This is a genomic window from Acinetobacter pullicarnis (genome assembly GCF_006352475.1).
GTDB lineage: Bacteria > Pseudomonadota > Gammaproteobacteria > Pseudomonadales > Moraxellaceae > Acinetobacter > Acinetobacter pullicarnis.
In genome coordinates this window covers 1-461373 of sequence record NZ_VCMZ01000001.1, presented here as the reverse complement: position 1 = coordinate 461373, position 461373 = coordinate 1, and the positions used below count along the sequence as shown (strand labels likewise).

Annotated in this window: 357 protein-coding genes, 10 tRNA genes, 9 rRNA genes, 22 pseudogenes and 2 other annotated features (1 of these 400 only partly in view); of the genes and pseudogenes, 163 read left to right on the top strand and 235 right to left on the bottom strand. The window is 41.2% G+C overall.

Annotation, left to right across the window (positions count from 1 at the left end; genetic code table 11):
- From FD716_RS01980 to FD716_RS01960, 5 genes are all read right to left on the bottom strand, one after another.
- A protein-coding gene (locus FD716_RS01980) for a hypothetical protein (RefSeq protein WP_139850697.1) crosses the window boundary here: on the bottom strand, nucleotides 1–307 show its start. The gene continues 356 nt to the left of window position 1, outside the view; the window shows 307 of its 663 coding nt (coding positions 1–307); its start codon is at nucleotides 305–307; its stop codon lies beyond the left edge, outside the window.
- Nucleotides 308–432: 125 nt separating this feature from the next.
- On the bottom strand, nucleotides 433–1140 hold the full coding sequence (locus FD716_RS01975) for an SDR family oxidoreductase (protein ID WP_139850696.1): 708 nt from the start codon (nucleotides 1138–1140) through the stop codon (nucleotides 433–435).
- 21 nt (nucleotides 1141–1161) lie between these two features.
- Nucleotides 1162–2484 (bottom strand): MFS transporter, encoded by a 1323-nt coding sequence (locus FD716_RS01970; RefSeq protein WP_139850695.1) that lies wholly within the window; start codon nucleotides 2482–2484, stop codon nucleotides 1162–1164.
- A 185-nt stretch (nucleotides 2485–2669) separates the two neighbouring features.
- Nucleotides 2670–3863: a CaiB/BaiF CoA transferase family protein gene (locus FD716_RS01965; RefSeq protein WP_139850694.1), complete on the bottom strand. Its 1194-nt coding sequence runs from the start codon at nucleotides 3861–3863 to the stop codon at nucleotides 2670–2672.
- An 18-nt stretch (nucleotides 3864–3881) separates the two neighbouring features.
- Nucleotides 3882–5627, bottom strand: a complete 1746-nt coding sequence (locus tag FD716_RS01960; RefSeq protein WP_139850693.1) for an acyl-CoA dehydrogenase family protein — start codon at nucleotides 5625–5627, stop codon at nucleotides 3882–3884.
- 198 nt (nucleotides 5628–5825) lie between these two features.
- Between FD716_RS01960 and FD716_RS01955 the strand changes: the two genes are divergently transcribed.
- Nucleotides 5826–6716 carry a LysR family transcriptional regulator gene (locus tag FD716_RS01955; protein WP_139850692.1) on the top strand — a complete coding sequence of 297 codons (891 nt, stop codon included), beginning with the start codon at nucleotides 5826–5828 and terminating at the stop codon, nucleotides 6714–6716.
- A 60-nt stretch (nucleotides 6717–6776) separates the two neighbouring features.
- Here FD716_RS01955 and FD716_RS01950 read toward each other — a convergent pair whose 3' ends face one another.
- The 10 genes from FD716_RS01950 to FD716_RS01905 form a co-directional block, all read right to left on the bottom strand.
- Complete coding sequence (locus FD716_RS01950; RefSeq protein ID WP_139850691.1) at nucleotides 6777–8198, bottom strand: FAD-dependent oxidoreductase; 1422 nt, start codon at nucleotides 8196–8198, stop codon at nucleotides 6777–6779.
- A gap of 70 nt (nucleotides 8199–8268) precedes the next feature.
- Complete coding sequence (gene gltB / locus FD716_RS01945) at nucleotides 8269–12744, bottom strand: glutamate synthase large subunit (RefSeq protein WP_171476976.1); 4476 nt, start codon at nucleotides 12742–12744, stop codon at nucleotides 8269–8271.
- A gap of 436 nt (nucleotides 12745–13180) precedes the next feature.
- Nucleotides 13181–14044 (bottom strand): hypothetical protein, encoded by an 864-nt coding sequence (locus tag FD716_RS01940; RefSeq protein ID WP_139850689.1) that lies wholly within the window; start codon nucleotides 14042–14044, stop codon nucleotides 13181–13183.
- A gap of 18 nt (nucleotides 14045–14062) precedes the next feature.
- Nucleotides 14063–15142 carry a 3-dehydroquinate synthase gene (gene aroB / locus FD716_RS01935; protein ID WP_139850688.1) on the bottom strand — a complete coding sequence of 360 codons (1080 nt, stop codon included), beginning with the start codon at nucleotides 15140–15142 and terminating at the stop codon, nucleotides 14063–14065.
- A gap of 51 nt (nucleotides 15143–15193) precedes the next feature.
- Entirely contained in the window at nucleotides 15194–15724 is a 531-nt protein-coding gene (aroK, locus tag FD716_RS01930) for a shikimate kinase AroK (RefSeq protein ID WP_139850687.1), read from the bottom strand.
- A gap of 36 nt (nucleotides 15725–15760) precedes the next feature.
- Complete coding sequence (locus FD716_RS01925; protein WP_139850686.1) at nucleotides 15761–17884, bottom strand: type IV pilus secretin PilQ; 2124 nt, start codon at nucleotides 17882–17884, stop codon at nucleotides 15761–15763.
- Nucleotides 17885–18012: 128 nt separating this feature from the next.
- Nucleotides 18013–18540 (bottom strand): pilus assembly protein PilP, encoded by a 528-nt coding sequence (locus FD716_RS01920; protein WP_139850685.1) that lies wholly within the window; start codon nucleotides 18538–18540, stop codon nucleotides 18013–18015.
- Between the two features lies 1 nt (nucleotide 18541).
- Nucleotides 18542–19258, bottom strand: coding sequence for a type IV pilus inner membrane component PilO (locus tag FD716_RS01915; protein WP_139850684.1), 717 nt, complete (start codon nucleotides 19256–19258; stop codon nucleotides 18542–18544).
- The gene (locus FD716_RS01910; protein ID WP_139850683.1) at nucleotides 19255–19878 is read right to left on the bottom strand and encodes a PilN domain-containing protein; all 624 of its coding nucleotides are present in this window, start codon (nucleotides 19876–19878) and stop codon (nucleotides 19255–19257) included. The genes FD716_RS01915 and FD716_RS01910 overlap by 4 nt, the downstream gene beginning before the upstream one ends.
- A complete protein-coding gene (locus FD716_RS01905) occupies nucleotides 19875–20936 on the bottom strand; it encodes a pilus assembly protein PilM (protein ID WP_139850682.1) in 1062 nt (353 codons plus the stop codon). Before FD716_RS01905 ends, FD716_RS01910 begins: the two co-directional genes overlap by 4 nt.
- A gap of 157 nt (nucleotides 20937–21093) precedes the next feature.
- Here FD716_RS01905 and ponA point away from each other — a divergent pair, with 157 nt between their 5' ends.
- Nucleotides 21094–23658 carry a penicillin-binding protein PBP1a gene (gene ponA / locus FD716_RS01900; protein WP_139850681.1) on the top strand — a complete coding sequence of 855 codons (2565 nt, stop codon included), beginning with the start codon at nucleotides 21094–21096 and terminating at the stop codon, nucleotides 23656–23658.
- Nucleotides 23659–23776: 118 nt separating this feature from the next.
- On the opposite strand, the gene FD716_RS01895 is transcribed toward ponA, so the two are convergent.
- The 8 genes from FD716_RS01895 to FD716_RS01860 all read right to left on the bottom strand — a co-directional run bounded on the left by FD716_RS01895 (nucleotide 23777) and on the right by FD716_RS01860 (nucleotide 32982).
- Complete coding sequence (locus FD716_RS01895) at nucleotides 23777–24580, bottom strand: putative RNA methyltransferase (RefSeq protein ID WP_139850680.1); 804 nt, start codon at nucleotides 24578–24580, stop codon at nucleotides 23777–23779.
- A 67-nt stretch (nucleotides 24581–24647) separates the two neighbouring features.
- On the bottom strand, nucleotides 24648–25766 hold the full coding sequence (gene mraY, locus FD716_RS01890; RefSeq protein ID WP_139850679.1) for a phospho-N-acetylmuramoyl-pentapeptide-transferase: 1119 nt from the start codon (nucleotides 25764–25766) through the stop codon (nucleotides 24648–24650).
- Nucleotides 25766–27160 (bottom strand): UDP-N-acetylmuramoyl-tripeptide--D-alanyl-D-alanine ligase, encoded by a 1395-nt coding sequence (locus FD716_RS01885; protein WP_139850678.1) that lies wholly within the window; start codon nucleotides 27158–27160, stop codon nucleotides 25766–25768. Before FD716_RS01885 ends, mraY begins: the two co-directional genes overlap by 1 nt.
- Before the next feature lie 10 nt (nucleotides 27161–27170).
- A complete protein-coding gene (locus tag FD716_RS01880) occupies nucleotides 27171–28664 on the bottom strand; it encodes a UDP-N-acetylmuramoyl-L-alanyl-D-glutamate--2,6-diaminopimelate ligase (RefSeq protein WP_139850677.1) in 1494 nt (497 codons plus the stop codon).
- A gap of 7 nt (nucleotides 28665–28671) precedes the next feature.
- Nucleotides 28672–30498, bottom strand: coding sequence for a penicillin-binding protein PBP3 (gene ftsI / locus FD716_RS01875; protein WP_139850676.1), 1827 nt, complete (start codon nucleotides 30496–30498; stop codon nucleotides 28672–28674).
- A 9-nt stretch (nucleotides 30499–30507) separates the two neighbouring features.
- The gene (gene ftsL, locus FD716_RS01870) at nucleotides 30508–30840 is read right to left on the bottom strand and encodes a cell division protein FtsL (protein WP_139850675.1); all 333 of its coding nucleotides are present in this window, start codon (nucleotides 30838–30840) and stop codon (nucleotides 30508–30510) included.
- A 28-nt stretch (nucleotides 30841–30868) separates the two neighbouring features.
- On the bottom strand, nucleotides 30869–31780 hold the full coding sequence (gene rsmH / locus FD716_RS01865) for a 16S rRNA (cytosine(1402)-N(4))-methyltransferase RsmH (protein ID WP_139850674.1): 912 nt from the start codon (nucleotides 31778–31780) through the stop codon (nucleotides 30869–30871).
- Nucleotides 31781–31962: 182 nt separating this feature from the next.
- Nucleotides 31963–32982, bottom strand: a complete 1020-nt coding sequence (locus FD716_RS01860; protein ID WP_139850673.1) for a sulfate ABC transporter substrate-binding protein — start codon at nucleotides 32980–32982, stop codon at nucleotides 31963–31965.
- A 395-nt stretch (nucleotides 32983–33377) separates the two neighbouring features.
- On the opposite strand from FD716_RS01860, the gene FD716_RS01855 reads away from it, so the two are divergent.
- From FD716_RS01855 to FD716_RS01835, 5 genes are all read left to right on the top strand, one after another.
- Nucleotides 33378–33695: a DUF4179 domain-containing protein gene (locus FD716_RS01855; protein ID WP_139850672.1), complete on the top strand. Its 318-nt coding sequence runs from the start codon at nucleotides 33378–33380 to the stop codon at nucleotides 33693–33695.
- Between the two features lie 122 nt (nucleotides 33696–33817).
- Nucleotides 33818–35326 carry a glutamate--tRNA ligase gene (gltX, locus tag FD716_RS01850; protein ID WP_139850671.1) on the top strand — a complete coding sequence of 503 codons (1509 nt, stop codon included), beginning with the start codon at nucleotides 33818–33820 and terminating at the stop codon, nucleotides 35324–35326.
- Between the two features lie 57 nt (nucleotides 35327–35383).
- Nucleotides 35384–35459 (top strand) — tRNA-Ala (locus FD716_RS01845).
- Nucleotides 35460–35490: 31 nt separating this feature from the next.
- Nucleotides 35491–35566: transfer RNA gene (locus FD716_RS01840), tRNA-Glu, on the top strand.
- A gap of 115 nt (nucleotides 35567–35681) precedes the next feature.
- Nucleotides 35682–36026, top strand: coding sequence for a zinc-ribbon domain-containing protein (locus FD716_RS01835; RefSeq protein WP_139850670.1), 345 nt, complete (start codon nucleotides 35682–35684; stop codon nucleotides 36024–36026).
- A gap of 136 nt (nucleotides 36027–36162) precedes the next feature.
- Here FD716_RS01835 and FD716_RS01830 read toward each other — a convergent pair whose 3' ends face one another.
- The 5 genes from FD716_RS01830 to FD716_RS01810 form a co-directional block, all read right to left on the bottom strand.
- Complete coding sequence (locus tag FD716_RS01830) at nucleotides 36163–37077, bottom strand: cation diffusion facilitator family transporter (protein ID WP_139850669.1); 915 nt, start codon at nucleotides 37075–37077, stop codon at nucleotides 36163–36165.
- Nucleotides 37078–37185: 108 nt separating this feature from the next.
- Nucleotides 37186–40347 (bottom strand): efflux RND transporter permease subunit, encoded by a 3162-nt coding sequence (locus FD716_RS01825; RefSeq protein ID WP_407641911.1) that lies wholly within the window; start codon nucleotides 40345–40347, stop codon nucleotides 37186–37188.
- A gap of 34 nt (nucleotides 40348–40381) precedes the next feature.
- Complete coding sequence (locus FD716_RS01820) at nucleotides 40382–41599, bottom strand: efflux RND transporter periplasmic adaptor subunit (RefSeq protein ID WP_407641860.1); 1218 nt, start codon at nucleotides 41597–41599, stop codon at nucleotides 40382–40384.
- 10 nt (nucleotides 41600–41609) lie between these two features.
- Nucleotides 41610–43004 carry a TolC family protein gene (locus FD716_RS01815; protein ID WP_139850666.1) on the bottom strand — a complete coding sequence of 465 codons (1395 nt, stop codon included), beginning with the start codon at nucleotides 43002–43004 and terminating at the stop codon, nucleotides 41610–41612.
- Between the two features lie 47 nt (nucleotides 43005–43051).
- Nucleotides 43052–43435 (bottom strand): cation efflux protein, CzcI-like, encoded by a 384-nt coding sequence (locus FD716_RS01810; protein ID WP_139850665.1) that lies wholly within the window; start codon nucleotides 43433–43435, stop codon nucleotides 43052–43054.
- Nucleotides 43436–43720: 285 nt separating this feature from the next.
- Here FD716_RS01810 and FD716_RS01805 point away from each other — a divergent pair, with 285 nt between their 5' ends.
- Complete coding sequence (locus FD716_RS01805) at nucleotides 43721–44074, top strand: SEL1-like repeat protein (RefSeq protein ID WP_139850664.1); 354 nt, start codon at nucleotides 43721–43723, stop codon at nucleotides 44072–44074.
- 111 nt (nucleotides 44075–44185) lie between these two features.
- On the opposite strand, the gene ispH is transcribed toward FD716_RS01805, so the two are convergent.
- On the bottom strand, nucleotides 44186–45142 hold the full coding sequence (ispH, locus tag FD716_RS01800; protein ID WP_139850663.1) for a 4-hydroxy-3-methylbut-2-enyl diphosphate reductase: 957 nt from the start codon (nucleotides 45140–45142) through the stop codon (nucleotides 44186–44188).
- Nucleotides 45143–45273: 131 nt separating this feature from the next.
- Here ispH and gmk point away from each other — a divergent pair, with 131 nt between their 5' ends.
- The 4 genes from gmk (at nucleotide 45274) to FD716_RS01780 (ending at nucleotide 49011) form a co-directional block, all read left to right on the top strand.
- Nucleotides 45274–45894 (top strand): guanylate kinase, encoded by a 621-nt coding sequence (gene gmk / locus FD716_RS01795; RefSeq protein WP_139850662.1) that lies wholly within the window; start codon nucleotides 45274–45276, stop codon nucleotides 45892–45894.
- A 77-nt stretch (nucleotides 45895–45971) separates the two neighbouring features.
- Entirely contained in the window at nucleotides 45972–46253 is a 282-nt protein-coding gene (gene rpoZ / locus FD716_RS01790) for a DNA-directed RNA polymerase subunit omega (RefSeq protein ID WP_139850661.1), read from the top strand.
- A gap of 191 nt (nucleotides 46254–46444) precedes the next feature.
- Nucleotides 46445–48550: a RelA/SpoT family protein gene (locus FD716_RS01785; RefSeq protein ID WP_139850660.1), complete on the top strand. Its 2106-nt coding sequence runs from the start codon at nucleotides 46445–46447 to the stop codon at nucleotides 48548–48550.
- A gap of 77 nt (nucleotides 48551–48627) precedes the next feature.
- The gene (locus FD716_RS01780) at nucleotides 48628–49011 is read left to right on the top strand and encodes a RidA family protein (protein WP_139850659.1); all 384 of its coding nucleotides are present in this window, start codon (nucleotides 48628–48630) and stop codon (nucleotides 49009–49011) included.
- 112 nt (nucleotides 49012–49123) lie between these two features.
- On the opposite strand, the gene FD716_RS01775 is transcribed toward FD716_RS01780, so the two are convergent.
- Nucleotides 49124–50032, bottom strand: coding sequence for a LysR family transcriptional regulator (locus tag FD716_RS01775; protein ID WP_139850658.1), 909 nt, complete (start codon nucleotides 50030–50032; stop codon nucleotides 49124–49126).
- Between the two features lie 199 nt (nucleotides 50033–50231).
- On the opposite strand from FD716_RS01775, the gene FD716_RS01770 reads away from it, so the two are divergent.
- Nucleotides 50232–50780, top strand: coding sequence for a 2,4'-dihydroxyacetophenone dioxygenase family protein (locus FD716_RS01770; RefSeq protein WP_139850657.1), 549 nt, complete (start codon nucleotides 50232–50234; stop codon nucleotides 50778–50780).
- Nucleotides 50781–50896: 116 nt separating this feature from the next.
- Here FD716_RS01770 and ssb read toward each other — a convergent pair whose 3' ends face one another.
- Both ssb and FD716_RS01760 read right to left on the bottom strand, forming a co-directional pair.
- Entirely contained in the window at nucleotides 50897–51481 is a 585-nt protein-coding gene (gene ssb / locus FD716_RS01765; RefSeq protein ID WP_139850656.1) for a single-stranded DNA-binding protein, read from the bottom strand.
- A gap of 51 nt (nucleotides 51482–51532) precedes the next feature.
- Nucleotides 51533–52894, bottom strand: coding sequence for an MFS transporter (locus FD716_RS01760; protein WP_139850655.1), 1362 nt, complete (start codon nucleotides 52892–52894; stop codon nucleotides 51533–51535).
- Nucleotides 52895–53149: 255 nt separating this feature from the next.
- On the opposite strand from FD716_RS01760, the gene tenA reads away from it, so the two are divergent.
- Both tenA and uvrA read left to right on the top strand, forming a co-directional pair.
- A complete protein-coding gene (gene tenA, locus FD716_RS01755) occupies nucleotides 53150–53839 on the top strand; it encodes a thiaminase II (RefSeq protein WP_139850654.1) in 690 nt (229 codons plus the stop codon).
- A gap of 104 nt (nucleotides 53840–53943) precedes the next feature.
- Entirely contained in the window at nucleotides 53944–56778 is a 2835-nt protein-coding gene (gene uvrA, locus FD716_RS01750; protein ID WP_139850653.1) for an excinuclease ABC subunit UvrA, read from the top strand.
- Between the two features lie 344 nt (nucleotides 56779–57122).
- Here uvrA and blaOXA read toward each other — a convergent pair whose 3' ends face one another.
- Nucleotides 57123–57971: a class D beta-lactamase gene (gene blaOXA / locus FD716_RS01745; RefSeq protein ID WP_171476975.1), complete on the bottom strand. Its 849-nt coding sequence runs from the start codon at nucleotides 57969–57971 to the stop codon at nucleotides 57123–57125.
- Nucleotides 57972–59016: 1045 nt separating this feature from the next.
- Between blaOXA and omp33-36 the strand changes: the two genes are divergently transcribed.
- Complete coding sequence (gene omp33-36 / locus FD716_RS01740) at nucleotides 59017–59895, top strand: porin Omp33-36 (protein ID WP_139850652.1); 879 nt, start codon at nucleotides 59017–59019, stop codon at nucleotides 59893–59895.
- Nucleotides 59896–60345: 450 nt separating this feature from the next.
- On the opposite strand, the gene FD716_RS01735 is transcribed toward omp33-36, so the two are convergent.
- The 3 genes from FD716_RS01735 to FD716_RS01725 all read right to left on the bottom strand — a co-directional run bounded on the left by FD716_RS01735 (nucleotide 60346) and on the right by FD716_RS01725 (nucleotide 64702).
- Entirely contained in the window at nucleotides 60346–62313 is a 1968-nt protein-coding gene (locus FD716_RS01735; protein WP_139850651.1) for a BCCT family transporter, read from the bottom strand.
- A gap of 339 nt (nucleotides 62314–62652) precedes the next feature.
- Nucleotides 62653–64368 (bottom strand): cation acetate symporter, encoded by a 1716-nt coding sequence (locus tag FD716_RS01730; RefSeq protein ID WP_139850650.1) that lies wholly within the window; start codon nucleotides 64366–64368, stop codon nucleotides 62653–62655.
- Between the two features lies 1 nt (nucleotide 64369).
- Nucleotides 64370–64702 (bottom strand): DUF485 domain-containing protein, encoded by a 333-nt coding sequence (locus FD716_RS01725; protein WP_139850649.1) that lies wholly within the window; start codon nucleotides 64700–64702, stop codon nucleotides 64370–64372.
- A gap of 177 nt (nucleotides 64703–64879) precedes the next feature.
- Here FD716_RS01725 and FD716_RS01720 point away from each other — a divergent pair, with 177 nt between their 5' ends.
- Both FD716_RS01720 and FD716_RS01715 read left to right on the top strand, forming a co-directional pair.
- A complete protein-coding gene (locus FD716_RS01720) occupies nucleotides 64880–68365 on the top strand; it encodes a hybrid sensor histidine kinase/response regulator (RefSeq protein ID WP_139850648.1) in 3486 nt (1161 codons plus the stop codon).
- Between the two features lie 411 nt (nucleotides 68366–68776).
- Complete coding sequence (locus FD716_RS01715; RefSeq protein ID WP_139850647.1) at nucleotides 68777–69544, top strand: hypothetical protein; 768 nt, start codon at nucleotides 68777–68779, stop codon at nucleotides 69542–69544.
- Nucleotides 69545–69686: 142 nt separating this feature from the next.
- On the opposite strand, the gene FD716_RS01710 is transcribed toward FD716_RS01715, so the two are convergent.
- A complete protein-coding gene (locus FD716_RS01710; protein ID WP_139850646.1) occupies nucleotides 69687–70337 on the bottom strand; it encodes a response regulator in 651 nt (216 codons plus the stop codon).
- A gap of 372 nt (nucleotides 70338–70709) precedes the next feature.
- Between FD716_RS01710 and msuE the strand changes: the two genes are divergently transcribed.
- Both msuE and sfnG read left to right on the top strand, forming a co-directional pair.
- Nucleotides 70710–71447 (top strand): FMN reductase, encoded by a 738-nt coding sequence (msuE, locus tag FD716_RS01705; protein ID WP_139850645.1) that lies wholly within the window; start codon nucleotides 70710–70712, stop codon nucleotides 71445–71447.
- A gap of 20 nt (nucleotides 71448–71467) precedes the next feature.
- Nucleotides 71468–72562 carry a dimethylsulfone monooxygenase SfnG gene (gene sfnG / locus FD716_RS01700; protein ID WP_139850644.1) on the top strand — a complete coding sequence of 365 codons (1095 nt, stop codon included), beginning with the start codon at nucleotides 71468–71470 and terminating at the stop codon, nucleotides 72560–72562.
- 171 nt (nucleotides 72563–72733) lie between these two features.
- Here the strand turns inward: sfnG and rrf (FD716_RS01695) are convergent.
- The 8 genes from rrf (FD716_RS01695) to FD716_RS01660 form a co-directional block, all read right to left on the bottom strand.
- Nucleotides 72734–72848, bottom strand: a 5S ribosomal RNA gene (gene rrf / locus FD716_RS01695).
- A 182-nt stretch (nucleotides 72849–73030) separates the two neighbouring features.
- Nucleotides 73031–75922 (bottom strand): 23S ribosomal RNA (locus FD716_RS01690).
- A 365-nt stretch (nucleotides 75923–76287) separates the two neighbouring features.
- A tRNA-Ala gene (locus FD716_RS01685) sits at nucleotides 76288–76363 on the bottom strand.
- An 80-nt stretch (nucleotides 76364–76443) separates the two neighbouring features.
- Nucleotides 76444–76520: transfer RNA gene (locus tag FD716_RS01680), tRNA-Ile, on the bottom strand.
- Between the two features lie 96 nt (nucleotides 76521–76616).
- Nucleotides 76617–78156: ribosomal RNA gene (locus FD716_RS01675) — 16S ribosomal RNA — on the bottom strand.
- Together the 16S, 23S and 5S rRNA genes with 2 tRNA genes alongside form the textbook arrangement of a ribosomal RNA operon.
- Before the next feature lie 720 nt (nucleotides 78157–78876).
- Nucleotides 78877–79446, bottom strand: coding sequence for a Sua5/YciO/YrdC/YwlC family protein (locus FD716_RS01670; RefSeq protein ID WP_139850643.1), 570 nt, complete (start codon nucleotides 79444–79446; stop codon nucleotides 78877–78879).
- A 42-nt stretch (nucleotides 79447–79488) separates the two neighbouring features.
- On the bottom strand, nucleotides 79489–80622 hold the full coding sequence (gene dprA, locus FD716_RS01665; protein WP_139850642.1) for a DNA-processing protein DprA: 1134 nt from the start codon (nucleotides 80620–80622) through the stop codon (nucleotides 79489–79491).
- Nucleotides 80623–80702: 80 nt separating this feature from the next.
- Nucleotides 80703–81587: a hypothetical protein gene (locus FD716_RS01660; RefSeq protein ID WP_139850641.1), complete on the bottom strand. Its 885-nt coding sequence runs from the start codon at nucleotides 81585–81587 to the stop codon at nucleotides 80703–80705.
- 122 nt (nucleotides 81588–81709) lie between these two features.
- On the opposite strand from FD716_RS01660, the gene def reads away from it, so the two are divergent.
- From def to FD716_RS01645, 3 genes are all read left to right on the top strand, one after another.
- Complete coding sequence (def, locus tag FD716_RS01655; RefSeq protein WP_139850640.1) at nucleotides 81710–82240, top strand: peptide deformylase; 531 nt, start codon at nucleotides 81710–81712, stop codon at nucleotides 82238–82240.
- 90 nt (nucleotides 82241–82330) lie between these two features.
- On the top strand, nucleotides 82331–82756 hold the full coding sequence (locus FD716_RS01650) for a DUF2946 family protein (protein WP_228714896.1): 426 nt from the start codon (nucleotides 82331–82333) through the stop codon (nucleotides 82754–82756).
- Between the two features lie 68 nt (nucleotides 82757–82824).
- Nucleotides 82825–84807, top strand: a complete 1983-nt coding sequence (locus FD716_RS01645) for a TonB-dependent copper receptor (protein ID WP_139850638.1) — start codon at nucleotides 82825–82827, stop codon at nucleotides 84805–84807.
- 116 nt (nucleotides 84808–84923) lie between these two features.
- Here FD716_RS01645 and FD716_RS01640 read toward each other — a convergent pair whose 3' ends face one another.
- Both FD716_RS01640 and FD716_RS18795 read right to left on the bottom strand, forming a co-directional pair.
- Nucleotides 84924–85829: a DMT family transporter gene (locus FD716_RS01640; RefSeq protein ID WP_139850637.1), complete on the bottom strand. Its 906-nt coding sequence runs from the start codon at nucleotides 85827–85829 to the stop codon at nucleotides 84924–84926.
- A gap of 109 nt (nucleotides 85830–85938) precedes the next feature.
- Complete coding sequence (locus FD716_RS18795) at nucleotides 85939–86106, bottom strand: hypothetical protein (protein WP_171476962.1); 168 nt, start codon at nucleotides 86104–86106, stop codon at nucleotides 85939–85941.
- On the opposite strand from FD716_RS18795, the pseudogene FD716_RS01635 reads away from it, so the two are divergent.
- The 6 genes and pseudogenes from FD716_RS01635 to FD716_RS01610 all read left to right on the top strand — a co-directional run.
- Nucleotides 86075–86263 (top strand): annotated as a pseudogene (locus FD716_RS01635) (MFS transporter); the annotation flags it as partial. The gene FD716_RS18795 and the pseudogene FD716_RS01635 sit on opposite strands and share 32 nt — an antisense overlap.
- 20 nt (nucleotides 86264–86283) lie before the next feature.
- Nucleotides 86284–87054: an AraC family transcriptional regulator gene (locus FD716_RS01630; protein ID WP_139850636.1), complete on the top strand. Its 771-nt coding sequence runs from the start codon at nucleotides 86284–86286 to the stop codon at nucleotides 87052–87054.
- Nucleotides 87055–87219: 165 nt separating this feature from the next.
- Nucleotides 87220–87771 (top strand): PilZ domain-containing protein, encoded by a 552-nt coding sequence (locus FD716_RS01625; RefSeq protein WP_139850635.1) that lies wholly within the window; start codon nucleotides 87220–87222, stop codon nucleotides 87769–87771.
- A gap of 256 nt (nucleotides 87772–88027) precedes the next feature.
- Entirely contained in the window at nucleotides 88028–88543 is a 516-nt protein-coding gene (locus tag FD716_RS01620; RefSeq protein WP_139850634.1) for a hypothetical protein, read from the top strand.
- Between the two features lie 134 nt (nucleotides 88544–88677).
- Nucleotides 88678–89229 carry a glutathione peroxidase gene (locus FD716_RS01615; protein WP_139850633.1) on the top strand — a complete coding sequence of 184 codons (552 nt, stop codon included), beginning with the start codon at nucleotides 88678–88680 and terminating at the stop codon, nucleotides 89227–89229.
- A gap of 133 nt (nucleotides 89230–89362) precedes the next feature.
- Nucleotides 89363–89959, top strand: coding sequence for a hypothetical protein (locus FD716_RS01610; protein ID WP_139850632.1), 597 nt, complete (start codon nucleotides 89363–89365; stop codon nucleotides 89957–89959).
- A gap of 85 nt (nucleotides 89960–90044) precedes the next feature.
- Here FD716_RS01610 and FD716_RS01605 read toward each other — a convergent pair whose 3' ends face one another.
- The 13 genes from FD716_RS01605 to FD716_RS01545 form a co-directional block, all read right to left on the bottom strand.
- Nucleotides 90045–91007, bottom strand: coding sequence for a hypothetical protein (locus FD716_RS01605; protein ID WP_139850631.1), 963 nt, complete (start codon nucleotides 91005–91007; stop codon nucleotides 90045–90047).
- Between the two features lie 368 nt (nucleotides 91008–91375).
- Nucleotides 91376–91849 carry a DUF2846 domain-containing protein gene (locus FD716_RS01600; RefSeq protein ID WP_139850630.1) on the bottom strand — a complete coding sequence of 158 codons (474 nt, stop codon included), beginning with the start codon at nucleotides 91847–91849 and terminating at the stop codon, nucleotides 91376–91378.
- 220 nt (nucleotides 91850–92069) lie between these two features.
- Nucleotides 92070–92375, bottom strand: coding sequence for a hypothetical protein (locus tag FD716_RS01595; protein WP_139850629.1), 306 nt, complete (start codon nucleotides 92373–92375; stop codon nucleotides 92070–92072).
- Nucleotides 92376–92488: 113 nt separating this feature from the next.
- Nucleotides 92489–92908 (bottom strand): F0F1 ATP synthase subunit epsilon, encoded by a 420-nt coding sequence (locus FD716_RS01590; RefSeq protein WP_139850628.1) that lies wholly within the window; start codon nucleotides 92906–92908, stop codon nucleotides 92489–92491.
- A gap of 26 nt (nucleotides 92909–92934) precedes the next feature.
- Entirely contained in the window at nucleotides 92935–94329 is a 1395-nt protein-coding gene (atpD, locus tag FD716_RS01585; RefSeq protein WP_139850627.1) for a F0F1 ATP synthase subunit beta, read from the bottom strand.
- Between the two features lie 26 nt (nucleotides 94330–94355).
- Nucleotides 94356–95225: a F0F1 ATP synthase subunit gamma gene (gene atpG, locus FD716_RS01580; RefSeq protein WP_139850626.1), complete on the bottom strand. Its 870-nt coding sequence runs from the start codon at nucleotides 95223–95225 to the stop codon at nucleotides 94356–94358.
- Nucleotides 95226–95313: 88 nt separating this feature from the next.
- On the bottom strand, nucleotides 95314–96858 hold the full coding sequence (gene atpA, locus FD716_RS01575; protein ID WP_139850625.1) for a F0F1 ATP synthase subunit alpha: 1545 nt from the start codon (nucleotides 96856–96858) through the stop codon (nucleotides 95314–95316).
- Between the two features lie 46 nt (nucleotides 96859–96904).
- On the bottom strand, nucleotides 96905–97441 hold the full coding sequence (locus FD716_RS01570) for a F0F1 ATP synthase subunit delta (protein ID WP_139850624.1): 537 nt from the start codon (nucleotides 97439–97441) through the stop codon (nucleotides 96905–96907).
- A gap of 11 nt (nucleotides 97442–97452) precedes the next feature.
- The gene (locus FD716_RS01565) at nucleotides 97453–97923 is read right to left on the bottom strand and encodes a F0F1 ATP synthase subunit B (RefSeq protein ID WP_139850623.1); all 471 of its coding nucleotides are present in this window, start codon (nucleotides 97921–97923) and stop codon (nucleotides 97453–97455) included.
- 38 nt (nucleotides 97924–97961) lie between these two features.
- Nucleotides 97962–98207 carry a F0F1 ATP synthase subunit C gene (atpE, locus tag FD716_RS01560; protein WP_016654735.1) on the bottom strand — a complete coding sequence of 82 codons (246 nt, stop codon included), beginning with the start codon at nucleotides 98205–98207 and terminating at the stop codon, nucleotides 97962–97964.
- Between the two features lie 84 nt (nucleotides 98208–98291).
- Nucleotides 98292–99167, bottom strand: coding sequence for a F0F1 ATP synthase subunit A (gene atpB / locus FD716_RS01555; RefSeq protein ID WP_139853585.1), 876 nt, complete (start codon nucleotides 99165–99167; stop codon nucleotides 98292–98294).
- A gap of 104 nt (nucleotides 99168–99271) precedes the next feature.
- Nucleotides 99272–99670, bottom strand: coding sequence for an ATP synthase subunit I (locus FD716_RS01550; protein ID WP_139850622.1), 399 nt, complete (start codon nucleotides 99668–99670; stop codon nucleotides 99272–99274).
- 172 nt (nucleotides 99671–99842) lie between these two features.
- Nucleotides 99843–100685 (bottom strand): metal ABC transporter solute-binding protein, Zn/Mn family, encoded by an 843-nt coding sequence (locus FD716_RS01545; protein ID WP_139850621.1) that lies wholly within the window; start codon nucleotides 100683–100685, stop codon nucleotides 99843–99845.
- Nucleotides 100686–100820: 135 nt separating this feature from the next.
- Here FD716_RS01545 and FD716_RS01540 point away from each other — a divergent pair, with 135 nt between their 5' ends.
- The 3 genes from FD716_RS01540 to znuB are packed head-to-tail and all read left to right on the top strand — an operon-like array spanning nucleotide 100821 to nucleotide 102886.
- A complete protein-coding gene (locus tag FD716_RS01540; protein WP_139850620.1) occupies nucleotides 100821–101318 on the top strand; it encodes a transcriptional repressor in 498 nt (165 codons plus the stop codon).
- Nucleotides 101300–102079 carry a zinc ABC transporter ATP-binding protein ZnuC gene (znuC, locus tag FD716_RS01535; RefSeq protein ID WP_407641859.1) on the top strand — a complete coding sequence of 260 codons (780 nt, stop codon included), beginning with the start codon at nucleotides 101300–101302 and terminating at the stop codon, nucleotides 102077–102079. The genes FD716_RS01540 and znuC overlap by 19 nt, the downstream gene beginning before the upstream one ends.
- 3 nt (nucleotides 102080–102082) lie before the next feature.
- Nucleotides 102083–102886 (top strand): zinc ABC transporter permease subunit ZnuB, encoded by an 804-nt coding sequence (znuB, locus tag FD716_RS01530; protein ID WP_139850618.1) that lies wholly within the window; start codon nucleotides 102083–102085, stop codon nucleotides 102884–102886.
- A gap of 10 nt (nucleotides 102887–102896) precedes the next feature.
- On the opposite strand, the gene FD716_RS01525 is transcribed toward znuB, so the two are convergent.
- Nucleotides 102897–103520: a LysE family translocator gene (locus tag FD716_RS01525; RefSeq protein WP_139850617.1), complete on the bottom strand. Its 624-nt coding sequence runs from the start codon at nucleotides 103518–103520 to the stop codon at nucleotides 102897–102899.
- 155 nt (nucleotides 103521–103675) lie between these two features.
- On the opposite strand from FD716_RS01525, the gene FD716_RS01520 reads away from it, so the two are divergent.
- Nucleotides 103676–104596, top strand: coding sequence for a Dyp-type peroxidase (locus tag FD716_RS01520; RefSeq protein ID WP_139850616.1), 921 nt, complete (start codon nucleotides 103676–103678; stop codon nucleotides 104594–104596).
- A gap of 78 nt (nucleotides 104597–104674) precedes the next feature.
- Here FD716_RS01520 and FD716_RS01515 read toward each other — a convergent pair whose 3' ends face one another.
- The 5 genes from FD716_RS01515 to FD716_RS01495 form a co-directional block, all read right to left on the bottom strand.
- Complete coding sequence (locus FD716_RS01515; protein ID WP_139850615.1) at nucleotides 104675–105022, bottom strand: hypothetical protein; 348 nt, start codon at nucleotides 105020–105022, stop codon at nucleotides 104675–104677.
- Nucleotides 105023–105057: 35 nt separating this feature from the next.
- Nucleotides 105058–105567, bottom strand: coding sequence for a hypothetical protein (locus tag FD716_RS01510; RefSeq protein WP_139850614.1), 510 nt, complete (start codon nucleotides 105565–105567; stop codon nucleotides 105058–105060).
- Nucleotides 105568–105769: 202 nt separating this feature from the next.
- Nucleotides 105770–106372: an alpha/beta fold hydrolase gene (locus FD716_RS01505; protein WP_139853584.1), complete on the bottom strand. Its 603-nt coding sequence runs from the start codon at nucleotides 106370–106372 to the stop codon at nucleotides 105770–105772.
- A gap of 444 nt (nucleotides 106373–106816) precedes the next feature.
- The gene (locus FD716_RS01500) at nucleotides 106817–107764 is read right to left on the bottom strand and encodes a pirin family protein (protein WP_139850613.1); all 948 of its coding nucleotides are present in this window, start codon (nucleotides 107762–107764) and stop codon (nucleotides 106817–106819) included.
- Between the two features lie 243 nt (nucleotides 107765–108007).
- The gene (locus FD716_RS01495) at nucleotides 108008–108913 is read right to left on the bottom strand and encodes a LysR family transcriptional regulator (protein WP_139850612.1); all 906 of its coding nucleotides are present in this window, start codon (nucleotides 108911–108913) and stop codon (nucleotides 108008–108010) included.
- A gap of 99 nt (nucleotides 108914–109012) precedes the next feature.
- On the opposite strand from FD716_RS01495, the gene FD716_RS19245 reads away from it, so the two are divergent.
- Complete coding sequence (locus FD716_RS19245) at nucleotides 109013–109147, top strand: hypothetical protein (protein WP_267285300.1); 135 nt, start codon at nucleotides 109013–109015, stop codon at nucleotides 109145–109147.
- Between the two features lie 55 nt (nucleotides 109148–109202).
- Here the strand turns inward: FD716_RS19245 and FD716_RS01490 are convergent, their stop codons facing one another.
- Complete coding sequence (locus tag FD716_RS01490; RefSeq protein WP_139850611.1) at nucleotides 109203–110579, bottom strand: glutamine synthetase family protein; 1377 nt, start codon at nucleotides 110577–110579, stop codon at nucleotides 109203–109205.
- A gap of 232 nt (nucleotides 110580–110811) precedes the next feature.
- Here FD716_RS01490 and FD716_RS01485 point away from each other — a divergent pair, with 232 nt between their 5' ends.
- Nucleotides 110812–111345, top strand: a complete 534-nt coding sequence (locus FD716_RS01485; protein WP_228714895.1) for a GNAT family N-acetyltransferase — start codon at nucleotides 110812–110814, stop codon at nucleotides 111343–111345.
- Between the two features lie 603 nt (nucleotides 111346–111948).
- On the opposite strand, the gene guaA is transcribed toward FD716_RS01485, so the two are convergent.
- Complete coding sequence (gene guaA / locus FD716_RS01480) at nucleotides 111949–113517, bottom strand: glutamine-hydrolyzing GMP synthase (protein WP_139850610.1); 1569 nt, start codon at nucleotides 113515–113517, stop codon at nucleotides 111949–111951.
- Nucleotides 113518–114085: 568 nt separating this feature from the next.
- Between guaA and FD716_RS01475 the strand changes: the two genes are divergently transcribed.
- The gene (locus tag FD716_RS01475; protein WP_139850609.1) at nucleotides 114086–114724 is read left to right on the top strand and encodes a DedA family protein; all 639 of its coding nucleotides are present in this window, start codon (nucleotides 114086–114088) and stop codon (nucleotides 114722–114724) included.
- 12 nt (nucleotides 114725–114736) lie between these two features.
- Here FD716_RS01475 and FD716_RS01470 read toward each other — a convergent pair whose 3' ends face one another.
- The 5 genes from FD716_RS01470 to FD716_RS01450 all read right to left on the bottom strand — a co-directional run bounded on the left by FD716_RS01470 (nucleotide 114737) and on the right by FD716_RS01450 (nucleotide 117664).
- Entirely contained in the window at nucleotides 114737–115327 is a 591-nt protein-coding gene (locus FD716_RS01470; RefSeq protein WP_139850608.1) for a LysE family translocator, read from the bottom strand.
- 226 nt (nucleotides 115328–115553) lie between these two features.
- On the bottom strand, nucleotides 115554–115931 hold the full coding sequence (locus tag FD716_RS01465) for a hypothetical protein (RefSeq protein WP_139850607.1): 378 nt from the start codon (nucleotides 115929–115931) through the stop codon (nucleotides 115554–115556).
- Between the two features lie 13 nt (nucleotides 115932–115944).
- Nucleotides 115945–116781 (bottom strand): ParA family protein, encoded by an 837-nt coding sequence (locus tag FD716_RS01460; RefSeq protein ID WP_139850606.1) that lies wholly within the window; start codon nucleotides 116779–116781, stop codon nucleotides 115945–115947.
- A gap of 151 nt (nucleotides 116782–116932) precedes the next feature.
- A complete protein-coding gene (locus FD716_RS01455) occupies nucleotides 116933–117328 on the bottom strand; it encodes a SirB2 family protein (RefSeq protein ID WP_139850605.1) in 396 nt (131 codons plus the stop codon).
- A 24-nt stretch (nucleotides 117329–117352) separates the two neighbouring features.
- Nucleotides 117353–117664 (bottom strand): BolA family protein, encoded by a 312-nt coding sequence (locus tag FD716_RS01450; RefSeq protein ID WP_139850604.1) that lies wholly within the window; start codon nucleotides 117662–117664, stop codon nucleotides 117353–117355.
- Between the two features lie 256 nt (nucleotides 117665–117920).
- Here FD716_RS01450 and FD716_RS01445 point away from each other — a divergent pair.
- Nucleotides 117921–117996, top strand: a tRNA-Gly gene (locus FD716_RS01445).
- A gap of 491 nt (nucleotides 117997–118487) precedes the next feature.
- Here the strand turns inward: FD716_RS01445 and FD716_RS01440 are convergent.
- Complete coding sequence (locus FD716_RS01440) at nucleotides 118488–118694, bottom strand: helix-turn-helix domain-containing protein (RefSeq protein WP_039909129.1); 207 nt, start codon at nucleotides 118692–118694, stop codon at nucleotides 118488–118490.
- A 115-nt stretch (nucleotides 118695–118809) separates the two neighbouring features.
- Between FD716_RS01440 and FD716_RS01435 the strand changes: the two genes are divergently transcribed.
- The 4 genes and pseudogenes from FD716_RS01435 to FD716_RS01420 form a co-directional block, all read left to right on the top strand.
- The gene (locus tag FD716_RS01435) at nucleotides 118810–119019 is read left to right on the top strand and encodes a hypothetical protein (protein WP_005403933.1); all 210 of its coding nucleotides are present in this window, start codon (nucleotides 118810–118812) and stop codon (nucleotides 119017–119019) included.
- 20 nt (nucleotides 119020–119039) lie between these two features.
- Nucleotides 119040–120224 (top strand): site-specific integrase, encoded by a 1185-nt coding sequence (locus tag FD716_RS01430; protein ID WP_005403932.1) that lies wholly within the window; start codon nucleotides 119040–119042, stop codon nucleotides 120222–120224.
- Nucleotides 120214–120465, top strand: coding sequence for a hypothetical protein (locus tag FD716_RS01425; RefSeq protein ID WP_005249585.1), 252 nt, complete (start codon nucleotides 120214–120216; stop codon nucleotides 120463–120465). Before FD716_RS01430 ends, FD716_RS01425 begins: the two co-directional genes overlap by 11 nt.
- Nucleotides 120466–120530: 65 nt before the next feature.
- A pseudogene (locus FD716_RS01420) lies at nucleotides 120531–120950 on the top strand (DUF1376 domain-containing protein); the annotation flags it as partial.
- Nucleotides 120951–120988: 38 nt separating this feature from the next.
- Here FD716_RS01420 and FD716_RS01415 read toward each other — a convergent pair.
- The 3 genes and pseudogenes from FD716_RS01415 to FD716_RS19470 form a co-directional block, all read right to left on the bottom strand.
- A protein-coding gene (locus tag FD716_RS01415) for an IS3 family transposase (protein WP_125269079.1) occupies nucleotides 120989–122208 on the bottom strand; the annotation gives its coding sequence in 2 pieces (ribosomal slippage) (nucleotides 120989–121932 and nucleotides 121932–122208; 1221 coding nt in all).
- Nucleotides 121817–121933: a sequence feature (AL1L pseudoknot), on the bottom strand. Its footprint overlaps the gene before it by 117 nt.
- A 12-nt stretch (nucleotides 122209–122220) precedes the next feature.
- The gene (locus tag FD716_RS01405; RefSeq protein WP_139850603.1) at nucleotides 122221–122961 is read right to left on the bottom strand and encodes an ATP-binding protein; all 741 of its coding nucleotides are present in this window, start codon (nucleotides 122959–122961) and stop codon (nucleotides 122221–122223) included.
- Nucleotides 122962–122971: 10 nt separating this feature from the next.
- A pseudogene (locus FD716_RS19470) lies at nucleotides 122972–123136 on the bottom strand (DUF1376 domain-containing protein); the annotation flags it as partial.
- Between the two features lie 54 nt (nucleotides 123137–123190).
- On the opposite strand from FD716_RS19470, the gene FD716_RS01395 reads away from it, so the two are divergent.
- From FD716_RS01395 to FD716_RS01365, 7 genes and pseudogenes are all read left to right on the top strand, one after another.
- Nucleotides 123191–124410 (top strand): IS3 family transposase gene (locus tag FD716_RS01395; RefSeq protein ID WP_125269079.1). Its coding sequence is split into 2 segments (ribosomal slippage): nucleotides 123191–123467 and nucleotides 123467–124410, totalling 1221 coding nucleotides; the frame shifts between segments, so codons are not numbered across the junction.
- Nucleotides 123466–123582, top strand: a sequence feature (AL1L pseudoknot). (Overlaps the previous gene by 117 nt.)
- A gap of 37 nt (nucleotides 124411–124447) precedes the next feature.
- Nucleotides 124448–124762 (top strand): annotated as a pseudogene (locus FD716_RS01390) (antitoxin Xre/MbcA/ParS toxin-binding domain-containing protein); the annotation flags it as partial.
- Nucleotides 124763–124985: 223 nt separating this feature from the next.
- Nucleotides 124986–125309, top strand: coding sequence for an IS5 family transposase (locus FD716_RS01385; protein ID WP_032031561.1), 324 nt, complete (start codon nucleotides 124986–124988; stop codon nucleotides 125307–125309).
- 37 nt (nucleotides 125310–125346) lie between these two features.
- Nucleotides 125347–125739, top strand: a pseudogene (locus tag FD716_RS01380) (transposase family protein); the annotation flags it as partial.
- A 96-nt stretch (nucleotides 125740–125835) separates the two neighbouring features.
- Nucleotides 125836–128196 carry a TOTE conflict system archaeo-eukaryotic primase domain-containing protein gene (locus FD716_RS01375; RefSeq protein ID WP_001060549.1) on the top strand — a complete coding sequence of 787 codons (2361 nt, stop codon included), beginning with the start codon at nucleotides 125836–125838 and terminating at the stop codon, nucleotides 128194–128196.
- 286 nt (nucleotides 128197–128482) lie between these two features.
- Nucleotides 128483–128791, top strand: a complete 309-nt coding sequence (locus FD716_RS01370; RefSeq protein ID WP_001005874.1) for a helix-turn-helix transcriptional regulator — start codon at nucleotides 128483–128485, stop codon at nucleotides 128789–128791.
- Nucleotides 128788–129636: pseudogene (locus FD716_RS01365) on the top strand (type II toxin-antitoxin system HipA family toxin); the annotation flags it as partial. The gene FD716_RS01370 and the pseudogene FD716_RS01365, both read left to right, overlap by 4 nt.
- A gap of 27 nt (nucleotides 129637–129663) precedes the next feature.
- On the opposite strand, the gene FD716_RS01360 reads toward FD716_RS01365, so the two are convergent.
- On the bottom strand, nucleotides 129664–130134 hold the full coding sequence (locus FD716_RS01360; RefSeq protein ID WP_139850602.1) for a transposase family protein: 471 nt from the start codon (nucleotides 130132–130134) through the stop codon (nucleotides 129664–129666).
- Complete coding sequence (locus FD716_RS01355) at nucleotides 130026–130499, bottom strand: transposase family protein (protein WP_139850601.1); 474 nt, start codon at nucleotides 130497–130499, stop codon at nucleotides 130026–130028. The genes FD716_RS01360 and FD716_RS01355 overlap by 109 nt, the downstream gene beginning before the upstream one ends.
- Before the next feature lie 81 nt (nucleotides 130500–130580).
- Between FD716_RS01355 and FD716_RS01350 the strand changes: the two are divergent.
- Nucleotides 130581–131030, top strand: a pseudogene (locus FD716_RS01350) (HipA domain-containing protein); the annotation flags it as partial.
- Here the strand turns inward: FD716_RS01350 and FD716_RS01345 are convergent.
- Both FD716_RS01345 and FD716_RS01340 read right to left on the bottom strand, forming a co-directional pair.
- A protein-coding gene (locus FD716_RS01345; RefSeq protein WP_088631513.1) for an IS4-like element ISAba1 family transposase occupies nucleotides 130992–132082 on the bottom strand; the annotation gives its coding sequence in 2 pieces (ribosomal slippage) (nucleotides 130992–131542 and nucleotides 131542–132082; 1092 coding nt in all). The pseudogene FD716_RS01350 and the gene FD716_RS01345 overlap by 39 nt on opposite strands.
- A 154-nt stretch (nucleotides 132083–132236) precedes the next feature.
- Nucleotides 132237–135584 (bottom strand): DEAD/DEAH box helicase, encoded by a 3348-nt coding sequence (locus tag FD716_RS01340; protein ID WP_139850600.1) that lies wholly within the window; start codon nucleotides 135582–135584, stop codon nucleotides 132237–132239.
- 141 nt (nucleotides 135585–135725) lie between these two features.
- On the opposite strand from FD716_RS01340, the pseudogene FD716_RS19355 reads away from it, so the two are divergent.
- Nucleotides 135726–135857, top strand: a pseudogene (locus FD716_RS19355) (serine/threonine-protein kinase HipA); the annotation flags it as partial.
- A gap of 135 nt (nucleotides 135858–135992) precedes the next feature.
- On the opposite strand, the pseudogene FD716_RS01335 reads toward FD716_RS19355, so the two are convergent.
- Nucleotides 135993–136656, bottom strand: a pseudogene (locus tag FD716_RS01335) (IS1595 family transposase).
- A gap of 266 nt (nucleotides 136657–136922) precedes the next feature.
- Between FD716_RS01335 and FD716_RS01330 the strand changes: the two are divergent.
- From FD716_RS01330 to FD716_RS01315, 3 pseudogenes are all read left to right on the top strand, one after another.
- A pseudogene (locus tag FD716_RS01330) lies at nucleotides 136923–137681 on the top strand (IS5 family transposase); the annotation flags it as partial.
- Nucleotides 137682–137730: 49 nt separating this feature from the next.
- A pseudogene (locus tag FD716_RS19315) lies at nucleotides 137731–137970 on the top strand (integrase); the annotation flags it as partial.
- A 277-nt stretch (nucleotides 137971–138247) separates the two neighbouring features.
- Nucleotides 138248–138358, top strand: a pseudogene (locus FD716_RS01315) (integrase core domain-containing protein); the annotation flags it as partial.
- Nucleotides 138359–138522: 164 nt separating this feature from the next.
- Here FD716_RS01315 and tpgA read toward each other — a convergent pair.
- The 7 genes and pseudogenes from tpgA to FD716_RS01280 all read right to left on the bottom strand — a co-directional run bounded on the left by tpgA (nucleotide 138523) and on the right by FD716_RS01280 (nucleotide 158472).
- Entirely contained in the window at nucleotides 138523–139338 is an 816-nt protein-coding gene (gene tpgA, locus FD716_RS01310) for a trimeric autotransporter adhesin/peptidogylcan-associated protein TpgA (protein WP_004681119.1), read from the bottom strand.
- A gap of 72 nt (nucleotides 139339–139410) precedes the next feature.
- On the bottom strand, nucleotides 139411–155493 hold the full coding sequence (locus FD716_RS01305) for an ESPR-type extended signal peptide-containing protein (RefSeq protein ID WP_139850599.1): 16083 nt from the start codon (nucleotides 155491–155493) through the stop codon (nucleotides 139411–139413).
- A gap of 78 nt (nucleotides 155494–155571) precedes the next feature.
- Nucleotides 155572–156534 carry an IS30-like element IS18 family transposase gene (locus tag FD716_RS01300; RefSeq protein WP_004691346.1) on the bottom strand — a complete coding sequence of 321 codons (963 nt, stop codon included), beginning with the start codon at nucleotides 156532–156534 and terminating at the stop codon, nucleotides 155572–155574.
- A 132-nt stretch (nucleotides 156535–156666) separates the two neighbouring features.
- Nucleotides 156667–156936 (bottom strand): hypothetical protein, encoded by a 270-nt coding sequence (locus FD716_RS01295; RefSeq protein WP_032048810.1) that lies wholly within the window; start codon nucleotides 156934–156936, stop codon nucleotides 156667–156669.
- A gap of 2 nt (nucleotides 156937–156938) precedes the next feature.
- Nucleotides 156939–157301 (bottom strand): annotated as a pseudogene (locus FD716_RS01290) (IS5 family transposase); the annotation flags it as partial.
- Nucleotides 157302–157358: 57 nt separating this feature from the next.
- Nucleotides 157359–157526: pseudogene (locus FD716_RS01285) on the bottom strand (integrase core domain-containing protein); the annotation flags it as partial.
- The gene (locus tag FD716_RS01280; protein WP_050674840.1) at nucleotides 157453–158472 is read right to left on the bottom strand and encodes an IS481 family transposase; all 1020 of its coding nucleotides are present in this window, start codon (nucleotides 158470–158472) and stop codon (nucleotides 157453–157455) included. The pseudogene FD716_RS01285 and the gene FD716_RS01280, both read right to left, overlap by 74 nt.
- Nucleotides 158473–158529: 57 nt before the next feature.
- Here FD716_RS01280 and tnpB point away from each other — a divergent pair, with 57 nt between their 5' ends.
- The 8 genes and pseudogenes from tnpB (at nucleotide 158530) to FD716_RS01240 (ending at nucleotide 167493) form a co-directional block, all read left to right on the top strand.
- Nucleotides 158530–158718: an IS66 family insertion sequence element accessory protein TnpB gene (gene tnpB, locus FD716_RS01275; RefSeq protein ID WP_139850598.1), complete on the top strand. Its 189-nt coding sequence runs from the start codon at nucleotides 158530–158532 to the stop codon at nucleotides 158716–158718.
- Nucleotides 158719–158792: 74 nt separating this feature from the next.
- Nucleotides 158793–160193, top strand: a pseudogene (gene tnpC / locus FD716_RS01270) (IS66 family transposase); the annotation flags it as partial.
- Between the two features lie 576 nt (nucleotides 160194–160769).
- Nucleotides 160770–162431, top strand: coding sequence for a group II intron reverse transcriptase/maturase (gene ltrA, locus FD716_RS01265; protein WP_005167203.1), 1662 nt, complete (start codon nucleotides 160770–160772; stop codon nucleotides 162429–162431).
- A gap of 104 nt (nucleotides 162432–162535) precedes the next feature.
- A pseudogene (locus tag FD716_RS01260) lies at nucleotides 162536–162763 on the top strand (transposase domain-containing protein); the annotation flags it as partial.
- A 430-nt stretch (nucleotides 162764–163193) separates the two neighbouring features.
- Nucleotides 163194–163940, top strand: coding sequence for a beta-ketoacyl-ACP reductase (phbB, locus tag FD716_RS01255; RefSeq protein ID WP_019384920.1), 747 nt, complete (start codon nucleotides 163194–163196; stop codon nucleotides 163938–163940).
- A gap of 50 nt (nucleotides 163941–163990) precedes the next feature.
- Nucleotides 163991–164335 (top strand): phasin family protein, encoded by a 345-nt coding sequence (locus FD716_RS01250; protein WP_019384921.1) that lies wholly within the window; start codon nucleotides 163991–163993, stop codon nucleotides 164333–164335.
- 124 nt (nucleotides 164336–164459) lie between these two features.
- Nucleotides 164460–166232: a class I poly(R)-hydroxyalkanoic acid synthase gene (locus tag FD716_RS01245; RefSeq protein ID WP_019384922.1), complete on the top strand. Its 1773-nt coding sequence runs from the start codon at nucleotides 164460–164462 to the stop codon at nucleotides 166230–166232.
- 82 nt (nucleotides 166233–166314) lie between these two features.
- Nucleotides 166315–167493 carry an acetyl-CoA C-acetyltransferase gene (locus tag FD716_RS01240; protein WP_019384923.1) on the top strand — a complete coding sequence of 393 codons (1179 nt, stop codon included), beginning with the start codon at nucleotides 166315–166317 and terminating at the stop codon, nucleotides 167491–167493.
- Nucleotides 167494–167564: 71 nt separating this feature from the next.
- Here FD716_RS01240 and FD716_RS01235 read toward each other — a convergent pair.
- Nucleotides 167565–167816 (bottom strand): annotated as a pseudogene (locus FD716_RS01235) (helix-turn-helix domain-containing protein); the annotation flags it as partial.
- Between the two features lie 103 nt (nucleotides 167817–167919).
- Nucleotides 167920–169011 (bottom strand): ATP-binding protein, encoded by a 1092-nt coding sequence (locus FD716_RS01230; RefSeq protein ID WP_002058158.1) that lies wholly within the window; start codon nucleotides 169009–169011, stop codon nucleotides 167920–167922.
- A 199-nt stretch (nucleotides 169012–169210) separates the two neighbouring features.
- On the opposite strand from FD716_RS01230, the gene FD716_RS01225 reads away from it, so the two are divergent.
- The 3 genes and pseudogenes from FD716_RS01225 (at nucleotide 169211) to FD716_RS01215 (ending at nucleotide 170118) form a co-directional block, all read left to right on the top strand.
- The gene (locus tag FD716_RS01225) at nucleotides 169211–169513 is read left to right on the top strand and encodes a helix-turn-helix transcriptional regulator (RefSeq protein WP_139850597.1); all 303 of its coding nucleotides are present in this window, start codon (nucleotides 169211–169213) and stop codon (nucleotides 169511–169513) included.
- A 64-nt stretch (nucleotides 169514–169577) separates the two neighbouring features.
- Nucleotides 169578–169766, top strand: a pseudogene (locus FD716_RS01220) (type II toxin-antitoxin system HipA family toxin); the annotation flags it as partial.
- A 115-nt stretch (nucleotides 169767–169881) separates the two neighbouring features.
- Nucleotides 169882–170118 (top strand): VF530 family protein, encoded by a 237-nt coding sequence (locus FD716_RS01215; RefSeq protein WP_002058193.1) that lies wholly within the window; start codon nucleotides 169882–169884, stop codon nucleotides 170116–170118.
- 601 nt (nucleotides 170119–170719) lie between these two features.
- Here FD716_RS01215 and FD716_RS01210 read toward each other — a convergent pair.
- From FD716_RS01210 to FD716_RS01190, 5 genes are all read right to left on the bottom strand, one after another.
- Entirely contained in the window at nucleotides 170720–171643 is a 924-nt protein-coding gene (locus FD716_RS01210) for a 2-hydroxyacid dehydrogenase (RefSeq protein ID WP_139850596.1), read from the bottom strand.
- A gap of 386 nt (nucleotides 171644–172029) precedes the next feature.
- The gene (locus tag FD716_RS01205) at nucleotides 172030–173670 is read right to left on the bottom strand and encodes an AMP-binding protein (protein WP_139850595.1); all 1641 of its coding nucleotides are present in this window, start codon (nucleotides 173668–173670) and stop codon (nucleotides 172030–172032) included.
- Nucleotides 173671–173752: 82 nt separating this feature from the next.
- Nucleotides 173753–175066: an MFS transporter gene (locus FD716_RS01200; protein ID WP_139850594.1), complete on the bottom strand. Its 1314-nt coding sequence runs from the start codon at nucleotides 175064–175066 to the stop codon at nucleotides 173753–173755.
- A gap of 152 nt (nucleotides 175067–175218) precedes the next feature.
- A complete protein-coding gene (locus tag FD716_RS01195) occupies nucleotides 175219–175983 on the bottom strand; it encodes a class II aldolase/adducin family protein (protein WP_139850593.1) in 765 nt (254 codons plus the stop codon).
- 19 nt (nucleotides 175984–176002) lie between these two features.
- Nucleotides 176003–176587, bottom strand: a complete 585-nt coding sequence (locus FD716_RS01190; protein WP_139850592.1) for an HD domain-containing protein — start codon at nucleotides 176585–176587, stop codon at nucleotides 176003–176005.
- A 152-nt stretch (nucleotides 176588–176739) separates the two neighbouring features.
- Here FD716_RS01190 and FD716_RS01185 point away from each other — a divergent pair, with 152 nt between their 5' ends.
- Complete coding sequence (locus FD716_RS01185; protein ID WP_139850591.1) at nucleotides 176740–177657, top strand: LysR family transcriptional regulator; 918 nt, start codon at nucleotides 176740–176742, stop codon at nucleotides 177655–177657.
- Nucleotides 177658–177705: 48 nt separating this feature from the next.
- Here the strand turns inward: FD716_RS01185 and FD716_RS01180 are convergent, their stop codons facing one another.
- From FD716_RS01180 to FD716_RS01150, 7 genes are all read right to left on the bottom strand, one after another.
- Nucleotides 177706–179076 (bottom strand): ATP-binding protein, encoded by a 1371-nt coding sequence (locus FD716_RS01180; protein WP_139850590.1) that lies wholly within the window; start codon nucleotides 179074–179076, stop codon nucleotides 177706–177708.
- On the bottom strand, nucleotides 179076–179738 hold the full coding sequence (locus FD716_RS01175) for a response regulator (protein ID WP_139850589.1): 663 nt from the start codon (nucleotides 179736–179738) through the stop codon (nucleotides 179076–179078). Before FD716_RS01175 ends, FD716_RS01180 begins: the two co-directional genes overlap by 1 nt.
- 546 nt (nucleotides 179739–180284) lie before the next feature.
- Nucleotides 180285–181568 (bottom strand): TolC family protein, encoded by a 1284-nt coding sequence (locus FD716_RS01170; RefSeq protein ID WP_139850588.1) that lies wholly within the window; start codon nucleotides 181566–181568, stop codon nucleotides 180285–180287.
- Nucleotides 181565–181891, bottom strand: a complete 327-nt coding sequence (locus FD716_RS01165) for a DUF3240 family protein (protein WP_139850587.1) — start codon at nucleotides 181889–181891, stop codon at nucleotides 181565–181567. The genes FD716_RS01170 and FD716_RS01165 overlap by 4 nt, the downstream gene beginning before the upstream one ends.
- Nucleotides 181884–184967 carry an efflux RND transporter permease subunit gene (locus FD716_RS01160; protein ID WP_139850586.1) on the bottom strand — a complete coding sequence of 1028 codons (3084 nt, stop codon included), beginning with the start codon at nucleotides 184965–184967 and terminating at the stop codon, nucleotides 181884–181886. Before FD716_RS01160 ends, FD716_RS01165 begins: the two co-directional genes overlap by 8 nt.
- Nucleotides 184968–184977: 10 nt before the next feature.
- Nucleotides 184978–186168, bottom strand: a complete 1191-nt coding sequence (locus FD716_RS01155; protein ID WP_139850585.1) for an efflux RND transporter periplasmic adaptor subunit — start codon at nucleotides 186166–186168, stop codon at nucleotides 184978–184980.
- Between the two features lie 141 nt (nucleotides 186169–186309).
- Nucleotides 186310–187245 carry a LysR family transcriptional regulator gene (locus FD716_RS01150; protein ID WP_139850584.1) on the bottom strand — a complete coding sequence of 312 codons (936 nt, stop codon included), beginning with the start codon at nucleotides 187243–187245 and terminating at the stop codon, nucleotides 186310–186312.
- Nucleotides 187246–187346: 101 nt separating this feature from the next.
- Here FD716_RS01150 and FD716_RS01145 point away from each other — a divergent pair, with 101 nt between their 5' ends.
- The 4 genes from FD716_RS01145 to FD716_RS01130 all read left to right on the top strand — a co-directional run bounded on the left by FD716_RS01145 (nucleotide 187347) and on the right by FD716_RS01130 (nucleotide 191980).
- Entirely contained in the window at nucleotides 187347–188678 is a 1332-nt protein-coding gene (locus FD716_RS01145; RefSeq protein WP_139850583.1) for an aspartate aminotransferase family protein, read from the top strand.
- A 36-nt stretch (nucleotides 188679–188714) separates the two neighbouring features.
- Complete coding sequence (locus FD716_RS01140; RefSeq protein WP_139850582.1) at nucleotides 188715–190211, top strand: CoA-acylating methylmalonate-semialdehyde dehydrogenase; 1497 nt, start codon at nucleotides 188715–188717, stop codon at nucleotides 190209–190211.
- Nucleotides 190212–190336: 125 nt separating this feature from the next.
- A complete protein-coding gene (locus FD716_RS01135; protein WP_139850581.1) occupies nucleotides 190337–191722 on the top strand; it encodes an amino acid permease in 1386 nt (461 codons plus the stop codon).
- Between the two features lie 182 nt (nucleotides 191723–191904).
- Nucleotides 191905–191980 (top strand) — tRNA-Gly (locus FD716_RS01130).
- A 269-nt stretch (nucleotides 191981–192249) separates the two neighbouring features.
- Here FD716_RS01130 and FD716_RS01125 read toward each other — a convergent pair.
- Nucleotides 192250–193155 carry a LysR family transcriptional regulator gene (locus tag FD716_RS01125; protein ID WP_215895442.1) on the bottom strand — a complete coding sequence of 302 codons (906 nt, stop codon included), beginning with the start codon at nucleotides 193153–193155 and terminating at the stop codon, nucleotides 192250–192252.
- 394 nt (nucleotides 193156–193549) lie between these two features.
- On the opposite strand from FD716_RS01125, the gene FD716_RS01120 reads away from it, so the two are divergent.
- Together FD716_RS01120 and FD716_RS01115 are read left to right on the top strand one after the other, a co-directional pair.
- Nucleotides 193550–193948, top strand: coding sequence for a RidA family protein (locus FD716_RS01120; RefSeq protein WP_139850579.1), 399 nt, complete (start codon nucleotides 193550–193552; stop codon nucleotides 193946–193948).
- A 521-nt stretch (nucleotides 193949–194469) separates the two neighbouring features.
- Nucleotides 194470–195633, top strand: a complete 1164-nt coding sequence (locus FD716_RS01115; RefSeq protein ID WP_139850578.1) for an aminotransferase class V-fold PLP-dependent enzyme — start codon at nucleotides 194470–194472, stop codon at nucleotides 195631–195633.
- 227 nt (nucleotides 195634–195860) lie between these two features.
- On the opposite strand, the gene FD716_RS19240 is transcribed toward FD716_RS01115, so the two are convergent.
- On the bottom strand, nucleotides 195861–195989 hold the full coding sequence (locus tag FD716_RS19240; protein ID WP_267285299.1) for a hypothetical protein: 129 nt from the start codon (nucleotides 195987–195989) through the stop codon (nucleotides 195861–195863).
- 388 nt (nucleotides 195990–196377) lie between these two features.
- Between FD716_RS19240 and FD716_RS01110 the strand changes: the two genes are divergently transcribed.
- Nucleotides 196378–197073, top strand: coding sequence for a GntR family transcriptional regulator (locus FD716_RS01110; protein ID WP_139850577.1), 696 nt, complete (start codon nucleotides 196378–196380; stop codon nucleotides 197071–197073).
- A gap of 81 nt (nucleotides 197074–197154) precedes the next feature.
- Here the strand turns inward: FD716_RS01110 and FD716_RS01105 are convergent, their stop codons facing one another.
- The 8 genes from FD716_RS01105 to FD716_RS01070 all read right to left on the bottom strand — a co-directional run bounded on the left by FD716_RS01105 (nucleotide 197155) and on the right by FD716_RS01070 (nucleotide 207654).
- The gene (locus tag FD716_RS01105) at nucleotides 197155–197895 is read right to left on the bottom strand and encodes an SDR family NAD(P)-dependent oxidoreductase (RefSeq protein ID WP_139850576.1); all 741 of its coding nucleotides are present in this window, start codon (nucleotides 197893–197895) and stop codon (nucleotides 197155–197157) included.
- Between the two features lie 9 nt (nucleotides 197896–197904).
- The gene (locus FD716_RS01100; RefSeq protein ID WP_139850575.1) at nucleotides 197905–198747 is read right to left on the bottom strand and encodes a shikimate dehydrogenase family protein; all 843 of its coding nucleotides are present in this window, start codon (nucleotides 198745–198747) and stop codon (nucleotides 197905–197907) included.
- 223 nt (nucleotides 198748–198970) lie between these two features.
- Nucleotides 198971–200272 (bottom strand): MFS transporter, encoded by a 1302-nt coding sequence (locus FD716_RS01095; protein ID WP_215895441.1) that lies wholly within the window; start codon nucleotides 200270–200272, stop codon nucleotides 198971–198973.
- Between the two features lie 132 nt (nucleotides 200273–200404).
- Entirely contained in the window at nucleotides 200405–201796 is a 1392-nt protein-coding gene (gene lpdA / locus FD716_RS01090; RefSeq protein WP_139850574.1) for a dihydrolipoyl dehydrogenase, read from the bottom strand.
- A gap of 13 nt (nucleotides 201797–201809) precedes the next feature.
- Nucleotides 201810–203030, bottom strand: a complete 1221-nt coding sequence (locus FD716_RS01085; protein ID WP_139850573.1) for a dihydrolipoamide acetyltransferase family protein — start codon at nucleotides 203028–203030, stop codon at nucleotides 201810–201812.
- A 48-nt stretch (nucleotides 203031–203078) separates the two neighbouring features.
- Nucleotides 203079–205262, bottom strand: a complete 2184-nt coding sequence (locus FD716_RS01080; RefSeq protein WP_139850572.1) for an alpha-ketoacid dehydrogenase subunit alpha/beta — start codon at nucleotides 205260–205262, stop codon at nucleotides 203079–203081.
- A gap of 49 nt (nucleotides 205263–205311) precedes the next feature.
- The gene (locus tag FD716_RS01075) at nucleotides 205312–206094 is read right to left on the bottom strand and encodes an SDR family NAD(P)-dependent oxidoreductase (protein WP_139850571.1); all 783 of its coding nucleotides are present in this window, start codon (nucleotides 206092–206094) and stop codon (nucleotides 205312–205314) included.
- Nucleotides 206095–206190: 96 nt separating this feature from the next.
- Complete coding sequence (locus tag FD716_RS01070) at nucleotides 206191–207654, bottom strand: NAD-dependent succinate-semialdehyde dehydrogenase (protein ID WP_139850570.1); 1464 nt, start codon at nucleotides 207652–207654, stop codon at nucleotides 206191–206193.
- A gap of 188 nt (nucleotides 207655–207842) precedes the next feature.
- Between FD716_RS01070 and FD716_RS01065 the strand changes: the two genes are divergently transcribed.
- The 13 genes from FD716_RS01065 to FD716_RS01005 all read left to right on the top strand — a co-directional run bounded on the left by FD716_RS01065 (nucleotide 207843) and on the right by FD716_RS01005 (nucleotide 224617).
- Entirely contained in the window at nucleotides 207843–208340 is a 498-nt protein-coding gene (locus tag FD716_RS01065; protein WP_171476974.1) for a DUF2938 family protein, read from the top strand.
- 137 nt (nucleotides 208341–208477) lie between these two features.
- The gene (locus FD716_RS01060; RefSeq protein WP_139850568.1) at nucleotides 208478–209239 is read left to right on the top strand and encodes an SDR family oxidoreductase; all 762 of its coding nucleotides are present in this window, start codon (nucleotides 208478–208480) and stop codon (nucleotides 209237–209239) included.
- 486 nt (nucleotides 209240–209725) lie between these two features.
- On the top strand, nucleotides 209726–210655 hold the full coding sequence (gene mumR, locus FD716_RS01055) for a LysR family transcriptional regulator MumR (protein ID WP_139850567.1): 930 nt from the start codon (nucleotides 209726–209728) through the stop codon (nucleotides 210653–210655).
- A 323-nt stretch (nucleotides 210656–210978) separates the two neighbouring features.
- Nucleotides 210979–212232 (top strand): NRAMP family divalent metal transporter, encoded by a 1254-nt coding sequence (locus FD716_RS01050; protein ID WP_171477072.1) that lies wholly within the window; start codon nucleotides 210979–210981, stop codon nucleotides 212230–212232.
- Between the two features lie 19 nt (nucleotides 212233–212251).
- The gene (locus FD716_RS01045) at nucleotides 212252–213010 is read left to right on the top strand and encodes a LamB/YcsF family protein (protein ID WP_139850565.1); all 759 of its coding nucleotides are present in this window, start codon (nucleotides 212252–212254) and stop codon (nucleotides 213008–213010) included.
- 18 nt (nucleotides 213011–213028) lie between these two features.
- Nucleotides 213029–213835, top strand: a complete 807-nt coding sequence (locus tag FD716_RS01040) for a putative hydro-lyase (protein WP_139850564.1) — start codon at nucleotides 213029–213031, stop codon at nucleotides 213833–213835.
- A gap of 17 nt (nucleotides 213836–213852) precedes the next feature.
- On the top strand, nucleotides 213853–215439 hold the full coding sequence (locus FD716_RS01035; protein WP_139850563.1) for a 5-oxoprolinase subunit B/C family protein: 1587 nt from the start codon (nucleotides 213853–213855) through the stop codon (nucleotides 215437–215439).
- Nucleotides 215429–217198, top strand: coding sequence for an acetyl/propionyl/methylcrotonyl-CoA carboxylase subunit alpha (locus FD716_RS01030; protein ID WP_139850562.1), 1770 nt, complete (start codon nucleotides 215429–215431; stop codon nucleotides 217196–217198). The genes FD716_RS01035 and FD716_RS01030 overlap by 11 nt, the downstream gene beginning before the upstream one ends.
- A 682-nt stretch (nucleotides 217199–217880) precedes the next feature.
- Nucleotides 217881–219293, top strand: a complete 1413-nt coding sequence (locus tag FD716_RS01025; protein ID WP_139850561.1) for an amino acid permease — start codon at nucleotides 217881–217883, stop codon at nucleotides 219291–219293.
- Between the two features lie 204 nt (nucleotides 219294–219497).
- A complete protein-coding gene (locus FD716_RS01020; RefSeq protein WP_407641910.1) occupies nucleotides 219498–220889 on the top strand; it encodes an amino acid permease in 1392 nt (463 codons plus the stop codon).
- Between the two features lie 19 nt (nucleotides 220890–220908).
- Nucleotides 220909–221928: an Ldh family oxidoreductase gene (locus tag FD716_RS01015; protein WP_139850559.1), complete on the top strand. Its 1020-nt coding sequence runs from the start codon at nucleotides 220909–220911 to the stop codon at nucleotides 221926–221928.
- A gap of 81 nt (nucleotides 221929–222009) precedes the next feature.
- On the top strand, nucleotides 222010–223266 hold the full coding sequence (locus FD716_RS01010) for a D-amino acid dehydrogenase (protein WP_139850558.1): 1257 nt from the start codon (nucleotides 222010–222012) through the stop codon (nucleotides 223264–223266).
- Nucleotides 223267–223681: 415 nt separating this feature from the next.
- Nucleotides 223682–224617: a LysR substrate-binding domain-containing protein gene (locus FD716_RS01005; protein ID WP_139850557.1), complete on the top strand. Its 936-nt coding sequence runs from the start codon at nucleotides 223682–223684 to the stop codon at nucleotides 224615–224617.
- Between the two features lie 97 nt (nucleotides 224618–224714).
- Here the strand turns inward: FD716_RS01005 and amaA are convergent, their stop codons facing one another.
- Together amaA and amaB are read right to left on the bottom strand one after the other, a co-directional pair.
- The gene (gene amaA / locus FD716_RS01000; protein WP_139850556.1) at nucleotides 224715–225998 is read right to left on the bottom strand and encodes an L-pipecolate oxidase; all 1284 of its coding nucleotides are present in this window, start codon (nucleotides 225996–225998) and stop codon (nucleotides 224715–224717) included.
- A gap of 171 nt (nucleotides 225999–226169) precedes the next feature.
- Nucleotides 226170–227663 carry an L-piperidine-6-carboxylate dehydrogenase gene (gene amaB / locus FD716_RS00995; RefSeq protein ID WP_139850555.1) on the bottom strand — a complete coding sequence of 498 codons (1494 nt, stop codon included), beginning with the start codon at nucleotides 227661–227663 and terminating at the stop codon, nucleotides 226170–226172.
- A gap of 434 nt (nucleotides 227664–228097) precedes the next feature.
- Here amaB and yddG point away from each other — a divergent pair, with 434 nt between their 5' ends.
- Complete coding sequence (gene yddG, locus FD716_RS00990) at nucleotides 228098–229039, top strand: aromatic amino acid DMT transporter YddG (protein WP_139853581.1); 942 nt, start codon at nucleotides 228098–228100, stop codon at nucleotides 229037–229039.
- Nucleotides 229040–229238: 199 nt separating this feature from the next.
- Here the strand turns inward: yddG and FD716_RS00985 are convergent, their stop codons facing one another.
- The 7 genes from FD716_RS00985 to FD716_RS00955 form a co-directional block, all read right to left on the bottom strand.
- Nucleotides 229239–230711, bottom strand: a complete 1473-nt coding sequence (locus FD716_RS00985; protein WP_139850554.1) for a PucR family transcriptional regulator — start codon at nucleotides 230709–230711, stop codon at nucleotides 229239–229241.
- A gap of 450 nt (nucleotides 230712–231161) precedes the next feature.
- Entirely contained in the window at nucleotides 231162–232289 is a 1128-nt protein-coding gene (locus tag FD716_RS00980; protein ID WP_139850553.1) for a hypothetical protein, read from the bottom strand.
- Between the two features lie 171 nt (nucleotides 232290–232460).
- Nucleotides 232461–234053, bottom strand: a complete 1593-nt coding sequence (locus FD716_RS00975) for a rhodanese-like domain-containing protein (protein WP_139850552.1) — start codon at nucleotides 234051–234053, stop codon at nucleotides 232461–232463.
- Nucleotides 234054–234088: 35 nt separating this feature from the next.
- Nucleotides 234089–234652 carry a cysteine dioxygenase family protein gene (locus FD716_RS00970; protein WP_139850551.1) on the bottom strand — a complete coding sequence of 188 codons (564 nt, stop codon included), beginning with the start codon at nucleotides 234650–234652 and terminating at the stop codon, nucleotides 234089–234091.
- A gap of 10 nt (nucleotides 234653–234662) precedes the next feature.
- Nucleotides 234663–235685, bottom strand: a complete 1023-nt coding sequence (locus FD716_RS00965; RefSeq protein ID WP_228714894.1) for an ABC transporter substrate-binding protein — start codon at nucleotides 235683–235685, stop codon at nucleotides 234663–234665.
- A 19-nt stretch (nucleotides 235686–235704) separates the two neighbouring features.
- On the bottom strand, nucleotides 235705–236793 hold the full coding sequence (locus FD716_RS00960; protein ID WP_139850550.1) for an LLM class flavin-dependent oxidoreductase: 1089 nt from the start codon (nucleotides 236791–236793) through the stop codon (nucleotides 235705–235707).
- A 201-nt stretch (nucleotides 236794–236994) separates the two neighbouring features.
- On the bottom strand, nucleotides 236995–237885 hold the full coding sequence (locus FD716_RS00955; protein ID WP_139850549.1) for a LysR family transcriptional regulator: 891 nt from the start codon (nucleotides 237883–237885) through the stop codon (nucleotides 236995–236997).
- 312 nt (nucleotides 237886–238197) lie between these two features.
- On the opposite strand from FD716_RS00955, the gene FD716_RS00950 reads away from it, so the two are divergent.
- Entirely contained in the window at nucleotides 238198–238827 is a 630-nt protein-coding gene (locus FD716_RS00950; RefSeq protein WP_139850548.1) for a MarC family protein, read from the top strand.
- A 749-nt stretch (nucleotides 238828–239576) separates the two neighbouring features.
- Here the strand turns inward: FD716_RS00950 and FD716_RS00945 are convergent.
- The 8 genes from FD716_RS00945 to FD716_RS00910 form a co-directional block, all read right to left on the bottom strand.
- Entirely contained in the window at nucleotides 239577–239816 is a 240-nt protein-coding gene (locus tag FD716_RS00945) for a hypothetical protein (protein ID WP_139850547.1), read from the bottom strand.
- Nucleotides 239797–241389 carry a Na/Pi cotransporter family protein gene (locus tag FD716_RS00940; protein ID WP_139850546.1) on the bottom strand — a complete coding sequence of 531 codons (1593 nt, stop codon included), beginning with the start codon at nucleotides 241387–241389 and terminating at the stop codon, nucleotides 239797–239799. The genes FD716_RS00945 and FD716_RS00940 overlap by 20 nt, the downstream gene beginning before the upstream one ends.
- Nucleotides 241390–241578: 189 nt before the next feature.
- Nucleotides 241579–242700, bottom strand: coding sequence for an ABC transporter permease (locus tag FD716_RS00935; RefSeq protein WP_139850545.1), 1122 nt, complete (start codon nucleotides 242698–242700; stop codon nucleotides 241579–241581).
- Between the two features lies 1 nt (nucleotide 242701).
- Nucleotides 242702–245536 (bottom strand): ribosome-associated ATPase/putative transporter RbbA, encoded by a 2835-nt coding sequence (gene rbbA / locus FD716_RS00930; RefSeq protein WP_139850544.1) that lies wholly within the window; start codon nucleotides 245534–245536, stop codon nucleotides 242702–242704.
- The gene (locus FD716_RS00925; protein WP_139850543.1) at nucleotides 245533–246591 is read right to left on the bottom strand and encodes an HlyD family secretion protein; all 1059 of its coding nucleotides are present in this window, start codon (nucleotides 246589–246591) and stop codon (nucleotides 245533–245535) included. Before FD716_RS00925 ends, rbbA begins: the two co-directional genes overlap by 4 nt.
- A gap of 63 nt (nucleotides 246592–246654) precedes the next feature.
- Nucleotides 246655–248070, bottom strand: coding sequence for an efflux transporter outer membrane subunit (locus tag FD716_RS00920; protein WP_171476972.1), 1416 nt, complete (start codon nucleotides 248068–248070; stop codon nucleotides 246655–246657).
- A gap of 3 nt (nucleotides 248071–248073) precedes the next feature.
- Complete coding sequence (locus FD716_RS00915) at nucleotides 248074–248775, bottom strand: TetR/AcrR family transcriptional regulator (protein WP_139850542.1); 702 nt, start codon at nucleotides 248773–248775, stop codon at nucleotides 248074–248076.
- A gap of 691 nt (nucleotides 248776–249466) precedes the next feature.
- A protein-coding gene (locus FD716_RS00910) for an IS4-like element ISAba1 family transposase (protein WP_088631513.1) occupies nucleotides 249467–250557 on the bottom strand; the annotation gives its coding sequence in 2 pieces (ribosomal slippage) (nucleotides 249467–250017 and nucleotides 250017–250557; 1092 coding nt in all).
- Between the two features lie 392 nt (nucleotides 250558–250949).
- Between FD716_RS00910 and FD716_RS00905 the strand changes: the two genes are divergently transcribed.
- A complete protein-coding gene (locus FD716_RS00905) occupies nucleotides 250950–252410 on the top strand; it encodes a phosphate--AMP phosphotransferase (RefSeq protein WP_139850541.1) in 1461 nt (486 codons plus the stop codon).
- Between the two features lie 205 nt (nucleotides 252411–252615).
- On the opposite strand, the gene FD716_RS00900 is transcribed toward FD716_RS00905, so the two are convergent.
- Complete coding sequence (locus tag FD716_RS00900; protein WP_139850540.1) at nucleotides 252616–253074, bottom strand: GNAT family N-acetyltransferase; 459 nt, start codon at nucleotides 253072–253074, stop codon at nucleotides 252616–252618.
- Between the two features lie 117 nt (nucleotides 253075–253191).
- Here FD716_RS00900 and pdxR (FD716_RS00895) point away from each other — a divergent pair, with 117 nt between their 5' ends.
- Nucleotides 253192–254715, top strand: coding sequence for a MocR-like pyridoxine biosynthesis transcription factor PdxR (pdxR, locus tag FD716_RS00895; protein WP_139850539.1), 1524 nt, complete (start codon nucleotides 253192–253194; stop codon nucleotides 254713–254715).
- Nucleotides 254716–254746: 31 nt separating this feature from the next.
- On the opposite strand, the gene FD716_RS00890 is transcribed toward pdxR (FD716_RS00895), so the two are convergent.
- The 8 genes from FD716_RS00890 to FD716_RS00855 all read right to left on the bottom strand — a co-directional run bounded on the left by FD716_RS00890 (nucleotide 254747) and on the right by FD716_RS00855 (nucleotide 265107).
- Nucleotides 254747–255424 (bottom strand): fimbrial biogenesis chaperone, encoded by a 678-nt coding sequence (locus FD716_RS00890; RefSeq protein ID WP_139850538.1) that lies wholly within the window; start codon nucleotides 255422–255424, stop codon nucleotides 254747–254749.
- A 116-nt stretch (nucleotides 255425–255540) separates the two neighbouring features.
- Nucleotides 255541–257166, bottom strand: a complete 1626-nt coding sequence (locus FD716_RS00885) for a hypothetical protein (RefSeq protein ID WP_139850537.1) — start codon at nucleotides 257164–257166, stop codon at nucleotides 255541–255543.
- Entirely contained in the window at nucleotides 257166–259754 is a 2589-nt protein-coding gene (locus tag FD716_RS00880; protein ID WP_139850536.1) for a CS1-pili formation C-terminal domain-containing protein, read from the bottom strand. The genes FD716_RS00885 and FD716_RS00880 overlap by 1 nt, the downstream gene beginning before the upstream one ends.
- 12 nt (nucleotides 259755–259766) lie before the next feature.
- Nucleotides 259767–260441, bottom strand: a complete 675-nt coding sequence (locus FD716_RS00875; protein ID WP_139850535.1) for an EcpB family pilus assembly chaperone — start codon at nucleotides 260439–260441, stop codon at nucleotides 259767–259769.
- A gap of 181 nt (nucleotides 260442–260622) precedes the next feature.
- Nucleotides 260623–261195 carry a common pilus major fimbrillin subunit EcpA gene (locus tag FD716_RS00870; protein WP_139850534.1) on the bottom strand — a complete coding sequence of 191 codons (573 nt, stop codon included), beginning with the start codon at nucleotides 261193–261195 and terminating at the stop codon, nucleotides 260623–260625.
- A gap of 2078 nt (nucleotides 261196–263273) precedes the next feature.
- Complete coding sequence (locus tag FD716_RS00865) at nucleotides 263274–263615, bottom strand: IS630 transposase-related protein (RefSeq protein WP_139853578.1); 342 nt, start codon at nucleotides 263613–263615, stop codon at nucleotides 263274–263276.
- A 321-nt stretch (nucleotides 263616–263936) separates the two neighbouring features.
- Nucleotides 263937–264326, bottom strand: a complete 390-nt coding sequence (locus FD716_RS00860) for a helix-turn-helix domain-containing protein (RefSeq protein ID WP_171476971.1) — start codon at nucleotides 264324–264326, stop codon at nucleotides 263937–263939.
- Nucleotides 264327–264522: 196 nt separating this feature from the next.
- A complete protein-coding gene (locus FD716_RS00855) occupies nucleotides 264523–265107 on the bottom strand; it encodes a recombinase family protein (RefSeq protein WP_139850532.1) in 585 nt (194 codons plus the stop codon).
- 136 nt (nucleotides 265108–265243) lie between these two features.
- Here FD716_RS00855 and FD716_RS00850 point away from each other — a divergent pair.
- The 4 genes from FD716_RS00850 to FD716_RS00835 all read left to right on the top strand — a co-directional run bounded on the left by FD716_RS00850 (nucleotide 265244) and on the right by FD716_RS00835 (nucleotide 272381).
- A protein-coding gene (locus tag FD716_RS00850; protein ID WP_088631513.1) for an IS4-like element ISAba1 family transposase occupies nucleotides 265244–266334 on the top strand; the annotation gives its coding sequence in 2 pieces (ribosomal slippage) (nucleotides 265244–265784 and nucleotides 265784–266334; 1092 coding nt in all).
- Between the two features lie 1279 nt (nucleotides 266335–267613).
- On the top strand, nucleotides 267614–269059 hold the full coding sequence (locus tag FD716_RS00845; protein WP_228714893.1) for a TolC family protein: 1446 nt from the start codon (nucleotides 267614–267616) through the stop codon (nucleotides 269057–269059).
- Complete coding sequence (locus tag FD716_RS00840; protein WP_139850531.1) at nucleotides 269056–271194, top strand: type I secretion system permease/ATPase; 2139 nt, start codon at nucleotides 269056–269058, stop codon at nucleotides 271192–271194. Before FD716_RS00845 ends, FD716_RS00840 begins: the two co-directional genes overlap by 4 nt.
- On the top strand, nucleotides 271194–272381 hold the full coding sequence (locus tag FD716_RS00835; RefSeq protein WP_139850530.1) for an HlyD family type I secretion periplasmic adaptor subunit: 1188 nt from the start codon (nucleotides 271194–271196) through the stop codon (nucleotides 272379–272381). Before FD716_RS00840 ends, FD716_RS00835 begins: the two co-directional genes overlap by 1 nt.
- A 147-nt stretch (nucleotides 272382–272528) precedes the next feature.
- Here the strand turns inward: FD716_RS00835 and FD716_RS00830 are convergent, their stop codons facing one another.
- Nucleotides 272529–274136: an Ig-like domain-containing protein gene (locus FD716_RS00830; RefSeq protein ID WP_139850529.1), complete on the bottom strand. Its 1608-nt coding sequence runs from the start codon at nucleotides 274134–274136 to the stop codon at nucleotides 272529–272531.
- A gap of 978 nt (nucleotides 274137–275114) precedes the next feature.
- Between FD716_RS00830 and FD716_RS00825 the strand changes: the two genes are divergently transcribed.
- The gene (locus tag FD716_RS00825) at nucleotides 275115–275867 is read left to right on the top strand and encodes a hypothetical protein (RefSeq protein WP_139850528.1); all 753 of its coding nucleotides are present in this window, start codon (nucleotides 275115–275117) and stop codon (nucleotides 275865–275867) included.
- A gap of 11 nt (nucleotides 275868–275878) precedes the next feature.
- Nucleotides 275879–276925 carry a linear amide C-N hydrolase gene (locus FD716_RS00820; RefSeq protein ID WP_139850527.1) on the top strand — a complete coding sequence of 349 codons (1047 nt, stop codon included), beginning with the start codon at nucleotides 275879–275881 and terminating at the stop codon, nucleotides 276923–276925.
- A gap of 90 nt (nucleotides 276926–277015) precedes the next feature.
- Here FD716_RS00820 and FD716_RS00815 read toward each other — a convergent pair whose 3' ends face one another.
- A complete protein-coding gene (locus tag FD716_RS00815; RefSeq protein WP_139850526.1) occupies nucleotides 277016–277615 on the bottom strand; it encodes an SPOR domain-containing protein in 600 nt (199 codons plus the stop codon).
- 35 nt (nucleotides 277616–277650) lie between these two features.
- Nucleotides 277651–279453 (bottom strand): arginine--tRNA ligase, encoded by a 1803-nt coding sequence (argS, locus tag FD716_RS00810; RefSeq protein WP_139850525.1) that lies wholly within the window; start codon nucleotides 279451–279453, stop codon nucleotides 277651–277653.
- Nucleotides 279454–279800: 347 nt separating this feature from the next.
- On the opposite strand from argS, the gene FD716_RS00805 reads away from it, so the two are divergent.
- Complete coding sequence (locus FD716_RS00805; RefSeq protein ID WP_139850524.1) at nucleotides 279801–281501, top strand: NAD-dependent malic enzyme; 1701 nt, start codon at nucleotides 279801–279803, stop codon at nucleotides 281499–281501.
- A 183-nt stretch (nucleotides 281502–281684) separates the two neighbouring features.
- Complete coding sequence (locus tag FD716_RS00800) at nucleotides 281685–283058, top strand: phosphohexomutase domain-containing protein (RefSeq protein ID WP_139850523.1); 1374 nt, start codon at nucleotides 281685–281687, stop codon at nucleotides 283056–283058.
- A gap of 79 nt (nucleotides 283059–283137) precedes the next feature.
- Here the strand turns inward: FD716_RS00800 and galE are convergent, their stop codons facing one another.
- The 18 genes from galE to FD716_RS00710 form a co-directional block, all read right to left on the bottom strand.
- On the bottom strand, nucleotides 283138–284160 hold the full coding sequence (gene galE, locus FD716_RS00795) for a UDP-glucose 4-epimerase GalE (RefSeq protein ID WP_139850522.1): 1023 nt from the start codon (nucleotides 284158–284160) through the stop codon (nucleotides 283138–283140).
- Between the two features lie 85 nt (nucleotides 284161–284245).
- Nucleotides 284246–285919 carry a glucose-6-phosphate isomerase gene (gene pgi, locus FD716_RS00790; protein WP_139850521.1) on the bottom strand — a complete coding sequence of 558 codons (1674 nt, stop codon included), beginning with the start codon at nucleotides 285917–285919 and terminating at the stop codon, nucleotides 284246–284248.
- Nucleotides 285916–287178, bottom strand: coding sequence for a nucleotide sugar dehydrogenase (locus FD716_RS00785; protein WP_139850520.1), 1263 nt, complete (start codon nucleotides 287176–287178; stop codon nucleotides 285916–285918). The genes pgi and FD716_RS00785 overlap by 4 nt, the downstream gene beginning before the upstream one ends.
- Before the next feature lies 1 nt (nucleotide 287179).
- Entirely contained in the window at nucleotides 287180–288055 is an 876-nt protein-coding gene (gene galU / locus FD716_RS00780; protein ID WP_139850519.1) for a UTP--glucose-1-phosphate uridylyltransferase GalU, read from the bottom strand.
- Between the two features lie 36 nt (nucleotides 288056–288091).
- Nucleotides 288092–288712, bottom strand: coding sequence for a sugar transferase (locus FD716_RS00775; protein WP_139850518.1), 621 nt, complete (start codon nucleotides 288710–288712; stop codon nucleotides 288092–288094).
- Nucleotides 288696–289862 carry a glycosyltransferase family 4 protein gene (locus FD716_RS00770; protein WP_139850517.1) on the bottom strand — a complete coding sequence of 389 codons (1167 nt, stop codon included), beginning with the start codon at nucleotides 289860–289862 and terminating at the stop codon, nucleotides 288696–288698. Before FD716_RS00770 ends, FD716_RS00775 begins: the two co-directional genes overlap by 17 nt.
- A complete protein-coding gene (locus tag FD716_RS00765) occupies nucleotides 289855–290745 on the bottom strand; it encodes a glycosyltransferase family 2 protein (protein ID WP_139850516.1) in 891 nt (296 codons plus the stop codon). The genes FD716_RS00770 and FD716_RS00765 overlap by 8 nt, the downstream gene beginning before the upstream one ends.
- Nucleotides 290746–291786, bottom strand: a complete 1041-nt coding sequence (locus FD716_RS00760) for an EpsG family protein (RefSeq protein ID WP_139850515.1) — start codon at nucleotides 291784–291786, stop codon at nucleotides 290746–290748.
- 83 nt (nucleotides 291787–291869) lie between these two features.
- Nucleotides 291870–292511, bottom strand: a complete 642-nt coding sequence (locus FD716_RS00755; RefSeq protein ID WP_139850514.1) for a glycosyltransferase — start codon at nucleotides 292509–292511, stop codon at nucleotides 291870–291872.
- 11 nt (nucleotides 292512–292522) lie between these two features.
- On the bottom strand, nucleotides 292523–293413 hold the full coding sequence (locus FD716_RS00750; protein ID WP_139850513.1) for a glycosyltransferase: 891 nt from the start codon (nucleotides 293411–293413) through the stop codon (nucleotides 292523–292525).
- The gene (locus FD716_RS00745; RefSeq protein ID WP_139850512.1) at nucleotides 293410–294369 is read right to left on the bottom strand and encodes a glycosyltransferase family 2 protein; all 960 of its coding nucleotides are present in this window, start codon (nucleotides 294367–294369) and stop codon (nucleotides 293410–293412) included. The genes FD716_RS00750 and FD716_RS00745 overlap by 4 nt, the downstream gene beginning before the upstream one ends.
- The gene (locus FD716_RS00740; RefSeq protein WP_139850511.1) at nucleotides 294369–295625 is read right to left on the bottom strand and encodes an O-antigen translocase; all 1257 of its coding nucleotides are present in this window, start codon (nucleotides 295623–295625) and stop codon (nucleotides 294369–294371) included. The genes FD716_RS00745 and FD716_RS00740 overlap by 1 nt, the downstream gene beginning before the upstream one ends.
- A gap of 5 nt (nucleotides 295626–295630) precedes the next feature.
- The gene (locus tag FD716_RS00735) at nucleotides 295631–296746 is read right to left on the bottom strand and encodes a DegT/DnrJ/EryC1/StrS family aminotransferase (RefSeq protein WP_139850510.1); all 1116 of its coding nucleotides are present in this window, start codon (nucleotides 296744–296746) and stop codon (nucleotides 295631–295633) included.
- The gene (locus FD716_RS00730; protein ID WP_139850509.1) at nucleotides 296746–297600 is read right to left on the bottom strand and encodes a WxcM-like domain-containing protein; all 855 of its coding nucleotides are present in this window, start codon (nucleotides 297598–297600) and stop codon (nucleotides 296746–296748) included. Before FD716_RS00730 ends, FD716_RS00735 begins: the two co-directional genes overlap by 1 nt.
- On the bottom strand, nucleotides 297597–298475 hold the full coding sequence (rfbA, locus tag FD716_RS00725) for a glucose-1-phosphate thymidylyltransferase RfbA (protein WP_139850508.1): 879 nt from the start codon (nucleotides 298473–298475) through the stop codon (nucleotides 297597–297599). Before rfbA ends, FD716_RS00730 begins: the two co-directional genes overlap by 4 nt.
- Nucleotides 298475–299533 (bottom strand): dTDP-glucose 4,6-dehydratase, encoded by a 1059-nt coding sequence (gene rfbB / locus FD716_RS00720; RefSeq protein WP_139850507.1) that lies wholly within the window; start codon nucleotides 299531–299533, stop codon nucleotides 298475–298477. Before rfbB ends, rfbA begins: the two co-directional genes overlap by 1 nt.
- A 65-nt stretch (nucleotides 299534–299598) precedes the next feature.
- On the bottom strand, nucleotides 299599–300879 hold the full coding sequence (tviB, locus tag FD716_RS00715; protein WP_139850506.1) for a Vi polysaccharide biosynthesis UDP-N-acetylglucosamine C-6 dehydrogenase TviB: 1281 nt from the start codon (nucleotides 300877–300879) through the stop codon (nucleotides 299599–299601).
- Between the two features lie 365 nt (nucleotides 300880–301244).
- Nucleotides 301245–302189, bottom strand: coding sequence for a GNAT family N-acetyltransferase (locus tag FD716_RS00710; protein WP_139850505.1), 945 nt, complete (start codon nucleotides 302187–302189; stop codon nucleotides 301245–301247).
- Between the two features lie 979 nt (nucleotides 302190–303168).
- Between FD716_RS00710 and FD716_RS00705 the strand changes: the two genes are divergently transcribed.
- The 6 genes and pseudogenes from FD716_RS00705 (at nucleotide 303169) to FD716_RS00680 (ending at nucleotide 309523) form a co-directional block, all read left to right on the top strand.
- Nucleotides 303169–304263 (top strand): polysaccharide biosynthesis/export family protein, encoded by a 1095-nt coding sequence (locus tag FD716_RS00705; RefSeq protein ID WP_171476969.1) that lies wholly within the window; start codon nucleotides 303169–303171, stop codon nucleotides 304261–304263.
- Between the two features lie 5 nt (nucleotides 304264–304268).
- The gene (locus tag FD716_RS00700) at nucleotides 304269–304697 is read left to right on the top strand and encodes a low molecular weight protein-tyrosine-phosphatase (RefSeq protein ID WP_139850503.1); all 429 of its coding nucleotides are present in this window, start codon (nucleotides 304269–304271) and stop codon (nucleotides 304695–304697) included.
- A 20-nt stretch (nucleotides 304698–304717) separates the two neighbouring features.
- On the top strand, nucleotides 304718–306907 hold the full coding sequence (locus tag FD716_RS00695; RefSeq protein ID WP_139850502.1) for a polysaccharide biosynthesis tyrosine autokinase: 2190 nt from the start codon (nucleotides 304718–304720) through the stop codon (nucleotides 306905–306907).
- Nucleotides 306908–307081: 174 nt separating this feature from the next.
- Nucleotides 307082–307813 carry an FKBP-type peptidyl-prolyl cis-trans isomerase gene (locus FD716_RS00690; protein WP_139850501.1) on the top strand — a complete coding sequence of 244 codons (732 nt, stop codon included), beginning with the start codon at nucleotides 307082–307084 and terminating at the stop codon, nucleotides 307811–307813.
- A gap of 311 nt (nucleotides 307814–308124) precedes the next feature.
- Nucleotides 308125–308700: pseudogene (locus FD716_RS00685) on the top strand (FKBP-type peptidyl-prolyl cis-trans isomerase); the annotation flags it as partial.
- Between the two features lie 46 nt (nucleotides 308701–308746).
- On the top strand, nucleotides 308747–309523 hold the full coding sequence (locus FD716_RS00680; protein ID WP_139850499.1) for an FKBP-type peptidyl-prolyl cis-trans isomerase: 777 nt from the start codon (nucleotides 308747–308749) through the stop codon (nucleotides 309521–309523).
- Between the two features lie 104 nt (nucleotides 309524–309627).
- Here FD716_RS00680 and murJ read toward each other — a convergent pair whose 3' ends face one another.
- A complete protein-coding gene (gene murJ / locus FD716_RS00675; protein ID WP_139850498.1) occupies nucleotides 309628–311169 on the bottom strand; it encodes a murein biosynthesis integral membrane protein MurJ in 1542 nt (513 codons plus the stop codon).
- A 61-nt stretch (nucleotides 311170–311230) separates the two neighbouring features.
- Nucleotides 311231–311815: a 1,6-anhydro-N-acetylmuramyl-L-alanine amidase AmpD gene (ampD, locus tag FD716_RS00670; protein ID WP_139850497.1), complete on the bottom strand. Its 585-nt coding sequence runs from the start codon at nucleotides 311813–311815 to the stop codon at nucleotides 311231–311233.
- A gap of 172 nt (nucleotides 311816–311987) precedes the next feature.
- Between ampD and nadC the strand changes: the two genes are divergently transcribed.
- Both nadC and FD716_RS00660 read left to right on the top strand, forming a co-directional pair.
- Nucleotides 311988–312836 (top strand): carboxylating nicotinate-nucleotide diphosphorylase, encoded by an 849-nt coding sequence (gene nadC / locus FD716_RS00665; RefSeq protein WP_139850496.1) that lies wholly within the window; start codon nucleotides 311988–311990, stop codon nucleotides 312834–312836.
- Nucleotides 312837–312999: 163 nt separating this feature from the next.
- Nucleotides 313000–314859: an LTA synthase family protein gene (locus FD716_RS00660; protein ID WP_139850495.1), complete on the top strand. Its 1860-nt coding sequence runs from the start codon at nucleotides 313000–313002 to the stop codon at nucleotides 314857–314859.
- A gap of 48 nt (nucleotides 314860–314907) precedes the next feature.
- On the opposite strand, the gene FD716_RS18790 is transcribed toward FD716_RS00660, so the two are convergent.
- The 5 genes from FD716_RS18790 to FD716_RS00640 all read right to left on the bottom strand — a co-directional run bounded on the left by FD716_RS18790 (nucleotide 314908) and on the right by FD716_RS00640 (nucleotide 320796).
- Nucleotides 314908–315060 (bottom strand): hypothetical protein, encoded by a 153-nt coding sequence (locus tag FD716_RS18790; RefSeq protein ID WP_171476968.1) that lies wholly within the window; start codon nucleotides 315058–315060, stop codon nucleotides 314908–314910.
- 166 nt (nucleotides 315061–315226) lie between these two features.
- Entirely contained in the window at nucleotides 315227–317392 is a 2166-nt protein-coding gene (locus FD716_RS00655) for a phosphocholine-specific phospholipase C (protein WP_139850494.1), read from the bottom strand.
- Between the two features lie 319 nt (nucleotides 317393–317711).
- Nucleotides 317712–318428 carry a ribonuclease PH gene (gene rph / locus FD716_RS00650; RefSeq protein ID WP_139850493.1) on the bottom strand — a complete coding sequence of 239 codons (717 nt, stop codon included), beginning with the start codon at nucleotides 318426–318428 and terminating at the stop codon, nucleotides 317712–317714.
- 160 nt (nucleotides 318429–318588) lie between these two features.
- The gene (locus tag FD716_RS00645) at nucleotides 318589–319731 is read right to left on the bottom strand and encodes a fatty acid desaturase family protein (protein ID WP_139850492.1); all 1143 of its coding nucleotides are present in this window, start codon (nucleotides 319729–319731) and stop codon (nucleotides 318589–318591) included.
- A gap of 39 nt (nucleotides 319732–319770) precedes the next feature.
- Nucleotides 319771–320796 carry a flavin reductase family protein gene (locus FD716_RS00640; RefSeq protein WP_139850491.1) on the bottom strand — a complete coding sequence of 342 codons (1026 nt, stop codon included), beginning with the start codon at nucleotides 320794–320796 and terminating at the stop codon, nucleotides 319771–319773.
- Nucleotides 320797–320951: 155 nt separating this feature from the next.
- Between FD716_RS00640 and FD716_RS00635 the strand changes: the two genes are divergently transcribed.
- On the top strand, nucleotides 320952–321599 hold the full coding sequence (locus FD716_RS00635) for a TetR family transcriptional regulator (RefSeq protein WP_139850490.1): 648 nt from the start codon (nucleotides 320952–320954) through the stop codon (nucleotides 321597–321599).
- Between the two features lie 59 nt (nucleotides 321600–321658).
- Here the strand turns inward: FD716_RS00635 and FD716_RS00630 are convergent, their stop codons facing one another.
- Complete coding sequence (locus FD716_RS00630; RefSeq protein WP_139850489.1) at nucleotides 321659–322276, bottom strand: thiol:disulfide interchange protein DsbA/DsbL; 618 nt, start codon at nucleotides 322274–322276, stop codon at nucleotides 321659–321661.
- A gap of 185 nt (nucleotides 322277–322461) precedes the next feature.
- Between FD716_RS00630 and ubiG the strand changes: the two genes are divergently transcribed.
- The 11 genes from ubiG (at nucleotide 322462) to FD716_RS00575 (ending at nucleotide 332418) form a co-directional block, all read left to right on the top strand.
- Nucleotides 322462–323178 carry a bifunctional 2-polyprenyl-6-hydroxyphenol methylase/3-demethylubiquinol 3-O-methyltransferase UbiG gene (gene ubiG, locus FD716_RS00625; RefSeq protein WP_139850488.1) on the top strand — a complete coding sequence of 239 codons (717 nt, stop codon included), beginning with the start codon at nucleotides 322462–322464 and terminating at the stop codon, nucleotides 323176–323178.
- Entirely contained in the window at nucleotides 323175–323849 is a 675-nt protein-coding gene (locus FD716_RS00620; protein ID WP_139850487.1) for an HAD family hydrolase, read from the top strand. Before ubiG ends, FD716_RS00620 begins: the two co-directional genes overlap by 4 nt.
- Before the next feature lie 58 nt (nucleotides 323850–323907).
- Entirely contained in the window at nucleotides 323908–324654 is a 747-nt protein-coding gene (locus tag FD716_RS00615) for a YciK family oxidoreductase (protein WP_139850486.1), read from the top strand.
- A gap of 306 nt (nucleotides 324655–324960) precedes the next feature.
- The gene (locus FD716_RS00610) at nucleotides 324961–325335 is read left to right on the top strand and encodes an RcnB family protein (RefSeq protein ID WP_139850485.1); all 375 of its coding nucleotides are present in this window, start codon (nucleotides 324961–324963) and stop codon (nucleotides 325333–325335) included.
- A 165-nt stretch (nucleotides 325336–325500) separates the two neighbouring features.
- Entirely contained in the window at nucleotides 325501–325851 is a 351-nt protein-coding gene (locus FD716_RS00605; protein ID WP_139850484.1) for an RcnB family protein, read from the top strand.
- 126 nt (nucleotides 325852–325977) lie between these two features.
- The gene (gene argA, locus FD716_RS00600) at nucleotides 325978–327333 is read left to right on the top strand and encodes an amino-acid N-acetyltransferase (protein WP_139850483.1); all 1356 of its coding nucleotides are present in this window, start codon (nucleotides 325978–325980) and stop codon (nucleotides 327331–327333) included.
- 382 nt (nucleotides 327334–327715) lie between these two features.
- Nucleotides 327716–328612 carry a sulfonate ABC transporter substrate-binding protein gene (locus tag FD716_RS00595; RefSeq protein WP_228714975.1) on the top strand — a complete coding sequence of 299 codons (897 nt, stop codon included), beginning with the start codon at nucleotides 327716–327718 and terminating at the stop codon, nucleotides 328610–328612.
- Nucleotides 328613–328712: 100 nt separating this feature from the next.
- Nucleotides 328713–329888 carry an FMNH2-dependent alkanesulfonate monooxygenase gene (ssuD, locus tag FD716_RS00590; RefSeq protein WP_139850482.1) on the top strand — a complete coding sequence of 392 codons (1176 nt, stop codon included), beginning with the start codon at nucleotides 328713–328715 and terminating at the stop codon, nucleotides 329886–329888.
- The gene (gene ssuC, locus FD716_RS00585) at nucleotides 329885–330697 is read left to right on the top strand and encodes an aliphatic sulfonate ABC transporter permease SsuC (RefSeq protein ID WP_139850481.1); all 813 of its coding nucleotides are present in this window, start codon (nucleotides 329885–329887) and stop codon (nucleotides 330695–330697) included. Before ssuD ends, ssuC begins: the two co-directional genes overlap by 4 nt.
- A gap of 13 nt (nucleotides 330698–330710) precedes the next feature.
- Nucleotides 330711–331502: an ABC transporter ATP-binding protein gene (locus FD716_RS00580; protein ID WP_139850480.1), complete on the top strand. Its 792-nt coding sequence runs from the start codon at nucleotides 330711–330713 to the stop codon at nucleotides 331500–331502.
- A 304-nt stretch (nucleotides 331503–331806) separates the two neighbouring features.
- Nucleotides 331807–332418: a TetR family transcriptional regulator C-terminal domain-containing protein gene (locus tag FD716_RS00575; RefSeq protein ID WP_139850479.1), complete on the top strand. Its 612-nt coding sequence runs from the start codon at nucleotides 331807–331809 to the stop codon at nucleotides 332416–332418.
- A 240-nt stretch (nucleotides 332419–332658) separates the two neighbouring features.
- Here the strand turns inward: FD716_RS00575 and FD716_RS00570 are convergent, their stop codons facing one another.
- Nucleotides 332659–333834, bottom strand: coding sequence for a TDT family transporter (locus FD716_RS00570; protein ID WP_139850478.1), 1176 nt, complete (start codon nucleotides 333832–333834; stop codon nucleotides 332659–332661).
- Between the two features lie 206 nt (nucleotides 333835–334040).
- On the opposite strand from FD716_RS00570, the gene ribF reads away from it, so the two are divergent.
- From ribF to FD716_RS00545, 5 genes are all read left to right on the top strand, one after another.
- Entirely contained in the window at nucleotides 334041–335042 is a 1002-nt protein-coding gene (gene ribF, locus FD716_RS00565; protein ID WP_139850477.1) for a riboflavin biosynthesis protein RibF, read from the top strand.
- A 58-nt stretch (nucleotides 335043–335100) separates the two neighbouring features.
- Nucleotides 335101–337938: an isoleucine--tRNA ligase gene (gene ileS / locus FD716_RS00560; RefSeq protein WP_139850476.1), complete on the top strand. Its 2838-nt coding sequence runs from the start codon at nucleotides 335101–335103 to the stop codon at nucleotides 337936–337938.
- A complete protein-coding gene (lspA, locus tag FD716_RS00555; RefSeq protein WP_139850475.1) occupies nucleotides 337931–338470 on the top strand; it encodes a signal peptidase II in 540 nt (179 codons plus the stop codon). Before ileS ends, lspA begins: the two co-directional genes overlap by 8 nt.
- Nucleotides 338463–338945 (top strand): FKBP-type peptidyl-prolyl cis-trans isomerase, encoded by a 483-nt coding sequence (locus FD716_RS00550; RefSeq protein ID WP_139850474.1) that lies wholly within the window; start codon nucleotides 338463–338465, stop codon nucleotides 338943–338945. Before lspA ends, FD716_RS00550 begins: the two co-directional genes overlap by 8 nt.
- A gap of 136 nt (nucleotides 338946–339081) precedes the next feature.
- Nucleotides 339082–339627, top strand: a complete 546-nt coding sequence (locus FD716_RS00545; protein WP_139850473.1) for an NADPH-dependent FMN reductase — start codon at nucleotides 339082–339084, stop codon at nucleotides 339625–339627.
- Nucleotides 339628–339725: 98 nt separating this feature from the next.
- Here FD716_RS00545 and rrf (FD716_RS00540) read toward each other — a convergent pair.
- From rrf (FD716_RS00540) to FD716_RS00505, 8 genes are all read right to left on the bottom strand, one after another.
- Nucleotides 339726–339840: ribosomal RNA gene (gene rrf, locus FD716_RS00540) — 5S ribosomal RNA — on the bottom strand.
- Nucleotides 339841–340022: 182 nt separating this feature from the next.
- Nucleotides 340023–342914 (bottom strand): 23S ribosomal RNA (locus tag FD716_RS00535).
- 365 nt (nucleotides 342915–343279) lie between these two features.
- Nucleotides 343280–343355 (bottom strand) — tRNA-Ala (locus tag FD716_RS00530).
- Between the two features lie 80 nt (nucleotides 343356–343435).
- A tRNA-Ile gene (locus FD716_RS00525) sits at nucleotides 343436–343512 on the bottom strand.
- Nucleotides 343513–343608: 96 nt separating this feature from the next.
- Nucleotides 343609–345148: ribosomal RNA gene (locus tag FD716_RS00520) — 16S ribosomal RNA — on the bottom strand.
- Nucleotides 345149–345570: 422 nt separating this feature from the next.
- The gene (locus FD716_RS00515) at nucleotides 345571–346134 is read right to left on the bottom strand and encodes a peptidylprolyl isomerase (protein WP_139853575.1); all 564 of its coding nucleotides are present in this window, start codon (nucleotides 346132–346134) and stop codon (nucleotides 345571–345573) included.
- A 203-nt stretch (nucleotides 346135–346337) separates the two neighbouring features.
- On the bottom strand, nucleotides 346338–347408 hold the full coding sequence (locus tag FD716_RS00510; protein ID WP_139850472.1) for an alpha/beta hydrolase: 1071 nt from the start codon (nucleotides 347406–347408) through the stop codon (nucleotides 346338–346340).
- A 310-nt stretch (nucleotides 347409–347718) separates the two neighbouring features.
- Nucleotides 347719–348000 carry a hypothetical protein gene (locus tag FD716_RS00505; protein ID WP_139850471.1) on the bottom strand — a complete coding sequence of 94 codons (282 nt, stop codon included), beginning with the start codon at nucleotides 347998–348000 and terminating at the stop codon, nucleotides 347719–347721.
- A gap of 576 nt (nucleotides 348001–348576) precedes the next feature.
- Here FD716_RS00505 and grpE point away from each other — a divergent pair.
- Both grpE and dnaK read left to right on the top strand, forming a co-directional pair.
- Nucleotides 348577–349128 carry a nucleotide exchange factor GrpE gene (gene grpE / locus FD716_RS00500; protein WP_139850470.1) on the top strand — a complete coding sequence of 184 codons (552 nt, stop codon included), beginning with the start codon at nucleotides 348577–348579 and terminating at the stop codon, nucleotides 349126–349128.
- A gap of 119 nt (nucleotides 349129–349247) precedes the next feature.
- Nucleotides 349248–351188: a molecular chaperone DnaK gene (dnaK, locus tag FD716_RS00495; RefSeq protein ID WP_139850469.1), complete on the top strand. Its 1941-nt coding sequence runs from the start codon at nucleotides 349248–349250 to the stop codon at nucleotides 351186–351188.
- A gap of 99 nt (nucleotides 351189–351287) precedes the next feature.
- Here the strand turns inward: dnaK and FD716_RS00490 are convergent, their stop codons facing one another.
- Nucleotides 351288–352556 carry a replication-associated recombination protein A gene (locus FD716_RS00490; protein WP_139850468.1) on the bottom strand — a complete coding sequence of 423 codons (1269 nt, stop codon included), beginning with the start codon at nucleotides 352554–352556 and terminating at the stop codon, nucleotides 351288–351290.
- 50 nt (nucleotides 352557–352606) lie between these two features.
- Nucleotides 352607–353059: a YcgN family cysteine cluster protein gene (locus FD716_RS00485; protein ID WP_139850467.1), complete on the bottom strand. Its 453-nt coding sequence runs from the start codon at nucleotides 353057–353059 to the stop codon at nucleotides 352607–352609.
- A 198-nt stretch (nucleotides 353060–353257) separates the two neighbouring features.
- On the opposite strand from FD716_RS00485, the gene FD716_RS00480 reads away from it, so the two are divergent.
- From FD716_RS00480 to ahr, 8 genes are all read left to right on the top strand, one after another.
- Entirely contained in the window at nucleotides 353258–353416 is a 159-nt protein-coding gene (locus FD716_RS00480; RefSeq protein WP_139850466.1) for a DUF1328 domain-containing protein, read from the top strand.
- 179 nt (nucleotides 353417–353595) lie between these two features.
- Nucleotides 353596–354333 (top strand): dienelactone hydrolase family protein, encoded by a 738-nt coding sequence (locus tag FD716_RS00475; RefSeq protein WP_139850465.1) that lies wholly within the window; start codon nucleotides 353596–353598, stop codon nucleotides 354331–354333.
- A gap of 66 nt (nucleotides 354334–354399) precedes the next feature.
- The gene (locus FD716_RS00470) at nucleotides 354400–354768 is read left to right on the top strand and encodes an HIT family protein (RefSeq protein ID WP_139850464.1); all 369 of its coding nucleotides are present in this window, start codon (nucleotides 354400–354402) and stop codon (nucleotides 354766–354768) included.
- A gap of 197 nt (nucleotides 354769–354965) precedes the next feature.
- Nucleotides 354966–356000 carry an A/G-specific adenine glycosylase gene (gene mutY / locus FD716_RS00465; protein ID WP_139850463.1) on the top strand — a complete coding sequence of 345 codons (1035 nt, stop codon included), beginning with the start codon at nucleotides 354966–354968 and terminating at the stop codon, nucleotides 355998–356000.
- Nucleotides 356001–356057: 57 nt separating this feature from the next.
- Nucleotides 356058–356600 carry a M23 family metallopeptidase gene (locus FD716_RS00460; RefSeq protein WP_139850462.1) on the top strand — a complete coding sequence of 181 codons (543 nt, stop codon included), beginning with the start codon at nucleotides 356058–356060 and terminating at the stop codon, nucleotides 356598–356600.
- Nucleotides 356601–356885: 285 nt separating this feature from the next.
- Nucleotides 356886–357131 carry a hypothetical protein gene (locus tag FD716_RS00455; RefSeq protein ID WP_139850461.1) on the top strand — a complete coding sequence of 82 codons (246 nt, stop codon included), beginning with the start codon at nucleotides 356886–356888 and terminating at the stop codon, nucleotides 357129–357131.
- Nucleotides 357132–357239: 108 nt separating this feature from the next.
- Nucleotides 357240–357800 carry a DNA-3-methyladenine glycosylase I gene (locus tag FD716_RS00450; RefSeq protein ID WP_139850460.1) on the top strand — a complete coding sequence of 187 codons (561 nt, stop codon included), beginning with the start codon at nucleotides 357240–357242 and terminating at the stop codon, nucleotides 357798–357800.
- A 101-nt stretch (nucleotides 357801–357901) separates the two neighbouring features.
- Nucleotides 357902–358933: an NADPH-dependent aldehyde reductase Ahr gene (gene ahr, locus FD716_RS00445; protein WP_139850459.1), complete on the top strand. Its 1032-nt coding sequence runs from the start codon at nucleotides 357902–357904 to the stop codon at nucleotides 358931–358933.
- Between the two features lie 85 nt (nucleotides 358934–359018).
- On the opposite strand, the gene FD716_RS00440 is transcribed toward ahr, so the two are convergent.
- Nucleotides 359019–360452 carry an aminotransferase-like domain-containing protein gene (locus FD716_RS00440; protein WP_139853574.1) on the bottom strand — a complete coding sequence of 478 codons (1434 nt, stop codon included), beginning with the start codon at nucleotides 360450–360452 and terminating at the stop codon, nucleotides 359019–359021.
- Between the two features lie 110 nt (nucleotides 360453–360562).
- Between FD716_RS00440 and FD716_RS00435 the strand changes: the two genes are divergently transcribed.
- Nucleotides 360563–360967, top strand: coding sequence for a hypothetical protein (locus FD716_RS00435; protein WP_139850458.1), 405 nt, complete (start codon nucleotides 360563–360565; stop codon nucleotides 360965–360967).
- Here the strand turns inward: FD716_RS00435 and FD716_RS00430 are convergent.
- Nucleotides 360930–361169 (bottom strand): annotated as a pseudogene (locus FD716_RS00430) (LysR substrate-binding domain-containing protein); the annotation flags it as partial. The gene FD716_RS00435 and the pseudogene FD716_RS00430 sit on opposite strands and share 38 nt — an antisense overlap.
- Between FD716_RS00430 and FD716_RS19230 the strand changes: the two are divergent.
- A complete protein-coding gene (locus tag FD716_RS19230) occupies nucleotides 361144–361278 on the top strand; it encodes a hypothetical protein (protein ID WP_267285298.1) in 135 nt (44 codons plus the stop codon). The pseudogene FD716_RS00430 and the gene FD716_RS19230 sit on opposite strands and share 26 nt — an antisense overlap.
- Before the next feature lie 73 nt (nucleotides 361279–361351).
- Here the strand turns inward: FD716_RS19230 and dapB are convergent, their stop codons facing one another.
- The 5 genes from dapB to FD716_RS00405 all read right to left on the bottom strand — a co-directional run bounded on the left by dapB (nucleotide 361352) and on the right by FD716_RS00405 (nucleotide 368314).
- Complete coding sequence (gene dapB, locus FD716_RS00425) at nucleotides 361352–362167, bottom strand: 4-hydroxy-tetrahydrodipicolinate reductase (RefSeq protein WP_139850456.1); 816 nt, start codon at nucleotides 362165–362167, stop codon at nucleotides 361352–361354.
- Nucleotides 362168–362322: 155 nt separating this feature from the next.
- Entirely contained in the window at nucleotides 362323–363438 is a 1116-nt protein-coding gene (dnaJ, locus tag FD716_RS00420) for a molecular chaperone DnaJ (protein ID WP_139850455.1), read from the bottom strand.
- Nucleotides 363439–363530: 92 nt separating this feature from the next.
- Complete coding sequence (locus FD716_RS00415; RefSeq protein ID WP_139850454.1) at nucleotides 363531–363908, bottom strand: hypothetical protein; 378 nt, start codon at nucleotides 363906–363908, stop codon at nucleotides 363531–363533.
- A gap of 135 nt (nucleotides 363909–364043) precedes the next feature.
- Complete coding sequence (locus tag FD716_RS00410; protein ID WP_139850453.1) at nucleotides 364044–367190, bottom strand: efflux RND transporter permease subunit; 3147 nt, start codon at nucleotides 367188–367190, stop codon at nucleotides 364044–364046.
- Nucleotides 367187–368314: an efflux RND transporter periplasmic adaptor subunit gene (locus tag FD716_RS00405; protein ID WP_139850452.1), complete on the bottom strand. Its 1128-nt coding sequence runs from the start codon at nucleotides 368312–368314 to the stop codon at nucleotides 367187–367189. Before FD716_RS00405 ends, FD716_RS00410 begins: the two co-directional genes overlap by 4 nt.
- Nucleotides 368315–368455: 141 nt before the next feature.
- Between FD716_RS00405 and FD716_RS00400 the strand changes: the two genes are divergently transcribed.
- The 5 genes and pseudogenes from FD716_RS00400 to FD716_RS19015 all read left to right on the top strand — a co-directional run.
- A complete protein-coding gene (locus tag FD716_RS00400) occupies nucleotides 368456–369082 on the top strand; it encodes a TetR/AcrR family transcriptional regulator (RefSeq protein ID WP_139850451.1) in 627 nt (208 codons plus the stop codon).
- A 238-nt stretch (nucleotides 369083–369320) separates the two neighbouring features.
- Nucleotides 369321–372011 (top strand): phosphoenolpyruvate carboxylase, encoded by a 2691-nt coding sequence (gene ppc / locus FD716_RS00395; RefSeq protein WP_139850450.1) that lies wholly within the window; start codon nucleotides 369321–369323, stop codon nucleotides 372009–372011.
- Between the two features lie 369 nt (nucleotides 372012–372380).
- Nucleotides 372381–372701, top strand: coding sequence for a DOPA 4,5-dioxygenase family protein (locus FD716_RS00390; protein ID WP_171476967.1), 321 nt, complete (start codon nucleotides 372381–372383; stop codon nucleotides 372699–372701).
- A gap of 260 nt (nucleotides 372702–372961) precedes the next feature.
- A complete protein-coding gene (locus tag FD716_RS00385) occupies nucleotides 372962–374266 on the top strand; it encodes a solute carrier family 23 protein (protein ID WP_139850448.1) in 1305 nt (434 codons plus the stop codon).
- A gap of 72 nt (nucleotides 374267–374338) precedes the next feature.
- Nucleotides 374339–374431 (top strand): annotated as a pseudogene (locus FD716_RS19015) (plasmid replication DNA-binding protein); the annotation flags it as partial.
- A gap of 227 nt (nucleotides 374432–374658) precedes the next feature.
- Here the strand turns inward: FD716_RS19015 and FD716_RS00375 are convergent.
- Entirely contained in the window at nucleotides 374659–375342 is a 684-nt protein-coding gene (locus tag FD716_RS00375; RefSeq protein WP_139850447.1) for an HNH endonuclease, read from the bottom strand.
- A gap of 1 nt (nucleotide 375343) precedes the next feature.
- Nucleotides 375344–376585 (bottom strand): AAA family ATPase, encoded by a 1242-nt coding sequence (locus FD716_RS00370; protein ID WP_228714891.1) that lies wholly within the window; start codon nucleotides 376583–376585, stop codon nucleotides 375344–375346.
- A 134-nt stretch (nucleotides 376586–376719) separates the two neighbouring features.
- On the opposite strand from FD716_RS00370, the gene FD716_RS00365 reads away from it, so the two are divergent.
- Both FD716_RS00365 and FD716_RS00355 read left to right on the top strand, forming a co-directional pair.
- A protein-coding gene (locus FD716_RS00365; RefSeq protein WP_088631513.1) for an IS4-like element ISAba1 family transposase occupies nucleotides 376720–377810 on the top strand; the annotation gives its coding sequence in 2 pieces (ribosomal slippage) (nucleotides 376720–377260 and nucleotides 377260–377810; 1092 coding nt in all).
- A gap of 266 nt (nucleotides 377811–378076) precedes the next feature.
- Entirely contained in the window at nucleotides 378077–379402 is a 1326-nt protein-coding gene (locus FD716_RS00355; protein ID WP_139850444.1) for an ISNCY family transposase, read from the top strand.
- A gap of 55 nt (nucleotides 379403–379457) precedes the next feature.
- Here FD716_RS00355 and FD716_RS00345 read toward each other — a convergent pair whose 3' ends face one another.
- The 3 genes from FD716_RS00345 to FD716_RS00335 form a co-directional block, all read right to left on the bottom strand.
- Complete coding sequence (locus FD716_RS00345) at nucleotides 379458–379925, bottom strand: SMI1/KNR4 family protein (RefSeq protein WP_139850443.1); 468 nt, start codon at nucleotides 379923–379925, stop codon at nucleotides 379458–379460.
- Nucleotides 379926–380222: 297 nt separating this feature from the next.
- Nucleotides 380223–380819: a GNAT family N-acetyltransferase gene (locus tag FD716_RS00340; protein ID WP_139850442.1), complete on the bottom strand. Its 597-nt coding sequence runs from the start codon at nucleotides 380817–380819 to the stop codon at nucleotides 380223–380225.
- A 43-nt stretch (nucleotides 380820–380862) separates the two neighbouring features.
- On the bottom strand, nucleotides 380863–381498 hold the full coding sequence (locus tag FD716_RS00335; RefSeq protein ID WP_139850441.1) for an FMN-binding negative transcriptional regulator: 636 nt from the start codon (nucleotides 381496–381498) through the stop codon (nucleotides 380863–380865).
- 116 nt (nucleotides 381499–381614) lie between these two features.
- Between FD716_RS00335 and pdxR (FD716_RS00330) the strand changes: the two genes are divergently transcribed.
- Nucleotides 381615–383111 (top strand): MocR-like pyridoxine biosynthesis transcription factor PdxR, encoded by a 1497-nt coding sequence (gene pdxR, locus FD716_RS00330; RefSeq protein WP_139850440.1) that lies wholly within the window; start codon nucleotides 381615–381617, stop codon nucleotides 383109–383111.
- Between the two features lie 215 nt (nucleotides 383112–383326).
- Nucleotides 383327–384442 carry a class II histone deacetylase gene (locus FD716_RS00325; RefSeq protein ID WP_139850439.1) on the top strand — a complete coding sequence of 372 codons (1116 nt, stop codon included), beginning with the start codon at nucleotides 383327–383329 and terminating at the stop codon, nucleotides 384440–384442.
- A gap of 50 nt (nucleotides 384443–384492) precedes the next feature.
- On the opposite strand, the gene FD716_RS00320 is transcribed toward FD716_RS00325, so the two are convergent.
- The 4 genes from FD716_RS00320 to FD716_RS00305 all read right to left on the bottom strand — a co-directional run bounded on the left by FD716_RS00320 (nucleotide 384493) and on the right by FD716_RS00305 (nucleotide 388574).
- Nucleotides 384493–385476, bottom strand: coding sequence for a helix-turn-helix domain-containing protein (locus tag FD716_RS00320; RefSeq protein ID WP_139850438.1), 984 nt, complete (start codon nucleotides 385474–385476; stop codon nucleotides 384493–384495).
- Between the two features lie 129 nt (nucleotides 385477–385605).
- Nucleotides 385606–386304 (bottom strand): hypothetical protein, encoded by a 699-nt coding sequence (locus FD716_RS00315; RefSeq protein WP_139850437.1) that lies wholly within the window; start codon nucleotides 386302–386304, stop codon nucleotides 385606–385608.
- Nucleotides 386305–386622: 318 nt separating this feature from the next.
- Nucleotides 386623–387309 (bottom strand): hypothetical protein, encoded by a 687-nt coding sequence (locus FD716_RS00310; RefSeq protein ID WP_139850436.1) that lies wholly within the window; start codon nucleotides 387307–387309, stop codon nucleotides 386623–386625.
- Nucleotides 387310–387485: 176 nt separating this feature from the next.
- Complete coding sequence (locus FD716_RS00305) at nucleotides 387486–388574, bottom strand: glycerophosphodiester phosphodiesterase family protein (protein ID WP_139850435.1); 1089 nt, start codon at nucleotides 388572–388574, stop codon at nucleotides 387486–387488.
- Nucleotides 388575–388738: 164 nt separating this feature from the next.
- Here FD716_RS00305 and FD716_RS00300 point away from each other — a divergent pair, with 164 nt between their 5' ends.
- Nucleotides 388739–389638 (top strand): LysR family transcriptional regulator, encoded by a 900-nt coding sequence (locus FD716_RS00300; protein WP_139850434.1) that lies wholly within the window; start codon nucleotides 388739–388741, stop codon nucleotides 389636–389638.
- 60 nt (nucleotides 389639–389698) lie between these two features.
- On the opposite strand, the gene aqpZ is transcribed toward FD716_RS00300, so the two are convergent.
- The 3 genes from aqpZ to ycaC all read right to left on the bottom strand — a co-directional run bounded on the left by aqpZ (nucleotide 389699) and on the right by ycaC (nucleotide 392216).
- The gene (gene aqpZ / locus FD716_RS00295; RefSeq protein ID WP_139850433.1) at nucleotides 389699–390427 is read right to left on the bottom strand and encodes an aquaporin Z; all 729 of its coding nucleotides are present in this window, start codon (nucleotides 390425–390427) and stop codon (nucleotides 389699–389701) included.
- A 270-nt stretch (nucleotides 390428–390697) separates the two neighbouring features.
- Nucleotides 390698–391438, bottom strand: a complete 741-nt coding sequence (locus FD716_RS00290; protein WP_139850432.1) for a sulfite exporter TauE/SafE family protein — start codon at nucleotides 391436–391438, stop codon at nucleotides 390698–390700.
- Between the two features lie 151 nt (nucleotides 391439–391589).
- On the bottom strand, nucleotides 391590–392216 hold the full coding sequence (gene ycaC / locus FD716_RS00285) for an isochorismate family cysteine hydrolase YcaC (RefSeq protein WP_139850431.1): 627 nt from the start codon (nucleotides 392214–392216) through the stop codon (nucleotides 391590–391592).
- A 170-nt stretch (nucleotides 392217–392386) separates the two neighbouring features.
- On the opposite strand from ycaC, the gene FD716_RS00280 reads away from it, so the two are divergent.
- Nucleotides 392387–393322, top strand: a complete 936-nt coding sequence (locus tag FD716_RS00280) for a LysR substrate-binding domain-containing protein (protein WP_139850430.1) — start codon at nucleotides 392387–392389, stop codon at nucleotides 393320–393322.
- A 57-nt stretch (nucleotides 393323–393379) separates the two neighbouring features.
- Here the strand turns inward: FD716_RS00280 and FD716_RS00275 are convergent, their stop codons facing one another.
- Nucleotides 393380–395149 carry an oleate hydratase gene (locus FD716_RS00275; RefSeq protein WP_139850429.1) on the bottom strand — a complete coding sequence of 590 codons (1770 nt, stop codon included), beginning with the start codon at nucleotides 395147–395149 and terminating at the stop codon, nucleotides 393380–393382.
- A gap of 394 nt (nucleotides 395150–395543) precedes the next feature.
- Entirely contained in the window at nucleotides 395544–396308 is a 765-nt protein-coding gene (locus FD716_RS00270; protein WP_139850428.1) for a helix-turn-helix domain-containing protein, read from the bottom strand.
- Nucleotides 396309–396395: 87 nt separating this feature from the next.
- On the opposite strand from FD716_RS00270, the gene FD716_RS00265 reads away from it, so the two are divergent.
- A complete protein-coding gene (locus FD716_RS00265) occupies nucleotides 396396–397547 on the top strand; it encodes an MFS transporter (protein ID WP_171476966.1) in 1152 nt (383 codons plus the stop codon).
- A gap of 52 nt (nucleotides 397548–397599) precedes the next feature.
- Here FD716_RS00265 and FD716_RS00260 read toward each other — a convergent pair whose 3' ends face one another.
- From FD716_RS00260 to ilvD, 3 genes are all read right to left on the bottom strand, one after another.
- Nucleotides 397600–397887 (bottom strand): chorismate mutase, encoded by a 288-nt coding sequence (locus tag FD716_RS00260; RefSeq protein ID WP_139853573.1) that lies wholly within the window; start codon nucleotides 397885–397887, stop codon nucleotides 397600–397602.
- 103 nt (nucleotides 397888–397990) lie between these two features.
- Nucleotides 397991–399328: a hypothetical protein gene (locus tag FD716_RS00255; protein ID WP_139850426.1), complete on the bottom strand. Its 1338-nt coding sequence runs from the start codon at nucleotides 399326–399328 to the stop codon at nucleotides 397991–397993.
- 71 nt (nucleotides 399329–399399) lie between these two features.
- Nucleotides 399400–401085, bottom strand: coding sequence for a dihydroxy-acid dehydratase (gene ilvD / locus FD716_RS00250; protein WP_139850425.1), 1686 nt, complete (start codon nucleotides 401083–401085; stop codon nucleotides 399400–399402).
- Nucleotides 401086–401471: 386 nt separating this feature from the next.
- On the opposite strand from ilvD, the gene FD716_RS00245 reads away from it, so the two are divergent.
- A complete protein-coding gene (locus FD716_RS00245) occupies nucleotides 401472–401888 on the top strand; it encodes a DNA breaking-rejoining protein (protein ID WP_139850424.1) in 417 nt (138 codons plus the stop codon).
- A 180-nt stretch (nucleotides 401889–402068) separates the two neighbouring features.
- Here the strand turns inward: FD716_RS00245 and FD716_RS00240 are convergent, their stop codons facing one another.
- A complete protein-coding gene (locus tag FD716_RS00240; RefSeq protein WP_139850423.1) occupies nucleotides 402069–402419 on the bottom strand; it encodes a DUF6508 domain-containing protein in 351 nt (116 codons plus the stop codon).
- A gap of 485 nt (nucleotides 402420–402904) precedes the next feature.
- Here FD716_RS00240 and FD716_RS00235 point away from each other — a divergent pair, with 485 nt between their 5' ends.
- The 7 genes and pseudogenes from FD716_RS00235 to FD716_RS00205 all read left to right on the top strand — a co-directional run bounded on the left by FD716_RS00235 (nucleotide 402905) and on the right by FD716_RS00205 (nucleotide 408548).
- Nucleotides 402905–403363, top strand: a complete 459-nt coding sequence (locus tag FD716_RS00235; RefSeq protein ID WP_139850422.1) for a hypothetical protein — start codon at nucleotides 402905–402907, stop codon at nucleotides 403361–403363.
- A 2-nt stretch (nucleotides 403364–403365) separates the two neighbouring features.
- Entirely contained in the window at nucleotides 403366–404520 is a 1155-nt protein-coding gene (locus FD716_RS00230) for a glycoside hydrolase family 108 protein (RefSeq protein ID WP_139850421.1), read from the top strand.
- Complete coding sequence (locus FD716_RS00225; RefSeq protein ID WP_139850420.1) at nucleotides 404517–405137, top strand: SH3 domain-containing protein; 621 nt, start codon at nucleotides 404517–404519, stop codon at nucleotides 405135–405137. The genes FD716_RS00230 and FD716_RS00225 overlap by 4 nt, the downstream gene beginning before the upstream one ends.
- Nucleotides 405138–405482: 345 nt before the next feature.
- Nucleotides 405483–405756, top strand: a pseudogene (locus FD716_RS00220) (PAAR domain-containing protein); the annotation flags it as partial.
- A 565-nt stretch (nucleotides 405757–406321) separates the two neighbouring features.
- Entirely contained in the window at nucleotides 406322–406984 is a 663-nt protein-coding gene (locus FD716_RS00215) for a hypothetical protein (RefSeq protein WP_139850419.1), read from the top strand.
- Nucleotides 406985–407124: 140 nt separating this feature from the next.
- Nucleotides 407125–407856 (top strand): helix-turn-helix transcriptional regulator, encoded by a 732-nt coding sequence (locus tag FD716_RS00210; protein ID WP_139850418.1) that lies wholly within the window; start codon nucleotides 407125–407127, stop codon nucleotides 407854–407856.
- Nucleotides 407857–407915: 59 nt separating this feature from the next.
- Nucleotides 407916–408548: a glutathione S-transferase family protein gene (locus tag FD716_RS00205; protein WP_139850417.1), complete on the top strand. Its 633-nt coding sequence runs from the start codon at nucleotides 407916–407918 to the stop codon at nucleotides 408546–408548.
- An 8-nt stretch (nucleotides 408549–408556) separates the two neighbouring features.
- Here FD716_RS00205 and FD716_RS18785 read toward each other — a convergent pair whose 3' ends face one another.
- Nucleotides 408557–408700 carry a hypothetical protein gene (locus FD716_RS18785; protein ID WP_171476965.1) on the bottom strand — a complete coding sequence of 48 codons (144 nt, stop codon included), beginning with the start codon at nucleotides 408698–408700 and terminating at the stop codon, nucleotides 408557–408559.
- Nucleotides 408701–408765: 65 nt separating this feature from the next.
- Between FD716_RS18785 and fmt the strand changes: the two genes are divergently transcribed.
- Together fmt and rsmB are read left to right on the top strand one after the other, a co-directional pair.
- Nucleotides 408766–409728 carry a methionyl-tRNA formyltransferase gene (fmt, locus tag FD716_RS00200; protein WP_139850416.1) on the top strand — a complete coding sequence of 321 codons (963 nt, stop codon included), beginning with the start codon at nucleotides 408766–408768 and terminating at the stop codon, nucleotides 409726–409728.
- Nucleotides 409725–411026, top strand: coding sequence for a 16S rRNA (cytosine(967)-C(5))-methyltransferase RsmB (gene rsmB / locus FD716_RS00195; protein ID WP_139850415.1), 1302 nt, complete (start codon nucleotides 409725–409727; stop codon nucleotides 411024–411026). The genes fmt and rsmB overlap by 4 nt, the downstream gene beginning before the upstream one ends.
- 152 nt (nucleotides 411027–411178) lie before the next feature.
- On the opposite strand, the gene FD716_RS00190 is transcribed toward rsmB, so the two are convergent.
- The 3 genes from FD716_RS00190 to FD716_RS00180 all read right to left on the bottom strand — a co-directional run bounded on the left by FD716_RS00190 (nucleotide 411179) and on the right by FD716_RS00180 (nucleotide 413653).
- Entirely contained in the window at nucleotides 411179–411289 is a 111-nt protein-coding gene (locus tag FD716_RS00190) for a methionine/alanine import family NSS transporter small subunit (protein WP_139850414.1), read from the bottom strand.
- 10 nt (nucleotides 411290–411299) lie between these two features.
- Complete coding sequence (locus FD716_RS00185; protein WP_139850413.1) at nucleotides 411300–412778, bottom strand: sodium-dependent transporter; 1479 nt, start codon at nucleotides 412776–412778, stop codon at nucleotides 411300–411302.
- A gap of 302 nt (nucleotides 412779–413080) precedes the next feature.
- Nucleotides 413081–413653 carry a DUF1287 domain-containing protein gene (locus FD716_RS00180; RefSeq protein ID WP_139850412.1) on the bottom strand — a complete coding sequence of 191 codons (573 nt, stop codon included), beginning with the start codon at nucleotides 413651–413653 and terminating at the stop codon, nucleotides 413081–413083.
- A 288-nt stretch (nucleotides 413654–413941) separates the two neighbouring features.
- Here FD716_RS00180 and FD716_RS00175 point away from each other — a divergent pair, with 288 nt between their 5' ends.
- Nucleotides 413942–414643 (top strand): TIGR04219 family outer membrane beta-barrel protein, encoded by a 702-nt coding sequence (locus tag FD716_RS00175; RefSeq protein ID WP_139850411.1) that lies wholly within the window; start codon nucleotides 413942–413944, stop codon nucleotides 414641–414643.
- A 670-nt stretch (nucleotides 414644–415313) separates the two neighbouring features.
- Nucleotides 415314–416345, top strand: coding sequence for an AraC family transcriptional regulator (locus tag FD716_RS00170; protein ID WP_139850410.1), 1032 nt, complete (start codon nucleotides 415314–415316; stop codon nucleotides 416343–416345).
- A 186-nt stretch (nucleotides 416346–416531) separates the two neighbouring features.
- Here FD716_RS00170 and FD716_RS00165 read toward each other — a convergent pair whose 3' ends face one another.
- From FD716_RS00165 to FD716_RS00140, 6 genes are all read right to left on the bottom strand, one after another.
- Entirely contained in the window at nucleotides 416532–417047 is a 516-nt protein-coding gene (locus FD716_RS00165) for a fimbrial protein (protein ID WP_139850409.1), read from the bottom strand.
- An 8-nt stretch (nucleotides 417048–417055) separates the two neighbouring features.
- Nucleotides 417056–418066, bottom strand: a complete 1011-nt coding sequence (locus tag FD716_RS00160) for a fimbrial protein (protein ID WP_139850408.1) — start codon at nucleotides 418064–418066, stop codon at nucleotides 417056–417058.
- 7 nt (nucleotides 418067–418073) lie between these two features.
- Entirely contained in the window at nucleotides 418074–420620 is a 2547-nt protein-coding gene (locus FD716_RS00155) for a fimbria/pilus outer membrane usher protein (RefSeq protein ID WP_139850407.1), read from the bottom strand.
- Nucleotides 420613–421305: a fimbria/pilus periplasmic chaperone gene (locus FD716_RS00150; protein WP_139850406.1), complete on the bottom strand. Its 693-nt coding sequence runs from the start codon at nucleotides 421303–421305 to the stop codon at nucleotides 420613–420615. Before FD716_RS00150 ends, FD716_RS00155 begins: the two co-directional genes overlap by 8 nt.
- Nucleotides 421306–421618: 313 nt before the next feature.
- On the bottom strand, nucleotides 421619–422167 hold the full coding sequence (fimA, locus tag FD716_RS00145; RefSeq protein ID WP_139850405.1) for a type 1 fimbrial major subunit FimA: 549 nt from the start codon (nucleotides 422165–422167) through the stop codon (nucleotides 421619–421621).
- 599 nt (nucleotides 422168–422766) lie between these two features.
- On the bottom strand, nucleotides 422767–423861 hold the full coding sequence (locus FD716_RS00140; protein ID WP_139850404.1) for an AI-2E family transporter: 1095 nt from the start codon (nucleotides 423859–423861) through the stop codon (nucleotides 422767–422769).
- 471 nt (nucleotides 423862–424332) lie between these two features.
- Between FD716_RS00140 and FD716_RS00135 the strand changes: the two genes are divergently transcribed.
- On the top strand, nucleotides 424333–427686 hold the full coding sequence (locus FD716_RS00135) for a DEAD/DEAH box helicase (protein ID WP_139850403.1): 3354 nt from the start codon (nucleotides 424333–424335) through the stop codon (nucleotides 427684–427686).
- A gap of 116 nt (nucleotides 427687–427802) precedes the next feature.
- Nucleotides 427803–428384 (top strand): lytic transglycosylase domain-containing protein, encoded by a 582-nt coding sequence (locus FD716_RS00130; protein ID WP_228714974.1) that lies wholly within the window; start codon nucleotides 427803–427805, stop codon nucleotides 428382–428384.
- 94 nt (nucleotides 428385–428478) lie between these two features.
- On the opposite strand, the gene FD716_RS00125 is transcribed toward FD716_RS00130, so the two are convergent.
- The 10 genes from FD716_RS00125 to FD716_RS00080 all read right to left on the bottom strand — a co-directional run bounded on the left by FD716_RS00125 (nucleotide 428479) and on the right by FD716_RS00080 (nucleotide 442030).
- Nucleotides 428479–428679, bottom strand: a complete 201-nt coding sequence (locus FD716_RS00125) for a M20/M25/M40 family metallo-hydrolase (protein WP_323808195.1) — start codon at nucleotides 428677–428679, stop codon at nucleotides 428479–428481.
- A 39-nt stretch (nucleotides 428680–428718) separates the two neighbouring features.
- Nucleotides 428719–429809 (bottom strand): IS4-like element ISAba1 family transposase gene (locus FD716_RS00120; RefSeq protein WP_088631513.1). Its coding sequence is split into 2 segments (ribosomal slippage): nucleotides 428719–429269 and nucleotides 429269–429809, totalling 1092 coding nucleotides; the frame shifts between segments, so codons are not numbered across the junction.
- A 50-nt stretch (nucleotides 429810–429859) separates the two neighbouring features.
- The gene (locus tag FD716_RS00115) at nucleotides 429860–430954 is read right to left on the bottom strand and encodes a glutamate carboxypeptidase (protein WP_139850402.1); all 1095 of its coding nucleotides are present in this window, start codon (nucleotides 430952–430954) and stop codon (nucleotides 429860–429862) included.
- Between the two features lie 268 nt (nucleotides 430955–431222).
- Nucleotides 431223–431337: ribosomal RNA gene (gene rrf / locus FD716_RS00110) — 5S ribosomal RNA — on the bottom strand.
- Between the two features lie 182 nt (nucleotides 431338–431519).
- Nucleotides 431520–434411: ribosomal RNA gene (locus FD716_RS00105) — 23S ribosomal RNA — on the bottom strand.
- 365 nt (nucleotides 434412–434776) lie between these two features.
- A tRNA-Ala gene (locus tag FD716_RS00100) sits at nucleotides 434777–434852 on the bottom strand.
- An 80-nt stretch (nucleotides 434853–434932) separates the two neighbouring features.
- A tRNA-Ile gene (locus FD716_RS00095) sits at nucleotides 434933–435009 on the bottom strand.
- A 96-nt stretch (nucleotides 435010–435105) separates the two neighbouring features.
- A 16S ribosomal RNA gene (locus tag FD716_RS00090) occupies nucleotides 435106–436645 on the bottom strand.
- Between the two features lie 693 nt (nucleotides 436646–437338).
- Complete coding sequence (locus FD716_RS00085; RefSeq protein WP_139850401.1) at nucleotides 437339–439462, bottom strand: AAA family ATPase; 2124 nt, start codon at nucleotides 439460–439462, stop codon at nucleotides 437339–437341.
- 675 nt (nucleotides 439463–440137) lie between these two features.
- Entirely contained in the window at nucleotides 440138–442030 is a 1893-nt protein-coding gene (locus FD716_RS00080) for a bifunctional metallophosphatase/5'-nucleotidase (RefSeq protein WP_139850400.1), read from the bottom strand.
- A gap of 1060 nt (nucleotides 442031–443090) precedes the next feature.
- Between FD716_RS00080 and FD716_RS19010 the strand changes: the two genes are divergently transcribed.
- A complete protein-coding gene (locus FD716_RS19010) occupies nucleotides 443091–443735 on the top strand; it encodes a YczE/YyaS/YitT family protein (RefSeq protein ID WP_228714889.1) in 645 nt (214 codons plus the stop codon).
- A gap of 95 nt (nucleotides 443736–443830) precedes the next feature.
- Here the strand turns inward: FD716_RS19010 and tyrS are convergent, their stop codons facing one another.
- Complete coding sequence (tyrS, locus tag FD716_RS00065) at nucleotides 443831–445045, bottom strand: tyrosine--tRNA ligase (RefSeq protein ID WP_139850398.1); 1215 nt, start codon at nucleotides 445043–445045, stop codon at nucleotides 443831–443833.
- 83 nt (nucleotides 445046–445128) lie between these two features.
- Between tyrS and FD716_RS00060 the strand changes: the two genes are divergently transcribed.
- The gene (locus FD716_RS00060) at nucleotides 445129–446256 is read left to right on the top strand and encodes an anhydro-N-acetylmuramic acid kinase (protein WP_139850397.1); all 1128 of its coding nucleotides are present in this window, start codon (nucleotides 445129–445131) and stop codon (nucleotides 446254–446256) included.
- 155 nt (nucleotides 446257–446411) lie between these two features.
- On the opposite strand, the gene FD716_RS00055 is transcribed toward FD716_RS00060, so the two are convergent.
- From FD716_RS00055 to FD716_RS00035, 5 genes are all read right to left on the bottom strand, one after another.
- Nucleotides 446412–447431: an alpha/beta fold hydrolase gene (locus FD716_RS00055; protein ID WP_139850396.1), complete on the bottom strand. Its 1020-nt coding sequence runs from the start codon at nucleotides 447429–447431 to the stop codon at nucleotides 446412–446414.
- The gene (locus tag FD716_RS00050) at nucleotides 447415–448527 is read right to left on the bottom strand and encodes an AAA family ATPase (RefSeq protein WP_139850395.1); all 1113 of its coding nucleotides are present in this window, start codon (nucleotides 448525–448527) and stop codon (nucleotides 447415–447417) included. Before FD716_RS00050 ends, FD716_RS00055 begins: the two co-directional genes overlap by 17 nt.
- Nucleotides 448528–448551: 24 nt before the next feature.
- Nucleotides 448552–449592, bottom strand: coding sequence for an aliphatic amidase (locus tag FD716_RS00045; protein ID WP_139850394.1), 1041 nt, complete (start codon nucleotides 449590–449592; stop codon nucleotides 448552–448554).
- A 504-nt stretch (nucleotides 449593–450096) separates the two neighbouring features.
- Complete coding sequence (erpA, locus tag FD716_RS00040) at nucleotides 450097–450432, bottom strand: iron-sulfur cluster insertion protein ErpA (protein WP_139850393.1); 336 nt, start codon at nucleotides 450430–450432, stop codon at nucleotides 450097–450099.
- A gap of 292 nt (nucleotides 450433–450724) precedes the next feature.
- Entirely contained in the window at nucleotides 450725–451732 is a 1008-nt protein-coding gene (locus FD716_RS00035) for a putative solute-binding protein (protein WP_139850392.1), read from the bottom strand.
- A gap of 441 nt (nucleotides 451733–452173) precedes the next feature.
- On the opposite strand from FD716_RS00035, the gene FD716_RS00030 reads away from it, so the two are divergent.
- Nucleotides 452174–454108 carry an ATP-binding cassette domain-containing protein gene (locus FD716_RS00030; RefSeq protein ID WP_139850391.1) on the top strand — a complete coding sequence of 645 codons (1935 nt, stop codon included), beginning with the start codon at nucleotides 452174–452176 and terminating at the stop codon, nucleotides 454106–454108.
- Nucleotides 454109–454599: 491 nt separating this feature from the next.
- On the opposite strand, the gene FD716_RS00025 is transcribed toward FD716_RS00030, so the two are convergent.
- From FD716_RS00025 to dnaA, 5 genes are all read right to left on the bottom strand, one after another.
- A complete protein-coding gene (locus FD716_RS00025; RefSeq protein WP_139850390.1) occupies nucleotides 454600–454956 on the bottom strand; it encodes a hypothetical protein in 357 nt (118 codons plus the stop codon).
- A 137-nt stretch (nucleotides 454957–455093) separates the two neighbouring features.
- Nucleotides 455094–457562: a DNA topoisomerase (ATP-hydrolyzing) subunit B gene (gene gyrB, locus FD716_RS00020; protein WP_139850389.1), complete on the bottom strand. Its 2469-nt coding sequence runs from the start codon at nucleotides 457560–457562 to the stop codon at nucleotides 455094–455096.
- 45 nt (nucleotides 457563–457607) lie between these two features.
- Complete coding sequence (gene recF / locus FD716_RS00015; protein ID WP_139850388.1) at nucleotides 457608–458696, bottom strand: DNA replication/repair protein RecF; 1089 nt, start codon at nucleotides 458694–458696, stop codon at nucleotides 457608–457610.
- A 16-nt stretch (nucleotides 458697–458712) separates the two neighbouring features.
- Nucleotides 458713–459861 carry a DNA polymerase III subunit beta gene (gene dnaN / locus FD716_RS00010; RefSeq protein ID WP_139850387.1) on the bottom strand — a complete coding sequence of 383 codons (1149 nt, stop codon included), beginning with the start codon at nucleotides 459859–459861 and terminating at the stop codon, nucleotides 458713–458715.
- Between the two features lie 126 nt (nucleotides 459862–459987).
- Nucleotides 459988–461373: chromosomal replication initiator protein DnaA (gene dnaA, locus FD716_RS00005; protein ID WP_139850386.1), on the bottom strand; the 1386-nt coding region annotated here is incomplete at its 5' end.

Below are 461373 nucleotides of genomic sequence, written 5' to 3'. Positions count from 1 at the left end.
TGCCACCAAATGATGTATCTTCCACTAGGGTGAAATTTCTATCTTTATCTTTTTCTGCTTCAAATTCAGATAATTTTTCATCCTGATAACGTCCCCATGCAAAATATAGTATGAGCAAAACCAGTAGAATAAATGGGGAGAAGATAAAATTAGCCATACACTTACTTAGCTTTGGCCTAGCCAGCCCGCGACGACGAGCACGGTAAATTCGAAAACCATGAATCAGCGTCAATAAAAGGCTCAATATCAATAATATAAGCCATATAAAAACAATGCCGACCGCTCCAACGCCTCCACTAACTGACATTACAATATCCCTAATTTATAGCAATATATTTCAAAAATATCATGGAAATAACAATCTTGATCACAAAAAACCCAGCTGATATCAGCTGGATTTTCACGATTTATTCAAGCGATGTACAGCCCAAACTAAATCCCGTTTACACCTACCGTCATGCCGCCACAGACATACAGTACTTGTCCGGTAATAAAGCCGGACTGTTCATCTAAAAAGAAATCACAAGCATGTGCCACATCTTCGGGTTGACCAAAGCGTTTCACAGGCACGCTATTTAAAATTTGCTGTGTATGCGGTGCATCAATCGGATTGGCTTGTTTAAATAACGCTGTTTCAATCGGACCGGGCCCAATGGCATTAACGGTAATTCCAAACTCAGCCAACTCCAAAGCCGATACCCGAGTTAAGCCAATTAATGCTGCTTTACTCGCTGCATAAGCTGCACGAAAGGTTTTACCCAGTGCCGCCCGAGAGGACATGTTGACGATCCGTCCAAACTGCTGCTGTTTCATGCCTGGAATCAAGGCTTGGCTGCATTGCAAGGCACAGCGGATATTGAGTGCCATGACTTGATCAAACTGCGCCAAACTTTGTGCTTCAATGGCTGCAGGTGCAACCATACCGACATTGTTCACTAAACGGGTAATCGGGCCTTGCTGTAAAATCTGCTGCAAGGCCTGAGCGGTTTCTTCAATATTGGAAAGATCAACGCAATAATCTGCATTTTTCTGATCTAAAATCACCACCTCATAGCCGCGGCTACGGCAGGAGGTGGCAATGGCCGCACCAATCCCAGCAGCACCGCCTGTGATTAAAACGCGATTATTTCGATTGTTCATCACAGCTTCCTTTTTAAGACTCTAGCTCGTTTCACCAAACTTCGGAATCAGATGACTACGCTGCAGTGACTCATACTTGGTAATCAAGTACACCGCACAAATCATACTGGCAAAGACGTGTACGATCGCCAATAGAATGACTGGCATAATTGAGCCGCTCTGATTCAGCAAGAATTGCGCAATAATTGGAGTTGAACCCGCGAAGATCATGCCGCACATTTGATAACTCAACGAAATCCCGGTATAGCGCACGTTGGCTGGGAAGGCTTTCACCAAAATTCCGCCCAAGAACGAGTAATACATGGAATGAGGAATCGTTGCTGCTGCCATCCCAATCGCTGCCCAAAGGAACGACTTGGTTGAAATTAAATAGAAGGCCAATGGCAATAAAACCACTTCAGGTAATAAGATAAAAATCACTGCTTTTTTTAGATTAATCTTAGAGGCAATAATCGCACCCAATGGTTGGAAGATCACCTGTGTAATCAATGCAATGGTGATGATTCCTAAAAAGTCTGAACGGGTAAAACCAATCTCATTCACCGCCCAAGACAAGGCAAATGTAGTTTTAAAGTAGGTTGCAGATAGTCCGATAATACAGGCACCCATACCCAAAGCCACCATGACTTTATACTTTGCAAGCACCTCTTTTAATGGGACTTTGACCAAGGTTTTACTTTCTTTGAGTTGCTTCATTACTGGTGATTCTTCGACACCAACACGAATCCACAGGCCAGTAATCACCAAGAAGGCTGACAGTAAGAATGGCACACGCCATCCCCAAGACAGAAACTGCTCATCTGGCAAGAAAGAGAACATAAAGAAGATTGAGGTTGCCAACAAGTTACCCACTGGTGAACCTTGTTGGGCAAAGGCAGAGTACAACAGCTCTTTGCCTTTCGGTGCATGCTCAGCAGCGAGTACCACCGCACCGCCCCACTCTCCGCCCATGGCAATTCCTTGAATTAATCGTAAGACAATCAATAGAATCGGGGCTGCTATACCAATCGAGTTATAGGTCGGCAAAAAACCAATCGCGGTGGTACACACCCCCATCAACATCAAGGTGACAATCAGGGTTTTTTTACGCCCAATTCGGTCACCTAAGTGTCCAAAGATCATGCCACCCAATGGACGTGCTAAAAAACCAATCCAAAATGTGGCAAATGCCGCCAAGGTCCCGCTTGCAGTACTAATCGTTGGAAAGAAAATTTTACTAAAAACCAAGGCTGCTGCGGTGCTATAGGCATAAAAGTCATACCACTCAATGGTGGTTCCAACAAATGACGCCATACCTGCTTTTTTAGCAATTTTGGCTTGTTGTGCCTCACTCACATGTTCCATATGATTATTCCGTATTTTTAAAGACAACAAAACCTCTCAAGCCATATGCGGTGGGATTTCCTAAGCATCCCTGCATGTTTAACGGGCTTGATTGAATAGGTTTAAATTTATCTTATTCGTCTACATCAATATTTTGCTTGTTTTAGTAACCTAAGTTTAAATAAGTCGTTAAGCAATCCCTTGTTTTACTTTTTTTGTTGACCAATCACACCTTGTTCAATCAACACGTCAATTTGTTGTTGGCTAAAGCCATTGTTCTTCAATACTTCAACCGTATTTTCAGCAAAGGCTGGTGGTGCTGTGCGATAACTTGCAGGGTTGTGGCTGAGCTTAATTGGGGAACCAATCCCTTGATAATCGTCACCAATCCCAATCACCATCTGACGATGTGTGGTATGTGGATGTTGGACGATTTGCTCAACATTCAAGATTGGGCCACACGGCACACCAGCTTTGATCAAGTCAAAAGCCACACTATCGCCATCAAACTCAAGTAAACGTTCTTCTAAAATTTGTTTAAGTTCTGCTCGATACAAACAGCGCTGTGCATTCGACTCAAAACGCGTGTCGCTTGGAATCGCAGCTAAGTCTAAGTGCTGACACAGTTTGGCAAATTGATTGTTATTGCCCACGGCGATATAAATCGCATTGGTTCTGGTTTTAAATGCGTCATAAGGACTGATATTGGGATGTGCATTGCCCGTGGCTTTCGGCACTTTGCCAGACCATAAATAGTTTGGAATATGTGGATGCAGCAGTGATACCCCAGAATCGAACAATGCCGCTTCAACCAATTGACCTTGACCCGTTACTTGGCGTGCTTGCAATGCCAAGAGCACGCCAATCACCGCATTCAGCCCAGTCACCATATCCACCACGGGCAATCCCACCCGCAATGGCTCACCTTGCGGCTCGCCATTAACACTCATAATCCCTGACATTGCTTGAATCACAGAGTCATAGCCAGGAAAGCCCCCCATCGGACCATCCACACCAAAACCAGTCACTCGGCAATGAATTAAACGCGGAAACTTCTTACTCAACACCGCTTCAAAACCAAGCCCCCATTTCTCTAAGGTGCCGATCTTAAAGTTTTCGACCAGTACATCTGCCCCTTCCAGTAAGGTCAATAAAATTTCTTGACCTTTGGCTTGGGTTAAATCAATCGAAATCCCCTGTTTATTGCGATTCACCCCAGAAAAATAGGCAGCACTATCATTGCGGAATGGCGGCCCCCAAAAGCGTGTTTCATCTTTTTGCGGTGGCTCAACTTTAATGACTTCAGCACCATGATCGGCCAGAACCTGTGTGGAAAATGGTCCACCCAACACACGGCTCAGGTCGATCACTTTAATTCCCTTTAATGCACCTGTATTCATTCCCTGAATGCTCCCTGCTTAGGCAATAATTGACATTGCTTGCTCTAAATTAACGCTGTCTTGTTGAATTAATGTCGATAACACCACATCAAGCTGCGTGTTATGATCACGTGCAAATGGATGTACTGGGCTCAATTTATATTTGATCACCAAATGTGCCCAAGCCAAACGCTGCCAATGATCTTCAAGTTGTACTGCTTCCCAAGCCATCATAATTGCAGTGCAAATGTTATAAAGTGCAGAAGCCGCTTTACGCGTATCTGATTGATTTTTCTCAGCAACAATATTGAGAATAAACTGCTCAACTTCAAGTAACTTGTGGGTTAGTACCTGACGAGAAATCGCTGGTATTTTTTCATGACTCAACAAGTGCAACAGATAAGCTTTCAAATCAGGCAAGGCTTCGGCACGTTCAACGGCACGAATCACATCGAGCGCCACAATATTACTGGTACCTTCCCAGATTGAACCCAAATGTGCATCTCGAACAATACGTGCATCTGACCATTCTTCAATAAACCCACAACCACCACGGACTTCCATCGCATCGCCTGTAACTTTACGTGCATCACGGCAGGCGCGGAACTTAATCAATGGCGTTAAAATACGAATACATTTCAAGGCCTGTGCATTGCCAAGCTTCGACAAATTCAATACGCGTGCAGTATGTAGCACCATGGTTTTGGCTTGTTCACTCGGCAACATCATTTTTAGCAATTGCTTTCTTTGCAACGGCAAATCTTGCAAGGTCTTGCCAAAGGCATGACGGTTTTTACAGATATACAGCGCTTCACCGACTGAACGACGCATTAAGCCTGCGGCACGAACACCATTTGAAAGTCGCGACCAGTTGATCATGTCTGCCATCTGTTGGAAACCACGACCAATCTCACCGAGTAAATGCGCCTCTGCACCTTGCAGTGAAATTTCACCACTGGCCATGGAGCGTGAGCCCATCTTGTCTTTTAAACGTAAGATTTCATAATGATTGTGCTTGCCATTATCGAGTAGTTTCGGCATCAAGAATAAGCCCAAACCTTTCATTCCCGCTGGTGCACCCTCAACATGTGCAAGCACCATCGCGACACCAGCATCAGGGTTTGAACAGAACCATTTGTCTCCTGTTAAATACCATTTCCCGTCTTTCTCATGTGCAACCGTCGTAATTTGAGAAACATCAGAACCCGCACCCTGTTCAGTAATAAACATGGCACCTTGAGTCAATTCATCAAAATCAGCGCTGGTTAAATTGGGTAGGTATTTATCAATAATTTCTTTTGACGCGTATTTGCACATGGTCATCGTCAATGAGTCCGTCATACTGACTGGACAACACAAACCAAATTCAGCCTGCACAAATAAGTAGGTCATGGCATATTTGACCATAGGCGGCATAACGTCATTCCAACCAAATGCACCTTCTCTATGTGACATACTTGCCAAATTCAAATCGATGTACGCTTTCTTTTCCAGCTCAATATAATCGGGATGTTTATTAACTTTTTGCTCATCAAAGCCTTGGCGATTACGATACTGTAACGTTGGTGGATTTTTGTCTGCACTTAATGCCAAGTCATCCAGAGTACTGCCCAGATCCGCGCCCAATTTTTCAAAGTGCGGTAATAGGTGCTGATATAAGTCAGCTGGTAAATAAATTTTTAGCAGTTGTTGAAAGTTCGGATCTTCTCTAAAAAAGTTTTGACCATGTCGATCTGGAATATTATTACTAACATCAATATGTTGCACTATACTTAAATTACCCATATCCAGCTTCTACCCGATTATTTGATTATAGCCTTGGAGTAGGTCAGATTATGAAGCTTGCTAAATGAAGTAAAATATATAATATGCATCACGTGATATATAAAATATATCGACTGCATCACAAACTATTAATAACCAATTATGGCGAACAACGTCTTAGAACTTATTTAAAGCGACGATGATGTCGGGAAAATAGCAATGAACTTAAAACACCTTAAATACTTTGTAATGGTGGCTGAGGAATTACATTTTGGTCGTGCAGCAAAACGCTTACATATTTCTCAACCCCCGCTTAGCATGAGTATTCAACAGCTTGAGAGCAACTTAGGATTCTCTCTTTTTATTCGCAACAACAAAACCGTGGCACTTACCGATGCCGGTGCATTATTTTATAAAGAGGCTTTAACCTTATTAAGGCATTCTGAGGATATGCGTCAAATTGGTAAACGGGTTGCGCGCGGTATGCTCGGTAATTTACGTATTGGTTTCGGCAGTTCAATGCTGCTGCGTGGTTTAAATAATGTGATTAACGCATTTCAATTACAGCATCCGCATATTAAGGTGCTGCTCAAAGAAATGAATTCATCCGAACAAACTCAAGCTTTAAAACAAGAGCAAATTAATATAGGTTTCGTGCATAGTTTAAATTCAGAGCCCGATATCGTCTATCGACTGCTCATGTCAGAGGACTTTGTTTGCTGCCTACCGAAAAGCCATCCACTGGCCTCCGAACCCGTGATTGATTTAGCCTTGTTGGAAAATGAAAATTTTGTGCTGTTTCCGCGTTCAGTCGCACCGCACTATCACGATAAGATTACCAGTATCTGCGTGAATGCGGGTTTTAGCCCGTATATTGCACATGAGATTCACAATTGGCTCACCATTGTCGAGGTTGTCGAGGCGGGGCTTGGCATTGCTTTGGTGCCGCAATCCATGCAGAACCTGAAAAAGGAAAACACCTGCTTTATTAAAATTAACGACAACAGTATTCGTTCAGAGACCTATTGTATTTGGAATAGCAATGACAGCTCTATTTTGCAACAGAACTTTCTGGAGGCCTTGCCCTTCCCCAAAGAAAAAGGCTCGTAATTCAATTACGAGCCTCAGTGTATCGCTGGGCGGATTGTTTAAAGTCCAGTGATGACTTACTTAGAGATCAAGATAATCCAAGATGCCTTCCGCTGCTTGGCGACCTTCCCAAATGGCAGTCACCACCAAATCAGAACCACGCACCATATCTCCACCAGCAAACACTTTCGGGTTGGAGGTCTGGAATTTATAGGTTTGTTGCTCTGCAGCAAGCACACGACCTGATCCATCGACCTGAATATCACTACCAGCAAACCAATCTGCTGGGCTGGCACGGAAACCAAAGGCCAACAATACACAATCTGCCGCTAAAATTTCTTCTGATCCTGGGATTGGCTCTGGACTACGACGACCACGGCTATCTGGCTCACCCAACTGTGTGGTTACGACTTTGACCCCAGTGACTTTGCCATTTTCACCGACAATCTCAATCGGTTGACGGTTAAACAGGAAGTTCACTCCTTCCTCACGGGCATTGGTCACTTCGCGACGTGAACCTGGCATATTGGCCTCATCACGGCGATAAGCACAACTGACTTCTGCTGCACCTTGACGAATTGAACTGCGATTACAATCCATTGCCGTATCACCGCCACCCAGTACAATCACTTTTTTGCCTTCAACACTGATGTAATCACTGGCATCCACTTCCCAGCCTTGGGTACGATTGACGTTGGCAATGAGAAAATCTAAGGCATCATGTACGCCATCTAGTTCTTCACCAGCAAAGCCACCTTTCATATAAGTATAGGTGCCCATCCCCATAAACACCGCATCATAATCTGCAAGTAATTCTTCGATACTAATGTCTTTGCCGATTTCAGTATTGAGACGGAATTCAATGCCCATCCCACTAAAGATTTCACGGCGACGCTTCATCACGTCTTTTTCCATCTTGAATTCTGGAATACCAAAAGTCAGTAAGCCTCCAATCTCAGGACGTTTATCAAAGACCACTGGTTTCACACCTGCGCGCACCAAAATATCAGCACAGCCGAGACCGGCTGGGCCTGCACCAATAATCGCAACTTTCTTGTCGGTCCATTGCACATGAGACATATCTGGACGCCAACCCAATGCAAAAGCCGTATCATTAATATATTTTTCCGCATTACCAATGGTCACCGCACCAAAACCGTCATTGAGGGTACAAGCCCCCTCACATAAACGGTCTTGCGGACAAACACGCCCACAGACTTCTGGCAAAGTATTGGTTTGATGGCATAATTCTGCAGCTTGGAAAATCCGCCCTTCCGCAATTAGTTTGAGCCAGTTGGGAATATAGTTGTGTACCGGACATTTCCATTCACAATAGGGATTACCACAGCCCAAACAGCGATGGCTTTGATTTGCCGCGATCTCTGCTGTAAACGGTTTATAAATTTCCACAAACTCTGCTTTGCGGACGACCAGATCTTTTTTCTCTGGATCTTGTCTAGCGACATCCAAAAATTGAAAGTCATTACTTAGGCGCTCTGCCATGTTTCTCTCCGTGGGTCAGTGTGGATAACCAAACAGTTATCCACACCTGCCTAAAATCAGGGTCGTGGAATTATTGTGGATCGGCTTGAGTGGCTTTTAACAGCGTTTGTAAATTGGCAGCTTTGGGTTTGACCAACCAAAATTTACGGCTATAAAAATCAAACTCATTGCGGATCTTATAGGCCCAAGCACTCCCAGTTTCTTGAATATGTTCATCGAGAATCCGCATCAGAAACTCTTGATGCTCTTCCATGACTTCGGTCGAGATGCGATTTAACTCAATCAGTTCATGATTGTAATGATCGACGAAGTCATTGTCCAAATCGAGCACATAGGCGAAACCACCGGTCATGCCTGCACCAAAATTATGTCCAACTTTACCCAATACCGTCACAATACCACCCGTCATATATTCGCAGCAGTGATCACCCGCCCCTTCAATCACCGCAAAAGCACCGGAGTTACGTACCGCAAAACGTTCACCTGCAGTGCCCGCAGCAAAGACTTTACCGCCAGTTGCACCGTATAAACAGGTATTGCCAATAATCGCAGTGTTTTGAGTTTGGAACGGCGAACCTTTAGGTGGGAAAATTGAGAGACGCCCGCCTGCCATGCCTTTACCAACATAGTCATTGGCATCACCCTCAAGTTTGATATGCAAACCACCGGCATTCCAAACCCCAAGCGACTGACCCGCAGTCCCTTTCAGGTTCACTTTAACGGGATGCGCTTCCATACTCAGATTGCCATAACGGCTGGCAATCTCACCAGAAATACGCGCACCAATTGAGCGATCACAGTTACCAATGCTAAAGTGATATTCACCGCCTGTTTCTGCTTCAATCGCTGGCAACATCTCTGCCACCATTTTCTCTGCCAAAATGCCTTTATCAAATGGTGCATTGCCTTGTACTTGGCAGTACTGCGCTTTACCCTCTGCTGAAGGATGTGACTGCAGCAAAGCGCTCAAATCTAAATGTGCGTGTTTGTCAGTATCACCCGGTAACACTTCAAGTAAGTCGGTACGCCCGATCAAATCAGCCAAACGTGAGACACCCAGTGCTGCAAGCCATTCACGGGTTTCCTCTGCAATAAAGTGGAAGAAGTTAATCAACATTTCGGGTTCGCCAATATAATGCTCTTGACGTAAATGGTCCTGTTGAGTTGCCACGCCAGTTGCACAGTTATTTAAATGGCAGATTCGCAAGTATTTACAGCCTAATGCGATCATCGGAGTTGAACCAAAACCAAAACTCTCTGCCCCTAAAATGGCAGCTTTCACCACATCAAGGCCAGTTTTTAAACCACCATCGGTTTGTACACGAACTTTGCCACGCAAATCATTCACACGTAAGGCTTGATGTGCTTCTGCCAAGCCCAATTCCCACGGTGAACCGGCATGGTGAATTGAGGACAATGGCGATGCAGCCGTACCACCGTCATAACCTGAAATGGTAATAAAATCAGCATAGGCTTTGGCCACCCCAGCAGCAATGGTGCCCACACCCGGCTCTGACACCAGTTTGACTGAAACCATGGCTTTCGGATTGACTTGCTTTAAGTCAAAAATCAGCTGTGATAAATCTTCAATCGAATAAATATCATGGTGCGGTGGCGGTGAAATCAGGGTTACACCGGGTACTGAATACCGTAACCGTGCAATTAAACCATTGACCTTACCTCCAGGTAACTGGCCACCTTCACCGGGTTTTGCTCCTTGGGCAACTTTAATCTGTAGTACTTCAGCGGACATCAAATAGGCTGGCGTGACCCCAAAACGACCTGAGGCAATTTGCTTAATTTTAGAGTTACGAATGGTGCCATAACGTGCAGGATCTTCACCACCCTCACCAGAGTTTGAGCGCCCACCAATGGTATTCATCGCAATCGCAATGGCTTCATGTGCTTCAGGTGACAAGGCACCGAGTGACATCCCAGCAGAGTCAAATCTTGGTAAAATCGCTTCAACTGACTCAACCGCATCAAGTGCAATCGGTTGATCCGTTTTTAGTTTAAATAAATCACGGATGGTGGCGATCGGACGCGTATTTACGAGCTCAGCATAGGCTTTAAAATCTGCATAGTTTCCAGTCCGCACCGCTTGATGCAGGGAGTTGATCACATCTGGATTAAAGGCATGATATTCCTTACCAAACACAAACTTCAGCAGGCCACCTTGATCAATTGGTTTACGGGATTTCCATGCAAGTTCAGCCAGTTTTTTCTGATCATTTTCGATATCGACAAAGGTTGCCCCCTGAATACGACTTGGCACCCCTGTGAAACAGGTATCCACCACTTCATTGGATAAGCCGACCGCTTCAAACAACTGCCCACCACGATAAGAGGCAACCGTTGAAATGCCCATTTTAGACAAGACTTTGAGCAAGCCTTTTTCAATTCCCTTACGGAAATTGGCTTGGGCATGAATTGGATCACCCAACAGCTCCCCTTTAGCGATCAGGTCATTAATCACGTCATAGGCCAAGTATGGATAAATCGCGGTTGCGCCAAAACCCAAGATCACGGCAAACTGATGCGGATCACGTGCCACCGCTGTTTCAACAATAATATTGGCATCGGTACGTAAGCCTTGTTGAATCAAATAGTGATGTACTGCACCCGTTGCCATGACCGCACTGGCAGGCAAATAACCTTCACGAATTTTTTTATCGGACAAGACCAACAAGGTTTTTCCATCACGGATGGCTTGTGCAGAAACTTCACAAATTCGTTGAATTGCAGCGGCTAAGCCTTCACTTTCTGCATAATTTAAATCGATGTCTATCGTTTCATAGCCAGTACGACCCAGCGTACGAATTTGGTGCATTTTAGAGTTTGAAAGCACAGGGCTTGAAATGATGAGGCGATCAGCATGTTCAGGGCTTTGCTCAAATACATTTTGTTCACGGCCTAAACACGTTTCCAAAGACATCACAATCGATTCACGTAATGGGTCAATCGGTGGATTGGTTACCTGTGCAAACTGTTGACGGAAGAAATCGGATACATGGCGAACTTGGCGTGAAAGTACCGCCATTGGAGTATCGTCCCCCATTGAACCCACAGCTTCCTGACCACTTTCTGCAATCGGTCGCAGCAATTGATCACGCTCTTCAAAGGTCACCATAAACATTTTCTGTGCAGCTTTCAGAGCATCGCCTTTTAAGCCTTGATCACATAAATATTCCTCTAACTCAGGGCTTCCCTGCACACGAATCGAATGTTCACGCAGCCACTCACGGTATGGACGCATTTTACTTAGATGATTGCTCACATCTTTGGTATCAAGCAGCTTGCCCGTTAAGGTATCAATCACCAAGATTTGCCCTGGACCTACACGGCCTTTGGACAAAACATCTTCAGGTGCATAGCCCCAAACCCCAATCTCAGAGGCCAGTGTAATATAGCCATTTTTGGTAATCACCCAACGTGCTGGGCGTAAACCATTTCGATCCAACATACAAATCGCATGCCGACCATCTTGAATTACCAGACCTGCTGGACCATCCCAAGCTTCCATGTGTTTTGAGTTAAATTCATAAAATGCACGTAAATCAGCATCTAAGGTTTCAACATTCTGCCATGCTGGTGGCACCAACATGCGCAGCGCACGGAACAGATCCATGCCACCACCGACCAAGATTTCAAGCATATTGTCGAGGCTTGAAGAATCTGAACCAGTACGATTGACGATTGGATTGAGTTCAGTTAAACCTGGCAGCAATGGATTTTCAAATTTTGGGGTGCGTGCCATCGCCCAATTACGATTTGCTGTAATGGTATTAATTTCGCCATTGTGTGCCAAATAACGGAAAGGCTGTGCCAATGGCCAACGCGGTAAGGTATTGGTCGAGAAACGTTGATGGAAAACCACAATATGCGATGCTAAACGCTCATCGGCCAAATCGGTATAAAAGTCAGCAATCGCTTCAGGCATCATGAGGCCTTTATAGCTGATTACGGTTGAGCAGAGTGTGGTCACATAAAAATACGAATCTTGCGTCAACTGTTGCTCTGCACGGCGACGTGCTAAAAACAATTTACGGTTAAATTCAACTTCGCTCACCCCCATCGGGCAATTGACAATGACTTGCTCAAAAGCTGGCAAAGACCGCATTGCAATTTCACCCAAAGCATCGTTATTGGTTGGGATCACCCGCCAAGCCAAAACGTTGAGGCCTTCAGCTTCAATTTCTTTATTTAATATTTTTCTTGAATGGGCCGCCAGAGCAGGATCTAAGTTTAGAAATACTGATCCCACTGCAAAAATTTCACTTAGGGTAATATCACTGAGCTTTTTCGCTTCTTCACGGAAGAATTGTTTTGGCATGGCCAAAAGTAGACCACAACCATCTCCCGTCTTACCATCCGCCGCAATCCCACCACGATGGGTCATACAACTTAGACTATGCATTGCGGTCTTAACCAAGTGATGGCTTGCATCACCTTGCATATGAGCGATTAGGCCGAAACCACAATTATCCTTAAACTCATCCGGTTGATATAACCCTTGAGCGGGAGCTACTGTATTAGGCGATGGCATGTGCATAGCGTACCCTTCTTTAACAAAGGCCCTTTATGGGCTAAACATTGAATATCTCACTTTTACGATCTCAAACAGTCATTCAAAATGTGTAGTTCCAGTAAACCACGCTCAGAGGATGCTGTACCAGTTCGTATTCACTTTAATTGCAAATGGACTTTACAAATTTCGCACTTTTTTAAAGCAAGTAAAACTTCTTAAATTACATACTATTAGAGGTTTTTTGCGCCAAAATGGGGACATATTTTCCAATTAGTACTCAATTACAGCAAAAAATATGCCAACAATTGAGAAGTAATCAACGCGTTAAAAAACATCAGAAATATTCAATTCTTTGCACTAAAAATAATACACCAAATAAAAAGCGCACCCCAAAGGTGCGCTTATTTTTCTTACTAATCTGGCTTGCGCCATTTTAGTACTTAGACAATCACTTTTAATTAAATGGATCTGTAACTTCGTGATTGCTGGCTTTCTTTTCATTGTTGGGCGTGGTTGATTCTTTCGGCTTATTCTCTAGCGGTGGCTTAACGGTGCTCTGCGAGCGTTGTACATCAACCACATTACCTTGTTCATCCTTAGTCGTCACCGTCGTTTTGGTGGTGGTTGTACCAGCGCCAATGGCGGCCAACCCAGACTTTACTTGTGCCAGTATCGTTTCATCAATAATTGGTAATGCGGCCGGTTTTAATTTGACCTCATACAGTTCTTTATTGATCGCCAACTCTTCACTGCCCATATCGTTAACCAAAGCGATATATTGACTGAACTGAATCGGTGCAGGCTTCACGGATACAGGCAGTTTAATATTCAACTGTGATAATGCAGTATTGACTTGCACCTCATTTGAGAACAGTCCATAACCCAAAACATATTGTTCTGCTTGATTTTCACCACTTAAGCGAAAATAAACAAATTTATTGCGATCAGGTTGCTGCAATAAAAAATTCTTAATCACTTCTTCCTCAGTGACGCGAAACAGTTCTATGCTCCAATTTTTTTGATTGGCTTGTAGAAATTTAGTTCCCCGAAACTCTGGATCATGATTCCCCGAAGCCACCACACGTGTGGTCATTTCTAAAGGTCGCACCGCATTTTCTAGACTGCCTAAATTAGTTGTGGCAGCCACTTTTTCGGGCTGAATTTGCACCTGTACTTCTTCAATCGGATCCTCTTCAATCACCAATTCTCGAACATCCGTTACAGCCCAGAAAATAAAGGCTGCAACAAGACATAGCACAGCACCAATCAACCAAATATAGTGTCGAATATTTTGCCAATTTAAATGTGTTCGGGTCATGAAGCAGTTACCTTGAAATTATTGCTGATTTGCGAGAATGGCTTGGTGCATTGATTCAACATCGAAATCACTGCCAATTGTCGCCTGACCGAGCTGCTTGAGAAGCACCAAGCGCAATTGGCCATTTAGGACTTTTTTGTCATGTGCCATATAAGCTAAAAATTCATCCAATGGAATTTTAGGGCATACGATTGGTAAGTCTGCAGATTGAATAATCTTTTTAACGCGATCAAGATCTACTGTACTGATCCATCCCATGCGCTCAGACAAATCTGCTGCCATGACCATCCCCGTTGCAACCGCTTCGCCATGTAACCAGTTGCCATAACCAAGATAAGATTCAATGGCATGACCAAAGGTATGACCTAAGTTCAATAAGGCGCGCTCACCTTGCTCTTTCTCATCACTGGCTACAATTCGTGCTTTGTGTGCGCAAGAGCGATAAACCGCTTCAGCAAGTAAAATCGGATCACCTGCTAGCAATTTTTCCATGTGCTGTTCTAGCCAGACCAGAAATTCGGTATCACCGAGCAGTGCATATTTAATAATTTCAGCAAGGCCCGCAGAAAGCTCACGTTTTGGCAAGGTTTTAAGGTGGGACATATCTGCCAACACCACTTGAGGCTGCTGAAAGGCACCAATCATATTTTTGCCAAGTGGGTGATTAATCCCTGTTTTACCACCAACACTCGAATCTACTTGAGACAGCAATGTTGTCGGTACTTGAACAAAATACACACCACGTTGGAAACATGCTGCGGCAAAGCCTGCCATATCACCAATAACACCGCCCCCTAAGGCAAGTACGGTACAATCGCGGTTAAACCCTGCAGACAATAAAGCATCAAAGATCAGATTCAAATGCTCGATATTTTTATATTGTTCACCATCTGGCAGAACACAGGTCGATACGACTTTTCCCAATGCGGTTAAAGCATCTAGATAATGTTCAAGATATAAAGGGGCAACCGTGGTATTGGTCACGACCATCACTTGCTTACCCGAAATATAAGGTGCAAGTAATTGTTGTGAATCTAAATCGCTCCCAATAAAGATCGGATAACGTCGATCTCCAAGTTCAACATGTAAAGTCTGCATAATGTCCTATGCCAATAAAGCAAATCAATTGAATATAAAAAACTTAAGTGTTCAAGCGGTAATCAACTGCAAAATCTTATGTGCCAGATCACGAGCAGCGCCCTGATTGGTTTCAATAATATAATGCGCGACGTCACGGTATAACGGATCGCGAATTTTTAAAAGATCATTTAATTTTTGCTCAGGATTTTCCACCTGCAACAAGGGTCGATTTTTATCGCGATAAGTCCGCTGTAATTGAATTTCAACTGGCGTATAAAGGTAAACCACAATGCCACGATTTTTCAGAAAAGTGCGGTTTTCTGCCTGAGTGACTGCCCCACCACCGGTCGCAACCACCATATGCGACTGCGCAGTAAGTTCGTCAATCACCGCAGTTTCTCGACTACGAAAGCCCATTTCCCCTTCTTTTTCAAAAATCCAAGGAATACTCGCACCCGTTTTACGTTCGATCTCATGGTCACTATCGAGGAACTGCCGATTCAGTAAATCCGCCAAATGCCGACCTACTGTGGTTTTCCCCGCGCCCATCGGCCCGACCAGATAGATATTGGGTAGACTGCAAAACTCATTGCTTAGCAAGGAGTCACCTTTTCTATTGCTTTGATTAAAACCATATTAATGATTTCTTGTAAGACTGTCATTAACAATTCTTGGCGTCACGAAAATCAACAGTTCTGATTTATTATCAGATTTTTCATCTCGGCGGAATAAACGACCAATAATCGGAATACTCCCAAGCACTGGAACTCGGGTTTGTTTATTGCGGGTCTCTTGTTGAAAGATCCCTCCAAGCACCACCGTTTCACCATTGCTGACCAGCACATTGGTGTTGATTTCGTTCTTATTTAAAATAATTTCACCATTCGGTGCAGTATCGCCTGGTGAGTCACTGGTGATATTCAGCTGCATCTGAACTTTGCCATCGGGTGTAATGCTTGGGGTCACATCTAAACTGAGCAATGCACTCTTAAATGAAGTTCGAGAACCGCTGTTATTCTCACCATAGGTTTGATAAGGCACTTCTTTTCCTGAGGCGACTTTGGCTTTCTGTTTATCTGCGGTCATCACCTTCGGTGTCGAAATCACTTCGCCATAACCATCGGCTTGCAAAGCAGATAACTCCAAATCGAGCATAAAGTCTGAAATATTAATTAATCCAAAAGCAATTCGACTCACGCCCTGCGTACTCACGCCAAGGTCGACATTGAGATTTTGTGGATGTTGAATTTTTTCATTTGATTCAATCGTTTTAACATTTTGATTGGATTTACGCAGATCCCATAAAGTGGTATCACTTCCGCCAATCAACACATCGTTATTTCGAGAAATCATTCCCCATTTCACCCCCATGTCTTTGGTGAAATCGGTTGTGGCGCGTACAATTCTGGCTTCAATCATGACCTGCTTTACTGCAACATCCAGCTGATCAATCATTTTTTGAATCTGTTCAATTTTTTTTGCAGTATCCGTCACAATCAAGGTATTGGTACGTAAGTCGACGGAGAGTGTTCCCCTAGGACTCAGTAAACTGCCATTGTTGTCATTTTGCACCTCATTGCCTGATGCCGTTTTTGTCGGTTCTGCCGCACTGCTGCTATTGCGCCCCTGAACAATTAACTTTTCAATATCAACTGCTTTGGCATACTTCAATTGAATATATTCGGTATGCAAAACCGCAGACTTACTACTCTGCGCCATCGCCTTGGCTTCATCTTCGTCAGACTTAATCAACTCCGCTACAGGCGCAATCCAAATCGCATTACCATTGCGACGCTTGTCTAGTCCTTTGGTTTTTAAGATAAGATCAAGTGCTTGATCCCAAGGTACATCTTTGAGTTTTAAACTAATATTGCCTTGCACCGAATCGGAGGTCACTACATTCATCCCCGTAAAATCGGCCAAAAGCTGTAATACCCGACGTATTTCAATATCTTGAAAATCTAAAGAAATTTTCTTCCCGTTATAAACCTGTCCCAATGGCTGTTTTGCATTTTTATTTTCTGGATCTTTAAAGCTTAACAACAGTTTATTGTCTGCTTGATAAGCCATATATTCCGCAGGCTTTAGTGTTTGAATACGAATCACACCATGATTTGCTTCATTCTGTGCTTCGATATTACTGACCAAGGTCGCAAAGTCCTGCACATTAAAGCGTTTCAACAGATACGTAGGCAATGGATGATTCAGCACTCGAACCACCACCTGATTGCCTTGCTGTTGAATATCAATTGGAGTATGTGTTCCCAGTAAATCAAAAACAACTTGCGCTTCCCCCAGCTCGCCACGCTGAAAATCAATCTGACTCACTCCAGCCACAATCGGTTTAGCAGCGACCACTGGCGCTGCCACAACGGCGGTGACAGGATTAATTTTCAAAATAAAACGATTACCTTCCACTCGTCGACTAAAACTTTGAAACTGTCCTAAATTGATGGTGAGCCGTGTGCGTTGTACATCTTCACTTAAAGTCACACTTGAGGCTTCCGCTCCTGTCAGTGCAATTGTCTGCTGTTTAAGGAGCTGTTTGCTGTCCTTAAAGTCTAGAACCAAGCGCTTGGGATGATCGAGCTGATAAGACTGAGGCTCAGGAGGAAGACCATCAAATATAATATGCAGTTCAGTGCCTTGCTCTGGCTTATATTCAGGCAGAATTTTGGTTATATTCACCTGAGCAGAAACTGTAGTGAATATCGCGTATGAAACCATCGCCAAGACGATTTGACGCAATTTGAAATTCATTACCTGATACTCCCTTAGATGCTTATTTTATTTTTTTCATTTTCACTATTGTGCTGTTTAGCGAAGTATAGAGAACAGTCATGAAGGCTAACGAAACCTAATACATGCAACGGCTGCATTCAACGCAATTAATCTACAGGTTGAATCAGCAGTAAACTCCGAGGTCTGGCGATATATCCTGACTGTCCATCTGAAATTAGTTCAACCAAATCAATTTGTGTTTCCGATATTTTAATAATTTTACCCTGATTTAATCCTAAGTAATCACCTAACTGCACTTGCTCCAAATGTCCATCTGGCATTTTAATTAAAGCAACGCGACGACCACTGCCAATCTGCAACGTCCCTTTCATCTGTAATGTTTCAAGCATAAATTGCTCAAGTGGTTGTTTGACTCTCAACACGCTCGGTTTTGCCCGCTTATTTGAAGTCATTTTCAATTCATTGGCGATGGAGTTGGGTAAAAATGGATTCCTGAGTGGTTGTGCTGCATATTGGAATTTCGGCACGGCCTTAAATTCAGGTGCAGCCTCAACCGGTAAGGGTGCTTGATTGTTAATATCCGCCATTTGAAAATTGACTGCATCAATTTTGGAGCTGCAACCGTTTAAAATGCCCCCCAATAGCATTACAGCAATCATTTGAAAGTGCTTCATCTTATCGTCCCGCACTTGTTTTCTTCACGTTGTCATCTGCTTGTGCTTGATCTGAGCGCCCTACATAGCGATAGGTTTTCGACTTAATTGAATACTCAACAATCGGCACCTCAGCTTTGCCCTTCATGTCCTGTGCGCTAATCACAAAGTCATGTAAAGTCACAATACGTGGCAACTCAGCCAAGGTACTGACAAACTGCCCAAAAGCATGGTAATCGCCCTGTGCCTCAATCAAAATCGGTTGCTCAATAAAGAAATCTTGTTGAATTTCATTTTCTAGACGAATGTTCTTAATCTTTAAGCCTGATTGCAGCGCTGACTGATGAATATCCTCAACCAAACTTGGAATCTCAGTCTCTTTGGGTAGCTGCGCCAATTGTTGATTAAAATTAGACTCCATTTGTTGTAGTTGATCTTGATATTGCTTTAAATTCCGAAGCTTTGAGTCTTTTTCTTTATAGGCACTCAATAAACTCTGCTGCTGTGCCTCAGCAGCTTCAATGGCACTTAATTTAGGTTGAACCACAAAAAAATAACCCAATAAGCTGACGAATAAAAATATAAATAGACAACAGGTGATTTTTACCGATAACGGCCAGCCGCCATAGCCTTGCATGTCGAGCGTATTAAATTGTTGAAAAAATTTAGCAATCGTCAATTTTGACTTTTTCACCACCAGTTCTTCGGTTTCAGCTGTTTTGACAGACTCGCGCTTCATTTTGCTACCTTCGTCGCTTTGGCCTTAGGCATGATGACACTGGCGATTTCTCCAATATCGACAGTGACCACAAAACTGCCATAATTTTCTTCAGGACGAGGGACTGTCGTGCGCACTTCTTTGAACTTATGTTCATCCACTGCAACAAATGAACTCATTCCAGCATTGCGATACCATTCGGAGGCATCTAAATTTCGAAGCAACTCAGCAACAGTTTGAGGATTGTCAGCCTTGCCCTCAAGGCTAAAATGTTCTTCTACACGGCTAATTTTAGTGAAATAAAGATTTGGTGGAGTAACCCGAACCAGCTCATCAACCAACCGTACCGTAATTGGGCGTTGCCCCTGTAAGCCTTGAATCAGTTGCATACGTGCAATGACGGCATTTCGTTGTTCTTTTAGACCTTCAATATTTTTGAGTTGTACATCTAAGCTTTGATTACTGCTTTCAATAAGCTGATTGGCTTGCGCTTGATCATCTAATATATATGCAAAATATGACCAGCCCAATAAAACGCCCATCACCGCAAAAATAGCGCTAAAGATCATCATTGCGAGAAACTTTTTTTTCTTTTGTTCTCTCTGCTGTTCTCGCCACGGAAGTAAGTTGATTTTACTCATGAATCAAAACACCGTAAGGCAAGACCACATGCCACCATCAAAGAAGGCGCATCATTCTCAATTTTTTTGAGATCAATTTGCGGTGAAAAACCCATTTGTAAAAACGGATTGGCAATGGTCACACGATAACCCAACTTCTGTTCCAACAACTTGGATAGCCCTGCGATATTGGCATTTCCACCGGCCAATAACAAATGGTCGACATCATTAAATAAGGTGGAGGAGAAAAAGAATTGTAAAGATCGCGATGCTTGCTGCACCACCGTCTCTAAAAAAGGAATTAATACTTCAGTTTCATAATCACTGGGTAAGTTTTTAGTTTTTTTAGCACGGCCAGCTTCCTCATAGGACAACCCATAACGGTTTTGGACTTCTTGAGTAAGCTGCTTGCCCCCAAAAATATGCTCACGGGTATAAATGATTTGGCCATGATGCAATACAGATAAGGTGGTCATGGTGTGGCCAATATCGAGTATGCCCACGGTATTGACTCCTATCGGCATACAGTCTGCAAAAACCGCGAAAGAACGCTCTAAGGCATAACTCTCTACGTCAGCAACCACTGCATCTAAGTTTGCCAACTCCAAAACTTCTAAGCGCGCATCGATATTTTCAGTGCGTGTTGCTGCAAGTAAGACATTGACTCGGTTCGGATCATCAGTTGGTTCAGGCAAGACTTCAAAATCGAGACTGACCTCTTCTAAGGGGAATGGAATGTACTGTTCTGCATCTAGGCGTATTTGGACTTCACGCTCATCGTCTGTAAGGTCGGCATCCATTTCAATCACTTTATGAATCACCATGGAGGTCGGTACTGCAACTGCAATATTTAAGCCTTCAGGATTGGCAATTTGAATGGCACGCTCAAGTGCATCAGCGACAAGTTCTGGATTTAAAATATTTTTTTCGACAACACTGCCTTCAACCAAAGGACTTAGACCGTAGCTTTCCACCCAATACCGATCATTTTTTTTAGAAAGCTCTAGTATTTTTACAGATGTAGAACTAATATCAACACCTATTAATTTCCTATTTTGCTTACGAAATAGTCTAAGCACGATATTTTCCTAGTCTTTGTTATCCTCAATAACAAAAACGAAATGCTGTTGGTCTTATTTTTTTATAGGAACTGACTCTCATCTAACAATCTATTACATGAGAAGTTATACTGACCAGCAATTCGTTGCCATTAGCTCATATTAAAACTTACTTGTTATGAAAAAGCTATCTCGTTCAGGTTCAATTCATCCCTTTTTTTTGCTGATCATTATGCTCTTGGTCGCGATTCCTATGGGCTTCTACGGCATGTATCTCTATATTGCCCCATCCCTACCTGAAATGAGCTCACTCAAAAAAGCGCCATTGATCAAACCGCTGCAAGTATATTCAGCTGATAATCAGTTAATTGCTGAATATGGCGGTAAGCTTTCAGTCCCTGTTGAGTACAAACAAATTCCACCTCACTTCATTCAGGCTTTTTTAGCGGCTGAAGATTCTTCATTTTTTGAGCATAGTGGGATTAGTTTTAAGAGCCTTGGCCGTGCGCTGAGTGAAACATTAATGCGTTCAAACGTGCAGACAGGTGGTTCAACCATCACCATGCAGGTGGCAAAGAATTATTATTTAAGTGCAGACCGAACCCTAAAACGTAAGTTGACAGAAGTATTCCTAGCACGAAAAATCGAACAAAACTTATCCAAAGAAGATATTTTAGCGCTGTACGTCAATAAAATCTTTCTCGGTAAAAATGCCTATGGGATTGCCGCAGCAGCAAAAATTTATTATGACAAGAACTTAAACGAACTTAGCATCGCACAGATGGCCATGATTGCAGGCCTGCCCAAAGCACCCTCAAAATATAATCCTGTCGTTAATCCAGATCGCGCACTTGAACGTCGCAATTGGATTTTAGGCCGAATGTTACAACTGGGCTATATCAATCAAAATGAATATCAAACGGCAGTTGCAGAGCCAATTGATTTGCAAATGCCAGATCGTAGCATCAACAATAAATTCCCTTATGTTGGTGAAATGGTCCGTGCTGAATTGGTGGAAAAGTTTGGTGAACAAGCCACCGATTCGGGCTATAAGGTGTACACCACAATTAATAGCCAGCGCCAACAATATGCTGAAGATGCGGTACAAAAAGGTTTAGAAGACTATGATCGTCGTCATGGCTGGCGAGGTGCCGAAGCACATGATAAACCGCTAAAAGACTTCATGGCCTATGCCAATACCTTTCCAGCTGAAGTCATTAAAGTCAGTAGCAACAGTTTTGAAGCCCTGCTACAAGATGGCAGTAAAGTGACCGTTCCATGGTCTGGTATGTCTTGGGCACGCGCCTATCGCAATGCCAATAGTGTTGGTGGCGCCCCCTCAAATGCGGGTCAAATTGTTAAAGTCAAAGATATTATTCGCCTAAGACCGAATTCAGAAAAAACCTCATGGGCTTTGGTTCAAATTCCCAAAGTACAGGGGCAATTGATTGCCATTGATCCAAATGATGGTGCCATTGTTGCTATTGTTGGTGGTTATAACTTCTATCAATCGACCTTTAACCGAGCGATTCAAGGTTGGCGTCAACCGGGCTCAATCATTAAACCCTTTGTCTATTCGCTTGCACTTGAGCGTGGCATGACCCCATATACCATGGTGGATGATGCACCGATCACCATTGGTCGCTGGTCACCACGGAACTCCGATGGGCGTTATCTGGGGATGATTCCACTGCGTCGTGCCTTGTATCTATCGCGGAATACCGTTTCCGTCAGACTGCTACAAAGTGTTGGCCTTGAACGTGCCCGTCAGTTACTGATTGATTTTGGCCTACAAGATGACCAAATCCCGCGTAACTACACCATTGCACTGGGTACCCCGCAGGTTCTCCCGATTCAAATGGCAACAGGTTATGCTGCCATTGCCAATGGTGGTTATCGTGTTCAACCCCACTTTATTACCCGTATTGAAGATGCCTATGGCAAAGTCATCTTTGAAAACAAACCCGAATATGCGTGTATTCGCTGTATTGGCGAACAATCTAATCCGGTTGTTGTCGCAGATCCTGAACACACCACGCCAGATGATGAAGTCATTCAACAAGGTGCGAGCCAAGCAGTTGATACTACAGTAAAAACCAAGAAACTCACCAAAGAACAGCAAAGTGAATACCGCCAAGCACAACGGATCTTAAAGTCGAGTTCAGCCTTTGAAATGGCGAATATTTTACGTGATGTAATTGTGCATGGTACAGGCCGTGCCGCACTCAGTATTGGTCGTGATGATATCGCAGGTAAAACCGGAACCACCAATGACGCCAAAGATGCATGGTTTGCAGGCTTTAATGGTAAATTGGTCACAGTGACTTGGGTTGGATTTGACCGCCCGACGACACTCGGTCGTCGTGAATATGGAGGAATTGCTGCCTTGCCAATCTGGGTGTCATTTATGAATAAATCCTTACAAGGCACGCCATCCTCTTGGGTTCAATTCGACAAAAATGCCAGTGCGCCATTAACCCGTGAAGAACGTGGTCAACCGCAGGCGTCTGAGGGTAATCACGCTGACACACAAGCAGATGAATACCGAAACTCACTCCCACTGGCGCGTCCAATTTATCGACCTGCACCTGTGGTTCCTGCACGTAAACCATCAAGTGACTTTGAAGATTTACCAGGGGATGACAGCAACAAGCCAAGCTTGACGCCTACCCCAACGGCTCCCAAAAAGGAAGCAAAGCCAGCACGAGATTCTTTGGAAAATCTGATTAACGACGTGCAATAAGCGCCAGACCTTTTGTTGAGCTTCTTTTGAGCGATAAAAAACCAGCCCACGATGGCTGGTTTTTTTACGATATAAGCTTGAGCAGACAAGCTTTTTAGCGCATTGGCGTTGATTCCAATTATTTTTTTTGAAACAAATAAATTTGAAAACTGGCCATCACCTCTAAAGATTCACGCTGTTGCAATAACTCACGTTTTTCTGCTTTGGCTTTATAGGCATAAGGTGTCATAGCGATCAGGTTTTTCAGTTGAGCCTGCTCCAAATGCAGTGTCGAATCCACCACAGTCTGCTCAATTAAATCAAATTCTTCTTGTAGTTGAAGCAGAAACTTTTCAGGCTGATGCGGATTTACTTGGTCAAATAGCGCTTCACGTATGGCATATAAATGCTGTTCTGCTGGGGTTACCACCAACAAATAGCCCTTAGGCTTGAGCACTCTTAAAATTTCTTGCTTTGGAATCGGGCTAAATAAACTACTACACAGGTCAATAGACTGATCCATCACGGGTAAAACGGCACCAGTTCCCACCAGCCAAGTTACTTGCGGATTGAGTTTTGCAGCGACTTGTACCGCATTTTTTGCAATATCGACCCCAATACAATGCTTCACTTCAGCTTGCATCGCTGAGGTGTAATAGCCTTCACCACAACCAATATCTAAAACATAATCCAGTTTTAAATCTCGAAGACGTTGTACCACCGCCTGTTGCAATGCCTGATAAAAACCACCCTGTAAAAATGCACGTCTTGCTTCGACTGAAAGTACGGTATCACCAGGTGTTTTGCTGTGCTTATGCTGAACCACATGCAAATTCACATAGCCCTGTTTGGCCACGTCATAGCTATGTTGGTTGTCACAGTACCAACGCTTGTCTTCGCGCTGTAAACGCTGTGCACAGATCGGGCACATCAGTACATTCATGATTTACTCCAAGCATAAAAAAGTCGGCACATGCCGACTTTTTATATCGATTTTACTTTACGCCAGTTTAACGTAATTTTAATGTCATCAAACCCAGTACCACCAACATGATGGTAATAATCCAGAAACGGATCACGACTTGCGTTTCACGCCAGCCTTTTTTCTCATAATGATGATGTAACGGCGCCATCAAGAACACCCGCTTATTACGCATCCGCAATGAGCCAATCTGTAAAAAGACGGATATGGCCTCAATCACAAATACACCGCCCATAATCGCAAATACGATTTCTTGGCGAACCATTACGGCAATCGTTCCAAGCATTGCACCCAGTGCCAATGCCCCAACATCACCCATAAAGATTTGTGCAGGATGTGCATTATACCAAAGGAAAGCCAAGCCTGCGCCAATCATTGCCGCACAAATCACCACCAACTCAGAGGCATATTTTACATAGGGAATATGCAAATATTCAGCAAAACGCGTATCGCCTGCCAAGTAAGCAAAAACACCTAAGCCCGCAGCAACCAAGACAATCGGCATAATCGCCAAACCATCGAGGCCATCGGTGAGGTTGACTGCATTCGAAGCACCATTGATCACCAAATAAGTGAACAAGATAAAGCCGATTCCCATTGGAATTGCAGACAAAGGAATGCTGAGGTTTTTAAAGAATGGAATCAGTAAGTCCAACATGTCCGCAGTATGTTCTGGACTATGCTGATTATCCGCAATCACGTATAGCGCAATACCAGCACCCAAAGCACCCAAAGATGTCCAGAAAAACTTCTTCCGTGCAGGTAAGCCGGCATTGTCTTTATAGCGAATTTTAATCCAGTCATCCGCCCAACCCACAGCACCAAAGATCACCATGACCGCCAAGACAATCCAAACATAAGGATTAGATAGATCTGCCCAAAGCAAAGTACTCGAACCGATGGAGAGCAAAATGAGTAAACCACCCATGGTTGGTGTACCCATTTTTTTGGCATGATTTTCAGGAGCATAAGAACTCACCGCTTGCCCATACTTTAATGCATGTAGCTTACGAATCATGATTGGGCCTAAGACCAGACCAATGGTTAAGGCGGTCAGTACGCTCAACAAAGAACGCAATGTTAAATATCGAACCACTTGAAACGAGCTGTTATAGCCCGCGAGTTGTTCAAATAACCAATACAGCATTAAAGTTTCTCCATCAAATCAGTCATCAACGTTTCCATATGCATGAAACGAGAGCCTTTAAACAAAAAGCTCATAGGTTGTGTTGGATCCTGTTTGACTAGTTTTATTAAATAAATTAAAGCATCGGCTTGTGTTGAAAAAGCCTGTATTTTATCTGGCGCTGCGCCCACTGCCATTGCTTGGGAATACTCACCAACGGCAATCAGATGGTCCAGTGCGACGGTGGCAAGATCTCGACCAAGATCCTTATGCGCTTGGAAGGCTGCATCACCAAGTTCACCAATATCCCCCATCACCATCACTTTAATGCCTGCTTGTTGCGACAAGACATCAGCAGCAGCTCGCATAGAGCTTGGGTTGGCATTATAAGTATCATCGATAAAGAGGAAATTGTTTTTTTGTATAAAGTTCAAACGGCCTTTCGCACCTTGTGCCGTATCCAGCCCACTAACGATCACATCGAGCGCAATGCCAATTGCCAAAGCAAATGCGGCTGCAGCTTCGGCATTACGTACATTGTGCAAGCCTGCAAATGGTAATCTGACCCACGCCTGCCCTGCTGGGCTATGCAACAAAAACTGCGAAGACTGTGGCAAAAGTTCAATATCTGTGGCGAAAACCTCACCACCTGGGCCAAAACTAAGCTGAGAATGAGCTTGAGCTGTTTGTTTTATCTGGGGGTAATAATCGTCTTGAGCCGGAATAATTGCAGTTCCATGGGCATCAAGATGAGCATAAATTTCAGATTTTGCACGGCAGATACCATCACGCCCACCAAACTCACCCAAATGTGCTGTGCCGATATTTAAAATTCCTGCAACGTCTGGCTGAACCAATTGTGCAGTATAGTCAATCTCACCTTGATGACTTGCACCGAGTTCCATAACTGCATACTGATGTGACTGGCACAGTTCCAACAGCATCATCGGCACACCCAAATCATTGTTTAGATTGCCTCGTGTCACCAATGTTGGTGCTTGCTGAGATAAAATACTGCTGAGCATTTCTTTTACCGTGGTTTTACCACTGCTCCCAGTCAAAGCAATTACTTTGAGCTGACGATTCTGTGCACGGCGATAAGCACCCAATTGCCCCAAAGCCAAGCGCGTATCCGCAACCACCAATTGCGCAATATCCACATCAACAGGTCGACTTACAATAGCCAGTTCACAGCCCTGTACCGCAACTTGTGCAATAAAATCATGTGCATCAAAACGCTCACCTTTCAGTGCTAAAAAGGCATCACCCAATTCAGCATGACGTGAGTCGGTCAATATTCGTTTTATGGGCTGCGTCGGAATTCGCCCTAAATGCCAGTGACCTTGGGTTGCTTCAGCGAGGGCTTGTGTGGTCCAGACTTCGAGTGGTGCGGTACTTGTCGTTGAGGTATGCATGATCTTCCTACTACGCGGTATAGATTAAATTGGGGTCCAGTGGCTGACAACCTAAGGCGCCTTGCACCTCAACAACGTCATCAAACCAATGTCGCACCCCTTCTATTTCTTGATAATTTTCATGACCTTTACCAGCAATGACCACAATATCCCCAGCGACTGCATGTTTCACCGCATATTTAATCGCTTCACGGCGATCATGAATTTCTTTCATCTCATGTGCAGAAAAATCAATACCGGCTTTCATATCAGCAAAAATCTGGGCTGGCTGCTCATGACGAGGATTGTCTGAGGTCAACACCAACTGATCCGCCAAGGCCAAAGCCGATTGGGTCATTAATGGACGTTTCCCACGATCACGATCACCGCCACAACCAAAAATGGCCCATAAACGATGATTGACATGACGCTTTAAAGTTTTCAAGACCTGAGTCAATGCATCTGGCGTATGTGCATAGTCAATCACAAATAGACGCTCATCGTGACGAATCACCTGCATCCGACCAGGTGCCCCTTTGACTTCTGGCACATGCGCAATCAGTTGCCCTAAATCTACGCCTGTTTGCTCGACCATAATTAAACTGGCAACGAGGTTTTCAATATTAAAATGCCCCAACAATGGACTCTGCACTTGGTATTCAGCATGGGGGGTTTTTAGATGAAAATTGACACCACTCAAACTATATTGAATCGCAAATACTTGATAATCAGCCGCTTGACGCGTGGAATAAGTGAGTACCTTCGGGTGGGCAGAATTATGACTGACCGCATCCAACATCACCGTAGCGTGTGGATCATCAGCATTAATAATCGCAACTTTTAAACTGGTGAAACGAAACAAGCGCGCTTTTGCTTCTGCATAAGCTTCAAAGGTTCCATGATAATCAAGATGATCACGGCTCAAATTACTATAGGCAGCAATTTGAATATCGCAACCATTCAGACGCCCTTGCTCCAAACCATGCGAACTGGCTTCAATCGCGGCAAAGTCGGCCCCTTTGGCTTTATATTCAAATAATAACTGTTGTAAATGCAACGCATCCAAGGTGGTATGACTGGAGGCTTCAAGCTCAGGTAAAATTCCATTCCCTGTGGTGCCCATTACCGCACAACGTTGTCCAGACAACACCAATAGTTCAGCCACAATACGTGCAATCGTGGTTTTACCATTGGTTCCAGTCACAGCAAGCACAGGCAAAGCTTTGCTATTTTGCTGTTTGCTGAGGTAGTCATTTTGCCAAACACCCATCCATTGGCGCAGCTCAGGACAAACCCAATTTTGTGTAAGCCCGAGCGCTGTTTCGCTAATCACTGCAATTGCGCCTGCATCTAAGGCAGCTTGTGCAAATTGTTGGGTTTTATCTGCTTGGCTATAGCTATTTAAAGCAATAAAAATTTGTCCCGCTTGCACCTGTCGACTATCGAGGCTAAAGCCTTGAAAAGGAACAGACATCCACGGTTGTGCGGCTGCAACTGGATAAATATCTTGAAAACTAATCTTCATAACGGACTCATCTTACAGCGTTTGCAGTATCTAAGGGTTTGTCTAATGGCACATTCAATAAGCGCAGTGACTCTTGCATAAAGCGCGCAAATACTGGGGCAGCAACCAAGCCACCATAATATTGTCCACGCGGATTTTCCACCACGACAATCACAGCCAAGCGTGGATTACTAATCGGTGCCACACCAGCAAACAAGGCACGATATTCGGTTGTTGAATAACCACGATGGTCTGGACGTAATTTATGCGCTGTTCCTGTTTTACCACCCACACGATAACCTGGAATCACCGCTTGTTTGGCTGTGCCACCCGGTAAAGTGACTTGTTCTAACATCAGTAAAACTTCATCTGCAATCTTCGGTTGCAGTACTTGTTCACCTTTCGGCTGACCATCCAGCTTATACAAGCTCAGTGGATTTTTCACCCCATGGTTACCCAACATGGCATAACCTTGTGCCAGCTGCAACATGGTTGCGTTGATCCCATAACCATAAGCCATGGTTCCAACTTCTGAAACATTCCATTTACTTGGCGGTAAAATTAAACCGCCACTTTCACCGGGGAATTTCACATCAGAGCGTTGACCAAAACCAATCCGTTTAAAGAAGGTTGGTAAGGTTGAGTAAGGCATTGAAAGTGCAATTTTCGCAGAACCCACGTTGGAAGACTTAACAATCACGCCCGTGACGGTAAGAGAACCATAGTTATGCGTATCGCGAATGGTGTGATTACCAATCCGCATTGAGCCAGGACTGGTCACAATCACCGAGTTTGGCGTGTACTTTCCGCTCTCAAGCGCTGCAGCAACGGTAAATGGCTTCATGGTTGAACCAGGTTCAAACATATCAATCGCACCACGGTTACGCATCGCATCTTTATTATTTAAGCTGTCTTTATCATTTGGGTTATAGGATGGCCAACTGCTCATCGCCAAAATTTCACCTGTTTTCACATCGACTGCAATCGCAGAGGCTGAACGTGCGCTATTGGCAACCCCCACTGCGGTCAATTCACGATACATCAAATACTGTAAGCGCGAATCAATACTCAAGGTAATATTCTCACCCGCAGTCACTTCTTTGATTACCTCAGGTGTTTTAACGCTATTGCCTTGCTTATCGCGAACAATTTTTTGCTCACCATTTACACCAGCCAAGCGTTTATTCAGCTGCATTTCCAAGCCTTCAATCCCTGTGCCTTCACTATTGGTTAAGCCAATAATCTGTGCATTTGCTTGTGGTTGCGGATAGTAACGCTTATAGGTTTTTTCGGTATATACCCCAGCAAAACCGCGCTGAATAATAAGATCAGCTTGTGGTGGTGGCACTTCTTTTTTAAGTACCAAATAACGAGAACGGGGGTGTTCATGAATTTTCTTTTTCAAATCAGCACGATCAATACCGACAGCATCAGCCAGCTCATCTAAATTTAGATTCTTCTTGGTGAGCTGTAATTTGAGCTTACGGCTATTCGGCTGCTTTTTCAGTTCCGCAGTGACATGCTCAAACTCTGCTTTGGTCTCAAAATAATCACGTGGATCAATAACCACTTTCATAATCGGGGTACTAATGGCCAATGGCACCCCATTACGGTCATTAATTACACCGCGCATAGCTGTCAGTTTTGAGGTTCTTAATATGTTGGCATTGGCTTTGTTCTGTAAAAAGTCTTTATTTACCACTTGCACATAGAAAGCACGCCCGACAAGACCTGCGAAGCACAGCAGTACAATGCCCCACATCAAATAAAAACGCCACATATCGAGTTCAAGCGATGGCTTCGCTGAAATCGACTTTTGTACCTTACGCGTGGTTTTTTTACGTTTATCAAGCATGCACGGACCTTATTTCTTTTGTTCTGTTTCTGAGGGTAATGAGATCACAACGGTTTGTGCAGCAGGCGGAGAATACATACGCAGTTGTGTGACTGCACGACTACCAATTTGCGCAGTTGCACCAAAGGTTTGCTGCTCAATCACCAAGCGTCCCCATTCGGCATTTAGATCTTCTTTTTCTCGCAAATGCGAGCTCAATTCACGAAAATCATGCCGATAAGTAAATACCTGCATGACCACCATAAAAGCGCTCACCAAAATTGCGATAATCAAAACACCATAAACAAAGATTTTCTTCAAAAACAACGGATTTACCGTTGCTGTGATATCTTCTACTTTCATGTTCAGCCTTTATAACCGTTTTTGCCGTTTAAGCAAGTCGCTCAGCAACTCTTAACCAAGCACTACGTGAACGTGGGTTTTCTTTGACTTCTGCCTCACTGGCGCGAATGCGATCAATTTTTTTAAGTCGGCGTGTATCTTGGATTTTTTGTGGCATGCCCCAAGAGTGATCTTCTGGCAGTGTCGATTCCTTTTGAATAAACTGCTTAATCAAGCGATCTTCCAGTGAATGGAAACTAATCACAGCCAAACGTGCTTCAGGTTTTAGTAAGTTTACCGCCTGTGGTAAAAAAAGCTGTATATCTTCTAATTCTTTATTAATTTCAATACGAATCGCTTGGAATGTACGCGTCGCAGCATGTTTATGCTTTTCCCATTTTGGATGGGCAACTTTAACTACTTCGGCCAATTCAGCGGTGGTTGCCATATAGCCTGCATTTTTAATGGCTTTGGCAATTCTTCGACTATAACGTTCTTCACCATATTGAAAAATAACGTTGGCCAAATGAGTTTCATCCACTTCCATCAACCATTCTGCAGCCGTTTGCCCTTGAGAATTGTCCATACGCATATCTAGTGGACCACTATTCATAAAGCTAAAGCCGCGCTCTGCCTGATCCAACTGTGGGGAAGACACGCCCAAGTCAGCCATAATGCCATCGACCTGCTCAATACCGTGTTGCTGTAGCACAATTTGTAGATCAGCAAAGCTGGCATGAATAATTTTAAAACGGGGATCTTGCTGTTCAAGTTCAGCACCTGTTGCCAGTGCTTGGGGGTCTTTATCGAATGCATAAACTCGTGAATTTTTATCTAATTTAGCAAGCAATAATCGGCTATGTCCGCCACGCCCAAAGGTCCCATCAATGTAAATTCCTGTATTGCGATCTGCAAGCAAAGCATCAACAGTTTCATGTAGTAATACAGAAATATGGGACATAATTTTAAATTCAATTCAAGCAAAATATAGCTACGCATTATCACTCTGTTTTAACAAAGCTCCAAATGACTTTTTGTACTGAAATATTACTTTTCATCAGAAAATCATCAATTTTTTCAAATTGCTAAAAAAAAACCTCTGAATCAGAGGTTTTTTTAACAGCTTAGATTAAAGTGATCGGTTTAACGCTTGTCATTATAAATTTGATCGAACACACCACCATTGGAAAAATGGGTTTGTTGTGCTTTCGCCCAACCACCAAAAACATCATCAATGGTAAAGGTTTTTAAGGTCGGAAATTGAGCAGCATATTTCGCCAAAATCTGTGGATTTCGTGGGCGATAATAATAGCGTGCGGCCATGTCCTGCCCCAATGGCGAATAGAGATAATTGATATAGCCCGTCGCTAACCATTTATTGCCATTTTTATCGACAGTCTTGTTCACAATCGCAACCGAAGGCTCCGTCAAAATAGAAATTGAAGGATAAATAATATCGAATTTATTTTTACCTTGGTTTTTTACTGAGACTAAAGCTTCATTTTCCCAGGTCAGCAACACATCACCCATGCCGCGTTCCGCAAATGTAGTCATTGAACCTCGCGCTGCGGGGTCCATCACGGTCACATTGTGGTACATCTTCGAGACAAACTCTCGCGCCTTAGCTTCATTACCCGCTGGCTGTTTCAAAGCATAGCCCCAAGCAGACAAGTAAATCCAACGTGGCAAGCCGCCTGTCTTCGGATTTGGCGTAATAATTTGTACGCCTGGACGTGCTAAGTCTGCCCAGTCTTTAATATTTTTGGGATTGCCCTTGCGCACCATAAAGACGATGGTTGAAGTATAGGGTGCAGAATTATGAGGAAATTGTTTTTGCCAGTCTTTGTCAATTTGACCTGATTTAGCAATTTCATCAATATCATTTGCCAAAGCCAGCGTCACGACATCCGCTTTCAAACCATCCACGACAGCACGCGCTTGTTTTCCCGATCCACCATGTGATTGTTTAAATTTCACTGCATGACCCGTGCGGCTCTTCCAATAGTTACCAAATGACTGATTAAACTCGTCATAAAACTCACGTGTCGCATCATAAGAAACGTTTAAAAATTCACGATCAGCAGCCTGTACTGCAGTCGTTGTTGTTGCCAACCCAGTTATCAATAACACTGCACTTACGAGCGTTTTTACATTTATTTTCACAATTATTCATCTTCAAGCTCAATTTGGCTTCACTATATGAAATAACGCGCATTGCTGCAATTTAAACGCCTCGCAATAGCAGATGAGAGCCAAATATAAGATATTGATTTATCTATATATATTTTTTATTTATAAAGACTGCAAAAAAAATGATAGCGTTTACTTAATTAAATGCTAATATGATTAAATTACATTTTTATACATATTGTTTAGATAATCTTTATAAAAATGTAATTAGGGTGATTTGAGACCTATAAAAATATTGCTTCAATCTAGTCCGTTTTATTGTTCGTAATGAACAACTTATGATTTCAATCTTTTGTGACTAACAACGATAGCTCAAGATAAAGTATTGAGCGAAAAAAGAAAAAATCAATTTTAGGGGAATGCTCGCAATGAATATACAATTTTTAAAAATTTTGCTACTCAGCCTGAGCCTAGCAGGTCTACACACCGCTCAAGCTGCAACACTAAAAAACACTGTAAAAACAACCACCAACCCTACACCCGCCATCGCTATTGTTGAAAAACAAACACCAATTGAAAAAGCATTGTCACAGCAAAAACGTGGTGAGCATAAATTTACCATCGATAATGATCAGTTAAAAATTTACACATCGATCAAAACAGCACCAACCCAAAACTTCCTTGCCGATCAACATCAACGTTTTTCTCGCATCCTGCAGAGCTTGTTTCAACAACAAAGTTCTTAATGCGCTAAATTAATTCTTCAATGAATTTACCAGCCCAATGCTTATTGCTGAATTAAAGCCTTAAGCTATTGGGCTTTTTCGTTATAATAACGCTAATTTTATAAACAGATATCTCGCCTACTATGACTGTCCGTACTCGTATTGCACCTTCACCAACTGGCTTTCCACATGTTGGAACCGCTTATATCGCATTATTTAACTTGTGCTTTGCAAAACAGCATGGCGGTGAGTTTATTTTGCGTATTGAAGATACCGACCAGCTTCGCTCAACGCCTGAATCTGAGAAAATGATTTTAGATTCACTACGTTGGCTTGGTCTAAACTGGTCAGAAGGGCCTGATATCGGTGGCCCTCATGCCCCTTACCGCCAATCAGAACGAATGCATATTTACAAACAGTATGCTTTGGAATTGGTTGAAAAAGGCCATGCATTTTATTGCTTTGCCAGCAGTGAAGAACTTGACCAAATGCGTGCTGAACAACAAGCGCGTGGTGAAATGCCAGGTTATGATGGCCGCGGCCTAAAACTGTCACAAGAAGAAGTCACACGCCGTTTAGAAGCAGGCGAAGCGCATGTGATTCGTATGAAAATTCCAACGGAAGGCGTATGTAAATTCAACGACCTACTCCGTGGTGAGGTTGAAATTCCTTGGGCACAAGTGGATATGCAAATTCTGCTTAAAACAGATGGTTTACCGACCTATCATCTTGCCAATGTGGTTGATGATCATCTCATGGAAATTACCCATGTAATTCGTGGCGAAGAATGGATTCCATCTGCACCGAAACATCAATTACTTTATCAATATTTTGGTTGGGACATGCCCGTCTTATGTCACATGCCTTTATTGCGTAATCCAGACAAATCTAAATTATCTAAACGTAAAAACCCGACTTCGATTAACTACTACAAAGATATTGGTGTTTTCCCAGAAGCACTGTTGAACTATCTGGGTCGTATGGGTTGGTCTATGCCTGATGAGCGTGAACAGTTTGGCTTAGATGACATGATTGAACATTTTGATATTCAACGTGTGTCTTTGGGTGGTCCAATTTTTGATGTGGAAAAACTCAACTGGCTTAATGGTCAGTGGATTAAAGGTCTAACACCTGCCGCGCTGCTTGACCGTTTACTCACATGGAAATCAGATCGTAATACGCTCGAACAGATTGCAGCTGCAATTCAACCGCGTATTCAATTACTTTCTGAAGCCGTAAATTGGGCTGGATTCTATTTCAATCAATTTCCACACATTGAAAAAGCGCAATTTGAGAGTAAAAAACTGAGCGAAGAACAAGTTCGTCAAAGCCTGCAATTTGCAATTTGGCGCCTTGAAAGCTTAATGAGTTGGAATAACGATACCGTTAGTCAAACATTAATGGATCTGGCAACCCAGATGGAAATCAAGCTACGTGACTTTATGCCAAGCTTTTTTATTGCGATTGCAGGTTCAACCAGCTCAACGCCAGTCATGCAATCGATGGTCACCATTGGTCCTGATTTAAGCTTTGCACGATTACGTCATGCACTGTCTATTGTTGGTGGACCGAGTAAAAAAGAACTAAAAATCTGGGAAAAACTGAATGATTCACTTAAATTGCCGAAAAATAACGCAATTGATGAAGCTTAATTAAGTTTTTTATTGACGTGTGTGTACAATCATCCTAGAATTGCGCACACACAGACTGGGGCCATAGCTCAGTTGGTAGAGCGCTACAATGGCATTGTAGAGGTCAGCAGTTCGATCCTGCTTGGCTCCACCATCCTCAACCTGTGTTGCTAATGCCTCGATCCGTCCCTATCGTCTAGAGGCCTAGGACATCGCCCTTTCACGGCGGTAACCGGGGTTCGAATCCCCGTAGGGACGCCAAATTACAGAAAGCCACTGATCGCATTAAAGTCAGTGGCTTTTTTTATTGATTATAATTTTTGATTTAAATAATAATTGGCTAAAATTATATTGAAATTAAAGATCTGGAGTTCAAATGCAATATCGTTGCCCAAAATGTCAAAGTCCAAAAATCATGCCGCTTGCCAATGCCAACAGTGACACAACAGCGCGCCCTGTGGTTCCTAAAAGTCTTGTCGTTTTAATTCCAGCTATCTTTATTTTACTCTTTCTAGCACTGACCAGTATTACCATGTGGATCTTTGGTAATGGTACTGGCCCTAAACTACAGATCGCTACCGTAGTCGTCTTTGGTATTTCAGTCATTGCCGGTCTTTTCTTCTGGCGTGATTTACCCAATTTTAAAATTTCTATGCAGGCATTTATGTCTTCGAATAAAGAGTGGAAATGTAGAGAATGCCATAATGAGTGGCATGTCTAAGGACAAATAAAACTCAATATTCAGACCCAATACTTAAGCCAATCATTCAAAAATGCTGCCTCCCAATGAGGCAGTATTTTTTTGGCTGTCACTTTGCTGTTGATTGCAGCATATTGCTCGAATCTACTGTTTTTGCTTATATTTTTTGTGCTTGATGTCGTTGCTCATATTCTTCAATACAATCACGATCTTCGATTTGCAGCGTCATTTCTGTAATCGCATATTGATGTGACAACATATCAAATGCCGCCCGATGTAAATCAGTGCGGTCTACCTGTGGCGCATACAAATGTACGGTCAAATGAATATTCTTAGAACTAATGGCCCAGATTTTTAATTGGTGAATACTTTCCACTCCGGTTAACGCTAAAATATCGAGGCGGAGCTTTTCGATATCAATTTCATCTGGCACACCTTCCAATAAAATATTGATACTTTGTTTTAATAAAATCCAAGTTCGTGGCAACACCCAAAAACCGATTAACACCGCAATCACCGTATCGACCCAATACCACTGGGTAAAGTAAATGGTAATCGCACCAATAATAACGCCCACTGAGCCCAAAGCATCACTCAGCACCTCTAAATAGGCACCCTTAATATTTAAACTTTCTTTTGAATTTGAATACAGCATTTTCATTGAGATTAAATTAATCATCAGCCCCAATGTTGCCACGACTAACATGCCGATACTTTGAATCTCAGGTGGATTGTTAATCCGTTGATAAGCTTCATATAAAATATACATCGCCACCATAAACAGCATGGATGCATTAAATAAAGCCGCCAAAATCTCAAAACGTTGATAACCAAAGGTACGCTTATTGTCTGCTGGGCGTTGTGCCACCTTAATCGCAACCAATGCGATTGCTAGCGCAGCAGCATCGGTAAACATATGCGCTGCATCCGACAGGAGCGCCAAACTTTGCGTCATGATGCCCGCAACAACTTCGACCACTAAAAAGCTTGCAGTCATGATTAAAGCGAAGGTTAGTTTTTTAATATTGGTTTTGGTGACTACAGCATGGCTATGCTCATGTTGTCCACTCATCAGTCATCTCCTCATCCTGCATGGCTTGGTCTTATTAATAAAATCGCCATACACTTTTTTTAAAGTAATCAGCGCATAACAGATCGCAATCCGTTATGCGCAGCACCCTTATAGTGGTGCTATTTTTGATTTTGATGGTGCCTTGATTTTCGGTTTTTTCGGTTCATTCATCCAACGATAAATCACTGGCAGCAACACCAAAGTTAGCAATGTTGATGAAATAATCCCACCAATCACCACTGTTGCCAATGGACGTTGCACTTCTGCACCTGTGCCCGTGGCCAAAGCCATCGGAATAAAGCCAAGTGAAGCAACACAAGCCGTCATCAATACCGGTCTAAGTCGCAGAATTGCCCCCAACCAAATTGCGGATTGGATTTCCATGGTCTCTCGGAGCTCTTTAATAAAGGTCAGCATCACCAGACCATTCAACACCGCAACCCCAGAGAGCGCAATAAAACCAACCCCCGCAGACATCGACAATGGAATATCTCGTAGCCACAAGGCAACCAATCCACCACATAGCGCAAAAGGCACACCACTAAAGACCAATAAACTCTCTTTAAAGTTATGGAATACCGCCATCAACAGAATAAAAATCGTAATCAACGCCAATGGCACGACCAACTGCATACGTGCCGTCGCAGAAGCCATATTTTCAAATTGGCCACCGTATTCAATCCAATAACCTGCTGGTAACTCCTGTTTTGCAAGCTTATTTTGAATTTCAGAAACAAAAGACCCCAAGTCGCGCCCATTAACATTGGCCGTAACCACAACACGGCGCTTACCATTTTCGCGACTCACCTGATTAAGCCCCAAGATATTCTCAACCTTGGCGACATCTTGTAGTTGAATCAAACCACCATTTGGCAATTGAATCGGCAAAACTGCCAATTGTTGCGGGGTGCGCTGTACATCATCAAGACGGATCACAAAATCAAAACGACGATCACCCTGTAAAATTTGCCCTACATTTTGACCACCAACACTGGCAGAAACCAAGTCTTGAATTGCACGGACCGAAAGACCATATTGCGCAGCCAAGGCATGATCCACATCAACATTCAGCAGAGGTAAACCACTGGTTTGCTCGACATTGACTGCAGTAGCGCCTGTAACCTCCTGTATTTGTTTAGCAATACGCTGTGCTTCACGGTTCAGCACATCCATATCATCCCCAAATACTTTCACACCAAGGTCACTCCGCACCCCTGAAATCAGCTCATTAAATCGCAGCTCAATCGGTTGTGAAAACTCACTATTATTGCCCGGCAAGGTCTCCAAGAACGCCTCCATACGAGTACGAAGATCTTCAAGTTTTTCAGATGGATTTGGCCACTCTTTCTGTGGTTTTAACAATACAAAACCATCCGAAATATTGGGTGGCATCACATCTGTCGCAACTTCTGCAGTTCCGGTACGCGCAAAGATTGATTTAATCTCTGGAAATTTTTGCAATAAAATCTTTTCGGTATTTTCCTGCATCCGCAATGACTGTTCTAAACCGGTACTTGGTGAACGCATTTGCTGTACTGCAAAATCACCTTCACTCAATTGCGGTGCAAACTCACTGCCCATCTGCGTGGTTAAAATACCAGTTAAAAACAAAATACTGAGCGCAAGCGTCAACACCAAATATTTAAACTGATATGCCCAATCGAGCAGATTTTCATAGCGACGCTTCAACCACAACATCCATTTACTTTCTTTCTCTTTCACTTCACCTGTCACAAACATGGCAACAGCGGCGGGGACAAACGTAATCGATAAGATCATGGCACCGACCAAGGCAAAAACCACGGTTGCCGCCATTGGATGGAATAATTTCGCCTCCACACCAGACAAAGCGAAAATTGGCAAGTACACCACCAAAATGATTAATTGCCCAAAAATAAGCGGACGTCTGGCCTGTTTTGCCGCCAAAAATACTTCCTTAAAGCGTTCTTGTTTGGTGAGCTTGCGCCCAACTTGATGCTGGTATTCAGCTAACCGTCGAATACAGTTTTCAACAATCACCACCGCACCATCCACAATAATCCCGAAATCCAATGCGCCTAGGCTCATCAGATTGGCACTAATTCGTTGTTGTGCCATGCCACTCAGCGTAAATAACATCGACAATGGAATCACACAGGCGGTAATCAGTGCTGCGCGGAAATTTCCTAAAAATAAAAACAAAATCACAATAACGAGGATGGCACCCTCAACCAAATTCTTTTGTACAGTCGCAATCGCACGTTCAACCAGATCGGTACGGTCGTACACCGTTTCAATCACCACCCCTTTGGGTAAGGTCTTTTGAATCTCCTGAATTTTTGTATCAACACCGCGGGCAACAGTACGACTATTTTCACCCATCATCATCATGACAATGCCGAGTACCGTTTCCTCACCATTATAAGTGGCAGCGCCAGTACGTAAGTCATGCCCAATCGATACCGTTGCAACATCGGCAACCCGAACGGGGAAACCACTTTTGGTTGTAATCGAAACATTTTCTATATCTTTAACATTATTCAAGGTTCCCGGCACACGCACCGTGAGCTGCTGACCATTGTCTTCCATAAAACCTGCACCGCGGTTTTCATTGTTCAACTCAAGTGCCGTTTGCAAATCACTCAATGGTATTTGCAATTGCTGTAAACGCTTTAGATCTGGAGATACCACATAAGTTTTATTGTATCCACCGATACTATTAACCTCTGCAACCCCATCGACTCGTTGTAATTGTGGACGAATCACCCAGTCCTGAATTTCACGTAAATCCATTGCTGTATATGGCTGTCCATCTGGCTTTCTCGCCTTCGGATCAGCCTTCACCACCCATTGGTAAATCTCCCCCAATCCTGTCGACACCGGTGACATGGTGGGAGCAATATTCTCAGGCAATGCTTCTTGGGCTTCTTGCAAGCGCTGATTAATCTGCTGCCTTGCCCAATAAATATCGGTCCCCTCATTAAATATAATCGTGACTTGCGACAAACCATAACGAGAAATAGAGCGTGTTTGCTGCAACTTTGGCATGCCTGCCATGGCTGTTTCAATCGGATAAGTAATTCGTTGCTCAACCTCTAATGCCGTAAACCCATTGGCCTGAGTATTCACCTGTACTTGAACATTGGTAATATCTGGTACGGCATCAATCGGCAGTTTTTGATAACTCCAAATCCCGATGGCAATCCACGCCACCACAAATAGCATCACCCAAATCGCATTCTTAATCGAAAACTGAATAATTCGATCAAATAAACCTGCTGGAGGCGGCATTTCTGCAGTGGAATCTAATTTATCTTGATCCTGATCAATGCCCATGCGCTGCCTCTCCTTTTTCTAATTCAGATTTCAAAAGGAAACTGCCCGGCCCAACATAACGCTGCCCAGCCTTCAAACCACTTTTCACTTCAACCCACAAACCATCACTAGAACGACGACCAATCTCAATCGGTGTTGGGGTAAATTCAACATTTTTGCCATGCATTGTTGCGACAAAAACCACATCTTTTCCTTCGACTTGTTGCACAGCATCCTTAGATACACGTAAGGCCTGGCTTTGCTGTGCTTGACGTAATTCAATACTGACCATCAAGTTTGGACGCAATTCTGGTGCTTCTGACAAAACTTTGGCACGAACTTGCAAACGACCGGTTTGTGCATCTGCTTCTGCACTCAAGGTTTGTACTTGCGCTTTAAAGGCGTTTCCAGTTTGCAGCGATTTGAAATCTAAAATTTGATTTGGTGCAATTTGAGTTAGGTCATTGCTTGGAATAATAAACTCAAGCCACAATTTATCGAGCTGATCGATAATAAAAAGCTGACTGGCCAACTGCACATTTTCACCAACCACCACATCTTTTTGACTCACTACCCCAGAAATTGGTGCAGTCAGGACATAGCGACCATTCGAACCCAGATTGACTCCAAAAGCAGATAAACGTGCACGTGCAGCCTGAACCTGAATTTGTGCTTGTTGATAAGCATTCGAAGCACGTTGATAATCTTGTTTGGCAGATACGCCTTGCGACCACAGTTGTTTTTCACGCTCATAATCTTGTCTGGCAAGTTCTAACGTTGATTGTGCTATTTTCAAATTTGATTGCTGATCAACTACATCAGGTACCAATAAACTGGCCAAGACCTGACCTTTTTTCACATATTGACCAAGATCAACATTCACCGACTCAACCCGACCGCTAAAGTTAGGTGAAACATGGGCTTGACGATCGGTATTCACCACCAGCTTGGCAGGAAAGCTATTGCTTGAGACCACATCTCCTAGCGCGACTGTGGCCAGTTTAATCCCCTGCTCGGTCATTTGCTCAGGCGTAAGCTCCACTCCCTCCTCAGACTCTTCCGTTGCTGCCTGCCCTTCTACTTTTGCCGTACCTTCTGATTCTGCCTCAGCTTTTCCTGCATTCTTATTTTTACCAGACCAAAGCAAAGCGATACTGAGCAAGGCAATAACCACCAAAACAATCACAATTAAAATCGGCTGCGTTACTTTGCCAAGCTGTCGTTTCATTATTTTCATCTTAGTTCATCCCACCAATAACAGGCATTGCCTGCGTTTGTTGCCAAAGTGCCTGATTAATTTGTGATAATGCATCCTTCGCCATAACTTGGCTTGGCTCGATACCAAGGCTTAAGCTTTCTGCTTCAATGGCACGTTGCCATGCATCTTTGAGCAGCTGCACTTTACGCATACGAATATCCTGCAATTGCATTGTGGCTTGCTGTACATCAGCGACTGCAAACTTACCTGCAGCAAAGCCTTGTAAGGTTTTTTTCTGCACATTGATTGCCAATGGAATCTGCGATTGCTCTACTTGCTTAAACTGAAAGTCCAAGCCCTGCAAATCAGTTAGTAAAGTACCGATTTCTAACGTATTTTGTTGCAAGTAGAATTGTTGCTGACGATCCAGTAAGGCTTGCTTTGCTTCCGCTATTTTTATGCCATATTGATTACGATTAAAAATATTTAGCGGAATCGAAACGCCCAATGCGATTTGATTTTCAGTTGCAGTTTCTGGGGAGCGCGTATTATTTACCCCCAAGTTCACGGTTGGATTTGGACGTGCTTGCGCCTTCAAATAATCTACATTTGCCTTAGCTTCAAGTACCTGCAGCTGACGCGATTTCTCAACTAAATTTTCAGTTAAATATTGCTGGACCTGCTTCGATGTCGCACTCGGCCAAAGCGCTTGAGTCGTTAAGCCAATTTTAATCTTTTTATCCGCCTCTCCCCACAAGTTACTTAATTGCTGCGTCGCAACCTGTAACTGCAAATCAGCCTGATGGTACAAGCGTACATTTTCCTCATAAGACATCCGTACACGATCAACGTCTACCTGTGCAATGCTGCCTGCCTTATAACGTTTCTCTAATGCTTCTAAGTTTTCTTTACTGACTTGTAATTGCTCAACAACCACATCTCGTTCCAACTCAAAAATCGCCAACTGCGACCAGAGATATTTCACCACCAAGTCCATTTGCGCTGTATAAATCCGCTGACTTAACTGGCTCTGGGATTGACTTAGTTGAGCCAAAGCATAATTGGCTTTGCGCTGACCAAACAGGTCGAGTGGTTGCGATATACCGACTGAAAGCTCTTTATCTTGATTCGATTTAAACCCCGTTTGCTCAACCGTTAAACTAGGATTTGACCAAAGTCTAGACTGTTTCAAATTGGCTTCCGCAATATCCTGTTGTGTCTGCCAAACACCTTGCTTCTTTTGATAATTCTTAACATTCTCAATCGCTTGTACCAATGTTAAGTTTTGCTTTGCATTTTCCGCCCAGGTTGATGGACTGGCAATGACGATGATTACCCCAAAAACTAAACCGCATGCTGTAGCAATCGCTCGAATAGAAAACGTTGATGATATGGATATAGGTTGTACCAAAGTATCTGGTATTTTTTTTGACATTATTATGTCCTCGCTAAATTAAATAGAGTAGCGGGCTTATTTTTAGGCTATCCCGCAAATAGCGGTATCAATTCAGGTGGTGGATTAAGCAAACCTAAGTGTGGTGACTGATAAAAACAGTCCCAATCAAATAATTTATTTTGAATATAATGATTAAAAAAAGTTTGCTCAGTTTCCTTATAATCGTCTACCATAATGAAATGGGAAAATGAAGGTAGATGATCATGATGATCCTCTAAGAAACTCAGCAAACGATCTGCCACCACAGGCTTATCCGCGAATACTTTTGTTTTTTGTTGCTGGGTATCTGATGCCAAATCACAACTCTGGCTCTGATGATGACCAAAGTGTGTTGCATGCTGACTTGTAACACTAATAACACTTTCATGCGCACAAAATGCTGCCGCCACATTCCAAATACCTTGAAACATGAATAACAACATTAAAACCATCATAAAAATGCTTGCACGCTTCACATACAGAGCCCAATTTAAATTTAACTCAATATAACAACTTAGCTTTACGTAATAAAATTACATCTCAGAGAAAGTTACTTAAAAGCCACTCAATTAACATTTGCTTAATTATTGTTCTAAGCAAATACACACAAGTTTATTGACAACTTACAAATTAAAGCTTCACAACCCAATTCTTTATACTTACATTAAAAGAGAGCTCATTTCTTTTATTGTTTGTGGATAAACTTGGAGGTTTCTATGTTGATTCGTATATTTGAATACATTAGGAAATACACTAAATTGGGGCATCAGACCCTCACACATTCGACACCAACTGAAAGCAATGCTAGCAGCGCTAAATCCCACTCAACCACAGCATGTGGGCAGGATGAGTCAGCGCGACGCAATGCAATGTGGCACTCTTTACGCTCAGCCCTAAGAGGCGATAAAGAAGCACAATATCAAATGGGTATTAGTTATTTATATGGTCAATTGGGACTAGATCGTAGTTATTTTCATGCAGAGCGCTGGTTAAATGAAGCAGCTCACCAAGGCCATCCATCTGCAAAACGTGCATTACAAGATGCTTATCAAGACCTCGCATTTTCATAGATTTTTAAAATACTATTTTATGAAAAATTAAAAAATAACCCGAGTCATTTCACTCGGGTTATTTGCTTGTATTGTGATTCGGTGCGTTCACATGACTGCTTCGCTCAACGTTTAACTATCCGCTTGCACCACTTGAATCCGCAACTCTTTGGGTAAACTAAAAGTAATACTTTCTTCGCGTCCACTCAGCTCCTGAGGTTGAGTCGCCCCCCAACTCTCTAAACGCTGAATCACTTGTCGAATCAATATTTCTGGTGCTGAAGCTCCTGCTGTCACACCGACCTGCGCCCCGGCCTCAAACCAGTCTTTTTGTAGTTCATCCGCATTATCAATTAAGTACGCATGTTTACCCATACGCTCTGCAAGTTCTCGCAAGCGATTTGAATTGGATGAGTTGGGTGAACCCACCACCAACACAACATCACAACGCCCAGCCAAATCACGCACGGCATCTTGACGATTTTGTGTGGCATAGCAAATATCATCTTTGCGCGGCCCTTGAATATTCGGGAATTTACTTCTAAGCGCGTCAATCACTTTAGCCGTATCATCAATTGACAACGTCGTTTGCGTAACAAAAGCCACCCGACTTGGATCCAAAACCTCAAGTTGGCTTACATCTTGTTCATCTTCAACCAAATAGATATTGCCACCATTTTTTTTATCGTATTGTCCCATGGTGCCTTCCACCTCAGGATGACCTTCATGGCCGATTAAAATCGCTTCAATTCCTTCACGGGCATATTTGGTCACTTCAATATGTACTTTGGTAACCAATGGGCAAGTTGCATCAAAAACTTTTAAACCACGGCGTTCAGCCTCTTGTTGAACAGCCTTAGAGACCCCGTGTGCACTAAAAATTACAATGTTATTGTCAGGAACTTCGTCCAGTTCATCCACAAAGATCGCACCACGCTGGCGCAAGTCATCAACCACAAACTTGTTGTGTACCACTTCATGTCGAACATAAATCGGAGGATTAAAACACTCTAGCGCACGATTGACGATTGCAATTGCACGGTCTACGCCTGCACAAAATCCACGTGGATTGGCCAATACAATTTCCATAGCACCTCAATGCGCACCCGAAATGAGTGTTTTATTAAATTAAATGATGATCAAACTAAGCTTAGCTATTTAGTTTAATGCACATCTGCTCTAAAATAGAGAAGATATTTTATCATATCAGGAAAAATATCATGTCGGGTCTCTTGTTTGTCGTTTCTGCCGCTTCAGGAACAGGCAAAACATCTTTGGTCAAAGCCCTGCTTGAGCGTGTTAGCAATTTACACGTTTCTGTTTCACACACGACCCGTCAGCAACGCCCTGGTGAACTCGATGGTGTCCACTATCACTTTAGTCCCAAAGAAGACTTCCTTACTCAAGTTTCACAAGGTGAGTTCATTGAATATGCAGAAGTATTTGGGAATTACTATGGCACATCACACGCAACGGTTCGTGATCAGCTGATCAAAGGCCATGATGTCTTGCTTGAAATTGACTGGCAGGGTGCTGAACAAGTCCGCAAACTTTTTCCTGAGTCAAAGCAAATTTTCATTTTGCCACCGTCACAGTTTGATTTACGCCAACGCCTTTCTAATCGTGGCACAGATGCAGTTGATGTGATTGAACATCGCCTCAGTTGTGCGGTTGAGGATATGCAGCAATACACCAACTTTGATTACATTATCATCAATGATGATTTCAATAAGGCGTTGCATGATCTTGAGTCAGTAATCAACTCTAATCGTCTGATAATGGAACAACAAGCAAGACGACACCAAGATCTCATCCAAAAATTAATCACGCCGCAAACATGATTCAACTTGAGTCTGCCGTAAAAGCCACCTATACTTATTCGCTTATTTAAAAATTATGTACTCACACGAGAATTGTTATGGCACGCGTAACCGTTGAAGATTGTTTGGATCATGTAGACAACCGCTTTGAGCTTGTACTAGTGGCAAGCAAACGTGCGCGTCAATTGGCACGCCAAGGCATTGAGCCTACTGTTGAATGGGACAACGACAAACCAACTGTTGTTTCACTTCGTGAAATTGCAGCAGGACACGTCACTAAAGATATTTTGAAACAACGAGATCAAGATTATCAAACATCTAGCTTAGATTTAGCACTTTCTGCTAATAATTTAAACCTAGAAGGTTTCTCTTTTCAATAACTTGTAATATGCTCTTAAAGGCCTAGTTCATCACTAGGCCTTTTTTGTTGATCCTGATGTTAGATGATTAAACAAAAGGCTTTTTTATTTAAAAAAACACCCCTTTTTGTAATGAAAGAATTGACAAGTGTCTCAATATGCATTTCATTAAAGGATTGGGAAGTTTATTACTAAAGGTCAGTAGGTGCTCTATGCCAGGTGAAGAGGTCAGTCAAGCCAAGCAGCAACTTAATCTTATGATTAGTGCTTATCTCAATTCAATTGAAGTTGAGCGAGTCCTTGCTGCTTGTGATTATGCCGATATCGCGCATTCTGGCGTTGCGCGCAAAAGTGGTGAGCCCTACATTCTTCACCCAATTGCGGTGAGCTGTATTTTGGCTCACATGCGACTTGATGCTGAAACCCTAATGGCGGCGTTGTTACACGACGTTATTGAAGACACTGACTTCACCAAAGAAGACATTACTGAAAAATTTAGCCGTACTGTTGCTGAGCTGGTTGATGGCGTCACTAAACTTAGCCATTCAAGTGATAAAGAATATAATAAAGCCGCATCCTTTCGAAAAATTTTACAAGCAACCCTGCAAGACCCGCGTGTCATCATTATCAAACTAGCCGATCGCTATCACAATATGACCACCTTGGAATCCTTACGCCCCGATAAGCGCGCGCGCATTGCCCAAGAAACCTTTGATATTTTCGTCCCCATGGCCCGCCTCGTCGGCATGAACGAGATGGGAGACAACTTAGAGCATCTGTGTTATCAAAATCTCGATCTCGGCATGTTCAACAATGTACAAGAAGCCCTAGCCCAAACCAAACCTGAACGCTGTAAGTACCAAACGATTTGGGAACAGAATCTTAGTGACTTGCTCGAAAAAAATCATATTCAAGGTCGTATTAAAAAGAAAAATAATAATATTGAGCTACTTAGACATTTTGTTAAAAATGAAATCAATCTACAAGAACTCACACATAGCCACGCTTTTGAAATTATCTTACACAGCATTGCAGATTGTGACCGTCTAGTTGAATCCTTACGTGAGAACTTCCAAGTTCTGCATTATGACGACCATATTCGTAGACCCTTACCGGGCGGCAACCAATCGTTAATGCTACGATTAAAGGGTGAAAAGACCTCGTTATCACTCACTATTCAAACCGAGCTGATGCGTAAAGCAGCGCGTTTTGGCGTCGTATTGGGTGAAAATGCGCCCCAAGCCTGTCGTTCTGCGATTCAAGCCTCAATGCAGAACCTCAATGTTCTGATCGATGGCGCTTGTGCTAAAACCACATTCAGTGAATTACTTGATTATCTGCACCAAGAAAAAATTGGGGTCTATACGCCACACGGTCAGCTACATGAGCTTCCACAGGGCGCAACCGTCGTTGATTTCGCTTACTCTGCGAGCTTGTTTTTGGGTAATCATGCGGTTGGTGCAAAAATTAATGGTGAAATAAAACCCTTGTCCACCCCCCTAGTAAGCGGACAAGTTATTGAAATAATTACTGATGTTCTCGCTACACCCAATCCAGATTGGCTTAGCTTCATCAATACTCAAAAAGCACGGCGTGCTTTGCAAAATATCCTAAAAGATCAAGATGCTGAAGAGCAACGTTTGGTTGGACAACAGGCCCTCAATCGCGCTTTAAAATTGTTTAACTTATCCATCAATGATCTCTCTGATGATGACTGGAAAGACCTACTGCAGTGGCGTCACATCCAAGACAAAGAAACGTTATTCCAGCAAATCGCTGTCGGTGACTTGTTACCACAATTGGTTGCCAACCATCTATTCTCACAAGACAATGCCGATGATCAACTGGATTCAAATCGACTGATTCAAGGTACAGATGGTGTTGATGTCAAATATGCACATTGTTGCAATCCCGTATTGGATGATCCAATCCAAGGTCATTTATCACGCCGTGGCTTAATTGTGCATCGCACAAAATGCCACAACTTGATTCATGAGCAGCATTTGCATCCTGAAAATATCATGTTGCTGCAATGGACAGCAGAGGACGTCGAGGACGTCAGCTTTACGGCCTACCTCTCTATTGACCTCAGCATGACGGATGAGCAAATTTCAGATCTAATTTACCAATGTCGTAAAGCCAAAACAGGCGTAGAAATGGTTCAAACGCAAGATGGTAAAACCTACGTGAATATCGTGGTACATGATCGCAATCAAATTGCTCAGATCATACGAGAACTGCGTATGAGTTTTGGCTTCCCTCGCATTACTCGACTCGATATGCCAGCAGCACTTCCTTCTGTTTCACATGCTTGCTAAAGCAGCTGCATGAATAAAAGCTTCCTTGATTGAGTGCTTTACCTTATGATGAAATATAATTCATAAAGGAGAAGGCAATGTCCCGCCAAGTTATACATACTGAAAATGCACCAGCAGCAATTGGCACGTATTCTCAAGCAATTTTAGTCGGGAATACACTCTATCTCTCTGGTCAAATTGGTTTAGATCCGTATAGCATGGAATTGGTAGAAGGCATTGAAGCCCAAATCCGACGTGTCTTTGACAATGTAAAAGCAGTATGTGAAGCCTCAGGTGGTTCATTAGCAGATATTGTTAAACTCAATATCTTCCTGACTGACCTTTCCCATTTTCAATTGGTCAATCAAATTATGGGCGAGTACTTTGCTCAACCCTACCCTGCTCGTGCAGCGCTTGGTGTTGCCAGTCTTCCTAAAAATGCATTGGTTGAGATGGATGGTATCGTTGTCATTCAAGACTAAGTACTAAAGAAAGAAACAATAAATACGGTCTATTTGACCGTATTTCTGTATTTAAAGCATGATGTTCAGCCATATAATTACCGCCCTTACACTGGCTGCGCCAGCACAATAGCTAAGCGTCAATCCGCCAAGGACTCTGTTTTAGTTTATCTTGTAAAAAATCAATAAAAGCGCGAATACGTGGACTTTGCAATTTACGATATGCATAAATGACATACTGCGGCTCAGTAATATTCGACTTAAAATCCCTTAAAATAGGAACCAGTCTACCTTGACGAATATCATCACCAATATGATAGTCTGCCAAGCGAATAACACCCTCACCACGAAGTGCCAAATCCCTCAAAAAGTCTCCTTGAGAAAATGAAGCAATAGGCTTTACCGGCACAATAAAACTCTGATTATTCTCAACAAAATCCCAATTATTCCAACTACTCGAAAAATTAAAATGAAAACACCGATGATTAACCAGTTCTTGCGGATGTTGAGGAATACCCTGTTTTTTTAGATATGCTGGAGAGGCGCAGGTAATCCATTCACTCTCACCAATTTTTGCCGCAATACGTGAAGATGATGGCAACATCCCCCCATAAATCGCAATATCAACCCCACGATCAAAATCATCTTGATACACTGCATTCAGTTCAAAATCGATACTGATCAAAGGATACTGATTTAGAAACTCAGGCAGCCACGGTAAAATTTGATGCCGTGCAAATGTCGGCATGGTTCGAATTTTGAGTGCACCACTCAACTGTATCGGAAAGGCCTCAGCCAGTGAGTCAGCTTCATTCATAGCAGCAACGACATTTCTAGCGCTTTTTAAATAGGCAACCCCTTCCTCCGTCAAGGTTAGTTGCCGCGCACCACGTTGAATTAGACGTATACCCAATCTATTTTCCAAACGACCTATTAACTTACTCATTGCGGAGGGGGTTAAGTCGTGTGCACGTGCAGCTGCCGAAAAACTTCCATGCTCATGCGCCCATATAAACGCCATCATTTGTCGATAGCTATCCATATTTGCAGCTCCTTAAAACTTCGAATGATGTTGAGTTAAGCTCATCATAGCAAATCTGTGCTGAGGCGTGCCTTAACTAATATTCACAGATGCTTTGAATTACACGCAATCTACGGCTTTTTTTCTTTTGCTACTATCGATCTTATACAGGACTGATATCCAAAATGAGTCATGAAGATCCGTGTTCAAGGAGAATGCAATGAGTAAGCAGAGCAACCCAGAATTAGTCAATGGCAAAGAAGTGGTCCCATTTCAACTGCCCCAAGTACCTTATATGTCGCCTGATTTGGTCATTCCGGGCGTATTAGATCAATTTCTAGAAGATGATCACCTTTGGGTACCCACCTCAGATTCTGTGAGTTTTAAGCCTTTACTGCTCAACACCAGTGCCGGTTATTACGTGAATTTACTCCGAGTTCGTAAAAGTGGGGTGCTATCTTGTCATCGCCACACGGGAACAGTGCATGCTTTTGTACTTAAAGGCCGTTGGTATTATTTAGAGCATGATTGGGTTGCTGAAGAAAAATCATTTGCCTACGAGCCGCCAGGTGAAACTCACACCCTCTATGTTCCTGAAGATGTTACCGAAATGATCACACTCTTTATCGTGCACGGCGGTTATACCTATGTTGATGCTTATGGCAATGCCACCGGTTATGAAGATGTTTTCACTAAACTTGAAAGCACACGCGCGCATTATCAAAATATTGGCATTCCAATGTCCGAGCTAGAAAAAATCATTCGCTAAGTTAAAAGGCAAATTGAGCGATTTAATCGCTCAATTTGCCTTGCATCACGTAAAAAAAAGCCCATATCAAATGGGCTTTGCTTTATAACAGCATTGGGATCTAAGACATGCTTCGTCTAGAACGGTAAATCATCATCTAAATCGCTTGGCGCTTGTGCAGCAGGCTGAGGTTTCGCCGCTTGTGGTGCTGCATTACCATAACCGCCTTGCGCAGGTTGATTGTTATAACCACCCCCCTGTTGAGCTTGGTTGTTATAGCCACCACCTTGCTGATTGTTTTGAGTATTCTGGTTTTGATTGTTAAAACGCGGTTGATTATAACCGGTATTTTGTTCAGCAAAACCTTGCTCGCCACCACCTTGCTGACGCGCAGAATCAAGCATTTGCATTTGATCACCACGAACTTCAGTGGTGTAACGCTCTTGCCCATTTTGATCTGTCCATTGACGTGTACGCAACGAACCTTCGATATAAACCTTAGAGCCTTTACGCAAATACTGCTGAGCAATTTCACCTAAACGATTATTTAAAACAATACGATGCCATTCAGTTTGTTCTTTTCGTTCACCGCTGGTTTTATCTGTCCAAGAGTCACTGGTGGCAATTGAGAAGTTTGTTACAGACCCACCATTTTGGAAGGTCTTTGTTTCAGGATCTTTCCCAAGTGTTCCAACCAAAATTACTTTATTTACACCACGCATGAGCTGCTCTCTTCCTATTCAATTCTATGTTTTACTTTATAAACATTATGTTTAAATGGCTAGATCTTTACCGACTAAGTGCGCCAGATCCTGTCGCACTTCATCGTCTATTTCGCGCTTATCAAGCTTGACATAAGCAACTTGCTGATCAGCCATAACCACCACTTCCTCAATACCATGAATTGCCAATAACTGAGTAGCCCACTCATCTACTTGACGATCTACAGGTAAAGGTAATACTAGCGAGGTCAGATAACGCGGTTGTTTGAGACCAAAACTAATCAGTAGCCAAATTATAGCAATTGCCGCCAACACACTCCAACCTATTGTGGTGTTGTTTAATATCAAAAGTTGACCACCTAACATACCACCGCAGAAAGCACCGAAAAATTGACCACTGGCATTAACACCCATGGCCGTTGCTTTCGATTGGATCGGTGCCGATTTAGACAACCATGATGGCAATAAAGCTTCCATCACATTGAAGGCAATAAAGAATAGTGCGAGCCCAGTCAGCAAAACATATTTGGACTGATAACCAAAACTTAACACAATCAAACCCGCAATTACGGCCACAATTGCCGTGATAAAAATACCGCGCATTTTGCGATATTTTTCGGCCAAGATAATACTTGGAAACGCAAAAAATAGGCTAATCACCAATAATGGCAAATACACCAAACCATGTTCTGACAATGGAATATCTGCAAATTCAATCAATTGTGATGGCAGATAAATAAACATGGCCGTAAGCAATAGATGTAATGCAAATACAGACACATGTAGGCGATTTAAATCACCCATTTTAAGTACTTGTTTTAATTGCACCCAATAATCTTGACGGCGCTGCTGGTGATGACGTGTAGTTTTGGGCACCATGAATAGCATAAAAATAGCCAAAACACCCATGATACTGGTCACCCAGAACAAACCAGAGATACCCACTTTACTGGTTAACCACGGACCCAAGCTAAATGCGACTACAAACGATAGTCCAATGCTCATCCCCATGATTGCCATGGCTTTACTACGCTGTTGCTCACGGGTGACATCAGACAACAATGCCATCACTACAGCAGATACAGCACCAGCGCCGGCAATGGCACGGCCAATAATTACACCATAGATGCTCTCTGACATTGCCGCCACTGCACCACCCAGTGCAAAGAATAGCAAACCGATCACAATCAGCGTTTTACGGTGATAGCGATCTGCCCATAAGCTGAATGGGATCTGTAAAAGCGCCTGACTTAGGCCATAAACCCCGACGGCAAGGCCGATCAAAGTCGGTGTAGCATGTTGATATGACTGCCCTGCGACTGAAAACACAGGGATAATCATGAACAAGCCCAGCATGCGCAATGCAAAGATACTACTTAATGCAAATGTCGAACGACGTTCTAAAGCATTCATCTTATCAATCTTGGCAAAAAACGAAAAAATATCATCAACATCATCGCATATTGCTACAACTTTGTGGAATATTTTAAATGTAATTCAACACTTTCCATTATGGGTTCCAAGCCCCTTTAACCACTTGTGTTGATCGCGTCATCTGCACATAAATTGAAGTAAAATCTGAGGCTAATGATCAAGTATCTTCTTGACTCGACTCTTGTTATAGTCCCAAACCATAAAATTTTATTTAAATCTCCGCGGGCAGATGATATGAGTTTTTCTCAAGATGTATGGCAGCGCAATTTAGCGCTCTATGAAAAAACGTTGGCTTTACCGTTTAACCAAGAACTGGCGAATGGAACACTGAGCAAAGCCGCTTTTTGTCATTATGTGATTCAGGATGCACACTACTTGGTTGCTTACGGCCGAGCATTAGCCGTCTGTGCAGCGAAAGCCTTTGATGCGGATGATATTATTTTATTCACCGAGTCGGCCAAAGTTGCGATCATTGTTGAGCGCAGCTTGCATGACAGCTTTATGCAAGAGTTTAATATCAGCAAAGATGAGTTTGAAAACACCCCACTCAGCTTGGCTTGCCATCATTACACCTCTTTTCTCACCGCGACAGCTTGGTCTGAAAGTTACCCAGTAATATTGGCTGCGATCCTGCCTTGCTTCTGGATTTATGCTGAAATCGGTAAAGGTATCGTCAACAATTCAAGTGAAAACAATCCATATCAGGCATGGATCGACACCTATGCAGGCGAAGAATTCAACCTCGCTGTAAAACAAGTCATTGAAACGATTGATCGTGTTGCAGCACGCAGCGATGCCGATACCATTGAGAAAATGCATCAAGCCTATACCCGTGGTGCTGAATTAGAATGGTTATTCTGGGAAAGTGCCTATAACACTCGCACTTGGCCAGCGGGCTTAAAAAATGAACAAATCAACAATTAAGATTTAAAAGTCATAACTTGTCGCATAAAATGTTCAAGTTGGTCTTGAACATTTTTCATGCGCTATCATATATACATCACTTTTGAACTTTCTAGGATCCATACATGAGTCAAAGCCATATCCGTATTCGAGGTGCACGTACCCACAATTTAAAAAATGTGAACCTCGATATTCCACGCGACAAGTTTGTGGTGATTACGGGGCTTTCGGGTTCAGGTAAATCATCCCTTGCCTTTGACACCTTGTATGCTGAAGGTCAGCGCCGCTATGTGGAGTCACTCTCTGCCTATGCACGCCAATTCCTCTCCCAAATGGAAAAACCAGAAGTCGACTCAATTGAAGGCTTAAGTCCTGCAATTGCCATTGAGCAAAAGTCGACCAGCCACAACCCACGTTCAACCGTTGGCACCATTACTGAAATTTACGATTACTTACGCCTGCTCTATGCACGTGTGGGTACCCCTTTCTGCCCCGAACATGACCAACCGATGGTGGCACAAACCATCACTGAAATGGTTGATGCAGTCAAAGCACTCGAAGAAGGCACCGCACTGATGCTACTTGCACCGGTGGTACGTGAACGCAAGGGCGAATACAGCAATTTATTTGAACAACTACAAAGCCAAGGTTTTGTCCGCGCACGTGTTGATGGCGAAATTATTGAAATCGATAGCCCTCCAGAGCTCGATAAAAAGAAAAAACACACCATTGAAGTTGTCGTTGACCGCTTTAAAGTACGTGAAGATCTCGGCAATCGTATTGCTGAAAGTTTTGAAACCGCATTACGTTTAGGTGGCGACATTGCCCAACTCACTTGGATGAACGGTGAGCATCCTGATCGGGTCTTTTCAGCCAAACACTCCTGTCCTGAATGTGATCGTGCAGTCGCCGAACTTGAGCCACGTTTATTTTCCTTCAACAATCCTTTTGGCGCTTGCCCTGTCTGCGATGGCTTAGGTACACGCAATCACTTTAGTGCAGAAAAGCTGATTCCAAACCAAGAACTGTCGATTAGCCAAGGTGCAATTCGTGGCTGGGACAGACAACGTCCTTATTATTACAGCATGATTGAAAAAGTCGCTGCGCACTTTGAACTATCCTTAGACACGCCTTGGAATGAATTGGCCAAAGAAACCCAAAAGAAATTTCTTCAAGGCACAGGCAAAGAAAAAGTCGACTTAAGTTATATCGATGAACGTGGTCGCAAACATAATCGTGTACAAGTCTTTGAAGGCGTCTTACCACATTTAGAACGCCGCTATCGCGAAACTGAAAGTAACTATGTACGTGAAGACCTATCACAGTACTTGTCTAATGCTGCTTGTGAAAGTTGTGGTGGCTCGCGTTTAAATGAGATTTCACGCCACGTCAAAGTACAGGACAAAACCATTGCTGAAATCACTAAAATGTCGATTGGCGATGCGGAAGATTATTATCAAACCCTTACACTGACGGGGGCTAAAGGTGAAATTGCAGATAAGATTTTTAAAGAAATCCGTGAACGTCTACATTTTCTAGTTTCTGTCGGCCTAAACTATCTCAGCCTGTCACGCTCTGCAGAAACCCTGTCTGGCGGTGAAGCACAACGCATTCGCTTGGCATCACAAATTGGTGCAGGTTTGATGGGGGTAATGTATGTGCTTGATGAGCCGTCAATTGGCTTACATCAACGGGACAATGATCGCCTACTCGAAACATTGGTACGACTACGTGACCTCGGCAACACCGTACTGGTGGTCGAGCATGATGAAGATGCGATTCGTGCAGCCGATCATATTATCGATATCGGCCCAGGTGCAGGGATCCACGGTGGTCATATTATTGCCGAGGGTACTTATGACGAATTGGCAGCCAATGAAAATTCGCTGACTGGTCAATATCTTTCAGGCAAGTTGAAAATTGCAGTACCAGCAACGCGAGTTAAACCACCAAAGCCTGAAGAAAATATCAAACTGATGGGTGCATCTGGTCACAATCTCAAACAAGTCGACCTGACGATTCCTCTCGGAATTATGACTTGTGTGACTGGTGTATCGGGTTCAGGTAAATCGACCTTGATTAACCGTACCTTGCTGCCATTGGCAGCAACCCAATTGAATGGTGCAACAACACTTACGGCTGAACCATTTGATTCTATTGATGGTTTACAGTTCTTAGATAAAGTGGTTGATATTGACCAAAGTCCAATTGGCCGTACACCGCGCTCGAATCCAGCCACCTATACCGGTTTATTCACCCCAATTCGTGAGTTATTTGCACAAACCCCTGAAGCCAAAGCCCGTGGTTATGCCGCAGGTCGTTTCTCCTTTAACGTCAAAGGTGGACGCTGTGAAGCCTGTGAAGGCGATGGCATGATTAAAGTCGCTATGCACTTCTTACCCGATATGTATGTCCCTTGCGATGCATGTCATGGTGATCGCTATAACCGTGAAACCCTTGAAGTTGGCTATAAAGGTAAGAATATTTCTGATGTCTTGGGCATGACTGTTGAAGATGCCATGCATTTCTTTGATGCCATTCCTGTGATTCACCGTCGTTTAGAGACATTGACTCAAGTTGGCTTAGGCTATATTCGTCTCGGTCAGTCAGCAACCACCCTCTCTGGTGGCGAAGCACAGCGTGTGAAGTTAGCACGTGAACTGGCTAAACGCGATACGGGTAAAACCTTGTATGTGTTAGATGAACCAACCACAGGGCTACATTTCCACGACATTGCCAAGCTGCTAGATATCCTGCATGAGCTGCGCAACAAAGGAAATACCATTGTGGTGATTGAGCATAATCTCGATGTAATCAAAACTGCAGACTGGGTGATTGACCTTGGTCCTGAAGGTGGTGCAGGTGGTGGTGATATTATTGCCGAAGGTACGCCAGAAGAAGTGGCAAAATCTAAAGTGTCACATACGGCGAGATTCTTAAAGCCGTTGTTAAAAGTTTAAGAGAAGTGAAAAGGGATCGAAAGGTCCCTTTTTATCGCCTCAAAACATCCACAATATCGATCACAATAGCGTTCATCTCAAAACTAAAACCACATCAACTAAAACCTGTAACAATACTGCGAATAAAAAAATAGAGAGCTAGCCATGCGACACTACCGCGCAATCCTCTTTGATCTTGATCAAACCCTGCTCAATCGAAGACTTAAGCCAAAGTCGTGCAACAGCACGTATCAATGATTTTTCTCAATTATTAAATGTCATTCAATACCTAGAAAATAATAACCTCAATCAGGCATACAGGCTGTAGCACAATAGATGCTTCACTTTCTTGACAGTCAACAGCTTTAATATAAATAAAACATCAAATTAAGCTTATCCAAAATATCCAAAGTCAGTGCTTTACGCTCACCAACAGCATCTCCATCCTGCATTTCCATATTTAAGGAAAAAGCAGTGATTTTGCCATTTGGCTGCTCGACCCAACCAGTATACCAACCCACTTGCGGGCTAACCGCCATCCCCCAACCGCTCTTGGCATACAGCTTGGTTCCCGCACGCTCTTCAACCAACAACATACTTCTCACTTGCTGTTGTACCTCTGGGTCAAAAGCAAGTTTTTGTGTTGCTAAGTCATAGACAAACTTGGCTTCCTGTTCAGGGCTCACTTTTAAGGGACCTTTTAACCAGAAGTCATCGACGTGTGTACCAATATTCTGATTACCAAAACCAATCCGTGAAACTTCCTGCTGTATCAGTGGCAGACCAATGCGACGTGCAAGTGTTTGATATACAGGCACTGTAGAAAGCTGCATTGCTTGAGCCAAGGTCATATCCTTTTCCCATGCAGGAAAATATCGTGCGGTCCCATCCCATTTAAAAATTTCAGTCATCGTCACTTTCTGATGCTGTAAGCCAATCAAGGCATTCAATATTTTAAATGTTGAGGCGGGAATATAACGTTGCTGTGCTCGACTTAAATCATTCCCATAAGAACGATAGTTTCCACCATCATAGACAACAAAAACACCCTGCGTTTTCGCAGCATCAAACAGCAACGGTATTTCGTCTTGTCGTGTTAAAACTGGGGGTTCACTTACCTTATCGACTGGAGAGATCGATACTGTGCTGCCAGTTGTACAAGCACTAATGAGCATGCTTAAAAGTAAAACGGCAGCACATGGCAACATTTTCATAAAGATATCTCTAGGTTTTGATTTAGTCAGCAACTAGCCTATCGCTTAAGCGAAGTACAGGCGAGTAAAAAAGTCAGGACTTCATTAAAGAAATAATTTACATGCGCCACAAAGCAGTGCATAATGCACCTAAATGCAGCAAATCAAATTCATTCCTCAGCAGATTAATTCGATTTGCCTCAGTTTTGGCTCAAAAATCCCAGTTTCTATCGGAAACTGGGATTTTTATTGCCTAAATTTTAAGTAATTCCTATTCAGGCACTTCAAACACCACCCGAATCGCACCAAAATGATGCAATAAAACACTCGATTATTTTTTTCTTAGCTCGATTGCTCGCTTTGTTCTAGCTCTATCTAAATTATTAGTTGACTTCAACATTGGATTAGTATTACTTTAAGGAAAATGAGTACTATTCCCATTTAAAATTTAATCTTATTGATATCAATATATTAAATTAAATAGTAATGGCACTGCAAAAATTGCTAAAAATAAATATCACTACAAAGGAAATATTTGATATCGTCATCTCTACAGAACACCTATTTACATCATAAATTGATACTTTAATGAGACATCAATTGAAGTTGACTAGCTTGTCCAACTTCTCCGTAACACCCAACAAACAATCGCAAATGGATATGCCAATTGAATAGAAAAATGCAATAATCATCAAAATTATTTGTACAACAAATAATCAAATCGGTATTTAATAATGCAAAAATGATGATTTATTTTTGTCGAATGCTCTTTACTTTGATTTTTTTTAACGATTGTTGTTTAATTTTCAATCTAAATTCCCAATCACCAAAATTCTATTTAACCCCTGTTTTACGTCGTTTTATGTGAATTATATCTATATATTCCATTGTTCTGATTCAACTTTTACGCTTGTTGACAACCAACAGGTCGTTTGTCTTATTTTCATACAAATTAAAATTTCAAGTCTATTTTAGTAATTACAATCCCCTGTAACATCATTGACTTAATAATATGTAACAATATAATTGCAGCATATTAACCCGTTTCAACATATTGGAAATAATTATGAAAAAACTTGGTTTAGCGACTGCATTATTATTGGCTATGACTGGCGCTCAAGCGTATCAATTCGAAGTTCAAGGTCAATCTGAATATATCGATACGACTCAAAATGGTAAAAACTTCACCGGTGGTGTTGAAGGGACTTACTATTTAAAAGACGTTGATTCTTCAAAAGGCCCATTGGCTGAAGCAGCATTTATAAACCAGGCTTCAAATGTTTCTGCTGCATACAGCTATTTAAAATATGATGAAAAAACTGATGATGTAAACATCAAATCACAGAACTATGGTGTAAAAGCTGAAGGCTATATCCCAACTTCAGTTGTTCCAGTTTATGCAAGCGCATCATACAACCATACTTTTACTAAAGTTAAAAACAATGGCGATGACAATGGCGATCGCTATGCACTAGAAGTTGGTGCTGTTGTTATCCCTAACTTACTTGTTGCTGCTGGTTATACTAACGTACCAAACCAGTTCTCTATGGATACTTTCGGTATCATGAACAACGGTATTGCATCAGCATTCCTTGAATCTGAAGCAATTAATGAGAAACAAGATTCTGCAACGATTCGCGCTAAATATGTTGGTCCAATTACAGGAACTAACATGTCATTTGGTTTCGAAACTGCTGCTGCAATCGGTGAAGATACCCTTTATGGCTTAAAATCTGATCTTTACCTAAATAACAAATTAAGCGTTGGTATGAAGTTTATTGGTACTGATGCAACTCACTCTTATTTCGACCAAGCTTGGGGCGGTGATGTAAACTACTTCATCACTCCTGCTGTTGGTGTTGGTGTATCTTACTTACATGCAAACACTAAAGGTGTTTCTCTAGACACTGACACTGTAGGCTTAAATGCTAAATTCCGTTTCTAAGTCTAGAAATTGAATAGAAAAAGGACTCTTATGAGTCCTTTTTTATTGCCTATGTCTTTTTGAAACCACTCCTTCCCCTTTAAAGTCATCCAGCAACAACAATCATCCACAAAAAAACCAGCAAGCATGCTTAGCTCATGTCAGCTTAAGCTCCCCCTACGTTGATCTAACGGCAGTTTAATAAAGTAGCTACTTTTCAGCTTAACGACCCTATATGCTGTCACACCAGTAATGAGGCGCTTGTAGCGCACCGTATTGGCTGATTGAGTACAAACAAGGAAGGTGTCTTGTGTCTGCGAACGATTCAAGGTACCAATAAAACCTAAATTCACTGCTGATCCTTCTTTATCAACTCCAATAAAAACAAAAACCGAGCAATCCGCATTGCTCGGTTTTGAAGAGAAAGAAAGTTCTCTAATTCACAATCAAATCCTATGATCTGCGTGAAGCTTAAGTTCGAACCACACTCAGGAAGTGTAAATGACGTTCATATTGATCAATAATATCCTGCAATAGGTCATCATGGGTCCAATCGAAGACATCATAGTTTTGCCCACCCTCACGAAGGAATACAACGGCCTGATAGAACTCTTCAGCTGCTGCTTCCTGCTTGGTTAGCATAAAACTTGGTGCTAACATTTCACGTGCAATTACCTGATAGATAAAGTTGATTTCTTCTTGATGATTGACTTTAAGCTGTAAACCATCTTCGACTTTTGAAATCAGTACATTCAGATTACGGCGCTTGAATTCTCGTTGGATACTCTCAAATGCATGCAGCACCTGATCATCAATAAACGCCTCAACCTCTTCTTTGGTATGCGGATAATGCATGATTAAGCCCAAACGTTGTTGCCAACTGCGCGGGTTATTAACGGCACGAGGTGTAATACGTGCATCTTGTAATGCATGCATTTTGATCACATCCAACCTGAGCGCTTTGAGTAAGCCCCAACAAATAAATAGCAAAATTAAAGTGAAGGGCAATGCACTCATAATCGTTGCCGATTGTAAGGCCGACAAACCACCGACCATCAATAACATAATCGAAAGTACGGCAATCAATACCGTCCAGAACATACGTTGCCATAGCGGCGAGTGTTCACTTTCAGCAGTTAAATAATCGATGACCAATGCGCCAGAATCTGCTGAGGTCACAAAGAATAGAATAACTAAAACTGTCGCCAAGACACTGGTAAATGTCGAAAATGGCAAATGCTGAAGGAATTCAAACAGTGCAACTGAAGGGTCATTCTGAACAGCCGTGATTAATGTGGTATGACCTTCTTGGATTACGCTAAATAGTGCAGCGTTCCCCATAAAGCCCATCCAAATTAATGTGAATCCTGTTGGAATCAGTAAAACCCCAATAATAAATTCACGGATATTACGTCCACGTGAAACACGTGCAATAAACATCCCAACAAATGGAGACCATGAGATCCACCACGCCCAATACATAATCGTCCAACCACCAATCCAACCATCGGAGTTATAGGCATAGAGATTGAAGGTCATGGTGAATAAATTGGAAACATATTGGCCAGCATTTTGAATCGTGGCTTGTAAGATATAAACCGAAGCACTTGCAAAAAATACAAATAACAGCAAGATGACGGCAAGCACTAAGTTCAGCTCAGAAAGCCGCTTAATCCCTTTATCTAAACCAAAGGCCACTGACATTGAGGCCAACATGGTCACAAATACAATCAAAATGATTTGGGTGCCAATACCTTGCTCCCAACCGAATAGGTAGTTTAGACCTGAGTTAATTTGCGTAACACCGAAGCCTAAGGTCGTTGCAACACCAAATACAGTACCAATCGTGGCAAAAGTATCAACACCGTCACCAATCGGACCATAAATTTTATTCCCGATTAAAGGATAAAATGCAGATCGAATTTTAAGTGGCAAATTATGCCTGAAGGCAAAATAGGATAAGGCTAATCCAACAACAGCATAAATCGACCAGGCATGTAATCCCCAGTGGAAAAAAGTAATACGCATCGATTGCTGTGCAGATTGGATTGTTTCAGGATCACCGGTTGGTGGACTGACATAATGCATAATCGGTTCAGCAACACCAAAGAACATCAGCCCAATACCCATACCCGCAGTGAATAGCATCGCAAACCAAGAGCCATTACTGTATTCGGGGCTACTGTGATCTGGACCTAATTTAATTTTACCGGCTTTCGAACAGGCCAAGACAATTAATAAGATCAGAAAAAAAGCCACTGAAAGGACATAGAACCAACTAAAGGATGTGATAATCCATTGATTCAACGCTGACGCAACTTTTTCAAATCCCTTCGGATCGTACAGAATAAGCGCAAGGAAAATAGCAATAATTGCTACAGTACTAAGAAAGACATTTGGTTTGACATTGCCATACCAAGTATTCTTTTTGGAAGGCATAACTCCCCCATGTTATTTTATTTAAAAGACAGATTGAACATTCAAAGACATTTACCGAAGTAAAAATGGATCCCGTAGAGATAAAAATCCAAGGGTTATATTAAAGATATGTCATACAAGTTGCAGTTTATTTACTGTAAAAATAACATTTTAATTTTTATATTATTAATTTTTTTTTAAAAAGAATCAAAACCTAAGCTTAAATAAAGTAATTATTTTTCACCAAAATACCGCGAAACACAGTCATAACAAGCCTTTCAACAATTGCTCATAAATAATCCTCATAAAAAAACACCTTACAAGAAGGTGTTTTTTAAAGTTTTATATCAACACTCTATTTTAGTGATCTGAAGCACCCGAAGCGCCAACACCGGTCATAGAACGTACAAACTGTGCATTGTAAGCTGCGCGCTCTTTCTCAGCTTGTGCAGATTTGTCTGTCACAGAGAATAACCAGCAGAAGAAGAATGCCAATGGTAATGCAATAATTGCAGGACCATTTAATGAGTTAGGTGCAACATCTGAAATACCTAACGTATCAACCCATACTGCTTTAGATAAGATGATTAACGTTACAGCAGTTACCAGCCCAACAACTCCACCAGCGACAGCACCACGTGTTGTGAGGCCTTTCCAGAACATCGACAATACTAATACTGGGAAGTTTGCACATGCAGCAACTGAGAATGCCAAACCAACCATGAATGCAACGTTTTGTTTTTCAAACAAAATACCAAGGATCATCGCGAAAATTGCAAGGCCCAAAGTCGCAAGTTTAGACATGCGTAGTTCAGATGCAGGCGTTGTTTTGCCTTTTCTAAACACGTTTGCGTACAAATCATGAGAAATAGCTGATGCACCTGATAGCGTTAAACCTGCAACCACTGCCAAAATCGTGGCAAATGCAACTGCAGAGATAAAGCCCATGAACAAGTCACCACCAACCGCTTCACTTAAATGGACAGCTGCCATGTTATTACCGCCAACCAACTCAAGCTTGCCTGTCATTGCCGCTTTAGCAACGTCAAGGAACTGTGGGTTGTTCGAAACGAATAAGATCGCACCGAAACCGATAATAAAGGTCAATAAATAGAAGTAACCAATGAAACCTGTTGCATATACAACTGATTTACGTGCTTCTTTCGCATCTTTAACAGTAAAGAAACGCATCAAAATATGCGGTAAACCTGCAGTACCAAACATCAATGCTAGGCCAAGTGATAAAGCATCAATTGGATTTGCTGCTAAGCTACCAGGGCCCATGATTTTAGAAGCCTCTGCGAAGCTAATATCACGAACTTGTCCATAAACCTCAATTGATTGAGTGAACATATTCGAGAAGCTAAAGCCAACAGAGCTTAGTACCATATAAGCCATAAAGGTTGCACCACTCAGCAGCATCACTGCTTTAATGATTTGCACCCATGTGGTTGCCAACATACCGCCAAAAATAACGTAAGCCATCATCAGTAAGCCAACAATGACCACTGCGATGTTGTAGTTCAAACCAAATAACAATTTGATTAGCTGTCCTGCACCCACCATTTGCGCGATCAGATAGAACGCAACAACAACCAGTGAGCTCACAGCTGCCAAGGTACGAACTGGCTTTTCTGCTAGACGGAAAGACACCACATCTGACAGATTATATTTACCTAAGTTACGTAGACGCTCAGCAATTAAGAATAAAACGATTGGCCACCCAACCATAAAGCCAAGTGAATAAAGTAAACCATCAAAACCTGAGCTAAACACTAACGCGGAAATACCAAGGAATGATGCTGCGGACATATAGTCACCAGCAATCGCCAAACCATTTTGGAATCCGGTAATCCCACCACCTGCCGTATAGAAGTCATCGGTACTGGTGGTCTTTTTTGCCGCCCATTTTGTAATAAATAAGGTAAATCCAACAAAAACCACAAACATCATAATGGCAGACCAGTTGGTTGCCTGTTGTTCTGCTGGGCCCAGATCAGGACCAGCTTGTGCAAATGTCGAAATAAGTGCAGATACTGCAAGTAAAGTCTTTGCTTTGAATGAATTCCATTTCATCTTAGTTCAGTCCTTTCTCATTGGTAATTGCTTTAACTTCACTCATTGCTTCTTCACTCAGCTTGTCAAGTGAATGGTTGGCAATAAAGGAGTACACACCACATAAAACAAAAGAAAGTACAATAATTCCAAGTCCTAATGGAATTCCCCAAGTTGTTACACCGCCACTAAATGAACTGCTAAGAAATGCTTTGTTATAGCCAACCAAAAGCATAAATCCGACATAAACAACCAACATAATAACGGTCAATGTCCAACTCAAGTTTCTCTTTTTCTCAACAAGTTCTTTAAACTTTGGATTTTGTAGAATACGTTCTACCTGTTTCTCATCCATAATCATGCTCCTGAAAACAACCAATCGTAGTCGTCTTTTTAATTTTTTTTCACAAAGTCAAAAGTAACAATGTTCAGGGCCATTCGCAACGTAGACTTTGGTCGTTAAATTTTTATACAAAGCACTTAATCAAGGCTACAATGCAGGCCTAATCCAGATATTTTATTCTAAGAATTTATGAATAGTTGGTTGATTATTGGGGCTTTAGCTCTTTATATCCTGATACTTTTTGGTTGTGCTTTTTATGGGGAGAAGCATGCCAGCCGATTAAGCACGCGCGGCAGAATGTTACTCTTTAGTCTAACATTGGGTGTTTATTGCTCATCGTGGACTTTTTATGGCGCGACCGGTGCGGCTGTTCGTGAAGGGATCATTTTCTTACCAATTTATTTAGGACCCCTACTCTTTGTCTGCGTTGGCTACGATATTTGGCGTCGCTTAGGCCGTGTTCGACAACATCATGCGATTTCATCTATTGCTGACTTTGTTGCTGCACGTTATGGCAAAAGTGGCACCTTAGCCTCTTTGGTCACCATCTTGGCTGTGATTGCGATTATCCCCTATTTAGCGTTACAGCTACGTGCCATTGCCTTAAGTGCTTCGGTGATGTTGGATCAAAATAATCAATTAATCGCTGCGACTACCACCAACAGTGTTTTAGGGCTAACCGCTCTTTTAGCGATTTTAGCGATGATGTTTGGCACCAGACAAATTGCCAACACCGAACAGCACGGTGGCTTGATGCTTGCGGTGGCCTTCGAGTCTTTTGTTAAACTATTTGCACTCATTTGTGTTGCACTATTTTTCATTTTTGAAGCACCCGATAACATCGTACAAATTTCCCAAGATGTTCAAAAAACATTCAAAGAAGTACAACTGTTTGGTGTTCCAGAAACCTTTTGGGTTCAAACCATGCTGGCTGCTTTCGCCATCATTTGTTTACCACGACAATTCCACGTTGCAGTGGTCGAACTACGGGACGAAAAACATATTCGTGGGGCTAGACGTTGGTTTGCTGTTTATTTAATTTTAACCATTTTGGCGATTATTCCGATTGCCAGCTGGGCTTTACATGCAGCGCCCAACTATCTCACCATTCCAGATGTTGCCGTATTATCCCTCCCGCTCAGTTACAATCAAGAATGGCTTACCCTATTAGCCTTCTTGGGTGGCTTCTCCGCTTCGACTGGCATGCTTTTAGTTTCGTCTGTGGCATTGTCTATTATGCTGAGCAATGACTTAATTATGCCTGCGTTGTGGCGTTTTGGCATAATTTCAAGACATGACGATCGCCTGCCTAGAGTACTCAAGTTCACCCGTCGGGTTTGTATTTTAGCGGTGATGTTACTCGGCTTTATGTTCTTTCACTTCTTTAATGATATTGATCAGCTTTCTGTCTTTGGTTTATTGGCCTTTAGTGCAGTTGCGCAATTTTCACCCGCACTCATCGGTGGCCTATATTGGCGCGGTGGCAGCAAGCAAGGCGTCTACGTCGGTTTAATTACGGGTTTCTTGCTTTGGATTTATACGCTTCTATTACCCACAATTTTACGTAGCTTTCCTGAACAATATAATCAATTTACACGTTCCTTCCTCACCGAAGGTCCATTTGGATTCAATTGGCTAAGACCAGAGGCATTATTTGGATTTGAATCCTTCGCTCCGCTCACTCACGGAGTGATTTGGTCACTGGGCTTAAATATTATTCTTTATGTCTGGATCTCTCGGATTTATCGCCCAAGTGTGGCAGAACAAATTCAAGCGGAAAGTTTTTTCTACTATCAAACCAAACCATTACCATCACATAACACCAATACCGATATCCAATATTTGCATCATGATGTAGCTCGCCTAAAAGTAGGCGATCTTATCGCACTGGCTAAGCGTATTACTGGAGATGTGCCAACCATTCACGCCTTCAAACAGTTCTGTTCACAAAATGGTGTCGCACTAAATGAAAACAGCAGCGCCAATGGCATGTGGTGGCGTTTTACAGAACAGTACTTAGCGGGGACTATCGGTGCCGCTTCAGCGCGAACCCTGCTCACCACAGCCATGGTCAATAATGGACTTGCTTTGGGTCAGGTCGCCAATATCTTGGACCAAGCATCACAATGGCAACGTTTTAATCAAAATCTAATTATGACCATGATCGACCACATGACTCAAGGCGTTAGTGTGGTTGATGAAAATATGTGTATGGTGGCTTGGAACAATCAATATCTCAAACTTTTTGATTATCCTAAAGATCTGGCCTATGTCGGCTGCCCGATTGCCGATTTAATTCGCTATAACGCAGAGCGTGGTGAATGTGGTCCAGGCTCTGTTGAAGAGCATGTCCGCAAACGGATTCATTGGATGAAAGTCGGTAGCTCGCATGAGTTTGAGCGGATTCGTAAAGATGGCCGTGTGATTCAAATGCGTGGCAATCCAATTACGGGGGGTGGTTTTGTAACAACGTTTGCCGATATCACCGCATTCCGTGAAAATGAAGCCTTCCTTGAAGCTCGTGTTCAAGATCGCACCCAACAATTGGCCAATGCACTGACTGAGCAACAATTGGCACGCGAACAAGCCGATCGCGCCAACATGTCCAAGAGTCGCTTTATTGCTGCTGCAAGTCATGATTTGCTCCAACCAATGCATGCTGCACGCTTATTTAGCACTGCACTTGAGCAAAGCTTAAGTAGTCGTGATGACTTAAATATTCTGCAGCAACTTGATCGCTCACTGTATGGTGCAGAAAGTATGCTGTCTGCCCTACTCGACATTGCGCGTTTGGAAGGTGAAACCATCCAGCCAAAACGCCAAAGCTATGCACTACATGATTTGCTCAACGATTTAGAATTACAGTTTAAATCGATTGCTGCACAACGACAGATTCAATTTAAGGTTTATGACACCAATTTTTGGATCGATACTGACCCACAATGGATTCGACGAATTATTCAAAACTTTGTCAGCAATGCGTTACGTTATACTGCCACAGGTCGAATCGTGATCGGTGTACTTCGCTCCGCACAGCGCCCTCAGCATATCCGTATTGGCGTTTGGGACACAGGACCTGGGATCGCGGAAGAGCAACGTATAAAACTCTTTCAAGAATTTGAACGTTGTGGACATACCTCACCATGGGATGAACAAGGACTTGGACTTGGTTTGGCCATAGTACATCGTATGACCACCCTATTAGACCACCCACTTCATGTTTATTCAGAACTCGGTAAAGGCTCATGTTTTATGGTCGAAGTGCCAACAGCACTGGCTCCTCAGGTCTTAACAACAAAACCTTTAGCCATGCCAATCAGTGCCAAGGCACTAAAAATCTTATGCCTAGACAATGATGAAAACATCTTAAATGGGATGGTCACTTTATTAGGAAAATGGGGCTATGAAGTGTTTAAAGCCACGGAGCCAGAAAGTGCAATGCAATTAATTGAACAGCATGACATTCAGGTTTGGTTGATTGATCAGCATTTGAACCAGGATAAAATTGGTTTAGACTTCATTGTTGCTCATCGTACCGAAGATATTGCGGTTGCATTAATTACTGCTGATTCTGATCCAGACCTGCCGCAACGCCTCAAAGAGCTCAACATTGTACTGCTCAGAAAACCGTTAAAACCAGCATCCTTACGCGCTTGGCTATCGAGTTTGAAATAACATTCATGCTGGTAGATTACAGTTCGATATCGGCCTGAAGCATTTATCATCCTTCAGGCTTTTTCTGCATAAAATCGACTAAAAAATAAAAACAGTAGCAATTTATTTTTAAAGCTAGGCAAAATATTTCAATTCAACCCGATCAAACTAAGGCTTTAATGGCTAAAAAAATCAATTCGCTATTTTCTATGGCAAAGTAAATCAAAGTTATGAGTGTACATCTGTACACTTTGTTACTATTTATTAAGTAATTGAATAGTAATGTATTTATACCTAAAAAATGCAGACTACAACTTTAGTCGTATATCTATTGCATATTGAATATTAGATAAATTAATGATCAAATTTCCTGCTCACTAACAACAATCGATTCATTTTTTGATGGACGTTTTTCACAATTGGAGTCTTATCATGCATATCTCACCAGTCGCCCCCAGTAACACACACCAAAACCAACAATTCCATCGCCAATATAGTGCCAATGCAATCCTTCCAGAAATCAACTGGGCAGAGGTTTTTAAAACCAGTAAATTAACAGACGCTCAACGACAAGCACTGGAAACACTGTATCGCAGTGCGATTCCCTTAGCCTTACAAATCTTTGATGAACTCAACTTTGATGTTTTCTCCCCGACCGCATTCCATCCACAGGGTTTAGGATTATTTGAAAAACTCGCGCAACAAGAACACAAATTACTGCATATTTTAGCGACTGAATGTAACTGCCTAAGCGATGAAGCACGTCATCAAATTTGGAGTATGTTACTTCGCGGTGGTGCAGTCTTAGTCTTTAAAGCCTGGCTCGGCAAAGTAAAATATGGAAAAAATGAATTAGACATGAGTCAATTTGATGAATTATCGGATCTACTTTTTGTTAAAACAGCACCGCGTACTTTGGCGAGTCATCTCAAAGTAGATACTCATGCAAACTATGATCATATCTTCCTAATGCATGGCAATGACATTTTCCTAGATCGTTTTAATAGCTTAGAAACTGCGGCCCTCTTTGTTGATCTAGGCGTCTATGATGCTGCATTTTTAAGCCTGCGAGATGACCGTGTTGCAGACTATCTAAAAGCCCAAGGTTATGTGACTCAAGAACAAATTGACGACTTACAGTGCGCACTGAACCCATTGTACTGTGAGGACTTAACCCCCAAGCAAGATTGCCTTGCCTAATCTCTAGCGCAATAAAATGGGCTAAACGCTTCTAATCGTCTAGCCCATCAACAATAAAGCGCGCTGATTCTTATGTATTTAAGCAATCAGCGCGCTTCTCAATTTAGATCTCTTTATCTTCTACTTAAACACGTTTCTCTACTTAAACACGTTTCTCTTCAATTTTGAGTGCATTAATTGCCAAAACTGCTTGGGTTCTATTTTGTACCCCAAGTTTACGGAAAATTGCAGTCACATGCGCTTTAATCGTAGCTTCACAAACATCAAGCTCATAGCCAATCTGTTTATTTAACAGGCCTTCGGCGACCATCATCAGCACACGGAATTGTTGTGGTGTAAGTGACTGAATACGTTCTGCTAATGCGGTTTCATCGGCTTCACGTGGATCAAAGCTAATATTGGTTGGCAAGTTTGGCGGCAACCAAATTTCACCATCAAGTACATGACGAATCGCTTCACCAATATGACTAGGATGTGCTGATTTCGGAATATAGCCAACGGCACCATGTGCGATCGCACGTTGAATAATCGACACTTGCTCATGTGCTGACACAACAACAATCGGAATTGATGGATATTGTGCACGTACATGCACTAATGCAGAAAAACCAGATGCGCCTGGCAGATTTAAGTCGAGTAAAACCAAGTCTGGTTCTGGACCATTTTCAAGACGTTCGTAAAACTCATTCACTGCAGCCGATTCATGGATTTGAGCTTGAGGAAAGCTGTATCGAACCGCCTGAATTAATGCATGGCGAAAAAGTGGATGATCATCAACGATTAAAATATTCATAAGCGAAGCGAGAAACCTCTGGCACAGTCTTTCATTTTAACCGCACTACCTTGATTAAGGATACGAAAATATTAATTAATTTAAGGATAAAATGCTGCACGGATTTAGACATTACTTTACTAATCATCCAAATTGTCAGTTTATAGATAAACTCAGCAATTTAAGTTATAAAAATTCTAGCGCGCAACAGCTTAACAACTATCGACAGTATATTCAAATAATTCAGCCACTTGAATTGTACACTTTATTTTAGGGCATGTTTTTTTAATTATATCTTTAAAAGAGATAATCAATTTTCATTTGTTTATTTTACAAATACGCAGCAAATATTGATAAATGGTCAGCATTCCAAGATTAATTTAGGTTATTCACATGTCGTTCGCTATACAAAAACCACTTAATATCGTTGCTGTTTCAGGTGGCTTAAATCATCCCTCTAAAACTGAAAGCTTAATTCAAGCAATTCTAGATGAGCTTGCACAAGCAACGCCGATCAATATTCATTTCATTAAATTTAGTGAAATCGGACATTTACTTGGTGGTGCAATTTATCGGAAGCAACTCCCCCAGCGTATTCAAGATGATCTGGCTGCAGTTGAAGCAGCCGATGCACTCATTGTCGGAACCCCAGTATATCGCGCATCATTTACGGGCCTGTTTAAACACTTCTTTGACTTCGTTGAACAAACAGCCTTGGCCGATGTGCCTGTATTACTGGCAGCATCAGGTGGTAGTGACCGTCATGCATTGGTATTAGAGCATCAACTACGCCCCCTATTTAGCTTTTTCCAAGCACAAACACTTCCTATTGGTGTTTATGCAACCGATCGAGACTTTAATGCTGATTACCGTGTTGAGAGCGCACAGCTACAAGAGCGTATTACCTTGGCCATTGCTCGCGCCTTACCTGTTCTCGAGTGGGCACCTGCTAAAGGTCAGCGTGCTGAAGCCGTCAAAAATAAAACAGCCCAAGCCAATCAAAGCCTTGGTATTAACAAACAAATTGAACAAGATGAAGTGCTTCCCTCCGCAGCAGTTCCTGACCTAAATGCAGCAGAATCACGACTACATCCCAAGAAGCAACATCAGATTAAAATTGAAGTCGCTTAAAATAAACAGGGGGCTCTGCAATGTCAGATCAACAACAACCAATCAAATTTGCCTATTGGGTTCCAAATGTCAGCGGCGGCCTCGTGGTTAGTAATATCGAGCAGCGCACAGATTGGAGCTATGACTACAATGTACGTTTAGCACAAGCTGCTGAAAAAAATGGCTTTGAATATGCCTTAACTCAAATCCGCTTTACAGCTGGTTATGGTGCCGAAAATCAGCATGAATCCGTCAGTTTTAGTCAAGCACTATTGGCTAAAACTGAGCATCTCAAAGTCATCGCAGCCATTCTCCCTGGCCCTTGGAAACCCGCCTTAGCCGCAAAACAGTTAGCAACCATTGACCATATCAGTCATGGGCGTATTGCTGTCAATATCGTGAGTGGCTGGTTTCGCGGGGAGTTTGATGCCATTGGTGAGCCTTGGCCTGAACACGATCAACGCTATGTTCGCTCAGAAGAATTTATCAGAAGTTTAAAAGGAATCTGGAGCACAGATCATTACAGTTTTAAGGGCGAGTATTACCAATTTGATCAATATACATTGAAGCCGAAACCGCTTCAAAAACCACATATTGAAATTTTCCAAGGTGGAAGTTCTCGTGCTGCACGTGATATGGCATCGCGCGTATCTGATTGGTATTTTACTAATGGCAATAATCCAGAAGAAATTAAAAAGCAAATTGATGACATTCGTCACAAAGCCCGCGCGAATAAACATCAGGTTAAAATTGGTGTAAATGCTTTTATTATTGCACGTGATTCAGAGCAAGAAGCTCTGACTGTTCTGCAAGAAATCATTGATAAGGCCAACATAGAGGCTGTGCATGCATTTGGTCATGCAACTCGCGAAGCTGGTGCTGCATCTATAGAAGGTGAAGGCAATTGGGCAAAATCTAGTTTTGAAGACCTCGTACAATATAATGATGGCTTCAAAACCAATTTAATTGGTACTCCACAGCAAATTTCAGCGCGTATTGTTGAGCTAAAACAAGTCGGGGTAGATCTCATACTTTGCGGTTTTTTACATTTTATCGAAGAGGTTGAGTATTTTGGTGAAAATATTCTCCCTTTGGTCAGAGAGTTAGAGCAGCAAAGTACTTTGAGTAATGCCTAAAAGCTAAAACCACATCCATTAAAAGCCCTACCGAGTAGGGCTTTTCTTGTTTTGCCTCATATTTCTTTGGTTTGGCTTGTTTTTTACATACTATTATTCTTTTCCCATTCATTTTTCCCACGCATAAAAAAACACCCCAGTCGCTGACTGGGGTGTTTTTAAGAATTAATGAGCTGGCGATGACTTACTCTCACATGGGTAACCCCACACTACCATCAGCGCAAAGAGGTTTCACTTCTGAGTTCGGGAAGGGATCAGGTGGTTCACTCTTGCTATTGTCGCCAGCACAACTGTTTATGGTGATTTCGGGTTTTACGTCGTATTCGACATCCGTACTATCTTAACCAAAAGAGTTATTAACAGAAGGGCTGATTGAGTTGAAATTTCTAGTTTATTTTAGCGATTTGATTAACTAAATCAAGCGATTTGTCAAAGAATAGATTGCGCATACAACTGCTTGGGTGTTGTATAGTCAAGCCTCACGAGCAATTAGTATTGGTCAGCTTCACATATCGCTATGCTTCCACATCCAACCTATCAACGTCGTAGTCTTCAACGGCTCTTTAGAGGACATAAAGTCCTTGGGAAATCTTATCTTGAGGTAGGCTTCCCGCTTAGATGCTTTCAGCGGTTATCCCTTCCGAACATAGCTACCCGGCGATGCGACTGGCGTCACAACCGGTACACCAGAGGTTCGTCCACTCTGGTCCTCTCGTACTAGGAGCAGATCCTCTCAAATTTCCAGCGCCCACGGTAGATAGGGACCGAACTGTCTCACGACGTTCTAAACCCAGCTCGCGTACCTCTTTAAATGGCGAACAGCCATACCCTTGGGACCTGCTTCAGCCCCAGGATGAGATGAGCCGACATCGAGGTGCCAAACACCGCCGTCGATATGAACTCTTGGGCGGTATCAGCCTGTTATCCCCAGAGTACCTTTTATCCGTTGAGCGATGGCCCTTCCATACAGAACCACCGGATCACTAAGACCTACTTTCGTACCTGCTCGACTTGTTGGTCTCGCAGTTAAGCGCGCTTTTGCCTTTATACTCTACGCGTGATTTCCGACCACGCTGAGCGCACCTTCGTACTCCTCCGTTACTCTTTAGGAGGAGACCGCCCCAGTCAAACTACCCACCAGACATGGTCCTCGTCCCGGATAACGGGACAGAGTTAGAACCTCAATATTACCAGGGTGGTATTTCAAGGATGGCTCCATAGCAACTAGCGTCGCTACTTCAAAGCCTCCCACCTATCCTACACAAGTAAGATCAAAGTTCAATGTCAAGCTGCAGTAAAGGTTCACGGGGTCTTTCCGTCTAGCCGCGGGTACACCGCATCTTCACGGCGATTTCGATTTCACTGAGTCTCTGCTGGAGACAGCGCCCCCATCATTATGCCATTCGTGCAGGTCGGAACTTACCCGACAAGGAATTTCGCTACCTTAGGACCGTTATAGTTACGGCCGCCGTTTACTGGGGCTTCGATCAAGAGCTTCGCTTACGCTAACCCCATCAATTAACCTTCCAGCACCGGGCAGGCATCACACCCTATACGTCCACTTTCGTGTTTGCAGAGTGCTATGTTTTTAATAAACAGTTGCAGGGGCCTGGTTTCTGAGGCTGTCAACCGCTCAAGGAGTAAATCCTATCACCGTCAACAGCGTACCTTCTCCCGAAGTTACGGTACCATTTTGCCTAGTTCCTTCAGCAGAGTTCTCTCAAGCGCTTTGGTCTACTCGACCTGACCACCTGTGTCGGTTTCGGGTACGATTCCTGTGTAACTGAAGCTTAGAGACTTTTCCTGGAAGCAGGGTATCAGCCACTTCGCTAGTAAACTAGCTTGGTATCAGTTCTCAGCATAGAGTACCCCGGATTTGCCTAAGATACATGCCTACAACCTTTCACCTGGACAACCAACGCCAGGCTGACTTAACCTTCTCCGTCCTCTCATCGCATTACACAGAAGTATTGGAATATTAACCAATTTCCCATCGACTACGCCTCTCGGCCTCGCCTTAGGGGTCGACTCACCCAGCCCCGATTAACGTTGGACTGGAACCCTTGGTCTTTCAGCGTGCGAGTTTTTCACTCGCATTGTCGTTACTCACGTCAGCATTCGCACTTCTGATACCTCCAGCATACTTCTCAATACACCTTCATCGGCTTACAGAACGCTCCCCTACCACGCATAATAAATTATGCATCCGCAGCTTCGGCATATAGTTTTAGCCCCGTTACATCTTCCGCGCAGGCCGACTCGACTAGTGAGCTATTACGCTTTCTTTAAAGGGTGGCTGCTTCTAAGCCAACCTCCTAGCTGTCTATGCCTTCCCACATCGTTTCCCACTTAACTATAATTTTGGGGCCTTAGCTGGCGGTCTGGATTGTTTTCCTCTTGACTACGGACGTTAGCACCCGCAGTCTGTCTCCCGGATAGTACTCATTGGTATTCGGAGTTTGCATCGGTTTGGTAAGTCGGGATGACCCCCTAGCCGAAACAGTGCTCTACCCCCAATGGTATTCGTCCGAGGCGCTACCTAAATAGCTTTCGGGGAGAACCAGCTATCACCAAGTTTGATTAGCCTTTCACCCCTATCCACAAGTCATCCCCCGGCTTTTCAACGACGGTGGGTTCGGTCCTCCAGTTAGTGTTACCCAACCTTCAACCTGCTCATGGATAGATCACCTGGTTTCGGGTCTATACCCAGCAACTAAACGCCCTATTAAGACTCGATTTCTCTACGGCTCCCCTATACGGTTAACCTTGCTACTGAATATAAGTCGCTGACCCATTATACAAAAGGTACGCAGTCACCGAACAAGTCGGCTCCCACTGCTTGTATGCATGCGGTTTCAGGATCTATTTCACTCCCCTCACAGGGGTTCTTTTCGCCTTTCCCTCACGGTACTGGTTCACTATCGGTCAGTCAGGAGTATTTAGCCTTGGAGGATGGTCCCCCCATATTCAGACAAGGTTTCACGTGCCTCGCCCTACTCGTCATCATTATGTGTGCCCTTTCGTGTACAGGACTATCACCCACTATGGTTGCACTTCCCAGAGCATTCCACTAAAACACACATAACTTAATGGGCTGATCCGCGTTCGCTCGCCGCTACTGACGGAATCTCAATTGATTTCTTTTCCTAAGGGTACTGAGATGTTTCACTTCCCCTCGTTCGCCTCGTATGACTATGTATTCATCATACGATACCTACCTTATAGTAGGTGGGTTTCCCCATTCAGAAATCTCCGGATCAAAGGATATTTGCCGCCTCCCCGGAGCTTATCGCAGGCTATTACGTCTTTCATCGCCTCTGACTGCCAAGGCATCCACCACATGCACTTAATTACTTGACTATACAACCCCAAACAGTCGTAACCCCTACAAGGAGGGTTAGCAACATTACAGTTTGAAGTACTGTGTATTTAAACACTGTACAGCTTCAATCTATTTTCGTTTTCCAAAACGCTTGATTCAGTTAATTTCTTCGCTAGTACTCATCGTTCCTTTCGAAACAATGAGCTAAAACAATTAATTTCAACTCAAATTTGCCAATCTGTTAATGATTAACTACGCCTTCGTCAGGTCGTAGCAAACTGTGATAAATCACAGAACTTAATAAAATTGATCACCAAGATATGAAGAACAACTTTTACTAAATTCTATAATCTAACTTTGCAGTTAAATTCTTTGTTTCTGATTCCAGAAACCTAACTTTATATGGTGGAGACTAACGGAGTCGAACCGTTGACCTCCTGCGTGCAAGGCAAGCGCTCTACCAACTAAGCTAAGTCCCCAGATAATCTATTCGAGATACTCTATCTTTGCTTCTCATAAGTTCTAAAACATCGTTTTATCACCACACTTAAAAAGTGAATGGTGGGTCTGACGAGACTTGAACTTGTGACCCCACGCTTATCAAGCGTGTGCTCTAACCAACTGAGCTACAGACCCTGAGAAAACCTAAAGCAACGAATCGCTTTAAATCTTTTGCAAGACACAGTTGAAGAACAACTTGTTGTGGATTCTTACCGATCGTCAATCTTTCGTTAAGGAGGTGATCCAGCCGCAGGTTCCCCTACGGCTACCTTGTTACGACTTCACCCCAGTCGTTGGCCACACCGTGGTAAGCGGGCTCCTTACGGTTACCCTACCTACTTCTGGTGCAACAAACTCCCATGGTGTGACGGGCGGTGTGTACAAGGCCCGGGAACGTATTCACCGCGGCATTCTGATCCGCGATTACTAGCGATTCCGACTTCATGGAGTCGAGTTGCAGACTCCAATCCGGACTACGATCGGCTTTTTGAGATTAGCATCCTATCGCTAGGTAGCAACCCTTTGTACCGACCATTGTAGCACGTGTGTAGCCCTGGTCGTAAGGGCCATGATGACTTGACGTCGTCCCCGCCTTCCTCCAGTTTGTCACTGGCAGTATCCTTAAAGTTCCCGGCTTAACCCGCTGGCAAATAAGGAAAAGGGTTGCGCTCGTTGCGGGACTTAACCCAACATCTCACGACACGAGCTGACGACAGCCATGCAGCACCTGTATGTAAGTTCCCGAAGGCACCAATCCATCTCTGGAAAGTTCTTACTATGTCAAGACCAGGTAAGGTTCTTCGCGTTGCATCGAATTAAACCACATGCTCCACCGCTTGTGCGGGCCCCCGTCAATTCATTTGAGTTTTAGTCTTGCGACCGTACTCCCCAGGCGGTCTACTTATCGCGTTAGCTGCGCCACTAAAGCCTCAAAGGCCCCAACGGCTAGTAGACATCGTTTACGGCATGGACTACCAGGGTATCTAATCCTGTTTGCTCCCCATGCTTTCGTACCTCAGCGTCAGTATTAGGCCAGATGGCTGCCTTCGCCATCGGTATTCCTCCAGATCTCTACGCATTTCACCGCTACACCTGGAATTCTACCATCCTCTCCCATACTCTAGCTAACCAGTATCGAATGCAATTCCCAAGTTGAGCTCGGGGATTTCACATCCGACTTAATTAGCCGCCTACGTACGCTTTACGCCCAGTAAATCCGATTAACGCTTGCACCCTCTGTATTACCGCGGCTGCTGGCACAGAGTTAGCCGGTGCTTATTCTGCGAGTAACGTCCACTCACTATAGGTATTATCTATAGGAGCCTCCTCCTCGCTTAAAGTGCTTTACAACCATAAGGCCTTCTTCACACACGCGGCATGGCTGGATCAGGGTTCCCCCCATTGTCCAATATTCCCCACTGCTGCCTCCCGTAGGAGTCTGGGCCGTGTCTCAGTCCCAGTGTGGCGGATCATCCTCTCAGACCCGCTACAGATCGTCGCCTTGGTAGGCCTTTACCCCACCAACTAGCTAATCCGACTTAGGCTCATCTATTAGCGCAAGGTCACAAGTGATCCCCTGCTTTCCCCCGTAGGGCGTATGCGGTATTAGCGTCCCTTTCGAAACGTTGTCCCCCACTAATAGGCAGATTCCTAAGTATTACTCACCCGTCCGCCGCTAGGTCAGGTAGCAAGCTACCTTTCCCCGCTCGACTTGCATGTGTTAAGCCTGCCGCCAGCGTTCAATCTGAGCCATGATCAAACTCTTCAGTTAAAAATCATTAGTAGCTTATGGCTACAAATCTTGGCTCATCAAATAACTGACAAATATTTCTCAAATAAACTTCGAGTAATTTCTACCAATCAATCAATGATAATATTTGATCAATCAACCAGTAAAAATCCACACAAGTTGTTCTTCATAATCTCTTAATGATTTACTTACTGCTTCGTCAGCAGCAAGCTAGGTCGGCCATGTTACTCTCTTTATTTAGAAAGTCAACAAGTAATGTTATTTAATTTAAAGCCCTTATCTACAATCCAAACACCCTAACTTAAAGCTAAGTGCTTGTTATTCAACAAGTTCTTATTAACATCACCGCCGATGGATGTGCATTATAGGCGAAAAAAAATCGTGCGCAACCCCTATTTCAACTAATTTCAATCAGGTGGCTATTTTTCAATCCAAATACCCGATTAAATGCTTTGTTGGTTGCTTTTATAACCAAAACCAATGACTTTATTTATATAAATCCACTTAACCATTATTTATATCTGCTTCAACCGAACCAAATCGACCAGTTAATCGCCAATATGCCCATATTCCTACAAGCTAAATGCAAAAATCGGTGCCTTTTAGGAAAAAGACACCGATTTTTTATTTAAATAACATTGGATACTGACTTACAGCCTCATCATCTTTTAAGACATTAACTTCATGCTTCTATCTATATCAGTATCTATGCAACAACGCTGAATCGCTTCAATCTATCTTCTATGCGCGAATCACTTCACCCGTTTGTGCATCCATGATTTTACTCGGCTGCTGGCTCAGACCTAAATCACCATTTAAATACTTAAGCTCGCTACCAAAATATTGATTGGCTTCTTGTAAGGAGCGGGCTGGCGTACAACCTGCAGGATTGGCACTGGTCGAAACAATAAATCCGCCAAAGGCATTACACAATCCAGTGCACAACGGATGGTTGGTGACTCTGACCGCAACTTTAGGATGCTGACCTCGAATCCAGTGTGGAATACTCTCATCGGCATCAAGTAACCAGGTTATTGCTCGCTCCGCATGAGAACGATGCGTCCAACTCTCAATAATAGCTTGTCGCTTAGACAAGTCTAGACGTGCTAGCAAATGTTCGACTTGGCTAACTTGACCAGCAAGCAAAATAACACCTTTCTCCATCGGTCGCTGTTTCAGCCTTAATATCTCTAAAAAAGCCTGTTGGTCAAACGGGTCACAGCCCAGTCCCCATACGGCCTCTGTTGGATAGGCCAGCACTTGGCCACGTTTAAGATGTTTAGCAGCTTCGACAACGGAGGTTGTGATCATGAATTTCTATCCATTGTGTTATTGAAGCAATGATTGTGAACACTAATGCACATTACGGCAACGTATATATAAGCCGAATTGCTGTATGCAAAAGCCAAGCAGTTCTAATTCCATCAGATAAGCCGTTAATTCTGCAGTATTTAAATCAAGTTTCTGCGCCAAGCTATCCGTATCTTGCCCTGTCCAATCGAGTAATTGATAAAGTGCAAATAGATGCTCAGGGAGAATTGGATCAGGTTCAGGCGCGACATTGTTCACTTGTTGTTGACAATGCCACTGTGTAGGTAATGCCAAATCTTCAATCATCTGTTCGGGATGATCAATCAAAATCGCCCCTTCACGAATCAACTGATGACAGCCCTGATAGCATTCACTATAAATATGCCCCGGAATGGCGAAAGTGATTTTCCCCTGCTCTGCTGCAGCCTTCGCAGTAATTAATGAACCACTTTTCAAGGCTGCCTCAGCCACCAATACCGCCAGACTCAGGCCACTCACAATACGATTGCGGCGTGGGAAGTGATGCTGTAAAGGTTTAGTATCGGGCAAAAACTCACTAATAATCGTACCGGAGTGCTGTAAAATCTTCTCTTGTAAGTACCTATTTTGGCTAGGATAAACCTGATCGATTCCTGTTCCAATCACGGCAATGGTACGATGATGCTGCAACGCACCCAAGTGAGCTGCCTCATCAATACCTTGTGCTAGACCACTGGTAATATAAAAGCCCTTTTCACTTAAATAGTAAGCAAAGTCATAAGCGACTTGTTTGCCATGTGGACTGGGCTTTCGGCTACCAACAATTGCAACCTGTGGATGGTTTAAGTTTTGCCAAGCGCCTTTTCCCAACAATAACGGTGGACGGTCGGCATACGGTAAGAGTTGCTGCGGATAATAAGTTTCCGTGTCGAGCAAAATAAAGTCACTATGTAGTTTGATTTGTTGAATACATTTAGAAAACTGCTGTTGATTTTTAGATGTATAGAAGCTTTCTGCGCGCTGAATATGATTGGCATGGATATTCAATGCTTTCCAATTGAATAAGTTCTTTTCTTTAACTGCCTCTGCAACTGAGCCAAAGTATTGCTGTAATTTATGAAAGCTCGAAATTGAATGTTGCACCAAATACCAAAGCTTAATATGCGCCAAATGTTCCTCTGAGATTTCCATCAACATTTTATTTTATCGTCCTCTTTATTCTTATTTTTCATTGCACTGTTCGAGCAATGTCTTGCCTTAAAAATCTAGGTTACCCACTAAAGCGTATCTTCTGCTAACAAAGCCCCCATTTGAATGGGCTGTGAACTCTCCAAAATAAAAGCATAACTCAGTTGTTCAAATACTTTAAAAACCACCAACTGACCGATATGCTGATGAGGTAGTTTGACCCTATTTTTCTGCTGCGGATCTGTCGCTTGCTGGCCATCTTGAAAAATTTGTAGAATCTGCCCAACACTCACACCGTGTAAATGACCTCGATCAATGGTGACAATATTATTCTTTGCTGCAATATCAATTGAACCCATCACTCGAATAATACGGGCACCCGTAAATTGTTTAGACTGTGCTGCTGCAATACCCGTTTCAGCTCCTGTATCTTGATATTGCGGCATGACGATATCACCCAAACGAACTTCACCGTACTGACTGCGATTCAACTCAAGTGTCGTAACGCCCTGCTTGGAGGCAATTGCTGTCGCTGTAGCCACTTCAGTGATATCGAGCGCATCAAAATTAAATTTAAGTTTGGCGAGATTTGATTGATAAAGCGCACCCTTACGATATATACCGTACTGCTGCCCCACAACCAATCCTTTGCCATTTGCAAATACCGTTTGCCCAGCCCCAACCATAAGACGATGATCCACACTACCAACAATAGAAGGTAACTCGGTGATTGAATCGGATTTAACGATGACATGATGAGCTAACCATGGTCGCAACTGTGCTGTGGAAAGTGTATTCACAGATTGAGAAAGTGACTCACTCCGTATTTTGGGATGTAAATAGACAGTTTCAGCAGCGATAACCGGCTGCATTTCAAACATCAAAATCGCTAAACTAAAAAAAGCGAACAGCAACCATTTCTTAAAGATTGCGATACGGCAAAATAAGCTGCAATTGCAAGCCTTTGTCATCATGATAATTCCTAAAAATATACCGCTATTTGCGTTATACTAGCGGGCTAAACCTATTTTTTTAATTCTTGAAGCACTCGCTTCAGTACTGCTACGCTCAATCGCAGCATCAGTGAGGATATCGTATGGCCTTATTACCCATTTTAAGTTTTCCTGATCCTCGTTTGCGTACGATTGCCAAACCTGTTGATCATGTGACCGATGAGATTCGCCAACTGGTCGCAGATATGTTCGAAACCATGTATGCAGCACCCGGTATTGGTTTGGCTGCAACGCAAGTAGATCGACATATTCAACTGGTGGTGATGGATTTATCTGAAGAAAAAGACGATCCATTGGTCTTTATCAATCCAAAAATCACACCACTTACTGAAGAGACTCAACCCTATGAAGAAGGTTGCCTCTCCGTACCGCAAATATACGACAAAGTTGAGCGCCCGTCACGCGTAAAAATACAAGCGCTAAACCTTGAAGGACAAGCCTTTGAAGTTGAAGCAGATGGTTTATTAGCAGTCTGTGTACAGCATGAAATCGACCATTTAAATGGTAAGTTATTCGTCGACTATTTGTCTCCACTGAAGCGTCAACGTGCACGTGAAAAAGTTGAAAAATTGGTCAAACAACGTCAAAAAGAAAAAGTTGCAAGCAAACGCTAAAATGGCTTTTAAGTTTAATCTAGCTCCACTTCACAAATTACATCTTTGCTTTGCTATACTTCGCACAGAAAAAATGTTGGGATGAACGTTTTGTTGTTAAGACAGGGACTGTTGCTCGGATTTGCAGCGGTATGTTTACAGATCGCTGTATTTCTACAGCCTTTACTACCGGAGCAATATCAAGTTGCACCGGTCTGTGAAACGGTCAGTCTCGCCTTAGCAGAAAGCAACTACTATGCTGTGCAACAATCTCATGCCGAACACTCGCATCAGCAGCACAATCAAAGCATTAAAGCCCCACCACAGCCACACGATCATCACGGTCTAAATCATCAATGCCAATACTGTACAGTCTATGGCAACTTGGTGCTGCCACCTGAACTCAATCTGATCGCCGTTATCGATCGCATCCAAGTTCGACTGATTGCTTTTCAAAAAGCAGTACATCATGTCTATTTTGTACTACAGCGGCTCTATCTCATCCCCCAAGGACGAGCGCCCCCTCTTTTTGCATAAATCAAAACCTTAAACGGGTCTTCAATGACTCTAGCCTTGTTTTATTTATGTTTTAAGAGAGATTTAAAATGGCTCAGCCTAAATTCTTCTTACAGCCACTTACGGCTGCGATTTGTGTCGCCAGTTATTCAGTCAGCGCATTGGCAAGTGATGCACACAACACCCCAGACACTCCACTTCAATTGGCACCCATTGTCGTGACAGCACAGTTAGCAAATGACGCCAATGGTCTGATTATCCACGCAGATCCAAAGCAAGCTGTACAACCCATCCCTGCAGTTGATGGTGCAGCTTATCTACAAAACATTCCCGGATTTAATCAAGTTAAAAGTGGCGGTGCCAACAGTGACGTGACGTTTAGGGGCATGTTTGGTTCACGCATTAAAATCATCACAGATGGTACGGAAAACCTAGGCGCCTGCCCAAGCCGTATGGATAGTCCGACTTCTTATATCTCACCAGAAAGTTATGACCGCATTACTGTGGTGAAAGGCCCACAAACCGTGCAATACGCACATACTGGTTCAGCTGCAACCGTGAGCTTTGAACGTGAACCAGAAAAACTAACCGCAGATAAACCGTATCGTGGACAGGCCAGTGTCTTGATGGGTTCTTATGGCCGCCTTGACCACAACATTGAAACTGCGATTGGTGATGAAACCAAATATGCGCGCCTTAACAGCAGCCGTTCAGTTTCGGATGACTATAAAGATGGTGATGGCACATCGATTCATTCCAACTGGAAGAAATGGAATGCAGATCTAGCCTTTGGTTGGACTCCAGATGATGACACTTGGGTTGAGCTTAAAGGCGGTAAAGCCGATGCAGAAATGGCTTATGCTGGTCGTAAAATGGATGGTTCTCAATTTAGACGAGACAGCTTAGGTCTTCATTTGCAAAAGAAAAACTTGAGTGAGGTCATTAAGCAAGTCGACGTCCAAGTCGATTACAGCAATAACAACCACATCATGGACAACTTTAGCTTACGCACCCCTCCCCACATGCGCATGGAAACCCGAGTTACCCGTCGCACTTTGAATGCTAGCGCCAATATGCTTGCTGAATGGGATAAATTAAGCCTAAAAACTGGGATTGATAGTCAGCACAACAAACACGCCAAGAATTTAGTTTCAGACATGAAATTCGAATCATACGGTGCATTTGCTGAACTTAGCTATCCACTAAATGACACCAACAAGATCGTAACTGGTGCACGTTTAGATCAGGTAGATATTAGTAACTTCAACACCCAGGCCACGCGTAAAGAAACCTTGCCAAGTGGCTTTGTGCGTTTGGAAAATGAAATCGCTGAACATGGTTTAAAAAACTATATTGGCGTGGGTTATGTCGAGCGTGTACCTGATTATTGGGAGTTATTTAGTACTGATTTTTATGGAACGACAATTAAACCATTTAATTTATTGAAAAATGAAAAAACCACACAACTCGATTTTGGTACCCAGTTTGAACATGGTGCGTTCAGTGCGTGGGCTTCAGGTTATGCTGGTGTGATTAATGACTTTATTTTAATGACCTATGTTCCAAATGAAAAAGGTGAGTTAATAACGAAAAGTCGTAATGTTGATGCGACCATCGCTGGAGCTGAGGCGGGTGTGGGTTATCAATTTACCGATCAAATTCAAGCCGATGTCAGCACCATGTATGCTTGGGGTGAAAACACCACAGACAATACCGCTTTACCCCAAATTGCACCACTTGAAGCGCGCGTTAATCTACGTTATGTCGAAGACAAATATAATGTGGGCTTATTATGGCGTACAGTTGCTTCACAAAATCGTATTAGCCTGAATGAAGGTAATATCGTGGGTTATGACATTGGTAAAAGCAAATCATTTAATGTTCTGTCTATCAATGCAACTTACAACCTCACTTCTGGTGTAGATCTGTCAGTCGGCATTGATAACTTACTGGATACCACCTATACCGAACATTTAAATAAACTCGGAAATGCTGGCTTCGGCTTCGCATCAGATGAACAGTTTAATAATATTGGCCGCAATTATTGGGCACGTATGAGCATGAAGTTCTAAACTAGATTCAGCAAAAAATAACCGAGCCACTGTGCTCGGTTATTTTTTATCTCGGATTAAATGAGATCAAAGTATTTACTGCTATTCACTACTTCATCAACATCAAATATCTTTGCTTATGCTTTGACTGGAACTGTTGCAGTTTTCTTTTGCGCCAAGATAATGCCCACCAAGATAATAAGCCCCCCAATACTATGATAAATCGTCCAAGCTTCTGCCAACCAGAAACTGGCAATAATCGCAGTGAAGATTGGCACCAAATTCATAAAGATACTGGTACGATTTGGCCCAATATATTGTACTGCCATCATCCAAAGTAAGGGTGCAATGAGAGATGGAAAGAGTCCTGCATAAAATACACTACCAGCATTTTCTGCAGTAATCGGATCGAGTCCTAACCACATAATAAACGGTAGATGGTAAATCAGGGTAAAGAAAATTTGGATATATAAACTGATCAGTAAAGGCATTTTAAGCTGCCATTTCTTTAGAAACACCCCATAGAAAGCATAGAAAAATACAGCGCAGAGCATTAGAACATCACCCCAATGCCCACCAGCGGTCACTAAACTGGAAAAATCACCACCGCTCATCACATAGAGTAAGCCAAAGAAAGATAAGAAACTTCCGATTACAGCGAAGCGATTCGGAATATCCTTTAAAATCGCCATTGAGACAAAAATGGTAAAAATTGGAATGAAAGCATTAATAATGCCCATATTGGTGGCCGTAGTATGATGCGAAGCATAATAGGAAAGACCTTGATATAAGAACATTCCAAAAGCACTTAATACGGCCAACTTTTTTATATTCGGTGTAATCAGATGTCTTTGCTTCCAAACAGGCATAAGCATAAATGGTGTTAATACAATGAAAGCAATAAACCAGCGATAAAAACTAATGCTCATCGGTGAAATATAATCCACCACATAGCGGGTCACTGCAATGTTCATTGACCAGATTAATACTGCGATCACCGGCAAACAAAATGCCCACCAATGTAATTTGGTCTCTTGATTCATTTGCAAACTCATTTTCTTAAGATAGGTTATATTGTCGTCTAAGTCTGATTTAATTAAAACAAGGCATTTCAGACATTCATAGCGCAATCAAGACATTTACCTGCTGCAATCAAATGAATAGCGGCCAACTTTTCATGGCGATATGGATGACTTGATTCAGTTGCTGTTTGGAAACCCCATCTCGCGCTTGAAACGTAAACCCCTGCACCACAGTCGAATAATAATCGGTCATATCCTGAATATTTATGCCGCTTTTTGTTGGAATTTTCCAGGTCATGATTGCAGCTGGATCATTATTTGGTGGCTTTGTAGTTGATCATTTCAGTGCAAATATTCTATTGTATAGCGTACTTAGCTTTATCATGTTGGCCTTGCTCTCAATATTCACTTGGTCACGCGGGCTGAACAATCCTAAAATCACCTGTGATGGGTAAAGAGTTGACGTTTATATCGCATGCATAAATTGACTGAACTTGATCAGTATATTGAAATTGAAGAGTTCCATTATCAACAGCACGATATTGTTACGCCGCATAGTTGCTTATGGGGCGACTTCAATTTTAGTTTGAATGGCTTATTAGAATTTGATATTGACCAAAAAAAGTTTTTGTCCCCACCCAATTATGGGATCTGGATTCCGCCACAAACAGCACACTGCAGCACAGCATTAGATGATCACATTACTCATTATGTTTGTATTCGGCTTCATCCAATACTGTGCCAAAACTTCTCAACCAGCTGCAAAACCTTGAGTATCGAGCCTTTTTTTCGGCATACCGTGGCTGAATTACTCCTGCAGCAAAAAAGAAAGATGGCTCTCCCAACCAATACGCCCTATTACAGACATCTGTTGCAGGTATTACTCGATCAAATTTACATGGCACCTGCCTATGATCAGTATTTACCACAAAGTAATCATGGCCTATTAGCGCCCATTTTAAAAAAACTAGCAGAACCAACGCGATTTAAACAAAGTTTGCAACAGGTCTTGGCAGACTTTGACCTAAGTGAGCGACAGATTCTGCGCCTCAGCCAACAAGAACTACAACTGCCTATTTCGGAATGGCGCAACCGAGCCAAGATTGTCTATGCAATTGCACAAATTAGACAAGGCATGGCGATTAAACAGATCGGCTACCAACTCGGCTATCAACATAGTTCAAGTTTTATCGATTTCTTTAAACGTTATACAGGTCAAACACCAGCACAAATGCGCAATAATTAGCTTTCTCTCTTTTGTTATATTACATATTATGATAAATACACTGTATTGATAGCAAAAAATACGGCCTGTATCAAATACATGCCAATAAGATTTATATAAGGCACATTTATCTCATCGAATACTTAACGCTAAGATGCCAATCATTTCTCTTTTAATAGGAATATCATGAAAAAACTTTTGATTATAATATTTTGTTCAAGTGCATTTACCTTAACCGCATGCAATGAAAAACCCAAAGAAGTCACTCCTCAAAAAACTACAGCAGAATCTATCCCAAATCCAATTGTACCTACGGTTTTAACCAACTTAAGCCACAACAATATTGCTGATATCCGTAGTGATTTTCAAAGTGTACAGCGCCTAATGAACAATATGGCAACTGAATCAAGTGCGATTGAAAAAAAGTTTGAAAGCGCGGCTGCAACAGGAAATGCGGATGCGATTGCTGAAGTAAAAACTGCTTTAGCTGATTTCACCACCCGCATTAACCAAAGCCTTGATGATTTACCAATTCAGTCAAATGAGGTCTATATCGTACGTTACAAACTTAAACAACTAAATAAATTGCATGCAGACCTCATTATCGTTGAAATGGAGCCCCCCCCAGACCCAACCAAATTGGCTGAATTAACGGCTGAGTCAGAAAAGCAACAGCAACAAATACAAGAATATATGATGCAATTACAACAGCTTATCAACGCGCCTCAACCGCAATAAAATCTTACACGGCACAGATTTAACGCTGTGCTTTTCTTTTGATAATGGCTTTTAATGTTTATTCACTATTAATGACAATCAGATGATTATTAACTTTTTTGTTATTATTCATAATGATAAATATACAAAATCTATAGAAAGAAATATGATAACTATTCATTTTAAATGAATATGAATAGTGTCTATACATGTTTAGTTTCATTTAAAACTTGAATAACGCATTCAAAATTAAATTAATTGTCCTTAAGGAAATCTGATGAAAAAATTATTAATCGCAACACTTTGTGCAAGTGCATTCGCTTTAACAGCATGTGATAAAAAAGCAGCTGACACTGCAACAGCGAAAGAAACCGCTCCAGCTGTCGCTTTAAGCAGCAACAATGCAGCTGATATCAAAAGCGATTTAGCTGCAATTAAAGCGCTATCAATCGCCAAAGCGCAAGAGTCTACTGAAGCTCAAACTAAACTTTTAGAATCAGCTAAAACTGGCGACAAAGCAGCAGTAGAAGAAATGGTGAAAGGCATGAAAACTTTCACTGAAGGATACAATAAAGAGTTAGATGCATTAGCGCTAAAAAGTAGCGAAGTTGATTCAGCTCGTCAAAAAATGAAAGAATTCCAAAACGTAAATGTTGAGCTCAGCGAAGCTGCAATTTCTGCAAAACCAGATCCAACTAAAATGGGTGAGTTAGCGAAAAAAGCAGGCGAGTTACAACAAGCATTGGCAGCTGAAATGCAAAAGCTAGAAGCGAAAGCAGCTGAAGTGAAATAATTGTTTTTTGAAAGGAAAAGCGTAGGCCAAGTGCCTACGCTTTTTTTTAAAATACTAATAATAATGCTTGTGATCATCCGTAAATCTCGATAAAACAGGTGTACTTCAATTCTATTTAGTCAGGTAGTACAAGGATGAGCCACTCGGTTTACAATATCCCACTGAACAATATTCAAGGCCAAGCAACCGACTTAAACCAATATCAAGGAAAGGTTTTACTGTTGGTGAACGTCGCTTCAAAATGTGGACTTACCCCACAATACGAAGGTTTAGAAAGTTTATATCAAGCGAAAAAACAAGATGGTCTCGAAATCTTGGGTTTTCCTGCGAATAATTTTCTAGAACAAGAACCGGGCAGTAATGAGGAAATCCAACAGTTTTGCGCATTAACCTATAATGTAAGTTTTCCATTGTTTAATAAAATTTCAGTTGCAGGTGAAGACAAGCACCCACTTTATGACACCCTAATTCATGCCATTCCAGAACGTATTGGTGAAGGTAAATGGTGGAAAGATCTAGAGGATTACGGACTGACACCCAATGCAAAACCAGAAGTGCTTTGGAACTTTGAGAAATTCCTCATCAATAAAAAAGGTGAAGTGGTTGCTCGCTTTGCACCTGACATTACTGCAGATGATCCACGTTTAGTTGCAGCAATTGAAAATGAATTAAAGCAATCCGCTTAAGCTTGAATAGCGCATTTCAAGAGCCCCTTTGCTGTAACATGAATAAAACTGTTATACGTTTGCAATAAGCCTATTCTTCTAATGATTACATCTCTATAGTGAGATGTAATCGTTAAATTAAATGTTGAAAATCATGTTAAAAGTCATACAGAAATCTAAAATCAAGTTGCTCGGCCTTTCCCTGACCTTCATCACTGGTTTAAGTCTATATGGCTGTGATGCCAATACCAGCTCCCCCTCTCAAACCGCTACTGAGCAAACTCAACCTGCACAGGTTGTCGATATTTCTCAGCTAGAAAATGGAAATATACTCTACATCATTCGTGATGCAGCCAATATGCAATTGAAAACAGGCGAATACCTCGCTCAACTGCAAAAAAGCCAAACTGCATTACAACAGGCGATTTCTGCCCAAGACCAACCCTTGTTAAAGCAAAGTGTCGAGGCATTGACGACACAACTTACCGCACTGAATAGTGCATTAAATGGCTTAAACTTAAAAAGCCAAGAAGTTGAGAAAATTAGACAACAAGTACTCGAAGTAAGCCAACAAGCATTGGCGATGCCAGTATTCAATGGCCAAGTGGATTTAAGTAAAGTTGATTTTAGTCAAATCGAGCAGCAGCTTGGTCTCATCCAAGCAGATATGCTACAACTCGCAGCATTGGTCATTTCTAATGCAGATACAGAAACAAGCAACTCAGATACTGATGAAAAAGCTGAAAAATAGGTCGTATTAAATATAGTGCTTCACCTCAGCAACATAAAGAAAAGCAGCACATTGTGCTGCTTTTCAAATAGTTAAGCTAAAAATATTAAGACTGTGTGATCTGATAGATCCAAGGTAGACCCAACGCTAATAGCACACTAATTGCCAAACCTAAGCCCGCTTTAACTGCATCTTTACGCACAATTTTTGCAGTTTCATTCACAGAAGGTTTAAACATATGCATCGAAATTGCGAATTCTCGTCCAGCCAGTAAACCCAAGAATACCCAAGTGGTACTCATTGGAACATTGCTCCATTCTTTGAAAATCAGCAAGATAATCGCATATATAAAATCAATGATAGTGGCTGCACGAATATCCGTGGTTCCTGTTTTCGAAGTGACAATTTGTTGAATCGCACCACCATTTCGATAGAAAATTAGCCCCAATAACGCCACAAAGACCACAACTGCAAAAGCCATCCAGTTAGCAGACACTTCACGTGGTAAATAAACAAAGATGTTGGCTAAATCTTGAATGAGCCACTGGCTCCAGAGGAAAGCTGTTGCAACCCACTGTAATCCAATCCAATAGCTTGGTGCCGGTTGTCCACTGGTTCGGTCAAAATACTCCGTCATGCCTTTAATCACAAAGCGATAGAGTAAAATTGCCACCACAAAGGCAACCGCATAACCCATTAAGGATTTGGTTAGCATTGAGCCCAAATTACTTGGTGCAAAAATGGTAAGCACAAGAAAAGTAGTACTGACAGGTATTGAATAACGGGTCAAAATCAGGATCACAATCGGTGGAATAATATATAGCCACGTCAAGCCCCCTTCAGGAAAGGGAATTTTATCTAGGCGATTATAAGAGGCGTCCCCCACGCCCGAACTAAACCACCCATAAAGTAAAACGACAACAAGTACACTGCTGGCAAACAACCACAACACCCACCATGGGCGCTTACTGTTTGATGAAATGAACGTCCCCAGGGTCTGAATGGCATCGTTTGCGATAATTGAATATGCAGCAAGCACAAAACCAAGCACCATATAAACTTCTAACATGAATATCCTCATTATTTTTAAAGTTCTAATGAGCATATCTACGCAAAAAGTATTACATTGCTAAGTCGGTATAAATACCAAATGGTTAAACTTATAAAAAATGAGCAAACAGAATTTATTATTTTGCTTTAAATCCCAATTTCTAATGACAAACTCAATGTATTCTCAAATAGGCTGCAACGAAAAATTGAAGCAATACTAAATATAATCGAGGATTTGTGGCTTATTCCAAAGCATGCTTTATCTCCAAGAGATAGCATCGTCATATTAAAATCATCCCCAACCACGATTGTGGAAAACCCTTAACTTATCCACAATCGCGATCGAAGCCACTAGATTTCACCGCTAAAATAACAAATCACGCCCTGTTATTTTACTGCGGCGATATCAATTTTGGCGTGACTGCATTTACCTGCTTGCGCAAGTTGATATTCAGAAATCGCATTTCGCCCCTGCGCTTCATCAACCACTTTAAGATTTGCCCCACCTACAAAAACACCCGGTTTAATATATTGCTGCACGAAGTATTGTTTGCCTGCTTCAGTTTTAAGCTTTAAGTGATTGGGTGAGAACTCTGATTCTGTGGAAATAATATGTTCTTGCCCACCCAAAATTTCTTTATAGAAAAATACACCACGTGCAGTCTCCCCCAAACATTCCCCATCAACCCAAATATCCTTTTTCAGTGCCGACCCCACAATATTATTAGAACGATATACATAGATGGCAGCATTTTCGCCCACTGGTGCGGTTAATTTCTTTGTTTCTTGTGTTAGTTTTTGATCTGCTTTAGGTACCGAGGCACAACCGACAAATAGACTTGAAATAGATATTAATATCAATAACTTACTCTTTAAAACATTACTAAACTCCCTTTACAAAGAAGCTAGAAATGTAAACTAATTTTGTTGTAAAAACACAAAATATCCGACCAACTGCAGCGATTTCACGAACAGATAAATACGGTACGACGACTTCATTTGTCACTCGCAATAAAGTAAAAAATCGGGTGTAAAGTACATGATACGCTTTGATCTTTTATGGGTATTGATGGTGACCTGATTAGCTTGCGGACTGGCTGAGTTGCCAAGCACGATAGCTGGCTTGCATACCTTCTTGATCTGCTGTGGAAGCTATGCGACTTTCCAGATTAGAAAAATCACCTTTATAAGCCATCGCAATAAAAGACTTGGCCAGTGCATCGATGCTGGCTCGCCCAACCGTTTTATAGGCTGTAATTTCTTGTGGCGTAAGCGCCAAGTCCCAACATGACACCACGGAACTCATGTCGACAGCAACACTCATAAAGTATTGATTGTCATTTTGGTAAAGTTCCCAAAAGTGCGGTTCTAACTCAATCAATTGCATCGCGCGATAGACTCCAAAATGTATGCAGAAAGTATAGCCAATACAGCATTTTATAAAACAAAAAATCATAAAAAAGCCACCTTACGGTGGCTTTTTTATATTTAAACCAGCAATTAGATTGCGCGGTTTTTAATTTTACGAATGGTGTCTAACTGTGCAGCTGTTTCTGCTAATGCAGCAAGCGCTGCGGCAGCGTCCAAATCGCCCTTTTGATTGGCTAACAATTGTTCAGCATTTTTACGTGCTTCTAAAATTGCAGCTTCATCTAAGTTTTCAGCGCGGACCGCAGTATCTGCAAGTACCGTCACTACGTGCGGTTGAACTTCTAACACGCCACCAGATACATAGATTAATTCTTCAGTACCATTTTCCAATAGCACGCGAATTGCACCTGGTTTTAGCAAAGTCACTAGCGGAGCGTGACCAGGCATAATACCCAGTTCACCGCCAGCACCTTTAGCAATCAGCATCGTTACAGTGCCTGAGTACAACGACTCTTTAACACTGACGATATCACATTGCAAAGTAGCCATGAGAATCTCCTAAATTAGAGCGCTAATTAAAGTTTCTCAGCCTTAGCAATCACTTCGTCAATACCACCCACCATGTAGAACGCTTGTTCTGGGATGTGGTCGTATTCACCTGCTAAAATACCTTTAAAGCCACGAATCGTTTCTTTAAGCGATACCAATTTACCAGGCGCACCCGTAAATACTTCAGCAACGTGGAATGGTTGAGAGAAGAAACGTTGGATTTTACGCGCGCGGTAAACAACCAATTTATCTTCTTCAGCCAATTCATCCATACCCAAGATTGCGATGATGTCTTTAAGCTCTTTATAACGTTGCAGAATGTTCTGTACAGAACGTGCAATTTCATAATGCTCAACACCAACAACCAAAGGATCTAGCTGACGTGAAGTAGAATCGAGTGGATCGATTGCTGGGTAAATACCACTAGAAGCAATATCACGACTCAATACAACAGTTGCGTCTAAGTGAGCAAATGTTGTTGCAGGCGATGGATCCGTTAAGTCATCCGCAGGTACGTATACCGCTTGGATTGACGTGATCGAGCCTGATTTAGTTGAGGTAATACGTTCTTGAAGTACGCCCATTTCTTCTGCAAGCGTAGGCTGATAACCTACTGCAGATGGCATACGACCGAGAAGTGCAGACACTTCAGTACCGGCCAATGTGTAACGGTAAATGTTGTCAACAAACAACAATACGTCACGGCCTTTACCGTTTTCGTCTTTCTCATCACGGAAGTATTCAGCCATGGTCAAACCAGTCAACGCTACGCGTAAACGGTTACCCGGTGGCTCATTCATCTGACCGTAGACCATTGCTACTTTGTCTAGAACGTTAGAATCTTTCATTTCGTGATAGAAGTCATTCCCTTCACGGGTACGCTCACCAACACCAGCAAACACAGATAAACCTGAGTGAGCTTTCGCGATGTTGTTGATCAATTCCATCATGTTTACAGTTTTACCAACACCGGCACCACCGAACAAACCAACTTTACCACCTTTCGCAAACGGGCAAAGTAAGTCGATGACTTTAATACCTGTTTCCAAAAGATCAGTTGAAGCTGCTTGGTCAGCATATGAAGGTGCTTGACGGTGAATCGGCAAACGGTTTTCAGTTTCAACTGGACCAGCTTCATCAATTGGGCGTCCTAAAACGTCCATGATACGACCTAAAGTCGCAGTACCGACAGGTACAGAAATTGGTGCACCAGAATTGGTTACGTTTAGGCCACGTTTAAGACCTTCTGTAGAACCCATTGCGATGGTACGTACAACGCCATCACCAAGTTGTTGCTGAACTTCTAAAGTGGTTTCAGTTCCATCAACTTGGAGAGCGTCATAGATCTTAGGAACGCTATTACGTTCAAACTCGACGTCGATAACCGCGCCGATGATCTGAATGATACGACCGCTACTCATTGCTGTCTCCTCAATTCAAAATAATGTTAAACGGCAGCGGCACCACCAACGATCTCAGAGATTTCCTGAGTAATCGCGGCTTGACGCAGCTTGTTATAAATGAGCTGTAGACTCTTGATCAAGTCACCTGCGTTGTCGGTTGCAGCTTTCATTGCGACCATACGTGCAGATTGTTCACAAGCGATATTTTCAATCACACCTTGATACACCACAGATTCAATATAGCGAACCAATAAGCCATTCAAAAGCTCTTCAGCTTCAGGCTCATAGAGGTAATCCCAACCATAACTACGGTTAAGATCCGTGTCCTCAGCAGCAGCTGCTAAAGGAACCAATTGTTCGATTTTTTGGTTTTGAATCATGGCATTTACAAAGCCGTTTGATACGAGATAAATACGATCTAATTCGCCTTTATCATACGCATCCAACATCACTTGTACTGAACCAGATAACTGTTCCAAACTCGGTGCATCGCCAACTTGTGTCGTTGCGCCAAGCACATTTCCGCCGTAGCTTTTAAAAAACGAAACCGCTTTTTGACCAATCAAAGCAAATTGAACTTCGATGGATTGCTCTTGTTGTTCTTGCACATGCTTAACAACTTTTTTAAACAAGTTAATGTTTAAACCGCCAGCCAAACCACGATCAGACGAAACGATGATGTAACCAACACGTTTCACCGGACGATCCACCATATAACGGTGTTTATATTCTGGGTTTGCTTGGACTAAGTGAGCAATTACACGGTGCATATTTTCGGCATACGGTCGGCCCTGAGCCATGCGCTCTTGCGCACGACGCATCTTAGAAGCAGCCACCATCTGCATCGCACGCGTAATCTTCTGCGTGCTTTTGATACTGGCTACTTTGGCGCGAATTTCTTTTAAATTTGCCATACGCTTAACCTAGTATTCGAAGGCCCTTTCAAGCCTCCGAAGGTTGATCCGTGAATCAAACTTAACTAGCTTTTAGTCACTGCTAAAATTAGTAAGTTTGAGTCGCTTTAAAGCTCTCAATACCCGCTTTAATCGCAGCTTCGATCTCTTTATCGTAGTTACCTGTTGCATCAATGTTCTGCATTAAAGCAGCATTTTCTGCACGGAAATAAGAGATCAATGCAGCATCAAAATCTACGATTTTGTTGACTGCAACGTCAGTCATATAACCTTCGTTTGAAGCGTAGATAGAAACAGCTTGGTCAGCAATTGAGTATGGCGCATATTGTTTCTGCTTCATTAACTCAGTTACACGTTGACCATGTTCAAGTTGCTTACGAGTTGCTTCATCAAGATCCGAAGCAAACTGAGCAAATGCTGCCAATTCACGGTATTGCGCTAGTGCGGTACGGATACCACCAGACAATTTTTTGATGATCTTGGTTTGCGCAGAACCACCAACACGTGATACCGAAATACCCGCGTTCACAGCAGGACGAATACCTGCGTTGAATAATGATGTTTCTAGGAAGATCTGACCATCAGTAATTGAAATTACGTTGGTTGGTACGAATGCTGATACGTCACCCGCTTGAGTTTCAATGATTGGCAATGCAGTCAAAGAACCAGTTTGGCCTTTAACTTCACCATTCGTGAATTTCTCAACATAATCTGCAGAAACGCGCGAAGCACGTTCAAGAAGACGAGAGTGAAGATAGAATACGTCACCTGGATATGCTTCACGGCCTGGTGGACGACGTAATAACAATGAAATTTGACGGTAAGCAACTGCTTGCTTAGACAAATCATCATAAATAATTAACGCATCTTCACCGCGGTCACGGAAGTATTCACCCATTGTACAACCAGCATACGGAGCAAGATACTGCATTGCTGCAGGATCTGCCGCTGCAGCAGCAACAACAGTGGTGTAAGCCATCGCACCAGTTTCTTCAAGTTTGCGTACAACGTTAGCAATAGTCGATTGTTTTTGACCGATTGCAACGTAAACACATTTAATACCAGAAGATTTCTGAGCAATGATCGCATCGATAGCCATCGCAGTTTTACCTGTCTGACGGTCACCAATGATCAATTCACGTTGGCCACGGCCAACAGGAATCATTGTATCAACTGATTTATAACCTGTTTGTACAGGTTGGTCGACCGACTGACGCCAAATTACGCCTGGTGCTACTTTTTCAACAGCATCAGTTAATTTTGCATCGATAGGGCCTTTGCCATCAATTGGGTTACCCAAAGCATCTACGACACGACCTAAAAGTTCTGGACCAACCGGAACTTCAAGTACGCGACCTGTGCAGCGTGCTTTTTGACCTTCTTGAAGGCTTAAATAATTACCTAGAACGACAGCACCCACTGAATCCTGTTCTAGGTTCAGTGCCATACCAAATAAGCCGCCGTCAAATTCGATCATCTCACCATACATTGCATCAGCAAGGCCGTGAATACGCACAATACCGTCGGAAACCATAACAATGGTCCCTTCGTTCTTAGCGGTCGCGCTGGTGTCCAGATCGCCGATACGCTGTTTAATGAGCGCACTGATCTCGGATGGATTCAGTTGTTGCATTGCGCTATACCTCAATCTTTTATTAGTTCAGTCTTCTTACGCATGGTTAGCTCAGAAGGCGAGTCCGCATTTTTTCAAGCTTGTTAAGCGCAGAGTCATCTATCACTTGGTCGCCTGCACGAATAACAACACCAGCAATTAATGCCTTGTTCACTTCAACGCTGACATTCACAGCACAGTTCAAGCGTTTAACGAGTGCTTGAGAAAGGAGTTGCTCTTGTTCTGCGTTCAGTGGAAATGCTGATTCAATAACGACATCAACAGTATTGTTATTTTGAGACTTAAGCTGCTCATATTCCACGGCAATTTCAGGAAGCAAAGTCAAACGACTATTGTCTGCAAGAAGTGTCAAAAAGTTTGACACGGCTACAGATTGTTGCTCACCTAAAATTTTCGCAAAAATACTTACTTGCTCAATAGGCGTTAACTCAGGGCGATTTAAATAAGCCGAAAATTCTTCGTCTTCAACCGCAGCGCTGAGTATTTGTAACGCATTAGACCAACTGTCAGTGGCACCTTGCTCTGAAGCATAAGCAAATGCTGCTTTGGCGTACGGGCGTGCCAACGTCAAGAGTTCAGCCATATTTGCCTCGCTTAAAGTTTAGCAGCCAGCTGAGTGAGCATTGCATTGTGTGCAGCTTCATCAACTTGTTGGTTTAGAATTTTCTCTGCACCAATCACTGCAAGTGCAGCAACTTGTTGACGGAGTTCTTCACGAGCAGTATTGATTTCGAGGTCAACAGCTTCTTTCGCTTGTTGACGGATGCGCTCACCTTCAGCAGATGCTTGAGTGCGTGCTTCTTCTACCAATTGTGCTCCACGACGGTTCGCTTGTTCGATCAATTGAGCCGCTTGTGCTTTTGCCGCATCGATTTCTTGCTTAACTTGTGCTTGCGCATCAGCAAGATCAGCTTTCGCTTTTTCTGCAGCATTTAAGCCATCAGCAATACGACGCTGACGTTCACTAATCGCATTGATTAGTGGTGGCCATACAAACTTCATGCAGAATGCGACAAAAACCGCAAACGCAATCGCTTGGCCAATCAATGTGAGGTTAATATTCATTGCTATTCCTCAATAGTTTAATTTAGGAATTAAGCTGATTAACCTACAAACGGATTAGCGAAGATGAAGAACAAGCCAATACCAACACCGATCATAGGCACAGCATCAAGAAGACCTGCGATTAAGAACATACGCGTTTGTAGTTGTGGAGCTAATTCTGGTTGACGAGCAACAGCTTCAAGGAAGCGACCACCCAAAAGACCAAAACCAATTGCAGTACCTAAAGCACCAAACGCGATTAAGATAGCAGCTGCAATCGCAACAAGACCAAGACCTAGTTCCATGATAATTCCTCAGAGGTTAGGTATATACCAATTAAAAAAAAGTGAACTTAAGCATAACGACCCAATCGCCGTTAGGCCGTAAAATTAATGCTTTTCGCTTGCCATGCTTAGATAAACAATAGTAAGCATCATAAAAATAAAAGCTTGCAGGGTAATAATCAAAATATGGAAGATTGCCCATGGCACAGACAATGCCCATTGAATCCAGAATGGTAATAACGCGATGAGGATGAAGATTAACTCACCTGCATACATGTTACCGAACAGTCGGAGTGCCAATGAGATTGGACGTGCAAGAAAGGTGACCAATTCCAATAACAAGTTAAATGGAATCAATAATGCTTTCAAAAATTTATTTTTTGGATTAAATGGGTTAAGCGCCAACTCACCAACAAAACCACCAATGCCTTTTTCACGAATACTGTAAAAAAGAATCAGGGCAAATACAGACAAAGACATCCCTAAAGTGACGTTCGGATCTGTCGTTGGTACAATTTTGAAATACACGCTATGTGGATCCATTCCAAATACATTACTACCAATCAGCGTAGCAAGATGTGGAATAAAATCGATTGGCATTAAATCCATCAAGTTCATGAGGAAAATCCACACGAAAATGGTGAGCGCCAAAGGTGCAATCAAACGCGATTTACCATGGAAGGTGTCACGTACGCTTGAATCTACAAACTCAATAATCATTTCAACAGCAGATTGAAATTTGGTTGGGACACCAGCTTTTGCAGCTCTAGCCACCATCCAGAATAACAAGCAGAAAATGAAACCAAGGCCTATAGACCAACCCATTGAATCCAAGTGAATTGCAGTGAACCCCATCTCTTGAGCTTCTTTCGCAGTCTCAGCCAATTTCCATGTACCGTCTGGCATTTTGCCATAGGTCATGTTGGTCAAGTGGTGCTTAATATACTCGGTCGAAGTAAGGGCATGTTCAGTAGCCATAATCACACCTGGTCAATGTCAAATACTAAACTGGAGGTAACGAATGTCATTTTATGCATGATATTCCGTCAATCCCCATAAAAAAAATCTTTCAATTTCTGCTGTACTCAAACTCGTTGTTGTAGTCGAGAGATGCAATACGGTGCAATCCAAGACATGGTTTGTACGAGAATAAAGCCACAAAACAATGCCACTGGTGCTAAAGGCTCAACATTGTTTAAAATTAAAATAAATCCAACGATCACAATGGCAAACTTCCCCAGCATGCCTCGATACATATTCGACAGTATTTGCTGCGATGCCTTTGCACCCGCGGCGCGAAACGACTGCCAGGAAAAATAACAACTTGCTAGCCAACAGACCAATGCACCGAGTGCGGCACTGATTGCTGCAGTTGAATCTTTAACCATCCATGCAATTAAGGCTGAAACTGGAATCATAAATGCTTGCAATAAGACCAAAGCTTTCGCTAATCGTCGGTCAATCAAGCGACTAGGTCGGCTCATTTTTTATCCACTTACAGCATAAATGCTTGACAAGTTTAGCTGATGATCGTTTTAATCGCAGGCATTATAGAGTTCCCCCCCTAAACATGCAATCATTTCCCGACCTTAGTCGAGTTTTTTTCAATAGTTGCACCGCTTTTAACAAGCATAATTTTTTGTGCAGTCGTTGCCCTTATTTTCGTGCATCGCTCACACAACGCTGTGTTTCTTGAGCCAACTGTTTCCAAGCCCCAACAAACCGCTGCTGTTCAGATAAATTTTCATCCACCTTTTGAAATGCAATCTGACCCAGTTTTTGATACTGACTTGGACTGGCATTTGACTCAGCCAACAAACACATTTTGGTATAGGGTCGAGTGTCATTGAGGTACTTAATTTGACCAAGTGTTACAGCAACATGCGGATCATCGGTTAATGCACCCGCAAATTTAAGGTTTAGCGGCCGTTCTAAATATTGATAGGCATCATGGAAAGCCCAATAAGGTTTTGCATTGCTTGTCGCATTAAATTGTTTAGATACCAACAACATTTCTTTGGCAAACTTTCTTGCATTATCCCAATAGAGCGCTTTATTTTCAGGATGTTGCTGTGACCGTAATGCTGCAATAAAAAAGCCGATTCGCACTGCATTATTGGGGTCCAACCAAACATGGGTATCAACCGTATTTTTGAGTGCGGCACCACGGGTGTTACGCAAAGGTAAGGCTTGAATAATGCCTGAATTTAAAATTGAAATCGCTTTATTTTGATTGTGGAGTAACTTTTCAAGTGGTGCTTCGTGTTCTTTACCCACCCAAATAATCAGCTCAGCACTCTGAATCGACTTACGATTGGCTGGAGTTAATTGCACATCATGTCCGGTCTGATTTTTTAAAAGTAGCTCAGGCTCTTCAACCCCTTTAGTGATCTCTTTAGCAATCAAGTATATAGGATGAGTGGATACCAGCAGTTTGCCTTGTGCCCAAGCAGGGACAAACCAAAACAGACTTAGAAACAGCACAGCACAGCGTAACATGATCAAAGGCACCATAATAAATTTTATGTTATAGTATAACAAAAGTTGAAAAACACCTACGCTCATCGCAAGATAAGTTCGCTTCATGTTAATATTTGAAATATTATTTCCTGGTTTAAATCTTTGAGGTCTGAAATGCACGCATGTTCACATGAACATCACGAGACATTGCATGGTGTGCATGATCATCATGATACTGAAACTCGCCTTATAGAAGCTGAACAACTGTGCGCAATTGCTGGCGCTAGACTCACCCCACTGCGTAAAGAAGTATTGGAACTTATTCTAAATTCAGCTGGACCTGTCGGTGCTTATGATCTTTTGTCCAAACTCAAAAGTGCATCTGAACGACCAGCAGCCCCCCCAACGGTATATCGCACCTTAGATTTTCTATTAGAAAAAGGCTTGATCCATCGTCTAACCTCTATTAATGCCTACATTCCTTGTTGTCATCCGCGTGCGGGACACCAAGCAGCCTTCTTAATTTGTACGCAGTGTCGTGTTGTCAAAGAAGCTTCAGCGCCAGGCCTAATTCAACAGCTTGATCAGCTTGCAGATTCTGATCATTTCAATGCACATCACCGTATTATTGAAATATCAGGAATTTGTCAGCAGTGCACTCAAAACAGCTAAGCCCAGCGCTCATTGAACTCAAACAGATCAGTGTGCGTATTGATGAGCGAGACATCATCAAAAATATTGATTTTTCATTACAAAAAAATGAAATCATCACGCTCATTGGCCCCAACGGGGCAGGCAAATCCACCTTAATAAAAGTCATCTTGGGCATTACTCAGCCCAGTTCTGGCCAAATCATTAAAAATAAAAAACTTAAAATGGCCTATGTACCACAGAAATTCAATCCTTCACATAGTCTGCCGTTAAGAGTAAAAGATTTACTCAATCTGGAACAATGCGACCCCGCCATCAAAGCAGAAATTATTCGAGATACTGGCATTGGCAAATTAAAAGATGCCAAGGTTCAGCAGCTTTCTGGTGGTGAACGCCAACGTACCTTACTGGCACGTGCCCTGCTTCGACAACCGGACATTTTGGTTCTTGATGAACCCATGCAAGGCCTTGATATCCAATCTGAAGCAGAACTTTATGCTTATGTGCGTAGCCTGCCTGAACGTTATGGCTGCGCCATTCTGATTGTGTCGCATGATCTACAATGGGTGATGCAAGGAACACAGCGTGTGGTTTGTCTAAATAAACATATCTGTTGCAGTGGTCTACCAGAACACATCCAACAAGATCCTGCATATTTGGCACTGTTTGGCAATCAGCGTGCTTTTTACCAACATCACCATGATCATTGTGCACACGGTGACAGTGCTGTGCCTTGTCAGCATGATGCACGCCCACACATTCACCCAGAGCCGGAAATTTAAACCATGATGGATTGGTTAGCACTATTATTACCTGCATGGTTAATGGGCAGTTTATTGGTTTTTCTGACTGCACCACTCGGTTGCTTAATGTTGTGGCGTCGAATGTCCTTTTTTGCAGACACCATGGCGCATGGCACTTTACTGGGGGTTGCGCTTGCGGCCGCACTCAGTCTGCCCATGTGGATTGGCGTGGCTTTTTTAGCCCTACTTTTGGTTGGTATCTTATGGGTTCTACATGACCCGCGCCTGCCCAATGACGCACTCTTGGCGCTATGCTCATCTACTTTGCTTTGTGCAGGCTTGCTGTTTATTCAGCATATTCCTAGCCTTAGACCAGAACTGCTCAGTTACTTATTTGGTGACTTACTCAATATTGAATGGGCAGACTTGCCGGTTTTTGCCTTGGTGATTGGCCTAGCCCTGTTGGTGCTATTCAAGTTTTGGAGAGCCCAAATTCAAGTGGCAATTGATCCAGATATCGCAATTAGCGAAGGCGTCAATGCAGCAGCGCAACGTTTGATTTTTATGCTACTTTTAGCTTTATTTACCGTCTTGGCCTTGCGCGCTGTTGGCTCGCTATTGATGGGTGCCTTACTGGTGATTCCTGCACTTACCGCACGTCTTTTGGCGCACTCACCAAAGCAAATGATTTTGATCACATTTGTTGTGGCCCAACTGGCAATTACCATCGGCCTTTGGTCAAGTGCTGCAATTAATATTTCTAGTGGGCTAAGTATTGTCCTGTGTATGGCTCTGCTTTTTGCGGTGGTCTTTGCTATTCAAAAAATCAAACACATCGCAACTTAAGTAAAGTTGCTTAAGTGGCTTGATGCACCATACTTAGCACCAGCGCAGCGCAACTAAATAGCACCGCAAAACTGCGATTCAAATAGCGCTGTTGTTTCGGGGTTTTAAGTAAGCTTAAAACCTTGGCAGCCAAACCTGAATAAACCGACATCACCAGAACATCCACCACCACCATGGTGATGGTCATTTGCCCGTATTGAATCCAACGCGGTTTAGACCAATCAAGGAACTGCGGTAAGACTGCCAATAAAAAAATAATCGCTTTAGGATTACTCATATTGACAATAAATCCGCGTAACATGATTTTGAACGCACTGCTCTGTTGCGACTGTTGAATCTGAATATTTTGTACTGGTGCAGACCACTGTTGATAGGCCAAATACAGTAAATATATAACCCCAAACCACTTAATCAACTGAAATGCCCACGGTGTGGTTGCAAACAATACCCCAACCCCTGCCGCGACAATGCCCACTTGCACGACCAGTGCCAACTGTAAACCTAGAATATTCCAATAGGCACGTGGCATACCCTCATTAAGACCACTTGACATTGATGCGATTGCACCCGCACCTGGCGAGACACTAATCAGCCAACACGCCAACATAAATGCCAACCACATTTGAAAAGACATAAAGAACAAAGAAAGATAATAATATTCACAGTATAACTGCATTTATTTTGTTGGTTTACACTGATTTAATGACTTTCCACAAATTAAACCCTATGATTCTATGCATAACAGTAGAAATAAAACCATTGTCATCCTAATTGAGGAGCCATTTTAAAATGACCGCCCAATCTGTAATTTTGCCTTTACCTTCCACGCATGCGCGTTTCATCGTTTTAAACTTAAAGCATTTACCGATTGAGCGCCTCAAAGAAAAAATAACCGATCTACTCAGCACACAAGCACGTTTAATCACTCAACACCCAGATGCTGAAGTTAAAACTGCGATTGCCTTTGGACCACAACTTTGGGCGCAACTCCACTCAGAAACACCAAATGGATTCAAGCAATTAGAAAATATTCAGGGCAGCTTTACAATGCCAGTCACGCCTGCCGATGTGTTGATCCACATCGCTAGCGCACGTGCAGACCTGTGTTTTGCACTGAGCCAATGTTTTTTTGATGGCATCCAAGATCAGGTGGAGCTCCTCGATGAACGAGTTTGCTTCCGTTATTTGGATGGCCGTGATCTAACCGGCTTTATAGATGGTACTGAAAACCCGCAATTCCCTGATGATCGTGCAGAAACAGCCTTGCTTGGTGACGATGCAGGTATTTTTGCTACCGGCGCTTTTGTCTTTGCCCAACGTTATGTCCATGACTTAGCAAAATGGAAAAAATTAAAAGTCGATGCGCAAGAAAATGTCATTGGCCGCTCAAAACTTGAAAGTATTGAAATGACAGATGAAGTTAAGCCGAAAAATGCACATATTGCTCGGGTGGTGATTGAAGATGATGCGGGTGAAGAACAAGAAATCCTTAGACACTCGCTCCCCTATGGTGATGGTCAAGGTGAACAAGGGCTGTTTTTTATTGCTTATACCAACGACTTAGCAATCATTGATCAAATGCTACAACATATGTTTGGTACAACGGGTGATGGCATTCATGACCGCTTACTACACTTTGTGACTGCAGTGGATGGTGCTTACTATTTTGCACCAAGCAGCGAATTACTAGATCAAGTCTTAGCATCTTGAGTTAACCAAACTCGCTGTATTCACTTACGAATACAGCGACATCTAAATACAGTACCGTCTAAATACAGCGAATTTTCTTTAAGGTCCGTTGCCATCATGGGCTTCAAGCCCTTGGCGACAAGCTGCCTCCGATGTATAGGCAAAAATAGAATGCGCTTCGTTTTCAATATGAGCTGCATCGTTTGCGACACCAAAAGCATGTTTTGAAACCTCACACTTAAATGCAACCAAGTTAAACTCATTGACGGACTTACACTGCGGTGTTTCTGCTTGTTCATCAAAACCAATCAGTTGATCAATTTTCAAATGCTTACAACTTTCTATTGCAGCAGATGCGCTTTGTTTGATTTCATTTTGCTTAGATGCATCACACCCAGTTAAAGCGAGTGCTGTGAGAACCACAGCGAAAAATTTGATGTTCAACATGATTTAGATTATTTCCACAAGCGGATTGCGTTAGCTTAATTTAAGCGACTGAGTAAGTCATCATTTTTGCCATAAATTACATTATCAATCCGGCAGCTATCTTTACACTCAAAACTTAAAATCACATTTACCTTATCTGCGAACTGCACTCGAACCTGATTATTTGAAGTCCGCTTAATTGCCTCCAAAACCAGATGATTTTTAGATGCATAGAATGGATCAAGCTCTAATTTACATGCGGTTTTTTGCTTCTCACAGGCCAATGCTTTCGTCAATTTCTTTTCGAGCGTAGGCGTTAAAAACTCAGTTCCATATTCAGCAATAAAATCTGAAAGATCATCTGGCTCAGATGACTTAAATGGTTGATACAGTTGATAAAAACGAGCACTGATAACTTCTAGGTTTTTATTATGTGCAGTCACATCCCCCTCATCGACCGCTGAGGCTGCGGCTTCTGTCTTTTTATCTTGTTGATCTGAGGACGAGCACCCGGATAGCGCCAATAGCAACATGATCAAAAGCGGTATTCTTGTTGGTATTCCCATTGCAGCTCTCCTCGGCCGAATCGCAATTTTAAGTCTGGCGCTCTTTTTTCATCAATATTTTTAAAAATAAAAAACAGTATAAAAATGAATAAGCGTTAAACAAAAATTGATTTAAATACAAAATAGTAGGTCAAATAAAAGCGTGATATCAGCACGCTATACACGCAGACTTAAAACACCAAATAAGAGTATGAGTGTTCAATCAAACAATCGTTTCCAAAAAAGTAGCAATCAGTGCACTGACCTGCGTTGCATGCACTTTGGCGAGGTCATGCTCCCCCGTTGTAACAATATGCAACTGTGCATCGTGCAGTTGTTGCGCTAAATATTGCCCTACCGTTACTGGGCTGATAGGATCTTGATCCCCCCAAATCAGTAATACAGGGCAACGGATTTGCGCTAATGCCTGTGCAACCCCTTGGCTTTTGGTAACCGCGAACCAGTCTGGCAAGTCAAAAGCCTGTTGATATTCCTCACGCCAATCTTGGGCAGAAAAAGCACTGAGATCAATGCCACCAGAGGTCGCAACCAAGACCAAGCCTTTAATTTGCTGCGATTTTTGTAAAGCCGCCTGCACTGCAAAAATCCCGCCCATGGACTGTGCAATCAATACGCTTGGTGCCGTCACTTGATCAATCACATACGCTTGTAGGCTTTCAAAGCTGTTCACTTCGGGATCTGCTGGATAGCCGGCAAAGCTCGGATAAGCAACGATACGTTTCGCAGGATATGCGCTTAGCGCTGTCACGACGGGCTGCCAAAATTCAGTTTGCCCCGATGCACCCGGCAAAAACAATAAATCCAGATTTGACTGCACAGCACTTTCTAAACCTTGAGCAAGGTATGACATTTGAACAACCTATGGCGCATTTCCCACTTATCATATCGCTACTTAAGTAAGTTTTCTCATCTACTTAATAAATATCAACAAAAAGCATTTGAACCATTGACTTGTATCTCATTTTATTAAAAAAGCGTGTTGCTCCAAATGAAGAACACGCTTTTTTTCTTGTCGCTGATACATGGCAAGACACTGTTATTAAATATCTTTTTATAGAGCCATCAAAATACGAATCACACTACTTAAGCTTGCTCATAGACCACGCATCGAAAGCAGCAACACATCCATGAATTTAAAATAGTGAATTAAAAGGAATGAGATTTATCGATCAAATATTGATGTGATCCACTTTTAACCGAACCTGACCAATACGCAGCTAAAGTTTTGGTGTACGCCTAGCAATCATGCTCATTTACTCGCCCTCATTTTTTCAGGTAAAACAGGTGCGACCAAGCGTGATCCAACATAGTCAGCAACCTCACCAAAACGTGAATCGTGATCGACCCATTGCTGCCGTGCAATCTCCATTTCAGCTTGAGTACGCCCAACAAAATTCCACCACAATAAAATCGGAGATTCGAACGGTACACCACCCACCAGTATCAAACGAGTATTTGCTGGGAGTTCCAAACGAATTTCAGCCATACCCGGTTCGATCAATAACATATGCTGATCATCAATTACCTGATCATTGATATTGGCCTTGCCCTGTAACACCAACACCCCATATTCAAAGTGAGGATTTAATGGCAGTGTGGTAATCGTATCCACTTCAGTGCTCAAATCGACACCCAATAACTCGCTATGCACTTGCACTGGTGAAGTTGTACCCAAAAAGTCTCCAACTAAAACAGTAAATTCAATTTGATCTTGCTGCACCACAGGTAGATCAGGATAGTGCTCAAACTGGGGTGGCATGTCTTTTTTATCATCTGGCAAAGCAATCCAGAGCTGTACCGAGTGCATCTGTGTTTCAGTATCTGGTGCAACTTCCGTGTGCGAAATACCGTGACCAGCCGTCATTAAGTTCACTTGCTTCGGGCGGATCAGCTGCTTATGACCCAGGCTATCACCATGCATCATGGTTCCCTCGATCATCCAGGTAAATGTCTGTAACCCCATATGTGGATGTGGTCCAACATCAAGTCCATCGCCTGTTGCAAACGTCACAGGCCCGGCATGATCTAAAAAGCACCATGCACCAATCATTCGCTTATAACGACTTGGCAAAGCACGCTGAATAATCGTTCCGCGACCAATCACAGCGCTACGCAATGGCACTTGCTGTAAAGGCGGTTGAATACTTTGGGCAGAATCACCTGAGGAGCAATGTTCGATCTTGTTTGAATTGTGCATGTCGTTATCCTGATGCTGTTGCTAATCATTGGCTAAGTAATAGAATAAAATTTTGTAAGACAAGTAAATTTAAATCGTCTTTTATCATAATAAATAAGCAAAACCTGATCTATAGCGCTCGCCATACACTGAATTGTATTTATAGGACAATCATGTAATTAGATCCCGTATATGGCAACATTCAGTTTACAAAGCCAGTAAATACCAAGGAGCATTTTCTTATCAAGAGAAAATCTAATTCACTTATGCTTCTAACTTGTTTTGGTAATACTGAAGAATCTGCCCTACACAAGATTCAATTGTTGAATCTTGTTCTTTACGCCAAATCAACAGCACCTCTGAAAAATGGGCACACGCATCAATCGCCAGCAGCTTAACCTTGCTTGGTAAAATCGAATTAAATTCCTCGGGCACAATACACACCCCAAGCCCATGTGCAACCAAATCTAGCTGTGAAATTTTTCGAGAACGTATTTTGGCTTCTTTGGGATAGAAACCTTTGCTTAGACACAGGTTTGCAGCCAAATAACTCAATCCACCACGCTTTGCATGTGGCGTCGCAACAAAGTGATGTTGAGCCAACTCAGACAGTTGAATACTGTGTTTGTCTTTAAATGTCGGATCATCACAATGCACGGCAACACATAAAGCAGCCTGATACAAATGTGCAGTCTGAATTCCTTCAAGTGAATGCAAAACTGGTGGGCGAATAAAGCCAATATCAATAGACCCACTCAAGAGCGACTCGACTTGTAACTCAGAGGACAGCCGATTGATTTCGACTTCGACTGCATAGCGCTGGCACAACTGATTCAATAAACCAATTTTGGTTTGATCAATGATCACACTGCTTGAATGAGCCACACGAATAGTTCGACCACGACCTTGCGCCATGCTTTGGGCCTGCTCAATAGAGTGACCAATATTATGCAGATGATTTTTTAGGTTTTTATAAAGCACCTGACCCGCTGCAGTGAGTTTTACTTTTTTCTCTGAACGATCAAAAATTAAAAAACCAAGCTCATCTTCTAGCAATTTAATCTGCCGACTCAAAGCCGACTGAGCAACAAATAATTTTTCAGATGCCGCAATAAAACCGCCATCTTCAACGATACGAATTAAATAATTAAACTGCTTTAGTGTCGACATATCTCAAAATTAGATCAGTTGGTCTCAATTCCATATTAGATTAGATTTTAGCTTTCTTATATCTTTAATCTTAATTCATTGATCTATTAGGAATTCATCATGACAATTCAAGCAAAGCTCTTGGTTTTCTGTATTGCTGTGACAGTCTGCCTACTGGCAAGTTATGTTGATAACGAACTCTTGCAACAACCTTATAGTGAGCGTGATCAAGGGACTGCTGCGCTAATGGATTAAAGCAAATGCATCGCCATAAAACGATACATGGCAATTAAAGTCATCAGGGGAACAATCAAATTCCCCATTTCAATTCCATCGTAGTAATTTGATTATGAATATCCTGATATTCAAACAATTTGCAGGTTGACCAAAGCGCAATAAATTTAGCACCCAAATATTCATTCAATACCGCATTATTTTTTAATAAATTTAAGGCATCCAATTGATTGTTGGGAAGATATGTAACGTTATTGTTCACGCCCATTACATGGCATGCGGGTACCAGCGGCAACTCAGCGCGTAGCCCATGCAACACCCCGACTAAAATCACAGCAAGTGCAAGATAAGGGTTTACGTCTGCACCAGCAACCCGATATTCCAAGCGTTTATTTTTTAAATCTGAGCATGGGAGTCGAATCGCCACATTACGATTATTACTGCCCCAATTGGCTTCCATCGGCACATGATTGCCCATTTTAAAGCGACGGAATGAATTAATATTCGGTGCTAAAATCGCCATAGATGCAGGCATTAAATCAATTAAGCCAGCAATAATTTTTAATAAAATAGGTGCAGGCTCATCCGTAGTCATTTCACTAAATACATTTTGACGCTGTTGATTCAGCAAGCTCATATGAAAATGTAGCCCACTTCCCGCCTTATGCATGCTCGGTTTGGCCATAAAACTGGCTTGTAATTGATATTGCTGTGCGACTTGTTTCACAATGCGTTTCAACGCCATGATTTGATCGGCAAGTTTTAAAATCTGATCGGTATGTTGGATATTGAGTTCGTATTGTCCAGATGAGGCTTCCGCGACAATAGATATGATTTCTATATCTTGCAACTCGGCATGTTTTTTAATTTCTTCGAGCACATTTTGATTATTATCGAATACATCCAAATCAAAGCATTGGCTTTGCTTTAGGTTCTGACCTTGTTGATCAGGATATAAATAAAATTCTAACTCCCCTGTCATCACTGGAAAAAAATGCTGTTCATGTAATTGATTCAGGATTTTCTTGAGAATATTGCGTGGTTCAAGCATGCAGTCTGAACCATCATCTTCCTGCATGCTTAAAAATAATTGTGCGTGCGTCGTGGGTGCATAAGCACTCGGCCTTAAACTGTCTAAAATCGGCTTACACATTTGATCGGGTTCGCCAATATATTTACCTAGGCCCGATGCTTCAACCACTTCACCATCTAAGCTCATTGCATAGACAGAAACAGGAAAATAACAGCCCTTCGCCAAACCTTTTAAGCTATTGATATCAATACGTCGCCCACGAATATGCCCATTCAGATCGTGCAGAAAAATATCAATATCATTGGTCTTCGGATAACGCGCTAAATACCGATCTACTTCATCTAAAAATTCGCGCTCCTCGATACTCGAATATTCAACAAGTGATTGTTCTTTATATAAATCTAAAATTGGGCTATTCATAACACATAAGCAATCATGATCAGATCACTCATCATAGAATTGCCCTTTGCTTTTGTATCGTAAAAACCACATAAAATTTAAAGGACACTTAGCATTACATTTTGGTTATGCCTTTTGCGCCACACCCTTGCAGCATAAGCGTTGCATAAGTTTTTTAATTTAGTAAAATTCACGTTAAAAATATGTAAAATAGAACATTCAGTTTTTATATTTCAAATAGATAGCGATTAATATGGGGGAACCTTGGATGATTGAAGCCACGCAAAAAGACATTGCGAACATTGTCGATCTAGTCAATATCGCTTACCGCGCAAAAGATACCCAAGGCTGGACGTCAGAATCTGAAATCATCCAAGGTGATCGAATTAATGCAGCACAAGTACAGCAATTACTGACCGATAACGCTAAAGTATTTTTAAAGTTTGAAGATACGTGCTTGATCGGCTGCGTTTCCATGCAAATACAGCAAAATAGCTGCTATATCGGCATGTTAACCACACATCCACAAGTACAGAATCGAGGCGTTGGCAAAAAGATACTGCAATTTGCTGAAAACTTCGCAATGCAAAACCCTGCAATTGACACGCTTAACCTGTCGGTCTTATCTTCAAGAACTGAACTTATTGCATTCTATCAGCGACGTGGCTATCAACTGACGGGTGAAACCACCGCTTTTCCGATTGACGCCAATGTTGGTCAGCCCTTGGTCAAAGATCTGGTGCTTTTGTATTTGGAAAAGAAAATTCAACCTAGATGCGAAGGATAATTAATTTATTCGTTTTAACAGCAAAGCCTTGGAATCAGAAAACCTCTCCTGGCCTTAATGCCAGTCAGTTAAGGGATTTTGTAGTTTAAAAGCACCCTCTTCCCACTTGCGGAATATATTCCTCATCCCAACGGGCATAGGTATCTACACAAATATTTAAGAAATGTATTTAGTCGAAAGATGTAATCTATTTGAGCTTAATACAAGGTCTTTAAGTCCTGTTTAGATTCGGAGTTTAGGGCTGAGTGTAAATTTCATTGAATTTTAGAAATCCCCAATCTCCCCTGACCCCTCTTTTCCAAAGAGGGGAACTTCCATTAAATATCATACTGAGTTTGATACACAACGCTCCTTCCTTAGAAAAATGGATGAGCAGCGCTGCTGCGCAAGGGATGGATTACTTTGGATTGTAAACAGCATATCAAAAGATGTGTAGATACCTATGCCTTAAAAGGAGAGGTGTATTTGCAACGACCACTTCAATTTAAAAACAAGAAAGGATGCTTAAGCATCCTTTCTTGTTTACATTTAAAATCTAAATTTTACCGCACAGTGTGCTTGGCTTAAAACCGGCAAAATGCAAAGCATTTTAAAAGCCCGATTTTATTCCCATTCAATCGTTGCAGGTGGTTTAGATGAAACATCATAAACAACACGCGATACATCTTTGATTTCATTCATGATGCGCGTTGAAATTTTATCAACCAAATCGTATGGAAGATGTGCGAAACGTGCGGTCATAAAGTCAACCGTTTCTACAGCACGCAATGCAATGACCCATGCATAACGACGGCCATCACCTACGACACCAACAGATTTAATCGGTTGGAATACCGCAAAGGCTTGCGCAGTTTTTTCATACCAACCACTGGCATGCAGTTCTTGCATAAAGATATCGTCAGCAAGACGTAGAATATCGGCATATTCTTTTTTCACTTCACCCAAAATACGCACGCCCAAACCTGGACCTGGGAATGGATGACGGTAAATCATGCCATGAGGTAAACCAAGAGTTGTACCCAAGCGACGAACTTCATCTTTAAACAAGTCACGTAAAGGCTCAACCAATTCAAAGGCTAAATCTTCAGGTAAACCACCCACGTTGTGATGTGATTTAATGACGTGTGCTTTGCCATGTTTGGTCGCAGCTGATTCGATAACGTCTGGATAAATCGTGCCTTGTGCCAAGAATTTTACGCCATCAAGTTTACGTGCTTCTTCTGCGAAGACTTCAATAAACTCACGGCCAATAATTTTACGTTTTTTCTCTGGATCAACTTCACCTGCCAACGCACCGAGGAAACGCTCTTGCGCATTAGCACGAATCACGCGGATACCCATGTTTTTCGCAAACATGTCCATCACTTGCTCGCCTTCATTGAGACGGAGCAAGCCATTGTCTACAAATACGCAAGTGAGTTGGTCGCCAATCGCTTTATGCAATAGCGCTGCAACGACGGAAGAATCCACACCGCCAGATAGGCCGAGTAAAACTTTTTCGTTACCAATTTGCTTACGCAATTGCTCAACACGCAGTTCAATAATGTGTTCTGGTGTCCATAGACCACCACAACCACAAATTTTATGAACGAAATTAGAAAGTAGCGCAGCACCTTGTGTGGTATGCGTCACTTCAGGATGGAACTGAACGCCATAGAAACGACGTGCTTCATCAGATACTGCTGCAAATGGGCAACTTGCTGTGCTTGCAGTCACTTCAAAGCCAGTTGGAATCTGAGCAACTTTATCGCCATGACTCATCCAAACATGCAATTGATTGTCTTGATCTTGCAGATCGCCAATCAACTGATCACGTACTTTGATATCGACTTCAGCATAGCCAAACTCATGTACTGTACCCGCTTCAACTTTACCGCCAAGCTGTTCAGACATGGTTTGTAAACCATAGCAAATACCAAGTACCGGTACACCCAACTCAAAAACAACTTGCGGTGCACGAGGGCTGCCTGCTTCATGTACGCTTTCTGGGCCACCAGATAAAATAATCCCTTTAGGATTAAACGCACGGATGTCTTGTTCAGACATGTCATAAGCGTACATTTCAGAATATACGCCCGCTTCACGAACACGGCGAGCAATCAGCTGGCTGTATTGCGAACCGAAATCTAAAATAAGGATACGGTCTTCAGTAATTTGGGTATTGGTCGTCATGGCAAGAACTTTAGTTGGCAAACGAAATTAAGCGCTGCATTTTAGCATTTTTCTTGGCGCTACGCACATCCTTCGCACAATCTTCAACGTGCAAATTCAAACTAAAAAACCATAAACTTAAGTTCGCCCAATCAAATCAGAAATAAAAACCTGATAAACACCCCCAAAAGTGGCTATTTATCCTGAAAGAGCCTGCGCAGCAATGCATTTATGACTAAATATGAAGTACCTTTCAATCAAGCAATCGACACTAAATTTTCCATCAGGTTGATCACATCCGCTGTGCCATGATGAGATATAACCTCAGTCTACAGACGGAATTGACCGATTAAATTCAAAGTTCTATTGGGTACAACCTGTTTTATGGCTTTCAAAATATAAGATATAGCTTAAAAATGTAGTTTCACTCATCTTTAAGCATTAATTATTGTTAGAGGCTAAATCAATTATTCATCGCCAAACTTGAGCGCTTATCAAATCACAATCGAATGATTTCATAAGATTAGTACTGACATCTGCCAAGTAGACTGCTAGGATTTACCCACAAATTTTGCACAGTTTCAGCCCCATGGATTTACTGAGTTTTCTTTTACACGTTGATGATCATTTACTCGAATTTATTAAAAATTATGGTGTTTGGATTTATGCCATTTTATTTTTAATTATTTTCGTTGAGACCGGTTTAGTGGTTATGCCATTTCTTCCTGGTGACAGCTTATTATTTGCGGCTGGTGCTTTGGCTGCATCCACGGGCGCAATGAATCCCTGGATATTGATTATCCTATTATTTGTTGCTGCCGTTTTAGGCGATACGCTCAATTATCAGATTGGCAAATATATTGGCCCACGCGTATTTGAAATTGATTCGCGTTTTATTAATAAACAGCACCTCATTAAGACCCAACAATTCTTTGAAAAGCACGGTGGTAAAACCATTATTTTTGCGCGATTCATTCCTTTTGCGCGTACCTTTGCCCCCTTTGTCGCGGGCGCAGGCAGCATGAATTATAAATTCTTTCTGAGCTTTAATGTGGTTGGTGGTTTTCTTTGGATCGCATCATTTATTACGTTGGGCTATATGTTTGGTAATGTGCCAGTCATTAAAGACAATTTCACCTATTTAATATTCGGAATTATTATTTTAAGTGTCTTGCCACCTGTCATAGAGTTTATGCGTCATAAATTTGCTAAAAACAAATCATCGTAATCGTTAAGTTGCTTAAAAAAACTCGGCAACCACTGGCAACATACACAACATCAGTAACATCGCCGATCCCTTATATAAGTGATTGGCGTTGATCCCACGCAATTCACCTGCCAACAAAGCCCGACCAAAATAAATCCAAAATAATGCCGCAGGAATTAAGCAAAGTATAAAGATGCCGAAGACTGAAAAATAACTCTCAAATGAGTTCCAAGTTTCAGCAGGGAAAATACCGGCTGTAAATAAAATTGTTTTGGGATTCTTAAAAATAGAAAAAAACAGCTGGCGTGGTTTTAAATTTGGATAAGTCTGGCGATGTTTTTCTAAATGCGCGCTTTTCCATAAATGAAATGCAAGCCAAACCACATAAACAGCGCTGACAAAATGTAGAATATGAATCAGCATCGGCCATGTCGGCATACTTAAATGAATAATCAATGCCCATAAACTAATGCCGTATATATAACCAAAAATCTCAATCGGAATTAATTTTAAGCTTTTTAAAACACCTTGATGATGTGCTGCATTTGCCAAAAATGCATTGCTGGGTCCAGGAATCAAAAGTACTGCCAATATTGCAAAAACAAATAGCCAGCTTTCAATCATTGAATATTCCCATAGTCTAAAACAGTCGCACACCTTAAACGAAAAATGTACAAAAGCACAAGTTCATTCCAGTCAAAAAGTATAGGAATCGCAATAAAAACACTGAAGGAATTTTATTAAATTATTGTTTTTTATAAAAAATTATTCGAAATATTTTGTTAAATATGCGTGGATTTCCGAAATAATTAAAATCAGAAACCCATCACATTTTCTCCATAATTCAAGTTTAACGCTTTGGCACTTGTGCACAATTTTTAAATTGTGCCGCTTGAGAGATGGCATCTTGCTGACCATATAAACGCGAAAGCTCAGTGTTTTTGGTATTGGAAGACTGGCCCATATTTACAGAAATGGATGGACCAAAGCCCCAACCACCACGGCCCCACCCCCCCCCTAATCCTAAACCTACTCCCATCCCAGTACTTTTGGCCGGTTGCACCCCATTTTCAATATATTGTTGAATGCGATTAAACTCAGCTGTCAATTGACCACAATTCAGCGCTTGATACTGCGTTGGTGAGGTATAGGTCGGTTTAACCGTTGTTGCACAAGCACTTAACATCAGTGCACTTATAACAACCACTGTGGAAGGAATAAATTTCATATTAATCTCGATATTATTGTGGCTCAATTTCATTGAACAACGTTTGATAGGCTTGGGTCAACTTGTGTTCTTTTACCAGATAAATTAAAGGCATATTTTTATGATGAGACTCTTTCATCATCACCGATGGTGGCAACATACTGTTTAAAACAGGTAGCCCCTCATTTTTTAAGGTTTCCACCACTTCACGCGGTAATTTGGCTTGTGCTTGAAACTGATTCACCACAATGCCCTCAATTTCTAAGCGTTCATTATGATCCGCTCGCGTCTCCATAATATTTTCAATCAAGCTATGTAATGCACGCTTGGAAAATACATCACAATCAAATGGAATAAGGACACGATCGGCAGCAATCAGCGCTGATAAGGTGAAAAAGTTAAATGCAGGCGGGGTATCAATATAGATACGTTGATATTTCCCACTCAAACTTTGAATGGCATCGCGTAGCTTATAAATTTTATGTTTGGCTTCTAGTGCATGCGTTAAGCTACCTAAACTCGGACTGGCTGGTAGAACATCAAGCTTGGCAAATGGGGTCTGGTGAATATAGGCATTAAAGTCTTGTGTACGTGATTTTAAGAGCGAACCCAGCGCATTACCAATTAAACCTTTTTGTTGTGTATTCCCAAGAACCTCATCAAAAAAGTTTTGAATATTTGGCTCTAGTGCTGGCTTATCTGCATTATAGGTCGCATCATCGCCCAACACATATTGACTCGCATTGGCCTGTGGGTCTAAATCAATTAATAATGTGTTAAAACCCTGTGCCGCACTGATTGCAGCCAAATTCACTGCAATACTCGATTTCCCCACGCCACCTTTTTGATTAAATACAACACGTGTTCGCATTATCGCCCCCTCATTTTAATTTTATTTCTGGTTTATTGACAGCAACTGGTTATTCACAGCATTTAAATCTACTTTAATTGAACAAGCGGTTTTAACTGCGGTGTTCACCAAGCGCTGTATTAAAGTCGTACCGCACCAAGCAAGTACGTGATTAGCCAAAGGCTGGCTTAATCATAATCAAAAGCAGAATAGCAATAAAAGCCAATGCACCAATACCTAAACCCGCACGACGCTGTGCCAATAAAATGCTGTCATCTCGTTTGTAGGTTTTAATTTGTGTAGACAACAACACCAAAAACAAGATGATTTTCGCATAGAACCATGGCTGAACTTTAAAATCATTCATGACCAATAAGGTCACCCCTGTCAGCACTACAGCGGTATAACTCAAGTGTTGCAATGCCACAAACAACACCCGACCTTTGGGATTTGGTTGTTGCTGTGCGGTTGTGCCGACAAAAAGAGTAAATGCTCGCGCAATAAAAACGCCGAGCGCCAATGTTGCACTACTCATGTGAATAATTTTAATAATGAGATGGGTATCCATAAATTTTGCCTATGCTCAAAAAACTTAAGTAGATTTAGGTGCGTTTGCACAGATTGGGCTATCAGGGGCTTGACCCTGCCATTCTTCTGGCACATAGGCGTGGATTGCCAATGCGTGAATTTTACCTGGAGTCATCAATTCGGCTGCAGCGGCATACACTTTTTGATGACGTTGTACCAAGCGCAAACCCACAAACTGCTCACTGACAACGATAACCTTAAAATGGGATTCTTTCCCTGGAAAATAACCGCCATGCCCTGCAGATTCATTCATTACTTGCAGATGCTCGGGCTGTAACAGATTTAAGCGTTCAATCAATTGTTGTTCTAGACTCATGTCTGATTGTCCTTGGAAGCCAAATGAATGGCTTGAGTATAACCACTATCTGAATTGAACCATATTGAAAGCCTTAATTTTTTTACTTATTCATGTGCGCACTAGCTGCTATTTTTAAAAAACCCGACCTGAGAACCCTGTATTTGCTTAGAAAAAGAGCAAACCACTGCAAAAGTGACTTTATTTTATTCAATCAATCATTTGCTGCATAAAAAAATCTTGACCATAAAATTTCTTAATGTATTATAGGCGGCATGCGGGAATAGCTCAGTTGGTAGAGCATAACCTTGCCAAGGTTGGGGTCGCGAGTTCGAGTCTCGTTTCCCGCTCCAAATTCAAAAAAGCCCTCATCGAAAGATGGGGGTTTTTTATTGTTGATTTTATTAGGTTTTTAAGAAAATTACTCTACTCACAACTGCCACAGCACCTACCTACCACTCTCCAATAAACTAGACCTTGTGACCAAGATGTGACCATTACGTGTCCTTAGGCATCAAAATAACACTAAATGACGTCAAATAAGCTTAATTTACGATCTAATTTAGCCTTCATTTTCTTGGTATAAAGCTTCTAATTCTCGGTTCATGTTTTTATTTTTTTACCAATGAGTAAATTATCAATGTCCATAGAATTTTAGATGTGACCATTTGTGACCAAAAATCACGACATAAAAAAACTGAATTAGCTCAATTTTGACGAAAAAAACCACTCTTTTATATCAAAGAGTAAAAAATGAAATTCCTTAGAGACTCATGATAAGGTTTGAGGCCACATACTTTTCAATGTGACCATTTGTGACCAAAAGATTTTTATATAATTAATTTTAAATATCTTTTTCAAAAACAAATAAGTCCCCTACTTGTATATCTAAGTAGTCGCAAATGCGATTAATTGTATCCAAATCAATCCTTGTTAAATCTCCATTATAAAGTTTGTGCAATGTTGTTTTATTAATTCCAGTACCACGGATTAGATCTGCAACACGCATTTTGCGCTCCGCCAACAAAATAGGCAGCTTACAAACAACCATTAAAATTTCCTCTAATACCATGAAAATTTAATTGCATTTAATTAAATTTAAGGTTATTTTAGCTATAAGGATGAAAAATTACTTCCATCCAATGAATTATGACAGGAATACAATTATGACATATACCTACTTAACAGCCCAACAATTGGCTGAAAAAATTCAGTACGACGCACGTACTATCCGCAACCAACTCAAAGATAGCGTTTTCATTGAAGGTGTTCACTACATTCGCCCATTTGGTGGACGCAAAATTCTTTTTGTTTGGGAACGCATTGAAACTGAAATGCTGAAGTTCACAGGCCTAAGCATGGATGCACTGCAATAATTTTAAAGTGAGGTTAACCAATGGCGAGTATACAAGCCCGCAGTGGAAAGTTGGTTGTTGACTTCCGTTATTTGGGCATTCGTTGTCGTGAAACAACAACACTTGTTGATAACCCTTATAACCGTCGTATTTTAAAAAAACGACTCGACCAACTTGAAGCTGAAATCACTCTAGGTACGTTTGAATACGGAAAATATTTTCCAAAAAGTAAGCGCATCGAAGAGTTCACAGCAAAGCGTAGTTTGCAAATTGCTGTACAAAGTAATGTTCCACTTTTTCATGATTATGTTGAAGTGTGGTTTACACAGAAAGAAATTGAATGGCGCATGTCTTACCGACAGAAGGTTTTAATAGTGATTGAGAACTACTTAAAGCCAGCTTTTGGAAAACAAGTTCTTTCGAAAATTAAGAAGTCAGACTTGATTGACTTCCGTGCCTCCCTCGCCAAAGTGACACACGGAAAAAATCAAACAAGTCTGAAAGCATCGAGGATCAATCAAATCATGACGCCTTTACGTATGATACTCAATGACGCAGCTGAACGATATGGTTTTGAATCACCATATAAAAATATAAACAACTTAAAAGAGAGTCGAATTGAGGTCACCCCTTTCTCTCTTGAAGAAGTTCAGCAAATCATTACAACGGTTCGTGATGACTTTAAACCGTATTACACCATCCGTTTTTTTACGGGTATGCGTACCAGTGAAATTGATGGTCTTCAATGGAAAAACATTGACTTACAGCGTCGTGAAATCCATATCCGTGAAGCACTTGTGAATGGTGTTTTAGGTGGAACCAAAACGTATGGTTCTGACCGCACGATCCAGATGAATGACCGAGTGTACCAAGCCTTTCTGCAACAGAAAAGCCTCAACAACGGAAAATCGGACTTCGTCTTCTGCAACCGTGATGGCGGTCCTCTAGACTACCGTTTAGTTAATAAGCGTGTATGGCACCCTATCCTGCGCTTTTTAGGATTAACGCCTCGTCGTGCTTATCAGACACGTCACACAGCTGCCACACTTTGGTTATCTGCGGGTGAAAATCCTGAATGGATTGCACGTCAGCTAGGTCATTCGACCACTGAAATGCTGTTCCGTGTTTACAGCCGCTACATTCCAAACGTCACACGTCGTGATGGCAGTGCTTTTGAAGCCATGCTGGAAAGACTAAATACAGAGGAGCCTGCTCATGAACAGTAAAGCTTTCTTTGGCGGTGTGGTCGTTAGCCCAGAAGCAGATATGGTCGCGCGTGAACTCATTCATGAGTTACACATTCCCAAACTGCACAATCTGGCCTTTTTGCTGGAAATCAATAAATGCTTCGATGACCACCAAGCATTGAGACTTTGGCTACAGCGAATGCTGGATGATGGACAAGCCCATTACGACGACCTGGCCCAACAGGCTCGCCTTCGGTTAATGAGCTTAGCTCACTCATAAAACAAACATATAAGGTCATCTAATTGATGACCTTAGCCCCTTTATACCTATAAAAAGGTAAACCCATGCATAAAGATATTTCAATTTGGATGCCACTTTATATTGGCGATTTACAGGCAAAATTCGCACGAATGACTGTAGAACAAATCGGTGCAACACTGCTGCTAATGATGGATTTCTGGAAAAATGGTGCCATTCCTCATGACCTAGCGACTGTATGTAGCATCACAAAATTATCGCAACAGACCAAAGCTAAAACTTTATTGAATACGCTGTTGGCCCTTGAATTGTTTGAAGTCGAATCTGAGCAGATTCATTCAAATTTTTTAACCAGTTTAAAAAGCCAGGCATTGCAAAATCAGCAAATGAAATCTGATAAAGCTAAAAATGCAGCTCAAGCACGTTGGGGGAAATCTGCAAGTAATGCTCAAGCATCAACCAAGCAACAAAAAGTAAATGCTCAAGCAGCTCTTGAGAAGAGCTCTGAACCGTACCGGGTTTGTCGGAGACTTTTTTATTTAAGTTAGGCCACCTGACCTAACGGATTAATCTTATCATAGTACATTGCTTCAAACTCAAAAGGCGATACATAACCCAGTGCACTGTGTACACGCTTTTTGTTGAACCAATCTACCCAATTTAATGTCGCAAGTTGTACATCCGCTAAACCTTGCCAATCTGCTTTTAAATATTCAATCACCTCTGTTTTGTATAAGCCATTCACCGTTTCAGCCAAAGCATTATCGTATGAATCACCTGTCGTACCGACTGATGCTCGTAAATTTGCTGCTTCTAAACGATTGGTATAGCGAATAGAAAGATATTGAACACCTCTATCGGAATGATGAATTACATTCTTTGGCATGCCTCGATCGTGCAATGCTTGCTCCAATGCATCGAGCACCATATCTGTATTCATCCGTGTAGATACTTTCCATCCAACAATTGCTCGCGAGAACACATCAATAATAAATGCAGTGTAGACCCAGCCAGAATTGGTTTGAATATACGTAAAGTCACTGACCCATAATTGGTCAGGTCGATCAGCACTAAAATTCCGTTTCACTAAATCATCTGCTCGTTTTTGATCATCTCGGCTGCGGGTAGTTTGTTTGTTCTTACCACGCCAAACACCTTGTATATCTAGCTTCTGCATCAATCGAGCAACTGTACAACGTGCAATAACATAGCCTTCACGTTTCAATTTTTGCCAGACTTTACGTACACCATATCGACCTGAACTTTCTTTCCAAATACGTTTGATTTGTTCTGCATGATGTAAATCATGCTGAGCACGTTTCGCTCGATGTTCTGGGTTATCAACGAGATCTAAAGCCCGATAATAGGTCGAAGCTGCAATCGGTAAAATTCTACAAATCGCTTCAACACCATATCGATCTTTATTGTTATGGATAAAATCCACCATTATTTGTGTGGGCGGTCGAGCTCCGCCTGGGCGAAAAAAGCGGCTGCTTTACGTAGAATTTCATTGGCACGTTTTAATTCTTTAATTTCACGTTCCATTTGCTTCATTTTTTCTTGGTCAGATATCTGTTGTACTTTGGCAGGATTTAGTTGATCCATATGCTTTAAATACCAAACACGCAATGTTTCAGGAGTACAACCAATCTTAGGTGCAATAGCTGTGATTGCTGCCCAAGTAGAAGGATAATCTTTTTCAGATTCAATTAGTAATTGAACCGCTCTTTCTCTAATTTCGGGGGTATAGTTTGGTTTTTTCATCGGAATAGTCTCTCAGAATATTGACCCTCCGACAAACCCGGTACGGTTCATCAGGCTATTTTCATGCAACCTTGACCATAATCGGGCACCTAAATCCCGCTGCATATTCTGTAATGTGAAATTGGAAATTAGCAGCGTGGACTTCATATTGTCATAACGGTTATACAGAACCTTATGCACCATCTCCAGACGTTTCTCATGCCGGTCATGCAGGCCATATTCATCAATCACCAATAAATCAAAACTGGAGAAATGGTCGATAACTTCTTTCTCAGAGCGTGAAGCATCTGACCAGGTGTCCATCATTTTTTGAGCAATTTCTGCACTGGTATAGTAACGCGCAGATTTTGTACTGTTATGCAGAATGTTGCGAATAATTGATGCACTCAGATGGGTTTTACCTGTACCCGGTGTACCAATCATCAACATATTTGGGTTGTGGTCAGAAATAATCTGCTGTGCAAAGGCCTGACATAGTTTGATGGTATTGTCTTGTGCAGGGCATGCAACTACATAATTCTTGAAGCCCCGATCCAGGTAGCGTTTATTGAGCCCTGAATTTTTAATTTTCTGTTTTAGCAATCGCTGTTGCAGTTCATTCTCATAGGCTGCATGTGAGTGATGGACGGTTTCTTTGGCACACAATTTACAGAGCCTGTGACCTGCAATTTCTATCATGGGTATATGATGGGCAGGGCAAAGTGTTTCCGTTGTTTCTGCGCGAAACTGGAGTGTTTTAAGGATGGTATTCATGGCTGATCTCCTAAATCCATTTTGAATTTTCTAAAAAACTCTCATTTTTTTCTTCAAAATTTGAAGATGAAGATGAAGATGAAGATGAAGATGAAGATGAAGATGAAGATGAAGATGAAGATGAAGATGAAGATGAAGATGAAGGGCATGATTCAAGTATGACTTGAGTAATACTCGAGTGAACCGTACCGGGTTTGTCGGAGGGTCAATATTCTGAGAGACTATTCCGATGAAAAAACCAAACTATACCCCCGAAATTAGAGAAAGAGCGGTTCAATTACTAATTGAATCTGAAAAAGATTATCCTTCTACTTGGGCAGCAATCACAGCTATTGCACCTAAGATTGGTTGTACTCCTGAAACATTGCGTGTTTGGTATTTAAAGCATATGGATCAACTAAATCCTGCCAAAGTACAACAGATATCTGACCAAGAAAAAATGAAGCAAATGGAACGTGAAATTAAAGAATTAAAACGTGCCAATGAAATTCTACGTAAAGCAGCCGCTTTTTTCGCCCAGGCGGAGCTCGACCGCCCACACAAATAATGGTGGATTTTATCCATAACAATAAAGATCGATATGGTGTTGAAGCGATTTGTAGAATTTTACCGATTGCAGCTTCGACCTATTATCGGGCTTTAGATCTCGTTGATAACCCAGAACATCGAGCGAAACGTGCTCAGCATGATTTACATCATGCAGAACAAATCAAACGTATTTGGAAAGAAAGTTCAGGTCGATATGGTGTACGTAAAGTCTGGCAAAAATTGAAACGTGAAGGCTATGTTATTGCACGTTGTACAGTTGCTCGATTGATGCAGAAGCTAGATATACAAGGTGTTTGGCGTGGTAAGAACAAACAAACTACCCGCAGCCGAGATGATCAAAAACGAGCAGATGATTTAGTGAAACGGAATTTTAGTGCTGATCGACCTGACCAATTATGGGTCAGTGACTTTACGTATATTCAAACCAATTCTGGCTGGGTCTACACTGCATTTATTATTGATGTGTTCTCGCGAGCAATTGTTGGATGGAAAGTATCTACACGGATGAATACAGATATGGTGCTCGATGCATTGGAGCAAGCATTGCACGATCGAGGCATGCCAAAGAATGTAATTCATCATTCCGATAGAGGTGTTCAATATCTTTCTATTCGCTATACCAATCGTTTAGAAGCAGCAAATTTACGAGCATCAGTCGGTACGACAGGTGATTCATACGATAATGCTTTGGCTGAAACGGTGAATGGCTTATACAAAACAGAGGTGATTGAATATTTAAAAGCAGATTGGCAAGGTTTAGCGGATGTACAACTTGCGACATTAAATTGGGTAGATTGGTTCAACAAAAAGCGTGTACACAGTGCACTGGGTTATGTATCGCCTTTTGAGTTTGAAGCAATGTACTATGATAAGATTAATCCGTTAGGTCAGGTGGCCTAACTTAAATAAAAAAGTCTCCGACAAACCCGGTACGGTTCAGGCAGTTTTAGCTGCTGCTGAACGACTTGGTCTTGCACAGGATCAACTAGCCTTAATACTCAGTATAGATTCGGTGAAAACTTTAACCTCTCTTGAATTAGATCCCACTTCAAAACAGGGAGAAATCGCCCTCACTTTAATCCGTATTACCACATCACTAGATGCTCTGGCGGGTGGAGATACTACCTGGATGCAGCATTTCATGAAGTCATCAAATAAATTAACTAATGGCATTCCGGTAGAACAGATTCAAAATGCTCAGGGATTGTTCTCTGTTTTACAATTGCTAGAGGGTCTTCGAGCAAAACTTTAAAGAAATTAATGCATATAAATAATTTTGTATAATATTTTGAAAATTAATTGATTTATTAGACTTCCGTCATAAATCAAAAAACGTACAATTTATTTGATCAAATTAATCAGCAAAATTATTTAATTCAAGAGATAATCCTTGGATGAAATTCAAAGATATTCAAAAATTATCAAACGTTAAGTTTCGTAGGCTTACCGGTGTTAGTTGGGCTACATTTAACCTCATGTTGGCCGAGCTAAATAAGCATTTACCTCGTCATATTGGTAAAGGACGACCGCATAAATTACCGTTGGAAGATCGTTTGCTCTTATGTATAGAATATTGGAGAGAATATCGAACATTTTTCCATCTTGGTATGAGTTACGGTGTATCTGAAACGAGTGCAATTCGTATCACACGTGTTATTGAAGATACCTTAATCCGTTCTGGAAAATTCAACTTGCCAAAACAACTTCCTAATCGAGATGAAGTGGATTGGGAAGTTGTTGTGATTGATGCCACTGAAATATTAGTTCAACGTCCAAAAAAAACAGAAGAAATGGTATAGCGGTAAAAAAAAGCGACATACCTTTAAATTTCAGTTATCTATGCACTATACAACAGGTGAAATACTGAGTGTATGTGGAAGTCATGGAAGCATGCATGATTTTAAAATATTTAAAAAAAGCATGAGGAAATTAAAATTTAGGCCCTTTTTTATCGTTGATAAGGGTTATTTAGGGATAAAGAAATTGGGTTTTGGATGCCTCATGCCATCTAAAGCAAAGAAAACTGAAAAACTAGATTCTGAATTAAAAAAGTTAAATAGAGAGATTGGTCGTAGACGAATTCAAGTAGAGCATGTATTTGGAAGGATGAAATGTTTTAAGATTTTATCTTGTGTATATAGAAATCGTCGTAAAAGATTAAACCTACGGTTTAATTTACTTGCTGGCATATACAATTTAGATTGGGTGAAAGATAAACAATTAAATTGATTGAAAAATGATTTATGAAGGAAGTCTATTATATTGTAATTCTTTAATTTAAGATTTGATATTAGGACAGTAATAGCTGTGTTTTAGGAAAAATCAGTGAATAATAAGTTAAAAGAAATTGCAGTTAGATTACAGCAAATTTTAGACCAAATCACATTATTACAAAATGAATATCAAAGCCTTTATCAAGAAAAAGAAAAACTTATATCGCTTGAAGAAAAAAATAAGAATTATTTATCAGCAGAAGAAAGACTTTTATTATTTTCTCAAAGGTTTATTGGACGAACTGATACCTTTGCTTATCGTTGGGAAAATAGCAGTGGAAAATCTGGTTATTCTGTTGCTTGTGCAAATGAGTGGAAACATGGCATTTGTTACAAACCTCAAATTAAATGTTCAGACTGTAAAAGCCGTCAACTATTACCCATCACACAAGAAGTTCTTTATTCTCATTTAACTGGACAGAAAGTTATAGGCATTTACCCACTATTAGCAACAGATCAATGTAGGTTACTCGCAGTAGATTTTGATAAATCAGATTGGAAAAATTGTGTAACTGCATTTTCTGAAGCGTGCTTATCTTTAAATATACCATTTTTGGTTGAGCGCTCTCGTTCAGGTAATGGCGCACATGTTTGGATATTTTTCTCTGAACCAATTGCAGCTAAGCAAGCTCGCTTAATGGGTGCAGGTATTCTAGATAAGGCCATGGAACTTTATCCAGCTCTAGATTTTGAATCTTATGATCGTATGTTTCCAAATCAAGATCACATGCCAGCAGGCGGATTTGGAAATTTAATAGCATTACCCTTACAAAAGCACGCAAGAGCGCTAGGAAATAGTACCTTTATTGACAGTAACTTTAATGCCTTTACTGACCCATGGACTGTTTTACAACAAACTGAATTAATGAGTTCTTCTGAAGTTAATAATATTGTGAATGAACTAGGCTACAATTTCATCGAACAGAATCAAACAGATGTTGACCATGAGGCTCCATGGGTAAAAAATATTCCTAAAAAAAATCAAAAGATCGCGGGATGTCCAGACGCTATTGAATTGGTATTCGCAAATATGATTCACATTCCAATTCAGACATTACCCTCTCAATTGATAGCTCAATTAAAAAGATTAGCCACTTTCTCCAACCCTCGTTTTTTTAAAGCACAAGCAATGCGTTTTTCAACGACAGGAATTCCAAGACACATATGCTGTGCCCGCCTTGAAGGACAATATCTCAGTTTACCACGAGGATGCCTAACAGATATAATTCACTTGCTTAATCAACAAGATACTAAAATAAAACTAAAAGATCAACGTACTAAAGGCAACATATTAGTCAATATAAATCTACTTACCGAATTATCCTCTGAACAGGAAATGGCATGTAAAAAAATCCTTGAACACGATGTTGGAGTTCTACATGCACCAACGGCTTTTGGAAAAACTGTTACTGCAATCTCTATCATTGCCAAACGCCAAACAAATACACTCATTATTGTTCATAACAAAGAACTTGTTTCTCAATGGAAAGAACGATTACATTCATTTTTAGCCGATGTCGAAATTGGTACAATACAAGGTGGAAAAGCCAAACCATCTAATCAAATTGACATTGCAACATATCAAAGTCTAATCAACCGTGTAAATAATTCAATCAAACCTATCGCCTTTAATTACGGACAAATTATCGTAGATGAATGCCACCATTTATCCGCACCAAGCTATGAATTTCTTCTCAGTGAAGTCAGTCCCTACTACATTCTCGGGTTAACTGCTACACCAGAACGTCAAGATGGGCATCAACCCATTATTTTCATGCAAGCTGGTTCTATTGTATACAAAGCGAAATCCAACAATCACACCCAGCTTAAAAAATTATTAATAAAAGTAAATTATGAAGGTGAATTCCCAGAAATTTTCTTTGGTACCGAAAATAAACCACATATTTCAAAGCTGATGCAACATCTTACTGAAGATACAGAACGTAATAATGCCATTATTAAAGATGTATCTCATTGTATTCAAAATGGTCAGATCCCGTTAATTTTAACTGAACGTAGAAAACATGCCGAAAATCTTAGAAATAAGTTGAATGATTTAGGGTATAAAACATCTATTTTACAGGGAGGTATGAGCCATACAAAAAACATAAAAGAAAAACAAAATTTAGATGATGCTCATGTTGTGATTGCCACGGGAAAATACATTGGTGAAGGTTTTGATCTTCCTCGTTTAGATACCTTGTTCTTGGCATTCCCGATTTCATGGAAAGGCACTTTGGCTCAATATGTTGGGCGTATTCATAGATCAAATGAAGGTAAATTTGAAGTTCAGGTATATGATTATGTTGATGTTAACCATCCGATATTTGTCAAAATGTTTCAGAGAAGGAGTAAAAGTTATAAAGCTCTAGGCTATATTGTAGAACAATCACACAATAATATCGTTTTATAATTTTAGATCTATTGACACTACCCCAATTTTCAATCCATAAGATAATTAAACGTAAAGCCGCTTTTAAAATTCTAAATGTGTGGGTCTCCTTGGCATCAAAATAACTGGCCATCACAAAGGATGCGGGTCCGAATGCAAATTTTAACTGTATTTTCAGAGTCATTTCAGATCACTACGTAGCTAAGGCTGTTTTGCAGATCGAAATGATAAAATCATAAATTGCTTTTCAAGAAAAAAGAAACTAATATGTTTCTTATAACACTAAAAAGCAATAAATGTGTCTACAATGAATGAGTCTTTACTTCAGCAAATCAAAAAAAGACGAACCCAATTGGGCTTAAAGCAAGTTGATATGCAATCCCGTACAGGCATTTCAAGACAGCAATACCAAAAGCTGGAAAGTCAGGGCAACCCTCGATTAGAGACCTTAGAAATTATCGCGGCAGGATTAAATGCTCAACTGATGCTCATCCCTGATGATAAGGTTCATTTGATTAGACAATTATTGAATGATGAAATTAAAGTCACTATTGAAGATCAGGATGACTTAATGACTAACCCATGGAAGGGTCTTCTCGGAGGAGAGGAACCATGAATACTGTTGCCGTCCTGAAATTAACATTACATCACGCTGTCGTTGGATACTTGGCAGGATTTCAGAGCGGAAAAAATATTCTGGTTTTTACGGATTCTTTCCGATTTGATCAGCAACGCCAGACCTTGAGCTTGCTGACTTCCCCCTTGTATCCTCAAGCAGATAAGATTTTAGAAAAGACCTATGTTACACATCAGCGCTTACCCCCCTTGCTATCAAACTTGCTACCAGAAGGCGCATTACGCGAACTCATTGCACAAAGCCTTAAAGTACATATAGACAATGAATTTCAGTTATTGGCAGCTTTAGGTCATGACTTACCTGGAGCACTCATTGCGACCCCATTAGATCCAGAAGAAATTCCAGATGAAATAAAATTCAAACTGCAGATCTCGAATCCAGATCAGATTTTAAAGCAAGAGATTCGAACAGATAATAAGTTTTCCTTGGCTGGCGTCCAAATGAAGTTTTCCATGAAAGCCAAAGATGGGCGTTTTACATTAGCACAGGCAATAGAATCCAGTCTATTAGGGGATTGGATTATCAAAACTCCTTCTTCCAGACATGGTTTTGTTCCACTAAATGAATATTCTATGATGAGCCTTGCCAAAACAGTCGGCATAGATGTCCCTGAGATTCGCTTGGTGGATATGGCACTCTTACAAGACCTGCCACCATTAAATTTACCCCAAGAGCAATATGCTTTCGCAATCAAAAGATTTGATAGACAGAGTACTGCTGATACTATAGAGCTTATTCACATCGAAGACTTTGCTCAGATCTTCGGCGCATATCCACATCAGAAATACAGCACCACAAATTATGAGCAGATAGGAAAGATCATTAGACTTCCTTCATAAATCATTTTTCAATCAATTTAATTGTTTATCTTTCACCCAATCTAAATTGTATATGCCAGCAAGTAAATTAAACCGCAGGTTTAATCTTTTACGACGATTTCTATATACACAAGATAAAATCTTAAAACATTTCATCCTTCCAAATACATGCTCTACTTGAATTCGTCTACGACCAATCTCTGTATTTAACTTTTTTAATTCAGAATCTAATTTTTCAGTTTTCTTTGCTTTAGATGGCATGAGGCATCCAAAACCCAATTTTTTTATCCCTAAATACCCCTTATCAACGATAAAAAAGGGCTTAAATTTTAATTTCCTCATACTTTTTTTAAATATTTTAAAATCATGCATGCTTCCATGACTTCCACATACACTCAGTATTTCACCTGTTGTATAGTGCATAGATAGCTGAAATTTAAAGGTATGTCGCTTTTTTTTACCGCTATACCATTTCTTCTGTTTTTTTTTGGACGTTGAACTAATATTTCAGTTGCATCAATCACAACAACTTCCCAATCCACTTCATCTCGATTAGGAAGTTGTTTTGGCAAGTTAAATTTTCCAGAACGGATTAAGGTATCTTCAATAACACGTGTGATACGAATTGCACTCGTTTCAGATACACCGTAACTCATACCAAGATGGAAAAATGTTCGATATTCTCTCCAATATTCTATACATAAGAGCAAACGATCTTCCAACGGTAATTTATGCGGTCGTCCTTTACCAATATGACGAGGTAAATGCTTATTTAGCTCGGCCAACATGAGGTTAAATGTAGCCCAACTAACACCGGTAAGCCTACGAAACTTAACGTTTGATAATTTTTGAATATCTTTGAATTTCATCCAAGGATTATCTCTTGAATTAAATAATTTTGCTGATTAATTTAAGATCAAATAAATTGTACGTTTTTTGATTTATGACGGAAGTCTATTTATCAATTTTCAGATAACAAAATTCTTGATATTCAGCAATTTGCCAGCCGCTTACTCGTCAATATTTTGCTCGCCAATGGAGATGCGCACTTAAAAAACTGGAGTATGATTTATCATGATAAAAGTGCACCCAGATTATCTCCCGCATACGATATATTAATGACCAGTGTATATATTGAAAATGAGCGTCATTTCGCATTAAATCTTGCCAAAAATAAAGATTGGTATTTAGCTGAGATGAAACACTTTGAACAATGGGCTGAAAAAGTCGGTGTTCCATGGCGTGTTATTGAAAAACAACTTCACGCGATCATGGACAAAGCACGGTCAGTATGGCCAGTGCTATTACTAGACTTACCTATGATTTCTGTTCATAAAGAAAAACTCTGTACACGACAAATTTCACAGAACCCTTATCCTATCAGGGTTCTGCCTTCTTAAAATTGCCAAAATTTCCTTAAACTCTTCTTTTTTCCCAAAACCAATTAAACGCTGAATCGCCATTTGAACATAGTCTAAACCATAGCGAAATAAACTCATTGAGAGTCGTCCATGCTTCTTTATTTTTATCACTTTTTTTTGATCATGTTGCCATTCACCCGTTAAGTAACACCAACAGAAGCTTATAGCTAACACCGCAATCAATTTTTTCACTCGTCTAGGGTCTGTCAAGCGCGTATTTTCAAGATTAAACCCGCGTCCTTTGAGACAACTGAATAAGGTTTCAATTTCCCAGCGTAATGCATAATCCTGAATAGCATTGGCATTAAACTGAGGAGAAACGACGAGTAAAAGCTCTCCATTTTCTAACTGTAGTGCACTTATATATAGTTTCACCCGACCAACCAAAATCCGTCGTTTACGACATTCAATTTGACCAACTTTAAGATGGCGAAATAAATCACTAATTTTATGATTCTTTCCTAAATGATTGGTGACAATGAAGTTTTTTTAACACGAATGCAGAAGTTGATGTCTTGTTCAATTAACCATGTAAACCACTGCTCACCGATAAACTCTCTGTCTGCGAACACATTCACAATACGGTCTTTACCAAAAATGGCTATAAAGCGTTGAATCAAAGCAATACGCTCTTTCGTATCTGAATTTCCACGTTTATTAAGCAATGTCCAAAGGATAGGTATCGCTATTCCACGATAAACGATTGCGAGCATCAGGATATTAATATTTCGTTTTCCCCATTTCCAATTGGTTCTATCTAAAGTCAGTTGCACTTGGTCGAATGAAAACATATTGAAAATCAACTGAGAAATTTGACGATAATCAAAATACTGACCTGCAAAGAAGCGCTGCATACGTCGATAAAATGATTGTGGTAAGCACTTGATGGGCAAGGCTTTAGATGCAGAAGAAAGATTACATGTTTGCTTTAAAATAATCACAAGCATGATGAGCGCAAAGCACTTTAAATGTGACTTGTTCCATTTTAGATATTTGTTTAAGATAAGATATAACTCATTGAGATGTGTCATAGTATTCGTCGTTAGAAAACAATTATTATGACATTATTTCAATGAGTTATCTATTTTTGTCGTGTACAGAGAAAGAAAAATTAAGAGAACATTGGAAAAAATTGCATCCAGACTTTCAGATACTTACAGATGATTAGGGTAATCTGAAACCAAACTAAAATTTCTCAAACAAGTTCATCACGTCATTTTCCGTCAGTTTCGCTTCGCCCTCATGATCGGTACTTAGAATAGACTGTGCCAGTTCTGCTTTATTTTGCTGTAAGGCAAGAATTTTTTCTTCTATGCTTTTATTGGTAATCAGCTTATACACAAATACTGGCTTGTCCTGTCCAATCCGCCATGCACGATCTGAAGCTTGATCTTCAGCAGCAGGGTTCCACCATGGATCATAGTGAATGACCGTATCTGCGGCAGTTAGATTCAGACCGACCCCTCCTGCTTTCAGACTGATTAAAAATACTGGCACTTGTCCAGACTGAAATGCTGTAATGACTTCATCTCGCTTTTTGGTCTTTCCAGTCAGCTTCACATAGCCAATTTCTGCGTGATGGAGCTGTTGCTCAATCAGTTCCAACATTGAGGTAAACTGAGAGAAGATCAGAATTTTTCGCCCCTCCTCCACCATTGGAACGACCATATCCATCAACTGTTCAAGTTTGGCAGAGTGTGCCTGCCCGGTTTTCACTGAATCCAGCTTTAGTAAGCTAGGATGGCAGCACACCTGACGTAGCTTCAGTAAGGCATCTAAAATTTGAATTTGACTACGTTTAAAGCCTTTTTCTGCCACAATTTTCTGAATATTTTCCTGCATCGTGGCACGAACAGCCTCATATAACTTGGATTGCTGGTCATTCATATCAATATTGACTTCAATCGTGGTTTTTTCTGGCAATTCTTTGGCTACGTCAGTTTTCAAGCGACGTAAAATGAAGGGCTTAATCCGGTTGACCAGCTTTTGCCTTAACTGCTGATCACCGCGTTTTTCAATCGGATGACGGTACTTTTTATTAAAAATTTCTTGTGAATATAAAAATCCTGGCATCAGGAAATAAAATAGTGCCCACAGTTCACCCAAATGATTTTCCATCGGGGTACCTGTTAGACACAAACGATGTCGTGCTTTTAATTGGCGTACTACCTGTGCAGCTTTGGCACGCGGATTTTTGATATTCTGCGCCTCATCCAAAATGAGTTGATGATATTCATATTGCTTTAGTTGTTCTTCATCTCTCGCTAGAAGCGGATAGGTGGTTAACACAATATCATAGTGCGGAATCTGCTCAAAATTCTGATGGCGGTCGGGCCCCTGTAGCAGCAATACCTTCAGCTGAGGGGTAAATTTCTCCGCTTCTTTGAACCAGTTATGCATCAGCGATGTGGGTGCAACAATTAAGGCGGGACTGTCCTGCAAATATCCAGCCTGCTTTTCCATGAGTAAATGGGCTAAAGTTTGTGCTGTTTTCCCCAAGCCCATATCATCTGCCAGAATCCCGCCATGCTGGGTTTCCCTTAAAAACTGTAACCAGCCTAAGCCCTGCTGCTGGTATGGACGCAACTCCCCCTGAAAACCTTGTGGTGTCGGCAGTTGTTGCTGATAGCCTTGTTTGAATTTTTGTACAAATTGCTGCAGGCGATCACTGACCTGCCATGTCATCCCAAGATTATGCTGCAATTCTAATAATTGACTCGCATCATAGCGATCAATACTGCGCTCTTCTTGCTGTAAAATGCTCTGCAGATGCAACAATACCGGCTTAATATCCCTAGCGGATAGAGCCAAATCAGGTTGATCAACTGCAGTTTTCACGGTGAAAATTTGACTGTCATGCAGATGAATAAAAGTCCGCGGATCAAGTAAATCAGGATTTACTCGCACCAAAGCTACGAGCGCATCAAGCAAATTATAAGAATTGCCTGCACTGTCTTGAACCGTCGCCCCGATATTGAACCAGTCCTGCTGACCTTCAGATTCAGTGATAGAAATATTTAAATTTTCAACATATTGCAGGTTAAAGGGGCTGTTTTCCAGATGCTCTATCTGCCAGCCTATTAACTCAATTTGATTGATGGGCATCAGCTGTTTGATCCAGTCTCCATAGAAAGCAAAAACCATAGAATCAAGACGTTGTTTATCCAGTTTTAATTGCTGGTCATAACTAAGATCTTTCACCCACTTCAGTGATTCGACCAATAGCTGTAAACGCTGGATTGACTGTTGTTCCTGAACTAAGTCCCGAAGCTGTCGTACCATTTTGTCATGCTGCTCACCAATAAAACTGTCGCCTGATGTACCTGCTTTTATTCTTCCGCCTGCATAGGAGAATTCAATTTCAGCACAAACAGACTCTTCCCATTTCCAATCAAATTTATCTAAAACACCGAAGCGTAAAATTGGCTGGGGACTACCCTCAAGGACATCAATATGCTGAATAGACTCGGGTTGAGGCAGATTTTTCACATCTGAATATTGATGAGTCAGTTTCTCAAACTCTGGCAAGAGCATAGATGGAAGATCAGGCATCTGTAAAAAATGGTACAGAAGATTTGCCGTATATTCACCATATAACTGGCCCACCTTGTTCTGTTGAATATCCACATAACATGGTGGATGGCTCGCGAGAATCTGAATATGTGGATTTGATTTTAAATCGAGTCGAATATCACCATTGACCAATTCAATGTTTAAATGCTCTGTCTGTTTGTTTACACCTTGTTGCCAGATCAGTTCGATGTGATAGCCTTGTTCTGACCATTGAAGTGCAGTATGGTTCTTTTTTTGCCAATACACATCGCCACTTTGAATAAAAGATTTGAATTGCTCCAATAAAATGCTGGAGATATCAAGATTGCTTTGATAAAAGCGTTCGTCACTGTTTATTTTGGCGTAATAATAAATCTGGTTAAATAATTGTCGTTTTTGTTCAGGTAAAGTCAGATGCTTTCTGGTGATATTTTCATATTGGGTATAATAACTTTCCCCTGCAATTGAGCCGTTCTTATTGCGTCTGGCTTTCTGAACATCAACTGTCAATTTCTTTAAGCTGACCGACTGATCTAGCAGGTAAATTAAATAATTGTTTGTTTTGACAGATTGCTCTGGTTCAGTCTGTTGCAAATACCGTTTAAAATCATTCAACCAGCGCTGCGCCTGATCATCCCCCCATCGGCGTTTTGCGATTCCCTGCGGAGATTGAGATTCAGCATAACGCTGTTGAAATTCCTGACGATATTCTTGAAAGAATAACCGCGCTAAAGCAGCAGCATGTTTACAGTTATATCCAACTGGACAAGTGCAGTCGTCATCGATTAAACGGTCTTTTTTAAGATTATAGGTAATCGCGGTATCGTAATAATCTGTCCCTTCAATTTGAGCATACATCGTGACATCATCATTTTCCTCAAAGAACTCAATTGTTTCCCTATCAATGTGTTTAGCATAGCTCAGACTGCGCTGAAGAGTTGCAGTACTAAAGCGAGATAGAAAGTTGATCAATGAGGACATAATTACCAGACACCAAAAATGTTTATACAATAATAACGAAAAAAGCTGTCATTTCAGAACAATAGTGCTCGCCAACGTATCAAAAGGAAATCAATTCATGCTCAAAAAAACTTAATGTTTACTACAATGGATGGGGTGAATATTGGCTCGATTTGTAAGGTTGCAATCCTATTCAGCAACATCGCTCATGATCTATTACCTGGACAAATTCAAGTAGAGACTCTCCAAATGATCCAAAATAGGATTGGGCATAATATTCATTTATTGCACTAAATAGCTTTCACAAAGCTTCTATGAAGGGCTTATTCTAACCGTTGTTTTATCACGGCATAAGCTACACCAGTCACCACACTTCCAATCGCAATCGCTAATAAATATGGCTCTAGACTAGCAGATTTGCACTTAGTTTTACCTAATGAGGTCCCACAACTCTGTTGCTAGCTCATTAGGCTCCCTCATCCAACGCCATTCTGTTTCTTTAAGATGATAATCAAAATACTCTTTTGATATACCGTTGAACTTTGCTAGCCTTCTTTTACAAAAAGCTCCAGAATGATTCTATTCCATTTATATGACATTGTCCTCTGGCAAATTCATTCGCTCCATGATTTACTCTAAAATGCTTTGAGTAACCAACATCTACCAAACCATTGTATCCACGCCAACCATCACTATAAATTACACTTTCAAGTGCAATTTTACCTAAGATAACTTGTTGTAATGTAGTCTTTTTACAATCAGGGACTATTTCTGTATAAACTCGACCATTCCTTTCAAATATTCCAAATACAGGTTGTTTTAAAGTACCTCGACCTCGCTTCAACTTCCCATGAAAACCACGTTGTCTTTTTGCTCCAAAATAGCTCTCATCAATTTCAATAGAACCTACAAACTTTGCTCTTAAATCTGTTTGATGATCGTAGATTGCTTCTCTAAAAAGCATGTACCAATAGTTGATGGTATTACGGTTCAAGTTAAGCAATAAGGCTGTTTTAGAAGCAGGAATATCAATGCAAAAGCACTGAATAATTTTTTTAATCTTATAGTGACTTAATTTACTGTTTTCTATCATGATTCTAGACTAACATATCTATTCTGCTAGTCTAGAGCCTTTGATTTTATCTTGATAATCATCATTACGACGCAATTAAGAAACGACGAGATTCTCCAGAACTCAGTGTTGCGATAGTTGGGTTTGGTTCTAATTGAACCGCTCTATCTGATTTCAGGGGGTATATTTTACTTTTTTCATCGGATCACTACGCTTCGCTACGTCTTGAGAAGCAATGCGTCTCATCTCAGAAAGTTTGGTCTCCGACAAACCCGGTACGGTTCAGCTGCTTAATGATTAAATCCTTATTCCGTCTGTCTTTACGTATGGTCACTGGCTTTGTGCAAAGTCTGATTAAACTTTGCGAATTAAATTGGATAGCTCCAGATTACACCACGCTTTGTAGAAGACAAAAGCATATTGATATTGTAATCAGCTACCAAAAAAGTAGCGATGGGCTGCATCTACTCATGGACTCTACAGGCATGAAGTTTCTAGGTGAGGGCGAATGGAAATGCAAGAAACATGGACCTGAATATCGTCGCCAATGGCGTAAACTTCATATTGGTATAGATGCTAAAACCCTACAAATACGAGCAGTTCAGCTTACAACCAATAATGTCAGTGATTCACAGGTGCTTGGTGATTTACTTAATCAGATTCCACAAGATGAGCAGATTAACTCTGTTTATACCAATGGAGCTTATGACACCAAGCAATGCCGTCAGGTCATTGCAGATCGGCAAGGGCATGCGGTGATTCCACCTAGAAAAAATGCGAAACAATGGAAAGATACAAAGAGTAGCTCGCTAGAGCGAAATGAATTACTTAGAACAATTAAACGTTTAGGCAGGACACTATGGAAAAAATGGTCAGGCTATCATCGTCGAAGTTTGGTTGAAACTAAGATGCATTGCATCAAATTATTAGGAGATAAACTCAGTGCAAGGAGTTTTGATAGCCAAGTGAATGAGATCCATGCACGTGTAGCAGTCCTTAACAGATTTACGGAATTAGGTCGACCACTTACCCAAGTTACGCCTTAAATTTGGCTCAATTAGGGGCGCTTTGCATTTCAAATCTTTGTGCAACAAAGCCGAGAAAATATGTAAAAAACTAAATATTGAACTTACTCCCCATGGATTGAGGAGATCATATAAAACGTTAGCTATTTGGGCAAAAATCAATGAAGGATCTTTAGCACAGATATCAGGTCATAAACCAAGTGCATTAGTTGAAAGGCACTACATCGTACGACCTATGGATATGCTACAAGAAACACTACAAGAATATGAGGATTGGATTTTGCAACAAGTGCGAAATGGCATTAATTGAAATACCTCGACACGGCCTAATGCTAGTCAGTTAAGAAATTGACTGGTATTCTCTTGGGTATTTCTGCGGTTTTCCCTTCACAACCCTAGGGCAACTTCTCGCTCTTCTCTCAGGTAAAATGTATTTCTTGGCTTTTCCAGTAAATTTTCAAAATGCTTGGATAAATTACCTGCTGAATCCAATGAAGTGAATCTTTAAATATTCAGAATACTAATGGATGCAATATGAAAGCTGATTCTCAGAGGACTAGCTTTTGCCCGTTGAGCCATATATTTCATTTGATACTTTGGATGAAGTACAAGATTATGCAGCAAATTGGCTGTGGCATTACAATCATGAAAGACCACACCAGGCCAACAAAGGAAGGCCTCCTCTAATGGCTGCTTAACCTCTACTCTTAACTTCGGTTATTTATGGGAGGATTACCTAGTTTGTATCTTAATTTGCTTAAACTGCCTTGGTTAAAATCATTTTTACTTTCTAAACCTCTTAATTTTAAGGAAAAAGAGTATATAGTTACTTTATCAGCACAATATACTCCATTAATTCTTATTACCAATTAACATTTACTCGGCGATTTGGTGCTAAACATTCCACAGTTGAAGTAGATTTGGTTTGACCTTCACACTCTTTATAAATTCGGGTTGTTCCATTGGCATCGACTTTAATGTAATTCGGATCAATCCCCAGTTGAGCTAGCAAATAAGCCACGGTATTCGCACGCTGTGCAGATAAAACCTGGTTATAGTTAAAGTTACCCAATTTATCGGCATAACCCGTCACAGTAACCCGCTGGCTGCCGGACTGCTTAATGGCCTCTGCAATTTCTTCCACGCGGCTAAAGTCACGGTTAATCGCAGACTCATCATAACGGTCAAAGGCGAATAGTACGCTAGCTTGTGCAACTTGGGCATTCAGTCCTCCAACAACCAATGCATTTTTATCTACAGGTTGATTGTTGGCACCATATTGCGCCAAGCCCTGACAGGCTTCACCCTTCCAATAATATGCCTTGGCCAAGTAGTCTTTATCAAAGTCGATACGTAACTGGCAGCGTTTGTATTGCTGGGTTTCAGGCACACGGATATCCAATACATAGTTCCATTCACGAACCCCAAACACGCCTTCGCTAAAATGTGGATGGCCCAAAATATAACGAATTTGGTCTTTGGTTAAGCCATTTTCCAGACGCAGTACCTGATCATATTCATAACGGTGAACTTGATCTAGGTAACTTTTTTTCACTTCTGGAAAAGAAACGGACTCATCAGCCATCTGTAAATTAATCTGCTCTTTTGCATGTGTTAGACCACTCAACACACCAGTTAAAAATACACAGCTTACAATTGTTTTTAATAAAGTTTTCATTGTCATCTCAATTCTTGATTAAATTTAAAAAACAAGTGGGAAAGAGCCACCATGCTCTTTCCCCACCATGCATTAATCAATTACACCACTGATACCAACACGTACACTTGGATCACCTGATGAACCGGCAGCAACACCACCAGTCAATGACCAGCGACCGTTATCCGCAGTTTTACGTAAAGTCAAACCAATTGCATTTTCACCGCCATGATAGGCAGCACCTGCCGCATAAGTGTATTTACCTGGAATGTACGGTGCATTTTCTAATGCCATTGCCGCAGCAATACCTGCATTGGCTTTTTTCTCAACATCATCAATACGTTGATTTGTTGAGTAGAATGCTTGTTGTAACTGATCACCCAAATTTGTAATACGGTTACCCAATGCCTGATCGGCCTGATTTAGCGCACCTAATGCATCACCGACATTGTTATAAGAACCACCATTGACTTGATAATTTGGCGCATCAAAACTTTGCGTGATGTTGTTATAGCCAGCACCGCCGCCTAGGTATTGAGACAACTGCCCCATATTCACAGCATCGCTGTTTTGCACGCCATTGCTGACATTACTCACTACTTTACTGCCTGCATCAATACCGGAAGCGGTCACAGATGGACCATTTTTAATGCTCAAGCCACTGCTATCAACAGTGGTATTGCCAGCAACCACCTTATCAGTCGTTACAGTACCTGCATTAATATCCTTCGCTGTAACACTGTTCAGCGTAATATCATCAGCTGTTGACACCGTATAATTAGTACTGCCATCTGCATTTGAATTGCTCACAACTTTGATATTGCTGCCTTCAGTCACAGTCGATTTAGATTGAACTGCGGTTTTGTTTACTGCTGCAATAGCATCGTTAATATTGCTTTGACCTGTACCACCAATATTACTGAGATTTCCATTGGTGTCATAAGCACCAGCACCCATCATGTCGTGAATTTGACCACCATTCACAGCATCTTGAGAATCGGCAGTAATTTTACCGTCAGCAACATTGGTCACTTTTTGTTTGCCCGCATCGATACCATTTTTGGTTACGCTTGGACCACCCGCAATCGTTAAACCATTATTATCAATTTTGGTGTCTCCGGTCGTTACACTACCAGCTGCACCCAAATCAATATCTTTGTTTAAATCGACAGTAATGTTATTGCCCTGATTTGAAACTGTGACATTGCCATCTTTATTACTGAAATCAACAGTATCGTTTGGCTTCACATTGTTTGCTGTACCGCCATTGGTGCTAACATTCCAGCCTTTATTGGCATTATTAGCCACTTGATTGACTGATTTGATTGCATCATCAATAGTACTTTCACCAGTACCACCAATATTCGACATGCTGAGCAGGCCACCGTTATTGGCTGCATTACCGCCTAAAATAGATGCGACATTACTTTGCGCCCGGTTCAGCTGCTCTTCAGTCGCTGCGCGGCCTTGAGATGCAAAATCACCACTTCCAAGTGTCTTATTACTCAAACCAGTCAATGTACCTTTCACTGAATCTAGCACCAGTGTGTTAGTGCCTTTTACAGTCAATTTACCTGCTTCAAGACTACTGCTGCTCAAGGTATTTCCAGTTGCATTCATTTCAGCTACAAATAAACCCGTATTACTTAATGATGCAGATTTTTTTCCATCCTTGTCTTGTGTAATTATGCCTGTTGCACTCAGAATAGATGTATTACCTAATATATCTGTCGATGTCACCCTGTCAAATACCACATCTTTCTTCGTTGCTACAGTGACCTTATTCCCTGCCTGTTCAACCGCAATGTTGTCACCAGCGATAAACGTTACTGTTTCATCTGGCGTGATCTGTTCAACTGAACTACCTGCCACTGCACCCGTACCAGTTTTATCTGTCGTCAGTTTCCAGCCTGTATTCGCTATCGCTTTTACTGCATCAAGCTGACCACCATTTACTGCTTCTTTAGATCCTGCAGCAACAAGACCATCTGTTACTCCTGTGATCTTACCTGTCGATGCATCTAGCTTAATGCTGCCTGACTGTACCCCTGTCTTGTCAACAGAAACGACTGTACCTGTACCAGCACTATCCTTAATCGATAGACTGCCCGCATTGCTTAAGGACAATGTATCGTTCAGGCTGTATTTGTAGGTATTCGTCGCCGCATCATAGGTTGCTGTTGTATTTGTACCATTTGCGAAGTTAACAGTTTCTCCCAGCTGTACATTGTCTGCTGGAGTTACACCATTCACTGCAAAATTCAAACCTTTATCTGCCTGAGTCTTCGCATTAGTCGCAGTGTTATTTACCTGCTGAATTGCATCGTGAACCGTATTGGCTCCTGTAACTCCGCCAATATTGGTTGAAGTTAAATTGCCAGCAGCATCAATCTGTGTGCTGCTCCCCAATACATTCTTCACATTGTTTTGTGCTGTATATAGCTGACTGCCATTCACGGCATCTGTAGATGTTGAATTGACATCCCCAGCTTTAACATTGGTGATCTTCTGATTGCCTGCATTGATCCCTGTTTTGCTGATGCTTGGGCTGTTCGCAACCAATGTGCCTGTACTATCAACAAAGCTTAAGCCAGAATTATTGATGACTGTGCCACCTGCAGTTACACTGTCAAATACCACATCTTTCTTCGTTGCTACAGTGACCTTATTCCCTGCCTGTTCAACCGCAATGTTGTCACCAGCGATAAACGTTACTGTTTCATCTGGCGTGATCTGTTCAACTGAACTACCTGCCACTGCACCCGTACCAGTTTTATCTGTCGTCAGTTTCCAGCCTGTATTCGCTATCGCTTTTACTGCATCAAGCTGACCACCATTTACTGCTTCTTTAGATCCTGCAGCAACAAGACCATCTGTTACTCCTGTGATCTTACCTGTCGATGCATCTAGCTTAATGCTGCCTGACTGTACCCCTGTCTTGTCAACAGAAACGACTGTACCTGTACCAGCACTATCCTTAATCGATAGACTGCCCGCATTGCTTAAGGACAATGTATCGTTCAGGCTGTATTTGTAGGTATTCGTCAATGCATCATAGGTTGCTGTTGTATTTGTACCATCTGCGAAGTTAACAGTTTCTCCCAGCTGTACATTGTCTGCTGGAGTTACACCATTCACTGCAAAATTCAAACCTTTATCTGCCTGAGTCTTCGCATTAGTCGCAGTGTTATTTACCTGCTGAATTGCATCGTGAACCGTATTGGCTCCTGTAACTCCGCCAATATTGGTTGAAGTTAAATTGCCAGCAGCATCAATCTGTGTGCTGCTCCCCAATACATTCTTCACATTGTTTTGTGCTGTATATAGCTGACTGCCATTCACGGCATCTGTAGATGTTGAATTGACATCCCCAGCTTTAACATTGGTGATCTTCTGATTGCCTGCATTGATCCCTGTTTTGCTGATGCTTGGGCTGTTCGCAACCAATGTGCCTGTACTATCAACAAAGCTTAAGCCAGAATTATTGATGACTGTGCCACCTGCAGTTACACTGTCAAATACCACATCTTTCTTCGTTGCTACAGTGACCTTATTCCCTGCCTGTTCAACCGCAATGTTGTCACCAGCGATAAACGTTACTGTTTCATCTGGCGTGATCTGTTCAACTGAACTACCTGCCACTGCACCCGTACCAGTTTTATCTGTCGTCAGTTTCCAGCCTGTATTCGCTATCGCTTTTACTGCATCAAGCTGACCACCATTTACTGCTTCTTTAGATCCTGCAGCAACAAGACCATCTGTTACTCCTGTGATCTTACCTGTCGATGCATCTAGCTTAATGCTGCCTGACTGTACCCCTGTCTTGTCAACAGAAACGACTGTACCTGTACCAGCACTATCCTTAATCGATAGACTGCCCGCATTGCTTAAGGACAATGTATCGTTCAGGCTGTATTTGTAGGTATTCGTCAATGCATCATAGGTTGCTGTTGTATTTGTACCATCTGCGAAGTTAACAGTTTCTCCCAGCTGTACATTGTCTGCTGGAGTTACACCATTCACTGCAAAATTCAAACCTTTATCTGCCTGAGTCTTCGCATTAGTCGCAGTGTTATTTACCTGCTGAATTGCATCGTGAACCGTATTGGCTCCTGTAACTCCGCCAATATTGGTTGAAGTTAAATTGCCAGCAGCATCAATCTGTGTGCTGCTCCCCAATACATTCTTCACATTGTTTTGTGCTGTATATAGCTGACTGCCATTCACGGCATCTGTAGATGTTGAATTGACATCCCCAGCTTTAACATTGGTGATCTTCTGATTGCCTGCATTGATCCCTGTTTTGCTGATGCTTGGGCTGTTCGCAACCAATGTGCCTGTACTATCAACAAAGCTTAAGCCAGAATTATTGATGACTGTGCCACCTGCAGTTACACTGTCAAATACCACATCTTTCTTCGTTGCTACAGTGACCTTATTCCCTGCCTGTTCAACCGCAATGTTGTCACCAGCGATAAACGTTACTGTTTCATCTGGCGTGATCTGTTCAACTGAACTACCTGCCACTGCACCCGTACCAGTTTTATCTGTCGTCAGTTTCCAGCCTGTATTCGCTATCGCTTTTACTGCATCAAGCTGACCACCATTTACTGCTTCTTTAGATCCTGCAGCAACAAGACCATCTGTTACTCCTGTGATCTTACCTGTCGATGCATCTAGCTTAATGCTGCCTGACTGTACCCCTGTCTTGTCAACAGAAACGACTGTACCTGTACCAGCACTATCCTTAATCGATAGACTGCCCGCATTGCTTAAGGACAATGTATCGTTCAGGCTGTATTTGTAGGTATTCGTCAATGCATCATAGGTTGCTGTTGTATTTGTACCATCTGCGAAGTTAACAGTTTCTCCCAGCTGTACATTGTCTGCTGGAGTTACACCATTCACTGCAAAATTCAAACCTTTATCTGCCTGAGTCTTCGCATTAGTCGCAGTGTTATTTACCTGCTGAATTGCATCGTGAACCGTATTGGCTCCTGTAACTCCGCCAATATTGGTTGAAGTTAAATTGCCAGCAGCATCAATCTGTGTGCTGCTCCCCAATACATTCTTCACATTGTTTTGTGCTGTATATAGCTGACTGCCATTCACGGCATCTGTAGATGTTGAATTGACATCCCCAGCTTTAACATTGGTGATCTTCTGATTGCCTGCATTGATCCCTGTTTTGCTGATGCTTGGGCTGTTCGCAACCAATGTGCCTGTACTATCAACAAAGCTTAAGCCAGAATTATTGATGACTGTGCCACCTGCAGTTACACTGTCAAATACCACATCTTTCTTCGTTGCTACAGTGACCTTATTCCCTGCCTGTTCAACCGCAATGTTGTCACCAGCGATAAACGTTACTGTTTCATCTGGCGTGATCTGTTCAACTGAACTACCTGCCACTGCACCCGTACCAGTTTTATCTGTCGTCAGTTTCCAGCCTGTATTCGCTATCGCTTTTACTGCATCAAGCTGACCACCATTTACTGCTTCTTTAGATCCTGCAGCAACAAGACCATCTGTTACTCCTGTGATCTTACCTGTCGATGCATCTAGCTTAATGCTGCCTGACTGTACCCCTGTCTTGTCAACAGAAACGACTGTACCTGTACCAGCACTATCCTTAATCGATAGACTGCCCGCATTGCTTAAGGACAATGTATCGTTCAGGCTGTATTTGTAGGTATTCGTCAATGCATCATAGGTTGCTGTTGTATTTGTACCATCTGCGAAGTTAACAGTTTCTCCCAGCTGTACATTGTCTGCTGGAGTTACACCATTCACTGCAAAATTCAAACCTTTATCTGCCTGAGTCTTCGCATTAGTCGCAGTGTTATTTACCTGCTGAATTGCATCGTGAACCGTATTGGCTCCTGTAACTCCGCCAATATTGGTTGAAGTTAAATTGCCAGCAGCATCAATCTGTGTGCTGCTCCCCAATACATTCTTCACATTGTTTTGTGCTGTATATAGCTGACTGCCATTCACGGCATCTGTAGATGTTGAATTGACATCCCCAGCTTTAACATTGGTGATCTTCTGATTGCCTGCATTGATCCCTGTTTTGCTGATGCTTGGGCTGTTCGCAACCAATGTGCCTGTACTATCAACAAAGCTTAAGCCAGAATTATTGATGACTGTGCCACCTGCAGTTACACTGTCAAATACCACATCTTTCTTCGTTGCTACAGTGACCTTATTCCCTGCCTGTTCAACCGCAATGTTGTCACCAGCGATAAACGTTACTGTTTCATCTGGCGTGATCTGTTCAACTGAACTACCTGCCACTGCACCCGTACCAGTTTTATCTGTCGTCAGTTTCCAGCCTGTATTCGCTATCGCTTTTACTGCATCAAGCTGACCACCATTTACTGCTTCTTTAGATCCTGCAGCAACAAGACCATCTGTTACTCCTGTGATCTTACCTGTCGATGCATCTAGCTTAATGCTGCCTGACTGTACCCCTGTCTTGTCAACAGAAACGACTGTACCTGTACCAGCACTATCCTTAATCGATAGACTGCCCGCATTGCTTAAGGACAATGTATCGTTCAGGCTGTATTTGTAGGTATTCGTCAATGCATCATAGGTTGCTGTTGTATTTGTACCATCTGCGAAGTTAACAGTTTCTCCCAGCTGTACATTGTCTGCTGGAGTTACACCATTCACTGCAAAATTCAAACCTTTATCTGCCTGAGTCTTCGCATTAGTCGCAGTGTTATTTACCTGCTGAATTGCATCGTGAACCGTATTGGCTCCTGTAACTCCGCCAATATTGGTTGAAGTTAAATTGCCAGCAGCATCAATCTGTGTGCTGCTCCCCAATACATTCTTCACATTGTTTTGTGCTGTATATAGCTGACTGCCATTCACGGCATCTGTAGATGTTGAATTGACATCCCCAGCTTTAACATTGGTGATCTTCTGATTGCCTGCATTGATCCCTGTTTTGCTGATGCTTGGGCTGTTCGCAACCAATGTGCCTGTACTATCAACAAAGCTTAAGCCAGAATTATTGATGACTGTGCCACCTGCAGTTACACTGTCAAATACCACATCTTTCTTCGTTGCTACAGTGACCTTATTCCCTGCCTGTTCAACCGCAATGTTGTCACCAGCGATAAACGTTACTGTTTCATCTGGCGTGATCTGTTCAACTGAACTACCTGCCACTGCACCCGTACCAGTTTTATCTGTCGTCAGTTTCCAGCCTGTATTCGCTATCGCTTTTACTGCATCAAGCTGACCACCATTTACTGCTTCTTTAGATCCTGCAGCAACAAGACCATCTGTTACTCCTGTGATCTTACCTGTCGATGCATCTAGCTTAATGCTGCCTGACTGTACCCCTGTCTTGTCAACAGAAACGACTGTACCTGTACCAGCACTATCCTTAATCGATAGACTGCCCGCATTGCTTAAGGACAATGTATCGTTCAGGCTGTATTTGTAGGTATTCGTCAATGCATCATAGGTTGCTGTTGTATTTGTACCATCTGCGAAGTTAACAGTTTCTCCCAGCTGTACATTGTCTGCTGGAGTTACACCATTCACTGCAAAATTCAAACCTTTATCTGCCTGAGTCTTCGCATTAGTCGCAGTGTTATTTACCTGCTGAATTGCATCGTGAACCGTATTGGCTCCTGTAACTCCGCCAATATTGGTTGAAGTTAAATTGCCAGCAGCATCAATCTGTGTGCTGCTCCCCAATACATTCTTCACATTGTTTTGTGCTGTATATAGCTGACTGCCATTCACGGCATCTGTAGATGTTGAATTGACATCCCCAGCTTTAACATTGGTGATCTTCTGATTGCCTGCATTGATCCCTGTTTTGCTGATGCTTGGGCTGTTCGCAACCAATGTGCCTGTACTATCAACAAAGCTTAAGCCAGAATTATTGATGACTGTGCCACCTGCAGTTACACTGTCAAATACCACATCTTTCTTCGTTGCTACAGTGACCTTATTCCCTGCCTGTTCAACCGCAATGTTGTCACCAGCGATAAACGTTACTGTTTCATCTGGCGTGATCTGTTCAACTGAACTACCTGCCACTGCACCCGTACCAGTTTTATCTGTCGTCAGTTTCCAGCCTGTATTCGCTATCGCTTTTACTGCATCAAGCTGACCACCATTTACTGCTTCTTTAGATCCTGCAGCAACAAGACCATCTGTTACTCCTGTGATCTTACCTGTCGATGCATCTAGCTTAATGCTGCCTGACTGTACCCCTGTCTTGTCAACAGAAACGACTGTACCTGTACCAGCACTATCCTTAATCGATAGACTGCCCGCATTGCTTAAGGACAATGTATCGTTCAGGCTGTATTTGTAGGTATTCGTCAATGCATCATAGGTTGCTGTTGTATTTGTACCATCTGCGAAGTTAACAGTTTCTCCCAGCTGTACATTGTCTGCTGGAGTTACACCATTCACTGCAAAATTCAAACCTTTATCTGCCTGAGTCTTCGCATTAGTCGCAGTGTTATTTACCTGCTGAATTGCATCGTGAACCGTATTGGCTCCTGTAACTCCGCCAATATTGGTTGAAGTTAAATTGCCAGCAGCATCAATCTGTGTGCTGCTCCCCAATACATTCTTCACATTGTTTTGTGCTGTATATAGCTGACTGCCATTCACGGCATCTGTAGATGTTGAATTGACATCCCCAGCTTTAACATTGGTGATCTTCTGATTGCCTGCATTGATCCCTGTTTTGCTGATGCTTGGGCTGTTCGCAACCAATGTGCCTGTACTATCAACAAAGCTTAAGCCAGAATTATTGATGACTGTGCCACCTGCAGTTACACTGTCAAATACCACATCTTTCTTCGTTGCTACAGTGACCTTATTCCCTGCCTGTTCAACCGCAATGTTGTCACCAGCGATAAACGTTACTGTTTCATCTGGCGTGATCTGTTCAACTGAACTACCTGCCACTGCACCCGTACCAGTTTTATCTGTCGTCAGTTTCCAGCCTGTATTCGCTATCGCTTTTACTGCATCAAGCTGACCACCATTTACTGCTTCTTTAGATCCTGCAGCAACAAGACCATCTGTTACTCCTGTGATCTTACCTGTCGATGCATCTAGCTTAATGCTGCCTGACTGTACCCCTGTCTTGTCAACAGAAACGACTGTACCTGTACCAGCACTATCCTTAATCGATAGACTGCCCGCATTGCTTAAGGACAATGTATCGTTCAGGCTGTATTTGTAGGTATTCGTCAATGCATCATAGGTTGCTGTTGTATTTGTACCATCTGCGAAGTTAACAGTTTCTCCCAGCTGTACATTGTCTGCTGGAGTTACACCATTCACTGCAAAATTCAAACCTTTATCTGCCTGAGTCTTCGCATTAGTCGCAGTGTTATTTACCTGCTGAATTGCATCGTGAACCGTATTGGCTCCTGTAACTCCGCCAATATTGGTTGAAGTTAAATTGCCAGCAGCATCAATCTGTGTGCTGCTCCCCAATACATTCTTCACATTGTTTTGTGCTGTATATAGCTGACTGCCATTCACGGCATCTGTAGATGTTGAATTGACATCCCCAGCTTTAACATTGGTGATCTTCTGATTGCCTGCATTGATCCCTGTTTTGCTGATGCTTGGGCTGTTCGCAACCAATGTGCCTGTACTATCAACAAAGCTTAAGCCAGAATTATTGATGACTGTGCCACCTGCAGTTACACTGTCAAATACCACATCTTTCTTCGTTGCTACAGTGACCTTATTCCCTGCCTGTTCAACCGCAATGTTGTCACCAGCGATAAACGTTACTGTTTCATCTGGCGTGATCTGTTCAACTGAACTACCTGCCACTGCACCCGTACCAGTTTTATCTGTCGTCAGTTTCCAGCCTGTATTCGCTATCGCTTTTACTGCATCAAGCTGACCACCATTTACTGCTTCTTTAGATCCTGCAGCAACAAGACCATCTGTTACTCCTGTGATCTTACCTGTCGATGCATCTAGCTTAATGCTGCCTGACTGTACCCCTGTCTTGTCAACAGAAACGACTGTACCTGTACCAGCACTATCCTTAATCGATAGACTGCCCGCATTGCTTAAGGACAATGTATCGTTCAGGCTGTATTTGTAGGTATTCGTCAATGCATCATAGGTTGCTGTTGTATTTGTACCATCTGCGAAGTTAACAGTTTCTCCCAGCTGTACATTGTCTGCTGGAGTTACACCATTCACTGCAAAATTCAAACCTTTATCTGCCTGAGTCTTCGCATTAGTCGCAGTGTTATTTACCTGCTGAATTGCATCGTGAACCGTATTGGCTCCTGTAACTCCGCCAATATTGGTTGAAGTTAAATTGCCAGCAGCATCAATCTGTGTGCTGCTCCCCAATACATTCTTCACATTGTTTTGTGCTGTATATAGCTGACTGCCATTCACGGCATCTGTAGATGTTGAATTGACATCCCCAGCTTTAACATTGGTGATCTTCTGATTGCCTGCATTGATCCCTGTTTTGCTGATGCTTGGGCTGTTCGCAACCAATGTGCCTGTACTATCAACAAAGCTTAAGCCAGAATTATTGATGACTGTGCCACCTGCAGTTACACTGTCAAATACCACATCTTTCTTCGTTGCTACAGTGACCTTATTCCCTGCCTGTTCAACCGCAATGTTGTCACCAGCGATAAACGTTACTGTTTCATCTGGCGTGATCTGTTCAACTGAACTACCTGCCACTGCACCCGTACCAGTTTTATCTGTCGTCAGTTTCCAGCCTGTATTCGCTATCGCTTTTACTGCATCAAGCTGACCACCATTTACTGCTTCTTTAGATCCTGCAGCAACAAGACCATCTGTTACTCCTGTGATCTTACCTGTCGATGCATCTAGCTTAATGCTGCCTGACTGTACCCCTGTCTTGTCAACAGAAACGACTGTACCTGTACCAGCACTATCCTTAATCGATAGACTGCCCGCATTGCTTAAGGACAATGTATCGTTCAGGCTGTATTTGTAGGTATTCGTCAATGCATCATAGGTTGCTGTTGTATTTGTACCATTTGCGAAGTTAACAGTTTCTCCCAGCTGTACATTGTCTGCTGGAGTTACACCATTCACTGCAAAATTCAAACCTTTATCTGCCTGAGTCTTCGCATTAGTCGCAGTGTTATTTACCTGCTGAATTGCATCGTGAACCGTATTGGCTCCTGTAACTCCGCCAATATTGGTTGAAGTTAAATTGCCAGCAGCATCAATCTGTGTGCTGCTCCCCAATACATTCTTCACATTGTTTTGTGCTGTATATAGCTGACTGCCATTCACGGCATCTGTAGATGTTGAATTGACATCCCCAGCTTTAACATTGGTGATCTTCTGATTGCCTGCATTGATCCCTGTCGCTTTGTCGATAATAATGTTCCCAAGAGTCACTTTGTCAACACTAATATTTTTGGCTAAATCATAGTTAATAGTATTATCCGCACTGCGGGTAGCAACTAAATTTCCATCTGTATTGCGGAAATCAACTGTTTCACCTAGCTTAACTTTATCTGAATTAGCACCTTGGGCTGAGATACTGAAACCTTTATCAGTTAAAGTTGTATTTAGCTGATTTTGTGCAGAAAGCAACTGTTCCTCGGTCGCTGCTCGACCACTATTGTAAGTGCCTGCAGGATTCCACGTTATATTGCTTAACCCAGTAACATCATTTGTCGAAGTATTTACCTTCACATTACCGGCTTTTAATCCAGTATCCGTTAAAGTATTTGTACCGACTTTAACTTCATTATTTTTTATGCTCGCAGAGCCTGTTGTCACACTACCATTGCCACCAAGATTTATTGTTTCAGCAAGACGAATATCTAGCTGATTTGTTCCATTGGCAACCACACCTATATTTCCGGTGCCAGCGAGTGTACCTGTTGCACCGCCTTTCACATTGAGCGTTTCACCAAGTTTACGGGATATTTGAGCCCCCGTATCACCAGCAAAGCTTAATGGTTGATTCACTGCGGTATCTAATGCAGTTAAGGCTGCACCTACATTATTGACCGTAGTTTTTGTACCTGTTCCTGCCGGGTTAGTTGTGACGGTATAACTTGGCGCACTAATTGCTCCAGTAGCTTGATTGGCTAATGCCCCACCACCTAATGCTTGTGCTGTTTTATTCGCTAGGTTGGCTAATTCTTCATTGGTTTGGAATAACTGGCTACCATTAATTGCATCAGTACTTGAACCAGATACTCGACCTGCAGCGACATTAATGATTTGACGTTCATTGCCTAAACTGCCCACACTCACAGTTGATGTTGGATTTATGCCTGAATAATTATAGGTTTTACCGTTAACAATTGCACTTGCTGTTGGTGTTGCATTACCAGAAATCGATCCACTACCTAAGGCAATTGCATTTGTATGTGTAACTGTTGCATTAGTACCTAAAGCAAAACCATTGGTTGCAGATACATTAGCACCTGTCCCTATAGCATTCGAACTTTCAGCACCAGCTTTAGCCCCATTACCAAATGCATTCGCATTTAAACCTGCTGCGTCTGCACTTTTACCTATAGCAGATGCATTGAGGCCACTTGCAACGGCACTTGTACCTAACGCAAGCGTATCCTGTCTGAATGCTTGAGCGCCTGTACCAATTGCACTTGCATCTTGTTCAAATGCTTTTGCACCCTTACCCATAGCATTCGCATTAACACCTGTTGCTCGCGCATTGGTACCAATTGCACTGGCATTATCAGCTGCAGCTTTTGCATTATCACCAATTGCATTACTGCTTGTGCTTGTTGCTTCTGCACTTTTACCCATCGCATTGGCATTACCAGCAGTCGCTTTTGCATTATCACCAATTGCATTGGCGCTTGTTCCACTTGCTGTTGCATAGTTACCAATAGCATTAGCACTTACTGCAGTTGCTTTAGCAAAATTACCCAATGCACTCGCATTTTCTTTTGCTGCTCGTGACTCATGGCCAATTGCTGTTCCATTATCGCCCTGTACAATTGCTTTACGTCCAATTGCAATGGCCTGATCAGCATTTTCTACTTCTGAATAACTGCCAATACCCACTGCATAGTCAGAAATGCCAGTGGTTTTATCAATTTGAATATTGGTACCTATTGCAATACTTTCCATACCATTACTGCTGGCATTGGTACCCATTGCAATATTGTTTGTACTTTTTGCTAAAGCAGTCTTACCAATCGCAATAGATGCATCACCATTTGCTTGCGTGCTGGTATTACCAATTGCGACACTTTCTTTTGCATTAGTTGCAGCATCAAAACCTATAACAACACTTTTTACACCTGCATTACTTGTTGTGACGCCAGCACCAATTGCTAGCGACTCGTCAGCAGTTGCTCCCATATTATTTTCATTCGCTGGATTTTTACTATTAATGGAGACATGATGTTGTCCATTTTTTGCAATAGCTTGATTAAGCTGTGCCAAATTCACAGCATCTGTAGCATTTGTTCCTGCAGCAACATTTGATATACCTCCATCAGCGTTATACATGACAGCGTTACCAGGTAAAACACTAATTGCACCAGATGACACTGCATTAATTGCACTCGCAACATCTTTATATTGATGAGTCTGGCCTGTTGTATCTGTCAATTCAATAATGTGGCCTTTAAATGCTCCTGTAGCTGGATCGACGCCTGTTTGTCCACCAATCAGGCTTGCTACATTTTTTTGCGCTTCATGTAATTGCTTGACATTGACTGCATCTGTAGGATTGGCACCCGCTGCAACATTCGTAATACGACGCTCTTGTCCAGTTTGACCAACAGAAACTATATTATAGCCGCCCGCTTTTGTATCAGCTGTCAAATAAGCCGCAGCAGTTGAAGTTCCATTGGCTACACTGGACGCCCCTAGAGCAATATTGTTGGCACTAGCTTCCGAGTCACGCCCCAATGCCGTTCCAGAATCGCCTGTCACTTTTGCTTTATAGCCCAGAACAGTTGCATAATCACCGCCAGAAGCTTTGGCCTCATTACCCAGCACGGTCGAACCTGTTGTTGCATCTACACGTGAACCAATTGCTACAGATTCAGCAACTGCTGTTATATTTTTATTTGCATCGCGGCCAATAGCAATATTATCATCACCTCTTAAATTGCTTCCTGCATTTACCCCAATCGCAATATTGTCATCTGAGCTGCCATTACCGCTCGCTGACAGGTTGGAACCAGCGCCAACACCTAAAGCAATATTTCGATTGCCAATAACATTTTGACCGCTATTACGTCCAATAGCAATGTGGTCTGTACGGTCATTCGTTATGCCTTGTGATGTACCCACTCCCGCATTCTGACCAATTGAAATACCAGCTGTTGTATTTGCAAAAGCACCTTGACCCAATGCAACAGCACCATCACGGCCCGCACTAGATGCTCCGCCGGCAGCCAGTGCACCGCTTGCAGCTGCTTGAGCTCCAGCACCAATCGAAATTGCCTGCTCTCCTGAAGCATTACCATTTCGACCTATTGCAATCGCATCCTTTGCAACAGCTTTAGATGAGTCACCAAGAGCAACACTAGATTCACCGGCTGCCAAATTAGAAGTGCCCAAAGCCATACTATTCTTTCCAAGAGAAAGATTCGCACCGCTGCTTAACGATGCCACGAAGCTAGTAACTTGAGCATTTGTAACCGACACCCCATTAATTTCAGTAATATCTGTTAAATTCGTACCCGTACCTGTCGTAGTTACAGAGATGCCATCTATTGCAGTAATTTTATTATTTGCATCTCTTGTGTAAACAGGCTGGCGCGGTGTCCCTGTGGTTGAACCAATTGCTGTACTATTTAAACCAATTGCTGCGGATTCTTTACCAATTGCAACTGCATTTTCTTGTTCTGCGCGCGCCTGGTCGCCCATAGCAATTGAACTTGTACCATTTGCAATTGCTTGAGGCCCTATAGCGACCGATTCTAGACCTTTTGACTGTGAATCAGCTGCAGCAGAGTTGGTATGGAAATATTTAATACCGACCCCGACTCCTCCAGTTCCAGTAGTATCAACCCCTGTAATATATTCAATAGCTTCCCTTATATTATTAAAAGATTGTGTACCGCCTTTACCATCACTCACCGTATAAGTTAGCCTTTCTAAGGCTCCATTTGCATCTAGTTGTGTTCCTAGGGCATCTGCAATATTTTTATTGACAGTATAAAGCTGCCCACCATTAACTGCATCCGTACTGGTCGCACTATTAATATTTCCTGCGGCTAATCCAGTAATTTTTTTATTATTGAGATTCGCACCATTATTAAATGTCGCTAATCCATTAACATTCAAAGTACCGCCTACAGTTGTATTTCCTGTAGTTATTAAAGTACCTGTAATATTGGTATTTTTAAGAGCCGTCGCACCATCTGCTACAGTCAAACCATTTCCAATTGTTGCTGAGCCTGTCGTCGTAACATTGCTGAGTGTTGTATTGCCAACGACATTTAACGTGTTATTAAGTGTCGTTGCACCTGTTACTCCCAGAGTACCGCCTACTGTCGTATTTCCTGTAGTTATTAAAGTACCTGTAATGCTGGTGTTTTTAAGAGCCGTCGTACCATTTACTACAGTCAAACCATTTCCAATCGTTGCTGAGCCTGTCGTCGTAACATTGCTGAGTGTCGTATTACCAACGACATTTAACGTGTTATTAAGTGTCGTTGCACCTGTTACTCCCAAAGTACCGCCTACAGTCGTATTTCCTGTAGTTATTAAAGTACCTGTAATGCTGGTGTTTTTAAGAGCCGTCGTACCATTTGCTACAGTCAAACCATTTCCAATCGTTGCTGAGCCTGTTGTAGTTAATGTACCTGTCTTAACTGAACCGTCCGTATCTAAACCTGCAGTACTTAATGTCGTATTTGTCCCGACTTTAACTGTACTGGTGGTTTTATCTAATTCAACACTGCCTACCGTAACTTTATTCAGACTTACGTCATCCGTTGTTGCAACTACAAAATCTGTGCCACTAGGTGTGATTGTAATATTATTTCCTGCCAAAACATCAGCGTAAACTGGCATCACCGCACTTGACGCAATAGTTATAGCTACTGATACAACTTTCACCGTTTTTGTTTTCGTTTTACTTTTTGCATTTTCAGAAACCGCAACCCATGCCCCTATCGAAGCATTCCAAACTACTCTATAGATCCTATTCATACTTACACCCTTTATATGATTTATAACTTATGAAAATAAAGATAATGTGTTTAATTTCTCATATTATAAGCGGCGGATTCAAGCGGCAAGTGCAACAGTATAAAAACCAGCCATAACTTCACTCGGTGTATACCAACCTAGTGTTTTTCTAGGACGATGGTTGAGTGCAAATTCTATCTGCTCTATTTGTTCGTTTGACACGCCATCAAACGATGATGATTTTGGCAGATATTGACGGATTAAACCATTCGTATTTTCATTTCTAGCTCGCTGAATAGACTTGTAAGGATCAGCAAAATACGTCTCTATGCCAGCATCAGTAATTCTTTTGTGTTCGGAAAATTCTTTGCCATTATCAAATGTCACACTATAAGCATGGCTCATTTGTAAACGATCTAATGCACAAGTAATCGTTTGAGAGGATGCTCTTGTTGGCCCTAAATGAACAATATGTACATACAGGCTCTTTCGATCAACGAGAGTCAATAAAGCACCTTTATGATGTTTACCAATCACCGTGTCACCTTCGAAATCTCCTAAACGTTGTCGTTGATCAATGACCTGGTGTCGGCAGTGAATACTTGTTTTATCAATGATTTGACCCCTACGATCCGTGTTTTTGTAACCGCGTTTTCGATATTTCTTCTGATGCCTTAAATGTAGATGAAGTTTACCGCCTTTTGATTTATCTTGATAAATGTACTGGTAAATCCACTCATGTGAAGGTACATCCAGCCAACCGCGTTGTGTTAAAGCACCTGAAATTTGTTCGGGTGACCAGTCCAAACCAATCAAATAATCAATATAAGCGAAGGCAAATGCTGTCATTGATGATGAAGGACGGTACCGTCTTTGACTTGCAAATTTAGCTGCCTGTTGAGCTCTATATCCACGTTGCCCAGTATTTCTTTTTAATTCACGGTAGATGGTTGATCGTGAACGTCCTAATTCCCGAGCAAGGGTAGCGATTGAACTTTTACTTTTCAAAGTAGCATAAATTTCGTATCTTTCATCTTGAGAAAGTTGGGTGTATTTCTTCATTGTGTGCTTTCCAATTACGAGTTGAAAAAGTCTAATGATTCTATGAATACACCTAACTTTTTCAACTAACTACAAATGTGTTGCACTTGGGATTTGAATCTGCGAGCCATAAAATGATGTGGTCCTAGGATTTTAGACCACGCCTATAATTTCAATATCACCTTTCGCCTTATAAACATGTTGGCCAAAAGCATTTGACAAATGTCCAGTGACACAGTCCTGAGAACTAAATTGATATGAAGGCGGTAAGAGTAAAATAATTTCTGATTCTGCTGTCTTGAATGAAGCCTGCCCAATAAATGGACATAGCTCTCCTTCATCCTGTGCAAATGCAACAGGAACACTACCGATTGGCTTTGTTGCACAAAGATTTGAAATGCAAAGCGCCCCTAATTGAGCCAAATTTAAGGCGTAACTTGGGTAAGTGGTCGACCTAATTCCGTAAATCTGTTAAGGACTGCTACACGTGCATGGATCTCATTCACTTGGCTATCAAAACTCCTTGCACTGAGTTTATCTCCTAATAATTTGATGCAATGCATCTTAGTTTCAACCAAACTTCGACGATGATAGCCTGACCATTTTTTCCATAGTGTCCTGCCTAAACGTTTAATTGTTCTAAGTAATTCATTTCGCTCTAGCGAGCTACTCTTTGTATCTTTCCATTGTTTCGCATTTTTTCTAGGTGGAATCACCGCATGCCCTTGCCGATCTGCAATGACCTGACGGCATTGCTTGGTGTCATAAGCTCCATCGGTATAAACTGAACCGTACCGGGTTTGTCGGAGACTTTTTTATTTTTGTCGGAGACTTTTTTATTTAAGTTAAGCCACCTGACCTAACGGGTTAATCTTATCATAGTACATTGCTTCAAACTCAAAAGGCGACACATAACCCAGTGCACTGTGTACACGCTTTTTATTGAACCAATCTACCCAGTTTAGTGTCGCAAGTTGTACATCTGCTAAACCTTGCCAATCTGCTTTTAAATATGTTTAGTCCCGGCATTTGATGGATCGGATCAATTTTAAAAAGTTCAGGTTCATCTGTCCACTGTTTGCAGATGAATTCGTAGGGAGTCAGGCCCCTGAGTGTTTTGAGTCTGCGGCCGAAGTTGTATGCAGCAATAAAATCAGCAAGGTGAATGCATAGCTGAGTGTGATCGTCGTAATGGAACCGTTTGACAGTAGCTTCTTTAATCGTTCGGTTCATCCTCTCGACCTGTCCATTGGTCCATGGATGCTTAACCTTGGTAAGACGATGTTCAATGCCACATTCAGTACAAACCCGATCAAAGATGTGCTCAGAGGCGTAGCGATCACAGGTGCGGTTCGTGAACTGGATGCCGTTATCTGTTAGCACCGTATGGATTCTATAGGGCACAGCCTTAACCAGATTGCGCATGAACTCCGCGGCTGCCATCTTACTGGCTTTAGTATGCAATTCAGTGAACGCAAACTTGGAAGTGCGATCAATGGCAACGAAGAGATAAAGCTTACCCTGTGCTGTTTGCATCTCAGCGATGTCGATATGAAAGTAACCAATGGGGTAGCTCTTGAAGCGCTTCCTGACAGGGCGATCACCTTGTACCTCAGGCAGTCGTGAAATACCATGCCGCTGTAAGCAGCGGTGTAACGACGAGCGTGTCAGATAAGGAATACTCGGCTGCAATGCATAAAGGCAATCGTCTAGCGGCAACAAAGTGCGTTTTCGAAAAGCAACAATTGCCGCCTCATCTTCAGGCGATAACACGCTTGAGCGAGAATTCTTTGGGCCGGTTGTAAGATCATCTACTGAAGTACGTTTCTTCCATTTTGCGACGGTCTTTTGATTGATGCCGTAACGCTTGGCTAGCGTTCTTAAGCTCTCTTGACTATTTTGTATTGCTCGACGCACTGCCTGTGTCGTTGTGGCGCTGCTGTGTAGAACTTGTCCCATAGTGCTTCCTTCCATTTATCTGAGAATATTGCACCATTAAAATCTGGGACTAAACACATGAAAGTACTGGTACATGATGGATTGGGCATCTGGCTGTGTGCCCGGCGGCTGGAACAGGGCAAATTTCACTGGGCTCAAGTTCACCAAGGTGAAACCGTGGCCCTCAGCCCGGAACAGTTACAGGCACTGATCCAAGGTTTGCCCTGGCAGCGCATTGGACGACAGCAGGTGGTGACGATGCTTTAAACCAGGCTGTTCCATTCTGCTATTCTCCAAACGTTCTATTTCATTCTTCTCATGACCTCAGGCATACTGCGGTCATGAATACGCTGCCTGACTTAAGCCAACTGACCCATGAACAACTGCTGGAATTCACCAGGCAGTTGGCGCTGCAGCATCAGTCTCTAGCACAATCAAACCAGCAATTAGATGCCAGAGTTCAACATCTTGAAGTCACCAATCAGCAATTAGATTCTAAAGTTCAACATCTTTCTATTCTCACGCAAAAATACGAGCATGAGCTCGCACTATTTAAACAGCACAAATTTGGCAGTAAAAACGAACATCTCACCGCAAAACAAATCCATCTGTGGGATGAAGCGGTCGAAGAAGATATTGCCGCTGTTGATCTGGAACTGGAACGGCTGAATGCAGATAAAACTGATGCAGCGACACACAAAGCCACAGTCAACAAACCTAAACGTCGACTGCTGCCCGATCATCTACACACCATCCGTATCGAGCATGAACCAACATCAACCCAATGTGCTTGTGGCTGCACCTTGCGTCGTATCGGCGAAGATATCAGTGAAAAACTACATTTCAGACCGGCACAGTTCTATAAGGAACAGCATGTGCGTGGCAAATGGGTCTGTGATCAGTGTGACACCCTGACTCAGCAAGCGATGCCCGCCTATGTGATTGATAAAGGTATTGCCAGTCCTGAACTACTGAGCCATGTGTTGGTCTCGAAATACGCAGATCATTTACCGCTGTACCGTCAACGTCTGATCTATCAGCGGGCGGGAATCGAGCTTTCTAGATCAACTTTATCTGACTGGATAGGTCGCTGCGGTGTAGAACTGGAGCCTCTGGCCAATGCCTTAAAAGAGGTGGTACTACAACAGCAGGTGCTGCATGCAGATGAAACACCGGTCACCATCATGCGGATGGGTGAGAATGATAAAAAACCGAAGAAAGGTTATGTCTGGGCCTATGCCACTACACAGTACAATCCAGTTCAGGCGGTGATCTATGACTTTCAGGATAGTCGTTCAGGCCAGCATGCTGCAGAGTTCTTGAAAGGCTGGCAGGGTTATCTAGTCTGTGATGATTACAGTGGTTATAAAGCACGCTTTAAATCAGGCCAGGTCATAGAGGTGGGCTGCATGGCCCATGCACGTCGTAAATTCCATGAACTGCATGTAACTGGGAAAAGTCAGGTCGCTGAACAGGCATTGGTGCTGATTCAGAAACTGTATGCGATAGAAGCAGAACTCAGGAGAAAGACCGATGGTACAGCAGAACAGCGCCGCGAATACCGACAACAGCATAGTCAACCGGTGATGTAACAACTGTATGAATGGCTTAACCAACATCAACTGACTGTGCCATCGAGTTCTCCAACCGCCAAGGCCATCAATTACACTCTGAAGCGTTGGCCAGCTTTAAGCCGCTATCTGGATGATGGCAATCTACCTATAGATAATAATTGGGTGGAAGTGCGACACGAAGTCGCTTAATGAAGTTGTTCCCCCCTGCGGGAACCACCCGTGTCACCGGGTGAATCTAGAAGGCTGAATAAAGAGCGCCTTCGACAATGTAACGAGGCACCGCAAGGTGCGGGGTATCAATCGTGAGAGGCGTACCCTTCTGGCAGCCATAGCCGGACAAGGGCTAGATAATCGGTATGGTGAACACATGTGAATCTGCGTAACGATCGTTAAGTTGAACGAGCGGAAATGGCTGATACGCTCGAACCAAAACGGTAATGGAGGTGGGAATTGCGTCTTTCGACTACGCATTCGTGACCCATACGCCTCCCGGTCGATAGCAGGCACCTAAGCCGATGTACTTCAGTAAGCTGAACGTGGAAATCCCGTATTACTCCCATTGGGAAAGCAGTTTGCAAAAACTGCCCATGGTGATGCGGGCGAAGGAACGAGGAAAAAGCGAATGCCAGTCTGTAATGGGTTGGATAGAGGTTGAAACATTACCCCACGCGAAAGCGGGCTGACGTCCTTATGGTCTCTCATCACAAGAGAGTGTGTAGAACCCTTTTAATGGAGGGAGAGCAAATGAATGCAGCAGTATCAGCGTGTGCACCTTCCAGCACATCGTGGGACAGCATCGATTGGATTGCTGTACAGCGTCATGTCAGAGGGCTGCAAGCGCGTATTGTGAAGGCGGTACAAGACGGCAGGCATAACAAGGCGAAAGCTTTGCAATGGCTGCTGACTCACTCGTTTAGTGGCAAAGCATTGGCCGTCAAACGAGTGTCTGAAAACAAAGGCAAAAACACGGCTGGGGTCGACAAGGTGACTTGGAATACACCCAAGGCCAAGACCGGTGCGATGATGTCGTTGAAGAGGCGAGGTTACACGCCCCTTCCGCTTCGGAGAGTCCTTATTCCGAAGAAAAATGGCAAGATGAGACCTCTTGGGATACCCACGATGAAATGCCGGGCCATGCAGGCGCTCCATCTGCTGGCTTTGGAACCCATCGCGGAGACCATCGCTGATCGGAACTCTTATGGGTTCAGACCGCAACGCTCAACCGCGGATGCTGCAGCACAGTGCTTTGGTGTGCTGTCAAGAAAAGTAAGTGCGGAGTGGGTGCTAGAGGGTGACATTCAAGGCTGTTTCGACAATATCAGCCATGACTGGATGATCGCCAACCTCCCAATGGACAAGGTGATTCTACGGAAATGGCTCAAAGCCGGTTACGTCTACCAAAGCAAGCTGTTTCCCAGTCTTTCCGGAACACCGCAAGGAGGTATTATCTCCCCGGTGCTGGCCAACATGACCTTGGACGGACTGGAAACGATGCTGGCGAAGAGGTTCTCTAACGCCAAATGGACAGGCAAAAAGCTGCAACTGGTACGGTATGCGGATGATTTCATCATCACGGGGTATTCTAAAGAGTGGCTCGAAAATGAAGTTCGTCCTGCCGTGGTTGAATTTCTGGCGCAGCGCGGTCTCGTGCTCTCTCAGGAAAAGACCAAAATCACGCACATAGGGAACGGGTTCGATTTTCTTGGCTGGAACGTACGTAAGTACAACGGCAAGCTACTGATCAAGCCGTCAAAGGCAAACATCAGCGCTCATCTTGACAAGCTGCGAGCATTAATCAATGCAAACAAAGCGACACGACAGGCCACTTTGATCGGTTTGCTCAACCCGATTCTAAGGGGTTGGGCCAACTATCACAGTCATGTCGTTGCCAAGAAGGTTTTCAACCAGGTAGACAACGCAGTGTGGGAAATGCTCTGGCGATGGGCTGTACGTCGCCACCCTCGCAAGACACTCCGATGGGTCAAAGATCGGTATTTCAAAGTACAAGGAGCGCGTCGATGGGTGTTCTCATGTGATGAACAGTCCGCCGATGGTCGGAAGCGACAATACACATTAGTGTCTGCCTCGGACACGCCAATTGTGCGACATATCAAGATCAAGGCTGCTGCTAACCCTCATGACCCCGCATGGGATGAGTACTTCGAATCCCGATGGGGTAAAAGAATGCTGGTCTCCGCAAAGGGGCGAGCCAAGCTGTATCGGGTGTGGCTAAAACAAGGTGGTCGCTGCTGCGCCTGTCTTAAACCAGTCACCAAAGATACACCATGGCACAGCCGTCATATTGTGAAGCTAAGTCATGGTGGAACGGATGCAGTTGCTAATCTTGAGATTTACCATCTGTATTGTCCGAGGAGTGTTCAGTTTGCCAATGTCAACGATGTATAACCGGGTGCCGAATGGCGCCTTAGCAGAGGCTTGAGCCGTGTGCTGGGAAACTCGCATGCACGGTTCTTAGGGGGTTGGACGTAGGTAACTGCGTCTGACTACCCGACAACCAGATGCGACCTTGGGCGTTGGGACGTAAGAATTGGCTATTTGCAGGTTCGCTGCGCAGCGGTCAGCGAGCAGCCAATATCATGACATTAATCCAGTCAGCAAAGCTGAATGGGCTGGATCCGTATGCCTATTTAAGTGATGTTCTGAAAAGGTTGCCGACACATAAAGTGACCCAGATTGAAGAGTTACTGCCACACTGCTGGAAACCTAAATCGAATTAAAAATTGGTATGGGATTCAGCGGACGCTTACAATAATTCAACTTTAAATCCATCCTCAACATTACAACGCACTTCAAGCACAACAACTATTAATTGCACATATTAAAAAAATCTAAATCCAAATAATCTGCTCGCAGTATGTATTTTAACTGTCATATATCTACAACTTATAGCAAACCCTTATTTGCACCAGTTCTCTGAACTTTGCTGCGTCCTGCACGATGAATCAATAACTTCACTGTAGCTGCTTGTTCAAATCCTTACATGCTGCCGTTTCTTCCTCAAGATATTTCCAATATTTGTTTACTTTTGACTTTAAAGCATCATCAAACTGCAATCTGTTTGCAATATAAAACGCTTAATTTCTAAACAAGAATAAAGAGGAAAAACTTCTTATTTTTTTATAACCTTATTCTGCTTAGGAAAACAACATGTCTGAACAAAAAGTAGCTTTAGTGACGGGTGCATTAGGTGGTATTGGCAGTGAGATTTGCCGTCAACTGGTTACAGCAGGCTATAAAATTATCGCAACGGTTGTACCACGTGAAGAAGACCGCGAAAAACAATGGCTTCAAAGTGAAGGATTTCAAGACAGCGATGTACGCTTTGTCTTAACGGATTTAAATAACCACGAAGCGGCAACAGCAGCTATTCAAGAAGCAATTGCTGCTGAAGGTCGTGTCGATGTGCTGGTCAATAATGCAGGCATCACCCGTGATGCAACTTTTAAAAAGATGAGCTATGAACAGTGGTCACAAGTCATTGATACCAACTTAAAAACATTGTTCACAGTGACTCAGCCCGTGTTTAACAAAATGTTAGAACAAAAGTCGGGACGTATTGTCAATATCAGCTCAGTCAACGGTTTAAAAGGTCAGTTTGGACAAGCCAACTACTCTGCGAGCAAAGCCGGCATTATCGGTTTTACCAAAGCCTTAGCTCAAGAAGGTGCACGTTCAAATATTTGTGTAAACGTGGTTGCGCCTGGCTATACCGCAACACCAATGGTTACTGCCATGCGTGAAGATGTGATTAAAAGCATTGAAGCACAAATTCCTCTACAACGTCTTGCTGCGCCAGCTGAAATTGCCGCTGCTGTTATGTACTTGGTCAGCGAGCACGGTGCGTACGTGACAGGCGAAACCTTATCGATTAATGGCGGTTTATACATGCACTAAACCGTGCAGCCCCTATTTTCATTTACAAGTTTATTTACTGGAGTTACACCATGCTATACGGCGACTTATTTTCAAATATGAATGCACAATACAAAAACGTATTTGAACCGTACACAAAATTCAACAGCTTAGTGGCTAAAAACTTTGCTGACTTAACCAACCTACAATTAGAAGCAGCACGCAACTATGCCAACATTGGTCTAGCGCAAATGTTTGCCAATAGTGAAGTTAAAGACATGCAAAGCATGGTGAATTGCACCACCAAGCAATTAGAAACCATGAACAAACTTAGTCAGCAAATGATTGAAGATGGCAAAAAGTTGGCAACACTAACGACTGAATTCAAATCGGAATTTGAAAAGTTAGTTAGCGAATCTATGCCTAACAATAAATAACACTGCTCTGAAAACCATGCGTTATCAGGACGAATGTTACGGGGAAGTGTGAAAATTTCCCCGTTTTAGTTTCAGCCCTGCACTCAATTTGATTGCTAAAAGCCATGTGCTATGGAGCGATGAAATGAACCCGAACTCATTTCAATTCAAAGAAAACATACTACAATTTTTTTCTGTACATGATGACATCTGGAAAAAATTACAAGAATTTTATTATGGGCAAAGCCCAATTAATGAGGCTTTGGCGCAGCTCAACAAAGAAGATATGTCTTTGTTCTTTGAAGCACTATCTAAAAACCCAGCTCGCATGATGGAAATGCAATGGAGCTGGTGGCAAGGTCAAATACAAATCTACCAAAATGTGTTGATGCGCAGCGTGGCCAAAGATGTAGCACCATTTATTCAGCCTGAAAGTGGTGATCGTCGTTTTAACAGCCCATTATGGCAAGAACACCCAAATTTTGACTTGTTGTCACAGTCTTATTTACTGTTTAGCCAGTTAGTGCAAAACATGGTAGATGTGGTCGAAGGTGTTCCAGACAAAGTTCGCTATCGTATTCACTTCTTTACCCGCCAAATGATCAATGCGTTATCTCCAAGTAACTTTCTGTGGACTAACCCAGAAGTGATTCAGCAAACTGTAGCTGAACAAGGTGAAAACTTAGTCCGTGGCATGCAAGTTTTCCATGATGATGTCATGAATAGCGGCAAGTATTTATCTATTCGCATGGTGAATAGCGACTCTTTCAGCTTGGGCAAAGATTTAGCTTACACCCCTGGTGCAGTCGTCTTTGAAAATGACATTTTCCAATTATTGCAATATGAAGCAACTACTGAAAATGTGTATCAAACCCCTATTCTAGTCGTACCACCGTTTATCAATAAATATTATGTGCTGGATTTACGCGAACAAAACTCTTTAGTGAACTGGTTGCGCCAGCAAGGTCATACAGTCTTTTTAATGTCATGGCGTAACCCAAATGCCGAACAGAAAGAATTGACTTTTGCCGATCTCATTACACAAGGTTCAGTGGAAGCTTTGCGTGTAATTGAAGAAATTACCGGTGAAAAAGAGGCCAACTGCATTGGCTACTGTATTGGTGGTACGTTACTTGCTGCGACTCAAGCCTATTACGTGGCAAAACGCCTGAAAAATCACGTAAAGTCTGCGACCTATATGGCCACCATTATCGACTTTGAAAACCCAGGCAGCTTAGGTGTATTTATTAATGAACCTGTAGTGAGCGGTTTAGAAAACCTGAACAATCAATTGGGTTATTTCGATGGTCGTCAGTTGGCAGTTACCTTCAGTTTACTGCGTGAAAATACGCTGTACTGGAATTACTACATCGACAACTACTTAAAAGGTAAAGAACCTTCTGATTTTGATATTTTATATTGGAACAGCGATGGTACGAATATCCCTGCCAAAATTCATAATTTCTTATTGCGCAATTTGTATTTGAACAATGAATTGATTTCACCAAATGCCGTTAAGGTTAACGGTGTGGGCTTGAATCTATCTCGTGTAAAAACACCAAGCTTCTTTATTGCGACGCAGGAAGACCATATCGCACTTTGGGATACTTGTTTCCGTGGCGCAGATTACTTGGGTGGTGAATCAACCTTGGTTTTAGGTGAATCTGGACACGTAGCAGGTATTGTCAATCCTCCAAGCCGTAATAAATACGGTTGCTACACCAATGCTGCCAAGTTTGAAAATACCAAACAATGGCTAGATGGCGCAGAATATCACCCTGAATCTTGGTGGTTGCGCTGGCAGGCATGGGTCACACCGTACACTGGTGAACAAGTCCCTGCCCGCAACTTGGGTAATGCGCAGTATCCAAGCATTGAAGCGGCACCGGGTCGCTATGTTTTGGTAAATTTATTCTAATCGGTCATATAACAACAGCCATGCAGATGCTATATATCATGTGCATCCACAGAAACATGAACACAAAATTTAAGGATATAAAATGAAAGATGTTGTGATTGTTGCAGCAAAACGTACTGCGATTGGTAGCTTTTTAGGTAGTCTTGCATCTTTATCTGCACCACAGTTGGGGCAAACAGCAATTCGTGCAGTTTTAGACAGCGCTAATGTAAAACCTGAACAAGTTGATCAGGTGATTATGGGCAACGTACTCACGACAGGCGTGGGACAAAACCCTGCACGTCAGGCAGCAATTGCTGCTGGTATTCCAGTACAAGTGCCTGCATCTACGCTGAATGTCGTCTGTGGTTCAGGTTTGCGTGCGGTACATTTGGCAGCACAAGCCATTCAATGCGATGAAGCCGACATTGTGGTCGCAGGTGGTCAAGAATCTATGTCACAAAGTGCGCACTATATGCAGCTGCGTAATGGGCAAAAAATGGGTAATGCACAATTGGTGGATAGCATGGTGGCTGATGGTTTAACCGATGCCTATAACCAGTATCAAATGGGTATTACCGCAGAAAATATTGTAGAAAAACTGGGTTTAAACCGTGAAGAACAAGATCAACTTGCATTGACTTCACAACAACGTGCTGCGGCAGCTCAGGCAGCTGGCAAGTTTAAAGATGAAATTGCCGTAGTCAGCATTCCACAACGTAAAGGTGAGCCTGTTGTATTTGCTGAAGATGAATACATTAAAGCCAATACCAGCCTTGAAAGCCTCACAAAACTACGCCCAGCCTTTAAAAAAGATGGTAGCGTAACCGCAGGTAATGCTTCAGGCATTAATGATGGTGCAGCAGCAGTACTGATGATGAGTGCGGACAAAGCAGCAGAATTAGGTCTTAAGCCATTGGCACGTATTAAAGGCTATGCCATGTCTGGTATTGAGCCTGAAATTATGGGGCTTGGTCCTGTCGATGCAGTAAAGAAAACCCTCAACAAAGCAGGCTGGAGCTTAGATCAGGTTGATTTGATTGAAGCCAATGAAGCATTTGCTGCACAGGCTTTGGGTGTTGCTAAAGAATTAGGCTTAGACCTGGATAAAGTCAACGTCAATGGCGGTGCAATTGCATTGGGTCACCCAATTGGGGCTTCAGGTTGCCGTATTTTGGTGACTTTATTACATGAAATGCAGCGCCGTGATGCCAAGAAAGGCATTGCAACCCTCTGTGTTGGCGGTGGTATGGGTGTTGCACTTGCAGTTGAACGTGACTAAGTACACCATTGCATCGAATCTTGAAACTTGATAAAGATTGACAATAAATTCAATACATAATGGGAGCTCAGGCTTCCATTATTTCTAGCTGAGCGCATTTCTAATATTAAGGCTTCTAGCTCAGCATTGATTTTAGTATTTGGCGATTTTAAGGGACGTCTACTCTGACTACTTAATCCATCAATACCTTGCTCAGAATATCGTTTCCACCACTTGCGTAACGTTGGTCTAGAAATGCCACATCTCCGACAAACTAGGCCAGCATCATTAGTCTCTTCAAATAATTTAACTCATACGAGTCTTTGTTGAATTTCTCTGTTCATAGACACCCATTATATTGAAATAATGTCTATGAATAAAATACTTAAATAAAAATTCTCCGACAAACTCGGTACGGTAAATTTTTATCCAAATGAGTTTTCAAAATTATGCTTCATCCATAATCCATTCTTTAAAAAGAGCATCCTCGATTTCATAAGTACCATTCTCTGGTTTAAAAATAATTTGTTTTTTTGATAAAGAACGTAGGGCCGATTGAATACTTGATACCGCAATGTTATCTACACCAATGGAATCAGCCAGATGTTGTCTAAATTGACTACTATAAAGTTCAACTTGTGATTCCGCTATGGCTTTTAAAATTAGCTGTTCTAATAACTTAAACTCTCCCCATAATCCCGAAAAGTCACGATGCCCCATTGTATCGGCTATAAGCTGTTCCTTGGCAAAATCTATAGCCAGCATTGGGTTTAAGGCTAAACGCTCCACTAATGATCTTGCTAGTTGAGGACTTTGCTTCATATCTAAAAAGGCGTGCCATAAAATTTCTTTATTCAAACTACGTCCTGTTGTCTGATTAAATACATCTGCCAGATGATCTGTAAATGCTTTTGTTAGATTTGGAAAAGGTAAATTCTGTCCATAATGAAAAAAGGGAGCACTACTCACAGAAAACATTTGTCTCAGGCCTTCTCGACTTGAACCAGTAAAAACCACCTTTATTGTTTCTTTATGCATATCTAAAGCGGTACGTAAACTGGCAATCGTGGTTTTATATTTTGAACTAGCTAAAGCCTGAATCTCATCAAGTAACAGTAAAATAGGTTTCCCCTGCTGAGCCAGTTTAGTAATGCTAGACAAAATACTGGAATTCACTTGTCCTTGTAGAAGTGTCACTTCAGCTTTTACCCCTGCCACCTCTGTACTTAAAGAACCAATATTTTTAATCCAATGTGTGGCTTTCCCCATTAAGCCATTTTGTTTTGAAAACTCATCAAGAGCTTTTACAAACTGCCCTTCACTATGCAGGCCTGCATCTAAAAAACTGAAATAAAAAACGCGCCATCCAAGCTGTTCTGCTAGGGGCGTAATATCTTTTCGTAAAAATTCAGTTTTTCCCATCCGGCGTGGGGCAAAAAAAGTCAGAGAACTAGCTAGTCCAGTCTCAAACATGCCTAAAATTTGTTTCGCCAGTTCGGTACGTGGAAAGTGCCAAGGGTCATTGGAGATGGTCATCATTTTAATTACTCGGCAATGATTTATTTATTACCATAGATTGTATTAGATTCCATTAGATTGTAAATGTCTAATTAGATTTCTTTAATCTAATAGGATCTAATCAGGCCAATAAAGCACCTTCTTACCGATCAACTGGTTTATTTTATAACTCCATTATTTTGTGGTTTAATAGACATATATGGACATAAGACCCAATATTATGGATTTAAAATTCAGAAAACCTGAAGAAGTTGTTGGATTATTATGTGAGAGGCTTCGTAAAGAACGACTTTATCTGGAAATGACTCAGGCAGATGTTGCTGCACGTGCTGGTATTGGTGTGAATACAGTATCCAATCTGGAAGCAGGTCGAAATGTTTCATTTGAAAATTTAGTACGCGTTGCCATGGTCCTAGGCCGATTACAAGAATTAGAGGAACTCTTCAAACCTCATTTAAACAGTGTAGATGATATTCTTCGCTATGAGAGCAATACGGCTCGCCAACGTATCAAAAGGAAATAAATCCATGCTCAAAAAACTTAATGTTTACTACAATGGATGGGGTGAATATTGGCTTTAGGGTACACTGGTCTCCTCAACAGCAATCACAGGTCGACCATTAATTGCCTTTGAATACAGTGCTGAAGCGATCCGTAAAGGTTTAGAGCTTTCCTCTTACCTACTTCCATTAAAAGGTGACCCATTAAGAAAAAACTTTCCTACACAGCAAATGGGATTACCAAGTCATATATATGATGCATCACCCGATGGCTGGGTGTGCTCCAGAATTTTGGTGGCTATTCAGTCCATCATTACTTACATTCCAACTCTCTAGTTTTCCAACTAGCCCAGGTTATAATAATGGCCACCCAAAATACGATTGATCTATTATGAACACCTCCAATGACCCTTTACACGGCAAAAAACTTGCTGACATTTTGGATGAATTATTGGATTACTACGGTGGCTTTGAAGGTTTAAGTCGTAAAATTGAAATTAGATGTTTTTGCATAGACCCAAGTGTTAAATCATCATTGCGATTCTTGCGTACCACACCATGGGCACGTGAAAAAGTAGAAAGCTTATATTTGTACGTCTTACGCCAAAAGGCAAAACAGAAACCGTAGCCCCAGGCAACACCCCTCTCATTATAAAATTATACCAGTCAGTAAAACACCTTTAGATTAAGCATGTGTATGTTGGTTATTATTGTTGATTATCACAATAAATTAGTGACCAAAAATCAAAGTACCCCACCCTACCTTAAATTACACCACACAAAATAAAAACTCTATATAACTGTTATATATATAGTTTATTAAAATACCAATTATGTTATTTAGTGTATTTTATGTCGGTGACTCTTGCCAAGGTTGGGGTCGAGAGTTCGAGTCTCTTTTCCCGCTCCAAATATGAAAAAGCCCTAATCAAACGATTAGGGCTTTTTTTCTGTTTGATGCTTTATTTCAAATCTGCTTATGCTTATTGAGAAGCTATTGATTCTAGCGCCAGACAAACATAAAACTTGCCGAATCCTGAAAAATAGATTGACAGCTTTTGGCAAGCAATCGCTCTCTTTTCTAAATGCAGTCTCAAGCCGTAATAAGCTTAGCAACTTCTACTGAAGCGCCTCTTATGTAGTTTTCCGATTAAAACAAAGAGGCTGCCTTTTAAAACAGCCTCGATTCACCGAATACTTGCACCGTAACGCCACCATACATATCTGCATTAATATCCGTTCGTTAAATCAACCTGATGACACAATGGTAAATTGGCATTTAAGCGCCGATCATTTTCAAGAATTTGTGCAACAACAACAGACATTGGTGCATGTGAGGCAATGTGTGGTGTGACTATAATTTTTTCGTGTTGCCAAAATGGATGACTTATACTTAAAGGTTCTTGCTTAGTTACATCAATAATTGCGCCACGTACCCCCCCCGAATCCAGAGCATTTAATAAATCTTGCTCAACAAGGTGTTGACCACGGCCAACTTGAATTAAAGCGGCTTGATCTGGTAGTTGCTCGAATAGCGACTTAGACAAAATTCCTGTATTTTCAGATGTTAATGGCATTAAATTAATTAATATCTGACTCTTAGCAAGAAACTCAGCGCGTTGTTCAACACCCACATAACTAGAAACATTCGTGAGCTGTTTTAGAGATTTCGACCACCCTGAAACGCGATACCCCATTGCAGCAAAACGTTCAGCCACATAGCCGCCCATATGACCTAACCCCATAATTCCTATCTGGATATCATGGCTATAATTCTGATTATGTTGTTTCCATAACTGCTGCCGTTGCTGTTGCATAAAACGATCAAAATGACGTTGATAGTACAATACGCCCCAATGTAAATAATCAAACATGCCTTTTTGATGATGTTCATCTAAGATACGACATACAAATTGATCCGAACCAATTTCACTCAAATTGAGATGTTCAACCCCTGCTGCTACGGAATGAATCAAGCGTAATTTGGGCAACGTTCGTAATTTTTCCATATCAGGGAACCAACATGCAGCTGTCGTCGCGTATTGAGCTTCCGGACTATCAGCAAGACAATAGCTGTTTTTTGGCGCATATTGTTGAAATACTTTGATTAAGATATCTTGTATATCTGAAATGCTACTCGAAAGTACAATCATGACCCATGCTCCAATTCAGCTATTCCACGATAAGATAAAATCTCTCGCCAAGTCGATTGCTCAAGATTTTCTAGCAATAGGCGAGGAAAGTCATTGGATCTACTTATCCCGATGACAAGATATTTTTTAGTCATAATTCCATCCTAAATTTATGTATAAAAAATTAAAAAATCGCGAGTTCTATCTATCAAATTCAAAGTCTGTAACGAGCAGCTAAGCTTGTTGAAATCGCTATTCAACAAACCTCTATTCAATTTGAAATTCTGAGGGATTGGTTTCAACACAGGTTCGGCAGGCTCAGTAGCATATTGAATTGGAAGATTTGAACAAGAAATCAATTTTGCAACTTTACTGAACACTGCCTAACGTTAATGATTGAGCACTATTTAAGATGTTTCTCTAATTTTTCGACGTAGAATTTTACCCACACCAGACTTTGGCAGCGCGTCTACCAGAGTAATTTTTTTAGGCATTTTATAGGCTGTGAGTTGCTTCCGTAAAAATTCAGTCAAAGCCTGTTCACACAAATCCATACCAGCTCGCGGAACAACATAAAGCGCAACTGCTTCCCCTGTTTTTACGTCAGGCACCCCAATACACGCACACTCCAATATAGCTGGATAACGTGCAGCAGCTTCCTCAACCTCATTTGGAAATACATTAAACCCTGAAACATTGATCATATCTTTTTTTCGATCAACGATTTTCAGCTGTCCTAAACGATCAAATACCCCGATGTCTCCAGTTCGAAAAAAACCATCACTGGTGAATGCTTGGCGCGTAGCATCCGCTTGTCGCCAATACCCTTGAGTCACTTGAGGTCCTTTTACACATATTTCACCCGCCTCTCCCAAAGCAACCTTACGATCAGTTTCGTCCAATAAATAAATATCAGTTCCTGGAACGGGTATACCCGTTGTTCCCGTAAATTGATTAACGGCCTCATGATTAAAACAAACCAACGGAGATGTTTCACTCAAACCAAAACCTTCACGAATGAAAGTACCTGTCGCTTTTTCCCAACGCTCAGACACAATGGCTTGAATGCTCGTTCCTCCACCAATTGAAAGGCGTAAGTTGGAGAAATCAATTTCCAATAATCTTGGATGAGCCAGTAAGCCAGCATATAACGTATTAACCCCGACAAATATATTGGGCTTAGCATGCTTAATCAGATCAATAAAACTGTTCATATCGCGAGGATTAATAACGAGTTGATTGGCCGCACCCGCAACCATATAGGAGAGACTCAACATCAGTGCAAAAATATGGTAAAGCGGGATAGCAGTGATTATAACTTCTAGGCCTCTACCCTGCATAGATAACATCATTGCCTGGAACTGTGCGATATTAGCCAATAAATTACCATGGCTCAGTATGGCTCCTTTTGATGGACCCGTCGTACCGCCAGTATATTGCAAAAACAATAAATCATTTACGTCCAGTTGAACTGGCTTTCTGTCCAATCGCAATCCTTCTGCCAATACCTGCTCAAGCTCTAAATACTCACCTAATTGCACCGCAACTGTCGGCTGGCAAAGTGCTCCAGATCCCGGTAGTCCATCTCCGACGCAAATCACCTGGGTTAGAGCCGGATTATACTGGGCATTTGCTAAAGTTGCCGTACTGCCTGAATATACAAATATTGCTTTACAATCAGCATCATGTAGTTGGTGTTCCAACTCATGTGAAGTATATAAAGGATTGGTATTAACTTGCACACAACCCGCACGTAGCACGCCCAATGTTACGACGGGAAAAGCCAGTAGATTGGGCAACATTACAGCAACACGATCACCTCGTTGTAGCCCTATTTCACATTGCAACCACGCAGCGAGAGCAGCTGACTGTCGATCTAGTTCGGCATAACTTAAGCTTCCTCCTAAACCTTGAAATGCAATTTCAGGTGCAAAAGTTTGCATGGCATGCTCTAGCGCATCAACCAAAGAAGTATGTGTCCCCATTTTTAATTGTGGATCAATACCAAAGTTGTGATAAGAATTTGACCAAAGTGATTGTGTCAACATTTAAAACTCCATTTTCTGCTAAACAATGGCTTTCAGGCCAAATATGAATACATAGTGATTACATCTATACATTGAGATATTTTTAGCGCGGCATACGTACTGTAAGTGCGGTCCATAAGGCACCTATCAGTTGAAATGCACTTATAATCAACAAACCATAAATAAAGCTCCCGGTGTCCTGACTAAACTTACCAAGCAGAACAGGGCCTACAAAGCCACCCAGATTGCCGACTGATGCGACAATCGCGATGCCAACTGCAGCTGCTGCGGGTGTCAGCATTTTTGTTGGAATCGTCCAACTGAGCGGTGCCCCAGCTAAGATGCCGATATAAGCGATACTAAAACCAACCAATAATCCCAAGACACTATCTAGTTGACTAGCAATGATGAGATAGCCTGCAGCAATAAACATAAAACAGACAACCAAATGCCAACGACGCTCTTGCATCCGATCTGAATTACGGCAAATCAAAAGCATGGCAATAACGCCAATGAGGTTTGGGACAGCCACCAATAAACCAATTTTTGCATTCGAGGCTATACCGGCTTGGCTGAGTAGCGTGGGCATCCAGAACGATATGCCATAGCCACCGCATACCAATAAAAAATAAATCCAGGCACTGCTCCAAGTCCAGAAATTCACCAAGCCTGCTTTCATCGAAGTTTTAGTTCGTTCAGGATTTCCTAGACTAACTGCGAGAACATGTTGTTCTCGGTTACTCAACCAATTTGCTTGATTGGGACGATCTGTGAGTAAAACATAAATAGCGGCTGCCACAATAAACGTGGGTAGGCCAGTCGTAATCATCAACCATTGCCAACCAGCGAAACCTGCATAGCCATCAAGATATTCGATGATCGCACCACATAATGGACCTCCGATCAGCCCAGAAACCGCAATCCCAGTCATGAACAAGGCCATCATTCGCCCACGATGCGATGCTGGAAACCAGTACGTCATGAACAATACGATACCTGGGAAAAAACCAGCTTCTGCAAAACCAATGAAGAAACGAATGACGTAAAATTCAAGTGGCGTTGTAACGAAGGCTAAACTAAGCGTGGCACCTCCCCAAGCAACCATGATCAGTGGCACCCAACGTCGGGCTCCTATTTTTTCAAGAATCATGTTACTTGGGACTTCAAAAACAAAATAACCGATAAAGAACATACCTGCGCCGATACCGTATGCCACATCATCGAGTCCAAGCGCCTGTCCCATCTGTAATTTGGCAAAAGAAATATTGGTTCGATCAATAAAATTCATCAGATACGCTATAAACAAAATAGGTATCAGTCGCCATGCCGCTTTTCTTACAACAGCGTCAATCTCTGAAGGTGAAATTTCTGGTGTTGTGGCGTCACCAAGAGAATGTGTGTTTGATATTTTACTCATTGTATTACTCTCTTGAGTATTACCAGTTGGATTGAGCTGTTCCCAACTTGGCAACCCTTTCCATGTAGGTCAACAAAATTTCCTTATAGGTAGACCAACCCCAGTACTGTTAAAGCCCAAGGTCGGCATGCCACATACTCTATTTTTTAATATTAGGTTTTATAACTCGAATCTAAGCGATCTAACTTACGCAATAAGGCAGGCCAAGCAATTTCAGCTCCCATTCCGCTAGTCGCTGTTTTAAGTACATTGTCGAGACCTTGCATAATTGCCGGCGCGACTTCGATCAACTCACCACCCGCTTGAGCATCAATTTGAATACGACAAGTATTTTCAAAGGTATACATTTTTAGAAATGCATCTGCGACACTACTTCCAACCACTAGCAAGCCATGATTACGAAGCATAAAGTAGTCAGCATTCCCTAGATTGGCTTGTAAACGTTGCTTCTCATCTTCACGGATTGCGACCCCTTCATAGTCGTGGTAGGCCAAAGAATTGAGCACAAAAGTTGACTGTTGACTAATAGGCAAAATCCCACATTTTTGGGCACTAACCCCAACACCACTACGGGTATGTGTGTGTAAAACACAATGTGCATCTTCTCGGGCAGCATGAATCGCACTATGAATCGTAAAACCTGCTGGTGTGACTGGAAATGGAGACTCACTTAACTTATTACATTCAGAATCTATTCGAATAAGACTAGAAGCAGTAATTTCATCGAACAACATGCCATATGGATTCAATAAGAATTGCTCACCCTGTCCTGCTTCTGTAGGTAAACGCACACTGATATGAGTAAAAACCAAGTCCGTCCAACCATAAAGCGCTGCTAGACGATAAACTGCTGCGAGATTTACACGTAAGTCCCATTCAAGATCACTTACTTTTCCTTTTAATGATTCAATTTTCATAGCGTTCTCCTAACGACTCTTATTCCATGCGTTCTAATGCGGCGGTGTATAAACTTTTTTTAGGCTGAGCAAAAACATTGCGTAACATGGGTTCAAAAAATTCTAGCGGTAGAATTTCACCTTCTGAATCAAAAGCGGGATTATCGTAAAAATCAACAAACTCACGCGTATGCTCATAATACTGATGGCCTGCAAACATATCGCGCATATTGCGATCCATACCGATGTGATGAAAAAAGTTATGTCCTTGAAAAATTCCATGATTTTCAACCATCCAATGATTTTCATCACAGACAAACGGCTTTAGAATCGCAGCCGCAATTTCAGGATGGTTATATGCGCCCAATGTGTCACCAATATCATGTAACAGCGCACAGACTACATATTCCTCATCACGACCATCGCGGTACGCCAAAGTCGCCGTCTGTAAACAATGACTCAGTCGATCAATTGGAAAACCTGCATAATCACCCTCTAATAGTTTGAGGTGTGCCATGATCCGGTCAGGTAGTTTGTTAACAAAAGGCTGGAATTCTGCGCTAATAATTTCCCAATCCGCTTGGGTGCTTTGATCCATCCTAATAAAGCTGGCATTCTTGCCCATAGTATATTTCCCTTAATGCGAATCTTATTTTTAAGCTCTACAGCAAGGTTAAAATTGCTCTCTAGATAAGCATTGATATTCCACGCTGTTGACAACAACTTATCAATCTCATACATTCGCGTCCAATGTATTGTTTTTAGGAACCTTATGCATTGGACGCATCAATTAGCTTGAAACGCTTGCGACATTTAGAATTACTCGCAGAAGAATTGAATTTTTCCAAGGCTGCTGAACGTGCAAACCTTTCACAGACGGCTTTTAGTCGAAGCATTCAAGCCCTTGAAACTGAGTTTGGTTTACGCTTGTTCGATAGAGATACGCGATCAGTACGCCCAACTCCCGCTGGGCGCTACATTATTGCCAAGGCACTGGCCTTACTTGGTCGAGCACGGGACTTTACAGATGACGTCTATTACCTATCAAATGCTGAACGTGGTGAGCTAAACTTTGGTGCGAGCTTACTTGCTATCAATGGACCACTGCGCCATGCACTGATTGATCTAAAGCAGCAGTGCCCATTATTGAAGCTACATATAGAGGTCAGTCAAAAACCTAATTTACAAATGCATTTAGAGCAGGAAAGAATTGAGTTTTTTGTATCTAACCCAGGTGAGTTACAAGAGGATGAGCGCTTCGAAGTAATATGGCTTCCATCTGAGCCTGCATCTATATACTGTGCGCCACAACATCCTTTATTGAAGCAAAATACACCGCCCACACCAGAACAAATTCAAATGTTCCCGTGGTCTGCTATTGCAATGGACAAAACACTCATACGACGCCTTCGCGCCATACTGGGGATGAAACCCAACCAGGCACTGCCATTAGAGTTAACCTGTGATAACTTACAAATACTACAAGACCTAACCATACACAGCGACAATTTATTATTTACATGGAATTCATGGATAGACAGCAATAGTCAGCTCGTCAATTTAGCTCCTCTCCTTCAGCCCCAATTACCTCAAATAATGATGAAGGTTGAATGCGCAATAATACGATTGGCAGATCGCTCACTCTCTCCACCTGCTCAGCGTTTAGTTGATCTTATTTTAATGCATCGAGAGTGATTGAGGTTTGATAGCAATGCTCCTCTGGCAATGCATTCCCTTGGTACATCAGCGTTCACTCACCTGCGTCATCGCCTGAAATTGAATTTCAAAGGTGGTGCCTTGTCCTGTTTCCGTTGGAGAAACCGTCATTTTACCTGCGTTTAAATCGACAATTTGCTTGACGATTGACAGCCCCAAACCACTCCCAATCACACTGCTTGCTTGATTGACCCGATAAAAACTTTGAAAAATCAAAGTGACTTTATCTGGTGGAATACCGATTCCATTGTCCTCAATTCGCACCACACATTTTCCCGCAATTACCGTACAGGAAACCTTGATTACGGCTGGCTGGGTGGTACTCCGATAAATAATGGCATTATCAATCAAGTTCCGCAGCATGATTTCTATTTGATCGGGCTGTGCATCAATATAGCTCGGCTCAAGCGCTGCAATGATCGTAATATTGGCTTGTTGAATTTTAAAATCTAACATTGCCAAGACACTATTGATTAATGCCGACACCTCCAAGCATTTATTCTCCTGCTGCACTTGTGGTGAAATGCGTGCCAAGGTCAACAATTGCGAAATCATACGTGAAGCCTTATCGACCCCAAGAATAATATCGCTGATTGCATTATTGGCCTCTTCGGGGGTTCGTGCATGTTGTAAAACTTGAGCATGGACTCGTATCGCAGATAATGGGGTGCGAAGTTCGTGTGCAGCATTTGAAGTAAAGCGTTTTTCTCGCGCCATACTTTCTGATATTTCAACTAAAAGCGTATTTAAGGAAAGCACCATTGGTCTAATTTCCTCAGGTAAGCTTTCTTGAATCGGATATAAACTGCCTGCAGATTGTTTTTTAATTTTCTCACTGACTTTATGAATCGTGGAAATATTCTTTTTAATAATGATGGTGATTAACCAACACAGCAAAGGCAGAAAGATAACGGTGAGAATCAATAGAAAGATAATAATTGCATGCTGCATTTCCTGACGGATTTGCCAGATTTGTGCAATCTGAACTTGCAAGGTTTTGGTAGTATTCCAAACCGAATAAGCCCTAAAAAGTTTACCGTCAATCTTAACCCAACTAAATCCAGCTTGATGAATAAAGGCTTGCGTACCGACTCCAACAGAACGATAAATTAATTGACCTTTTTGATTCCACAACTGAAATACAATATGGTCATAATGTTGGCTATTGGCATCTTCTAAAATGGTTTGTTCAGGTGCTTGATTGGGAATGGTGCTGGACGCAATCGAAAGTAGCGAGTGCGCAGTTTCTGCTAAGGACTGGTCAAATATCGCTTCCGAACGCTGTTTCACTTCTAAATAAATAAAGCTCAGACTCACCAGCCACATACTGACCGTAGCCAATACAATGCACAGTGATAAACGTCGGGTTAAAGAATAACTCTGAACGGGTGAATCCATTATTTCTCTTTGTCCACAATATAGCCCACCCCTTTAATGGTCCGAATAAAGTTCACGCCCAGTTTTCTGCGAAGATGATGAATATAAACTTGGATCGCATTACTATTGATCTCGCCATCATGTGTATAAAATGAATCCTCAATCATGCGGGTTGAAACAATACGTCCAAGATTACTCAGCAATAAATGCAGCAAGTTATATTCTTTCTGGGTAATTTCCACCAAGTTTTGATCCACAAAAACCTGATTGGTTGATTTATCGAGGCTCACATTACGGAACTCAATTACATCATTCAAATTGCCTGACATGCGCCTTAATACCGCTTGTATCCGAGCGACAACCTCGAAAATATCATAGGGTTTGGTCACAAAATCATCCGCACCAGCCTGTAAACCAGCAATACGTTCTTGCACCTGATCCTGTGCGGTCAACACCAAAACCCCAGCATTAATATGTTTATGCCGCAGTGATTTTAAAATATCCAAACCATTGCCATCGGGTAAGCCTAAGTCGAGCAGCACAATGTGGTAAGCATAGACCGAGAGAAAATGCTGCGCGGTCTGTACACTCTCGGCAATATCCACCACAAAGCCAGCTTGATCAAGCCCCAACGCCGTGGCTTTGGCCAGTAACAGATCATCTTCGACCAGTAATATACGCATAATTTAATCAAGTTAAAAAAAGTGGATGAAAACAAATGCCAGTCAGTTAAGGTCGTGAATCCTTCAAAAAGCCCTCTTCCCACTTGCAGAATATATTCCTCATCCCAATGGGAGAAGGTATCTACACAAATATTTAAGAAATATATGTAATCTATTTGAGCTTAATACAAGGTATTTAAGTCCTCTTTAGATTTGGAATTTAGGGCTGAATGCAAATTTCATTGAATTTCAGAAATCCCCAATCTCCCCTAACCCCTCTTTTCCAAAGAGGGGTTAGGGGAGATTGGGGATTTCAAAGCCTAGTATATGCTACACAACGCTCCTTCCTTAGAAAAAGGAAGGTTGGGATGGATTGCTTTGAATCGTAATCCATATATCAAAAGATGTGTAGATACCTCATCCCAATGGGAGAAGGGGTTCGAGTTTTTCTTCACTGAGCGGCATAAGATGAAAACTGCAAAACCTTGAAGCAATCGATTGAAACGTTAAGATCCAAAGCTAAGCCTAAACCTAAAACTTTGGCTTTAAAACTTAAAAACCAATCCTTTAATGCTCATCATCTATCGACCATATCATATGGCTATTTAACATTAAAAGTGACAAATTCTGTGCATAGTCCAAGCGGGCCTGATCTAAGCGGGTAATCCCCTCAATCAATTGCCGTGAATGCAACAACAATTCATTTAGGCTGATTTCTCCAAGACGATAAGCCTTATTCATCAAGCTATTCTGCTTTAAAAGTTCTGTAAATATTTCTTCAGATTTGGTCATTCGCAATTGTGCATCTTGCAGTTGCATAGACAACAGCTTGGTTTCATTAACTAAGCGTGACTGTACGCGTGCTGCTTCAATATCCGCACGTTTGGCTTCTGCTTCTAGCATCGCGGCTGTGGCACGAACTTGCCGCTGTGCCAATGGAATTGAAACTGAAAAACTAATTAAATTGTCTGCACCTGCTTGCTCTCGACTATAACCGACGCCAAGAGTGGGATCTGGCAGGCTGTTCAACCGTTGTCTTTGCAGCAAGGCATGTTGTTGCTGTGCCTGCGTTTGTGCCAACTTTAATTCATGATTTGCGTCTAATACCGCAGTCACCCATTGTGCTTGCGTATACGTTTGTGGCAAGACTTTAATTCGCTGTGTCAAAAAGTTCGCAGGAATATTGCCTTGAAAATAACGGCTTAATGCTTGTTTGGTTTGACTCAGGCTCATTTCAGCCTGTAGCAACTGCTCTTTGCTTTGCAAATGTTCGGTATTTAATAGCATCAGTTCCAAACGCGGTGCATCTCCGACTCGAATCCGATTACTTAAAATACCCATTTGATTTTCAATAATTTGCAGTTGTTCACGCTGGCGATCTAACTGGGTCAGCGCACGTAAATAGGCAAACCACAGCCCATGCAGTTCCTTGCTGGCCTCATGCCAAGCATCGGTATATTTTAATTCCGCCAGGACGATCTCACGGCTGCCCAAGTCACGATCTAAACGAGCTTTATTGGGCAATCTCACTTGTTTTTCGAGCCCGATGTTGGGCTCATAAAAGGTTTCACTGGAACGACCACTGTCGGGGGCATCTGTACGGCGCAGTTGCAATCCTGTTTTCACCGTCCACGCGGCATCGCCCAATCTAATTTTCTGGTTATAGGCTGCGGCATAATCGAGGCCTGAACGGGCTGCCAATACCCCAGGATGCTGATTGAGGCTTTGCTCAACGTCACTGGATTGTGGCAATAACGGTTCAATTTCAGTGGTCGGAATATTGGCCTGTACGGCCTGAGCGAAACTCAAGCCCAACACAGCATAAAAGCAATAACGGGATATCTTTCTCATACGGTGGTTGCTCGTTCTGCGGAATAGCCCGCGGTTACAATCGGTACTGCCCAATAAAAGAGTTCGGTGCCCTGAAATGCAGTATTCAAATGTGCAATCACTGCATCAATATGTTGCTCAAGTAAAATCATCAGAATCAGCTGCCGTTCAGTTGCGCCACGAATCTGTTCCTCAATATTTTTATAATGCTGCCGAGGTCCAAAACCGAGCGATTGCACCGCAGTACAGCCTGAAATCACCTCAGGAAGCAGCATCAAATGATGCATCACCTCACTGCAAATCGATTGCGGCACATTAAGCGAAAGTTGACACATCTTAACCATGCGATTTTCCCTGAACACCAAACTGTTTAAATAAATTAGGCACTAATATGAGGGTCAACATGGTGCAGGTGATCAACCCACCAATCACCACAATTGCCAACGGCCGCTGTATTTCTGAGCCCGGCCCAGTACTAAATAACAATGGCAATAAACCTAGGGCAGCAATACTGGCGGTCATTAACACCGGTCTTAAACGACGCATCGCCCCATGTCGAACCACCTCGGCAATCGGCATTCCCCTTGCCAGCAGTTGATTGAAATAGCCGATGAGCACTAAACCATTCAGTACGGAAATTCCCATCAAGGCGATAAACCCCACCGACGCGGGTACTGACAAATATTCTCCAGTGAGCGCAAGTGCGATCACACCACCGACCAAGGCAAAGGGAATATTGACAAAGACCAAGATGCTTTGACGGACTGAACCCAATGTGGTGAATAAGATAAAGAAGATCAGCACCAAGGCTGCTGGAATCACCAGCATTAAACGTGCAGCTGCACGCTGTTGGTTTTCAAATTGTCCGCCCCATTTGAGATAATAACCTTCGGGTAATTTCACTTTGCTCGCCACCAATTGCTTGGCTTCATCGACAAAACCCACCAAGTCACGATCACGCACATTGGAGCGTACCACTGACATCCGTGAAGCATTTTCACGTTCGATTTTGACCACTCCTTCGGTTTTCACCAATTCGGCCAAAGCCAGCAAAGGTACAGCCACGCCATTTTCAACAGGCAAAGACAAGCGCGAAAAATCAGGAGTCGATTGCCCCAAACTTGAATCCCCTTTGAGCATCAGCGGAATCGGCTTACCTCGCTCAATAATCGAACCAATTTTCTGACCTTCAATTAGGGTTTTTAAATTAGCTTGTACGCTTTGACTATTTAAATCATTGCGCATTGCCATATCACGCTGAATCCGGACTTCCTGATATTGCACCCCAGAGTTTTCCAAGGTCATAACATCTTCACTGCCTTCAATCCCTTGTAAAACGGTTGCAATTTCTTTGGAGAGTTCATTTAATTTATCTAAATCAGTGCCATAAACTTTAACCGCCAAATCACCACGCACCCCAGACAACATTTCTGAAGTACGCATTTCAATCGGTTGAGTAAAGCTAAAATTTACCCCTGGCACATTATTTAAGACTGCACGGACCTCGTCTAAAATCGCTTCTTTATTTTTGGCTTGCCATTCAGCTTGTGGTTTTAACACCAAAAAAGTATCGCTTTCATTCAGTCCCATCGGGTCTAGGCCCAACTCATCTGAACCTGCACGAGCCACAATACGTGCCACGTCGGGGACCTTGGCTAAGATGGCTTTTTCAACGGCCAGATCCAATTGAATGGCATTGTCCAAACTAATTGAGGGCAATTTTTCTATTTGTAAGACCACATCGCCTTCATCCATGGTGGGCATAAACGATTTACCAATAAATGGAAAAATCACCACGGCCGATAGCAATGAAAGCACCGCAATCAGATAGGTTTTTTTAGGATGAGCCAAACTGGCATTTAAGATTTTTTGATAGGCACTTTCCAGTTTTCTCACCAAATAAGGGGTTTGATGTGGCCCCGGTTTGAGAAAAAACGAACACAGCACTGGCACCACGGTCAGTGATAGCAGCAGAGAACTCGATAAGGCAAAAACAATGGTCAATGCCACCGGTGAAAACAGTTTGCCCTCTAAGCCTTCAAGCGTCATTAGTGGAATAAACACCAACATAATAATGAGCATGCCTGAACTGACCGGAACGGCCACCTCTGCCACGGCACGGTAAATAATGTGTAACGGTGGTAAAAAAGTTTGATGCTCCGACTGATGCTGTTCGGCCATTTGCATTTCGATGTTTTCAACAATCACCACCGCGGCATCGACCAATAAGCCAATTGCAATGGATAGGCCACCCAAGGACATGAGATTGGCACTGAGCCCAAAACGCGACATCAACAGAAAGGTGCTTAGCGCGGATAATGGTAAAATCACCGCAACCACCAAGGCCGATCTGAGATTGCCTAAAAATAGCAACAGCAAAATCAGCACCAAAACAATCGCTTCAAATAAGGATTTGCTCACGGTATCAATGGCGCGGTTGACCAGATCACCACGGTTATAAAAGGGTTTAACCGTAGTGCCTGCAGGCAAGGTTTTTTCAATCTCCGCTAATTGTTCAGCCACATGTTTGACCACTTGTCGTGCATTGGCCCCTTTGAGCGTCAAAATAATTCCTTCGACCGCTTCACCTTGGCCATTTTCAGTCACGGCGCCATAGCGCGATAAGGCACCAATATGCACATTGGCAACATCACGCACTCGGATGAGCACCCCATTTCGCTGTGCAACAATCATCTCACTTAACTGCTGTAGGTTCTCAACCCGACTGTCACTGCGAATCAATAAGGACTCACCATTTTCAGTCAAACGGCCGGCACCATCACTGCTGTTGTTCAACTCAATCGCTTGCTGCAATTGATCCAGTGAAATGCCACGCGCGGCCATGGCTTCCAAATTTGGCGTGACTTCAAAAGTACGGACAAAGCCACCCAGCGCATTGACCTCGGCCACCCCTTCAATTTTGCGTAACTGTGGGCGAATCACCTGATCGAGTAAGCTGCGTTTCTCCATTTCACTTAAGGGACCATGAATGGTAAACATAAACGCCTCACCCAATGGCGTGGTCATCGGTGCAATTCCACCTGAAGCGCTGGCGGGTAGTTGCGGCATTACTCCATTCAATCGCTCATTGACTTGTTGTCGCGCCCAATAGGGATCGGTACCTTCAGCAAAATCTAAGGTAATAATCGCAATGGCATATTTGGATTGGGAACGTAAGATTTTTTGATTGGGAATACCAAGTAGCTCTTGTTCAATCGGCACCACAATCCGACTTTCGATTTCTTCTGGGGTCATCCCAGGTGATTTAATGACAATTTGTACTTGGGTACTGGATACATCGGGAAAGGCATCAATCGGCAATTGCATAAAAGCAAAATAGCCAGCCACACAGAGTGCCGCCGCAGCCAATAAGGTCAATAGACGTTGCGCCAAGGCGAAGGAAATTAAACGATTAAGCATGTCTGATTCCTTATTTCGCTGGCGTGTTGTGAACGGCATCGGCTTGTTCTGCACCAAAACCTGCGAGTACGGCTTTTAAACGAGCTACCCCAGTCACGGCAATCACTTGACCGGCAGCCAAGCCTGCCCCCCGAATGTGAGTGGTTTGAGTATTGCTGACCACCACCTCGACTTGTTGTGCCTCAAACCCAGCTTTAGCCTTCACAAAAATATAATTTTTATTGTCTTTTAACATGATGGCGGTACTGGGTACTGACCAGACCGGCGAGCTGGCTTTGCTTGCCGTCTGAATATTGGCTTGTACATATTGATTGACACTCAAACAGGCATGACTGGCCTGCATCTGCACCAGCACTTCTTTGGTTTGAGTATTGCCCATTAAACTTGGAGAAATCTTCGCGACATTACCCGTCATTTCACAGCCATCAACCTTAACCAGATCTCCGACTTGAACCCCCTGTTGCTTGCTGGGCATTTGTAAATTCAGCAGCAACGGCATGTCTCGTTTGACTACTTTTGCAATTACCGCCCCACTTTCTACAAACTGACCGAGGCTCACGTCTAAGCTTTCGATCACCCCACGGGTTGGACTTTTCACCTGAATGGTCGGATCTAAACTCCTGCTTGAACCGTGCCCCATAAACTGCAATAAGCGCTGTTTGGCTTGTAGATTAATATTGTTTTGCTGCACACGATTACGTGCTTCCTGCACTCTTTTTTCCGCGATAATTCCTTCTGCGAATAGGCTTTGTTCACGCGCTAACTGCTGTGAATCCAATTGTTGTTGTGCGCGTAACTGCAACACTTCATTTTGAATTTGAATAATATCTGGACTATAAATCACCGCGATTTTGGCAGATTTTTCCACTTCGGCTAAAGGCTGCACCAAAATTTGCTGAACCACCCCAGAGATTGGGCTGGTCACTAACAACTGACTGGCAGGTGACCAAATAGCTTGGCCTTGTAGCACAAGATCTGCAGCAATCGTGTCGGTTGCTGCGCTTAAAACTTGAGTACGAATACTGGCTTGTTTTTCCTGATCTGCACTGATGGCCAAGCGATTGCCCGCACCTTCTGGCGCAGGCTGCTCAGAGGCAACGAGCTTGGAACCCGCAAACCATTTTATGCCAATTGCTGCTAGCCCAATCACAAGAACAATAATCAATAAAATTAAAGTTTTAAAATTATAAAATCGACCCACTGATCACAACCTAAACGCTGCATTTATTTAGCCAACAATCTAGAATTGATTCCTTAAGTTCAAATTAATTTGGGGTTTTCTGGTAGATCAAGCACCGAAAAGGATGGCTTGCAATCCATCCACGGATTAAAGAATACCGTTTCAAAGAACACTGTGCTGAAGAGACAACGCCATATTCTGTTTAATTTTTTCAAAAAAAGAAGCCAAGATCATATTGGGCTTAATGCCTTTTTTAGTGACCAAGCAAATGCGGGTACTGTAATTAAAGCTTTCTGCAAGGATGGGCTTCATATTGCCCTCAAGCAGCCACTTCTTGGCAAAATGGTCTGGTAAAAAACCCAAAAACTGCCCGGTTAAAATCAGGAAGGCAATCCCCTCTCGGTCACTTGCTGTGGCATTGGAACGCATCTGTTGATGCAGCTTGAGCGCTTGTGGCGTGATGGTATAACTCGGCATCACCGTATTCCAATTGAATAGTGCTTTCTGCTCAACCTGATCTGCTGTTGAAAAGAGTGGATGGTTTTTTCCACAATACAAATAAGACCTTTCCTCATACAGATCAAAGTAATTTAATCCAGACAATGGCGTCATTAACGGGATGGCACCCACATGCAGCCGACCATCCATAATTTTGCATTCAATGTCCGACAAGGTGCTCATACTAATATTAATTTGCACATCTGAACTGTCACTGCTGAGCTGCCCCAAACTCTGCGTGATATAGGAACTGGGCATGGTCACCAAATTATTAATAATGCCGATGCTGAATTCACCTTTTAGCTTGCGATGGACTTGATTGGCCTTGATTCTGAAATCTTCTAGTGCCGCCATCAAGACCTCAATATGCTTTAAGATTTCTGTGCCTTCTTGGGTGATGGCAAAGCCTGCTCGGCCTCGTTGACACAAACGAACCCCCAAACGACTTTCCAAATCACTCATATGTAAACTAATAGCTGAACGACTAATACCCAATACACTTTCAGCAGCGGTAAAGCTGCCACTCTCACAAATAGTTTTGAATATTTTCAATAATTTTATATCAAAATCATAAACTTGGCTTAATTTCCCTGTGCTCATATACGTCCTGTATTTATTATCTAAAGATGAGTTAGTTTGAATTTATCAAATATAAAGTTCTGCGTAAACTCAATGTGAATAAGCACATAAGGAGTTAGACCGTGTTAGATAAAAATGGAATCCAAAATTTAAATTACCGCGCACATTGGCTCCCTTTTTCAGCCAACCGCAACTTCCATCAAGACCCACGAATTATCGTGGCAGCCAAAGGCGCACACCTGATCGACCAACATGGTCGTGAAATCTATGACTCCCTTTCGGGGCTTTGGACCACCGGAATTGGGCATTGCATTCCAGAAATCACCCAAGCAGTGAGCCATCAATTGGCAACACTGGATTATTCCCCTGCTTTCCAATTTGCGCATCCCTTGTCATTTCAATTGGCTGAAAAAATTGTCGCGTTAATGCCAGATGGCTTGAACCATGTGTTTTTCACCGATTCGGGCTCTGAGTCGACCGACACCGCCATTAAAATGGCCAAAGCCTATTGGCGCATCCAAGGTCAGGCGCAAAAAACCAAAATTATCGGCCGTGCCCGTGGTTACCATGGCGTAAACATTGGCGGTAGTAGTGTTGGTGGGATTGGCGGCAATCGTAAAATGTTCGGTCAACTGATGGATGCAGACCATATTCCACACACTTTACAACCCGATCATGCTTTTACCAAAGGTATGGCGGAAGATGGTGGGATCGCACTGGCCAATGAAATGTTAAAAGTCATCGAACTGCATGATGCCTCAAATATTGCGGCTCTAATTGTTGAACCCGTTTCAGGCTCTGCGGGTGCTTTAGTCCCCCCTAAAAGCTATCTCAATCGCCTGCGAGAAATCTGTGATCAACACAATATTCTGCTGATTTTTGATGAGGTGATTACGGCCTTTGGTCGTCTGGGTACGCATACGGGTGCTGAGTATTTTGGCGTGACCCCAGACCTTTTATGCTTTGCCAAGCAAATTACCAATGGTGCGATTCCTTTGGGTGGCGTGGTCACCAGCAGCAGGATTTACGATACCTTCATGCAGCAGGACCTCCCTGAACATGCCATCGAATTTACCCACGGTTATACCTACTCCGCACATCCTGTGGCCTGTGCGGCAGGACTTGCCACGCTTGATGTAATAGAAAAACAAGGCTTTATTCAACAAGCAGCCGCCTTGAGTCCCGGTTTTGAAACGGTATTACATCAATTAAAAGGCAGCCCACATGTCGTGGATATCCGTAACTGTGGCCTGATTGGTGCCGTGCAATTGGCTGCACGAGATGGCGATCCATCTATCCGTCCATTTGAAATTGGCATGCAGCTTTGGAAAGCTGGCTTCTATGTGCGCTTCGGTGGGGACACGCTGCAATTTGGCCCAATGTTTAATAGCAAGCAAGCTGACTTGGATCGCCTGTTCAATGCGGTTGGTGAACAAATTCATAAAGTTGCTTAATCACCATTTTACGATCTCAAACACAAAGGAATGCATATGGACATTATTGGTCATTTTATTAATGGAAAAATCATCAACGATGCAGCACGTACCCAAGCGGTCTATAACCCATCAACGGGGCAAGTGAGTCAACAGGTTGCGATTGCCAGTCGTAGCACAGTGGAACAAGCCATTGCTGTCGCCACTGCCGCTTTTCCAAGTTGGCGTGATACCCCCGTGATCAAACGTGCACGGGTGATGTTTAAGTTTAAAGAACTATTAGAAAAAAATGCCGATAAAATCTGTGAGTTGATTGGGCAAGAGCATGGCAAGATCTCTCATGATGCCATGGGGGAACTGCAACGCGGCATTGAAAATGTCGAATATGCGTGTGGTGCGGCTGAATTTCTCAAAGGCGAATTCAGTAAAAATGTGGGTCCTGATATTGACTCATGGAGTGAATTCCAACCACTCGGTGTCGTTGCAGGGATTACCCCATTTAACTTCCCTGTGATGGTGCCGTTGTGGATGTTCCCAATGGCAATCGTTTGTGGCAATTGCTTTATTTTAAAACCCTCTGAGCGCGATCCGTCTTCAGCGTTGTTTATTGCACAATTACTCAAACAAGCGGGGCTTCCCGATGGTGTATTCGGCTTGGTCAATGGCGATAAAGAAGCGGTTGATACCCTACTGCATGCACCAGAAATTCAAGCGATTAGCTTTGTTGGCTCGACCCCTATCGCAGAATACATCTACACCACAGCCACTGCGGCAGGCAAACGTTGTCAGGCACTTGGTGGCGCTAAAAATCACGCGATTATTATGCCCGATGCAGACCTCGACAATGTGGTGAACTCGCTCCTTGGTGCCGCTTTTGGCTCTTCAGGCGAACGCTGTATGGCGCTGTCAGTTGCGGTGGCAATTGGTGATGAAATCGCCGATCAAGTGATTGAAAAGCTTCAAACTGAAATAAAAGGTCTAAAATATGGTGCTTACTCAGACCAAAGTAATGATTTTGGTCCCGTCATTACTCAAGCACATAAAGAAAAAGTACTTGGCTATATCGACAGTGCCGAACAACAAGGCGCCAAAATTGTCGTTGATGGTCGTACTGCAAAGGTTACTGGTTTTGAAGATGGCTTCTATGTGGGACCAACTTTAATTGATGCCGTCACCGCAGATATGAGCAGTTATAAAGCAGAGATTTTTGGTCCAGTTTTACAGGTCATTCGTGTACAGACCATGCAACAAGCCATGCAACTGATTAATGATCATGAATATGGTAACGGGACTTGTATTTATACCCGAGATGGCGAAGCAGCACGTTATTTTAGTACACATATTCAAGTCGGTATGGTAGGCATTAATATCCCCTTACCAGTTCCGGTGTCTTATCACAGCTTTGGTGGCTGGAAGCGCTCTTTATTCGGTGACTTAAGTGCTTATGGTCCAGATGGCGCACGCTTTTATACCCGTAGAAAGACCATCACCCAAAGATGGCCATCGACAAATATTCGTGAAGGGAAGCAATTTTCAATGCCGACCTTGAATTAAAAAGTTAAGGAAGAGCTTAACCATTCTTCCTTTTTGCTCAATTCAAGCTCGATATTATTGCTTTTTTTAGCGTCATCATCATTCGAGCAAATTGGGTTTTTTAAAATCATTTTTAAGGATAAAAAATGAATAATGAAAATAATACAACACCAAAACTTGGTGAAGGATTGACCAATAATCAAATCGTCATGATTAGTATCGGTGGTGTGATTGGTGCCGGATTATTTATTGGCTCATCCGCTGCAATTGCCAAAGCTGGCCCTGCCGTTATTCTGTCTTATGCCCTCACCAGTCTTGTGGTTTTTCTGGTGATGCGCATGCTCGGTGAGATGGCGGTCATGCAGCCCGATACTGGCTCATTTTCCACCTATGCAACCAAAGCGATTGGCCCTTGGGCGGGCTTTAGTATCGGTTGGTTATATTGGTGGTTTTGGGTACTGGTCATTCCGGTTGAGGCCATTGCCGGTGCAGAAATTTTACATGCCTGGTTCCCGATGTTTCCCGCTTGGCTCTACGCGCTACTTTTTGTTGTGATCTTAAGTCTTGCCAATCTATTTGATGTCAAAAATTTTGGCGCCTTTGAATTTTGGTTCTCACTGATCAAAGTGGTTGCGATTCTGCTGTTCATTGGGATTTGTTCAGTCGCTGTATTTGGCTTTTGGCCTTTGGCAGATGTCAGCGGTATTGCCAATTTATATCAAAATGGCGGCTTTATGCCCTATGGTTTTGGTGGCATTCTCGGTGGTATTTTAATTACCGCATTCTCTTTCTTTGGTGTTGAAATCTTATCGATTGCCGCAGCCGAATCTGCCAATCCTGCTGAGAAGATTCGTAAGGCCACTAATCTGGTTATTTACCGCATTATTCTATTTTTTGTGTTGTCGATTTTCTTAGCCGTTTCTTTAGTCGACTGGCGCTCTACTGGCTTTAGAGAATTTGGCACTTTCCAATATGTATTAATGACCTTAAATGTACCGGGCACCAAATTAATCATGGATACAGTGGTCTTTGTCGCTGTTGCCAGTTGTATGAATGCTGCGCTATATACCGCTTCACGGATGCTCTTTTCACTGGGTGCGCGCAAAGATGCACCAGCAATGGTAACTGAGCTTACCCCCAAAGGTGTGCCTCGTATTGCAGTACTGCTTTCCTGCGCAGTCGGTTTAGTTGGCTGTCTAGCTAATTATTTCTTCCCAGGCCAAGTCCTTACCTTCTTGCTATCCACCACCGGTGCGATTGCGCTGTTGGTGTATTTGGTGATTGCTATTTCACAACTGATCTTACGCAAACGCTGTGAAGCAGAAAATATCGAAATGCCATTTAAAATGTGGTTATTTCCATGGCTCACTTGGTTGGTTATTTTTACTATTCTTGCCGTGCTGACCTATATGTTCTTCTCACCTGATTATCGCTATGAAACATTGATGTCGCTCAGCGTCACCTGCGTGGTCGTGGTCTTCGGGATTATCGTCAATCGTAAAAAGAAATATGCGCTGCTCAAACAATATTAAGCAGCGATCAAACGCTCCACTCAATCAACAATGGTTCACTGTTTGCTTTTCCAACAAGCAGTGAACCATTATTTATATTTCAGCGATTACACACGTTAAATTGTTGCTATTTTAGACACTCAATCACTTTTTCCGCGTAAACAGCTTGACCAAAATTTTTGTTGATGTATTATGTGCGGCATGCGGGAATAGCTCAGTTGGTAGAGCATAACCTTGCCAAGGTTGGGGTCGAGAGTTCGAGTCTCTTTTCCCGCTCCAAATATGAAAAAGCCCTAATCGTTTGATTAGGGCTTTTTTTCTGTCTGATTTATAGACTTCGCTTTTAGAACGCCCCCAAAGCTTTGCGTAGTAGAATTTTGCCATATAGGCTTACGATTTACCGCTCTCATTTTGAAAATAAGCAACGTGCATTGAGCATTACCTTAACAGTAAATCTCTTAACATATGATGATCAAACACTAAGCGTCTAGATTATGCGGAAATCATTCTGCTTGTTTTCTTATTATAAAATTTATAAAAATTTCACATTAGTTGTAATTTAAATTTTTTGTTAAAACATCGATAAAAAGTCTCACTCTTATAGGCAGGTGTTTTCTATTTGGATAGATCACGTATATAGGAATCATCTCACTTTTATAGGTTGGTAATATCTGTACTAGTCGTCCCGATTGAATATCATTTTTCACTAAAAAATCTGGCAAATAAGCTATACCTAAACCTTCAACAGCAGCATCCTTTATAGCTTCTCCACTATCAAATTTTAATCGACCAATTGCCCTAATTGTATGTAATACCCCCGCTTCGGAATATAGATTAAAATTATAAATTGATGATTTTAATCCATAAATTAGAAATTCGTGATCTTTTAAGTCCGCTATAAGCTGAGGAGTACCATTCTCAACTAAATAAGAAGGAGCAGCACATAAATAAAGATTAGCTTTAGTAATTACCCGAGAAATTAATTGTGAGTCTGGTTGAAACTCTCCAATTCTAATCCCTAAATCGAATCCTTCTTCGATTATATCAATCATCCTATCTGAGAAACTTATTTCTGCCTCTACTTCAGGCCAAGTTTTTAAGAATTCTTTTAGTAAAGGCAAAACGATTATACGTCCAAAAGCTTGAGTTAACGTGAGGCGTAAAACTCCTTTAGGAATCGGTTTATCTTGACGAATACTGGTCTCTACCTCCTCTAAGTTTTCTAAAATTTGTATACAGCCATCATAGAATTTTTTCCCATCTGTCGTTAACGACATTTTCCGAGTTGTTCGATGCAATAAACGTACACCTAAATATGTTTCAAGTCGCACTATAGCCTTCCCAACAGCAGAACGTGTTATCCCGAGTTTCTTTGCTCCCGCAACAAAACTTCCTTGATTCGTAGTTGTTACGAATATTCTAACTGCTGAAAGATCTATATTTTCTTTGGACACTAACTCTCCCCCTATTAGGGAATCCTTTTCCCGAATATATGCATTATCTTATTTCTTGTCGAATAAATTTAACTTAATGTGAGTTTTTATGCTTATTACATCAAGTGCTCAAGAGACCTTAGTCACATGGCTTGAAGCAGCCCAACCTATTATTCACAAGCGTCAAGGAGACAATGAAGAAAGTTGGCAAGCTATCCGCGAAAATTAAATGACTAAATTAGATCATCTTTTTCCCGCTCCAACTGGAGTTAGTTTTAGTTCGGTGAATCTGGGAGGAATGCCAGCAGTAAAATTCTTCCTTCGGCTGAACAAGCATTAAATAACGCCTGTTCTTTCCTTAATGATGCTTGATCAAAATCTAAAATTTCTTAAAAATTAACAAGTGAGTATACCAATGAACACGAGAACCGCTATTTTCCCTAAAGACAGACATGCACTTTATCAAGAACATGGTTATTCTGCCGCGATTAAATCTGGAGATTTATTATTTGTTTCTGGGCAAGTGGGTAGTCAACCAGATGGGAGTCCGGAACCTAGTTTTGAAAAGCAGGTTGAGTTAGCATTTCATAATTTAGAAAATACCCTAGCTGCTGCTGGCTGTAGCTTTGATGATATTATTGATGTTATGACTTTCCATACTGATCCAGAGAATCAATTCGAAGCTATTATGAAAGTAAAATCAAAGGTTTTTAATCAATCTCCCTATCCAAATTGGACCGCCATTGGTGTAAATTGGCTTGCAGGATTTGATTTCGAAATAAAAGTTACAGCTAGAATTCCACGATCAAACTAGAAAAGTTAATTTACACATAGAACCAAAGAATAATAAATTGATTTGAAGAAAATATAAGGGCTGTAGCGATCAGGAGATGACCTTAACTATGGCCCTGATATTTAATATCATCTAAAACATCTATACAAAACCAAAGAGCGTAATGGTGGCCAGAAATTGGCTACTTTACAATCAACAAAGCATTCAACAGGAATGGATTTTGAAAGACCCAATAAATGGGCTTTTTTTCTGTCTGAGATTTAGCAAAAGTTTTAATGAAACAAGGTTCTTATAAAAAATGTAAAATAAGTAGTATAAAATTTACCGAGTATCCTACAATAACTCACCTAAAGTACGGTTATGCGCTTGAATGCAAATGAACGCATCTGATGAATAACAATCATCTTTGAGAACAAAGACAATCAAGCCAAAAAGCATCATAAAAACTGAATGAATACCAAGAGCACCTTAACCAACAATACCTCAATGAGCGTTGTATTGATCACAATGCAATGCTCCTCTTCGCACTTAGAGAGTTTACCGTGAACCGTCTCATTTACCTTGATTATGCTGCAACCACGCCTGTTGATCCTGATGTTATTGCCCAAATGGTGCAATGCTTAGGTATGGATGGCATATTTGGGAATCCTGCCTCTAAATCACATTATTATGGTTGGCACGCGGGTCAGTTGGTCGATCGAGCTAGACAGCAAATTGCAAATCTTATTCATGCTCAAGCCAAAGAAATTATCTGGACCTCTGGCGCAACAGAGTCAAATAATTTGGCACTCAAAGGTATTGCTCAAAGTGATTTAAGCAAGGGCAAGCATATTATTACCAGCCAAATTGAGCATAAAGCGATCTTAGATACCTGCCATGAACTTGAACAACAAGGCTTTGAAGTCACCTATTTACAACCTGAGCCTGAGACCGGAATCATCCACCCCGAAATGGTCCGTGATGCCATACGTTCAGACACTCTTTTAGTGTCATTGATGATGGTGAATAATGAGCTTGGTACGATCACAGATATTGCCGCCATTGGTGAAATCACCCATGCACATGGGATCTATTTCCATGTCGATGCCGCTCAAGCCGCAGGCAAAATCGCTATTGATGTCGATGCCATGCATGTCGATTTGATGAGTTTCTCTGGACACAAAGTCTATGGCCCCAAAGGAATTGGTGCACTCTATATGCGCACACGTCCCGATCTAAAATTAAAAGCACAAATTCATGGTGGCGGACATGAACTGGGCTGTCGATCTGGCACCTTAGCACCGCATCAGATCGTGGGTATGGGCGCAGCTTTCGCATTGGCAAAACAATACCTTCATGCTGAACAATTGCGTTTGTCTGTGCTGCGAGAAAAATTGCTACACGGCTTAGAAAAACTGACCAGCATTCATTTAAACGGTCATGCCACCCAACATGTGGCGAATTATTTAAATGTTAGTTTTTCCGCTGATAATGCCGCACGTATTATTCAGTCGATTAAACAAGTGGCAGCTGTATCAAGTGGCTCTGCTTGCAATTCAAACCTTGCAGGATCATCGCATGTACTCGCCAGCCTCGGCCGATCGACAACGCTAGCCGAAAATACCATTCGTTTTAGTTTCGGTAAATGCAGTAGCGAAGCTGAAATTGATATGCTATTAGTCGCCATTGTAGAAAATAAAGGCATTCCTTTCATCACTTTTGATTAAAACAACCTTGCAGTAATTTATAATTTAACTGCGCTTCATCTTAAACCAAGCGATTATTTTCTACTTCAAATCTAAATAGCCCAAATTAAAAAATAACGGCTATTTTAGATTTGGAATTCGTGGTTTATTTGATTTTAAATGGTCATGAATTTTTGTGGATCAGCAGAACCCTGCACGCTTCTTGAATTAATGTCATAACTCACCTCAAGATCACCCAACCACCTATCTCACAGCTGATTTATGGAAGCTAAGTTGACAATTTTTTCTTGTTGTAATGCCGCTTTTGCCTTTGCATATTCTTGCTCCATGCTCACAGTCGATTTTTCAACACCTAGACTTTGCCATTGCGTTGGCATAAAGCATCAACCCAGCACCAGACTATTAATATTTCTTAAACAATAGTTTAATTTAACCAATTTTATTTACAGTTGAGATAGAAAGTTAATCTCTTATCAATAGGCAAAATACTATATTTTGCAGTCAGCTAAATATAAGCATTTTTGATATCAAAAATAACATTCGAGCCTGCGCCAACCATTTAATACGTATTTACTTTATTATCTGTTAAAGAATGTGCTAATCAATTTTTTATGTCGAATATCTCCATATAAATCAATCTAATTCTAGATAATTATTATGATGATTTAATTACTGTATCACGCTTTATTTTTAAGTATAAGACCAACAAAATAAATCTACCTATATTATAATATTACGGTTTCCCGTGCCCCCTAGGTCCCAAGAATGAGTGTTACGCCTTTAGTTCAACGCCAATCGGCGCCCATCCGCCAACAAGTCACTGTTCTTTTAAAAAAAGACATCTTAGATGGGTTCTTTATGCCTGGCGATCGGCTAATTGAAAATAGCCTGTGTGAACGTTATGGTGTATCTCGCACGGTGATTCGCGAAGTTCTGCGTCTCCTAGAAAGTGAACATTTGGTCAGCATCCAACCGATGCAAGGGCCAATCGTAACCAAGCTTTCCGAAGAGGATATTGTCAACCTTTACTTGGTTCGTGCCAAAGTTGAAAGCTTAATGATTGAGTTATTTATTAAGAATGCAACTGCTGAAAATAAAAAGGAACTCCAAGCACTTTATACTCGCTTAGATGCTGACTTTTTAAATGGTAGCGTTGATCAACGTTGGGAATATAAAGACAGCTTCTATAATATTTTATTAAAGGGCGCAAAAAATAATGTATTAGAAGAAATGATTTTAAAAATCCAAGCACGGGTTGGATTATTTAAACATTTTGCCTTTATTTATGAAGATCGGGTAAAACAAGGTTATCTTGATTTACAACTTATTTTTGATGCGACTCTTGCTGAAGATATCGAGCAAGCTTGTGCCCATAATGACCAACACTTATTAGATGCGGGTCAAGCTGCGGTTTATAATTATAAACGTCGCTTAAATCCGAGTGAAATACAAAACCAATAAACCGTTCTATACTCTAAAAACAATTCAGCCCACTTAAATGAAGTGGGCTGAATTATTTTTAGATCTTATTCTTTCATGCGATTAACTTGCGATATATAAGCCACCATTGACGTGCAAGGTTTCGCCAGTAATAAAGGTCGCAAAGTCAGAAGCCAAATATAAAATCGCATCGGCAACTTCATCGGAATGACCAAGACGCTGCAAAGGCGTTTGATCTAGCAATTTCTCGCCTTTTTCTTGCATCAATTGTTGCACCATTGGGGTATCAATCAAACCTGGTGAAACGTTATTAACACGAATATTCGGTGCCAATTCCAGTGCAAGGGTTCGGGTTAAATTTAATACTGCACCCTTAGAGGCTGCATAATGGCCGTGATTAAAACTGCCTTTATGTCCTGCCATTGAGGTGACATTGACAATGGCGCCACCTTTACGTAAATGCGGAATGGCGGCACGAATGGTGTAAAACACCCCATCTAAATTGACCGCAGTCACTTTCGACCATTCTTGATCCGACATGTCTTTTAAGGCACGTTCAAGATATAGACCGGCACATGGAATCAAAATATCAATGCCACCAAAACGCGCAACCGCAGCAGCAACCACATCAACCGCTTGTTGTGAGTCAGCGACGTCTTGTGCTACTGCCAAAACACGCTCACCCGTTGGATCAAGCGTGGCAACAAATTCCTGTAATTTCTCAAGATTTAAATCAGACAGTACCAATTGTGCGCCCGCCTGATAAAGCTTCTTGATACAGCTCACCGCAATACCACCTGAAGCACCGGTAATCAGTACCGTTTTTCCTGCAAAATTAAACATCGCGTATTCCTATAAACGTACTTGAGCCAATTCAGGTTCATTTAAAATAAAGGCGGCAAGTTGTCCAATCTGTGCCAATATCATGGCTTGGCCAGAAACGATCTTCATGCCTTTCTGTTCAGCTTGCTGTAATAATTGGGTTTTTACTGGATTCATAATGACTTCTGCAACACAGCAGTTCGCCTCTAATCCATCAATTGCAAAAGGCAGGGTATTTTGTTGCGGACCTAACATGCCTGCTGACGTGGCATTAATACATAAATCAACCTGTTGTGGCGTAGCATCTGCTAGTTCGATCACGGCATCTGGTGCATATTTTTTCAATTCTTCAATCAAAGCGACTGCCGTGGCTTGGGTACGGTTATAGACCTGTAGCGACTTTACGCCTTGTGCTAAAAGTGCAAATGCAATACCACGTGCTGCACCACCTGCCCCAGCAATATAAACCTTTAAATGTGCACCAACATCAAGATCAGAGTTAATCAAACCTTGTACAAAACCTTTGCCATCAAACATTTCACCATGCATTTGACGCTGTTCATCAAAACGTACGGCATTCACTGCACCAATAATCTGTGCCTGTGGCCCTTTCACATCGACCAAGTGACTGATGTTAATTTTATGCGGCACAGTCACGACAGCACCAGCGATCGTTGGAATCAAGCGAAGTGCTTCAATCGTTTGACTTAAGTTCTCTGCTGCCACCTGAAAAGGAACGCAGACCGCATCATAATTGGCTTTTTTAAACAGCATATTCATGATTCGCGGTGTTTCCACGTGCGCGATTGGATCTGCAAGAATTGGGATGATCTTGGTCTTTCCTGAAATCGGCATGTTCTCAATAGAATTCATCTTCTCTCTCCAGCATTAAGCTCTTTTGGGATCGTATTTTGGGAATCGCATTTTTAGAATGGTATAAAAATTGGGGCGACCCACCGTTCAAAAATAAATGGGCATCTCTGAACAATGGGCCACCCCGGGAGTAATCGATTCCCCATCATAAATCAATAGGGAATCGACCTTAAAGAAAAACCACCGTCATCCATAAAAATGATTTTTCTCCTTTACAGCACGCTTAAACTTTATCTAGATCGATGCCTTTATTGTTTTTCCACGTCAGTACCACGCTAATGGCGACGATACAGACCACTACGGCATAAACATTAAAGAACGATTCTAATTGGTTGGCATACAACCAGGTATTTACGTATGAAGCCGTTCCGCCAAACACAGCAATCGACAGCGACATAAAGATACCGAATAACTTGGTACGATAACGGGTTGGGATTTGCTCAGACATCGCAGCAGGTTTACTGGCAGTCAAGAATCCAACAAAGACCAAGCCGGTTGCTTGTGCCACAAATAAGGTCCATGGCTCGCTCGATAGCAGTCCCCATAATGGGAATAGCAATAACATCGAACCAAAGAAGGAAATTAAGGTACACGCCTTACGGCCAATAATATCGGACAACCAACCTTGGAAGGGTAGGCAAATCAGGTACACCACTTGCGCCAAACAGCTCATGACAAAGGCATCATGCGGATCCATTTTTAAATGGTTAATCGCGTAGATTGCACATACAGTGACCCAAATATAATAGGTTAAAGTCGAGCCAGCTTCGTAGAAGAATAATTTTAAACCCGTGGTTAAAAATTTAGACAACGGCCATTTTGGGCTATCATCTTGCTTCATTTCTTCAATGGCTTCGCTTTCCATCATATTGCGACGTAAATACAATGCAAAGATTGCCAACGCCCCACCCAATAAGAACGGAATACGCCAGCCCCACTCATACATTTCTTCTTTAGGAATCACAGAAGTCAGTACCGCAAGGAATAATGTTGCAGTGAGGGAACCTAAACCAACCGCAAAGAATACGGTACTTGACCATAACCCACGGCGTTTTGGTGGTGCAATCTCAGAAACATAGGCATACGAGGTCGTGGTTTCACCGCCATGGGCAAAGCCTTGAACCAAACGCGCCAGCACCAAAATTAAAGACGCCCAATAACCAATACTTTCAAAGCTTGGAATCAATGCGATTACAATACTGGCACCTGCCATGAGCAGCATGGTGATCATCAGTACATTACGGCGACCAATTTTATCGGCCAAGGGTCCAAAGAAAAAACCACCGAATGGACGTGATACAAAGCCCACCGCAAATACAGCCAAGGTACTTAACAGTGCAGAGGTTGGATCTGATTTATCAAACAGTGCTGATGCAATATACATCGATGCAACAGCATAAATCGTCCAGTCATACCATTCCAATAAATTACCAACGCCACTGGCGATGAGGGATTTTCTGCGCTCGGCATCCATCGCAGGACTTTGGCCTGATGATGCACTGATATTGTCTACAGATTGATTCATATATATCCTTATGCGGTTAATCTTGTTTCGCTATCCGAGCGATGCTGAATATACAAACTTGCATCCATGCGCATCGCCCTCAATCACGTCTTGATGCGAAGTACCAAATCCAAATTTGGTACAAATCTAAAACTATTGATGCAATGCACGCTCATAGGCAGCAAGCACAGCTTCATGCATGGCTTCTGACATCGTTGGATGCGGTAAAATGGTCTGCATCAATTCTTGTTCAGTGGTTTCCAGCTCTTGCGCGATTGCGAAACCATTGATCATTTCAGTGACTTCATCACCGACCAGATGTGCACCCAGCAATTCACCACTGGCATCGTCAAAAATAACTTTGACAAAGCCTTCACTGCTGTTCATGGCCAAGGCTTTACCGTTGGCAACAAATGGGAATTTCCCAACACGAATTTTTTTACCTAACGCTTTGGCTTTGGCTTCGCTATACCCAACACTGGCCACTTGTGGATGGCTATAGGTACAAGCTGGCACTTTATTGGCTTGTAACGGATGCACCGTTAAGCCCATAATTTTTTCGACACAAAGCACCCCTTCATGACTGGCTTTGTGTGCCAACCACGGCGGACCTGCGACATCTCCAATGGCATAGACATTGGCTTCTGCTGTACGACAAAATTCGTCGGTCACAATATGGCCACGGTCCAATGCAATTTTGGTTTTTTCTAAACCTAAGTTTTCAGTATTGGCCGAAATACCCACCGCCAACAACACCACATCTGCGCTTAACGACTTGGCTTGTGCACCTTCAATACGCAGTTGCACTTCGCCATTTTTAACTTGATGTTCTGCAACTTTACAGCCGGTATAAATGTGGATGCCGTCTTGTTTTAAAGACTTGGCCACCGTATTTGAAATCTCGATATCTTCTTGTGGCAAGATGCGATCGGATAACTCAACCACCGAAACTTGTGCGCCCATCGATTGATAGAAACACGCGAATTCAATGCCGATTGCGCCTGCCCCAATCACCACCATGCGCTTTGGAATGCTTTTCGGCACCAAAGCTTCGCGATAGCTCCAAAAATGCTGGCCATCGACCTGCATATTTGGAATAGCACGCGCACGTGCACCTGTTGCCAAAATAATATGCTTGGCTGTCAGCTTGTGTTCACCCTGTGCCGTTTGAACACTGAGCTGTGATTGACCGAGCAACTGCGCCACACCTTGAAAAACAGTGACTTTGTTTTTCTTGAGTAGACCTGCAACACCACGTTGTAACTTGGCAGAGACATCACGAGAACGCTGCACCACTTTGTCAATGTTGACCTGTGGTGCTGCAACGCGAATACCGAAATCGTCGGCATTTTTAACCAGACGTAATACATCAGCACTGCGCAATAATGCTTTGGTGGGGAGACAACCCCAATTCAAGCAGATGCCACCGAGTTCAGCTTTTTCGACCACGGCCGTTTTCATGCCCAATTGGCTGGCGCGGATGGCAGCCACATAGCCGCCCGGTCCACCACCAATGACGACCAGATCAAATGTTTGATTTGTCATGACATTTCCCCAATTAGATCAATAGCTTCAATGGATCTTCGAGCAATTGCTGCAATGCTGCCAACCATGCTGCCGCAACTGCACCATCCACCACACGGTGATCTGCAGAGAGGCTGCAACGCAACACAGCGCCCACTTCAAGTGCATCATTCACGACGATTGGTTTTTTCTTAATCGCGCCAACCGCCAAAATACCGGCTTGTGGTGGATTGATAATCGCATTGAAGTCAGACACACCGAACATGCCCAAATTACTGATACTGAAGCTACCGCCTTGGTATTGATCTGGCGTCAGTTTTCCAGCACGTGCCAATTCAGCCAACTCTGCCACTTCACGATGAATCGCGGACAACGATTTGGTTTCTGCACGTTTCACCACAGGGGTGAGTAAGCCTTTTTCAGTCGCAACTGCAACGCTAATATCGACATGACGATATTGGCGAATAGCGGTTTCAGCCCAACATGCATTCATCGCTGGCACTTGCACAGAAGCAAGCGCAACCGCTTTGATGATCATGTCATTGACTGAAATCTTTTCAGCAGCAACCGCATTAATTTGCTGACGCAATGCCAATAAAGCATCGACATGACATTCCACATTTAAATAGAAATGCGGCACAGTCGATTTACTTTCAGTCAAACGACGCGCAATAGTTTTACGCATATTGCTGAGCGGAATATCTTCATAATCCGTGGCCACGTCCACAGCAACAGGGGCAGTGGCTGCAACGCTTGCTGTTTCAATTGGCGCAGCTACGGTGCTTGCCACTTGGCTTAAAGCCTGTTCAATATCGCGTTTTACGATACGACCATGTGGACCACTGCCGCTTAATTCAGCCAAATTCAATTGATTTTGTTTGGCCAAACGTTTTGCCAACGGTGAAGCAAAAATACGTTGCATTTGCTCAGTCGTTGCGGTGGTTGCTGTTGGTGCTGCGGCTTGCACAGGTGCTGCTTCAGCAACTGCGGTTGCAGCAGCAGGCAAGTCAATTTGACCATCGCCATTGAGCTGCACAATCGGCGCACCCACTTCAACTTCTTCACCTTCTTGGGCAATCAGTTTGCTGACCAACCCCTCTTCTTCTGCCACCATTTCAACCACAGCTTTGTCGGTTTCAACTTCGGCAATGCATTGACCCACAACGATAGAATCGCCTTCTTGAATCAACCATTTATTAATTGTTGCATGTGTCGTATTTGCCAAAACTTCTGGCATGTGGAGTATCTTAGACATGGCGCGACCTATAACTAAAAAATAAGAAAACGTTGGACCAAGGCGAGCTTAAATGGCTTCGCCTTTGTCACGCATAACACGGTGTAGACCGTCCACAACTTCTTCAGTACGTGCAGCAGCAGCACGTTCAAGTACTTTAGAAATACTTGGCGCACCTTCTGTGCCATGCACACGTTGAATCGGTTGATCGAGCCAGTCAAAGCAGCGACGTTGTAATTCGTCTGCTAACCAACCGCCATACGAGGTTCCTTGATTTCCTTGTTCAACAATCAATACATTGTTGGTCTTACGAATACTGGCTTCGATGGTTTCCCAGTCCAAGCTTGCACGGTCTAAGAAACGTAGATCAATCACTTCAGCATCGATACCGGTTTGTGCAACGGCTTCTAGGCTGTGATCAACCATCGACAAATAAGTCAAAATGGTGAGTGCTTGGCCTTCACGACGTACCGCCGCTTGACCAAATGGAATTTGATAATCGAGTTGACCTTCAGGCACTTGACCGCTTTTGCCATATAAGTCGACATGTTCGATCATCAATACTGGGTCTTTACAGGCCAAAGCAAAGTTCATCAAACCGATATAATCAAATGGGGTGGATGCCGCAACAATACGCCAGCCCGGATTGGTCACGAAAATACCTGCAGGGTCCATCGAGTGTTGTGAACCATAGCCGGTACCCATCGCAATTTTAGTCCGCAGCACCAATGGCACATCACTTTGACCACCAAACATGTGGCGCGCTTTACCAATTTGGTTAAACACTTGGTCTGCTGCAACCCACATAAAGTCAGGGTACATAAACTCAACCACAGGTTTAAAACGACCATCTACTGCAATTCCGCCACCGAGACCCATGAAGGCATTTTCACTGATGGGTGTACCTAACGTACGTTCAGGGAAGCGTTCTTTGAGCCCTTTGGTTGCACCGTTGGTGCCGCCTTTTAGACGGTGAATATCTTCACCCATGACCACGATAGAATCATCTGTTTCCATACGGCGGTTCATGACATTGGCAACCGCATCGATAAACTTACTTTTAACCAAAGTTTGCGTACAGCCAATTTCTTCTAAGGTGTCGCAACCCTTCAATTCAGCTAGATCACCACGAATACCTACATCGACAAAATCTTCTGAAGGCCACAGTTCAGGGCGAATACGACGTTTGCCTTTGTCTGCAGGCTCAGTCAATTCAGCCACGGCTTGTGCCATCACATTTTGGCATTGTGCGCGTAATTGTTTGATTTGATCTTCATTCAACAAACCACGTGCTTGCATTTGGTTTTCGAGCATGCTGATCGGATCGCGTCCTTTCCACTGTTGCTCTTCTTCTTTACTGCGGTAACCAAAAGCACTGCCCGGATACGGACCATTTTGGTGGAAGAAACGATAAACATCCGCTTCAACAATGGTTGGGCCTTTGCCATCACGCATATGTTGTAACGCTTGTTGCATGGTTAAATGCACCGCCAATGGGTCCATCCCATCTACTTTCCAGCTCGGAATATTAAACGCAGAACCACGTGAAGACAGACGCGTTTCAGCAGTCGCTTCTTCAACTGAGGTTGATACTGCATAACGGTTGTTTTCAATGAAGAAACAAATCGGTAATTTCCATGCAGCGGCAAGGTTCATGGTTTCAAGCACTGAACCAATGTTGACTGCGCCATCACCAAAATAGGTAATTGCAATCGCATCGGTTTTTGCATGACGATGTGCCCAAGCAGCACCAGCCGCCATCGGTGCACCACCACCCACAATCGCATTGGTCCCCAATGCGCCAGCTTCGATCCATTGCAAATGCATTGAACCGCCACGACCTTTACAGAAACCTTGTGCCAAACCTAAAATTTCAGCCAAAGTCCGTTGCAATACTTCTTGGATGTCCGCACCAAAGTCTTGATCTAACTTGATGCCATTAGGACGTAAATAGGTTAATGCTTTGGCTAAAAACTGGTGGTGACCACGGTGTGAACCATTCACTTGGTCTGCGGCCGTCAGTGAAATAATCGAACCTACTGCACCACCTTCTTGACCGATACTTGAGTGTGCTGGGCCGTGAACCAAGCCTTCGCCTGCTAGTTCCAGTACGGATTCTTCAAATGCACGAATAATATGTAGTTGGGTGAGCATGCTTTCGAGCAAACCAGCATCCGCTTGATTCCAATCTTCTTGCGTGCTTTGTAATTCAATCCAAGGGCTTTCTGGATGAAGGTTAATCTGATTTGACATTCGGTCTATCCTTTGCAATGTAGCTTGATGATGTGGTGGTCCGAGGGGTTTACTGGAACCCGTTCGCTTCCCAACCACCATCAATTAAATAAGTTTGTCCAGTCATAAATTTGGCCGCATCTGAGGCAAGGAACAGCGCCAATTCAGCAATTTCTTCAGGCTCAGCCAGACGGCCTAATGGGGTGCGGCGTTCAAGGTCAGCCACATCCAAAGTGTTCTCTTGTTGCAGTTTTTCAACCAATGCGGTGCGGGTATAACCCGGTCCAATCGCCAATACACGAATGCCCAATTTGCCCCACTCTGCGGCAAGACATTTGGTCATGGAAACCACGCCTGCTTTGGTGGTGCAGTACGCCGTACGTTCAGCCGAAGTACTTAAACCCCAAATTGAAGCGGTATTGATAATCACACCACGGCCTTGTTGCTGCATCTGTTTTGCCGCTTCCTGAGAGCAGAGGAACAAGCTGCTCAAGTTAATGTCGACACAACGACGCCATTCGTTCATTGAAATTTCTAAAGACGGTTTATTTAAAGAAACACCCGCGTTATTGAACAACACATCGACCAAGCCAAAACTGTTTTGGCAGACTTCAAACGCGCTACGCACCGCGTCATCGTCAGTCACGGAGGCTGCATAACCTTGTACGGTATAGTCTTTGAGTTGGGCTGTTGCTTCAGTCAGTGCCGCTTGATTGAGATCAATCATAAAGACCTTGGCACCTTGCTCAGCAAAGGCTTTAGACAAACAAAAACCAATCCCTGCCGCAGCACCAGTCACCACAACCGTTTTTCCTGCAATGCCTTGATACTGTGTCTGTTGTTTATTTTGCATAACATATTCCTTTAAGTTTCAAGGCTGCGCGCCTGATCAATGCTTGAACGACTCATCCTTGAACAATGAATGTTCGGACGATTCATGCTTCAACGATTAAAGTGCTGCGTGGACATTACCAATGCAGATGTATTTAATTTCGGTGTATTCGTCTAGGCCATATTTAGAACCTTCACGACCTAAACCAGAGGCTTTCACACCACCAAATGGGGCTTCTGAAGTTGAAATCAGACCGGTGTTAATGCCAACCATGCCGTATTCAAGCGCTTCAGAGACCGCAATACTGCGATTTAAATTTTCAGTGAAAATATAAGAAGCCAAACCGAATTCGGTATCGTTGGCACGCTGTACCACTTCTGCATCTTCAGTGAATTTAAAAATCGGTGCCAATGGCGCAAAAGTTTCATCACGGAAACACAGCATGTCATCGCTGGCATTTTCAATCACAGTCGGTTCAAAGAAGTTCGGGCCGAGCTCAGCAACACGACCGCCAACCACAACTTTGCCGCCAAGCGCCACGGCATCTGCAATATGCGTTTGAATTTTCTCAACGGCTTTTTGATTGATCAGTGGACCAATGTCCACACCTTCAGTTAGACCATTACCAAGTTTCAGTGCTGCAACTTTTTCAGCCAATTTGGCAACGAAAACATCATAAATTTTTTCTTGAACAAAAATACGGTTACTACAAACACAAGTTTGACCTGCATTACGGAATTTACTGTCCATTACGCCCTGAACTGCCAAATCTAGATCGGCATCATTGAACACGATAAGCGGTGCATTACCGCCCAATTCCAATGACATTTTTTTCAATGTTGGCGCACTTTGTGCCATCAGCATGGCGCCGACTGGCGTAGAGCCTGTGAAACTGAGTTTTTTCACGATTGGACTATCGGTCATTACAGGTACGATTTCTGCCGACTTACCAGTGACGATATTCAATACACCTTTTGGTACGCCTGCCAATTCAGCCAAATACACCAATGCCAACGCAGTAAATGGGGTTTCTTGCGCAGGTTTAATGATCATGGTGCAGCCTGCAACCAAAGCAGGTGCGACTTTACGGGTGATCATTGCTGCAGGGAAATTCCAAGGCGTAATCGCCACGCAAACGCCCACTGGCTCACGCTTGGTCATAATGCGCTTGTCGGTGGTCGGTGCAGGAATGGTGTCGCCATTCATTCTGCGACCTTCTTCGGCAAACCATTCGATAAAGCTGGCCGCATAAGCCACTTCGCCTTTGGCTTCTTTTAAAGGCTTACCTTGTTCAACGGTCATGATCGCTGCAATGTCATCTTGATGTTGCATGATCAAATCAAACCATTTTTTCAAAATGTCTGAACGTTGCTTCACTGACAGGGCTTTCCATGAAATAAAAGCGGTCGCTGCAGTTTCAATCGCTTCCGTAATTTGAGCAGGCTCAAGCGCAGGAATCGTCGCAATCACAGACTGATCAACTGGATTGAGCACTTCAATTTCTTTGCCTGAAGTTGAAGCCACCCAAGCGCCATTGATTGAAGATAAGTTCTTAAAAATTTCGAATTTAGTGATGTCCATAAGGCGCCGCGTCCAAGTTGAGAAGCTTTACAAGATAATATCGAGCTATCATAATACAGTATTATCGTAATACGATTGCAATATGTTTTTCAAATGAATTACGCAGTAATGCTTAAAATAGTGGATTAGAAGCGCCAACACACAGCCAAAATTTAATGCTAATTATTGGAAAAATAAGGAATTATTCAATGCTGATCGAAATGTTAAAATTTATGTTACTGGGCGCGATTGCCACCCTTTTTTTAGATGTTTTAGGCGTTGGACTGGCCAAAATATTTAAAACCAAGACCCGAAATTGGGGAACGGTCGGTCAATGGCTCAAAGGTTTATGCCAATTTAAATGGGTGTATGTTGCCAAAGACTTTCCGCAAGCCCCCAATTTTCATGAGCAAGTCTTAGGTTGGGGCTTTCATTACGCAGTCGGTATGGGCTATGGCCTCATCTTGTTTATGCTTGCTGGTACAGGCTACTTAAATCAGCCAACACTCCTTCCCGCCCTTTGGGTTGGCCTCGTGCTACCGACGCTCGCCAGTTGGCTGATCTTCATGCCGTGTATGGGTGCTGGTCTATTTGGCCATAAAGCCAAGAACATCAAAATCACGGTATTTTTTGTGTTGAGCATGCATGTTATTTTTATGTTGGGCTTATATTTACCGGTGTGTTTAAGTATCTATTTCAGCAAGTAATTTTCATCAATCTACAGCTACAGTTCATCCTGCATTTTGGAATAAATCGACTTTAAATTTTCAAAATATAAAATTGATTTTTAAAATCTTCAGTGTTATCACTGTAATACCGTAATACTATAAATGGATTTATTGAGATGTCTTTTCATCATCGAAATGTGCTCATCACTGGCGCAGCTTCAGGCATTGGCGCAGCAATCGCAGAACATTTTTGTGGCTTAGGTGCCACCGTGGCCTTGATGGACTATAACGCGGAGCAGCTCGATACTTTCTGTCAAACGCTTGCCGAAAAGGACTATAAATTTCATCGTTTTGTTGCCGATGTATCCAACTATGAACAGTGTGTGCAGGCAGTCGAATATTTCAATACCGCAATGGGCCCGATGGATACCCTAATTAATAACGCTGGGGTTTCACCCAAGCACAACGGTAAAGCACATAAGATTTGGGAAATGTCACATCTCGAATGGAACAATGTGGTCGGGATTAACCTGAATGGCAGTTTTAATATGATTCGCCTTTTGGTGCCCGACATGATCAAACACAAGTTCGGTAAAATTATTAATACCTCATCGGTGGCCGCCAATATCTATTTACCTGTGGTCGCCTGTCATTATAGTTCGACCAAAGCCGCGATTATTGGCTTAACCCGACAACTGGCGGGTGAATTAGGCCCATACGGTATTCATGTCAATGCTGTCGCACCGGGTCGCATTAATACCCCGATGGTGCAAATGGTCGGTGATGCAGTCAACAGTCAGTTTATTGCAGAAACCCCGCTACAACGTTTGGGACAACCACAAGAAGTCGCCAAAGCCATTGAATATTTAGCCTCAACTCAAAGTGATTTTGTCACGGGTCAAATCTTAGATGTTGCTGGCGGTTGGTTAATGCATTAAATGAACTGCTGATCTCCTCAATCTCCCCTAACCCTAATGCCAGTCAGTGAAGACAAATACAGCTATTTTTGATTGATTAATTATGTCTGAAAGCCCCTTCTCCCCTTGGGATGAGGAATATATTCCGCAAGTGGGAAGAGGGTGCTTTTGAATCATTAAAAAAGCTTAACTGACTGGCATTACCCCTAACCCCTCTTTTTCAAAGAGGGGAATGTAGTGGTCAACAAATACTGGACACAGTTTTAAGTTTATTTTCTGCTGTTTACGATCCAAAGTAATCCATCCCAACCTTCCTTTTTCTAAGGAAGGAGCGTTGTGTAGCAAACTCAGTATGATATTTAATGGAAGTTCCCCTCTTTGGAAAAGAGGGGGGAACTGCTTTGAATTCAAAGCCTAGCAAGCCGCTAAAAATACCATCCACTCTAGTTTTTTAATCGGAATGAGGCATAATTTAGGATTCGTCTCCATTTTGATTAGGTCTGCGCTGTGAATCTCAAGAATTTGGAAGTCTTTTACTGGGTGCTGACCTTAAATAGTTTTAATAAAGCAGCGGTAAAACTGAAGATCACGCAACCCGCGATTTCTCAAAAAATTACCGCACTTGAAAAAAGTCTTGGCTTTAAAATACTTGACCGTCACTCACGCCAAATCAAAGCCACCGACAAAGGGGCAACCTTATTTAAATATGCTGAAAAATTTATGCGACTTGAAACCGACATGGTGGCAGAGTTAACTGAAAATCAGCATCTTACCGGTATAATTCGATTGGGGGTGTCTGAAACGATTGTCTATACCTGGCTGGTCGAATACATGGAACAAGTGCAACGGACTTTTCCCAAAGTATCCGTTGAAATTGTGGTGGATTTAACCCCAGATTTACAAGAAGGCATCCGTGCTGGCAAGCTCGATATGGCATTTTTACTGGGCCCCACGCTCCCCTTTGAATGTATCGAACGTTCGTTATGCGATTTTGAGTTGAGTTTTTTAGCAGCTCCCTCATTACAAGGCGGCATTGGACAAATGTCACTTAAAGCATTGATGTCACATACGATTTTAACCTATCCCAGAAGTACCTATCCCTATAAAGAACTCAAAGCAAAAATGAAAGAACAGCAGATTGATGAACCACTTTCAATCACCAGTTATTCATTGGCTACGGTGTTACGTTTAGCCGAACAGGGCTTGGGCATTGCGGTGGTACCACAACTCACTGCATTAAAAGAAATTGTCGATGGTCGATTAGAAATTTTAAATACCCCAATTCAACTTAAATCCTTTCATTTCACTGCGATTTATTTGCAAGGCAACAATGGGGCGTTAAAAGAAAAGCTGACTGAACTTGCCATCACGGTTTCTGAAAAATCGATGAAAAATTTAAATGAAACACTTAAAAAAAATACCGCGCTAAAAAGATAAGTAAATCTACTCTGTATCACTAGGATACTTTTTAGCTCAACCAACAAAATGTCTAAATCACCATAAGGCCAACTTATGAGCATAGATAAACTTTGATTATGCATGCATTTCAAATAAATATAACTTAATAAAATTCAATAGCTTAAAAATACCATACTCAAAATAAGGTCTTATTGTGATTCGACCTTGCCTATGCTTTTATTTTAAATACGGAATTCGGTTCAGCAGAACCCATATTTTAAAAAATTAAAGGATTAAAGAATTTCATATTTTAGAATATTGATGTTCTTTATTTAACTTGAAATCGCGTTGATTAAGCTCAACTGGATGAGGAACGCATCAGTATGTCTTTCATGAAAACTTCTTTTTTCAATGACCGTCAGTGGGCAATCGTTGCCTCCATTTTTATGATGGCCACCTCGGCAATGGGTCCTGGGTTTTTAACCCAAACCGCCGTCTTTACCGCAAAATTAGGCGCAGCATTTGGTTTTGCCATTTTAATTTCTATTCTGATTGATTATGTGGTGCAGCAAAATATTTGGCGCGTAGTCACGCTGACCCAAATGCGTGCTTCGGATATTGCCAACAAAGCCTTGCCAGGCAGTGGTTATCTGCTGGCATTTCTGGTCATTTTAGGCGGCTTCTTTTTTAGTATCGGTAACATTGCCGGTGCTGCACTGGGTTTAAATGCACTGTTCGGCCTAGATACCAAGGTTGGTGGCGTATTAAGTGGTGCCCTCGCCATTCTGATTTTTGCATCTCGTAAAGCCTCGCTTGTCATGGACAAGAGTATGATTGTGCTGGGATTGCTAAAAATTATTTTAATTGTGATCGTGGCCTTTATCGTGATGCCACCGGTTGGCGAAGCAGTTCAACAAACCTTTGCCCCAGACCAAATTGATTTTGCCATCATTACCACCATTGTCGGTGGAACTGTTGGGGGTTATATCTGTTATGCCGGTGCACACCGTTTACTCGATAAAGGCGCGGTTGGCCCAGAAAATATTGATGAAGTCGCAAGAGCTGCAACCAAAGGGATTATCGTGGTTGGGATTGTGCGCTATATCTTGTTCTTGGCATTTTTGGGCGTGATTGTAAGCGGTGCATCGATTGATTTGGCCAGCCACAATGCCAATCCAGCAGCACAAGCCTTCCAATATGCAGCAGGTACTTTCGGCTTTAAACTGTTTGGTTTAGTGTTCTGGGCCGCGGGGATCAGCAGTACCATTGGTGCCGCCTATACTTCAGTTTCGTTCTTTACCGCATTTAAGAAAAATTTAACCCCGAAACAAAGCAACTATTCCACCATTACATTCATCTCGTTAGCGCTCTTACTTTATGTGCTACTGGGTGCAACGCCTGCTGGATTATTAATTTTTGTGGGTGGTTTTAATGGCTTAGTTTTGCCAATTGGCCTCACCATTTTTGTGTATGTTGCCGCTTGTCGTCAGGACATGTTGGGCAATTATCATTATCCAAAATGGTTACTAATTTTAGGTGTACTCACCTGCTTACTGACGTGGTGGATGGGCTATATGTCATTTACCACCGTGTTTAACTACTTAACCAAACTCTAAGCGATCAGGATTTCAGACTATGTTTGTCGATTTAAATAGTGATTTAGGTGAAAGTTTCGGTTCATGGAAAATGGGCAATGATGCACAAATTCTCCCTGTGGTGAGCAGTGCCAATATTGCCTGTGGCTTTCATGCCGGTGACCCACTCGGTATTTTAAACACCCTTAAACACGCTGTGCAATTGGGGGTTAACATTGGTGCGCATGTCGCCTATCCAGACTTGGTTGGCTTTGGTCGTCGCAATATGGATTTGTCTCGCGATGAGCTGATTGCCGATGTGCTCTATCAAATTTCAGCGCTCGATGGACTCGCCAAAGTCGCGGGTTCTAAAGTGAACTATGTCAAACCTCATGGTGCTTTATACAACACCATTGCCAGCAATGCAGCACAAGCCGCAGCCGTAATTGATGCCATCAAAATGTATAACCCAGCCTTGGTTCTGGTGGCGCTTGCAGGCTCACCTTTGGTGGCACAAGCCAAGGCCGCTGGCTTAACTGTGGTCTCTGAAGCCTTTGCAGATCGGGCCTATAACAGTGATGGCTCTTTGGTTTCACGTCGCCTAGCCGGTGCTGTATTACATGACACCGATTTCGTGGCAAAACGTGTGGTCGCCATGCTGAAAAATGGAGGGGTGGATTCGATTGATGGGGTATTTACCCCAATTCAAGCCGATTCAATTTGTCTACACGGCGATACCGATGGCGCACTGGAAATGTCTGCTGCCATCAAAGCTGAATTGTTAAAAAACAACATTCAAGTTCGCCCATTCTGTGCATAAGCAATCAGGAAAATCATCATGGCAAAACACCTTAAAGCCAATCCAGTTCAGCGCGAAGCAGCGCTTGCGGCACGCCATCAAATCCGTGCGGGGTTTGATCAACCCACCGCAGGCATGGCGCCCGGAATGACCCAAGTCAATATGATCTCGGTGCCCAAAGACTGGGCCTATGACTTTCTGCTGTACGCACAGCGTAATCCGCAAAGCTGCCCAGTATTAGATGTCTTAGAAGAAGGCGTATATGCCACGCAACTGGCACAAGATTCTGATATTCGCACCGATTTTCCACGCTATCGCATTTGGAAAGATGGCGAAATGGTCGATGAAGTTACCGATGCATCTGATCTTTATCACGCACATCCTGACCTTGTGACTTTTCTGATCGGCTGTAGTTTCTCCTTTGAAACCGCATTGCAGGATGCCGGCATTGAGGTGCGGCATATTCAGGACAAGACCAATGTGCCGATGTACTTAAGCAATATCGCTTGCCGTCCTGCTGGACGCATTTCCGGCAACATGGTGGTTTCGATGCGTCCAATCGCCTCAAATCAAATTGCCGAAGCGGTCAAAATTACCGCGCGTATGCCAAGCGTGCATGGTGCTCCTGTACATATTGGCCATCCGGAAAGCTTGGGGATTCAAGCTATTCAGCAACCCGATTTTGGTGAGGCCTCACGGATTGAAGCCGGTGAAATCCCCGTATTTTGGGCCTGTGGCGTGACACCACAAGCAGCCGTGATGAACTCTAAAATTCCATTTGCGATTAGCCATGCACCTGGTCATATGTTGATTACCGACATCCCAGATCAGGCGTGGATCAGTTAATCATTAAGGATCAGCTTATGCGATTTTTATCCGTCAATGCCGATTGCTTTTTGATTGAACTTTCAAGTTTAGCAGAGACTATGGCGCTGTATCGTCAATTGCAAACGGTACAACTCAAGGGCATAAAAGACTGTATTCCAGCGGCCAAAACCATCTTGGTGTTTTTTAATGAGTTGGAAAGTAATTTCCAAGTCTTGGCATCAGCCATCAATGCCCTACAGATTGAGTCAGCCCAGATACACAAGCAGCAAGAAGTCATTATCCCAATTCGTTATGACGGTGAAGACTTGGCCCAAGTTGCGACCTTACAAGGCTTATCGGTTGCCGATGTCATTTTAAAACATCAGCGTAGTCTGTGGCAGGTGGCATTCATTGGTTTTGCGCCAGGTTTTGCTTATCTGAGTAGTCCAGATCGTCCCTTTAGCGATATTCCGCGCTTGGCCGTGCCACGTAAAAAAATCCCTGCCAGTTCACTTGGACTGGCGGGACAATATTCGGGTATTTATCCCAAAGATTCTCCGGGGGGCTGGCAATTAATCGGCACAGCCACCGAAAAAATGTGGGATTTGCAGCGTAAAAATCCTGCATTGTTGTTGCCGGGAATGCAGGTTCATTTTGAAGATAAAACCCATGCCCCCGTGTCGGTTTCTGTGCCTGTGCAGATTCATCCAACAGAAGCCATGACCAGCGCAGCTGTGTTTAAAATTACCGCAGCCAGTCTACAGATGCTGATGCAGGATGAAGGTCGTTTTAATCAAAGCAAGATTGGTGTCGGTTCGGCTGGTGCCCTCGATCTTGCATCCATGCATCTGGCCAATCGCATTGTTGGCAATCCAATCAACACCGCTGTGATTGAACTATTAAACGGTGGCTTAAAAGCCAAAGTACAGGCGGCAGTCATTTTGGCTGTGACCGGTGCAATTTCCAATATTCGGGTGAAATTTGTCGATGGGCAAACTGCCGATTTTGCCAGTTGCCAGCCGATAGCCTTAGATGTTGGCGATGAATTTCATATACAAACCCCAACCGCTGGGCTGCGCAACTATTTGTCGATTCGGGGTGGTTTTGCGCTTAAGCCCGTTTTAAATAGCTATTCATTTGATAGCTTGGCCGTGCTTGGACCAGCACCATTAAAAGTCGGTGATGTGCTGTATCAGGGCAATGCCACCACCAGCAACATCAGCCATGAAACTGCCCCAACCTACCTCCCAATCGCGGGTGAAACGGTTGAATTGGACATAGTCATGGGCCCACGCACCGACTGGTTTGAGCCTGACAGTGTAGATCGATTGTGCCAACAACTGTGGTTGGTCACCAATGAAAGTAATCGGGTCGGACTGCGCTTGGCAGGTGCCATTCCTTTGGTACGGTGCATCAGCCATGAGTTGGAAAGTGAGGCCACTGCAATTGGCGCACTGCAAATTCCATCGAGCGGCCAGCCGGTTTTATTTATGAATGATCATCCTTTGACGGGCGGTTATCCGGTCATCGCATCGGTTGCCAAACATCATTGGGATCTATTGGCGCAAATCCCGGTGGGTTGCCAGATTAAATTCAACAAAATTAAAGAATTTGAAAAAATTGAGAATGGATATGAGCACTGAAAAAACAAGCATTGAAAAACCAAACACGGATCAACAATTGCCTGAGAAATTACTGATCGCCAATCGTGGTGAAATCGCAGTTCGCATCATTCAAGCTTGTGCCGACATGGGCATTGCTTCGGTTGCCATCTATGCCGATGATGACATTGAAAGCATGCATGTTGAACTGGCAGATGAAGCTTGGGGACTGGCAGGCGCAACCGCAAAAGACACCTATTTAAATATTGCTGCGATTATCGAAATCGCAAAAAAATCCAAAGCCACCATGATTCACCCAGGTTATGGCTTCTTGTCTGAGCGTGCCGAATTTGCACAAGCAGTGATTGATGCTGGACTCAAATGGATTGGGCCATCACCAAGTGCCATTGAAAACTTAGGCGATAAAATCGCAGCACGTAAAATTGCAGCCTCTGTCGGTGCACCCTTGGTTCAAGGCACCCAAGACCCATTAAAGCATGCAGATGAAGCCTTAGATTTTGCCAAACAATATGGTTTACCCATTGCGATTAAAGCCGCCTTTGGTGGCGGTGGTCGTGGGCTAAAAGTGGTGTGGAAACTTGAAGAAGTCAAAGAGCAATACGACTCTGCGGTACGTGAAGCCTTGGCTGCTTTCGGTCGTGGTGAATGCTTTGTCGAACAATACTTAGATCGACCGCGCCATCTTGAAGCACAAGTGATTGCCGATCAACACGGCAATGTGGTGGTACTCGGTACCCGTGATTGTTCTTTACAACGTCGCAATCAAAAACTGGTTGAAGAAGCCCCTGCCCCATTTATCAGCGAGAGCACCTACCAAGAAATCCTCAGCTCAGCCAAAGCCATCTGTCAGGCTGCTGACTATGTTGGTGCAGGCACAGTGGAGTATTTATTAAGTCGTGATGGCAAACTGTCTTTTTTAGAAGTGAATACCCGTTTGCAAGTCGAACATCCAGTGACCGAAGCCACCACAAACGTTGATTTGGTGGTGGAACAAATCCGTGTCGCACTGGGACATGAACTTTCCATTCAAGCCACGCCCAAAGCACAAGGCCATGCGATTGAATTCCGCATCAATGCTGAAGATCCAAGCCGCGGCTTTATTCCTGCATTTGGTCACATCCATTTATTTGAAGCACCAACCGGCAATGGCGTGCGAATTGAAACAGGCGTGCGTAGCGGTTCATTGGTATCGAGTCATTTTGATTCACTGATGGCCAAACTCATTGTCACTGGGCCGACCCGTGACATTGCCATCGCACGTGCCAAACGTGCTTTAAAGCAATTTAAAATCGAAGGCATTGCCTCGGTACTGGATTTTCATCGTGCCGTATTAAATGAAGCTGATTTCACCGATGAATTTAAAGTCCATACCCGTTGGATTGAAAATGACTTTAAACAAGTTTTAGCCCCAGTCAAACGCAGTATTCCAAATCAGAAACAACCGTTATTGCTCAGCTATATGGAAATCGATGGGAAATTACATCGTCTAGGCCTACCCGCCAACCTCTTTGCGCAAGGTGCAAATCCTGCTGCAACATCAACCGAAATTGCGCCCGCACTTGAGCTACAACCAGAGCATTTACTGGCACCGATTAGCGGCATGATCAGCGCATGGAAAGTTGAACACGGTCAGCAAGTCGAAGAAGGTCAAGTGGTGGCGATTATGGAAGCCATGAAAATGGAAGTGCCAGTATTGGCACATTGTTCAGGTAAGATTGAAATCTTATCAACGCAAACCACGACCTGCCAAGCCGATCATTTGATTGCCAAGATCGTATAACGCTGCATCGCGTATTCGATCCATAGACAAACCAAAATCAAAGCTGAAACCGTTTTGGTTTTGGTTTTGGTTTTGGTCGTGGTTTCCACATGCCCAACCTCGATCGAATTTCGATCATGATTGAAATCAACAGGCTGTTCAAAACCATTTTATAAAAAGAATCGAAGTTCTAGCAAACGATAATACTCACATAAGTTTATAAAATGGATGACGTAATCAAAATCAGGCTTAAAATCTAAACAATGTAGTTTTAAAAATTTAAATTTAAATATTTCTGTATTTCCATTCATCCAACTGCAGCAAAATAATGTATAAAAAAAGACCAAGCCAAGCAAACCACCTTATGATATAAGCCCCTAGACTGCATAAGAACAAGTATTTATTTAAAATAGTAAGTAACAAACAGATTTAATAATAAAATCTTTTAATTAATATCTTAAAATAAATTTTAAAATAAAAGCAAATCGCTTATATTTATTTTTGAAAATAAGTTATACCGGTATTCCAATTTTTCGTTTGTACCCAAGTCTGATAAAAACCATACTCAAATTAATATTTAAATTTTAAATGCAGAAGCATGGATGCTGATATTTAAAAGAGATTTTGATTCGATTCAACGTTGCTGCAATATATTTTCGCCGCGCTGAATGCATTATCCATGAATTGCATAAAAGGGAAAAGAATGAGTAATATTTCGGAAAAATCCCCAAAACTTGCAGAGAGCTTGTCAAACCGACAAATCGGTATGATCACGATTGGTGGAATTATCGGTGCTGGGCTATTTATTGGTTCAGCGACCGCCATCCAAACAGCGGGCCCAGCAATTATTATTTCTTATGCACTCACAGGTTTGCTGGTTTTTTTAGTCATGCGAATGCTCGGTGAAATGGCAGTTATTCAACCTGACTCAGGTTCATTTTCAACCTATGCCAGTACTGCAATTGGCCCATGGGCAGGCTTTACCATTGGCTGGTTATACTGGTGGTTTTGGGTTTTAATTATTCCTGTAGAAGCAATTGCTGGCGCTGAAATTCTACATACCTATATCCCCAGTATTCCGTCTTGGAGCTTTGCCGTCGCCATTATGTTTGTATTAACGTTAAGTAATCTAATGAACGTTAAGAACTTTGGTGAATTTGAATTTTGGTTTGCACTGATTAAAGTTGTTGCCATTATTGCCTTTATCATTGTTGCACTCATGGCAGTATTTGGTTTTTGGCCATTAGCAGATGTTAGTGGTGTTTCTAATCTTTACCAAAGCGGTGGCTTCATGCCAAACGGTTTTGGTGCAGTTTTAACCGGTATTTTAATCACAATCTTTTCATTTTTTGGCGCTGAAGTTGTTTCTATTGCAGCGGCCGAATCGAAAAACCCACAAGAGAAGATTCGCAAAGCCACTAATCTGGTGATTTACCGCATCGCGCTGTTTTATTTACTCTCTATTTTCCTTGTGGTTGCATTGGTTGATTGGAAGTCTCCAGGCTTAGTTGAAATGGGTACCTTCCAATATGTTTTATCGGTATTAAATGTCCCAGGGACTAAAATCATTATTGACTTTGTAGTCTTTGTTGCCGTGTGTAGCTGTATGAACACCGGAATTTATATTGCCTCCAGAATGCTGTTTTCATTAGGAACACGAAATGATGCACCGAAAGCAGTAACCAACGTGACCAAGACGGGTGTACCAAAAATTGCGGTTCTTGCTTCAAGTGTTGCAGGCTTTGTTGGTTGTTATGCAAACTACGCGTTCCCTGGTCAAGTGTTTAGCTTTTTACTCTCCACCACTGGTGCAATTGCATTAATGGTTTATTTGGTGATTGCTGTGACTCAACTCAGAATGCGTACTCAAATGGAGCAAAATGGTGTATTCCCACAATTTAAAATGTGGCTATTCCCATGGCTCACTTGGATTGTCATTTTTGCGATCTTAGCCGTGTTGGGTTATATGTTCATCTCACCGAACTTTAGATATGAAACCTTCCTTACCTTGGGTGTAACCACATTTATCTTGGCGCTAAGCTTAATCGTAACAAGAAAACGCATTACACTAAAACCATGGATAATAAATAAAAATAAAGATCTAAACCAGGTTTAACCCAAAGCTAAACCAATTCGAAGCCTTGATTAAAGCACCTTTATAATAAAGGTGATTTTTTATTAAAATAATAAAGCATCCGCATAAAATGACTAGCCCCATTCATATTAATCGTGAGGTTTTATAATATTGCTAATTTACATTCAAAACGGACGGTGTAAATATAACCAAAGCAAATGCTTAATCATATAAAGGATGATCATGATTAATAATCAAAATGAAAGAAAACTAAAGCATGCTTTATCAAATAGACAAGTTTCCATGATCACTTTGGGTGGAATTGTTGGTGCAGGATTATTTGTAGTTTCAGCGACAGCCCTAAATACGGTTGGGCCCGCTATTCTAATCTCATATATGCTCACAGGGATTATGGTTTTATTCGTTATGCGGATGTTGGGGGAAATGGCCATTCGAAACCCTGACTCCGGCGCATTTGCAACCTATGCCAGTCAATCATTAGGAGAATGGGCAGGATTTACCGTCGGATGGCTATATTGTTGGTACTGGGTACTGGTTGTCGCCTTTGAAGCAATTTTAGGTGCGAATATTGCGCACCATTATTTTCCTGAGATTCCAGCCTGGGTCATTGCAGTCGGTTGTATTGTATTGCTTGCTGGCTCCAACTTAATGGATGTTAAGAAATTTGGTGAGTTCGAGTTTTGGTTTGCCCTCATCAAAGTCATCGCCATTATCGCATTTATTATTTTCTGTACGATGGCGGTTATGGGCTATTGGCCATTGGCAGAAAATGTTGGTGGTATATCCAAAATACTCAGTAATGGCGGATTATTTCCCTACGGTTATACCGCTATTTTCACTGGGATGCTGATTTCGATGTTCACCTTTTTTGGTGTAGAAATGCTTACGATTTTAGCCGCTGAATCAAAAAATCCAGCTGTTCAAATTCGCCGAGCAACCAATTTGGTTATTCTTCGAATTGGTCTGTTTTATATCGTCTCAATTTTCTTAGTATTGTGCATTGTTCCTTGGAATGACCCAGGTCTGCAAGAAATGGGAACCTTCCAATATGTATTACATGTACTGAATGTCCCAGGCTCACGCTTACTCATGGATATTGTGGTTTTTGTTGCCGTCACCAGTGTGTTAAATTCGGGTTTATATACCGCATCACGCATGATGTATTCACTCAGTGTCCGTGGTAATGCACCGCAATATTTATCCAAAGTGACACGCAATGGTGTTCCAAGAGTCACGGTATTGACCTGTACTGTGATTGCCCTGATTGCAGTTGCAGTGAACTACGGTTTTCCAGAAGAAGTCTTTATGGTGCTGTTATCGACCATGAATGCTATCGGACTCTTGGTTTATTTGGTAATTGCCTGTTCGCAACTGGTTTCACGTTTTCGCTTGGATAAACAAGGGGTGAAATTAGATTTTAAAATGTGGCTTTTCCCATGGCTTACTTTGTTTGTCATTTTGGTTATTTTGAGTGTTCTCGGTTATATGTTCTTCTCTGAGCAGCACCGTTCAGAAACGATTGTGACCCTCTCTTTGACCAGTTTTATTTTACTCATGAGTTGCTTTCGTAAAAAGAAAAACTCAAAAGTAATCAGCGCTGAATCATCAGCAGTTTAATACGTAAATGGATTTTAAAATGATTAAATTATCGATGCATGACGCGGAAGATTTATGTACACAAGTATTGGCGAAATCAGGCTATAGCACAGCACATATTGCTGCGATTAGTGATGTGTTAATGCAAGCACAAATAGATAATTGCCAATCACATGGTTTATATCGCCTCCTTAACTGTGTGACCTCAATGCAAAAGGCCACCGTATCTGCAGATGCAACCCCTGAAATAGAACATATCAGTCAGGCGATCCTAAAGGTTAATGCACACAATGCCATGGTGCCTTTAACCTTACAAAGCTGTATTCCCTTGTTAGCAGAAAAAGCCAAAGATCAAGGGATCGCATTATTGGCAATCAATAATTGTGTGCATACCACCGCGCTCTGGTATGAAATTGAGCTGCTAACCCAACAAGGTTTGGTTGGCATTGCCTGTACTTCAAATCATGCCTGGGTCGTGCCAGAAGGTGGCAATCGCCCATTATTTGGTACCAATCCCATGGCCTTCGGTTGGCCACGTCCGAATAATCAAGCTCCATTTATTTTTGATTTTTCAACCACGGCAATGGCACGTGGCGACATTGAATTACATCGCAAAGAAGGCAAATTGCTGCCTGACGGTTGTGGGGTCGATGCAGATGGAACACCAAGTAATGATCCTGCAACGATTTTAACCACAGGCGCAATGAAGACCTTTGGCTCACACAAAGGCTCAGCACTTGCGGCCATGATTGAATTGTTGGCCGGTCCTCTGATTGGTGATGTACTCAGTATGGAATCGCAGAAAAAGGATGCAGGTGCAGGTGGCTCTCCGCTCGGTGGAGAATTCATTTTAGCGATCTCCCCGGAAGTCCTGTTGGGCGGTGCAATGCAGGCTTATCTGGAAAATGCAGAACAGCTATTCGATGGTTATGCAATACAGCATGTACGTCTGCCCTCTTCACGACGTTATGCAGCACGTGCAAAAAATCTTGAATCTGGTTCAATTGAAATGCATGCCTCTGTATATCAAGACTTAATGGCTTATTTACAATCTGAGTAATACTTCATTTTAACCTTTAATGTTCAATATATTTTCAGATTCACTTGATGCATTCAGCTGCCTCAAGTGAAAGGATTTTTTATGCATATTATTGTGCTTGGTGCTGGTGTCATCGGGGTTACGACAGCCTATTATCTGTCTAAGTCTGGCTATAATGTAACTGTTCTTGATCGACAGCCTGGTGTCGCACTTGAAACCAGTTTTGCCAATGCAGGACAAATTACGCCTGGGTATTCCTCTCCTTGGGCAGCACCAGGGGTTCCATTCAAAGCATTGAAGTGGATGTTTCAACCACATGCACCACTGAGTATCCAGCTGACAGGGCAGAAATTCCAATATGAATGGATGCTTAAAATGCTAGGTCAATGTAATGCTGAGCGTTATCAAATCAATAAAGAACGTATGCTGCGCCTCTCTGAGCACAGTCGTACCTGCTTTGACCATTTACGTGAAGAAATTGAGTTTGGTTTTGATGCGCGTCAATTGGGCACACTGCAAATTTTTAGGACGCAACAACAACTTGATGCGATTGAAAAAGATATTCAAATTTTAACAGCCGAGAATATTCCACATCAATTATTAACAGCCGAAGCGTTGTTAAACGTCGAACCCGCACTAAAAAAATCTAAGGTGAATCTGGTTGGCGGCTTACATTTGCTCGGTGACCAAACTGGAGACTGTCATAAATTCACGGTAGAACTGGCCAAGCTCTGCGAAAAGCGCGGGGTTAACTTTATATTTAATGCGAATATTCAGCAGATCCAAAAAACATCCAATACCATTTCAGGAGTATTACTCAAAGATGGGCAACTGATTCAAGGCGATCAATATGTGATTGCACTCGGCAGTTTCAGCCGAGATCTACTGGCACAAATTGACCTTAAACTACCAGTCTACCCCCTCAAAGGCTATTCGATTACCACCCCAATTACCGATCCAGATGCCGCACCCATTTCAACAATTTTAGACGAATCATATAAAGTTGCCTTAACCCGCTTTGATGATCGCATTCGTGTCGGCGGAATGGCTGAGATTTGTGGGTTTAATCGCTACCTCGATCCTCGACGTGAGCACACGTTAAAAATGGTATTAAAGCAACTTTTTCCTGAGGCAAGTGATTCACGTGAAACCCATTTTTGGACTGGCTTTAGACCCACCACGCCCGATGGCACACCAATCATTGGCAAAACCCAATATCAAAATTTATTGACCAACACGGGACATGGCACTTTAGGCTGGACCATGTCCTGCGGATCAGCACAACTATTAACCGATATTATTTCCAATCGAGCCACCGCTATTCGGACAGACGATTTAAATTTTAGCCGCTATCTTTGAATCCGCATGCTTTGCTCCTTTGCCTTGGCGAGTTGATTTTCCAACCACTGCATTTGATCATGTCAAATGTAGTACAACCACCGAGTAATCCATCTTAAGTACAATAGACTGCACTTTAAAAACAACGTTAAATACCTTACACCAAACAAGTATTCAGCTTGAGTGAAAATCAGGGCTTTTTACTCAAACACTCAGTTTTTAATCCGCTAAACAGCAATATCGGTATAGTTTCGAGGAATTACCGCCATGCCATGCCCAAGTGTTTGGCTAAGACCCTTTTATGTGATATATCAATGGAGCGAAGATTTACTATTCGTCTGCTTAGATGCATTGATTCTAGCCAAATAAAAATTAAACCCTTGGTCTAAAGATCGCATCAACCTCATGGAAAGATTGTATTTAAAAAGGAAATTTTATGCAGAAAATGACTTCTAGAACTTACCCCTCTACTACCTCATTACGTTGCTTCGAAGCTTCCGCTCGTTTTTTAAGCTTTACCAAAGCTGCCTATGTACTGCACATGACCCAGAGTGCCGTCAGTAAACAAGTTGCACATCTCGAAATCAGTCTGAAAACCCAGCTATTTGAACGTGCGCTACAAGGCTTAAAACTAACACCCAGCGGTGAACTGTTCTTCAAAGAAGCACAACGAATTTTAGGTCAAATTGAGCAGTCAGTGCTGAATTTACTGGCACATGGCAGTGAGGCAGAATCTCTTAAGATTGCTGTGCATCCAACTCTCGGAGCACGATGGCTCATTCCTGCACTCAAAGGCTTTGGCAAGGCCTATCCCAATATTCATTTAGATATTCAAGAGCAGGTCTGCTCCTCCAACCTCGACAACAATAAAATTGATATCGCCTTTTTATATGGTTCAGGTGTTTGGCGAGATATGACCAGCATTAAACTGTTTCCAGAACAATGCGTTGCGGTCTGTGCACCCGATTTAATCAATGAGCCATTTAAAAGTTTAGAAGAATTCCGCGGTCATGTCTTGATTCAATCGCAGTCTAGACCGCGCGCGTGGGATGAGTATTTCTTGTTACAATCGAGTACCAATGAAAACAACTTTATTGGTCCACGCTTAGAAACCTTCTACGCCAGTATTCATGCGGCACTGACCAGTTGTGGAATTGCTTTGATTCCAGAGTTTCTGGTCGAAAAAGAATTAAACAGCGGCGAATTGATTCGCGCTTGGCCCTATGAAATGCAAACGCAGCATTCTTACTATATGACTTTCCCCACGTCCATGACCAACACCATTAAGGTCAATACGATGGTGGAGTGGATCAAGCAACACTTGAAACGCAGTCTAGAAGATAAAAATCCCTTGTTGGAAAAATCTGCCTAAGCGGATGCAACGAAGGGAGAAATGAGAGCACGTCACCCTACGCAGTGCTTAACGAAAGCATTGCGTATCTAGGTGATTGATGACAATCCCTTTGTCATTAACTAATAATTCGAAGACACTGACCGGCATGATATAAAGCAATTCCTGTATCATAGAACATCGATCGTGCATTACGGAATGACACTGATTTTTCAGCAATCGTTGTAAATGGCAAAGGTAATTTTTTGCGATCATCATCCTGTAGATACTGAGCAAATGCTTTGCCCATCATGGTTCCAGTAGTGATGCCACGGCCATTAAACGCGGTTGCAGCGACAATACCCGGTGCGGGTTCAAAAATTCGCATAATATGGTCCGTGGTAAAACCAAACTTACCCGTCCATTGATAATCCCAATTCACCTTGCCCAAATCTGGGAAATATTTCTTTTTCATTAAATCAGCCCAAGACTGATACAGCCCCGACTTTCCTTCATAAGATCCAACCGTACCAAGCAATAAACGCCCATCTTTATCACGTCGAATGCTCGATAAGGCCAAACGCGTATCCCATGAGCCATTTTTATAAGGAAGAATTCTATTGCCTGCCTCGCAATTTAAAGGCTCAGATGCAATTTGATAATATTGAACAAAATAAATAGTTTTAAGCAGTTCAGTCCATTCACCTTCGGTATAAGCATTGGTTGCAATGACCACTTTATCGGCAGTAACCGCATATTCATCGGACTGAACACACCACTGCACCCCTTGTTTTGTAATACCAGAAACGGGTGATTTTTCAAAAATCTGGACGCCTAAGCGTTCTGCTGTCTTTGCTAGACCAGTTACATAAGCATAAGGATTTACGGTACCGGCACGTTTATCCAATAAAGCTTTATGAATGGTGGTTGTACCACAATATTCATGACATTTACGACCAGTTAAAACCTCAACATCTACTCCACGACGACTTAATTGTTCATAACGGATATCAACATCGGCCTCGCCTTCTTTGTTGTGCCCCATATGCAGATTGCCTGTTCGCGTATCTTGTGCTTGAATACCGAAACGGTCGATGGTATCAAATACAAGTTTAGGTGCATTGCCCAAAGCGGTGCTGAGCTTTTCGCCAGCGTACTCACCCAAAATTTTATTGAGTTCATCCGGTTGCGCCCACGTCCCAGCATTGACCAGACCGACATTGCGCCCAGAACCGCCAGAGCCGACACCCGCTGCTTCAAGCACAACGACGTTATAACCTGCTTCGGCCAAATGAATTGCAGCTGATAATCCCGTAAATCCTGCGCCAACGACACAAACATCTGCTTTCAGATGTTGATTGATTTTTGAATACTGGGGTTTTTGATCCACCAAAACTGGCCAAAGAACTTGATCTTTTAACATTTAATCATGCCTTAATTCATCGTTTTACAACATCGAATGGCTGAGTAATCCCTTATATTCTATATCCTTATTCCCTATGAAATCATAAATATAAAATAGCAAAAATTGATCTACCGCCTTGTCCTTTTCGAAAAAAGGATGAGCTTTGCTAAGCTCATCCTTTGATTTTTTTTAACCGAAGTTAATGCCCTGAGCAAGCGGTAACTCACGTGAATAATTCACGGTATTGGTTTGACGACGCATGTAGTTTTTCCAAGAATCAGAGCCTGATTCACGACCACCACCTGTTTCTTTCTCACCACCAAATGCACCACCAATTTCAGCACCACTGGTGCCAATATTGACATTCGCAATACCACAGTCACTGCCTTCATCACTTAAGAATTGTTCAGCTTCACGTAGATCATTTGAGAAAATGCAAGATGACAGACCTTGTGGAACATCATTTTGAATTTCAATCGCTTCTTCAAAATTTTCATACGTCATTACATATAAAATTGGTGCAAATGTCTCTGTTTTCACCACTTCATTTTGCGCTGACATTTCAACCAGTGCAGGTTTAACATAGTAGGCATTTGGATATTGATCCGCCAACACACGCTCACCACCATGAACCGTACCACCCGCAGCTTTGGCGCGGCTGAGCATCTCTTGCATTTGATCAAAAATACCTTGATCAATTAACGGACCAACTAAGTTACCCTGCATCGGGTGACCAATGCTAACCGTGCCATACGCTTTTTTCAGTTTTTCAATCACTTCATTTTTAATTGATGAGTGCACAATTAAACGACGTAACGTGGTGCAACGCTGTCCTGCTGTACCCACAGCTGAGAACAAAATGCCACGGATCGCAAGTTCAAGATCTGCGCTTGGCGCTAAGATCATGGCGTTATTACCACCTAACTCAAGAATAGATTTACCAAAACGTGCAGCAACTTTAGGTCCAACAATTCGGCCCATACGTGTACTACCTGTTGCACTGATCAGCGCAACACGTTCATCCGTCACCAATTGGTCACCAATTTTCGCATCACCAATCAACAACTGAGAGAGGTTTTGTGGTGCATCTTCACCAAAAATCTTCAATGCTTTTTCAAAAAGTGCCTGACAAGCCAAAGCCGTTAATGGGGTTTTTTCAGATGGCTTCCAAATGACGGCGTTACCACAGATTAATGCCAATGCTGTATTCCAAGCCCAGACGGCAACAGGGAAGTTAAATGCAGAAATCACACCAATCACACCTAGCGGATGCCAAGTTTCACGCATGTGATGACCAGGACGCTCTGAAGCAATGGTTAGACCATAGAGCTGACGCGACAAACCAACTGCGAAGTCACAGATATCAATCATTTCTTGTACTTCACCAAGACCTTCTTGGGTGATTTTCCCAGCTTCCCAAGAAACTAAAGCACCTAATTCGTCTTTATTTTCGCGGAGAACTTCACCAAAGATACGAACTAACTCACCACGACGCGGTGCAGGGATTTTTTTCCACTGTTGATACGCTTGTTGCGCTTGTTGAATTTGAAGCTCAGTTTCTTCTACTGTATGTACAACAACTTGGCCAATGACGCTGCCATCAATCGGAGTTTTTACTTCCAAGCTTCCATTTTGATACTGGGCTGGATCGACCCCAATTTTGTTTAAAAGTTCCTGAATCATTAGCATTTCCTTGAATTAAGACGATATGTTTGATTAAAAATGAATGCGCACGTTATGCCGGTCGTTGTACGTGCTGCTGTGTGCAAAACGTCTGTCTAAATTTGCCGTAAAGTGCGATTGAATGAATCAAGCGCAATGCTTGGGAAGCGCCTCAGCGATTCGACTCCATTCGCTTATATTTTTAACTGGATGTAGCCAATTTAAGCGCTACAAACAGGTGATTCAAGCGAATAAAAGTTTAAGCGCCATTCCTTTTTCTCTTGGCCATTTTCTAAAAATAACGCATAAAAATTATATAAATAGAACTATTATAATTTAACCAAAAAATCAAAATCCCCGATCTTATTGCACAGCATGTTGAACTGCATATTAATAGGATTTCAGTTGGTCTAATGCCGATGTCATTATCGATAAGCAGTTGAAAAAATATGCCTTTGTCAAAAAATCTATATACCTCGATCGGCCTGAGTGCGATCCTAATGTGGTCAACCTTGGTGGGCCTGATTCGACTGATTAGCGAACGCATTGATCCCGTCACCAGTGTGACCTTACTCTATTCATTAAGTACTCTCATTCTGCTGATTTTATTTAAGATTCCAAAACTAAATAAAATTCCTAAACAGTACCTGCTGTTGGCAACACTACTTTTTGTCAGCTATGAATTGTGTTTTTCTTTTTCAATTACACTTGCCAATAATTCACAACAAGCTATTGAAGTCGGTGTACTCAATCACCTGTGGCCAAGCCTAACTATTCTTCTCATGGTGGTTTTTAAAGAAATTAAGTTTCATGCCTTATTAATTCTCGGCTTAAGCAGTGCATTCTTTGGAATTATATATATACAAACCAATGGTTTAAATATTTCTTTTCATCAAGTCATGCGCAATCTAATCGACAATCCATTGCCTTATATTTTGGCTTTGGCAGCGGCTTTTATTTGGGCATTTTATTGTCTTTTATTAAAAAAAATGAGCAATGGCGAAAATATTATCGCATTTCTATTCTTGATGACATCAATCACACTCTGGATAAAATCACTATTCTTTAGTGGTTTCAATTTCCCTCCGCTTGATCTCACTACTTGGTCTTATCTGATCGTGGCCGCATTATTTCTTGGGCTCGGTTATGCTGCATGGAATATCGGCATGGTTTACGGAAACATGAATGTCTTAATTTCCAGTTCCTATTTTATTCCGGTTATTTCTGCATTTTTTTCAGCGCTGCTGTTTGGCATTAGTTTAAAGACCTCCTTCTGGCTGGGCACATTCTTGGTGGTTTTTGGCTCAATACTGTGTTGGATCTCAACCAGTATTCACTCTTTTTCGCTCTTAAAAAGTCAGAAACGGACTGGGCGTAGAACATTAAAACTTAAATAATGCGATGGTATGAACAAAATAAAATAGACCTTGAATGCACTTTTTAACCCGTGCCTTTTCAAGAAGTGACTTAATATTTATGCTTTTAAAATAGAAAAAGGGTCTGAAAACGCTTTAAATAGGCTTCTTCCATAAAAGGATGATGCAAGAAGCCAAATATAATGAATAAATTAAAATCAATGCTCAATATAAGACATGATTAGAAATTATCTTTGGTCAGATCCAGTGCTTTTAAGGCTAACCACAAGGTGGTTATGTCATCGGTTTTGGTTAATGATCTTCCCGTAATTTTATGGATTTTCTGTACCCGATAAACCAAGGTTTGCTTATGAATATGCAACACTTTAGATGTCTCCTCCCACGAACGATTGTGTTCTAGAAAAACTTTCAAGGTATGAATATATTCGGACTGATGATGTTGGTCATGTTCAATTAATTTACCGAGGGTTTCTTTATATATTCTTTCAGCTTCATCCATGCTAAAAGGCAATAAAGAGCTAAACTGATTCATTCTTTCATAAAAATTTATTGCTTGATTGGGTCTTATGCTTTGAAGCGCAAATTTAGATTCATTAAATGCATGTTGCACACGATCCAAATCACCAATCAATTTGCTGACCCCTATTTCGGGGAATATTGCAGTCAACTGCTCAACATAATCACGTTCCAAGAGAATAAATAAAAAATCTCCCTGATATTTTATTAAAGCTGGAATGTTTTTACGGAAGAAAAAAGCCTCATAATCATGACCCTCAACATAGTTGACCATCACGGCGCTTAAACTGGTTAAATCTAACTGTAACTCAAGTAATCTTTTTTCTATATTCACATTGGAAATTCTTTTATTCAGCATATCTCCTAAAAAATCACCACCTAAGCGTAATTGACGCTGAAATTCCAATTTATTCTTTTCTAAATCTAGACTCACAATTGCAGCTAAATGGTGAATCACAGAGAAATCGATATCGGGTGATTTTACCACCAATAAACATTTTTGCAAACTCAGTTCAATGGTTTGTATCACATGATCTTTGTCAATTTTTTGCTTTTTAATTAAAGTCGATGCATGAAATGGTTTTTGATTCAGCGCCAAAACCCCTAACTTTAAATCTTCTGGAATAGGCGTTAAGCGTGGTAACCAATTCTCTAAACTTTGTGGGTCTAAAATATAAATTTCGCCCTGAATAATGCGATTGAGCAACACAATAAAATCTTTAGAAGCTAAGTCTAAAATTCCAATTTTGGCATTTTCATATAGCTTAGTAATCAGATTAGTACGCTCGAATTCTTTTTTATGATTGGCGTCAACAATGGTCTTGGTGACAGCAGCAAAAGGAACGCCATAATGCGTCATTAAAATAGGGAAATTATATTGTTCGGCAACACGACAGAGCTCACTAATATCTGCTGGCGCATTCATATTTTCACCAATCATTAATCCCGCCAAATTGGCATCAATTAAATCTTGAATATATTTTTGCTGAGAGGTTTTTGATTGAGGTATTCCCAAGCCAGTCGTCATTAATAAATCACCTTCGCCCAACCATGCCGTTGGATTGGGTAACTCACTGACATGAGCCCAATTCACCAGATTGGCGCCATTATTTTTACCACATAAATAATGGGTTCTTAATTCTGGTCTGTTCACTAGATCATTGATTGTCATAATCATTTAACTAACCTCCTATACCCTCAATCAGACTTGATTATTTTCTCATTGCGGACTTATTTAACTCAATAAGTCCAAAGCGACCAAACTTTAATAAATTTTAAGCGAACGACTTCCTCATCAAAAAAGATCATTTACATGCAAAACCACACCACTTCCCCCGTATATAACAATAGATAAATTTACGGTAAAACTCATCATTTTAAAACTTAATACTTGCCTTATTCTAGCGTTAAGCATGCAAATTAATGCGTATTATTCAATTTATATTTATGCACGCCAGCCCATACTAAATATCTTTTACTTGAGTGAAATATAAAAATTAAGCGAAAATTGAGTTCTAATTAAAATCATCAGTAAGCACAACAGCCGACCAGTGCAAATTTTTTAAATAAAAAAAATAGACCCATTAAAATAATGAGCCTATTTGCAATATGAAAGATCTAAGCAAAATTATTGATAAGCAGCCTGAATTTGATCTCGGATAAATTCATAACTTGATGCATTGAGATAGGCGTACCGGCCTTTTTCACTAAAACTCTCATAAGCAGTGCCACCATAAGATGGAGAAATGACATTTCCTTTACCATTCCATTGCCCATCATGAATTTTTCCATCTTTCTCCATAGCAGGATCAGCACCTGGATAGTAAAGCTCATTCCCATTGTCATCTACACTATATGCCACATTAAATCCTGAGACACTCCCTTTCTTAAATTTATACATGCCATGATAGTAGAGAGGATTGGTGTAATTTGCGATCCAAGCATCTAGAGTCGCGGTTATTCCATAGCTGTCTGCGCCAAAATAAAATTGTGTCTCTTCATAAACCACTGTTTTAGGCACATAAACATATGCACCCTGTGGGAAGGTTGCCCCACTTTGCAATAATTTAGTAAAAGCAGCTTCGTCATGTAATTTAAACTGATTCACCCAATCAAACGCTAGATATGTATATTTCGTCCGACTAATTGACTGATTTTCTAGGATCTGTTCTGGGAAAATATCTGCTATTTTTTTACCTGAGAGGTCTACTTTTTCAAAATCAAAATCAACCTTATCAGCTTTAAACTCACACAGATTATTAAATGTAGCACGTGTCAATGTTGTACCTTGCGTTGCAACAAGATAGCCTGCTGGCCACCCATTATTCTGTTTTTGATAATCAGAACTGATAAATAGCCCATGATTATTCAGAATATAATCCGTACTATTGCTTGCTTCATTTCTATTTAGCTGCTGATCAGAAGAATTGTGAACAATATGAGATTGTAAATAAAGCATCTGCCCATCACGCTTCAATTCATCCGCATAAAACGCAAGCTTATTTGATACATCATAATCGAATAAATAATTAAATTGATAAAGTGACTCATCAAAAATAGAGCTACTTGCAGCAGGAAGCGTGGAATTTAACAGAACCCCTCGATCACATTTGGAAGTGGTTTCTGTTGGTTGATTAGGCTTAACGCTATTATCTGGGTTATTTGATGTTGACGAACCATCCGAACTTGATCCTCCCCCGCACCCCCCCAAAGTAGCCATCGACGTAACAAGGGCCAAAAATATAAATTTATTCATAAGCATTGCCTACTGGTTATCGTTTCATTGTTTTTTGTTGTTGTATTATGCACAATATTTCTTATTATAAACAACTGATTATTTTACGTGCAATGATCTGCTTATCGTTTAAATCCATTAATGCAACAGCCAACGACTCGCGTTGGCTGAGCACTTCAACAGTTTAATCACTTAAACAACGAAAAAACCATGCGTCGCATCTTTTGCAAGTTGCTCCACCAAACCAAACTCCCAATCCAAATAGGCTTGCATCGCTGATTTAGAATTATCAGTTCCTTCATAGGGCCGTTTATAACGATCAATTTCCGCAGATAATATATCATGTTGATTTTTTTCAATGGCATAACCCTGTGCCTGCCATGCTACATTGCCACCACTCAGCACATAGACAGGTTGTGTCAATAACCCGCTAAGTTCCTCGACCGCATACTGTGCCAACAAGCTCGAACCACAAGTCACCACAACGCTATCGGCTGTCTGTAAAACACCAGTTCCAACAACACGGGCAATATCTGCTTTGAGTAACCATTTCGCTTGTGGGATATGACCCTTTTTATAATTGGCCAAGGTGGTGAAATCTAAAACCACGACATTTTCTTGGGTTTGGCGCTGTTGTAATTGCGCTGCTGTGATCTGGGTGACTGCTGCCAGCGTTGGGGTATGTGCTTTCCAAGTGCCTGTTTCGGTAAGTAATTTATCGAACTCATCCACCAGTACATAGACTTCCCAATTCATTTGCGCCAACCAAGAACCGGTCATATAGGCACGTACCAATTGATCATCTACCAATACAATCCGTGCACCACGTGTCGCAGCAACATGATCGGTTTCTTGCACCAATTGCCCTCCAGCGACCCAACGACTCTCGGGCAAATGTCCAGTCAAGTATTCAGCTTCACTCCGCACATCAAATACATACGTGGTTTTATCCGCTTGATCACGCAATGTATCTAAATGGGCTTTGTTGATGGTTTTTACCCCAGCGCGCTGTGCCAGTGCGGCTGAATTTTGCTGGGCAAGCGCATGTTGTGTTGCATCAAGTACATCCGAATACACAAGTTCCTGCCCATGTGCCAGTGTTTGCTCAGCCAACGTCCAACCAATCGTCCCATTGCGTAAGGCATAAATCGGATGCGGTACTTGGGCATTAATTAAGGACTGCGTACCAATAATGCTTCGGGTTCGCCCAGCACAATTTACAATAATGGTGGTGTCTGAATCTTTCACCCATTGTGTTGCACGCAGTACCAATTCAGCACCTGGCACACTGCGCCCACCTGGAATACTCATGGTGTGATATTCATCAAAACGACGTGCATCTAAGATCACGATATTATCTTGATTATTAATTTTTTCCTGTAATGCTTCAGCACTCAAAGATGGCGTCTGTTTATGATGCTCAACGAACTCACCGAAGGCTTTACTGGCTGAATTGACATCACTAAACAGTTCCCCTCCAGCCTGTTCCCAGCCCTTTAACCCACCCGTCAACACATGGACATTGCGATAACCATAAGCAATCAGCTTGGGATAGGCACGTTCCACCAAACCTTCACCACCGTCATAAAGCACCACCAACGTGTCTAAACGCGGAATACGATTATAAATTTCAACTTCTAAACGTGACAAAGAAATATTGCTGGCAAACAAAGGATGCTGCTGTGCAAATAGATGTTCTTCACGTAAATCAATAATCGCAATCTCGTGTTGAGCAATTAATTTTTCACGTATTCCTAGATAGCTGATTTGCGCTAAATTTGACATCGTCGACTCTTTAAATAATTTGTTTTTTAGAAAAGTTATAGATCTGCAGCATTGGAATACCCAGAAATAAAGGCTTTCGGGGTACCATCAAGCTGATAGGTAAAACGCTCGACTTTACCGATATTGGCACCATAAATATGGATGCTGATTGAGGTCTGATCGTCATAAGCATTGTTGACCGCATGAATATCACCCGTTTCAGGGCGGAACCAATCGACGTCTCCGACATTTAGTCGGGTTGGCGTCACCTGTGCCTGAAAACCGGCGTCAGTGTGCTGAAAAGCAGTCGATATTTCAGCCCCCTCCAGAACGCCTATCACGCCCCACACTTCATGATTATGAATCGGGGTCTTTTGCCCAGCACCCCAAACAAAACTCACTATCGAAAAGCGGTCTTCAGGATCGATATAAAGTGCATACTGTTGATAATAATCAGGATGTGGCTGTTTAAATGCGCTCGGCAACCAAGCCGAATCCTGTAACAGTTGTTTAAAATCGGGGAGCAATCCAGCAATGATCTCTGTCGGCAATTGTTGCTGAGTAATCGCTTGCTCAATATTTTGAATCAAAGGCTGAAGTGCCGAAATCGTGTGACTCATAAAACATTCCTTATTCTCGAGTTTTAAAGCTGCGGTCAAAAAGTGATTGAACATCAATAGACTTCGACAATAACCCATATTTCACATAAAAGTCTGCTGTACCTTGCGAAGTGGTCACCACCTCATCTGAGATCTGTGTCCATTTGGCATGCTTACGCTCAAACGCCAGAGTGGCTGGTTGTTCAGGAATTCCCGTAATACGTGCCAGTTCCTTGCCAAAGGTCTTGTAGTTCTGATTGGCCCATTGTTGCGAACGCTCTAAGCGGTAAATAAAGTCTTGGATGGCAACACGTTTTGCAGGATCTGCTAAGGCTTTTTCAGTGCCTGCCAAAAAGGTATAACCTGAATATAAACCGCGACCATTTTCAATAATACGAAAACCATCAATCACTTCCGCATATGCGGTATAGGGATCCCAAGTTGCCCAAACATCGACTGAACCATTGGCGACTGCTAATTTTCCATCTGCTGGTGGTAAATATTTAAAGGTCACATCATCAGCTTTGAGCCCTGCACGTTCTAAAGCTTTATAGGTCACCAGTTGCCCAATCGAACCTTTGTTGGCCGTTACAGTTTTACCTTTAATATCCTGAATGGTTTTAATCGGGCTGTCTTTGGGCACCAATAAAGCCACGGCATAAGGGTCATAAACATTGACCGCAATTGCTTTGGCGTGCCCACCATTGGCATTGGCAAAAATAAAGGGAGCATCACCCAAATAACCGATATCAATGGCATTTACATTTAAGGCTTCGGCCACTGGCGCTGCGGCAGGAAACTCATACCAGCTAATTTTGTAATTGATTCCTTTGAGTAAATCAGAGGCTTCAAGCTGTGCACGCATATTGCCTTTTTGATCACCGACTTTCAGTTCAATCAGACTATTTTCTGGTGAATTTGGCTGGGCCGCCGCCTGTTCCGAGGTTTTACTGCATCCAACCATGAGTATGCAGCTTAAGCTAACTATCGCCACGATAACTGGTTGCTTAAACTTAAGCGCACTTTTATACAATGTATGCTGCTGGTGCTTCATTCTTTTTTCCTTTTTGCGCTTAGGCAATCTTGGCAAGATCATGATGGCGAACGCGTTCACGTAACTGCGGAATCAAAGCTTTGCCGTAATCAATCACATCATTGAGTGGATCAAAACCACGGATCAACACGCTTTCAATTCCCAATTGATAATAATTAAACAAGGAATCTGCCACCTGCTCAGGCGTTCCCACCAAGGCAGTCGAGTTATGATTGCCATGCACCAGAGATGTAATCCCTGTCCAAAGGTTTTGGTCGTGACGCTGCTGATTTTGGGCATAGGCGACCAAACGCTGTGCACCCGTACTCTGTGCCGTTTGACGATCTTTTCTAAGCCCCTTTTCAGCCAATTGCTGTTCTGTCAGCGCATAAATATGCTGGGCTTTTTCCCATGCCTGTTGTTCAGTATCTGCAATAATCGGACGGAATGAGATATTAAAAGCCAATGCTGTTTTACGTGCCAAGGACTGGGTTTGTTGATGCAATTGCTGCACGATTTGCGCGGCACCTGCCAAGGGTTCGCCCCAAAGTGCAAATACATCGGCATGTTCAGCAGCAACCTGTAGTGCTTCAGCTGACGCACCACCAAAATAAATCGGGATATGCTTTTGGAAGGGCTTTAATTCAGAAAAGCCATCTTTGACTTGAAAATGTTGCCCGTCATAATCAAAAGGCTGCGGGTTATACCAAACCTGTTTAATAATCTCTAAAAATTCTTTGGTGCGTGCATAGCGCTCAGGCTTCGCCACAAAGTCACCATCACGTTGCTGTTCAGGGTCACTGCCGCCAGTAATTACATGAATGGCCAAACGTCCCTTTAATAAATGATCTAAAGTGGCAAATTTACGTGCAGCCAAAGTCGGAGCCACAAAACCAGGGCGATGTGCCAAAAGAAATTTTAAATCTGTGGTGTGTGCCCCTGCGTGTGCCGCCACCAAAAAACCATCCGGTTGATCTGACCATTGCCCGATCAACACCCGATCAAAACCAGCCTGTTCATGTGCTTGGGCAAATTCAGCGATATAGCTTGGATTAAACACCGCCCCTTGTGGTGCAATGATCTCCGATGCTTCACGATGACCAATCATCCCTAAAATTTGAATTGTCATGTCGAATTCCAAATATATTAAATCTTGGAATTCACTCTAATTAAAAAATTAGTATGCGTGAAATATATATATATAATAAGTTAATATTAAAATTAGGTATTAGGCATATTCAGCATTTTAAATTCATTTACTGGTCAATCTGCATCTCAATGCACCTCGATTTAACCATGCAGTAGACAAAATAAGCAATTAAACCAATATCTAAGCCAAATTTAATTGGGCTTTAAACAATTGAGCAACCACCTCTCCTGCCGCTTGCTGTACCGGGCTAAGTGTTGGGTGCTGTACATAAACAACCACCAAATCTAGATTTAATGCAGGCAAATCTAAAATCGCAAGCTGAGAAAAATCGGCATAACCTTGAATAATTTCAATCGGTGCAAAGCCTGCGCCCATTCCTTGACTAATCAACTCAAGCTGTAATTTTGAACCCGCAACTTCAATATTTAATTTAAGTTGTTTTTGTTTGAGTTTTTCAGTTAAGGCATGCCGAAAACCACAACCTGCTGTATTTAAGATCCAGCCCAATTGTTGTAAGTCATCTAAACTCGACACGCCAGCGCGATGCAATGCTTTAGAAATAATCGGACGCACGCTTAAACTTCCCATCATCTGCACTGGAAATTCCTGTGGTAGCGCCTTCAAGTCTGGTACAGAGGAAATAATCGCATCCAGTTGACCTTGTTGTAGTTTCAGTAAAAGTTCACTGCCCCAACCTGCAGTCAGCTCCAGTTCAATCTGCGGATAATCACGTTTTAATTGATTTAAAATATTGATTAAACCAATCTCTGAAAAACTATTTGGGATTCCCAAATGCAACTTACTTGCATTTTGATGTTGTAGCCGAATCATTTTTTGGAGTTGTTGGATTTCCTGTTCGATGACACAACATTGCGCATAAATATCGCGCCCCATTTGGGTCAGCTTTAACGGTCGACTCTGCCGATCGAAAAGCTGTACAGCGCAGACCTGTTCTAAATTTTGAATACGACGTGTTACTGCAGGCTGACTAATGCCCAATTGCTGCGCGGCCAACCGTGTCGATTGAAATTTCACAAAAGATGTAAATGCATGAATATCTTCAATTTTCATTTAAAGTAGCCTATCAAATTACAGCAAAGATTTTAGTATAAGCAGTCAACTTCGAACAGCAAGTGATTATGCGTCCATCATGCTAAAACCCTTATAATATTTAAGGCAAGCAATGTCTGAAAAAATTCATAAATTGAAAAAAACAATATCTTCAACACAGAGTCAAACTAAAGTGTTGTACACTTCTGTAACTAAAGAAATATAAACAGAAAAAAGGATACTGATATATTAAGTTTAGTTGATCGTCTTGTTCTTTTAGATCAACCCAAATCATTAGACCCACAATAAATCATTCAAAATGGTATGCCGCTCATGACTCCACTGCTTACGCACGCACTCACTGTATTTATGGCTTTTTTTGCCATTATGAATCCTATTGCCAACACAGCTGCATTTGCAGGCTTAACAGGCAATATGGATAAATCACAACAAGTTCAAGTTGCCACGAAGGCATTAATTATTACCTTTGTCGTCATTGCCTTATTTTCTGTGCTTGGGCAAATGATCTTTAATTTATTTGGTATTAGCTTACCCGCTTTGCGTATTACTGGCGGGATTCTCGTATTTCTGGTCGGCTATCATATGTTACAAGGCTCTGCCTCAAGTATGCATAGCAACAAAGATGGTGATACCTCCAAGGCAGCTGATAATAACGATATTGCGATTTCACCGCTGGCCGTGCCGTTATTGGCAGGTCCTGGCACCATTGCAACGGCAATGAATTATTCAACAGTTGGTGGTATTCCCGCAATGCTCACCACAATCTTGGTCTTTTTTGTTTTATGTCTGATTACCTTCGTTTGCTTTATTTTTAGCGCCAAAATTATTAAAGCAATCGGTCAAAATGGTTTAAATATTGTGACCCGTTTAATGGGTTTAATCCTTGCAGTCATCGGAACACAAATGCTCATTGCTGGGATTAATGGGGCATTTCATTTTTAGTTAAGTTCCACTTTTTAAGGAACTCTAAATCAATCACCTGTATCGATGGATTAGCGATGCTCAAAAATAAAACAGCGCTAAACCTGAATGCGATAACCAATATGAGGTTAGTTTTCAACCAACAATGTAAGCTTTTGCGCACAGCGATTCAGGCCCTTTGCCTCTAGGCGCTCAAGCAGCAGCTTCCTATAATAAGCACATAGAGAACAGGATGTTCCAGCTCAATACTCGGATGTAAGGTACAACAGGAGTTATACCTAGAGAACCAATACGGAAAAGCCCGACAGGATGTCGGGCTTTTTTTTATCGTCTTATTATCTTCATCTCAGCTCCGGCCTTGATTCCCAACCCTTCACATGCAATCGATCTGCAAAAATAAAATCATAATCATAGATACCATTCATTCTGTTCTAAGCGCCCCACCATGTATTAGCCTAATACCGTCTTAGCATAGCTAAGTGGTCGAAATCTAAAAAATATACACACCTACATACCCAAAATCGAATACTTTTCACTCGATTGTGTGCGATATTTCGTACAAAGCTTCACGTCCTTCTCCTCTATGCAGCCAAACGAGCGCTCCCTATAATAAGGACATAGAGAACAGGATGTTCCAGCTCAATGCAAGGACTAAGGTACGACAGGAGTCATACTTAGAGAACGAATACGGAAAGGCCCGACAGGATGTCGGGCCTTTTTTGTTGTACCTCAAATACCAAGAGTTGAGTGGGCTCACTGCTATTCATAAATCATTTAAGCTGATCATCACAATCTTCATCACGCTGGGATGAAATGCCCGAATCAAACTTTCGGGTATCAATACTCCAATGAGCATCAGCAAAAGTGCCAAGCCCTGCTGTTAAAAATAAAATCCAATATAAGTGAAGTACTGGAATACTTGAAATATTACGCTGAACCAACTGAAACAAGAAAACCGCTATTAAAATCCCACTTTGCTTAAATTTTAACTCACGTCCCCAATGCCGCATTCTCTTCCAGCACATTGGCCAAACGTTTCGAATGCGCAATCAAACGTTCTAACCAACGCTGCGCAGCCAATAACTCTAAACTGGTTGCAGCACTCAGCTGATGAGTCGTGGCATATTGCACAATTTGTTCACGTAGTTCATCACGATGTTGATCAAGCCACGCTTTAAAACGGCTTAGATCGGCCTTAAGGCTTTGAATATCTTCGAAACGATGATGAGCACGAATATCCTGATAATGACTGATTAAAATATGCAGATAATCCAACGCAATTTGCTGCACAAATGACATGGTGCGAATTTTAATAACTTGATCGATCTGCTCTAAATCATTACGCAGCACCCGGACATAGACCATAATCCGTAATAAGCCAATCAATTGCTGGCGCTGCTGAATATTATCTGATACCGGAAGTTGCGCTAAAAAATGTTCTAATTGTCGAATAATTTCATCAAGTTGCTCGAGTTGACTACGTAATGGCAAGATGCCTTCTTGCAGCGCATGCTGCAATATATGAAACATATTGCTCAAACAGGTATAGACCACATGTTCCGCAGAAGCGATGGCCAATTCTGGCACGGCGAAACTGGCCTGATCGAGATAATCTAAGATTTCAGGTGCATCACTCGGCAGAAAGCGACTGATCAAACGCTGTAATTGATCAATATATGGCAATACAAATAAAGCACCAAAACTACTAAAGGCCGTATGAAATGCCGCCACCCAAATTACGTTATCTAAGTTGCCATGCGCATCATCGAGCTGCACTAACCAAACAAAAAGCGGCATTAAAATAAAAAATGCCAAGACCCCACTGATCAGATTAAAAATCACATTGGCTGCGGCAGTTCGTTTGGCATTAATCGATGCACCAACCACAGACAATAAAATAATACTCACTGAACCAATATTTTGCCCGATCACCAACAACAATGATTGTTGTAAATCAATCGCTCCAGCAGCAAGTGCTGCCAAGGTTGTCGTAATTGCAGCTGTTGAGGATTGCAGTAATACCGTCATGACGATGCCAATCAGCACCAATAACAGTTTGCTCGTCAAGCGATCATAGCCAAAAATAGAAAGATCCACTTTTGTTGCAATATCGGACATCGCGATTTGTAATAAGTCGATGCCAAAAAACATCAACCCAAAGCCAGCAATCGCAAAGCCCATCAGCGCAATACGGCCTTTCATCAACAACTTAAGAATGGCGCCCAATCCAATCAATGGCAAGGCAATGCTGGCAATCGAAAAACGTACCCCAAGCAATGCCACCAGCCATCCTGTGCTGGTGGTTCCGATATTGGCGCCAATCACCACACCAATTGCTTGGCTAAAATTAAGCACCCCGGCACTGACAAAGCCAATCGTTGCTAAAATTGTAGCGGTTGAGGAATGCATCACCACCGTTAGGGCAGCTCCAGAGGCGGTTGCTTTCAAAGGCGTGCGGGTAAATCTGGTCAACCACGACTTAAGCGTGTCCCCAGCCAATGATTTTAAGCTATCTGTCATTAAGGTCATGCCGATGAGGAAAATCCCCACCCCACCACAAAATTGGGCAATAATTTCTAACATAAAAACCGATATAAAAAAGAGTGGTTAAATTTTAACGAATTAAAATAATAATGACGTAATTTTATTGCAGTTTAGCCAACCAAATTACTTAACTTGGTTGGCTATTCAATACTTGTTGTGCCTTCTTCAACACAGCAATAACGGGCTCATGCCGATTTAATCAAATTAAAATTCAATTTATATCAACACTTAAGCCATGGTATGAATTGTCTCTTTAAAACGTTTTAACGCAAAATAGAACAACACACAACCAATACTAAACAGCGCCAAAAAGGATGGCCACACCGTGCCAAAGCCAGCATCACGGTACAATACCGCCTGAGCCAAATTGACAAAATGAGTGGTTGGCGCAATTTGCATAATGTTCTGCACTAAACTTGGCATACTTTCACGAGGTGTCATGCCGCCTGAAAGCATTTGTAAAGGAATCAGCACCAACATCATCAGCAAACCAAATTGTGGCATCGACTTGGCCACGGTCGCCAAATAAATCCCCAATGAGGTGGTCGCAAACAAAGACAATGCAGCGCCCATAAAGAATAGCCACAAACTGCCATCAATCGGCACCTGCATCAGCCCCATCACCACCAGATGGATCGAGGTAAATGAAGCCAGTAACACCACCAAGCCCATCGACCAAACCTTGGCCATCATAATTTCAAAAACACTGACTGGCATCACCAACAAATGTTCAACCGTGCCATGTTCACGCTCTCGAATCAGTGCAGCACCCGTTAAAATAATCGATAACATGGTGACGTTATTAATCACTTGCATCAGACTACCAAACCATTGCCGATCAAGGGTCGGATTAAAACGTGCACGCAATTCTAAGTCGACAGGAAAAGCCATTGCACTGCGGTGATGCTGTGCATATTCATTGACTTCACTTAGAATAATTTGTTGTACATAGCCACTGCCCGATAGGGCTTGAGTCACCCGCGTTGCATCCACATTAAGTTGAATTGCAGCAGGTCGACCTGCCAAGACATCCTCTTGAAAACGAGATGGAATATTCATGCTAAAGCTATACTGCCCCGCATCCATCCCAGCATCCATTTGGTCTAACGCAATCATTCTCGGTGCAAACAACGGCGGATAAAATGCCGAGGTGATGCGCTCCGATAAAATCGAACGGTCCTCATCGACAATCGCAATCGGAGCATTGTTTAAACTTTCAGGCAAAGATGATGAGCCAGTATAAATCGACATGGTAAAAGTATAGGTGATCAGCAATAGCATCATCGGATCACGCCACAGGCTCCATAACTCTTTGCAACCGAGCCGAAAGATGTTCTGTAATTTATCCATCTTATTGCTCCTGTTTTTTTAGCAAAGAAATCGCCAACAACATCACCACGGGAACTGTCAGTGCCAGCATTGCAATCGACTGACGTAAGTCCTCGAAACTAAGCGCTTTGTTAAATACACCACGACTGATATTGACCATGTGGGTTGCAGGATAAATACTGCCAAACCAATGACCGAAGCCTTCTAGTGAAGAGACAGGATCAATCAGACCTGAGTATTGCAATACAGGAATCAGCGTACCAATCATCACAAAGAACATCGCTGCAATCTGACTTTTGGTGACGGACGATGCCAATAAACCAAAGCCCGTTGAAATAATCACAAACAAGAATACCGCTGTGGTTAAGGTCAAAAAGCTGCCTTTAATTGGCACATCAAACAGGGTGACCACCACCAGACACATCAGCAAATAGTTCAGCATTGCCAGCACGATATAGGGCAATTGTTTGCCCAATAAAAACTCGCTGCGCTTCACGGGAGTCACATATAAATTGACGATTGAACCGAGTTCTTTTTCACGCACCACTGACAATGCGGTCAACATCGCCGGAATCAGCAACAGCAATAACGGCACAATTGCTGGGACCATGGCAGGCAAACTCCGAATATCGGGGTTATAGCGAAAACGGGTTTCCACTGTGACCGGTGTAGTAAAACTTTGTCCCGCACGGCTTTGATATTGTTGCATCATCCATTGCAGATGCAGCCCTTGTACATAGCCACGGATGGTTTCTGCACGAGATGGCATTGCCCCATCAATCCATGCACCGATCTTAACGTTTTCACCGCGTGATGCTTTCTGAGCAAAGCCCGGTGGAATCTCAATCGCTAAAGCAATATCACCTTGACGCATGCGTTGATCAAGTTCTTCATAACTCTGTATGGGTGGTTTTTCAATAAAGTAACGCGAACCTGCCAAGTTCATCCGATAGTCTTGACTAAGCGTGGTTTGATCGCGATCGAGCACTGCGTAGGTCAAATCCTCAACATCGAGAGTAATCCCGAAGCCAATCACAAACAGTAAAATAATCGAACCCAATAAGGCCAAGGTAGCCCGTACTGGATCGCGTGCCAACTCTAAAGATTCACGCCATGCATAACTCAAGAGTCGCTGAAAACTAAATGAATCTTTAATCTTGCCATGCGAAGTCACCGTGCTCACTTCTGTCGCTTCAGCTGTTACGTTCACTGTCGTATTTTCAGCAAGCGTACTTGTGCTCGTAGCTTCAGATTCAAGTTCAGGCTTAGATTCAGAATCAGGCTCAGGACTTTTTGTACCCGCCCCGGCATCAATTAAATAACCAATAAAAGCTTCTTCAAGGTTGGCAGCACCGCGGTTTTTAATCAGTTGGCTTGGTGCGGCACTGTCGAGCACTCGACCAGCGTGCATCATCGACATTCGATCACAGCGCATGGCTTCATTCATAAAGTGGGTCGAAATAAAAATCGTCACCCCTTCATTGCGTGACAAATGCACCAAGTAACGCCAAAAGCCATCCCGAGCAATCGGATCGACCCCAGAAGTCGGTTCATCTAAAATTAAAATTTCAGGTTGATGCACCAAGGCCACTGCCAAGGACAAACGCTGACGCATGCCCAAAGGTAAAGCCTCTGGCATACTGTCTTTGACCTCAACCAGATCAAACTGCTGCAACATACGATCAACCCGTGCCTGCATTTGATCTTCTGGCACATGGAACAAGCGCGCATGCAGCACCAAGTTCTGTAAAATACTCAGTTCGTTATACAGCGAAAAAGCCTGTGACATATAGCCAACACGGCGGCGGGTTTCAATATGATTGCCTTCAACCGCTTGTCCAAATAACCACGCTTGGCCTTCGGATGCTGGCAACAAACCCGTCAATACTTTCATGGTGGTGGATTTACCACAGCCATTGGAGCCTAAAAAACCAAAAATTTCACCACGACGAATCTGAAAATCGACGTGATCTACCGCAGTAAAATCGCCAAAGCGTACCGTTAAACCTTGTGCTTCAATCGCATATTTGGCAGATGGATCGATTTGTAATGGCGGAATCACAACCGGTAAATAGCCCTGTTTCTTTTCTTCAGGCAGCAACTTGATGAACGCATCTTCTAAATTGTCACTATGCGTCAATGCCAGTAATTCATGTGGTGTGCCAGTTTTTAAAATTTGACCATCATCCATCATGGCCAACCAATCAAAACCTTGCGCTTCATCCATATAGGCGGTTGCAACAATCACACTCATGCTCGGTCGCAGCACTCGAATCCGATTGATCAATTCCCAGAACTGTGCCCGCGCCAATGGGTCTACCCCAGTGGTCGGCTCGTCTAAAATCAGAAAATCTGGATCATGAATCAGCGCACAGCACAGGCTGAGTTTTTGTTTCATACCACCAGACAACTTCCCAGCAGGACGCGCTAAAAAGTCATATAACCCGGTGCTCTTGGTGAGGTCATCAATACGCAGTCGTCGTTCTTTGGCATCATGCCCAAACAGCCGCGCAAAAAACTGTAGATTCTCTTCAACCGACAAGGTTTTATATAGATTTTTTCCCAAACCTTGCGGCATAAAGGCAATACGTGGACAAATTTGGGTACGATGTTTGGCATTGGCAATGTCACCGCCCAATACTGTGACCGTACCGGACTGCACCACGCGCGCGCCTGCAAGCAAGCTTAATAGACTGGACTTACCCACACCATCGGGCCCGATTAAGCCAATCATGCAACCTGCTGGCAAGGTCAAGCTGATATTGTTCAGTGCTTGTGTCTTGGCATAATGCAGACTGACCTGTTCAACCTTGGCAACAATCGCGCCTGAGCTAAATTCAGACTGTTGTTTCATCATTTAACCTTATTTTCCAAGAAAGCAGGCCATGCCGCTTTGTCGTCCAATTTGAGGTAGGCCATACCGGGTAAGCCGGTTTTGACTTGGGTAATATTTTTATTCAACAGGGTCGGATCAATTTTGGCTTTGACCCGGAACATCAGTTTTTGTCGTTCACTTTGAGTCTCAACCGATTTTGGTGTGAATTGCGCGGTGTCTGCTACATATGACACTTTGGCTGGAATCACGATTTGATTGGCGGCATCCAGCACAATACGAACCTCAGAGCCAATCGCAACTTGACCTGCCACGGTTTCTGGCAAGAAGAAGGTCATATACACATCAGACAAATCAATTAAATTTAACACCCGCCCACCGCTGGCTAAAATTTCGCCCGGCTGTGCAACACGGTACTGCACCCGTGCTTTTAACGGTGCTTTGAGTTGACCATCTTCAATATCAAATTTAATCCGTTCAATCGTGGCTTGAATCGCTTCAACCTGTGAACCCACGCTAATCACTTGGGTTTTTGCTGCAACCACGGCAGCTTCTGCACTGGCGACTTGTGCTTTGGCAGCACTCACCGCAGCAGTGACGCGCTGTACATCCGCACGTTCATCGTCTAACTGTTGCTTCGATGCAGCACCTTCTTTGGCCAAAACTTCAGTTCTGGCTACACGACGTTTCGCAGCAAATAATTCAGTTTCACGCTGATCCACCACCGCCAGTGCAGCTGCTTTGTCACTTTCACGCATCGAAATTTGTGCGTCGGCAGTCAATATGCCGGTTTTCGCCTGACGCTGTTGTGCTTCAGCTTCACGAAGCTGTGCCTCTAAAGTCGAAATTTTAATTTTTGCCAAGACCTGACCTGCCTCAACAAAATCGCCCTCTTTCACCAAAATCTCATCAATCTGCCCCGGCAACTTACTCGCCACATTAATTTCGGTGGCTTCAATCCGTCCATTGCCACTGACTAAACCATCTGTCGGCACTTGACTAAAATAACGCCATGCCAATAGCGCAAGGAGCGCAGCAACCACCACTGCACCCCAAAGAGAGAGCTTTTTAATATTCATCGTTTAACCCTAAATCTGATCGATTACTTAAATTTGATTTTTCATTTGAATGTGAATGCGGACTTATCGTGCTGCGGCTGCAATTGGCTGTGCTGGATGGTCACCCCCCAAAGCCACATAAAGTGTCACATAAGACTTCATCAGCGCACTTTGAGTTTCAATCCACTGTTGTTCTGCTTGTAATAAGCTGCGCTGGGCATCAAGTACTTCTAAATAACTCACGGCACCGCTGTCAAAACGCAATTCAGCCAAACGCGCACGTTCATTAAAGGCATCTAAGCCCGCCCGTTGAATCTGTAATTGTTGGGTGAGCCACTGGCGTTCCGCCAAGGCATCGGAGACTTCACGAAAGGCGTTTTGGACGGTTTTTTCATATTCAGCCACAGCAATATCGGTGCGAACTTCTGCCACCGTCACCAAACTTTTTAAACGGCCCGCAGTAAAAATTGGAATCGAAATACTCGGTGCAAAGGCCCATGCATGACTGCCTGCCTTAAACAAACCATCCAAATCTGCACTGGCACTGCCATAACTTGCTGTCAATGCAATCCGTGGAAAAAAAGCAGCACGTGCTGCATAAATATTGGCATGCTGGGCTTGGAGCTTGGCTTCCATCGCGGCAATATCTGGGCGATTCAGCAACAGTTCTGAAGGCAATCCTGCTTGTAGGGCATTACTTTTAAATGCAACTTGGTCTAGACCCGGCACTTTGAGTTGCGTGGGTGCTCCTAGCAATTGCACCAAATAATTTCGATTCATATCGCGTGCTTTGTGGAGCTGTGCCAACAACGCTTGACCTTGACTGAGCAAGGTCAGTGCTTGGGTATATTCAACCTTCGAACCGGCTCCGACATCATAGCGACGTTTAAAAATACGCACTGAATTTTGATAGTTCTGTACAGAGCGTTCGGCAAATTCAATCCGCTTTTCAAGTTCTGCAAGCGTTAAATAGTTTTGTGCCACTTGCTGAATAATGCTATTGCGTACCGCAACTTGGTTCCATTGCGTGGCAAAAAAGCCCTGCAAAGCCGATTGATTTAAACTGCGAATCCGCCCCCACAAGTCCAGCTCCCACTGACTCATGCCCATCCCAATCTGATATTGATCATTCAATACGGCTTGTCGTGTATAAGAAAGATCACTTGGCACACGGTTGCGCTGTCCGCTGGCATCTGCCCCAATCGTTGGGAACAATTGTGAGCGCTGAATCCCATAGACAGCTTGCGCTTCAGCAATGCGTAGACTGGCAATTTTTAAATCATGATTATTGCTTAACGCCTGTTGAATCAATTGTTCAAGCACGGGATCATTGAGATAATCTTGCCAACTGAGTCGTTGTGCCTCAGTCGATTGAGCATATTGGTAAGTATTGGCTAAAGCCACTTCGGGCGCAGCATGTGGTTGTAACTGTTGACATCCAACCAAGCTGACCACCGCACCGAGTAGATAAATATTTTTTTGAATAGTTAGAACCGACAAGCCCTATTCTCCCCAATAATTGGTTGAATAATATAAATGTGAATTTTTAAACATATTGCGAATATGAATTTCAGCAAGCTGCCTTAAGCGCAGCTCTAAATTAAATTTTGGATTGATCATCCAGCTATGTACCAGCCCAATCACTGAACTCATCATCAAGTCAGCCATCATTTCCAAATCGGCATTGCGTGCAATTTCTTCCAATACCAAGGCTTCTTTTAACCACTGCTTATAAATCGCAGCCAAGCCTTTACGCGCTGCCATCAAATGACGATTTAACTGGCGGTTCGCTCCCTGCCCAAAACAACACAACCAAAAATAAGCTTTAAACTTAGCGCTATGTTCAAAGCTCTGATCCGCAAGTGATTTAATTAAGCTCTCAATCGCAGTCACCCCATGTTGGCGATACGTAGCGTCGGCAACAATCTGGTTAAACCAATCCTTCAAATAATCCAATACCTGAATAAAAAGTTGTTCTTTTGAAGCATAACGACGCGTCACAAATCCGCGACTCAGACCAATACGATCCGCAACAGCCTGCAAAGTTGCCGCCTGCATACCACCTTCAGCAAGCAATAAAATAGTGTGTTGGATGATTTGCTGATTTGACTCAAGCACAGTGGACTGAATCTGAGTATCTTTTGGTTCAAGCATCACTTTTATCATCTCGCTCGTTGTTTGAGTGAGTTGTACGTGACTACTCATTGTATTTTCCCCTCAACAAATTTATAAAACTGGGCATTCAACATGTTTATTTTAATTCAACATATCTAGTTTTTACTTTATGGTCAAAATATTTTAAGACATTATTTTAAACTCATCCGTACACAGAAAAATATAATATTTTTAAAAGCATTTAAAATAAAGGCTCTTAATAAAAAACAACTAAACAAGCATTACACTTTTCTTTTTAAAATAGTTAATAGAAATAAAGATAAAACCAAGTAAAGCCCTCAGATTTAAATGTGATGTACTTTTTGTTAATTAAACATAATAACAACCAATACCAAATAATTTAAAAATCAAGCAAAGTACATGGCAGATAAGAATCTGCTTTTTAAAATGGTTACGCCTCAACTCGACTTCAGCACCAAAAACAGCAGGAACCCGCGCAAAATAACAGCACAAATAGCAATAAAATATTATATAAGGATATTTATCAGTCTTTTATTTTAAACATTTCTGTATTTTCATCTTCATAAATTCAGCATAGAACTCACTAAAAAGCCAGTTCATTGAAAAATAAAACAGCATGTTTTGAGGTAAATTTACAATCTCATTGAGCAAAAAATATGGCAAATAAAACACCGAATATTTGAGCAAATACTCTACTTTATTATCAAAATTAATATTTTCACCTATTTTAAATATTAATTTTCTCTGTACACGACAAATTTCACAGAACCCTTATCCTATCAGGGTTCTGCCTTCTTAAAATTGCCAAAATTTCCTTAAACTCTTCTTTTTTCCCAAAACCAATTAAACGCTGAATCGCCATTTGAACATAGTCTAAACCATAGCGAAATAAACTCATTGAGAGTCGTCCATGCTTCTTTATTTTTATCACTTTTTTTTGATCATGTTGCCATTCACCCGTTAAGTAACACCAACAGAAGCTTATAGCTAACACCGCAATCAATTTTTTCACTCGTCTAGGGTCTGTCAAGCGCGTATTTTCAAGATTAAACCCGCGTCCTTTGAGACAACTGAATAAGGTTTCAATTTCCCAGCGTAATGCATAATCCTGAATAGCATTGGCATTAAACTGAGGAGAAACGACGAGTAAAAGCTCTCCATTTTCTAACTGTAGTGCACTTATATATAGTTTCACCCGACCAACCAAAATCCGTCGTTTACGACATTCAATTTGACCAACTTTAAGATGGCGAAATAAATCACTAATTTTATGATTCTTTCCTAAATGATTGGTGACAATGAAGTTTTTTTAACACGAATGCAGAAGTTGATGTCTTGTTCAATTAACCATGTAAACCACTGCTCACCGATAAACTCTCTGTCTGCGAACACATTCACAATACGGTCTTTACCAAAAATGGCTATAAAGCGTTGAATCAAAGCAATACGCTCTTTCGTATCTGAATTTCCACGTTTATTAAGCAATGTCCAAAGGATAGGTATCGCTATTCCACGATAAACGATTGCGAGCATCAGGATATTAATATTTCGTTTTCCCCATTTCCAATTGGTTCTATCTAAAGTCAGTTGCACTTGGTCGAATGAAAACATATTGAAAATCAACTGAGAAATTTGACGATAATCAAAATACTGACCTGCAAAGAAGCGCTGCATACGTCGATAAAATGATTGTGGTAAGCACTTGATGGGCAAGGCTTTAGATGCAGAAGAAAGATTACATGTTTGCTTTAAAATAATCACAAGCATGATGAGCGCAAAGCACTTTAAATGTGACTTGTTCCATTTTAGATATTTGTTTAAGATAAGATATAACTCATTGAGATGTGTCATAGTATTCGTCGTTAGAAAACAATTATTATGACATTATTTCAATGAGTTATCTATTTTTGTCGTGTACAGAGATTAATTTTATAAAAAAGCAGAAATCGAGTTTAAATTAGAGTTTTTACTCTTAACCTAAACCTCCAAAAAATAAATTTAAACTAAAACCACCCTATATAATTTAGAGTATTTACTCTTATCACAAAATAAAATATTCATTATTATTTATTCCAAATTACAGTATTTTATATTAGAGTTAATTTAATGTTTTAATCAAAATTTTATTTTAAACTCATTTTTTCGCATAACGCTTGCGATCAAAAATTCGGTTTACCATGAAGCTTGCGCCATCTCAGCCAAAGTGATTGCGCTATTTTCGTTGTCTTGCCTGTGGAATATCTATGAAAAAAAATAAGTCAGCGATAAAATTTGATACAGATCAATTGTCACTGGATTTAATCGAAGCCCAATATGCGCTTAAAAATACCCGTGGCCATGCTAATGCACGCAGCGTTTTGGTATTGGTTGGCGGCATAGAGTTCGCTGGAAAAAGTGAAGCAATCAAACAATTACGTGAATGGATGGATCCGCGCTACCTGTATGTCAAAGCCGACATTCCCAACGAAATCAATTCTAAAAAATTATTTTGGCAATCCTATCTGCCCCATATGCCCAGTCATGGGCAGATCATGCTGTTCTTTGGCAACTGGTATACCGATCTTTTGGCCTCGGTTTTATATGGTCAAGAACCGATTTCAGAGCCTGAATTTAAACGCTATCTGGCTGAAATGCAGCAATTCGAAGCCTATCTACAAAACAATAATGTCGATATCGTAAAAATTTGGTTTGACCTGTCTTTGGCGACCACGCAAAAGCGGATTCGTCATTTGGACTTGGCCAAAGCCTTACAGCGTGTCCCTGATTTTTCATGGGATAATTTCCCCGTATCCAATTGGCGTAATAAAAAACTCTATGACAATATTCAAAATATTCGTCAGCGCTTTACAGAAGACTGGACCATTATTGACGGTGAAAATGAAAAACTACGGAATTATCAATTTGCCCAAGAAATCTTAAAAGCGCTTAAAAATGCCAGCAAGATACACCCCCTGAGCACTGATGTATTAGAACTTGCTCCACAAGCTGTCAATGCATCAGCAGCTCCACTACATCCAGCATTGTTGCAGCCAGCAACGACAGCTATTGCAAAAAAAGACTATAAAAAAATCATTAAGAAGCTAGAGAAAAAAGTCGCGCATGCACTGCGTTATGAACCCAGACAAATTATTTTATTGTTTGAAGGGATGGATGCTGCGGGTAAAGGCGGTGCAATTAAACGGATTATTAAATATTTAGATCCGCGTGAATATCATATTCATAGTATTTCCGCCCCAGAACCCTTTGAACGACAACACACCTACTTGTGGCGCTTTGGCAATAAACTCACCGCAGATGGTGCAATACCTATTTTTGACCGCAGTTGGTATGGGCGTGTCTTGGTCGAACGCGTTGAGCAACTGATTTCACCCACTGCATGGCAAAGTTCCTATCATGAGATCAATCAATTCGAAAATAGTCTCACCCGCCACAACACAATTATTCTCAAATTTTGGTTGTCCATTTCCAAAGAGGAACAACTGAAACGCTTTCAGTATCGTGAAACCACGCCACAAAAGTATTTTAAAATCACCGAAGAAGATTGGCGTAATCGTGAAAAATGGGACGAGTACTTGGTCGCTGCATCTGAGATGTTTGAATTGACCAGTACCCCTGCTGCACCGTGGCATATTATCGCAACAGATGATAAATATACCGCGCGCATTCAGATTATGGAAAAAATCTTAGCACGCTTGGCTGAGTAACTCAGAGCAGTCATCCAATAGGGTTTACTAAAGCTCACTTTTTACTAAAAACCATCCCACCAAAAAAACACCCAAAATCACATCCGGATTTTGGGTGTTTCCACGTGGAGCCGAAAGCCTTGGTCGCGTGATTCACCTAAAGCTTGATACATATCGTCTCATACGAAGCTTGGCACTGAACACCATTACTCGCCCCCACTAAAACTTAAAGCGGCATCCGATATTCAATTACGCCAGGCTTTTCCGCAACCCAATCATAGAGTCGTTGTGCCGTGAGATTACTTTCTTGAGTATGCCAATATAAACGTGCGCATTGACGGCTTTGCGCTTGCTGCTGCACATATTCGATCAATTGTTTTGCAACCTGTTTGCCTCTTGCTTCAGGTGCAACAAATAAATCTTCTAAATAACAATATTCATTGATCGCCCAAGTCGAATCATGAAATACATAATGTACAAAACCTAAAATCTGGTGATTTTCACGTGCCACAGCCGCATGTATTTTTATGTTTTGATCAAAAAAACGTGCCCAAGTTTTTAATGTGGTCTGCTCTGACAGTTGCACTTGATAAAATTCTTGATAGGCAAGCCAGTAGGCCAACCACTGCTGATAATCCTGCACTTGTACAGGGCTCACTGAAACAATATGTTGATTTTGATGCATCGCAACCTCTTTGAATTGGGGCAAGAATATGAAAATGGAGAACTTGACTTGCATCATAGGGTTGAAAGTGATTCCATATAAGGGACAGTTTTTATCTTTTTTTAAGTACCACTTTATATGAAAAACAACACGGCGACTTTTCCGCATCTCCTCCTGCAACCGGGGAAAATTAAAGACCAATTCTATTTCTCACTAAAAAAAATGATTTTAAAAGGTGAGCTTGCCCCTGGAAGTAAACTGCCTTCCAGTAGAAGCTTTTCAAGCCTGATGTCAATTTCCAGAAATTCAGTGCTTGCTGGCATTGAACGCTTAATCGATGAAGGTTATCTGTTTACAAAACAAGGTTCTGGCACCTATGTCAGCACCACGCGTCCCGATCAACTCATTCACGTTGAAAAGTCATCTTCTATCCAAACCTTAGCTGAAACCACAATTCCGGTTGACGTCAGTACAAGTGTGCAGCGGCTACAGCCTGTTTGGGACAAAAGTGCCGCTGCGATTGGCAAAGATCAACTGTTTAGTATTGGTATTGGCTGTACCGATTTATTCCCGCATGCCCTTTGGGGACGACTATTAAGCAGAGCATGGCGATACTACCCCCAACAGACTTCGCATTCAAATGATCCCATGGGATTCCTACCACTCAGACAAGCAATTGCAGCCTATGCCAGTGCCACACGCGGCCTGCATTGCACAGCAGAACATATTTTAATTACTCATGGGACGCAACAGGCCATTAATCTCACGGCTCAAGTTCTCTTAAAACAAGGAGATGAAGTCTGGTTAGATGAACCTGGTTATGATGGTGCACTCGGTGCATTTACAGCAATGGGTGCCAAAGTTCGACCCGTTGTGAGTGATCAAGAAGGCATGGACATCGCTTATGGTATTCAGCATTGGCCGAATGCCAAGATGATTTTCACAGCGCCATCACATCAGTTTCCACTGGGTGGAACACTGAGTTTAAGCCGTCGGCTGGCATTGCTCGATTGGGCAACTGAAAATCAAGCATGGATTTTTGAAGACGATTACAACAGTGAATTCAGATATAAATCACGGCCAATCCAAGCACTACAAGGCTTAGATACCACCCAGCGGGTTATTTATGCGGGTACCTTCTCTAAGATGATGTTCCCCGAATTGCGACTGGGGTTTTTAGTTCTCCCGCCAACATTAACCCAAGCATTTAAATTGGCAAAACACTATGCAGACAGCAGCAATGCCTATTTAGAACAAGCGACTTTGGCGATGTTTATTGCTGAAGGGCACTATGCACGGCATGTCAGACGCGTCCGTAAAGCCTGTGATGAACGACAACAAAGCTTGATTGCTGCGATACAACACGATCTGCCCAAGCATTTCCAGCTTGTCCCCTCCGACTCAGGTATACATCTACTATGTTACTTAGCAGCACCTTGGGTGGAAAAGGAGATGATTGAAAAATGTAGACAGCTTGGTATTGGGGCACAACCTTTATCGCGTTACTGCCAGAATCCTATTTCAAAACCTGGGATTCTGTTTGGTTTTGCGGCACATACGCCATCTGAAATTCAACAAGGGATTCAGATACTTGCTCAGGAACTATTGAAAACTGCTGATCATCGCTCATCTCAAAATACCGTTTCGTTATCTTCAATATAACGCTTCACTCTAAAATGATCAGCACGCGCAATTATTTTCCTTCTTTGCAGGTACTGCCAATTGGCATATATTTTTTATTGGCCACGATAAATTTTTTGTTTTCGCCCTTTAAACTCTCATTGCGATATTCTTCGCCAGGTAACATATAAAATTGAATTGCATCCTCATCTGAGCCATCACATCCTTGCGAAACAATTAAGCGAAAGGTGGTATTTCCGATATTCTTTAAATAACCTTGCTGCTCATTTAAATCATACTTTAAGTTTTGCTTGCGCGGACGCACAATAAAAATTGTGCTAAATGAAATTGATGGAACAAAGACAGATTGAGCATCGCCCTCTTTTACATCTTCAATTCTGCCCATCTTACTTTCCAAAAAATCGACACGATAATAACGCTCTTGATCATCTTTGGGGCCAATGTACAACAGCTTAAAATAATCGGTTTGACCAGCTGGAATATTTAAGAATAAAGGTGCAAAGATCAACTCACGGTCTTTTTGATAAAGTATATTTTCCCCCCCCGAACCTGGGCGATCAATTTTAAATACACTAACCCTATAAGTATTAAATTCAGCCGTATCATTGGTCACTGATTTTGCAATAAATTCTTCATTCGCTTCCATTTCATAAATATAAGATGAAACAGAAATTGCCTGTGCAGAAGATGTGAGAAATAAAAGCACCATCAGCAACACCCGTTCAAACATCTCAACCCCCGACTATGTATTTATTGAATAGCATTTATTCTTATTCCAAATTTCAGCCCGCTGCAATCTCCAATACATCACTCAGAGCTCGACCCGAAAAAACTGAGTAAATAAACTTAAGGCACACCAAGCCACTCCGCTTTTATCTTAACAGTACCTTCAGCATAGACCTGTCCTTCCCAAGTTTTATTCGCTTGAGTCAGCTGAGACACCTTATCATTCATTGGAAAGGAAAGTTTCAACATCGTTGTATAATAAAAAGAACTTTTGGCTACATCCCAAGGTACTTCATTCCAAATAGCATCTTGAAATGAAATAGGGGCGTCACCACAGCTACTTCGCTTACTCAGTCTCTGATTATTTTTATCCATATAGCTTAGAAAAGACGGAATCAATACATCATAAAGTTTGTCTATTGGCTTAAAAACACAATAGTTCTGACCATCCTTTGAGCCACTCGCCCCCAAAACTTGCGCCGTAATTTTATCTGCGTTTCGTGGCCCTGATACCGTCACTTTATAATTAAAATCAATCGGGGCATTGGAACCAATATCGCCCAGTTTCAATCCTTCACTGTCCGGTTCAGGTCGAATACTTAAACCATACTCACGTGGTTTAATATCAATCTGATTATCAGGTGAATAATCATAATACCCTGTTTCGGGCACGTATTGATTCAAAAATTGAGTAGAAAAGATGCTTTGTGGACCCGTCAAGCTACCGTTATGATCAATGACTTTCTTAAAAAAATCTTTTGAGAAAAATACATCGAACGTCCCAGTAGGCGTCGCCGAAGACCCCTGAAACCATACCTCAAGTGACCGCTCAAAACCTAAACCCAACCAGTTATTATTGACTGACATTCTAATATCTTGACCCAATGGCCTAAAACCTAAAACATTCGGATCTGCATTAAAAGTTATTCGGTACTCATACGGCATCTTCTCTGTGCTTTCAAATGTATATTTGAAAGCCTGACACCTAATGCCATCTATTCGAGTAACCGTCTCAAATTTACAATGTGCATTACTATCATTCAAAGTTGGCGTACCGTCACTCGATACCCAAATCTCACTAAAACCTTTCAGTTCCTCGATAGTAAGGTGCGCTGTTTTAGTATAGTTAAATTTCATTTGACGCCATGTACCAGTCTTTCTTGTTGCGCAACGTTCAGCTTTGGAAGGGTCATAATCTTCTTTCGTAACGCACCAATTCAAAGTCGTACTTTGTTGGCGCCCAAGCGGTGCTTTACTTAGTCCTATATAGCCATTGTTTGAGAGTGTCGCCAAAGCACGGGTACCACCATTGTTACCACCACTTATACTGGTGGCACTTTTTGCCTTATATACACCTTTTGCATCTTGAACCCCACCGATAAAACCTTGAATAGGACAACCAGCTCCTTGAAAACAAGTAAGACCTAGAAATGGAGTGCTGGCAAATGAATTATCAAGCCAGATGTCCACATTATTGCTAGCATTATTGCTTAGGTCAAAACTTCCCATATAGCCTAGAGTATTCTGTAGTTGTTTTGGAAAAGTAGGTAATTTACTTGCTCCAATTAACTTTCCAGACTGCGCTCCCGTTGACATGATAAAAAATTCGTTGCGAGTCTTATTTTCAATAAGAACATAAGAAACCGATAAGTCTGGAGCAGACACTGGAGATAATGCAAAGCTATAATTCGATAACAGTAATGTGCCTGTTAGCACCAAGATCTTATTTTTAATATAATCTAACATTATTTTCTTGCCTCCAACAAACTCACCTGACTACTCGTTTTCTTCATTTCACAGTGAAGATCACCAACCCAAACTACACGGTCTGAAGGCTTTAATTTCAATGCTGCCTCACACAATTCACCATTGTTTTCAATTAAAGTTAATATTGGATAACGCTTATCAACATCCAAAGAAAACTCGCCATTCTCATCCGTCACTGTTTTACCAATATGGTTATTAATATTTACTTTTCTCGCTAACTCACCAGATGGATAATAAATTCGCCCAAATACGGTGATCATTTGTTGAATTTCAGGATTTAATACTGAAACATTGCCTGGATAGAGCGTAATTTTATTGTGTCGACCTCTTACAATATTGACGCTATCTAAAGATTTTTTATCATTCGCCAGTTCAATGGTGTATTCCTTATATGGAGATAATGGGATAAAACTACGTTTTCCTGAGATTTGGTAAGCTTGCCCATTTACGACTGCTGACATTTTGCCATTATCTTTTAAACCAGTATTAATCATTACTCCTGACTCAAGATTAGTCGCACTTAAAGCAAGTTTTTTCTCTGCATAAGCAATGATGCCTTGGCTGGTATAATTTAATGAGTAATTACTACCACTCGCACTTGCTGATAATGATCCCGAATTAAACTTATGCTCATAACCTGCATACCCAGAAAAAGAAGCATCCCTTGAGCCACTGCTCTCTCCGCTAGTGCTGATCGGTTTGGAGATATCAACCCCTACGTTTCGAATAAAACCACCATCAAAGCTTTGTTTATAAGCCGCAGTTGCTAAGAGATTGTCATTCCGGCTGCTTACGCCAGCAGAAAACCATTTAGACAGCGGTAATCGAACATCAAAATAAACATATTTATCATTATTTTTCTGGGTGCTATAAAAATCATTATTACCATCTACCCCAGTCGAACTATCCGTAAATGTATTACGTTGTAAACCCGCCCTAAAACTTACTGTTGCATATTTAAAGTTAAATAAATCTTGGTTGTATTCTGCCGATACAAAGTCATTTTTACGCTCTAAATCTTTAGAGTAGCTCAAGGACAAGTAACCCAACTTATCATAAATTTTCTTTACATTTAAACTACCACCTAAATTATAATAATCACGCTTTTCAATTGCGAGTTTATTACCAATCGTCGTATATTCTCTCGACCCCCACACACTGCCATAACCTTGGGGTAAGTTATAATTTGCAGTTAACGTGTTTTTAAAGGTTGAATCTGTTGCAAGTAAAGTCTGCCAATTAACAAAAATCTCTGGTGTGAGTGCAACATTCGTTGAGAGTTCTGCAACCAAATTTCGATCATTATTATCATCATTCGTGAAAGCATAAATACTCGACCTGAATGATGTTCCAGATAACCACGCATAATCCTTATTTAAAGCAACTCCAAATAACCAACCATTTGTTTCTCGATTTTTAAGCTCAGTCTCTAGTTGGTTTGGATTTTTAAAAGCAGTTTGATTATATTTCAGCATTCCACCAAATAATTGCCAATTTACTTTGCCTATATTCATGCTTCGATTATCAAATGACTTATTAATATGCCCAACAGTAGAGTTAATTTCCTCACCATTAACAAAAGTCTTGACGTCAACACTATAAGAACCAGAAGGTAAATTTGAAGTGTCAACTTCATGACTCCCTAAAGGGAAATTCTGAATACTCAGTAATCGACCTTCGCGATAAATCTGTACCGTTCCCGCACTCGGTAAAAACACATTAATGGGTGTTAAGGACAAACTGGTATTTTGAATAACAGTATTACTTAAATTTCCGTAGGAAAGCCCATAAATTTTACTGGTATTGATCCCATTCAAACTGGCAATTGACTGAATACTCCAAGTATCCATCATCCCAGCAGCAAATCGATATCCATTATGATCTCGCTCATAGAGCGCGCGATACACTTCAAAATCACTATTATTTGTTCCAATACCATAGGCGGATGCATTTAATATAAAGTGATTTTCTTTTAAAGATGACACACTATTTAGAGTGAGATAATTAGAAGAGTTTCCTTGACCATCGTACTCGTTATAATATGTCCCAAAACGATAACTTAAAACAGATGAAAATTTATCAACTGTTGATCTACCTAAAACATCTGATCTTGCAATTTTTTTTGTACCGATTGCTGACTCATCCACCAACAATTCTAGATACATTGATTTTAAATCTAATTTCAATGATGCATTATTTGCAACATAATAAACTAGATTTTCATCAAGCTCTTTATCCCTAATTGCATCGAGCAATGTCTTAGTTTGTTGTGTAAGTTCAGTCGTTTGCAAATTCTCAGCAATACTAACTTCTCTGATATATAGTTTATTCTCACGAAGATAAACAACTGCATCTGCAATTTTCTGATTACTTTTGGCATCTAATGGCTGTTTATCATATTTCAAATAAACAGGAATACTAAGACCACTCTCCATAACACCGGTTAATACTGACGGCAGCACCAAAGTTCCAATTCGTCGAAGTGGAGGAGCCTCTTCGGAATAAACACTTTGTATAGCAATTAATCCCACCATACCCAGTGTTATTGAATATCTATATATTTTCATAATAATTATTTATTATTTAACACTGATATAGTTGCCTTTGTGCCAAATACCTATATGAGATTGTGAGTGTGTAATATCAGTATGTTTAAGCCGCACAGCTTTATCAGGCATCACATAATAACGCTCTCGACAGCCTTCACCGTCTTTATCATTTTCAGGAATTTTACATTTACCAACTGAGATTACTCGAAAGGTTGCATTACCCAAATTTTTAACTTCATCACCACTATTTTCATATTTAAAAATTTCTTTGCGTGGTGAAACAACCAATATGGTATCTATACGTGCAGAAGTTAATGCTTGAGCACCTTTTGGTTGATTCTCTGGAGAAAACTCACTAATAGGTGCGTCTAACCAAGACAAACGATAATATCGCTCTTGATCATCTTGTGGACCTTGATAAACAATTTTAAAAAACTCTTTCGCACCACCAGGCAACACCAAGCTTGCAGGCGCTGATAGAACCTCATCTTTAGTATCCATAGGAATTACCATACCGCCTTCTAAAGGGGTAGATATTCGCTCAACCTTTAGACCAATAAAACGAGCGACATTCGTTGTATTGGTTATTTCCTTGGTTAAAATTGTTTCATTTGGCGATATAAATGAGGTTATTTCCCCAACACTTATAGCCAAACATGCAACTGGAGCAATTAATAGAGAGAATAAACTTATTATTTTTAACATCACATCCCACCAATAAAATAATCCGGAAGATATAATTCCTCCTGAAATGATTTAATGCGTTCGTTATTTAATGATTTAATTAACAACGAATTTCTTATTAATAATTTACCTAGTTAGAGGAAGGCATTTGCCACCCTCTAACTGTTTGGAAATTTATCTAATACACTAAAGTTCGATTAAATTATGGTGTACCAGTAGTCCACGTTGCAAGGAAACGTACAGCAACCTGGCCATCCCAATAACCATCAGGAAGCTTAGAAAAAGCAACATTACCTGTACTATCAGCAGCAGAAGCAACTTTAAAAATGAATGAACTACGGTCTGATGCACGAGTACCATCTACGTTATAACCATTCATAATATTGGTTAAACCACCATTAATATTTGCAGAGGTATCCAATAATGTAAATGGAGTGCCTTTAGCCAATGGTTGACCATTAAAATCAACACCAACCGTTAAAGCTGATGTATCCGTACCACGTGTTAATTGATCACTCAACACTTCAGTAGTAAGTTTGAATTCTGTTGCACCTTTTAACCCATCAATAGATACATCGAAGTTACCCTTTGCATCACTAAATGCTTCAGTTGAACCTTGATAGTCAAAGTGTAGAGCATTTGATGCAGTTACAACCAAAGTAGTTGTGGTATCTTTTTTAGCGCTCGCTTGCCAAGTTGCTGTTGCTTCAACTTCTTTGGCAAATGATTGTACTGAAAATGCAGCAAGAGCTGCGACTAATACTAATTTTTTCATAATAATCTCTTTTTTAATGTTCAAGTACTTTTCTTATTTAAAAATCGCACTTGCCCAAAATATTAAACATATTAGTTAAGTTACATTTTTAATTCAAATTAAATTGTTTTATCAACAACTCATTTTTATGTTACTCACAATTTAAAACCTAAACAAGAAAAAATAATCAAACAAACTTAATCACTGTTTGTTTTATGTAATAAATAAAAAAATAAATACAAAAAAAAGAACATAAAATAAATCTGAAAAAATTATTATAAAATAGTAGTCACAATTTATATGAAATAAACATCTAGTAAAAATAAAAATAAAAAACAATAAGATATAAGATTTAGCTAGTTGATATTATCACCAAAACCACAGAATATAAGATAAGGGTTTAATTATACAACCCAAACAAATGAAAATATAAAATTCAGAAAACCTTAACAATAGGGGTGAAAGTAAATTATAATAACGATATAATCACACAATTATTTAGATAATATAAATACTCAATAATTTTACGCGCAAAATTAATAATCATTTAATTTCAATTAAAATATAAGTAAATATTTATTTTCACACTAAATTATTTCCCATAAGATCATGATAAAGTTGATTTTAAAATAGCTTCCTTTGGTCACTTTAAGACTATTCTCCACCAACTAACTACAGCTAATTATTTCCGCTATCAAACCTCTAAAAAAACCAATATATGTTTGAAATTTAATTGCTAGAATATGATATGAATGTTGCTTAAAATCTATAAATATATGGCTTACTCAGCCAATTCCATTCGGTATTACTGTTTAAATGAGTCCTAACCAAAATATTGAGACCTCTCTTTCTATCAAGTACGATCTTCTATTTTTCTTGCTTCACATGCCAAAGTTGATAAGTTAAATGATTGTATTAAGAGTGCTCACATTTAAGCAAAGAGAGCCCCTGAGGTTTTACATCAGGAATTTTATGTTGAAGCTGAGGGAGATCATTTCATTACTTATGGTAAATCATCAAAACTCATTCATCTGGTAAGAAGCTAAAGCTTGTTCTAAAACCAATGGCTTTAAATTTCAATTTCTGCTTCCCTAGCAAAAATTAAGACTTTAACTTTTTGAAAACCTTTTTCATCGAATCTATTGACAACAGCAACCATTGAATTAAATTCACATTAAAAGGTTTATACGCGTATTCATGACCTTACAACCCATTCCTGTTTCTATAGCTTGGATATACTTCACACATAAAAAATGTCTACCTTAGAGCCAATTCCTAAAAAGGAATCTCCAATACAGAACATACTCACGAATAAAAAAAATTACAGAATAAATTATGTGATAAATACCATTTTATCTTTGATTTAACGATTGACTGGATATTGTTGAATTCAGCTATCACTATGATGTGAAGTTAACTATATTATTTTTAATATTTTTCACATAAAGGCTGGACTAAGTAACGGTATAACTCAACCACGCCTCCTGCTTTCATTCGCATTGGGTTAAATAACACTTCATCACAAACAGATACACTACTAAAATGTTATGGATATTTAAGCAATGCCAAAAGTTACACTTAACCTGATTTACACACACCAAAGCTCAATAATTTAATGTGATACTTATCACATTAAATTATTGAGCTTTGGCTTTATATACCGAATTGCGAAATCCAACAAATAGATTAGCAATATCTACCAATCTAAATAAGAATTAAAATAAAAAATCCTTCTGGCAAATTGCGCAGAAGGATTCCTGTGATAGATAGCAAATTCAAAGAATTATAATATTAAGTTAATATGCAATAAAGCAAATCATCTCCCCTAATTTCAATCTTCGTAACTTTCAACATAAAAGTTGATCGGCACAAATATAGATTGTGTAATAGTGAATGCTTAATAATGATCCAAGTTTAGTTAGATTCTGATAGGAATAACCATTCAAATAATGATTGACTTGATTATCCCCCTTTTTTTCCTCTAAAGTAAAATGGCCTGCTCATCTTGAATCTATTTTAGCTTACATTTTTACAAGTAATATTTTTATAGATTAAAATTTAAAACCATATAAAACAACCACTAAGCACAAATAATCCCATTACTCCTGATAAGATTTTCTGTTTATTTTCGGTGCTTTTGTATTCTTTTTGGGGTTAATTCCTAAACGTTTCAGCGCTTTTTGAATACCAGATTTAGAACAACCTAAACGGATCGCACGTTCAAATTGATAGTCATTCGGAAAATCTTTCAAATCCTGCAAAATTAACTCATCATGAATTTTTCGTGGTTTATAGTCATGGGTTGTTTTAGGCTCAAGTCTTTTTTTCCAACGCTGAATCGTTGTAGGACTTAATTCGAATTTTGCAGCAGCTTCTTGAAAAGTCATGCCTTGTTCTAGCTTTGCTAGAATCTTCTTTCTATAATGTATTGGATAAGTCATAGCTATTAGAATGATATTATTAGAATACTGTAATATAGTTTCTTTTTTTGCAATTGACCATATCATTCTATGTTTTTTTTATCAAAAATTAAAATTCAATAAAACACCTATACAAGCTGCATCTCTACTAACAATAATATTTGAATATTAAAAAATACATTCCCTAGCAACTTATTCAATTCTATGTGCTTTCTATCTTCTTTTACATCCCCTCCACTCCCTAATGCAAATCATATGGAGCGTATTACTGACCATTACTAGCAAAATACTTTTGAAATACAGGCTTGTAAATTTTCACTTCCATATGAATATATGACATCACTAAGCCGATTCAACTATGCGTTTCGGTTTACGCGCAATAAAACATTTTTTACTTTGCACCCATCCAAGACGTTTTAATGTTCTTCGAATAACTTCATAAGCAACTGGATAACCAAATTGCTCTTCAAAGATAGGAACCAAATCATGAATACTTGAGAATTCAGTAATCTGAACAAAATTTTTGAAAGACTCCAAATCTCGAATACTACTTGGTCGTCCACCCTTATTTTTACGATTTTTAGGGTCAAATTCGGCCGTATGTTCAAGTTCAATCCAACGGTCTAAGGTTGGTCGTGAAATACCAAATATTTCACATACTTGAGATTTATTACCTAATTTTTTCCAAGCCATAATTGCACGTTGGCGTAAATCTAAAGAATGAATTTTCATTACTTGCATCATCCTAAACCATTAACAATAATAAATTGCATGATTTCATGTTCATTTAATATATTTGAATATCAGCGAAAAATAATCAATATAAAATCACTTAAACCTTCTTCTTAAATCACTTCAATCAAGACAAGTACTTAATAAAATAATATTTATAATAATCAATTTAACGAATAGCATTAAAATACATATATTAATTAAATTCTTGTGAAGCCTTCTCAAGCAATCTATTGATTACCGTACGAGTTACTGAATACTCTTTTGCTAGTGAATACACGCTATAACCCTTTTTAAATTTACCGATAACTTCTTTCTTTTGTTCCAGCGTTAATATCTCTGGGCGACCAACTTTTTTCACAAAATTATTTGTAGGATAGTTTTTATTTATCTTTTTAAATTTTGTTTCGAATTCAAAACAAATTTTCAAAAAGTGTAGAAAAAAAACTTTTAAGTCGCCACTAATTTCATTTTTAGAATAGTCAAAACAAACCAATCTAATTTTCTTTTGATCAATTTTGTTTACGATATTATAAATTTCTTCAAAGTTACGCCCTAAACAGTCAATCCCTTTCACCAATAATAAATCACCAGATTCCAGCCCATAATTGATTAAATTAATAAATTTATCTCTATATATAATAGAAGTATCAACTGTCACCTCTTCAAATATTAACCGTTGTTTAGGAATCTGATATCCATTTTTATAAAAATATGAAATATAATTAATATCATCATATTCGCTACCTGGATCATTTCTAACATAGGCATATGTACGCATAGGATAAAAACTCCGTACTAAAGACCAAATTGCGATTAAGCCATAGAAAATTATATACAATTTTGCTCTGTACACGACAAAAATAGATAACTCATTGAAATAATGTCATAATAATTGTTTTCTAACGACGAATACTATGACACATCTCAATGAGTTATATCTTATCTTAAACAAATATCTAAAATGGAACAAGTCACATTTAAAGTGCTTTGCGCTCATCATGCTTGTGATTATTTTAAAGCAAACATGTAATCTTTCTTCTGCATCTAAAGCCTTGCCCATCAAGTGCTTACCACAATCATTTTATCGACGTATGCAGCGCTTCTTTGCAGGTCAGTATTTTGATTATCGTCAAATTTCTCAGTTGATTTTCAATATGTTTTCATTCGACCAAGTGCAACTGACTTTAGATAGAACCAATTGGAAATGGGGAAAACGAAATATTAATATCCTGATGCTCGCAATCGTTTATCGTGGAATAGCGATACCTATCCTTTGGACATTGCTTAATAAACGTGGAAATTCAGATACGAAAGAGCGTATTGCTTTGATTCAACGCTTTATAGCCATTTTTGGTAAAGACCGTATTGTGAATGTGTTCGCAGACAGAGAGTTTATCGGTGAGCAGTGGTTTACATGGTTAATTGAACAAGACATCAACTTCTGCATTCGTGTTAAAAAAACTTCATTGTCACCAATCATTTAGGAAAGAATCATAAAATTAGTGATTTATTTCGCCATCTTAAAGTTGGTCAAATTGAATGTCGTAAACGACGGATTTTGGTTGGTCGGGTGAAACTATATATAAGTGCACTACAGTTAGAAAATGGAGAGCTTTTACTCGTCGTTTCTCCTCAGTTTAATGCCAATGCTATTCAGGATTATGCATTACGCTGGGAAATTGAAACCTTATTCAGTTGTCTCAAAGGACGCGGGTTTAATCTTGAAAATACGCGCTTGACAGACCCTAGACGAGTGAAAAAATTGATTGCGGTGTTAGCTATAAGCTTCTGTTGGTGTTACTTAACGGGTGAATGGCAACATGATCAAAAAAAAGTGATAAAAATAAAGAAGCATGGACGACTCTCAATGAGTTTATTTCGCTATGGTTTAGACTATGTTCAAATGGCGATTCAGCGTTTAATTGGTTTTGGGAAAAAAGAAGAGTTTAAGGAAATTTTGGCAATTTTAAGAAGGCAGAACCCTGATAGGATAAGGGTTCTGTGAAATTTGTCGTGTACAGAGACAATTTTGTTTATAAAAAAAACATGAATACAATTTAGCGTATGTATTAATCAGTGTTTAAAACCAATACAGTCAATAAAAGTGATCTGTATCACCAATGATTATTAAATTTTACTTTATAATAACCATAACTTGTTAACAACTTAGTTGCCATATAAACATACTTCAAAAAAGTCATAAATCCATTTAGCTAAATATATAGCCTTATAATTTAAAAAATCAGTAAATAAAAATATATTTTAGCTCATTTTTTCAATAAAAAACTTGTTCCAAAATTATTCCTCCTCACTTCTTTATATTATATTTCCACTCATCTCTAAATTTATAAAATAAAAAAATTACAATATAAGACTCTCTATATTTGATTCGTTTGCATATTTAAGATTATATAAGTTTTATTTTTCACGATCCCTATATAATTCCAACTCATTCTTATATATTAAACATGACTGTGATCACAAAAAAGTGTATTAAACATATGAACTAATTAAAAACCAATTAAAATCACATGTACCAAAAATAAACTATAAGATATAATAATAAAATATATCTAATAAAACATTATTGTAAGATATGATCAAATAAATAATTTCAAAAATTAAACTAATCAAATAAATTATTCAATATTAAATTTTTAAAATAACAAAAAATATATTTAAATTACTTTTTAGCTCACCATGTCATAGTACGCGATTAGAATAAGTATGTGAATATTTAAAAACACATAATAATAATAATATTTTTTTAATTACAAGTTTTGTAAAGAATATATTTAAATTCACAAAAACATTAATCACTATAAATTTAGAACCTCTGCAAACAGATAGAACTAAAGACTAAATAAGTAATATTATAATTCATACACCGCAATCAACGGTTGATAAAAAAAATATCTAAATTCAACAATATAGACAAAAAATAAAACCATAAAAAAATACAAATAAAATATAAATTATAAAAATATTAATATTGTTAATTCATCTGTTATTAAATAGTGGTGAACAGAGTTACTAATTGTAAGCCTTAGTAAAATATTAGACCTATAGATTAATATGCTACCTTCAGCTGACCCTCAACTAAATAAAAATATATTCATATATATCAATAGTTTAGATTAAAGAGTCACCTTGCAGCATGTCTATGATTTAAAAGAGTTAAGTCATTGAAAAAAATAACATACGAAAAAGTTTTATTTCACCCGCGTAGAGTGCTACCACAAACAAAATTCCTTTGTCTCTATAGCATGCTCTGCTTATCCATCATGACAGTACATGCAACAGAAAAATTGCAAACTAAACCTCGTTTTACTGAAAAAATATTAGATTTTTTAAGCCCTAAATCTAATGAAAATTTTAAAACGGTACAACTGCAACAACTTAGTAACTTCCAATTTGATCAATCAAAAATTCAAGAACTACCAACAATTAGCCTTCAACCAAGTCGGGCGAAATTAGTTATTGTAAATGACCCAAGACTAACCCAATTTAGTCTAAATGACGCTGTAGGATATGCCCTGCAGCGACATCCTCAAATTAGCCAAGGTATATCCGTACTCGCTGGGCAAAATGCATCGATTGATAATGCTAAGTCACATTATTTTCCACAAATTAGTGGTGGAGTTTCCACAGGAGACTTAACATCTGCTCAACGTGGTCGACAAATCCTGAGCCTCAATGCGACACAGATGGTCTATGATTTTGGAAAAATAAAGTCAAGCGTTACGACGGAACAAGCCAAGTTGGAACTTGAGCAAGCCAATTTACTGGTTAATATTGAAGAAGTTTCAGCTGATGTTGCGATCGTTATTTTCAATATTATTCGCTATCAAAAAAGCACTGAAATATCTAGGCAGCAGGTTGATGGAATTGCAAAAATTCTCAATATTGCCAAGCTACGTGCCCAAGCAGGTATCAGCAGTCAGGCTGACCCAATTCAGGCACAGTCTTTTTTAGAATCAGCTCAATCAACGCTCATCGCACAACAATCCTTACTCAATCAATACCAACAACGTTTGCATACGCTTTTGGGTTTTGATGCAACACATAATCAATGGCTCATTCCAGATGATTTCATTCAGCATTCAAACATTTATCAAGAACCACAATTCAATACCATCCCTAAAATGATCGTGGCGCAAGCAGAAATTGAGATTGCTAAGTCTCAAAAAAAACAAACCGATCTAAGTCGATATCCAACACTCTCTGTCAGAGGCTCAGTCAGTCAGGCACTCAACGGTGTAAATCCGAGTAACAATAAAGACAATGGCTTTGATAGCGCAATCATGTTTGAAGCGAATAGTGACTTCTATCAAGGTGGTGGGGCATCAGCACGTAGTCGTGCAGCGAGCTATGCAGAAGAAGCAGCAAAATCCAAATTGAATTCAGTGTATTTACAAGTACTTGATCAAACCAAAATGACTAGAGAAAGCATTGAAAATAAACAAAAACAAATGATGGTACTCAGTTCACGCCAGGGCACAACCATCAGAACCCGTGAGCTTTACCAAGAACAATATAAGTTAGGCACCCGCACAGTTCTTGATTTATTAAATGCAGAAATGGCGATTCATGCTGCTGTCGAAGAATTAGAAAATGCACGGTATGACATCTACGTCAGTTTAGCGCAGTACATCGCGGTCACAGGACAGTCTAGACAAACCTATGGCCTCCAAAATTCATCTATTCAAGGTTTCGAGGTACAGCCATGACCAATACCATTCAATATCAGCCGTGGTTGCAAGCTGTACTCACGATTGCAAAACATTATCGTATTGAAGCGTCTGAAGAAAGAATCCGCTTACAACTTGATTGGAATAAAAATCAAAATTTAGATGACATCTTAAACTTAATGTCAAAACAAATTGGATTAAGCATACGAAAAACCAAGTTAGACAAAGATGTTTTTAATCCTTGGCGATTGCCTGTGATCATTCAATTAAAGGATGGCCAAGTCGGTGTCGTCGATAAAGCAGACAATGCCGGTAACATCAGTATTCAATTTAGTGGCGATTATGGACTCACTCAAAGTTTCGCCATAGATAGTTTAAATTCAGTCATTGCACAAGTGTATGTGCTGCGACCAGAAAACTCGATTCCAGATGCACGGATTGATGAATACATAAAGCCCTATCAAGCCAGCTGGTTTTGGTCAATCGTGCTGAGAGATTGGAAGCGCTATGTAGATATCATGTATGCCTCGTTGATTGCCAATATATTAGCCTTAGCAACCATTATCTTTTCCATGCAAGTGTATGACCGCGTTGTCCCCTCGCAGTCTATTCCTACACTTTGGGTATTGGCTGGTGGCGTACTAATCGCTGCAATATTTGAATTCATAATGCGACTTGCTCGTATCTATCTATCGGACATTATTGGAAAACGTGCCGATTTACGTGTTTCTGATCGTGTCTTTGGACATGCCTTACGAATTAAAAATAATCAACGTTCTAAATCTACGGGAACATTCATCTCACAATTACGTGAATTGGAAGGTGTCAGAGAGTTAGTCACCTCAACAACCATTAGCGCAATTGCAGACTTACCATTTTTCTTCTTATTTTTAGGTGTGTTTTGGTTCATTGGTGGCGATTTATTTTGGGTGATACTTTTAATCGTGCCATTAATGATTATTCCGAGCCTATTTGCACAAAAGCGATTGGCGGCATTGGCACAGGAAGGCATGCGTGAATCAGCAATTCGTAATGCATTATTGGTTGAAGCAGTACAAGGCATTGAAGATATTAAACTGTTACGTGCAGAATCTCGCTTCCAAAACCAATGGAATCATATGAATGAGGTTTCTGCTGACATTGGAATGAAGCAGCGCAAAATTGTTGGAATATTAACTGCTTGGACACAGAAGGTACAGGGCTTGGCTTTTGCCATAGTAGTTTTAGTTGGGTGTTTCGCAGTCATGAAAGGCGATATGACAACAGGCGCCTTGGTCGCTTGCTCAATTCTGTCCTCACGTATGTTGGCACCGATTTCACAAATCACAGGAATTTTATCACGCTTGCAACAAGCTAAAGTTGCCAAAACCAGTTTAGATGAATTGATGCGTAGAGAAGTTGATCAGCCAGATCATGCCCACTTGGTTCACAAACCAGTCATCCATGGTGATTACCAGCTAAAAAGCATCTATTTTCAATACACTGAGGATGAGCCTCGACCAAGTTTAAATATTCCACAGTTAAGCATTCATGCAGGTGAAAAAGTCGCCATACTCGGTCGAAATGGCGCAGGAAAAAGCACCTTACTACAAATTCTTTCAGGCATGCAATTTCCATTAAAAGGCCAAGTCAGTTTAGATGGGCTTGACTTGTCTCTGATTGACCCTGCCGATATTCGACGTGATATGAGCCTACTCAATCAAAATGCGTGTTTATTTTACGGCACTGTTCGTGAAAACCTGTGTTTAGGTGCTCCTCTTGCCAATGATGACGAAATTATCAATGCCCTTAAAGTCACTGGTGCCTATAACTTCATTGAAGCAAAAAAAGAAGGTTTAGATTATTTAATCCTTGAAGGCGGTGTCGGTTTTTCTGGCGGGCAACGTCAAGCCTTGTTGTTAGCTCGTCTCCTCATACGCCAATCTAATATTTTGTTGCTGGATGAACCCACTGCTTCTATCGATGAAATGGCTGAAAAACAATTGATTGATCATTTAAAAAATTGGCTCGGGCATCGTACTCTCATCGTTGCAACGCATCGTCGAGCTGTACTCGAATTGGTCGATCGCATCATTGTCATGAATGAAGGAAAAATCGTGATGGATGGCCCACGTGATGAAATTCTTAACCAACCTACACATTCAGCTGCAACCGAAAAAGGAGTGCAAGCATAATGGAGAAAATACCTGTACCTAGCCGCTCCACAAAGGCTGCATATCAAGATCCCCCTTTACCTAAAGCGAGTCTTATGATTTGGCTGATTGGTATTGGGCTGCTGGTTATCTTGTTATGGGCTTGGATGTTTAAACTCGAAGAAGTTTCTAATGGAACTGGAAAAGTCATTGCATCCTCTAAAGAACAAGTCATTCAATCTTTAGAGGGTGGGATATTGACCAAACTTGATGTCAAAGAAGGCGATATTGTCGAAAAGGGTCAAGTCTTAGCTCAACTTGATCCCACTCGCTTGGCTTCAGGTGTAGGAGAGTCTCAGTCTCTACTCACCTCCGCCCAAGCAACATCGGCACGCTTAACTGCGGAAGTGAGTGGAAATGCGCTGCGCTTCCCCGAAGCAATCAAAGAACACCCCGAACTGATTCGCCAAGAAACAGCACTCTATCAATCACGGCGTGCAAATCTGGATGAGTCCATCGCTGGATTAAAAGATGCGCTACATTTAGTACAACAAGAATTGGCTATGACAGAACCTCTCGTCGCTAAAGGTGCGGCCAGTGAGGTTGAGGTTTTACGTTTAAGACGCCAAGCCAATGAGTTACAGAACCGTATGAACGATATTCGTAATCAATATTATGTCCAAGCCCGTCAAGAATTATCCAAATCCAACACAGATGTAGAAACACAGCAGCAGATTGTTTTAGGTCGCTCAGATGCATTGGCACGTGCGGTATTTAAGGCCCCGGTGCGTGGAGTGGTCAAAGAAATCTCCGTCACAACCTTAGGTGGTGTTATTCCACAAAATGGTAAATTGATGACCATCGTCCCACTCGATGAACAATTACTCATTGAGGCACGGATCTCTCCGCGTGATATTGCATTTATTCATCCAGGTCAACGCGCCTTGGTCAAAGTCACCGCCTATGATTATTCAATTTATGGCGGCTTAGAAGGAAAAGTCACCGTAATCTCACCAGATACCTTACGTGATGAGGTCAAACAAGATCAGTTTTATTATCGCGTCTACATTCGCACCAATACGGATAAATTATTTAATAAAGAAGCTAAAGCCTTTAGCATTACTCCGGGCATGATGGCCACTGTCGATATTCGTACAGGAGAAAAAACCGTGTTGGATTACTTACTTAAACCCTTCAATAAAGCCAAAGAAGCATTAAGAGAACGCTAGAGGCTGCCCTTAAAACAAAATTGAATTTAATTCGACTGAGATTAGTCAAATTATTGCAAAGTCCTAAAATAGAAAAAGCCAGCACCAGAAGGTGTTGGCTTTTTAAACATCAATACCAATTCAAAAGTTCAGGGTGATATGACTTAATCAAATTAAACTCGGTTGCACTAATAAATCGTTCAGTGCAGAAGCAGATGTGTGATAGACATCCAAAGAAAGTATCTGATTACTGAATTTTTGACCAACAATAGACTGATCATTTGAGGGCTGTATTTGATTCCTTAAATCACTATTTGCAGACCATTTACCTTGGTCACTTTCTGCCAATAGATCATATACATTGAATGGCACTTGATGTTGCACTGCTTTCCCTGCATCTAATTCCTCATTCACAGCCAATTGCTCCGCTGAAGTAATAACATCAGCAATCGACATAAGTAATTTGGTTACAGTTGGTGCCATGCCCCAGTCCCCATGGTTCTGATCTAGAATGGCGCCCTTACCTTGATTTCCGGCGAGGTCTGTATAACTATTTTCTATTACTTTAATACTCGGTGCATTACTTCCTTTCTGCGTAAAAATTGCAGTCCAAGTAATATTGTCCCTCGTACTTAAACCACTGATCTGTCCACCTGCCACGATGATATCTTCTAATTCAAAAGCTTTCACAGCTTCACTAAATTTAAAACTAATTGTGACAACCTCACCGAGATTAATTGAATCTTTACTGGCTGATATTTCTAATATCGGTGCAATAAGATCAATGTTAAAATTTCCAAAGATTTTATCAAAAACATCACCTTTACCTTTATTTCCTGCCAAATCAGAATAACGATCATCCGCAACTTTAATACTAGGATCATCACTGCCCTTTTGCGTAAATATTGCAGTCCAAATTTTGTTATCTTTACTGCCTAGTTTCGTTAATCCACCGCCAATCACCGTAATTGATCTCAAATCAAAATTTTTCACGGCTTCACTAAAGGTAAACGTTACCTCAACCTCCTTACCTGAAGAGAGATTCACATCACTCACGCTAATTTTGAGCGTAGGTGCGATGGCATCAACCAACTGCTTGGCAATTTGAGAGGTGTTACCATTTTTATTGGTTGCAATTGCCTCAATACTATCACCTTGCTTTAATCCGGGATTTTCAATAGACCAATTCCCACTTTTATCAGTTGTGGTTATTTTCTTCTCGCCATTCGGAAAAGTAATAGTCACGATCGAATCGGGTTCAGCTTTTCCTTTAATGAGATCCTTGGCATTAATTGGATCAAATTTAGGTGCAGCAATCACAGGAGTATGATCTGATCCTGATTTATCCTCATTATTTTTGCTTAAAAGATACACACCAGCACCCACCACGGGTACAGCAGCCCATAACCATGGACTAAAGCCACTACTCGGCTCAAATAGCATGTCGATCTCTTCAATTTGCCCGTACTCAATATTTTCTAATACCTTTCCATTTGCATCGGTAAATTTTGCCCAAATGAGTTTATTTTGATCATCCTGTAAAACTAAGCTGTTTGACGTATTAATATTTCCGTAATTAAAATAATTAACTAAAGTAATTTCCTCACCTGACTCGATCACCAGTACTGCATTATTTTTATCTTTTTTAACTTCGACAATGTCATCTAAGTTGATATGCACCACCACAACAGATGCTTTTGTTAAAGACACCGTATTGCTTTGCACTGTCTGATCAAGTTTATGACTCTGTTTATTGAACACGTTTATTTCTGACATATTTTGCAATCTCTATAAATTAAAGTTCAAAACTCCGTCTATTCCTTTATCAACTGATTCAGTTTCTACAAAATAAAAACTTATAAAAGCCAATAAAATTGAGAAAAGATAATTAAAATTTTGATCTTTTTATTTGTTTTTCATCATTAAATATCCTTCTTAAAGTAAGTAATTCAAGCCAACAACTCAACTGACAAACACATATAAACCAATATCTATGCCGAATAAAAAAAGCCTGCTTGAGCAGGCTTTTCATTCTCACGATAAAATAAAAGCAACCATTTGTATTATAAGGATTTTATAAAATTCATCATGTAAAGCAAATCAAATTTAGAACATCATCCTAAATTAAAACATATAAGCGACTGTGCTGTATTTTCAACAAGAGGCCCACCCAATGTATGCTTCATTGAAACGTTGTAACCCTACTTTTGTTAACCCAACTTAAAATACCAAAATGCTGTGATCACCAGAGTCTGATATTGCTGCCAAGGTTGGAATGTCATTGGGTCTTTTGCTTAAATACCGAGCAAAATTTATAACAACAGCCATTTTAGGACGCTCACGGTGGATAATAGCGAATAAATTATTAAAGCAAATATCATTAAAATAATAAAAATGTATGCTGACTAAGGTTGATATTAGTCATTAAAAAATAGTAGAAATACAGGTTTACAGGCACTTTGCAGCGTTATTTACCCTCATTAAATGTCTTATTTTTTTAGTTGAATATTACAGCATATGATGTCGAGCGATAAACGCAATGTTATAGTAACGCAGGTTACTCATTAAATATTAGACTGATTGTGATGTACTTAACATTTTTCTAAATTTGTGCAAAACCTTCGAAGTAAACATCGCAAAAACAACGTGGTTTTTAAAAAAGTATCCATAAGCATCATACACTTTGAACTTGATTGGCTTATACAGATAGATCATAAAAAATTAACTTGAACTTTTGAAACAACTTGAATTCTTATGAAGTCTCACATCATACCTTTTATTTCATTTTTAGCCTTAGCACCAACAGCCTATGCCAGCAATATTGAAGATACTTGGGAAGGGCCTGTTAAACTCGATCTAAATGCCTATGTATTCGCAGCTGATTTGCAAGGCACTCTCAGTAAAGGAGATACTGATTACACCGTCGATCAACCTTTTAGCGAATCTGCTAAAAATCTAGATCGCTTTTATATGTTCGAACTAGACCTCAATAAAGGCCGTTGGGGAACTTACTTAGACATGGAAGTAGTCAAAATTAGCGAAAATAAGGATGTCTTAAACTATCCAGTCGCTGTGACTACAGATTTAAACCAAGGTAAATTTGGTGTTTATTATCAAGCGTATATTTCCGAGAAGAATGAGAAAAATAACTTACCACGCTTTATTGTTGAACCAACAATCGGAATGCATCGCACTGAAGTCGAAGCAGATCTCTCCGCATTTGGTAAAAAAATCAGTGTCTCAGAAAACTGGAATGAGTTTTTCTGGGGAAGCCGTTTTAAATATAACTTTGACTCACCTTGGAACTTAAGCGGCGAAGCAATTTTTGGCGCTGAAGACACCATCTCAACCCAAGCTCACCTCGGTTATCGTAAAGACATCTTTAAACGTCCAATCAACTTTAAAGTTGGCTATCACTACTTCAAACAGAATCACCGCATCGACGATTTTAAATTAGATATTAAAGAACATGGCCCTGTTATCGGCATTAATATTCCTATCTTCTAAAGGCTGAACTTATGAAAAAAATCCTATGCCAAAGTATTCTTGCATCAAGTCTTCTATTGAGCTCGCTCGCTGATGTCTGCACCCGCGCCGTATATTTAGGCAAAGATAACAATACGATCACTGTGCGATCAATGGACTGGAAAAGTGATATTGGTACCAATCTTTGGATTATGCCAAGTAAAGTTACACGTACCGGTATGGCAGGTCCAAACTCAATTAAATGGACCTCTAAATACGGCAGTGTAATCGCATCAGGATATGACATTTCGAGTACAGATGGTGTCAATGAAAAAGGCTTGGTTGCCAATCTCTTATGGTTAGTTGAATCTGAATATCCAGATCCACAAAAAAGTAAAATCCCAACGCTAAGCCTTTCTTTATGGGCGCAGTATGTTCTAGACAACTATGCCAGCGTCAATGAAGCAGTAACGGCACTCGAAAAAGAACCGTTTATTGTGGTCACCGATCAGGTGCCAGGTGAAAAACGACTTGCTGCCTTACACTTGTCTATTTCAGATGCCTCTGGTGACAGCGCAATTATTGAATACATTGACGGTAAAGCCGTTATTCATCACAGTAAAAAATATCAAGTCATGACCAACTCACCGACATTTGATAAACAATTGGCTTTAAATAGCTATTGGGAACAAATTGGCGGCACAGTGATGTTACCAGGTACCAATCGTGCTTCAGATCGTTTTGCACGTGCATCATTTTATATTAATGCCATTCCACAAACGGGTACTTTCGAACATTCATTGGCCAGTGCCTTTAGTGTGATTCGCAATGTTTCCGTGCCATTTGGTCTGAACACAGAAGAAGAACCAAACATTTCTTCAACCCGCTGGAGAACAGTGGTTGATCATAAACGTAAACTCTATTTCTTTGAATCTGCAGTCTCACCGAATGTATTCTGGGTCGATCTCAAAGACATTAACTTCAATGATGGTAAAACCCGTAAATTAGAACTTGGCCCAGACCAAAGTAAAATCTATTCAGGTAAAGCCAATAGTAGTTTTGTGGTCACTAAACCATTTACCTTCCTCGGTATTTCTTAAGCGTTTAAAACAAGACCTAAACAAAATCTGCTAAAACCAAAAAACGCATCTTAAGATGCGTTTTTTGCTTAAACAATAAACCAAATTGGTTTAGCGTTTCACTACAATCGAATCAATGCCACTATGTTGTAGCGTTTGCTGAGCAATCACAGCCGCATTTTGAGTTGTATAGGGTCCAGAAATCACCCGATACCAAGTTTTACCATTTTCAGTGGTTTTTACCACATCCGCAGATAAGCCATTGAGAATAATTTCAGCACGACGCGCATCAGCACTGTCGGGATCAGGAAAACTTCTGACCTGTAGAATATAAGAAGGTTGCGCTGCAGCAGGCGTTGCAACGTCTTCACCATCTTCATTCACTGTCGGCTGGGTTGGCGCAGGTGCTTCCACAATCACGGGTTGCGAACGTACTTGTGTTTCAGGTACTGCTTGCTGAGGAATAGGCGTTACTTGTTGCTGCGGCAACAATTCGTAAAAGCGATAATCTTTGTTGGTCTCTTCTTGGTAATGCGTTGAAGTGACTTCATTTTTCGCTTGTACAGGACCCCACGGCTTCCACAGCATAAGGGCTACGGCACCACTTAAGACAACTAAAATCAATACCAACATGCCGAGCCACTTCGGAATCAGTGGCTTACTCGGCTTGGTCGATCGTTCTGAAACACCGCGCTGCGTTTTTCCAAACACGTGGAATCCTCTTATTGTTTATTACTTATTAATGATTACATTTCAAACGGTGCAGATACACCAAGTAAAGTTAAACCATTTTTTAACACTTGTTGGATGTTTATTGAAAGCAATAAACGTGACTGAGATAAGCTAACATTCTGATCATCAAGAATTTTTAAGTTATCTAAGTTATACCAACCATGGAATAACGCAGCCAATTCTTTTAAGTAATTCCCCACTTGATGCGGTTCATAACTATTTGCTGCACGGATCACAATTTCTGGGTAAGCCGCTAATTTAGCAAGAATTTCAGCTTCTGCATCTAAAGTTAACAATGTCACATCACAACGACTTAAATCATTACGATTAAAAGGAATATTCTTCTCAGCAGCCTTATTTACCATACGGTTCACACGGGCATGCGCATATTGAATGTAATACACGGCATTATCTTTACTTTGAGAAACTGCCAAATCTAAATCAAAATCAATATGTTGCTCAGACTTACGCATCACATAATAAAAACGCGCTGCATCGTTGCCCACTTCCTTACGTAAATCACGCAAAGTCACGTATTGGCCTGAACGAGAAGACATTTGCACCATCTCACCGCCACGCCACAAGCTCACAAACTGCACCAACAGTACGGTAAGTTTAGACGAGTCATAACCCATCGCATCAATTGCTGCTTTCACACGCGCAATATAACCGTGGTGATCAGAGCCCCAAATATCGATTAATTCAGTAAAACCACGTTGTAGTTTATTTAGATGATAAGCAATGTCTGAAGCAAAATAGGTGGTTTGACCATTACGACGTTTCACCACACGGTCTTTTTCATCACCAAATTCGGTTGATTTGAACCAAATATTGCCATCTTTTTCATAGAGAAAACCACGTTGATCAAGTGTTGCCAACGCTTCATCAATTTTCTCAGACAAACTTGCTTCACTAAACCATTGATCGAAGCTCACTGAGAACTCGCCCAAGTCATCTTTGATGTCATCTAAGATAGCTGTCAGTGCCGCCTGATGGAAAACGCGATAGCCTTGGCCAATCAATTGCTGTGAATTATGAATCAGACCATCAATATGTTTTTCTTTATCGCCAGACAATACAACTTTATTGCCTTCTGCATCAAGCGCTTCAGCATAAACCACATCAGCAGGCACATCGTTATAAACGGCAACAGCATCTTGCAAGTAGGCTTCGCCATCTTGATCAATAATGCTTTGTGCAATTTCTTTAACGTAATTGCCTTGATAAGCATTCTTTGGAAAAACCAAGTCCTGACCAAGCAATTGTAAATAACGTAAATAAGTCGATGTGGCTAAAATGTCCATTTGACGACCAGCATCATTGACATAATATTCACGTTCTACCGTTGCACCAGTTGCTTCAAGCAAGTTGGCAACGGTCATGCCGTAAGCTGCACCACGACCATGGCCCACATGTAAGCTTGAAGTTGGATTTGCAGAAACAAACTCGACTTGAATCTTTTTAGCGGCATTGACTTCGCTGTAACCAAACTGTTCTTTCTGCGCTTGAATTTGCTCAAGGACAGTAAAACGTTGATCTGCATTTAAGAAAAAGTTAATAAATCCAGGACCTGCGATTTCAGCTTTGCTGATTTCACTGACTTCCGGTAAATTTGCCAAAATTTTCTCAGCAAGATCTCGCGGTTTCATTGCAGCAGGTTTGGCAGCCATCATGGCAATATTCGAGGCGAAATCGCCATGACTTCGATCCTTGGTTCGGGTCAAAGTACTACTATTTTTCCATTCAGATGGAAGTATCCCTTCAGATTGAAGAGATTGCACTGCATGATCAAGCGCTGCTTGTATGGCCGTATTCATAATCTACCGAGAAATAAACGTCGCAGAAAAACAGTAAATATAGCAAATTTCATCTGCTTTGGGTGAGTGCATTTGCACATTAAAATATAGACCATTTTTAGCTTAGCTTTATAGATTGTCATTTTTTGGTAGCGATTGCCTGATTAAGTTAAATTTTAGGCTAATATCATCAACCTGCTATTAAACAGTAGTGTAGTCATCATACTTTTAAATAGTCTAAATATGATTATCAATTATATAAATATCAGTTTACCAAAAAATAAGCTTAAGCTTATATGGCAAATACAGATCGTACTTGAGGTAAAAGCCTAGGTCATTCATCTTGACCTAACCAACAGAGACTGGAAATGACGACTCAGAATTTAACAATCAAACATCCTCTTTATACGCCTTATGCAGGCTACACACTGCTTGAACTACCACTTCTTAACAAGGGTTCCGCCTTTACCGAGGACGAGCGCTCGTATTTCAATTTGCACGGTTTAGTGCCACAAGTTATCGAAACCATTGAAGAACAACACCAACGTTCTTATCAGCAATTCACTTCTTTTGATGAAAATATCAACAAGCACATTTATCTACGAAATATCCAAGACACCAATGAAACGCTGTTTTATCACTTAATTGAAAATCATTTGTCAGAAATGATGCCAATTATTTATACGCCAACCGTAGGCGAAGCCTGTCAGCGTTTCTCCGATATCTACCGTCGCCATCGTGGTATTTTCATCTCATATCCAGATCGCGACCACATTGACGATATCCTGCAAAATGTAAATCGTCGCAACGTCAAAGTGATCGTAATTACTGATGGTGAACGTATTCTAGGTTTAGGAGATCTTGGGATTGGTGGCATGGGGATTCCAATTGGAAAACTCTCGCTCTATACCGCTTGCGGTGGCATTAGCCCAGCCTATACCCTCCCGATCACCATTGATGTGGGTACCAACAATCAACAACTTCTCAATGATCCGTTGTATATGGGATGGCGTCAGCCACGGATCAGCGGTGAAGAGTACTATGACTTTGTTGATAAAATCTTTACTGCAATCAAACATCGTTGGCCGACCACGCTCATTCAGTTTGAAGATTTTGCACAAAATAATGCAATGCCGTTACTCGAAAAATATCGTGACCAATACTGCTGTTTCAATGATGATATTCAAGGCACAGCAGCCGTTGTGGTTGGCAGCCTGATCGCAGCGTGTCGTGCAGCCAACACCCATCTAAAAGATCAACGCGTTACCTTCTTAGGTGCGGGTTCAGCTGGTTGTGGTATTGCGGAACAAATTATTGCGCAAATGATTGCCGATGGTTTGACCGATGAGCAAGCACGTAAACAAGTTTATATGGTCGATCGTTTTGGTTTAATCACTGAAAATCAACCAAATCTGCGTAGCTTCCAACGTGTGCTTGCACAAAAAACGGATGCGGTTTCGCCATGGGCAGATGCTGAAGGTCACATTTCACTGTTAGATGTGGTCAAACATGCCAAGCCAAGTATTTTGATTGGTGTGTCTGGTCAAGCAGGTCTATTTAACGAAGCCGTGATTCGAGCACTCAGTGCCAATTGTGAGCATCCAATCGTACTGCCACTTTCAAACCCAACATCTCATGTCGAGGCACTGCCTGCTGATATTATCCGTTGGACTGAAGGGAAAGCCCTGATTGCCACAGGCAGTCCGTTTGCACCTGTGAACTATCAAGGTAAAATTCATAATATTTCACAATGCAACAATGCCTATATTTTCCCCGGTATTGGCCTAGGGGTCATCGCAGCACACGCCACTCGTGTTACCAATCGCATGATGATTGCTTCAAGTGCGGCATTGGCAGATTGCTCACCTAAACTCAAAGATCCTGAAGCGGATCTACTTCCAGATCTAGATACCATTCAACAGGTCTCTAAAACCATTGCCTTCCATGTTGCTAAAGCAGCCATGGCCGATGGAGTTGCCCCGTTAATCAGTGATGAACAATTACAAGAAAGTATCGAGCGTAATTTCTGGAAACCAGAATATCGCAGCTACCGACGTGCACCTTTCTAAGGTGTTGTTTGAATTTTTCTAAAATCAATTCGTCCTGATCATGAAGCCAGTCAATTTAACATTGACTGGCTTTTTACTGTTCTCATGCTTTTTTTAGGCTGGATTCAAGCACAGTTCATCCACACGAGCCTTGGCATTTATGCTATATAAGAGAACAACTTTTCCAATGATTAGCACTGTAAAATGACCACGCCATTGACCTGTTTTAAAGCCTATGATATTCGCGGTAAGCTCGGTACGGAACTAAACGAAGACATTGCCTATCGTATTGGCCGTGCCTATGGGCAAATTTATCAACCTAAAACTGTGGTGGTCGGTTGTGATGTACGCCTCAGCAGTGAATCGCTCAAGCAAGCCACCATTCGCGGTTTAAATGATGCGGGCGTCAATGTCCTTGATCTGGGTCTGACTGGAACAGAAGAAGTCTACTTCGGTGCTTTCCATCTTGACGTGCAAGGCGGTATTGAAATTACTGCCAGCCATAATCCAATGGACTATAACGGCATGAAATTGGTTCGTGAAAATTCACGACCAATCAGTGCAGATACCGGATTAAAAGAAATTCAAGCTTTGGCAGAAGCTCAAGCGTTCACACCAGTATCCACACAAGGAAGCTGTGAAAAATACAATATACTGCCTGAATTTATTGAACACCTGATGGGCTATATCACCCCTGCACAAATTCGCCCCTTAAAATTGGTGATGAATGCAGGTAATGGCGCTGCAGGTCATGTGGTTGATGCGATTGAACAAAAATTTAAACAACTGAATGTCGCAGTTGAAATTATAAAAATTCATAATGACCCTGATGGTACTTTCCCGCATGGGATTCCCAACCCAATCTTAATCGAAAATCGCGAAAGTACTCGCGATGCAGTACTCGCACACCATGCCGATATGGGTATTGCTTGGGATGGTGACTTTGACCGCTGCTTCCTCTTTGATGAGAAAGGCCAATTTATTGAGGGCTATTATATTGTTGGGCTACTAGCACAAGCTTTTTTATTAAAACAAAAAGGCGAGAAAATTGTACACGACCCACGTTTGGTCTGGAACACACTTGATATTTTAGAGCAATATGAAGGTGTTGCGGTACAGTCCAAATCTGGACATGCCTTTATTAAAGATGTAATGCGTGAACATAATGCGGCTTATGGTGGCGAAATGAGCGCACATCATTATTTCCGTGACTTTGCTTATTGCGACAGCGGTATGATTCCGTGGTTATTGGCCATTGCAGTCTTGTCTGAAACCAAACAATCTTTATCGACACTGGTTGAGGACATGATTCACAAATTCCCATGCAGCGGTGAAATTAACTTTAAAGTGATCGATACTCAGGTCACCATCCAGAAGATCTTTGATCATTATCAAGATCAACAACCTGCAATTGATCAAACCGATGGGGTGAGTTTAGATTTTGGTGCGTGGCGTCTAAATGTACGGGCTTCAAATACTGAGCCGTTATTACGCTTGAATATTGAAAGCCGTGCAGACCATAACCCACAGCCGATGCAATATTATATTGATGAATTAACTGCGATTATCCAGTCTTAATTGTCATGCTTCTTCATACTAGCCCTTCTCCTCCTTTACCGGTTGAGAAGGGCTAAGTTATGATTTTTTCGTAATCGCGTTAATCTTGGCGATAACCATTCGGATTTTGTTTTTGCCAGTGCCAGCTGTCCGCCAACATATCTTCTAAGCCATACTGTGGCGTCCATCCGAGTTCTGTCACAGCGCGTTGATTATCCGCAAATGAAGTTGCAACATCACCCGCACGACGTGGTGCAAACTCAAAGGCAACAGCAACACCATTCACTTTCTCAAAAGCATTTTTCACTTCTAAAACCGACGAACCATTGCCTGTACCAATATTCCACGCACGGCAACCCGTTGTTGCTAAACGATTGTTTAAGGCGCATAAATGTGCATTGGCTAAGTCAACAACATGGATATAATCACGGACACCGGTACCATCTACTGTGTCGTAGTCGTTGCCAAAAATAGCCAATTTATCTCGTCGACCGACCGCAACCTGAGTGACATAAGGCATTAAATTATTGGGAGTTCCTTGTGGGTCTTCACCAATACGACCACTTTTATGTGCACCGACAGGGTTAAAGTAACGCAATAATGCAATCGACCAGCGTGGCTCAGACACTGCCAGCTTTTCGAACAATTGCTCCACAATCAATTTGGTATAACCATAGTTATTGCTTGGCATTCCTGTTGGCATACTTTCATTTAATGGTGAAGTATTGGCTTCGTCATAAACGGTTGCAGATGAGCTAAACACCAATTTAAATACACCGGCACGTTGCATCGCATTCACCAATTGAATGCTGCCAGCAATATTATTATCAAAATAATGCAGCGGTATTTGTTGGCTTTCACCCACGGCCTTTAAACCCGCAAAATGAATGACTGCATCAATTGCGTACTGGGCAAAAAGATGATCAAGTGCCGCCGCATCACGAATATCACCCTGAATAAAAGTCAACGATTTTGCTGCCAATGCTTGCACGCGCTTTAATGCTTCTTCGTCACTATTACAAAGGTTGTCTAAAACCACGACCTGATGTCCCGCATTCAGCAGTTCAACACAGGTGTGAGACCCAATATAACCTGCACCACCTGTTACTAAAATTGTTGCCATTCTTGTTCCTATATTGCTCTTTAGTTTGCTGCAAAATACCCGTTTAGCCATATCCTACAGCAGCTTAGCTATAGTTTATTTTCGATTAACTATCGATCGCTTTGCCCAACAAAATTCGAATTAAGCCCTGCGTGGAAGCATCTAACTGGGAAAGATCTTGTTGTGTGCCATTTAAAATAGGCAGCAGTTGATTGGCAATTTCTTTACCTTTTTCAACGCCCCACTGATCAAATGGATTGATATGCCAAATGACCGACTGCACAAAAACTTTATGTTCATAGAGTGCAACCAACATGCCTAAACTCTGCGGATTCAATTCAGACAACAGCATGGTACTGCTCGGCTGATTGCCTTTATATTGCTTATAGATAGGTAGGTCTTTAAGTTCTTCTGGTTTGAGCGCCTGATTACCGAAAGCCAATAAGCGTGATTGCGCTAAACAATTAGACAATGCCAAGTGATGCTGTTCAATCAATGTTTCCGCACTTTCTGCATAGGTAAACTGATTGGCATTATAACGCTGCACTGGCGCAATAAAATCACAGCTGACAGAATGAGTTCCCTGATGCAGCAACTGATAAAATGCATGTTGCGCATTTGGCCCCACTTCCCCCCAGACAATCGGGCATGTATTCCATGTGGTTTTATTGCCATCTCGTTGAATCGACTTACCATTCGACTCCATTTCCAATTGTTGCAAATAAGCCGCAAAATATTTTAAGCGCCCATCATAAGGCAACACTGCATGGGTCTGCATATTGAGGAAGTTATTGTTCCAAATCCCCAATAGTCCCATCAATACAGGAATATTTTGCTCAAACGGTGCTTGCTGAATATGCTGATCAATCTGATGCGCACCAGCAAGAAACTGCTTAAATCCATCTACACCAATGGTCAGCGCAATCGGCAAACCAATACAAGACCATAAAGAATAACGGCCACCGACCCAATCCCAAAGCAGGAATTGGTTTTCGGCAGCAATCCCCCATTCCGTCATTTTTTCAGGTTTGGTAGACACTGCGACAAAATGGCACTTCAATACAGTCGCAGACTGCCCCAAAGATTTTTCTAGCCAATGCCGTGCAGTTTGTGCATTGGAGAGTGTATCAATGGTACCAAAAGACTTAGACGAAATAATAAACAACGTCGTTTCTGGTCTAAATTTATGTAATAAATCGGAAAGTTGGCTACCATCAATCGTTGACACAAAATGTACATCTAGCGGCTTGGCGGTCATGGTCTTAAAATCAGATAAGGCATGACTAACCATCAAGGGTCCAAGGTCTGACCCCCCGACGCCAATATTCACCACATCACGAATCACTTCACCGGTCGCACCACGATATTGTCCAGCGTGGATTTTTTCCACCAAAGCATACATCCGATCAAGCTGCACATGCACTTGCTGTGCAATCGACACGGCATCGTCCACTGGCTTCGGTAAGCGTAATGCCCAATGCATCGCAGCGCGCTGTTCCGAGCAATTAATTTTCTGCTCAGAGAAAAGTGTTTTTATCCAGGTTGCGAGTTTCTTCTGTTCCGCAAAATCTATAAGCGCAGCAAGCACATCTTTTGCAATTCTTTGTTTGCTAAAGTCATAAACAATTGTATCGAGCTGTACGGCATATTGATCAAAACGCTGTTTATCTTGCTCAAATAATTGATTTAAATGAAGCTTATGATATTCGGCAGCCAGTTTTGTTAATTCAAAATCAGAGACTGGCTCAAGTTCAGGCAATGCAGATAATGGCTGATTCATGCGCGACCGACTCCTGCATAAGCAAAACCTTGTGCTTTTACATAGGCAGGATCGTAAATATTACGACCATCCAACACATAAGGATGCTGCATCAATTGCTTTAACTGTTTAAAATCAGGACTGTAATATTGCTTCCAAGCCGTCATCAAGCACAATGCATCAGCATCTTGGGTCGCTTGATACTGCTCTTCACATAAAATCAAATCTCGACGCGCCCCATAGCGTGCATAAATTTCATGTAAAGCCTCTGGATCATGCAATTTTACAATTGCGCCTTGTGCCCATAAAGCTTCAAGCATGACGTGAATCGGCGCATTTTGAATACTTGAGGTATTTTCTTTAAATGATGCACCCCAAATCGCAATGATTTTGTGCTTTAAGTTACCCTGATAATAATTCCACAACTTTCGAAATAAGATTTCTTTTTGCTGCTCATTAATGTCATACACTTGGGTTAATAAGCGACTGCTCATACCCGTTTCAGAAACGGTACTCGACAAGGTCAAAATATCGTGCGAAAAATTTTCTCCGCCAAATCCAGCACCTGGCGATAAATACGTCGCACCGATACGGCTATCTGCAGCCAAACCCTGCCGTACATTTAAAATATCAATACCCAGTTTTTCTGCCACCAAAGCCAGATCGTTCATATAACTGATCCGCGTTGCCAACATGCCCGAAATACTCAATTTGGTAAATTCAGCATCTAAAATCGGCATAAATAAATATTGATGTGCAGCATAAAAAATAGGGCGCAGTAATTCACGAATCATCTGTGCCGAAGCGTCTGAATCAACCCCAACCACGATCTGTTTAATCTGTAAAATACTTTGAATGGCATTACCTTCTTGCACTACATCAGGCAAATAAGCCCAATGATCTTGCGGTAATATTTGTTTTAATTTTTCAGTACCGTGCAAACCAAAGGTTGAGCCATTGATGATGAGTTTGGGATGAGGCAATGGCGTTGCAGCCAAATTTTCTAGGATCTGTGCTGCAACATCATATTCAGATGGGCTAAAGCCTAAAATATAAACATCACTATCTGTCGGAATTTTATGAATGCTTAACTGCTTCAAAAAACCTTTTTGCAGTTGCTTTTCGAGTAGATGATTTAAACTTTCATCTTGTACATAATAGGCACTGGCTTGGTTTTCGAGTTGCGGATTTTGGCACCAAAACACCTGATGTCCATGCTCCGCCAACAAGCCGACAAAAACCCTTGCTTGAAGGGTGTCTCCGAATATCGTGACATTCATTTTATAGTTTTAGCTCTCGAATTAAAGCTTTAAATTCTGCACCAAGTTGCGGATGCGCCACACCATAATGTAATACTGCTTTTAAATAACCCAACTTGCTACCACAGTCAAAAGTTTGCCCTTGCATGCGATACGCTTCGACTTGCTCAAGTAACTGCAAACTGGCAATTGCATCCGTCAATTGAATTTCATTACCAGCACCTTTCGGTGTTTCTGCCAAGAGCTGCATAATTTTTGCTGGAAGTACATAACGCCCCACCACAGATAAATTAGAGGGTGCCGTGCCAATCGCAGGCTTTTCGACAATCCCGCGCATTAATGCACTTTCGCCTTCTACTGGTGCGGTCAGGACATCGACAATCCCATACTGATCAACCATATTTTCTGGTACAGCTTCAACCATAATCTGTGCAGCATGTGTCTGGTTAAAACGCGCGATCATTTTGCTTAAATCATTTTCGGCCTTGCTGGCTTTTACCAGAACATCTGGCAATAGCACTGCAAAGTCATCTTGCCCCACAATATCTTTAGCACAAAGCACCGCATGGCCCAAGCCCAAGGGCTGTGGCTGACGTACACTGACGATACTCACATGACTTGGCGCAATTTGCGTGATTTCAGCTAGAAGGTCATATTTTTTCTTTTGTTCTAGACTGGTCTCAAGTTCAAAGTTTCGATCAAAATAGTTTTCAATTGATGCTTTAGAACTATGCGTGACCAAGATAATTTGCTCTATACCTGCAGCAACTGCTTCTTTCACCACATATTCAATTGCAGGTCGGTCGACCACCGTCACCATTTCTTTGGGGATGGCTTTACTTGCAGGTAAAAAACGTGTACCTAAACCGGCGACTGGAAGTATTGCTTTCTTGATCATAATTCACACTAAAAAAGTTTATTTGTAGGGTTATGGCTAATCAGATGAAATTTTAGAATCTGTTGTCTCTGTTCCATTAAAACGACTAGCACCAACAGCTTGATCCGGTGCATTTATGCCTTCTTTTTTCAACATCACACTCACGGTTTTGAACATAATCTTAAAATCCAGCAATGTCGACTGACAATCAACATATTGCACATCCAAATCGAATTTTTCTTCCCAGGATAAATTATTACGTCCACTCACTTGTGCAAGTCCAGTCATCCCCGGTTTCAGTTCATGCCGACGAATTTGGTGTGGCGTATAATGATCCATAAATTCAAGCAACTGCGGTCGAGGACCAACAATACTCATATTGCCTTTCAGCACATTGAACAGCTGCGGCATTTCATCTAAAGTTGTTGCTCGTAATTTTTGTCCAAAAGGCGTAATCCGTTGATCGTCTGGTAAAGGATTCCCCTGCGCATCAACCGCATTCTTCATCGAACGAAACTTCATCATCTTAAAAGTTTTACCATGCAACCCCGGACGTTCTTGGTAAAAGAAGATTGGTGAACCTAAATTCTTACGTACTTTATATGCCACATATAGAAATATAGGTGACAAGAGAAGGAGGGCTGTTAAAGAGATAACAATATCAACCAGTCTTTTCATTAGATTCATTTAAACCCATTATTGAAAAAAGTTTTTTATTCACTTTCTCGACATCAAAATGCTCTAGCGCCATCTTATAGCTTTCCAAACCCATGATATTCACTTGCACTGGATGCTCTATAAAATAACACATTTTTTCTGCCAAGATTTGCGCATCCCACTTTGGCACCAAAAAACCATTGACCCCATCAATCACTGTTTCACGACAACCTGGTACATCAGTTGTAATAATAGGACGACCGATTGCCATGGCTTCCTGCGTGCTGCGCGGCACACCTTCGCGGTAATAAGATGGCAAAACAAAAACAGCACTATCGGCTATACGTTCAGCAACATCTGTGACAAAGCCAGGATAATCAACTATTCCAGATGATATAACCTCATTTAATTGCTGCTGTGTTAAACCATAAGGATTTTCAGCATCTAATCCACCAATAACTTTAAAAGTGATATGTGGATATTTAATTTTAACAATTTTCGCTGCTTCAATATATTCAAAAATACCTTTTTCAGCGAGTAATCTTGCAATAAAAATAAATGAGACCTGATGACCTTCATTCCACCGTTTATGAGGATAGTCACTCAATTTTAGACCGATCGGCCCAAGCATCTCAATTGCATCACTCTTATGCCGAATATTATGTTTCTTGATAAGGTCGATAGGATCATCTGGATTAAGAAAAATAATTCTATCTAAAAATGGGAAAATAATTTTATATAAGCAAACTTGAATGGTCCGAATCAATTTAACTTTAAAACTCTGGCCATGTTTATGAACTGTAAAAGGGCTACCCAACCCTTCAATCATTCCTATAACTTTAGGGACATGCGCTAATTTTGCAGCAAGAGAACCATATACCACAGGTTTAGTGAAGTATGAAAAAACGATATCAGGTTTAATCTGCTCTAACTTCATTTTTATTTCAAAAAGTGCCTTAATATCTGAAAATGGATTTAGCCCACCTCTACGCATTGTATAGGTAATTGGTATTGCCCCTATTTCTTCTATTTTCTGCAAATCATCAGCACTATACTCACATACTAAAGCATAAACCTGATAATCATTTGCAATAAGACATTTAATTAAGTCAGAGCGAAATCCAAGTAAGGTTGATGATGTGTTTCCGATTAGAACTAATTTACTATTCACTTCTAGCCCCTATGGAGTTAATGTTCTTCAAATTTTCACCATATCTTTCAAAATCACTTTTGGTCAATTTATCAACTCGTCTTCGTTGCAGAATAAACATCAAGTTAAAAATATTAAGAAATTTAATTATTATCTTTTTATATTCAAATTTTTTTATGATTTTATTTTTATCAGCTTCAGAAATAACGCCTAAAAAATATCTATTTATTACTTCAATCTGGGTATTATACCCTTTTAACATCTTTTCAATTCTAACATTCTCAATCTCCCTGTAATAATAAAGTGGTTCTTGTATAACTTCATATTTTAGATCGTCTTTAATTGCAGCAGATAACCAAAGCTCATAATCTTCAGCTAAAGCATTATCTTCTCTATATGGGTTTCTTAAACACCAACTTTTTCTAGCCAACATCGAAGCATGGAGTAAATTTGTTAATCCTTTCAAAATTCCATTACTTTTCATCATATAGTTTGGCGGAATTCGTTTCCCTAGTACTTCATTCTCTCTACCAATCGAATACATTCCTGTAGTTACTAAATCAATGACTGGATTTTTTTCTAAAGCTTTTAACTGCTTAGCTAATCTATCTATATCCATTAAATCATCAGCATCCATCCGCGCAATAAAATCATACTTTGCTAAATTAATAATTTGATTTAATCTAAAAGGAAGCTTCTTATTCAGGCCATCTGAAACAACAATAATACGAGGATCTTTAAAAGATTCAGCTATTTCTAGTGATTTGTCTTTTGAACCATCATCAATCAATATTAACTCCCAATTCTGATGAGTCTGAGCCAAAACAGATTGAATCGCATCGAACAGATAATCCTCTGCATTATAGAATGGTATGCCAATTGAAATGTAGGATGACGTATTCATTTAAAAAATCTCAAAAATAGAGTTAACATTATATGGAACCAAGTTTGAAAATCTAGTGGTTATTAAATAGAAATATATCAAACTCAATATAATAAAAATTATTTTCATATAAGTATTTTTTAAGTATTGAAATACATACGGGAACATTAATGTCAGCAACCAAGCAAATATGTATAAAATTCTTTGTGGACCAGATGGGTCAGTCCCTAAAAATGCAATAGGTACAACTAAAGCGACGCCACATATAAATAATTGCTCGTATAACCTATATGACTCACTATTCTCTCTTGCCTTTTTCCCAAAAAAATAAAAGAAGATACAAAACACAACATACAATAACAAGGTTAAATAACCACCTGCATTTTCAGAAGCTTGTGTATAATGTTCATACCTCTTATTACTTGAAGCCAAAAACTGAATTCCTATTGAGCTAACTAAAAATGAAAATAAGAAGACACCAAGTATTTTTATTTCCAGCTTCAAGTTTAAGTGAATCAAAAAATAAAAAGGAAGAAGTATCCATGCAGAGATATGAAATAATGATGCAAAAAAAACTATGAGTAAAAATTTTAAAAACTTTTTACTCAACAAATAAGGGATGGAACAAACCAAAATAGCAATAGAGATGGCGTTTCTAAGACCATTAAAAAAAAGAGTATAATATCCAAAGCATATAAATATAAAAACAGAAAGCAGATAGTCTTTTGAGTATTTCTTAAAAAAGAGAAGAAAAGAAAAGACTACTATTGTTGATGTGAAAAAGAATAACCAGAAATAGTTATCAAATAAAGTTAAAATTATTCTTTCAAATAATTGATAACCTAATTCAACCTCTGAATTAACCTCATAATATAATGGATCAAAATTATATCTAAATCTTTCTGTATACAACGCAGTATCTGTACCAACAGTAAAACTTCGAATACTAGCAAACAAGATTAAAATACTAGCTGGAAACCATATTGCCCTGCGATTTAATGAGACTTTCTCCAACCAAACCCAGAATACAACCAAAAAAAGTGTACTAAAATAAAAAATCATAATATTAGCTTCAAATATTGTTATGCATATATGGCCACTTTTTTGGTTGAAAACCAATCAACCAAGCGCAAGAATATTACTGGTCAAAATAATTTCTTTATTCTCATAAAAATATTTTCTAAAAAAGAAAGTTTCCATGAAAAATTCCAATGATGGATAGCATAGGTTTCATTAGTTATGTCTGACAGCATTAACTGTTTAACATCTTGGGCTTTATCGAAAGGGTTGTAAGGATAAAAAGATTCTCTTGGCAAGACAGAAATACTTATTTTTTTATTTTTAATAATCCTTGAAATTATTAAAGGTATTGGAGTATAAGTTAAATTCTCACCGTAATATTCCAACATTTCAGAATAGAGTTTATGATTTTTTTCAGCCCCCATAACCCCGCAACTTAATGACTCTCCACTGATATCTTCCGGTGCTAGAAAAGCAACTAATGATCTAAGTGGATCAATATCTTTTAGAACTTCCATATCTGTATCTAAATAAACTCCGCCGTACGTATATAATGCATAACACCTTACATAATCAGAAACGAAGGCATACTTACCATCTCTCATAGCCTTCTGAACAAATGGGTGTTCCATTGGTGAGTTGTCTTCATTCCACAATATGAACTCCCAACCTGGTAATTTATCATTCCATGTTTCAATACATCTTTTTATTAAAGTGCTGTATTCATTATTACCGAACCAACAATAGTGGATTTTTTTTGGAATCATTTCTAAGCCCTCTAAAACCAATTTTTAATTCTAAAAATAAAATACTTACAATAGACAAGAAAGTCTCTTGAAAATATAGCACTAGGAAACTCTATAGCGTAAGCAAATAATAATTCCATTGATTCTAGTTTACTTTTCTGACCAGTCCAGATTATATAGCTCCACCGCAGCTTACTATATGCTTTACCATACAACCTATGATTTTCATAATGGTTCAAAGTTTTCAAGTTATTCTCATAAATAAATTTTGAGTTCTTAGTGGTATTACTTGAATGAATTCTATAATTCGCCAATACATCTGACAAACAATATACTCGCCCATTTTCAGCCATTTTCAGCCACATATACCAATCTTCAACTAGAATAGTAATATCATAACCACCTATCTTATTTAGAACTTCTGTTCTCAGCATTTGTGTCGGTGCATAAAACTGACATTCATTTAGAAAAATCTTATCAAAAATATATTCCTGCTGATCTAAATGATTTGCGAGTTTTATATTATTATTCTCATCGATATAGTGTGCACTTCCGAAAAGTGCTGTAATATCCTGATTTTCTTCCATATAGCGAACTTGTATATCTGTTTTTCCTATCAACATTAAATCATCTGAAGCTATTGCAGAAAAATATTTACCTTGAACCCAATCTATAGCTTCATTTAAAGTCGCACTTAACCCCTTATTTGGACGTGATCTAAATTCAAAGCGAGTAAAGCGTTGTTCACAGGCTGGAATCATCTGTTGTATTTTGTCTACAGAACTATCTTTTGAACCATCGTCGATAATAATCAACTCAATATTCAGATAAGTTTGATCAATCACACTTTGTATGCTGTCTTGCACAAATTTTTCATGGTTATAGCAAGGAATAACTACTGAAACTAAAGGATAATCAATCATAATATAAAACTCTGCCATATAACTAATATTAAAAATTGAAATTTACGCTTAATACTTAATAGCTTAAATAAGTTGTTTTTCCAAATAAATTTATTTGCATCACTAACTGCACCACTCCAGTCTGATGCATTATTTAGAAATTCACGATTTAAAAAAAAGTATTTACTAGATTCCCAAGCATAGCTTACAATCAGATTTGGATTTACATTACCGTTACTTTCAGTAGAAATTATTTTATATAAGATAATTGAATTATAAATTTTTTTATATAAACTCTCATTAACTCTCTTAGTTGTAGAATTAAGATTGTTATTGTAAAAATAGATACCGCTCGATCGCTGTATTAAGTTAGAGTTCATAAAAGATAAACGTGTTATGACTTCATCATTGTTTATATAGTTTTGAGTATTCTCTTTTTCATATGCTATATATGACTTTAAAAGAATATTTTTCCTATAAATGCCTAAGCCATGAACACCCCAGCTTTCTAAGGAGTTAATTAAAGCATCATAGCCTAAAAAAGTTTTTTGATTGGTGAAATATAAGAAATCATTAACCTCCCTCAGCCCCTCGTTTACTTGACTCTGATACTTTAGATGAAATAAAACAATATCTATTTCAACTCTAAAGCTTGTCATTGCTTCAAAAATTGCATTTTCTGAAAGTTCATCATCACAATCTAAAAATGCAATATAATCGCCTGAAGATTGTATGATACCCTTTTTTCGTGCAGCTGCTGCACCTTGATTTTCCTGCTCAATTATTTTAACTTTTATGTCTGAATGTTTTTCAGCCATCTGAGTCAGTATTGTTTTTGAATCATCTGTAGAACCATCATTTATAAAGACAACTTCAATATTTTTATAAGTTTGTTTATGAAGAATCTCAAAGCATTTTTCTATATTTGTTGCCTCATTAAAGACAGGAACAACTATTGAACATAAAGCATGCATCATCAAGGCTCCAAACTTTTTAATTTAATCATTGAAAAAAAACCACAGACTATCCAATATATTAAACAATTTATAAAAAATGCAATAGCAATACCTTTAAAACCAAAATAAGTTATTGATACATACGTTATTGGAAGTATACTTAAGGCAAATATAGTCTCAGTGACAACAAATATTCCCGTCATTGCTTTGCTTAGCATCATATAGCTTACTATCCAACTTCCAATTTTTGTAACATCACCAATTAGCTGCCAAACCATTAACTCAAGCATTGGTAAAAAATCTTCAGTAAAGAGAGTTTTAACTACGAAGTCTCTAAATATATATATTAAAACCGATGAAACAATAGCAACAGGTAAAATAAACTTATATCCCAAAAGGACTTCCGTCTTTACTTCCTGATATCTTTTTAACTGAGACAGCTTAGGTAAGTAATAAACACCTAAAACTGTTGAAGCAAATAATAAATAACCATTACTTAATCGTGTCATTGCATCCCAATATCCAGCATGAACTAATCCAAACTGATCTATAATAAGATTTCGCAATAATATTTGCGCCATATTACCAAAGAACACACTCACCAAAGCCATCAATGCAAATGCAGCTAATTTCTTAGTTATTTCTTTATCAATCTTTCCAAAAAAATTTGAGAGAACAAGCCAGTTAAGTTTAGAACATAGTAATATGGTTACTATAAAAGCTAATGATTGATAAATTGATAATGCTACTAGCGCTCCATATAAATTATAATATATTGCAAGGAGACTTGTTAGAATAAGAGAAAAAATACTACCCATAATATTTACTATTACAAGTTTCTTCATCTCCTGAAGACCATTAAGAATAGCTAGTATAAATGAGTTGAAAGTAAAGAATATCAAAAAACATGAAAACCAAACTAAAACCGCCTTATATTCTAATGAGTGAAAAACATATAATGCTATTTGGTTTTGAAAGACTATAATTAAAAATGCAGAGAACAGACTAGAAATTAGAATAATACTACCCGATGTCTTCCAAATATTTATTTGCTTTTGCCTATCATCATGATACTCAGCAGTATATTTAATTATGGCAGTATTAATTGCACTACCTGCAAAGCTGGTCACCATCTGAATAAAATTTTGGAATTGCCCGATGGCGGCATAACCTGCTGGCCCAACATAGACTGCCAAAATTTTATTGAGGATAAACATGGTTGCTGTTTTAATTAAAACAGCAACGCCATTGAGTACACTTATTTTGATTAGATTCATTGATTTTAAACTTCGAAGCCATTACAAAGTTGAGCAATCTTTTTCGCATCTTCAATGCTTAAGGTCGGCTCCATAGGTAAGCTGAGTACTTCAGCATGGATTTGCTCTGAAATAGGAAAGCTCAACGCGTTCCATGCTTTATAAGCCTGCTGCTGATGTGGTGGGATCGGGTAATGAATTAAGGTTTGTACGCCATGCTCTGCCAAATATTTCTGCAATGCTTCACGATGCTTGGTCCGAATCACAAAAAGATGCCACACATGTTGATTATATTGCTCTGCATCAATCTGCTCTAAAGGCAATTGAATTAATGGGTTAACAATTTCAGTTAAATATAAATCAGCAATCTGACGGCGATGCTGAACTTCTTGATCTAAAAACTGAAGCTTTATATCCAGCATTGCAGCCTGAATTTCATCTAGACGACTATTCACGCCAGGCACCAAGTTTTTATACTTTTCATGCGAACCATAATTGCGTAATGCAAGTAACATCTGCGCAAGCTCTGCATCATTGGTTGTGACTGCACCAGCATCACCCAGTGCACCCAAATTTTTCCCTGGATAAAAACTAAAGCCGGATGCATCACCCCAAGCACCTGCCTTTTTCCCATCAATTTCAGCACCATGTGATTGTGCTGAATCTTCAAGTACCAGCAGATGATGTTTTTTTGCAATTTGCATAATTTCAGGCATTTCAGCCAACTGCCCATATAAATGTACAGGCAATATCACTTTGGTTTTAGCTGTAATTGCTGCTTCTATTTTCAAAGGATCAATATTATAACTATCGACATTCGGCTCTACTAAAACAGGCGTTAGATTGTTTGCTGTAATTGCCAGTATACTGGCAATATAAGTATTCGATGGCACAATAACTTCATCGCCATCGTTCAAGCGTCCCAATTCTTTCCAAGCCCGTAATACCAAAATAAGTGCATCTAGGCCATTCGCTACGCCAATCGCGTATCGAGTACCACAGTAATCGGCAAAGTGACGTTCGAATTTCTCCAATTCCTGACCACCGATGTACCACCCCGAATCAATCACACGAGTGCAAGCTTCAATCAGTGCATCGCGGTATTGTTGATTAATATTTTTTAAATCGAGAAAAGGGATCATTATTCTGTATATCCTTTAATATAAGCAGGATTTCCTACCACAATGGCATTGTTTGGTACATCTTTGGTGACTACAGCACCCGCTCCAATTAAAGCATTTTGACCAATTCTTATGCCTGGCAAAATCGTAGCATTGGCACCAATACTGGCTCCTTTTTCTACGATTGTTTGCGGGAACTCTGTCGGGTATTGCTTAGAACGTGGCTTTTTATCATTAGTAAACACAACGCATGGGCCGATAAATACATCGTCCTCTAAGGTAATACCATCCCAAATATATACACCTGATTTAATGGTCACGTTATTGCCGACAACTACATCATTTTCAATTAAGGTATGTGCGCAAATATTACAATTTCCACCAATGCTCGCGCCACTTAAGATCACACTGTATTGCCAAATTTTGGTTTTTTGACCAATTTTTATAGATTGAACATCTGAAAGCGGATGAATAAAAGGTTTATCTACCTCTCTTAGGAATGCATCATAATCACGAATATAATCAGCTTCGTCATAGTGCTCACTCGCCAAGACTAGCAACACACAATCTTCTGAAAAATCATGCATTTCACGCCAAACCAGCCCTTCTATTAATAATCCTTTTGTCGCCGTATTTAATACAACGTGTTCTTTTTTAGAGCCATCATCTAAAATAAATCGACAGCTTCCTTTCAAACATATGGCGACTTGCTTTAAATTAATATGAGCATGAAATCCACGCGCTTGGTTTGTCGTGTTGAAGATGTAATATAAGCGCTTTATCTCAAAAGGGATGCCTTGATTTGATTCAATTGCAATCAACCCCCCTCTCTCATCGCCTAAATCCGGCAGATCAATCAAGCTCACTAAACTCATTCGGTTTCTTCCACCAATGAAATCAAATATTGACCATAATCATTTTTATGCATGCTTTGACCAATTTCCAAGACTTGCTGTTTGCTCAACCAACCATTGTGCAGTGCGATTTCTTCCAAGCAAGCGACTTTATAACCCTGACGTTTCTCAAGGGTTTCAACGAATTGTGCTGCTTCAAGTAAACTGGCATGGGTGCCTGTATCTAACCAAGCAAAACCACGCCCAAGCAGTTCAACGTTTAAATCGCCACGCTCCAAATACATTTGGTTGACTGTGGTAATTTCGACTTCACCACGCTCTGAAGGCTTAACTTGCTTGGCAATTTGCACCACATCATTGTCATAAAAATACAGGCCTGTGACTGCAAAATTTGACTTCGGCTGTTTCGGTTTTTCCTCTAAGGAAATAGCACGCTTCTGTTCATCAAATTCGACCACTCCAAAACGCTCAGGATCTTTGACCTGATAACCAAAGACTGTTGCGCCTTTCTGACGTGTAACGGCTTGACGCAGCATTGGAGTAAAGCCTTGACCATAAAAGATATTATCGCCCAGAACCAAACACACATTACTGTCGCCAATGAATGACTCACCAATGATAAAGGCTTGTGCTAAACCATCTGGGCTTGGCTGCACGGCATAACTTAATTCAACACCGAACTGGGAGCCGTCACCAAGCAAACGCTTAAAACCATCAATATCTTCAGGGGTACTGATAATTAATACTTCACGAATACCCGCAAGCATCAATACCGACAAAGGGTAATACACCATTGGTTTATCGTAGATTGGCAGTAACTGCTTAGACACACCTTTGGTGATGGGATACAACCGTGTACCTGAACCACCTGCTAAAATAATACCTTTTGTTTTCATCAGTTACTTACACCTAGTCTTTCACCTTGATAACTACCGTCTTGAACACGGCGACACCAGGCTAAATTATTTAAATACCATTCAACTGTTTTCTGAATGCCCGTTTCAAAGGTCTCTTCAGGTGTCCAAGCCAATTCTCTTGCAATTTTGGAAGCATCAATCGCATAACGTAAATCATGCCCTGGACGGTCTTGCACAAAAGTAATGAGCGTTGCATAAGACTGTTGATTTTGTTGTGGTTTTAATTGATCAAGTATCTTGCAAATGGTTTCTACAACTTCTAGGTTTGGTTTTTCGTTGTGCCCACCAATATTATAAGTCTCACCAACAATACCCTCAGTCACCACTTTATATAAAGCACGTGCATGATCTTCAACAAAGAGCCAATCGCGAATCTGGTCACCCTTGCCATAAATTGGCAAGGGTTTTCCATCTAAAGCATTCAAAATTACCAATGGAATCAACTTCTCAGGGAAGTGGTAAGGCCCATAGTTATTTGAACAATTGGTAATAACCGTTGGCAAACCATAAGTTCTGTTCCAAGCACGAACCAAATGATCTGAACTGGCTTTACTGGCTGAATAAGGGGAACTTGGCGCATAAGATGTTGTTTCAACAAACAAATCTGTCGTGCCTTCAAGGTCACCATAAACCTCATCTGTTGAAATATGATGAAATTTAAAATTGGTTTTTTTATTTGGCTCAAGCCCTAACCAATACTGACGTGCGACTTCAAGCAAGGTATAAGTACCCAATATATTGGTCTGTATAAAGGCAGCAGGACCATCAATAGAGCGGTCAACATGGGATTCTGCTGCCAAATGCATAACCACATCAGGCTGAAAATGCTTAAATATTTCAGTGACAGCCTCTGCATCACAAATATCCGCCTGCTGGAATTGATATCTCGAACTGTGATCAACAGCTTTAAGCGATTCCAGATTACCTGCATACGTGAGTTTATCGAGATTTAGAACCTCATTTTCAGTGTGCTCAATGATATACCGCACTACTGCTGAGCCAATAAACCCCGCCCCCCCCGTCACTAATATTTTCATAACGATCCTACAACTTTAAATTTTTATTGCCTGATATCATTTCGATTTAATATACATTTTAAATACTACAATCTGATATCGCTCTGACCTTGCTCTAATACGTATTTTAAATCGCACAACACGTGCTTTTCTTTGCCGAGACGCTTAAATGCATCTGGTGTCATTTGTTTAAATTGATCGTGTGCCAGTGCCAACACAATGGCGTCATACTGTCCATGCGTTTCGATATTTAAGATTGGCCGCAATCCATATTCTTGCTCAACTTCCATGGGATCAACCCATGGATCATAAATATCAAGATCCAAGTCATATTCTTTTAATGCCTTGACCATATCTATAATTTTAGTATTGCGTATATCCGGACAGTTTTCTTTAAAACTTAAACCCATAATTAAAATTTTTGAGCCAACAACTTGGATGCGCTTCTTCACCATCTCTTTAATTAGCTGGGTTGCTACATATTCACCCATACGGTCATTTAAACGTCGTGCCGCTAAGATAATTTCTGGATGCAAGCCAATAGACTGCGCTTTATGCGTCAAATAATAAGGGTCCACACCGATACAATGCCCCCCAACCAAACCTGGTCTAAAAGGTAGAAAATTCCATTTGGTCCCTGCGGCCTTAAGTACTTCTTCTGTATCGATACCAATTTTATTAAAAATTAAAGCAAGCTCGTTAATGAGTGCAATATTGACATCACGTTGTGTATTTTCAATCACTTTAGCGGCTTCAGCCACTTTAATGCTCGGTGCTCTATACGTGCCTGCAGTGATGATCAAGTTATACACTTGATCAATATATTCAGCGACTTGTGCATTTGAACCTGAAGTGATTTTTAAAATATTGGTAACGCGGCGTTGCTTATCACCTGGGTTAATCCGCTCAGGACTATAGCCAACAAAAAAATCTTGATTAAACACTAGACCAGATAGACGCTCTAAAATAGGCACACAAACTTCTTCTGTCGCGCCTGGATAAACCGTAGATTCGTAAACGACGACATCACCTAATTTAAGTACGCTGGCAAGCATTTCCGACGCCTTGATTAACGGTGTTAAATCAGGCTGCTTAAAATCATCAATCGGGGTAGGCACCGTCACAATATAAAAATTACTTTCAACCAAATCTGTGACCTGATCACTGTATTGTAGGTGCTTAATCTCAGATAGCTCTTGGGAACTCACCTCTAAAGTGTGATCAATACATCCTTTTAAATCATTAATGCGCTGAAGATTAATATCAAAACCCAATGTTGTTATATGCTTCCCAAACTCTACAGCGAGTGGTAAACCGACATAACCGAGTCCAATGATTGCGATTTTTAGCTGATCAAGTTGTAACATATACCATTAACTCTTCTAGTCTTGAGCGGATAGATTGAGATTACTTTTATATTCTATGGAATATAGCAGATTTCATCTAGATTTGCTGAATTGATGTCCCCACTTCCCTCAAGAAATAACGCTTTTCTTATATGGAAAGTTGTTCTTATAAAGAATATCTTTTAAAACTTAGTGACTGTAAATAAATACTTAAAATAAACCACAAACCAGAATCAGATAAATATTACTGCTGCAAGGCAAATAAGAGGTTAATATTTTCATTTTTGAGCAAGCCCATATTTTATCTGTACAACTTTTTGCACATACACATAGCCCTCAATCAAAGCTGGCTAAAACAGCAACAACATCTACTTTTTTCCCAAAAATTAAGTCAGATCCACGCTATACAAATCGTAGACGATCGCCCTTGCACCAAAACTTTCCTTTTGATGAATTAACCCACTATTGAGATACTTTCCATTATTTTCATTTGAAATGCCAAAATCAAAAACTTTCGCATATGCTGCACTTTCACAAATCACAAAATCAATGAGCATATCCAGGGCGCGCGTATCTCGACCAATACGATTACTGGCTAAATATTGGGTATGCACGACATCTGTCGTCTCAAATGTCACGCAGGCTGAAACAATAGCGTCATTATGAAATGCAGCATAAGCCTTAATATTGTTTGGAAACTTATCTTTTAAATAATCTATTTCAATCTCATTATGTACGGGCTTTACCTCATGATGTTCAGCCAATACCTCGCGCACCAAATGCCAAACCAAACTCGGCTTTTCCACTTCTTTGCACACGACCCCTTCTCGCTTCGCCCGCTTAATACCCGACTTCTTACCTTTTGAGTATTTATAACGATCTTCAATCAAAATTGAAGAACTAATATCCCTTCGATGTAATTGTGCATCATTTCGAAATAATGCATAAAGATCTTCTTGTGCAGGATACTGATGGTAAATTACAGGAATAGGTTTATAAATAATTTTATTAAAATTACTTTTTTTTAAAAAGTCTTTAAACTCATCAAAAATATCAATTAACTCTGAAGCGTGAATATTCTCATCCATTAAAAAACCACCAAAAGTTAATCCTTGATGACTGTAAAAAACTTGATCACTGGCATTGCCCGGAATCAGTGTAATCACATTATCTTTTTCATCTGTAATAATCAGTGAAAAATCTTTAAAACGATCCGAGTGATATTCCATAAAATCTCGATGAAACATAAAGTGGGCATTCTTACAGCGTAGTAAAAAACCATTCCATAATGAGCGCTCTGAATCCGTATATTTTTTCACCTTAAACGACATAATCATTCTCCAAATAGTCTCAATAACCAGTGTTAGCTCGCCAAACCCAAACGATGATTACAAAGTAATTAATCTAATTTTTAGTCCGCTCGAATCAACTGGACAAGCCTTCTAGCAAGTCTAGAAATAAATAATAAAATATGACTCCAAAAAACTTTTATGAGTATATCTCGATCACAACAACAATATTAGAAAGCAGATAAAGTGAATATCACCACTAAAAAATTAATTATTAAGAATAAATAATACTGCCTCACCACATCCAAAAATTCCAATGATCAGAACACAACAAAAAATGCTTATTTAATTACTTTGCGTATTATTAATGCGCGAAGTAATTAAATTAAAAATATAAATCCCCATCCTACTTCATCATTATTTAAAATATTTTTTCTCTTCTATGAAAAGATTAAAAGCACTTATGCTAGATATCGATAAATCCGATTTTAAATTAAAGCAAAGAAAGCACTAACATACTTAACAAGCCCATGCTTGAGTATTTAACAATCCTGAATACCTGCTGTATTTAACGATGGTTATTTATAAAGGCCAGTATGCTAGACACGCGCCTTTCGATTTCAACAACTAACTAGATGCTGTCGTTTTAAATATAGTTATGAAAATAAAATATTTTAATTTCTGTGAATAAGCATCACTTTCAATCACAGTTTCGATGGAGATATCTGGATTTAAGCAAGATATGAGACCCCTCTCAACAAACACAACAACCACCACATCAGATGTACCAACCATTCAAAACACATATGATGCAAACTGAGTGCTATAAAGGCTTTCACCTTGAAATACCTAATAAAAAAAGTGTCAAGTGCCAATCTGCATAAATAAAATTACGTTTTATTTTTCAGATAGATCACAATGAAAAGATGGATTAAACATATCCAATATGGAAAGAATAGAATACAATTCATGGCTGACAAAGATTCTAAGTAACGGCGTATTACAAATAAGGGTTTTGAATGTGAAGTATCAGCGCACATCATTTTTGCTATCGATTTCATTATTATTTACTGGTTGTGCAATTACATCAGGTCTCCAGACCTATGATTTACCTGCACAAGGTCAGTATAAAACGGACCAAGGTGCAGAAGTCTCTGTACTGCAATTGACCCAACAAAATATTCCAACAATCTCGCTCAATACTCAGCATAATTCAGCTCAAATTACTGAGCTTTTTCATCACAGACAAAAAGCTTATACCTTAAGCTCTGGTGATGTGCTTTCTATTCAGCTTTGGGCTTATCCTGAAATAACCCCACCCATTCAAGATATTGCAAATGCCAAAGCCACAGGCTATCCGATCGACTCTAACGGCAACATTCAACTTCCCTTGGTTGGTCAACTCCATGTTGCAGGTAAAACACTAGCAGAAACGAATCGCTATATCCGAAGTCAATTCGCGCGTTATCTCAAACACCCAGATGTAGTCGTCCGAGTACTTTCCTACGAAGGCCGCCGTTATTTTGTAAACGGTCAAGTGATGAAAAGTGGTCAATACTCCTTAAATGACCAGCAAATTAGCGTCTACACGGCACTCGGTATGGCTGGCGGTGTTGATAGCAAGACTGGTGACAACACCAATATACAGTTGATACGTAACGGTCAAACTTACAATTTAAATGCCATTACCTTAGAGCGACAGGGGCTGTCATTACACAATCTATTGATTCAAGCCAATGACACCTTATTTGTAAATACTCGGCAAGATCAAAAGCTTTATGTGATGGGTGAATCCAGTCGTAGTCAAGCATTGGCACTCCGTGACCAAGGTATGACCCTCAGTGATGTTCTTGGTGAAAGCGAAGGGATTAACCCCTTATCGGCAAGTGCAGCACGGATCTTCGTTATGCGCACAGATTTAAATAGCAAAACTTCAACGATTTACCATCTCGATTTAAGTAACCTGGGTAATTTGGCTTTAGCCAATCAATTCCCAATGCAAAAAAATGATATTGTTTATATTGATGCGACAGGACTTACTCGTTGGCAGCGTGTTGTCAATCAAATTATTCCATTCTCAAGTGCCTTATATAGCTTTGATCAGTTAGGTAAATAATTGTTATGCAAATTAAACAGATACTGGTGGTGTGCGTTGGAAATATTTGTCGAAGTCCAATGGCAGAATATCTCTTAAAACAACAACATCCGTATCTAGACATTAAGTCAGCAGGATTAGCCGCAATGGTTGGCTATCCTGCAGATGAAAAAGCGATTTCTTGCATGAAGCATCTTCAGATTGATATGGATGCGCATATTGCGAAGCAAATTAATGCAGATTTGATTAAAAAATCAGATCTCATACTTGTAATGTCAAACAACCAGTTAAAACACATTGAGCAAACTTGGCCTTTTGCAAAAGGCAAAGTCTTTCGTCTGGGGCACTGGCAGGGTCAAAATGTCGCAGATCCCTATAAACATGATCAAGCATTTTTTAATGAAACATGTCGCCTCATTCAAAGCTCTGTTTTGGACTGGCAATCTCATCTTTAAATTTTAATTAGCTATTAACTATGAATCAAAACTCCAAAACAAATGACGATACCATTGATCTAAAAGCACTGTTTTTTTCATTGATTACACAATGGAAAGTCATTGCGCTCTGTATTGTCTTCAGTTTGATCTGTGCTTTATTATATCTACGTACAACCTTGCCGACCTATTCAACGGATGCCTTAGTGCAGGTCGAAGACGGTAAAAGTGCAGCGTCTGCCGCGCTTCTTGGACAATTAAAAGACCTCTCTGGTGGAATGCAGAAATCTCCAGCAGATGCTGAAATTGAAATTTTAAAATCCCGCCTTGTACTTGGCCAAGTCATCAAAAATTTGAATCTTGATATTCAAATACAAGATGATCAAAATACAACGTTTCAACGTCTAATTTCTCAAGATAAGTCTAAACTTACACATACTGCAGATGCTGTTATTTTCCAGAAAAACCAGTCAGTGCTGAAGATTAAGCAATTAGATGTTCCCAATTATTATCTAGATAAGCCTTTGATGCTTACATTTACTAAAAATAATCAGTTTACTCTGAGCTATAAAGATCAAGTTGTATTTACTGGAAAACTTAATGCACTCAATGAATTCAGTGACAGTAAAGGTTTATGGAAAGTTAATATTACAGACCAAGGGGCATTTCAAAATCGCTTTACTTTAACCAAGCTATCACTCCCTTCCGCAGTTAGTCTCTTCACCGCTCATTATTCAGTGGCTGAAAAAGGTAAAATGACGGGCGTCATTGGTCTAAACTATACTGGTCAAGACAAAGAGCACATTACTGAAGTCCTCAATAATGTGTTGAGTATTTATCATGAGCAAAATATTGAGCGTAAATCCTTAGAGTCAAAACAAACTTTAAGTTTTTTAGATAAACAATTACCCGAACTCAAACAACAATTGGTTGATTCTGAAATTAAGTTCAACCAATTCCGTGAACAGCACAATACGGTTGATGTCACCCAAGAATCTGAATTACTCTTAAAACAGAATATTGAACTTGAAAAAATTAAAATTGAGTTAAAACAGAAACAAGCTGAATTGATGGCGAAATATACAGAAGATCACCCATTAATGTCTCAAATTAATGCTCAACTGGGTGAGATCAATGTTAAAACGCAAGAGTTAAATCAGACTCTTCGACGTTTGCCCGAGTTACAACGCCTTTATTTACAGCTCTACCGTGATGTTAAAGTCAATACCGAACTCTATACCTCTTTGCTCAATAGCTATCAGCAACTGAAAATTGTGAAAGCCGGTGAAATTGGTAATGTCCGCATTATCGATACTGCAGTAGAACCGATTAAACCGATTAAACCGCGTAAATTGATTATTTTAATTTTATCTATTTTTGTTGGTGGCTTCGTTGGTGTACTGATTGCATTGCTACGCAGCATGTTACATACGGGTATAAAAGACTCTGCACAAATTGAAAATGAATTAGACTTACCGGTTTATGCCACTGTACCTCGCTCTCCAATTCAGGAAAGTCGTATTCAAATGCTGAAGAAGAAGAAGTCAATTCCTGTCTTGGCAGTTAAGAACGGTGAGGATATTGCCGTTGAAAGTCTAAGAAGTATTCGAACGACGATTCATTTCTCTTTGGCCAATGCCAAGAATAATATTATTTCTATTTCTGGGCCTGCACCTGAAGTCGGTAAATCTTTTATTTCAACCAACTTGGCTGCTATTTTTGCGCAAAGTAATAAAAAAGTATTACTTATTGATGCTGACCTCAGACGTGGTTATTTGCATAAATACTTCAATCGTGACAACACTCCGGGTTTAACTGAATTTTTAAACCAAGAGATCAGTCTAGCGCAATGTATTTATCCAACTGAAATTGCCAATTTAGATTTTATTGCACGTGGTAAAAACCCAAGTAATCCATCTGAAATGTTGTCTTCTACTCAGTTCAGTGAACTACTTTCTGAACTATCGAATCAATATGATCACATCATTATCGATACACCACCTATTTTGGCAGTTACTGATGGGATTATTATTTCACAATATGCTGGGGTGAACTTAATTGTGGCACGTTATGCTAAAACGCAGATGAAAGAAGTCGAGCTTGCAGTGAATCGATTTGAGCAAGCTGGATCGAAAGTCAATGGGGTTATTCTCAATGATATTCAGCAGTTACCAGGCAGTAGTTCTAATTATAATTATGCTTATGCCTACACATCCCATAAAGAGGATTAGCCCCCAGTCAGACCTAAAGCTAGATTTATGATCTAGCTTTTTTTTCTGTAATATATGTATGTTTTTAGTTGATTTCATTGTAAATATATATTGTTTTGAATATAGACGGTATATGCTTCTATCACTAAACTCAGTCAAAGCAATTTGTTTTCAAGATTAAAATTGAGATCTCTTATGAGCAAAGCCTTACCCATTACTATTGCCGTTCTTCTAGGCGGCGCTGCACTTGTACCAATCTACTATGCGACCCAAAATTCAACAGAAAGCAAGGATACGCAGGTACAAACACAAACAGCGAAAGTAAGTGGCACAAACGTAGCCGCTGTTGAAAAAATTAGTTATGCCTTAGGCTATGAGGTTGCAGGGCAAACACCACCAGACATTAATGAGAATGCATTCATTAAAGGCTATCGCTCTGGTCGTGCAAAAGAAAAACCAATTTATACAGAACAAGAGTTACAAACAGCTTATGTTGAATTTCAAACTGAGATGCAACAAAAACAAGTAACCCTCTCGAAAGCAGCAGAAGTTGATAGTCAAAAATTCCTCACTGAAAATGCAACCAAACCTGGTGTAGTCACCACGGCATCTGGCCTACAGTATAAAATTACGCAACCAGGGACAGGAAAACAACCAACAGCGAAATCTAAAGTTACTGTGCACTACAAAGGCCAATTTGTAGATGGTAAAGTTTTTGATAGTTCACTTGAGCGCGGCGAACCAGTTCAGTTTGCATTAGACAAAGTACTTCCAGGTTGGACTGAAGCTTTCCCACTGTTTAAAGAAGGGACCAAAGCAACGTTATATATTCCTGCAAAACTTGCTTATGGTGAGCAAGGCATTCCTGGACAAATTCCAGGCAACAGTGCTTTGATTTTTGATGTAGAACTCATTCAAGTTAATTAAGAGATTTCAAGGAGAGCAATTGCTCTCCTTTTTGCAATTTAAAGTCAGCAAAAACTAATTTTAGCAACGTGATACATTCCTGAAAACTTACTCATAACGAATAAGCGACTCCAAAGGAAGACCTTGTGAATACCATTTTGATTTTTGCTATTAAACTGATTTAACCAATATACTTTTAACGAGAGTACTTACTTTCAATATGGGAATGCGATATGAATAAGAAATTACTTTTAGCCACATTTATTATGGCAAGTTCAGGTAGCTATGCTGCTCCTACCGTAACCGCAGCACCTGATGCAAAAGCGCTTGAAAAAGTCAGTTACGCCATTGGTTTTGAAGTTGCTGGACAAACTCCACCTGGTCTCAATCAAGATGCCTTCATTAAAGGCTATCGTGCCGGTTCAGCAAAAGAAAAATCAGCCTATACAGAGCAAGAGCTGAAAGAAGCCTATACAATATTCCAGAATGAATTACAGCAAAAACAAGCATTGATTGCAGGTGAAGCAGCAATTGCGGGGCAAAAATTCCTCACTGAGAATGCAAAAAAACCAAAAGTAATCACAACCTCATCAGGCTTGCAATACAAAATTAGTGCTGCTGGTAAAGGGAAGAAACCAACCGCCGAGTCTACAGTTAAGGTGCATTATAAAGGCCAACTCCTTGATGGGACTGTTTTTGATAGCTCTTATGAACGTGGAGAGCCAGTTGAGTTTCAATTGAACCAAGTCATTCCAGGTTGGACTGAAGGCTTCCAAAACTTTAAAGAAGGCACCAAGGCGACCTTGTATATTCCTGCAAAATTGGCATATGGCGAAAATGGCATTCCAGGTACAATTCCCGGCAATAGCACTTTGATTTTTGATGTAGAACTTATTACCGTTAAATAAATTTTACGAAGGAGAGCCTTTGCTCTCCTTTTTTGGAATAAAAACCATGAAAAAAACGTTATTCAGTATTCCGCTTATTCTCATGTGTTCAGTGAGTTATTCTGCCACGATTAATAATCATAGTTCACCGCAAATACTATTGGGTTATAGTTATGGCTACATTATGGGTCGTAATAATGCGGAAGTTTTAAAAGATAAAAATTTGGATGTGTTTATTCAAGGATTAAAACAAAATTCAGCTGAGCAAAAAACAAATGTTGAAAATGCTGAATTTTTAAAAGATATTAATTTAGACGCATTTATTCAAGGAATAAGACAGGGCTCAACAGGGAAAGCCTCTGATTTAACAGATGAAGAAATGGCAAAAGTGCTCTTGCAATATAAAAAACATATTGATGCACAACTCTTCAATGACTTCAAAAAATTAGCATTAGACAATGCCAAAGTTGGACAAGCATTTCTTGATGGGAATGCGAAAAAAACTGATATTAAAACCACACGTTCAGGCTTACAGTATCAAATCATTCAGTCTGGTGAAGGGAAAAAGCCGTCAGTAAAATCGAAGGTTTTGCTAAATTATGAAGGTCGCTTATTAGATGGCACCGTATTCGATAGCTCAATTGCCCGTGATCAGCCTGTAGAATTTCAAGTTAACCAAGTTATTCCAGGTTGGACTGAAGGGCTACAATTGATGCCAGAAGGTTCTAAATATCGCCTGTATATCCCATCAAAATTGGCCTATGGTGAAATGGGCTCCGGTGATGCAATCGGTCCTAACAGCACCCTAATTTTTGATATTGAACTACTTAATATCCTTCCTTGACCAAGAAAGCGAAGAGCGCATTTGATCAACAGCATAACGTCATAAAGAAACCAGCCTATCGCTGGTTTCTTTATATACAATAATGGTTTGTTATTATTCAGGATTTAGTGCTTCAGTTGGCGTGGGCGGAATCCCATAACCAGTAAACCAACGCCATAAGCCACCACGCCCAACACACAGAGCCCAGCTACCTCAAGAATGCGAATCCATTGTGATAAGGTGCCGTCATACCAAGTCAGACCATAATATAAAGCAACGACCATAAGCACATTGGCGACCAAAAACTGTAATCCGAGCTTTTTCCAGTGCGGGCCAAAGCGGAAAATATTACGACGATGCAAATAATAATAGAGCATGCCTGCATTAACTAAAGCTGAGCCTGACGAAGCAATCGCCAAGGCCATATGTTGTGCTTGCCAATCAATAAGATGAAAAATCCCAAGCAAAATCACATTGAGAATCGCATTCGCAGCAACAGCCATTAAGCCAACACGTACTGGCGTTTTGGTGTCTTGCATTGCATAGAATCCTGGTGCAAAGACTTTGATCAACATGAATGCCAAGACTCCTGCACTCATACATTGCAATGCCAATGCCGTCATTTGCGTATCATAGAGACTAAACTCACCACGCTGAAATAACGCCTGAATAATTGGCGTAGAAAGCATGAATAATGCGATACTCGCGGGCACACCAACCAAAACAATAACCCGTGCAGCCCAATCCAACATGCCCCTAAATTTCTGTTGATCTTGTTCTGCTTGACGTGCTGACAGTGACGGTAAAATGACGGTACCAATCGCCACGCCAATTAGGCCCAACGGCAATTCGGTCATACGCTCCGCACCATATAGCCAAGAGACTGAGCCATCCTGCATAAACGAGGCCCAAATGGTATTGAGCAATAAATTAATCTGAGTAACGGATACCCCAAATAAAGCAGGTAACATCAATTTTAAAATCCGCTCTACCCCTTCATGCTTAAAATCAACTTTAGGTGGGATAAGCAGTTTTTTACGCCATAATTCAGGAATTTGTATTGCTAACTGTAATACCCCTGCGACCACAACCGCCCAGCCCAATGCCATAATCGGCTCAGCCATATGCGGTGATAGCCACCATGCACCAGCGATCATGGTGATGTTTAACAGTACTGGTGCAAATGCAGGTGTTGAAAATGAACCATAACTATTGAGAATACTACTGGCAAAAGCAGTCAGCGACATAAACAATAAATAAGGAATCGTTAGCCTAAACAGGTCGACCGCCAAATCAAATTTGGCAGGATCATTATGAAAACCTGGGGCATATGCATAAATAATGACGGGTGCGGCAATCATTGCAACCAGTGTCAGTAAAGACATGACTGTGAGTAAACAGCCAAATACTCGACTCACTAAAATTTGCACCTCAGCATGTATACGCTGGGTTTTATACTCGGTCAATACAGGGATAAAGGCCTGAGAGAATGCCCCTTCGGCAAAAAGTCGCCGAAAAAAATTAGGAATCCGAAAAGCCACGACGAAGGTATCAAAGTCTTTACCCGCACCAAAGACATTCAGTAACACCATGTCTCGGACCAGTCCTAACACACGGGAAACCATCGTCATTGCACTCACGATGAAGGTAGATCGCCATAGCGCCATCGTTTACACCCAGTTCAAATAAAGTTGCTATTGTAATCAAACTAAAAAGAAAATTCGTTAATCATTCAGCTTGATTGGCTTGTTTTTTTTGCTTCAACAACTGACGAAAACGATTCCAATGAAAATGAGGGCCTGGATCGGTTTTACGCTTTGCAGCAATATCGGAATGTCCTGCAATATGGTCAATGGTTTTAGGATAAGCACGTTGTAGTTGCAACACCACATCCGTTAATACTTGATATTGAATTTCTTCAAAATCAGTATCATCACTCCCCTCAAGCTCAATCCCAATCGAATAGTCATTGCATTCTTGTTTTGCCAAGTAGCTCGAGCGACCAGCATGCCAAGCACGTTGATTGAAATTAACAAACTGTAGCACCTCACCGGTTCTTAAAATCAATAAATGTGCAGAAACCTGCATTCCTTCTATCGTTTTAAAATACGGATGAACTGACCAATCCAATTGATTCTGGAAAAATTGCTCAATGTAGCCACCACCAAATTGAGCAGGCGGCAAGCTAATATTGTGAATGACGATGAGTTGAATTTCAGTATTGTCAGGACGTTGATTCGCATTCGGCGAAGTAATTTGTCTCGCCCCTTGTAAACGTCCGTCAATGACCTGAAATGCTGTTGCTGTCTGCATGCAATTGTCCTCATCTTTTTAAGGTTGTTGTCTTAACCCAAACGGAGCAAATGGGTCAATATCCCGCAGCATAGCTTAACTGTAATGCCCACAAAACAAAAACTTATCCATAACACCACGCTTGATGCTAAAATTATGTCCAAATTTTGGCGACATCTCATAGGGACATTCAATGGCTATACCGCAATCTTTGCTAGAACAATCAATCCAAATCAATATTCAACAGGCCTTACAGGAAGATATTGGCGAAGGTGATATTACTGCATTATTGACGCCAGAAGATGAACAAGCCTCAGCAACGGTGCTCTGCCGTGAAGAAATGATTTTAGCGGGACAACCTTGGGTGAATGCATTGATCCAAGCCTTTGATCCAAGTGTAGAAGTTCAGTGGCTTAAAAATGAAGGTGATCGTGTTCAAGCCAATACGGTTTTCTTAAGCCTCAAAGGTAGCGCACGTAGCTTACTGACGGTTGAACGCCCAGCACTCAATTTCATTCAAACACTTTCTGCCGTTGCAACAAAAACGGCCAGTTATGTACAGCAGCTTAATGGTTTAAACACCCGACTCTTAGATACGCGTAAAACCTTACCCGGTCTACGCATTGCACAAAAATATGCAGTCGCAATTGGCGGGGGTCAAAACCATCGCCTCGGTTTATTTGATGCTTTTCTCATTAAAGAAAATCATATTATGGCAGCGGGTGGCATTGCTGAAGCCATTGCCAAAGCCCATCAGATTGCACCCGGAAAATTGGTCGAAGTTGAAGTTGAAACTTGGGATGAACTCAATCAAGCACTTGAAGCCAAAGCTGATATCGTGATGTTGGACAATTTCAGCCAACAACAAATGATCGATGCCGTACAGCATGTCGCAGGTCGCTGTAAATTAGAAGCCTCTGGAAATATTACCATTGCCAATTTACGTGAAGTCGCCAGCACAGGCGTAGATTATATTTCAATGGGTGTACTGACCAAAGACGTACAAGCAATTGATCTGTCTATGCGCTTTGAAACTGCTTAAATTCTATTATATTTCAAAGTTATGTTGATCTTCTGCGCGATTGTTCAGGAGATCAATAACCGTACATTTGTCTGTTTTCTTTGTATAAAAACCAATCGATATTGAAAAAAAGATCCAGACGCCTATAATACCTGACCTCACTCTCGAATCTTGATTGAAATTAATGACGCTATTTAAGCAACAAGTCATGTTTTTTGTCGTGGCTTTTTTATCCGTATTCATTTTTTTCTTGGTTCAAGATGATTTATCACGCCTATTATCGCAAAGTGCTGCCCAACAAAAACTGCGCTTATTTAAATATGGTTTTTCCATATTACTCAACTATGCCTTAATTTCAGGCTTATATTTATTATTACGTAAAACTTGGGTGACCATCTTACTGAGTCAGTTTTTGGTGTTCTCGCTGAGCTTCATTAATATTCAAAAAGAAAATTTTCTTTCAGCAAGTTTGGTACCTAGTGATTTTTTCTTGGTCAAAGAAACACTTACTGCAGCACCACTGCCACTCAAAATTGCAACTTTTACTGCAATTGCTGTATTCCTTGGTTTTTTTATTTGGTTATATCGCAAAGAAAAGTCGGAACAAAAGCGTCTCATTTTGGTGAATGCGATACTTTCTGTCAGCATCATTTCTTTTTTTATTACCGCGAATTTTAAAAATAATTTTAGTGGTTATTGCGGTACCGCGCAGCAGTCACAACTCTGCAAATATACTGGCTATCTCCCCAATACGCGAGGTGACTGGGTTGGAGATCACCTCACCATTAAGTCACTTGGTTTTAGTACCTTTTTCTTCTCCAAATCTGTAGACAATTTAAACAATAAGATCTTTCAGACAGAAGTCATTCCGCAAACACGGATAGATACTTTATTAACGCCCCCACCCTTAGATAACCCAACAGTAGCCCCCCAACAAGAGACCTTACCCAACGTTATTTTTGTGATGAGTGAATCACACTGGGATGCCACAAAACTTGATCGCTCAATTCCCAAAAATATCACTCCAACCATCAATAAAAACCAAGTTTCTCAAATGCTGTCACCGAGTTTTGGTGGTGGAACAGCAAACGTCGAGTTTGAAGCGCTGACCAGTTTGAACATCTATTTAAATCACAATGAATTGATGTATGTTTCAAAAATCAAAAGACCAATCTATTCACTTGCCGAGTATTTTAATGAACTGGGCTATGACAGCACCGCCATGCACAATAATGGTCAATATTTTTATAACCGCAGTGCCGTCTATCAACATCTTGGCTTTCAACGCTTTATTTCCATTGAAAATATGGTAAGTGCTGCGGATCGTAGAAAATATATTAATCAGGCTGGCTGGGCCAATGATGATTTACTCTATGAAAGTATTAATCAACAACTGAAGCAAACCGATCAACCGCAATTTATCTATGCGATTAGTGTCGAAAATCACCCGATGTATAATGATGATCGCTTTGGAAAAGATGGTTTTAAAATCACGAAACCGGGGGTGAGTGATCCAACCAAACGTCAGTTGAACACCTATTTAATGGGGATGCAGCGTGCAGATGAAAAGCTTAAACAACTGATTGCGACCGTAGAACAACTTGATCGACCAACACTGATCGTGTTTTTTGGTGATCATTTACCTAACTTGCAAAATGTTTATGATGAGTATGGTTTTTTTGCCTCGGCTCAGGAAAAAGCAGAAAAGAAAGATCCTAAATTCTTTAGCACCCCCTTGGCGGTTTGGAGTAACTTTCCTATTGATCGACAACAGCTCAAAGGTGAATATATTCCTGCACATTTTTTAGCATCGAAAGTTTTAACGGCAGCACATCTGCCCCTTTCCCCCTATTACCAACTGATTCAGCAAATCAATAACTGCTATACCGCAGTGCATCAGACTGAACAGCCACGAACACCGCAATGCCAGTCCACAACGATCCAGCAACAAATGTTCAAAGCCTATCAAGATTTAAATATGGATGTGATGAACGGTAAGAACTGGACCTATCAACATTTAAAAGCAGTACATGCCGCATCCTAGCCCAACACCAAGAATTCTCTTGCGGCTTAAGTTGGTCTGATCACTGGGTCAAACATTTTCATCATCAGACAGCTGAGTTTCTGTCACTTGTGAATGATGATTTGCTGTTGTTTCGGTATTGCTCTGCGGATCATCTCGATAAGGATCTATAATCACAAAAACCAAAGCCATCACACTGAATAAAATAATCAAAGCATTCATTGAACTACATTCTTTTACTAAAGCTAAGACCTTAAAAAACTGAGGTGGCTAGAACTTGAAGAGTATGTAACATCCATTATTTTTAGTTTAACGCTTCGGTATCTAGCGTTATTTTTCTGTAAAAAATAGCGCCAAAATGGCGCTATCTTCAAGCATCGTCATTTAACTAGAGTTCAATATGTCCCATATAAGGATCTGAAATAGAGTCCTGTTGAGTCTCTATACGTCCAGCAAAACGGCGCAAGAAACTTGGATCATCACTCAAACTCACGGTAAAGTCATACCAGCCACCAAACTCGGTCATATCCCAACTGATTTCTTGCTCTGAGCTCGCAGTATCAATCGTCCAAGTACGTTGTGGTAAATATGCATTCGCTTTAATCTTGAGCTTGACCGGTTTTCCAGCATCATTTCTAACTTTTAAAATGATTTTTGCCTTACAGTCTTCTAAACAAACTCTAATTTCTGCTAATGATTCAATTTGACGGGTTTGTTTAAGATCACCACAGAAATGTCGACAGAAGCCATTCGGCCCCAAAACCCATAAATCATAGCGACCGTTATGTGTCGTCCAAATATCATCTAGCTGTTTGTCTGGCTCAACCATGTAGCGACGCGGAATTGCCGTTAAATTAAGTCGGTCATAGACATGGAATACCCCAGCTTGCGTTCCTGTATTAGAAAACATTAATTTCACAGACTGTGCAGCCACATCGACTAAAGCACTGCTATGTAAGATATAAGGCAAAGCCCGTGAATGGCGTACACCAAACGCTTGACGTGGGAAAACCTGAGTCAATGGTCGGCTGACCTGCGCTTGTTGCTCTTGTGCCTTACGGATCGCATCAGCTTCTTGCTTACTTTTTTGCCCCGCTAAGTTCACCAAAGGACTGGTATTCGGTGCTTTAAAATTCATGGTGGACATGAGATCACCACAAACAGCTCGGCGATAAGGACTAATATTGGGCTCTTCCACCCCAAATCGCTGCTCTAGAAATTGAATTACAGAAGTATGATCGAAGACTTGTGAGTTGACCCAACCACCACGACTCCACGGCGAAATCACATACATCGGTACGCGGATACCTGGCCCGTAAACACCACCATCTGGTTGTGGTTGTGCTGTTGACCCTTCAATTTTTTTATGATCAAAGTACTCATAAGAAATTTGTTCAGCCGTTAACGTGGTCTTGCCATGCAATTTGCCATTTTGATCTCGTGATGGTGCACTTGGAGAAGGAACGTGGTCAAAATAACCATCATTTTCATCAAAGTTAATCAACAGTACCGTTTGACTCCAGACTTCTGGATTATCAGTAAGCGCATTAAGTAATTCTTGGGTATACCACGCACCTTGTATAGGGCTAGACGGACTAGGATGCTCACTATAGGTCTCTGGTGCAATAATCCAACTGACTTGTGGCAGCTTTCCTTCCGCAATATCTTGTTTGAATGTGCCTAGAAAACCACCATCTGGCATGGTGTTGGCAATGGCTTTATACAGCGGCTCTTTGGCATCAATCGCTTCATCATAGGGTGGGCATGCAGCTGAATGACTTACCGGCTGCCCCGATTGTTCATTGGCACGGCGATATTGCTTAAAGCCAGCCAAGGGATTATCAGTAAAGTTATCTGGCATGTTTTGATAGATTTTCCAACTCACACCCGCCTGCTGTAAGCGTTCAGGATAGGTTTTCCATTCATAACCCACTTGTGATGGACCAATGCTATCAAATTCATTGACGACACTTGCAACATTTGCACCAGTTGGTCCATTGGTTCCTGTCCAAATAAATTTACGGTTTGGAGTGGTCCCTGCATGCATGGCACAGTGATAGGCATCACATAGCGTAAATGCATTTGCTAAAGCAAACTGATATTCAAGTTCTTGCTGTTTGAAATAGCCCATCGATTGCGGTTTTTTATGCTTAACCCAATCCCCCATACGGCCCATATCCCAAGCATCTTGTCCATCACGCCATGAGTGTGGTGTACCACTAACCCGTTGGGCGTTGCCTAAACGGCTATCTAGATAATAGGGATAGACTTTATTCTTTTTATCATCATATTGTTCCCAAACCTGACGACCATCACTTAAAGGAATGGTAAACCGATCGCCAAAGCCACGTACACCTTTCAAGGTGCCAAAATAATTATCAAAAGAACGATTTTCCTGAGTCAAAATGACAACATGCTTCACGTCTTTAATCGTGCCTGTTTCTACCTTTGCATCAATGGCTAAGGCTTTTTGAATACTTGCTGGAAAGCTTGCCAATGCTGCTGCACTGAACATGGTTTTACTTGAATTTACAAGAAAGTCGCGACGATTCATTTTATTATCCTTTTTTATTTTAAGGCGCACAGTGCACTTTACATGTTGAAGGTACGGTGTCTGGCCCCTTGCCTTTATCGTCGTTATCGTTATTACAAGCACTGAGCAATAAACTGCCGCTCAGCATTAAAAAAATTAAAGTAAATATTCGCATCGCCCCATCCCTAAATTTAAGATCAGTATAGTCAATAGAATGACGATGACGAATTTATGATAGTTGCATTACAGTTTAGTGATGTGATTGAATTTCCAATAAAAAACGCATCCGAAGATGCGTTGTATATCTGCAAGTGAGCTCGCGTTAAAAATAAATTGCAGCTTACCAGCCGAGCGCTTGTTGCTGCTTTTCAATTAATTCTTTAATGCCTTTTTCAGCCAACTCTAACATTTCATTTGATTGAGCACGTGTAAATGGCTTTTCTTCCGCAGTTCCTTGAATTTCAATAAACTCACCAGACTGGGTCATTACCACGTTTAGGTCAGTTTGGCAGTTTGAATCTTCTTCGTAGCATAGATCGAGTAATGCTTCATCTTTAAATATGCCCACAGAAATCGCAGCGACTAAACCTTTTAATGGATCATGCTTAATTTTCTTTTTCTCAAGCAATACATTCATTGCATCAACCAAAGCAACTGCAGCACCAGTGATCGCAGCAGTACGCGTTCCGCCATCAGCTTGAATAACATCACAATCGATCGTGATGGTGTTCTCACCTAATTTCTTGAGATCCACCATAGCACGCAAGCTACGTCCAATTAGACGTTGAATTTCCTGCGTACGTCCACTTTGTTTACCACGTGCAGCTTCACGATCACTGCGTGTATGTGTCGAGCGTGGCAACATGCCATATTCAGCAGTGACCCAACCTTGGCCTTGACCTTTTAGAAAACGAGGGACTGAATGATCAACACTGGCCGTACACAACACCTTGGTATGACCAAATTCGACCAAAACCGAACCTTCAGCATAGCGTGTATAGTTACGAGTAATTTTTACATCACGTAATTGCTCTAATGCACGTTGGTCAATACGCATAAATCTTCCTTATCACGACTCAAGTTAATTGCGAACCAGTATAGCAGAAGCGGGTTTAAAGATTTGATGACAAACAGCTTCAAGGCTAAAAACATCTCTAGCTGTCATTCATCTAGTCAAACTAAATTGCCTCTTAAGATCGGTGCGAACCAATCATCGCTCACGAAAAGAACGCTTTGACTTGACGCCAAGACTGGGCAAGTCGATTACCGGTGGTCGCCGGTACAGAACATTTTGCCAAACGTATCCAGACACTTGCAGACTGCTTTAAGAAACTGGCTTGATTATAGTGAACCCCATATTCGTGGCATAATGCTTGAATCTTGGGTGCGACTTCAGCATAACGATTGGCTGGCATATCGGGAAAGAGATGATGCTCAATTTGATGACTCAAATTACCACTTAAAATATGCAACCACTGAGTTCCGGTAAAATTGCTTGAACCTCGAATCTGACGTAGATACCATTCTGCACGGGTTTCATGTTCAGTATTATCTAACTCAAAAGTTTCTGTATCTTCAGTGAAATGGCCATTAAAAATCACAGCAGAAGACCAAAGATTTCGGATTAGATTGGCCACCACATTGCCACTTAAAACAGCCATAGCGTTGGGTCCTGCAATCATTGGAAAAAACACATAATCCTTGACGACCTGACGCGCCATTTTCTGACGAAGCTTGCCCGCATCTTGCCACACTTGCTTCCATGTCTTGGTTTTATAGGCAATTACATCTTCGATATGGAGGTTTTGTGCCCCAACATACCATTCGAAAAAAACCATCAATTGCAGTGCCATCGGAATATTAAAAATAAAGCGTGGTTCCCAGGGCTGTGCCTGACTAACACGCAATAAGCCATAACCGACATCATGGTCTTTGCCAATAATATTGGTAAAAGTGTGATGAATATAATTGTGGGTATATTTCCAATCATCGCCTGTAGACATCGTATCCCAATCATAGCTTGCGCCATTTAGACTGGGATCATTGAGCCAATCAAATTGACCATGCATCACATTATGGCCAAGTTCCATATTTTCCACGATTTTAGACAATCCAAGCAGCCCAGTTCCCAACAACCATACAGGAGGTAACCAGCCGCCAAACATCAACATGGCACGTGAACTGATTTCGCTATAACGTACAAAGTTACGAACTTTATAAATGTAGGTGGCATCTTGCTGACCTAGGCTTTGCATCAATGCGAGGCGAATTTCGTCAACACGGCGACCAAATTCGATGATCTGCGCTTGGCTTAGGTGCTTATCAACATGTTGCTGATTCAACGCTAGCGGCATATTCATTATTTTTCTCCAGCTATACAATTGATTTTATTGAAACCTTTAAAGGTTAATCACCACAGGGCTGATGGCTTGACTAATACACAATTTAATTTGCGTTTGATCAGCATGATTAATTTCACCCGTGAGTAAATTTTTGACTGAACCACTGACTTTGGTGCAACTACAGCTATTACAAATACCCATACGGCAACCATGTGCTGGTCTTAAACCAGCTTGTTCTGCACTTTCAAGCAGATTTGAGCTGGCATCAAAATTTTGCTGTGACCGCTGAAAGTACACCGGTTGTTGGCTCGCATTTTCATCTGAAATGTGCTGAAAGAACTCTTGTTTCAAATGCTGTGCAATGCCCAAGGTCTGATAGAGATCATTCACTGCAACCATCAAACGATTTGCACCGCATAAATAAGTTTCTCGTTGCCCAAAGTCTGGCACCAATCGCGTCAAAAGTGCTTTACTAAAACGCTGTCGTTGCTTCGAAGTATTAAAATGATAAAAATTAAAATGCTGATGAGCTTCAGCAAGTTGGGTTAATTCTTCAACAAAGGCCTGATCGCGACTAAAATAAATCAGATCAATTTTCTGAATGTTGTGCAACAACATAGCTTGCTGCAATAACGCATAAATGGCCGTAATACCACTGCCAGAGGCAAGCAGTAAAATAGCATCCGCACGATGATTTAAAACAAAATCCCCTTGTGTCTGTGAAAGTTCCACCACAGCTGAAATCGGCAATTGTGTCAGTGCTTTCGATACATGGCCCTGCTGTTTCACTGCAATGATTAAATCACCATTACTCAGCAACTTAAGCACAGAGTAACTGCGTTGATTACGAATACCTTCGATCGTCAGCGTAACCAAAAGACTTTGGCCCGCTTGAAACTGAGGATATTTGAAATTGGAATTTGGTCGAAGTTGTATTTGATAAAAGTCAGTACCAATACATTCAATATGAATCACCTGTGCTTTGACTTTTTTCCACGCCCAAATTGGATTGACTTTTTCAGCGATAAAATCAATAAAATCTTCACGAATCCACTGTGGTTGATAAGATCGTTTATAACTCATAAAGGTTCCTCTTTATGCTAACTATTTATTGAGTGAACACTCGTACACTATACTTATTTTTGTTATTCAGTCAACATGTGTTCACTGATATTCATCGTTTAATTTTTGTGATTATTTGATAGACTCTTGGCAATTTATTTAGGTTAGGTTAAAGAATGTCAATTCGTGAAGAACGTAAACAGCAAAGTCGCCAAGCCTTATTGGATGCTGCTTTAAGTTTAAGTTCATCTGGACGTTCATTTTCTAGCGTTAGCTTAAGAGAAGTCGCTCGCGAAGTCGGTCTGGTACCAACTGCCTTTTATCGTCATTTTCAAGACATGGATGCATTGGGCAAAGAGCTAGTCGATCAAGTTGCATTACACTTAAAAACCATTCTGTATCAATTGGCACGTACTTTTCAGGATAATCCTGAAAGCAAAATCCCAACCTGTATCGATTTATTTTTTAATGCGGTTGAACAACATCCAGATGTTTGGATTTTCATGATTTCAGAACGTTGGGGTGGTGCAGAAGTATTACGTCAAGCGATTGCTCGTGAAATTGATTTTCTCAATCAAGATCTTAGCCAAGACTTATCAAGACTTGAAAGTACTCAGCACTTTAAAGATGCAAATGATTTTAAAGTGCTGGCCAATATTCTGATTAATCTCTCTTTTACGTGGGCAATGTCCTGGATTAACTTACAAAGCCAAGCTTCACAGCCTGAATTCGAAACAGTCAAGGATCTGCTGCGTAGCCAAACCATCACGCAAGTACAACTGATTTTCCGCGGCATTTCAAACTGGGAACGACCTAAAACTTAAAGATTAGAATCCCCAAAAACAAAAACCTGCCGCAGCAGGTTATTGTGAGCCTTAAGCTCTTAATTCCCTTTGCGTTCTTTTTCAATTAAGAAATTAATCACTTGTGGCACTTTTCCTGCATCGCCTTGTACAACATATTTACCATTTACCACAACAGCAGGTACGCCTGTCAACTGATATTGCTGTGCCAGTTTATTCGATTCAGCCACTTTGGCGCTGATAGGGAAAGAGTTGAACATGGTATTAAATTTCTGTTCTGAGACCCCATAACGACTATAGAACTTGGCTTGAGCAGCTTGATCAAAAATTGGTTTATTGTTTTTATGGATTTCTTCAAATAAAACAACGTGTGCTTTTTTACGAATACCCAAAGCCTCAGATACATAATAACCGCGCGCACCTTGCTCCCAAGTTTTATTCATAGCAGCAGGTGTACGGATGAAGCTCACATCTTTGGGTAGGGTTTTTAACCATGTTTGCATGTACGGTTCAAGACTATAGCAATGCCCACAACCATACCAAAAAAACTCACGTACTTCGATTTTCCCAGGAACCTCTACTTTTCCAGGATTTTGCACAACCGTATAATCTTTGCCAGCAACAAAATCGGCTGCCATCACTTGCATTGAACATGCCAAGGCAATGGCAGTCATTCCGCCTAAAATAAATTTTTTCATCAACTTCATTATCCTCAGGAGTTATCTCGTCTATCTTATTCACTAACTATAAAAAAAATATAGGAAAATCGTTTTTCTTATGTGAACTTTTTTCAGGATTGATCGCTTTTTTTAGAATAAGCGCTACACTAGCGTGGCGTAAATAATTTTTTTGATACCAAATATTTTATCCAGAGGTGACTCGCATGTCGCAACTCAATGTCGACCCACAAGAAATTGCAAAATTTGAAGCACTTGCCGCTTTATGGTGGGATCAGCATTCTGAGTTCAGACCTCTTCATCAAATCAATCCACTTAGGCTAAATTGGATTGATGAGCATGCAGGCGGTGTTAGCGGTAAAAAGATACTTGATGTTGGTTGTGGTGGCGGTATTTTGGCTGAAAGTATGGCCCGCCGAGGCGCTGAGGTACTGGGCATTGATATGGGCGCAGCACCTTTAAATGTAGCGCGCTTGCATGCAGAAAATGAAAATGTCAGCAACATCGAATACCGCCAAATTCCAGTTGAACAACTCGCTGAAGAACAGGCTGGCCAATATGACATCGTCACATGTATGGAAATGCTTGAGCATGTTCCCGATCCAGCCTCAATTATTCAAGCCTGTCAAAAATTGGTTAAGCCAGGTGGCCATGTGTTTTTCTCCACCATCAATCGCAATCCAAAGGCCTATTTGTTTGCGATTATTGGCGCAGAATATGTTTTACGTTTACTTAAAAAAGGCACCCACGACTATCATAAATTTATCAAGCCTTCAGAGCTTGCACATGATATTCGTCAAGCAGGGCTGAGCCTAAAAAATATGACCGGTTTACATTATAATCCGCTGACTAAACATTATTGGCTTGCACCAAATGTTGACGTGAACTATATGGTCTATACCCTAAAAGAAGAAACTGCATGAAAGCCGTATTATTTGATCTCGATGGGACCTTGATTGATACTGCAGCCGATTTTGTTCGTATTATTCAAAACATGTGCCGAACAGCGGGTCGTGAAATCGTTGCAGCGGACCTTATCCGGACACAAGTTTCCGAAGGTGCCAGAGCAATGGTACAACTGGTTTATCCTGAACTCGATAGCCAAGATCCTGTTTTTTTGCAGCATCGTCAGCGTTTTTTAGATTTATATGCAGCAGAAATTGCAGTAGATACTGATTTATTTGCAGATATGCCCGCTTTGTTAGAACAACTCGAAGCGAATCAAATTCCTTGGGGAATTGTGACCAATAAACCACGCTGGCTCAGCGAAGCACTCCTTAAAGCCTTGGCTCTCGAGCAACGTTGTGCGGTTTTGGTTTGCCCCGAAGATGTTAAGCAGACCAAGCCTGATCCTGAGCCGATGTATCTTGCCGCAAATAAAATCGACATCGCGCCATCAGAGATTATTTATGTTGGTGATCATCCACGTGATATTGATGCGGGAAGAAATGCTGGTATGTATACGATTTTAGCTGCTTATGGCTATTTACCTATGCAATATAAAGATGATTTAAATGCTTGGCAGGCGGACTGTATTGTTGCCAATGTGACCGAATTACACGATCAAATTCAGCAGCAATTACGGCTAAATTAAATTATAAAAGTTATATTAGCGATCATATCGACCCCATCTTATATTTTCGGAGCGTGCAATGAAGTTTTCAGAATATCAACCTCGCCCAGACTTGCTTAAAGATAAAATTATTCTTATTACCGGTGCTGGGGATGGCATTGGTCGTGCTGCAGCCATCAGTTATGCGCTACATGGCGCAACAGTGGTCCTACATGGTCGTGCTTTAAATAAGCTTGAAGTGATCTATGACGAAATTGAAAGTCTTGGTGCACCGCAACCTGCGATTCTTCCGTTACAGCTTTCAACAGCCTCTCCACGTGAGTATGAACTGTTATTAAATACGTTAGAACAACAGTTTGGCCGTCTCGATGGTATTTTGCATAATGCGGGTATTTTGGGTGAGCGCACAGCGTTGATGGATTACCCTGTTGAAACTTGGGATGATGTCATGGCTGTCAATTTGCGTGCGCCTTTTGTTTTAACTCAGGCTTTATTACCCTTACTGCGAAAATCTGAGCAAGCTTCAGTGGTGTTTACCAGTTCAGGTGTCGGTCGTGAAGCACGTGCAACATGGGGTGCTTATTCGGTTGCCAAAATTGCAATTGAAGCGGTGAGTACTTTGTTTGCCGCAGAAAATACAGAGCCGAATATTCGTTTCAATTGCATTAATCCAGGTGGAACCCGCACTGCAATGCGTGCAAAAGCGTATCCACATGAAGATCCTAAAACCCTACCAACACCCGAACTGATTATGCCTGCCTATCTCTATTTAATGGGGGAAGACAGTCAGCATCTGAGCGGTGAAAGTATTGATGCTCAAGACTAGGTAGCACTTTGCCAAAGCATGTGATCATATGCTTTGGCATGCACAATACGCCGATGCATTATGTATGACATTCATTTGTAAAATCACGTGTGCTATTTAAACTGTCAATTCTTTTTTTTATAAATAAAATTTAATATACTTTCGAACGATGTAAAATATGATTGTTTATACTTTTTAACAAAAGAGCATATGACTCTAAAGTCTGCAATTTTAATTAATTTCCTATTTGACCTTCACAGTTTCTCTGCATTTTAACAGTACATTATAACCGTGAAAAACAAAGTTTTTTTTGAAGGAGGATTCAGCATGAATAAATTTTTGGCTATGTCCGCAATTATCTTCAACCTCATGATAATAAGCCAGATTGTGAATGCAAATCCGCGTGATTCCAACGGGTCTGGTCATTCTAGACAGGCGCATCGTGATGGTGCATCTGATGGTTATATGATGGAAGAAAGACGCCGTGAACGTGAAGAACGTGGTGTTCGCCGCCTACAACAACATAAATGGCAAGCAGGCTATGTCATGCCGCAACATTATCGTGGTGATGGTTATAAAGTAGATTTCCGCGAAAATAATCTTCCAAAACCTTCACGTAACCAGCAATGGTATAAAATTAATAATGACTATATTTTAGTGGACTCAGAAGATAATAGTATTATTCAAATTATGGGTTTATAAAATTTAATGTTTTTAAATAAATTAATAATCGCATACTTCATTTAAATGCTTCATTAAAAATCCACAAAATTCACAATTGGAAAAACTGAAGTCCACGTTTTATCTCTAAAGTTCAGTTAATTTGATCTTATCAAATCAAAATGCTGTCCACATGGAGTTAAACCAATGAAAAAACTAATGACTGCGCTCGTACTCTGTGCGGGTTCAATCGGTGCAACCACAGCAATGGCGGCACCTTCCTATCAAAACCAGCATCATGATAACCACAACTACGGTCATCACCAAACCCATTGGAATCAGAGTCAGTCTTCACGTCATCAACAGATCAATCCAAGTCGTCAGTGGCGCGCAGGACAATACCTTCCAAGCAACTATCACTCCTCACGTTATACCGTCGATAAGCGTCAATCACGCAAATTACCAAACCCAGGTCGCAATCAACAATGGTATAAAATTAATGGCGATTATGTCTTGGTCAATAATAAAAATAACCGCATTGTTCGTATTCTGGGTTAATGAAAATCGGGATGAACCATTTAGATTTAGCTCAAACCCGCTTTGGGCTTTTTCATTTCTAGGTATGCCTAAAACTTATTTTTGTTTAGAATCACCTAGTCACTAAAGTTTTAGCGTTGAATTGATATGCAAACAGATGTAATCGCGCCCTTACACAGCAATACCCAGCAATATGTGCATTGGTTTCGCCATTCTGCGCCCTATATCAATACTCATCGTCACAAGACTTTTGTGCTCATGTTTGGTGGCGAAGCCGTACAACACCAAAATTTTCAGCACATTATTCATGATATTGCCTTATTACATTCTTTGGGCATTCGATTAATTTTGGTATATGGCGCACGTCCACAAATTAATGCCAACTTGGCTGAAAAAAATATTCAAACGCCTTTTCATCTGGGGCATCGTATCACCACCCGTGAATCCCTCAGCTGTATCATGAATGCAGTTGGATCAATTCGCCTGCAAATCGAAGCCTTACTGTCAATGGGGTTGGCCAACTCACCGATGTTTGGTGCGCGAATCGAAGTGGTTTCTGGTAACTTTGTCACAGCAAAACCTTTTGGTATTCGGGATGGTATAGATTTCCAACTCACTGGCGAAATGCGTAGCTTAGATACCGAAGCCATTCATAAACATTTAGATAATCATAATATTGTGCTCTTAGGCCCAACAGGTTATTCCACAACAGGTGAAGTCTTTAATCTGTTGGCAGAGGAAGTCGCGACCAAAGTTGCTATTGACTTAGTAGCAGACAAATTAATTTTCCTCGGTAATCAGCAAGGCCTGCTCGATGAGTTTGGTCATTTACAACGTGAGATTTCACCACATAAACTCGATTTACAGATCAATAAGTATCAAGATTCCAATCCTGAAATCGCCCTATATTTACAAAATGCAAAAGCTGCCTCATTAAAAGGGGTGAACCGTGTCCATTTACTATCCTATGCTTATGATGGTGCATTGCTTGAAGAATTGTTCACACGTGATGGGATTGGAACCATGATCACCGATGCGCACTACGAAGAAGTACGCATGGCCAATATTCAGGATGTTGTTGGACTGATCAACCTACTGCGACCGCTTGAAGAAGAAGGTATTTTGGTTTATCGCTCACGTGAACGATTAGAAAGTGAAATAGAACAATTTGCAGTGATTGAACGTGACGGTATGATTTTAGCTTGTGCCGCGCTCTATCCCTTCCCATCAGATCATCAACACATTAAATCTGCTGAGATCGCCTGTGTTGCCGTTCATCCAACCTATCGTAAATCCAATCGTGGTAGTCAAATCTTACAGTTTTTAGAAAGCAAAGCACGACAACAAGGCATTCAACAACTGTTTGTCCTCACCACCCGTACTGCACACTGGTTTATCGAACATGGCTTTCATCCAGCGCATGTGGATGAACTCCCTCAAGCCAGACAAGCCTTGTATAACTTCCAACGCAACTCCCTTGTTTTTAAAAAACTTATCGCTTAGCCCGAAATACCTGCAGCGGGTATTTCTCAATTTTAAATATCGATATTTAAATTCAGGCTTAGCTTCGACGGCTCGATAGCCAGCATAGATTGACGCTATAAAATATGCTGGCATCAGCCTTATAATTAATAAATATAATTCAATTACTTATGTTGCTTCTATAAAAAAATAGCATTCACATTGAAATCGCTATAACGAATAAGTAATGCTTATTTTCTTTTATCTTTTTTTCTAATGATTAAATCCCATTTTTTTATTTTTTTTGGAATCAAAAGCCGATTAGCGTATCTGTTTGATCAAAACACGCTTAAGGCATTTTATGAAACGCAATCTTCCTCCTCGATTAAAACAATTCACTTATATTGGTCTGAGTGTTGTTGCGATGATGCTAAGCGCATGCCAAAAGCAACCCGAATCCATAACCACATTAAATATTGGCTATCAAAAATATGGCCTACTCCCGTTAGTCAAAGCGCGTGGTGACCTAGATCGAACTTTAAAAGCCCAAGGCATCAATATAAAGTGGGTTGAGTTTCCTGCAGGACCGCAGTTACTTGAAGGTTTAAATGTCGGCAGTGTGGTTTTTGGTGAGGCTGGTGAAGCCCCCCCAATTTTTGCTCAAGCAGCCAGCCCCAATTTAGTCTATGTCGCCAATCAGCCAGCGGCACCTTTGGCAGAAGCACTGATTGTACCTAAAGACTCAAACATCAATAGCATCAACGATTTAAAAGGCAAACGTGTCGTTTTAAATAAAGGTTCTAATGTTCATTATTTATTACTGAAAATTTTGGAAGCCAACCAACTCAAATTAGATGACATTCAAGTGATTTATCTACCACCAGCCGATGCCCGTGCTGCCTTTGAAAAAGGTGTGGTCGATGCATGGGTTATTTGGGATCCCTTCTTTGCTGCTGCAGAACAACAACTTGGTGCCAAAGTCATCGCAACTGGACAAAACCGAGTAAACAACTATCAGTTTTATTTGGCAGACAAAAGTTTTGCGCAACAACATCCTCAGCTTTTAAAAACGGTCATTCATGAACTTAACAATAGCACCCAATGGGTTGCAACCCATCAGAATGAAGCCGCGAAGCTGTTGGAAAAACCAACTGGCCTCCCTTTTTCTGTACTTAAAAGCTCGATTTCGCGTATGGGTTTTGGTGTTCGCCCCATCTCCAATGCGGTAAGCAAAGAACAACAATATGTTGCCGATGCTTTCTATCAGCAACGCCTAATCCCAAACAAAATCAACATTCAGGATGCTGTCTTAGCGAAGTAACTCAGCTTACTCCCGCCTAGTTATGCAATCTTTTTTGCACTCTCAATTCACTTTTAAGCCTGCCAATTCACTATACAAATCGTCTTTTAAGGATCATACAATGAAAATTTTTTGGTTTATTCCCACGCATGGTGATAGTCGCTATCTTGGTACCAGTAAAGGCGCACGCCAAGTTGATCATGCCTATATGAAGCAAATTGCAGTTGCTGTCGATAACCTCGGTTATGAAGGTGTTCTTATTCCAACAGGGCGCTCTTGTGAAGATCCATGGATTGCAGCGGCCAGCCTGATTGATGCGACCAAAAACCTAAAATTCCTTGTGGCATTGCGACCGGGTGTAACAACCCCGGCACTGGCAGCTCGGATGGCATCTACCTTTGATCGCTTATCCAATGGCCGAGTACTGCTCAACTTAGTCACGGGTGGCGATGAACAAGAGTTAAAAGGGGATGGTATTTATGAGGATCATGCAACACGTTATAAAACTGCGGCTGAATATGTCACGATTTGGCGTGAAATTTTGACGCGTTCACATACAGGTGAATCGTATAGCTTTCATGGTCAACAGCTAAAAGTAGATGATGCCAAACTGCTTTATCCCCCTATTCAACAGCCCTACCCACCGCTTTGGTTTGGCGGTTCATCCGATGATGCCGTTGAATTAGCAACGTCACAGGTCGATACCTATCTCACTTGGGGTGAACCACCGGCAGCAGTCAAAGAGAAAATCGAAAATGTAAAAGCCAAAGCAGCGGCCAAAGGCAGAAGTCTAAATTATGGTATTCGTTTGCATGTCATTGTTCGTGAAAGCAATGAAGAGGCATGGAGTGCAGCAGAGCAACTGCTTCAATATGTCGATGATGCCACTATTGCTGCGGCACAAAAGAAATTCAAACAAATGGATTCAGTTGGCCAGCGCCGGATGTCTGAATTACACCAAGGTGACCGTAGCAAGCTTGAAGTCTCTCCCAACTTATGGGCAGGTGTCGGCTTAGTCCGTGGCGGTGCAGGAACCGCCTTGGTTGGTGACCCACAGACCGTGGCAGATCGTATTCAAGCATATGCTGACCTCGGTATCGATACCTTTATTTTCTCTGGCTACCCACATTTAGAAGAGTCCATCCGTTTTGCTGAATTGGTCTTTCCACTGCTACCGATCGAAACCCGTAAAAAACTTGTCCAACCCAATCTAACTGGCCCCTTTGGTGAAATCGTGGCAAATAGCTATACGCCCGATGAGACACAACAGCATAAAACTGCAAAGGAGTCAGCATGAGCAAAGTATTTACTCCAGCGAAACCACACCTGATTTCACGTGGAACATCTCGCCTGTTTCAAAGCGTACTGCCTTGGCTGGTCCCCATTGTTTTAATTAGCTTTTGGCAATTGGCTTCCATGAGTGGCATTCTCCAGAGTCGAATTCTACCGGCCCCTTCTGCCGTGGTTTCAGCATTTTGGAAACTTCTGCTCAGTGGTGAATTATGGCAGCACGTGCAGGTCAGTGCTGCACGTGCCTTGGTCGGTTTACTGATTGGTGGTGGTCTTGGTTTATTTTTAGGTTTACTGAATGGCTCATCTAAAATGGCCTCAACCCTATTAGATACCACCTTGCAGATGATTCGTAATATCCCTGCACTCGCGCTTATTCCATTGGTGATTCTTTGGTTCGGTATTGATGAGTCCGCCAAATTATTCTTAGTCGCAGTAGGCGTATTTTTTCCAATTTATATCAATACCTATCATGGGATCCGTTCTGTCGACCCACAACTCATTGAGATGGGGAAAAGTTACGGACTCAATCGTTGGCAGCTTTATAAAAATATTATTTTCCCTGGTGCGCTCCCCTCGATCTTAGTTGGCTTACGCTTTTCCTTAGGTCTGGTTTGGGTGCTACTTATTGTCGCTGAAACGATCTCAGCACAATCAGGCATTGGTTATATGACGATGAATGCGCGAGAGTTTTTACAAACGGATATCGTATTGGTCGGTATTTTGCTTTATGCCCTACTTGGTAAATTTGCCGATATTTTAGCGGTGACTTTAGAAAAATATTTATTACGTTGGCATTCAGGCTATCAACATTAATGAGGAATAGACGATGACGGATCTTAGCATTCAACAATATGCCAATGAGCTTCAAACGACAACCGAGCACGATGTACAACCCAAAATTGGCGCAGAAATTCTGATTGAACAATTACATAAATTTTATGGTGATGTAAACGTCCTCGAAGACCTCGACTTGCATATCCAATCTGGAGAGTTTGTCGCGATCGTGGGGCGAAGTGGTTGTGGAAAAAGTACGCTATTACGACTCATTGCCGATTTAGAGCAGCCAAGCTATGGTGAAATTAAATTTAAATCCGCACAGCACTTTAGGGAAGGCATTATTAGTGCAGATATTAGAGTCATGTTCCAAGACCCACGACTATTGCCTTGGAAAAGCATTCTTCAGAATATTCAATTGGGCTTAAACAAACAGGCTTATCCGAAGGCACAACAATTACTTGAAAAAGTAGGACTTAAAGAAAAGTCAGATTTTTGGCCAACGCAACTTTCTGGAGGGCAGCGACAACGTACCGCATTAGCACGCGCCTTGTCCCATACACCTAAAATTTTACTGCTTGATGAGCCTTTAGGCGCACTTGATGCCTTAACCCGATTAGATATGCAGCGTTTAATCGAGCAACTTTGGTATGAACAAGGCTTTACTGCCATTTTAGTTACACATGATGTGAATGAAGCAGTACAACTTGCAGATCGTATTATTCTGCTTGATCAAGGCCATATTGCCCAACAATTTAAAGTTGATCTGCCACGACCAAGGCAAAAAGATGTAAAATTTGCAGAAATAGAACAAAAAGTTTTACAGGCTGTACTCGCGACTTAAACATATGGATTAGTAGTTTTTCTTAAGCTACTGATCTTTAATTAAAATTAAATATAACATTTTAGAAATTAGAATAACTTAACAAAAACAAAAAGATTGGTTCTCGATGAAAACGAACACTATTAACTTTAGTTAAACGTACTTGATCAAAATACAAACAATCAAAACCACTAAATACAACTTTAATTAATTTTACTACACAATAAATCTTCATTATATTTCTAAAATAGCCTATTCCCCTGTCAACAAACCCATCTTTTTACCGTACAATTTAACTACCCTTTCTTAACTGTAATGATATGCGATGGAACAAAAGAAAAGTACGCAAAAACGGCACCAACTTCTAGCAGCTGCGCTAGACGTATTTTCACAATATGGTTTTAACGGTGCGAGCTTAGATGAAATTGCGCAATTGGCAAAAATGCATAAATCTAATATTTTCTATTACTACGAAAATAAAGAAGCATTATATGTAGAAGTACTGACCACCGTCATGCAAAAGTGGTTAGCACCACTGCAGGTGCTCAAGGCTGAACTCGAACCGGCCGAGGCACTCACTGAATATCTTATTCAAAAAATTGATGTTTCTCGTCATCAGCCGAAAGCGTCAAAACTTTATGCATTAGAGGTGATTCAAGGTGCACCTCATATTTTAACGATTTTAAAGGGTCCTTTAAAAAAGTTATTTAAACGTAAAGCAAAAGTCATTTTGACTTGGCAAGAACAAGGTAAAATTTCGACTGATATTGATCCTGAATTATTGATTATCAATATCTGGGGAATGACTCAGAACTATGCGGATTTCAGTACCCAAATTGAAATGCTCACAGGAAAGACCTTACGTAACCGTAGTATGTATCAGCGCAGTATCGAACATACCGTTCATTTAATTCTTTACGGCATTGTACCTAGATAATTCCCCTTAATGACCGGATCAATTGTTCCGTTTATTTTGGCATACGACCATAGATCAACTATGGTCGCCAAATTTTTTATTTTTCCATTCAAAACAGCTGCACCACATGCATAAATAATTAAAATAACGTCAATACCTCGATCCACACTGCTTAACCCTGCCATACATTCTATTCAGACCAATTTAAATCTGTCTCTAAGCACATTCAATTCATCTCTTTCAGCACAGCTCCTTTTTCACTCAATCGTTCGTTGCTTTATCTTGAACTAAGGTATTGCAAGCTGGTGTTGTTTTCTCAAGAAAGCTTTTGAGACAAGGTGAAAAAAATAAACCACCGTTATAAATGCCAACTAAAGTCTTCAGCATAACCATGCTCCAGAGTACAATCAAAATACTTGCGAACCCCAACCCAATATTCCGAATCAGCTCAAGTTGCATCTGTTGCGCTAAATTGAATATTGCCAAGGTAAATACCCCCAATGGGAAAGTCAGTGCCCACCAACCAAGGTTAAAAGGCAAGCGATTTTTAAGATGGCTGAGGGTAATTAAAACAGCGATCGCAAACCACCAAAAACCAAAACCTAAAAGGACCAAACTACTGAACAGCCCAAGCTGTTTAAGAGCGGTACCGAAATCAATCAATCCAAACTGGGCCAAAAGCGGTTGCGCTTCATTGCCAAGGACCAATAAGGCCAATGCTCCTGTACCAATTGGCCCAAGTGCGAGCCAACCTGTAATTGCAAGTTCTTTGCCTGGGAGTTGATGCAATGCCAAGCGCAACATCAAAATCGTTAATATCGCAAAAGCTGGCAGTACCGACATTCCCCACAAGGTATAGCTACCAAGTAAAATCGCAAGGCTCTGCCCATTGGCTGGCAAATAATGTAACAACAAACCACCAGAGGTCGCAGCAACTTCACAGGCGACGATTGGCAATAACCAAACCGCGGTCATTTGATGTAAATGGTGCTCTTGTCGACTAAACATGCAAAAAGGCACCCCAATCCCAATCGCGACTGCCAGCGAAATATCGATATACCAAAGCCAATGTGCAATTTGGATCGCCACTTCACCATAGATAGGGAATCCGAATTTGAGGAAACCATTTAAGACTGTGGCTAACCCCATCGGTATTGCACCTAAAAATAGCCCCATACTTGGATGAGAGAAAATCTGCTTCGCCTCCGTTGGATAAATCAACCAACGCAATAAATACAATAAGGTAAACACAATAAATAGCAGAGTATTCAATTGCCATAAACTCTGGGCAAGCAGCCACAGTCCACTATGATTGGGTGCAAGTTCAGGTAGAATCAATGCAACAACACCTGTTCCCATCGTCATGGTGAACCAATTTGGGGTAAACTGTCGGATGATTTCTTGTGGCTGTTCTAATTGATAAAATGGCTTTTTCATCGTACGTTTTCTCATCAAAGCAGGTAAGCGTATCTTAATCGCTCAAAAACATAAGTAAAATTGATTTATATTTATAAGATCAATAAGAAAAACAAATATAATGGAGCATCAATAGAATTATTTTTGAGTAAAAACACAACAACAAGACGAATTTATGAGATTATGGCAAAATTACTCCTTTCGAATGTTAAGCTGATTTTGAAATCATGAAGCTGTTACGCTTAAATGCTTTATCTCCTAGTCTCCAACTACCCAAAACTGCGGTAACCATTGGTAATTTTGATGGCGTCCATTTAGGACATCAAGCCATGATTTCGCAGTTAAAAAACATTGCGAAACCATTGGGCTTAAAAACCATGGTAATCGTTTTTGAACCCCAGCCTTTAGAGTTCTTTAAGGGTTACGAGGCACCGCCGCGTATTAGTTCACTTCGAGAAAAAGTTGAGCATCTAACTGAATTAGGTATCGATTATATTGTCGTTGCCAAGTTTAATGATGCGTTCCGTAGTTTAAGTGCACAAGCTTTTGCAGATCTGCTGAAGCATAAACTCAATGCCCACAGTTTAGTGTTGGGTGATGATTTTCATTTTGGTAAAAATCGTCAAGGCAATAAAGAATTTCTAAGTGATTATGGCTTTCAAGTTACGAACTTACATACCGTTGAACTCAATGGTGAGCGCGTAAGTTCGACTCGAATTCGCCAAGTGCTACAAGAAGGTAACTTAGCACAGGCAGCACAATTATTAGGCCGTCCATATAGCATGATTGGTCGAGTACAATATGGCGATCAAATTGGACGCACCTTAAACTTCCCCACCATTAATGTCGCTATGAATCGACATAAACCTTGTTTAAATGGTATCTATGCCGTTGAGGTCGTGTGTGAAACGCAGTCATTAACTGAGAAAGTGAAATCAAAAAATTCTAATCAAAATGGTATCCTCGGTTACCAAGACGGTGCTTTATTTGGTGCAGCCAATGTTGGTACACGGCCTGCGATCAAACAGACGCATCCAGAATGGCGATTAGAAGTTCATTTTCCCGAAGTTTCTGCTAATCTGTATGGTTTGTTAATGCGGGTAACTTTCCTAAGTTACTTACACGGTGAACTGAATTACCCCTCTTTAGAGGCGCTCCGTAAAGGAATTGATGCTGATGTGGTGAAATTAATTGAATTTCGCCAAACCACGCCGAAATTTCCTTTTTAACTTTTAATTTTATTGAATAATGCGTCAGCTTAGCTGATTGAATTGGATGAAAACTTGCATGAGCGATAAGCAAACTACTGAAAATGCAGTGGACTACAAAGCCACACTCAACCTTCCAGGTACTGAATTTGCAATGAAAGCAAATCTGGCGGTGCGTGAAGTTAAATGGTTAGAAGAGTGGTATGCCGACAACATTTATCAGCAGATTCGTCAGTCGCGAATTGGAAAGAAAAAATATATTTTGCATGACGGCCCTCCTTATGCCAATGGCACGCTCCATCTTGGCCATGTTGTCAATAAAGTACTCAAAGATATTATTGTAAAAAGCCGTACACTTGATGGGTTCGATGCACCTTATGTACCAGGTTGGGACTGTCACGGTTTACCAATCGAACTTAAAGTTGAAGAAAAAGTCGGTAAAGTTGGTGTGAATATTAACGCATCCGATTTCCGTAAAGCTTGTCGTGAATATGCTTATACCCAAATTGATGTGCAGAAAAAAGAATTTATGCGCATGGGCGTTTTAGGGGATTGGGATAATCCTTATCTCACCATGAACTTCAAGCAAGAAGCCGATATTGTTCGTACGCTCGGTGCGATTCAAAAAGCAGGTCATATTCAACCAGGTCTAAAACCTGTGAACTGGTGTATAGACTGTGGTTCAGCATTGGCTGAGGCAGAAGTTGAATATGAGGATAAAAAATCAGATGCCATTGATGTTGGGTTTGGTATTGTCGACCTCAAAGATTTATCTCAGCGTGTTGCTGTTGAAGTCACAGATGCAACCGACGTGGTCATTTGGACAACAACTCCATGGACCTTACCTGCGAATCAAGCGGTCAGCGTACATCCTGAAATCGACTATCAGTTGGTTCAAGCAAAAACTGAAAAAGGTCAACAAAACCTTATTCTTGCACGTGATTTAGTGGAATCTGCCTGTGAACGTTACCAATTAGAAGACGTGACCGTATTGGCAGAGTTCAGCGGCAGTGTTTTAGAAAACCTCAGCTTACAACACCCACTGATCACCGATCGCCAAGTACCAATTATTTTAGGTGATCACGTGACTGCTGCAAGTGGTACGGGTGCAGTACACACTGCGCCTGGCCACGGTGTAGACGATTATAAAGTTGGCTTACTCTATAACTTGGCAGTCGACAATCCAGTTGGTGGCAATGGCGTGTACTTACCGACAGCACCTATCTTTGCTGGTGTGCATATTTATAAAGCCAACCCACAAATTATTGAGCAATTGGCTACATCAAATAAACTTTGGGCCCATCAACCGATTAAGCATAGCTATCCGCATTGCTGGCGTCATAAATCACCGATTATTTTCCGTGCAACACCGCAATGGTTTATTAGCATGGATGCGCAGAATTTAAGACAAAAAGCGCTCAATGCCATTGAAAATGAAATTGAATTTGTCCCAGATTGGGGTAAAAATCGCCTCGAATCGATGATTGATGGTCGCCCAGATTGGTGTATCTCTCGTCAACGGACTTGGGGCGTTCCAATTCCATTCTTCGTGCATAAAGATAGTAATGAGCTGCATCCTCGCACAGAAGAGTTGTTAGAAGAAGTCGCACAACTGATTGAAAAAGAAGGTATTGATGCATGGTTTAACCGTGAAGCCAAAGACTTCATCGGTGATGATGCTGCCGAATATAACTGTGTGCGTGACACCTTAGATGTGTGGTTTGACTCAGGTACAACTCATTATGGAGTACTTAAACAACGTCCAGAGTTACAAGCACCTGCTGACCTCTACTTAGAAGGCTCAGATCAACATCGTGGTTGGTTCCAATCTTCATTACTGACTTCTGTTGCAGTAACTGGTAAGGCACCGTATAAAGCCTTGTTGACACATGGTTTCACAGTCGATGAAAAAGGTCGTAAATTATCTAAATCTTTAGGTAACTTTATTCCGCTTGAAGACATCGTTAAACAATTGGGTGCAGATGGCCTACGTCTCTATGTTGCGTCAAGTGACTATCGCTATGAAATCTCGGCCAGTAAAGAAATCTTTAACCGTGTCAGTGACAGCTACCGTCGTATTCGTAATACCTTGCGCTTCTTATTGGCGAATCTGAATGGTTTCAAACCAAGTACAGAGAGCTTACCAGTAGATGAGTTGATCGCTTTGGATCAATATATTTTACAACGTGCGGCTGAAGTACAAAAAACTATCCAGCAAGCCTACAACGACATGAATTTCCATCAAGTTTGTAGTGCGCTCACTAACTTCTGTATTAATGACTTAGGCGGTTTCTATTTAGATATCATCAAGGATCGTCAATACACCAGTAAAGCTGATTCTCAAGCACGCCACTCTGCACAGACTGCGCTCTATCATATCGTGCAGGCCTTTGTCCGTTGGATGAGCCCGATCTTAAGCTTTACCGCTCAAGAAGCTTGGCCGCTCATTCCTGAACAAAATGTACCCTATGTATTTACCACTGAATGGTATGACATCCCAGTTTCATCAAGCCAAAATCTGATCTCAGAAGAAGATTGGCAGACGCTTATTCAAGTTAAATCTGCATTAAATAAACAGATTGAAGCTGCACGTACCGCTAAACTGATTGGTAGTAATTTATCTGCAAAAGTTGAAATTTGGGCGGATGCTGGTTTACAAAAAGTCTTAAACCAATTGGGTGATGAACTCCGTTTTGTATTAATCACATCTGAAGCAATTGTTCATGATTATGCAGAACAAGGTGAAGCGACAGAATTAGCTGGTTTACGAGTTCAAGTCTCTGCTGCTGTTGGTGAAAAATGTGTGCGCTGCTGGCATGTACTCCCAGACGTAAATACACATGCAGATCACCTTGGTTTATGTGGTCGTTGTATTATTAACGTCACTGGTGGTGGCGAAGTGAGAAAATATGCCTAACCCTGAAAATAAAAAGGGCTTATTTCAATTTTATCCGCGTAATCTATTATGGCTTGGACTCAGTGTCCTTGCCGTAATCTTAGATCAGTGGACCAAAACAATTGCAAATACGCATTTAACCTATGCTGAATCTATTCCAGTATTGCCCTTTTTAAATTGGACACTACTTTATAACTATGGTGCAGCCTTTAGCTTTCTCTCTGATGCAGGTGGTTGGCAACGTTATTTCTTTACCGCACTAGCTGCAGTTGTTTCAACTATTTTTGTATTTTGGCTAATGCGTATGCCTAAAAAAGTCGTAATTTTGCCAATGGCAATTGCACTGATTTTAGGCGGTGCAATCGGTAATCTTATTGATCGCGCAACACTGGGCTATGTTGTAGATTTTATTCATTTTTATTATCAAAATAGCCATTTCCCTGCATTTAATCTAGCCGATAGTTCAATTACTTTAGGTGTCATTCTATTGCTTATTGATACTTTCTTCTTAGAAAAGCAACGAATTCAACGTGCGGACAAACAACATGACTGAAATTATTCATCCAAATGAAGAAATTCGAGTAAGTGACGGTGCTCAAGTCGATTTACATTTTTCAGTTGCGATTGAAAGTGGTGCAGAAATTGATAATACCCGTGGTCGAGATGAACCTGTAAATTTAACAATCGGTGACGGTAACTTATTGCCAGGTTTTGAAAAAGCATTATTTGGACTACGCGCAGGTGACCGTCGTACGGTTAGCCTTCCGCCAGAAGATGCTTTCGGTCCTTGGAATCCTGAAAATGTGCAAAAATTTGATACTGTTAAATTTGAACAAATGCCAATTATTGGTCATATGATTGAATTTGAAGATAAAGCGAAATCAAGCTTAGTCGGTGTCGTTAAATCAGTGAATGAAGATATTACTGAAATTGATTTTAACCATCCACTTGCAGGTAAAAACATTACCTTTGAAGTTGAGATTTTTAAAGTTATACCAGCTGGGCAACAAGGTATTAAACTGCTCTAAGTACTCGCTTAAGCAACAATAAAGCCCCTGATGCCAATTGCATCAGGGGCTTTTTAATATGAGAATACAATTAGCTAATACTCTTAACTATATATTTATATTAAATTTAATTAGAAAATCAATGAAGGCTTAAAAAATGAAAACCTATATTATTGTCGGTAGCATTCGTGAAGGACGTGTGGCCATTAAAGTTGCTCACTGGATTCTCGATCAAATCCAAGCGTTAAAACATGATCACTTAGACGTAGAAATTGTAGATCTAAAAGAATGGGATCTCCCATTATTTGCGGGTGCAAATGCTCCAGCTTCAGGTATTTATGATCAACCCAAGCAACAAGAATGGGCAGAGAAAATCCATCATGGTGATGCTTTTATCTTTATTAGCCCTGAATATAATCATGGCTATAGTCCTGCACTCAAAAATGCACTCGATTATCTTGGAAAGGAATGGAAAGGTAAACCTGCAGCCTATGTCAGTTATGGCGGTACTTTTGGTTCTCGTTCAATTGATCAGATTAAACAAGTTTGCACTTATATGGAAATGATTGATTCAGAAGCAGTTTTACAAATTCGCGATATTTTTCAACGTAATAAAACTGAAGATTTCGTAGGAAATGAATTTGAGTTGAATACACTCAAATCTATTGTTGTAAAACTCATGCGCTATGCCGACTTTAAATAGCTATATATTCCTTCGCATTACGTTATTTTTCTTTTCCATTTTTTCCCACGCATAAAAAAACACCCCAGTCGTTGACTGGGGTGTTTTTAGGAATAATGAGCTGGCGATGACTTACTCTCACATGGGTAACCCCACACTACCATCAGCGCAAAGAGGTTTCACTTCTGAGTTCGGGAAGGGATCAGGTGGTTCACTCTTGCTATTGTCGCCAGCACAACTGTTTATGGTGATTTCGGGTTTTACGTCGTATTCGACATCCGTACTATCTTAACCAAAAGAGTTATTAACAGAAGGGCTGATTGAGTTGAAATTGCATGTATATTTTAGCGGTTTGATTAACTAAATCAAGCGATTTGTTAAAGAATAGATTGCGCATACAACTGCTTGGGTGTTGTATAGTCAAGCCTCACGAGCAATTAGTATTGGTCAGCTTCACATATCGCTATGCTTCCACATCCAACCTATCAACGTCGTAGTCTTCAACGGCTCTTTAGAGGACATAAAGTCCTTGGGAAATCTTATCTTGAGGTAGGCTTCCCGCTTAGATGCTTTCAGCGGTTATCCCTTCCGAACATAGCTACCCGGCGATGCGACTGGCGTCACAACCGGTACACCAGAGGTTCGTCCACTCTGGTCCTCTCGTACTAGGAGCAGATCCTCTCAAATTTCCAGCGCCCACGGTAGATAGGGACCGAACTGTCTCACGACGTTCTAAACCCAGCTCGCGTACCTCTTTAAATGGCGAACAGCCATACCCTTGGGACCTGCTTCAGCCCCAGGATGAGATGAGCCGACATCGAGGTGCCAAACACCGCCGTCGATATGAACTCTTGGGCGGTATCAGCCTGTTATCCCCAGAGTACCTTTTATCCGTTGAGCGATGGCCCTTCCATACAGAACCACCGGATCACTAAGACCTACTTTCGTACCTGCTCGACTTGTTGGTCTCGCAGTTAAGCGCGCTTTTGCCTTTATACTCTACGCGTGATTTCCGACCACGCTGAGCGCACCTTCGTACTCCTCCGTTACTCTTTAGGAGGAGACCGCCCCAGTCAAACTACCCACCAGACATGGTCCTCGTCCCGGATAACGGGACAGAGTTAGAACCTCAATATTACCAGGGTGGTATTTCAAGGATGGCTCCATAGCAACTAGCGTCGCTACTTCAAAGCCTCCCACCTATCCTACACAAGTAAGATCAAAGTTCAATGTCAAGCTGCAGTAAAGGTTCACGGGGTCTTTCCGTCTAGCCGCGGGTACACCGCATCTTCACGGCGATTTCGATTTCACTGAGTCTCTGCTGGAGACAGCGCCCCCATCATTATGCCATTCGTGCAGGTCGGAACTTACCCGACAAGGAATTTCGCTACCTTAGGACCGTTATAGTTACGGCCGCCGTTTACTGGGGCTTCGATCAAGAGCTTCGCTTACGCTAACCCCATCAATTAACCTTCCAGCACCGGGCAGGCATCACACCCTATACGTCCACTTTCGTGTTTGCAGAGTGCTATGTTTTTAATAAACAGTTGCAGGGGCCTGGTTTCTGAGGCTGTCAACCGCTCAAGGAGTAAATCCTATCACCGTCAACAGCGTACCTTCTCCCGAAGTTACGGTACCATTTTGCCTAGTTCCTTCAGCAGAGTTCTCTCAAGCGCTTTGGTCTACTCGACCTGACCACCTGTGTCGGTTTCGGGTACGATTCCTGTGTAACTGAAGCTTAGAGACTTTTCCTGGAAGCAGGGTATCAGCCACTTCGCTAGTAAACTAGCTTGGTATCAGTTCTCAGCATAGAGTACCCCGGATTTGCCTAAGATACATGCCTACAACCTTTCACCTGGACAACCAACGCCAGGCTGACTTAACCTTCTCCGTCCTCTCATCGCATTACACAGAAGTATTGGAATATTAACCAATTTCCCATCGACTACGCCTCTCGGCCTCGCCTTAGGGGTCGACTCACCCAGCCCCGATTAACGTTGGACTGGAACCCTTGGTCTTTCAGCGTGCGAGTTTTTCACTCGCATTGTCGTTACTCACGTCAGCATTCGCACTTCTGATACCTCCAGCATACTTCTCAATACACCTTCATCGGCTTACAGAACGCTCCCCTACCACGCATAATAAATTATGCATCCGCAGCTTCGGCATATAGTTTTAGCCCCGTTACATCTTCCGCGCAGGCCGACTCGACTAGTGAGCTATTACGCTTTCTTTAAAGGGTGGCTGCTTCTAAGCCAACCTCCTAGCTGTCTATGCCTTCCCACATCGTTTCCCACTTAACTATAATTTTGGGGCCTTAGCTGGCGGTCTGGATTGTTTTCCTCTTGACTACGGACGTTAGCACCCGCAGTCTGTCTCCCGGATAGTACTCATTGGTATTCGGAGTTTGCATCGGTTTGGTAAGTCGGGATGACCCCCTAGCCGAAACAGTGCTCTACCCCCAATGGTATTCGTCCGAGGCGCTACCTAAATAGCTTTCGGGGAGAACCAGCTATCACCAAGTTTGATTAGCCTTTCACCCCTATCCACAAGTCATCCCCCGGCTTTTCAACGACGGTGGGTTCGGTCCTCCAGTTAGTGTTACCCAACCTTCAACCTGCTCATGGATAGATCACCTGGTTTCGGGTCTATACCCAGCAACTAAACGCCCTATTAAGACTCGATTTCTCTACGGCTCCCCTATACGGTTAACCTTGCTACTGAATATAAGTCGCTGACCCATTATACAAAAGGTACGCAGTCACCGAACAAGTCGGCTCCCACTGCTTGTATGCATGCGGTTTCAGGATCTATTTCACTCCCCTCACAGGGGTTCTTTTCGCCTTTCCCTCACGGTACTGGTTCACTATCGGTCAGTCAGGAGTATTTAGCCTTGGAGGATGGTCCCCCCATATTCAGACAAGGTTTCACGTGCCTCGCCCTACTCGTCATCATTATGTGTGCCCTTTCGTGTACAGGACTATCACCCACTATGGTTGCACTTCCCAGAGCATTCCACTAAAACACACATAACTTAATGGGCTGATCCGCGTTCGCTCGCCGCTACTGACGGAATCTCAATTGATTTCTTTTCCTAAGGGTACTGAGATGTTTCACTTCCCCTCGTTCGCCTCGTATGACTATGTATTCATCATACGATACCTACCTTATAGTAGGTGGGTTTCCCCATTCAGAAATCTCCGGATCAAAGGATATTTGCCGCCTCCCCGGAGCTTATCGCAGGCTATTACGTCTTTCATCGCCTCTGACTGCCAAGGCATCCACCACATGCACTTAATTACTTGACTATACAACCCCAAACAGTCGTAACCCCTACAAGGAGGGTTAGCAACATTACAGTTTGAAGTACTGTGTATTTAAACACTGTACAGCTTCAATCTATTTTCGTTTTCCAAAACGCTTGATTCAGTTAATTTCTTCGCTAGTACTCATCGTTCCTTTCGAAACAATGAGCTAAAACAATTAATTTCAACTCAAATTTGCCAATCTGTTAATGATTAACTACGCCTTCGTCAGGTCGTAGCAAACTGTGATAAATCACAGAACTTAATAAAATTGATCACCAAGATATGAAGAACAACTTTTACTAAATTCTATAATCTAACTTTGCAGTTAAATTCTTTGTTTCTGATTCCAGAAACCTAACTTTATATGGTGGAGACTAACGGAGTCGAACCGTTGACCTCCTGCGTGCAAGGCAAGCGCTCTACCAACTAAGCTAAGTCCCCAGATAATCTATTCGAGATACTCTATCTTTGCTTCTCATAAGTTCTAAAACATCGTTTTATCACCACACTTAAAAAGTGAATGGTGGGTCTGACGAGACTTGAACTTGTGACCCCACGCTTATCAAGCGTGTGCTCTAACCAACTGAGCTACAGACCCTGAGAAAACCTAAAGCAACGAATCGCTTTAAATCTTTTGCAAGACACAGTTGAAGAACAACTTGTTGTGGATTCTTACCGATCGTCAATCTTTCGTTAAGGAGGTGATCCAGCCGCAGGTTCCCCTACGGCTACCTTGTTACGACTTCACCCCAGTCGTTGGCCACACCGTGGTAAGCGGGCTCCTTACGGTTACCCTACCTACTTCTGGTGCAACAAACTCCCATGGTGTGACGGGCGGTGTGTACAAGGCCCGGGAACGTATTCACCGCGGCATTCTGATCCGCGATTACTAGCGATTCCGACTTCATGGAGTCGAGTTGCAGACTCCAATCCGGACTACGATCGGCTTTTTGAGATTAGCATCCTATCGCTAGGTAGCAACCCTTTGTACCGACCATTGTAGCACGTGTGTAGCCCTGGTCGTAAGGGCCATGATGACTTGACGTCGTCCCCGCCTTCCTCCAGTTTGTCACTGGCAGTATCCTTAAAGTTCCCGGCTTAACCCGCTGGCAAATAAGGAAAAGGGTTGCGCTCGTTGCGGGACTTAACCCAACATCTCACGACACGAGCTGACGACAGCCATGCAGCACCTGTATGTAAGTTCCCGAAGGCACCAATCCATCTCTGGAAAGTTCTTACTATGTCAAGACCAGGTAAGGTTCTTCGCGTTGCATCGAATTAAACCACATGCTCCACCGCTTGTGCGGGCCCCCGTCAATTCATTTGAGTTTTAGTCTTGCGACCGTACTCCCCAGGCGGTCTACTTATCGCGTTAGCTGCGCCACTAAAGCCTCAAAGGCCCCAACGGCTAGTAGACATCGTTTACGGCATGGACTACCAGGGTATCTAATCCTGTTTGCTCCCCATGCTTTCGTACCTCAGCGTCAGTATTAGGCCAGATGGCTGCCTTCGCCATCGGTATTCCTCCAGATCTCTACGCATTTCACCGCTACACCTGGAATTCTACCATCCTCTCCCATACTCTAGCTAACCAGTATCGAATGCAATTCCCAAGTTGAGCTCGGGGATTTCACATCCGACTTAATTAGCCGCCTACGTACGCTTTACGCCCAGTAAATCCGATTAACGCTTGCACCCTCTGTATTACCGCGGCTGCTGGCACAGAGTTAGCCGGTGCTTATTCTGCGAGTAACGTCCACTCACTATAGGTATTATCTATAGGAGCCTCCTCCTCGCTTAAAGTGCTTTACAACCATAAGGCCTTCTTCACACACGCGGCATGGCTGGATCAGGGTTCCCCCCATTGTCCAATATTCCCCACTGCTGCCTCCCGTAGGAGTCTGGGCCGTGTCTCAGTCCCAGTGTGGCGGATCATCCTCTCAGACCCGCTACAGATCGTCGCCTTGGTAGGCCTTTACCCCACCAACTAGCTAATCCGACTTAGGCTCATCTATTAGCGCAAGGTCACAAGTGATCCCCTGCTTTCCCCCGTAGGGCGTATGCGGTATTAGCGTCCCTTTCGAAACGTTGTCCCCCACTAATAGGCAGATTCCTAAGTATTACTCACCCGTCCGCCGCTAGGTCAGGTAGCAAGCTACCTTTCCCCGCTCGACTTGCATGTGTTAAGCCTGCCGCCAGCGTTCAATCTGAGCCATGATCAAACTCTTCAGTTAAAAATCATTAGTAGCTTATGGCTACAAATCTTGGCTCATCAAATAACTGACAAATATTTCTCAAATAAACTTCGAGTAATTTCTACCAATCAATCAATGATAATATTTGATCAATCAACCAGTAAAAATCCACACAAGTTGTTCTTCATAATCTCTTAATGATTTACTTCCTACTTCGTCAGTAGAAAACGACACAAAACAACTACTCTAATCTTAACAACGTGGCTAAGATCTTTTCGTATATCGCGTCGGTATGAGAGCCATTATAGGGGAATATTTTCTCCCCGCAAGTGCTTTTAGCCCCCTAAACATCTAGGTGTTGTATTTTTACGCACCAATATAGATCACTACCTATACAAAAAGTGCATAACTACATAATAATAAAGCAGAAATATGACAAAAATATTTCTGCTAATCTTTACCTATTTTACAGCAGGCTTGTTCACAATCTGAACACCAGTAATCGTAATCACCTGTTTAGGCACATCTTGGTGCATTCCAAAGCTTCCTGTAGCGGTTTTTGCGATCTTATCAACCACATCCATTCCTTTGGTTACCTTGCCAAACACTGCATAACCAGGATTCATTGCTGAACGATTTAAAAATTGATTGTCAGTCAAATTAATGAAGAACTGGCTTGTCGCTGAATTAGGGTCATTGGTTCGTGCCATTGCCAAGGTGCCACGTGCGTTCTTTAAACCGTTGCTTGATTCATTCTTAATCGCAGCCTGTGTTGGCTTTTCAGTCATATTTCGATCAAAACCACCACCTTGGATCATAAAACCAGGAATCACACGATGGAAAATTGTTCCTGTATAGAAGTTGCTTTTAACATAGCTTTCAAAATTCTTTGCTGATACAGGGGCTTTATCGTTATACAACTCAATCTCAATATTTCCCTGAGTCGTTTGAAGTTGAATATTGGTATTGGCATAAGCAGAAAGATAAGTACCACTAAGCAATAAAGCCAGTAAAGATTGTTTCATCATGATGTTTGATACTCTTATTTGATTCGTTAAAGATTGGACTATTTTAGCCTGTGATCAACCAAGCTATTGTTCTCTTTAAGTTTCTAACAAAATTATATTCAAGCGGCTTCTGTTTAAATACTCTATATAGTCTAATGTTGACTTTTCTATAAGCTCTATTCGATTGGTTGTTAGACCACTATTCACAGTTAGTCCCATCGTTAACGGCTTTTATCCCAAAAGCGCCTAAACGCTCTACTCATGTCAATTAAGTATTTTTTTGCTTTCTTAGACACAGGCGATAAGTTAATAAAGCCATGTGCCTGATCCTCATAATCATGATAGTGCACCTTTACGCCATTTTGCTGCAGCTTATATGCATAGATCTTGCCTTCATCATGCAAGACGTCATGGCCAGCGGTAATCACAAATGCAGGTGCCAGTTTCTTTAAATTGCCGTAGGTCGGTGAAATAAGCGGATCATCTAAGGCAACATGATGACGATTTGCATAATAGTCGGTGACATAATCAATATCTTTCGCTGTGAGCACTAAGCCCTCACTATAAGCATAAAAAGAAGGATGTCGGCTTTTAAAGTCAGTCGCGGGGTAAATAAGAAATTGTGCTTCGGGTGCATAGGCTGAATTTACTGTCCGCTGTGCGAGCACTGCACTAATATTGCCACCCGCGCTGTCTCCAGCAACTGCAATGCGATTTTTAAGAATTTTAAAATGACGACGATTTTGATAAATCCAAGCCAAAGCATCCTCACATGATTGGATCAAATCACGTGGCCCCACTTCAGGTGCCAATGGGTATTCAACACTGAGTATCTGTACCTTGGCATACAAAGCGATCAACCGACAAACCTCATCATGAGTATGGACCCCACCTACCACAAAGCCACCACCATGATAAAAAACCAACATTGGCAATTTTTTATTGGGCTCTGGATGGTAATGACGCGCGTAAATATTGCCGCTCTGTAAAGGCAGATGAATATCTTCTACAAAGGCAAGTGGTGTAGGTTTCGAAAGAATGGACTGCATTTGTTGTTCAAACTGTTGTCGCGATTGGGTAATGTCATCACCAATAAGACCTGAGCGCCCTTGTTTGTGATGAATAGCCATTAAGGTTTTAGAAAAACTATCAAGCTGAGGATATTGATAAGGATAGCCAAGCACTTTCGTCAATGAATCCTGCATTAGTTTTGGCATGTGATCCAAAGAACGCGCTGCAGCACCTTGCCCTTTGTCTAACAACAACTGTATTGATTGCATAGAAACCAGCATTACTTTCCTTTGTTATATCTGTAAATACCAACCCAAATAAAGCGATGACTCATCACGACTGATCATTTATTACAGAATCACCACTGAAGCCAATCCGCATACGCTAAACCGTTCTCGTATGCATTGTCATTGACCATGCATACATATTTTGATCTTAATTTATTCGATATTGCTCACTTCAGTGCCATTCCCCTACATTTATCTTTAGTTTTCCCATAAAAAATAGACAGCAGAGGCATCCTTCCTGCTGTCTATTTTTTAAACTTTAGATTGATCTATCCTTGGATATGCTACTTATAACGTCTAACCGTTAAGGGACCTTGGATTGAGATGGATTTGAGTTTTTACTCGGTTCTGGGACAAATTGAACTGGATCTTGTTCAGGAAGTGAAGGATCAGTCGCCTCAATCGCACTTCGATCTTGTGGGAGAGGTTGAATCTCAGGTAATGATGTTGTCGCTGCTCCTTGTGGTTGTGCAACCTCAGGGAGTGTTGTTACTTCAGGTGGAATTGTCGCTTCCTGAGAGGTACATGCAGCAGTTAATGATGCAACAGCGACAAGTAAGGCTGAAGTTAAGGTCAATTTTTTCATTCAGATTTCCTTTAAAAAAAATTCAAAGCCATTCACCACTTTGACGACCAACATGATTGAACGTTCAGAAAAATTTATCACCCTTGATTGGTTGCTCTTTTTTGACAGCGGGTAAAATTTATACAGTTTTATATTAAATTCAGGAACTTAGATTTAGTCTGATTTTATTTTTGCATTTTTATGATAAGAATTTGTTTTTAACTAAATTAATCTTGAGCGATCGCCATTCAAAAGAACTTTTCTTGATTTAAATCACCTCGATTTTGATGAAGTATTGAAATAAAAAGCCATTTTAGTCTTACATTGTAAAGTTGAGGTCTGCCGTACTAACGATCCCATACAAAATCGCTACGCTTGCCTTAAAAGTCATGAATACATGTAAAGCGCTATTAATCGCCCTGAATTGTATAGTTTGATTTAAATAATTTGATCAAAAGCTTGAATTTTTAGCACTCGCCCACACTTCTTAACTATTAACGAATTAGATATTCATGGCAGTTCAGCATTAACCCAGTTAACACTGAAGCCTAAAAAGGACTGTACATGTTTAAGAACCCTTTTAAACGGAGATCATCAATGACTAATGAGCAACACGAGCAAGCTCAAGACATTCAAAATGAGCAAACTGCAGCACAACATGAGCAAGCTCAAACGGATGCAGAGCAAGTAAACGACGTTAGTGTTGAAGATTTACAAGCACAAATTGTAAAACTTGAAGAAAGTTTAAAATATGAAAAAGCCGTAGCGGCCAATGCCAAATATGAAGCTGAAAAAAGTAAAGAACGTCTAGAACGTGAAGCAGATACTGCGAAAAAATTTGCTTTAGAAAAGTTCTCGAAAGACTTGTTGGATTCTGTCGACAACCTTGAACGTGCGATTCAAGCTGCAGGCGATGAAGAGAGCCCTGTACTTGAAGGTGTGAAACTGACCTTAAAATCTTTACTCAGCACTTTAGAGAAATTTGAAATCGTCGCTGTAGATACAGACAACGGCTTTAACGCAGATTGGCATCAAGCTGTTGGGATCGATCCAACCGCTCAAGCAGGTCAGATCGGCAATGTATTGCAAAAAGGCTATACCCTTTCAGGTCGTTTACTCCGTCCTGCAATGGTTATGGTCGGTCAATAAGGTTAAAAAATGAGAATCTGTGAAAAAAATTCATATCTTTCACTTGAAAAATTTTCAAAGGCTCTCATATCCGAATACAAGCATAAATTACTGTAAAAAAAATTTTGAGGAATGCATTAATGGCTAAAATTATTGGTATTGACTTAGGTACAACAAACTCATGTGTTGCTGTATTGGAAGGCGATAAAGTTAAAGTAATTGAAAATGCAGAAGGTACACGTACCACTCCATCCATTGTCGCTTATAAAGATGGCGAAATCTTGGTAGGTCAATCTGCAAAACGTCAAGCGGTAACCAACCCTAAAAACACATTGTTCGCGATCAAACGTTTGATCGGTCGTCGTTATGAAGATGCTGCTGTTCAAAAAGATATTGGTTTAGTGCCATATAAAATCATGAAAGCAGACAATGGTGATGCTTGGGTTGAAGTCAACGACAAGAAACTTGCACCACAACAAGTTTCAGCTGAAATTTTGATTAAAATGAAAAAAACAGCTGAAGATTACTTGGGCGAGACTGTAACTGAAGCCGTTGTAACCGTACCTGCTTACTTTAACGATGCGCAACGTCAAGCAACAAAAGATGCTGGCCGTATCGCAGGTTTAGATGTTAAACGTATTATTAACGAACCAACTGCTGCTGCACTTGCGTTTGGTATGGACAAAAAAGAAGGCGACCGTAAAATCGCGGTATACGACTTGGGTGGTGGTACTTTTGACGTTTCAATCATTGAGATTGCTGACTTAGATGGCGACCAACAAATCGAAGTACTTTCTACCAACGGTGATACGTTCCTTGGTGGTGAAGACTTTGACAATGCATTGATCGAATACTTGGTTGAAGAGTTCAAAAAAGAACAGAACTTCAACTTAAAAACTGATCCATTAGCACTTCAACGTCTTAAAGAAGCTGCTGAGAAAGCGAAAATTGAGTTGTCATCATCGAACTCAACTGAAATCAATCTTCCGTACATCACTGCTGATGCAACAGGTCCTAAACACTTAGTGATCAATGTTACACGTGCGAAACTAGAAGGTTTGGTTGCTGATCTTGTTGCACGCACCATTGAGCCTTGTCGCATTGCATTGAAAGATGCTGGTCTTGCGACTTCTGATATCTCAGACGTGATTTTGGTTGGTGGTCAGTCTCGTATGCCACTTGTACAACAAAAAGTACAAGAATTCTTTGGTAAAGAGCCACGTAAAGACGTGAACCCAGATGAAGCTGTTGCAATGGGTGCTGCGATTCAAGGTGCTGTACTTTCAGGTGACAAAACCGACGTACTATTACTTGACGTTACCCCACTCACCCTTGGTATCGAAACCATGGGCGGTGTGTTAACTGCAATTATCGAGAAAAACACCACGATTCCTGCGAAGAAATCACAAGTGTTCTCTACCGCAGCTGACAATCAACCTGCAGTAGATATCTCTGTATTCCAGGGTGAACGTAAAATGGCTCAACAAAACAAATTGTTGGGTAACTTCCAATTAGGCGATATTCCACCTGCTCCACGTGGTATCCCACAAATTGAAGTGTCATTTGACATCAATGCTGATGGTATCTTGAAAGTATCAGCAAAAGATAAGAGCACAGGTAAAGAACAGTCTATTCAGATTAAAGCGAACTCAGGTTTGTCTGATGCTGAAATCGATGCAATGATCAAAGATGCTGAAGCGAATGCTGAAGAAGATCGAAAATTCGAAGAGTTGGCTAAATCACGCAACGAAGCAGATGCACTTATCTCTAGCTCACAAAAAGCAGTAAAAGATCTTGGCGAACAAGTGACTGCTGATGAAAAAACTGCAATTGAAACTGCGGTGACTGAGCTTGAAGCTGCTGCGAAAGAAAATGATGCTGAAGAAATCAAAGCAAAAACTGAAGCATTACAAAACATCTTGATGCCAATTACGCAACGTGCTTATGAGCAATCTCAGCAAGCAGAAGGCGGCGCACAAGGTTTTGATCCAAATGCATTCCAAGGTGATGCTGGTCAACAAAAAGCCGATGATGGCGTTGTTGATGCAGAATTCACCGAAGTAAAAGATGATAAAAAATAAGGCTTAGCCTATTAAGAAACCGCGCTTCGGCGCGGTTTTTTTGTGCTTTTTTCCCAGCTAAGTTTTTCTTAACGAACTCTAAGCGATTGGATTATTAGTTTATTCAGCTGTGCTTTGCCATCTTCTCTGCTGTAAACGCTCACCTTCTACTTCACGCTTATTCCGTGCTGAGGTATAAAGTTTAGTGCCAGTGAGTTCCGGTGGTAAATAGCTTTGCTGCACAAAATGCTCTGGGAAATCGTGCGGATAGAGATAATCCACGCCATAACCCTGTTGTTTCATTAGCTTGGTTGGTGCATTCCGCAAATGCAAAGGTACAGGAAGATTTGCAGTCTTCTCGGCCAAATCAAGCGCCTTATTAATGGCTAAATAGGTACTATTGCTTTTGGCACTGGTCGCCAGATAAACAGCAGCCTGTCCCAAGATAATCCGTGCCTCAGGCATACCCACCGCCTGCACCGAGCGAAAACACTCTCCAGCCAGTAATAATGCATTTGGATTCGAATTACCGATATCTTCTGAAGCAGAAATCAGCATACGTCGCGCAATAAAGACCGGATCTTCACCGCCTTTGAGCATGCGTGCCATCCAATATAGCGTTGCATCTGGATCACTACCACGAATTGACTTAATAAAGGCAGATACCAAATCATAGTGCTGTTCACCAGACTTGTCATAACGCGCGATATTCTGCTGTGCAACTTTGACTACAATGGCATTGGTGATGATGTTTTCAACGTCAGCATCAAAGGTACTCGCGATTAAGTCGAGTAGATTTAATGCCTTACGCGCATCCCCTGCAGAGAACTGTACCAATGCTTCATATTCTTCAATTTGAATATGACGCGTTTTTAAAAAATCATCTTGTTGCAGTGCCTTATTTAATAATGCTTGGATGGCATGCTCATCTAAAGCTTTGAGCGTATATACCTGACAACGTGATAGCAGTGCACTGTTTACTTCAAAAGATGGATTTTCGGTTGTTGCACCAACCAAAGTAATTTTACCTTTTTCAACCGCGCTGAGTAATGCATCTTGCTGGGATTTATTAAAGCGATGAATTTCATCAATAAACACCACTGGAACCAATAAGTCACCGCTGTCTGCAATAATTTCACGCAGCTCTTTGACCCCAGTATTTAATGCAGACAAACTAATAAAAGTCCGATCAACCGCCTGAGCCAATAATAATGCGATGGTGGTTTTTCCAACCCCAGGCGGCCCCCAAAAAATAATCGACGGAAGATGGCCTTGGTCAATCATTTGACGTAATGGCGCTTGCTCACCAAGCAAATGATCTTGCCCAATAATTTCGGATAAATCACGTGGTCGAATACGTTCTGGTAAGGGAATATTGGTCTCAGACATGGATGATATTCTTGGTTGTACTTAGGCTTATAGTAACGTATTTCAACGTATTAACGAACCCAGCGTACAATATAGTCCTCAATCTGCTCGGCATCGATATCTAGCTCTGAAATACACCGTCCAGCAGCTGACTTTTTGACTTTAATAACTGTTTCCCGTGTACCAGTGTTGAGGTAGTGCCATGATGGTAGATGTTTGCCTTCATTGATACGTCGGTAAGCACAACTCGGTGGCAACCAGTAAATGTTCTGTAATTTTTCAAAAGTCAGCTGAATACAATCCGGTACATGTGTCATGCGGTCGTCATAATCGGTACAACGCGCACTTTCGCAATCCAATAACTTGCATGACACTTTGGTATAGGCGACTTCTTCTGTTTCCTCATCTTCGAGTTTCAGCAGACAGCAAAGCCCACAACCATCACATAATGCTTCCCATTCTGCAGGGTTGAGTTGATCAAGTGGAAATTTCTCCCAAAACTGAGGACGTAAATTAGAATTCATACAGTGATATTTATCTTCATTTCAAGTTTGCCACGATTATAACAGTTTCTGCACAGTGTATTTTTAATGGTGAAATTTATCGAAATGCATTGATATATCAAAGTTTTTTAAACACATATATTCAACACAAACTTACAGTGTCTTGTTTTCAAGACTTTATATACTGAAAGCTCGTTTAAAATGCATGGAGAAATTATTATGTTCCGTTGGGCCATTATATTCGCTGTCATCGCATTAGTTGCGAGTCTCTTCGGTTTTAGCGGTGTAGCTGGCATGTCCAAAGACTTCGCTGTCATTCTATTAATCGTTGCTGTTATTTTGGGAATTGTGAGTTTTATTTCGCGCAATACTTCCTAAGTTTATATATCCCCGTAAAAGAAGGATTTAATCCTTCTTTTTCAAAGTAATTTTTTTCATCAGCTACAACATATTTGTTCACATTTCTATTGTTATTATTCGCAACAAAGTCATTTTCATTGCTTTTATTTATGGTTTAATCGGTCTGCCCTTTTGAGATGCATACAAGGATTGAATACATGACCCTGGCAATTAAAACACGCGAAATTCAGTATATCGCTGCAGATGGCACAACCTTGAGTGGTTATTTTGCCGCACCTGAACATGGCACCCCCGTTGCCGGTGTAATTGTTGCACCAGAATGGTGGGGACGTAATGAATATACTGAACAACGCGCACGTGAATTGGCTGAACACGGTTATGCCGCCTTGGCAATTGATATGTATGGTGAGAAAAAAGTCACCACTACAGCCTCACAAGCACAAGCCTGGATGATGCAGACTTTCGAACAACCCAATACCCTTGTTGACCGAGCAACAGCTGCTTTAGCAACCTTGGCTGCTCAGCCTGAAGTCAACCCAATGCAACTGGCCGCAATTGGTTTTTGTTATGGCGGTAAAGTCGTGCTCGATCTTGCACGGGCAGGCGCGAACTTAAAAGCCGTCGTCACTTTTCATGCGGTACTGAGTGCACAATCCCCTGCCGAAAAAGATAAAGTCCAAGCCCAAATTTTGGTGCTGCATGGCGAACAAGACAGTATGGTCACCTTACAAGATGTCGCTGACTTTGAAGCCGAAATGGCAAGCGCACAAGTAAACAGCCAAGTTATTGTTTTAAAAGATGCGAAACATGGCTTTAGCAACCCACTTGCAGATGAACGTGCCAAAGCAAATGCGGTTGACCTTGGCTACAATGCTGCAGCAGAGAAAACCAGTATCGATGCAATGTACGACTTACTTGCACGCACGCTTACCTAAAAAGCACTGCATACTTCAGATGAAGTTGCTGATCATTTAAAATTTAATCGAATAAGAGGATCAAATATGACTGAGAACAACTGTCCTTATTGTCACTTTGATGAATATGACATCATCGATAAAAATGAGTTCGGGGCAATTTTACCAGAGCATCATCCTTTATCTAAAGGTCATTCCGTGATTATTCCGGTTCGTCATATCAGTTCATTTTTCGATATTTCGGATAAAGAGCGTAAAAGCTTACAATCGCTATTAGAACTGGCCCGTAATGAGTTAAAAATGCGCCATCAACCCGAAGGTTTTCACATTGCCTTTAATGATGGCAAAGTCTTTGACGAAGATGCAGCTGAACATTTTCACATTCATATTATTCCACGCTATAAAAATCAATCGCTTAAGCTGGACAAACGCTGGGGAATTCTAGCGGATCAATGAATCCAAATCATTTAGACCCAACCCACTCAATAGACCTATTGGGTGGGTTTTTTAATGCATTCCAGATTCGAATCCCACGTACTTGCTTAATTTTTTCAATTCAATGTGCAATCACATTAGAAGATAAATACCCAATATTTGCATAAATAAACGGTAGATTGCGTATACTGTCGCCACTTCATTTTACATCACTGCCGATGCCACAATTTTCATTTTCAACGGAACTCTTAAGCTGGTTTGACGTGCATGGTCGCCATGATTTGCCTTGGCAAATTGCAGATGACCCCTACAAAGTTTGGGTCTCTGAAATTATGTTGCAACAGACCCAAGTCAAAACTGTATTGCGTTATTTTGAACGGTTTATTGAACGCTTTCCAACTGTTGAAAGTCTAGGTCAATCGAGCTGGGATGATGTTGCCCCCTACTGGGCAGGACTGGGTTATTATGCGCGTGCTAGAAATTTGCATAAAGCAGCGGGCATCGTTGCAGCACAAGGCAAATTCCCAGAAACCTTGGCGGAATGGGTGGCTTTACCCGGGATCGGCCCTTCGACCGGTGGTGCTTTGATGTCATTGGGTTTACGCCAATACGGTGTGATTATGGATGGCAATGTCAAACGGGTTTTGGCCCGTTTTTTTGCGATTGAAGATGACCTTTCAAAGCCTGTACATGAGCGTGAGATGTGGCAATTGGCCGAATCTTTATGTCCCGAACAGCGCAACCATGACTATACCCAGGCGATTATGGATCTGGGTGCAACAGTGTGTACCCCGAAAAAACCACTGTGTTTATACTGCCCAATGCAAAAAAACTGCAAAGCACACCAACAAGGTCTCGAACAAGAACTACCTTATAAAAAACCGAAAAAAACCGTTCTAACTCGATTTGCCAAAGTATTGTTGGTTCAATTCAACGATGAATGGTTGTGGCAACAAAGACCGAGCACTGGTTTATGGGGCGGGCTATGGTGTCTACCTATTGTTGAACAAGATGCTGAATTTCAAAATTTATGTGCGCAGTTAGATTTAAAAACTGTGCAAGCTCAAGTGGAAATTTCACATAGTTTTACCCATTTCACTTGGAAGCTACAGGCCTATATTTTTCATATCGATAAAGATCAACAAGAGTTTATACAAACTGAGTTGGGTGGAACCTGGTTAAGTTCTCAACAAGCTGTCGCATTGGGGGTGCCAACCGCAATGAAAAAATTGATCTCCTTAATAGAGTTATGACATAGTCGGGTATTGGATCACCCATCATATATCTCGAATTAAACATAAGGATAAATTGTGTCTGCTGCATTGCGATATTGTCTGATCAGTTGCTGTATCATCGTGCTAAGTGCATGTACAACAGCCCCCAAAAAGAAAGCCACCTCACCGGCCACAGCTAACCAAGCAGCACAACTGAAAAATATGCCCTTGCCGCAACGCTTGCCAATCCCTGTACAAAACGTCAAAGCTGAACGACTTAGTGATACTTGGGGAGCTGCACGAAGCCAAGGACGTAGTCATGAAGGGATTGACATTATTGCTCCACGTGGAACGCAGGTTTATAGCGCAACCGATGGCGTGGTTTCTAGTTTAAAAAGTAATAATTTGGGTGGGACTGTGATATGGATTTTGGGTCCAAATAATTCATGGCATTATTATGCGCACTTAAATGGCCACCGTAAGGGCTTGAAAGAAGGTGACTTTGTAGCAAAAGGCACCCTGATTGGCTTTGTCGGCAACACGGGCAATGCGCTGCATACCGCACCACATTTGCATTATGGGCTGTATCTCGGTGGTAAAGGACGCGGTGCAGTCAATCCCTACCCTTATTTACGCTAGGCTTCTTTAGGTAAAACCGATCTATATAAATCTTCAGTACGCTAAACTTACTTAACACTGACTATATTTATGTTGGTCTTGTTGAGCTTATATACGCCCATCTTGTTGATGTTGTTTAGACCTGTTGACGCGTTTTTAGCCAATAGATAGACCGAATTGGTCGCTCTATTTCAGGAAAGATGAACTTTCTAGACTGTGTTTAAACAACGTATGAATTGGCTCAGATACTGATTATACTGACTGATTAAACCATTATTTTTCATTGATTTTATTTAGGATTCTCCCATGTCTGAAGCGTTGATCAATCGTTTAGTTGAATTTGCGGAAGCTGGAAATCAGCAAAAAATTCAAATCCACGGCCAGACCCATCAAGGCTGGGTGATGGAAATCACCGACGAAGCCATGTTATTAAGTACCGGTTATTCAGAAAAAAATGGCAAAGATGTTTGGATTAGCTTTGAAGAGCTACAACAAGCTGAACTTTTTTGCTGGGACAACAAAAATCAGCAGTGGACACGATTCACGCTCTAAGGCAAAGTCTGCTAAAAGTACCTCATCGGGCTTGATACAATTTAAAGACGTCAACTTAAATACGTCAATTGAATAAGTCAGTGTAGAAGCCAATAAAGGAAGTGAAGCATGACAATACAGCGCTGTGGTTGGTGTTCTGATGATCCCATTTATGTGGCTTATCATGATGATGAATGGGGCAAGCCAAATTTTAACGAAGCGCATTTATTTGAAATGCTATGTCTTGAAGGTCAACAAGCCGGATTATCTTGGATTACCGTGTTAAAAAAACGGGACAATTACCGCCAACACTTTTTTGCGCAGCCCATTGCAAGTATTGCAGCCCTAACCGATGAACAACTGGCAGAAAAATGTCTCGATGCAGGACTGATTCGACATATCGGTAAACTCAAAGCCATTCGTGACAATGCCATTGCATGGCAAAACTTGCGGAATAATGGAACCGACATGGTGCAATGGCTATGGGCTTTTGTCGATGCGAAAACCATCAACAATGATGTTCCTGACTATAAACAAGCACCCGCACAAACCGAAATCAGCAACAGCATGTCAAAAACCCTAAAGAAGAACGGTTTTAAATTTGTAGGGCCGACCACTTGTTATGCCTTTATGCAAGCTGTTGGTATGGTCGACGACCATGAAAATAGTTGCCCGAGCAAAGCCAAGTAAGTAAAAATACGACAGCGCATCAATAAGATTTGGAAAAGTAAATTTAGATACGACAAACATCAAAGCATGAACAATATGAAAAAAAACATAAGGACTGAACCATGACCAAGCAAACCATTCGTGCTTATGCAGCCATGCAAGCAGGTGACAAACTGGTGCCCTATCAATTTGATGCTGGTGAATTACAGCCCCATCAGGTTGAAGTGAAAGTTGAATACTGCGGACTGTGTCATTCGGATCTTTCGATGATCGATAATGATTGGGGTAGCAGCGTCTTTCCATTGGTTGCAGGGCATGAAGTCATCGGCACCATCATCCAATTGGGCAGTGCAGCCAAAGGACTGAAAGTCGGTCAACGTGTTGGGCTTGGCTGGACAGCTGAAAGCTGTGAACACTGTAATTTATGTATTGATGGTAAACACAACTTATGCAGTCAGCAAACGGCGACGATCGTCAATCATGCCGGTGGTTTTGCCGATAAAGTTCGTGCTGCTTGGCAATGGGTAATTCCATTACCCGATGACTTGGATCCTGAAAGTGCAGGACCATTATTGTGTGGGGGCGTGACCGTATTCGATCCTCTATTAAAACATAATATTCAAGCCATTCATCATGTTGCTGTGATTGGGATTGGTGGCTTGGGCCATATGGCAATTAAATTACTCAAGGCTTGGGGCTGTGAAGTCACTGCTTTCACCTCAAATCTAGACAAAACCGATGAGCTCAAAGCCATGGGGGCCGATCATGTGGTCAACAGCAGAGACCTGACTGCGATTAAAGCCCAACGCGCTCAATTTGATTTAGTGCTGTGCACGGTCAATGTCAGCCTCGAATGGAAAGCCTATCTCAACACCCTAGCCCCTGAAGGCCAATTACATATGCTGGGTCTGGTGCTTGAACCATTGGCCATTCCAGCAGGCAGTTTAATTGGCGGTGCCAAAGCGGTAACAGGCTCACCAACCGGTTCACCTATCGTACTGCGTAAGCTACTTGAATTTGCTGCGCGTAAGCAGATTGCACCGCAAATCGAGTTATATCCAATGTCACAAATCAATGCAGCCATTGAACGCCTACATTCAGGGAAAGCCCGCTATCGCGTTGTGCTTAAAGCTGATTTTGATCCAGCGCAATAAGCGACTGATGCATAGCAATAAGAGAAACAGATAACCCATTGAGCTTAAGTCTTCTTTTCAAAAAATGAAGACTTAAGCGACCAACTTAAGCCTCTGCTTTTAACTGCGCTTTGGTCCATGTCGCTAAGCATTGAATGGCTTGGCGAATGTCTTCGGATAATTCATGTCCCGCATTTAAGCGAATGCAGTTGTTATAGCGGTTGTCTTCACCAAATAAGATGCCCGGCACAATATTGATGCCCTGCTGCTGTGCATAACGATACATCGCCAAACCATCTATTTGCTCAGGCAACTGTAACCACAAGGCATAGCTTCCTTCGGGTTGATTTAAGCGAATTTCAACCGGATCAAAGCATTCAATAATTGCCGCCCGATACTGTTGTAACTGCTCGATTAAACGCGGTTTTAACTGATTTAAATGGGTCCGATAGGCTCTGCTATATATGAAATCAGCCAATCCCAATTGTAACGGGCTATTGACTGCTACATTATGCGTAATGATGGCGGCACTTAAATGTTGTAATCGAGCAGGCAAACTAAACCACCCCACCCGATAGGCTGGCGATAAGGATTTAGACACCGAACCGCAATACAGCACATAGCCCTGTTCATCCCAATACTTGATTGGTAAAGGTCGCTGTGCTGCAAAACTACATTCGGCATAGATATCATCTTCAATCACATAGCACTGATATTTCGCTGCTAACTGCGCAATTTTTTCTTTGTCAGCATGGCTTAAGCAAAAGCCCAACGGATTTTGGTAATTGGCAGTCAACATACATAGCTTGGCACCTGAATGCTGCATTGCCTGTTCCAGTCGGACTAAATCTATGCCTGCTGTATCGGCTGGAATTTCGACAATTTTACGGTTTAACGCCGCCAGTAACTGCAACTGTCCATTGTAATTCGGGGTGGGAACAATAATGCTATCACCGACTTGGGTCAGCGTTTGAATCAAAACAGACAATGCAGGCATGCAACCATTGCAGATATAAATATCTTCTTTGGCAATATAAAAGCCATCTTCAGCCCAATGTGCCGATAGTGCCTCGCGCAATTGCAAATGCCCTTGTCGATTGCTATATAAAAAATCTTCGGGATGGCTGTGCTTCAGAGCACGCTGGATTGAACGACGCAGTGCATCAATGGGAATTAACTGCGGTGATAACTGGATCGAACCCAAATGCACTCGATTCGGATCATTCGCGGCTTGGAAGATCTCCATTTGCAACTCTAAATTGGAAACCTGTCGTGGCTTCGATTTAAAGTCTGGATGCTGTGGTACTGAAATTTGCGTACTACGCTGATCTCGCCCACAGACAAAATAACCCGCCTTGGGCTTGGCCTGAATTAAACCTTGTGCTTCAAGTAAGGCATAGCAATTCATTGCGGTATTGATGCTGATTTGCTGCTGCTCGGCAAATTGTCTCAGTGAATTTAAGCGCTGCCCTGCTGCAAGTTCGCCACTATAAATTTTTTGCGCCAGTTGCTGGGCGTGGCTTTGATACTGAAACACCATTTTCTGTACCCTTTTTTTAGCTTTTACTGTATCTGTACCCAAGAGCATATCAGATTTATTGTAGCGACTCATCTACGACATCCAAATGCAAAGAATTTAAGGAGCCCAGCATGAAGCTCGTTTATCTCGGTACACTCAGTGTATTCCTCATGGCTTGCCAACCACCCCAAATTAATCAAGCGGCACAGCAGCAACATTTTGTCTGCAAATCTTTAATTGAGGGTTTCTTAAAAACACAGCAGTTGGGGCAGTATCAACTCAGATCAATTCGACCAACCTTGGTAGAAATGACCGATCAGCGCCATTATGTCTATAACACCACTAGCGACAATAACGCGCTATTAAATACCCCAATTCAGCCACGCTTACACTTTAACTGTGAACAACAAGACAATCACTTTGTGCTCAATCTACTTGATGGATATCAACAGGAGCCAGTTCAAGTGATGCGCTTGGATTTACCATCTGAGCAGATGATTAAGCAGTTGACAGCTTTTCAGCTAAAAACTCAATAAATAAACGCACGCGCTTCGGCAAGTACGCTTGTTGATAATAAACAGCATGAATATCTTGATATTTAAATTCAATTTGGTCATCTAATAAGGTGACCAAACGCTGTTGGGCAATGTCTTGATCGACCAGGAACTCAGATAAGCAACTGATGCCTAAGCCTGCGATACACATCTGAAGTATGGTTTCACCACTTGAGGCTTTGAGTTATGCCGCAGTCTCTTTTGCAGGTGCGGCATTGGCCGCTGTTGCATTGCTGTTGGTGCTGATACAAATCCGTTTGAATCCCATTCAAGCCATATATCAAACGGTATAAAAAAACAGCGCTAAAGTTGAACTTTAGCGCTGTTTTTAAAAGCCAAGCAATTTTTTTCGACTGAGATTTAGACTTAGATGTCGTTTAAGCCCAATACATCTTTCATGTCGTATTTTTTGGTGTCTTTGCCCACGACCCATGCTGCGGCACGTACAGCGCCAGAAGCAAAATTCATGCGGCTGGTGGCTTTATGTGTCACTTCAACACGCTCACCTTCACCAATAAACATCACGGTATGTTCACCGACGATGTCACCACCACGAATGGTTTCAAAACCAATGGTTTCACGATCACGTGGACCGGTATAACCCTCACGGCCATAGACAGCGACTTTCTTTAAATCACGGCCCAACGTATCGGCAATGGCTTCACCCATCATCAACGCAGTGCCAGATGGCGCATCCACTTTATGGCGATGGTGTGCTTCAATAATTTCAATATCAACCGTGTCAGCAAAAACCTTAGATGCCAATTCCAGCAGTTTAATGGAAACGTTGACCCCAACCGAATAGTTGGCTGCATAAACCAATGGAATCTGTGTTGCAACTTGATCAAGCTGCTGCTTTTCTGCATCCGACATCCCTGTGGTGCCAATCACCATCGCGACGCCAGCATTACGGCACAATTCCAAATGTACAGCTGTCGCAGCCGGTGCAGTAAAATCGATGACCACATCACATTGATTCAGTACCGATTCTAAATCACCAACCACCTTCACCCCAATATTGCCAATGCCTGCAAGTTCACCCGCATCTGAACCAACCAAAGAGCTTTCTGGACGCTCAATTGCAGCCGCAAGTTGAAAACCGGCTTGTTGTACCGCTTGAATCAAGGTACGACCCATACGGCCGCCTGCACCTAAGACTGCAATACGTGGATTTGCTGACATCATATTTCCCTAATTTGGTTTTTCAATTGCGCCTACTATAGCAAAACTCTGTACGCAGACTAAGCGGCATCGCAAAAAATTCATTGGCCATAAAAAAGGCCTATTTGCATAGGCCTTTACTAAATCACATCATCACAATTTGCTTAGACATTCAATTAGTCAAACAAACGATCAAAGAATGATTTTTTCTTTGGTGACGACTTATGGTCATCGCCATCAAGGGTATCTTGCAATTCTTTTAACAACTCACGTTGACGTGTGGTTAAGTTTACGGGTGTCTCGATCACGATACGGCAGAGTAAATCACCTTGCATACTGGTACGCACAGGCTTAACCCCTTTACCGCGTAAACGGAACAGTTTGCCCGTTTGTGTTCCTTCAGGAATTTTGAGACTGACACGACCTTCTAAAGTCGGGATTTCCATCTCTTTACCTAAAGCCGCATCTGCGATGCTGACCGGAACATCCATATACAAATCAGCGCCATCACGTTGGAAGATTTCATGCTCACGCACCACCACTTCAACATAAAGATCACCTGACTGGCCATCACCAATCGCTTCACCTTTACCGGTTAAGCGTACGCGGTCACCGTTGTCCACGCCTGCAGGAATGGTCACTTCTAAGGTTTGCTGACGATCAGACACACCTGAACCATGACATGGCTGACAAGGGTTCTTAATGATTTTCCCTTGACCACGACAGGTACTACACGTTTGTTGTACAGCGAAGAAACCTTGCTGCATACGCACTTGTCCAGCGCCATGACAGGTTTTACAGGTTTCAACATCTTTTGGATTTTTTGAACCTTTACCATCACAGCTTTCACACGGTGCTGGTGCAGTAAAGGTAATGGTTTTTTTAACCCCTTTGACCGCTTCTTCTAGCGTCAATTCCATTACATAGCGTAGATCAGATCCACGGCGTTGACGTTGTTGACCACGACCGCCGCCACCAAATGCGCCACCAAAAATATCGCCAAATTGACTGAAAATATCTTCCGCGCTAAATCCGCCTTGATGGAAACCACCACCGCCGCCGCCACCTTCAAAGGCATTGTGCCCCATACGGTCATACATGCTGCGTTTTTCGGCATCGGATAAAATTTCATATGCTTCCGCACATTCTTTAAATTTTTCTTCGGCTTCAGGATTGTCAGGGTTACGGTCCGGATGATATTTCATTGCCAACTTACGGTAGGCTTTTTTAATTTCATCATCACCAGCGGTTTTAGAGACCCCCAAAACCTCATAATAATCACGTTTAGCCATAGTTGGCGCTGCTCCACAGAATTTGATTTTACTTTACTGCGAACTACGTGGGGGTAGGGTCATCATTTTACAAGCGGATAATTTAAAAAAAATCAGAATACGGCTTTATTCTTAATATATTTACTGAAGCCTTTCAGCCAAGCATTTAAAAGATATAACCACGCAACGGCGCTAAAAACCACACCAATAACTGTACAAGCCTTGACCCAGATGAAGCTATCCCAAGGTTGAAACAGTAAAGGAATAAACCATAATGCGGCAAATGCAGCGAGTAATAAGAACATGATCACGCTACGCATCACCCATAACGCTTGAGCATGTATCCAAACTTCCGTATTTTCGACGTGAACCACCTTGCGCGCGAGCCAGTACGAAAGCACAGCCGTCACAATGCTAAATAAAGCAAGGAACATAAATGCATATGCAAAGGCAATATAGCGACGATGTTGTTCTAAATTATTTTTCCCCATGGGTATTTTTTTACCTCAATTCACTGCTAACTTGATTAATTTTCTGCAATGAAATCTCAAGTGTTATTTTCTTTAAAAGATTAGGTGCTACTATATTGAATTTTTCAATATTTCGCACCTAATATTCGCAAAAAATTAACGATTAACGACTTGTTTCTTAACTTTAAACCATGCGGCATACAACGCTGGCAAGAAAAATAGGGTTAAGAAGGTCGCAATAATCAAACCGCCCATAATCGCAACGGCCATTGGGCCAAAGAAAATGCTGCGAGATAAGGGAATCATGGCCAATACCGCAGCCAAAGCGGTCAATATAATCGGTCTACAGCGACGAACGGTTGCGTCTAAAATCGCATTCCACGGATCATGGCCTGCGCGAATATCTTGCTCGATTTGATCAATCAGAATCAGAGAGTTGCGCATAATCATACCCGATAACGCAATTGTGCCAAGCATCGCAACAAAACCGAAAGGTTTGTTAAACAATAATAGGAATAAAACCACACCAATTAAGCCTAGTGGTGCGGTTAAAAATACGATAAAGGCACGTGCCATGCTTTTTAGCTGAATCATAAGCAGGGTAAACACCACAGCCAAAAATAATGGCATACCTGCATTGACCGAAGACTGGCCTTTGGCAGACTCCTCAACCGTCCCACCAACTTCAAGCAAATATCCACTCGGCAGTTCTGCACGTAATTGCGCCATCTGTTCAGACATTTGATTGACCACGGTCGCGGGCTGCAAATGGGTACGTACGTCGCTGCGCACGGTAATGGTTGGTAAACGATTACGATGCCAAATCAAACCATCTTCAAATTTGTATTGAATCGTGGCAATTTGCGACAAAGGGACACTGTTGCCCTTACTGGTCGGTACCGCCAAACTGGCCAATGAAGCCACATCAACACGCTCAGCTTGATCGCCACGCAAACGGATATCAATCAATTCATGTTTCTCACGATATTGATTGATGACCGCACCTAAAATCGAGCTATTTAAGAAATTCGCAACATCAACACTAGATACGCCCAATTGGCGTGCACGATCCTGATCAATATCCAATGAAATAATCTTACTCGGCTCCCCCCAATCCAAATGTACATTGGCAGTATTTGGGTTTTCACTCACGATTTTAGCTACTTTCTGTGCCCACTGTCTGACGATATTTAAGTCTTCACCAGAGACACGATACTGAATTGGATAACCGACCGGTGGCCCATTTTCCAATAACGTCACGCGTGTCCGCACATCTGGTAATAGCTTACGAATTTGTTCATCCAGCGACTTACGAATTTCATCACGGTCATCCAAAGACGAGGCCAAGACCACAAATTGGGCAAAGCTGGCTTGTGGTAACTGTTGATCCAGTGGCAAATAAAAGCGAGGGGAACCTGTGCCCACATAAGCCACATAATTATCAATGCCGGGTTGCTTGGAAAGAAAAGCCTCCACTTTTTTAACCGCCTGTTCAGTGGCAGTCAGTGAGGCCCCCTCTTCTAATTTTAAGTCGACTAAAATTTCAGTTCGATTTGATGGGGGAAAGAACTGTTGTGGTACCAATTTAAACAGCAGCACCGAACCCACAAACAATCCTGCGGTAATGCCAATGACCGTTTTTCGATGTTCGATACACCATGCGACAAGCATTCTAAAGCGTTGATAGAATTTGGATTGATAAGGATCAAAATGCCCATCGCTTTGACTGTGCCGCACAATCGGTTGCGGTTCAGGTTGCTTCCGTAAACGCGCCCATAAGCGTTGATACCACGGCGCTCGTTGTGAATGCTGATCTGGCTTAAAGTCTGGCAGTAGCTTATCGCCCAAATACGGTACAAACAGTACCGCCGCAAACCATGACACCACCAAGGCAATGGTCACCACTTGGAAAATCGAACGGGTATATTCACCCGTCCCCGAAGCCGCTGTGGCAATCGGTAAAAAGCCTGCAGCTGTAATCAGTGTCCCAGTCAACATTGGAAATGCCGTGGTTTTCCACATAAAGCCAGCAGCTTGCAAACGGCTATAGCCCTGCTCCATTTTAATGGCCATCATCTCGACTGCAATAATCGCGTCATCGACCAATAGACCCAAAGCTAAAATCAGTGCACCCAAGGAAATTTTGTGCAAGCCGACATCAAATAAATGCATGCCCGCAAAGGTCATCGCCAAAACCAGTGGAATTGAAAAGGCCACCACCAAACCTGTGCGAAAACCCAAAGAGAAAAAGCTGACCAGCAAAACAATAATCACTGCCTCAGCCAAGACTTTAATAAACTCATGAATACTGTGCTGTACGGCAACCGGTTGATCGGATACTTTTTTCAACTGCATGCCCAACGGTAAACTTTTCTGTAGGGCACTAAACTCGGCTTCAAGGTTTTTGCCTAAGGCAATAATGTCACCGCCTTTACGCATTGAGACCGCCATCCCAATGCCATTTTCTCCCATAAAACGCATCCGTGGCTGTGCCGGTTCACTAAAGCCACGATAGACCTCGGCAACATCACCCAACTGAATGGTGCGGTCACCCACCAGTAACGGCATTTTCTGCAGTTCATCCACACGATGTAATTGACCACTGACTCGAATTTGAATGCGATCTGAAGCCGTTTCAAAAAACCCAGCCGGAGTCATATTGTGTTGTTGCTGCAAAGCCTGTTGAATGGCTGCCACGGGTATACCCAGTTGCGTGGCTTTGGTATTAGAAATTTCAATCCAAATCTTTTGATCTTGTAAGCCAATTAAATCGACTTTATTGACATCTTTGACTCGCTGTAACTGCAGTTGCAAACGATCGGCATATTCTTTGAGTACCGCATAATCATAGTCGGCACCGGTCAGTACATAGATATTGCCAAAGGTATCGCCAAACTCATCATCAAAAAATGGCCCTTGTACCCCACTTGGCAATTGCGTTTTGATGTCGCCAATTTTCTTACGCACCTGATACCACACATCGGGGATCTGCTGCGGCTTCAATGAATCTTTGGCAATGAACATCACCAATGATTCACCTGGACGAGAATAGGCAGCAATACGGTCATATAGACCGGTCTGCATCAATTGTTTTTCAATGCGATCTGTAACTTGTAATGTGACTTCTTCAGCCGTCGCACCGGGCCAGTAGGTCTGAATGACCATCACTTTAAAGGTAAACGGTGGATCTTCACTTTGCGACAACTTGGAATAAGACACCAAGCCCACGATGCCCAAGAGCAGCATGAAATAAAGAATCAGTCCTTTATTTCTTAAGGCCCACTCAGACAAGTTAAAATTCATGGCTGAACTCCTGTCTGGGTGTTTTTAGCTACTGCCTGAATCTGCACTGCACGATTCTCACGATCAATCGGATGAATTTTTTGTTGCTCATGCAATAAATGCACACCACCAACCACCACCCAATCCTGTGCATTCAATCCTTGGGTTACCTGCACTCGATCACGCCCATATGCACCTAAACCGACCAGCACTTTACGAATACTGTGATTGGGATTGACCACCCAAACATAGGCTTGCTGCCCATTGGCGGAAACACTGGACAAGGGCACCATCAAGACATCGTGCTGTTGGTGGTTAAAAAACACCCGTGCACTTTGCCCCATCTGAATACTGCCCTGCCCTTCTTTTAAAGCCACTTTGGCACTAAAAGTACGCGATGCATCTGCTGCGGGTGAAATCTCCCGCACATAGGCGGCAAACTTTTCTTCTGGTTTCGACCATAAAGTGACCCAAGCTTGTTGCCCCACTTGAATTTTAGCAACCGCCTGCTCTGGCACCCCAATCACCACCTCACGATCACCATCAATCGCCAACTGATAAGCAGCCTGCCCTGCGGCAATGACTTGTCCAACCTCAATATTGCGTTTGGTAATCACCCCATTTTTATTGGCCAATAACTGGTTATAACCGGTCTGATTGGCAGAGACATTAAAATTTGCTTGTGCTTGCTTGGCCGCGGCAATTGCAGCTTCATACTGATTTTTAACCACATCATACTGCGATTGACTCACTGCATGCATCGGTAGCAATTGTTGAAAACGTTTCAGTTCATCTGCGGCGACTTTCGCGGCAGATTGGGTACTGTCTAATTGTGCTTTGGCTGAATTGAGCTGTAGCTGCGCGTCTTTCACATCAAGCTTGGCCAAGACTTGCCCAACTTTGACCCGGTCACCGACATTGACAAAACGTTCAGTGATTTGTCCCCCAACTCGAAAAGCCAAATCAGTGGCTTGTCGCGCTTGTACTTCCCCAGCATAGCTTTGTTGCTCATTCAGTGTTGTCGCTGGCTGCACCACCATGACATAAGGAACCGCTTCTGTTTCCTCAGTCTTTTTACTGCATCCCAACAACATCACACTCGACACGATTAACATGCTTAATACCGTCGATTTCCATATACTCATAGGCGTGGCTCTTATTCAGCTGTTTTTCAGGCACAATAGGCTTAATTTAATCAATTTAGAGTGCAAATTAATTAGTGTACCGCATAGTACATTAATTAATATTTTTGCTTCAAGCGCATCTTAATTTTTTTTGGAGATACTTTGAAAATAACCGTTGGACGTCCCAAAGACCTTGAAAAACGTAAACAAATTTTAGTCGCTGCTAAGTCAGTTTTTCTAAAATCTGGCTACCACGGCTCAAGTATGAATCAGATTGCCAAAGAAGCCGGTGTTACTAAATTGACGGTCTACAACCATTTTCAAGACAAGGAAAATTTATTTAGCTGTGCCATTGAACAGACCTGTGAAGAATCTCTGCAAGCACAGCCGTTTAAACTGCATGCAGGTTCTGACTTTAATCATGCTTTTTTTCACGCATGTGAGATGTCACTAAAAGTTATTTATCTGCCCGAAGCACTAAAACTTGAACATTTGTTATTTGAATTGGCTGCCGAGAAAAACCCCTTAGCATTACAGTTTTATAATGCGTCACATACGCGTATGCGCTTACTTTGGGAAGATTTTTTTAAAGAGGCATTGGCATTAAAGCATATTGAAAGCGGTGATATTGAACAACAAACCGTGTTAATTTTAAGCTTACTTTTGGGCATTCGACACTACGAAGTGCTACTCGGAATGCGGGAAGTACCGACGACGCAAGAAAGACATCAAATAATATTAAGCAGTATTCAATTATTTTTAATGAAATATCAATTAAATTCAGGCTAAAGTAGGGCCCAGCCAAGCGATCCCACTGTGCCCAGCTTTTAAACTGCTAGGTGTGGATAGACAGCTAATTTTAAATATGAAAGATCATATGCTCAGCAAACCAACGTTACAATGGCGATAGGCCAAGTAACGCAGGCAAAAAAGCATAGCAAAACCATGTAAAGCATACTTTTGTATTACACCACTTGGAATGTAATGATTTCGCGTTATAGTCGAAATATAAGAAAGGAGATGAAGTATGGCTCAACAAATTGATGCACCCTTGCGTGAAGATGTACGCTTATTGGGTAATCTTTTAGGGGAAACGTTAAAAGAACATGCCGGACAAGATCTGTTTAATCAGATTGAGCAAATTCGTGCTTTGTCCAAAGGCGCACGTGATGGCCAAATCGAAGCGGAGAAACAGCTTGAACAGCTATTTTTAAGTCTAGAAGACCATGAAATTCTCCCATTGACCCGTGCTTTTTCGCACTTTCTCAACTTTGCCAATATTGCAGAGCAATATCATGTGGTGCGTAGCCGCCGCCAAGCAGAGTCTGATCCTGAACAAGCATCACCGAATGTACTCGAACCCTTGTTCGAAAAATTTAAAACCCAAAATATCTCAGCATCGCAGCTCTATCAACAAGTCTGCGAACTGAACATTGAATTGGTGCTTACGGCACATCCAACTGAAGTCAGTCGTCGTACCCTGATTCAAAAATATGATGGCATTAATGATTGTCTGTCTAAACTTGATCAACAAAAGTTGACACCAAGACAACGGGCGCAAGTGCTCAACGAAATGAAGCAGCTGATTATTTCAGCTTGGCAAACCGATGAAATTCGTCAGCACCGTCCAACTCCAATCGATGAAGCCAAATGGGGGTTCACCACCATTGAGCAAAGTCTTTGGAATGCCGTGCCACAGTTTATTCGCCAATTAGATGGGCTGGTACAACAGCATTGCGAACAAGGCTTACCGCTGGATATCGCCCCGATCCGTTTTGCCTCTTGGATGGGCGGTGACCGTGATGGCAACCCGAATGTAACCCATGTCGTGACCCAAGAAGTGCTGTGGTTATCGCGTTGGAAAGCAACCGATTTATATTTACGTGACATTGAAGATCTGCGCTGGGAACTGTCGGTGCAAAGCTGTTCAGATGAACTGAAGCAAGCCTTGGGTGCAGAACATGCTGAACCCTACCGTGAATATTTACGTGCAACCCGACAACGCCTCGAACTGACCCGTGATTGGCTCACGCATCAATTACAAGGTCAAATCTCGGATATTGATCCAACCCAAATTATTCGTCATAAAGATGAATTATTAGCACCGCTGTTGCTCTGCTATCGTTCTTTAATCGACTGTCATTTGCCTGAAATTGCCAATGGTCGTTTGCTTGACTTTATCTATCGCATCAATTGCTTTGGCATTGAGCTATTAAAATTAGATATTCGCCAAGAATCAGGGCGTCATCGCCAAGCCATTTCCGCCATTACCGAATATTTAGGTTTGGGTAATTTTGAAACGTGGACAGAACAAGCCAAGCAAAATTTCTTATTACAAGAATTGCAAAGCAAACGACCGTTGTTGCCAAAACATCTAACTGAGTCGCCAGAAAGCCTTATTGAACATCCAGATGTGCAAGAAGTCTTTGCGACCATGCACATGTTGGCAGAGCAGCCACAAGCAGCGTTGGGTGCCTATATTATTTCCATGGCCGAATACCCAAGTGATGTGTTGTCTGTATTGCTCTTGCAAAAAGAAGCTGGCATTCAACATCCACTGCGTGTTGTCCCACTATTTGAAACGCTCAAAGACTTAGATGGCGCGGCTGCGACCATGAACACCCTCTTGGGCATGTATTGGTATAAACAGCATATTCAAGGCAAGCATGAGGTCATGATTGGCTATTCCGATTCGGCCAAAGACGCTGGCTTTATGTCCGCCAACTGGGCGCAATATCGTGCACAAGAACAATTGACCCGTATTGCTAAACAGCATGATATTCAATTGATTTTATTCCATGGCCGTGGCGGTTCGATTAGTCGTGGTGGTGCACCGACCCAACAAGCTTTATTTTCTCAACCTCCTGGTTCAATTTCGGGTGCGATTCGTGTCACTGAACAAGGTGAGATGATCCGCTTTAAATTTGGTTTAGAGGAAATTGCTCAGCAAAACCTTGAAATTTATAGTGCAGCAACCCTTGAAGCCACCCTATTACCACCGCCAGAACCGAAACAAGCATGGCGCGACTTGATGGATAAAATGACCGAACATTCGGTTCAGGTCTATCGCCAAACTGTTCGTGACAATCCACACTTTGTAAAATACCTACGCACAGTAACCCCTGAGCTTGAATTGCAAATGTTGCCACTCGGTTCGCGTCCAGCCAAGCGTAAAGTCAGTGGTGGCATTGAGTCATTACGTGCCATTCCTTGGGTATTTGCATGGACTCAAATCCGCTTAATGCTGCCTGCATGGCTCGGTACTGGTGCTGCGATCAATCAAGTGATTACGCTTGATGGTAAAAACACCTTGGCGGAAATGCTAGTTGAATGGCCTTATTTCCAAACCTTAATCGATATGTTGGAAATGGTGCTGTCTAAGTCAGATCGTCATATTGCCTTATATTATGAAGCGCATTTAACCGATGACGAAGACCTCAAAGCCCTCGGCTTAGAACTACGTCAACGCTTACAAGACGCGGTACAGACCTTATTGGCCATTAAAGGCGAATCAAAACTGCTCAGCTCCAATGATGTGCTCGATCAAGCCATGAAAGTGCGCAAGCCTTATCTGTTGCCGTTACATTTACTGCAAGCAGAATTGATGAAACGCCGTCGTGGTTACTTGGCTGAACGTCAGGCTGAACATACTCCAGTCGATCATGCCTTGATGGTGAGTATTGCAGGAATCGCAGCAGGACTACGCAATACAGGTTAAGTCTTTGCAGTTTACTCCCCCACTTTATATCTTTTTCTAAGATACAAGGTGGGAGCAAGGCGTTCCCCCTCTCCTTTTCTAAGAAACAAGGTGGGAGTAGGGCATTTCCCTCTCCTTTTCAAGGAGAGGGCCAGGGAGAGGTTGCTTTTTCTTTACCCTCTCCCCATAGGGAGAGGGAGCTACATCATTTTTTGATATGCTGCGATCCAAAGAAATCCCTCCCAACCTCCCTTTGAAAAAGGGAGGAGCGTTGTATATCAAATTCAGTATGATATTTAATGGAAGTTGCCCTCTTTTTCAAAGATGAGCCATATATGGCGCAAGGGGGGAGCTACACCTTTTTTAAATCATTTTCTTGGACGTCTTCCGATGCAATTACATGCACATATCTATTATGAACACGATCAATTTGATCAAGCAGATCTACTCCGTACTTTTCTGACAGAAAACTTTCCGCAAGGTGTGGTTGGCCGCTTTCATCAGCAACCCGTTGGGCCACATACTAAAGCCATGTTTCAAGTTAAATTTGATCAACTCGAATTTGCCAATTTACTGGTTCTAATCCGCCCGCATACTTTAGGGCAATCTATTTTGATCCATCCCGATATTGAAGATCAGGTTTTGGCACATACCGCAGAAGCCCACTGGATTGGCCCTGCTCTACCGTTAAATATCGATGCGTTAAAATAATCAGGAGCGTTCTCGGTTTACCTCAATACATGCGCAAACTGCTGCAAAGAAATTGGCAGGCTGCGCTTAAGGCTTGAATCCACCAAATAATGTTTTTTAAATAAGCAATAAAATACAATCTATTCGCAGTAATATTTACCTAATGGTAAAAACAACAATAAAGTCATCAAAATAATTTTAATCATCGCATGCAAACTGCGCTTAATTTTTTTTTAAACAAGCGTATGATGTGTGCAGTTTAGTTTTAGAGCGCCCAAAATATGAGCAGTTGGTTTCCAAAATGGCGTCCGTATCAAGGTGATATCAATCATCAACCGGTCGGTACCAATGAGTATTTGCCGCCAGCACAAAGTGCGGTATTGGGTATACAACATGCATTTGCCATGTTCGGTGCCACAGTTCTTGCGCCATTTTTAATGGGTTTTGATCCAAATCTCGCGATTTTGATGTCCGGTATTTGTACCATTCTATTTTTTATTATGACTGCGGGCCGTGTGCCGAGTTATTTGGGGTCAAGCTTCGCCTTTATTGGCGTGGTGATTGCCGCAACAGGTTATAGCGCATCAGGCACAGGTGCACCAAACCTCAACCTTGGGGTCGCTGCGGGCGGCATCATGGCTTGCGGTGTGTTATACGCTTTATTTGGTTTTATAGTGATGGCTACGGGCACCAAATGGATCGAAAAACTAATGCCACCTGTGGTCACTGGTGCCGTGGTGATGATCATTGGTTTAAACCTCGCACCTGTAACGGTTAAAGGCGTGATGGGCAATAACTTTAATATGTGGATGTCCTTAGTGACCGTCATGTGTATGGGAAGTATTGCGGTATTCACCAAAGGTTTGATGCAGCGTTTATTGCTGTTGATTGGTTTACTGTTGGCTTATCTGATTTATTTTATCGTATCTAATCTGATGGGTTATGGGACTCCGATTAACTTTGCAGCGATTCAACAAGCGGCATGGTTCGGGATTCCAACCTTTCATTCCCCTGTATTTAATGCCAATGCCATGCTGATCATTGCCCCGATTGCACTGATTCTAGTCGCAGAAAATTTGGGACATATTAAAGCGGTCAGTGCGATGACTGGTGAAAACCTTGATCCGCATATTGGTAAAGCCTTTGTGGCCGATGGTGTTGCAACCACACTTTCTGGCGCTGTTGGCGCACCGGGCATGACCACCTACGGTGAAAATATTGGCGTAATGGCCGTTACTCGGGTCTATTCCACCATTGTCTTTGTGATCGCGGGTGTATTCGCGATTTTCCTCGGTTTTTCACCAAAATTTGGTGCAGTGATTCACACCATTCCATCGGCCATCTTAACGGGTGCATCAATTGTAGTGTTTGGTTTAATTACCATTGCCGGCGCGAAAATTTGGATTGAAAACAAAGTTAACTTTTCTAAAAACAAAAACTTAATGGTGGCTGCAGTCACGATTATTTTAGGAACAGGTGATTTTGCATTACAGTTTGGTCAATTCAATTTGGGCGGTATTGGTACAGCGACCTTTGCAGCACTGTTTTTAAACTTCATTTTTAGTTTAAAAGACCCTGAACCTTAAACCGATCAATCAATGATGAATTAATGGGAGCTTGGCTCCCATTTTTTTTGCTGAGAAAAAGCTAGAACGACTGAACTAAAAAATAAGTGCATTCCAGTCCCCGAACAGATCGAAGCAAAGCCACTAAAAAGCGGTTTTCTCAGCCGGTTTTTCTTGCCGAATGGCTCAGGGCTTTATTCGTTTTGTCTAATGAATAGCGTGGAACTTTGCTCAGATAGTGTACGTGGAACGGTCTAAATCACGCAAAAAGCCCTAGTCGTTGGACTAGGGCTTTTTATAACGACCTAAGCAATTGATTTAAAACGGAATAACAAAAGCATTTCGTATAAAGTGTATTATGTTAATTTTAGAGAATCTTAACTATTTATCGGTAAACCTCTAACACATGAAAATTACACAGTTAATTCCAATTTTTCAATTTCTTCTAATGCTTTTCGCCATCGAGAATCTCTTTCCATATACCCTCGCAAAATTGCAGAAAATTGATAATGTGATTTTAAACGATGTCTAATTTTTTTTGCTTCCAGAATTTTTTCTTCATCAAGCCAGTCATCTAAATTTTTAAAAAAATTTCGCCTTAAATCTAAAAACACACTGTGTATATCAATAATTTTCTCTCGTAGATCTTCTTTACTTACTTCTTGTATGCCACTATTTGCACTATTAAAGCATCTTGAAATTAGCTCTTTAGATGTATCAGCTTTTGTAAAAAAAATGTGATCACGAGGACAAGAATTAATGACTTCTATATCATCATCTGGCATTCGATAATAAATTTTAATCCATTCTTCTACTAAATGATCGGCATTACAACAGTCGAGCATATCATCAAAGTATTTATTCTTTATCGAATTACAACGAGAACATGCATAATAAAGATTATTCCAATCGAGCTTTAAAGCTTCATCTCCTTCGTGAGGAATAAAATGTTCTACATTTAAATTAGGGAAATGTTTCTGCTCACAAATGTAGCATTTCCCATGAAAGTCATTACGTAGTTGCTCTACAACAACTGGATCTCTGTACTCTTTAGTTGTCCAATTAGCAGGTCTATCAGATTTAGATACCTTAAACATCTCAACCACCTAACTCATTGTTATCTAAAAGTAGATTTTCAGCTTGTAGATAGAGGTTTTGGATTTTTTTATCTAAAACACCGCTAATTTCTAAAGGCTTTAATTCTTTTATGATAGCTCTAATTTCTTCAAAGTCTATTTGATTTGCATTTAATAAATTTTTCAAATATTCAGTAGAGTTTCTAATTTCAGAGCTTACAGGATTCACATGAAATAAACCTTTAACGACAGATTCATATGAATATTGACTTAAATTATCCTCAAAAAACTCACCACTAGATATATCATAAACAACAGTGTCATCACCTGTTGAAGTAATTACAAAGGGCGAGTGGGTACTTACAATAAATTGTAAATGTGGGAATAGTTTTATAAAAAATGGGAGTATCTTTTTTTGTAGTGAAATATGTAAGTGGGCATCGATTTCATCAATTATTACAATACCTTGTAACTGATCAGGCGTAATATCAAAAAATTCTGAACGAACAAGGAGGTCTGCTAAAATTTCAAAAATAGCTAGATAACCAGATGAAAGTGTTTGAAAATCAAACTCACGATTATTAAGAGATATTTTAAATTTGTAATTTTGGCGATAAAAAACTAGATGAGCGCTGTCATCTTCAAATAAAAACTTTAGATGATCATCAAAACTATTGAACCACTCTTGAAATTTATCAGCTTGTACTTGATTGTTATCTTCAGTAATCGCTAGAGACTGGTTTACTTTTATATTAACTAAATGTTGTTCAAGCTTATTACCAAAATTCACATCTTGATTATTTTTCAAACTCTGAAGAGCCTTAATTTTTTCCTCCTCAATGGAGGATGTTTGTTTTGTCTCTTGAATCGAAGCAATACGCATAGCTTTGAAGAAAACAAAGATGGCTTCTAAATTATCGTAATGATTTATAAGCTTAAATTCTTCTACAAATTCTAAATGTAATCCCTCATTAATTTTTTTAAGTCTGTCAGACTGGTAATTAATTTGGTTTTGAAAGTTAGCAAATTCACGACTTCCAATAGGCTCATTTTTTTGCTTATTTGTCCAAAATTCTAACTCCTTTTCTGCTTCAACTCTTATTTGAGCTTCTTTTTTAAGATGTATTTTTATTTTATCTGATAGTAAATTTAAAAAACTCGTTTTACCGCTTCCATTTTTGCCAGTGATAATTAAGTTTCTAGCAATTAATGGAATATTAATAGTGGAAATTCCTGCATGTGGAATTTCTCCACAGATACTCATTAAATATTTCATATTTATAGTATAAATGACTAAATAATTAGCTTCTAATGTTATAAGTTAAACCTCTGTACACGACAAAAATAGATAACTCATTGAAATAATGTCATAATAATTGTTTTCTAACGACGAATACTATGACACATCTCAATGAGTTATATCTTATCTTAAACAAATATCTAAAATGGAACAAGTCACATTTAAAGTGCTTTGCGCTCATCATGCTTGTGATTATTTTAAAGCAAACATGTAATCTTTCTTCTGCATCTAAAGCCTTGCCCATCAAGTGCTTACCACAATCATTTTATCGACGTATGCAGCGCTTCTTTGCAGGTCAGTATTTTGATTATCGTCAAATTTCTCAGTTGATTTTCAATATGTTTTCATTCGACCAAGTGCAACTGACTTTAGATAGAACCAATTGGAAATGGGGAAAACGAAATATTAATATCCTGATGCTCGCAATCGTTTATCGTGGAATAGCGATACCTATCCTTTGGACATTGCTTAATAAACGTGGAAATTCAGATACGAAAGAGCGTATTGCTTTGATTCAACGCTTTATAGCCATTTTTGGTAAAGACCGTATTGTGAATGTGTTCGCAGACAGAGAGTTTATCGGTGAGCAGTGGTTTACATGGTTAATTGAACAAGACATCAACTTCTGCATTCGTGTTAAAAAAACTTCATTGTCACCAATCATTTAGGAAAGAATCATAAAATTAGTGATTTATTTCGCCATCTTAAAGTTGGTCAAATTGAATGTCGTAAACGACGGATTTTGGTTGGTCGGGTGAAACTATATATAAGTGCACTACAGTTAGAAAATGGAGAGCTTTTACTCGTCGTTTCTCCTCAGTTTAATGCCAATGCTATTCAGGATTATGCATTACGCTGGGAAATTGAAACCTTATTCAGTTGTCTCAAAGGACGCGGGTTTAATCTTGAAAATACGCGCTTGACAGACCCTAGACGAGTGAAAAAATTGATTGCGGTGTTAGCTATAAGCTTCTGTTGGTGTTACTTAACGGGTGAATGGCAACATGATCAAAAAAAAGTGATAAAAATAAAGAAGCATGGACGACTCTCAATGAGTTTATTTCGCTATGGTTTAGACTATGTTCAAATGGCGATTCAGCGTTTAATTGGTTTTGGGAAAAAAGAAGAGTTTAAGGAAATTTTGGCAATTTTAAGAAGGCAGAACCCTGATAGGATAAGGGTTCTGTGAAATTTGTCGTGTACAGAGAAGTTAAACCATAAATTTAGAAGGATATAATCCACATAAATTTCATTTAGCATAAAATCTCTTATGATTAATCGAAAAATAGTTTGGTTTTCCACCAAATCATTGTCTATTTAACATAATGGGCATTATGCGAAATGTAGATGTAAGCCCAAAATAGAAATGTCCGGTTTCTCCAAAGTAAAAATGTCCGCTTTTAGAATATGCACTTTTGCGATTATTGAAGCGGACGGTTTGATATGTTGGTGTCTATGTCGGATAAAGAACTTAAACGATTGTCGGTCTTGCAGGAAATCTGCGATCAACGCATAACTCAATCCCAGGCTGCTCAGCTACTTCATATTTCAGAACGTCAGATCAGACGCTTACTGCAGAAATACAAAGCTCAAGGCCCAGCTGCATTAGCCCATGCTGGTCGTGGCCAAACCAGCAACTGCAAACTTCCTGAAGAACTCAGACTCAAGTGCCTCAATATTGTTTCGGATCAACTCCATGGTTTCGGACCCACTTTAGCGCATGAAAAGCTCACTACCGTTCATGGATTCGATCTTTCAGTGGAAACCCTGCGTTGCTGGATGATTGCAGCCGATTTATGGATTCCTCGCTCCAAGCGCCTGAAACGCCCATATCAGCCTCGATATAACCGAGATTGTTATGGTGAACTGGTACAAATCGATGGCTCACACCATGACTGGTTTGAAGGAAGAGCCGCTAAATGCTGTCTGCTAGTCTTTATCGATGATGCCACAGGCAAATTGCAGCATTTACGCTTCTGTGAATCAGAATCAGCCTTTGACTATATGATTTCGACACGCTTGTATGTTGAACAGCATGGTAAGCCTTTAGCGTTTTACAGCGACAAACATTCAGTCTTTAGGGTGAATCAAAGCAGCAAGAAAGACAGCAAGATTACCCAGTTTGGACGCGTACTCAGTACCCTCAATATCGATATCATCTTCGCTAACTCCCCTCAGGCCAAAGGACGGGTGGAACGGGCCAACAGAACCCTTCAGGACCGTCTGATTAAGGAGATGCGCCTGGAAGGTATCAGTTCGATTGCAGATGCGAATAAGTGGTTACCCTGCTTTATTGAGCAGTTCAATCTCAAGTTTGCAAAGATGGCCTTTAATCCTAAGAACTTACACCGCTCTGCCACCGAAACAGCTGAGCAATTAGATGATATTTTTACCTGGCGAGAGCCACGTAGAGTCACCAATAGCCTGACCATTACTTATGATAAATGTGTATATCTCCTGGAGAGTACAGAAGAAAACCAGAGGCTGATTGGTAAATATCTTGAGTTTCTAGAATACCCGGATGGTACTGTAGCCATCATGCATGAAGGCCGGAAGATCAATTACAGCATCTTCGATAAATTAAGTCAGCTCAACCAGCGAGAGATTGTTGAGAATAAACGGTTGGGTGCTGTTCTGAATCATATCCAACAACAGCATGAAGAACTGGAACAACAAAACAAACGCAATCGTTCTCAAAAGATGCCAAGCAGACGTGCACAGAAAACAGCAATTCAACAACGAAATCTGAATCCTGTGCTTGACTTGGAAATGTCCATATAGGACATTTCTATTTGGTTATTAGGTAGGACATTTCTACTTGGGAATAACAGTAGATTTATGCGCGTAAAATATTTAAAAATTTATCAAAACTTTCAGCCACATAGTTGACTACCATAGAATTGCTGCCATCTTCATGATCTACAAAGTCATCGTGATAGACCAAGACGATTTTAGGTCTTGAGCCTTCCATATCTCTGTAATCAAAACAGATATAATCTCCATTAGCACATATACCGAAGATTACGAGATCATCAATCCCATAGTTATTAATGTCATTAATATTTTCTTGATTACTTAAGATGTCACCGTCTAAATGATCAGATTTAAAACTTAAAAAATTAAGATCTCTTTCATCAGATTTTCCATATATATTGATGAAATCGAATATATTTTCTTCTAAGTACAAAGCATCATGTTTTACTGCTAGATCAATATACATTTGTGGGAAATCAACATTTAAATGGCTTTGAACGGAGAGTACATCTTCTAAAGAATTGTTACCGTTATCCCTAAATATTTTCATAGTTTACTCATTTCACAATATTTCTAGTTTAATGAATATTTAACATAAAATCTCTTATGCGAAACTCATCTGTTAGAACCCAATCAAAGTGTCTATATCCTCACCAATAAAAACATCTAGTTTATGATGGTTTTACCATCATGGACTGGATATGAAATATAGATGCTGATCACCAGATGATTAAAAAAGCCGGCTCAATTCATTCATTTCCGGCTTTTTACTAGATTTAAAGCGAGGGTGAAGACCAGCGTTAAAGCCATGTTTAGCAATGCTTTTGGATAGATAACACATCCGGATCTAACGTGGTTTTTCGAGTAACCACTGCAAATGCTGCTGCACCGCAGGCCACTCATTTTTTAAAATGCTATACACATAGGTATCTCTAAGAATATCGTCTGCAACAATTTGATGGCTGCGTAATACCCCATCTAATTTTGCACCCAAGCGCTCGATGGCAGCCCGACTCCGTAGATTAAAAGAAGACGTTCTAAACTCAACCGCAATACAAGATAAGTCCTCAAAGGCATGCGATAGCAATAGTTTTTTGCATTCGGTATTCACATGACTGCGCTGTGCGGACTGTCGATACCAGGTCGAACCAATTTCTACTCTGCGATGTGCGGACTCGATATTCATTAAGGTGGTCATGCCCAATGCTTGCCCTGTTGCACGTGCTTCAATATAAAAAGGCAACATGCTGCCACGCGCTTGCAGTGCAAGCCGTCTTTCAATCTCTGCCGCCATTTGCGCTGGTGCTGGAATTTTGGTGTACCACAAATTCCACAATTCGCCATCAACAACCGCTTCTTGCAGCGGTTCACAATGGCTTGCTGCCAGTGGTTTTAACACCACATGCTCACCTATTAACTCAATTGGTTTGATCCAGTGCTGCATTTTCATCTCTCCCTCACGCGCGCTCGCAGCGTGAATACGCCCATTAAGCCTGTTGATCCGCAATCTGTTGCATCGCTGCTGCCATCTGGGTATTCCCCGTTGCTTTAACCCCAGCAGTTGCACCAACAATGTCCCGATGCTCTTTATTTTGACTGAGCTTGGATTTACCCTCGATTTTGGTGATTTCGATTTCAATTCCAACAATGGCCTGTAACATTGCATCAAGATAATCTTTAGGGGCGTCGGACATTTTCCATGGCTCAAGTTGTGATGCCTCATGGGTTCGGGTTAAACGCGCCACAACACCACGTACATAGCGCTCATCATCACGAATCGTGACTTTTCCATAAGCATGTACCACCACATAATTCCATGTCGGCACTTGCTTATGAAACTCGTGTTTACTTGGGTACCATTGCGGAGAAATATAAGCATCACCGACCTGAAACACCACCAGCACTTCATCCCCATTGGCGATGTTTTGCCAAACTGGATTATTTCGGGCGACATGCGCATGCAATGTTCCGAACTGGCCTTCATTCACGTGTAATTCAAACGGTAGATGGTTGGCGTCTAAACCCTGCTGACCACCTGTCAGCAAAATCCCAAACGGATGCTGCATGATTTGCGCATGCAGTACCTCAAGATTTGACTCTCTAAACTGTGCAGGTATATACATCTCAAACATTCCTTATCTTAATAATGCGAATCACCAATCTTTTCTGTTGTAAATATTGCGATTTATATGGATTATTAAAAAGTACCAATTTATTTTATTTTGAGTAGACCAGAATTATGGCAAGAACCGCTCAAGTTGTTGATCTTCCTTCGATTGCAAAAATTGATAAAAAAGCAGGACACATCAGTCTGCAATTAATCCAAGTCTTGCGTGCGGCAGTACACCATGGAGAACTGCAACCGGGCGATCCTCTGCCCTCATCACGAGAATTGGCACAAACCCTGCGAGTTGCTAGAGGCACTGTAATTGAAGCATACGATCAACTCTTGGCCGAAGGGGTTTTAGCATCCCAAGCCCGAACTGGCACCTATGTTGCACACGCCTTAACTGCCAGCAGCGAGCCGCAAAAAAACAACAGTGAAAACAGCTCGATGCCACTTACAACCGCAGCACAGGCTTTTGCCGCGGTGTTAAAAGATTTCAAGCCCCTGCCTCACCTACCCTTTGCCGTTTCTGTTCCAATCAATCGCACGCAACCCAATGATGCGTGGCGCAAATTTGGCAACCGTTTTCGCGCACGTGGTGTCGGTGTGCCGACAGGGTATGAAGATCCTCAAGGCATTTTGTCATTGCGTGAAGCCATTGCAGACTATGTGCGTCGATCTCGTTCTGTACGCTGCACACCTGAGCAAATTATTATCACCACCGGTACCCAACAAGCACTGTATATTTGCAGTCAAATTTTATTTGAAGCACAAGATCAAGTCTGGGTCGAAGACCCCGCCTATCGCGGAACTACGTCCACTTTGGCGCATAGTATTCAAAAGATTCAAATGGTAGCTGTGCCCGTCGATGCAGAAGGGATCCAAGTCCAACGCGGGATTGCATTGGCCAAATCCGCCCGCGCTGCCTTTGTGACACCTTCGCATCAATACCCATTGGGTATGGCGATGAGTTTGGCACGGCGTAACGCCTTATTGGCGTGGGCAAAAAACCAAAATGCATGGATCATTGAAGATGACTATGACAGTGAGTTGCGCTACAGCGGCCAACCCTTTCCATCCCTGCAAGGGCTTGATCCTAGTCGTGTGATTTATCTGGGTACATTTAGCAAAGTGCTGTTCCCCTCACTACGACTCGGTTATGCGATTGTTCCAGCCGCATTGGTGGATGCTTTTTGTGGGCTCAAAGCCTTAATTGATCGACATTCTGCCAGTGCCGATCAACATGTTTTAGCCGCATTTATTCGGGAAGGTTATCTAGAACGACACATTCGGCGCATCCGCAATATCTATGCTGAAAAGCGTAAAGAACTGATTGCAATGATTGAGCACATCATTCCCGCTGAGCTTGCAACCTTGGAACCTGGCGATCAAGGCATGCATATGGTGTTATGGCTCGCACATGGTATTAACGATACGCAGATTGCCGCTGCGGCATTGGAAGATGGTGTTGCCATTAAGGCTATTTCACCCACATTTGCCAGTGACCACACACGTTCAGGTCTGATTATTGGGCTTGGCGATTTTGAAAGCGCAGATATGCGCATTGCGATTCAAAAACTCAGCCGCCTTTTAACCGAAGCTAAAGCCCAAAGTTCGAGTTCAGCCTGATTCTGATCCAGATGGTGGATGGAAAACCCCAATTGCCTTGCCTTGCTTTTCTTGCACTGATTGAGCCGATCAGCATGCAATTTAGGCAGATTTTATCGCAGCAATCTTTGCCTCAAGCAGATCAGTTAAAAATTCAGTAATTCTACGGAAGAATCGCAGACCGAGACCTGCACATAATGCAGGCTCAGTCACAGCATCTTCTTAAGGATAAAGAAATGTCAAACAAAATTGGATATGTATGGAATACCCTGTATAGCTGGATGGATACTGGTAGTGGCCCTGTTTTCGCTGCAAATTTCGAAGCGAAATTACAACCGATTAGCCATCACATGGCACATCCAGATACCAAACGCCGCTTCAATGAACTGGTCTGTACTTCTGGACAAATGGATTTACTCACCAGTATTAAAGCCATTGCTGCAACAGATGAAGATATTTTACGGGTGCATACCCCAGCGGTGCTAGATAACCTAAAACGGATCAGTGGCTTGGCTGGTGGTGGTGATGTTGGTGATGGCATTACTCATGTAGGTAATGGCGCATTGAATATTGCCTATCTTTCTGCTGGTGGTGCGATTGAACTGACCAAACAAGTAGTGAGTCGTGAAGTTTCAACCGGTTATGCATTGATTAACCCACCGGGGCATCATGCAACTCGCAATCAATCGATGGGTTTTTGCTTATTTAACAATACCTCGGTGGCAGCAGCTTATGCCAAAGATGTACTGGGGCTGAAACGTGTGGCGATAGTCGATTGGGATGTACATCATGGCAATGGTACACAAGATATTTGGTGGGAAGATTCTTCTGTTCTCACGATTTCGTTGCACCAAAACTTATGTTTCCCATCCGATTCAGGTTTTACCTCTGAACGTGGTGAAGGTGAAGGCTTTGGTTATAACTTAAATATTCCACTGCCACCGGGCGGCGGCAATGCAGCCTATCACTATGCTTTTGAAAAAGTTGTGATTCCTGCACTGAAAAAATATCAACCTGAACTGATTATTATCGGCTCTGGCTTTGATGCCAGCATTATGGACCCATTGGGCCGCATGATGGTGACTGCCGATGGCTTTAAAACTATGGCAAAAATGGCGGTTGACTGTGCTGAAGAAGTTTGTGGTGGCCGCATTGCCTTTATTCAAGAAGGCGGTTATAGCCCGCAATACTTACCATTCTGTGGGGTTGCCGTGGTTCAAGCTTTAACCCAATGCGATACGATTGGTGATTCACTCATTGGGCTGGTGGGTGGCATGGGTGGAGATATCCTGCTTGAGCATGAAAAACAGATTGTCGATGAAGTTGAAAAACTACTGGTCGATCTACACTAAGCCTAAGCCCATACGCTGAGCATTACGCACATAAGATCAATAATTCAAGGTCAGTCAATCGATTGACCTTGTTGATTGGGCAATCGCATCTTGTTCGTTACGTTGCTTTTAGCTGTGATGGTTTTCATGCCATTTTGAATAAATACCACTTGATTCAGTACAGCATAAACCGCTGCTTCGACTCGATTATTCACTTCGAGTTTTCTTAAAATAGAAGCAATATGTGAATTAATCGTGCGCTCACCTAAGCATAAGCACTGGGAAATTTCCTTATCTGTTTTGCCAGAAACCAACCAACTTAATACCAGCAATTCTTTTTTGGTCAGTTTATTCGGCAATGCAGCAGGCACAACTTCAATGATATTGCTGCCATTGGGAAAACAAGTGATCGAGGCTGTATATACATTTTGTTGGTTCAATAATAGCTGTTGTTTATTTTCTTCTAACGTTTCGACAATATTGAATATTACTTCTGACTGAATCTTATCTTTATCACCTTTGATCAGTTCAAAATAGTCGGTGGATTTTTGCTTGGCATAAAAGAAAATAAAATTGTTGATGGTCTTATTATAGGAAATCATCTTCCCCATCCAGTCTTCAATCACCGTTCTAAAGTTATGAATCAAAGTGCGAACATTGCGATTAAAATTATTGGCAGCATAGGATGAGAAATGGATTAAACCAAAATAGAATTCAGATGAATTTAGCTCCAAACTTAATCCATCACAGTAACCATGCTTATTCAGAGCATTCAAATAAATATTGGTCATTCGAAAAGGCGGCTGCATAATTTCACCTGACTCAGAAATAGAGGGTGGTAATAGATCATGCGGCGAAATTAAGTGAGTAAAGCCTTGTGGGTAGGTCATTGGAAAATCATAGTTCAAGCTATCTGCACATGATTTGTTATAGCCCTCTCTAAAAAGCTCATAATGCTTTTTATTCTCAGGGCAAAACCATAAAATTTGCATCGCATCAAAGCCAAAATTTGCTTTCATGCAATGAATAATCCAATTTAAACTTTCTGTAGACATCACAACTTCCCTATTCTGTTTAAAGCAAAACCCAATCAAATATACAAAAGACCTTCCTTAGCTTTTGCATATCCCTCTATGACTTATAACGGGCTAAGCATATTTTTTATACTCTTATTTCATGTTTTTTCAGGGACCTAGTCTTAAACGTTGTTTTCCTTGCCGCTCTTCGGAAACGTTAGAAATTGCAAGGGTGAGACTAACTGGAAAATATTTTCCATCCGTGATATTGGGAATTAAACGATTACCTATTTGATCAAGCCGAATAAACGTATTTATATTTTGTTGAGGCGCCTTAAGCATCACGGCATTGACCCAGTCCAGCATGATAATAAAGTTTTTTGCATCACTTATCTTGGGATTGGCAGCTGGCTTTTGAAGTGCTTTCCAATCGACGACAGGAATTTGACAGCTCACTGGAAACTCATAGCTGGTTTTGGTCGGTTGAGTCATTTCCCCATTCAACTTACAACTTTTTGCAATGTTGCTTTGTATACTCATTTGTTGATCAATCACAGGCGCAACCTTGGCCATCTCCTGTGTTGTATATGGTGCACTCAATGCAGCTTCGGCCATCGAGGTCGGTGATGGAATTTTCGGTAAAGCACTTGCTTCATTTACAGAAATACCAGCAATAGCCGCACCAAACTGAATATTGACCCACGTTGGGTCATGCGGGGCTTGTGCATAAAGTGCAATCAGTAATTCAGCAACTTGTTTTGCACGATCGGAATCTGTTTGATTCATTGCAAACGCGGCATGGGTAATATGGGTAGATAAAAGCAGACCAACGCCCAAGAAAATCGAAGTGATTTTAGATGTTTTCATATAAATATAAGTCTTGTAATTAAACTGATTAAATTTTTTAGTGTTAAGTGCTTATAACTTATATTACGCCAACTTGGTTTGAATTGTTGTTTTTTTAACCTCAAATATGTAAAGCTCAATATCGAATCAAGCACTGCTGTGCTTGATTCGATGCGAAATCAAATACTTAAAAGTATAGATTCTTATTTTTTGGATATTCCAATTTAACAGCACAGCGGTGGGGTTACATTTCTCAAGATTAATCTATGCCAAACAATGAGAATACCAAGCGTGTATTAATGACTCCCCCTCCCTCTTAAACCGCGCAACTGCGTGCTCTTAATCGGACTCAGCTGCACCAATAATTTGTCGGGTGACACTATTTGGAAAGTAATTTCCGTCATCCATCTCTGGGACATAATAACTGCCATTTTGATTCACCAAGATACGAGTATTTAAAGGTTGCTGAGGTGCTTTCGCCATTGAGTCAACCATCCAATTCAGCATGGTCGCGAAGTTATTGGCATCGCTTGCTTCTGGATTAACGTCTGGCTTTTTAGCTGTATCCCAATCAACTTGCGGAATTTGGCAGCTGACTGGAAATTCATAACTGGTTTTGGTTGGTTGGGTCATTTTCCCACTCAATTTACAGCTTTTTATAATGCTACTTTGCATTAAAAGTTGTTTATCAATCGCTGGTCCAACAATCTTCATCTCATCTGCATTAAATTCACCACTGAGTGCGGTCTTCATCATCACAGCAGGTGAAGAAATGGCTTGTTGACCATCTTTACTCAAGTTCTTGTAGGCTTCATCTTCCGAAATTCCGGCAATTGCTGCACCGAACTGAATATTTAATTTCGTTGGGCTATTTGGGTCTTGTGCAAAAATCGCAATCAGTAACTCCGCGACTTTTTCAGCACGCTTTGGATCAGCCTTGATATTTTCAGTTTTCGCGTTGGCAGCATGTGTCGCCAAAAATAAACTGCTGCTAAGCAGCATCACGGCAATTTTAGAACGTTTCATAGGCGTATCCGTCTTCTCATTAAAGTGTTAACAATGCATTGATCTAAAATAGTTATAAGTGATCTTCTTTAATTTTAAAACGAATAATTATTAAACCGCTTTTTTCTTTCCCCTTTAAGGAGAAAGAAAAAAGGACTTATGGAAGCAGTCTATTGATTAATATACTTTATTTTCGATTATTTTTTAGCAACAGGATCTGGCAGTTTCATTTGATTTTTCATCATGACCAAACGTGCGACATCTGGTAAATCGGTAATCACCCCATCTGCACCTAAACCGACTAAATGATCAATCGTTGCAAAATCTGAAACGGTCCATGGAATTACTTTTATATTTACTTTATGCGCTTTTTCAATCATTTCTTTGGTTGTATAAGCGACATAATTGGCATCACCAATTTTTCCATTTTGTGGATTGCCATGCACTGGTGAAATCGCATCGCCGCCAAATGAATGTACCGCAGCGACTAAATCACCATTAAAATCATCAATATCGATACCACCTAACCATGGCGATTTTCCTTCCTGTCCCGCTTGTAAAAACTGCTGACCATTGGTTAATGCCACTATCGGTAACTTTGGATTTAATTCTCGCACCAGTTTCAGTGCACCCCAATCAAAACTTTGAATGGTAATTTGATTTTCCAGACCAGACTGTTCAATCTCTTTTAATACTGCTTTTACAAACAATTCTCGTGGTGCCGTCTGCTCTGGTGCTCCGGCTTCAATTTTAGTTTCAATATTCATCAGCACATTATCTGCTTTATAACTTTGCACTAAACTAAAAAATTCTTTTAGGGTTAACATTTTCGCACCAGGATTTACTTGCTGCCCCGGATAATCATTTAAACGTAAACTACCGCAATCCATGGTTTTGATCTGTTCAAGGGTAAGATCCTTAATATACTTTCCAACATAGGGATACATTGGATCACCACCAGTTACTGGTGCCACATCTAAACATTTATTCTTAGAAATTTGACGATCATGTGTCACCACAACTTGACCATCTTTGGTGACCTGAGTGTCTAATTCTAAAGTAGTAACTCCCATTTCAAGCGCATGACTAAAAGAGGCAATACTGCTCTCTGTTTGTAGGCCTAAACCACCACGATGTGCTTGCAAATCAAAAGGACGATCTTGATAAAATAGATGTTTGACCGGTGGTTTTGGCGTCGATATTACGCTATCGGCATCATTATCATCCTTACATGCAGATAGAATAAAACTTGAACTTAAAAGAATCGGCAGTAGATATTTAGACATAATTTCGTATGTGTCGAATAAAACGGCCAATTTAAATGTTTAATATTTCATTCTGATTGAGAATTTATTAAATCTGTACGGCAATAAAATCGGGGTTGCGCAAAGATATTATGATTTTCGAAGAGCTGCTAATATAGGGCTCTATTTTTGCTGATCCATTGCTCATGCGTCTCGATTTTTTTGATCTACAACTGTTTCTGCATATCGTTGAAACTGGTAGCCTGACCAAAGGGGCGGAACGTTCTGCGATCTCATTACAGGCCGCCAGCGAGCGCATTAAAAAACTAGAACAATCCTATCATGTCAGTTTATTTAGCCGACATGCGTCTGGAGTGAAACTTACTTTGGCTGGGCAACGTTTTGCGGAGCAGGCACAAAATTTGATACGGCACTATCATCAACTGCAACAGGTGATGCAGCCCTTTGCTACAGGTGAGCAAACACAACTTTGTTTATGGTGTAATTCGTCCGCTCAAAGTGAATATCTACCGCATTTTCTACCGCAATACCTGATGGAAAATCCACAGTTGCATATTGAGTTTAAAGAGGCTGAAAGCAGTGACATTATTGCTGCCTTACAGCAAGGTCAAGCGCAACTGGGCATCGTCACCAATTTTTTTGATGCCACGCCCTTACAAACACTGAGCTTGTGGGAAGATCCGCTGGTGCTGATTTGCCCCAAACAACATCCCCTCGTGCAACAACAAAGCTTGGAATTAATGGAAACGCTGCAATATCCATTTGTTGGTTTGATGCAATACCATTCTTTGCAGCAGTCCATTGAGAATCAAGCAAAGCAACTGGGTCAAAATATTCAATATCGTCTACGCTTACCGAATTTTACTGCAATCGCTCAAGTGGTGGCCGATGGTGTCGGTGTCGCTATTATGCCTAAGCGTGCAGCGAGTCGCTTAGCACAAGACTATACCTTTCATCAAATTGAATTACGTGGTGCATGGGCCAATCGACAACTCCAACTGGCCGCGCAAAACTTCGACAGCTTACCCTTGACCTATCAACATCTCACCCAGTTCTTGGTTTCGCAGAAATCAAAATTATCCTAGATTTAAATACAAAGGGGCACCACCTTCAAGTGACACCCCCTTTATCTATATACTGTCTTGTTAATCAAGACTTAATTCCATTTCTGCAGCAGGTGCAGAAATGGTTTGTTCGGCTGCGACAATGCGATAAATCAAAGCCCCTGCAATCGCCCCGACAATCGGTGCAATCCAGAACAACCACAACTGACCAAGTGCTGCAGTCTCAGCAAATAAAGCAACCGCGGTACTGCGCGCAGGATTTACAGAGGTATTGGTCACTGGAATACTAATCAAGTGAATTAAAGTCAACGCTAGACCAATTGCAATTGGTGCAAAACCAGCAGGTGCACGTTTATCCGTAGCCCCCATAATCACAATTAAGAAAAATGCAGTTAATACCACTTCAATAATAAGCGCTGAAATCATGGAATAATGACTTGGCGATAATGCAGCATAGCCATTGCTGGAAAAACCACCAACCCCTGCAAAATCAGCCTGACCTTGCATGATCACATAAAGCAGTCCAGCAGCTAAAGTGCCCCCTAAAACTTGAGCAACAATATAAGGTAGCAGTTGTTTGCCGTCAAAACGCCCACCAGCAAATAAGCCAATCGAGACCGCTGGATTAAAATGCCCACCTGAAATATGCCCCAAAGCATAAGCTGCAGTTAAAACCGTTAAACCAAATGCCAGTGCCACACCGGCAAATCCAATCCCAAGTTCTGGAAAAGCTGCCGCAAATACCGCACTTCCACAACCGCCAAAAACCAACCAAAATGTGCCCAGAAACTCTGCTAATAATTTTTTCATTTTAATGTTCTCTCATGCTTAGCCAAGCATTTAATCTTATAAATCCCCATGATTTAAAAAGGGTTTAGGCACTGAAAATCCAAAGTATTTCAACGCTCAAACTCGAACAATTTACGCTATTTATTCTTCAAACCGATATGCTTAGTTCTTGGTTATCTATTCATCTATAAGTTTTAACCGTATGTTTTTATTCAATGCTTAACTAAAAATAGCCTATCCCCAGATAAGCCATTCTCATTCTAAATATCTTTAAATAACAGAAACCTAGTTTTAAATAAGTTTCACTACTGTCCTTAACAACATATAGCCGCCAAGTGCGATTAGTCCCATAAAAAATAGTCGACGAAATCTCACTTCTGAAATACGATAACGAATTTTAGCGCCCAACCACATGCCGATCAGTGCTGGAATCAACCCCATCAAAACCATTTGATAGCTAAATTGAATATGCTCGACTGGATTGAAATATAAAAAAGCAGCTAGACATACATTTGAAACAGTAAATGCTAAACCCAAGCTCTGAACCAGATCATCACGTTGCAACTGCAAACTCTGCAAATACGGCACAACAGGGATTAAGACAACACCCGTAGAAACGGTTAATGCTCCACCTAAATAACCAACCAATGGAGATAACCAGTGCTGATGTCGGCTTAAGTTGGGGAGATTCTTGGCAAATAAACCATAGATTCCGTAGAGCGCCAACATACTTCCGAGTAACGCTTCGCTTGGAAATTGCGTGTCACTTAGGGTTGGAAAAATACTCCAGATTGACCCCACCACAATACCTAAGATCAAACTCCAAAAGCGTTTGATCAGTCGAATCACACGCCCTTCTGCAAAGAGCTGCCAAAAATTGGTCAACAGTGAGGGAACAATTAATAAACTGGCCGCTTGAAATGGACTCATCACGATGGTCAACAAACCCATCGAAATAGCAGGTAAGCCGAGGCCAATCATGCCTTTAATCATGCCTGCCAGAGCAAATACACCAATTATAAATCCCGCCATCACCATGCTCTCTACTGTTCAATGCATCTACATTCAGGAGGCCATGGTAGAAAATTGCGGGGATAAGGAACATCATGAATTTTGGAAGCAGCCTCAAGCAAAACTTGAGGCTGCTTTTAGAGGTTAATTAAAACTAAAAATGAAATTAAAATTATTCCTTCGTGCTGTGCTGTGCATAGCTATTCATCAGATTACGATAATCTGGAATATGGTTGGAAAATAAAGTCCCGAGCCCTTCAACATCATTACGCCAATCGCGGTGTAATTCACATGCAGCGCCAAACCAAGTCATCAACTGTACGCCTGCTTGACTCATACGATCCCATGCCGCATCACGGGTGATTGGATTGAAGGTGCCTGAAGTATCGGTGATCACAAAAACCTCAAAATCATCTGAAATCGCTGAAAGTGCTGGAAAAGCAACACAAACCTCCGTCACAACTCCTGCGATAATCAGTTGTTTTTTCCCAGTCGCTTTTACCGCGTTAACAAAGTCTTCATTATCCCAAGCATTAATTTGACCTGGACGCGCAATATACGGTACATCTGGAAAAAAGGTTTTAAGTTCTGGTACTAATGGACCATTCGGCCCTTGCTCAAAACTTGTGGTCAAAATGGTTGGTAAATTAAAGTACTTCGCCAGTGCTGCCAATGCCAGTACATTATTTTTAAATTTATCCGGATCCATATCACGTACCAAAGAGAGTAGACCAGTTTGATGATCGACTAAAAGTACCGCAGCATTGTCTTTATCTAATCTTACATAAGGTTTTCCCATCTCGAATCTCCAATGACTAAATTAAGTAGATAAGCCATTAATATATATTGATTTATATTAAATAATTAGGGGTCAAAACCAATCAAGATATTCCTATTTTCAGGACAAGTAAAAGTAATACATATATAATTTTATAAAAATGAGATAGATACAGCAGGTGGGGTACAGACGTGTATAGTTTCGATGATTATTACTATTTTTATCTTGTTGTAAAATATGGGGGATTCTCCCAAGCAAGTGCACAAAGTAATATCACTAAATCTAAACTCAGTCGGCGGATTGTCGAGTTAGAAAAACGCTTCCAGATCAAATTAATTCAGCGCTCTACACGGCACTTTAAGGTGACCTCTTTAGGCGAGGCGTTTTATCAAGAATGCGAAGAAATCGTACTTCAAGCAGAAAATGCAGATAACATTTTATTTCAGCAAAAAAGTGAGCCACAAGGCTTGGTACGCATTAGCTGCCCTGAAGTGATGATGCGTTTTCAAATTCGAAAATTACTGAATGATTTTCTTAAAAAACATCCGAAAGTTGAACTTGAGTTGGAGCTTACCAGCCGGCGTGTTGATATCATCCACGATAATATTGATATCGCAATTCGCACCACGTTTGATGACAATGAAAACTCCAGTTTGATTGTCCGAGATCTGGTAAAAACCACGCACTGCTTGGTTGCGAGTCCCTTTTTTTTAGAAAATAATCAATTAGACCAACTTCAGCAGTTAGAACACCTCCCCAGTATTGTATTAGGCACCAAAAAATCACAATATCGTTGGCAGCTCAAAAATATAAAAAGCTTTGAAAGTACCCAGTTGACGTTACATCCTCGTATTCGTTCAAATGATCTGGCTGGTATTTATTATGCTGTCTGTGATGATTTAGGCGTTGCAAATTTACCCTATCTGACTGTTGAAGCCGATCTAAAATCTGGCCGCTTAATCCACCTCTTTCCCGACTGGCAATCAAATATTGGAACGGTGCAATTGGTTTACGCTGATCGCAAAGGACAAAGGCTGGTCGTTGAAAAGTTAATTCAGGTTTTGGTTGAGGGCATTCGAGATTTTGCCAAACATAGTTCTGGCTATATACCGATGAATACGGAATAAAAAATGAGCGCCTAAGCGCTCATTTTTATCCCTCTGGGTATAACCGTTTTAGTCAAATTAATCCTCAGGAATAATTTGATATTCTTTGAGCAATGCACCAATTTGCGTATTGTCCAATTTACGGAACAGCAAATTGCGCAAGAATTTAGGACCCGGTACATCAATCTCTTTACCGTCACGCAAACGTCCAGTTGCAGCAAGCAGGCAACGAATGTCATAGGTCGAATTAAAGACTTCAGGAACACCACGCTCAATATCTAGCAAGGTATAAACCGCTTCCATTGGTGTACGCACAGAATACTCAGTGGTAAAAATACAGTCACGTTGTTTAGATTCCGCAAACTGTCCAATAAAGGCAAAGTTTTTAGCACCATGCGGCACCACATCTGGGCGATCACCCGCTTGGCGTGGCATAAAGAATGCGGTGACATAAGGCATCATCACCGGAACGGTTTTTGCCCCTGTACGCGCCAATTCAGGAATATCCGCAACCGGAACACCCATGTGATAGAGCCACTCTTGGGTAATTTCTTCACCAGTACAATCTTGCATTGGCTTTTTAATGAAATCACCAGGTCGTTCAACAAACAGTGCATAGACCCAAACCACGATTTGATCTTTGGGTTGCTTTTTGAAATGCGGTTGACGATTGACGGTCCAGCTCATTAACCAAGAAGAATCTTTTGCAGTGACAATACCACCCGTCACCACCTTGCCACTAAATGGATCGCGCTTGGTAATTTTTTGAATATATTTAGGAATGCGCGGATCTAAAGTTGTAACTGTTGCAGACTCCCACTTGGTTTCAGGGATATGTGCACAGAATTTTTCTGGATGGCCGAAGGCTGGGTCTTTGGCCGCAATTTTCTTCCACAAGTCCCAAGCAGGTGCCGGACCAGTATTGAGTTTTGCAGCAGTCTGATGATCACCACAGTCTGAATTTTCAGTGAGTGAACCAATGGTGGCAAAAACCAAATCATTTTCAGTCAGTGCAACCCCACCCTCTTTTCCATTTTCAATCCAATGGATATGGGTTGCACGTTTAGCGTCATCCGTAATTTCAAAATCAATATCTTTAACTGTGGTTGCGTATTGGAACTTCACACCATGTTCTGTAAGCCATTTGACCAATGGAAGAACCAAAGATTCATACTGATTATATTTGGTGAATTTAAGTGTAGAGAAATCGGGTAAGCCAACAATATGGTGAATAAAGCGATGTAAATACAGTTTCATTTCTAAAGCAGAATGCCACTCTTCAAAGGCAAACATGGTGCGCCAATACATCCAAAAATTACTATCAAAAAAATCTTGGCTCATAACATCGTTAATTCTTTTATTTTCCATTTCTTCGCGTGTCGCGAGAAATAGTTTAATAATATCTTTTTGTGCGTGTTCATTTAAAGTGAATAGTGTGCCAGTTTTTGCATCTTGTCCTTGGTTTATTGTGGCACGTTGTAAGGACGAGTTCGGATCATCTTTATTCAGCCAGTAAAATTCATCTAATACACTGGCATTTTCTATTTCTATTGAGGGGATAGAGCGAAATAAATCCCATAAACATTCGAAATGGTTTTCCATTTCTCGACCGCCACGGATAATAAAACCTTTTTCTGGTTCGTCTATACCATCTAATGCGCCACCGGCTATGGATTGTTCTTCTAAAATGGTAATTTTTTTACCATCCATTTGCCCATCACGTATTAAAAATGCAGCGCCTGCGAGTGAAGCGAGCCCTGAACCTACAAACCAAGCCGACTTTTGGTCCACGTTGTGTGGCTTTCTTGGTCGTGCAAAAGCGTCATAATTTCCATTGCTGTAATACATTACTATATTCCTGCTTGTTTGAAATACATTCTAAATTACAGCTTTTTAGCCAAATGCACAGCTCTTTAATGTAAAACTGCGTAAGTGAAAACTGAACATTATTCATACTGTTAAGCCAAGCTTATTAATTCTTAAAACGTTGATATGCTATTAGTTTTATCAAGATTTTTGAGATATTCCTGTGAATACATCACGATATGTTTACAGTAATACATTCAGATGCACCAATCTTTGGTTAGGCGCTTACCTCTCTGACCCTCGCTCAAGCTGCCGATTATTTATAAGCTCATGATGTGAAATAAGATCATCGTTTATAGTCAGCCCTATTAGCTGGACCAATCCACTGCCGAAATGAACAAGATGACATGCTGCAAAACAGAAAAAAGTGAATTTCTCAATCAAAATACTGGGTGGGGCTTTTTCCGGTCAGCCGTTTGAAAAAATAAATAAAAGCACTATCACTGGAAAACTCTAAGTAATCGGCTATTTCAGAAATACGTTTTTTTTCTGCCAACAACTTGATTGCTAGTATCAACTTATAATTTTGTCGCCATTGCTGATAACTCATTTGCGTGTCTTTTTTAAAGATGCGAGTTAAGGTTTTTTCACTCACATGCAGTGCATCGGCCAATTCAGTGCGGCTAGGCGGCAATGCATATGTCTCTAATAACGTACGGAGTTTTTGATGCTCAGGCCATTGCAGCGATAAAGCTGCTGCTTGTATCGTGTTGATTTCATCTAAACAGAGCTGCCCCAAATGCAATGCTGAACCTTGCTGCCAATTGGTATCTAAAGGCAACAACATCATGCGTTGTAAAACTGCACGCAGTAACTCCGATGGCATGAAAATTTTACTGTGCATTGCCAGTGTATAAACACTCGGATCGAACCAAACCGAATGATATTGAATCCGCTGTTTCACCTGGATTTGGTGCAACATCTGAGCTGGAATCCAAACCATAAATTGCGGAGTAAGCAAACAGTAATCACGTGATGCTGCCAAATACACCTCAACATAGCCTTCAGTGATATATAGCAATTGACCTTTTTGATGTTGATGTAGGCTGGAGCAATGTTGCTGAAACTCAGAACTGACTGCCAAAATCGGCTGAGGCAGCAAATCCGCATCAAAATCAATTGAAGCATCCACCCATGCCATACGATTGTCCTATTTTCGATGTTTATTGTCTCAATCATTATAAAAGCCCAAGTCTTTTTTTTATATAGTCATGCTTTTGCGCACAAAATGAATAAAGCAACACTCTACTTACTGATTGTTCTGATCATGCTGCCACAAATCGTGGAAACCATTTACAGCCCAGCCTTGCCCAGTTTGGCCCAGGCTTTTAACGTCGCACCCCATGCAATTGCACAAACCCTCTCCCTATATTTTGTGGGCTTTGCTTTCGGGGTACTGCTGTGGGGGATTCTGAGTGATTATATTGGCCGTAAACCCGTACTCCTCCTCGGTTTAATGCTCTATAGCTTGGCCAGCTGTGCCATGCTCTATGTTGAAAATTTTTATCTCCTGTTATTACTCAGATGCTGTACAGGCTTTGCAATTGCAGTCGGCTCAGTGATCACGCAGACCATGTTTCGTGATCAACTCTCCCCCGCTCAAATGATTCCAATCTTTTCCATTGTGGGTGTATTTATTGCCATCAGCCCCAGTATTGGTTTATTTCTTGGTGGTGTACTTACTCAATGGCATGGCTATGTTGCGGTCTTCTATTTTCTTGCCATCAGTTCAGGCTTACTCTGCATCGTCACAGCCGTACTAAGCACCGAAACCCTTAGCCAAAAACCGACGCCACCACCTATAGTTAAAGTCGTCAAACAACTGCTGTGCGACCGTAAAGTCATCGGCTATGCTGCATTAATTACAGGCTATAATTTACTGATTTTTAGTTATTATCTAAAGTCACCCTTTCTATTCGCGCAACATCCAACGGCGCTCACGTGGCTGCCTTATACCGGTATTCTATTTAGTATTGGTGCCTTGCTTGGTGTCATGCTCAATCGCTACTGCTTGAATCACGCACAGCTTAAATGGGTTCAACTCAACAGCAAGCAGCTGTTATTGATGAGTGCGTTGATTTGTTTAGCCGCCAGTGGTTTGAGTTTTAAATTGGCAAACAGTGCCTATTTCTTTGTGCCAATGATTTTGCTCATGTTGGCCTATTCGATGGCGATTCCAATTTTATTGGCACAGGCCCTCTCTCACTACGTCAACTACAAAGGCATTGCGGGTGCTGTACTCGGTTTTATTTACTATATTGCGATTGGCCTGTTGCTAGAAGCATTAAAATGGCTCCCCAATCTCAGCCTCATTTTTAGCAGTGTCAGTGTGGCACTGCTCTTGATTATGTGTGTGATGTTAAAAAAGAAATGCTTGTAATGCAGAACAATGTCCAAGTATGACATTGCGCCATACTTGGATCGGTTGAATATTACGGTCGAATTTCTTTGAGTTCACGCTGAATAAAGTGATCAATCATACTTTTATATAACGCTTCAATCAGGGCTGGATCGACGCCCTGTGCTTGGGCTTGTTCGCGCACCTTTGCCAATACGGCTTCAACACGTTCAGGTGCCTGAACGGCCTGCTCAGTTCGTTTAAAAGGTACAGCTTGGTCAACATAGAACTGCCGCGTAGCGATTAACTCAATCAGATGCTGATCGATCAGATCAATGTGGGTTCTCACCTGTTCAAGTGATTCACATTTCTCTCGGCTCAGCGGTCCAGCCTGAGCGGATGCGAGTGGATTACTTTCTGTCTTACGACTTCCCGTTTTAATCTGCTCAGTTGAATTATTTTGCACTGTTTTTTTCTGATTACTATTACTCTGTATGGTCTTGCTTTCGGTCACACTTTTCTGAATCATTTTGTTCTACAGTATTTTCACTTTTGTACTTTTGTTCTAACACATTACTTAAAATACTTTCAACCATCCAAACACGATATAGGCTATTAAATACGTAGTGTTGCTCTGCAATGTGCAATTCTAATACAGGCAGATTAGGTTGATGCTTCTCAGCGCACAGCGCATCGTTTTGCTGTAAGCGTGCTGCAATATCCATTTCAACCAATTGATCAATGCCAAGTTGCTGTTGAAGTTGTTGAAAATGTGGTGGGTAAGCGAGGTCTTTGGCCTTGGTCCACACCGCTTCTAAAATTTGATGCATCGCATCAATACGTTGTTCTTCTGGCACACTATAAAATAAATGCGCCATATTTAAGGTGGCTTCCGCAGTGGGTCGACAGAATGGTGTAAATTCGACCTCTGTTCGTTTAGACAAGCGTGAAGCAAGCCCCCAATCAAAAAAGTCACGCCCGCAGTAACTCAGTAAATAAAGATTAAGTTGAATATTATAATAACTGGCCAACTCTTCTTTAATATATGCCAACAACAACCAACTAATCGGATCTTCGAGCGCAATATATAAATCGAGTTGAGGATGCATGCCCTGAATCTCAGCCAATTCCGCTGCATCACTGAGTAAATGTTCACGCCATTCAATATGATTAATCAGAAAAATAGGTGCGCCAGTTAATAATTTCTGCTGTCTTAAACGGCGGGCCAAACGTAATAAATCATCGACGGCTTGGTATTGGCGACCACCAAACTCAAAAAAACTGGCCAGTACTGGGGTGTGTACAAAGACACGATCAGGAAAAGCTTTAGGCTGGTGATGCTGACGCGCCATCATGTAGAGGGTGCGCAGTTTTCCATATTGTTGCTGCCACAACATATGAAACACATCTTCAAGTAAATAGAGGAAATTTCGCCCGGTTAATGGGGTGTGACGCAAAATCGTTTCTGCTTGTACTAAAGCTTCTCGACTTGGCTGTTCGGGTTTTTCATTATCAAAACTAAAACGATGCTGATTCGCCAGTATTTTGGCATCGTTTAAACAGTAGTTATGCCATGCTTCTAGACACATCCCATTGGGTGGTTCAGCACTGACATCAGAAATCATAACCTTCAATGGCTTTAATTCTTCACTGAGTAAATCATCGAGTTGAATTAATTGTTGCACCGCAAGATAACTATAAACGTCATCTAAACGTAGATAGATGCTCAGCCCATGCTCTGTCGATAACACCGCTTGGCGACTTGGCTTTTGATAAAACCAGCGCGATCGAATTGGATCAAACCAACGGCGTAACAATGACATGAGATAAACCTCGAAAAAAAACCCTTGTACGTACTACAAGGGTTTATAGCAAGTTGTAAGCGAATGATCAATTATACATCTAAATTTAGATCGGTCACGGCGCCTTTATCTGCACCAGAGGTCAATTTAGCAAACTTTGCTAAAGCCCCATAGCGATAGTTTGGTTTTGGTTTCACCCAAGCCGCTTGACGTACTGCCATTTCTTCATCAGAGATATGTAAAGTCATCTCGTTGCTTTCAGCATTAATCGAAATTTTATCGCCATCTTTGACCAAACCAATCGGGCCACCTTCATAAGCTTCAGGTGTCACATGCCCAATGACAAAACCATGACTCCCGCCAGAGAATCGACCATCCGTAATTAAAGCAACAGATTGACCTAAGCCTTTACCAATAATCGCAGATGTCGGTTTGAGCATTTCACGCATGCCCGGCCCACCTTTAGGTCCTTCCCCACGAATCACCACAACCTCACCAGGTTGGACTTCTCCGTCTAAAATACCGCGCATTGCACCAATTTCACCTTCGAACACACGTGCAGGCCCTTCAAAATAAAGCCCTTCTTTACCTGTGATTTTTGCAACTGCACCCGTTGGCGATAAATTACCTTTCAAAATCACCAGATGTGAGTCTTTTTTCACTGGCGCTTCAAATGGGAAAATAATCTGCTGACCTTCTGGGTAATCTTGTACATCGGCCAAGTTCTCAGCCAAAGTTTTGCCGGTAACCGTCAAGCAACTGCCATCTAACATGCCACGATCAAGCATACGCTTCATGAGCGGTTGAATACCACCGATTGCAATCAACTCAGACATCGAGTATTTACCCGATGGACGCACGTCTGCCAACACAGGAATCTCTTTACCAATCCGCGTGAAGTCATCTAAGGTAATGTCAACCTGTGCAGTATGTGCCATCGCAATTAAATGCAGCACACCATTGGTTGACCCACCCAAAGCAATCAGAACTTTAATCGCATTTTCAAAGGCCGATTTGGTCATGATATCCCGTGGTTTAAGGTCTAAACGCAGTAGGTTCATCACTGCCTCGCCCGCACGTTCGCAATCGAGCAACTTATCTTGAGAAACTGCTTCTTGTGCAGATGAGCCCGGTAAACTCATCCCTAACGCTTCAATTGCAGATGCCATGGAATTGGCGGTATACATACCACCACACGAGCCCGGCCCCGGAATTGCCACTTCTTCAATATGTTTCACTTGAATTTCGTTATATTCGCCTTTGGCATATTTCCCAACGGCTTCAAATACTGAAATAATATCTGTATTGCCTTCACCTGGCTTAATCGAGCCACCATAAATAAAGAGACCAGGGCGGTTTAGACGTGCCAAGCCCATGATGCAACCTGGCATATTTTTATCACAACCACCAATCGCAATGACGCCATCATAGCCCTGACATCCCACCACGGCTTCAATTGAATCCGCGATAATTTCACGTGACAGCAATGAGTATTTCATGCCCTCAGTACCATTTGAAATACCATCAGAAATCGTAATGGTATTAAAAATAATGCCTTTACCACCAGCAACATTGACGCCAGTCTCGACTTCACGCGCCAAACCATCAATGTGCATATTACATGGCGTGACATTGGCCCAAGTGGATGCAATGCCAATTTGTGGCTTTTCAAAATCTGCATCGGTAAATCCAACTGGACGCAACATTGAACGTGCAGGTGCATTTTCCACCCCGTCAAATACAGGCCCTGAATGTTCGCGTATATTGTCTTTACTCATGAAATGGCACTCCGTGGCGTAGCTGATTAGCCTAGCGAATGATCGTAAATACGATCTTTAAAATATTCTTCATTCTATACAAGCCTCAGACAGACTGAAAGCTGATGCAGTGCAGCATAGGTGTATTTCAACCAAAACTTTTATGAATAATTTTTTTGTTTTATATAACCTTTTTTTATTATAAGTCGATAAGCGCGCACTCTACTGTGCTTTGATGCAACCTTTTCTATGACAACGCGATCCCATCTTCAGCAGCATTCAACAAAAGTATCGCACGGCAAAGTAAGTTATTTAAACACAACAAAATCCGATAGATAATTTTAAATTATCTTCTAAGATATTCAGTATTCTGATGCATTGAATCTACTTTTTTGAAGGCCGTAAAATTGAAAAAAAATCTGACGCTTATACTGTTCTCTGCTTGCATTTCACTGGCAACGACCACAACTTTTGCCAAAACACAGGAAAAATCAATTCACTTTATAAAAGGTACAGACCACAGCAAAATTGCAGGCAGTTTTACTGGATATGATGATATTCATTATAAGGTCTATGCTAAAAAAGGTCAGACCCTTAAATTTAACCTCGAAAGTAATCAAGGCTTGGCTTATCTCAATATTTTTGCGCCAGAAGACCAACCGGGTAAGGCCAATGCGCTATTGATTGGTTCTAGCGCCGGATCTGTTGGCGAAATCGTCTTGCCTACCACAGGCGCATATACCTTACAGGTCTATCAAATGCGCAATTCAGCACGTCAAAATAAAACCGTAAAGTTTAACCTTGCGCTTAAAATCCCCAAATAATCATTTTTACCTGCTGGTAGTTGCAACCTTGTTATACAAGCAAGGTTGCAGATGCAATACTTTAATTACAAACAACTATTATGCAATGTTAAGTAAATATCAGCGCATATTTACAGGCTCAAATACGCATTTTGTTGATTTCATATTTGACCAAGCACTGCTATCACCACTCAAAGTTTACTACACTGCGCTTGGTATTGCCGTTTGCGCTGGGACAAATGAAGCCAAATGCTCTAAAGCGACTAAGACCCACCCCGACTGCAAACTATTCACCAATATACCGCCAACAAAACGATCCATTCGAATGACATAAGTCAAATAAGCGAGCAAGGTATCCTCATCAAAACTGGTGATTTTCTCTTGCATTAATGCATGATTTTGCGACAAATGTTGTTGATAATCGACCACCATATACTCACTCATCCCTGCAACAAAATCCTTGGAAATGCGGTGTATCTGAGCGCGTTCACTTTCTTTATTCAGATTTTTCAATTGCGGAATAAGTGTCAATAACTGAGTATATTTATCCATGTCACTGCTTTTCATCCAAGTCAATTACAGTATCAATCTATCTTAAAAACAGCATGAACAAAATCAATAATTGCTTAAATATGCAGTAACACGTCATCTCATGTCGTATGACCAAAAATTATAAATAAGACCAAATACTTCAGCACCTTATCAATATAAGGTGTAATAGAACATTGTATGCAAACAATTAACTTATGCAGCACCTGACCATCATATCCTGACATTACGGCCTAGAGATCAATGCTGATATCAAACACATACTACTGCGACCCAGCTCAAATACGCCAAAGCAACGATCATAAACTCCTCATTTAAAATCAAATAACACCCACTTCGCAGTCTTAGCGTTTAGCAGATACTTTTGTTATGTCACTTAACACTTTTGCTGTCCACCAACTGAGGAGCAACAGCAAAACACCTGTGTAATGCTCCAAGCAATTCAGTTAAATATAGTCTCTTCCCAAAACAACAAAAATGGTATTTTCATGGCTGGTGGTGCACAACTTATTATCTCTGCACAGGGTATAACCCTAAAAACGGCGAACACCTTTAAAGTGCTTGCTGGTCAACATCAATTTGAAGCTGGCGAAGCTGTTGCGATCACTCAAACGGTTTTGGCCAATTCCACTGACTCATATAGCAATCAATTTAATTACGTCATCAATTCTGCTAAGACCTGTGTAAATTATTCGTTTAAAGCCTTTGTGCTCGATCAAGCTGCTGGCAAATTACTGGCTTGTAATACCCCAAATCAAACCGATCTCAGCTCACAGCGATTTCATACACCCGAACCACAAGCTGTGATTGGCCTACTTGCATTGAGTGATCAAATCACCGCCCAGCAAAACAATCATATTGAGCATTCAGATATAAGTGACCCGCTTTTAGATGAAGCCTTAAATGCAAATCTAAACCTTAGCTCAAACCTAAATGACGGGCCCTAAACATGCCGACACTGGTCACCGTCAAAATTCTGGTCTTTGATCGTGATGGTCAAAGCATGCCTGGCTTTCCGCTAATACGTGGTCCGAAAAATGGAACCATGGCCACAGAAGCCTATACGGACAAAAATGGTGCTTTTGAATTCCAAGCCTCACCCAATCGTGAGATTGACATTAAACTACTCAGCCCAGACAACCGCTTCAATGAACAGTTTAGTTGTAAATCTGGAGATACATTAAAGACTTACCGCATCACCCTCAAATCAGCCAAGCCCCAATATTTATCGACAACCAAGCTGATTTGGGTCAGTTTATATTCCAAGGTCAATATTCCACATAGCAGCTTCAACATCCGCTACCAAGGCAAAACTGGGATCTTAACAGCAGTGAATGGAGAGACAGAGATCCAGTCTATTGTTGGAGAGCCAGTAGAACTCAGTTACATCTTTCCCGATGGCAAAACACGATCAAAAAGCATAATTTATATGGCAAAAAGGGTAAATCCAAATCCCTTGATCATTACTGTCGATACGCTCATCAGCAGCACCAATACCGCCACCAACCGCCCCAACACACCAGCAACCATTGCCCCCAACACCACTGATTGCACAGCAAAATTTCAAAAAATATCCAAAATTATCCTGCGTCATGAAGGTGGCTATGTCAATGATCCTAGCGATTCAGGTGGCGCGACCAACAAAGGCATTGCTTGGAACACCTGGACTGCCTTTGCACAAACCGATTTGGGTCTTGCCCCCACCCTTCAAAATTTAAAAAACCTTTCGGATACTCAAGCTGAAATTATTTATCGAAAAAGATATTGGGAACCCAAAGGCTTTTGTCAGATCAGCAATGATCGCGTAGGTTTGATGGTCTACGATTGGACCATCACTTCTGGTGGCGCAAGCAAGGAAATTCAAAAGCTTTTGGTCAATCATTATCATCAAAACATCGCAATTGATGGTGCGATGGGACCACAAACCATTCAGGCATTAAATGCCGTTTCAGATCAAATCGCACTTCTGAACGCGATTACCAATATTCGAAAAAACTACTATACTGCACTGGCCTTCCAAGCAAATGGCGCAAAAACCAAGAACCATAAATTCTTACAGGGATGGCTCAATCGAGTAGATGACTGCTTAAAGGCAACACTATGAATATTCGTTTCTTATTGCTCGGACTTTTATACGCAAATCATGCTGTCGCTTATGTTTCGACGCCACAGGTGATCGGGCATTGGGTTGAAGAGGCCGAAGAAAAACTGCAAGCGCATTCCAATATTCAACATGTTCCAATGCATGTATTTACAGTGGAGATCGACACAGCTGATAAACATATCTCCGGTAACTACTGTTATGTCTCGAATTATGGCAATAAAATCGATTGCAACAATCCATTTAATGGTCAGAAAACATCGAGCAATCACTATAAAATTAATTTCAATAGTTCTTTTGGCGGCATGCATGGTCTAGCTGAACTACGTGTCACCGATGATGATCGACTGCTCTGGCAAATCCTGCGCTTTCCACAGCATGGAGACTACTCTATTCCCAAACATGCAGTATTACATCGCAGTCAAGCCGTGGAAAAATACCTGACGATCAATAAAACCAAAGTTTTTATTTGCAAAGAAGCAGATGCCAAATCTAGCACGCGAAGCTACCTCGTCTTGGGTGATAAAGTCATTGTGACCAATAAAAAAGACAATGCTTGGCTGCAAATTGAATTTAAAGGTCAACTGTTGGGTTGGATTAAAGCTGCGGATGTGGATTGATGCATCGTGATAAATACCACAGCATATTTTCAACCTAAGATGGAGCCGTGTTTAAATAAAATAAGCAAAAAACAAAGTCTATTGCTTCATTCATCGACTTACTAGCTTCTGTAATAAAATACAAGTAATTGAAATAATATATATTTTATGATGGCTTTCTACTTCCTAACCAATTATCACAATAACAGCTTTGCTCATTTTGAACGAATGTTGCTATGCTACTTTGAATAAGAAATAAGATTAGGGGTACCAATGATCCACCCTATTTTTTTAATAAATAGCTATAAAACAATAATCAAATGATTTCTTCAAATAAAAACGATTATAAAATTTAGGAGATAACTCATGGCAAAAGGTTTTGCTATCCATAATGCACCAACAGATCACGGCGGTATCATTCCCTCCACTCAGATGAGAAGTGCGCAGATGGGAAATTTGTTTGTACGCGCTGGAGATGGCCATTTCTGTCCGAAATGTAATTGTTGGTCAACGGTCATCAAGAGCCACGACCATATTATTTTTGATGATAAAGCGGTTGCTTATGTTGGAGATAAATTGACGTGTGGGGCGAAGATTTTGCCACAACAAAGTCATGTGGTTGGAGAGAGTGGTGGCAATTCAAACTCCGTATTTAACTCAACATTAGAAGCAAAAAATTCTCAGATAAATAGCTTTACGAATAATATCCATGCTGAGGAAAAATATGAAAACTATTATATTGAGCAAGATAAAACAAATATTTTTAAGAAGTTCATAACAATTTTACCCCCATATGATTCTGATGGAAAAGGCTTTTCAATTTTACACTCCTTGTCTGGCGTAATAAGTTTTTTCATAAATTACGTCTTAAAGGGGACAAAACTTTTTATTAGTATTTCGGCTTATACTGACCCATTAAATCGTAATGCGGCAGTATTTCCGTATGCAACAGCATATATTTCTAGAGATCAAAAACAAATAGCTATTAAAAAAGTAGATGATACAACTGGCTTATGGAATCTTGATAATGGCAGAGTTCCAGTCGGTAGTGCTGAAATTAACTTACCGAAATCAAATTTATCACTAGTAACTGTTGAGTTGAAGTTAGGTTATGCAGCGCAAATAACTGGTTCTGGCGTTATATATCCTATACCAGCGTTTACTACATTCACATTTACCTTAACATCGATAGCAAAGCGAATATCATGATTAAAAAAACACATTTAGCTTCAGTCCTATTACTCTCGACTATTTCTATCGCCTGTAACAATACGACTCAATCTGAAAGCAAGCCCTTAGATGTTTCTCCAACAAATAAAGAGATAAAAGAACAACTCAGTCAGGATGACTTAGCACTGATAAAACAATCAAATTTAATTCTAGAAAAATTATCAACTGAAGATACTGACAAGGTTAAAAATGAGTTGAAAGCATTTATTCCTCAAGCACTTAAAATCAAAAACAAAAAAGCAAAAAATACGGTGTTAATGAATATTTTTGTACAAAGCAAAATGTATCCTGAAGCATTAGAATTAACAGATTCAATGTTAGCCGATCATCCCGATAATGCAGGGACACAGAAATTTAAATGTTTATTGTTAAAAAACATAAATCGGACAGACCAAGAAATTAAAAATTGTTATGCAATAACAGCTTCTTTGGTTAAAACTCAGTTGAATCAGATAGATGAAATGGATTCTCTACATCCATATATCCTGTGGGCTTACTATTCAGCGATGTATCATGCTGGAGGTGACGAATACAAAAATAAGCTACAAACCATCGTACGCACTCAAACTGATGAAAATAAAAAAAATCAATTTGAATCAATGTATGAAGCTGAAATGTCCGAGCAACAACTGCCATGACTTAAGAATAAAAAGCATAAATGGAGGAATGATAATATCTTATCCTCATCAACTGGCTTTTATTCAAAACACCCAGATTACCGTGGCTAAATCCCCGTATAATTATTCACCCAAGCCAATATGTTTAAAGCGAATATCCTGTGAATCGCACAGCCAGACTAATCACCCTATTGCAATTACTCCGTTCTTATCGCTATCCAGTCACTGCACAGGCTCTAGCGACTGAACTAGCAGTCAGTGTACGCACGATTTATCGTGATTTAGAAATTTTGCGTGACCAAGGAGCCAATATACAAGGTGAAGCTGGTTTGGGTTATGTCCTACAACAAGATCTCTCCTTACCGCCGCTAAACTTAAACCAAGCCGAAGTTGAAGCCTTGGTACTAGGCTTGCGTTGGGTCTGCCGACATACCGATAGCCATTTGATCGATGCAGCCAAACATCTCTATCATAAAATCAACCAAGCTCTGCCCGCGAGCTTACAACATAATATTGAAAATTCATCTTTGTTGGTCGGTAGTCATTATTCACATCAACACGGTGAAAGTGGTTTTACCCCAGAAATTCACCACGCCATACAAAATCAAACTGTTTTAGAGCTTCAATATCTCGACTTAAAACAACAACCCAGCCAGCGCCGAATTTACCCCTTGGGCTTGGCCTATTTTGAAAATATACGTTTGCTGATTGCTTGGTGCGAAATTCGCAGTGCCTTTCGACACTTTAGACTGGATCGGATACAAGCTTTGCATCGAACTCAGGAGCAGTATCAACCGAGTCGTGCCTATCTCATGCGACAATGGTTTCAGGAAACCGGCATTCCACTCCAAGACTTTTACTTTGATCAGCCCAAGCCTACTGACACGATCTGACACAACAGCCTTTTAATATCTGAGAGATCGATAGCACTTTCTATTTTAAGGGAATTCATATGTCAGACTTAACTTTATACACCCATCCGCACTCACGCGGTGTCAGCATCTCTTGGATGCTTGAGGAATGCCAAGCCAACTATCAAGTAAAGCTATTGCAGTTTCATACCAGCATGAAGGCTCCAGAATATCTTGCCCTGAACCCTGCGGGTAAAGTCCCGACCCTGACAGATGGTGCAGTGGTGATCAGCGAAACCGCTGCTATTTTAACTTATTTGGCCGATCAATATCCTGAACGTCAGTTGGCTCCTGCCGTGACTAGCCCGCAACGTGGTGAATATTATAAATGGCTATTTTTCTTCTGTAATCAGTTGGAACCCGCCCTGACCAATAAAAAACATGCAATTATTGACGTCACCGATAAAATGCACTTCGAACTTGGCTATGCCAGCTTGGATGTCATCATCCAGCAATATAGTCAGCATTTAAGTCAAAATCGTTATCTTTTAGGTGAGCAATTTACGGCGGCGGATATTCAATTGACGGGCCTACTGGTTTGGGCGAATACTTTTCAAGATATTATTCAATTAGATCAAACCTTAACGGACTACGTTGCAAGCAACACACAACGTGAAGCCTTTGTTCGAGCCATGCAGTTAAACCAAGACTACACCGCAAAAATGCAAGACTAAACTTGGCTTCAAAACGGTACGCGTGCGTATGGCTTAATCGCTTTGAGCGTGATTTTCTGCAATGCCTTGCTCGACAATCCTGTGCCGAGCAAGGACTTACGGTCATACCAATCTAGAGAATAACTCAGCATCGCGTTTAAACTGAATATCAAGTTTAATCCCTATCTCGCAAACTGTTATAATCCTCGGCAACTGTTAAAACCGATTAGAGTCATTATTGAATATCATCTTTGCTGGTACACCCGAGTTTGCTGCGTCTGCCTTGGCGGCCTTAATTCATACTGAACATCGTATTGTGGCGGTCTATACCCAACCCGATCGCAAAGCAGGTCGCGGACAAAAACTAAGCGCCTCTGCCGTCAAACAATTGGCATTAGCACACGATATTCCAGTCTATCAACCGCTACACTTTAAAGCCTCAACTGAAGAAGGCTTAGCCGCACAACAACAATTGGCGGAACTAAATGCAGATGTGATGGTGGTTGCCGCTTATGGTTTGATCTTACCGCAAGCGGTTTTAGACCTGCCGAAATATGGTTGTTTGAATATTCACGCCTCGCTATTACCACGCTGGCGTGGGGCTGCACCGATCCAACGTGCCATCGCTGCGGGTGATGCACTAACCGGTGTGACCATTATGAAAATGGCAGCGGGCTTAGACACGGGCGATATGATGTTTAAAACCAATTGCCCAATCACAGCAACCGATAATTCAGCACGTTTACATGACAAATTGGCCGAGCAAGGTGCAACGGCAATCACTGCTGTGCTGTCATCTGAGCAAACGCTACAAGATTATTTGGCTCAGCGTGAAGTACAAGATGAAACTTTAACAGTGTATGCGCACAAGCTCACCAAAACAGAAGCACAAATTGATTGGCACATGCCAGCCGAGCAAATCGACCGTCTGATCCGTGCCTTTAATCCTTGGCCAGTGGCCTATACCCCATTGGATGACACACAAAATCTACGGATTTGGGAGTGTCAAAGTTCAGCTGCAACTCAAGCCAATGCACAGCCGGGACAAATTATTGCCATCGATCAACACGGCGTGCATGTCGTCTGTGGTGATCAACACAGTATTTGTTTAAGCAGTCTACAATGGCCAGGTGCCAAAGCCTTCAATGCACTTCAAATTTCACAATCGAATAAATTATCAGTAGGACATATCTTCGCATGAATCAAACCCCAGCTCATGCAATCAATCTGCGCGCTCACGTCGTCGGATGTTTACTCGCAGTACAGCAAGGCAAATCATTATCAAGCTTTTTACACCGCGAACTTGGTGAGGTTGATCAACGTGATCGTGCCCTGTTCCACGAATTACTGCTCGGCACCTTGCGTCAGTGGTATGCCCTGAAAAGCATTAGTTTACCGCTGTTGGTTAAACCGCTCGACAACCAAAAAGTTGAAACCTGCTTGTACCTCGGTATCTATCAGCTTTTGGCAACGCGCATTCCAGCACATGCTGCAATTTCAGAAACCGTTGAAGCAACCAAACAGCTTGGTTTTGAAAGCTTAAGTGGTGTGGTCAACGCCATTCTGCGTCGCGTTTCACGTGAAACTGAAGCATTCCAAGCCGCATTGGCAGAAGCGCATGGCTTACCAAGCTGGTTGTTTAAACGGGTTAAAAAAGATTGGCCTGAGCAAATGACTGAACTTTGTCAGAACTTAAAACAAGCAGCCCCCCTGACGATTCGTATTAATCAGCGCCAAATCGGCCGTGATGAATATCTCAGTGAATTACATGAGCTTGATATTGCTGCACATGCCTGCACCATTTCAGACAACGGCATCGTGCTCGATCAAGGTGGGCATATTCCAGATTTGCTTGGCTTTGACGAAGGTTGGTTCTCTGTTCAAGACGAACATGCTCAATTGGCCGTACAACTCTTGCCTGATCTACAACAGCAAACCGTACTTGATGCTTGCGCTGCACCAGGCGGCAAAACTGCACATCTTTTAGAGCGTTTCGATCTTAAAAAACTGATCGCACTCGACAATGATGAAAAACGACTAGAGCGTGTCTATGACAACCTCGATCGCTTACAGCTGCATCATGATAAAGACATTCAGGTTGTCACCGGAGATGCGCGTGAATGGCAAGCCGATGAGCCACTCGACTGTATCGTACTGGATGCACCGTGTTCTGCGACTGGGGTGATCCGTCGTCATCCAGATATCCGTCTACTGCGTCAAACCACTGATATTCCAGTCACCATCGCATTACAGCAGCAGATTTTAAACCATCTGTGGCAGCAGCTTAATGTGGGTGGCGTACTCCTTTATGTCACTTGTTCAATTTTAAAAGCTGAAAATGAACAGCAAATGCAGAATTTCTTCAGTACTCATCCAGATGCCGAGGAAATTAAAATCCAAGCAGATTGGGGCATTGAACAAATTCATGGCAGACAATTACTGCCAGAACCTGGCCGTGGTGATGGTTTTTATTATTGTATGATTCGCAAACTGGGCTAAGTGAAGGTCTACGGTCCGCACTCAGTTGTGATTGAGAGCAGCAAAAAATAGCGTGCATAAAAAAGGTGGCCTCAGAGCCACCTTTTTAACGTCTAACGGATGTACTTTTGATTCCGTATTGAACGGCATCAAAAGCCATAGATGATTTTAAATTAATCATCTACAGTTTCAGGATGTTTCATTAAATGTAAGATCGCTAAAAGCAGCCCACCCCATAAAAAAACAGTTGAAATGATCATCATAATAATTGCTGAAGTATTCATTCATATGCTCCTATCGATCATGAATTCTAGACATAACCAATGCACCAAGGGCACAGAAAATAATACAGCCCCAACCGAACATCAGCAATAAACCATTCGAATAACCACTATAACCATCTTGGATTAACGCATTTAATGCCAACAATAAGGTCGACAACAACACCACAGGAGTCACGATGGTTAAAGTGAATTCCCATGTTTTTCCAAGCTTAATCGTTGAAATATGATTCACATGCATTTCAAGTTCAGTCATCAGGCTACGCTTAAACCACGACACCATAACGATTGAAAGTAAAGCACCAGACACAATCCCCAAATTGTTAATAAAGTGATCGATAATATCGACCAGTTTAATTGCATTGGTACTTGAGAATAAAAAGATTGAAACAGCACCAGTTGTACCGCCAATCACGGATACAGCCTTAATACGTCCCCATTTCAACTTGTCTTGTAATGCCGCAATCGGCACTTCAAGAATACTGACCATCGAGGTAATCCCTGCGACAAACAGTGAAGTAAAGAACAAGATCCCAAAGAAGTCAGCACCAGAACCTAGACTTGAAATCAGTTTAGGGAAAGCAATAAACGCAAGGCCAATCCCCCCACTGACCACTTCTTCAACTGGTTTTCCTGCCGCTTGTGCCATAAAACCAAGCGCAGCAAATACACCAATGCCTGCCAAGATTTCAAAAGAAGAGTTGGCAAAACCAACAATCAGTCCCGAACCCGTTAAGTTGGTTTTCGGTTTTAAGTATGATGCATACGTCACCATAATGCCGAAGCCAACTGAAAGGCTAAAGAAGATATGACCATACGCTGCCAGCCAGACTTTATAGTTCTTCATTGCGTCCCAGTTTGGGGTAAAGAAGGCATTTAAACCATCTGCCGCACCCGGTAAACGCAAGGCTTGAATCACTAAAATCGTAAACAAGAGAATCAATAAAGGTAAGAAAATCTTATTGGATAACTCGACGCCTTTTTTCACGCCACCATATAGAATCGCAAGGACAATTGCCCATACACCAACCAATGGCCAGAAAAGATGGCTGACAAAACTCATGTCAAAATCGGTAGCTTCAGTGGTTTGTAAGAAGGTGCTGAAGAAGAATGCTTCAGGATCCGCCCCCCACATTTGCCCCATCGAGAAATAAACGTAACTGCCCGCCCAGGTCAGTACCCCTGCATAATATAGGCCAATAATGATACACACACAGACTTGCCACCATCCAAGTGTTTCTGCAGGTTTCCACAGTTGTTTATAAGCCTTTGGTGGTGCACCGTTACTCCGGTGGCCAACGGCATAATCTAAAAACAACAATGGTAAACCTGCGGTTAATAAGGCAATCAAATAGGGAATGAGGAACGCCCCACCACCATTCTCATAGGCAACATACGGAAAGCGCCAGATATTACCTAAACCAACGGCAGATCCAATTGCCGCAATAATAAAGCCTGATCGTGCTGACCAGTTTTCACGTTTTTCTGTCATAAAACACCTACGTCTTAAGGTATCTTTAGCTGCCGCTTATTGTCATTGTGAGAACGCAAGCAATAAAAAGTACCAATCAATTTTGTTGTTTGAATAAGACTCGCACCTTTTGAGCACGTTGTTCTAATGTCAAACCAGTCCATTCCATGTCTGATTTGGTTAAAAGCATACACGAAAAAATGACTGTTTAATGACGCAACAATACCTGTTTTCTACTCGTTTTACTGTAATTTCAGCATGATTCTGGCTTTAAAAGCACAATTTCTAGCGTTATTGATTGTTTTTTTATCCAACGCTACGATTTATTCAAGTGATGCTGGTAAACGGTAATGTCCGATAATTTTATATTCATGCAAAATATCGGTCTGCTGAGTACCATAGCCGATATTATGAATCACTAAGGGCGTTTTAGAGAGCAGTGTGGTTTTATCCGAGATGATTCCAATATGAGTTAAGCCCTTGCCCAAATCCCAAGTAACAATATCCCCTGCACGATAGTTCTGATCTTTAACCGCATAACCTTTTCGCGTGAAATAGGTCATAAGATTCGGCACACGGCGATGATCAATGTTTTTGTCTGTACCTTTTAGTCCCCACTTTTTCGGATAGGCCGAGAAATTCTTTTGCATATCCTCATGCACACGTTGTTGTAAGTCGATGCCTTGTACCCGCAATGCACGAATCACCACATCGGTACAGACACCTTTAACGAGAGGTACGTCGCCCATCGGATATTTAAGTGAGCTGTAGCTGGGATCATAAAGCAACGTTTTGCCAATCTGGCTGCGCCCATCAGTCACCAATTGATCGGCTTGAAATGCCCAAGCACTCATACTGCTGAGAAAAATTGTGCAGGTTAAAAAAAGGTTTTTCATTATTTATCAATCCATAATAGCAATCCTATGCTGCGAGTATAGACTGCTCAATCTGCTTTAAACAATGCATCTAGGTGGTAGACATCTAGCCTTAAATCCTTGATTGATCGTCCAAAATGCAAAGTACATTTACAGTCAATCTGTTTGTCTAAATTTCATACTTAAATTTAACATTTGCTGCATGCTTATTGCTTGTGACAGCGATATTATGCGCACAGTTTTTTTAGGAAGAAACTCAATTACTAAGCAAAAAATCAAACGTAATTGTAATGAGATAAAGAGGAAGATATGAAAGTTTTAAAATTAGCATTTATGCTTACGGTTTCATCAGTCTGTTCATGGGCTCAAGCAGATACACTTGGTCTTACCGCAGATCTCAGCTATTGGCTTTATGATGCAAAAGTAGAGGCTAAGCAACCTTTGAGTGATAATCAAAGTTTGGAACGCGATGGCTCACTACAAGCCTCTCTCGCCTTTGAACATCCAGTGCCTTTTTTACCCAATGTCAAAGTTAAATCAACGAATCTCAAAAGTGAAAGTGCCAATAACAATACCGCACTCTCAGGCGCATCAGTTGATGTTCGTCATACCGACTATATTTTATATTATGAAGTTTTAGATAATGTGATCAGTGTTGATCTCGGCTTTGGTCTCGCCAATTTAGCGGGTGACATCAAAGTTAAGCAACCATTGAGTGATGTGCATTATTCAATATCAGGCAATAAACCCATCGTCTATGCTTCTGTTGCTGGCAAACTCCCTTTCACCCAATGGAGCGCAAAAGGCGAGGCAGTGTATAGCAACATTGATGATGAGAAACTCACTGACCTTCAAGCCGAGGTTCAGTATAACTTCGTGCAAAACCTAGCAGTCGATGTCGGTGCTAAACTTGGATATCGCTATACTCAAGTCAATTTGGAAAAAGATAAAAATCAAGACATCAGCTTCCAATTTAAAGGACCTTATTTAGGTTTAAACATGCACTTCTAAAATAAGCGATGTCCTTGACCAGTAAACAGGTGCTTAAAGTCAATTAATGCTCATGCAGCATAATACTCAGATAGTCCGATTATAATCGTCGGGCTTCTAAAAATAAAATTTCAATCTGCCTTTAACGCTTGATTCTATAAAGATTAAGTTATCAATACCTATGGCCACTTTTAATTTACTTTATTTAAAATCATCTTATTTTTCAATATTTCTTGATTTAAATCGCATGATACTTAACTTAATTTCAAGTCCACTTGCCCCGCAATAAATTTGAACAAAACCCTCGAAACATCTCTCAACAAAGTAACTTCCAACAATCAGAAAAACAAAACAAAAATTATAAAACTCTCTTAAAAACGGCACATTAGATCGTTGTAGCGCTGAGAACATAAGCTGAAATAAGAAAAAAAAGATGCAATACTCGATCTAACTCAAGCCAACAAAATGAATACTAAACAAACAAAAATAGAATATTTATTTTGCAAAAATATCAATATTTAGTGGACAAGTGTAAAAAAAACATATTATTAACAGCAATCTATTTCAAATATTGATTAATTAGTTTAAATTAACAGTGTATATTTTTAAAGCAGCCTATTTTCTTTTTACGCTTAGTTTTTATTTTTAAAATGTCAGAAATCATCTACTCATCTTTCATAGGAAACATATCATGAAATCATTTTTACAGACTAAAAGTGTAGGCAGTGGCATGATTCTTTTATTAGATGATTTCTGCAAAGCCCATGGTTTAACTTCTCCTGCTCATAACAAATATCATTGTAATGAACACGTTTCTTTTGGAAATTGGTTAAAAAAAATCAAATATATTGACAAGCAATATAATCAAGAAGGCCTCGGCTTAGATATCGGTGCAATGATACAACCTGCCTATATTGGTATCGCAGCATATATCTCAAACTCCTCAGAAACCATAGAGGATTACTTAGCCCGTTCAAGGAAATATAAAAAAATTTGGTATAACCACATGCCACATACAATTAATTATCTTGAAACAGAGATCAGCTTGTCTTGGACTAAACCAGCCTACTATCAAGCCGGTTTATTAAAAAAAGAATCAGCAGTTTCGGAGGAAATGCAAGTCGCAATCTTTTTTACGCGCCTTCAACAACTCACCAATAACTCAGAAATCACGTTTAGTCATATTAATATTGCCATCCCTAAGCCTAAGAATATTGAGAAATATGAAAAGTTCTTTAAATGCGCAATTAATTTTGACTGTGAACAAACAGCCCTCTTTCTTTCCAAACGAGCGCTCAGTACGCCAATAATATTTAAAGATGTGACATTACTTGAGATCCTTGAAAAACAAGCAGATCACATTCTAATGCAAATGTCCCAGGAGGATATATTCTTAGAAACCGTTAACCAAAAAATTCTGCAAGGAATTAACACCCAGAATACCAGTATTAAATATGTTGCCGAGCAGATGAATATGTCAACACGTACACTTCAAAACCACCTCAAAGAACATAAGGTTTGTTTTCAAAAACTGTTAATCAGTGTCAGATATAATCTAGCGGAGCAGTTGTTACAGGACTTAGAGCTAAGTTTAGGTGATATCGCATTTTTACTTGCTTATGATGAACAAACTTCATTTAATAAAGCTTTTAAAACATGGAGTGGATTGAATCCCTCTCAATGGCGTGCAAGACATTTAAATGAACTTGCAAAAGCATCTTAAAGTCAAAACTAAACAATAAAATATCCCCCGTTAGAAAAATATATACTGTAAAAAAAGCCATCTTTGAGGGTGTAAATAAAAATATGCTCGCCTAGATGGTTGCGAAATAATATTTGATGATCAATCAACATACCAATTTAGAGGATAAGTGCTAAGCATTTTAAGGTGATGCTTGATCATTCCTATTTATTCATATTCGATAGAAAATTGTGCGGTAGCGTTGGCTTTCCCAGGTGTGGATCTTTCTTTAGTCACGATATAATGCGCATAAAAGAGCGTATGAATTTCTCCGTCAATATCTGACACATGGTAGCTTTTTGCCCCCAAAGGAAGCCTTTTTTTATTTTCATCAAGCATTTCAATTGCAACATTTGTCGCTGAATTGCGACCGGCCTTAATTTTTAATAATTCGAGGTCATTGGGGTCAGCCTCTCCCTCAAATTTAATACTAATTGGTATTTCTGATCCACAATTCATTAGATGAAATGGAATAGGTACGCTGCCCGTTTTTCTACCAAGTTGTGCTAAATCTTTTGCTGCATATATCCCTAAGTCAACATATTTATACTCGTCAGATTCGAGCACCCCACAAGTTTCAACCGTGACCTGTCCTCTTAAATCTAACGCTAACCCATTGGCAATCGTTGCACTAGAAAATAGCAGGACAGTTAAACACGGTATAAAATACAGATAATTCTTCATAATAATTTCTACTCAAAATCTACATTTAGCATAGCTCTAGACTTGAAAGGACCAGGGGCAGGCATGGCTCCTGTGACACTTACTGGCCAGACTTTAATACCAACAGAAGACCTCGAATCATTTAATTGAAGCGGTATTCTACTGTTACGATTATTCGGTATAAGCACATTGGCATGCTCATCAGAAACTTTAAAACCAATATCATTATTATCTGAAACGAGCATATCATCTTGTACTTTATCAGCAGTTAACCTGACAGATACCTTAGCTGTATCATTTGTACCAATACACTGAATCTCAATATCTTTAGTTGCAACAGCAACATCATTGGCCTTATTTCCAGCGCCAACTCGGCCAAATGCACGCGGTGATATTTCACCAAAATCTATTACTAACTCGCCACCCTTGATCTCACAGCTTTCTCTAGTAACAATAATACCTTGAATTCCAATAGTATATATAGGTTTACTCCCCCAAATAATGTTGGTGATTGCCTCATCATTAGCGGCAAAGACATTCATCAAAGTCGTATTTGGAATTCGGGTCTGTCCTACAAATGGTTTAACGATTTGTAGTTTTACGATATAGCCATAATCTTGAATAGCAACTCTATATTTTCCATTCGTCGTCCAATGTGGGATAAGTATTCCCACTGGATCCTGAGTTGGTGTGTAAACAAGCCCCATATTCTGGTTCATAACCTGCACAGAAGCCCGTATATTATCATTTACTTTCAAATATTTAACATTATTCGGGCCTACGGTCACTGGTAAGTTTGTCTCATACTTCCTAAAAACATGCCGTCCCCAAAACCCCTCACACTCCACTATTATCTGCTCCGTTAAATGACTTTCACCTTCGCCATCTGGACCGCCCACATCACCATTATAAAAACTTTCATCTATATCTACAGTTACCTGACCTGGGCCAGAAACATGACTACAAATTGCAGCATAGACTTGGCCAATCATTAGATATAACATTGCAAGTGGTGCTAAAATTATTAATTTAATATTCATCTCTTAATTACTCACAATTTACATCTAACTGTATTACGGGCTGAACAGAGACGTTCATTTCCGTCGTATCATATTCAGCGATACACTTTGCCTCTGCCCCACTTCCCCATGTTACCTCTAGCGTTCCTTTTCTTGGTAAACCAGTCAGGAAAGCTCCACCATCAATACCAACAATACCAGCGATGGAACTATCTAATTCAGTCACAGTACTCAGATAAGGGACATGTTTATTATCTTTTGATAAGGTAATTAATGCGCGTATACCGATATCTGCTTTAAAGACTGTTCTAACAATTGCACCATTTGCTGGAATAACAGTATTGACGTTTCGCTCGATCTCAACATTATTATCAAAAGAATTAGGATTTAATGAGACTCTATTTTCTCGATATGCAGAAGCATATGGAATAACAGCATGGCCAAAACTATTTGTTTTAATACCAGGGTAATTTTCTATAGATACACCGGCTGCACCTTTTGCTTCAACCAGAATACTGGTTTCATTCATGTACTGACCAAAAGTAACACCATTTCTATGCGCTAAAATACTGCCATTCCCATTTAGCCCGATTTGATTACTGTTTTTGTTATAACTATAGGTACCGCCAATATCACCAAAGCGACCTTTATAATCTAATGCAAGTGACCCAGCATTACTATGATCAGTTAACTGACTCTGAGAAAGGCTATATCGAAGGTTTCTATTTTCTAAAAGCGTGCCACTTAATGCAACTCTATAATCATCGCCTGTTTCTGAACTATGCGTAGTTGATGCTGTTACATATGCATTTTCTAATAAGCGCGCCTTATTATTTTTTCTTGCTAGATTATCTAAAGGAAGTGAAGCTCCAAATGATAATATCGTATCCTCTGTTCCATAAGTCTTATATGAAAAATGGCTTAGAGATAAAGAAAGGTTAACACCACGATAAGACACTGAATGACCGGCTTGTAGCCAACTATTTTTCAATCCTGTCTTCCAGTAACTCTGTTGCGTTCCAGACAAAAATAATGAGCCATACTTGCCAAAGGAATGCGATATATTCGCTTCGAATTGACCCTTTCTAGATAAATCCTTGGAGAAGTAACCAGGCGTTAAAGGCAAGGTATCAACTCTATCCAATTGATTTAATACCTCATTAAAAGTAAAAAAACCTTCTGTCGAATATCGATAACCTAGCAGTCTAAAAGTGGTTCCTGTACGCACTAAAGATTTTGCATATAAAAATCTCACTGATTGCCCACTTTTACTTACACCATTTTCAAACTCACTATTGGCATGGGATACATCAAAAGATACTGCACCCAATTTACCTAGGTTTCGTCCTAGCCCAAGTAAAACATTGCTATAATCCTTAGAAAACTGCATTCCGCCATATACAGATATGCCGTGAGGTAAACCGTAGATCAGCGTACCCTGAAGAAAACGCGGCGTTAAACTATTTGCGGAATTGGTTTTATATTTACCAATTACAGCATCATATTTTAATCGGCCATCTCGCTGTAAAATAGGTAGTGTTGAATATGGGACCACAAAACTCTGTATTGTTCCATTTGCCTCATTAATTTCAACAGTTAAATCCCCACTCACAGAAGTAGGATTCAAGTCTTCAATTAAAAAAGGCCCTGGCGGTACACTTATTTGATAAATGATGGAATTATTTTGTTTAATAACAACATTTGCATTCGACTGTGCAACCCCACGTATTGTAGGTGCATATCCTTGTTGACTATCAGGATACATCTCTTCTGCTGACGATAAATTCAAACCTAAAAAACGGAGGCTATCAAAAATCTCATTACTAGTATTACTTTCACCAATAAGTATTTTACTCTTAAGTGGAATGATATTCCTCTTAACATATGTATTAATACTATTAAAACGTGATGAGGATAAATCATTACTTTCATTGTAATTATAAAAACTATTATTTCTAAACTGCCAAGATCCGATATTAAATCCATTATTAAAGTTTAAAAATACACTTTTACTATCTAAATACGAGTTATTATATAAAGATACCGTATAACTTGTATAAAAGGCATTAATTCCATTATCCCACCTTTCTGGTGAAATATAACCTCTTACATTATTTCTAATCGAAACTTGTGGGAATGTTAGTTTTAATTTTTGTTTATCAAATATAAAATCACTTGTAGAACCAGGAATACGAGACAAAAAATCCATACACATAGCATTTGAATCTGTTTCTGTTTCAACTACTATAATGCCAAAAGATTTTATTTTTTCAGCATCCAGACAAGGGAGTAAAAAGGTATTGCCTTGCTCATCATAATTTTCAATAAATACAACATCTTCTGTATCAACTTTTTCATTATTAACTAAAATTTCAACACGATATACACCAGGCGGTTGATATTTTTTTTGGTTAAACTTAGATAAATCAGAAATAATAATATCTGATGAATGCCCATCAGTTAAGAATGCAGGATTAAAAATTTCTTCTGCAAATGTATTCTCTATTGTTGAAGTAAATATTAATCCAAACAATAAATATAATATTTTGTTTTTTTTAAAATAAAAGTTATTCATTGCTAATAGTCATCTCTTTGATTTCAGTTAAGCCGCCATAATCATTTACGGCTTGATAAGAAAATGTAGTCCCTGTTTTCTCTGTTAACTGAGTTCTCTCTAGAGGTGCAACCATCTTACTAGGAATAGAATTATTATCTAATTTAAGATTAACAAACGAAATAAAATAAGGAGATTTATTATCTACTTCAACACCGTTGACTGTTTTATAAAACTTAATATGATTAAATGCTTCTTCTGATGCATAGGGTAAGTTTGGGGGGCGCACAAATAGTTTAATTCTAGATAGCACTGCAAGTTGCAGGACATTTGAACCCTCTAAAACTTCTCTGCTCACTGATGGTATTGTTTTTACATTTATGTAATAAACACTTTCCTTGTTTTTAGGAAAATCAGACGTAACTCTTATAATTCTAAAGGTATTTTCAGTATCTGGTTCAGATACAAAAATAGGCGGTGTAATCAAAAAATCTTTGGTTTTTTCTTCATTAATATCATCGACCCAAGCATTTACCAAGTAACGATCTTTCTTACTGTGATTAAGGAGTGGTAAAGAAACTTGTTTGGAATTCGCAGGATATATAACTCTTGTCGACCCTAATGAAACGCCACCTATCGCAGCTGCATAAAGGGTGTTTGCATAAATTAAGGAAAAGCTACATATTGTGAATTTAACAATGTTCATTCAAGTCTCTCATTTAGTGATATTAAAAGTTAATGATGATAAAAATAAATTTTTCCCTACTTCCTATTTAAAAGAGCAAGCATATGGTTAGAAAAAACTATTATTATTTTAATTATTTTTAAGATAAAATATTTTTTGCATTACCTAGGATCAATAACAAAAGAAATGGTGTTCCTTATAGCTAAAGAACACCTTACAAAGTTAATAATAAAAAAGAGTGATACTTTCTATATTCATGTCTACCTAAAACTTAGAATAAATATTAAAATCTTGGTATACACCCCTTGTATTATTATCTATGCATTAAAATTACTTATTGGTAATTAATAAAGAAAGTTGCATCAGCATTTGCCGCACCAGCTGTTGATTTTCCTGTTGCAACATAACGTGCAGTAAAGTCAAGTACGTTATTACCACTAAGAAGTGTTTTTACAGATCCTTTATCAGCACCATCAACTTTAAGGATTGTTGAAGTATCATCGCTAATTTGAATACCGACATTTTTTGCAGCAATACCGTTCGTACCACCAGCAGATGTTGCTAGAAGTTCAGTGTCATTTGGAATTGTTGTGCCTGCAAAAGAAACTGACGCTGTTTTATGCACTTCAGGATCACAGTCAACAAGTTTAATTGTGAAAGGAACTGGCGTTGTCATATCACCAACGTTCGCTAAACTTGCTGTACGATACTGTCCCAATACAACAGTTTGGTTCGCACTTTCTGTAGAAACAGCACAAGCAGCATTGACTAACTCACCCTCAAAATGAATAGTACCGCCTTGTACAGTCACTGGGTCAGCAGCATGAGTTAAAGCAGCACCAAACATCATCATTGACGCAATTGCAATTTTATTAAAATTCATTTCTTCATTCCTATAAATTCAAAGAATATCCTTTGTATATTCAAAACCAACAAAGTGATATACATCACACATTTAGCATTTTATGCATATATGTAGACATAGCTTATTATCTTCATAATCTTTCAGCCGAGCTTGTCCGTAAGACTCAATAAATTATCCGAATGTGTAATATTTGTTAAAATACGTAGATTATTTTTTGTTTTTTACAACATTTATATTATTTAACTAGGCTTACCAAGCCAATCTATCGCTCCAGCAACAGGAGAAGATACACCTGTGAGCGTTATTGTTATGTTGTTTTTAGCCGCAGGATCACCAAAGATATATTACTCAAACTCAAGCGTAAATGGAGGTGGAACATGCCCCCTTTATTTGCCAACGTATTTTTTGAAATGAAATCGAGTGAAACAGTTTGATTCAATAAATATTTTCATGGACTTATATTAATGACTTAAATTTAAAATAAATATCAAATCAAGGCTTCAAATAAACAGACATGAACAAAACCATCTTTGGGATTTTTTAAATCGTTGTTTATTTTTGACAATGCGCACCTTATTCGGTTTAAGAAGCGACTCTTAAACCGAATAAGGTTTACTTTATTGGGGATCAAGCGACTTGGCTTCAGCTTCATAAGCACTTGGGTCATCGACCAATAAAATGGCCAAAGCACGTGTCGATTTAAATGCACTAAAAATAATGACTAAAATTGAGGTTAATGGAATCGCTAAAATTGCTCCTGCAACGCCCCATAGAGATGACCACAATGACAATGAAACTAAAACGACAAATGGCGATAAATTAATTTGCTTACCAATCATTTTAGGTTCAAGCACGTTACCCACATACATTTGCGCTACGGTTAATAAGCTGGCAACCAGAACTGTCATATGCAATGAACCAAACTGGACGATACTGAGTAATACAGGAAAGACCACGCCTAATAACGAGCCGATATAAGGAATATAATTTAATAGACCAATAATGAGTGCCCAGAACAACGCATGTTCTACACCACATAGCCACAAAATAATAAATGAGATCACGGCAAGGATAAGATTAATTAAAGTTTTAATCGCTAAATAATCACCAATTTTACGGTTTACATCCATCACCAAATTTTTGGTACGCGCAGCCCCTTGCCCTGGAAATGCGAGTGCTAATTTACTCGCAAAATCACCTCGTTCACTGAGCATAAATAGCGCATAGACCACCACCAATACAATCATGCCCGTTAAAGAACTCAGTGCAGAGAGTATCGAAGTGAATACAGACTGCATATTAATTTTATCAATGCTCATTTCTAATAGCATTTTCAAATCAGGATCTTGGCCCCAGCCCATTTTCATACTGAGCTGTACAATCATTTTTTCAAGATTAGCTTGATATGCTGGTGCAGAACTCACGATTTTTTCACCAGTCGTAACGATAATATGGCTGAGTCCAAACATCGTTGCGATAAATCCAATCAATACTAAAATGCGCCTTAACCACTCAGGCGTTCGATTAAGTAAAGGTAAACGACCAAGCCATTCGGTTAAAGTCACCAAAATATACATCGAAATTGCTGCAATAAAGACAGGCAACAAAAAACTTTGCCCAACTTGAAGCAACCAGCCCGATAAAATAATAAACAACAGTAAAAATACCAGTGTCTGTAATGTCTGTTGCCACGTTTTAGGGTTGTGCTGCATGCTGCCAATCCAATCACTACAAATAAGTAAGTGAATTTTAGCCGATTTTGACAATATATAAGCCAATATGATTTTTTACCTGAAAACAATAATCCAAGCGACTACCCAATTGTCAGTTTTGGCTTACAGCCGCTGTGGAAAATGTCTTGTATCTACCCAACCCAAATAGACCTATTCTAGCTTTAACAGGAAACAGGAAGTTTCCAAAAAAGAAAAATAATAAGATGAAATTAACAGCAGGATGCGCTCGGTATGACAGGAGTTATACCCATCACATGATATGAAAATAGCCCCGTCAGGATGATGGGGTTATTTTTTATGTGTGCTTAAAATGACCTAAATAAGACCGAATAGAAATAGTCTAAAATGATGACCAAGGGTAGGCTGCAATGACTTTATTAATTTTCTCTAATCAATATCACTTGAATCTGCTTTATACTAATCTATGTTTATTTTAATTTAATCGTATGTATGTCTAGTTTAAACAAGTTTTTATCAAGGTTTAGTCAAGTCACAATTCAACGCAGCGTGAATTATGTTCAAAATATCGATCTTGAAACATTAGACATCATGACCGATGGCAACACCACCATTGCCTATGCTCAAATAGAAGGAACGGACTATTACGATACCACCATCTATTATCACTCGTTGCTTGGTCGCTTAACTGAAACGGATTGTAGCTGCCCTGTCGGTGATAACTGCAAACATGCTGCCGCCTTGGCACGCTTTTTTTATGCTGAACATTTACAACATGCTTCACTTAATTCAGGGCTGAATACAAACCCAAAAGAAAGTAGCGCAAGCAGCCAAGATATTCGTGATGCTAAAAATTGGCTTACTGATTTTAAAAAACATTTAGTAGAAGTTCAGCCCGATCTACACAGTGCTGCTGCTCAGCAAAATCATCTAATTTATATTTTTGATAAAAAAAATCAAGGCCACAAAATAAGCCTTCAAGTACAAAAGGTAAGACGCAATAAAAAGGGTGAAATTCGTGATGCAAATCTGTATACCAGTTATGATAATATTTTAAATCAAAGACTTAAGCTTTCTGAAACAGCGAGAGCCTTATTTATTCAAATTTATTTCTACGCCAAATTAAATGCATCGCAAGCGCAGTTTAGCGGTCACTTAGATGTATCTGGTATGCCATTACCACAATTTAAAAATATCATTGAAAGTGGCTTGGTCTATTGGCAACATCATCAGAATCCTGCACTCACTTGGAGTGAGGTGACCTATGATTTAGAAAGTATTTGGCAAAATGATATACGACCACAAATGGAAAAATTAGCACTGTATATCGTTGATCAACAACAGCGTCGTATCCCGCTCAATGAAGTCACACATTTACAGATTATTCAAACAAATCCTTTGTGTTATATCGATACCTTACAACAACAGGTTGGACTATTAAAGAGTAGTTTCCCGGCTAAAACGCTAGATCACTTACTCAGCATGCCTGCAATTCCAGTAACGCTATTGGGTGAGTTTGATCAAATGCTCAAAAATCTACCGGATAGTATTTCCCTCCCGCAACCACAATCACTGCAAGATGTACCCGTTTTAGAAGGTCAACCGATCCCGATTTTACGTTTTGGTAGCTTCGCACTCTATGAGCAGCGTTTGCAGTACGCACTGGCTGAAATTGAGTTTGAATATCCTGCTGGACGTATTATTGCTGGTACAGAAAATGAAAGTTTTATGGGGATGTATCAGGGCAATACTGTCAAACAACAACGTGACTTAAATCAAGAAAATAAATATATACAGCAGCTTAAACAGATGCTGCCATCTTTTAGCTGGGCCAAGGAGCTCAAGCAACTCCCCAAAGCGATCTTTCAACAAGAAACACTCGATAATGTCATCGGCGCAACAATTGACGAATGGCTGCAACGTCTATTACCCGAAAATCAATTCGAATCTTCGGGATGGCGAGTCGAACACACGGCTCAAAGCCTATTTAACCTAGAACTCGGCCAGAACATGCAGCTGTCGCTTGAAGATTCGTCTTTTGAACGTGATTGGTTTCAGGTTGGTCTTACTGTCCAAGACAGTAAAGGCCAATCCTATGATTTAATTCAACTACTTGCCAATATCATTGAACAAACACCACAATTACTTGATCCTAAATATCTTGATCGTTTATCAGACCATCATTTCTTTAAAATTATGCTGCAACCAGATCAGCCACAATTGGCTATTCCCTTTAAAGAAATAAAGCCTATTTTGTTCTATTTAAAAGAAATTTTAGAACAACCTGACACTCGTCAAATTGATCGCTACGATGCCAGTCAGTTACTGGGTTTAGCGCACCATCTGGGAATGCAGTGGCAAGGAAATCAACGTTTACAAGGCTTTGCAGATCGGTTAAAACAAGGCTATCAACAACAATTGCCAACACCACAAGGCTTCCAAGGTGAATTACGTCCTTATCAGCAACAAGGGCTCGCATGGCTACAGTTTTTAAGAGAAACTGAGCATGGCGGCATATTGGCGGACGATATGGGGCTCGGTAAAACAGCACAAACCTTGGCACATATTTTATTGGAAAAACAAGCTGGTCGCCTACAACAACCAGCACTGATTATTGCCCCAACCTCATTAATGCAGAACTGGTTTAAAGAAGCCCAGAAATTCACACCAGATCTAAAAGTCATGATCATTCATGGGCCACAACGCCATGCTTTGTTTGATCGAATTCCACAGCACGATATTATTTTAAGTACCTATCCGCTGTTGTCTCGAGATGAAGATCTTTTCGCGCAACATCAATATCATCTGCTTATTTTAGATGAAGCACAGAATATTAAAAATCCACGTGCCAAAGCCGCTCAAGTGGTTAGACAATTGACAGCAACCCATCGTCTTTGCCTGACTGGAACGCCCATGGAAAACCATTTAGGTGAACTGTGGTCATTGTTCTATTTTTTAATGCCTGGCTTTTTGTATTCACAAGACGTTTTCAATAAAAAATATCGCACCCCGATTGAAAAACAAGCCGATCAGCAAAAAAGAGCTAAGTTGGTTGCTCGAATTCAACCGTTTATGCTGCGTCGTCTAAAAACGGATGTTGCCAAAGAATTACCTGCGAAAACCACCATTGAAGTTAATATTGAAATGAATGATCAACAAGCGAAATTGTATGAGGCTGTTCGTGCTACGATGCAAACCAATATTCGCCAGATCATTGCTGAAAAAGGCATTCATCGCAGTCAGATCCAAATCTTAGATGCATTACTCAAATTACGCCAAGTCTGCTGCCATCCGAGTTTACTGAAGCTTGATACTTTTGCTGTCCAAGATGCAACTTCGGCTAAATTTGAACATTTAATGAGCATGGTGGAGGAAATGGTGGAGGAAGGCCGACGAATATTAATCTTCTCGCAGTTTACCAGCATGCTACAACTGATTGAAAATGGTCTCAAACAAATCAATATCCCCCTCGTCAAGCTGACTGGACAGACCAAGAAACGCGATGAAGTCATTACAACTTTCCAGTCTGAACAAGTCCCTGTATTTTTAATCAGCCTGAAAGCAGGTGGTGTAGGACTGAACTTAACGGCTGCCGATACCGTCATTCACTATGATCCATGGTGGAACCCTGCTGCAGAAGATCAGGCCTCAGACCGTGCATGGCGGATTGGACAAGACAAACCTGTTTTTGTTTATAAACTAATTACCAATCAAAGCATTGAAGAAAAAATACTTGAGCTACAGCAACATAAGGCACAACTGGCACAATCTGTTTTAAGTCATGATCAGCAAGATGAAGTGAAGTTATCGAATGAGGATATGATGCAATTGCTTGAGCAGTTTTAATTAAGATCACAAGGTAATACACTGAACTTAAGAACAATCTTGTAAAGTAACTCGTATTGACTCGAATTATTTCGCCCTCTAACATGGGCTTAATTTGATCTCACTTTACTTGGCTTATTATTTTGTCTGCTTTATCTTTCTTCGCTCCCAGTTTATCCAAATTAAAATCCTATGCAGCCCAAGTTAGCTTAGTTGGGCTCAGCTTAGTCATGGTTGGATGTACCACACTCGGCCCACATAGTGGCTCACTTGCTTCCCGTTCAGCCAAGCTTTCCAATGGGATTCAACGTGCCTATTCAGTACCCAAAACTACTGCAGATCGTGTATCCCCCATGATTATTCAAAGTGCAGATAAACAAGATATGGCGCCCTTAATGTTGGCAGCGATGATTCGCCAAGAATCCAGCTATCGTAGCCGTGTAGTTTCTTCTGCAGGTGCAGTCGGACTGACTCAGGTCATGCCACGATTTTGGCAACAGAAATGCCCGGGTGATCTTTATGATGAATGGGTAAATATTAATTGTGGTAGCTATATCTTGGCCAACTACAATCAATCTGCAGGAAGTTGGAAAAAGGCATTGGCTTATTATAATGTTGGCCCAACTGGCTATAACAACAGCTGGAAAATGAAACGCCAAGGTAAAAAATACGCAAGACAAGTAAAACAGCATGAGAAAGCATTAAAGCATGCCTTATAAAAGCATGCTTTAAATAATAATAGCCATATGATTCGTTAGCCCCATAGTGATTCCTCAATATGGGGCTTTGCTAAAATAAGCACCAAGCTGGTTACTATTTTTTAGAGGCATCCATAATTAAGCGTGTCGCCATATATAAACGTGGCACAATACTGTCTATTAAAATATATTCTGCATGACTTGAATGTGCACCATCTCCTGAAAGTCCCATACCTTCAATCACCGCAGCATCAGATTTCGCACCTGCAAAGGCAGCATCTGTACCACCACCCGTTGCGGTACTCACTACATTCATTGGCAAATTTAACTCATTTTTCTCTGTACACGACAAATTTCACAGAACCCTTATCCTATCAGGGTTCTGCCTTCTTAAAATTGCCAAAATTTCCTTAAACTCTTCTTTTTTCCCAAAACCAATTAAACGCTGAATCGCCATTTGAACATAGTCTAAACCATAGCGAAATAAACTCATTGAGAGTCGTCCATGCTTCTTTATTTTTATCACTTTTTTTTGATCATGTTGCCATTCACCCGTTAAGTAACACCAACAGAAGCTTATAGCTAACACCGCAATCAATTTTTTCACTCGTCTAGGGTCTGTCAAGCGCGTATTTTCAAGATTAAACCCGCGTCCTTTGAGACAACTGAATAAGGTTTCAATTTCCCAGCGTAATGCATAATCCTGAATAGCATTGGCATTAAACTGAGGAGAAACGACGAGTAAAAGCTCTCCATTTTCTAACTGTAGTGCACTTATATATAGTTTCACCCGACCAACCAAAATCCGTCGTTTACGACATTCAATTTGACCAACTTTAAGATGGCGAAATAAATCACTAATTTTATGATTCTTTCCTAAATGATTGGTGACAATGAAGTTTTTTTAACACGAATGCAGAAGTTGATGTCTTGTTCAATTAACCATGTAAACCACTGCTCACCGATAAACTCTCTGTCTGCGAACACATTCACAATACGGTCTTTACCAAAAATGGCTATAAAGCGTTGAATCAAAGCAATACGCTCTTTCGTATCTGAATTTCCACGTTTATTAAGCAATGTCCAAAGGATAGGTATCGCTATTCCACGATAAACGATTGCGAGCATCAGGATATTAATATTTCGTTTTCCCCATTTCCAATTGGTTCTATCTAAAGTCAGTTGCACTTGGTCGAATGAAAACATATTGAAAATCAACTGAGAAATTTGACGATAATCAAAATACTGACCTGCAAAGAAGCGCTGCATACGTCGATAAAATGATTGTGGTAAGCACTTGATGGGCAAGGCTTTAGATGCAGAAGAAAGATTACATGTTTGCTTTAAAATAATCACAAGCATGATGAGCGCAAAGCACTTTAAATGTGACTTGTTCCATTTTAGATATTTGTTTAAGATAAGATATAACTCATTGAGATGTGTCATAGTATTCGTCGTTAGAAAACAATTATTATGACATTATTTCAATGAGTTATCTATTTTTGTCGTGTACAGAGCTCATTTTTATAAATAGACTGCGCCTGTTCAGCCAATTTTTTAGCTTTATCATTTGCGACCAAAGGGGGACGACGTACTTCAAATTTCACACTTACCTGACTTTCTGCCAGTTTTTTATTTTTCACGGTATCTTGCAAGGTCTTTTCTAGTTGATCAAAATCTTCTACCTTTAACGCACGTACATCAGCTTGTGCAGCAGCTGAATCTGGGATCACATTACGTGTTTTACCCGCTGTTGCAACGGTCCAATTTAACTTTAGACCCGTTTGTGGATTGGATAGATTCTGCATTTGACCGACTTGATGGGCAAGCTCAGTTAAAGCATTGACCCCATCTTCTGGCTTTACACCAGCATGAGAGGATTTTCCTTTAATATCTAAATAAGCTGCACCAATACCACTGGTCGCCAAACGCAAACTGCCATCTTTACCACCGCCCTCAAAAGATAAAACCACATCTTGATCTTGGCCAATTTCAGTAATAAGTTTACGCGAACCTGGTGAGCTAATTTCCTCATCCGAATTCATCAATACCGTGATGGTGCCATAATCCTGAAAATTTATTTTTTTCAATGTTTCTAAGACATGGATAATCGCAGCAACACCTTGTTTATCATCGACTATACCTAATCCATATGCTTTATTGCCTTCCACTCTAAATGGCTGGTCTTTTAACATCCCTTTTTGATAGACCGTATCCATATGTGCAATCAGCATAATTTTACTTTTGCCTTGCCCTGTTAACACGGCTTTTACGACAGGACCCGTTTGCGCTGGCGTATCATCCATACGGTAGATGTCTTTGGTCTCGATGATACTAACTTCAGCACCTGTATTTTTTAAACGTTTTGCGACCAATTTTGCAATTTGATTAACACCCGCTAAATCTTTACTTCCTGATTCAATATTAACCAAATCTTTTAATGTGCTTAAATAGGCTTGTTGGTCAGCAGTCACCACTTGCTTCAACTTTTCTGTTGTCGCATAGACGCTTGTGGTTACCAGACTCCCCATCACGCCAAGAGATAATAAAAAATAAGAGGATTTTGAAACCAATAAGCTTATTTTCCGCATGTCTTTAAACTCCATGTATTTTCACATTGCATAATGCATCAATTCAATCAAGAAATACTGCTTTTCACTCGCTCATTGTATGTATCACATGTTTAGAGATAAATGCTACTTTTATCGGGCTAAATACCAATTTTCATCATAATCTTCTTAGCTCTAAAATTAAGCGAATAATTTCAATTATTTTTACATGCTATTTTATTTTCCATTTCTTTTTCCGCGCATAAAAAAACACCCCAGTCGCTGACTGGGGTGTTTTTAGGAATTAATGAGCTGGCGATGACTTACTCTCACATGGGTAACCCCACACTACCATCAGCGCAAAGAGGTTTCACTTCTGAGTTCGGGAAGGGATCAGGTGGTTCACTCTTGCTATTGTCGCCAGCACAACTGTTTATGGTGATTTCGGGTTTTACGTCGTATTCGACATCCGTACTATCTTAACCAAAAGAGTTATTAACAGAAGGGCTGATTGAGTTGAAATTTTTTGTTTATTTTAGCGGTTTGATTAACTAAATCAAGCGATTTGTCAAAGAATAGATTGCGCATACAACTGCTTGGGTGTTGTATAGTCAAGCCTCACGAGCAATTAGTATTGGTCAGCTTCACATATCGCTATGCTTCCACATCCAACCTATCAACGTCGTAGTCTTCAACGGCTCTTTAGAGGACATAAAGTCCTTGGGAAATCTTATCTTGAGGTAGGCTTCCCGCTTAGATGCTTTCAGCGGTTATCCCTTCCGAACATAGCTACCCGGCGATGCGACTGGCGTCACAACCGGTACACCAGAGGTTCGTCCACTCTGGTCCTCTCGTACTAGGAGCAGATCCTCTCAAATTTCCAGCGCCCACGGTAGATAGGGACCGAACTGTCTCACGACGTTCTAAACCCAGCTCGCGTACCTCTTTAAATGGCGAACAGCCATACCCTTGGGACCTGCTTCAGCCCCAGGATGAGATGAGCCGACATCGAGGTGCCAAACACCGCCGTCGATATGAACTCTTGGGCGGTATCAGCCTGTTATCCCCAGAGTACCTTTTATCCGTTGAGCGATGGCCCTTCCATACAGAACCACCGGATCACTAAGACCTACTTTCGTACCTGCTCGACTTGTTGGTCTCGCAGTTAAGCGCGCTTTTGCCTTTATACTCTACGCGTGATTTCCGACCACGCTGAGCGCACCTTCGTACTCCTCCGTTACTCTTTAGGAGGAGACCGCCCCAGTCAAACTACCCACCAGACATGGTCCTCGTCCCGGATAACGGGACAGAGTTAGAACCTCAATATTACCAGGGTGGTATTTCAAGGATGGCTCCATAGCAACTAGCGTCGCTACTTCAAAGCCTCCCACCTATCCTACACAAGTAAGATCAAAGTTCAATGTCAAGCTGCAGTAAAGGTTCACGGGGTCTTTCCGTCTAGCCGCGGGTACACCGCATCTTCACGGCGATTTCGATTTCACTGAGTCTCTGCTGGAGACAGCGCCCCCATCATTATGCCATTCGTGCAGGTCGGAACTTACCCGACAAGGAATTTCGCTACCTTAGGACCGTTATAGTTACGGCCGCCGTTTACTGGGGCTTCGATCAAGAGCTTCGCTTACGCTAACCCCATCAATTAACCTTCCAGCACCGGGCAGGCATCACACCCTATACGTCCACTTTCGTGTTTGCAGAGTGCTATGTTTTTAATAAACAGTTGCAGGGGCCTGGTTTCTGAGGCTGTCAACCGCTCAAGGAGTAAATCCTATCACCGTCAACAGCGTACCTTCTCCCGAAGTTACGGTACCATTTTGCCTAGTTCCTTCAGCAGAGTTCTCTCAAGCGCTTTGGTCTACTCGACCTGACCACCTGTGTCGGTTTCGGGTACGATTCCTGTGTAACTGAAGCTTAGAGACTTTTCCTGGAAGCAGGGTATCAGCCACTTCGCTAGTAAACTAGCTTGGTATCAGTTCTCAGCATAGAGTACCCCGGATTTGCCTAAGATACATGCCTACAACCTTTCACCTGGACAACCAACGCCAGGCTGACTTAACCTTCTCCGTCCTCTCATCGCATTACACAGAAGTATTGGAATATTAACCAATTTCCCATCGACTACGCCTCTCGGCCTCGCCTTAGGGGTCGACTCACCCAGCCCCGATTAACGTTGGACTGGAACCCTTGGTCTTTCAGCGTGCGAGTTTTTCACTCGCATTGTCGTTACTCACGTCAGCATTCGCACTTCTGATACCTCCAGCATACTTCTCAATACACCTTCATCGGCTTACAGAACGCTCCCCTACCACGCATAATAAATTATGCATCCGCAGCTTCGGCATATAGTTTTAGCCCCGTTACATCTTCCGCGCAGGCCGACTCGACTAGTGAGCTATTACGCTTTCTTTAAAGGGTGGCTGCTTCTAAGCCAACCTCCTAGCTGTCTATGCCTTCCCACATCGTTTCCCACTTAACTATAATTTTGGGGCCTTAGCTGGCGGTCTGGATTGTTTTCCTCTTGACTACGGACGTTAGCACCCGCAGTCTGTCTCCCGGATAGTACTCATTGGTATTCGGAGTTTGCATCGGTTTGGTAAGTCGGGATGACCCCCTAGCCGAAACAGTGCTCTACCCCCAATGGTATTCGTCCGAGGCGCTACCTAAATAGCTTTCGGGGAGAACCAGCTATCACCAAGTTTGATTAGCCTTTCACCCCTATCCACAAGTCATCCCCCGGCTTTTCAACGACGGTGGGTTCGGTCCTCCAGTTAGTGTTACCCAACCTTCAACCTGCTCATGGATAGATCACCTGGTTTCGGGTCTATACCCAGCAACTAAACGCCCTATTAAGACTCGATTTCTCTACGGCTCCCCTATACGGTTAACCTTGCTACTGAATATAAGTCGCTGACCCATTATACAAAAGGTACGCAGTCACCGAACAAGTCGGCTCCCACTGCTTGTATGCATGCGGTTTCAGGATCTATTTCACTCCCCTCACAGGGGTTCTTTTCGCCTTTCCCTCACGGTACTGGTTCACTATCGGTCAGTCAGGAGTATTTAGCCTTGGAGGATGGTCCCCCCATATTCAGACAAGGTTTCACGTGCCTCGCCCTACTCGTCATCATTATGTGTGCCCTTTCGTGTACAGGACTATCACCCACTATGGTTGCACTTCCCAGAGCATTCCACTAAAACACACATAACTTAATGGGCTGATCCGCGTTCGCTCGCCGCTACTGACGGAATCTCAATTGATTTCTTTTCCTAAGGGTACTGAGATGTTTCACTTCCCCTCGTTCGCCTCGTATGACTATGTATTCATCATACGATACCTACCTTATAGTAGGTGGGTTTCCCCATTCAGAAATCTCCGGATCAAAGGATATTTGCCGCCTCCCCGGAGCTTATCGCAGGCTATTACGTCTTTCATCGCCTCTGACTGCCAAGGCATCCACCACATGCACTTAATTACTTGACTATACAACCCCAAACAGTCGTAACCCCTACAAGGAGGGTTAGCAACATTACAGTTTGAAGTACTGTGTATTTAAACACTGTACAGCTTCAATCTATTTTCGTTTTCCAAAACGCTTGATTCAGTTAATTTCTTCGCTAGTACTCATCGTTCCTTTCGAAACAATGAGCTAAAACAATTAATTTCAACTCAAATTTGCCAATCTGTTAATGATTAACTACGCCTTCGTCAGGTCGTAGCAAACTGTGATAAATCACAGAACTTAATAAAATTGATCACCAAGATATGAAGAACAACTTTTACTAAATTCTATAATCTAACTTTGCAGTTAAATTCTTTGTTTCTGATTCCAGAAACCTAACTTTATATGGTGGAGACTAACGGAGTCGAACCGTTGACCTCCTGCGTGCAAGGCAAGCGCTCTACCAACTAAGCTAAGTCCCCAGATAATCTATTCGAGATACTCTATCTTTGCTTCTCATAAGTTCTAAAACATCGTTTTATCACCACACTTAAAAAGTGAATGGTGGGTCTGACGAGACTTGAACTTGTGACCCCACGCTTATCAAGCGTGTGCTCTAACCAACTGAGCTACAGACCCTGAGAAAACCTAAAGCAACGAATCGCTTTAAATCTTTTGCAAGACACAGTTGAAGAACAACTTGTTGTGGATTCTTACCGATCGTCAATCTTTCGTTAAGGAGGTGATCCAGCCGCAGGTTCCCCTACGGCTACCTTGTTACGACTTCACCCCAGTCGTTGGCCACACCGTGGTAAGCGGGCTCCTTACGGTTACCCTACCTACTTCTGGTGCAACAAACTCCCATGGTGTGACGGGCGGTGTGTACAAGGCCCGGGAACGTATTCACCGCGGCATTCTGATCCGCGATTACTAGCGATTCCGACTTCATGGAGTCGAGTTGCAGACTCCAATCCGGACTACGATCGGCTTTTTGAGATTAGCATCCTATCGCTAGGTAGCAACCCTTTGTACCGACCATTGTAGCACGTGTGTAGCCCTGGTCGTAAGGGCCATGATGACTTGACGTCGTCCCCGCCTTCCTCCAGTTTGTCACTGGCAGTATCCTTAAAGTTCCCGGCTTAACCCGCTGGCAAATAAGGAAAAGGGTTGCGCTCGTTGCGGGACTTAACCCAACATCTCACGACACGAGCTGACGACAGCCATGCAGCACCTGTATGTAAGTTCCCGAAGGCACCAATCCATCTCTGGAAAGTTCTTACTATGTCAAGACCAGGTAAGGTTCTTCGCGTTGCATCGAATTAAACCACATGCTCCACCGCTTGTGCGGGCCCCCGTCAATTCATTTGAGTTTTAGTCTTGCGACCGTACTCCCCAGGCGGTCTACTTATCGCGTTAGCTGCGCCACTAAAGCCTCAAAGGCCCCAACGGCTAGTAGACATCGTTTACGGCATGGACTACCAGGGTATCTAATCCTGTTTGCTCCCCATGCTTTCGTACCTCAGCGTCAGTATTAGGCCAGATGGCTGCCTTCGCCATCGGTATTCCTCCAGATCTCTACGCATTTCACCGCTACACCTGGAATTCTACCATCCTCTCCCATACTCTAGCTAACCAGTATCGAATGCAATTCCCAAGTTGAGCTCAGGGATTTCACATCCGACTTAATTAGCCGCCTACGTACGCTTTACGCCCAGTAAATCCGATTAACGCTTGCACCCTCTGTATTACCGCGGCTGCTGGCACAGAGTTAGCCGGTGCTTATTCTGCGAGTAACGTCCACTCACTATAGGTATTATCTATAGGAGCCTCCTCCTCGCTTAAAGTGCTTTACAACCATAAGGCCTTCTTCACACACGCGGCATGGCTGGATCAGGGTTCCCCCCATTGTCCAATATTCCCCACTGCTGCCTCCCGTAGGAGTCTGGGCCGTGTCTCAGTCCCAGTGTGGCGGATCATCCTCTCAGACCCGCTACAGATCGTCGCCTTGGTAGGCCTTTACCCCACCAACTAGCTAATCCGACTTAGGCTCATCTATTAGCGCAAGGTCACAAGTGATCCCCTGCTTTCCCCCGTAGGGCGTATGCGGTATTAGCGTCCCTTTCGAAACGTTGTCCCCCACTAATAGGCAGATTCCTAAGTATTACTCACCCGTCCGCCGCTAGGTCAGGTAGCAAGCTACCTTTCCCCGCTCGACTTGCATGTGTTAAGCCTGCCGCCAGCGTTCAATCTGAGCCATGATCAAACTCTTCAGTTAAAAATCATTAGTAGCTTATGGCTACAAATCTTGGCTCATCAAATAACTGACAAATATTTCTCAAATAAACTTCGAGTAATTTCTACCAATCAATCAATGATAATATTTGATCAATCAACCAGTAAAAATCCACACAAGTTGTTCTTCATAATCTCTTAATGATTTACTTACTGCTTCGTCAGCAGCAAGCTAGGTCGGCTATGTTACTCTCTTTATTTAGAAAGTCAACAAGTAATGTTATTTAATTTAAAGCCCCTATCTGCAATCCAAACACCTTAACTTAAAGCTAAGTGCTTGTTATTCAACAAGTTCTTATTAACATCACCGCCGATGGATGTGCATTATAGGCGAAAAAAAATCGTGCGCAACCCCTATTTCATCTTATTTCTATCAGGTGGCTATTTTTCAATCCAAATACCCGATTAAATGCTTTGTCAGTTGCTTTTATAACCAAAACCAATGACTTTATTTATATAAATCCACTTAACCATTATTTATATCTACTTCAACCAAACCAAATCGACCAGTTAATCACCAATACACTCATATTCCTACAAGCTAAATGCAAAAATCGGTGCCTTTTAGGAAAAGACACCAATTTTTTATTTAAATAACGTTGAATAGCTTCAGTAAAAACAACAACACCTTAAGTTTGCTAACTCTAAATCACTATGGTTAGCCGCAATCAAAACCTTAATGCGATAAACCAAAGCCAATGGCAGAAGAAGACTTTTGCTTCACGGCCATCTCATCTGTTAAATGTTTTAAAACTGCATCGACATCCACAAAGGGATGGAAAAAGGACTGACGTACAATCACAGCAAAATCGCCTGCACATAAATGTGTTAAGGCTTGTAGCTTCGATTTTACCGCTGACTCTTCAATCTCAAGTCCCAATTGCTGACAAACATGCTGTAATAAAGCCAAGCGCTGTACATAGGTTAAGTAATCAAAATGGATTTTAAAATCAAAACGACGTAATGCAGCCTGATCAAGATCATCAAAGCGATTGGTCGTGGTGACTAAAATTCCATTAAAGCCTTCCATCTGTACCAAGAACTCACTGACTTGCGAAATCTCCCAAGAGCGTGTGGCATTTTTTCGATCTTGCAACAAGCTATCGACTTCATCTAACAATAAAATTGCCTGTTGCTCTTCAGCCTCAGCAAAGGCCTTGGCAAGGTTCTGTTCCATTTCACCAACCCATGGAGAAAGCAAGTCAGAACCACGCTTCACCAACAACGGCTGTTCGGTATATTCAGCTAACCAACGTGCAAATGCGGTTTTACCTGTTCCCGATGCACCATATAGGCATAAACGACCAAAACCATATTGCTTAATCCCCTTCGCGATTTGCTCTAGGTTGGCCTGTGTATGGATATAATTCAAATCATAAAACTGTGGTAAGGCATGACTATCTTGCAGCTTTAATGCCTGATGCCCTTGTGCAGTCAGAGTATTCGAAATTAATCGCGTCATACTGTCTTGAACCTGCAACCCCACATTACTCAGTTTCGCAGTCTTCGCTACACGATAGGCACGACGGAGTACTGCAGGCGATAATTGCTCAACATTGGCCAGCGCCTCTTGAAACACTGGATTTAAATCGTGGCCACAATGTTGCTGAATAATCTTAAGCCGTTGCTTTTTAGGTGGGACTTTAACTTCCAACACCATATCAAAACGACGAATAAAGGCAGGGTCTAATTGGTCAGAGTTGGAAATCCAAATCGTTGGCGTTCCATTCTGCTCTAACATATGGTTTACCCAAGCTTTACGGCTCTGTGCCGTACTTTTCATGCCTGCACCATTTTCAGTGTCATTAAAGACATCTTCAACTTCATCAAATAACAATAATGCAGTCTTTTCCTCAAAAATACTTTGTGCCGCACGATATGCGCAGAGTCGTCCTGTTGCTGTGATGCCATCGCCATCTTCATCTTCACATGAAATTTCAAATAGCTTTAATTCAAGCTGTTCAGCAATGACTTTGCATAACTGGGTTTTTCCCGTGCCAGAACTGCCGTAAAGAAAAATATTTACCCCCGCCTGTTTACTCACTTTGACTTGTTGTAAATAGCCGATGATCAGATCTAGCTGGCTTTGCAAATGTGAAAAATCTTCTAACTTTAATTCGGCAGCATCACATTTATTGATGGTGCCAACAAATAGATCCATCACATCATCGGCATGCACCATGAGGGTGTCGACCAACTGACTAGAAACTAAATTTAATTTAGTGCGTAAATAGCCATTATAGTCACGCTGGATATTGATTAAGCCGCTACGATGCAAACTTCCCTGCACTGCCAAGGCCTGACGTACAGCCTCATAAGGCAGATTCAATATAATCGAAAGGGCTTTTAAGGTTTTAGCCGCAGTCAATGTCCCCAGACAGTCAGCAACATCATCTAAAAGTTGTTCGCTATACAACACCACCACAAAGCCTAAAACTTGTTTTTCAACGTCATTTAGGCCAAGCAACTGTTGTAGCAAGCTCAAATTAAACTGCAAGCCCTCACTAAATGAATAAGGACTCAATCGATTCGACTGCTCAATATCATCATGTAGCTTTGCAAGTTCTTGATATGCAATTTTTTGATTAAAATCTTCTGAGATCAAAACTTCAGAGAAACCAAGATGTTTTGCGATCCATGGCTCATTAAAGCTATTATCAGAAATAAACTCTCGGCATCCACCGAGTTCAACTAAAATTCGTAATGCCCATAATTTGGCAAGGGGTTGTACTTCATTAAAATTTATTGCATTTAACTCCTGCAGGCTCTCTGCAAAAGGTTGGTCTCTCAGTTCATTCATATTTTCACTAATTACTTCTATGTTTCTTGCAGTGCATCCCGCTGCCTACTGACATCAAGATACTGCATAAAATTTCATTTTTTGATTCATTCGATGCTTTTTGAAAAGCTTGCACATTGAAAGGCAATGATTCGGTTTTAATAAAAACCAAAACTAAAATATATTTTTAAAAGCATGCTGTTCTCCCTGAAATTGAATTTAACGAGAAATACAGCGTTAGTATTCAGCGATTTCGTCTATCTCGGTGGGCTTAATCAAAGTGTTTCGGCTGTCTTGCAACCTTTGAGGTTAATATTCGATCTTGTCAAAGACAACATTACCAGATCAATCGGACAAAATTTAGATAAAGTTCATTGTTTATATTCAGCCAATTCGGCAGATTGCGTTAGTACTGTAAAGCTTTGAAAATGATTTTTCAATTTTTATTTCTACAACTAAAACACGATTATTCAATCTTTATTTGAACTTTGTCGAGCGATATCAGATTAAATTCACGAATATGTTTGTCGCATTATTTTTGTACAACGATGCACAACGCACCTGTTTAGAATACAAGTATCCCGACACAAGGTCGGGATACCATTTAATTAATTGAATATGTTCAGGCTTTACAGTCAACTCTATTTATTCGCATGACAGCAACATCATCCTGTTAGCCCATGCATCCACTATCTTTTACTTCAGCTTATCGATAAATAACTGTGTACTATAATCTGCGGTTGAGAGTTTATTCATTTGCTTCTTGCCCTTTTCACCTGCAAGTGACTGCACATATTTCAAAAAGGCTTCGGCATAAACCAAACCCACATCCTCACGGCGCTTGCCAGTAATACTTTTCATGGTGGTGTAGTAATCACCACCACCAGCAAGAAAATCAATCGTTACGACCTTATAGGTCTTGTTTAAGTCTAAAGCGACATACTGTCCATTGCTGTTGCGCACTTCAACCTTCGATAAACGCTGACCTTTGTCTTTATTTAAATCGACATTCCAACGCAACCCACCGGTATAAGGATAACTACCCGTATTATTTTGCTCAACCACACCCACCATCGCATCTTCTAGGGTGGCTTTAATTTCAGCGCCTGTCATATTTAATTGAACCAGCTCATTTTTAAATGGCAGCACCTTATAAATTTTCTCAACCGATACATTACCAAGCATTACATCTTCACGCACGCCACCACCATTTTGGAAGGAAATATCCGCGCCAAAAAATGCCTTCCCTTGCTCTAAGAAGGCTTCAGCAATAATTTGTTGGATATCCCCCCCATGCGCATTTACATGTTCATTTTTATTACAAATATCACCCAGTGTCGAACGACTAACATCACGCTGTGTCCCTGGCACACGGCGTAAACACAAGTTTTCAGTAGCTTGTCCAATGATTTCCTGAGCAAATTTTTTCTTCTGTTCCTGATACGGCTTTAATATTTCTAAAGTCTTAGCATCGGGCTCAACGACTGTAAACGGCACCTGATCTTGCTTAAACGTATTCAAGATGAATTGCTTTTCCGTATTATTGACTAATTTGGCATCTTTGGTCGTTCGCACAAAATTATCACCGATTAAGACATGTGGTGTTCCACCGCAACTGGCGACTTTACCCGCGTTATTAAATTTGACATTTAACTCACCAACCACATAACTGTATTGCCAAGCTTGGGCAATACAGACTAAATCACCATCTTTATTGCGAAGTTGAGTCGGATATTCGGCTTCTTGTGTCAGTCCATATTTACTTAAGCTCTGCGGACCCAATAGTGTATGTGAATCCCCACCAATGATCACATCAACATCTGTAAGAGATTCGGCCAGCTTTTTATCAAGCGCATAGCCCACATGGGTTTGCAGAATAATCTTATTAATGCCTTGCGCTTTCAGTAAGTTAATTTCTTTTTGTGCAACTTCTATTTCATCACCAAACAGCGTATCGGCATTTGGTTGTGATGAATTCTTGGTTTTCTGTGCAATCGTCAAACCAATCACAGCGAATTTCTGTCCATCTCGCTCAAAAATATGTGACTTCTGAATCCGATTGGTTTGATACAGCGCTGATGATTGTCCAAAAGTAACATTGGCACTGAGAATTTGTGTTTTCGCTTTACAGTTGCCTTGATCTAGAAAATCAACGAACTTTTTCAACCCTATATCTTTATCATCAAACTCATGATTACCAAGGGTAAATGAATCAAAACAAATGCTATTCATTGCATCTGCATCTGCCTTACCATCACTTAAGTTATAAAAAAGATCCCCTGTAACCGCATCACCACTGTGAATTTTAAAGGTATTTTTTTTCTCTAAGGCCAGACGGTTCATCAAACCTGCAACTCGAGCAAAGCCCGCACGACTGACACTAAAATCTTCGGAACCTGCCCCAAGGTCCATTTTAAAATTTAAACTCTCTTCATCCAAGTGTGAGTGATGGTCATTAATATGCAAAATATTAAGTTCCAAATCTTGTGCGACAGGTGGCTGCGTCACAACCCCTTTATCATCACTCCCACAAGCACTTAGCAAGGCTGCTAAAGCAGTGATGACAAAAATGACATTTTTATTATTCATATACTTACTCAATGCGTGATTAAAATCGTCAAGCAGAGTGTGCAAATAAATTATTTAAGGCTGATGAAAAAAACAGCAAAGCAGTAAAGTTATTAAAATTAATTTATTCAATTTTAATAACTTAAAATAAGATCTCTAAAAATGAAAAACCCCGACATCCTGTCGAGGTTTTTTCATATTCTGCATTCGGTATGACTCCTGTCGTACCCAGCGTCCTGCTTTCAACTTGTAATTCTTGTTTTATGTTTGGAAACATCCTGTTCCCTGTTGAAATAAGAATATTCAATTTAAGCCATCAGCAAAAGAAGCAAAAAGCGTTATGCCTTGTAATCCATAGCCTACAAAGGTACTCCCCTCTTGGATGTACTGAAATTTAAAAGTGGATCAAGCAGAAACAAACAAGCCCCAACATCCTGTCGGGGCTTGCCTGTTTTGCTGCGATATAACTCCTGTCGTACCGAGCATTCTGCTTGAGCTTTCAATCTTTCTTCTGGGTCTGGAGACATCCTGCTCCTGATAGAATAATAATATTAAAATTAAGCAATTAGTTATATAGGAAAAAAGCGCTGTCTGTCGTAATCCAAAAACGACAGCAGACAAATAAGTGAATACAAACCCATCAATCGTTTCACGTGAAACTTGAGGCTTCATTATATAAAAGCTCCCTGTTCAACATCGCTATAGCGTAAAAATACCAACTTATGCTGTTTGAGGCATTGAATCTAAAAGAGGATAACTCAATCTAAATATGCAAGCGGCTAACCGTAGATCTACGGACTTCAAGGTTTGTATTTACAGCAGAATGATCGACCTTCAGATTTCAAACCCTTGTATTTTTCTCATTATACGATAAAGTATCTAAAATTTTACCGTTTCAATGCCTTAGCTCATTCTTGCCAAGTGTCACTAACTGATAGTACCGCACTATAATTGACTCGCAGTACAGCTCAATTCAATTGTGAATCACGGCCACTTGCTAAGCTTTGAAAAATATATCTCCCATGTTTTATCTTATTTTACTGCAGTCTAGATGCGACCCATTTAGGCTGATGAATTGGTTATGCCTCAATATTTTATCTCTCGAAGTTTGATCCTACTTATGGGTCTAGCAATTTTGGCCTTTGGTGTTGTGCTTTCTATACGCTCTCAATTAGGCACCTCCCCCGTATCATCAACCCCTTTTGCTTATAGTTATATCGTTCCTTTAAGCGTGGGTACTCTGACAGTAATATTCCATATATTTATGATATTCCTACAGTTTATGGTGCTAAAAAATCAGTTTCACTGGACACGTTGTTTGCAAATACTGGCTGGAATGACCATGGGCATTTTTATTGATGTCATTCTCATGTTGACCGTCAACTGGCAAGCACAACATTACTTCACTCAATTTTTATTTTGCTTATTGAGCTGTATTTTTACCGCAGTTGGAGTGTGCCTGATTCTTAAAGCCAATTTGGTCAACCTAGCCATTGAAGGTTTTTATCAAGCGATCAGTGTCCGTTTTAAAATTAGTTTTAGTCGATGTAAAACCTTCGGTGACATTATTCTTGTTTTGTTTGCATGTTTAAGCGCCTTAATTTTTACCCAACACATCATTGGTGTGCGTGAAGGTACGATCATCACAGCGTTATTGGTTGGAACAATGATTAAATGGGTAATGCCTTATTTTTCATTCTTAGATCGTTTGCAAAAATCGGCTTAATCGTCGCATCAACTAAAAGACTAAAGCAAAAAAACCACATCAACATGATCCGCTGATGTGGTTTTTTTGCTTTATTTCATCACTTTAGCAATTCATTAATCGCTAAAGATCACGCGTGCAATGGCTTTTTTACCTGATTGAATAATACAGGTTTTATTTTCATTGACCGCGAAGTCAGCACCGACCACTTCCCAATCTACTTTTACCGCGCCACGTGCAATCGCATCTTTGGCTTGCGCTGCATTTTTGGTGAGACCAGCAATTCGTAGAATAGAGGTAATAAAGATCTCGCCACCAAACTCAGCACGAGAAATCGTCACTTCTGGGGTATCTTCAGGGACTTCACCCTCAGTAATCACATTCCCAGCACCTTTATGTGCATTCGCTGCAGCTTCGGCACCATGGAAACGCTCAACCAATTCCAAGGCAAGAATTTTCTTAATGTCTTGTGGATTACGACCGTCTTCAACTTCTTTCAGCAGCACCGCAATTTCTTCCAACGTTTTAAAGCTGAGTAAATCGAAGTAACGTGGAATCAAGCTGTCTGGCATTGAAAGGACTTTTTGATACATAGCACCCGGCGCATCAAACACCCCAATGTAGTTCCCCAAAGATTTAGACATTTTATTCACACCGTCTAAACCTTCAAGAATTGGCACCGTAATACAAACTTGAGATTCTTGTCCGTAACGGCTTTGCAGGGTACGCCCCATCAACAAGTTGAAAGTTTGGTCAGTACCACCCATTTCAACGTCAGCTTCCAAAGCAATCGAGTCGTAACCTTGCACCAATGGATAGAGAAACTCATGAATCGCAATCGGTTGTTGGCTCTTATAACGCTTGGTAAAGTCATCACGCTCTAGCATACGCGACACAGTTTGCTGGCTGGCCAGTTGAATCAAGTCTGCAGCAGAACGCTCATTAAACCATTCCGAGTTAAAACGCACTTTGGTTTTATTCGGATCAAGAATTTTAAACACTTGTTCTTGATAGGTTTTCGCATTCGCTTCAACTTGCTCACGCGATAACGGTGGGCGTGTTGCACTCTTACCTGAAGGATCACCAATCATGGCAGTATAATCGCCAATCAAAAAGGTGACTTCATGTCCAAGGTCTTGAAACGTTTTAAGTTTATTGATTAATACCGTATGGCCAAAATGTAAATCTGGCGCAGTCGGATCAAAACCTGCTTTAATTTTTAAAGGACGATTCTCTTTGAGTTTCTTTAAAAGATCCTCTTCAGAAATAATCTCATGCGTGCCCCGTTGGATGAGGGCGAGTTGTTCTTCAGCCGGCAGAAAATTTGACATCACAAAATCCAAACACGTGGGTTATACAAACAATTTCTGCGATATACTAACACTTTTTCTGCACAATGCAGGTGAGTATTGATATGAGCGCGATCTATATTGGCGTAATGACAGGCACCAGCATGGATGGCGTCGATTTTGTCGCAACATCTTTTGACCCATTCATGGTTCATGGCACATTAACTCTTGAGTTTGATCCAGAGTTACGCAGTGAACTGATGGCTTTAACCTTACCAAGCGACAATGAAATTGATCGCATGGGCAAAGCTGATGTGGCTTTGGCACAAATGATTGGTCACGGTATTAATCAACTTATCGATACACACCATATAGACCGTACCCAAATTAAAGCGATTGGTTCACATGGCCAAACCATTCGCCATCGCCCAGAGCATGGATTTAGCCTGCAAATTGGTGATCCCAACATTATTACTGAAATCACTAAAATTGCGGTGGTTTCAGATTTTCGCCGTCGAGACTTAGCTGCAGGTGGCCAAGGTGCACCGTTAGTCCCTGCTTTTCATCAAGCCTTATTTCAACATTCAAGCATTAACCGAGTGATTTTAAATCTTGGTGGGATAGCCAATATTAGTATCTTGCCCGCAGGTGATCCTGAGGGTGTCTATGGTTTCGATACAGGACCTGCCAATATTCTCATGGATGCATGGTGTCATCGTTATACGGGACAACCCTATGATGAAAATGGCGATTGGGCCGCCTACGGTCAACCAATTCGCGCCCTACTTGATCGTCTACAGGCACATGAGTACTTCTCCAAAGAACCACCGAAAAGTACGGGCCGTGAAGACTTTAATTTGGAATGGCTAGATGAGCAGATTGCGGATTGGCGCAATGACATGGAATATGATGAGTTAGAAGACCTGCCTGAAAATGTACAAGCCACGTTGGTTAAACTCACGACCCGCAGTATCAAAAAAGCAATTTATCGCTCACCATTAGATACAGGTGAAGTCTATGTCTGCGGTGGTGGTGCTTATAATACCCACTTATTAGAACAACTCCGCTGGCGTCTGCGCAAGCATAACTGGATCGTCCAATCCACACAAGTCTTGGGGCTATCTCCAACATGGGTTGAAGGTACTGCTTTTGCTTGGTTAGCCATGCGCTTTGTGGAGCAGCAAAGCGGAAACCTACCCTCTGTAACAGGCGCTGAAGGTTTCCGTGTATTGGGCACGATCACTTGTGTTTGAAGATGAGTAGAAATGCCAAGAATAAATAAACCGTAAATTAACCACGGAATCGCCTATACGGCGGTTTTGTTGGAATTAAATGACTTGATCCACGTGAAACCATGTGTGGATTGCTGCTTAAGTCAGTGGATTAAGGGCTGCACGATATATAGTCTTTATGGTGTAGCCAGCAGCTCAACCAGTGCGGCATTAATAAATGCAGTATCTGGTGCATGTAATCCTGCTCCTGCAAAATGCCCCCAAACACCAGGAATTGCCCGAAACTCAGCATTGTTCATGCAAGAAACTTCATACACCTCATCATCGACTGGGAAATACAAGTCTCGCTCGGCTGGCATCACAATCGCTTTGGCTTTAATCGAAGCAAGTGCTGCTTCATGATCTCCGTTAAAGCCTGGTGTGTTGCCGACATTACCATTGCGCCAAGTCCAGAGCATTGCTAATAAATTATTGGCATCGCGACCATCTAAGAAAAAACCTTCCCAATAGCCCACCAAAAAATCCTCTAAAGTGGCATAACCCAATTGCTTATACAGTTGTTGCCAATAAAAAGGCTGACTAAAACCCCAGCCAGCATAAACTCGTGCCGCTGCTCTTAAGCCTTTACTGGGTTGGGTACTGTACTCACCATTTAAAAATGCAGCATCTGTTTCAATTGCTGCTTTTACGGAGTCGAGAAAAACCTTGTTATGTTCACTGGTGCGGGCCGATCCACAGAAAGGTAAGATTCTAGACACCATATCGGGATAACTCACCGCCCATTGAAAACTTTGCCCCGCCCCCATCGACCACCCCACAACAGCTACCAACTGACTGATTCCAAAATGTGCCGTGACCAATTGATGTTGAGCACGCACTTGGTCATAAACCGTGATATTGGGAAAATGTGGCCCGTTATAAGGTGCTGGCGTATTGGAAGGTGATGATGACAAGCCATTGCCAAACATGTTCGGCACAATAATAAAATATTCATTGGGATTGAGTGCCTTATCCTCACCAATCAACCATTCATTTTCCCAGTGTCGACCTGAGTACCACGTTGGATAAACAATGGCATTAGATTTATCTACATTTAAAGTTCCATAGGTACGATAGGCCAATTTGGCAGCTCTAAGGGTGGCGCCTTGTTGTAATACAAAGTCATTCAGTTCATAAATTTCATAATCGCGTGACATAGTTTGCTCCTGCATCGAGTGCCAAATCATTTTGTTGTTGTATTTTTTCTAATGGTGAAACAATGAAACGCCCATTTTGAGTGCAGATATGAATCAAATCAGCGTTAGGGTACTGCAGAATATAGGCTGCAATGATCGGTTCAATTTGCGTTCTGATTTGACGACCTAAATGTCTGGCACCAAAACGCCCATCATATTGGTGTTTTAATTGCTCAATGACCGCTGTATCAATACTCACGGTACGTGCTTGTTTAGATAAGCGTTGATTGAGTTTCTGTAGCTCGATTCCCACCAATGCTGGAATGGTATCTAGTGTAATACGTTGATAATGCAAAATACGGTCAATACGGTTTAAGAACTCAGGATCAAACTGTTGCTGAAGTGCTGCATCAATAATTTTCTGTTCATAGGCATCACGACTTTTAAAAAGATGCTGTACGGAAAACTTCCAATTCCCCCATTGCTGTTGTAATGCCTTGGCACCGACATTACTGGTCATAAAAATCATGCAGTTGCGAAAATCTATAGTTTTCACTCCAGACGATAGACTGAGTTTGCCGTTGTCCAGTACATTGAGTAGGCTACGAATGACCTCTTTACTGGCTTTTTCGATTTCATCAAATAAAATAATACCTGGTTTACTAAAACTACCCTGAATCGCCTCAATATCAAATAAAGTGGTGCCCTCTTTACTGCCGACATAACCAGGGGGTGCACCAGTTAATGCCGCAGCATAATGTTCCTGCGATAAGGTATTCATATCAATACGGCAAAAGGCATCATTGCGGCCATAAATCGCCTCGCTGATAATTCGTACTGTTTCTGTTTTACCAATACCGGTGCTGCCAAGCATCATCATGACTGCCAGTGGTCTTTCTGGGTGATTAAAGTCTGCTTTCACCACCTGCAACATCTGTTCAATTTCGGTCAACGCCTGAGCTTGACCAACAATGCGTTGCCGAAGCAGCTGCATTACGGCTTGCGGTTCAAACTTAAATCTTGATGTTCGCGCTGCACGCTGTGTACGCTGCATGTCCTCATGTTGTTTGGCAATGGCTGCTTGATTTTCCTCAAATCGATCACTGGCAAAAGTCATCTAGCTTCCTCCTTCTCCCTTGACCTAAACTTGTTTTTCTAAACCTTCATGCGGCAAATTACCAACTGGGCATTCCGCAACGCCAATATGTGTTCGGGTAATTTTCTCTACATTTTCTTGGGTTTTTTTCGCATCTAAAACCCAGTTTCGATAAAAATCGAATGGGCAATCGGCAATGCCTTTATCGCCATCACCATTATTAAATACACCGGTATACCCCCGATGCAGCAACTTAAATAAATGATTTTGCGCTTGATCGTATTGGCGTGCATCGCGAATTTCAGCCAAAGATAGCTGTGCATATTGAATGCCCATTTCTTCGGTACCGCACTCCCCCAAAGTCCGTCCATCAAAACCAACAATGGCTGAATGGCCAAAGTAGGTATACACCCCATCAAAGCCTGTTCCATTCGCAACCGCCACATAGACGTTATTGGCCCATGCCATGGTTTTCGACATTAAGACTTGCTGCTCGCATGCTGGATACATATAGCCTTGGCAACGAACGACTAGCTCTGCCCCCTTCATGGCACAATCACGCCAAATTTCAGGATAATTACCATCATCACAAATGATCAATGAAACTTTGAGGCCCTTAGGTCCTTCAGTCACATAGGTCGTATCACCAGGACACCAACCTTCAATGGGGCACCACGGAATCACCTTGCGGTATTTCTGCACAATTTCACCTTGGTTATTAATCAAAATCAGGGTGTTATAAGGTGCTTTATGTGGATGTTGTTCATGCTGTTCACCTGTGATGGAAAAGACTCCCCAGACATTGGCTTGTTGACAGGCCGCAGAGAAAATCGCAGTTTCATCCCCAGGAATCGTTGCAGCCGTTTCCATCATTTCATCATGGTCATACATAATCCCCATGGTGCTATATTCAGGAAAAATCACCAGATCCATCCCCGGTAACCCCTGCTTCATTCCCTTGAGCATCTCTGCAATTTTATGCGCATTTTCCAATACTTCAGCTTTGCTATGTAGTCGTGGAATTTTATAATTTACTACGGCTACACCCACAGTACTTGGGCTACTTGTAATATCACCATGTCGCATTTTTATTCTTCCTTTATCTCAATTTTTTAGTACAGTGCACTGTTACTTCGACCATTTTTAAGTCGTTCAGTTGGCTTAGACAATGTGCTTATATTTTAATTAAACTACACAATTGAGTTTTATAGAACCTTCCCACGTAGGAGTCAATATCATTAAATGAATGATGTAATCAGTTGATTGACGCAGCTTACAGAACAATATTTTTTAGGTGATCGGCTTGGCAAATCTTTATTCATTTTTATGGAAATTATTTTTTTAAATTTTAATTAAACAATGCACCTTATGTTCTCTCTTCATTCTCTTACAACAAATAAAACACTTTCAGTTACATCACATCAAGGCACCATGCAAAAAAAAGCCAATAAAAAATCCTCAACATCTGTGAGGATTTTTTCAGACTTCTTTCAGCTTACAATCTCTTATTTTTCTCATTTAAGGGAAAATCAGAAGGGTTTATAAAAGAAGTCTATTGTATTGATGAGCTTAAAATTTCAGGCAGGTCGCTTAAATTGAAAATGAAGAACCACAACCACAGGTTGTTGTTGCATTCGGATTATCAATAATAAAACGTGAACCTTCTAAACCCTCAATATAATCAACCTTAGAACCAACCAAATACTGGTAGCTTAATGGGTCAACCAACATGGTGACATCTTCATTTTCAAAGCGAGCATCGTCTTCATTGACACTTTCAGCGAAATTAAAGCCATAAGAAAATCCAGAGCATCCGCCACCTGTAACATAGACACGTAACATTAGATCTTGATTGCCTTCGCTCTCACGAAGTTGTCGCACTTTTTTTGCAGCATTATCTGTCATTTCAAGAACTGGAGCACTCATGATGGATCATTCCTCAAACTATTCGGATGGCAGTTCACTCAACACGATCGCGAGTTTTTAGCTATCTTTTAATATATACATAATCAACGCTGCCGAGTATAACACAGTCAATCCTGAGTCAGTGACTCAAGATTAGCATCTATACCGAACACTACAGCACTTATCGTTCTGATCTTGCAAATGACATTCATCATGAATTGCAGCTTACAGACGTGCTGATTATATCGTTATTTTCTCTTTTCCCCGATAAAAAGCCCAACAATATTGCTGGGCTCGTGCCTATAGATCAAAATCACTCACCACTTAGCGTACATTCAAAATTGGCTTTATCGACAGAACAACGGGCTTTTTTCAAGACTGACATCATACCTGCATCGTAGATGCCTTGTTTCGTCAGATCAATACGTGCATCACGCAACATCTTTTGATATTTCAATTTTTCTTCAGCACTAAAATTTAATTTGTATTTGACCGGTATGCCATTTTCCAAACGATTAATCATACTAAAGCTTTTAGGTAAATTTTTGACAAACCAATCACGCGACTTTTGACCAAAGCCTGCAGGAAACTTATCTGGATGAATCACCAGATCAGCCGTCACTTGTAATACTGGGAAATTAAACATGGCCCCATTGCTACCCAACCCCTTATAAATCTCTAACGGTTTATAGGCATAGGCTGGTGCCCCAACCATATCAACCTGACCATTATTAAATTTGGCCACAAAATTAGAGACATCGGATGGCACCGCTTGCCCCCCAGTACGCTGTACCATGGCTTTTTGTGCAGCATCATAACTCAGCACTGCGAATTTTTTTCCTGCAGCTTTTTCAATTGAGTTAATACTTTTATCACGTACAAAAATAAAAGCAGCACCAATCGGCGCGATTCCTGCGACTTCATATTGCTTACCCGCCAAATTGGTTTGCATTTTTGCAGCACTACGTTGATCTAAGGCAAAGGTAATCGCTTTCTGGGCAATTTCATTGTTCGGAATCCCGCCAAGAGAGTCGATCGAACCAACAAATTTATTATATTGACGGGCACGCATGGCGGTCATAAACACCCCATCACACTTACCTGCTTTAAAATCATTGTCAGCAACTGCTTCATCTTGACGCGGAATTAAATTAATCTCAGCCCCCCACCCTTTGGCGGCCAGTGCCCATTCTTTTGCCATCTGAAATGATTCACCCGATTTTCCAAGTAAATCAAAGATACATACATCTACTGCGGCTTGTGCCGTTGATGTAAATACAAGAAGAGAGGTTGAGATAAGTGATAATGCTATTTTTTTCATCAGATCGTCCTTTCGATTTTATTTTTCGTACGTTAATTATCGTCCTTGAACCTCATCTTAATCAGCTTCATTTAAAAAAAACATAGCACCCAGATCCTTGTTTTTTAAAAAATAATGTACTTCACATCCTTCACCTCAATTAACTTGATTCATCTCGCTTTTTTTTTGAGATTAACGATCAATGGAGGTCAAATTTATTGAATAAAAAATTAACCTGGTATGTCACCTAAAAAGCGAAATCAGCACTTAATACTCATTTTTAGCGTATACATCGATCACCAGCATACTTGCTTGTTCTTTATTACTGATGATCTCGCAATAATCTCGGCGCTTTTCAAGCTTTAAATACGGCCAAATAATATATTCAGCATAATACTTTGGCTCTCCAATCGATTATCCTTTAAACTATGCCGATTTCGCACATAAGTAGTTTAAGCACCAATGATTCAGTTAGAGCAACTTTCAATTCGTCGCGGTGGACGCGTGTTATTTCAAAACGCTTCTATGCAATTACATCCGGGATGGAAAATCGGTTTAACTGGCGTTAATGGTGCAGGTAAATCGACGCTATTCTCAGCCTTTTTAGGTGGTATGGAAGCAGATGGTGGCAGCCTAAGCCGTCCAAGCGTTTGGACCGTCGCGCATATGGCCCAAGAAATCAAAGCTTTAGATATGAAAGCCATTGATTTCGTCCTGTCTGGGGATGAAGAGTATTGGACCATTCAGAGCCAACTCGATCAGCCTGATTTATTAACAGATGATGAACTCGCACATCTTTATAGCCGCTTTGATGAAATCAATGGCTATTCAGCACCAGCAAAAGCATCTCAACTGATGGCCGGCTTGGGCTTTTTTGAGCACCAATCTCAGCTTGATGTTGCAAGTTTTTCTGGGGGTTGGCGTATGCGCTTAAATCTCGCCCGCACCCTCATGAGCCGTTCTGACTTGTTATTACTCGATGAGCCAACCAACCACTTAGATTTAGATGCCATTTTATGGTTAGAGGATTGGTTAAAAGCCTATCCTGGTACTTTGGTACTCATTTCACATGACCGCGATTTCCTCGATGCAATTACTGGTCATATTTTACATATAGAAAATCAAGAACTTACCCTGTATACTGGGAATTATTCAACCTTTGAAACCACGCGTGCTGAACGATTGTCTCAGCAACAACAAGCTTTTGAAAAACAAGAAGCAACCCGCGCGCACATCCAAAAATATATTGATCGCTTTAAAGCACAAGCCACTAAAGCACGTCAAGCACAAAGCCGTATTAAGCAGCTTGAGCGTATGCAGGAATTAGCACCAGCCCATGTAGATACGCCATTTACCTTCAGTTTCCGTGAACCAACCAAAATGAGTTCACCTTTACTGACATTAGAACAGGCAGACATTGGTTATACCAATAAACTCATTGTTACCAATGTCAATTTACAAATTACCCCGACCAGTCGTATTGGTTTACTAGGTATGAATGGTGCTGGTAAATCGACCTTAATTAAATCGTTGGTCGGTGACCTTCCTTTAATCCAAGGTCAGCGTTACGCTTCAGAATTACTCAATGTTGGTTACTTTGCGCAGCATCAAATGGATGCTTTAGATGGCAATGCCAGCCCAATGTTACAACTAGCGCGTATCGCAGATCAGAAAATCAGTGATGCAACCTTACGTTCATTCTTGGGTAGTTTCGGCTTTAGTGGCGAACGTATGGACACACCGAGTGAAAGTTTTTCTGGTGGTGAACGTGCGCGCTTGGCTTTGGCCCTCATCGTATGGCGTCGCCCAAATGTGCTCATCCTCGATGAGCCAACCAACCATCTTGATTTAGATATGCGTCATGCTTTAACCATGGCTTTACAAGATTTTGAAGGTGCTGTTGTACTGGTTTCGCATGAACGCCAATTGATTGCCAGCGTCTGCGATGAACTGATTTTAGTTCATGGCGGCCAAAGTGCTGAATTTGATGGTGATTTAAAAGATTATGCCGATTGGTTGCGTCAAGCACGTATTGAAATGATGAAAAAAGGCCCGCAGGCGCTGGCACCGGTACAATCTCAAGTTGAAGTCAAAGCAACGGTTTCAAAAGTCGATAAAGAAGCACAGCGTAAAGAAACAGCACGTCGCCGTGAGTTAAGTCGCCCTGTTCGAAAAAATATTGAGAAAATTGAAAGCAGTATTACCAAGACACAAACACAATTGGCTGAAATTGAAACCACCTTGGCCGATACTGGCTTGTATGAAGCGGCACGTAAAGATGATTTACTCAAGCTTATGACCCAACAAACGGCATTAAAAGCTTCACTTGAGCAATCAGAAGAGCAGATGTTGGAGCTGATGATGCAATTGGAAGAACTCGAAGGCTCATTTGAGTAATCGATTTAAACCCATGTAGAACACAAGCAAAAATAAAATGTTAAAGCACAATCCATGGATTGTGCTTTTTTTATTTCTGAATTTTATGACAAAGATAAAATATACAACACCCTACGTCTCGCCCATATCACTCATGAGTTTTTCTAAACAATAAAAATAGAGCCCGTGGAACATATTTATTAAATAAATACCTTAAAATTTAAGCACACAATATCTAAGTATACTTCTATATAGAATTAGCTTCGCTCAGCTTAAATTGATCACTTTAAATTTAAAAAAGTTATCCACACAATTAAAATAATCATTTATTTAAATTCAAAAACAAATAGCAAAATAAAGGCACCTAAAGTTATCCACAACGCATTTTAGCAGTATTTTATACCAATGATGGGCGTTAATATAAACAAATAGTGGCCATATGGGTTATTTTAAATTCAAATTTTTAGGTTAAATATTCAGCTTATTTTAATCTTTTATCGTATTTTAAAGTGCTATTTTTTACAAAACTTGAGCTCAACCACCCGCCAAGACTGATCAAAAACCCACAGTTCTTGTATTAAATTTTGCATATTCTCTGATTTTAAGCTTACCAAACAGCGATTATATTCTGGGTTAAACTCAAATTCTTCAGCTGTAATAATCGGTTTCTGTGGTTTCCAAACAGCATTTTTAATTGCATGTGCAATCTGCTCATAGCGGTTTAAACTATTTTCAGTCACACCTTTGGCTTCATAAATAATCTGTAATTGCTCATGCTCATACTGTCTAAATTGGGCAATATCACCACGATAATATGCATCTATCCACGCATCACGGATCTGCTCTAAACCATATGTATTTTGATTCATTTTTATCCGACTCCTGTTCAGTATTTAAACTAATTATCTCTGAGCAATAAGTCAAGTGCATAAAAAAGCACCCCGAAGGATGCTTAAATTTGTGAGCAAAAGTAATCTACCGTGAGATATACATCACTGTATAACGCTTATGCATCGACATCCGCATTTAGTGCATTCTCTTCAATAAAGGCACGACGTGGTTCCACATCATCCCCCATTAAACAAGAGAACATACGATCTGCTTCGATCATATCGTCAATGGTCACCTGCAACATATGACGGTTATCAGGATCCATTGTAGTTTCCCACAACTGATCAGCGTTCATCTCACCCAGACCTTTATAGCGCTGGATCATCATGCCGCGACGAGAGTCAGACAAAATGTGCTGCCATACTTGTGGGAAGTTCGTGACGTTGATCTTACGCTCGCCTTTCTGTAAATATGCGCCGTCTTCAAGCAAGCTGAACCAGCTTTTTGAATTTTGTAGTAAACGTTTATATTCGTTCGAAGCCAGTAGCGTTGAATCTAACAAATAATATTGCGGCAAGTTATGCACATAGACGGTCACTCGCGGCCAATAATGTGCAGTTTTTTCACCGTCTGTATGCTCTTTTTCGAAAGTTTCCAAGCTAATTTCAGGACGTAAACTTGGCTGTAAACGAGCAATTGCCTCAGTCAAAGCAGTCGCCCATTCCATGACATAAGTTTCATCTTGATTTTGATCTACTTTGAATGCATCTAATTCCAAAAGCCCGTCTAATAGGCTTGCAGGATAACGCAAACTTAAACGCTGAGTGCTTTTCTGAGCTGCTTGGTAGTCTGCAATAACTTGTGCCAAGGCTTCACCACGAATTGCAGGTGCCTCTGCACTAACGTGCAGCTCAAGCTCATCAATTGCATTTGAAATAAGATAAGTCTCTAAAGCATCATTATCTTTAAGATATTGCTCTTGCTTACCTTTTTTCAGTTTATACAGCGGTGGCTGGGCAATATAAATATGACCTCTTTCAACCAACTCAGGCATTTGTCTAAAGAAGAAAGTCAGCAATAAAGTACGAATATGTGAACCATCCACGTCCGCATCGGTCATGATGATGATTTTGTGATAACGCAATTTATCAGGATTATATTCTTCACGGCCAATACCGCAACCTAGTGCAGTAATAAGAGTACCAACTTCAGCAGATGAAATCATGCGATCAAAACGCGCACGTTCCACGTTTAGAATTTTACCTTTTAACGGTAAAATCGCCTGCATCTTACGATTACGCCCTTGTTTTGCAGAACCACCAGCAGAGTCACCCTCGACTAAGTAGAGTTCAGACAATGCCGGATCTTTTTCTTGGCAATCAGCCAATTTACCCGGTAAACCCGCAATATCGAGCGCACTTTTACGACGTGTCATTTCACGCGCCTTACGTGCAGCATCACGCGCACGTGCAGCATCCACGATTTTTCCTGCAATTGATTTGGCCGCTGCCGGATTCTCAAGCAAATACTCAGAGAATGCCTTGTTCATTGCCTGCTCAACCGCAGGTTTGACTTCACTTGAAACCAATTTTTCCTTGGTTTGTGAAGAGAATTTTGGATCTGGCACTTTAACTGAGATAATCGCAGTCAAACCTTCTCGTGAATCATCACCACTCACAGTGACTTTTTCTTTTTTAAGAATATTTTCACTTTCTAAATACTGGTTCAGACCACGTGTCAGCGCTGCACGGAAACCTGCTAAATGCGAACCACCATCTTTCTGCGGAATATTATTGGTAAAGCAACGCACATTTTCCTGATAGGTATCATTCCATTGCAATGCAACTTCGACCGTAATTCCACTGTCTGTATCGGTGGTAAAATGGAAAATATCATTTAAATGGGTCTTTCCTTCGTTCATATATTTAACGAACTCAGATAGACCGCCTTCATAGTCATAAACATATTCAAAATCAACACGTTCATCTTTAAGTACGATACGAACACCTGCGTTTAAGAAAGATAACTCTCTTAAGCGACGCGCCAATACTTCGATACTAAAAATCGTTTGGCTAAAAGTGTCTGTGCTTGGCCAAAAACGTACCATTGTTCCTGTTTTTTGCGTTTCACCAACCACTTTCAATGGGTATTGTGAATCACCATGACGGTATTCTTGTTGATGGGTAAAACCCGCACGGTGAATCGTCAACTCCAACTTGCTCGATAGTGCATTCACTACCGACACACCTACACCATGTAGACCACCAGAAACTTTATAGCTATTGTCATCAAATTTTCCGCCAGCATGTAAAATGGTTAAAATTACTTCTGCTGCAGAAATCCCTTCTTCAGGGTGAATATCGGTAGGAATACCACGCCCATTGTCCGAAACACTTACAGACTCGTCGGAATGAATGGTGACCTTAATTTCATCACAGTGTCCAGCCAATGCTTCATCAATCGCATTGTCGACAACCTCAAACACCATATGATGTAAGCCCGTTCCGTCATCCGTATCACCGATATACATGCCTGGACGCTTACGAACTGCATCTAAACCACGCAATACTTTGATACTAGAAGAATCATAAGCCTTATCATTGGTTTGTTCTGTTTGAGAAGCAACTTGATCTTCTGAACTCATGGTCTCTCCCTAATGAAACATCGGTTTATGCTAAAATGCCGAAATCTAAATTGATGCGACAGCAACACGGACTTGACCGTTATTAACATTGAATAATTGATAAGAAATGGATAAATCCTGAAAATGATTTTTCACCAATTCTTGGTCTAAAGTTGTCATAAAAACTTGGCTACCAAGTTGGCTTAATCGTACAATTAATCGTTGTTGTGCAATTAAATCTAATTCTGCAGTCACATCATCTAATAATACCACAGTTTCCTTATTACTGGCATGCAGCATTGCAATCTGAGAGAGTTTTAACGCCATTATTAACAGTTTCTTTTGACCACGTGACAGCACCACATCCGCATCACCCAACGCTGTTTTTAAGCGCAGATCAGCGCGATGAGGGCCATATTCAGTATAACGGCGATCAATATCTCGCTGATGATGCTGACTAAGTACCTGCATCAACCCATGTTCCACATGGAACCCTGGTTGATAGTCCAACTCAATTTCTAGATCAGGCAATAAAAGCCGAAGATCCTCAGCTAAATAGATCTTCCATTGCTCAATAATCTCGAGTCGCTGCGAATGTAAAATCTCACCATATTGGCTCAACATGATGTTCCATGGTTCCAAGCTTTGCAGGCTGATATTGCGCTGGGATTTTAATAAGCCATTTCTTTGTTTTAACGCACGCGAATAATATTGCCAGGTTTGATAAAATGCTGGCTCCACGTGGAACATCAGCCAATCTAGCATTTGTCTTCGGGGTTTAGCACCATGATCAATAATATCGGTACTTTGTGGATCTAGATGTTGCAAGGGTAGAATTTTAGCCAACTGCCCTTGCGTAGCGACAGTATCACCATTCACTTTAATGAGCTGTTCACCAGACAAATGCTTTTGCATACCAATCTTTTCACTGGCAGATTGTGCAAAAACCACCGCATCGGTTGCCTGATGTTGAATATAGTTTTTAGGAATATGGGTTCGAAATGAACGGCCAGTGGCTAACAAATGGATGGCTTCAAGTATCGAGGTCTTACCTGAACCATTTTGCCCATAAAAGATATTAAACGGCTGCAACTCACTGAGTGCAACCGTCTTGAGATTTCTTACACGTTGTATATTTAAACGCGTGATTTGCATAATCGACTAAATCGACCTAGACACGCATTGGCATCACAACATAGGTTTGATCTTGTTGTGATGGATCTTGAACCAATACAGATTGATTGGCTTCAGTCATGGTCATAGAAACATCATCACTATCTAATACACTCAAGACTTCGAGTAAGTATTGCGCATTAAATGACATTTCCATCGGAGTATTTTGATATTGAATCGCCAAATCCTCAATCGCTTCATCTTGCTCAGGGTTATTGGCACGCAATTGCAAAGAATCGGCATTAAAATGCAGGAATACACCACGTAATTTTTCATTACTTAAAATCGCAACACGTTGCAAAGACTGCTTAAATACATCATGTGCAATCATCACGTTTTTATCACCACCACGTGGAATCACACGACGATAATCAGGGAATTTACCATCAATGAGTTTTGTCGTGAAACGTACCGTAATATCGCCCTGCTCTTTGTCACGGCTTGGCGTGCTAATGGTGACATTTAACAACTCACGGCCAATCGATAGGGTGAGTTGATTGTCTTCAACACTCAACAAACGCTGTAATTCACCAACAGCTTTACGTGGAACAATGGCTTGAACAGCTTGCGTTGCTGTTGAGCTCGCACTGGTCTCACATAATGCTAAACGGTGTCCATCGGTCGTTACAGCGCGTAGTTTTGTTTCGTCAATTTCTAATAATGTACCGGTCAAATAAAAGCGAACATCTTGCACAGCCATCGCAAAAGCAGTCTTTTCAAACAAACGTTTAAGTTCACGTTCGGTTACTTGAATTTTGGTACCTTGACTATTGTCCGTAGTTAAAAGCGGATAGTCTTCTGCTGGTAATGTACCCAATACAAATCGGCTATTGCCTGTTTTTAAAATACAACGCTGATCTTCAGTAATTTGCAAATCAATTAACGCTGCGTTTGGCAGGGATTTACAGATATCCATCAACTTACGTGCTGGGACAGTTGTTTCACCCGCTTGAACACATGCACCTTCAGCCAAAGTGGTCATTGCAACCAACTCAACCTCAGAATCAGACCCCGTAATTCGAAGTTCCTGCGCATTGGCTTGAATTTTTACGTTTGAAAGAATGTTCAAAGTATGGCGACGTTCAACTGCCCCACCCACTAAGGATAAAACATTGAGTAAGCTCTCTTTAGCGATTTTCAAACGCACTTTTCAATTCCTCTAAAACGAATGCCGAATGGCAGATAAAATATTTTTTAGCAGTGTACTATGCGGCAGATTATACTGCATTGCAATACTAGATTCTTTCCAAAAATAGACGCGACTGAATTGCGCTTAGCTTTGTAATAAACGCATGAGATTTTTATAATCTTCATTAAAGATTGGATCTTCACCACATAAACTTTGCACTTTTTCACATGCATGCATCACCGTACTGTGGTCCCGTCCACCAAAGGCCATTCCAATTTCTGGAAAGCTATCTCCAGTTAATTCACGAGCCAAACCCATCGCCATTTGACGCGGTCGCGCATAAATACGGGTACGTTTCGGTCCAATAAGCTCTTTCAATGGCACACGGAAATATTCACTCACAACACGTTGAATATTTTCAGTGCTAATCGTACGTGCTCGAATTGCTAAAACATCTTTTAACGACTCTCGAACCACATCTAAATCAATAGCAGAGCCTTTAAAACGTGAAATCGCAACGACTTTGTTTAGTGCACCTTCAAGTTCACGCACGTTTGCAACGACTTGTTGTGCAATAAACAAAGCACAGTTACGCGGTAAATCAATGCCATTACTTTCTGCTTTTTTAAGCAAAATTTCGATTCGCGTTTCAATATCGGGTGGTTCTACCCCAACAGATAAACCCCATGAAAAACGTGAAACCAAGCGCGGATCTAATTCGGTTAATTCTTTAGGATAACGATCAGATGTTAAAATAATCTGTTTAGATTCATCAAGTAAAGCATTAAAAGTATAGAAAAATTCAACCAGGCTTGCTTCTTTACCAGCCAATAAATGAATATCATCGACCAACAATAAATCCAAAGAACGACAGTTTTTCTTAAATTCCTCGACTTTACCTTTTTGCAATGAGCTAACAAAATCCTGCACAAAACTTTCTGCAGTCATGTACATCACACGTGCATTTGGCTTCGCTTGTAATAAGGCATTTCCAACAGCTTGCATAAGATGGGTTTTACCCAATCCTGTTGGGCCATACAAAAATAAAGGATTGTGTTGAGGCTCACCCAATTGAGTTAACACTTTGCGGCAAGTTTCTGCTGCCATTTGGTTAGAACGACCTTCAACAAATAACGCAAAGCTAAATAAAGGATTTAATAAACGTTTTTTTGAATTTTTACTTGGTGTTGCCTCAGTTTCGCGCTTCGGTTTGGTTGCAGGGACAACCGTAGTCACCGTTTCCAAAGCAGAAGTTGTCGTTGCAGGTAATTCTGCAGCAGAGAGAATTGCACCTGGTCTGGAATCAACTAAGATTTCAACCTTACGAATTCTGCCTTCAGATAATTGCTCAGCCAAAATAGAGATCAACTCTAAATGGTGTTCTTGAATGTAGCGTGTCCAATACGGATTAGGTGCATAGAGCTTTAAAGTGTTTTCAACTTCCTCAGCAACTAAAGGACGAATCCACATTGCGTAGACATTATCCGAGAGCTCTTGTCGCAAGCGAGTTAAGCAGTCTGTCCAAAGCAT

Bases quoted from the DNA above. Each gene is read 5' to 3' on its own strand.
- FD716_RS01060 (WP_139850568.1), top strand. From the start codon at position 208,478: ATGTCTTTTCATCATCGAAATGTGCTCATCACTGGCGCAGCTTCAGGC.
- FD716_RS01615 (WP_139850633.1), top strand. From the start codon at position 88,678: ATGAGCCACTCGGTTTACAATATCCCACTGAACAATATTCAAGGCCAA.
- FD716_RS00945 (WP_139850547.1), bottom strand. From the start codon at position 239,816: ATGCGGCATTGGGGACGTGAGTTAAAATTTAAGCAAAGTGGGATTTTA.
- FD716_RS01770 (WP_139850657.1), top strand. From the start codon at position 50,232: ATGAGTAAGCAGAGCAACCCAGAATTAGTCAATGGCAAAGAAGTGGTC.
- FD716_RS00970 (WP_139850551.1), bottom strand. From the start codon at position 234,652: ATGAGTCACACGATTTCGGCACTTCAGCCTTTGATTCAAAATATTGAG.
- FD716_RS00305 (WP_139850435.1), bottom strand. From the start codon at position 388,574: ATGTCTAAATATCTACTGCCGATTCTTTTAAGTTCAAGTTTTATTCTA.
- FD716_RS18795 (WP_171476962.1), bottom strand. From the start codon at position 86,106: ATGACCTGGAAAATTCCAACAAAAAGCGGCATAAATATTCAGGATATG.
- galE (WP_139850522.1), bottom strand. From the start codon at position 284,160: ATGGCAACAATTTTAGTAACAGGTGGTGCAGGTTATATTGGGTCTCAC.
- FD716_RS00845 (WP_228714893.1), top strand. From the start codon at position 267,614: ATGACAGTACATGCAACAGAAAAATTGCAAACTAAACCTCGTTTTACT.
- FD716_RS00475 (WP_139850465.1), top strand. From the start codon at position 353,596: ATGACCCTGGCAATTAAAACACGCGAAATTCAGTATATCGCTGCAGAT.
- FD716_RS00340 (WP_139850442.1), bottom strand. From the start codon at position 380,819: ATGCAGCACTGGATCAAACCAATTGAGTTAATAGGTGAGCATGTGGTG.
- FD716_RS00750 (WP_139850513.1), bottom strand. From the start codon at position 293,413: ATGATTGATTATCCTTTAGTTTCAGTAGTTATTCCTTGCTATAACCAT.
- pgi (WP_139850521.1), bottom strand. From the start codon at position 285,919: ATGAATCAGCCATTATCTGCATTGCCTGAACTTGAGCCAGTCTCTGAT.
- FD716_RS00175 (WP_139850411.1), top strand. From the start codon at position 413,942: ATGAAAGTTTTAAAATTAGCATTTATGCTTACGGTTTCATCAGTCTGT.
- FD716_RS00870 (WP_139850534.1), bottom strand. From the start codon at position 261,195: ATGAAAAAATTAGTATTAGTCGCAGCTCTTGCTGCATTTTCAGTACAA.
- dnaK (WP_139850469.1), top strand. From the start codon at position 349,248: ATGGCTAAAATTATTGGTATTGACTTAGGTACAACAAACTCATGTGTT.
- FD716_RS00905 (WP_139850541.1), top strand. From the start codon at position 250,950: ATGAAAAAAAATAAGTCAGCGATAAAATTTGATACAGATCAATTGTCA.
- FD716_RS01545 (WP_139850621.1), bottom strand. From the start codon at position 100,685: ATGTTACGCTGTGCTGTGCTGTTTCTAAGTCTGTTTTGGTTTGTCCCT.
- uvrA (WP_139850653.1), top strand. From the start codon at position 53,944: ATGAGTCAAAGCCATATCCGTATTCGAGGTGCACGTACCCACAATTTA.
- FD716_RS00450 (WP_139850460.1), top strand. From the start codon at position 357,240: ATGACAATACAGCGCTGTGGTTGGTGTTCTGATGATCCCATTTATGTG.
- FD716_RS00050 (WP_139850395.1), bottom strand. From the start codon at position 448,527: ATGACTTTTGCCAGTGATCGATTTGAGGAAAATCAAGCAGCCATTGCC.
- ftsL (WP_139850675.1), bottom strand. From the start codon at position 30,840: ATGAAAGTAGAAGATATCACAGCAACGGTAAATCCGTTGTTTTTGAAG.
- rsmB (WP_139850415.1), top strand. From the start codon at position 409,725: ATGAATCAAACCCCAGCTCATGCAATCAATCTGCGCGCTCACGTCGTC.
- FD716_RS01540 (WP_139850620.1), top strand. From the start codon at position 100,821: ATGCACGCATGTTCACATGAACATCACGAGACATTGCATGGTGTGCAT.
- FD716_RS01110 (WP_139850577.1), top strand. From the start codon at position 196,378: ATGAGTGTTACGCCTTTAGTTCAACGCCAATCGGCGCCCATCCGCCAA.
- FD716_RS01140 (WP_139850582.1), top strand. From the start codon at position 188,715: ATGGACATTATTGGTCATTTTATTAATGGAAAAATCATCAACGATGCA.
- ubiG (WP_139850488.1), top strand. From the start codon at position 322,462: ATGTCGCAACTCAATGTCGACCCACAAGAAATTGCAAAATTTGAAGCA.
- FD716_RS01810 (WP_139850665.1), bottom strand. From the start codon at position 43,435: ATGTTTCAAGGTATTTGGAATGTGGCGGCAGCATTTTGTGCGCATGAA.
- FD716_RS01910 (WP_139850683.1), bottom strand. From the start codon at position 19,878: ATGAGTAAAATCAACTTACTTCCGTGGCGAGAACAGCAGAGAGAACAA.
- FD716_RS00825 (WP_139850528.1), top strand. From the start codon at position 275,115: ATGAAGTCTCACATCATACCTTTTATTTCATTTTTAGCCTTAGCACCA.
- rpoZ (WP_139850661.1), top strand. From the start codon at position 45,972: ATGGCACGCGTAACCGTTGAAGATTGTTTGGATCATGTAGACAACCGC.
- FD716_RS18790 (WP_171476968.1), bottom strand. From the start codon at position 315,060: ATGAATGCTTTGATTATTTTATTCAGTGTGATGGCTTTGGTTTTTGTG.
- FD716_RS00760 (WP_139850515.1), bottom strand. From the start codon at position 291,786: ATGATTTTTTATTTTAGTACACTTTTTTTGGTTGTATTCTGGGTTTGG.
- FD716_RS00885 (WP_139850537.1), bottom strand. From the start codon at position 257,166: ATGTTAGATTATATTAAAAATAAGATCTTGGTGCTAACAGGCACATTA.
- FD716_RS01785 (WP_139850660.1), top strand. From the start codon at position 46,445: ATGCCAGGTGAAGAGGTCAGTCAAGCCAAGCAGCAACTTAATCTTATG.
- FD716_RS00290 (WP_139850432.1), bottom strand. From the start codon at position 391,438: ATGGCGGGATTTATAATTGGTGTATTTGCTCTGGCAGGCATGATTAAA.
- ilvD (WP_139850425.1), bottom strand. From the start codon at position 401,085: ATGAGTAAAGACAATATACGCGAACATTCAGGGCCTGTATTTGACGGG.
- FD716_RS01880 (WP_139850677.1), bottom strand. From the start codon at position 28,664: ATGAAGATTAGTTTTCAAGATATTTATCCAGTTGCAGCCGCACAACCG.
- FD716_RS01510 (WP_139850614.1), bottom strand. From the start codon at position 105,567: ATGGGAATACCAACAAGAATACCGCTTTTGATCATGTTGCTATTGGCG.
- FD716_RS01855 (WP_139850672.1), top strand. From the start codon at position 33,378: ATGAATATACAATTTTTAAAAATTTTGCTACTCAGCCTGAGCCTAGCA.
- FD716_RS01010 (WP_139850558.1), top strand. From the start codon at position 222,010: ATGCATATTATTGTGCTTGGTGCTGGTGTCATCGGGGTTACGACAGCC.
- FD716_RS00510 (WP_139850472.1), bottom strand. From the start codon at position 347,408: ATGCTGGTTTCTATGCAATCAATACAGTTGTTGTTAGACAAAGGGCAA.
- FD716_RS00080 (WP_139850400.1), bottom strand. From the start codon at position 442,030: ATGAATAATAAAAATGTCATTTTTGTCATCACTGCTTTAGCAGCCTTG.
- FD716_RS01725 (WP_139850649.1), bottom strand. From the start codon at position 64,702: ATGGATGAGAAACAGGTAGAACGTATTCTACAAAATCCAAAGTTTAAA.
- FD716_RS01160 (WP_139850586.1), bottom strand. From the start codon at position 184,967: ATGCTTAATCGTTTAATTTCCTTCGCCTTGGCGCAACGTCTATTGACC.
- FD716_RS00410 (WP_139850453.1), bottom strand. From the start codon at position 367,190: ATGAATTTTAACTTGTCTGAGTGGGCCTTAAGAAATAAAGGACTGATT.
- aqpZ (WP_139850433.1), bottom strand. From the start codon at position 390,427: ATGAAAAAATTATTAGCAGAGTTTCTGGGCACATTTTGGTTGGTTTTT.
- FD716_RS01135 (WP_139850581.1), top strand. From the start codon at position 190,337: ATGAATAATGAAAATAATACAACACCAAAACTTGGTGAAGGATTGACC.
- FD716_RS00755 (WP_139850514.1), bottom strand. From the start codon at position 292,511: ATGATTCCAAAAAAAATCCACTATTGTTGGTTCGGTAATAATGAATAC.
- FD716_RS00155 (WP_139850407.1), bottom strand. From the start codon at position 420,620: ATGAATAACTTTTATTTTAAAAAAAACAAAATATTATATTTATTGTTT.
- FD716_RS01040 (WP_139850564.1), top strand. From the start codon at position 213,029: ATGGCAAAACACCTTAAAGCCAATCCAGTTCAGCGCGAAGCAGCGCTT.
- FD716_RS00595 (WP_228714975.1), top strand. From the start codon at position 327,716: ATGATGCTAAGCGCATGCCAAAAGCAACCCGAATCCATAACCACATTA.
- FD716_RS01780 (WP_139850659.1), top strand. From the start codon at position 48,628: ATGTCCCGCCAAGTTATACATACTGAAAATGCACCAGCAGCAATTGGC.
- blaOXA (WP_171476975.1), bottom strand. From the start codon at position 57,971: ATGAAAATGTTGCCATGTGCTGCCGTTTTACTTTTAAGCATGCTCATT.
- FD716_RS01470 (WP_139850608.1), bottom strand. From the start codon at position 115,327: ATGATTGAAAGCTGGCTATTTGTTTTTGCAATATTGGCAGTACTTTTG.
- FD716_RS00710 (WP_139850505.1), bottom strand. From the start codon at position 302,189: ATGTCGTTTAAGGTGAAAAAATATACGGATTCAGAGCGCTCATTATGG.
- FD716_RS01710 (WP_139850646.1), bottom strand. From the start codon at position 70,337: ATGAATATTTTAATCGTTGATGATCATCCACTTTTTCGCCATGCATTA.
- ahr (WP_139850459.1), top strand. From the start codon at position 357,902: ATGACCAAGCAAACCATTCGTGCTTATGCAGCCATGCAAGCAGGTGAC.
- FD716_RS01105 (WP_139850576.1), bottom strand. From the start codon at position 197,895: ATGTTTAATTTTGCAGGAAAAACGGTACTGATTACCGGTGCTTCAGGT.
- FD716_RS01225 (WP_139850597.1), top strand. From the start codon at position 169,211: ATGGATTTAAAATTCAGAAAACCTGAAGAAGTTGTTGGATTATTATGT.
- FD716_RS00385 (WP_139850448.1), top strand. From the start codon at position 372,962: ATGAGCAGTTGGTTTCCAAAATGGCGTCCGTATCAAGGTGATATCAAT.
- FD716_RS01045 (WP_139850565.1), top strand. From the start codon at position 212,252: ATGTTTGTCGATTTAAATAGTGATTTAGGTGAAAGTTTCGGTTCATGG.
- amaA (WP_139850556.1), bottom strand. From the start codon at position 225,998: ATGTTAAAAGATCAAGTTCTTTGGCCAGTTTTGGTGGATCAAAAACCC.
- FD716_RS01190 (WP_139850592.1), bottom strand. From the start codon at position 176,587: ATGGGCAAGAATGCCAGCTTTATTAGGATGGATCAAAGCACCCAAGCG.
- tviB (WP_139850506.1), bottom strand. From the start codon at position 300,879: ATGTTACAACTTGATCAGCTAAAAATCGCAATCATTGGACTCGGTTAT.
- lspA (WP_139850475.1), top strand. From the start codon at position 337,931: ATGCCTAACCCTGAAAATAAAAAGGGCTTATTTCAATTTTATCCGCGT.
- FD716_RS01775 (WP_139850658.1), bottom strand. From the start codon at position 50,032: ATGGATAGCTATCGACAAATGATGGCGTTTATATGGGCGCATGAGCAT.
- FD716_RS00470 (WP_139850464.1), top strand. From the start codon at position 354,400: ATGACTGAGAACAACTGTCCTTATTGTCACTTTGATGAATATGACATC.
- def (WP_139850640.1), top strand. From the start codon at position 81,710: ATGGCCTTATTACCCATTTTAAGTTTTCCTGATCCTCGTTTGCGTACG.
- FD716_RS01095 (WP_215895441.1), bottom strand. From the start codon at position 200,272: ATGAATCAATCTGTAGACAATATCAGTGCATCATCAGGCCAAAGTCCT.
- FD716_RS00900 (WP_139850540.1), bottom strand. From the start codon at position 253,074: ATGCATCAAAATCAACATATTGTTTCAGTGAGCCCTGTACAAGTGCAG.
- FD716_RS00355 (WP_139850444.1), top strand. From the start codon at position 378,077: ATGTCGGATAAAGAACTTAAACGATTGTCGGTCTTGCAGGAAATCTGC.
- FD716_RS01950 (WP_139850691.1), bottom strand. From the start codon at position 8,198: ATGGCAGAGCGCCTAAGTAATGACTTTCAATTTTTGGATGTCGCTAGA.
- FD716_RS00325 (WP_139850439.1), top strand. From the start codon at position 383,327: ATGTCAAACAAAATTGGATATGTATGGAATACCCTGTATAGCTGGATG.
- FD716_RS00240 (WP_139850423.1), bottom strand. From the start codon at position 402,419: ATGGATAAATATACTCAGTTATTGACACTTATTCCGCAATTGAAAAAT.
- FD716_RS01195 (WP_139850593.1), bottom strand. From the start codon at position 175,983: ATGAAAATTGAATCATTAAAAGGAAAAGTAAGTGATCTTGAATGGGAC.
- omp33-36 (WP_139850652.1), top strand. From the start codon at position 59,017: ATGAAAAAACTTGGTTTAGCGACTGCATTATTATTGGCTATGACTGGC.
- FD716_RS01180 (WP_139850590.1), bottom strand. From the start codon at position 179,076: ATGGATTCACCCGTTCAGAGTTATTCTTTAACCCGACGTTTATCACTG.
- FD716_RS00835 (WP_139850530.1), top strand. From the start codon at position 271,194: ATGGAGAAAATACCTGTACCTAGCCGCTCCACAAAGGCTGCATATCAA.
- FD716_RS01500 (WP_139850613.1), bottom strand. From the start codon at position 107,764: ATGCACAATTCAAACAAGATCGAACATTGCTCCTCAGGTGATTCTGCC.
- FD716_RS00390 (WP_171476967.1), top strand. From the start codon at position 372,381: ATGCAATTACATGCACATATCTATTATGAACACGATCAATTTGATCAA.
- FD716_RS01490 (WP_139850611.1), bottom strand. From the start codon at position 110,579: ATGAATAGCCCAATTTTAGATTTATATAAAGAACAATCACTTGTTGAA.
- FD716_RS01405 (WP_139850603.1), bottom strand. From the start codon at position 122,961: ATGAATACCATCCTTAAAACACTCCAGTTTCGCGCAGAAACAACGGAA.
- FD716_RS01015 (WP_139850559.1), top strand. From the start codon at position 220,909: ATGATTAAATTATCGATGCATGACGCGGAAGATTTATGTACACAAGTA.
- FD716_RS00115 (WP_139850402.1), bottom strand. From the start codon at position 430,954: ATGCGGAAAATAAGCTTATTGGTTTCAAAATCCTCTTATTTTTTATTA.
- FD716_RS00655 (WP_139850494.1), bottom strand. From the start codon at position 317,392: ATGAATCGTCGCGACTTTCTTGTAAATTCAAGTAAAACCATGTTCAGT.
- FD716_RS01835 (WP_139850670.1), top strand. From the start codon at position 35,682: ATGCAATATCGTTGCCCAAAATGTCAAAGTCCAAAAATCATGCCGCTT.
- FD716_RS00985 (WP_139850554.1), bottom strand. From the start codon at position 230,711: ATGATTATGACAATCAATGATCTAGTGAACAGACCAGAATTAAGAACC.
- nadC (WP_139850496.1), top strand. From the start codon at position 311,988: ATGGCTATACCGCAATCTTTGCTAGAACAATCAATCCAAATCAATATT.
- FD716_RS01485 (WP_228714895.1), top strand. From the start codon at position 110,812: ATGGGGGAACCTTGGATGATTGAAGCCACGCAAAAAGACATTGCGAAC.
- FD716_RS01735 (WP_139850651.1), bottom strand. From the start codon at position 62,313: ATGCCTTCCAAAAAGAATACTTGGTATGGCAATGTCAAACCAAATGTC.
- FD716_RS00055 (WP_139850396.1), bottom strand. From the start codon at position 447,431: ATGTCACGCGATTATGAAATTTATGAACTGAATGACTTTGTATTACAA.
- atpA (WP_139850625.1), bottom strand. From the start codon at position 96,858: ATGCAACAACTGAATCCATCCGAGATCAGTGCGCTCATTAAACAGCGT.
- FD716_RS00745 (WP_139850512.1), bottom strand. From the start codon at position 294,369: ATGATGCATGCTTTATGTTCAATAGTTGTTCCTGTCTTTAATGAGGCA.
- FD716_RS00170 (WP_139850410.1), top strand. From the start codon at position 415,314: ATGAAATCATTTTTACAGACTAAAAGTGTAGGCAGTGGCATGATTCTT.
- FD716_RS00180 (WP_139850412.1), bottom strand. From the start codon at position 413,653: ATGAAAAACCTTTTTTTAACCTGCACAATTTTTCTCAGCAGTATGAGT.
- FD716_RS01920 (WP_139850685.1), bottom strand. From the start codon at position 18,540: ATGAAGCACTTTCAAATGATTGCTGTAATGCTATTGGGGGGCATTTTA.
- FD716_RS00125 (WP_323808195.1), bottom strand. From the start codon at position 428,679: ATGAATGTAGTGAGTACCGCAACGGGTGGTGGTACAGATGCTGCCTTT.
- ssb (WP_139850656.1), bottom strand. From the start codon at position 51,481: ATGCGTGGTGTAAATAAAGTAATTTTGGTTGGAACACTTGGGAAAGAT.
- FD716_RS00320 (WP_139850438.1), bottom strand. From the start codon at position 385,476: ATGTCTACAGAAAGTTTAAATTGGATTATTCATTGCATGAAAGCAAAT.
- FD716_RS00700 (WP_139850503.1), top strand. From the start codon at position 304,269: ATGCAAATTAAACAGATACTGGTGGTGTGCGTTGGAAATATTTGTCGA.
- dprA (WP_139850642.1), bottom strand. From the start codon at position 80,622: ATGTTGATGGAAATCTCAGAGGAACATTTGGCGCATATTAAGCTTTGG.
- FD716_RS01965 (WP_139850694.1), bottom strand. From the start codon at position 3,863: ATGAATACAGGTGCATTAAAGGGAATTAAAGTGATCGACCTGAGCCGT.
- gltX (WP_139850671.1), top strand. From the start codon at position 33,818: ATGACTGTCCGTACTCGTATTGCACCTTCACCAACTGGCTTTCCACAT.
- pdxR (WP_139850440.1), top strand. From the start codon at position 381,615: ATGGCAAGAACCGCTCAAGTTGTTGATCTTCCTTCGATTGCAAAAATT.
- rph (WP_139850493.1), bottom strand. From the start codon at position 318,428: ATGCGTATTGACCAACGTGCATTAGAGCAATTACGTGATGTAAAAATT.
- FD716_RS00785 (WP_139850520.1), bottom strand. From the start codon at position 287,178: ATGAATGTCACGATATTCGGAGACACCCTTCAAGCAAGGGTTTTTGTC.
- FD716_RS00765 (WP_139850516.1), bottom strand. From the start codon at position 290,745: ATGAATACGTCATCCTACATTTCAATTGGCATACCATTCTATAATGCA.
- FD716_RS01625 (WP_139850635.1), top strand. From the start codon at position 87,220: ATGAAAAAACTTTTGATTATAATATTTTGTTCAAGTGCATTTACCTTA.
- FD716_RS00215 (WP_139850419.1), top strand. From the start codon at position 406,322: ATGATTAAAAAAACACATTTAGCTTCAGTCCTATTACTCTCGACTATT.
- FD716_RS01565 (WP_139850623.1), bottom strand. From the start codon at position 97,923: ATGAATATTAACCTCACATTGATTGGCCAAGCGATTGCGTTTGCGGTT.
- FD716_RS00800 (WP_139850523.1), top strand. From the start codon at position 281,685: ATGACCACGCCATTGACCTGTTTTAAAGCCTATGATATTCGCGGTAAG.
- FD716_RS00860 (WP_171476971.1), bottom strand. From the start codon at position 264,326: ATGAAAATTCATTCTTTAGATTTACGCCAACGTGCAATTATGGCTTGG.
- FD716_RS00570 (WP_139850478.1), bottom strand. From the start codon at position 333,834: ATGAAAAAGCCATTTTATCAATTAGAACAGCCACAAGAAATCATCCGA.
- FD716_RS00830 (WP_139850529.1), bottom strand. From the start codon at position 274,136: ATGTCAGAAATAAACGTGTTCAATAAACAGAGTCATAAACTTGATCAG.
- FD716_RS01355 (WP_139850601.1), bottom strand. From the start codon at position 130,499: ATGAAATTCAAAGATATTCAAAAATTATCAAACGTTAAGTTTCGTAGG.
- FD716_RS01465 (WP_139850607.1), bottom strand. From the start codon at position 115,931: ATGAAATTTATTCCTTCCACAGTGGTTGTTATAAGTGCACTGATGTTA.
- FD716_RS01805 (WP_139850664.1), top strand. From the start codon at position 43,721: ATGTTGATTCGTATATTTGAATACATTAGGAAATACACTAAATTGGGG.
- FD716_RS01915 (WP_139850684.1), bottom strand. From the start codon at position 19,258: ATGAAGCGCGAGTCTGTCAAAACAGCTGAAACCGAAGAACTGGTGGTG.
- FD716_RS00865 (WP_139853578.1), bottom strand. From the start codon at position 263,615: ATGACTTATCCAATACATTATAGAAAGAAGATTCTAGCAAAGCTAGAA.
- FD716_RS00610 (WP_139850485.1), top strand. From the start codon at position 324,961: ATGAATAAATTTTTGGCTATGTCCGCAATTATCTTCAACCTCATGATA.
- FD716_RS00505 (WP_139850471.1), bottom strand. From the start codon at position 348,000: ATGAAAAAATTGACCTTAACTTCAGCCTTACTTGTCGCTGTTGCATCA.
- ycaC (WP_139850431.1), bottom strand. From the start codon at position 392,216: ATGGGAAAACCTTATGTAAGATTAGATAAAGACAATGCTGCGGTACTT.
- FD716_RS01430 (WP_005403932.1), top strand. From the start codon at position 119,040: ATGGCGAGTATACAAGCCCGCAGTGGAAAGTTGGTTGTTGACTTCCGT.
- FD716_RS01630 (WP_139850636.1), top strand. From the start codon at position 86,284: ATGCATAAATTGACTGAACTTGATCAGTATATTGAAATTGAAGAGTTC.
- ampD (WP_139850497.1), bottom strand. From the start codon at position 311,815: ATGCAGACAGCAACAGCATTTCAGGTCATTGACGGACGTTTACAAGGG.
- FD716_RS00935 (WP_139850545.1), bottom strand. From the start codon at position 242,700: ATGGATAAATTACAGAACATCTTTCGGCTCGGTTGCAAAGAGTTATGG.
- guaA (WP_139850610.1), bottom strand. From the start codon at position 113,517: ATGACGACCAATACCCAAATTACTGAAGACCGTATCCTTATTTTAGAT.
- FD716_RS00025 (WP_139850390.1), bottom strand. From the start codon at position 454,956: ATGAATCAAAATACATATGGTTTAGAGCAGATCCGTGATGCGTGGATA.
- FD716_RS01025 (WP_139850561.1), top strand. From the start codon at position 217,881: ATGAGTAATATTTCGGAAAAATCCCCAAAACTTGCAGAGAGCTTGTCA.
- dnaJ (WP_139850455.1), bottom strand. From the start codon at position 363,438: ATGGCTAAACGTGATTATTATGAGGTTTTGGGGGTCTCTAAAACCGCT.
- mutY (WP_139850463.1), top strand. From the start codon at position 354,966: ATGCCACAATTTTCATTTTCAACGGAACTCTTAAGCTGGTTTGACGTG.
- phbB (WP_019384920.1), top strand. From the start codon at position 163,194: ATGTCTGAACAAAAAGTAGCTTTAGTGACGGGTGCATTAGGTGGTATT.
- FD716_RS00140 (WP_139850404.1), bottom strand. From the start codon at position 423,861: ATGCAGCACAACCCTAAAACGTGGCAACAGACATTACAGACACTGGTA.
- FD716_RS19245 (WP_267285300.1), top strand. From the start codon at position 109,013: ATGACAATTCAAGCAAAGCTCTTGGTTTTCTGTATTGCTGTGACAGTC.
- gltB (WP_171476976.1), bottom strand. From the start codon at position 12,744: ATGCCATCGCCTAATACAGTAGCTCCCGCTCAAGGGTTATATCAACCG.
- FD716_RS01940 (WP_139850689.1), bottom strand. From the start codon at position 14,044: ATGACCCGAACACATTTAAATTGGCAAAATATTCGACACTATATTTGG.
- FD716_RS01595 (WP_139850629.1), bottom strand. From the start codon at position 92,375: ATGCAATTGATTGAGTTAGAACCGCACTTTTGGGAACTTTACCAAAAT.
- argA (WP_139850483.1), top strand. From the start codon at position 325,978: ATGCAAACAGATGTAATCGCGCCCTTACACAGCAATACCCAGCAATAT.
- FD716_RS01515 (WP_139850615.1), bottom strand. From the start codon at position 105,022: ATGTTGAACATCAAATTTTTCGCTGTGGTTCTCACAGCACTCGCTTTA.
- FD716_RS00890 (WP_139850538.1), bottom strand. From the start codon at position 255,424: ATGTTTGAACGGGTGTTGCTGATGGTGCTTTTATTTCTCACATCTTCT.
- FD716_RS00840 (WP_139850531.1), top strand. From the start codon at position 269,056: ATGACCAATACCATTCAATATCAGCCGTGGTTGCAAGCTGTACTCACG.
- FD716_RS01720 (WP_139850648.1), top strand. From the start codon at position 64,880: ATGAATAGTTGGTTGATTATTGGGGCTTTAGCTCTTTATATCCTGATA.
- FD716_RS01440 (WP_039909129.1), bottom strand. From the start codon at position 118,694: ATGGTTGTTTGTAAGCTGCCTATTTTGTTGGCGGAGCGCAAAATGCGT.
- ileS (WP_139850476.1), top strand. From the start codon at position 335,101: ATGAGCGATAAGCAAACTACTGAAAATGCAGTGGACTACAAAGCCACA.
- FD716_RS00235 (WP_139850422.1), top strand. From the start codon at position 402,905: ATGGCTGGTGGTGCACAACTTATTATCTCTGCACAGGGTATAACCCTA.
- FD716_RS00085 (WP_139850401.1), bottom strand. From the start codon at position 439,462: ATGAATGAACTGAGAGACCAACCTTTTGCAGAGAGCCTGCAGGAGTTA.
- FD716_RS01120 (WP_139850579.1), top strand. From the start codon at position 193,550: ATGAACACGAGAACCGCTATTTTCCCTAAAGACAGACATGCACTTTAT.
- FD716_RS01970 (WP_139850695.1), bottom strand. From the start codon at position 2,484: ATGGAACATGTGAGTGAGGCACAACAAGCCAAAATTGCTAAAAAAGCA.
- FD716_RS01590 (WP_139850628.1), bottom strand. From the start codon at position 92,908: ATGGCTACTTTGCAATGTGATATCGTCAGTGTTAAAGAGTCGTTGTAC.
- FD716_RS01170 (WP_139850588.1), bottom strand. From the start codon at position 181,568: ATGAGAAAGATATCCCGTTATTGCTTTTATGCTGTGTTGGGCTTGAGT.
- FD716_RS00965 (WP_228714894.1), bottom strand. From the start codon at position 235,685: ATGAAGCACCAGCAGCATACATTGTATAAAAGTGCGCTTAAGTTTAAG.
- FD716_RS01645 (WP_139850638.1), top strand. From the start codon at position 82,825: ATGGCTCAGCCTAAATTCTTCTTACAGCCACTTACGGCTGCGATTTGT.
- FD716_RS01075 (WP_139850571.1), bottom strand. From the start codon at position 206,094: ATGCAAAATAAACAACAGACACAGTATCAAGGCATTGCAGGAAAAACG.
- FD716_RS01200 (WP_139850594.1), bottom strand. From the start codon at position 175,066: ATGAGTAAAATATCAAACACACATTCTCTTGGTGACGCCACAACACCA.
- FD716_RS00135 (WP_139850403.1), top strand. From the start codon at position 424,333: ATGTCTAGTTTAAACAAGTTTTTATCAAGGTTTAGTCAAGTCACAATT.
- FD716_RS00980 (WP_139850553.1), bottom strand. From the start codon at position 232,289: ATGAATAAATTTATATTTTTGGCCCTTGTTACGTCGATGGCTACTTTG.
- FD716_RS00695 (WP_139850502.1), top strand. From the start codon at position 304,718: ATGAATCAAAACTCCAAAACAAATGACGATACCATTGATCTAAAAGCA.
- FD716_RS00820 (WP_139850527.1), top strand. From the start codon at position 275,879: ATGAAAAAAATCCTATGCCAAAGTATTCTTGCATCAAGTCTTCTATTG.
- FD716_RS00270 (WP_139850428.1), bottom strand. From the start codon at position 396,308: ATGGCATGGGTGGATGCTTCAATTGATTTTGATGCGGATTTGCTGCCT.
- atpG (WP_139850626.1), bottom strand. From the start codon at position 95,225: ATGGCAAATTTAAAAGAAATTCGCGCCAAAGTAGCCAGTATCAAAAGC.
- FD716_RS00515 (WP_139853575.1), bottom strand. From the start codon at position 346,134: ATGAAACAATCTTTACTGGCTTTATTGCTTAGTGGTACTTATCTTTCT.
- recF (WP_139850388.1), bottom strand. From the start codon at position 458,696: ATGCAAATCACGCGTTTAAATATACAACGTGTAAGAAATCTCAAGACG.
- FD716_RS00300 (WP_139850434.1), top strand. From the start codon at position 388,739: ATGCGTCTCGATTTTTTTGATCTACAACTGTTTCTGCATATCGTTGAA.
- FD716_RS00490 (WP_139850468.1), bottom strand. From the start codon at position 352,556: ATGTCTGAGACCAATATTCCCTTACCAGAACGTATTCGACCACGTGAT.
- FD716_RS01070 (WP_139850570.1), bottom strand. From the start codon at position 207,654: ATGGACATCACTAAATTCGAAATTTTTAAGAACTTATCTTCAATCAAT.
- FD716_RS01820 (WP_407641860.1), bottom strand. From the start codon at position 41,599: ATGAAACGACAGCTTGGCAAAGTAACGCAGCCGATTTTAATTGTGATT.
- FD716_RS01250 (WP_019384921.1), top strand. From the start codon at position 163,991: ATGCTATACGGCGACTTATTTTCAAATATGAATGCACAATACAAAAAC.
- FD716_RS01455 (WP_139850605.1), bottom strand. From the start codon at position 117,328: ATGGATACCCATCTCATTATTAAAATTATTCACATGAGTAGTGCAACA.
- FD716_RS00605 (WP_139850484.1), top strand. From the start codon at position 325,501: ATGAAAAAACTAATGACTGCGCTCGTACTCTGTGCGGGTTCAATCGGT.
- msuE (WP_139850645.1), top strand. From the start codon at position 70,710: ATGTCGTTCGCTATACAAAAACCACTTAATATCGTTGCTGTTTCAGGT.
- ppc (WP_139850450.1), top strand. From the start codon at position 369,321: ATGGCTCAACAAATTGATGCACCCTTGCGTGAAGATGTACGCTTATTG.
- dapB (WP_139850456.1), bottom strand. From the start codon at position 362,167: ATGTCAGCAAATCCACGTATTGCAGTCTTAGGTGCAGGCGGCCGTATG.
- rfbA (WP_139850508.1), bottom strand. From the start codon at position 298,475: ATGAAAACAAAAGGTATTATTTTAGCAGGTGGTTCAGGTACACGGTTG.
- FD716_RS01605 (WP_139850631.1), bottom strand. From the start codon at position 91,007: ATGTTAGAAGTTTATATGGTGCTTGGTTTTGTGCTTGCTGCATATTCA.
- FD716_RS00405 (WP_139850452.1), bottom strand. From the start codon at position 368,314: ATGAGTATATGGAAATCGACGGTATTAAGCATGTTAATCGTGTCGAGT.
- FD716_RS01080 (WP_139850572.1), bottom strand. From the start codon at position 205,262: ATGTCAAATCAGATTAACCTTCATCCAGAAAGCCCTTGGATTGAATTA.
- FD716_RS01610 (WP_139850632.1), top strand. From the start codon at position 89,363: ATGTTAAAAGTCATACAGAAATCTAAAATCAAGTTGCTCGGCCTTTCC.
- FD716_RS00370 (WP_228714891.1), bottom strand. From the start codon at position 376,585: ATGAGTATCTGTGGAGAAATTCCACATGCAGGAATTTCCACTATTAAT.
- FD716_RS00185 (WP_139850413.1), bottom strand. From the start codon at position 412,778: ATGACAGAAAAACGTGAAAACTGGTCAGCACGATCAGGCTTTATTATT.
- FD716_RS01460 (WP_139850606.1), bottom strand. From the start codon at position 116,781: ATGCGAACACGTGTTGTATTTAATCAAAAAGGTGGCGTGGGGAAATCG.
- FD716_RS00035 (WP_139850392.1), bottom strand. From the start codon at position 451,732: ATGAAAAAAATAGCATTATCACTTATCTCAACCTCTCTTCTTGTATTT.
- FD716_RS01385 (WP_032031561.1), top strand. From the start codon at position 124,986: ATGTTGGCCGAGCTAAATAAGCATTTACCTCGTCATATTGGTAAAGGA.
- FD716_RS00225 (WP_139850420.1), top strand. From the start codon at position 404,517: ATGAATATTCGTTTCTTATTGCTCGGACTTTTATACGCAAATCATGCT.
- rfbB (WP_139850507.1), bottom strand. From the start codon at position 299,533: ATGAAAATATTAGTGACGGGGGGGGCGGGGTTTATTGGCTCAGCAGTA.
- FD716_RS00045 (WP_139850394.1), bottom strand. From the start codon at position 449,592: ATGCGACATGGTGATATTACAAGTAGCCCAAGTACTGTGGGTGTAGCC.
- aroB (WP_139850688.1), bottom strand. From the start codon at position 15,142: ATGCAGACTTTACATGTTGAACTTGGAGATCGACGTTATCCGATCTTT.
- FD716_RS00660 (WP_139850495.1), top strand. From the start codon at position 313,000: ATGACGCTATTTAAGCAACAAGTCATGTTTTTTGTCGTGGCTTTTTTA.
- FD716_RS01150 (WP_139850584.1), bottom strand. From the start codon at position 187,245: ATGAGCACAGGGAAATTAAGCCAAGTTTATGATTTTGATATAAAATTA.
- mraY (WP_139850679.1), bottom strand. From the start codon at position 25,766: ATGCTGTATTGGTTATTTGAACAACTCGCGGGCTATAACAGCTCGTTT.
- FD716_RS00680 (WP_139850499.1), top strand. From the start codon at position 308,747: ATGAAAAAAACGTTATTCAGTATTCCGCTTATTCTCATGTGTTCAGTG.
- FD716_RS00740 (WP_139850511.1), bottom strand. From the start codon at position 295,625: ATGAATCTAATCAAAATAAGTGTACTCAATGGCGTTGCTGTTTTAATT.
- FD716_RS01175 (WP_139850589.1), bottom strand. From the start codon at position 179,738: ATGCGTATATTACTGGTCGAAGATGATCTGTTACTGGCCAAAGCCACG.
- FD716_RS01730 (WP_139850650.1), bottom strand. From the start codon at position 64,368: ATGAAATGGAATTCATTCAAAGCAAAGACTTTACTTGCAGTATCTGCA.
- fimA (WP_139850405.1), bottom strand. From the start codon at position 422,167: ATGAATTTTAATAAAATTGCAATTGCGTCAATGATGATGTTTGGTGCT.
- ftsI (WP_139850676.1), bottom strand. From the start codon at position 30,498: ATGCTTGATAAACGTAAAAAAACCACGCGTAAGGTACAAAAGTCGATT.
- FD716_RS01165 (WP_139850587.1), bottom strand. From the start codon at position 181,891: ATGGTTAAGATGTGTCAACTTTCGCTTAATGTGCCGCAATCGATTTGC.
- FD716_RS00615 (WP_139850486.1), top strand. From the start codon at position 323,908: ATGAAGTTTTCAGAATATCAACCTCGCCCAGACTTGCTTAAAGATAAA.
- FD716_RS00480 (WP_139850466.1), top strand. From the start codon at position 353,258: ATGTTCCGTTGGGCCATTATATTCGCTGTCATCGCATTAGTTGCGAGT.
- erpA (WP_139850393.1), bottom strand. From the start codon at position 450,432: ATGAGTGCTCCAGTTCTTGAAATGACAGATAATGCTGCAAAAAAAGTG.
- FD716_RS01435 (WP_005403933.1), top strand. From the start codon at position 118,810: ATGACATATACCTACTTAACAGCCCAACAATTGGCTGAAAAAATTCAG.
- sfnG (WP_139850644.1), top strand. From the start codon at position 71,468: ATGTCAGATCAACAACAACCAATCAAATTTGCCTATTGGGTTCCAAAT.
- FD716_RS01005 (WP_139850557.1), top strand. From the start codon at position 223,682: ATGCAGAAAATGACTTCTAGAACTTACCCCTCTACTACCTCATTACGT.
- FD716_RS00620 (WP_139850487.1), top strand. From the start codon at position 323,175: ATGAAAGCCGTATTATTTGATCTCGATGGGACCTTGATTGATACTGCA.
- FD716_RS01475 (WP_139850609.1), top strand. From the start codon at position 114,086: ATGGATTTACTGAGTTTTCTTTTACACGTTGATGATCATTTACTCGAA.
- FD716_RS00575 (WP_139850479.1), top strand. From the start codon at position 331,807: ATGGAACAAAAGAAAAGTACGCAAAAACGGCACCAACTTCTAGCAGCT.
- FD716_RS00255 (WP_139850426.1), bottom strand. From the start codon at position 399,328: ATGTCATTGTTACGCCGTTGGTTTGATCCAATTCGATCGCGCTGGTTT.
- FD716_RS00580 (WP_139850480.1), top strand. From the start codon at position 330,711: ATGACGGATCTTAGCATTCAACAATATGCCAATGAGCTTCAAACGACA.
- FD716_RS01925 (WP_139850686.1), bottom strand. From the start codon at position 17,884: ATGAATTTCAAATTGCGTCAAATCGTCTTGGCGATGGTTTCATACGCG.
- FD716_RS01030 (WP_139850562.1), top strand. From the start codon at position 215,429: ATGAGCACTGAAAAAACAAGCATTGAAAAACCAAACACGGATCAACAA.
- FD716_RS00690 (WP_139850501.1), top strand. From the start codon at position 307,082: ATGAGCAAAGCCTTACCCATTACTATTGCCGTTCTTCTAGGCGGCGCT.
- ssuC (WP_139850481.1), top strand. From the start codon at position 329,885: ATGAGCAAAGTATTTACTCCAGCGAAACCACACCTGATTTCACGTGGA.
- ispH (WP_139850663.1), bottom strand. From the start codon at position 45,142: ATGGAAATTGTATTGGCCAATCCACGTGGATTTTGTGCAGGCGTAGAC.
- lpdA (WP_139850574.1), bottom strand. From the start codon at position 201,796: ATGACAAATCAAACATTTGATCTGGTCGTCATTGGTGGTGGACCGGGC.
- FD716_RS01450 (WP_139850604.1), bottom strand. From the start codon at position 117,664: ATGAGTCTAGAACAACAATTGATTGAACGCTTAAATCTGTTACAGCCC.
- FD716_RS00150 (WP_139850406.1), bottom strand. From the start codon at position 421,305: ATGAACATTGTTAAATTCACAATATGTAGCTTTTCCTTAATTTATGCA.
- FD716_RS00730 (WP_139850509.1), bottom strand. From the start codon at position 297,600: ATGAGTTTAGTGAGCTTGATTGATCTGCCGGATTTAGGCGATGAGAGA.
- FD716_RS00950 (WP_139850548.1), top strand. From the start codon at position 238,198: ATGACTCCACTGCTTACGCACGCACTCACTGTATTTATGGCTTTTTTT.
- FD716_RS01100 (WP_139850575.1), bottom strand. From the start codon at position 198,747: ATGAATTCTATTGAGAACATGCCGATTTCAGGAAAGACCAAGATCATC.
- FD716_RS00635 (WP_139850490.1), top strand. From the start codon at position 320,952: ATGTCAATTCGTGAAGAACGTAAACAGCAAAGTCGCCAAGCCTTATTG.
- atpE (WP_016654735.1), bottom strand. From the start codon at position 98,207: ATGGAACTAGGTCTTGGTCTTGTTGCGATTGCAGCTGCTATCTTAATC.
- FD716_RS00925 (WP_139850543.1), bottom strand. From the start codon at position 246,591: ATGAATATTAAAAAGCTCTCTCTTTGGGGTGCAGTGGTGGTTGCTGCG.
- gmk (WP_139850662.1), top strand. From the start codon at position 45,274: ATGTCGGGTCTCTTGTTTGTCGTTTCTGCCGCTTCAGGAACAGGCAAA.
- ribF (WP_139850477.1), top strand. From the start codon at position 334,041: ATGAAGCTGTTACGCTTAAATGCTTTATCTCCTAGTCTCCAACTACCC.
- FD716_RS01760 (WP_139850655.1), bottom strand. From the start codon at position 52,894: ATGAATGCTTTAGAACGTCGTTCGACATTTGCATTAAGTAGTATCTTT.
- FD716_RS00345 (WP_139850443.1), bottom strand. From the start codon at position 379,925: ATGAAAATATTTAGGGATAACGGTAACAATTCTTTAGAAGATGTACTC.
- FD716_RS01825 (WP_407641911.1), bottom strand. From the start codon at position 40,347: ATGCCGCCTCCAGCAGGTTTATTTGATCGAATTATTCAGTTTTCGATT.
- FD716_RS01240 (WP_019384923.1), top strand. From the start codon at position 166,315: ATGAAAGATGTTGTGATTGTTGCAGCAAAACGTACTGCGATTGGTAGC.
- FD716_RS00030 (WP_139850391.1), top strand. From the start codon at position 452,174: ATGATTCAGTTAGAGCAACTTTCAATTCGTCGCGGTGGACGCGTGTTA.
- FD716_RS00230 (WP_139850421.1), top strand. From the start codon at position 403,366: ATGCCGACACTGGTCACCGTCAAAATTCTGGTCTTTGATCGTGATGGT.
- argS (WP_139850525.1), bottom strand. From the start codon at position 279,453: ATGAATACGGCCATACAAGCAGCGCTTGATCATGCAGTGCAATCTCTT.
- amaB (WP_139850555.1), bottom strand. From the start codon at position 227,663: ATGATTCAGGAACTTTTAAACAAAATTGGGGTCGATCCAGCCCAGTAT.
- FD716_RS00630 (WP_139850489.1), bottom strand. From the start codon at position 322,276: ATGAAAAAATTTATTTTAGGCGGAATGACTGCCATTGCCTTGGCATGT.
- FD716_RS00975 (WP_139850552.1), bottom strand. From the start codon at position 234,053: ATGTCAAATTTAGCGCAAATCAGCTATCTAGGAATACGTGAAAAATTA.
- FD716_RS01210 (WP_139850596.1), bottom strand. From the start codon at position 171,643: ATGATTGTACTTTCGAGTAGCATTTCAGATATACAAGATATCTTAATC.
- FD716_RS01035 (WP_139850563.1), top strand. From the start codon at position 213,853: ATGCGATTTTTATCCGTCAATGCCGATTGCTTTTTGATTGAACTTTCA.
- FD716_RS00315 (WP_139850437.1), bottom strand. From the start codon at position 386,304: ATGAAAACATCTAAAATCACTTCGATTTTCTTGGGCGTTGGTCTGCTT.
- FD716_RS01495 (WP_139850612.1), bottom strand. From the start codon at position 108,913: ATGTCGACACTAAAGCAGTTTAATTATTTAATTCGTATCGTTGAAGAT.
- grpE (WP_139850470.1), top strand. From the start codon at position 348,577: ATGACTAATGAGCAACACGAGCAAGCTCAAGACATTCAAAATGAGCAA.
- FD716_RS00550 (WP_139850474.1), top strand. From the start codon at position 338,463: ATGACTGAAATTATTCATCCAAATGAAGAAATTCGAGTAAGTGACGGT.
- pdxR (WP_139850539.1), top strand. From the start codon at position 253,192: ATGAAAAACAACACGGCGACTTTTCCGCATCTCCTCCTGCAACCGGGG.
- FD716_RS00440 (WP_139853574.1), bottom strand. From the start codon at position 360,452: ATGGTGTTTCAGTATCAAAGCCACGCCCAGCAACTGGCGCAAAAAATT.
- FD716_RS00160 (WP_139850408.1), bottom strand. From the start codon at position 418,066: ATGAATATTAAATTAATAATTTTAGCACCACTTGCAATGTTATATCTA.
- tenA (WP_139850654.1), top strand. From the start codon at position 53,150: ATGAGTTTTTCTCAAGATGTATGGCAGCGCAATTTAGCGCTCTATGAA.
- galU (WP_139850519.1), bottom strand. From the start codon at position 288,055: ATGATCAAGAAAGCAATACTTCCAGTCGCCGGTTTAGGTACACGTTTT.
- FD716_RS00485 (WP_139850467.1), bottom strand. From the start codon at position 353,059: ATGAATTCTAATTTACGTCCTCAGTTTTGGGAGAAATTTCCACTTGAT.
- FD716_RS00940 (WP_139850546.1), bottom strand. From the start codon at position 241,389: ATGTTAGAAATTATTGCCCAATTTTGTGGTGGGGTGGGGATTTTCCTC.
- murJ (WP_139850498.1), bottom strand. From the start codon at position 311,169: ATGGCGCTATGGCGATCTACCTTCATCGTGAGTGCAATGACGATGGTT.
- FD716_RS00735 (WP_139850510.1), bottom strand. From the start codon at position 296,746: ATGATCCCTTTTCTCGATTTAAAAAATATTAATCAACAATACCGCGAT.
- FD716_RS01305 (WP_139850599.1), bottom strand. From the start codon at position 155,493: ATGAATAGGATCTATAGAGTAGTTTGGAATGCTTCGATAGGGGCATGG.
- znuB (WP_139850618.1), top strand. From the start codon at position 102,083: ATGATGGATTGGTTAGCACTATTATTACCTGCATGGTTAATGGGCAGT.
- rsmH (WP_139850674.1), bottom strand. From the start codon at position 31,780: ATGTCCCATATTTCTGTATTACTACATGAAACTGTTGATGCTTTGCTT.
- FD716_RS00880 (WP_139850536.1), bottom strand. From the start codon at position 259,754: ATGAAAATATATAGATATTCAATAACACTGGGTATGGTGGGATTAATT.
- FD716_RS00205 (WP_139850417.1), top strand. From the start codon at position 407,916: ATGTCAGACTTAACTTTATACACCCATCCGCACTCACGCGGTGTCAGC.
- FD716_RS00645 (WP_139850492.1), bottom strand. From the start codon at position 319,731: ATGAATATGCCGCTAGCGTTGAATCAGCAACATGTTGATAAGCACCTA.
- FD716_RS01525 (WP_139850617.1), bottom strand. From the start codon at position 103,520: ATGTCTTTTCAAATGTGGTTGGCATTTATGTTGGCGTGTTGGCTGATT.
- FD716_RS00190 (WP_139850414.1), bottom strand. From the start codon at position 411,289: ATGAATACTTCAGCAATTATTATGATGATCATTTCAACTGTTTTTTTA.
- FD716_RS01215 (WP_002058193.1), top strand. From the start codon at position 169,882: ATGAACACCTCCAATGACCCTTTACACGGCAAAAAACTTGCTGACATT.
- FD716_RS00165 (WP_139850409.1), bottom strand. From the start codon at position 417,047: ATGAAGAATTATCTGTATTTTATACCGTGTTTAACTGTCCTGCTATTT.
- FD716_RS01340 (WP_139850600.1), bottom strand. From the start codon at position 135,584: ATGTCCTCATTGATCAACTTTCTATCTCGCTTTAGTACTGCAACTCTT.
- FD716_RS01830 (WP_139850669.1), bottom strand. From the start codon at position 37,077: ATGAGTGGACAACATGAGCATAGCCATGCTGTAGTCACCAAAACCAAT.
- FD716_RS01885 (WP_139850678.1), bottom strand. From the start codon at position 27,160: ATGCATACCTCAACGACAAGTACCGCACCACTCGAAGTCTGGACCACA.
- FD716_RS00775 (WP_139850518.1), bottom strand. From the start codon at position 288,712: ATGAAAAGACTGGTTGATATTGTTATCTCTTTAACAGCCCTCCTTCTC.
- FD716_RS01230 (WP_002058158.1), bottom strand. From the start codon at position 169,011: ATGATGACCATCTCCAATGACCCTTGGCACTTTCCACGTACCGAACTG.
- FD716_RS01520 (WP_139850616.1), top strand. From the start codon at position 103,676: ATGACCGCCCAATCTGTAATTTTGCCTTTACCTTCCACGCATGCGCGT.
- FD716_RS01640 (WP_139850637.1), bottom strand. From the start codon at position 85,829: ATGAATCAAGAGACCAAATTACATTGGTGGGCATTTTGTTTGCCGGTG.
- FD716_RS01065 (WP_171476974.1), top strand. From the start codon at position 207,843: ATGCTGATCGAAATGTTAAAATTTATGTTACTGGGCGCGATTGCCACC.
- FD716_RS01715 (WP_139850647.1), top strand. From the start codon at position 68,777: ATGCATATCTCACCAGTCGCCCCCAGTAACACACACCAAAACCAACAA.
- FD716_RS01660 (WP_139850641.1), bottom strand. From the start codon at position 81,587: ATGATGACAAAGGCTTGCAATTGCAGCTTATTTTGCCGTATCGCAATC.
- FD716_RS00415 (WP_139850454.1), bottom strand. From the start codon at position 363,908: ATGGGGAAAAATAATTTAGAACAACATCGTCGCTATATTGCCTTTGCA.
- FD716_RS00455 (WP_139850461.1), top strand. From the start codon at position 356,886: ATGTCTGAAGCGTTGATCAATCGTTTAGTTGAATTTGCGGAAGCTGGA.
- FD716_RS01670 (WP_139850643.1), bottom strand. From the start codon at position 79,446: ATGATCACAACCTCCGTTGTCGAAGCTGCTAAACATCTTAAACGTGGC.
- FD716_RS00335 (WP_139850441.1), bottom strand. From the start codon at position 381,498: ATGTATATACCTGCACAGTTTAGAGAGTCAAATCTTGAGGTACTGCAT.
- FD716_RS00855 (WP_139850532.1), bottom strand. From the start codon at position 265,107: ATGCGTACATATGCCTATGTTAGAAATGATCCAGGTAGCGAATATGAT.
- FD716_RS00310 (WP_139850436.1), bottom strand. From the start codon at position 387,309: ATGAAACGTTCTAAAATTGCCGTGATGCTGCTTAGCAGCAGTTTATTT.
- FD716_RS01370 (WP_001005874.1), top strand. From the start codon at position 128,483: ATGAATGAGTCTTTACTTCAGCAAATCAAAAAAAGACGAACCCAATTG.
- FD716_RS01085 (WP_139850573.1), bottom strand. From the start codon at position 203,030: ATGTCTAAGATACTCCACATGCCAGAAGTTTTGGCAAATACGACACAT.
- FD716_RS01570 (WP_139850624.1), bottom strand. From the start codon at position 97,441: ATGGCTGAACTCTTGACGTTGGCACGCCCGTACGCCAAAGCAGCATTT.
- tpgA (WP_004681119.1), bottom strand. From the start codon at position 139,338: ATGAAAACTTTATTAAAAACAATTGTAAGCTGTGTATTTTTAACTGGT.
- FD716_RS00915 (WP_139850542.1), bottom strand. From the start codon at position 248,775: ATGAGTAGTCACGTACAACTCACTCAAACAACGAGCGAGATGATAAAA.
- FD716_RS01975 (WP_139850696.1), bottom strand. From the start codon at position 1,140: ATGAACAATCGAAATAATCGCGTTTTAATCACAGGCGGTGCTGCTGGG.
- FD716_RS01245 (WP_019384922.1), top strand. From the start codon at position 164,460: ATGAACCCGAACTCATTTCAATTCAAAGAAAACATACTACAATTTTTT.
- FD716_RS01425 (WP_005249585.1), top strand. From the start codon at position 120,214: ATGAACAGTAAAGCTTTCTTTGGCGGTGTGGTCGTTAGCCCAGAAGCA.
- FD716_RS00875 (WP_139850535.1), bottom strand. From the start codon at position 260,441: ATGTTAAAAATAATAAGTTTATTCTCTCTATTAATTGCTCCAGTTGCA.
- rbbA (WP_139850544.1), bottom strand. From the start codon at position 245,536: ATGATGAAACAACAGTCTGAATTTAGCTCAGGCGCGATTGTTGCCAAG.
- FD716_RS01620 (WP_139850634.1), top strand. From the start codon at position 88,028: ATGAAAAAATTATTAATCGCAACACTTTGTGCAAGTGCATTCGCTTTA.
- FD716_RS00640 (WP_139850491.1), bottom strand. From the start codon at position 320,796: ATGAGTTATAAACGATCTTATCAACCACAGTGGATTCGTGAAGATTTT.
- FD716_RS00375 (WP_139850447.1), bottom strand. From the start codon at position 375,342: ATGTTTAAGGTATCTAAATCTGATAGACCTGCTAATTGGACAACTAAA.
- FD716_RS01815 (WP_139850666.1), bottom strand. From the start codon at position 43,004: ATGTCAAAAAAAATACCAGATACTTTGGTACAACCTATATCCATATCA.
- FD716_RS01955 (WP_139850692.1), top strand. From the start codon at position 5,826: ATGAACTTAAAACACCTTAAATACTTTGTAATGGTGGCTGAGGAATTA.
- FD716_RS19230 (WP_267285298.1), top strand. From the start codon at position 361,144: ATGGTTTCACCACTTGAGGCTTTGAGTTATGCCGCAGTCTCTTTTGCA.
- FD716_RS00960 (WP_139850550.1), bottom strand. From the start codon at position 236,793: ATGACAATTCAAATTTTAGGGATGATTGGTCATCGTGAAGCATCGGAG.
- FD716_RS01300 (WP_004691346.1), bottom strand. From the start codon at position 156,534: ATGAAGAAATACACCCAACTTTCTCAAGATGAAAGATACGAAATTTAT.
- FD716_RS19240 (WP_267285299.1), bottom strand. From the start codon at position 195,989: ATGCCAACGCAATGGCAAAGTCTAGGTGTTGAAAAATCGACTGTGAGC.
- ssuD (WP_139850482.1), top strand. From the start codon at position 328,713: ATGAAAATTTTTTGGTTTATTCCCACGCATGGTGATAGTCGCTATCTT.
- tnpB (WP_139850598.1), top strand. From the start codon at position 158,530: ATGAAAGTACTGGTACATGATGGATTGGGCATCTGGCTGTGTGCCCGG.
- FD716_RS00060 (WP_139850397.1), top strand. From the start codon at position 445,129: ATGAGCGCGATCTATATTGGCGTAATGACAGGCACCAGCATGGATGGC.
- gyrB (WP_139850389.1), bottom strand. From the start codon at position 457,562: ATGAGTTCAGAAGATCAAGTTGCTTCTCAAACAGAACAAACCAATGAT.
- ltrA (WP_005167203.1), top strand. From the start codon at position 160,770: ATGAATGCAGCAGTATCAGCGTGTGCACCTTCCAGCACATCGTGGGAC.
- FD716_RS00275 (WP_139850429.1), bottom strand. From the start codon at position 395,149: ATGTATTACAGCAATGGAAATTATGACGCTTTTGCACGACCAAGAAAG.
- FD716_RS01550 (WP_139850622.1), bottom strand. From the start codon at position 99,670: ATGAGCCGACCTAGTCGCTTGATTGACCGACGATTAGCGAAAGCTTTG.
- FD716_RS01895 (WP_139850680.1), bottom strand. From the start codon at position 24,580: ATGAATGTACTGATGTGCCCGATCTGTGCACAGCGTTTACAGCGCGAA.
- atpD (WP_139850627.1), bottom strand. From the start codon at position 94,329: ATGAGTAGCGGTCGTATCATTCAGATCATCGGCGCGGTTATCGACGTC.
- FD716_RS00545 (WP_139850473.1), top strand. From the start codon at position 339,082: ATGAAAACCTATATTATTGTCGGTAGCATTCGTGAAGGACGTGTGGCC.
- ponA (WP_139850681.1), top strand. From the start codon at position 21,094: ATGAAAAAGCTATCTCGTTCAGGTTCAATTCATCCCTTTTTTTTGCTG.
- FD716_RS00805 (WP_139850524.1), top strand. From the start codon at position 279,801: ATGACGACTCAGAATTTAACAATCAAACATCCTCTTTATACGCCTTAT.
- FD716_RS01280 (WP_050674840.1), bottom strand. From the start codon at position 158,472: ATGGGACAAGTTCTACACAGCAGCGCCACAACGACACAGGCAGTGCGT.
- FD716_RS00265 (WP_171476966.1), top strand. From the start codon at position 396,396: ATGAATAAAGCAACACTCTACTTACTGATTGTTCTGATCATGCTGCCA.
- FD716_RS01205 (WP_139850595.1), bottom strand. From the start codon at position 173,670: ATGTTGACACAATCACTTTGGTCAAATTCTTATCACAACTTTGGTATT.
- FD716_RS00955 (WP_139850549.1), bottom strand. From the start codon at position 237,885: ATGAAAATTGAAGATATTCATGCATTTACATCTTTTGTGAAATTTCAA.
- FD716_RS00435 (WP_139850458.1), top strand. From the start codon at position 360,563: ATGAAGCTCGTTTATCTCGGTACACTCAGTGTATTCCTCATGGCTTGC.
- FD716_RS01960 (WP_139850693.1), bottom strand. From the start codon at position 5,627: ATGGGTAATTTAAGTATAGTGCAACATATTGATGTTAGTAATAATATT.
- FD716_RS19010 (WP_228714889.1), top strand. From the start codon at position 443,091: ATGCCTCAATATTTTATCTCTCGAAGTTTGATCCTACTTATGGGTCTA.
- tyrS (WP_139850398.1), bottom strand. From the start codon at position 445,045: ATGTCAAATTTTCTGCCGGCTGAAGAACAACTCGCCCTCATCCAACGG.